Genomic DNA, 457,558 nt, shown 5'->3' with positions numbered 1-457,558 from the left:
TCGCCCGCAGGAACGTGGCGAAGTGGTCGCGCGCGAGATCCGCACCACGCGGGTCGGTCGACCCGGTGTAGCCGAACGCCTCGTACCCGCGCAGAACCGTCTCCGGTGAGCCGCGGCTCACGCCGAGGGCGAGCCGCCCATCACTGATGAGGTCCACCGCCGCCGCTTCTTCCGCGAGCGCGAGCGGGTTCTCATAGCGCATGTCGATCACGCCGGTCCCCACCTCGATGCGCTTCGTCGTCGCGGCGATCGCGGCGAGGAGCGGCATCGGGGAGGCCTGCTGACGCGCGAAGTGGTGGACGCGGAAGTAGGTCCCGTCCACGCCCAGCTCGTCCATGCCCTGGGCGAGCTCGATCGCCTGTTTCATCGAGTCGCCGGCCGAGAGCGTCCGCCCGCCGCCGAGCGGTCCGTAGTGCCCGAAGGAGAGGGTTCCGAAGCGTTCCATATCGGGTGCAACGATATCGGTCGCAATCTGTATTCCGCTGAATACAGCAAGTGCCGCGTCGTCGTCGTCGTGCGCTATTTTCACGGCATGAGCGATACGAGTCCGGAGATCACGTCCGACCGTCGCCGCGACATCCCCCTCGCGGTGATCTCGGTCGGCATGGCCGTCGTGGTCTGGTGGCCGGCCTTCCAGCTCGGCGCGTGGGGCACTCTGTTCTTCGACACGCTGCTCACCCTGTGGGCGGCATCCACAGCGGCGTTCGTCTTCGTCCTCGTGGAGCGTCGGCCCACCGGCAGCCGACTCTGGCGTGCTTTCGTCCTGCTGCTTCCGTCGGTCTGGCTCATCCTGTCGTTCATCGCCATCGACACCACCGATATCTTCGCCTTCCTCGCCACGGTCTTCGGGCTCCTCGTGGTCCTGGTGGCGAGTCCGTTCACCGTCTGGGTGCTGGCGCGCATCATGTGGCCGGACTTCGGCGAGAACTCCACGCGGCGCCAGCGGTGGCTGATCGTCGGCGTCGTACTGGGCGTAGCCGTGGTCGCGTTCTTCCTCGGGCTGAACCAGGACCAGTTCCTGACGTGCCAGGAGTTCACGATCAGCGGCAACTCCGAACCCGCGGGGTGCGTGGACGCCCCCGAGTAGCAGCGGCGTATCCTGTCCGGACCATGACGGAAGACCCGCGAGAGGCCGCGGCCCGGTATCGCCTGCACAGAGAAGATCCGGATGCCGCCGCACAGGCGGCCGCCGAGGCCGAGGCCTCCGCGGCGCGGTTCCGCAGCGAGGCGGACCGCGCCGCGATCGTCGAGACGGCGATCCAGCAGGCGATCAGGCGCGGCGATTTCGACGACCTGCCGGGTGCCGGCAAGCCGATTCCCGGACTCGGGTCGACGACGGATCCGGATTGGTGGATCCGACGCAAGATCGAACGGGAGCGTCTGACCGGGCTCGGCCCGCCGGCACTCACGTTGCGGACCGAGTATGCGGGTCTCATGGAGCGGGTGGACGGGATGTCCTCCGCGGCCGACGTCCGCGAGCACCTCCAGGATTTCAACCGCCGCGTGATCGACGCGCGCCGGCAGCTGCTGGGCGGACCGCCCGTGGTCACTCCGACGGTGGACATCGAGGAGTGGGTGGCCGCGTGGCACGCGCGCCGTATCGAGGAGACGGCACGCCGGTCCGTTCCCGCCGAGCCTCGCCCGCGACGCCGACGGTTCGGCTGGTTGCGACGCTGATCAGCGGGCGCGCGGGTCCTCGCCGACGTGCTCCTGATAAAGGTCGACCACCCGCCGCAGATAGCGCGTGATCGTCTCCTGCTCACCGGCGGAGAAATGGTCCAGCTGCGCGTCCACGCCGATGATCATCGGCATGAGACGCGCCATCGCCCGTGCGCGCGATGCCTCGTTGGGGACGACGAGGACACCTCGCCGATCACGGGGATTGGGTTCTCGGGTGACGTGCCCGACGGCGACCAGGCGGTCGATCGCGGTCGTGGCGGACGCGGTCGAGATGCCGAGTCGTCGGGCGAGTTCGCTCGGGCCGAGCGGTCCGCTCATCAGGAGGTGCTCCATCGCCTCCAGGTCGGTCTGATTGACCTCGAGCTCGAGGCCGAGAGAGCGCTCGAAGGCGTCGCTGACGTCCAGGAACTCCCTGAGCAGGCGCGTGGCATCGCGGACCCGGGGTTCGCCCATCCCCGCGTCGGTCCCGAGGAATTCCTCTTCCTCCGTTTGCATGGCCCCCACGATATCGCTATTGTCTCTAGATAACCTGGTAGTTAGAGAATCTAGCTACATTCTTCTCGTCGCAACCGAATGAGGCGCGCATGTCCGGCCTGCTCCGATTCATCACCTCGGCGAAGACGTCGTGGATCGTCCTGGTGCTCGCCGCACTGGCCGCCGGGGCGCTGTTCGCTCTCGCCGGGGGAGAGGAGTCGGACGCCGCGCCCACTGTGGGGCTGCCCGACTCTGCGGAGTCCGTCCAGGCCGACAAGGTGCTCGACGAATTCGACAGTGCCGACGGCACCTCGGCGCTCCTCGTGTTCGCCGCCGACGACGGAGAACTCAGCGCGGAGACCCTCGCCGCGATCGACGCGAAGGCGTTAGGAGAACTCGCGGACCTCTCCAGCGACGGGTTCGTCCCGCCGGCGCAGGTGTCCGAGGACGGCACCGTCGCGTTCCTCGTCGTGCCGTTGGACCCCGAACCGGACGTGGCGGCTCAGACCGAGCGCGCCCAGGAGCTGCGGGACGCGGCATCCGCAGATCTGGAGGGCGTCCGCGTCTATCTGACCGGCGCCGAGGGATTCGATGTGGACATCGCCGCCGTCTTCGCCGGTGCCGACTTCACGCTTCTGCTGACGACGGTCATCGTCGTGGCGATCCTCCTTCTGGTCACCTACCGCAGCCCGTGGCTGTGGCTCGTGCCCCTCGTGGTGATCGGTGTCGCTGACGCCCTCGCGGGTATCGTCGCGCGCCTGGTCGCCTCGGCGGTCGGTGTCACCCTGGACGCGTCCGTCACCGGCATCCTCTCGGTCCTCGTCTTCGGCGCGGGGACGAACTACGCCCTGCTGCTCATCGCGCGCTACCGCGACGAGCTGCGGCTGCACGAGGACCGCCGGGAAGCGATGCGCCGGGCCCTGCGCGGTGCCGGCCCCGCGATCATCGCGAGCGGCTCCACGGTCGCCCTGGCCCTGGCCACTCTGCTGTTCGCGGAACTCGCCGGCAACCGGGCGCTGGGCCTGGCCTGCGCGGTCGGCATCATCGTCGCGATGATCTTCGCGCTCTTCGTCCTTCCTGCGGCGCTCCTGCTGTTCGGTCGCGGCCTCTTCTGGCCTTACGTTCCGCGCTTCGGATCGCCCGACGCGATCTCGCGGAGCGTCTGGGGCAAGCTCGGTCGCGCGGTCTCCCAGCGTCCGGTGATCGTCGCCACGAGCGGCTTCATCGTGCTCGGTATCCTCGCGAGCGGCCTGTTCTTCGTGCAGACCGGCCTGTCGCAGAACGATCGCTTCCTGCAGAAGCCCGAAGCCGTGCAGGGTCAAGAAGTGCTGGCCGAGGCGTTCTCCGCCGGCGCCACCTCGCCTGCGGCGGTGGTCGTGCCGGTCGAGGACGCCGACGAGGCCGCCGCGGTGCTCGCCGACACGGAGGGCGTGGATGCCGCCGTCATCGGGGAGACGACGGAAGACTGGGCGCGCATCGACGTCACGCTGAGCGCCGCCGCAGAGACTCCCGAGGCGTTCGCGACGATCGAGCGGATGCGCGCGGAGCTGGACGACATCGGCAACGGTGAAGGACTCGTGGGCGGGCTGGACTCCCAGGCCCTCGACGTCACGAACGCACAGGCCCGCGATCAGGCCCTGATCATCCCGTTGATCCTCGTGCTCGTCTTCGTGGTGCTCGTCGTCCTGCTGCGGGCGCTCGTCGCTCCGCTGCTGCTCCTGATCGCCGTGGTTGCGAGCTTCTTCTCCGCTGTGGGGGCCGCGTGGTGGCTCTTCCAGACCCCGCTGTTCGGGTTCCCCGCGATCGACACGAACGTGCTGCTGTTCAGCTTCCTGTTCCTCGTCGCGCTGGGCGTGGACTACAGCATCTTCCTCGTGACGCGGGCGAAGGAGGAGAGCGACAGGCTCGGGATCACCCAGGGGATGATCCGCGCCCTCGCCGCCACCGGCGCGGTGATCACGAGCGCGGGCATCCTGTTGGCGGCGGTCTTCGCGGTGCTGGGCGTGCTGCCGCTGATCACACTCACGCAGATCGGCATCATCGTGTGCATCGGCGTGCTCATCGACACCCTGCTCGTGCGCACGGTGATCGTTCCGGCGCTGGCGTTCATCACGAAGGACGCGTTCTGGTGGCCCCGCAAGCCGGTCCTGCGTGACGCCGACGCCGCAGCGCAGGGAGCCGATGCCCTCGCTCCGGTCAGCAATGAAGAGGCGCTCGCCCGCGAAGGTGCGGAAGCGACGGCCAAGGTCTGAGTCAGAGGACCGGCTCGGGCGGGAGGACCATCGCCGCGTAGAGCCGGTCGACGTCCTCGGCCCGGCACAGGTCCGTCGCGGGCAGCATCGCCGTCGCGCTGCCCGCACAGACCGCGGTGCGGAAGGCGGCGGCCGGTCCTCGGCCCTGCGCGAGTCGCAGCACGAGTGCGCCGAGGAAGGCATCGCCGGCACCGACCGTGCTGCGCACCGCCACCCGCGGCGAGTCCAGTGCGAGCGTGCGGTCGCGCGTGACCAGCGCCGCCCCACGTTCGCCGAGGGTGAGCGCCACGATCTCGCACCGGCCCGATCGCACGAGTTCGCGCGCGGCATCCCGCATCGCGGGGTCGTCGTCGATATGGACACCGAGCAACTCGCCGAGCTCGCGCCTGCTGGGCTTGACCAGGAAGACGCCCTCGTCGAGGGCCGCTCGCAGCGCCGGGCCGGACGTGTCCACGACGCAGCGGGTGCCCCGCTCGCGCGCGATCCGGGCGATCCGCGCGTAGAGGTCCTCGGGCGCACCGGGCGGAAGACTGCCACTCGCGACGACGTACCCGCCGGAGGGCATGTCGTCGCCGACGGCGGACAGGAGCGCCCGCCACTCCGGTTCGCGCAACGTCGGCCCCTGCAGCACGAAGCGGAACTGCGCACCGGTCGAGGTCTCGTCCACCGTGAAGCTCTCGCGGGTGCTCGCCCGGATCCGCACGGCGCGGCCGACGATCCCCGCGCGCTCCAGAAGTTCTCGATAGGCCTGGCCGGTGGGGCCCCCGACCACGTACACGGCGGTTGATCGGCCGCCCAGATTCCGGACGACGCGCGAGACGTTGACCCCGCCGCCGCCGGGATCCAGCTCCGTCGGTCCGCAGCGCATCTTGTGCTCCGGCACGACCTGCGCGACCGACGTGCTGACATCCAGCGCCGGGTTGGGCGTCACGGTCAGGATCGGATCGTGGTGGAGCGGATGCCGCACCCCGCTCGCCGGTGCTGCCATGGGGCCAGTGTAGGACTCAGGCCTTCCGGCGGCGACGGCGGACGAGTGTGACGACCCCCCAGACGATCAGGGCGACGACCCCTGCCACTGCGAGCCAGGGGAGCAGGAACCCGAGCGCGATCACGATGCCGTTCAGTGTGGCGACGAGGCCGTTCCAGCCCGCCGCGAGGCCGTCGCCGAACCCGGCGGGGTCGGCTGCGACGCTCTGCGCCGGCTCGGTGAGCGTGACGGTCAGGGTCGACATCGCGACCTGCTCGTCGTAGTACTTCAGCTGCTGCTGATACGACTCCAGAGTGGCCTGGCGTTCGGCCAGAGCGGACTCCGCCGCGATGAGGTCGGTGAGATTGGTGGCACCGGCGAGCAGCTCGGTCATGCGATCCACGGACGCCTGCGCGGCATCCACGCGCGCCTGAAGATCGACCGTCACCTCGGTGACGTCCTGCCGGTTCACGGAGGAGGCGGTGACGTCGCCGAGGCCGGCGAGCTGGTCCACGAGCGAGTCGAGCGCATCCGCGGGCACCCGCAGGGTGACCCATGCCGCGTCGGCCGCCGGTGTGGGATACGGCATCGACGTGTCCGTGGTCCCGCCCATCATCGGGTCGATCGGCATCACGACGCCGGATTGCCCCACACTCATCGACTCGACGTAGCCGTCGCGCGACGTCGCGGCATCCGTCAGGGCGTCCACCGCGTCGGCGATGTCGTCGACGACCACGGTGGCCGAAGCCGTCGTGATGATGTCGCGCGCTGCGGTCGAGTCGACCGTCGAATCGGCGCCCGAGCTCAGACTCTCCTTGGAGATCGCGGTGTCCTCGGCGGCTCCACCCGCGTCCGAGAACGGTGTGGCGGGGGCGACGGCGGCATCGGAGGACGTGGTGACACCGGCCGGGGCGAGCACCCCGCCCACGCTCGGCGCGATCACGGCGGCGACCGCGATCACGGCGGCGGCAGCGCCGCCGACGGCCCAACCGCGGGCGCGTCGCGTGCGGTGGGTGCGGCGGTCCGCGGCGATTCCGGCGAAGACGGCATCCTCCATGCGGTCCACGCGCTCATCGTCGATCGGGGGCAGCGATCGTGTTTCGGCGGGTCGATCGGGCATGTGCGGGTCGATGGTCATGTGCTGCTCTCCTCGGCGACGGTCCGCAGGCGCGTGCGGATGCGGGAGAGACGGTTGCGGACGACACCGTGCGCCACGCCGAGCTGTTCGGCGGCGGCGGAGTAGGCGTACCCCTCGGTGGCGCACAGGCGGAAGATCTCGCGATCCAGGCTCGACAGGCCCTGCACCTCGCGAAGGATGCGCTGCGCGAACTCGGCGTCGATGATCTGCTGTTCGACGTCCACGGTCGAGCGGATGCCGTCATCGGGCGCTCCGGCGGTGTGGGCTCGGTCTCGCTGCTGACGCCGGATCCGGTTCGCCGCCTGGAAACGGCACACCGTCACGAGCCACGGCAGCAGCGAATCTCCCGCGAGTTGCAGGCCGCCGAGCTTGCGCCATGCGACCAGGAACGTCTCCTGCGTCACGTCCTCCGCGTCGGCGGGGTTGCCGACCAGTTCGTGCGCGAGCCAGTACACCGGCCGGACATAAGCCCGGTACAGCGCGCGGAACGCGAGCTCGCTTCCCGCGGCGGCGCGGGCCACGAGCGTCGCGTCATCCGTCGAGCGCTGCTCGGTCATCGGCATCCCTTCCCGTCGCCGACGGTGTCGGCGAGCGGAGCTTCATTGTCTCTCACCGGATAAGTGTCGACGCGGTGCGGATCGTCTCACGCGCTATCCTGGGGAGCGCGAGGGGGAGTATCCCGTCATCGCGTGCCCGTCATCACGGGAGCCGTCGTCGGCTCCCCGGGCCCGCGCCGCCGCGGGGGACACCCCCACGCGCGGGGGAGAGACTTTCGACGATCCGTCGACCCCACCTCCGAAAGGCCTCCATGGACCTGCAGCTGCCTCTTTGGTTCGAAATCGGCTCGCTGGTCGTGCTGACCCTCATCCTGGCGGCCGACCTGCTGCTGATCCTGAAGCGCCCGCACATCCCGTCCACGCGCGAATCGACCCTGTGGGTCGTGTTCTACGTCACGCTGGCGCTGCTCTTCGCGGGCCTGATGTGGATCTTCGCCGGGGGCGAGTACGCCGGTCAGTTCGTGGCCGGGTGGCTGACGGAGTACAGCCTGTCGATCGACAACCTGTTCGTCTTCGTCCTGATCATGAGCCAGTTCGCGGTGCCGCGGCGCTATCAGCAGGAAGTGCTGATGGTGGGCATCATCATCGCGCTCGTGCTGCGCGGCATCTTCATCCTGATCGGCGCGGCGGCGATCGAGCAGTTCAGCTGGATCTTCTACATCTTCGGCGCGTTCCTGGTGTGGACCGCGTACCGACAGGCGTTCCCCGGCGGCGATCACGATGACGACGTGCAGAAGGAGAACTTCATCGTCCGGCTCCTTCGCCGCACGATCGACATCAGCGACCACTACGACGGGGCGAAGATCCGCACCGTGGTGAACGGCAAGAAGATGTTCACGCCGATGATCATCGTCTTCGCCGCGATCGGTGTGACCGACCTGCTGTTCGCGATCGACTCGATCCCGGCGATCTTCGGCATCACCACGAGCCCCTTCATCGTCTTCACGGCGAACATCTTCGCCCTCATGGGACTTCGCCAGCTCTACTTCCTCCTCGGCGACCTGCTCGACCGCCTGCGGTACCTCCACTACGGCATCGCGTTCATCCTCGCCTTCATCGGTCTCAAGCTCGTCTTCCACGCGATGCACGTGAACGAGCTGCCCTTCATCAACGGCGGGGAGCACATCGAGTGGGCGCCGGAGATCTCGACCTGGATGTCGCTCGCCGTGATCATCCTGTCGATGGCGGTGGCGACCGTCGCGAGCCTGATCGCCTCTTCGCGAGAGAAGAAGGCGGGCAGCGCGGATGCCGCCGCCCAGGTGGTCGCCGACGAGAAGGGCACGCCCCCTACCGTGGACCAGCCCGCCTCGTCCGATCCGCGACGGGGCGCGTGATCCCGCGGACCCCGCTTCCCGCCGCCGAAGTCTGTGAGACGTCCAGGGAGCGGGCGTAGGTTTCGAGCATGACAGCGGGCGCAGCCCGGCCCGCCGCATGAATCGACCTCTGGAGGTCGTCATGTCCGCAGGCATCATCCTCACCAAGCCCCGAGTTCCTCGGACCGGAACGAGCGATTTCACCGAGCTGGCGGCGATCGTCCGCCGCTCCGGACTGCTCCGGCGTCGCTACGGCTACTACTGGACGAAGCTCGCCGCGGTGCCCGTCGTCCTCGCCGGCGCGATCCTCGCGTTCATCTGGATCGGCGACACGTGGTGGCAACTGTTCACGGCCGCCGGATTCGCCGTCCTCTTCACGCAGATCGCGATGCTCGGCCATGACGCGGCTCATCGGCAGATCTTCGTGTCGGGCAAATGGAACGACTGGGTGAGCCTGATCCTCGGCGATCTCCTCGTGGGGATGAGCTACGGCTGGTGGCGGCACAAGCACACCCGCCATCACGCGAATCCCAATAAAGTCGGTACCGATCCGGACATCGACCTCCCGGTCATCGCGTTCACCCCGGAGCAGGCGCGAGCCCCTCGGTCCCGAGCCGCGCGCTGGCTGGTCGCGCACCAGGGGGTGTTCTTCTTCCCGATCCTCCTGCTCGAGGGTGTGTCTCTGCACGCCTCCGGCGTGCGCCGGGTGGCATCGCGCGAGAAGCTCGACCGGCGATGGGTTGAGATCGGCTTCCTGTCGATTCGCCTTGCGGGCTTCGGCACGCTGGTGTTCCTCGTCCTCTCCCCGGGGATCGCGGCCGTCTTCCTCGTTGTCCAGCTGGGACTCTTCGGGGTGTACATGGGGATGGTCTTCGCCCCCAATCACAAGGGCATGCCGATCGTGCCCGGCGACGCGAAGCTGGACTTCCTGACCCGTCAGGTCCTGATGAGCCGGAACGTGCGCGGCACGCGCGCGCTGGACGTGATGATGGGGGGACTGAACTACCAGATCGAGCATCACCTGTTCCCCTCGATGCCTCGTCCGCACCTGCGCCGGGTGGCACCGATCGTGCGGGAATACTGCCAACGCCACGGTGTGACCTACACGGTGACCGGCCTGTGGCAGTCCTACGCGATCGTGGTCCGATACATCAACAGGGTCGGTCTGGGCGAAAGGGATCCCTTCGCCTGCCCGCTCGTCCAGCAGCGCGCCGCCATCTGAGCAGGGATGGGTCCCCGTCCGCCGCCGGTGTTATCCTGGGCCGATGCGCACCGCTCTCCTTCTCCTTAGCGGCCGCGGCGAGTCCTCGTAATCTCAGGCCTTCCTCGTCGCGGAGTCCGTCGGGCTTGATCCCTCTTCCTGGAGAACGACAGACATGACCACCGACATCCCCGATCACCCGCGCACTCTGGCCGAGAAGGTGTGGGACGACCACCTCGTCGTCAAGGGCGAGAACGGCGAGCCCGACCTGATCTACATCGATCTGCACCTGGTCCACGAGGTGACCAGCCCGCAGGCGTTCGACGGCCTGCGCGCCGAGGGCAGGGGTCTGCGGCGCCTGGACCTCACGATCGCGACGGAAGACCACAACACCCCGACGCTGGAGATCGACAAGCCGATCGCCGACCTCACCAGCCGGACGCAGATCGAGACGCTGCGCCGCAACGCCGAGGAGTTCGGCGTGCGCCTGCACTCGCTCGGCGACAAGGAACAGGGCATCGTGCACGTCGTGGGTCCGCAGCTCGGTCTCACGATGCCGGGCATCACCGTGGTCTGCGGCGACTCGCACACCTCGACGCATGGCGCGTTCGGTGCGATGGCGTTCGGGATCGGCACGAGCGAAGTCGAGCACGTCATGGCGACGCAGACGCTGCCGCTCAAGCCCTTCAAGACCATGGCCATCACGGTCGAGGGGACGCTTCGACCCGGCGTCACCGCGAAGGACATCATCCTGGCGGTCATCGCCAAGATCGGCACCGGCGGCGGCCAGGGCTACGTGCTGGAGTATCGCGGCAGTGCGATCCGGGCCCTGTCGATGGAGGGCCGGATGACGATCTGCAACATGTCGATCGAAGCCGGCGCCCGCGCGGGCATGGTCGCCCCCGACGAGACGACGTTCGCGTACGTCAAGGACAAGCCGCACGCGCCGCAGGGGCAGAACTGGGAGGACGCGGTCGCCTACTGGCGTACGCTCCCCTCCGACGAAGGCGCGGTGTACGACGCCGAGGTCTACCTCGACGCCGACGAGCTGGAACCCTTCGTCACGTGGGGCACCAACCCCGGACAGGGCGTGTCGCTGAACGACGTCGTCCCCTCGCCTGCGGACTATGCCGACCCGAACGACCGCGCCGCGGCCGAGCGAGCGCTCGAGTACATGGACCTGGAGCCGGGGACGCCGCTCAAGGACGTCGCCGTGGATGCCGTCTTCATGGGCTCGTGCACGAACAGCCGGATCGAGGACCTGCGGGCGTTCGCCTCGATCGTGCGAGGGCGGAAGAAAGCGGAGGGCGTGCGGGTCATGGTCGTCCCGGGATCGGCGCGCGTCCGGCTCGAGGCCGAGGCGGAGGGCCTGGACAAGGTCTTCACCGAGTTCGGCGCGGAATGGCGTTTCGCGGGCTGCTCGATGTGTCTCGGGATGAACCCCGATCAGCTCGCTCCCGGCGAGCGGTGCGCGTCCACGAGCAACCGCAACTTCGAAGGACGCCAGGGCAAGGGCGGACGCACGCACCTCGTCTCGCCGCTCGTCGCGGCGGCCACGGCGGTACGGGGGACCCTGTCCAGCCCGAGCGACCTTCCGCCGCGTGCGGACGACGATCTGTCCGAGACTCCGATCTTCGCGCGCGTCCAGGCGGGGGAGGCCTGATCATGGAGAAGTTCACCACCCACACCGGCATCGCCGCGCCGCTGAAGCGCTCGAACGTCGACACCGACCAGATCATCCCCGCGGTCTACCTCAAGCGCGTGACCAAGACGGGGTTCGATGACGCCCTGTTCGCGGCGTGGCGGCAGGACCCGGACTTCGTCCTGAACCAGCCCGCGTACCAGGGCGCGAGCGTCCTGGTCGCCGGACCCGACTTCGGGACCGGGTCCAGCCGGGAGCACGCCGTCTGGGCACTGCGCGATTTCGGATTCGCGGTCGTCCTCAGCCCGAAGTTCGCCGACATCTTCCGAGGGAACTCCGGCAAGCAGGGACTGCTGACCGGCGTGATCTCCGAAGCGGACCTCGAGCGCATCTGGGCGGCGATCGACGCCGAGCCCGGCATCCGCATGACGGTCGATCTCGAGGCCCGCACCGCCTCGATCGGCGACCTCCAGGTGCCGTTCGAGATCGACGATTACACTAGGTGGCGGCTTCTCGAAGGGCTCGACGACATCGGGCTCACCCTGCGCAACGAGGACAAGATCGCGCAGTTCGAGGCTCGCCGAGAGGCGTGGCGCCCTCGGACACTGCCTGTTCCATAGACTCAGTCGGTTCCGTAGGCTCGGGCATCCAGCCCACGAGGCTGGGCGCGGACGGCCGTTCCCTCGAGACACAAGTGAGGATCCACCGGATGAAGACGCTTCTGGACGACCAGGCACGATCGAAGGCGACAGGGGGCGGCATGACCGGTGAGACGCTCGCGATCCGCGGCGGTCGCCCACTGACCGGACGCGTGGAGGTCAAGGGCGCGAAGAACCTCGCCACGAAGGCGATGGTGGCGGCACTCCTCGGAGAGACGGTCAGCGTCCTGCGCGACGTGCCCGACATCAGCGACGTACAGGTCGTCCGGTCCCTGCTCGAGGTGCACGGCGTGACCGTGCAGCAGGGTGACGAGGAAGGCTCCCTCGTATTCGACCCGAGCGGGGCCGTCTCGGCGCATTTCGAGGAGATCGACGCGCACGCGGGGGCCTCCCGCATCCCGATCCTCTTCTGCGGCCCGCTGCTGCACCTCCTCGGCGAAGCCCTCATCCCCGACCTCGGCGGCTGCCGGATCGGCGACCGCCCCATCAATTTCCACATGGACGCACTCCGCGCGTTCGGCGCGATCGTCGACAAGACCTACGAGGGCATCCGGATCACGGCACCGAACGGCCTGCACGGCGCGGACATCGAGCTGCCTTACCCGAGCGTCGGCGCGACCGAGCAGGTCCTGCTCACCGCCGTGCGCGCGAAGGGTGTGACCGAGCTGCGCAACGCCGCGATCGAGCCCGAGATCATGGATCTCATCGCCGTCCTGCAGAAGATGGGCGCGATCATCTCCTACGAGCCCAACCGGGTGATCCTGATCGAGGGCGTGGAGAGCCTGCGCGGGTACGACCATCGCTGCATCTTCGACCGCAACGAGGCAGCGTCGTGGGCGTGCGCCGCGCTCGCGACCGACGGCGACATCTACGTCGGCGGCGCGAAGCAGCAGGAGATGCTGACGTTCCTCAACGTGTACCGCAAGGCAGGCGGCGAGTTCGACGTGCACGAGGACGGCATCCGGTTCCGCCGGGGAAGCGCGCTCAAGCCGGTCGTCGTCGAGACGGACGTACATCCCGGCTTCATGACGGACTGGCAGCAGCCCCTCATCGTGGCGCTCACCCAGGCGCCCGGCACGTCGATCGTGCACGAGACCGTGTACGAGAACCGTCTCGGATTCACCGAGGCCCTCGTGCAGATGGGCGCGGACATCGTGGTGCATCCGCAGGGGATCGACAGCCCCGACCGCCGCGTGCCGCGTCGCGCGCTCGAACAGGCAGCGGTGATCAACGGCCCGACCCCGTTGCACGGCGCCGATGTCGTGGTGCCCGACCTGCGGGGCGGGTACAGCTACCTGATCGCGGCTCTGGCGGCCGAAGGCGAGTCCGTCGTCCGCAACGTCGGCATCATCCGCCGCGGCTACGAGAAGCTCTTCACGAAGCTCGACGCCTTGGGCGCCGATTTCGACGTCATCGGCTGACGCGTGGCCACCGCCTCACCCCGCACTCCGGGCGCGCGCACGCCCCGACGCAGCACGGAGCGAACCCGCCCGAGCGTGTTCTGGCCGCTCTCCTGGGTCGTCGTGCCGCTGACCGCAATTTTCGCCAAGATCGAGATCATCGACGGTCACAAGCTCCCGCAGGAGGGCGCGTACGTCCTCGCGCCGAGCCATTCGACGGAGTTCGACCCGCTCATCGTCGCCGTCGCCGTGTGGCGGATGGGGCGCGCACCGCGCTTCATGGCTAAGGAGAGCCTCTTCAAGGTTCCGGTGCTCGGATGGGCGCTGCGGGCGACCGGCATGGTCCCCGTCGCCCGTTCCTCCTCGGCATCCGCCGCACGCCAGACGATCGAGGCGTCCGAGATCCTGGTCGAGCACGGCCGGGGGGTCATCGTCTACCCCGAAGGCACTCTGACGCGCGATCCGGACCTGTGGCCGATGCGGGGGAAGACCGGTGCGGTGCGCCTGGCCCTCGCGGACGGCATCCCGCTCATCCCGATGGCGCACTGGGGAGCCCAGGACATCCTGCCGCGGTACGGCAGGCTGAGCTTCTGGCCGTTGCGGCGGCCCGTGCAGGTCATCGTCGGCGATCCGGTCGACCTCGGTGAGTATGCCGGGAAGGGGACGCAGCCGGCCGCCCTCGTAGCCGGAACCGACCGCCTGATGAATGCGATCGCCCAGCTGCTCTCGCAGTTGCGTGGCGTTCCCGCTCCCGCGAAGCGCTGGAACCCCAGCGAGCACGGGCAGAAGGAGACGGGTCGCCTTGAGCCGTAGACAGGAAGCCGCCCTGCCGCGCGTGGCCGTGATCGGCGCAGGCAGCTGGGGGACGACGTTCGGCAAGATCCTCGCGGACGGCGGTGCGCACGTCACGATGTGGGCACGTCGACCCGAGCTCGCGAATGAGATCCACGAGGCCAAGCGCAACAGCGAGTACCTCCCGGGGATCAACCTGCCGCGCGACATGCACGCGACGCATCATCTGTCGGAAGCGCTCGACGGCGCCGAGCAGATCTATCTGTCCATCCCGAGCCAGGCGCTGCGGGAGAACCTCAAGGCGGTCCGTCCGCTCGTGACGGGCACGGACGCGCCGATCGTCTCGCTCATGAAGGGCGTCGAGCGGCGCTCCGGCCTGCGCATGAGTCAGGTCATCGAGCAGGAGCTGCACTGCGACCCGGCGCGCATCGCCGTGGCCTCAGGGCCCAACCTCGCGCTTGAGATCGCCCGCGAGCAGCCGACGGCGGCGGTGATCTCCTCGATCAGCCAGGAGACCGCCGATGCTGTCGCCCGCCGTGCGCGCAACCGCTACTTCCGCACGTTCGTGAACACGGACGTGATCGGCACCGAGTTCGGCGGAGTGCTCAAGAACCTGATCGCCGTGGCGATCGGGATCGTCGACGGCGTCGGATACGGGGAGAACACGAAGGCCTCGATCATCACGCGCGGTCTCGTGGAGATGAGCGATTTCGCGGTCGCCCAAGGCGCGGAGGTGGAGACGCTGCAGGGCCTCGCGGGCCTCGGCGACCTCATCGCGACGTGCCAGTCGCCGCTCAGCCGGAACAACACGGCGGGCCGACTTCTCGGCCAGGGCTACAGCTTCCAGGACGTCGTGAAGCAGATGAACCAGACCGCCGAAGGCCTGGCTTCGGTCGCGCCGGTGCTGCAGCTCGCCCGCGAGGCCGGCATCCAGATGCCGATCGTCGAGCAGGTGAAGATGGTGCTGGACGGAACGATGGACCCGCGTGAGATCGCACCACACCTCACGACGGATGACGATGAGCCCCAGGGCGAAAGGACGCAGAATGGACAGGCCGGCGGTGGTGGTGCTCTTTGGAGGTCGCTCCAGCGAACACTCGATCAGTTCCGCAACGGCGGGCGGCGTTCTCCGCGCGATTCCGCGTGACCGCTACGCGGTGATCCCGGTCGGGATCACCCGCGAGGGTGTGTTCGTCCTCGAGGACGACGATCCCGACAAGTTCGCCCTCGACGCCGACCGGCTTCCGGAGGTCATCGACAACGGCTCCCGGATCCTGTGGCCCGAAGGCGGTGGCGATCGGACGCTGCGCGTGCGCCGCGCGGACGGTGACATCGCCGATCTCGGGAACGTCGATGTCGTCCTGCCGATCCTGCACGGCGTGCACGGCGAGGACGGCACCGTCCAGGGGTTCCTGGACACCCTCGAGCTGCCGTACGCCGGTGGCGGGGTGCTGGATTCGGCGCTGTGCATGGACAAGCACTTCATGAAGATCGTGCTCCGGTCAGCGGGCGTGCCGGTCTCTCCGTGGGTGACCGTGACGGCCGCCGGTTGGGCGCGCGATCCCGACGCAGTGCGGGCGGACGCCGTGGCCCTGGGTCTTCCGTTGTTCGTCAAGCCCGCGCGCGCGGGTTCGAGCGTGGGTGTGTCCAAGGTCGCCGCGCCCGATGAGCTGGACGACGCCCTCCGGGTCGCCTTCGCGGAGGACGAGAAGGTCCTCATCGAGACGGCGATCGTCGGGCGCGAAGTGGAGGTCGCGATCCTCGAAGGCCGCCGCGGTGGCCGCGCGCGGGCGTCGCTCCCGGGCGAGATCGTCCTCACGACGCGCGAGTTCTACGATTTCGAGGGGAAGTACCTCGGCGGCGACGGGGCCGAGGTGGTGTGCCCCGCCGAGCTGACCGACGCCGAGATCGCCGCGATCCAGGAGCTCGGCATCCGCGCGTTCGAAGCCGTCGAGGGGCGGGGACTCGCGCGGGTCGACTTCTTCCTCGCGTCCGACGGGCTCGTCGTGAACGAGCTGAACACGATGCCCGGGTTCACGCCGATCTCGATGTTCCCGAAGTGCTGGATCGCGTCCGGCATGACCTACCCCGAGCTGATCGCCGAGCTGATCGACACTGCGCTCGAGCGCGCCTAACCCTGCGCTTCAGGATCCGCCGACTCGGGAGCGATGCATTCGCGATCCTTGGGCAGCTGACCGACGGCTCCGGAGAGATCCGACAGCACGTTGTTGGGCGAGACGACCTCGTTGTCGACGAACAGCTCGACAGCCGGCGTCCGCCCATACGTGGTGAGTCGGAAGCGCGGCGCCTCGCTCTCATCGACGAGCCAGTCCACACCCCCGATCGTGATGCAGCGGAGGGTGGACGGGCCGGGTGCTTCGAGCCCGCACGTCAGGATCACCGCGGCCGGATCGCCCCACGCCCCGGTCGCCTGCGCGTCCGTCCAGCGGCGCTCCTGGCCGTCCACGGTGTCGGGCATCCGCACGGTGACGTCCGCGCACTCCGGCGTGTTCGCCTCGGGAGCGGCCTCCAGCGACACCGTCGAGGCGCAGCCAGACAGCGCCACGCCGAGCAGGGTGACCAGCGCTACGGACACGAGGGCAGCGGATCGGTGGGACACTCCTCCAGGCTACCTGCGGGCCCGTTCGCGTGCCTCGCTGCGAGTCGTGGACGCTACCGTGGACGGATGAGCTCGCGCGCGGACGAACGGACGGTCGGTGAGCTCAGCGAGGCGGCGGTCCTTGCGAGGATCCTCGAGCGGATCGGGCCGTCGCGCGCCCTGGTCGGTCCCGGAGACGACGCCGCCGTCGTGTCCGCACCCGATGGGCGGGTCGTGGCGACCACCGACACCCTCGTCCACGGCCCGGACTTCCGGCTCGCGTGGTCGAACGGGTTCGACCTCGGGTGGAAGGCGGCGGCGGTCAATCTCGCCGACATCGCGGGAATGGGCGCGAGGCCCACGGCGCTGCTCGTCGCCCTCGCGATGCCGGGCAGCACCACCGTCGCTTTCGTCGAGCGGTTCGCGGAGGGGCTGTGCGCCGCGTGCGAGGCGCTCGCACCGGGCTGCACGATCGAAGGGGGCGATCTCACGGTCTCAAACACGCTCACGATCGCCGTCACGGCGCTCGGCAGCCTCGACGGGAGACAACCTGTGCTCCGCGGCGGCGCACGCGCGGGCGATGTGATCGCCGTGGCCGGCGCGCTCGGACTCGCCGGACGCGGGCTCGGCATCCTGTTCGATCGTTTCCGCGACGCCTCCGGTGAGGCGGTCCCCGTCGACGCCGACCTCCTCGACGACGCCGAGCGCGACGCGCTCCGCGCGCAGCTGGCGCCGACGCCGCCGATCGCCCTCGGGCCGGTTGCGGCGGACGCGGGGGCGACGGCCCTTATGGACGTCTCGGACGGACTCCTGCTGGACGCATCGCGCATGGCCGCGGCATCCGAGGTATCGATCGGGATCGACTTCGCAGCGCTCGGACCCGATCCTCAGACGGCCCTCACCGGAGGCGAGGACCACGCGCTGCTCGCGGCCTTCCCGGATTCCGATCCGCTGCCCTCCGGCTTCCGGGCGATCGGACGCGTCCTGCCAGCGGGCCCGCATCGGGTGCTCGTGGACGGCAGAGCCCACGACGGTCGCGCCGGGTGGGATCCCTACCGGGACTGGGACGCCCACCGCGGCTGATCAGCCGACCGGCGTCGCCCACCACAGGACGGTGTCGCCGTACCTCTTGGAACGCTCGTGGCGCAGCCCGGGCGGCAACAGCGGTTGCGGGGCGCGAGCGGCCCGCTCGACCACGACGGTGGCCTCCGCCGACAGTGAGGGGACGAGTAAAGAGAGCGCATGTGTCAAGTCCGCCTCGGACAGCTCGTAGGGCGGGTCGAGGAACACGAGATCGTACGGTCCGCGCGGCCCGCCGAGGAAGGTCGCCACCGCATTGCGGTGCACCGTGATCGCGACGTCGCGCCCGACGGACTTGCCGACCTTCGCCGCATTGCGCTGCACGATCGCCGCGGCCTGCGGCGACTTCTCGACGAGATCCGCGGATGCCGCGCCCCTGCTCACCGCCTCAAGTCCCAGCGCCCCCGATCCCGCGTACAGGTCCAGCACCGCGGCACCTCGCAGCGCGTCGGCGGATTCGAGGGCACCGAACAGCGACTCTCGGACCCGATCGCTCGTGGGACGGGTTCCGCTGTCGGCGACGTCGAGCACGATCGATCCGGCACGTCCTGCAATGATCCGTGGCACGCCCCCAGCCTATGCACCCTTATGCTCGGGTCAGGGGGGACCTTCGAGAGAATCGGAACGGCGATGATCCGCACACGCACACGCACGCGCACCCTGTCCACGCTCGTCTTCGCCGGGATCCTGGCGCTGGGCCTCTCTGCGTGCGACGGGGCGGAGAACACCCCCACGGCATCGCCCACGAGCGCCGCGCCGACCGCGAGCGGCTCGCCCACGCCGACGGCGACCCCCATGCCGACGGCGACGGTTGCGCCGGTGACGCTGCCCACCGACTGCGCCGCACTCGGGACGGAGCAGTCACGTGCCGCAGTGCTCGACGGGCTCGGCTTCCAGGGCGGCGACTACACGCAGTTCGTCCGACCGGTGCCCGCGAACGCGACGCTCGCCCTGGGCTGCGACTGGTTCGCGGGTGACGCGACCGGGCTGCTGGTGCTCATCAGCACTGCGCCCGCGTCCGATGTCGCCGCCGCCGCGGCAGCGTTGCCGGCGGACGGGTTCACGTGCACGACGGATGACTTCGGGGCTCCGGTCTGCCAGAAGACGACGCCGAACAGCCAGTATCCGGTCGACGTCGTCGAAACGGTCGTCGCGCGCGAGGGTGTCTGGGTCTTCATGGAGACCTCGAACCTGGACGGGACGCCGCTGCTGTCGGACATCGTCGACGGGATCTTCGGGATCACCAACGGGCAGTGACCCGATCGCGGCGCGTCGGGAGGCGTGCCTAGACTCGGAGCATGCCCGCCCTCGCGCTGGAATCGCGTCTCGACGGCGCCGTGGGCGGGAAGACCGCCACGGCGCTCGAGCGTGCGTTCGGCATGCGTACAGTGGGCGATCTGCTCGCTCACTACCCCCGCCGCTACGCGAAGAGGGGTGAGCTGACCCCGATCTCCTCTCTGCCGATCGGCGAGCCCGTCACGATCGTCGCCGAGGTGAGGCGTGCGTCCGAGCGCCGTATGCAGAATCGGAAGGGATCATTGCTGGAAGTCGTGATCAGCGACGGCGCGGGCGAACTGTCGCTGACGTTCTTCAACCAAACCTGGCGATTGAAGGACCTGCAGCCGGGGCGGCGGGGGGTTTTCGCCGGGAAAGTGGGGGAGTACCGCGGCGCCAAGCAGCTCGCGCACCCCGATTACGAACTGTTCGACGACGAGCAGACGGCGCGACTGACCGCGGAGGCGAACGCGAACCTGCCGATCCCGATCTATCCCGCGACGAGCACGATCGCGAGCTGGCAGCTGCGCAAGATCGTCGAGCTGGTCCTCGACGGCCTCGGCCCGGTGGCGGACCCCCTGCCCGAGAGCCTCCGCCGCGAAGAGGGTCTGCTGGACGCGCGCACTGCGATCGACCGCATCCACCGTCCCGAGGTCGAGGGCCAGATCGATCAGGCCCGCGCCACCCTCCGTATGCACGAGGCGTTCGTCCTCCAGGTGGCCCTGCTGCAGCAGCGGCAGTCCGTCCGTGCACTGTCGGCGACGAGCCGGGCGCCGGGTGCGCTCCTGGCGGGTTTCGACGCGGCTCTGCCGTTCGAGCGCACGCCGGATCAGATCTCGGTGGGCGAACGCATCGAGCGCGATCTGCAGGGCGACTGGCCCATGAACCGGCTCGTGCAGGGCGAAGTCGGTTCGGGCAAGACGCTCGTGGCACTGCGTGCGATGCTCCAGGTCGCCCAGAGCGGTGGACAGTCCGCTCTCATCGCACCGACGGAAGTGCTCGCCGGCCAGCACCTGCGCTCGATCGCGCGGATGCTCGGTCCGCGTCTGGCCCCCGAGCTCATGCCCACGCTGCTGACCGGGCAGATGCCGGCCGCGGAGCGGCGCAAGGCGGCACTGCGCGTCGCCTCGGGCCAGGCGCTCATCGTGGTCGGGACGCACGCCCTGTTGAGCGAGTCGACCACGTTCGCCGACCTCGGTCTCGTCGTCGTCGACGAGCAGCATCGCTTCGGCGTCGAGCAGCGCGAGTCCCTGCGGGCGAAGGGCTCTGCTCCGCACGCGCTCGTCCTCACCGCGACCCCCATTCCACGCACCGTGGCGATGACGGTCTTCGGCGACCTCGACGTCTCCACGATCCGCACGATGCCGCAGGGACGGGCCGGAATACAGACGTTCGTCGCGCCCCTGGCCGAGAAACCGGGATGGTTCTCCCGCGTGTGGGACCGGATCGCCGAAGAGGCGGCCGCAGGTCACCAGTCGTTCGTCGTGTGTCCGGCGATCGACGCGGAGTCGCAGACGAAAGATGACACCGCCGACGAGCCGGCGGCGCCCTCGGACGGCGAAACGGTACGCACGCGGTGGGGGGTTGCGCAGGTGCTGGACCTGCTCTCGCGCCATCCGTCGTACGCGCGGCTGCGCGTCGCTGGGCTCCACGGCAAGATGCCCGCGGACGAGAAGGACGCCATCATGCAGTCCTTCGCGCGGGGCGAGATCGACGTGCTGGTCGCGACGACCGTCGTCGAGGTCGGGGTCGACGTCGCGAATGCCTCGACCATGGCGATCCTCGAAGCCGATCGGTTCGGGGTTTCGCAACTTCACCAGCTGCGCGGACGCGTGGGACGCGGCGGAGTGCCGGGACTCTGCCTGCTCGTGACGGAGGCGGCACTCGGAACGCCCGCCCGTGACCGTGTCGAAGCGGTCGCCGGCACGCTCGACGGCTTCCTTCTCGCCGAGATCGACCTCGATCTCCGCGGCGAGGGCGATGTGCTCGGCGACGCGCAGTCCGGCGCACGATCGTCGCTGCGGCTCCTGCGGGTCGTGACGGATGCCGATCTGATCGCCCACGCGCGCAACGTCGCGGAGCAGGTACTGGAGGAGGATCCGGCGCTGCGTGCGCACCCAGGACTCGCGAGCGCCCTGGAGCGGAGGCTCGGGCAGCACGAGCGGGCGGCACTCGCGAAGAACTAGGTATCGCCGCCGCCGATAGGCTCGCCTCATGAGCAGCCGGATCGCCGTCGTTCCAGGATCTTTCGACCCGCCGACCCTCGGGCATCTCGATGTCATCCGGCGGGCGGCGGCGCTGTACGACGAGCTGCACGTGCTGGTCGTCCACAACCCGGGCAAGGAAGCGTTGCTGCCGATCGCGCAGCGGCTCGCGCTGCTCGAGCAGTCGATCCAGGAGAGCGACATCACAGGCCAGGTCATCGTGGCCTCCTGGAGCGTCGGCCTGCTCGTGGACTACGCCACCGACGTCGGGGCGGGAGTCCTGGTGAAGGGCATCAGGTCGCAGATCGACGTCGCGTACGAGACCCCGATGGCGATCGTGAACCGGCACCTCGCGCACGTCGAGACCGTCTTCCTGCTGCCCGACCCGGCCCACGCGCTGGTCTCCAGCTCGCTCGTCCGGCAGGTCTCGTCCCTCGGTGGCGACGTGTCGCCGTTCGTGCCCCCTGCGGTCGCCCGGTTCCTCGACCCGGGAGCTTCGCGCACCTGACCCGGTAGGCTTGAGGATCGTGAGAAATCATCGTCCAGGGCCCTTCGCGCTGCCCGTGCGCGACATCGTCCACCACCCCGGGGAGATGCGCGAGTTCACGATCGACGCGCCGGCGCCGGAGAAATGGGGCGAGGGACTGGTGAGCGTCGCGGCGGGCCGCGACGTGCGGGTCGAGGTCCGGCTCGAATCCGTCCACGAGGGGATCCTGGCCAGCGGGAGCCTCGAGACCGAGTACGACGGAGTGTGCGGTCGCTGTCTGATCGACATCGCCGCACCCGTCGAAGTCGAGTTTCAGGAGCTTTTCGCGTATCCTGGGGAGGAAGCATCTGACTTCGAGGTTCAAGACGACCACGTGGATCTTGAAACTCTGGTCAGGGACGCGGCCGTGTTGTCGCTTCCGTTTCAGCCGGTGTGTCAGCCGGATTGCCCCGGCCTCGATCCGGTCACGGGCGAGCGGCTGGCCGGAAGCACCGGGACAGAGCAGGGCGATCCCCGCGACATCCGCTGGGCCGCGCTCGAGCAGTTCACCCCAGACCACGACGACGAAGAGCCGCGCGCGTAGCGCCGGGATCATCGTCGCGAACACAGAAGAGAGCAAGCCATGGCTGGTAACCCCCCGAAGCGGAAGGTCTCCCGCTCCAACACCCGTTCGCGCCGCGCGCAGTGGAAGGCGGCGCCCATCGCGCTGACCAAGACCATCGAGAACGGCAAGGTCGTCTACGGGCGTCCCCACCAGGCGAAGGTCGTCACCGACTCGCAGGGCACGGAGCTGTTCCTGGAGTACAAGGGCCGCAAGGTCGCCGACGTCTGATCCCGCACCGGCGGATCGTGACACAGGTCGCACCTGAGCGCAGTGCGCTCACCGACAAGCTCGGAGTCGATATCGACCCCGAGCTTTTGTCGCTGGCGCTCACGCATCGTTCCTGGGCGTACGAACACGGCCAGGGGCCGCACAACGAGCGCCTCGAATTCCTCGGCGACTCCGTGCTCGGGCAAGCCGTGACCGTGCGGCTTTTCACGGCCAACCCTTCGCTCGACGAGGGTGCGCTCGCCAAGCGTCGTGCGAGCGTGGTGTCGACCGTCGCGTTGGCCCACGTCGCCCGCGGCATCGGCCTCGGCGCGCACGTGAAGCTCGGGCGGGGCGAAGAGCAGACGGGCGGCCGCGACAAGGACTCCATCCTCGCCGACACGATGGAAGCGGTGATCGGCGCGACGTATCTGTCGGTGGGCCCGGAGGCTGCGACCGGTCTCGTGCTGCGGTTGATCGACCCTCTCCTGGCGGATCCCGACCGCTACGGCGCCGCCGTGGATCCCAAGACCACGCTTCAAGAACTCGCGTCCCGCACCGGATCAACGCCTCCGGTGTACGAGGTGACCTCGACCGGTCCTGACCACAACCGGCTCTTCTCCGCCACCGTCACCGTCGGAGACTACTCCGCCCACGGAACGGGTTCGAGCAAGAAGCAGGCCGAGATGGCTGCTGCGCTGCACGCGTGGCGCGAGCTCAGCGCACGAGGCTGAGCGCGCCGTGCCGGAGCTTCCCGAGGTCGAGGTCGTCCGAGCGGGCCTCGACCCCGCCGTGTCCGGCGCCACCGTCGTCGGCGTCAGCGCGTGGGATGAGCGCGCACTGACGAGATACGACGGCACGGCCGCGGACTTCGAACGCGTCCTGACCGGACGGGTGCTGCACGGAGCGGCGCGACGCGGCAAGTTCCTCTGGATCCCGCTCGCGCCGGCGGCAGGCGAGTCACAGCCCGCCCACGCCCTCCTCGCTCACCTGGGCATGAGCGGACAGCTGCTCCTGCGGACGCCCGGTGCGCCCGCCGAGAGGCACGAGCGCATCCGCCTGGAGATCCAGCATCCGCAGCACGGTGAGCTGGCCGTCGTCTTCGCCGACCAGCGCACCTTCGGCTCACTCACGGTGGACCCCCTCACGTCGACGCCGGATGCCGCGCCCGGTGGGCTCGGCACGGATCAGCCGCTCGTCCCGGAACAGGTCGCCCACATCGCTCGCGATCCGCTCGATCCCGCTTTCCGTGACGACCGGTTCCGCGAGGCGCTGCGGCGGAAGGAGTCCGCGATCAAGCGGGTCCTGCTCGATCAGACGGTCATCAGCGGCATCGGCAACATCTACGCCGACGAAGCACTCTGGCGCACCCGGCTGCACCCTGAGACTGAGTCGCGAGCGCTCTCGACTCGTACCGTCAACCGTCTGCTGAGCGAGATCCGCGCGGTGCTGCACCAGGCGCTCGCGGAGGGGGGCACGAGTTTCGACGCCCAGTACGTCAACGTCAACGGGCAGGCCGGCTACTTCGCGCACTCCCTGAATGCCTACGGCCGCACCGGACTTCCCTGCCCGCGCTGCGGGCGCGCGATCGTACGCGTCTCCTTCATGAACCGCTCCAGCCACTACTGCCCGCACTGTCAGCGCTTCCGTTCGACTTCCGTCGCCGGCACGCTCACCGGATTCGCGGAGAAGCGCCGAGACGGCAACAGCCGGAACGACACTCAGAGCTCGGCGGGCTGAGCGCCTAGGTGAGCACCTTCTTCCACGCCCCTGCGTAGGACATCGCGTAGAATCCGATCGCCTCGTTGATGGCGAGCATGTGGCGGTTCTCTTCGGCGTTGAACGTGGTCACGCGAGGCGACTCGGGCACGAGATCGCGCCAGCGGATGAGATTCGCGCATTTGACCACGGTGCCGAGCCGTCGTCCCCGGTGTTCTCGCACGACCAGCGTGCCGTACTGCTGGGTGGCCGCGCTGCGGTCCTCGCCGATCACGAGCTCGTTGAACGCGACGATCGCGCCGGTGGGCACATGGACGACGCACGCGAGAGAAGCCAGCAGACCCTGGCTTCTCAGTCGCTCGTCGCGCGTACGGACGCGCTCGGCATCCCACTTCTCCTCCTCGATGACGAGTCCACCTTGCGGCGCATCCGTCGACATCCGGGAGATGGCGTAGGCGAAGCTGTCGAGATGCTCGTGAGGGGTGGGCGAGGTCCACTCGACGACGCGGTAGTCGTCGCCGGCGGCGCGCAGCGAGTCGTGGAGCATGCGCCCGACGAGTTCGAACGATCCGCGGAGGTCGAACGCGCTGTTGCGCTCGACCTGCTCCAACGTGTAGCCGTGCGTCAGGTGGAGGACGGTCTGGCGATCCTCCGCGGGGATCGAACCCCACCCGGTGGAGGGTTCGAGCCGATGCCCGCCCGCGTCCGGTCGGTGCAGCGTCCAGGTCTGCACGACCGTACGACCGAGCGATCGTGCTTCATCCTCGACGACGCCGAGCAGCGCCTGCTCGGCGCCCTCGCCCCAGTGCTCGGGGTCGACCATGAGGTCGAACTCGAGGGCGGTCGCCCCGTCCTCCTTCGAATAGGACAGCTTCAGGGCACCGATGATGCCCCCGTTCCGCTCGGCGACGAACCCGTCCTGACCCCAGTAGGTCTGGTCCTGCCAGAAGCCGAGCATCTCGGCCGGTTCCTGGGCCAGGTCGTCGTGTCCCGTGTCGTGCCGGCAGACGGCGTTGCCGATGCGGACCATTTCGAGGAACGGCGCCGCTTCGGGACCATCGAGACGCGCGGGCGGAGCGATCCGTGCGACCGCCACCTGCTCCGTCGAGATGTCAGGCATCGAGCACCTTCTTCCATGCGCCGTTGTAGGCGATCGGGACGAAGCCGATCGCCTCGTTGATGTCGAGCATGGGGCGGTTCTCCTCCGCGTTGTAGGTCAGCACGCGCGGCGACTGCGGGACGAGTGCTCGCCACGTCAGCAGTCCGGCGCACTTGACGAGGGTGCCGAGCCTGTGGCCCCGGTGCTCTTTCAGGACGAGCGTGTCCTCCTGGTGCGATGCCTCCGTTCGGTCTCGGCCGACGACGAGTTCGTTGAAGGCGCACAGCTCGCCGCTCTCGATGTGCTGGGCCGCCGTCACCAGAAGGAGCCGGCCACCGTCGGTGTAGAGGGCGTCGTGCCGTGAGACGCGCGCCGCGTCCCACAATTCCTCGTCGAATTCCATGGCGGCTGCGGGTGCATCCGTGTTCATCCGTGACTTCATCCAGGCGTAGCCGTCGATGTACTCCGCGGGCGTCGGAGGAGACCATTGCACGATGCGATAGTCGCTCGAGGCTTCTTCCGCCGTCGCGAGGAGCCGATCGACCTCGTCGAACGAGCCCTGCAGCTCGAAGGCGCTGTTGCGCTCGATCTGCTCGAGCGTGTGGCCGTGCCGCAGGTAGAAGCGCGCCGCCCGGTCGTGCGGGATCGACCCGAAGCCCGTCGGCGCGGCCAGCTCTGGACCGTCGGTGGCGCGGTGCTCGGCCCAGGATTGCAGGATGGTGCGGCCGTGCTCGCGCGCGGTCTGCTCGACGAGCTCGTATGCCGTCGAGCCGATGCCCTGACCCTGCGCCGCCTCGAGCAGCTCGACGAGCCAGAAGGCCACGCGAGACCCAGGGTGCAGCGGGACGTCCACGCCGACCCTGCCGACCAGGATCCCGTCGTGGAGCACGAGCCAGCTGAAGCGCAGTTCGTACTCGTCGGGCAGGTAGTGCGGGAGAAGCTCAGCCGCGGTGATCGCTTCGTCGCCGTGACCGGAGATCTCGCGGTAGATGCGGTTGCGCACGTCGACCATCGCAAGGAAATCGGCGGCGTCGGGCGCATCGAGCGACGCCGGGATCGTGAGCGGCCGAAGTTCGATGCCCGTGGGGGCGGGGGCGGTGATCATGACGATCTCCGTTCTGTGTGAAGTGAGGGCGCGCGGGGCCTCCGGAGGGCCCCGCGCGGGTCAGGCGCGGATGCTGTCGAGTGCGTGGACGCGAAGGGCAGCATGGTGGAGATCGGAGCGAGCCCGATCATTGCGCATACGGCGTGCGTGCGCGTCGCGATCGCGCGCGCCCTCCTGGCGGCGGGCGCTGCGCAGCAGCAACCAGAGTCCGATCCGCAGTTCGAAGCGGTCGACGGGCGTCAGGTGCACGCCGTCCGCCGTCGTGGCGAAGTCGAATCGTCGCTCCGTGCCGGGAGACCGGACGGGCGTCAGGGTGTCGTTCATGATGGTCTCTTCCAAGTGAAGGGTGGTGGGGGAGGGAGGCGCACGAGAGGGCGCGGGATCGCGGAGACGCGACGGACGCGGACCCGCGGGGGGCGCCTGCGCGGACAGCCGCGACAAGGCCCGTGGCACGCTCCGCGGAGGCGCAGGGACCGCCTGCAGGGCGGAGTCCTCCTGAGCGGCGGGTCAGACGGCCGTGAGAGCGGTCGCGCCGAACGACGAGGTCACCGGAGCGGATCCGCGGAACGGCGTACGGCAGACGGGCGCGAAGCCGGGTGTGATCATGTGCATCATCGGTGACCTCCTTTCGTGGGTGTGGACGCGAAGAGAGACGCTAGCGCGTGTCCGATACGCTCGTCAAGCGAATTTTCAGTTTCGAGGGATGACGGGCGTGTCGGGCATCGCCGCCCCGCGTGCGTGCTCCTTGCGCCGTGTGCGGCCCCGCCTCCTCTGACGAAGCCGACTCCTCCGGTAGCGTGATGCGGTGAACCGAGCGGGATGGAAGGCGTCCGTATGCACCTGAAGAGCGTGACGCTCAAAGGGTTCAAGTCGTTCGCCCAGCCGACGACGTTCGCGTTCGAGACCGGTGTGACCTGCATCGTCGGACCCAACGGCTCGGGCAAATCGAACGTGGTCGACGCCCTCGCGTGGGTCATGGGTGAGCAGGGCGCCAAGACGTTGCGCGGCGGCAAGATGGAAGACGTCATCTTCGCCGGTACCGCGACGCGAGGACCGCTCGGTCGTGCCGAAGTACAGCTCACGATCGACAACGCGGATGGCGCGCTGCCCATCGAGTACTCCGAAGTGACGATCAGCCGGACGCTGTTCCGCAACGGTTCCAGCGAGTACGCGATCAACGGTGCGGTGTGCCGATTGCTGGACGTCCAGGAGCTCCTCAGTGATTCCGGCCTCGGCCGCGAGATGCATGTGATTGTCGGGCAGGGTCGACTGGACAGTGTCCTGCAGGCGACCCCGGAGGAGCGGCGCGGCTTCATCGAGGAGGCGGCCGGCATCCTGAAGCACCGACGCCGCAAGGAGAAGACCCTTCGCAAGCTCGACGCGATGGAGGCTAACCTGACGCGGCTGAGCGACCTGGCCGGAGAGCTGCGACGCCAGCTCAAGCCGCTGGGGCGCCAGGCCGAGATCGCGCGCGAGGCCGCGACGATCGCAGCGGTCGTGCGCGATGCCCGCGCCAGACTGCTCGCCGACGAACTCGCGACGCTCCGTGCGGAGCTCGCCGCCCACGCGCGCAGCGAGCAGGAGCGGCACACCGAACGGCTTGCCGTCCAGGATCAGAGCGAGAACCTCCGCGCGCGGATCGCCACCCTGGAGCAGCAGCAGCGATCCGAGCAGGTCGATCAGGCCCGGACGGTGGCGCACGGCCTGGAGAGGGTGCAAGAGCGACTGCGGAGCCTGTTCACCCTCGCCGGCCAGCGTCTCGCGTTGCTGGGGGACGGCCCGGACGAGGACGGGATCGAGCTCACGACCGTGTCGCAGGCGATGATCGATGACGCCCGCGCCGAGATCGACGACATCGCGGCCGGACTCGGCGACGCTCAGGATGCCGCCGCCGAGGCTTCCCGCGAGGTGATCCGGGCCCGCGCGGAGCTCGACGCGCTCGACGTCGACATCGCGGCCCAGAGCGCGCTCGTCTCCGAGCACGACATGCGCCTCACGGCGCTGCGCGGTTCCTTCGAGGCTGCTTCCTCCGCGCTCACCGCCGTCCGGGCGGGCGTCGAACGGCAGCGTGCTGCGCTGGAGGCCGCGCTCGCACGGCGTGCCGAGGCGGAGCTCGAACTCGATGGCGTGCAGCCCGGGCTGGTTCCCGAGGGCTCGGCGGCCGAATACGCCGCGGCCTACGAGCGTGCGCAGCGCGACGCGGCCGACGCGGAGACCGCGGCGACGTCGCTCCGCGAGCGTCTGCACGCCGCGGAGCGCGAACGCGAGTCGCTCACCGCGCAGACGGCCGCCCTCGGACGGGCGCTGGATGTGCGCAACGCGGCGGCGGAGCTGATCGAGGCGGGGGGATCCGGCGTCGAAGGGCTCGTGGGCGACGCGATCAAGGTCACCGCGGGCTACGAGGCGGCGATCGCCGCCGCCCTCGGCCCGCTCGCCGAGGGCGTGCTCGTGCGCGGACGCGACGATGCCTTCCTCGTCGCGCAGACCGTCCAGGACGGCGACCTCGGCGTGATCGACATCGTCATCGCGGAGCCGGTCGCGGGTATCCGCCCGGCCGACGCGGTCATGTCCGTGCCGGGTGTGACGCCCGCGGGCGATGTCGTGACCGGGCCGGCGGGGGTGCTCGGCATCCTGGCACGGGTGGTCGTCGCTGACGACCTCGCGGCGGCGCAGGAAGCGGCGGCGCAGGCCGGTGATCTCACGATCGTCACCCGTTCGGGCGAAGTGGTGACCCGGCACACGATCCGCTCCGGATCGGGGCAAGGCCGATCTCGGCTCGAGCTCGCCGCCGAGCGTGACGCAGCCGCCGACCGGCGCGACGAGATCGTGGTCGTCGCGGATTCGCTGCGCGCCGCGTTGTCCGACGCCACGGAGTCGCTCGACGCGGCCCGTGGGCGGACCAAGTCCGCCCTCCAGGCCCTGCGCGAGCATGACGCCGCGCTCGCGGCCCACACCGAGAAGGTCAACCGCGCGAGCGTTCGGCACGAGGCCGCCGTCGCCGAGTGTGATCGCCTCACGGCTTCCCTCGCGCAGGCGACGGCAGCGGTCGAGGATGCCGAGAGAGCGGCTCTGGCCGCGGAGGAGCGTCTGCGGGCGGCCTCCGAGGCGCCGCGCCCGATCCTGGACGCCTCCTCCCGGGAAGGCATGCTCGCCGAGTTGGAGGCCGCGCGCGACGGCGAGATGCGCGCGCGGCTGGACGTCGAGACGCTCAAGGAGCGCGTCCGGGCAGGCGAGGCCAGGGTCGTCCAGCTGGAGCGACAGCGGGAACGTGAGCGGGAGGCCGCAGCCGAGGCCGCTCGGCGCGCGGTGATCCGACGCGCGCAGCGCGATGTCGCGGCCGGCGTCGCGGCAGCCTTGCCCGCGGTCCTGGACTCGGTGGACCGCTCGGTCAGCCAGGCCCGCGTGGAACTGACCGCCGCGGAGACTGCTCGCACCGCCGTGACCGCGGAGCTCGCCGAGCTGCGCAGGCAGGAGAGCGCGGTACGCGAGCGCCTCGCCGGCCTCACCGAAAGCGTCCACGGTCTCGAGCTGCAGATCCACGAGAAGCGTCTGCACGTGACGAGCCTGCTGGAGCGCGTCGCGTCCGAGCTCGGCCTCGAGGAGGATATTCTCCTTTCGGAATATGGACCCGACCAGCCGGTTCCCCGCGACGGCGCCGGAGAAGGAGAGGCCGAAAGCGTCCCGTTCGACCGTGCCGCCCAGCGGCGCCGCCTGCAGGATGCCGAGCGCAAGCTCGCGCAGCTGGGCCGGGTCAATCCGCTCGCCCTCGAAGAGTTCGCCGCGCTCGAGCAGCGGCACAAGTTCCTCGTCGAGCAGCTGGCCGATCTCACTCAGACGCGCGCGGACCTGCTGACGATCATCCAGGACCTGGACGAGCGCATGCAGACGATCTTCGCGGCCGCGTTCGAGGATACCCGACGTGCGTTCGGCGAGGTCTTTCCGATCCTCTTCCCCGGCGGAACCGGCAGTATCGCTCTGACGAACCCGGATGACATGCTCACGACCGGAATCGAGGTGTCGGTACGGCCGGTCGGCAAGAAGATCGAGCGGCTGTCGCTCTTGAGCGGCGGTGAGCGTTCACTCGCGGCCGTGGCGTTGCTGACCGCGATCTTCATGGCGCGACCCAGTCCCTTCTACATCTTGGACGAGGTCGAGGCCGCGCTCGACGACGCGAACCTCGGTCGCCTCCTGGGCGTGTTCGAGCGTCTCCGCGAGAGCAGCCAGCTCATCGTCATCACACACCAGAAGCGGACGATGGAGATCGCGGATGCGCTGTACGGGGTCTCGATGCGGCAGGACGGGGTCTCCGCCGTCGTCGGGCAGCGCGTCGGCGAGCGCGCGAGCGCCTGAGTCGTCCCCGTAGGCTGAGATCATGGCAGAGAAGTGGTCCCTCGGCAGTGCTCTGCGCGGGATGTTCGTGCGCCCCACGATCGACGAGACGACGTGGGACGACCTCGAGACGGCTCTTCTGACCGCCGACTTCGGACCGGACATCAGCGAGCGGATCATCGACGAGCTGCGCGCCAAGGTCGAGCGCTACCGCACGACCGATCCGCGAGATCTCCAGCGCATGCTGAAGGAGACGCTCGAGGAGCACTTCGCCAAGTTCGACACGACTCTGCGACTGACCGAACGTCCCGCCGTCGTACTCGTGGTCGGCGTGAACGGCGTCGGCAAGACGACGACGATCGGCAAGTTCGCGAAGTTCCTCCAGCGATACGGACGCAGCGTCGTCGTCGGGGCGGCCGACACGTTCCGCGCGGCCGCCGTCGACCAGCTCGCGACCTGGGCCGAACGCGGGGGAGCCACGATCGTCCGCCCGCAGCAGGAGGGTCAGGATCCGGCATCCGTCGCCTTCCAGACGATCGATTACGCCAAGCGCACCGGCACCGAGATCGTGCTGGTCGACACGGCAGGCAGGCTGCACACCAAGGGCGGCCTCATGGATGAGCTCGGCAAGATCCGCCGCGTCATCGAGAAGCAGGCGCCCATCAGCGAAGTGCTGCTGGTGCTCGACGCCACGACGGGGCAGAACGGTGTGATGCAGGCGCAGGCGTTCCTCGAGCATGCGGGGGTCACGGGTCTCGTCCTGACCAAGCTCGACGGATCGGCCAAGGGCGGATTCGTGCTGGCGGTGCAGGAGCGCACCGGAATCCCGGTCAAGCTGCTCGGTCAGGGCGAAGGCATCGGCGACCTCACGGGCTTCACTCCGCACGTGTTCGCCGCATCGCTCGTGGACTGATCGGCCGGCGCATCCGGGCGGCGCGCCGTCACAGGATGGCGCCCGTCGTCGCGTCCTGGTTTCATGGGGGCATGGCGATCGAACACGACTTCTTCGGACTGCTCGAGTCCGGACCGGACGGGTCGATCTTCTGGTCCGAGAACGTCGACCTCGGCGATCAGAGCGTGACGGTCGATCTCACCGCCCCTGACCAGGACGACGTGTCGGAGGCGGCTCTGGATGTCGCGGCCGCGCTCATCTCGTCGATCGAGGCGATCGATCGCACGGCGCGCAATGCGATGGTCTCCGAGTTGGACGACCGCACGAGCGAGGTCATCGAGTACATCCTCCAGCAGCAGGAGCAGCTGGGCGACGAGCTCGAGGACCTCCTCGTGGACATCTCCGGCGACGTGCAGGTGGACGTGATCCGCTCGCTGCAGCTCATGAGCATGACGATCCTCGCCGACGAGCACGGCGGTGCAGACCCCTTCGCGGTCCTCGAGTACGCGCTGGACCCCGACGCGACCGACGACGTGCTGCTGGTGAACCTCGATTCGGACGGAGACGTCCTGTCGGTGACCAGCGCCGACTGATCGCAGCGCCGCTCAGACCGCCTGAGCGAATCCCCGCTCGACGTGCACGTCGGCGGCGATGTGCGCCAGGTGGGGCGGGATCTCGCGGCCCTTCGAGATCATCGACTGCGCCCAGAGGCGCCCTGCGCGGTACGACGAGCGCACGAGCGGCCCCGCGAGCACCCCGAGGAAGCCGATGCGCTCAGCTTCCTCCTTGAACGCCACGAACTCGTCCGGCTTGACCCAGCGGTCCACCGGCAGATGCCGAGGGGAGGGCCGCAGGTACTGCGTGATCGTGATGATGTCGGTTCCGGCATCGTGAAGGTCCTGCAGGGCCTGGACGACCTCCTCCGGCTCCTCACCCATCCCCAGGATGAGGTTCGACTTCGTGATGAGGCCGAACGCGCGCGCCTGCGTGAGGACATCCAGCGAGCGCTCGTACCGGAACGCCGGCCGGATGCGCTTGAAGATGCGCGGGACGGTCTCGACGTTGTGGGCGAAGACCTCGGGCCGGCTCTCGAACACCTCGCGCAGGAGCGCCGGATCGCCGTTGAAGTCCGTCGCGAGGATCTCCACGCCCGTGTTCGGGTTCATCTCGTGGATGCGGCGGACGGTTTCGGCATGCAGCCATGCGCCGCCGTCGGGCAGATCGTCGCGGGCGACGCCCGTGACCGTGGCGTAGCGGAGGTTCATCCGCACGACGCTCTCCGCGACGCGGCGTGGCTCGTCCACGTCGTAGTCCGCGGGCTTGCCGGTGTCGATCTGGCAGAAGTCGCACCGCCGGGTGCACTGCGAACCGCCGATGAGGAACGTGGCCTCGCGGTCCTCCCAGCACTCGTAGATGTTCGGGCATCCCGCTTCCTGGCAGACGGTGTGCAGCTCCTCCGTCTTCACGAGTGAGTGCAGCGCCTGATACTCCGGGCCCATCTTCGCCCGGGTCTTGATCCACTCCGGCTTGCGCTCGATGGGCGTCTGGGCGTTGCGGACCTCCAGTCGCAGGAGCTTGCGTCCGTCGGGCGCCGACGCGCTCACGCGGGGACCGCCTCTCGGGCGAATTCCGCGCGGAAGACGGCGGAGACGGTCCCGATCAGATCCGTCGGCGACGTGTCGGCACCGATCACCTCGCTGACGGTGGTCACACCGGCATCCGTGATCCCGCACGGGATGATCCCTCGGAAGCCCGCGAGGGAATTGTCGCAGTTGATCGCGAAGCCGTGCATCGTGACGCCCTTCTCGACGCGGACGCCGATCGCGGCGACCTTGTCCTCGGACAGTGGACGGCGCACCCAGACTCCGCTGCGGCCGGCGACCTGGTACCCGTCGACGCCGTGCTGCTGCAGCGCGTCGATCAGCAGACGCTCCAGGCGCCGGACGTGCGCGACGACGTCGATCGGCTCGGCGAGCCGGACGATCGGATAGCCCACGAGCTGCCCCGGTCCGTGCCAGGTGATCTTCCCGCCCCGGTCGACGTCGATCACCGGCGTCCCGTCGACGGGTCGCTCGTGCGCCTCCGTGCGCTTGCCGGCGGTGTAGACCGCCTCATGCTCGAGGAGCAGCAGGGTGTCGGGGCGCGCATGCTCGACCACGTCGGCGTGGATGCGCCGCTGCAGCGCCCACCCGTCGAGGTACGGCACATACGTCGGCGCGGTGCCGACGTCGAGGATGTCGAGCATGATGCTCCTCCGATGAGTGACGGGGTGGTGTTTCTGGATCGAGTGCAACAATACGCGGTATGGCGATGACCGCGACCCGCCGACGCGCTGCTCGTACGCTGTCCGCATGACCGATCAGCGCGCCGGCCGCCCGAAGTCCTCCTCACGCGAGGTCCTCGCCGAGGCCGCGTGCGAGCTCTTCCTCGAACGCGGCTTCCCCGCGACGACGATCGCCGACATCGCGACGCGCGCGGGCGTCAGCCGTTCCAGCTTCTTCAACTACTTTTCGTCGAAGTCGGACATCCTCTGGTCGGGACTGGACGGACGCATCGCGGATGTCGAGCGCCGCCTGCTCTCATCCGACGGTGTGGATGCCGGGGCCGACGTCCGCGCGGCGGTTCTGCCCCTTGCGGACGGGTTCGCGCCGGACAGTCTCGCGCTCGCGCTCGTGAACGCGGGTCCGATGCAGCTTCTCGAGGAACTGCAGCGCGAAGCCGCGGTGCGTCGGTCACGCCTGGCAGCCGCCGTGTCTGACCGCTTCGTCCGCGCCGGGACCGATCGCCTCGCCGCCGAGGTCCGCGGCGCAGCGTGGGGTGGCGCCGTGCTCGCCGCCGTGGAGGCGTGGGCGCGCGACGGCGCCGGGCGCACGGCGCTCGACGGCTTCCTGATCCGAGCCGCGGACGTCGTGGCGGGTGGTCCGGAGGGTCCGGTGCGGCAGCTCCGCGTCGTCGCACGGGCGGAGGACTTCGACGAGGCGCTCGCGTTCTACCGCGACGTGGTCGGGATGCCGCAATCGGAGGCGTACGAGGCGGAAGGCGGGGCGCGCGTGGTGATCCTGGACGCCGGCCGCGCCACGCTCGAGTTGAGCAACCCCGCACAGATCGCGTTCATCGATGCCGTCGAGACCGACGGGGGAGAAAGCGACCCGATCCGGATCGCCCTCGAGGTCGGCGACACGGTGGCGATGACGGACCGGCTCGAAGCCGTCGGCGCCGTCGTCGAAGCGCCGGCGCGACAGACCCCGTGGCGATCGGTCAACGCCCGGCTGCGCGGCCCTGCCGGCCTGCAGCTGACGCTCTTCCAGGAGCTCGACCCGCGCTGAGCTCGCGCGCAGGCGGACGCGCGCGGAGGCCTCGCGTAAACTCGAAAGCACTATGGCAACCTTCGGCACGCTCTCCGATCGTCTCACCGAGACCTTCCGCAATCTGCGCACGAAGGGAAAGCTCACTCCCGCAGACGTCGACGGCACCGTCCGCGAGATCCGCCGCGCACTGCTGGACGCCGACGTCGCTCTTCCCGTGGTCAAGGAGTTCACCGCCAAGGTGCGCGAACGCGCGCTCGGCGACGAAGTCAACAAGGCCCTCAATCCTGCCCAGCAGGTCGTGCAGATCGTCAACGAGGAGCTCATTGCGATCCTCGGCGGGCAGCAGCGGCGTCTCCAGTTCGCGAAGAACCCGCCCACGATCATCATGCTCGCGGGTCTCCAGGGCTCCGGCAAGACGACGTTCGCCGGAAAGCTCGCGAAGATGCTCGAGAAGGAGGGGCACACTCCTCTTCTGGTCGCCGCCGACCTGCAGCGTCCGAACGCCGTGAATCAGCTCCAGGTCGTCGCCGGTCAAGCCGGCGCCGCGATCTACGCGCCCCAGCCCGGCAACGGCGTCGGGGATCCCGTCCAGGTCGCCCGCGACGGCGTCGAGGTGGCGCGTCGCCACCAGCACGACGTCGTGATCATCGACACCGCGGGACGCCTCGGTGTGGATGCCGAGCTCATGAAGCAGGCGGCGGACATCCGCAGGGCGACCGATCCGGATGAGGTCCTGTTCGTCATCGACGCGATGATCGGTCAGGACGCGGTCAACACCGCCAAGGCCTTCCAGGAGGGTGTCGACTTCACCGGCGTGGTCCTGTCCAAGCTCGACGGCGACGCCCGCGGTGGTGCGGCGCTCTCGGTGGCCTCGGTCACCGGACGCCCGATCATCTACGCGTCCACGGGTGAGGGGCTGGACGACCTCGAGCCGTTCCACCCCGACCGGATGGCGTCCCGCATCCTCGACCTCGGCGACATCCTGACCCTCATCGAGCAGGCGCAGCAGGCCTTCGACGAGGCCGAGGCCATGAAGATGGCCGAGAAGCTCGCGACCGACAGCTTCACCCTCGAGGACTTCCTCGATCAGATGCAGCAGCTCAAGAAGATGGGCTCGATGAAGAAGATGCTCGGGATGCTCCCGGGTATGGGCCAGATGAAGCAGCAGCTCGAGGACTTCGACGAGCGCGAGCTCGACCGGACCGAGGCGATCATCCGCTCGATGACTCCGATCGAGCGGCGCAACCCGAAGGTCCTGAACGGATCGCGGCGGCTGCGCATCGCCCGCGGCTCCGGCATGACGGTCACCGACGTCAACGCGCTCGTGAATCGCTTCGAGCAGGCCGCGAAGATGATGAAGACCGTGGCGCGCGGCGGCACGCCGAACATTCCGGGCATGGGCCCGATCCCCGGCTCGCGTCCCGGCGCGTCCGCCAAGCGCGGCAAGCAGCAGAAGGCGAAGGGCTCGCGCTCCGGCAACCCCGCCAAGCGCGCCGCCGAGAACGCCGGCATCGCGGCGGCCGCTCCCGCGGCCCCGACCGGATCGGGCTTCGGGCTCGGCGGCGCTGGCACGCCCGGCGCGCCGAGTGAGGCGGACCTCGCGCAGCTGCAGAAGCTCCTCGGCAAGAACTGACCTCCTCGCCGGCGCAGGCGAACACCCGGTCTGCAGGTGGAACGTCCGCGTTTGGTCCTGCAGAGTAGGCGAAGGCCAGCCGAAGCGACCGCTCCTCCCCAGGTCGGCGTGTGCGGCATCCTTCCACCGCCGGCCGCATCCCGCGCGCGGTGAGGCGATGGGGTGGGGCATGCTCTGCGGATGCCGCTCCTCCGACTCTCCGATTGGCTCACCGCTCGCTCGGGACTTGCGCACCGCTCCCAGGCGTTGGACGCGGGCTATACCGAGTACGCGATCCGCCAGGAGGTCGCCGGCGGACACGTGGTCAGACTTTCTCGCGGCTGGTTGAGCGCACGCCGCAGCGACCCGCTCCTCCGTCTCGCGGCCGGCGCCGGCGGGCGTCTGACGTGCGTGAGCGCCGCCCGGACGCTCGGGCTGTGGGTGCCCGACCACGAGACCGGGTCGCGGGCGCACGTGCGGGTTCCCTCCTCCTCGGCGCGACATGGGACGGGGCTGGTGCTGCACTGGAGCACACCGCCGGCGCCGGTTGCGCGCTACGCCCTCATCGACCCGATGATCGATGTGCTCGAGGCGGTCGACCGCTGCCTGCCGTTCGAATCCGCCTTGGCCGTGTGGGAGTCCGCCGTGCGCAGTGGCGCGACGAGCGTCGCTGCCCTGAGGCGGGTGATGTGGCGGTCGCGCTCCGCGCAGCGCCTCGCCGCACGCGTGGGAGCCCTTTCCGACTCGGGCCTGGAAACGATCTTCATCGACAGGTTGCGTCCGTACGGGCTTGTGGTGCGCCAGCAGGTCTGGATCGACGATCGTCCGGTGGACGCCCTCATCGGCGAGCGGCTCATCGTGCAGATCGATGGCTTCACTCACCATGCGGATGCCGCGCAGCGGCGTACGGACATCCGTGCCGACGCGCGTCTGGTGCTCTTGGGCTACACCGTCCTGCGCTTCGACTACCAGCAGGTGCTCTTCGACTGGGCCCACGTGGAAGCCACCATCATGAGCGCGGTGGCGCAGGGTCTGCACCTCGCCGCCTGAACGCAGGCGAACACCCGATCCACAGGAGGATCGTCCGCGAACTGTCCTGCGGATGCGGCGAATTCCGGCGCAGCGGTCAGTGGGGGAGAGCCGCGAGGTGCTCGCGCAGCGTGGGACCGGCGCGGAACTCACGGATCAGATGCGCCACGACCTCGCGGAGATCTCCGGCGGCGGCATCCGCCACGGTCGTCTGGCGTGCGTAGCTCGCCCCCTCGGTCATGATCGTGCGCAGACCCGCGAACTCGCGCGCGCAGTGCAGGTCGACCGCCACGGGCGCGAGGTGCTCGATCGTCTCCGCGAGGTGCTCCCGCACGGGCACCTGCCGCCCGGCGCGATCCACGATCACGCGGGCGTCCAGCCCGTAGCGGGCCGCGCGCCACTTGTTCTCCCGCACGAACCACGGCTGGATCGTCGGCAGGTCGCGCCCCTCGTCGAGCTCGCGCGAGAAGTGCTCCACGAGCACCTGCACGAGCGAGGCCACGGCCGCGAGTTCGGGAAGCGTCGACATGCCGTCGCACGCACGCACCTCGATCGTGCCCCAGCGCGGCGCGGGGCGGATGTCCCAGCGCACTTCGCTCGCGTCCGCCATGACGCCCGTCGCGACCATGTCGGCCAGATAGCCCTCGAACTCCGCCCAGGACTTCAGCGGCCACGGGAGTCCCGCGGTCGGCAGCTGCTGGAACACGAGGGACCGGTTCGAGGCGTACCCGGTGCGCTCACCGGCCCAGAAGGGACTGGAGGCGGAGAGCGCCTGCAGGTGGGGGAGATACACCGAGAGCGCATTGATGATCGGGATGACCTTGTTCACATCCTCCACGCCGACGTGCACGTGGATGCCCCAGATCATCATGTTCCGGCCCCACCACTGCGTCCGCTCGATCAGCGTGTGGTAGCGGGTCTTGTCGGTCACCTGCTGGTCGTACCACTGCGCGAACGGGTGGCTGCCGGCGCACAGCAGCTCGACCTGCATCGGATCGGTCACGGTGCGGATTGCGGCGATGCCGTCGGCGATGTCGTCCACCGCCGCGGCGACGGTGTCGCCGATGCCGCTCGTGACCTCGACCGTGTTGGTGAGGAGCTCACCGGTCACGGTGTAGCGCTCGAGCGCCGTGCGCTCCTCCAGCAGCGCGAGGACGTCCGGTCCGCGCGGCACGAGATCGCCCGTCGCGCCGTCGGCGAGCATGAGTTCCCATTCGAGACCGACCGAGGATCGCGCCGAAGTCGCGAAGGGCACCGTCATGCGCACAGTTTGACACGCGGATGCCGCCGCCCCGCGCAACCGGACGGCGGGACGACACCGGGCGTCACGCGGCCGTGCCGGTTCGCACCAGGCTCCGCGTTATGAGAGAATTGCGGGTCGGATCACCCTGCTCGACCCTCTATCCAGCTCGGTGATCCTCCTTTGGAGCTTCCGCCGGGTGTGCACCCCACTCTCCAGGCGACCAGTTCATCTCACTTCACACCATTCAGGAGAATCGTGGCTGTCAAGATCCGTCTCAAGCGCATGGGCAAGATCCGCGCGCCGTACTACCGCATCGTCGTCGCCGACTCGCGCACCAAGCGCGACGGCCGCGTCATCGAGGAGATCGGGAAGTACCACCCGACCGAGGAGCCCTCGTACATCGAGGTCGACTCCGAGCGCGCGCAGTACTGGCTCGGCGTCGGCGCGCAGCCGACCGAGCAGGTCGCGGCGCTGCTGAAGCTCACCGGCGACTGGGGCAAGTTCAAGGGCGATGCGAACGCCGTCTCGACCGTGAAGGTCAAGGAGCCCAAGGCCGCGTTCGAAGCCGACGCGAGCAAGGTCGTCATCAAGCCGAAGGCCGAGAAGAAGGCCGACGAGCCTGCGGCGGACGCCGACGCCGACGCCTCGACCGACGCAGAGTAATCGTGGTGCTGTCCGCTGCGCTCGAGCACGTCGTCAAGGGGATCGTGGATCACCCGGACGACGTGTCCATCCGTTCGTCGACGTCGCCGCGGGGCGACGTCCTCGAGATCCACGTGCACCCCGATGACCGGGGTCGTGTGATCGGGCGCGGCGGCCGCACGGCGAAAGCCCTTCGCACCCTCATCGCGGCTCTCGCCGACGGCCGGCGCGTCCGCGTCGACGTCGCGGACGACTGACGTGTCGGTCCCCGAGAACGCCGCACCCGACGAGGCGGCGCCGATTGCGGCGTCTTCCGCCCGACCGCCTCGTCAGCCCAAGACGCAGTTGCGCGTGGGCCGTCTGGTCAAGGCGCACGGACTGAAGGGTGCGCTCAAGCTCGAGCTCTACACCGACGACCCGGAGGGTCGGTTCGTCCCCGGTGCGTCGTTCACGCTCCAGGTGCCCGAAGCGTCTCCGTGGCACGGCAAGACGCTCACCGTCCGGGAGTTCCGCTGGATGAACTCGCACCCGGTGGCGTTCTTCGACGGTGTCGATGACCGCACGGCCGCCGAGGAGCTCGTGCGGGCGATCCTGTGGATCGACCAGGACGACGAGCCCCACGCGGCCGAAGAGGACGCCTGGTACGACCACCAGCTGGTCGGACTCGAGGTCATCCGCGACGGCAGCGTGGTCGGGCGAGTCGTCCGCGTCGAGCACTTCCCGGCTCAGGACCTGCTGACCGTGCGCGTCGACGGCGATCGCGAGGTCCTCGTCCCGTTCGTGAAGGCGATCGTCCCCGAGGTCGACGTGCGCGCCGGGCGTGTGACGGTGACACCCCCCGCTGGTCTGTTCGAGGACCTCCCCGCCGACGACGAGGATGAATCGGATGCCGACCTCTCGGCACCCGTTGACCCGGACGACGCCGACGAGGCCTGACGTGCGCATCGACGTCGTCTCGATCTTCCCCTCGTTCTTCGACGTCCTCGACGTCTCCCTGCTCGGCAGGGCTCGTGCACAGGGCCTGCTCGATGTGCGCGTGCACGACCTGCGCGACTGGACGAGCGACCGTCACCGCACGGTCGATGACACCCCGTACGGCGGCGGCGCCGGAATGGTGATGAAACCCGAGCCCTGGGGCGCGGCGCTGGATGACATCGCGACGGATGCCGCGCCCGGCCGCCCGCTGTTCGTCTTCCCCTCGCCCGCGGGTGAGGTGTTCACGCAGGCCACCGCCCGCGAGTTCGTCGCGCGCGACCACCTCGTCTTCGGGTGCGGCCGCTACGAGGGGATCGACGAGCGCGTGTTCGCGCACGCCGCATCGCTCGGCGAGGTGCGACTCGTGAGCCTCGGCGACTACGTCCTCAACGGCGGCGAAGTGGCCGCGATGGCGATCATCGAGGCTGTTGGGCGACTCATCCCCGGCGTCGTGGGCAATCCGGAGAGCCTCGTTGAGGAGTCGCACGAAGACGGCCTGCTGGAGTACCCCTCGTACACCAAGCCCGCGGTGTGGCGCGGAGTCGAGGTTCCCGCCGTGCTCCTGAGCGGCAATCATGCGGCGATCGCGCAGTGGCGCCGCGCGCAGCAGATCGAGCGGACGAAGGTTCGCCGGCCCGATCTGCGGATCCCGGGCGAGAACGCCGGCGAACCGGCATCATAGCGGCTCGTCCGGCGGCGAAACGGTGCCCGCCACGGCCAGTAATCTGGGACTCCCGACCCCTCCTCTCGAGGTGGTCAGCGATGGAGGCGACGTGCAGACCTGGCCCGGATCGAGCTACCCGCTCGGAGCGACCTTTGACGGAAACGGCACGAACTTCGCGCTGTTCAGCGAGGGCGCAGAGCGCGTCGAGCTCTGCCTGTTCGGAGACCGCGGCAAGGAGACCCGCATCGAGGTGCGTGAGGTCGACGCCTTCGTGTGGCACGTCTACCTGCCGCAGGTCCGTCCGGGTCAGCGGTACGGCTACCGGGTGCACGGCGAGAACGACCCGGCGACCGGGGCACGGTTCAACCCGAACAAGCTGCTGCTGGACCCGTACGCCAAGGCCGTGGACGGCCAGGTGAAGTGGGGTCAGCCGGTCTTCGGCTACACGTTCGGCGATCCGGACTCCCGCAACGACGAGGATTCGGCGTCGTCGATGATGACGGGCGTCGTCGTCAATCCGTTCTTCGACTGGGCGGGGGATCGTCAGCCGAAGACCCCCTACTCCGAGTCCTTCATCTACGAAGCGCACGTCAAGGGCCTGACCGAGACCCACCCGGGGATCCCCGAGGAGATCCGGGGAACCTACAGCGCCATCGCGCACCCCGTGATCATCGACCACCTGAAGAAGCTCGGTGTGACGGCGATCGAGCTCATGCCGGTGCACCAGTTCGTCAACGACTCCACGCTCCAGGAGAAGGGGCTGTCCAACTACTGGGGCTACAACACGATCGCCTTCCTCGCGCCGCAGAACACGTATGCCTCCACCGGAGAGCGCGGTCAGCAGGTCGAGGAGTTCAAGGGCATGGTGCGCACGCTCCACGCCGCGGGCATCGAAGTCATCCTGGACGTCGTGTACAACCACACGGCGGAGGGCAACCACATGGGTCCGACGCTGTCCATGAAGGGCGTCGACAACGTCGCGTACTACAAGCTCGAGGACGACGACAAGCGGTACTACACCGACTACACGGGCACCGGCAACAGCATGAACGTCGGCAACCCGCACACGCTGCAGCTCATCATGGACTCCCTGCGCTACTGGGTGCTCGAGATGCACGTGGACGGCTTCCGCTTCGATCTCGCCTCGACACTCGCCCGCGAGTTCTACGAGGTCGACCGGCTCTCGACGTTCTTCGAGCTCGTGCAGCAGGATCCGGTGGTCTCGCAGGTCAAGCTCATCGCCGAGCCGTGGGACATCGGCCCCGGCGGCTACCAGGTGGGCAATTTCCCGCCGCAGTGGACCGAGTGGAACGGCAAGTATCGAGACACGGTCCGCGACTTCTGGCGGGGCGAGCCGCAGGCGCTCGGCGAGTTCGCGTCGCGTCTGACCGGTTCGGCCGACCTGTACGAGCACTCCGGACGGCGTCCGGTCGCCTCGGTCAACTTCGTCACGGCGCACGACGGGTTCACGCTGCGCGACCTCGTGAGCTACAACGACAAGCACAACGAGGCCAACGGCGAGGACAACAACGACGGAGAGTCCCACAACCGGTCGATGAACTTCGGCGTCGAGGGCCCCACGGACGATCCGACGGTCAACACGATGCGCGCCCAGCAGCAGCGCAACTTCATCGCCACGCTGCTGCTCTCCCAGGGCGTCCCGATGCTCCTGCACGGCGACGAGCTCGGCCGCACGCAGCGCGGCAACAACAACGGCTACGCGCAGGACAACGAACTGACCTGGGTCGACTGGTCCAACGTGGACCAGCCGCTCATCGAGTTCACCGCCGCGCTGGCACGGCTGCGACACGATCACCCCACGTTCCGCCGCCGCCGCTTCTTCAACGGGCGCCCCGTCCGGATGGAGGTCGGTCAGGGACTGCCCGACATCGCCTGGCTGCGACCGGACGGTACGGCGATGCAGCCCGAGGACTGGGACTCCGGCTTCGGGCGGGCGGTGGGCGTCTTCCTGAACGGCCGCGGCATCCGTGAGCGCGACCGCCGCGGCGAGCCCATCGAGGACAAGCACTTCATCGTGCTGTTCAACGCCGGTGACGACATCATGGACTTCACGATCCCCGCTGTCGAGTACAGCCCGAAGTGGGACGTGCTCGTCGACACCGCGGGAGATCTCGCCGACAGCGATCCGCACGAACCGGGCTCCATCGTGCGCCTGCACGCGAAGTCCCTCGTCGTGCTGTGCGAGCACGACCTTCCCGAGCCCGAGGTCGACCATTCCGTGGCGGCTTCGCTCGCGGCCCTCGCGGAGGGATCCATGCCGGGGCAGTCGCCCAAGCAGGAGATGGAGCGGTAGCGATGAGCGCACCCCGATCGACCTACCGCCTGCAGATCAGGAAGAGCTTCGATCTGGATGCCGCCGCCGAGGTGACGGACTATCTCCGTGATCTGGGCGTCTCGTGGGCGTACCTCTCGCCACTGTTGAAAGCCACGTCCGGCTCCGACCACGGCTACGACGTCGTGGATGCGGGCGAGGTGGATCCGGACCGCGGCGGACGTGACGCCCTGGTGAGATTCGCCGCCGCCGCGCGAGCGGCCGGGCTCGGCATCCTGGTCGACATCGTGCCCAACCACATGGGGATCTCCGCTCCCGAGGAGAACCCGTGGTGGTGGAGCGTGCTCAGCGAGGGCCGCGCGTCGCGCTACGCCGAGGCCTTCGACATCGATTGGGAGTTCGGACAGGGTCGTGTCCGCGTTCCGATCCTCGGAGCCGACATCGCGCAGGTGATCGCCGACGGCCAGGTCGTGATCGACCCGACTCCGACACCATCGTCACCCGACGGCGTGGTGCGGTTCTACGACGAGCACGAGCTTCCGCTCGCGCCCGGGTCCGTGACGTCGGACGACAGTGCGCGGGACGATCCGGCGGTCATCGCCCGCATCCTCACCCGGCAGCACTGGGAGGCGATCTTCTGGCGTCGCGAGGCCGGCGAGCTGAACTATCGGCGTTTCTTCGCCGTGACGACCCTCGCGGGCGTCCGCGTCGAGATCCCCTGGGTGTTCGACCGGACCCACGCGGAGATCCTGACCTGGGTGCGCGACGGCCTCGCAGACGGCCTGCGCGTGGATCACCCGGACGGACTCCTGGATCCCGGTGCCTATCTCGCGCGCCTCGCGGAGGCGACGCAGGGTGCCTACGTGCTCGTGGAGAAGATCCTCGAGCACGGCGAAACGCTGCCCGGATGGTGGGACACCGCGGGGACGACGGGTTATGACGCGCTCGGCGAGGTCGAGCGCGTGCTGATCGATCCGACCGGGGAAGATGCGCTCGCCCGGCTGGATGCCCGGCTTCGCGACGTGGGCGACGATCCCGCGGACTACGCGCAACTGATCCACGACACGAAGCGCATGATCGCCGACACGATCCAGGGCTCGGAGATCGCCCGACTCGTGCGCGAGCTGGACGGCACCGGAGATCTGGATCCCGCCCGTGCGCACGACGCCCTCGCCGAGCTCCTCGCGTGCTTCCCCGTCTACCGGTCGTACCTGCCGGCCGGACGCGAGCACCTCGATGCGGCCGCGGCCGCGGCATCCGCTCACCGCCCCGACCTCTCGGCCGCGATCGAGGCGCTCGTGCCGATCCTCGCCGATCCGACACGGCCCGTTGCGCGGCGTTTCCAGCAGACCACGGGCCCGGTGATGGCCAAGGGCGTCGAAGACACCGCGTTCTACCGCTACACCCGGCTCGGCTCACTGACCGAGGTCGGCGGTGACCCCACGCAGTTCGCCCTGACCACGCGCGGCTTCCACGCCGCGCTCGCCCATCGTCAGGCGAGCTGGCCGGATGCGATGACGACGCTGTCCACGCACGACACCAAACGCGGTGAAGACGTCCGCGCCCGGCTCGACGTGCTCGCGGAGATCCCCGGGCGCTGGGCCGAGGTCCTGGACGCGCTGCGCGCCGTTTCGTCGACCGGTCACGGGCCGTTCGACTCTCTGCTCTACCAGGCCGTGATCGGAGCGTGGCCGGTGACGCGGGATCGCGTGCACGCCTACGCGGAGAAGGCGTCGCGGGAGGCCGCGGAAGCCACCGGGTGGTGGGACCCGGATGAGGAGTTCGAGAGGCGCATGCACGCGACGGTCGACGCCGTGTTCGACGACCCGTCGCTGCGTCGCGTGATCGAGGACTTCGTCGCGGAGATCGCCGCCGACGGCTGGTCGAACGGCCTGTCCGCCAAACTCATCCAGCTGACCGCTCCCGGCGTCCCGGACGTGTACCAGGGCTCCGAACTCTGGGCGACCTCGCTGGTCGACCCGGACAACCGACGCGCCGTCGACTTCGCGGAGCGCCGACGGATGCTGGCGCAGCTGGATGCCGCCGGGGGTGAGCTTCCGTCCGTCGACGTGACGGGCGCCGCCAAGCTCCTCGTCACTTCGCGCGCGCTGCGTCTGCGCCGAGATCGGCCCGATCTGTTCACGCGGTACACCCCGGTCACCGCCGTCGGGGCCGCCGCCGATCACGTCGTCGCCTTCGATCGCGGGGGAGCGGTGAGCATCGCCACGCGTCTCCCGATCGGTCTGACCAGGCGCGGCGGATGGGGCGACACCGCGGTGATGCTGCGGTCTGCTCCTGTCATCGACGTCCTCACCGGTCGCACGTACGCCGGCGGTCCCGTTCCGCTCTCCGAGGTGATGGCGACCTACCCCGTCGCGCTTCTCATCCCGACCGTGCCGGACGACGGGAGCCGCGCATGATCGAGGTCTGGGCCCCCCGCGCCGAACGGGTGCGTCTGGATCGCCCCGGTCACGAACCGATCGACCTGGCAGTCCGGGGCGACGGCTGGTTCGGCGCCCCGATCGAGCTGGTCGACGGCGACGAGTACGGCTTCCTGCTCGACGACCGGGACGACGTGCGGCCCGATCCCCGCTCGCGCCGTCAACCGCACGGCGTCCACGGGCACAGCGCATGGTTCGATCCGTCTGCGCACGACTGGCAGGACGCGCAGTGGACCGGCCGTCAGCTCGCAGGCTCGATCGTCTACGAGCTGCACATCGGGACGTTCACGCCCGAAGGCACGCTGGATTCCGCCGTCGAGCGACTCGATCATCTCGTCGCCCTCGGCGTCGGCTTCGTCGAACTCCTGCCCGTGAACGCGTTCAACGGCACGCACAACTGGGGCTACGACGGCGTGCTCTGGTATGCCGTGCACGAGGGCTACGGCGGGCCCGCGGCCTACCAGCGCTTCGTCGACGCGTGCCACGCGCGCGGACTCGCGGTGATCCAGGATGTCGTCTACAACCATCTCGGGCCGAGTGGGAACTACCTCCCCGAATACGGTCCCTACCTCCGCGACGCCGAGCGCAACACATGGGGGTCCTCCGTGGACCTCGATGAGCCGCAGGTCCGCCGGTACATCGTGGACAACGCGCTCATGTGGATGCGCGACCATCACGTCGACGGTCTGCGTCTGGATGCGGTCCACGCCCTGAAGGACTCCTCGAACCGACACATCCTCCGGGAGCTCGCCGAGGAGACCGACGCGCTCAGCGCGCACGTCGGCCGCCCGCTCACCCTGATCGCCGAGTCCGACATGAACGACGCGCGTCTCATCACGGCGCGAGAGGCCGACGGCTACGGTCTCGCGGCGCAGTGGAGCGACGACTACCACCACGCTCTGCACGTCGCGGTGACGGGTGAGACCTCCGGCTACTACGCCGACTTCGCTCCGCTGGCGGCGCTCGCGAAGGTCTGTACCGGCGGCTTCTTCCACGACGGCACGTGGTCCTCGTTCCGGGGCGTGATCCACGGCCACCCGATCGATCCCCGCATCCCCACCTCGCGGCTGGTCACATTCAGCCAGGATCATGATCAGATCGGCAATCGCGCAGCCGGCGACCGTCTCTCGCAGACCCTCGATCAGGGCGGACTCGCGATCGCGGCCGTGCTCACCGTCCTCAGCCCCTTCACGCCCATGCTGTTCATGGGGGAGGAGTGGGCCGCCTCGACCCCGTGGCAGTTCTTCACCTCCCACCCCGAGCCGGAGCTGGGCCGGGCGACCGCCGAGGGGCGCATCGAAGAGTTCGCCGCGATGGGATGGGACCGCAGCGTGGTTCCCGACCCGCAGGATCCGGCCACGTTCGAACGCTCCCGGTTGCGGTGGGACGAGCGCGAGTCCGGCATCCACCGTCGCATCCTGGATCTCTACACGCGGCTGATCGCCCTCCGCCGGGAACTGCCCGACCTCACGGACCCGGATTTCACCGTGGTCTTCGCAGAGGCGGATGAGGACCGGCGGCTGTTCCGGCTCCGCCGGGGAAGCACGCACATCCTGGTCAACTTCTCCGAGCGGGCCTCGCGGATGCCGGTTCCGCCGCACGCCGAGATCGTCCTCGCCACCGCATCCGGAGTCGCCCTCGCGGGCGAAGAGGTCGCCGTTCCGTCGCGTTCGGCGGTGGTGCTGACCGTCGCCGAACGCTGATCACCCGATCAGTCGACGCCCAGCCAGGATCGGTCGGTCAGGATGATCGGACCGTTCGCCGTGACGGCGATCGTGTGCTCGACGTGCGCGCCGCGGGATCCGTCCGCGCTGCGCAGCGTCCAGCCGTCCGGATCGGTGATGAGCTCGTCCGTGGTCTGCAGGAACCAGGGTTCGAGCGCGACCACGAGACCGGCGCGGAGCGGATAGCCGCGGCCCGGTTTGCCGTCGTTGGGCACGTGCGGGTCGCCGTGCATGATCCGACCCACGCCGTGCCCACCGAAGTCGGTGTTGATGAGGTATCCGTCGGCATGGGCGACCTGCGCGATCGCGTGCGAGATGTCGCCGACGCGCTGACCTTCCACGGCCGCTCCGATCGCGGCATCCAGGGCGCGCTGCGTCGTGTCGATGAGGGCGAGATCCTCGTCACGGGGCGTGCCCACGATGAAGGACACCGCGGAGTCCGCCACCCATCCGTCGACGGACACCGCGAAGTCCAGAGTGACCAGATCGCCGTCGCGCAATGCGTAGTCGAACGGCAGACCGTGCAGGACGGCGTCGTTGACCGACGTGCAGATGACCTTGCCGAACGGCCTCGCCCCGAACGACGGGTGGTAGTCGATGTAGCAGGACTCCGCCCCGGCGCGGCGGATCAGATCGTGGGCGCGTCGGTCGATCGCCAAGAGGTTCGTGCCGACCCGTGTCTCCTCGCGCAGCGTCGCCAGCGTCTCGGCCACGAAGCGCCCGGCAGGGCGCATGGCCTCGATCTCAACGGGTGTGCGCAACTCGATCATCCGGTTCCTCTCGTCGTGATCATTCTCCCAGGCCGCACCTGGCACAGTGCGCGTACCATCAAGGCTATGTGGGTTCGTCGGGTGTTCTACGGCTGGATGATCCCGGCCGCGTTCGTGCTGCCGCTGTGGCTCCTCGTGGGCTGGGGGGTCTTCAACGCGGGCGGATGGGCGTTCCTCTGGGTGCTGTTCCTCGCGATCCCCTCCGTGTTCATCGGTCAACTGCTGCTCACGCTGCTCGTGCGGGCCCGCGGAACGGTTCGCGCCGAGCGGGCGGTGTCCTGGTGGGACGTTCTCGGTTTCGGCGTCTGGCATGCGCTCACGATCGCCCTGGGATTCTTCAACCAGGCCTGGTGGGCACCGGTCATGGTGCTCACGATCATCGTCGGGCTCGCCCTGTTCTGGCTGGAACTGGTCCAGCTCTGGCGCGAGGCGAAGCCGTCGGCCGTGCTGATGAGGACGACCGAGGGCATCGGGTACATCCCCGCGCAGACCCCACCGCCGCCGCGTCCTGCGACCTCCGACCGCGATGTCATCGTGATCACGGAGCGTCCGCCTGCGGTCTGAGCCGTTTTGGCGGCTCGTGGCATCCGTGGCAGAATGGTCCTTTGTGTCCTGACCAGGCTCTGCCTCAGGGGAGCCGGACTTCAGACGATCGTCGAAGGCCTCGGACACGCACCTTTCTTTCCCACCAGTACCCGCGGTCGACCTGTGGCGGCCGCAGAGAGCAATGATCATGCAGATCCTCGACGCCGTCGACGCAGCATCCCTGCGTTCGGACATCCCCGCCTTCAACGCCGGCGACACCGTGAAGGTGCACGTCAACATCACCGAGGGCAACCGCTCGCGTATCCAGGTCTTCCAGGGCGTGGTCATCGGCCGCTCCGGTGACGGCGTGCGCGAGACCTTCACGGTCCGCAAGATCAGCTTCCAGGTGGGCGTGGAGCGCACGTTCCCTGTCCACAGCCCGGTGATCGACCACATCGAGGTCGTCACCCGCGGTGACGTCCGCCGCGCGAAGCTCTACTACCTGCGCAACCTCCGCGGCAAGAAGGCCAAGATCAAGGAGAAGCGCGACAACTGACGCGATTCCCGCGAAACCCCGGTGCTCGGCACCGGGGTTTCGTCGTCCCCGGGGTGCCGGATGTGCGACCCTTGATCCAGAGCGCGCTGAGGTGCGGTGCGCCCGCCGAAGGAATCTGAATGACCACCGAGCAGACGGCTCCCGCAGCGCCGGCGTCCTCTTCCCGCTCCGGGTCGGCCGGCGGCCGGGACCGTCGACGCGGATGGCTGGCGTTCCTCCGCGACGTCATCATCATCGTGCTCGTCGCGGTGCTCGTCTCCTTCCTCGTGAAGACTTTCCTGGTCCGCTCGTTCTACATCCCGTCCGGGTCGATGGAGGACACGCTGCTCGTGAACGACCGCATCCTCGTCGACGAGATCACACCCCGGTTCGGCGGGTACGAGCGCGGTGACATCGTCGTGTTCCGCGACCCCGGTGGCTGGCTGCCGGCGCGCACCGAACCGCCGCGCTCGGTTCTGGTCGAGGCGCTCGACTGGACGCTCTCGCTCGTGGGTCTTTCCGCACCCGACAGCGATGACCATCTCGTGAAGCGCGTCATCGGGATGCCGGGAGACCACGTGGTCTGCTGCAACGACCTCGGGCAGATCACCGTGAACGATCAGGCGATCGACGAGAGCGCCTACCTGAAGCTGCCGACGCCCGACAGCCCGGCATCCGCCGACGACTTCGATGTCGTCGTCCCGGAAGACCGCCTGTGGGTCCTCGGCGACAACCGCTACTCGTCCAAGGACTCGCGCTACAACCAGGATCAGCCCGGCAAGGGGTTCGTGCCGGTGGAGAACGTCGTGGGCCGGGCTTTCCTGATCACGTGGCCGTTCGACCGGTTCGGGATGCTGGACTTCCACCATGAGGTGTTCGAGAGCGTGCCGGACGAGGCGCCCGCCGAATCCTCGAAGTGACGACGCGCCCATGGTCGTGACCGAGCCGCGCCTGACCCTCGAACGGCGTCTGCTCCGCGAGCATCCCCTGTTGATCGCGTGCGATGAGGTCGGTCGCGGCGCTCTCGCAGGTCCGGTCGCCGTCGGTGTCGTCGCGATCGACGCCGCACGTTCGCGCAAGCGCGTCCCTCAGGGCCTGCGCGACTCCAAGCTCGTGCCGGAATCGCGCCGCGCAGGCGTCGCGGAACGCGCCGCAGCGTGGGTGAGCGTCAGCGCCGTCGGCTGGGCGAGCCCGCAGGAGATCGATGAGATCGGCATCATGCGCGCGCTCGGACTCGCCGCTTCACGCGGACTCCAGCAGCTCTCCGCCGCCGGATTCACCCCCGAGGAGGGGATCGTGGTCCTGGACGGCAATCACGACTACATCACCCCCGTGCACGGTGACGCGCTCACGGTGCGACCGGTGATCAAGGCCGACCGCGACTGCGCGAGCGCCGCGGCGGCTTCGGTGATCGCGAAGGTGGCGCGCGACGCGCGGATGATCGAGCTGCATGACGCGGAGCCGCACTACAACTGGGCTCGCAACAAGGGCTACGCGAGCCTCGATCACCGCGAGGCGATCCTGCGGCACGGCATCAGCGCGCATCACCGCGCATCCTGGTCGTTCATCGGCTCGCCGACGCTCTTCTGAGGACCGATCAGGAGTCGAGCGACAGCTCCTCGGGGAGCTGGAAGTCGCGCCGCGAGAGCTCCTCGACGTTGACGTCCTTGAATGTGAGGACGCGAACGCCTTTCACAAACCGGTCGGCACGGTAGATGTCCCACACCCAGACGTCGGTCATCGTGATCTCGAAATAGAAGTCGTGCTCCGTGTCCCGGCGGACGACGTTCACTTCGTTCGCGAGATAGAAGCGGCGCTCCGTCTCGATCACGTACTGGAACTGAGAGACGACATCGCGGTACTCGCGGTACAGCGCGAGCTCCAGTTCGCGGTCATAGTCCTCGAAGACTTCGTCATCCATGGTGACTCCATCCTAGAGTCGTCACCCTCTCAGCGTCGGCCGCTCCTCCCCAGACAGCCGAGCCCACGACTTGTGCACCGTCCGCTCTCGCTCGCTCCGGCAGTGTCCCTGCGCCCGGCACGATCGCTTCATGGCAGCCAAAGATGTGCTCGGCAGAGCGGGGGAGGAGCGTGCGGCGGCATACCTGAGCGCCGCCGGCTACGAGATCCTGGATCGCAACTGGCGGATCCGCGAGGGTGAACTCGACCTCGTGGCCACCCGTGGTCGTGCACTCGTGGTGGTGGAGGTCAAGGCCCGCAGCGGTCGGGCCTTCGGGCACCCGTTCGAAGCGATCGACGCGCGCAAGCACGCGCGGCTCTGGCGCCTGGCGATCGCGTGGATCGCCGAGCATCCCGACCAGGCGCAAGGGCGGCGGCTTCGCCTGGATGTCATCTCGATCGTCGGGCCGGACCCGCGCGTCGGCGACCTCGAGCACCTGCAGGACCTCCGATGACGATCGCCCGCACGTGGGCCGTCGCCCTGACCGGACTCGACGGTGCGCTCGTGGAGGTCGAGGCGGATCTGTCGAACCAGCGACCGGAGTTCCGCATCATCGGGCTGCCCGACAAGGCGCTCGGTGAGGCGGTCCAGCGTGTGCACAACGCCAGCGCGAACTGCGGTCTCGTCCTGCCGCATCGACGGCTCACGGTGAACCTCTCGCCGGCGAGTCTGCCCAAGCACGGTTCGTCCTTCGACGTCGCGATCGCGATCGCCGCGCTCGCGACGGAGGCGCCGATGGATGCCGCGTCCCTCGCCCACACCGTCCACATCGGCGAACTGGGACTCGACGGCAGACTGCGACCCGTGCCGGGCGTCCTGCCGGCCGTCCTGGCCGCGGCGCGACTGGGTATGCGACGCGTGATCGTCCCCCACGCCAACCACGCCGAGGCAGCCCTCGTGGACGGGATCGAGGTGATCGGCGCGATCTCGCTCGGCGACGTGGCGCGCCGCCACGGCATCGACGTCGAAGAGCGCTCGCTCGATCCGGTCCCGGGGCCGGCCGTCGCTGACGAGGATGCTCCGAACGCGGAACTGGCGGAGGTGATCGGTCAGCGCGATGCCGTCGATGCACTCATCACTGCGGCCGCCGGGGGTCATCACATGCTCATGAGCGGACCCCCGGGCGCGGGGAAGACGATGCTGGCGACGCGTCTGCCCGGCATCCTCCCTTCGCTCGGCGATGCGCAGGCACTCGAGGTCGCGTCGATCCGCTCGTTGTCCGGGCAACCGGTCGCCGCACTCCAGAGGCGACCGCCCCTGGAGGCGCCTCACCACAGTGCGAGCATCGCGGCACTCGTGGGCGGGGGATCCCGTATGCTCCGCCCCGGCGCGATCGCGCGGGCGACCCACGGGGTGCTGTTCCTGGATGAGGTGGGAGAGTTCGCGCCCAGCGTCCTGGATGCGCTGCGCCAGCCGCTGGAGAAGGGGGAGATCACGATCCACCGAGCGGGGGTGACGGCATCCTTTCCCGCCAGCTTCCAGCTGATTCTTGCGACCAACCCCTGTCCGTGCGGAAATTACGGCGTGCGTGGAGGCACGTGCGTGTGCCCACCCGTCTCCATCCGCCGCTACCTCGGCCGGCTGTCCGGACCGCTGCTCGATCGGGTCGACATCGAGCTGTCGCTGGCACGTGTCTCCGTGGCGCACGCGTCGTCGACGCTGAACACGGGGCTGGTCACGACCGCCGAGGCTGCTGCACGCGTCCTGGCCGCCCGCGACCGCGCAGGGCATCGCCTGCGCGAGACGCCGTGGTCGCTGAACGCCCGTGTGTCCGGCCCGTGGCTGCGTGAGGGACCCCTCGCGCTCCCGCCGGCGATCCGTCGTCCGATCGACGCCGCGCTGCATCGCGGCTCCCTCACCCTGCGTGGCTACGACCGGGTCCTCCGAGTCGCGTGGACGCTCAGCGATCTGGCGGATCAGCCCGGTCCTACCCTCGGCGACATCGGACGCGCGCTGTTCATGAAGAAAGGCATCACGACATGACCCCCCAGCTACCCACCTCCGCGCAAGTGCGGGCCGCGATCGCCCCCGTCGTGGACGCCGACGTGGACGAGGATCGGGCGCGGCGCATCTTCGCGGCTCACGTGTGGAGCTGCGTGGCGGAGCCGGGCGACGGAGTCGCCGGAAGGATCGTGGCGGCCGTAGGAGCAGAGACGGCCTTGATCGAGGTCGCCGGCGGGGGCTCGGACGGCCTTGCACGGGAGGCCGCGGAGCTGTCCGCGCAGCAGTGGATCGAGGCGCGCAATCGGTGGATGCCGCGCCTGGAGCGCCTGGATGCGCGGATCCCGCTCGACACCGCCCGGCGGGCGGGGCTGCGCCTGATCGTCCCCGAGGACGAGCACTGGCCGGCTGCGCTGGGAGATCTCGGCGTCCATGCGCCGTTCGTCCTCTGGGTGCGCGGCGCTCCGGACGCGCTGACGCGCGCCGCGCACACCGTCGCCCTCGTCGGGGCGCGCGCCTCGACCTCGTACGGGGAGCACGTCACGACCGAGATCGCGGCCGAGCTCTGCGGTCGCGGAGTCGGCGTGATCTCCGGAGCGGCGTTCGGCATCGACGGGGCGGCGCACCGTGCTGCTCTGCTGGCCGGAGGCACGACCATCGCGGTGCTCGCCGGGGGCGTGGACCGCCCGTATCCCCGGGCGCATGCGCACCTGCTCGACCGCATCGCGACGACGGGGGCGGTCATCAGCGAGGTGCCGTGCGGTTCGGAGCCGACGAAGTGGCGTTTCCTCCAGCGCAACCGCGTGATCGCCGCACTCGGAGATGCCACGGTCGTCGTGGAAGCGGGTCACCGCAGCGGGTCGTTGAACACTGCGGGCCACGCCGCCGCGATGTCCCGTCCCCTGGGTGCCGTGCCGGGCCCGGTGACCAGCGCCGCGTCCGCCGGATGCCATCGGCTGCTGCGCGAGTACGACGCGCGGTGCGTGACCAGCGCCGACGACGTCCTGGAACTCATCGGCGCCCCGGACGGACAGACGGCACTGTTCGACGTGACCGGCGAGCCCCGTCCGCGCAGCGGATCGGCAGGGAGGACCGACGATGCGACGCGGGTCCTCGATGCCATGAGCTTCCGCGCGCCGCGCGAGGTCGCGGAGATCGCCCGCAGATCCGGAATCGCCGTGGATGACGCGTCCGCGATCCTCGGTCTGCTCTGGCTCGAAGGCGCGGCGGTCGACGGTCGGGACGGATGGCGACGCGTGCGGCGGTCCGGCTCCGCGTGATGCCGGGCGTGGGGCATGCTGAGAGGATGCAGATCGAGCAGGCGGCCGATGCGTATGCGGATCACCTCGCCCGCGTGCGTCGGCTGTCTCCGGCGACGGTCCGCGCGTACCGAGCGGACCTGCGGGATCTCGCCGCAGCCGTCCCGTCGCCCGACCTGGACGCGCTGGACCTCGAAGCCCTCCGAGAATGGCTGTGGCGGGCGACGCAGCGCGGCGACGCCCGATCGACTCTCGCGCGCCGCACCGCCGCGGCGCGTGGATTCTGCGCCTGGGCGACCGAGGAGGGTCTTCTCGGCGCCGACCCGAGCCTGAGGCTGGTCGCCCCGAAACGGGGCCGAACCCTGCCCCGGGTGGCGACGGCGGATCGGATGCGCCTGATGCTCGATGACCTGGGCTCCCGCGCCGCCGGCGGTGACCCGGTGGTGCTGCGCGATCACGCCATGCTCGAGCTGCTCTATGCCTCCGCGATCCGGGTGTCCGAGCTCACCGCGATCGATCGCGACGACATCGACGACAGCCGGGCCACCGTGCGGGTCACCGGCAAGGGCGACAAAGAGCGTGTCGTCCCGTTCGGCGTGCCGGCGCACCGAGCTCTGCAGTCCTACTTGATCAGGGCACGCCCCGCTCTGGTCGACCGGTCGGAAGACGGTGCAGGACCCGCGGTCTTCCTGGGCAGTCGCGGCCGCCGCATCACGGCACGGGCCGTCTACGACGTCGTCTCTCGAGAGCTCGGTGCGGTTCTCGAGTCGGCAGCCGTGGGGCCGCACGCACTGCGCCACTCCGCCGCGACGCATCTGCTGGACGGCGGCGCGGATCTTCGGGCCGTGCAGGAGCTTCTCGGACACGCCAGCCTCGGCACGACCCAGATCTACACGCACGTCTCCTCCGAGCGCCTCGCCGCCACGTATCGCCTCGCACACCCCCGGGCCTGAGCGGCCGGCCCGCGGGTCATTCGCAGCAGGGGAGGAGGATCGCGCGCGGCACCTCCCCGAGCAGGAGCATCGGGTTGATGTAGGAGTCGTTCAGCCGGACTCCGAAGTGCAGCTGTCCGAGCGGTGCATGTCCGCCGGATGTCACGGCCCCGATGTGCTCACCCTTGCCGACCGGGGTCCCGGGACTCAGGACGCTCTGCACGGGTTCGAAAGTGGAGACCAGGCCATCGCCGTGGTCGATCGTCAGGATGCCGCGCCCGGCCACCATCCCCGAGAAGGCGACGATGCCGGAGGCCGGAGCGGAGACATCCGCCCCGGCGGGGGCCTCCACGTCGATGCCTCGATGCCCCGGACCGTACTCATGGGCCGGGGCGATGAAGGCGCGCACGACGCGGAACGGAACGACCGGCCGCGCCCAGTCCCGCTCAGCGAGCATCGTCCGCGTCGACGGGACCGTCACGCCTGCCGCTCCGTGCGCGCCCTCCGGCAGGGCGCTCGCACCACAAGCGACGGCGAGAGCGGCGACGAGCGTGATCGCCGGCAGGCGCGGTGCCCGCGTACGCGACAGTTCCACACCGCCAGCGTGCCTTCGACCGCGCAGCCGGTGAGCCCGAACCGTGCGAACGGGGGAGAACCACGTGCATCGAAGAGCTGGGGAGGAGGGGCGACTGATACACTGGCAGGACACCCCGTTCATCGAGGTGAATACGCGTGCCCTCAGCGGCCTGCGGACCCCGGTCCGCAGAATCGCGGCATCCACTCCCACCGGTCTGTCTGGCGAAAGCCCGAGAGCGGGGGTGCGCCGGGCACCAGGCCCGCCGATCGACCCGATCGAGCGAGAGAACAACCGCAAGCGGCGCACCCGTGCGTCGAGAACAGGAGAACGGCCATGGCCGTCGTCACCATCCGCCAGCTGCTCGACAGCGGCGTGCACTTCGGACACCAGACCCGCCGGTGGAACCCGAAGGTCAAGCGCTTCATCCTCACCGAGCGCAGCGGCATCCACATCATCGACCTCCAGCAGTCGCTGACGTACATCGACAAGGCGTACGAGTTCGTCAAGGAGACCGTCGCCCACGGCGGAACGGTCCTCTTCGTCGGCACCAAGAAGCAGGCCCAGGAGATCATCGCCGAGCAGGCGACCCGCGTCGGCCAGCCCTACGTCAACCAGCGCTGGCTCGGCGGCCTCCTCACGAACTTCCAGACGGTCTCCAAGCGCCTCGCGCGTATGAAGGAGCTCGAGGAGCTCGACTACGACAACCCGGCGGACAGCGGCTTCACGAAGAAGGAACTCCTCCTCAAGAAGCGCGAGCTGGACAAGCTGCACAAGTCCCTCGGCGGTATTCGCAACATGACCAAGACGCCGTCGGCGATCTGGGTCGTCGACGCGAAGCGCGAGCACCTGGCCGTCAACGAGGCGAGCAAGCTCGGCATCCCGATCATCGGCATCCTGGACACGAACGCGGACCCGGACGAGTTCCAGTACCCGATCCCCGGCAACGACGACGCGATCCGCTCGGTGGGCCTGCTCACCCGCATCATCGCGGATGCCGCCGCCGAGGGTCTCATCCAGCGTCACAACCCGACCGACGAGTCCGCCGAAGCCGCCGAGCCGCTGGCCGACTGGGAGCGCGAGCTGCTCGAGCAGGGCGCGCCGGAGCAGTCCTCCGCCGAGACCGCGAAGGTCGCCGACGAGAAGATCGCCGAGAGCGACCTCGCGGAGGCCGTCGAGGCCGAGCAGGCGAGCGAGGGCGAGTCGGCCACCGAGACCGCGGATGACGCCGCCGGCGCGGAAGCGCACGACGAGGCCATCGCGGATGCCGCGGGCCAGGACGTCGCCGAGGTCGAGGCCGCCGAAGCCGCCGACGCGAAGTAAGCACATTCATCGCACGTCGGCGGGGTCGTTCGCGGCCCCGCCGACGCATCCCACTGGACTGAACTACATCAAGGAGCCGCCACACATGGCAAACTTCACGATCGCCGACATCAAGGCGCTGCGCGACCAGCTCGGCACGGGCATGGTCGACACCAAGAAGGCTCTCGAAGAGGCCGACGGCGACGTCGAGAAGGCCGTCGAGATCCTGCGTCTGAAGGGCGCGAAGGGCAACGCCAAGCGCGCTGACCGTTCCACGAGCGAAGGCCTCGTCGCCGCCCGTGAGTCCGATGGCAAGGTCACCCTGATCGAGCTCGCGTGCGAGACCGACTTCGTGGCCAAGAACGATCGCTTCATCGCTCTGGCGGACAAGGTCGCGGACGCCGCGGCCGCCGTGTCCGCCGACTCGGTCGAGGCCGCCCTCGCCGCCGACGCCGGCGGGCAGTCCGTCGAGCAGCTCATCGCCGACGAGGCAGCGATCATCGGCGAGAAGGTCGAGCTGCGCCGCGCGCGCACGCTGGTCGGCGACAAGTTCGAGGTGTACCTGCACAAGACCAGCAAGGACCTGCCCCCGCAGGTCGGTGTCGTGCTGGCCTACTCGGGTGAGGACGCCGAGACCGCGCGCAGCATCGCACAGCACATCTCGTTCGCGAACCCCACGTACCTGTCGCGTGACGAGGTCCCCGAGTCCGAGGTCGAGAAGGAGCGGGAGATCGTCACGGAGATCTCGCGCCAGGAGGGCAAGCCGGAAGCCGCCCTGCCGAAGATCGTCGAGGGTCGCGTCGGCGCCTTCTTCAAGCAGGTCGCTCTGCTGGACCAGGACTACGCGAAGGACAACAAGCAGTCCGTGGCGCAGGTCGCGAAGGATGCCGGGCTCACCCTGACGGGCTTCGCCCGCTTCAAGGTCGGCGCGTAACACACCCGGAAGGCCCGCATCGGATCCGATGCGGGCCTTTTGCCTGGGCGGTCACCGATGGGTGACCCGCTCGGCTAGTTTTTGTACAGGCGACGGAAGGAAGACACGTGATCGATGAGGCGACCGGGACGAGGCGCGTCCTTCTGAAGCTCTCCGGAGAGGCGTTCGGAGGCGGCTCCCTGGGGGTCAACCCCGACGTCGTCAGTCAGATGGCGCGGGAGATCGCCGAAGCGGTCGACCGCGTGGAGATCGCCGTCGTCGTGGGCGGCGGCAATTTCTTCCGTGGAGCCGAGCTCAGCCAGCGCGGAATGGACCGCGGCCGGGCCGACTACATGGGCATGCTGGGCACCGTGATGAACGCTCTCGCGCTGCAGGACTTCCTCGAGCAGGCCGGGGCCGCCACGCGCGTGCAGTCCGCGATCTCGATGACCCAGGTCGCCGAACCCTACATCCCGCGCCGCGCGGAGCGGCATATGGAGAAAGGGCGCGTCGTGATCTTCGGCGCCGGAGCCGGACTGCCGTACTTCTCCACCGATACGGTGGCCGCCCAACGCGCGCTGGAGATCGGTGCGTCCGAGGTCCTGGTCGCGAAGAACGGTGTGGACGGCGTGTACACCGCCGATCCGAACAAGGATCCGAACGCGACGAAGATCGATCGCATCACGTACCTCGATGCACTGCAGCGGGGCCTCAAGGTGGTGGATTCGACCGCGTTCAGCCTGTGCATGGACAACAAGATGGACATGCGGGTGTTCGGGATGGAGCCGGCGGGCAACGTGACCCGGGCGCTGCTCGGAGAGCACATCGGCACGCTCGTCACCGCCTGAGGTGCGCGGGGTCCGCGCACTAGACTGACAGTTCTGGATCTACCGATAGGAGTCACTGTGATCGCGGACGTCTTGGCTGAGGCCGGATCGCGCATGGACCGTGCCGTCGAGGCGGCGAAGGACGATTTCGCCACCGTTCGGACCGGGCGGGCGAACCCCCAGCTGTTCCAGAAGATCCTGGTGGACTACTACGGCACGCCCACGCCCCTCGCCCAGCTCGCCTCGCTGAACAACCCGGAGGCGCGGACGCTCGTGGTCACGCCCTATGACAAGTCCGCACTGAAGGCGATCGAGCAGGCCATTCGCGACACACCGAACCTCGGTGCGAATCCGACGAACGACGGCAACCTGGTGCGCGTGACCCTGCCCGAGCTGACCGAGGAGCGCCGCAAGGAGTTCGTCAAGCTCGTGCGCTCGAAGGGCGAGGACGCGAAAGTGCACGTGCGCGGCATCCGTCGCAAGACGAAGGACGATCTCGACGCCCTCAAGAGCGAGATCGGCGAGGACGAGCTCGGACGTGCGGAGAAGGAACTCGATGCGCTCACGCGCGCCCACGTCGACGCGATCGACGAGGCGCTCAAGCGTAAAGAGGCCGAGCTCCTCGAGGTCTGACCCCGCTCATGACCGACGCATCCGGCGATCTCCCGGACTCCCCGCCCCCGCCGCTGACGCGCCGCGAGGCGGCAGGAGCGCGCAGGGGCGCCGCCGCCCCCGATCTCAACGCCGACTTCCAGGCCCACGTGCGCGCAGCGCGCAGCGAGTTCGAGAATCAGGTCGCCCAGAAGCGTGCGGAGTTCGAAGAGGCGAATGAGCGGATCAAGCAGCGGACGGGTCGGGACCTGATCGTCGCAACGCTGATCGGACTCGCGATCGGCGCGGTCCTGATCGCGTCGCTCATCTTCCTGAAATGGCTGTTCGTGCTCTTCGCCCTCGGCGCGGCGATCCTCGGGATCTTCGAGTTCAGCCGGGCACTGATCGGTTCGGGCCGGAAGGTCGACCTCGTCCCGCAGCTGGTCGTGGGTTCGGTGCTGGTCCTGTCCGGATTCTTCCTGGGTCTGTGGCTGCACTGGGTCGTCGTCTTCGTCGCCATCGCGCTCGTCATCGTCTGGCGGCTCATCGCGCAGATGTTCGCGCGCGACGGCCGCACGTACGGCGCCGTCCTGGGCGACGTCCTGATCGCCGGGTTCATCCAGCTCTACGTCCCTTTCCTGACGAGCCTGTGTCTGATCCTGCTCCGCCAGGACGGCGGGGAATGGTGGGTCCTCGCGTTCATCATCATCGCCGTGGCCTCGGACACCGGTGCCTACGCCGCCGGGCTGTCCTTCGGCAAGCATCCGATGGCGCCGAAGATCAGCCCGAAGAAGACCTGGGAGGGTTTCGCGGGCGCGGTCCTCGCGGCTCTGATCGCCGGAGTGCTGCTCTCGCTGTTCATGCTGGGCCTGCCCTGGTGGCCGGGTCTGATCCTGGGCGCGATCGTGGTCGGCACCGCGACCGCCGGTGACCTCGGCGAGTCGATGATCAAGCGCGATCTCGGCATAAAGGACATGAGTTCGTGGCTTCCGGGTCACGGGGGGGTGCTCGATCGCCTCGACTCGATCCTCCCGTCCGTCGTCGCGGCGCTCGCGCTGTACTACCTCTTCTCACCCTTGGCGGCATGATGAGCACTTCCGGATCACCGGCGGCCACGTTCCCCGAGACGCGCGGTGCGGCGAAGGGGTACGACAAGCGGGCCGTGGACGAGTTCCTCACCCGGGCCCGCGAGGCCTTCGAGGCCGACGCCGAGCCGATGACCTCCGGCGACGTGCGTCGAGCGGCGTTCCCGCTCGTGCGCCGCGGGTACGCCATCCCCGCGGTGGATGCCGCTCTCGGACGCATCGAGGATGCCTTCGCCGCCCGCGAACGGGAGGCGGCCGTCGGAGCGGAGGGCGCGCACGCGTGGGTCGGCCAGACGCGGGAGACCGCTCAGGTCGTGCTCGATCGTCTCTCGAGACCGCGCGGTCGCCGATTCGACCGCGTCAGTGTGCTGAGATACGGCTATCGGATCGACGAGGTGGACCTCGTCGCGGACAAGCTCGCGAAATACCTCGAGACGGGGGACTCCGTCACGGTCGAGCAGGTGCGTGCCGTCGCGTTCCGGATGCAGCGCGGGGGCTACCGTGAAGCGCAGGTGGATGCGGTGCTCGACGCCGTCATCGAGGTCATGCTCGCGGTCGCGTGACGCAGGAGAGCGGCCGGATGGCGGGCCACGGAGGGCCCGGGTAGACTCGCACCACTGTGACTGCCGGTGACGAGATGACGCGCGCGAGCGACGCGCCCGTGGTCCGTCCGTCTGCACGTCGGTCCGCACCCGCGCCGGCACCCCGGTGGTCACGCCGCCGCGGCGTGCTCGGGGCCTTCGCCGGGTTCGCCGCGCTCGGATTCGTCGTGGCGTACATCGGACCGACGGGTGTCGCACTCTCGCAAGCCAGTGCGCAGGAGCGCCAGCCGATCACGCTGTACTCGAGCACCCTCGGGGATGCGCAGCGCCTCGATGCGGACGCCTACGCCGCGAGCGAGGTCACGCCGCTCGATCGCGACAACTACACCGTGTACGTCACGCCCACACCGACGCCGACACCGGAACCGGTCGTGGCCGAGTCGTCGTCCTCGTCCGGCGGTGGGTGGACACCACCCTTCGTCTCACCCGACCCCGGCACCGCTCAGGCGATCGCGTACGACATGGTGCGCGCACGAGGCTGGGGCGATGACCAGTTCGCCTGTCTCGTTGCGCTGTGGAACCGTGAATCGGGGTGGCGCGTGAACGCCTACAACGCCGGAAGCGGGGCGTACGGCATCCCGCAGGCTCTTCCCGGAAGCAAGATGGGATCTGCCGGCGCGGACTGGGAGACCAACCCCGCGACGCAGATCTCCTGGGGGCTGGGGTACATCGGCGGGCGCTACGGCGACCCCTGCGGCGCATGGGCGCATTCCGAGTCGGTCGGCTGGTACTGATCCCATGCCGCGCGCGAACCGTCGTCGCCCCGACGGAGCAGACGACGACGGCCTGGACCGGCTGATCGCCGGCTGGAAGCGGTCCGAGATCAGGCGCGGTGTGACGTGGACGGTGCAGCCCGTGTCGGCGTCGCAGGCGACGAAATCGTACGTGTGCCCGGGCTGCGGTCGGTCGGTGGCTCCGGCGACGGCGCACGTGGTGGTGTGGCGCTCGGACGGCGTTCTGGGGGATCAGGCGGATCTCGCCGCCCGACGACATTGGCATACGCACTGCTGGAGGATCGCCTGACATGGACATCAGAGGACCCGTGCTTCTACCCGCTCGCCGCGAGGCGATCACGCTCCGGACGCTCGACGAGCTCACTCTCGTGGGCGAGCTCGCCCAGCCGTCGGAGACTCCGCCCGTCGCGACGCTGGTGACGCTGCACCCGCTGCCCACCGCGGGTGGCTTCATGGATTCGCACATCCTCCGCAAAGCGGCGGCGCGACTGCCCGCTCTCGCCGATCTCGCTGTTCTGCGCTTCAACACGCGCGGCACGACGTCGCCGCACGGGACGAGCGAGGGCACATTCGACGGAGGCGCGTCCGAAGCCTTCGACGTCGCAGCCGCGATGGATCTCGTGCGTGAAAGGGGTCTTCCTCGTCCGTGGCTGGTCGGGTGGTCCTTCGGCACGGAGCTCGCGCTCAAGTACGGACGCGACCATGACATCGAGGGCGTCATCCTGCTCTCTCCGCCGCTGCACCGTGCGACACCCGAGGAGGTCGCCGCCTGGGCGGGCGACTCCCGTCGCGTGATCGTGATCGTACCGGAGTTCGATGACTACCTCCGGCCGGATGCGGCCGCCGAACGTTTCGCGAGCATCCCGGATGCCGTCATGATCGCCGTCGAGGGCGGCAAGCATCTGTGGGTGGGGGAGAACCAGACCAGACGCGTTCTGACGGAGATCGTCGCCGCCGTCAACCCGGATGCCCTTCCGCTGCCCATCACGTGGGACGGTCCTCTCCCGGAGGACTGAGCGGCAGGTCTCAGCGTTCGTTCTGCCGCGGGATGATCACCTGGCGGTAGATGATGAGGATGCTCGCGGCCACCGGGATCGCGATGAGCGCACCGAGCAGGCCGAGCAGTGATCCGCCCGCGAGCGCTGCGATGACGACGACGGCACCGGGCACCGACACCGCGCGGTTCATGACCCTCGGCGAGATCACGTACGCCTCGATCTGCATGTAGATCAGGTAGTAGATCGCCGCGACGAGCGCGGTCGTCGGTGAGCCGAGACCCAGGCAGATCAGGACGATGATCGCGGAGCCGGTGAGGGTTCCGACCAGGGGGATGAGCGAGAAGAAGAAGGCGACGACGGCCAGGACGGCGGGGAACGGAGCCTGGATGATCGACAGGAAGATCGCGCTCAGCACGCCGTTGATCACACCCATCGTGACCTGGCCCATCACGAAATAGCCGACGGACTTCGTGATCTGCTCCGCGATGTCGATGAACCGCGCACGCTTCGAGGCAGGGACGAGCTGGTAGACGGCGGCCTTCAGATTCGGCGTGGAAGCGGTGAAGTAGATCGTGAGGATCAGCACGATGAAGGCGCCGGCGAGGCCCGCCAGCACCGAGGCGCCGACGGCGAGGACGCCCTGGCCGATCGAGGCGTAGTCGAGATTGGAGATCCAATCCTCGACGAAGGCGACCACCTCGTCGATCTTGAGGTTCGGGAAAATGCCGCCCAGCCACGCCTTGAAGTCGTCGAGTGTCGTCCCGCTCTCGACGAGCTTCGTGATCGCTTCCACGAGCTGACTGATCTGGCCGGCGATGATCGGCACGAGCATCAGCACGATCCCGGCGAAAGCGGCCAGCACACCGAGGATCGTGATCAGCACCGCGGCCCACCGGGGAAGCTTGCGCCGCTCGAGGAAGGAGATGGCCGGCTCGAGGCCGAGGCTGAGGAACAGCGCGGTGCCGACGTAGAGCAGGATCGTCGACAGCGTCTGGACGCTGCTGATCAGCAGCAGACCCACGCCGACGCCGAGGGTCGCCACGAGGGCGACGCGGAACGGATTGTGCACCTTCACGGTGGCTCCTGTCTGTGCCGAGGTTCTCGGCGGTACGGCGATGAGCTGTCAGGTCAGGATATGCACTCCACCCGCGCAGCGCGGGGATTGGCACCTCCCGGGCGACGCACAGGTCTCCTTCGCTAGTCTGAAATGTCGAGTCGACGACCCGCGGTGACGACAAGCGGGTCCGGGAGAGGTGTTTTCGTGCGTTTCGTGTGGGCTGTGGCGGCCTTCGTGCTCGCCGCCGTGATGATCGGAGCGGGCATCGCCCAGCGCACCGTCTTCCAGGGCCCACGGTCCGAATCCGTCGACATCGCCGTCTCGCAGGAGGCGCCGTACCTGCTGATCGACGGCGCGGTGCTCAACCGCCTTCCTGGTGCGCAGACGCTGCGTGCACAGGGCGACGGCGAGATCTTCGCCGCTTACGGGCGCACCGCCGACATGAAGGCCTGGCTGGCGGACACCGAGTACGTGGAGGCGACGCTCACCTCCTCCGGTGACGTCGACTCCGAGAGCGTGACGCCGGCTCCGTCGGAAGAGCCCTCCGCCGAAGAGGACGTCGCCGTCGAGGGCGAGACCGACGGGAGCGCCGATGCGACGGCGGAGGCGCGGAGTCCGATCGGCTCCGACCTGTGGCTGGACGAGTTCCAGCAGGAGGACCTGCTGATCGCTCCGCTGCAGCTTCCCGAGGGAATGAGTGTGCTCGTCGCCACCGACGGCGTGGCTGCCGCTCCCTCCGATGTCAGCGTGTCCTGGTCGGTCGCCCGCGCGACTCCCTGGGCGGGTCCCCTCATCGTCCTCGGGGCGATCCTGATGGCGGTGGGGGTCTTCTTGTACATCCTCGGCATCCGTCATGTGCGCAGGTCGCGCGGCCCGCGCCGCAAGGGTCTGCCGCTGCCGGTCACGGAACCGATCGATCTCGCGGTCGAGGGCGCGGACAAGGGCGTGATCAGCGCGGCACCGACACGGCGATCGGTGGGACCCGGCCGGAAGGCTCTCGTCGTCGCGCCGGCGCTGGCGGTGTCGGCACTTCTCTTCGCCGGCTGCTCGGCGGACTCCTGGCCGCAGCTCGCCGCGAGCCCCACGCCGAGTCCCAGCGAGTCGGTGATCATCCCCGAGGGTCAGCAGGCTCCCGCCGTGACGAAAGCGCAGGCGGAGCGGATCATCGCACGCATCGCGCAGACAGCGGCGGACGCGGACAGCGCGCTCGATGCCACGCTGGCAGCGACCCGACTGGACGGCGCCGTCCTCGAGGAGCGCGCGACGAACTACCGGCTGCGCGCTGCTCTGCCCGATGAGGCGGCCCTCGCGGCGATTCCGACGAAACCGCTCGAGATCGTCCTCCCGCAGGCGTACGACGGATGGCCGCGGTCGGTGATGGCCGTCGTGAACGACGACGCCGACAAGACCGCGAGCATCATGCTTCTCACGCAGCAGGATCAGTGGGCGCCCTACAAGCTCACGTATCTGTCGAGCCTGGAGGCATCGACCCAGATGCCGGACCTGGCTCCGGTGTACGTCGGGGCGCAGCAGGTTCCGCCTGACTCCTCCTTCCTGCTGATGGCCCCGGATCAGCTCGCGGCCGCGTACGCCGACGTGCTCAACAAGGGTGCGGACAGTGAGTTCTACGACCAGTTCGAGGCGGAGGGCGACCAGTTCCGCGCGAGCGTGACGGCTGACCGCGAGAAGCGCCTCGCCGATTTCAACACCACCGCGGCCTCGACCGGCAGTCTCACCTTCGACACGGTCGCGGGATCCCATCCTCCGCTCGCGCTGGCGACGCTCGAAAGCGGCGCGATCGTCGCGGTGAACGTGAACGAAGTCGACACGGTCAAGCCGACGAACGCGGATGCCGTCATCAAGCTCGACACGAACCCCACGGTGAAGACCCTTGCGGGTGCCGAACAGTCGGCCACGGGCTTCACGACCACATTCAGTGATCAGCTGTTCTTCTACGTGCCCGGTCTCGGGTCCTCCGAGAAGATCCGGCTGCTCGGCTATTCGTCCGAGATCCTCGATGCAAAGGTGATCAATTGACCGACGTCTCTCCGACCGCTCTCCGCGGTGCCGTCGACCTGTCGGCTCTGCGCAATCGACCCGCCGCGCCTGCCCCGGGTACCGCGCAGACGTCGACGCCCTCACCGTCTCTCGTCATGGACGTCACCGACGACACCTTCCCGCAGATCCTGGAGCTCTCGCGTTCGGTGCCCGTCGTGATCGACCTCTGGGCGGAGTGGTGCGGCCCCTGCAAGCAGCTCAGCCCGATCCTCGAGGCCGTCGTGACCGAACTCTCGGGTCGCCTCGTGCTCGCCAAGGTCGATGTCGACGCGAACCCGCAGCTCGCGCAGGCGTTCCGTGCGCAGTCGATCCCGATGGTGGTCGCCCTGGTCGGCGGCCAGCCGGTGCCGCTGTTCACGGGGGCCGTTCCCGAGCAGCAGGTGCGCGAGGTCTTCGCCCAGCTCCTCCAGCTCGCCGCCCAGAACGGGGTGACGGGTTCGGTGGATGTGTCCGGCGACGGCAACGCCGCAGACGGCGAGCCGGTGGATGCACCCCTGCCTCCGCTGCACGCCGAGGCGTATGAGGCGATCGAAGCGGGCGACTACGCCCGCGCAGTGGTCGCCTACGAGAAGGCCCTCGCCGAGAATCCCCGCGATGAGGATGCCCGCGCCGGCCTCGGTCAGGTGCGTCTGCTCGACCGGGTCCAGCATCTCGATCTGCAGAGCGCGCGGGCGGCAGCGGCGGCGGGCCCGCTCGACATCGAGGCTCAGTTCGCCGTCGCCGACCTTGACATCGCGGGTGGGCATGTGGACGACGCGTTCGGGCGACTCCTGGATCTGTTCGGTGCCCTGCCCGCGGATGACCGGTCCGCGGTGCGCGAACGACTTCTGGAGCTGTTCGGTCTGATCGGGGATGCCGACCCGCGGGTCCTTCGCGCCCGCGGCCGACTGGCCTCGCTCCTGTTCTGAGCGCGGCCGGCCGGGCCGTCAGGGAAGCAGCAGCTGTCCGGAACTCGTTTGCGGCGGCAGGTGCTGCTGCGCGGCATGTCCGAGCCAGAGGACCCCGAGCGGGGGCAGGACCATCGTGGCCCGTCCGGATTCTCCGGCGTGGACCGCACCCAGATTGCCGACGCCCGAGCCGCCGTACTCCTGACCGTCGGAGTTGAGGATCTCGTGCCACACGCCTGATTCGGGCAGATCCAGCGCGTACCCGTGGATCGGCACGCCGGAGAAGTTCGCGATCACGACGACCGTGTTGCCGTGATGGTCACGACGGGAGAAGGCCACGACATTCGGGTTCCAGGTGGGGGCGCCGATGCGGGAGAACGCCGCGCCGTCGCTGTCGCGCGACCACAGTGCGGACTGCGCCTTGTAGACGCTGTTGAGCGTCGCCACGAAGCCGTGCAGCTGCGCGTGCGAAGGCTGGTCCAGCAGCCACCAGTCCAGACCACGGCCCTCCGCCCATTCGGAGAGCTGGCCGAACTCCTGTCCCATGAACAGCAGTTGCTTGCCGGGGTGGCCCCACATGTACGCGAGGAACGCACGCATGTTCGCGAGCTTCTGCCAGTGGTCACCGGGCATCCGCGCGAACAGACTGCCCTTGCCGTGGACGACCTCGTCATGGCTGATGGGTAGCACGAAGTTCTCGCTGAACGCGTAGACGAACGAGAACGAGAGCTCTCCTTCGTGGTGCGCGCGGTACATCGGGTCCCGGGCGATGTACTGGAGCGAGTCGTTCATCCAGCCCATGTTCCACTTGAACCCGAAGCCGAGACCCGCCTGACTCGTCGGAGCGGTCACGCCCGGGAAGGACGTGGACTCCTCGGCGATCAGGGAGATCCCCGGATAGCGCTTGTACGACGTGGCGGTCACTTCCTGGAGGAATCTGATGGCCTCCAGGTTCTCGCGCCCGCCGTGGATGTTCGGGACCCACTCCCCGTCCTCGCGCGAGTAGTCGAGGTACAGCATCGACGCGACGGCGTCGACGCGGAGGCCGTCGACATGGAATTCCTCGAACCAGTACAGCGCGTTGGCGACGAGGAAGTTCCGCACCTCGTTGCGTCCGTAGTCGAAGATGTACGTGCCCCAGTCGCGGTGCTCGCCGCGCCGCGGATCGGGATGCTCGTACAGCGCCTCGCCGTCGAAGCGGGCGAGCGCGAAAGCGTCCTTCGGGAAGTGACCGGGCACCCAGTCCATGATCACGCCGATACCCGCCTGGTGCAGCCGGTCGATCAGGTAGCGGAGGTCGTCGGGCGACCCGAACCGACTCGTGGGGGAGTAGTACCCGGTCACCTGATAGCCCCAGGAGCCCCCGAACGGGTGCTCCGCGAGCGGCAGGAACTCCACGTGGGTGAAGCCCTGCGCCGTGACGTAGTCGATCAGCTGGTCCGCACCCTCGCGATACGAGAGCCCCGGACGCCACGAGCCGAAGTGCACTTCGTAGATCGACATGGGCTGCGACACAGGCTGGCTGGACGCGCGCGCCTTCAGCCATGCGGCATCCGACCATGCATATCCCGAATCCGTCACGACGGATGCCGTCGCCGGGGGGATCTCGGCGAATCGCGCCATCGGATCGGCTTTGAGCACCCACTCACCGCCGCGGGAGAGGAGCTGGAACTTGTAGGCGGTGCCGACCCCGATGCCGGGGACGAAGATCTCCCAGACGCCGCTGGATCCCATGGACCGCATGGCGTGGGCGGGGCCGTCCCATCCGTTGAAGTCGCCGACGACACGCACAGCCCGGGCGTTCGGCGCCCACACGGAGAAGGCCGTGCCCGCGACGCCGTCGATCGTGCGCACATGCGCGCCGAGGACGCGCCAGAGCTCTTCGTGACGCCCCTCGCGGATCAGGTGCAGATCGAGTTCGCCGATCGTCGGGGCGAACCGGTACGGGTCTACCGCGGTGAAGTCGGGCGCGTCGGGGTACGTCGTCACAAGTTCGTACGAGCCGCCCTCACCGGCGCGCTGACCTTCCCAGATGCCGGCGCGCACGTGCTCGAGCGGGACACGGGTGCCGTCGTCGAACACGGCGGTGACGCTGTGGGCCAGCGGCCGACGCGCTCTGATCGTCCACTCGGGCGCACCCTCGGCATCCTGTCCGAAATGCATGCCGAGGACGGAATGCGGATCGTGATGCGAGCCCGCCGCGACGGCGTCGAGCAGGTCATCGGTGGGACTCGTCATCGAGACTCCTTCACGTGCAGGATGTGGACGGGTTCGGTGAACGCGTCGAGACGGACGAAATTGTGATCCGACCAGGTCCAGTGCTCACCCGTGATCAGGTCTTCGACCTCGAACGGCGTCCCGGACGGCACGCCCCAGACGCGGGTGTCCAGGTGGACCATCGTCTGACGCACGGAATGCGGGTCGACGTTGGCCACCACGATGATCGTGTCGGCGTGTCCGCTCGGCGAGAGCGCGGCGTCGATCCACTTCGAGAAGACGAGGATCGCGTCGTCGTCGCTCCAGTGCACCGAGATGTTGCGCAGCTGCCGCAGCGCGGGGTGCTCCCGGCGGATCTGGTTCAGGCGAGTCAGGTACGGGGCGAGCGAATCTCCGCGCGCCTCCGCTGCCGCCCAGTCGCGGAGCTTGTACTCGAACTTCTCGTTGTCGATGTTCTCTTCCGCGCCGGGACGCGCGACGTTCTCGTACAGCTCGTATCCGGCGTACACCCCGTAGGTCGGTGCTCCCGTGGCCGCGATCGCCGCGCGGATCTTGTAGCCCGGTCGGCCGCCGTACTGCAGGTACTCCGTGAGGATGTCGGGCGTGTTGACGAAAAGATTCGGGCGCAGGAAGTCGGCTGTCTCGGTCGCGAGGCCCGTCAGGAACTCCTCCAGCTCGGCCTTCGTGTTGCGCCAGGTGAAGTACGTGTAGCTCTGCTGGAAGCCGGCTTTCGCCAGCGACTGCATCACGGCCGGCCGCGAGAACGCCTCGGCCAGGAAGACGACGTCCGGGCGCTCCGCGTTGACGGTGGAGATCAACCACTCCCAGAACTGCAGCGGCTTGGTGTGGGGATTGTCGACTCGGAAGATCGCGACGCCCTGGGCGATCCAGTGGCGGACCACCCGCAGAGCTTCGGCGGAGAAGCCCTCCGGATCGTTGTCGAAGTTGATCGGGTAGATGTCCTGATACTTCTTCGGGGGGTTCTCTGCGTACGCGATCGTCCCGTCCGGGAGGGTGGTGAACCACTCCGGGTGGGCGGCGACCCACGGGTGATCCGGCGCGGCCTGGAGAGCGAGATCCAAAGCGACCTCGATACCCTCCGCGCGCGCGGCGCGCACGAAGGCGCGGAAGTCCGCCAGGGTCCCGAGATCGGGGTGGATCGCGTCATGCCCGCCCTCGTCGGATCCGATCGCCCAGGGCGATCCCGGATCGCCGGGCTTCGGGTCGAGCGTGTTGTTCGGGCCCTTGCGGTTGAGCCGGCCGATCGGGTGGATCGGTGGCAGGTAGAGCACGTCGAAGCCCATCGCCGCCACGGCGGGGAGGCGCTTCATCGCCGTCCGGAAGGTGCCGCTCTTGATCGTGCCGTCCTTCAAACGGCGTGCGCCCTCCGAGCGGGGGAAGAACTCGTACCACGCACCGACTCCGGCCCGCTCGCGTTCGACGAGCAGCTCATGACGCTCACCGAGCGTCATGAGCGACGTCAGCGGGCGCGCCGTGAAGAACGCGGCGATCGACGGGTCGCGGACGATCTCCAGAGCCGCATCGTCGTCGACCGCGCTGTCGCGCAGGCTGACGGCGGCGCTCTCCAGGCGACGGCGCTCCGTGATCGGCCGCGACTTCTCCTTCACCGCCCGGTCGAACAGTCGCGCGCCGATCTCGCGCATGAGCGCGGCATCCACCCCCGCGGCGATCTTCAGGTCGGCCGCGTGCTCCCACGTCGCGAAGTCGTCCGCGAAAGCCTCGAAGCGGAAGCCCCAGACACCTTCCTCGAGCGGGGTGACGGCGGTCTCCCACCGGTCGAACCCGTCGTGCAGGGCGCGGAGACGGTGCAGCGACTCGTCGCCGGACGGAGCGAAGAGGCGGACGTGGACGCCGATCAGGTCATGTCCCTCGCGGAACGCCACGGCCCGGAACGGGACGATCTCCCCGGCGTAGGCGCTCGGGCGGAACGAGCCGCCGGGCACCGCCGGGGAGATCAGGGTGACCGGTATGCGCGGCGTCGCGGTCGTGCGGTTCGGCTGGAAGTCCGTGGCCTCCCTGACGGGGACCGGAGAGATGCTTCGCCAGGAAAGGGGGCGCGTCGCGCGCGTCGTCGTGACCACCTCTCGAACCTACCGCGCACCCCGGCGGCAGGACAGCTTCCGCCGCGCCGGATCGACTACTCGACCCGGAAGAGCCGCATCGACGTGCCCACGAGAGGCACGACATCCCCGGGAGCGAAAGTCTCCTCGACGTCGACGGGCCGCTCGTCCGCACTGGACCACAGCGAAACGAACGAGGTCACCCCCTCGATCTCGGGCAGCGTCACCTCGGTGGGGCGTTCGTTGCCGTGCACCATGAGCAGGATCCGGTTGTAGGCCTCGAACTCGGGGGTGGAGGCGGCGACGTACTGCAGCGTGCGGTGGGCGGGGTCCGTCCACTTGTCGATCGACATCGTGCTGCCGGTCTGGTCGTACCACTCCATCACGGATGCCGAGGGGGTGTGCTCGTCGAGCTTGGCGAATCTGCTCGGTCGCAGAGCGGGGTTCTCGGCGCGAAGGCGGATGAGGCGACGAACGTGCGCGAACAGATCGTCCTGCCACGGCGCGTGGTCCCACGACAGCCAGGTGAGGGCGGAGTCGTGGCAGTAGGCGTTGTTGTTGCCGCGCTGCGTCCGGGCGAACTCGTCGCCCGCGGTCAGCATGGGCACCCCCGCCGACAGCAGCAGAGTGCCCAGGATGTTCCGCATGGCCTTGCGGCGGGTGGCGAGGATCCCCGCGTCGGTCGTGGGTCCTTCCGCGCCGTGGTTGAACGAGCGGTTCGTGTCGGCACCGTCGCGGTTCTGCTCGCCGTTGCCCAGGTTGTGCTTCACGTCGTACGACACCAGATCACGGAGGGTGAACCCGTCGTGTGCGGTGACGAAGTTCACGCTCGCCAGCGGCCCCCGCTCGACGCTGAACGTGTTCGACGAACCGGACAGGCGCGTGGCGAAGCCGCCGATCCCGACCGGCGCCGTGGACGCGCGGCGTGCGTAGTCGACGTCGCTCAGCCAGAAGTTGCGCACGCGGTCGCGGTAGCGGTCGTTCCACTCGTGCCAGCCGTCCCCGAAGTTCCCGGTCTGCCAGCCGCCCATGCCCACATCCCAGGGCTCCGCGATGCGCTTGACGCCGGCGAGCGCCGGATCATCGACGATCGCACGCAGGAGAGGGTGATCCGGCGTGAAGTGGTGGTTCGCATCCCGGCCGAGCGTTGCCGCGAGGTCGAACCGGAACCCGTCCACCTGCAGGTCGACGGCCCAGTAGCGCAGCGAATCGAGGATGAGCCGGGCGGCGGCATCCGTGGAGGTGTTCACCGAATTCCCGCATCCCGTCACGTCGATGTACGCGCCGTCGCCCTGCTGCCGATAGTAGGAGCGGTTGTCGATGCCGCGCAGGCTCGAGCGCGGTCCGCCGATGCTCTCTTCGGCGGTGTGGTTGTACACGACGTCGAGGATGACCTCGAGGCCCGCCTGGTGCAGCAGCTTCACCATGCCCTTGAACTCGCGCAGGATCGCCTCGGGTCCCTGCCGTCGGTTCTCTTCGGTCGCGTATGCGCCGTGCGGCGTGAAGAAATTGAGGGTGTTGTAGCCCCAATAGTTCGTGAGGCCGTGCTGGAGCAGACGAGGCTCGGTCGCGAACGCGTGCACCGGCAGGAGCTGGATGCTCGTGACGCCGAGCGCGAGGAAATGCTCGATCATCGCCGGGTGCGCGAGGCCCGCATACGTGCCGTGCAGAGCCGGCGGAACGAGCGGATGCCGCTTGGACATGCCCTTGAGATGCCCCTCGTAGATGACCGTCCTGTCCATCGGGATCGCGGGTTTCGTCACGCCGCCCCAGTCGAAGGATCCGTCCACCACGACGGCGCGCCAGTCCTCGAAACCGCCGCTGACCAGCCCCCTCGCATACGGTTCGACGAGGAGGGTGCCGGGGTTGAATGTATTGCCGGGGCCGTGGGGGCCGTCGACGCGGATCGCGTAGCGCGTCCCCGGCCGCAGGAGCGGCGTCGTCACGCTCCACACCCCCGCACCGACCGGCTCGAGCGGGACCGTGTCGGTGATCCAGTCCAGATCGGTGTCGTCGAACACCACGAGTTCTACTCCGCTCGCGTTCGCGGACCAGACGCGCAGAGTCGCACCGTCGGGTCCGAGCGTGACGCCGAGATCGTCGAGCTCGGAGCTCAGCAGTCCCGGCGGCGGAGCGAGCGCGGTCAGGGATTCGGGCGAGACCATGCGCTCTACAGTAGTAACGCCGCGAGTCGGCGAGGTGACGTTGAGGCGGGGGGACCGGAATGGTCGTATATCTCGACCACGCCGCGACGACGGGCATGCGGCCCGAAGCACGGGACGCGTGGTTGCATGCCGCCGAGGCGGCAGGCAACCCCTCATCGATCCATGCTGCGGGTCAGGCGGCGCGGCGCGTGCTCGAGGACGCACGCGAGCGACTGGCCGCGACGCTGGGATGCGAGCCGATCGAGGTCGTGTTCACGTCGGGCGGCACCGAGTCCGTGAACCTCGGGATCACAGGTCTGTACCGCGCCCGGCGCGAGCGCACCGGGCGCACGGCGATCGTCGCGCCGGAGGGCGAGCATCACGCCACTGTGGACACGCTGGACTATCTGCACGAACACGAGGTCGCCGACGTGGAATGGGTCCGGGTGGACCGCGATGCCCGACTCGATCCGGACGCTTGGGAGGGTGCGGTCGGCAGCGGCGACGCGGCCGTCGCCACTCTGCTCGCCGCGAACAACGAAGTCGGGACGCTGCAGCCGCTGGAGGAGGCGGCATCCGCCTGCGCGCGGGCCGGCGTGCCGATGCACGTGGACGCCGTGGGCGCTTTCGGCCACGTGCCGCTGTCCTTCCGCGGCCTGCGCGCGGCGAGCGGATCCCGAAGCGCGGGCCTGGTGGCGATGAGCGTCGCCGCGCACAAGCTCGGCGGTCCGATCGGCGTCGGTGCCCTCGTCGTCGCCCGGGACGCGGCCGTCGAGCCTCTCCTGCACGGGGGCGGTCAGCAGCGCGGAGTGCGGGCGGGCACGCAGGATCCCGCCGGTGCGGCGGCGTTCGCCGCAGCGGCGGAGCTCGCTGTCGCCGAGCTCGCGGTCGAGGCCGCCCGCATCGGCGCGCTCCGAGACCGGCTCGAAAGCGCACTGCGGGAGCGCCTTCCCGAGATGCGCGTCTCGGCGCTCGGGGCAGAGCGTCTTCCGGGACACTTCCACGCGGTCTTCCCCGGCGCACAGGGCGACTCCCTCCTGATGCTGCTGGACGCGGCCGGCATCGCCGTCTCGACGGGGTCGGCATGTCAGGCCGGCGTCCCGGAACCCTCGCACGTCCTGCTCGCGATGGGCATGGGCGACGCGGCGGCACGCAGCGCACTGCGTCTGACGCTCGGGCGTACCACCACTGCGGAGGACGTCGATGCGGTGATCGCGACGCTTCCCGGGGTCTACGAGCGAGCGCGGGGAGCCGGGTTGTCCACACGGCGCGTGGCGGCGTCCCGCCCCGCAGGGGACGCGCTCTCGTAGAATCGTCTGATGCGTGTTCTGGCGGCGATGAGCGGGGGAGTGGACTCCGCGGTGGCCGCCGCGCGCGCGGTGGATGCCGGCCACGACGTGGTGGGCGTGCACCTTGCTCTCTCGCGCGCCGGCGGGACGCTGCGCACGGGCAGCCGCGGGTGCTGCACGATCGAGGACGCGATGGATGCGCGACGGGCGGCCGATCGCCTCGGGATCCCGTTCTACGTGTGGGACTTCTCGGAGCGCTTCCGCGACGACGTGATCGAGGATTTCGTCTCGGAGTACCGTGCCGGGCGGACACCCAACCCGTGCATGCGCTGCAACGAGCGGATCAAGTTCGCCGCGGTCCTCGAGAAGGCCCTCGACCTCGGGTTCGACGCCGTCTGCACAGGCCACTACGCGCTCCTTCGCACCGGGACGGACGGGACGCTCGAACTGCACCGCGCGAGCGACGCGGCCAAGGACCAGTCGTACGTGCTCGGCGTTCTCACCGCAGACCAGCTGGAGCACACGCTGTTCCCGCTGGGCGAGACTCCGTCGAAAGAACTCGTCCGGCAGGAGGCGGAGGCGCGCGGTCTGACCGTCGCCCGCAAGCCGGACAGCCACGACATCTGCTTCATTCCGGACGGAGACACCCGCGGCTGGCTCGCCGAGCGGGTGGGCGCCGCGCGCGGCGACATCGTCGACGACTCCGGCACGGTCGTGGGTTCGCACGAGGGGGCGCACGCCTTCACGGTCGGACAGCGCCGCGGGCTGTCGCTCGGTGTGCCGGCGGCAGACGGGAAGCCCCGCTTCGTCCTGGAGGTGCGACCGGTCAGCAACACGGTCGTCGTCGGTCCGAAGGAGGCGCTGGCGATCGCGCAGATCTCCGGCGCCCGATTCACGTGGGCCGGCGCCGTCCCCGCCCGCCGGGAGTTCGAGTGCCACGTCCAGATCCGCGCGCACGCCGATCCCGTGCCGGCGACCGCCGTCGTCTCCGCGGCGCTCGTGACGGTGACGCCCGATGAGCCCCTCGACGGCGTCGCGCCCGGGCAGACCGCCGTCCTATACGACGGCACGCGTGTTCTGGGCCAGTTCACGATCGATCACACGGTCTCGGCGGTGCCGGTCACGACGTGACGATCCGGCCCGTATCACTGTCGGTGCCCGCTCGTAGACTTGCCGGGTGACGGACTCCGAAGCCCCCGATGAGCTGTCCCTTGCGTCCCTGGACGACGCGCGGCAGGAGAGCGTGCGTCTGACCGAGCTGATCCTGCAGGCGCGCGACGCGTACTACGGGCGCGACACGGTCGTCGTGGACGACGCGACCTACGACGGATGGATGCAGCGGCTCGAGCGCATCGAGCGTCTCCACCCCGAGCTGCAGGGCCAGGACTCGCCCACCCTCACCGTGGGTGCGGCATCCGGATCCCTCTTCGCACCCGTCGAGCACGCCGAGCGCATGCTGAGCCTGGACAACGTGTTCAGCGACGAGGAGTTCCTCGCCTGGGCGGCGAAGGTGCAGCGCGATGCCGGACGCCCGGTGCACTACCTGTGCGAGCTGAAGATCGACGGGCTCGCGCTGTCGCTGCGCTACGAGCACGGCCGTCTGGTCTCCGCGGCGACGCGCGGCGACGGGCGCGTGGGCGAGGACGTGACGGACAATGTGCGGCAGGTGGCCGGCATCCCGCATCGCCTCGAGGGCTCCGGACACCCGCCGCTGGTCGAGGTGCGCGGAGAAGTCTTCTTCACCGTCGCCGATTTCGAATCCCTGAACGCCTACCAGGAGGCGATGGGCGACCGGCTGTTCGCCAATCCTCGCAACGCCGCGAGCGGCTCACTTCGTCAGAAGACCGAGGGCAAGAACGAACGCCAGCTCGACGCCGTGCATCAGCGCCTCTCGCGGCTGCGCATGACGGTGCACGGCATAGGTGCATGGCCCGACCCGCCGGTGCGGACGCAGAGCGAGGTCTACGGGCTGCTGGCCTCGTGGGGGCTGCCCACAAGTGCGTACTTCCGCGTGGCGGACTCGGCGGAGGCGGCCGACGACTTCATCCGTCACTACGGCGCGCATCGTCACGACGTCGAGCACGAGATCGACGGCATCGTGATCAAGGTGGACGAACTCGCGCTGCACGATGAGCTGGGGGCGACGAGCCGGGCGCCGCGCTGGGCGATCGCGTACAAGTATCCGCCCGAGCAGGTGAACACCGTCCTGCGGGACATCGTGGTGTCGGTCGGCCGCACCGGCCGTGCGACGCCGTTCGCCGTGATGGAGCCGACGCGCGTGGCCGGGAGCGTCGTGCGCCAGGCCACGCTGCACAATCAGGACGTCGTGAAGGCGAAGGGCGTGCTCATCGGGGACACCGTCGTCCTGCGTAAGGCCGGTGACGTGATCCCCGAGGTGCTCGGGCCGGTCGTCGAGCTGCGGGACGGCACCGAGCGCCCGTTCGTGATGCCGAAGGACTGCCCGGAGTGCGGCTTCCCGCTCGCACCTGCGAAAGAGGGCGACATCGACCTGCGCTGCCCGAACGCGCGGTCGTGCCCCGCGCAGGTGCGCGGACGCGTCGAGCACATCGGATCCCGCGGCGCGCTGGATGTCGAAGGACTGGGCGAGGTGTCCGCCGCGGCGCTCACACAGCCGATCCGTCCGGAGACGCCGCCGCTGGTGACCGAAGCCGCTCTGTTCGACCTGCGCGCGGAGGACCTCTTCCCGATCGATGTCGTCGTCCGGGATGCCGAGACCGGACTCCCGCGTCTGAGCGAGGACGGCACCCCCGACACCCGCTCGCCGTTCCGGCGCCAGCGGAAGAAGACCGACCCGCCGTACTCCGCCGACGGACCCTTCGACGGAGACGAGTCATCCATCCTGTCGGCTGCTGCGACGGTGCTGCTGGCCAACCTCGAAGGCGCCAAGACGAAGGATCTCTGGCGGTTCCTCGTCGCCCTCAACATCCGCCACGTGGGCCCGGTGGCCGCACGGGCGCTCGCGCAGTGGTTCGGCTCCGTCGACGCGATCCGGGCAGCCACCCGCGATGAGCTCGCGGCCGTCGAGGGCGTCGGCGGCATCATCGCGGACTCGCTCCTGGAGTGGTTCGAGATCGACTGGCACCGCGAGATCGTCGAACGCTGGAGCGCCGCCGGAGCGCAGCTGCGCACTCCTGGTCACGCCGGTCCGGGCGCGGCGGTGGCCGCGGGCGGCGTGCTGGAAGGTGTCACCGTCGTCGCCACCGGATCGCTTGAGGGCTTCAGCCGTGAAGGAGCGCAGGAGGCGATCATCGCGGCCGGCGGCAAGGCGGCGTCGAGCGTGTCCAAGAAGACCGACTTCGTCGCGGCCGGTCCCGGTGCGGGCTCCAAGCTCACCCGGGCGGACGAGCTCGGCATCCGCATCATCGACGCCGCTCAGTTCCGACTTCTCGTGACCGAAGGCCCCGCCGCCCTCGACCAGGGGTAGCGGGCGCGTCAGCCTCCGGAGGTCAACTGCAGCAGCGAGTCGCGCACCTGGCGACGCAGGACCTTGCCGATGAGCGACTTCGGCAGCTCATCCACGACGAAGATCCGGCGCGGCACTTTGTACGGGGTCAGGATGCCGCGCGCGAACTCCCTGATCGCCTCGATGTCGGGCTGCCCGGCGCCCGCCGCGAGCACGACGGCCGCGACGACTTCTTCCCCCGATTGAGCGCTGGGGAGCCCGACCACCGCGGCGTCATCGACCTGGGGATGCTGGCGGAGCGCGATCTCGACCTCGGTCGGCGCGACGTTGAATCCGCCCGTGATGATGAGTTCCTTGATGCGATCGACGATCCGCACGAAGCCACCGGCGTCGACTGTGACGATGTCGCCGGTGCGGAACCAGCCGTCGACGAACACCTTCTCGGTCTCCTCGGGCTTGCCGTAGTACCCGCCGAAGACCTGCGGACCTCGGACGATGAGCTCCCCGGGCTGACCGGCAGGCACATCGCGGGTGGGCTCGTCCGGGTCCACGACCCGCACCTCCGTTCCGGGGAGCGGCAGTCCGACGGTGCCCGGCACGCGGTTCTCGGCGACCGGATTGGCCATCAGCACCGGCGAGCATTCGCTCAGACCGTACCCCTCGACCAGGTATCCCCCCGAAGCGGCCTCGAACGGCACGACGAGGTCGTGCGGCAGCGCCATCGCTCCGGAGATGGCGACCTGCGTGCCCTCCAGCGAGACGCCCTTCTCGCGCGCCGCCTTCAGCAGGCGATCGGCGATCGGCGGGACGAGCGGAAGGAAGGTCGCGGGGTGCTTCTTGGTGACCTCGAGCACCATGTCCGGGTCGAAACGCGGGAACAGCACCAGACGCGCTCCCATCGACATCGCGAAGGTGAGGCACAGCGTCAGGCCGTAAGCGTGGAACATCGGCAGCACCGCGTAGACCACGCACCCGTCGCCGCGGACGATCGAGGGGACCCATGCGCGTGCTTGCGCGGCATTGGAGAGAAGGTTGCGGTGCGTGAGGGAAGCGCCCTTCGGTGTGCCGGTCGTGCCGCTGGTGTACTGGATCAGAGCGAGATCGTCCGTGGCAGGCTTCGGATGCGTCGCCGGGAGCGGTGCCGAGCCGACGACCGACTCCCACGACACCGTCCGGGTGACCTTCGCGTACAGCGCCTCGCGTGCCTCGCGGGCCTTCGCGATCGGCAGGCGCAGGGCCAGACGGGTGGTGAACGGCATCGCCTTGGTGATGTCGACAGAGATGAGGGAGTCGACGGCGAGGTCTTCGGGGAAATCCTGCACGAGCCCGGCCACCTTGGTCCACACGATCGCATGCTTTGCGCCGTGATCCTCGAACTGCTTGCGCAGTTCCCGAGGGGTGTACAGCGGATTGTGCTCGACCACGACCGCACCCAGCCGCAGGATCGCGTAGAACGCGACGATGTGCTGCGGGCAGTTCGGGAGGACGATCGCCACCGGATCGCCGGCGCGCACGCCCTGCGCCAGGAGACCGGCGGCGGCGCGGTCGATCGCCTCGTGGAGTTCGCGGTACGAGGTCGTGCGGCCGAAGAACTGCAGCGCGGGGGCGTCGGGATAATCCCGTGCCGAGGCCTCCACGATGTCGACGAGTGAACCCGTCACCGGGTCGAGGTCATCCGGCACACCCTCCGCATAGCTGGCGATCCAGGGGCGAGGAGGCTCGTACGTGCTCACCGCTCCACCCTAGTGATCGGTCTCGTCGGCCACACCGGCGCTCGTAGGATGGACGGGTGTCTGAAATCACCCCCGATCTCGTGCGCCATCTCGGTGTGCTCGCCCGGATCCAGTTGAGCGAAGAGGAGATCTCTCGCTTGACGGGTCAGCTCGACGCGATCGTCGACAACATCGCCAAGGTGTCCGAGGTCGCGACGCCGGACGTCCCCGCGACGAGCCACCCCATTCCGCTGCAGAACGTCGCGCGTCCCGACGAGGTCGGGGACATGCTGACGCCGGAGCAGACACTGCAGAACGCACCGGACGCCGCCGACGGTCGCTTCCGGGTGACCGCGATCCTGGGGGAGGAACAGTGACCGCGGAACTGACGCGTCTGAGCGCGGCCGAACTCGGCGCGCGACTGTCCGCCGGCGAGGTCTCCAGTGTCGAGGTCACGCGCGCGCACCTGGATCGGATCGCGGCGGTGGATGCCGACATCCACGCATTCCTCCACGTGAGCGATCACGCCCTCGAGGTCGCCGACGACATCGACCGACGGCGTGCCGCAGGGGAGGACCTCGGTCCGATCGCGGGCGTACCGCTGGCGATCAAGGACGTTCTGGTCACGACCGACATGCCCTCCACGAGCGGGTCGCGGATCCTCGAGGGCTACATGTCGCCGTTCGACGCTACTGTCGTCGCACGCTCCCGCGCGGCGGGTCTCGTCCCGCTCGGCAAGACGAACATGGACGAGTTCGCGATGGGCTCGTCCACCGAGCACTCCGCGTACGGACCGACGCGCAATCCGTGGGATCTGGACCGCATTCCGGGCGGCTCAGGGGGCGGCTCGGCGGCGGCCGTCGCGGCGTTCGAGGCGCCCCTCGCCCTCGGGTCCGACACGGGCGGGTCGATCCGTCAGCCCGCGCACGTCACCGGCACCGTGGGTCTCAAGCCGACGTACGGCGCCGTCAGCCGGTACGGCGCGATCGCTCTCGCGTCGAGCCTGGATCAGGTCGGCCCTGTGACGCGCACCGTCCTGGACGCGGGTCTGCTTCACGACGTGATCGGCGGGCACGATCCGCACGATTCGACCTCGCTCACCGACGCGTGGCCGTCCTTCGCCGCGGCCGCGCGGGAAGGCGCGAACGGCGAGGTCCTCCGGGGCCTCCGCGTCGGGGTCATCAAGGAGCTTCCGGACTCGGGCTTCCAGCCCGGCGTTTCGGCGTCGTTCCGCGCCGCCCTGGCCGCGATGGAGGCGCAGGGTGCCGAGATCGTCGAGATCAGCGCCCCGCACTTCGAGTACGGAGTCGCGGCCTACTACCTGATCCTGCCTGCGGAGGCGTCGAGCAACCTCGCCAAGTTCGACTCCGTGCGCTTCGGTCTGCGAGTGACTCCCTCCGGGACTCCGACCGTCGAGAGCGTCATGGCCGCGACGCGCGACGCCGGATTCGGTGACGAAGTGAAGCGCCGCATCATCCTGGGGACCTACGCGCTGTCGGCGGGCTACTACGACGCCTACTACGGCTCCGCGCAGAAGGTGCGGACGCTCATCCAGCGCGACTTCGACGAGGCGTTCTCGAAGGTCGATGTGATCGCGACTCCGTCGGCTCCGACCACCGCGTTCCGGCTCGGCGAGAAGATCGACGACCCGATGCAGATGTACCTGAACGACGTGACGACCATCCCGGCGAACCTCGCCGGCGTCCCGGGCATTTCGATACCTTCGGGGCTCGCCGCGGAGGACGGCCTGCCGGTCGGCATCCAGTTCCTCGCTCCCGCGCGCGCCGACGCGCAGCTCTATCGGGTGGGCGCGGCCCTCGAGGCGCTGCTGGTGGATTCGTGGGGCGCTCCGCTGCTGGATCGCGCCCCGGTACGGGGAGGTGTCGCCTGACATGGCGAAAGACAAGATCATGGACTTCGACGAGGCTCTCGAGCTTTTCGAGCCCGTCCTCGGGTTCGAAGTCCACGTGGAGCTGAACACCAAGACGAAGATGTTCTCGGCCGCGGCCAACCCCGCGCACGATGACAACCACGGCGCCGCCCCGAACACGCTGATCGCCCCGGTGGACCTCGGTCTGCCCGGATCGCTGCCGGTCGTCAACGAGACCGCGATCCGCTCATCGATCAGTCTCGGGCTCGCGCTGGGTTGCTCGATCGCTCCGTCGAGCCGCTTCGCGCGCAAGAACTACTTCTATCCCGATCTCGGCAAGAACTATCAGATCTCCCAATACGACGAGCCGATCGCCTTCGAAGGACGCGTGGAGGTCGAACTCGAAGACGGCACGATCGTCGAGGTTCCGATCGAGCGTGCGCACATGGAGGAGGATGCGGGCAAGCTGACGCACGTCGGCGGCTCAACCGGTCGCATCCAGGGCGCGGAGTACTCCCTCGTCGACTACAACCGCGCCGGCGTCCCGCTGGTGGAGATCGTGACGAAGCCGATCTACGGCGCCGAGCACCGCGCGCCCGAGGTGGCGAAGGCCTACGTCTCCACGATCCGTGACATCGTCCGCGCCCTCGGCATCTCCGAGGCGCGCATGGAGCGTGGCAACCTCCGATGCGATGCGAACGTCTCGCTGCGTCCCCGCGGTCAGGCGGCGCTCGGGACCCGCACGGAGACGAAGAACGTCAACTCCATGCGGTCGGTGGAGCGTGCCGTCCGATACGAGATCCAGCGCCAGGCCGCGATCCTCGCAGCCGGCGGGACGATCACGCAGGAAACGCGGCACTGGCACGAGGACACCGGGACGACCTCACCGGGACGCCCCAAGTCCGACGCGGACGACTACCGGTACTTCCCCGAGCCCGACCTCCTGCCCGTCGTCCCCTCCGCCGAGCTCGTCGAGCAGCTGCGCGCGGCGCTGCCCGAACCGCCGGCCGCGCGACGTCGTCGTCTGAAGGCGGACTGGGGATTCAGCGACATCGACTTCCAGGGTGTGGTGAATGCCGGCCTGCTCGTCGAGGTGGAGGAGACCGTGGCCGCCGGCGCTACCCCCGCCGCGGCGCGCAAGTGGTGGACCGGTGAACTGGCGCGCATCGCGAATGCGGAGGGCAAGGAGCCTGCCGAGCTCGTCTCGCCGCGGGATGTCGCCGAACTCCAGAAGCTCGTGGACGCCGGCACCCTCACCGACAAGCTCGCCCGTCAGGTGCTCGAGGGCATGATCGCGGGCGAGGGCACGCCGCAGGAGATCGTGGACGCCCGCGGGCTCGCCGTCGTCTCGGACGACGGCGCCCTGATCGCGGCGATCGACGAGGCGCTCGCGTCTCAGCCCGATGTCCTGGAGAAGATCCGCGACGGCAAGGTTCAGGCCGCCGGTGCGGTGATCGGCGCGGTGATGAAGGCGATGCGAGGCCAGGCGGATGCCGCACGGGTGCGCGAGCTCGTGCTGGAGCGGGCAGGGCACTGATACGCCTGCATGTCGGTGCCCGGTGAGACCATCGGCTGATGGGACGCGGTGACGGGACCGGGCGGCTCGTGTCGCCCGACGGTGCCGACGACACCGGCACCGGCATCCTGCACGTCGATATGGACGCGTTCTACGCGGCCGTAGAGGTTCTCGACGACCCCTCGCTGAAGGGCAAGCCCCTCATCGTCGGCGGTGTGGAGGGGCGCGGCGTCGTTTCGAGCGCCTCCTACGAGGCACGACGGTTCGGCGTGCGCTCGGCGATGAACATGGCGCAGGCACTGCGCCTGTGTCCGACGGCGATCACGGTGACACCCCACTTCGAGCGATACCTGGCGGTGTCGGCGCAGGTGATGAGCGTCTTCCACGACGTCACGCCGCTCGTCGAGCCACTGTCGATCGACGAGGCGTTCCTGGACGTGCGCGGTGCGCGCCGGCTGTGGGGGAGTCCGGGTGAGATCGCGCGTTCGCTCCGTCGACGCGTGCGTGAGGAAACCGGCCTGACCTGCAGCATCGGCGTGGCCGCGACGAAGCACGTTGCCAAGATGGCCTCGACGATCAGCAAGCCCGACGGTCTGCTGATCGTGGCGGCCGACCGGACCGAGGACTTCCTGCGGCCCCGCTCGGTCCGTGCGCTCTGGGGCATCGGCCCCAAATCCGCCGAGGCGCTCGAGGCACGCGGCATCCGGACGATCGCCGACATCCTCGACACGCCCCGCGGGGTGCTCGACCGTGCACTCGGCAGCGCGATGGGCGAGCGCATCTGGCAGTTGTCGCGCGGCATGGACGCGCGCGAGGTCGACACCGAACGTGTCGAGAAGAGCGTCGGCCACGAGGAGACGTTCCACTCCGACATCGACGAGCCGACGATCCTCCGTTCAGAGCTGCGACGGCTGGCCGACCGCGTGGGTGCTCGCCTGCGCTCGAACGGCTGGGAGGCGCGCACGATCGCGATCAAGATCCGCTTCTCGGACTTCACGACGCTCACGCGGTCGCAGACCCTTCCCGAACCCACGGCGGTGGGTCAGCGCATCGGCGAAGCCGCGCTGGGGATGTTCGACGCGCTCGACCGACCCCTCCCGGTCCGCCTGGTGGGAGTGCGCGCAGAGAAGCTGCGCCCGTCGGGCGGTGGCGATCTCGCGCTGTGGGACGACGACGAGGAGTGGCGCCGCGTGGAGGGCGCGCTCGATGACGCGGCGGCGCGGTTCGGGCGCGGCGCCGTGACCCGCGCGACGCTGATCGGGGGGCCGCGCGGCGGCACCGCGCTGCCGTCGCACCCGCGCGCGCCGGGGTCGGATTCCGCCGGGCCGGGCTCGGGCCTGGGCAGCGCGCGTCACGACGGGTAGCGTGAAGGAATGCCCAACATCGCACTTGAACTCGGTCAGCAGTCCGCGAATCTCGGCGTGCACAGCGCGTACGGCGAGCCCATCGACGTCGACGGCGTCAAAATCGTCCCCGTCGCGCTGTCGTGGTCGGGCTTCGGTGGAGGATCCGACGAGTCCGGAAACGGCGGCGGCGGTGGCGGCAGCTGGGCGGCTCCCCTGGGGGCGTACGTCCGCAAGGGCGACTCGCTGAGCTTCGAGCCGAACATCGTGTCCTTCCTGGCGGTGGCCATCCCCTTCGTATGGGTCGCCGGTCGTGCACTCAGCCGTGTCATCCGCGCCCTCAAGCGCTAGGGCCGATCCGGTCGCACACGCGCTCGATCTCGCCGCCACGCACATCACGCAGGCAGTCGTGGGGGTGGCGGCATCCAATCCGGTGGTGCTCATCGACGGGCGCAGCGGATCGGGGAAGACGTCCTTGGCGCGCCGGCTCGTCGCCCAATGGCCCTTACGCGGGCGCGTGCAGCTCGTCGCGCTGGACTCGCTGTACCCGGGCTGGGACGGTCTCCGCGACGGCGTGGAGCTCGCCAGAGATGCGATCCTCCGGCCGCACGCCCGCGGACTCGTCGGAGTCTGGCAGCGGTGGGACTGGGAGGTGGGCGCACCGGCGGAGGCGCATGCCGTCGACCCGTCCCTCCCGCTGATCGTCGAGGGCTCAGGCCTGTTGACCGCGGAAACCTCCGCACTCGGAGACGTCCGCGTCTGGCTCGAGTCCCCGGCGCCCTCGCGCATGCGCCGCGCCCTGGCGCGCGACGGCGATACGTATCGCCCGCACTGGGCGCGGTGGGCGGCACAGGAGGAGGAACACCTCGTCACCGACGGACCGCCGTTGCGGGCGACGCACGTCTTCGCGATTCCCTGAGGATCTGCGATTCAGGTCTCGTTCTCGACCGCGCGGACGAGACCGTCCAACCGGTAGCCCAACCAGTCATAGATCCCGAACCGGGGATCCTCGTCGTCGTGATCGTCTTCGGACTCGATGCCGAGCCGGTTCGCGAGCACGAGGCGGATGGCGGCCAGAGCGCGCAGCCATGCCTGGACGGCATCGGCATCCAGCGTGAGGTGGACGACCTCCATCGGGTCGTCCGCGTCCGCGAAGCTCGCGGCGGGTGAGAGAGACCCGAGGACGATGCCCGCGTCCGCACGGCGGCGTTCCAGCAGATCGCGCTCGGTGAGCTCGCGGAACTCGCGCGCTGCGCCGGCGTCATCGGCGTACGCGTCCGGCACCAGCCGGAGCACCGCCGGATCCGTGCTCGACGCCGCGCCGGAGTCCTCCAGAAGCTCGGCGAACTGCGCCACCAAGCCGGCGAGGTGGGTGGCCTCGAGGCGTGTCAGTTCGAGGACCACGCTGCGATCACCGGTCACCGTGGCGCCTGCCGAACTGTCGCCCAGAGCCCGTAGTCGTGCATGGCTTGAGTATGCAGCTCCATCTGCTCCCTCGCGCCTTCTGCGACGACCGCGTGCCCGTCATGATGCACAGCGAGCATGAGCCGTTCGGCTTCGGGGCGATCGAACCCGAAGTACTCGCGGAAGACATGGGCGACGTAGCTCATCAGATTGACGGGGTCGTTCCAGACGACCGTCTGCCAAGGATGATGAGGCTGCTCGGAACCCGTGGTGCGGAGGTCTTCGCCGAGATCGGGGAGTGCGACCGACATCACGCCCATCCCAATTCGTGCAGGCGTTCGTCGTCGATGCCGTAGAAATGGGCGATCTCATGCACGAGCGTCGTATGCACTTCGTCGCGCAATTCATCGGCCGTCTCGCATGCCGCCAGGTGGGGCTCGCGGTAGATGATGATCCGGTCGGGCAACTCGCCGATGCCGTAGCGGTCGCGTTCGGTCAGAGCCCAACCGTCATACAGACCGAGGAGGTCGAGGCTTCCATCCTCCGGACGGTCTTCCACCACGAACACGACGTTCTCCAGACCATCGACCATGTCGTCGGGGAGCCGATCGAGTTCGGCCGTGACGAGTGCTTCGAACCCCTCGGGATCCATCTGCATCAGATGCTCTCCTGCTTGGGGTGAGTAACGGGGCTCGAACCCGCGACATCGGCCACCACAAGGCCGCGCTCTACCAACTGAGCTATACCCACCATGTCTCCCGCGCGAGCGGGCAACCCGAAGATTCTCTCATACTTCGGGCGCGAACGACGAAAGCGCCGCCGATGCCGCGGCGCGTGCCGTGTCGCTGGTCGGCCCCGGTTCGGGGACGAACACGGCCGAGCGGTAGTAGGACAGCTCGAGGATCGATTCGCGGATGTCCGCCAACGCGCGGTGACCGCCGCCCTTCGCCGGCGCGTGGATGTAGGCACGGGGGTACCAGCGTCTACTGAGCTCCTTGATGCTGGACACATCGACGTTGCGGTAGTGAAGCCACCTGTCGACGCGCGGCATGTACTTGGCCAGGAACATGCGGTCGGTGCCGATCGTGTTGCCGGCCAGCGGCGCCTTGCCCTGCAGTGGCACGAAGCGCTGGATGTATTCGAGTGCCTCGAATTCGGCTTCGGCGAGGCTCACGCCGTGGGGAATCTCCGTCAAGAGCCCTGACTTCTCGTGCATCGCCGTCACGAAGTCGTTCATGTGCGCGAGCGCGGAGTCATCGGGCTTGATGACGATCGAGAACCCCGGGTCGAGAGGGCGGAGTTCGAAGTCGGTCACGACGACGGCGATCTCGACGAGTTCGTCGATCTCGAGGTCGAGGCCCGTCATCTCGCAGTCGATCCATACGAGACGATCGTTCTCGGAAGCGCCCACCATTGCTCCATCCTAGCCAGGGGGCACGGACACGGATCTCGGGCGCACAAGCCCCCCCGGAGAGATTCGAACTCCCGACCAGCCGGGTAGAAACCGGACGCTCTTCCACTGAGCTACGGAGGGTGACACATCTACGCTACCCGTCCGCCTCGCACAGCCGGAAGTCGCCGCAGCGTGGCACTGGCAGCGCGCGCGCCGGCGGCGTACGTTCGGAGACACGGAAGGAGTTCGATGATGAGCACGACCGAGACACACCACGCCCTCTGGGTCGCCTATGGAGCGTCAGGAGTCGCCGGCAGCATCCGCAAGGATGACGAGGGCTACACCGTCACGATGGCCGGGGCGGACACGACCGCGGGAACCTACCCGTCGATGGAGGTCGCGAAGAGCGCACTGCATTCCCGGATGCCCGCCGGAAGCGACTGGCCCCGGTTCCAGGAGCACTGATCCACCCCACGGGGACGGAGCCGTCAGACGCGGGCGATTGACGCGTCGGACGGCTTCGCCGCGAGGGCGGGGTTCGCGCGCGCTGTGTCGAGGAGCGGGAGCGCGACGTGCACGAGCGGGCCGATGAGCGCGGCGAAAAGGACCGTGCCGATGCCCACGGTGCCGCCCAGAAGCCAGCCGATCGCGAGCACGGAGATCTCGACGGACGCACGGCACGCCCAGATCGGCCAGCCCAGACGTGCGTGGAGACCCGTCATGAGGCCGTCTCGGGGACCGGGCCCGAATCGCGCCCCGATGTAGAGTCCCGACGCCAGGGCGACCAGGACGATGCCACCCAGCAGCACGGCCACCTGGAGGAGGACGCCCGAGACCGGCGGCACGAGCCAGAGCACGGCCTGCATGCTCGTCCCGACCAGGAGGATGTTGGCGATCGTGCCGATTCCGGGCTTCTGGCGGAGCGGGATCCAGACGAGCAGGACGAGGAAGCCCACGATGTTCGTGACCCACCCGATGCCGATCCCCGTGTGGACCGAGATGCCCTGGGCGAAGACGGTCCACGGGTCCACCCCGAGCCCCGCCTCGACCGTGAGGGCGCACCCTGCCCCATAGAGGAAGAGGCCGACCAGGAGCTGCACCACACGACGCGTCATGGCCCCATTTCATCGCATTATTGGACTGGTAGCACCAGGCCAATGCGGATAGTCTGGCCCGGTGGACTCCCGCATATCGGCTCGTTCCCTCGGAGCGGCACTAGGTGGTTGGCGTACGCGTGAGCCGGCATATGAGGCCCTCGCCGACGGCATCCGTCTTCTCTGCCTCGACAACCGCATCGCGCCACGTACGACGCTTCCCGCCGAGCGCGAACTGGCGTCGGCGCTGCAAGTGAGTCGAAGCACCGTCGCGACGGCGTACCGGAGCCTGCGCGATTCGGGACATATCGCGAGTCTGCGAGGGTCGGGGAGCATGACGCTGCCTCTACGGCGAGCGGATGCCGGCGCTGTCGCTCCGCGAGAGGGGGCCATCGACCTCCAGCAGGCGAGCCCACCGGCATGGCCCGGACTGGCCGGACTGTTCTCGGATGTCAGTCTGTCCGCCTCCTCGATCGTCGCGCGGACGGGATACGACATGGTGGGCCGGAGCGATCTGCGCGAAGCGATCGCGGGCCGGTACCGCGAGCGCGGCATCCCGACGTCCGTCGACGAGGTGCTGGTCACCACAGGCGCGCAGAGCGCGATCCACCTGCTCGCCGCCGTGCTGCTGGGCAGGGGGGATCGTGTCCTGATCGAGACGCCCACCTACCCGCACGCTGCCGATGCCCTGCGGCGCGCGGGCGCCCGGCTGATCGGTGTACCGGTGACCCCGGAGGACGGCTGGGATCTGGACCGCGCCGAGCAGGCGTTTGCGCGCGCGTTGCCGGTGCTGGCCTACCTGATGCCTGACTTCCAGAACCCGACCGGGCGTTCGATGTCCGCAGACGAGCGGATCTCGATCGGCGAGGCCGCACAGCGCGCGGGTACGTTCCTGGTCCTCGATGAGACCACGGCCGACCTCGACATCGATCGCGGGTTGCAGTCGCCCGGCTTCGCGAGCGATCCGGAGTCGGTCATCCGGATCGGCTCGCTGGGCAAGACGGTGTGGGGAGGGCTGCGCGTGGGATGGGTCCGGGCCGGCGCGGATCTGATCCGCCGTCTCGTGGCCGCTCGTCCGGCGCACGATCTGGGCACCCCGGAGTTCGAGCAGGCGATTGCGACAGCCGCTCTGCGGCGATTCCCGGAAGTGATCGCGCAGCGCTCCCATCTGCTCCGGGCAGGCCGGGATGCCGCTCGCGAGGCGCTCGCGACGCTGCTCCCGGATTGGCGGACTCCGGTCGTACACGGGGGAGTGTCGCTGTGGATCGGGCTGGATGCCCCGCTGAGTTCACCGCTCGTGATGGACGTGCGATCGCGAGGCCTGCTGCTGTCGGCCGGCTCGAGATTCGCGGTGGACGGCGGGTACGACCGGCACCTTCGCCTTCCCTTCACGAGCGGCCCTGCCGAGCTCATCCGCGCCGTCGAGATACTCGCCGACGCATGGCCCCGGGTGTGCGGCGGGGCGCCCGTGCAGTCATCGATGCAGCTCGACGCCGTCATCTGATCCCGGCACGCCGTCATCTGAGCCCCGCCCGCCGTCAGCGGGAGAACCTCAGGCAATCGATGGCGTCGTCAGCCGCCCAGAATTCGCCCAGCTCGCGGAATCGACCGGATGCCGCGTGGAAGCGACGAGCGCGATACCGCGTGTCTGCGCCGGCGGTCGTCACCTGGAGGTGGCCGATCACCCGGCCGGGGCGGTCGATCACCCGCCACAGGGCGGGCCCCGCGGCCGTGAGTGACACCGCACGGGTGAGGACGGGCGGTGACAGGTCGGGTGCGGCATCGCGGCGCGACGCCGAGAGCCGGGCGGCGGTCGATGGTGCGGTCATGGTCGTTCTCCCCTCCCATCGAAGATACGTTCGACCTCCGACACGCCGGCAGTTCGTCGATTCCTCCCCAGGACGCCTCGGCGCGACGTTGTCCGCAGATCTCCGCTCGACCCGCACCTGTTGGCCCTTAAACGGGCATCGTGGAGCTGCGCCGGCGCTCTCAACGGGCACGGGGCGCCGGCGCAGCCCGAGGACGGACTTCGGGAGGAGAGGATGCGAGATGAACGACACGATCACGATCGTCGGAACGATCGGCACGGACCCCGAGCGGAAGGTGCGCGGCGGCGTGCCCATCACGACGTTCCGCGTCGCGAGCAAGGAGCGCCGCTTCGACAAGGCATCCGGGGCATGGGTCGACGGCGAGACGAACTGGTACACGGCATCGGCGTACCGAAGGCTCGCCGACCACGTCTACGAGTCGCTGCATCGCCGGGAACGCGTCATCCTGACCGGGCGGCTCAAGGTGCGCAACTGGGACACCGGCGAGAAGCGCGGCACGTCGGTCGACATCGACATCGATGCGATCGGTCATGACCTGCTCTTCGGCACGACGGCATTCCGTTCCGACGACGCTCGCTCGGACGAATCGGGCTCGGCCGCGCCCGCCGAGGAATGGGCGACGACTTCTTCCGACGGTGGTTGGGACGTGGCGGAGCAGTCGGCGTCGAGCTCGGCGAGCCCCGCACTCCCGTCCCCGGCGGTGGAGCCGGCGCAACCGAGAGAGCCTGAGCTCGTCGGTGCCGAGACGCCGTTCTGACCGCGGCGACGGGCATGGGGCGGGCGGGGCAATCGTCGCGACTTACACTCGAGACGTGCCCCGCCGCCCCGAGTGCCACCCGGACATCCGCCGTCCGAGCGCGCCGCGGGCGGCGATCGGAAAAGTCTCCCTCCGCCGACGCGCGACCGGAGCGCCGGTCCCGGCGATCCTCCTTGCAGGCCTCATCGCCCTCTCCGGGTGCACACCGGCCGGGCAGGACGCCGAGCCGCTCACGACGACGGCCGTCGAGACGGCGACTCCGTCTGCGTCACCGTCACCGGGTGAACCCACGGGGCCCGTGCTGATCCCGGACGGCACGGCCGAGGACAACCTGCCGCTGTTCTCGAGCATCGTCGCGGCGGTCTGGGCCACGCCCCAGCAGGTCACCGGGCAGGCATATGTCGACGCTCTTGTCGCCGCCGGCTTCGACAAGGCTGCGATGCAGCTGACACCCGATCGGAGCACCGTCGGCAATCCCGCCGAGAGCATCCAGTTCTCGGTGCGCTGGGGTCAGGATTGCCTCGTCGGTCAGGTGGGGCCGGCCACCGGGGAGCCGGTCGCCGTGATCGTGCCCGTCCTCGCGGAGGGCACCTGCTTGGTCGGTCAGACGCGCCCGATCGACTGGTGACGGCGGATGGGCAGGACCGCGCGCACGTAGACTGGACCGGTTATGGCTGAATACATCTACTCGATGGTCCGTGCCCGCAAGGCAGTCGGCGACAAGGTGATCCTCGACGACGTCACGATGGCGTTCCTCCCGGGGGCCAAGATCGGCGTCGTCGGGCCCAACGGCGCGGGAAAGTCCACGATCCTGAAGATCATGGCGGGAATGGACACGCCGAGCAACGGCGAGGCCAAGCTCAGCCCCGGCTACAGCGTCGGCATCCTGATGCAGGAGCCCGAGCTCGACGAGGACAAGACGGTCCTGGAGAACGTCCAGCAGGGCGTCGGTCCGATCAAGCAGCAGCTCGACCGGTTCAACGAGATCTCCGGGCTCATGGCGGACCCCGATGCCGATTTCGACACGCTGCTGGCCGAGATGGGGACGCTCCAGGAGGCGATCGACGCGGCCGACGCCTGGGATCTGGACTCCCAGCTCGAGCAGGCGATGGACGCGCTGCGGACGCCCCCGTCCGAGGCGATCGTGGCCAACCTGTCCGGCGGTGAGAAGCGGCGTGTGGCGCTGTGCAAGCTCCTCCTGCAGAAGCCCGATCTCCTGCTGCTCGACGAGCCCACGAACCACCTCGACGCTGAGAGCGTGCTCTGGCTCGAGCAGCACCTCGCGAAGTATCCCGGCGCCGTCCTCGCCGTGACCCACGATCGCTACTTCCTCGATCACGTCGCCGAGTGGATCTGCGAGGTCGACCGCGGCCGCCTCTACCCGTACGAGGGCAACTACTCGACCTACCTGGAGAAGAAGCAGGAGCGTCTCCAGGTTCAGGGCAAGAAGGACGCCAAGCTCGCCAAGCGTCTTGCGAGCGAGCTCGAGTGGGTGCGCAGCAACGCGAAGGGCCGTCAGACGAAGTCGAAGTCGCGCCTGGCCCGCTACGAGGAGATGGCCGCAGAGGCGGATCGCACCAGGAAGCTGGACTTCGACGAGATCGTCATCCCGCCGGGTCCGCGGCTGGGACAGGTGGTGCTCGAGGCCAAGAAGCTCCAGAAGGGCTTCGACGGCCGCAGCCTGATCGACGGGCTGAGCTTCAGCCTCCCGCGCAACGGCATCGTCGGCATCATCGGCCCGAACGGCGTCGGCAAGACGACGCTCTTCAAGACGATCGTGGGTCTCGAACCGCTCGACGGCGGCGAGCTGAAGGTCGGTGAGACCGTCGACATCTCGTACGTCGACCAGAGTCGCGGCGGGATCGACCCGAACAAGACCCTGTGGGAGGTCGTCAGCGACGGTCTGGACTGGATCCAGGTCGGCAAGGTCGAGATCCCGTCCCGCGCGTACGTCTCGCAGTTCGGCTTCAAGGGTCCCGACCAGCAGAAGAAGGCGGGCGTCCTCTCCGGTGGTGAGCGCAACAGGCTGAACCTCGCCCTCACCCTCAAGCAGGGCGGAAACCTCCTCCTCCTGGACGAGCCCACCAACGACCTGGACGTCGAGACGCTCGGCAGCCTGGAGAACGCGCTGCTCGAGTTCCCCGGATGCGCGGTCGTCATCACTCACGACCGGTGGTTCCTCGACCGCATCGCCACGCACATCCTGGCGTACGAGGGCACCGCCGACGACCCCGACAACTGGTATTGGTTCGAGGGCAACTTCGAGGCGTACGAGGAGAACAAGATCGAGCGTCTCGGCGCGGACGCGGCCAACCCGCATCGCTCCACGTACCGCAAGCTCACGCGTGACTGACGAGGAGTTCGTGGTGTCGGCGACCGCGGACGGTCGCCGACTCCACATCCCCATCCACTTGCGGTGGGGTGATCTGGACGCCTTCAATCACGTCAACAACGCCTCGATGCTCAAGCTCCTCGAAGAGGTGCGCGTGCGCGCCTTCTGGCGACCCGGAGCGGACGAGGCCGCGCCGCCGACGGCCGTGCTCGACTCCGGCATCGACGCCGGCACGCTGACGCTCATCGCCCGGCAGGAGATCGAGTACCTCCGCCCCGTGCCGTACCAGAGGAACCCGCTCGACGCTCAGCTGTGGTTCGGCAAGATCGGCGGCTCGAGCATCGAAGTCTGCTACGAGGTCTTCAGCCCTGCCTCCGGTGCGACGCAAGAGCTGTACGCGCGTGCATCGGCCGTCGTCGTCATGGTGGATGCGACCACCGGAAGACCGGTTCGCCTCACCGACGAACAGCGCTCCGCGTGGGAACCGTTCCTCGGCGCGCCGGTGGAGTACGCCCACCGGCGCTGAAGGTCCTCACTCGCGCGGCGCCTCGGGGAGCCGGATCATGATCTCCTGCGCGACGCTGGCCACGAGAACGCCGTCGCGGCTGAAGATCCGCCCTGTCGCCAATCCTCGTCCGCCGCGAGCGTTCGGGGACTCCTGAACGTAGAGCATCCATTCGTCCACGCGACCGGGACGGTGCCACCACATCGCGTGATCGAGACTCGCGACCTTGAGCCCGGGCGTCGCCCACGCCACGCCGTGTGCGCGCAGGATCGACTCCTGGATCGTCATGTCGCTGAGGTAGGCGAGTGCCGCGCGGTGCGTCGCCGGGTCGTCGGGGATCTCGCGCCGCGTGCGCATCCAGACGGCCTGCCGGGGCACGCGCTCGCCCTGCACCGACAGATAGATCGGCGAGGGCACGTGACGAAGATCAAGCGGCCGGTCGGTGAACAGTCTCTTGGAGACCGGGTGGAGGCCGGCGAGGTGGTCCTCCAGGTCGGGTAGGTCCTCGGGAGCGGGGAGCCCTGCCGGCATCTCCGCCTGGTGCTCGATCCCGGGGTCCTCGTCCTGGAAGGAAGCGATCATGGAGAAGATCGGCACGCCCTGCTGGAACGCCTGGGTGCGACGTGTGGAGAACGAACGGCCGTCGTGGATGCGGTCGACGGAGAATGTGATGCCCTGGGATGCGTCGCCGGGGCGCAGGAAGTATCCGTGCATCGAATGCACGGATCTTCCGTCCGGGATCGTCCGCTCCGCGGCGACGATGGATTGGGCGAGCACCTGGCCGCCGTACACACGCCCGAGAGGCATCGACTGGGACACCCCGGTGAAGATGTCCTCGGTCGTGCGCGCACCGGACTGCGACAGATCCAGCACCGCGAGCATCGAGGCGACCGGGTCGGGATCGGGGGAGTAGTCGTCGGCGGCGGGGGTGGTGTGCGGGGCGTCGATCACAGTGTTGTAGCTTAGGCGGATGTCGTCGCGCCTGATCTTCACGGACGCCGCGGCGGCCGCGGACGCCCTGACTTTCGCGGGCCGGACGGCACGCCTCGGCGATGAAGCCGTGCGCCTGCAGGCTTCGGGCGGCACGCTCCTGATGACGGCGGCTCCGCTCGCTCCGAGAGGGCTGTTCGATGCGACCCCCACGGTGCTGGCGATGCGCGCGCTGCCGGTGGACCCCGAGCTCGTGTGCGATCTGGTGGTGTCGGCGGGGAGTCTGCAGCCCGCGGATGACGATGCGGCACACCTCGTCCTTCCCGACACGGCGCTGTCACCGTCCTGGGCGGGTGTCACCCCGCCGCGAGCCGGGTGGACGGAGATCGCCGAGGTGCCGGCATCCGTCCTCGCCTCCCGCGCCCAGTGGGGGATCGCCGCAGTCGCCGAGGCGCTGCCGCAGGATTCGGGGGAGGATGCCGTCCGCGCGGTGCGCGCGGCCGTCTGGGGCGCCCCGGACGAGGCCTTGGGGGGGATACCGCTCGGCGCGGCCTTCGCCGCCTTCGTGCTGGGCTTCATCGTCGGCGAGGAACAAGCGGCCGTGCGCGAAGCAGGGGCCTGGACGAGGCTGTCCCTCGTTCGCGGACACGTCGTGGTGAGGGGACCGGCACGCACCGGCCTCACCGCCGTGCGGTCGACCGGCGCGCCGGTCGTTTAGACCGCAGTCGCTGCCGCACGTCCTGCCGCTCGGCCCGAGAACAGGCACCCGCCGAGGAACGTCCCCTCGAGCGCGCGGTACCCATGCACGCCCCCGCCGCCGAACCCGCTCGCCTCACCGGCGGCGTAGAGCCCGGGGACCGGCCGGCCGTCGACGCCCAGCGCCCGCCCGTCCAGGTCCGTCTCGATGCCGCCGAGCGACTTCCGGGTGACGATGTGGAGCTTGACCGCGATGAGAGGTCCGGCCTTGGGGTCGAGGATCCGGTGCGGGTCGGCGGTGCGCACGAGCCGGTCGCCGCGGTAGGCGCGGGCGGAGCGCAGCATCGCGATCTGCGCGTCCTTCGTGAAGTCGTTGTCGATCTCACGGTCGCGTGCCTCGATCTCGAGGCGAACCCGATCGGCGTCCAACGCGTCCCCTCCCGGTGCGGCGCGCATCGCAGTGATGAGGTCATGCAGGTCATCACGGACGATGAAGTCCTCTCCGTTGTCCATGAAGGCCTGAACGGGTGCTGCAGCCCCTCTGCCCAGTCGTGACTTCACCAGGAGCGGGATGTCGCGTCCGGTGAGGTCGGGGTTCTGCTCGCTGCCGGAGAGGGTGAACTCCTTCTCGATGATCTGCCGCGACAGCACGAACCAGGAATGGTCGTACCCGGTGGTGCGCAGGTGCTCCAAGGTGCCGAGCGTGTCGAATCCGGGGAACAGGGGGACGGGAAGGCGTCGGCCGGTCGCATCGAGCCACACCGACGACGGACCCGGCAGGATGCGGATGCCGTGCTGCGGCCACACCGGATCCCAGTTGCGGACGCCCTCGACGTAGTGCCACATGCGGTCGCCGTTGATGAGTCTGGCGCCGGCATTCTCGCCGAGGGCCAGCATGGAACCGTCGACATACTCGGGAACCCCCGCGATCATCGACGCAGGAGGCTCGCCCAGCCGAGCGGGCCACTGACGACGGACGAGGTCGTGATTGCCGCCGATACCACCCGATGAGACGATCGTCGCGCCCGCAGTGACCTCGAACTGCCCGATCGGTTCGCGGGCGGACGCCGCGCCCCGGACGGCACCGGACGGGGCGAGCACGTCGCCGGTGGCCCCGATGACTCGCCCGTCCGCGGAGCTGAGCGCCGTCACGCGGTGGCGCGGCAGGATCGTCAGCGTTCCCCGGGTCTCCGCCTCCTCGACCGCGGCGACGAAGGGCGCCACGATCCCCGGCCCCGTTCCCCACGTGATGTGAAAGCGCGGGACGGAGTTGCCCGGGCCGGTCGCGGTGTATCCGCCGCGCTCGGCCCAGCCCACGACCGGGAAGAAGCCGACGCCCTTCTGGCGCAGCCATGAGCGCTTCTCCTCGTGGGCGAAGTGAAGGTAGGCCTCGGCCCAGCGCCGCGGCCACGCGTCCTCCTCGCGGTCGAACCCCGCAGTGGCGAACCAGTCCTGGCGGGCGAGATCGATCGAGTCCCGGATTCCCATGCGGCGCTGCTCGGGGGAGTCGATGAAGAACAGACCGCCGAACGACCACCACGCCTGGCCGCCGAGGTTCGTCCGCGGCTCCTGGTCGACGATCGTGACCGTCCGCCCCGCCGCGACGGCCTCGGAGGCGGCGACGAGACCGGCGAGCCCCCATCCGATCACGAGGAGATCCGTGGTGTGGTGCGTACCTGAGGACATGGGCGACTCCTTCGTCGACGGACGGTCAGGGCGTGGGTTCGAACGTGTTCACCATCGCGAATGCGGCGCGCTGCAGGTAGTCCCACAGTGTCGCCTCCTGCAGCGGTGGGAGGTCGAGCTCGTCGACGGCGGCGCGCATGTGCTGGAGCCAGCGGTCGCGGGCGTCGGGATTGACGTGGAACGCGGCGTGCCGCATGCGCAGACGAGGATGTCCGCGCTGCGCGCTGTAGGTCGTGGGTCCGCCCCAGTACTGCTCGAGGAACAGCGTCAATCGCTCCGCCGCCGGTCCGAGATCCTCCTCGGGGTACATCTGACGCAGCACATCGTCGGTCGCGACACCGCGGTAGAACGCGTTCACGAGCCTCGCGAAGGTCTCGTGTCCTCCGACTTCGTCGTAGAACGAGAGCGTCACGCCGAGCCCTCGGGGTTCTCCGGAGGGGACTTCGGCGTGCGCTTGGGCCGCCAGATGGGGCGCTCGGGCGGCGGGGGCGCCGTGACGGCCGTCGTGGGCTTCGTCCGGGGCGGGTTCGCGCCGCGCACCCGCTGCGCACCCTCGGGGCCGGTGAGCACGATCGAGTTGAGCTGCGGAAGGGTGAGCCCCATCGTGTCGATGGCCTTCATGACCCGCATCCGCAGTTCTCGGGCGACGTCGTCCTTCGCGTTGGTTCGCGTCTTCATCACGAGGCGGATGACGAGTGCGTCTCCCGAGATCGACTCGAGGCCCCAGACTTCGGGCTTCTCGATGATGCGCGTCCGCCACTTCGGATCTTTCGCGAGCTCCTTCATCGTCTCCATCATGGCGGCTTCGACCTCGTCGACGTCGGTGTCCACCGGCAGAGCCAGATCGACGATGACCCGGGACCAGCCCATCGACATGTTGCCGATGCGGGTGATCTCGCCGTTGCGGACGTACCAGAGCGTGCCGTTGACGTCGCGGACGGTGGTGATCCGGACGCTGACGTACTCGACGATCCCGGTCGCGAGCCCCAGATCCACGACGTCGCCGATGCCGACCTGATCCTCCGCGACGATGAAGATTCCGTTCAGGACGTCCTTGACGATGTTCTGCGCGCCGAATCCCAGACCGGCGCCCACCGCCGCGGTGAGGAGCGTGAGGGAACCCAGCGCATCCGGGGCGAGCAGAGTGACGATCAACAGCATCGTGACGATGACGATCGCCACGTTCACGACGTTCTGCAGGATCGACCCGAGCGTCCGCGTGCGCTGAACGAGCCGGATCGACGCGAGCGGGGACCGCTCGAGCGCCTGGGTGTCGTCGACGTTCGCCTTGTCCTTCGCTCCGTTGACGATCCGGTTGACGACGCGGCGAATGACCAATCGAAGGATCCACCCGACGACGAGGGCGCCGATGAGGATGCCGAGCACGCGCAGCAGATTCATTCCGGCTTCGAGGAAGAACACTCCGATCGGCGCCCAGAAGGCGGGATCGATGAGGGCAGGGCCGGTTTCCGTCCAGATCGAGATCATCGGATCCAGCCTAACGACGGATGCCTCGGCGCCCGCTGAATGCGGCGCCGAGGCATCCGATGACGGTCGATCGATTACGAGGCGTCGCGGTCCTGGACCGCAAGAGCCCGCTCGACACCGGCGAGGTTCTCATCCACGAGGCGGCGGAGTGCCGGCGCGGCGTCCGGGTTGGCGCGCAGCCACGCGCGCGTGGCGTCCTGCAGCTCGCGGTTCGCCAGAGGAGCCGGGTACAGCCCGACGATGATGTACTGCGCGATCTGGTACGAGCGCGAGTTCCAGATCGGCAGCAGCATGTCGAAGTAGGACGCCACGAAGTCGCGCAGCTGTTCGACGCCGGCCGGATGCTGGAAGCCGAGTGCCGTGGAGCGCACGATCGTGTTGGGCTTGTCGTCCTTCGCGATCAGCGAGTCCCACGCGGCGCGCTTGGCCTCCGCGGACGGGATCGAGGCCTTCGCCTGCGCGGCGAACTCGCCGCCCTTGGCGGTGTTGTCATCGGCCAGCGCCTCATCGATCGCGGCGGCATCAGCCCGGCCGCCTGCTGCCAGTGAGATCAGCAGCTGCCACGCCAGGTCGGTGTCGATCTCCAGTCCCGGCAGGGTCTGCGAACCGTCGCGAAGTGCCTGCACGGTGTCCCAGTGCGCGGGAGTGGAGGCCGCCGTCGCGAAGGCGGTCACGAACTGGAGCTGGCTGTCGCTTCCGGCCTCGGCCCCTTCGGCGAGCTGCCAGAGCCCGTCCGCGACCTTCGCGCGCGTGGACTCGCGCTTCTCCGGCGCGACGTACGAGTTCGCCGCCAGCTGCAGCTGGGCGAGCGTGGTGCGGACGGTGGTCGACTCCGTCTCGCGTCCGATGTTGCGCAGCACGAGGTCGACGTAGTCCGACGGCGAGGATTCGGCATCCCGGGTCTGATCCCACGCGGCGCCCCACACGAGCGAGCGAGCGAGAGGGTCTGCGATGCCCCCGAGGTGCTCGATCGCGGTGCGCAGAGACCGCTCGTCCAGGCGGATCTTGGCGTACGCGAGATCTTCGTCGTTGAGCAGGACGAGATCGGGCCGGCGCTGTCCCTTGAGCTCCGGCACCTCGGTGAGGTCGCCGTCGACGTCGAGCTCGACGTGGTGGACGCGCTCGAGGGCGCCGTCGGTCACGTTGTAGAAGCCCACGCCCAGACGGTGCGGACGGATCGTCGGGTAGTCGGCGGGCGCGGTCTGGGTGATCGCGAAGCGCGTGATCACCCCGTCGGCGTCCTCGGAGATCACTGGCGCGAGGGTGTTGACCCCCGCCGTCTCGAGCCACTTCTTGGCCCACGTCCCGAGCTCCCGCCCGCTCGTGGTCTCGAGCTCGGTCAGGAGGTCGGACAGCTCGGTGTTGCTCCACTCGTTCTTCTTGAAGTAGGCGGCGACGCCCGCGAAGAACTGCTCGATGCCCACCCACGCGGCGAGCTGCTTGAGGACCGATCCGCCCTTGGCGTACGTGATCCCGTCGAAGTTCACCTGCACGTCTTCGAGGTCGTTGATCTCGGCGACGACGGGGTGGGTCGAGGGAAGCTGATCCTGGCGGTACGCCCAGGTCTTCTCCATCGCGTTGAACGTCGTCCAGGCCTCGGTCCACTCCGTGGCCTCGGCCGTCGCGATCGTGGAGGCCCACTCGGCGAAGGACTCGTTCAGCCAGAGTCCGTTCCACCACTTCATGGTGACCAGGTCGCCGAACCACATGTGGGCGAGTTCGTGCAGGATCGTGACGACGCGGCGCTCCTTGACGGCGTCGGTCACCTTGCTGCGGAAGACGTACGTCTCGGTGAAGGTCACCGCGCCGGCGTTCTCCATCGCTCCGGCGTTGAATTCGGGGACGAACAGCTGGTCGTACTTCGCGAACGGATAGGGGTAGTCGAACTTCTCCTCGTAGTACGCGAATCCTTCGCGCGTCTTGTCGAAGATGTAGTCGGCGTCCAGGTGCTGCCAGAGGCTCTTGCGGCCGTAGACGCCGAGCGGGATCACGCGACCTGACGCACTGGTCAGCTCGGAGCGGACCTCCTCGTAGGGTCCCGCGACGATCGCCGTGATGTACGACGAGATCCGCGGCGTCGGTTCGAAGACCCACGTCGCGCGGCCGTCGCCGTGCTTCTTCGGCTCGGGGGTCGGCGAGTTGGAGATGACCTTCCAGGGCTCCGGAGCGGTCACGGTGAACGCGAAGGTCGCCTTCAGGTCGGGCTGCTCGAAGACCGCGAAGACGCGCCGGGAGTCCGGCACTTCGAACTGCGAGTACAGGTACACCTCGCCGTCGACCGGGTCGACGAAGCGGTGCAGGCCCTCACCGGTGTTCGTGTAGAGGCAGTCGGCCTCCACGACGAGCTCGTTCTCGCGCTGGAGTCCCTCCAGCGCGATGCGCGAGTCGGCGAACGCGCTCACCGGCACGTCGCGGCCGTTGAGCGTGATCGACTGCACCTCGCGGGCGATCAGATCGATGAACGTGTCCGCGCCTTCCGTGGCCGAGAATCGCACGACGGTGCGCGACCCGAAGATCTCGGCGCCCCTCGTGAGATCGAGTCCCACCTCGTAGGAGTGGGTGTCGACGATCGCGCGGCGCTCCTGCGCCTCGATGCGGGTGAGGTTCTCTCCAGGCACTGCTACTCCCAGGTTCTACGGGGTCGTGTAGGGGGTTCGGATATCGCGAGACCGGCGGGTGGCCGACGCTGGCAACCTCCCCAGCCTACGTCAGGCCCGCGCGGCGGACCCGGTGTCGTCATCGGGCGCCGGCGGCACCGGCGCGCGGACGATGTGGCTACGGGCATGGGCGACCGCCGGTGCGAGCTCCGCGAAGAGGTGCTTGCTGTGGCGCAGGGAGCTGAGCACACCGACGGTCCTGAACAGCTCCACATGACCTTCGCGCACGCCCTTGATCAGGACCGTCACGCCGCGGCGCTCCAGCTGCTGGACGATCTCGGAGAGCACGTGCGCACCGGTCGCGTCGACCAGCTCGAGGTGAGACATGCGCAGGATGACCACCGTCACGCCGTGCAGCGACGTGACCGTCGCCAGGACGCGGTCCGCCGCCGCGAAGAACAGCGGGCCATCCAGCCGGACGACCGCGATCCGGTCATCACCCGGCTCGGCCGGTCCGTCGATGGGCTCGCGATGCACCCCGGTAGCACGCGACAGTCCCCGGATCGCGAAGATGCCGGCCACCGCCATCCCGATGACGACCGCGACGATCAGGTCCACCGAGACGGTGACGACCGCCGTGAGGAGGTATGCGATCGCGTCCGCGCGCGTGGAGCGCAGGATCGAGCGGGCGGTGGCCAGGTGCACCATCCGCACGGCGGTGACCATGAGGACACCCGAGAGCGCGGCGAGCGGAATGGCGCCGACCGGTCCCGCCGCCACGAGCACGACCAGCAGCAGGACGAGGGCGTGGAAGATCGCGGCGAGCCGGGTCTTGGCGCCCGCGCGCACGTTCACCGCGGTCCGCGCGATCGCGCCGGTGGCCGGGATGCCGCCGAACAGGCCTGCGCCGATCGAGGCGAGTCCCTGTCCGACCAGCTCGCGGTCGGGGTCATACGGACCGGTGTCGGCGAGCGACGCCGCGACCCGAGCGGACAGCAGCGACTCGATCGCGGCGAGGGCGGCGACGGCGACCGCGGGAAGCAGGAGCCGGGCCAGCGTGTCGATCGAGAACGTCGGCAGGCCGGGCGCGGGCAGTCCCGTCGGCAGCCCGCCGATCACCGCGAGCGGCGAGGGAAGGATGAGCGCGAGCACGGTGACGATGACGATGCCCACCAGCGAACCCGGAATGGCGTGATGCCAGAGGGGCAGCAGGGACATGCACGCAGCGACCACCGCGACGGCGGCGAGCGACCACGCGAGATAGCGCGGGTCGGCCCCGGCGAGCGAGGACAGGGCGGTCACGACCACGTTCGAATGCAGGATGCCGTCGACGTCGGCGCCGGTGAGTGCGGGGATCTGCTGCAGGAAGATGATGACGGCGATACCGAGCGTGAACCCCTCGATCACCGGCCACGGAATGAAGGACACGGCGCGGCCGAGTCTGGCGGCCCCGGCGATGAGCACCATGATGCCGGCGAGCACGCTCACGATGGCGACGGCACCCACGCCGTGGGCGGCGACGATGGGCGCCAGCACGACCACCATCGCCCCGGTCGGCCCCGAGACCTGCACGTGGGATCCGCCGAACACCGCCGCGATGACGCCGGCAACGATCGCGGTGATGAGGCCGGCGGCAGCGCCGGCGCCGGAGGCGATGCCGAACCCGAGGGCCAGCGGCAGCGCGACGATGCCGACGGTGAGACCGGCGAGCAGGTCCCCACGCCAGGTTCGGCGCACTGCCTGATAGTCGCCCCGCGCGGGCAGGAGGGCGCGCAGGTACTGCCCGGCCCGGGTCACTCCGTCGGTCCGAGCGCGGGCAAGGAGGCTGCGTCGGCGATGCGTTCGCCGTCGGCGGTCACCATGAGCAGCAGCAGGCGGCGGGCGATCGTCAGCAGTTCCGCCACCTCTGGGTAGGCGAGCCGGTAGTAGACGCTGCTCGCCCGGCGCTCCGAGAGGACGAGGCGATGACGTCGCAGCACCGACAGATGCTGCGACAGGTGGGACGCCTCCAGACCCGTCTCGGTCTGGAGCTGCGCGACGGATCTTTCCGGACTCAGCGACAGAAGCTCGAGGATGCGGATGCGCAGCGGATGCGACAGCCCCTTGAACAGCCCGGCTTTGACCTCGTAGAGCGGACGCTGATCAAGGGTTAACGACATGATAAAACCATCATATCGGTGGATCGAAGCCGTCGACCGGGTCACCTGGCGCCTCCCTAGAATGAAGGCCATGCGCATCCACATCGCGACCGACCACGCCGGCCTCGAGTTCTCCACCCAGCTGCAGCATCACCTCGCCGGACAGGGCCACGAGGTCGTCGACCACGGTCCTCTCGAGTACGAGCCGCTGGATGACTACCCCGCGTTCTGCATCCGTGCCGCCCAGGCGGTCGTGCGCGATCAGGAGGCGGGCATCGAGGCGCTCGGCGTCGTCTTCGGCGGCTCCGGGAACGGCGAGCAGATCGCTGCGAACAAGGTGCGCGGCATCCGGGCGGCTCTGGCGTGGAGCATCGCGACCGCCGAACTCGCACGCGAGCACAACGATGCGAATGTGATCGCGATCGGCGCCCGCCAGCACACGTTCGAGGAGGCCGCGTCCTTCATCGATCTCTTCATCGCCACGCCGTTCTCGGGGGAGGAGCGGCACTCGCGCCGCATCGCGCAGATCGCGGCGTTCGAGACGGACGGATCGCTCGAGCCCGATCCGCGCGCCGCTGCCGGGACACCCGACGTCCTCGCTGCCGACGACAGCTCGTTCGACCCCGAAGCCGGCTGATGCCGGAGGGGCATTCCGTCCATCGCATCGCCCGTCAGTTCGACCGTAACTTCGTCGGTCGCGAAGTGGCGGCATCCAGTCCGCAGGGACGATTCGCGGAGGGCGCGAGCGTGATCTCCGGGCGCACGGCGACGCAGGTGCGCGCGGTCGGCAAGCAGATGTTCCTCGCGTTCGACGACGATCTCTGGCTGCGGGTCCATCTCGGGATGTACGGCGCCTGGGACTTCGCCGGTGAGGTGCTGGTCGATCCCACGATCGCCTCGGCCAACGGGCGCATGGGCCAGACGAATCAGCGCGGGACCGCACTCGAGGTCCCGATCCTGGACGACGCGGGAGAGAACTCTCTCACGTCGATCGGCGCACCTCGGCGCGCCCGCGTCCACGTGCGCATGTCCGAGCAGACGACGGGCCTGCAGGATGAGGCGGACCAGTGGCCCCCGCACGTGGTCGGGCAGGTGCGGTTGCGTCTGCTGACCGAGATCACGTGCGCAGACCTGCGCGGCCCGACGGCGTGCGAACTGCAGACCCCCGGCGAGGTCGCCGCGACGATCGCCCGGCTCGGACCCGATCCGCTCGTGGACGACGTGGCCGAAGGGGAGGAGCGCTTCACCGAGGTGGTACGCCGCAAGCCGACCTCGATCGGTCAGTTGCTGATGGACCAGTCCGTCGTGAGCGGCATCGGCAACGTCTATCGGGCGGAGCTGCTGTTCCGCGCGCGTCAGAATCCGCACACGCCCGGGCGTGACGTCCGCGAAGAGGTCGTCCGGGAGCTGTGGCGCGACTGGGTGCGGCTGCTCGCGATCGGCGTCGAGACCGGCCAGATGATGACGATGGACGATCTCGACCCCGATGCCTATCGCGCGGCGATGGCCCATCGCGATGACCGGCATTGGGTGTACCACCGGGCGGGACTGCCGTGCCGGGTGTGCGGCACGGCGATCGTCGTGGAGGAGATGGCGGCCCGAAAGCTCTACTGGTGCCCGCGGTGCCAGGCGTGAACTGCCTAGGCTGAGGGGATGCGTCAGAACCCGAGTTTCGCCCTGGCCGATGTCGCGGAGCTGCGCCTTCTGATCGAACGGAACCCGTGGGTCACGCTCGTGAGCTCCACACCGGAAGGCCTCGTGGCGTCCCACTACGCCGTCGTGCTCGACCCGGAACGCGACGACCTCACGATCCTCGGGCACGTCGGAAAGCCCGACGACCTCATCCATGCGCTGGGAGAGCAGGAACTGCTCGTCGTCGTACAGGGACCCCACGGCTACATCTCACCGGGGTGGTACGGCGACGTCGCCGCCGTGCCCACATGGAACTTCATCTCGGCGCACCTCGCCGGGGTCCCCGAACTCCTCTCCGCCGAGGAGAATCTTCGTGTGCTGGAGCATCTCGTCGCCCACTTCGAAGAGCGGATGCCGGACCCCCGGCTCATGTGGGCGCCGCCGAACGATCCCTCGTACATCGACCGGCTCGAACGGGGCACCGTGGGATTCCGGCTCACTCCCGCGCGGGTCGTCGCGAAGCGCAAGCTCAGTCAGAACAAGCCCGCCGAGGTCGTCGAGACGGTGATCGCCGAGCTCAACGCGGATGGTCCGTTCGCCAACCCCGCCCTCGCGGCCGAGATGCGTCGCGCGCAGGAAGCGCGGGTGCGCCCGTGAGCGCGCCGGCGATCGGACAGACGGTCGGGACGATCACCCGCGCCCGGGTATCCGGAGCCGGCCGGGAGTTCCTGCCGGTCGACGGCCCGGTGGATGTGTTCGTCGCGGACGGCCGGATCATCGACATCGCTCCGGCCGGCGTCCTGCGTCCTCGCGGTGACGTGCTCGACGCCGACGGCGCCTGGCTGATCGCGGGGCTGTGGGACCACCACGTCCACGTCACTCAGTGGGCCCTGGTCGCGCAGCGCCAGGCGCTCGGACACGCCGAATCCGCGGCTCACGCGGCGCGGATCATGGCCGACGCGCCCGTGCTGTCGGACGGACGGCGCATCGGAACCGGGTTCCGTGACGCGCTCTGGGGCGATCTGCCGACGCGCGAACTGCTGGACGCCGCCACGGGCGACGAGCCGACCTACCTGATCAACGCGGACGTGCACAGCGTGTGGCTGAACACCGCGGCGCTGCGGCGGGAGGGACATCCGACCGACGGTGACGGGATGCTGCGCGAAGCCCCCGCGTTCGAGATCTCACGGCGCCTGAACGACGTCGAACCCGCGGTCGCGGACGCCCTCGTGTCCGCGATGGCGCAGGATGCGGCATCCCGAGGCGTCGTGGGACTCGTCGATCTGGACATGGCGTGGAACGAGACCGCCTGGCAGCGGCGCCTGGACGCGGGCTTCGACACCCTGCGGGTCGAGTTCGGCGTCTACCCCGATCTCTTCGAGCGCGCGGTCACCGAGGGCCTGCGGACCGGTGACCCCGTACGGGGGTCGGACTCGGACCTCGTGCACATGGGACCGCTGAAGATCATCACCGACGGGTCGCTGGGTACCCGCACGGCCGCATGCACGCACTCGTACCCTGGCGATCCGCACAACCACGGGATGCTGACCGTGTCTCCCGAGCGACTCGTCCAACTCCTGACGACCGCGACCGGTGCCGGGTTCGCGTGTGCGGTCCACGCGATCGGTGACGTGGCGAACTCGCACGCGCTGGACGCGTTCGCCCTGACGGGCGCGGACGGCACGATCGAGCACGCGCAGCTCGTGGCGCACGCCGACATCCCCCGGTTCGGGCGTTTGGGCGTCGGCGCGAGCGTGCAGCCCGAACACGCGATCGACGACCGGGATCTGACCGATTCGCTGTGGGCGGCGCAGACGGCGCTGCCGTATCCGCTGCGATCCCTCGCCGACACCGGCGCGAATCTCCTGTTCGGCTCGGACGCGCCCGTCTCGCCGTTGGACCCGTGGGCGGCGATCGCCGCAGCGGTCTGGCGGACAAGGGACGGCAGGCCCGCGTGGCGGCCCGAGCAGGGGCTGGATGCCGCGACGGCGCTGGCCGCCTCGACGCACGGCGGATCGGCGCACGGCGCGGTGATCGAGCCGGGCGCGGTCGCCGACCTCGTGCTGTGCGAGCGCGATCCGCTGCGGGCAGCGGAGGGGGAACTGCGGACGATGATCGTGCGGGCGACGATGATCGGCGGCCGACTGACGCACGTCCGCTGACGAGAAAGTGCCCCCGACCGGACGGCCGAGAGCACTTCTGCGGAATGCGGGTCAGCCCGCGAGGTGCGCGAAGAGGAACCACCGGTCCTTCTCGAGCTGTTCGCGGATCGAGATCGCGATGTCCTGGCTCGTCAGGTCCACCTCGTCCAGCCCGTCGATCGCGGCCTTCACGTCGACCAAGACCGTGTCCATGTCGGCGATCACCGCGCGGATCATGTCCTCCCACTGCGTGAAGCCGGCGGGGACCTGCGTGGCGGTCGTCTTCGCGGCGACCGTGCCCAGGCGGGCATCGATCGGCAGGCCGAGGGCGACGATCCGCTCGGCGGCGAGGTCGGCGCCGTCCTGCGCGTGCGTGACGATCGTGTCCAGCAGCTCGTGGATCGCGATGAAGTTGGCGCCGCGCACGTTCCAGTGCGCCTGCTTTCCGTTCACGGCCAGCGCCTGCATGCCGAGCGCGATCGGGGTGAGGAACTGAGCCGTTCCGGCCGCGACCGTGGGGTCGGCGGCGGTTGCGGGGGTGGTCTGCGTGTCGGTCATCTGTTTCGCCTCCATATGAGCGGTTCGTGCGCCGGGGTGCACCGTCCGTCTGCGTGCTCCAACGCTACTCACGCCTCCGCATTCCGCAAGCAAGCACAGGCTCCGCTAACCCGCAGCACACGGAGTCGGCGCCGGTCGCCGGGTCGGGTAGGGATGCCGCCGCCCACCGACTAGCGTCGAGGGGTGCCCTCCGCCGATCACGACCTCGGACCCCAGCACCTGAACGTCCCGTCGCGGAGCGTCGTGCGGGAGCCCGCCGACCGCTCGCCCGAACACGCCGAGCCCTCGCGCTTCATCCCGCACGTGCAGGGGCTGCGCGCGATCGCGGTCCTCGCGGTCGTGCTCTACCACTTCTGGCCGGCTCGGTTCTCGGGCGGCTACGTCGGCGTCGACATCTTCTTCGTCATCTCCGGCTTCCTGATCACCGCGCACCTGATGCGCGAGCTGACCGCGACCGGCACGGTGCGTCTCAGCCAGTTCTGGGCGCGGCGCGCGCGTCGTCTGCTGCCGGCCTCCCTGCTGGTGCTGCTCTTCTGCGCGCTCGTGGCGATGTCGCCGTACCTCACGCCGACCTCGGCGCTCCCGAACGAGGTGCGCGAGATCCTCGCGTCGACCTTCTACGTCGAGAACTGGTACCTGGCTCTCAACTCCGCCGATTACCTGAACCACGCGGGCGATCCCACGACCGTCCAGCACTACTGGTCGCTCTCGCTCGAAGAGCAGTTCTACGTCATGTGGCCGCTCATCATGCTGCTGGCGGCGTGGCTCGGCATCCGCTTCTTCCGCGGCGCCCGACGGCGTGCTGTCCTGATCGCGCTCGGTGCGGTCACGATCGCTTCGTTCATCTTCTGCGTGATCTTCACGATCACCGACCCCGCGCCGGCCTACTTCGTCACTTTCGGTCGGATGTGGCAATTCGGCGTGGGCGCGATGGTGGCGCTCATCCCCGCGCTGCGGATCCGCAACGCGATCGGCAGCTTCGTCCTCGGCTGGGCCGGGGTCATCGTGCTGCTCGTCGTGATCCTCCGCTTCGACGGGCAGACCCCGTTCCCCGGCTACATGGCGGCGATCCCGACACTCGCCGCGGCCGCCGTGATCGCGGCGTCCAACACGGAGCGCTGGTGGTATCCGACGCGCCTGCTCGGCATCCGGCCCGCGCAGTTCGTCGGCGACATCTCGTATTCGCTGTACCTCTGGCACTGGCCGCTCATCATCATCGCCCCGTCGGTGCCGTTCTGGGGACTGACGATCTACCACCGATTGGCTCTCCTGGCGCTGTGCTTCGTGCTCGCCTGGCTCACGAAGCGCTTCGTCGAGGACCCGGCACGCGGTTGGAAGGTGCTCACTTCGCGCCCCGCGCGGGTGACCCTGTGGTCCTCGCTGGCGGCGATGCTGGTCGTCGCCGCCACGGCGGGCCTCGCGTGGGCCGTGAACGCGCCGACCTACAACGCGGGAGTGCGGGCGATCGCGGAGCTCAGGGAGAACCCGCCGGAATGCTTCGGAGCGGCGGTCGTGCTCGACGCGTCGTGCGCCGGGACGGACTTCGGCACGACGATCCTGCCCGCGCCGGGATTCGCGGGGGTCGACCGCCCGAGCGACGAGCAGTGCTTCGTCCAGCTCAACGACGCGCGGCCCGTGTCGTGCGAGTTCGGCTCGGACGACCCCGAGGCGCCGCGCATCGCCCTCGTCGGCGACAGCCACGCTTACCAGTTGCTCTCGACGTTCCAGACGATGGCCGAGCAGAACGGCTGGCACCTCACCACGTTCTTCAAGGGCGCGTGCCCGTGGAACACCACTCCGCTGTCCACCCCGGGCGCCTTCGGCGAGGCCTGCTCCGAGTGGCGCGCGGGCGTCACCGAGGCACTGGCGGATGCCGATCTCGATGCGGTGTTCACCGCGGCGATCGCCACCACGCCCTATTCCGCCGCCGGCTACGACTCGGCGCACGACGCCGCCGTGGGCGGATACCGCGACGCGTGGAGCGAGGTCCTCGATCGCGGGATCCCTGTCATCACGGTCGTCGACAACCCGGTGTGGGAGACGGATCCCAACAAGTGCCTGCGCACGAAGGACCTGAGCTTGTGCGACGGTCCCCGCTCCGAGCTGCTCGTCGCCGACGATCCGCTTCGGGACGCGGCATCCGGTCTGGAGGGCGTCACACTGCTGGACTTCACCGATGTGTTCTGCGACGCCGACACGTGTGCGCCCGTCGTGGGCGGCGCCAACGTGTACCGCGACCAGGATCATCTGACGGTGAGCTTCGTGGACACCCTGGCACCCTGGTACACCGCAGCGATCTCCGACGCGCTGCAGGAGAGGACGACACCATGACGATCGCTGAAGGCGCTTCCGTCCTGTCCGCCGCCGGACGCACCCCCGAACTGCATCCCACCGTCTTCGTCGCAGCCGGTGCTCGCGTGGTCGGAGGGGTGAGCCTCGGCGAGGAGACGAGCGTCTGGTACAACGCGGTGCTGCGGGCCGACGGCGCCACGATCACGGTCGGTGCGGGGAGCAACCTGCAGGACAACGTGTCCGTCCACGTCGATCCCGGCCACGCCGTCGTGATCGGCGAGAACGTGTCCGTGGGGCACAATGCCGTGATCCACGGATGCACGATCGGCGACGCGTCACTGATCGGCATGGGCGCCGTGGTGCTCAACGGCGCCGTGATCGGCGAGGGATGCCTGGTCGCCGGGGGAGCGGTGGTGCTCCAGGACGCGGTCATCCCGGCCGGGTCGCTCGTCGCCGGTGTGCCGGCGAAAGTGCGCCGCGAGCTCACCGAGGAAGAACGGGCGGGTATCCTCCGGAACGCCGTCGTCTATCGCGAGCACGTCCGCGAGCACGAGGGCGCCCGGCCGGTCTGAACAGGCATCAGTCCTCGGACGCGACGGGATGGTACGCGCCGCGGAAGATCTCGAAGACGCGCGCCGTCGAGGTGCCGGGCAGGCTCGTGATCGGCTTGTCGTCCATGAACAGCCGGATCAGATGGGCGAGCTCTCGCGGGTGGCTGAAGTTGATCGCGTGGGCGGCGCCGTCCAGCACGACCAGCAGCACGTGGTTCTCGTCCTGCGACGCGACCTCCTTGATGCGATCGGGACCGGGCAGCAGCGGATCGCGCGTGCCGAGCACCACCAGCGTCGGGATCTTCAGCTGCAGCAGCCGCTCCAGCGAGGGGTACTGCGTGAGTGCGCGGAACATCTTGAACGTGCTCGGGACGCCGAAGCGAAGGTAGTCGGGCGTCGCGACGGTGACCATCTTGCGCGGTTCGCGTCCGCCGTCCTTCGCGAGCTGCCCGACGGCCCGCCGCAGCGGCTGATTGTGGATGCCGCCCGCCGGGGAGACGAGGACCGCCCGCTCGACGCGCTCGGGGTAGCGATGCGCGACCTCGAGGATCACGGGGCAGCCCATCGAATTCCCGACGAGGCTCGTCGTCTTCACACCTCGGTCGTCGAGGAAGCGCACGGCGGCGTGGGCGAGATCGGGGATGTCCAGAGCCGCGCCCTGCTTGCCGCTGCGTCCGAAGCCGGGCAGATCGGGCACGAACGTGTGGAACTCGTCGGCCAGCAGCTCGGCGGTCGGCAGCAGGTAGCGCCCCGACAGGCCGAAGCCGTGGAGGTGGGTCATGACGCGGGAATCCGGTGGGTTGGTCGACTCGCGGTAGAAGACATCGACCCCGTCGACCGTCGTCCACCGCTCCGCGAGCCCGGAGGCCGGCCGGCGCGGCGTCATGCGAGCCCGGTGCCGATAGGACTCCTTCTCGGCGTTCTTGACCATCGCCGCTCCTTCCCCGTGGCACCGATCATGCCGCGCGGGGATGGCGGGGGCATCGCCCGGCGAGGGTGAGGGACGAGACGGGACGGAATGAACCTCTGTACCGGCGCGGTCGGTCCGGCGCGGTCGGAATGACGGAAATGTGCAGAATCACGGATGCCGGGCACGAGTTCCGTCCGTCATCCTGCACATCTCCGCAAACATCCGCGCATCGGAGGGGTCGACGCGAAGCGGATCGGTTCCTACGGCATCCACACGAATGCCCCGCTGCACCGACTTCGTCGGCACATCGGGGCATTGGAGGGGATGACGGGAATCGTCCCTCCGCCCACTCCACTCGCCGACTTCGTCGGCGGGCGGAGCCTCGGGGCGGTGGGGCCCGCCCGAAGCGGATCGTTTCGGACGGCATCCACACGAATGCCCCGCTGCGCCGACTTCGTCGGCACATCGGGGCATTGGAGGGGATGACGGGAATCGAACCCGCGTAATCAGTTTGGAAGACTGAGGCTCTACCATTGAGCTACATCCCCGCAGCGGCGAGCCGCGGCATCCACGATTCTATGGCATGACGCGACCGTGCCTGTGCCGCGCGGCCCGTCGGCTAGACTTCTGGGGGCCGATCCGCACGTATCCGCGTGCGCAACCCGCCCGGGGCGTAGCTCAGCTTGGTAGAGCGCCCGCTTTGGGAGCGGGAGGCCGCAGGTTCAAATCCTGTCGCCCCGACATACGGCCCCGAGAACCCACGAACTTCAGCTGCTGCGCCGCCGTGCGCGGTCGATCACAAGGAGAACGAAAAGCCATGGTCACCAGCACCGTCGAGAAGCTCACCCCGACCCGGGTGAAGCTGCACATCACGGTCACCCCGGAGGAGCTCAAGCCGAGCATCACGCACGCGTACGAGCACATCGCTCAGGACGTGCAGATCCCCGGGTTCCGCAAGGGCAAGGTTCCCGCACCCATCATCGACCAGCGGGTCGGCCGCACCGCGGTGATCGAGCACGCCGTCAGCGAGGGCCTGGACACGTTCTACCGTCAGGCGGTGGAGGCCAACGAGCTGCGCGTCCTCGGTCGTCCCAGCGCCGACGTGAAGGAATGGCCGAACGAGAAGGACTTCTCCGGCGATCTGCTCGTCGAGGTCGAGGTCGACGTCCGCCCCGAGTTCGACCTGCCGGCCTTCGAGGGCACGACCGTCGAGGTCGACGCGATCGCCGTCGACGAGGCCGCGATCGACGAGGAGCTCGACCGTCTGCGCGCCCGCTTCGGCACGCTCGTGACCGTCGACCGCCCCGCGAGCACCGGCGACTTCGTCGAGCTGAACCTGGTCGCCACGATCGACGGCGCCGAGATCGACCGCGCCGAAGGCGTCTCCTACGAGGTCGGCTCCGGCGAGCTCCTCCAGGGCATCGACGAGGCCATCGACTCGCTGACCGCGGGCGAGGACACCACGTTCCGCTCCACCCTCATCGGTGGAGATCACGCCGGCGAAGAGGCGGAGGTCGCCGTGACCGTGACCGCCGTCAAGGAGCGCGAGCTCCCCGAGGCCGACGACGACTTCGCGCAGATCGCAAGCGAGTTCGACACGATCGCCGAGCTGCGCGAAAGCCTCACCGAGCGCGTCGAGCAGCAGTCCAGCTTCACCCAGGGGAGCGCCGCTCGCGACAAGCTCATCGAGCAGCTCCTCGCCCAGACCGACATCCCGGTTCCGCCGGCGCTCATCGAAGACGAGGTGCACAACCACCTCGAGGGTGAAGGACGCCTCGAGGACGACGTGCACCGCGCCGAGGTCACCGAGGCCAGCGAGAAGCAGTTCCGCACGCAGATGCTGCTGGACGCGCTCGCGGAGAAGCTCAACGTGCAGGTGTCGCAGGACGAGCTGACCCAGTACCTCATCCAGTCCGCCGCGCAGTACGGCATGGCGCCGCAGGACTTCGTCGAGGCGCTGCAGCAGAACAACCAGCTCCCGGCCCTCGTGGGCGAGGTCGCTCGCAGCAAGGCCGTCGCCGTGGCTCTCGGCCAGGTCGTCGTCGTCGACACGAACGGCAAGGTCGTCGACCTCACCGGAATCGTCGTGGACGACGAGGCCGAGGAAGAGGTCGTCGAAGAGGCCGAGGAGATCGCGGACGCGGCCGCCGAGGCCGACGAGATCATCGCCGCCGAGGAGACCGAGGCTCCCGCCAAGCCCAAGCGCAAGGCTCCCGCCAAGAAGAAGGCCGACGCCGCCGAGTAAGGTCGGACAGTCGTCAGGAAGGGGACGGATGCTGCGGCATCCGTCCCCTTCCCGCGTTGCGACGCGGCGCACTCTGCCCAGGGCGAACACGGGCGGGTCGCCGGGGACGCGCCGGTAGATTCGTAGCCACGACCACCGAATCAGGAGTGAACATGGCCGATCCCCTTATCGCGACAAGCGTCTTCGACAGGCTGCTCAAGGACCGCATCATCTGGCTGGGCTCGGAGGTGCGCGACGAGAACGCGAACGAGATCTGCGCGAAGATCCTGCTGCTCGCCGCCGAGGACCCTGAGAAGGACATCTTCCTCTACGTGAATTCTCCCGGCGGCTCGATCACCGCAGGCATGGCGATCTACGACACGATGCAGTTCGTCCCGAACGACATCGTCACGGTCGGCATCGGCATGGCGGCCTCGATGGGCCAGCTCCTGCTGACCAGCGGCACGAAGGGCAAGCGCTACATCACCCCGAACGCCCGCGTGCTGCTGCACCAGCCGCACGGCGGCTTCGGCGGAACCTCGAGCGACATCCAGACCCAGGCTCAGCTCATCGTGTCGATGAAGAACCGACTCGCCGAGATCACCGCCGCCCAGACCGGCAAGTCGGTCGAGCAGATCAACGAGGACGGCGACCGCGACCGCTGGTTCACGGCGCAGGAAGCGCTCGAGTACGGCTTCGTCGATCACATCCGCGCACACCTCGAGGACGTCGTCGGCGGCGGCGGAACCGATCAGGACTGACGAAGGCGAATGAGAAGGAACAACGACGACATGACCATCCCCACCTTCGGCGGCACCGCGCACAACGGGCTCGCGATGCCCTCCAGCCGGTACATCCTGCCCCAGTTCGAAGAGCGCACCGCCTACGGCTACAAGCGCCAGGACCCGTACAACAAGCTGTTCGAAGACCGCGTGATCTTCCTCGGCGTGCAGGTCGACGACGCGTCGGCGGATGACGTCATGGCCCAGCTCCTCGTCCTCGAGAGCCAGGACCCCGACCGCGACATCATCATGTACATCAACTCGCCCGGTGGATCGTTCACTGCGATGACCGCGATCTACGACACGATGCAGTACATCTCTCCCCAGATCCAGACGGTCGTCCTCGGGCAGGCGGCCTCGGCAGCCGCGGTGCTCCTGGCGGCGGGCGCGCCCGGCAAGCGGTTGGCGCTGCCGAACGCCCGCGTGCTGATCCACCAGCCCGCGATGGGCGAGGCCGGTCACGGCCAGGCCTCGGACATCGAGATCCAGGCGGCGGAGATCCTGCGCATGCGGACGTGGCTCGAGGAGACGCTCGCGTCGCACTCGAACCGCTCGATCGAGCAGGTCAACCGCGACATCGACCGCGACAAGATCCTCAGCGGTCGCGAGGCGGTCGAGTACGGACTGGTCGATCAGGTGCTCACGACGCGCAAGCGCGTTCCCGCTGCACTCACCAGCTGAGAACGGATGCCGCGACGCCCCGTCCCCTCGACGCGAGGGGACGGGGCGTCGGCGTTCGGGCGATCGCGATTTCGCCCACAGGAGACAACGCGTCGCAATCCCCACGCTTGTCGGTCCCAGAGGTTAGGCTCGACAGGACGATCGGGGTCACAGCCCGTGGCACGGGGGTTCCCCACATGCAAGGAAGGCGACCTGATGGCGCGCATCGGTGAGAGTGCAGACCTGTTCAAGTGCTCCTTCTGCGGCAAGAGCCAGAAGCAGGTCCAGCAGCTGATCGCCGGCCCCGGCGTCTACATCTGCGACGAGTGCGTCGAGCTGTGCAACGAGATCATCGAAGAGCGGATGGCCGAGTCCTCGACGGGTGAAGTCGCCGAGTTCGACCTCCCGAAGCCCCGCGAGATCTTCTCCTTCCTCGACGAGTACGTCGTCGGCCAGATCGCCGCCAAGCGCGCGCTTTCGGTCGCGGTCTACAACCACTACAAGCGGGTGCGCGCGCACGGCACGATCCAGTCCGCCGAGCAGCGGGCCGAAGAGATCGAGATCGCCAAGAGCAACATCCTGCTCCTGGGTCCGACCGGCTGCGGCAAGACCTACCTCGCTCAGACCCTGGCCAAGAGACTGAACGTCCCGTTCGCCGTGGCGGACGCCACGGCGCTCACGGAGGCCGGCTACGTCGGTGAAGACGTCGAGAACATCCTCCTGAAGCTCCTGCAGGCCGCCGATTTCGACGTGAAGCGCGCGGAGACGGGCATCATCTACATCGACGAGGTCGACAAGATCGCCCGTAAGGCGGAGAACCCGTCGATCACGCGTGACGTCTCGGGTGAGGGCGTGCAGCAGGCGCTGCTGAAGATCCTGGAGGGAACGGTCGCCTCCGTCCCGCCGCAGGGAGGCCGCAAGCACCCGCACCAGGAGTTCATCCAGATCGACACGACGAACGTCCTGTTCATCGTCGCGGGGGCCTTCGCGGGGCTCGAGGACATCATCTCCAGCCGGGTCGGCAAGCACGGCGTCGGCTTCGGCGCGCCGCTGCACGACAAGGGCGACGACCTCACGCTGTTCAGCGAGGTGCGTCCCGAGGACCTGCACAAGTTCGGCCTCATCCCCGAGTTCATCGGCCGCCTTCCGGTCGTCGCGTCGGTGACTCCTCTGGACCAGACCGCGCTCATGGAGATCCTCACCGAGCCGAAGAACGCCCTCGTCAAGCAGTACCAGCGCATGTTCGAGCTCGACGGCGTCGCCCTCGAGTTCGACGACGGCGCGCTGCTGGCGATCGCCGACCTCGCGGTGGAGCGCAAGACCGGCGCCCGCGGACTCCGCGCGATCCTCGAGGACGTCCTAGGGCCGATCATGTTCGACATCCCGTCGGACGACGAGATCGAGAAGGTCATCGTCACGCGGGAGTCCGTCGAGACCGGCGCGGCACCGACCTACACGAAGCGGCGCGCGCGCAAGAGCGCCTGAGCCTTTCGACTCAGGCGCCTCGTCGCGTCAGACGGTCATGCGTTCGCGCGTGAGCACACCGTCATTCATGGTTCGAACCTCGTGCAGGCCGGCTGCGATCGATCTGTCGTGGGTGACGAGCATCGTCGCCGTGGAGCGCTCCTCGGTGAGTTCGAGAAGGACGCGCATCACCTGCGCGCCGCTCTCGGAGTCGAGCGCGCTCGTCGGCTCGTCGACGATCAGCACGCGGGGATCATTCATGAGCGCGCGCGCGATGTTGACGCGCTGACGCTGTCCTCCGGAGAGCTGGTGCGGCCGCTTGTCCCGATGTGCCGTGAGTCCGACCGCATCCAGGAGGTCCACCGCTCGGGCCTTCTCCTGACGCCGCGGGCGTCGGCCCGCCCGCCCGAGCTCGTTCATGACCATGAGCTGCTCGAGCGCCGTCAGCGACGGGAGCAGATTGGACTGCTGGAAGACGATCCCGATGCGCGTGCGGCGCAGCTCCGACGCCTCCGCGGGGGAGAGGGCCGAGGCCTCGACGTCGTCGATCACCACACGACCGGAATCCGGTCGGATGAGGGTGGACGCGACGGCGAGGAGACTCGACTTGCCGGAACCGGAAGGCCCGGTGATCCCCGTGATCGACCCCGGACGCACGACGAGCGAGACGGCGTCGAGGGCACGCACGCGGGCGGCGCCGTCCGGGAAGGTGAGGGTGACATCGGTCATGGTGATCATCGGTTGCTCCCGAGGGCGGTGAGGGGGCTGGCAGTGGTGACGGCACGGAGGGCGAACGCGGCGCCGATCAGGCCGACCGCGATGAGCAGCACCGCGGGCGCGATCGTCGTCCACGGGCTGAGGAGGTAGGGCAGTGTGCCCGAGACCGCGAGACCCGCGATCAGCACGATGACGGTTCCGATCAGGGTGCCCGCCGTGAGGACCACGAGCGCCTGACCGAGCGCATCCCGCACGAGCGCGCCGTCTGTCGCGCCGAGCGCCTTGAGGATCGCGACGTCGCCGCGGCGCTGCATCGTCCACACCGTGAAGAACGCACCGATCACCAGAGCGGAGATGCCGAACAGGAGCACGACGATCAGCAGGAGCGACCCGATCTCGGACCGGAAGGCCGGCAGGAGGGTGAGCGAACCGAGGCTCGACTGGGATGTCGTCCCCGCGGACGCATCCACGCTCGCCCAGTCCGCGGCGCCGGTGACGAGGATCGCCGTCGCGGTGTCGGCTTCGCCGCCGGTGCGGGACTGCAACTGCTGCCACTGCGACAGCGCCATCCGCACGACGGGGGTGTGGCTGTACCAGTCGTCGCCGGCGATGGACGTCACCTCGTACGGATCGTCCGCGATCGTGATGACGTCCCCGACATCGGCACCGAGCGCGACGGCGGCGGGCGCGGACAGCGCGATCGCCCCGTCCGCGGCCGGCGCCCCCTGCGCGCCGTCGGGCGTCGCGAAGACGGTGACCGCGACCCTCTCACCGGCACTCTGCGCGCGGATCTGCGAGACCCCGAGCGGGATGGCGTCGTCGACGCCGTCGGCACCCTTCCACAGCGAGAGCTGATCGGCCGTGACGGTCGAGTCGGACCAGGTCGGCGACGCGCCCGGAGCGCTCGGGGCCAGGACGATGCGGTCGGCTCCGAGGGTGAGGATGCCGGTGACGTTCTGAGCGGCAAGGCCCCCGGTGAGGCCGCTCAGAAACCCGACCAGGATGCTGATCAGGGTGACGACGGTGGCGATCAGGACGAATCGACCGCGGGCGAAGCGCAGATCGCGCCAGGCGACGAACATGTGGTTCCTTTCGGTGGTGTGCCATCAGCCTCGCCGCAGGGGCGCGGCGCCACATCGGCGCCCCGGATGTTTCTTCCGCGCGGAGAGGTGGAGCGCGATCTCCACCTTTCAGATGACGTGCCCGCCGATGCTTCCGCGTAGCGTGGGAGGGTCATGCCCTCCTCGCACGCGTCCGTGAACCCGATCGTCCTCGGGCTGCAGATCGGGCTCCAGATCCTCTTCCTGTCACTCCTGGGCTTCGCCGTTGTGATGGCCCTGCTCTCCGGTGACGACGTCATCCTCGTCGTCGCGATATCCGCGCTCATGCTGCTCACCTATGCCGCGGCGTTCTTCGCCCACGCCGTCACCGCGCCCGCCTGGCGGCGCACTTTGCGGTGGGTGTGGGTGCTGGCCCTCACGGTGGAATGGGCTCTCCTGGTGAGCCTCACGCCGTTCGCGGCCTACCTCGTCTTCCCGCTGTTCTTCCTCTATCTCGAGCTGCTGCCCGAGCCCGCGGCGACGCTGGCGGTGGGGGTCACCACCGCAGCAGCGGTGCTCGCCCTCGGACTCCACGCGGGATGGAGCGTCGGGGGCGTGATCGGACCCATCGTCGGCGCGGGTGTGGCGGTGCTGATCGGCCGGGCGTACCGCGCGCTGCGCCAGGAGGCGGCGGACCATCAGCGACTCTACGAGGAGCTCCAGTCCGCCCAGAGCGCGCTGGCCGCCGCCGAGCGCGAGAGCGGCGTCGCTGCCGAGCGTGCCCGACTCGCGCGCGAGATCCACGACACCGTCGCGCAGGGGCTCGCCAGCATCACGCTGCTCCTGAACGCGGTCGAACGTGCCGACCCGCAGGCGGTCACCGCAGAGCAGGTGCGCCTGGCCCGTGACACAGCCGCGGCGGGTCTCGCCGAGACCCGCCGCTTCATCCGCGAGCTGACACCGCCGGTACTGGACGAGCAGAGCCTCGGGGGAGCGCTGCGGCGGCTCGCCGAGAAGTCCTGGCGCCGACCCGGTCTGCACATCGTCGTCCGCGCCCCCGATGCCCTTGCTCTGCCCATGGACCAGCAGGCGGCGCTGCTGCGTGTCGCGCAGGGGGCGATGGCGAACGTCCTCACCCACGCGGGCGCGACGCGGGCGACGATCACGCTCTCGGCATCCGTCGAGGACACATGTCTGGAGATCATGGATGACGGGGTCGGATTCGACCCCGCCGCGAATGCCGGCCCGTCCGGTCCGTCGTTCGGCTTGCGCGCGATGCAGGAACGCGCCGAGCAGCTCGGCGGCACCGTGTCGGTGCAGAGCGCGGTGGGCGACGGCACCGTCGTCCGCGTCTGCATACCGCGGGAGCACGGGTCATGACCGCGGGGCGGATCACGATCCTCATCGCGGACGATCACCCCGTGGTGCGCGCGGGACTGCGCGCGCTGATCGCGACGGATGCCGCGCTGCAGGTGGTCGGCGAGGCCGACACTCCGGCGGCAGCGGTGCAGGCTGCCCGCGAGCTGAGTCCCGACGTCGTCCTGATGGACCTGCGGTTCGGCACCGCGGAGACGGGCGCGGACGCCACCCGCGTGATCCGGGTGTCCCCGGACGCGCCGGCCGTGCTCGTGCTCACGAATTACGACAGCGACGCCGACATCCTCGCCGCGGTCGAAGCGGGGGCGAACGGCTACCTGCTGAAGGACGCACCGCCCGATGACCTGCTCGGAGCGATCCGGGCGGCGGCGGCGGGGGAGAGCGCACTCGCCCCGGCCGTCGCCGGGCGACTCCTGCATCGTCTGCGCACCCCCGCGACGTCCTTGACCGCTCGAGAGCTGGACGTGCTGCAGCGTGCCGCCGACGGACTCTCCAACGCCGAGATTGCCGCCGCGCTGCACGTGTCCGAAGCGACGGTCAAGTCGCACCTCGCCCACGTGTACACCAAGCTCGACGTGCGCTCCCGCAGCGCCGCCGTCGCCGCGGCCCGCGCGTCCGGGATCCTCGCCTGACCCACGCGCCCTCTCTCAGGCGACGAGGCCGCGCCGATCCAGCAACGGCTGGATCTCGGCATCCCGGCCCCGGAAATCGCGGTAGGCCGCCAGCGGATCCTTCGACCCGCCGACCCCGAGCAGCCGGGTGCGGAACCGGTCGCCGTTCGCGCGCGTGAGCCCGCCGTTCTCCCGGAACCACTCCACGGTGTCGGCGTCGAGCACTTCGCTCCAGATGTACGAGTAGTATCCGGCGCTGTATCCGCCGGAGAAGACGTGCGCGAAATACGTCGATGAGTAGCGGGTCGGCACGGCGGGGTTGTCCAGACCGATGTCGGCGAGGGCGGCCCGTTCGAACGCGACGACGTCGATCTCGGATGCCGCCTCCTCAGCGGTGAGGGAGTGCCAGGCCTGATCCAGCCACGAGGCGGCGAGGTATTCGCTCGTTGCGAACCCCTGGTTGAAGGCCTCCGAGGCGTGCAGCTTCTCGACCACGTCACGCGGCAGCGGCTCGCCGGTCTCGGCGTGGCGTGCGTAGTTGTCGAGCACCTCCGGCCAGTAGATCCACATCTCGTTGACCTGACTCGGGAACTCGACGAAGTCGCGGAAGACGTTCGTCCCCGCGAAGTGGGGGTAGGTGACGGTCGCGAACAGGCCGTGCAGCGCGTGTCCGAACTCGTGGAAGAGCGTGGTCACCTCATCCAGGGTCAGCAGGGTCGGGCGCCCGGCTGCCGGCTTCGGAACGTTGAGGTTGTTCACCACGACCGGCGCTGTACCGCGCAGGCGGGACTGCGACACGATCGAGTTCATCCACGCCCCACCCCGCTTCGTGTCGCGCGTGTAGAGGTCGAGGATGAACAGACCGAGCGGCGCGGAATCCGCGTTGAACACCTCGAACACGCGCGCGTCCGGGTGATACGCCCTCAGATCGCGTCTCTCGGTGAACGTCACACCATACAGCGCGGTCGCCGCGTGGAAGACCCCTTCCTGCAGCACGCGCTCGGCCTCGAACCAGGGTCGGAGGGCACTGCGGTCCAGGTCGTACTGCGCCGCCCGTACCTTTTCGGTGTAGAACGCCCAGTCGTGCGCCTCGAGCGGGAAGGGTTCGGGTTCGCCGTCGATGATCGCCTGCAGCGCCGCCTGCTCGCGCTCGGCGTTGCGGGCCGCGGGTCCTGCGAGGCGGCGCAGCAGGTCGTGGACGGCACCGGGTGAGCCGGCCGTCTCGTCGGCGGTGACGTACGCGGCGTGCGAGTCGTAGCCGAGAAGGCGGGCCCGCTCGGCGCGGAGCCGGACGATCTGCGTGAGCACGGCGGTGTTGTCGTTCTCGCCCCCGCGCGAGCCTCGCGCACGAGAAGCATCCAGGATCCGCTTGCGGCTGGTTCGATTCGTGAGCGAAGACAGGTACGGGTGGCCGGTGAAGAGGGTCAGGGTCACCACCCACTTTCCGTCCAGACCACGGTCCGCGGCCGCCTGCGCGGCGGCGGAGAGCTCGCCGTCGGAGAGTCCGTCCAGCTCGGCGGCGTCCTCGAAGACCACGGCGAGGTCGTTCGTGTCGCGCAGAAGGTTCTTCTCGAATGTGGTCGTCAAGGTCGACAAGCGCTGGTTCAGCGCGGTGAGCTCCTGCTTGGCCGCATCGTCGAGTCCCGCGCCGGCATGGGCCATCTCGCGGAAGCGGCGCTGCACGAGGTAGCGCTGCTCGGCATCCAGGTCGAGCGCTTCGAGCTGGTCGTGCAGCGTGCGGATGCGCCAGAAGAGTGCGGAGTCGAGGTCGATCGAATCCTGGTGCGCCGCCATGAGCGGCGCGAGCTCTTCCTCGATCGCCTGGATCTCGGCGGTGGCGTCAGCCGAGGAAACGGTGTAGAAGGTCCGGGCGACATCGCCCAGGAGCTTCCCGCTCGTCTCCAGCGGCAGCATCGTGTTCTCGAACGTGGGCATCGACCGGGCGCGCGTGATCGCGGAGATCTCCGCGCTGTGAGCGGCGAAGGCCTCGCGGAAGGCGGGGAGGTAGTGCTCGGGCTCGATCGCGGCGTAGTCGGGCAGGTCGTAGGGGAGCGTGGGGGGAGACAGGAGGGGGTTCGCATTCGCCATGTCGGTCAGCCTAGCCGCGCCCGAACACACCGCCGCCATTCCTTTGCAAAGAAAGCCTTGCAAAGGACTCTTTGCATCTGTATCCTCCTGGGTATGGAAGACGTCGAGCCGGAGCTGTCCCCCACCGAGCAGCGCCACGCCCAGGACAGGGTCCTCGACACCGGTGCGCTGCGCGCACTGGCGCACCCTCTGCGCGTGCGCATCTACGACATCCTGAGCCAGTACGGACCGCAGACGGCGAGTTCGCTCGCCGAGATGCTGGGAGAGTCTTCGGGGTCGACGAGCTACCACCTGCGCGCCCTCGCCAAGCACGATCTCATCCAGGAGGCCGCGGACAAGGGCACCGCACGCGAGCGCTGGTGGGAGCGACCCATCGGCGGTGTGTCGTTCGCGAACGCGGACGCGATGAAGACGCCCTCGGGTCGCGCGGCAACCCAGATCGTCATGAACGAATTCATGCGCAACCGCCAGGAACAGCTCATGCGTTTCGTCGACGAGGGGCTGAGCGAGGTCGGCGAAGCCTGGCAGGAGGGCAGCCTCATCTCGACGGCGACGGCCCGCCTCACGCCCCAGCAGAGCAGAGAGCTTTCGCTGAAGATCATGGCGCTGATCGACGACGCCGTGGACACCTATCGCCATCAGACCGGCGAGGACGTACGACCCGTGAGCATCCGAGCCGACCTGTTCCCGCTGCCCGACCTGGGAGAGAAGTCATGACCGCCGTCCCCGCACCGCGCACCCTCGTCCGTGTGACCCGATTCGAGCGGTTGCTGCTCGCCGCGGCATCCGCCATCGCCTCGCACGTCGACGCCCGACTCGAACACCGCGCCGGCCCCGCCTATCGTGCGGCGACGCAGGTCCGTAACGGGATGGAGGAGTCCCGTCGGGCCGCGCAGGCTCGCGGCGCCGTCGGGCTCTTGCCGCGATGAGCCCTCACTCCGCCTCGACGGAGACCGGTGCGGCCGGCGTGCCGCTGAGCACGCGCAAGACCCCGCTCGGCCGCGACTTCGGGCGATTGTGGACCGCTGCCGCGTTCAGCAATCTGGCCGACGGCATCGGACGCACCGCCGTGCCCCTCATCGCGACGACCCTCACGCGGGACCCCCTGGCCATCGCGGTCATCGGGGCGCTGGCGTTCCTGCCGTGGCTCGTGTTCGGGTTGCCGGCCGGGATGATCGTCGACAGGTTCGACCGGCGCTGGATCATGGCGATCGCCAACACCCTCCGCGGCGGCGTGGCCCTCTGGCTCGCGGTCCTCACCGTGACGGGGGACATCAGCCTGTGGGCCCTCTGGATCGGCACGCTCGTCTTCGGTCTCGGCGAGACGCTGTTCGACAACGCCACGAACGCCGTGGTCCCGGGACTTGTCACACGCGCACAGCTCGACCGTGCCAACGGTCGCATGCAGGCCGCGCAGGTCACGATCGACAGCTTCATCTCGCAGCCGATCGCGGGTGTCCTGTTCGCCGTGTCGCTGGCGCTCCCGCTGTGGATCGGCAGCGCGGGCTACCTCGTGCCGATCGCGCTCGCCCTCCTCCTGCCGCTGTCCGCAGCACGTCCGCTGCGCTCGGAGAGCGACGGGGGAGGGAGAGCCCCCGCCGTGCCGGCGCGGGAGGCGATCGCCTACCTGTGGAGTCACCGCTACCTGCGGACGATGGTGCTGTTCACCTCGCTCGTGGGGTCCGCCTTCGCGTTCGCCCAAGCCGCCACGATCCTGTACTTCCTCGACGAGCAGGGCGTGCCGGCGGCGGCGATCGGCTTCGTGACGGCCGGGATCGGCCTCGGCGCCCTCGTCGGCGCACTGCTGGCCCCCACGCTCGTGGCACGCCTCGGCCGCGGGTGGGTCATGCTCGGTGCGAACATCGTCGCCGCGGGCGCGATGATCCTCACCGGGCTCGCCCCGAACGTCATCGTGGCGATCATCGCCTACGCGCTCTTCGCGTTCGCGGTCTCCACCTGGAACGTGCCCTGGGGTGCTCTGCGCCAGCAGATCGTGCCGGCCCACCTTTTCGGGCGGGTCCTCGGCATCATCCGGATGCTGACCTGGGGTATGTTCCCGCTCGCCACGCTGCTCGGGGGCTGGGTCGCGAGAGTGGACCTGCGCCTGCCGTTCCTGATCGGCGCCGTCGTCGTGCTGACGGCGAGCATCGCCGCGGCGCGGATGCTCGTCCTCGGCACGCGCGCTGCGGGTGCCGAGGCGGCCACCGAGGTGTGAGGCCCCGACTCAGCCGAAGCCGTCGCCCTCGTCATGCCGCACGATCGCCCGCCCATCCTCGTCGAGCATCACGATCACGCCCGTGTCCAACTCCGCGATCGGCCGCCCCTCCAGCCAGGTGAGGGTCCACCGGGGTGCCGGCTGACCGAACTGGTCCGCGGGAGTCACGGCTTCGACCGCGGCGATCTGCGCCCGCATCGCCGCAGGCACCGCAGCGGGCGGTTCGTCGCCGGCGGTCCATCTCGTACCGAGCTGCATGTCAGACCTCCTGTGGGGCGAGTTCGATGTCCGAGATGCCCAGGGCGTCGGCATCCGCGTACGTGATCTCGGCGATGCGGCCCACGGCCTTCAGGTCGCCCTCCGCGAGCTGCACGAGTGCGAGCGTCGCGGTGGGGCCGGTGATCGTCATGCTCCGCACCGGGGTCTTCTGTGACGCCTTCGCCTCCGTCTTGGCGCGCCGGATGCCGATGAGCGCGGCACTGACCGCCGACAGGACGGCGGGGTCGCCGCCGCTGCCGGAGTCGGTGGGCCACGGCGCCGTGTGCACGGAGCCCTCGTTGAACCATGACCAGGGCTCTTCCGTCGCGAAGACCAGCACGGGAGCGAGGAGCCGCAGCAGGGTCGACAGAGCGGTGCGCAGCGCGAGCGCCGCAGAGGCTTGTCCGACATCGGTGCGGTCGTACGCGCGCTCCTTGACGAGCTCGAGGTAGTCGTCGCAGAACGTCCAGAAGAACTGCTCGGTCAGCTCGAGTGCGCGGGCGTGGTCGTACGCGTCGAAAGCCTTCGTCGCCTCGCGGACCACGCCGTCGAGCGTCGCGAGCATCGCGGCGTCCAGCGCGTGTGTGACTTCGGCTCCCTCGGGCACCGGGAAGGACAGGACGAACTTGGCGGCGTTGAGCACCTTGATCGCGAGGCGACGACCTATCTTCACCTGCGTGGGGTTCTGCGGGTCGAACGCGGCGTCCGCGCCGAGCCGGCTGGACGCCGACCAGTAGCGGACGGCGTCGGTGCCGTGCTGATCGAGGATGTCCGCCGGAGTCACGACGTTGCCCTTGGACTTGGACATCTTCTTGCGGTCGGGGTCCACGATGAATCCCGAGATCGCCGCGTCCGTCCACGGGGCGCGTCCGTCCTCGAGGGCGCTGCGCAGCATCGTGGAGAACAGCCACGTGCGGATGATGTCCTGCCCCTGCGGCCGAAGGTCGAACGGGGCGACGAGGTTCCAGAGCTCTTCATCGCGCTGCCAGCCGCCGGCGAGCTGCGGGGTGAGCGACGAGGTCGCCCAGGTGTCGAAGATGTCCTTCTCGCCCTCGAACCCGCCGGCGAGGCCGCGCTGGTCTGCGGTGTAGCCGGGCGGGACGTCGGTGGTGGGGTCGACGGGAAGGCTCGCGAGGTCGGGGGTGATCACGCGGTCGTAATCGCGGTCGCCGTTCTCGTCCAGCCCGTACCAGACCGGAATCGGCACGCCGAAGAAGCGCTGGCGAGACACCAGCCAGTCGCCGGTCAGACCGCCGACCCAGTTCTCGTAGCGCACGCGCATGAAGTCGGGGTGCCAGGCCATCTCGGTGCCGAGCGAGATCAGGCGATCCCGGAGGTCCTGGTCACGGGCGCCGTTGCGGAGGTACCACTGCCGCGTCGACACGATCTCGAGCGGACGGTCGCCCTTCTCGAAGAACTTCACCGCATGGGTGAACGGCTTCGGCTCGCCGTCGAGCTCACCCGACGCGCGCAGCAGGTCGACGACGGCCTTCTTCGCGCTGAACACCGTCTTGCCCGCGATCTCGGCGTACGCCGCTCGAGCGGCATCCGTCACGATCGCGTCGGGCGCGTCCGCGATCACGCGGCCGTCCTTGCCGAGGATCGTGCGGTTGGGCAGGTCGAGTTCGCGCCACCAGATGATGTCGGTCACGTCGCCGAACGTGCAGATCATGGCGATGCCCGATCCCTTGTCCTTCTGGGCGAGCGGGTGCGCGAGCACCGGCACCTCCACCTCGAACAGGGGGGTGCGCACCGTGGTTCCGAAGAGCGGCTGGTACCGCTCGTCGTCGGGGTGCGCGACGAGGGCGACGCACGCGGCCAAGAGCTCCGGGCGCGTGGTCTCGATGTGCACATCCCCCGAGCCGTCGGTCTTGTGGAACGCGACGCGGTGGTACGCGGCGGGCTGCTCCCTGTCTTCGAGCTCGGCCTGCGCGATCGCCGAGCGGAAGTCGATGTCCCAGAGCGTCGGCGCGAGTGCCTGGTACGCCTCGCCGCGCTCGAGGTTGCGCAGGAACGCGAGCTGGCTCGTGCGGATCGTGTCGTCCGAGATCGTCCGGTAGGTCTGCGTCCAGTCCACGCTCAGCCCGAGCTGGCGGAACAGCGCCTCGAAGTGCTTCTCGTCCTCGAGGGTGAGCGATTCGCACAGCTCGATGAAGTTGCGCCGGCTGATCGGAATCTGATCCGCCGCCTTCGTGCTCTTGTTGTCGCCTCCCTCGAACGGGGGAGTGAAGTCGGGGTCGTAGGGGAGCGACGGATCGCAGCGCACGCCGTAGAAGTTCTGGACACGTCGCTCGGTCGGAAGCCCGTTGTCGTCCCAGCCCATCGGGTAGAACACGCTCTTGCCGCGCATGCGCTCGTACCGCACCTTGATATCCGTGTGCGTGTAGGAGAACACGTGTCCGATGTGCAGGCTCCCGCTCGCCGTCGGCGGAGGGGTGTCGACCGAGAAGACGCCCTCCCGCCCCGCCTGGGCGGCACGAAGACGGTCGAACAGGTACGTGCCCTCGGCATCCCACCGATCCGACCATTTGCTCTCGAGCCCCTCCAGGGCGGGCTTGTCGGGAATCAGCGCGTCGGCCATGAGGGTCTCCTTGGCGATATGTGCGGCACCGTGTCTGCGTGCCTGAGTATGGGATGCCCCTCGATTCTACGCGGCGGATCAATCCACGACGCGGATGCCGAGCGCTGCGGCGAGAGCGGGGGCGAGTTCCTGCACTTGACGGGCGGACAGGATCACGCCGCGGAGCGAGGCAGGATCGAGGAAGGACAGCGCTTCGAGTCCTCGCAGGTCGAGGTCCTGGGCCCGGACGCCGCGGGTGTCGACGTCGTCCGCACGGCTGTCGATGAAGGACGCCCTCGATACGGAGGACTGCGGCAGGTCCAGCGTGCCGATCGTGCATCCGGCGACAAAGAGATCCGACACCCGCGACGCCGCGAGGGAGAGGTAGGCGACGCGGACGCCGCGCAACTCGAGCTCATCGACGTCGGCATCGGCCAGATCGAGCGTCCCGATGCGGCCGCCGGTGATGAGCACCCGCCGCAGCCGGGCGCCGCGCGCGGTGAAGGTCGTCGCACGCAGGTCCCGGACATCCACATCCACGAGCGTCGCTCCGGTCAGGTCGAGACGATCGACCGAGGCGCCGAGGATCGCGCACTCGGTGAGCGCGGCGTGCGCGGCATCCGTCTGGTCCGCAAGCTCCGTCCATCGCTGCTGGAACGACTCCGAGCCGCGACGAGGTGGCACTGCTTCCTGCAGATGCGGGGGGAGATCGGGGGGCGAGACCCGCGGGGCTGCCGGAACGGGGGGACGGCGCATCCCCTCACGCTACGCCCGGGATCTGCGGGTAGAATCGGATCACCAGCATCGATCCGGCATCACCGGGGAGCTTCCGGAAGAACAGGGCGCGAGCCCCCACTAGAACCGGACGGGGCAGGCCCGTCACAGCCGCTGTGAAAGGGGTCCGTCCGACGACGTCGGAAGGGCAACGCGGGGTGGTACCGCGGTTTCTCCGTCAGGAGGGGTCGTCCCAGCACGGAAGCACTGCGACCTGCTGGAGCGAGATGACCTACCCCAAGAGCGGCCCCGACGTCCCCCCGAGCCCGCGATTCCCCGCGATCGAGCGCGAGATCATCGACTTCTGGCGCGCCGATGACACCTTCCGCGCCTCGATCGAGAACCGGTCCGGGGAAGAGGAATGGGTCTTCTACGACGGACCTCCGTTCGCGAACGGTCTGCCGCACTACGGGCACCTGCTCACCGGTTACGCGAAGGACCTGTTCCCGCGCTTCCAGACGATGCGCGGCAAGCGCGTCGACCGTGTGTTCGGCTGGGACACGCACGGCCTTCCGGCTGAGCTCGAGGCGATGAAGCAGCTCGGCATCACCGAGAAGGACGAGATCGAGCGCATGGGGGTCGCGACCTTCAACGGCAAGGCCCGTGAATCCGTGCTCGCCTACACGCGCGAGTGGGAGGAGTACGTCACCCGCCAGGCCCGCTGGGTCGACTTCGAACGCGGCTACAAGACGCTGGACACGTCGTACATGGAGAGCGTGCTCTGGGCGTTCAAGACCCTGTTCGACAAGGGGCTCGCCTACGAGGGATATCGCGTGCTGCCGTACTGCTGGCGCGACCAGACGCCGCTGTCCAGCCACGAGCTGCGCATGGACGACGACGTGTACAAGATGCGCCAGGATCCGTCCGTCACCGTGACCTTCCCCCTCGTGGGCCTGAAGGCCGAGGCCCTGGGCCTCACGGGTATCCGCGCACTCGCGTGGACGACGACGCCGTGGACGCTGCCCACGAACCTCGCGCTGGCCGTGGGGCCCGGCATCCGTTACGTCGTCCTGCCGGGCGGACCCGGTGGCGCCGCCGACGTGCACCACGGACCGGACGGCCGCAGCGACGAATCCGTCGAGGCCGAATCGCACCGCTACCTGCTCGCCGAGGATCTGCTGACGAACTACGCGAAGGACCTCGGCTATGCGACAGCTGCGGACGCCGTCGCGGCGATCGAGACCGTGCACATGGGCGCGGACCTCGCCGACGTGCACTACGACCGCTTGTTCGACTACTACGCGGATGCCGAGACGTGGGGCACCGAGAACGCCTGGCGGATCCTCGTCGACGACTACGTGACCACGAGCGACGGCACCGGCATCGTGCACCAGGCGCCGGCCTACGGCGAGGACGACCAGCGCGTCGCCGAAGCGGCCGGGATCCCCACGATCCTGAGCCTCGACGACGGCGGGCGATTCCTGCCGACCGTGACGGACGTCGCCGGTGAGCTGTGGATGGACGCGAACACGCCGCTCATCCGCATCCTCCGGCAGGACGGTCGACTCCTGCGCCTGGCGAGCTACGAGCACTCCTACCCGCACTGCTGGCGGTGCCGGAACCCCCTGATCTACAAGGCGGTCTCGAGCTGGTTCATCCGGGTCACCGACATCAAGGACCGCCTGCTGGAGAACAACGAGCAGATCACCTGGGTCCCCGAGAACGTCAAGCACGGTCAGTTCGGCAAGTGGCTCGAGGGCGCACGCGACTGGTCGATCAGTCGCAACCGATACTGGGGCTCGCCGATCCCGGTGTGGAAGAGCGACGATCCCGAGTACCCGCGCGTCGACGCGTACGGTTCGCTCGAAGAGCTCGAACGTGATTTCGGCCGGCTGCCGCGCAACGCCGAGGGCGAGGTCGACCTGCATCGTCCGTACATCGACGACCTGACACGGCCGAACCCGGACGATCCCACGGGGCGCAGCACGATGCGCCGCATCGAGGACGTCCTGGACGTGTGGTTCGACTCGGCCTCGATGCCGTATGCGCAGGTGCACTACCCGTTCGAGAACCACGAGTGGTTCGACGAGCACTCGCCGGCGGATTTCATCGTCGAGTACATCGGGCAGACACGCGGCTGGTTCTATGTGATGCACGTGCTGTCGACGGCGCTGTTCGATCGGCCGGCATTCACGGGTGTGAGCTGTCACGGCATCGTGCTCGGCAACGACGGGCAGAAGATGTCCAAATCGCTGCGCAACTACCCCGACGTCTCGGAAGTGTTCGACCGGGACGGCTCCGACGCGATGCGCTGGTTCCTCATGGGCAGCTCGGTCCTGCGCGGCGGCAACCTCGTCGTCACCGAGGAAGGCATCCGGCAGGGGGTGCGCGAGTTCCTGCTTCCGCTGTGGAACGCGTGGTACTTCTTCTCGACGTACGCGAACGCCGCCGGCGGACAGGGCGGCGTCGGCTACGACGCGGTGTGGCGAACGGACAGCCCGGACGTCCTGGACCGCTACATCCTCGCGCTCACCGGCGACCTGGTGCGCGGTGTCGGCGCCGATCTGGAGGGTCTGGATTCGACCTCCGCGGCGGCGAAGCTGCGTGATTTCGGCGAGGCGCTGACCAACTGGTTCATCCGACGCTCGCGCGACCGGTTCTGGGTCGGGGTGAGCGAAGACCCCCGCAGTCGTGATGCGTTCGACACGCTCTACACGGTGCTCGAGACGCTCACCCGGGTGGCCGCACCGCTCATCCCGCTCGTGTCCGAGCGCGTCTGGCAGGGCCTGACGGGCGGACGGAGCGTCCACCTTCAGGACTGGCCGGACGCGGATGCCTTCCCCGCCGCCGATGACATCCGCTCGGCGATGGATGCCGTCCGGGAGGTGTCGTCGACGGCCAATGCGCTGCGCAAGCGCGAAGGCAAGCGCGTGAGGCTCCCGCTGGCCCGGCTCACCGTCGTGGTTGCGCACGCGGCGGATCTCGCCCAGTTCGAAGACATCCTGCGCGACGAGCTCAACGTCAAGTCGGTCGAGCTCGTCGAGCTCGCCGCGGACACCGCCGCCTCCTTCGGAATCTCCCACCGGCTCTCCGTGAACGCGCGGGCGGCAGGACCCCGCCTGGGCAAGCAGGTGCAGCAGGCGATCCAGGCGGCCAAGGCGGGGGACTGGTCGGAGACCGGCGGCGCCGTGACCGCCGGATCGATCGCCCTCGAACCGGGCGAGTACGAACTGGTGCTCGAGACGACCGGCCGGCCCGAGGGGGAGGCCCTGGCGGTCCTGCCCAGCGGGGGCTTCGCCCTGCTGGACACGACGACCACTCCGGAGTTGGAAGCGGAAGGTCTCGCGCGCGATGTCATCCGCGCCGTGCAGGACACGCGGAAGGCCGCCGGCTTCGATGTCAGCGACCGCATCCGGCTCGAGATCGTGTTCGACGAGCGGGCTGACGCGGAGGCCGTCGCGGCCGCGTTCGCGACGGCCGACGTCGCGGGGGAGACTCTCGCCGTCGCCTCCGGCATCTACCTGGCCGGTCCCGGTGAGGAGCTTGAGACGCTGCATGAGGAATGGTCCGCCGTGGGGGAGCGCGAGCACACCGAGCGGATCGCCGCCGGCACGTACGCGAACGCCGGCGCCTTCCGGGTCATGGTCGGCAGGGCGGGGGAGCAGCGATGAGCGAACGGGCCCGCGCGGACGCGGTCTACGCCGCCCTCCTGAAGCGGCAAGGCGAGCAGTGGGTGCAGCCCCGTGTGCAGCGGACACGTCGCGTACTCGAGCTCCTCGACGACCCGCAGCGCACGTATCGCGTGATCCACGTCACCGGCACGAACGGCAAGACCTCGACGAGTCGCATCATCGAGAGCCTCGTGCGGGCACACGGCCTCCGCACCGGGCTGTTCACGAGTCCGCACCTCGAGCGCTTCACGGAGCGCATCATGATCGACGGCGAGCCGGCTCCGGATGCCGCCGTCGCCGAAGCGTGGGACGAGATCGCCCCGTTCGTCGACATCGTGGATGCCGAACTGGCCGCCGCGGGAGACGCACCGCTGACATTCTTCGAGCTTCTGACCGTGCTCGCGTTCGTCGTGTTCGCCGACGCGCCGATCGACGTGCTGGTGCTCGAAGTCGGCATGGGCGGCGCATGGGACTCGACGAACACCGCTGATGGAGACGTGGCCGTGTTCGCCCCCGTCGACCTCGATCACGCCGACCGACTCGGATCGACGATCCGCGAGATCGCGGGTGTCAAGGCGGGGATCATCAAAGACGGCGCCGCCGTGGTCTCCGCTGCGCAGCATCCCGAGGCAGCTTCTGTCCTGCGCCAGACCGCAGCCGCGCGCGGCGCGACCATCGCGTTCGAGGGCGAGGACTTCGCGCTCACCGAGGCTCGACTTGCCGTCGGCGGCCAGCAGATCTCGGTGCAGGGCATCGCCGGGGCGTACGCGGACGAGTACCTGCCGCTGTTCGGAGAGCACCAGGCGCAGAACGCCGCACTGGCGATCGCGGCCGTGGAGTCGCTCATCGGGGGAGGCGCCCAGCAGATCAGCGGCGACATCCTCGCGGAAGGCCTCGCGCAGGCGACGTCCCCCGGCCGTCTCCAGCTCCTCGGGATCAGCCCCACCGTCATCGTGGATGCCGCCCACAACCCGCACGGCGCGCGGGCGCTCGCAGCGGCGCTGAGGTCCTCGTTCGACTTCGACGAGTGGGGCATCGTGCTCGGCGTCCTTTCCGACAAGGACGCCGAGGGCATCCTCCGGGAGCTCGCGCCGCTGGCCTCCCACGTCTTCGCCACGGCGCCGGACTCGGAGCGGGCGAACGACGCCGATACGATCGCCGACCTCGCCGAAGCGCTCGAACTGCCCGTGACGGTGCACGACGACCTCGTGGGCGCCGCCGAGGCCGCCCGGGAGTGGGCGGCGGCATCCGATCGCCGTGCCGTCGTGATCACGGGGTCGGTGATCCTCGCCGGCGAGGCGATCGGTCTCGCGGAGGCTGACGGGTGGAAGGCGGGGTGGGGCGAATGACCACGGCGCCCGAAGAGCCCGGCCGTGCCGCTCGACCGCGGCGCGCCCGCGGCGCCGCGGAGTCGCTCGGATCCATCGTGCTCGCTTTCGAGTCGGTCATCGTCTTCCTCGGGGGACTCGTGATCTTCGGACTCGGCGCGCTGCCGACCGGAATCCCGTCCTGGTGGGGGATCGTCGCCGGCACCGTGCTCGCCGTCGTGATGATCCTCACGGCAGGCATGCTGCGGCACCGCTGGGCTATCGTCCTCGGCTGGCTGCTCCAGGCGGTCGTCGCGCTCGGTGGTTTCCTCGTGCCCTCGCTGTTCCTCGTCGCCCTCATTTTCGGGGGGATGTGGGCGTATGCGACGATCAAAGGGGCTTCGCTGGACGCGCGCAACGCGCGACTGGCCGCCGAAGCCGATTCCCCGAACGGAGACTGACACATGGCCACCGAAGAGACACTCGTCCTCGTCAAGCCCGACGGCGTCGCGCGCGGCCTGACCGGCGCGATCCTCGCGCGCATCGAGGCGAAGGGGTACTCCCTCGTCGATCTGCGACTGGTCGAACCCGACCGCGACACGCTCGAGCAGCACTACGCCGAGCACGAAGGCAAGCCGTTCTACGAGCCCCTGCTCGAGTTCATGATGTCGGGCCCCTCGGTCGCGATCCGCCTCGCCGGCAATCGCGTGATCGAGGGCTTCCGCTCGCTGGCGGGGACCACCGACCCCACCACGGCCGCGCCCGGCACGATCCGCGGCGATTTCGGGCGCGACTGGGGCCTGAAGGTCCAGCAGAACCTCGTGCACGGGTCGGACAGCCCGGAGTCGGCGGCGCGCGAACTCGCGATCTGGTTCGACTGAAACCTCAGAACAGCGAGCCGAGCACGTCCAGCCGCAGCTGGGCGATGATCGCGATGATCGCGTAGCTGACGACGGCCAGCAGCGGAATCCAGCTCGTCAGGCGATCCGCGCCGCCACGGACGCGGCGTGGCGCGGGGAGGATGCCGGTGCGCAGCACGTGCAGGAGCACGGCGTAGAACGTCGGGATCGTGACCACCCAGGTCACCATGCACCACGGGCAGAGCGTGCCGAGCACGAAGACGCTCTGGCTGATGAGCCAGATCACGAAGACGAACGCCAGGGTGACCCCGGCGAGGAACAGCAGCCAGAACCAGCGCGCGAATCGCGCACCGGCGAGGATCGCCGCTCCGACCACGATCGGCGCGACCCAGCCGGTCAGCCCGAGGATCGGATTGGGAAAGCCGAACAGGGCGCCCTGCCACGAGGTCAGGTTCTTCCCGCATTGGACGAGCGGGCTGAAGTTGCAGCCCAGGATCGCGTCGGGGTCGGACAGCAGGTGCAGGCGCTCCATCGTGAGCGAGAACGCGGCCCACCAGCCGATCGCGCCGGCGATGATGAACCACACCGCCAGTGCCGTCGGACGGGTGCGGCTCACGGACTGCGTCATGGTTCGGATTATGACATCGCGCGCTGAGCACACGCCGCGTGAGCGCGCCGTCGAAAACATCCGCGGTGACCGGCCGCGCATTCGGCCGGTGAAAGTGCGATAATGATCTCCGACGCTTCGCGGCCGCGCCGCAGAGGTGTCACCCAGAAGACTTCGGGCGATGAACGCCCATCGCAGCATGAGCCACGGGCCGGCTGCAGACCGAGTGAGTTCGCGGCACCGCAGGTGCGGCACCGCACGAGATTTCGCCGGACGACGCGCGGTGTCGTTCGCAGGGAGTAAGCCAGTGATGGCCGATGAGACCGATGCACACCTCCAGCCCCCGACAGACGCAGACGGCGCCTCAGCGCCTGTGGGACCGACCGACGCCGAGGCGCCGGTAACCGACACCACAGACGCACCCCCCGCTGAGGACGCGCCCGCGGCCGAAGAATCGCCCGCGCCCGCCGAATCGCCCACGGCCGAAGGCGCGCCCGCCGACGGCGCGTCCGCCGAGGACGCGGCAAACGGCGAGGAGCCGCTCGCGGTGGCCCCCACGGCACCCGCCGAGCCGGCCGTCGTCGAGCCGAGCGGACCCAAGTCCGCCGTGGAGCTCGGCCTGCTTCCGCCGGTCTTCGTGTCGGCCGTCTCCACGCAGCTGTTCTTCCACGCGCCGCCGCCGCTCCCGCCGCTCCCCGCCGAGCCGGACGTGCAGGCCGAGGGTCCGTCGTCCACGAGCGCGCGCCGGCGCAGCCGCCGGCGCGGGGGAGAGGGCGGCGATTCCGCCGGCTCCGCGGAGGCACCGCCTGCGCCGCGTCAGCGCACCGTCGAACTCATCACCGAGCCGCAGCGCATCAAGGGCTCCACCCGTCTCGAGGCGAAGAAGCAGCGCCGCCGGGACGGGCGTGAGGCCGGCCGCCGCCGGGCCGTCGTCACCGAGGCCGAGTTCCTCGCACGCCGTGAGGCCGTCGACCGCGAGATGATCGTGCGCTCGAAGAACGGACGCATCCAGATCGCGGTCCTCGAGGACAACGTCCTCGTCGAGCACTACGTCGCCCGCAACCAGGACGCGTCACTCATCGGCAACGTGTACCTCGGTCGCGTCCAGAATGTTCTCCCGAGCATGGAGGCGGCCTTCGTCGACATCGGCCGCGGCCGCAACGCGGTGCTGTACTCGGGCGAGGTCGACTGGGACGCTGTCGAGACCGGCAACCAGCCGCGTCGTATCGAGCTGGCCCTCAAGAGCGGCGACCGTGTGCTCGTCCAGGTCACGAAGGACCCCGTCGGGCATAAGGGCGCCCGTCTGACCAGCCAGATCTCGCTCCCGGGTCGCTACCTCGTGTACGTACCGGGCGGCGCCATGAACGGGATCTCCCGCAAGCTCCCCGACACCGAGCGCGCGCGCCTGAAGAAGATCCTGAAGGAAGTCCTCCCGGAATCCTCCGGCGTGATCGTGCGCACGGCCGCCGAGGGCGCGACCGAGGATCAGCTGACACTGGACGTGCAGCGTCTCACGAGCCAGTGGGAGCACATCAGCCGCCAGGTGGAGTCGATCCAGGCCCCGGCGCTTCTGCACTCGGAGCCCGATCTCCTCGTCAAGATCGTCCGCGACGTCTTCAACGAGGACTTCACGAAGATGCTCATCCAGGGCGAGGACGCGCACCAGACGATCACGGCCTACCTTCAGAGCGTCGCCCCCGATCTCCTGGACCGCGTGAGCGTCTACGACAGCGAAGCCGACCCGTTCGACGAGTTCCGGGTGACCGAGCAGATCGAGAAGGCGCTCGACCGCAAGGTGTGGCTGCCCTCGGGCGGATCCCTCGTGATCGACCGAACGGAGGCGATGACGGTCGTCGACGTGAACACCGGCAAGTTCGTCGGCTCGGGCGGAAACCTCGAAGAGACCGTCACGAAGAACAACCTCGAAGCCGCCGAAGAGATCGTCCGTCAGCTGCGGCTGCGGGACATCGGCGGCATCATCGTCGTGGACTTCATCGACATGGTGCTCGAATCCAACCGCGACCTGGTCCTCCGGCGCCTCGTGGAGTGCCTGAGCCGCGACCGGACGAAGCATCAGGTGGCCGAGGTCACTTCGCTGGGTCTGGTCCAGATGACGCGCAAGAAGCTCGGACTCGGCCTGCTGGAGACCTTCAGCGAAGCGTGCGAGGTCTGCGCCGGTCGCGGGGTGATCGTTCACCACGATCCCGTCGTCAAGCACCGGGCGCCGATCGGCAACGGGCAGCCTCCGGGACGTCGCCCCCGCACGCCCGCGGCGAACGGAAACGGCAGCACCGGCGGCACGCATGTGATCACGGAGGGCGTGAAGTCCGCGCTCGCCCAGATCGCGGCATCCACGATCCACTCGCATCACGAGGAAGAGTTGGCCCCCGTCGCGGCACCCGTGGTCGAGGAGGCTCCGGTGGAGCGTCCGAAGAAGCAGCGCAAGAAGCGGGCGGATGCGGCAGCCAAGACCCCGCGGACCGAGAAGGATGCGCTGCTGGACTCCGTCCTGAGTGCCCTTCCCGAGCCGAAGGCGCCCGGACAGGGCCGATCACGCCGACGCGTCACGACGGCGGCGCTGACCGGAACACCGGTCTCGCACACGCCCGCGGAGGAGTGATCAGCCGGCACGACGCTCGCGCGCCGTCACCCGCAATCCTGAAGCGATGAGCGAGCGGACGAGGGTGCGCCCGTCCACGTGACGGGCGCCGGCGGCGATCAGACGCCCGTGCGCCTCATCGGGCACGTCGTAGTGGTCGCGGTCGAAGCCGCGGCGAGGGATGCCGTTCGCCGCGGCGAACGCGTGGAGCTCCTCCAGGCTCGTGTCGCTCACAAGGTGCGCCCACAACCGGCCGTGTGCCGGCCAGCGCGCATCGTCGATCAGGATCGCCACGCCCCGATCCTACGCAGGGCCGCGCCGCGACCTGCCGCGCTTTTGCCCTTCTCCGCCCGATCCGGTAATGTATTCCTTTGGTGCGTTGACGACATTTCTGCTCCGCACCGAGTCTTTCCTCAGGCACCCGGAGCCGCGCGCTCCCCGAAGAAACAGGTATGAAGTGGTCTACGCAGTTGTGCGCGCCGGTGGTCGGCAGGAGAAGGTCCAGGTCGGCACGATCGTGGTCCTGGATCGTCAGGCCGCGAAGATCGGCGACAAGATCCAGCTCCCCGCGGTGCTGCTGGTCGACGGCGACGCCGTCACGACCGACGCCGACAAGCTCGCGAAGGTGACCGTCACGGCCGAGGTCCTCGGCGAGGAGCGCGGCCCCAAGATCGTCATCCAGAAGTTCAAGAACAAGACCGGCTACAAGAAGCGCCAGGGGCACCGTCAGGACCTCACGCGCGTCAAGGTCACCGGCATCAAGTAAGCACGGAAGAGGCTGAAGACATGGCACACAAAAAGGGCGCAAGCTCCACCCGCAACGGTCGTGACTCCAACGCACAGCGCCTCGGCGTGAAGCGCTTCGGCGGCCAGCAGGTCCTCGCCGGCGAGATCATCGTCCGCCAGCGCGGCACGCACTTCCACCCCGGCGCGAACGTCGGCCGCGGCGGCGACGACACGCTGTTCGCCCTCGAGGCGGGCGCCGTGCAGTTCGGCGCGAAGGGCGGCCGCAAGGTCGTCAACATCGTCGTCCCGGCGGAGTAATCCGCCGCACGCAGTTTCTCGTGGAGGGGGCGGGCTTCGGCTCGCCCCCTCCACGCATTCACACCCGCTGTCGCTGTGCGGCACGACTGATCTGAGGGGGAGCGCATGGTCACCTTCGTCGACCGCGTCACGCTGCACCTGTCCGCCGGCAAGGGCGGCAACGGCTGCGTGTCGGTCAAGCGCGAGAAGTTCAAGCCCCTGGCAGGTCCGGACGGCGGCAACGGCGGCCACGGCGGCGACATCGTGCTCGTGGCCGACCCGCAGGTGACGACGCTGCTGTCGTATCACCACTCGCCGCATCGTTCCGCGGGCAACGGCGGCTTCGGCATGGGCGATCACCGGTCGGGAGCTCTCGGCGAGACGCTCGAGCTCCCCGTGCCCGTGGGCACCGTGGTGAAGGACGTCACCGGCGAGACGCTCGTCGACATGATCGAGCCGGGGATGCGCTTCGTCGCGGCGCCCGGAGGCATCGGCGGCCTCGGCAATGCGACCCTCGCCACCCCCAAGCGCAAAGCGCCCGGGTTCGCGCTCCTCGGCACGCCGGGGTGGCAGGGCGATGTCCTGCTCGAGCTGAAGACCGTCGCCGACGTCGCCCTGGTCGGGTACCCGTCTGCGGGCAAGTCGAGCCTGATCGCGGCGATTTCGGCCGCTCGACCGAAGATCGCCGACTACCCGTTCACCACTCTGCATCCGAACCTCGGCGTCGTGCAGGCCGGCGACGTGCGCTACACGGTCGCCGATGTCCCCGGCCTCATCGAGGGCGCGAGCGAGGGCAAGGGGCTCGGTCTCGAGTTCCTCCGGCACGTCGAGCGCTGCACCGCGCTCGTGCACGTCCTGGATTGCGCCACCCTCGAACCCGGCCGTGATCCGATCAGCGACCTCGAGGTGATCCTCGCCGAGCTCGGCGCCTACCCCGTCCCCGAGGGGCAGCGCCCGCTGTTGGAGCGCCCGCAGATCGTCGTGCTCAACAAGATCGATGTCCCCGAGGCAAAGGACCTCGCCGAGCTCGTGCGACCGGATCTGGAAGCGCGCGGATTCCGCGTCTTCGAGATCTCGACGGTCAGCCACGAGGGGCTCCGTCCGCTCACCTTCGCGCTGGGTCAGATCGTCGCCGAGCACCGGGCCGTCGAGGCGAGCAAGCCTCCCGTGGAGCGCATCGTCATCCGCCCGCAGGGCGCCGAGCGCGAGTTCACGATCCGGGTGGAAGGCGGCACGTACGGCGACATCTACCGCGTGCTGGGCGTCAAGCCCGTCCGCTGGGTGCAGCAGACCGACTTCCAGAACGAGGAGGCCGTCGGCTACCTCGCGGACCGGCTCGAGAAGCTCGGCGTCGAGGACGAGCTGTTCAAGGCGGGCGCGCAGCCCGGCTCGACCGTCGTGATCGGCGAAGGGGACGGCGTCGTCTTCGACTGGCAGCCGTCGCTCGGCTCGGTCGCCGAGCTCATGACCGCGCCGCGTGGTACCGACCCGCGCCTGGACATGAACCCGCGACGCACCACGTCGCAGCGCCGCGAGAAGTACTACGCGAGCATGGACGCCAAGGCGGAGGCCCGCGCGGAGCTCGAGGCCGAGCGCATCGCGGCGAAGAACGGGCAGATCGGCACGGGCGACGAGGGGGTCGAGTGACCATCTCCTCGCGCGCGGACATCCCGGCGGCGCGTCGCATCGTCGTCAAGGTCGGCTCGAGCTCGATCAGCGGCGAGAACGCCGGCAAGATCCAGCCGCTGGTCGAGGCCCTCGCCGCGGCGCACGGTCGCGGCACCGAGGTGGTGCTGGTCTCCTCCGGCGCGATCGCCACGGGGATGCCGTACCTCCGCCTCGCGGAGCGGCCGAGCGATCTGGCCACGCAGCAGGCCGCGGCGGCCGTCGGTCAGAACGTCCTGATCTACCGTTACCAGGAGGCGCTGCGACCGTTCGCGATCGTCGCCGGCCAAGTGCTCCTCACCGCCGGTGATCTGGAGAACGCGACGCCGCGCTCGAATGCGCGGCGGGCGATGGAGCGACTGCTCGGTCTGCGCATCCTCCCGATCGTCAACGAGAACGACACCGTCGCCACGCACGAGATCCGCTTCGGCGACAACGACCGGCTGGCAGCTCTCGTCGCGCAGCTCATCGGCGCGGACGCCCTGGTGCTGCTGAGCGACATCGAGTGCCTGTACACGCGTCCGCCGGACGAGCCTGGGGCCGAGCCGATCCGCCGCGTCCGGCACGGGGACGATCTGAGCCGCTACGCGTTCGGCTCGGTCGTGGTCAACAGCGTCGGCACGGGTGGCGCGGCGACGAAGGTCTCCGCGGCACGCGTCGCGACGGCATCCGGTGTGGGCGTTCTCGTCACGAGCGCCGACCTCGTGGACGCGGCCTTGCGCGGCGAGGACATCGGCACGTGGTTCGACCCGCATCCCGACCCCGTCGGGACCGCGGCTGGACCCGTCACCGCGCCGGTGCCCCGTACGGGCGCCGATACACTGGGCCGATGACCATGACCGCAACGACGGCACGCGAGCGGATGCTGCTCGCGAAGTCCGCGGCTCGCACGATCGGTCTGCTCTCGGACCACGCGAAGCGCGACGCCCTGCGTTCGATCGCCGATGCGATCGAGGCGGCCACGCCCGAGATCGTCGCCGCGAACATCGACGATCTCGACCGCGGACGTGCCGGCGGACTGTCGACGGGGCTCCTGGACCGGCTCCGCCTGGACGCACCGCGGGTCGCCGCGCTGGCCGCCGCCGTCCGCGACATCGCGGAGCTGCCGGATCCGGTCGGACGCGTGCTCGACGAGCGCACGCTGCCCAACGGGGTCGAACTCACGAAGATCAGTGTGCCTTTCGGGGTCGTCGGCTCGATCTACGAAGCGCGCCCCAACGTCACGGTCGACATCGCGGCCCTCGCCCTGCGCTCCGGCAACGCCGCGGTCCTGCGCGGCGGGTCGGCGGCCGAGCAGACGAACGCGGCCCTCGTCGCCGCGATGCGCGGTGCGCTGGCGGCCGAAGGCATCGATCCCGAGGCGATCCAGACCGTCGATGAGTTCGGCCGCGACGGCGCCCGCGAGCTCATGCAGGCGCGCGGTGTGGTGGATGTCCTCGTGCCTCGGGGGAGCGCCCAGCTGATTGAGACGGTCGTCACCGAATCCTCCGTGCCCGTCATCGAGACCGGAGCGGGCGTGGTCCACATCGTGCTCGACGAATCAGCCCCGCTGGAGTGGGCGCGCGAGATCGTCGTGAACGCGAAAGTGCAGCGGCCGAGCGTCTGCAACGCCGTGGAGACGGTACTCGTGCACCGCGACGCCGCCGCACGCCTCCTGCCGGATGTCATCGGCGACCTGCAGGCCCACGGGGTCACCGTCCACGGCGACGACGTCGTCGCGGGGCTCGTGAACGGGATCGTCCCGGCGGTCGAGGAGGACTGGGCGACCGAGCACATGAGCCTGGACATCACCGTCGGTGTCGTGGCCGATCTCGACGAGGCCCTCGCGCACATCCGCCGGTACTCCACGCAGCACACCGAATCGATCATCACGCAGGACTCCGCCAACGCTGAGCGGTTCCTCGCCGAAGTGGATTCGGCGGTGGTCATGGTCAACACGTCGACCCGGTTCACGGACGGCGGCGAGTTCGGCTTCGGCGCCGAGGTGGGCATCTCGACCCAGAAGCTGCACGCCCGCGGGCCGATGGGCCTCAACGAGCTGACGAGCACCAAGTGGCTCGCGCGCGGCTCCGGACAAGTCCGGGCCTGACCGATAAACTGAGAGCGCGTCGCACGAGCACGCGGACCCGAACGGAGCACGAATGACCCTGGCCTCGCTGGTCGCCCTCGCCGCCGAAGAATCCGGGCACGGCAACGTCGCCCTCGAGACCGTCGTGTTCGGCATCATCGCCATCGCGGTCTTCGGCGTCCTCGCCCTCGTCACCCTTTCGTATCGCAATGTCGCCAACCGGCACTCGCACAAGGCCGAGGCGTACGCGGCCAAGCACGCGAATGACGTGCAGCAAGCGGGGCACGGCCACTAGGCCGACTGCATGTCGGTGACGCGCGCCCCGAGGATCGGGGTCATGGGTGGGACTTTCGATCCCATCCACCACGGTCACCTGGTGGCGGCCAGCGAGGTCGCGCAGTCTTTCGACCTCGACGAAGTCGTCTTCGTGCCGACCGGCCGGCCATGGCAGAAGAGCGATGTCTCCCCGAGCGAGCACCGCTATCTGATGACCGTGATCGCCACGGCATCCAATCCGCGTTTCACGGTGAGCCGCGTGGACATCGACCGCGCCGGTCCCACCTACACGATCGACACCTTGCGCGAGCTCAAGAAGGAGCGACCGGAAGCTGAGCTGTTCTTCATCACCGGCGCGGACGCGATAGCGCAAATTCTCAGTTGGAGGGACCATGATGAACTGTGGGACCTCGCGCATTTCGTCGCCGTCTCCCGGCCCGGCCATGATCTCAGCACCGCGGGTCTGCCGACCGACGACGTGAGTCAACTCGAGATCCCCGCACTGGCCATCTCCTCCACGGACTGCCGCGAACGCGTGGAGAGCGGAAACCCCGTGTGGTACCTCGTTCCCGACGGGGTCGTCCAATACATTGCGAAGCACCACCTCTACCGGAGCAAGGAATGAGCACACCCGAGCAGCCGGCAACACCAGCCCTCACCCGCAAGCAGTTGCGCGACCTCCGCAACACGGGATCCAACCCGATCATCCCGACCGATTCCGAGCTGACCGGCGAGAACCCCATCGTCGAGCCGTCCGGGGCGGAGACGACCCCTGAGGCCGAGACGCCCGCGCCGCCGCCGCACGCCGTGGCCCCGCTCCCTCGCGCCGCGGTGCCCGTCCCCGTGCACGACCTCCCCGGCGCGGATTCGAGCGTCGACCTGGGCGTCTCGCCGTTGACGCGGCGCCAGGCGCGTCAACAGGAGCGCATCCGCACGGCATCCGTCCCGGTGATCACTCCCGAGGTCATCGCGGCGCAGGTCGTGCCGAGCGAGACCGTGGCCGCTGGTTCCGATCCCGCCGAGGTGGTGATCGATGAGGCGCCCCGCGAGGAATTCCTGATCGAGGAGGCGCCGGACATCGAGGTGTCCGACTCGGACCCGATCGACGAGGTCCCGGCGGCGGACGACGACGGCCACGCGGACGCGGCCGAAACCGCCGCGGATGCCGAGGCGGATCCCGCCGAATCCGACGAGGAGCACGAGCGAGCGGTGGTCAACCCCGCCTTCGGCGCAGAGCTGCTGGCGGGGGAGGGCACGGTCACCGAAGTGCCGGCATCCTTCGATCAGCTCATCACCCGCTCGGTGACGGGTGGGGTCAGCACCGGCAGCGCGCTCATCCTCACCGACACCCCTGCGTCGTCGCCGCTCGTTGCTCCGGTCACGGCGACCGGCGAGGTGCTCATCACGGGTTCGTTCAATCTTCCGGAAGGACTCGGCTCAACCGGGCACGCCCCCGGCACGGCCGACGGCAAGGAGGTCGACGCCGTCCTCGTCGACGGCGAGCTCCCGGCGCACTCCTCGCCGACCCCGATCGCCGCGAGCGCCGCGATCAGCACCGTGAAGAACAACGGGGACATCATCACGCCTCCGGCGCCGGAGAAAGGCAGCCGCCTCATGCTCACCCTCGCCATCACGGCCGGCGTGCTGGCTCTCGCGCTCGTGGGCGTGCTCATCCTCGCCTTCGTGACGGGGGTGTTCTGATGGTCGCCACGGAGCAGGGCCGCGAGATGCTGCGCATCGCCGCGCTGGCCGCCGATGCGAAGGGCGGCGAAGACCTCGTCGCGCTGGACGTGTCGGACCCGTTGCCGCTCGTGGACATCTTCCTGCTCGTGACCGGTCGCAGTGAGCGCAATGTCGCCGCGATCGCGGATGAGATCGAGGACCGGCTGGTCGAGTCCGGTTACAAGCGCCTGCGGCGCGAAGGCCGGCAGGAGGCCCGCTGGGTCCTGCTCGACTTCGGCGACCTCGTCGTTCACGTGTTCCACGAGCAGGAGCGCATGTACTACGGCCTGGAACGCCTGTGGAAGGACTGCCCGGTCGTCCCGATCGAGTTGCCTGCCGCATCCCACGTCGAGTCCTGACCCGGTTCGGGAGAGCTCCGGCGATGTAGTAATCTATTCAAGTTGCCTCCGCAGGGAGGCGGAGGGCCTGTGGCGCAGCTGGTAGCGCACCTGCATGGCATGCAGGGGGTCAGGGGTTCGAGTCCCCTCAGGTCCACCGAACGAAAGCCCCCGGATAACCCGGGGGCTTTCTGCATGCCCCCGGCTCATCCGCGGGTCGAGTGTCCACGACGCGCCGTCGTCAGGCCACGCGCTGCGGCGTGTCCTGGACACTCGACGATGGGCTGACCTCCAGAGACTGGCGGCCGGGCGTGGTCTCGCGTCCGGTTCGGGACGACGGGACCGGTCTGGCCACAACGAGGCGTCCGCCCCGCACCCGCGCGCTACGGTGAGGACGTGACCTCACAGCCGCGGTGTCCGCATTGTCGCCACTTCCTCTACCTCGACCGGCTCACGTGCCCCGAGTGCGGGGCCGACCTCGGCTACTCGATGCTCACGCGGCAGTTCCACGGTCTGCGGGGCAATCAGACCGTGATCGACGGACGCACGTGGTACACGTGCTCGAACCGGGAGTGGTCGTGCAACTGGCTCGTACGAGAGGACGCACCGGCCGGCCGATGTTTCTCGTGCCGATTGACGCGCACACGTCCTGCGTCCGACGACACCGTCGCCCTGGAGAAGCTGTCGAAGGTCGAAGAGGCCAAACGCCGCCTGCTGCTGCAGCTCGGTGATCTCGGGCTCCCGATCGTCGGGTGGGATCTGCGGGAGGGCGGCCTCGGCTTCGACCTCATCTCCAGCCTGTCCGAAGGCCGACCGGTCATGATCGGGCACGCGAACGGCATCATCACGATCGATCTCGCCGAAAGCCTCGACGACCGTCGGGAGGCCATGCGGGTGCGCCTGGGCGAGCCCTACCGCACGATCCTCGGCCACTTGCGACACGAGGTCGGGCACTACTTCCAGAACGTGCTGCTCACCGACGACGAGGCGTGGGCGCGCTGCCGGGCGCTCTTCGGCGACGAGCGCGCGAGCTATCAGGACGCGATCACCCGGCATTACCGGTACGGCGCACCGGAGGACTGGCACGAGTCGTTCATCTCCGAGTACGCCACGATGCACCCGTGGGAGGACTTCGCCGAGACCTTCGCTCACTACGTGCACATCACGGGGACCCTGCAGACGGCGGCGGCGATCGGCATCCGCCTCGACGCCGCAGTGACGAGCATGCGCGACGTCGACGTCGTGCCCCGCGAGTCCTACGAGGACGAACCGGTGCAGCGACTGCTGACCGACTGGGAGTGGATGTCGCAGGCGTTCAACCGCATCAACCGGGCGATGGGATTCGGTGACCTCTACCCGTTCGAGATCGTCCGGCCCGTGCGCGAGAAGCTCGCGTTCATGCACGACATCGTGACCCGCGCGCCGCTCACACCCGAGCAGCAAGAGGCGCTCGCGACCCCGTGGACCCAGGAGCTGACATGACATCCGTCGCCCGCGGCCAGCGCGTCATCGGACCGGCGACGCACTACGTCGAGAACCAGCCGCCCGTACGAACAGAGATCGACGAGTACGGCGCGAACACGCCGCTCTGCGACGCGGTGACGGCGTTCGGCGCATCCTGGGCGCACGACGAGCTCCACGACGTCGGTCGGCTGGTCGGGTCAGCGGACTTCCAGCGCGACGCGACACTTGCGAACACGCACTCGCCCGTCGCGCATCCGCATGATCGCTGGGGCTTCCGCCTGGACGAGGTCGACTACGACCCCGCCTACCACCGGATCCTCGGCCAGGCGATCGCGCACGGCGCCCACAGCCCCGTGGAGGACCGTGCGGGCGCCGCCGTCGCGCGCGCCGCGACGTTCCTGCTGTTCGCGCAGGGCGAGGCCGGCCACGCATGTCCGGTGTCGATGACCCACGCCGCGGCATCCACGATCGCTCTGTCGGAATCGATCGCCGCCGACTGGATGCCGCGCATGTCGTCTCGGGAATACGAGCCGCGTCTGCTGCCCAATGAGGAGAAGCGCAGCGCGTTGATCGGCATGGCGATGACCGAGAAGCAGGGTGGATCGGACGTCCGCGCGTCCACGACGGTCGGCACGTTCATGGGCGGACACAGCTATCAGCTCACTGGCCACAAGTGGTTCTGCTCCGCGCCCATGTCGGACGCGTTCCTCGTGCTGACCCAGACGCGGCGCGGGAACGTGGATGAGGGCCTCTCCTGCATCTTCGTGCCGCGGCTCCTGCCGCGCGGCATGCGCAACGTCTTCCGCATCCAGCATCTGAAGGACAAGCTCGGCAATCGATCCAATGCCTCGGCCTCGATCGAATTCGACGGCACCGTCGGCTTCCTCATCGGCGAACCGGGACGCGGTGTGCGAGCCATCAGCGAGATGGTGCAGCGCACGCGGATGGACTGCGTCCTGGGCACAGCCGCCGGCATGCGCCAGAGCGTGGCCGAAGCCGTGTGGCATGCGCGCGGACGTGCGGCATTCGGGCGGATGCTGGTCGATCAGCCCGCGATGACGGCCGTGCTCGCCGACCTCGCGCTCGAGTCCGAGGCCGCCATGCTCACCGGGCTGAGGCTCGCGGACGCGTTCGACGCGGACGCCTCGGACGAGGACGCGGCATTCCGGCGCCTTGCGACGCCCGTGGCGAAATACTGGGTGACCAAGCGCGGGCCGCACCATGCCTACGAGGCGATGGAGGTCCTCGGCGGCAACGGCTACACCGAGGACTTCCCGCTCGCGCGCCGCTACCGCGAGCAGCCGGTGCTCTCGATCTGGGAGGGCTCGGGGAACGTCGTCGCCCTCGACGCCCTGCGGGCGCTCGGCCGCGAGCCGGAGTCCGGTGACGCGCTGATCGCCGAACTGCAGATCACCGCAGGGGCATCCCCGCTTCTGGACGCCCACCTCGCCCGCACCGAATCACTCCTGCGCGCCGTCACCGGTGCGACGAACGACAACGCCGAGCGCGACGCCCGTCGGATGTGCGAAGCACTCGCACTCGCCCTGCAGGCCTCGCTCATGCTCCGGTACGCGCCGTCCGTCGATGCAGAGGCCTTCATCGGCGCGCGGCTCGGCGAGGATCGCGGTTGGCAGTACGGCGTCCTTCCCCGCGGGACGGACGCCGCGGGGATCCTCGCGCGGCACTGAGCCGGAAGCGAGCTAGGACGCGACGGGTTCGATGAGGTCGGGCGTGTTGTTGCGGACGTTCCCGACGGCCTTGCCGACCACATGGTCATCAAGGGTCTCGGCGACAGCCGGGGCGGCGTCGATCGCGGCGTCCAGGACGTCCCGCACGTTCTCGGTCGTGGGATCCAGCCACGCGTCGGCGTGATCCGGATCGAGGAAGAGCGGCATCCGATCGTGGATCGAGCCCAGCCGACCGATCGAATCACGTGTCAGGATCGTGAAGCTCAGCATCCACCGATCGGGATCATCGTCAGCCAGAGCCGGGTTCTTCCACCATTCGTAAAGGCCGGCGAAGAACAGCGGCGAGTCGTCGGACGGGTGGATGTAGTGCGGGATCTTCGTGCCGTCGACGCTCTTCCACTCGTAGTACCCGGATGCCGGCACGACGGCGCGACGCTTCTCGAGAGCCTTGCGGAACATCGGCTTGTCCTCGAGCTCCTCCGAGCGTGCGTTGAAGGCGCGCGCCCCGATCGCGGGATCCTTGGCCCACGCCGGAACGAGTCCCCAGCGCGCGGTCTCCAGCCGACGCGTGGGGGGCTCGGTCTTCGCCGAATCGAGGACGATCGCCACCGGCGAGGTCGGCGCGATGTTGTAAGAGGGCTCCGGCAGGTGCTCGGAGACCAGGTCGACCCGCAGCACCCCGACGAGCTCGGAGCCCACGTTCGCCACCACGAAACGTCCGCACATGCGTCAGAGCCTACGCGCGGCCTCCGACGCGCCGCTCAGCGCTCCAGGATGCCGATGTCGGTCAGGCGGTCGGCGAGGCCGGCACCGTCGGACTCGGTGACCCAGGGCACCGAGGCCGCGGTGTGATCGTCGACCGCGGTGCGTCCACCGGCCAGCACGGCTTCCGCGGGCGAAAGCCGCCGGATCGCGACCGCGGCGACGTTGTCCGGGAACTCGCCCGCGAACGTCGTGTAGATCGCGTCGTCGTGCTGGCCGTCGTCGCCGATGAGCAGCCACTTCACGTGCGGGAATTCCGCCGCAAGGCGGCGGAGGTTGGAGAGCTTGTGCGCCTTGCCGCTGCGGAACCACCGGTCGTGCGTCGGCCCCCAGTCCGTGAGGAGGACCGACCCGGACGGGAAGAGGTGACGCCGCAGAAACCGGATGAGCGTCGGCGCGACGTTCCATGCCCCGGTGGAGAGGTAGATCACCGGCGAGCCCGGCTCGTCGCGCACGAGACGCTCCATGAGGACCGCCATGCCCGGAACCGGCTGCCGCGCGTGCTCGTTCACCACGAACGAGTTCCACGCCGCCAGCAGTGGCCGGGGGAGCGCGGTCACCATGACGGTGTCATCCACGTCGGACACGATGCCGAACGTCACGTCCGGTCCCACGACGAACACCCGCGTCTCGACGGGCTCGCCACCTTCCACCGACATCTCCAGCGTCTGCCAGCCTGCCGGCAGCTTCGCCGGGATCTCCGCGTCGATCACCCCGCCGCGATCGGCCACGACCTCGTGCACGGCGCCCCCGATCGTGATCCGCACCTGCGCGTACCCGACCGGAACCGAGGCGAAACTCCGCCAGCCGCGGACGCTCGCGTACTCTCCTCCCTCGAGCAGGGGCACCGGCGGCACGATGAGCACACGGCCGAGTACGCGCACCCAGTCCGGCCCGCCGTAACCGGGGAACGGGGTCGCAGACGGTGTGAGTCCGCGGGCGCGCGCACGCCGTTCGCGCCACGCGTGGAAGCGATACTCCAGGCGGGCGAGCCACAGCACTTTGCGCCGGACGGGGACGGGCTCCGGGGAAGGCATCCCCTCAGTCTTCCATGTCGCCTGTCCGGGGCAGGGCATCCGGCTGCGATCCGGGAGCTCCGTCGTCGGCACCGAGATGCTTGCGCTCGGCCCGCTCGATGACCTTCTTGCTCGCGAACACGAGCAGCAGGAACACGACGATGATGCCGACGAAGATGTAGCCCGCGAAGTGCAGCTGGTCGGCGAGCTCGCGATAGGTCCCGGCGGCGACGGCGGCGACGGACACGTACAGGCTCGCCCAGATCACGCACGCCGGGACGGTCCAGGCGAGGAAGCGCCGATAGGAGTAGCCGCTCATCCCCACGGTGAGCGGCACGAGCGAATGGAGCACCGGGAGGAAGCGGGAGATGAAGATCGCGGGACCGCCACGGCGACGCAGGTATCGCTCCGAGCGCTCCCAGTTCGCGTCCCCGATGCGCTTCCCGAGACGCGAGTGCCGGATCGCGGGCCCGAGCACGCGTCCCAGCCAGAACCCGACGCTCTCGCCGAGCAGAGCCCCGATCACGACCGCGACGATCAGGACGACGCCTTCGAGAGGCGAGGCGACCGCCGTCCCGGCGACGATCACGATCGTGTCCCCGGGGACGACCAGCCCGATCAGCACGCTGGTCTCCAGCATGATCGCGACCCCGGCCAGAACCGTCCTCAGCACGGGATCGACACTCTGCACGGCGTCGAGCAGCCACGTGAGGAACTCGTTCACACCGGAAGCTTAGAGCGGTCGGTGCGCCTCTACTCTGAGAGGATGCCCGCCTCTCCGACCGCCGTGCCCGTCGGCGACTGGCGGGAGCCGGCATCCGTGCACGCTGCGATCTGCGGGAACGATCCGCACTCGTTCTGGCTGGATGCCGGTCCCGACGCGGTCGAGGGATGGAGCTGGGTCGGCACCGGGATCCCGGAGACGGATCCGTCCCGGGTGCGCGCGGTGCCGCTCGCGTCCCGGACGCCCGATGAGTGGGCGGCGGGCCCGTTCCGGGGTGGTTGGGTCGGCTGGGTCGGGTACGACGAGGGCGCGCGCCGAGCCGGTGCGCCGGGGTCGGCATCCGGTTCCGCGTCCGAGGAGGAGACGTGGCTGGCCGTCGAGTCCTTCGTCGCGTTCGATCACTCCGCGCGCCGGGTGTGGGCGATCGGTCCCGCCGAGGTGGCGACCGCGCTCGCGGAACGGGTTCGCGCCGCGACTGCGGCGCCGACGGTCGCCGACGCGCCGCCCACGGTCGCGACGGCGCGCGACACCCCCGACGAATACGCCGTGCTCATCGGCCGATGCCGCGAGGCCATCCGACGTGGAGACGCGTATCAGCTGTGCCTCACGACGCGGTTCGAGATCGCCGGTGTCGTGGATCCCGTCGCGGCCTTCCGACGGCTGCGTGCCCGGACACCCGCGCATCACGGCGGGGTCATCCGCGCGGATACCGTGGCTCTGGTCAGCGCCAGCCCCGAGCGCTTCCTCGAGGTGCGCGGTGCGGTCGTGCGCACGAGTCCGATCAAGGGGACGCGCCCACGCAGCGCCGATCCCGGCGAAGACGCCGCTCTCGCGGCCGAGCTCCGGGCGAGCGAGAAGGAGCGCGCCGAGAACATCATGATCGTCGACCTCATGCGCAACGATCTCTCCCGCGTGTGCGAGCCGGGCAGCGTCGCGGTCGACGACCTCCTCGTCGTGGAGTCCTATCCCGCGGTCCACCAGCTCGTCAGCACGGTCTCGGGGACACTCCGGGCGGGCACGACGCTCGGTGCACTCCTGGAGGCGGGCTTTCCCGCCGGGAGCATGACCGGCGCACCGAAACTCTCCGCGATGACGATCCTGCACGACCTCGAGCGGGGACCGCGGGGGGTTTTCGCGGGGTGCTTCGGATGGGTGGGCCACGACGGCGCGCTCGATCTGGCGATGGTGATCCGCTCGATCGTGATCCGCCCCGGGGGTGCGTACGTCGGTGCCGGGGGAGGGATCACGTGGCGTTCGGATGCCGCCGCCGAGGTCGCCGAGGTCGGTGTGAAGGCCCGCGGGCCGCTGGCTGCGGTCGGGGCGGACCTGCCCCACGGCTGGTGAGGCGACGGTCCGGTAGCCTGGAAGACGCGCTCCGCGCCAGAACTTCCTTTCCACGATTGGTTTCCGCTCCGTGTCCCAGACCCCTCCGCCCGACACCACCGCGCCCGCAGACGGGGGCGGATACGATGCGTACGCGATCCAGCAGAAGTGGCAGGCGCGCTGGGCGGAGTCCGACCCGTTCCGCGCCGGCGGCACCGGGGACTCACGGCCGCGCAAGTACGTGCTCGGCATGTTCCCCTACCCTTCGGGCGACCTGCACATGGGGCACGCCGAGAACTACGCGTACGTCGACGTCGTGGCGCGCTTCTGGCGCCACCGCGGCTACAACGTCCTGAACCCGATCGGATGGGACTCGTTCGGCCTTCCGGCCGAGAACGCCGCGATCCAGCGCGGTGCAGACCCGCGCGAGTGGACGTACGCGAACATCGAGCAGCACAAGAGGAGCTTCCGCGAGTACGGCTCGTCCTACGACTGGTCGCGGATCCTGCACACGAGCGACCCCGAGTACTACCGGTGGAACCAGTGGCTGTTCCAGCTGCTGTACGAACGGGGGCTGGCATACCGCAAGGAGAGCCCGGTCAACTGGTGCCCGAACGACCAGACGGTGCTCGCGAACGAGCAGGTCGTGGACGGTCACTGCGAGCGGTGCGGCGCGGAGGTCGTGAAGAAGAAGCTCACTCAGTGGTACTTCAAGATCACCGATTACGCCGACCGTCTGCTGGACGACCTGAACCAGCTGGAAGGATTCTGGCCGCAGAAGGTCATCCGGATGCAGCGCAACTGGATCGGCCGTTCGGTCGGCGCCGACATCGACTTCGAGATCGAAGGGCACCCCGAGAAGGTCACGGTCTTCTCCACGCGGCCGGACACCCTGCACGGGGCGACCTTCATGGTCGTCGCGCCGGACAGCGATCTCGCTGCGGAGTTGGCCTCCGGCTCGTCGGCCGAGGTGCGCATGCGCTTCCAGGACTACCTCACCAACGTCGGGCGCTCGAGCGAGATCGAGCGACAGAGCACCGACCGACCGAAGACCGGGGTGTTCCTGGAGCGGTGGGCGATCAACCCGATCAACGGCGAGCGGCTGCCCATCTGGGCCGCCGACTACGTCTTGGCCGACTACGGCCACGGCGCCGTGATGGCCGTGCCCGCGCACGATCAGCGCGATCTCGATTTCGCGCGCGCCTTCGATCTGCCCATCAAGGTCGTGGTCGACACGACCGCTCCGATCACCGGCGCGATCCCCGTGATCGAGCTCGACGAGAACGGGGAGCCGTCCGAGAGCGCTCTGGAGGAGTCGCTGGCCGACATCGATCCGGCCCGCACCGGGATCGCGCTGACCGGCGACGGTCGCATGATCAACTCCGGGTCGCTGGACGGGCTCTCCAAGCGCCACGCGATCGCGCGCATCACCGAAGAGCTCGCCGCCGCGGGAACCGGACGCGCGTCGAAGTCCTACCGCCTCCGGGACTGGCTCATCTCGCGCCAGCGATTCTGGGGCACGCCCATCCCGATGATCCACACGCAGGACGGGCGGATCGTGCCCGTCCCCGCCGATCAGCTGCCGCTGACGCTGCCGGATGCCGAGGGGCTGGATCTGACGCCGAAGGGGACGTCGCCGCTCGGCGGCGCGACGGAGTGGATGACCACGACGGATCCCGAGACGGGTGAGCCGGCGCTGCGCGACGCGGACACGATGGACACCTTCGTGGACAGCTCGTGGTACTTCCTGCGCTTCCTGACGCCGAACGACGCGGACGAGGCGTTCTCGACCGCGGAGGCCGCGAAGTGGGCACCGGTGGATTCCTACATCGGCGGCGTGGAGCACGCGATCCTGCACCTGCTTTATGCGCGCTTCATCACGAAGGTCCTCTTCGACGCCGGGCTGGTCGATTTCACCGAGCCCTTCTCCAGCCTGGTCAACCAGGGCATGGTGCTGCTCGGCGGGTCGAAGATGTCCAAGAGCAAGGGGAACCTCGTCGAGTTCTCGGCGAGCATGCGCGAGCCGGGCGCGGACGCCGTCCGCACGGCGATCGCGTTCGCCGGACCCGTCGAGGACGACATCAACTGGGAGGACGTCTCCACCACCGGCGCGCAGAAGTTCCTCGCGCGGGCGTGGCGGGTAGCCCACGACGTGCAGAGCGACCCCGACGTCGTGTGGGCCGAGGGAGACGAGTCCCTGCGGCGGGTCACGCACCGCCTCCTCGCCGATGCTCCGTCCCTCGTCGAGCAGACGAAGTTCAACGTCGTGGTCGCCCGCCTCATGGAACTCGTCAACGCGACCCGGAAGGCGATCGACAGCGGTCCGGGCAAGGCCGACCCGGCGGTGCGCGAGGCGGCCGAGGTGACGGCGATGGTCCTGGACCTGTTCGCGCCGCACACCGCGGAGGAGATGTGGGAGACGCTCGGGTACGAGCCGTTCGTCGGCCTCGTGCCATGGCGCGCACCCGACCCGACCCTGCTCGTCGAGGACACCGTGACCGCGGTCGTGCAGATCGACGGCAAGGTGCGGGCGACGCTCGAGGTCTCCGCCCGCATCGATGCGAAGGATCTCGAGGCTCTCGCCCGCGCCGACGCGCGCGTTCAGCGGGCATTGGCCGGACGGGAGATCACGCGCACGGTCGTCCGTCCGCCCAAGGTCGTGAGCTTCAGCACGAACTGACGCGGCGCTCCTCCCCAGGGCGCGGTCGATCACAGCTGTCCACCGACTCGACCCTCGGGCACCCCACCGGCCCGGCGGTGACCTAGCTTCGGCAGGGTGTCGGCGGACGAGAGTGCACGCGGCGACGCCCGAAGTCCCCGTGCCCGGCTGGGCCTGGGTGCGGCGGTCGTCGTCGTGCTCGTCGCGCTCACGGTGACCGTCGGGATCGGTGTCGTCCGCGGCGCCCTGGCGCCGATCGAAGCCGTTCCGGTCGAGAGCGGCAGCGGGTCGGTCACGATCGACGGCGACGCCCCCGCGGATGCCGGTCGGCCGGCATCCGTCTTCGTCCATGTCTCCGGCGCGGTCGCCGCACCCGGGCTGTACGTCCTCGACGACGGCGCCCGCGTGGTCGACGCGATCGCCGCCGCCGGCGGGTTCACCGCCGAGGCTGATGAGTCCGCGGTGAACCTCGCCCGCCCGCTCAGCGACGGCGAGCAGGTCGTCGTCGCGGTCGTGGGGGGCGCACCGCCCTCGACGACGGCCCGACCCGCAGGGGACGGGAGGGTCAACCTGAACACCGCCGACGCGGCGGCGCTGGACACCCTCCCGCGCATCGGGCCCGCCCTGGCCGAGCGGATCATCGAATGGCGCGAATCCAACGGGCGGTTCACAAGCGTGGAGGATCTGCTGGCGGTTCCCGGCATCGGCGAGAAGATGCTCGACGCGTTGCGCGACGCGGTGACGGTGTGAGCAGACCGGTGGGCCTGCGCCTGGTCCCGGTCGCCGCCGGCGCATGGGCGGCGGCGCTGCTGGTGACCCTGCTGCCGTCGGCGTCCCCGGTCGTGGCACTGGTCCTGTGGGCGTCCGCGATCGGTACGCTCGGCGTCCACACGGCCCGGCGGTACGCGCGCCGTTCGCCGCGGGCGGGACGAGCGAGGCTGTGGACGATCCTGATCCTGAGTCTTGTCGGGGCTGCCGTCGTCGCCTCCCACGTCGCGATCGCACAGCCCCCGCGCGTGGCGGCGGAGCGGTTCGGCCTCGAGGGCGGCCGCGCGCTGGTGATGCGGGCCGAGGTCACAGGGAAGATCGAACGGCGCGCATCGGGGGAGTGGGAGTTCGATGCGGTCGCCACGCGGCTCTCCACGGGACGGGACAGTAAGCCCGTCCGCATCGATGTCTCGATCCGCGTGCGCCCGGACCTCGTCGATACCGCGGAGCGACTCGATGTCGGTGCCGTCGTCGAGGCGAGCGGCACCGCCCGCCGCGCGCCGGTCGGGTCCCGGGCGGTCCTTCTCGTGAGCGCGACCCGCGGCGTGGTGGTGCGCGACGGCCCGGCGGGCCCGCTCGCGGTCGCCGGAGACCTGCGACGCGGACTCGCACACGCGTCCGCAGGTCTCCCCGAACCCGGCGCGGGACTCATCGCCGGCCTCGCGGTGGGGGACACATCGGCGGTCGGGCCCGATCTGGACGCGGCGATGAAGGCGTCCTCGCTCTCTCACCTGACCGCGGTCTCCGGGGCCAACTGCGCGATCGTCGTCGGCATCGCCTTCCTCCTCGTCGCGATGCTCGGCGGTTCGCGGCGCGCGCGGGTGATCGGCGGCATCGTCGCGCTCACGGGATTCGTCCTGCTGGTCACCCCCGAGCCGAGCGTCGTCCGCGCGGGGGCGATGGCGTTGATCGCGATGCTCGCCCTGATGCTCGGGCGCACGTCCGCAGGGATCGCGGTGCTGAGCGTGGCGGTGACCGTGCTGCTGGCGGCGGATCCGTGGCTGGCGTCGTCGCTCGGTTTCGCACTGTCCACCGTCGCCACGGCGTCGCTGCTGCTGTGGGCACGACCACTGGCTCACGGGATGAGCAGGCTCCTGCCGCGATCGCTCGCTCTCGCGCTGTCGGTCCCGCTGGCGGCACAGCTGGCCTGCGGCCCCCTGCTCGTGGTCATCGCGCCTACCGTGCCGCTGTACGGCGTCGCCGCGAACCTCCTCGCCGCACCGGCAGCGCCCGTGGCGACGATCATCGGTCTCGCTGCGTGCCTTGCGGCTCCGATCCCGATCCTCCAGGCGGGGCTGACCGCGATCGCCTGGCTCCCCGCCGCGTGGATCGCCGCCACAGCCGAGGTCTTCAGCCGCCTACCCGGCGGACAACTGCCCTGGCTCGACGGGCCACTGGGCGTCCTGACCCTCGCCGCGGTGAGCGTGTCGATCGGACTTCTCGTCGTGGTGGCGCCGCGCGCGTCACGCCCGCCCCGCTGTCGCCGGCTGCCGCGTGTCCGGATCGCCCGCGGCGCTGCGGCGATCGTCCTCGCGCTCACCGTCGGCATCGTAGCCGGCGGTGCCGCGCTCGACGGCGTCGCCGGTCGATTCACCCTCCCTGCCGGCTGGAGCGTCCTGGCGTGCGACATCGGCCAGGGAGATGCGGTCATGGTGCGCTCGGCGGGTGCGGTGGCGCTCATCGACACCGGGCCGGATCCGGCGCTGCTGGAGGAGTGCCTCGCGCGCGCCGGGATCGGCCGGATCGATCTGCTCGTCCTCACTCATTTCGACCTCGATCACGCCGGCGGTGTCGCCGCCGTCGTCGGTCGCGTCGACACGACCCTGCACGGGGTCGTCGGCACGCCGGACGCCGCTCGTGCCCTTCGCGATCTCGAACGCGCCGGCTCACGGATCGTGGCGGGCCACGCGGGTCAGAGCGGCATCCTGGGTGCGGCGCGGTGGCGGATCCTGTGGCCGCCGGCCGGAACGCGGGCCTTTCCTCCGGGGAACGACGTGAGCGTCGTGGTCGAGGTCACGGGCGGCGGGATGCCGGCATCCGTCTTCCTCGGAGATCTCTCGCGCGCGCCGCAGAGCGCACTGGTGCACTCCGGCGCGCTCGCGCCGCCGTACGACCTCGTGAAGGTCGCCCACCACGGCAGCGCCGATCAGGACCCCGAGCTGTACGAACTCCTCCGGCCCCGCGTCGCGGTGATCTCGGTGGGCGCGGACAACACGTACGGGCACCCGCGTGCCGAGATCCTCACGATCCTGCGCGGCCTCGGCACACGGATCGCCCGGACGGATCGCGCGGGCATCGTGGCGCTCTGGAGGGAGGGGAGCGGGGTGGTGCTGTGGCGCGAGCGCGCCGAGGACGTCGCACCCGCTCGCTAGGCTGGAGTCATGGCCACCAGCGCGCGACGGGCACCGGCAACGCGCGCGAAGAGCGTCATCCCGCAGATCTCGTGGCGTGCTCCGCAACCGGCGCCGATCGTGCTCGTGAGCGGCCCAGAAGACGTGTGCGCAGAGCGGGCGACCTCGGGCATCCGCGAGTATCTGCGTGCGGAAGACCCCAGCCTCGAGGTCACCGACGTCCGCGCCGACGACTATGCCGCCGGGACTCTGCTCGCCGTGAGCTCACCGTCCTTGTTCGGAGAGCCGCGTCTGGTCCGGGTGAGCGGGGTGGAGAAGTGCTCCGACTCCTTCCTGTCCGAAGCGCTGTCGTACCTCGCCCTGCCCCAGGAGGGGGCGACCGTCGTCCTCCGACACACGGGTGCCACCGTCCGCGGCAAGAAGCTGCTCGATGCGATCCGTGCCGGCGAAGGCGGCGGCATCGAGATCGCGTGCCCCGCCATCAAGCGCGACTCCGACCGCTTCGACTTCGCCGCGGGCGAGTTCACATCGGCGCGCAAGCGCATCGCACCGATGGCTCTGCGCACGCTCGTCTCCGCGTTCGCCGACGACCTCACCGAGCTCGCCGCCGCGTGCCAGCAGCTGATCGCCGACGTGCCCGGCGACGTGACCGAAGACATCGTCGAGCGCTACTACGGCGGACGGGTCGAGACATCGGCGTTCGCGGTCGCCGACACCGCGATCGCCGGTCGCTACGGCGAAGCGCTCGTGGCACTGCGCCACGCCCTCGCCTCGGGGGCCGATCCCGTTCCTCTGGTCGCCGCGATCGCTTCCAAGCTCCGCACGATGGCGCGGGTGGCCGGTCACCGTGAACCCGCTGCCGCGCTGGCCGCCCGGCTCGGCCTGAAGGACTGGCAGGTCGATCGGGCGCGACGCGATCTTTCCGGCTGGAGCGATGCGACGCTCGGCATGGCGATCCAGGCCGCCGCGCAGGCGGACGTCGATGTCAAGGGCGGTTCACGGGACAGCGTCTTCGCGATCGAGCGTCTCATCACGATCATCGCGACCCGGGCGCCGTTCGGCAGCGCCTGACCCACGCTCGGCCGAGCCCGACAGACGACGAAGGCCCGTCCCCGGGGGGACGGGCCTTCGTGCGATGACCGGTGTCGGTCGGGCGCTCAGAGCGCCGCGACCTGCTTGGCGATCGCCGACTTGCGGTTCGCGGCCTGGTTGGCGTGGATGACGCCCTTGCTCGCGGCCTTGTCCAGCTTCTTCGTCGCGCGGACGAGTGCCTTCTCAGCGGCGGCCTTGTCGCCGGCAGCGACGGCCTCGCGGGTGCGACGCACCTCCGTGCGCAGCTCGCTCTTCACGGCCTTGTTGCGCTCGTGCGCCTTCTCGTTGGTCTTGTTGCGCTTGATCTGCGACTTGATGTTTGCCACGTTTGTCGTCGGTCTTTCGTTTCGAAGGATTCGGTGAGTGCCGGCCGACAGAAGAGGGCTGTCGTTCGGCGGTCGTGAGGGTCGCCCCACACGCAAGCCAATCACCGAGTCTATCAGGTCGGGGAAGCCACCTCTGACTCGCGCCGCTCGAGCGTCCGGACGGCGAGGTTCAACACGGCGGTGAAGACCTCCGGCCGCATCACGGTGACGTGATGGGTCGTGCGCGGGACGACCACGAGTTCGGCGTGCGGCGCCAGCCGCAGGAAGAGTCGTTCGTTCACCCGCAGCTGATCGTACTGGCCGTTCACGAACCACAGCGGGACGCGGATGCGCTGCACAGCAGCCAGGAGGTCCAGTGCCGAGAGACTGCTCAGGGCGACGTCCTGCGTATCCAGCGCGTAGCCTCCAGCGCCGAAATCGTCGCGCGTGTGCGCGGGAAGGATGCGGTCGAGCATGCGGTTCGTGAGCCACATCCCGCGATCGGGCAGCGCGTCGAATCCGCGTGCCAGCGCGCGGTAGGCGCTCAGCGCGACCCCGCGCGGCAGCGACGTGCATGATGCGGCGACGAACCCCGCGACCGGCGGCGGCTCCTCGGCCCCGACGTACTCGGTGCACAGCAGCCCGCCCATCGAGTGCCCGACCAGGAGGACGGGACCGCGGGAGGCGGCATCCCGCACCGCGTCGTCGATCGTCGCGAATGCCCCGGCGAGGGTGAACCGCTCGGCCATGCGCGCTCCGTGGCCCGGCAGATCGACAGCGACGGCGCAGACCCCGCGTTCCCGCAGAGAGACGACCTGCGAACGCCACATGGTGGCGGACGTGCGGATTCCGTGCACGAGCACGACCTGCACAGCCATCGGTCCAGGATACGGGCCGGTAGAATCGACCGGATATGTCACCGCGCGCCTTGAAGCCCCTCCAGCCGTCGGCGACCCCGCCCGAGCTGATCCGCAACTTCTGCATCATCGCCCACATCGACCACGGCAAGTCCACGCTCGCCGATCGGATGCTGCAGATCACCGGCGTGGTCGCCGATCGCGACATGCGCGCGCAGTACCTCGACCGGATGGACATCGAGCGCGAGCGCGGCATCACGATCAAGAGCCAGGCGGTGCGCATGCCGTGGCAGCTCGACGGTGAGACGTACGCGCTCAACATGATCGACACCCCGGGTCACGTCGACTTCACGTACGAGGTGAGCCGCTCGCTCGCGGCGTGCGAGGGGGCGATCCTGCTCGTGGACGCCGCGCAGGGCATCGAGGCTCAGACGCTCGCGAACCTCTACCTGGCGCTCGAGAACGATCTGCACATCATCCCGGTGCTCAACAAGATCGATCTCCCGGCCGCCGATCCGGAGAAGTACGCGGCCGAACTCGCGGGCCTGATCGGCGGCGATCCTGAGGACGTCCTCCGGGTCAGCGGCAAGACGGGCATGGGCGTCGAGAGCCTGCTCGACCTCATCGTCGGGCAGATCCCCGCCCCGAAGGGTGACGCGGACGCCCCGGCGCGGGCCATGATCTTCGACTCCGTGTACGACTCCTACCGCGGCGTCGTCACGTACGTCCGGATGGTCGACGGCAAGCTCGAGCCGCGTGAGCGGATTCAGATGATGTCGACCCGCGCGACGCACGAGCTCCTCGAGATCGGGGTGTCCAGCCCCGAGCCGGTCCCGACGAAGGGGCTCGGCGTGGGCGAGGTGGGGTACCTGATCACCGGTGTGAAGGACGTCCGCCAGTCCAAGGTCGGCGACACGATCACGAACCAGCGCAAGCCCGCGACGACGGCCCTCGCCGGGTACACCGACCCGAAGCCGATGGTCTTCTCGGGGATCTACCCCATCGACGGCTCCGACTACGCCCTCCTGCGAGAGGCGCTGGACAAGCTCAAGCTTTCCGACGCGTCCCTCCAGTACGAACCCGAGACCTCCGTCGCGCTCGGCTTCGGCTTCCGCTGCGGATTCCTGGGTCTGCTGCACCTCGAGATCATCACCGAGCGTCTCGCGCGCGAGTTCGACCTCGACCTCATCACGACGGCTCCTTCTGTGACGTACGAAGTGCACACCGACACGGGCGAGACCGTGGTGGTCACGAACCCGAGCGAATACCCCGACGGGCGCGTCGCCGAGGTGTACGAGCCGGTCGTGAAGGTCGGCATCCTGCTGCCGAAGGACTATGTCGGCACCGTCATGGAGCTCTGCCAGGCCCGCCGCGGGTCGCTCCTCGGAATGGACTACCTCAGCGAGGATCGCGTCGAGCTGCGCTACAACATGCCGCTCGGCGAGATCGTGTTCGACTTCTTCGACCAGCTCAAGTCCAAGACACAGGGCTACGCGAGCCTGGACTACGAACCCGCGGGGTCGCAGACAGCCGACCTGGTCAAGGTCGACATCCTCCTGCAAGGGGAGAAGGTCGACGCGTTCAGCTCGATCGTGCACCGGGACAAGGCGTACGCGTACGGCACGCTCATGACCGAGCGGCTGCGCAAGCTCATTCCGCGGCAGCAGTTCGAGGTGCCGATCCAGGCGGCGATCGGCGCGCGCATCATCGCACGCGAAAACATCAGGGCTATCCGCAAGGATGTCCTGGCGAAGTGCTACGGCGGAGACATCACGCGCAAGCGCAAGCTCCTGGAGAAGCAGAAGGAGGGCAAGAAGCGCATGAAGATGGTCGGTCGCGTCGAAGTCCCCCAGGAGGCGTTCATCGCCGCGCTGTCCGGGGATGTCGAAGGCAAGGACAAGAAGTAGGCGGATAAGGCAGGTGAGCATGCGACGCGGGACTTTCAAGGACGAGACGGTGGACTACGCCGCCGTCGGGGCGACCCAGGCACCCGATCTCATGCAGTACCCGCCCGAGCGGAGCATCCCGGCGCAGGAGTCGTGGCGGATCGGCAGCGGGCAGGCGCGGTTCCAGACCGCCGGCGACGCACTGCTGTCGTGGACCGCGCAACGCGGCGCCGGACTCGCGCTGACGGATGTGCGCCCCGCGGCGGGACCGATGTACTCCGGCGTCAGCTTCGACGCCGAGGGCACGCCCGTCACCCCGAGCCGCCTCGAGGCGGATCAGCGGTTCGACAGCGACGGCACGCCGTACGTCGGACCGGGGACGACCGTCCGGCTCGAGGGACGCGTGCGGGGTCAGCGGGCCGACGGCGAGCTGCGGGTGATCTTCGCGGTCGAGGAGCCCCGGCGCATCGGATTCGCGCTCGGAACCGTCGGCGGCTCGGTGGTCAGCGGTGAAGAGTCGTTCATGATCGAGTGGTACGACAACGACGAGGTCTGGTTCACGGTGCGCGCCTTCGATGCACCCGCCGCGCTTCTCTACCGCTTCCTGCCGGCCCTCACCCGCCGCCGACGTCGCGAGCTCTTCACGCGGTACCTGCGCGCGATCTCTCCGCTGTACACGACTCCCGCCTGATGGGCGCGGCGCTCCCCATCGGCGAGCCCGCGCCGCGCGACGGTGCCCTGCCGGTGACGGTGGATCCGGCGACGGCGTTCGGCGTGTACCTCCACGTTCCGTTCTGTCGCGTGCGGTGCGGATACTGCGACTTCAACACGTATACGTCCTCCGAACTGCGGGGTGCGCGGCAGGACGAGTACGCCGACACCCTGCTGCACGAGGTGCGGCTGGCCGTGACGGTGCTCGAGGACGCGGGGGCGGTGCGTCCCGCAGAGACGGTGTTCTTCGGCGGCGGCACACCGACGCTGCTTCCGCCGGGCGACTTGGCGCGCATGCTGGACGGGGTCCGCGATGCCTTCGGCATCGCTCCGGGAGCCGAGATCACGGTCGAGGCCAACCCCGACACGGTGACGGATGCCGTCGCCCACGAGCTCGCTGGGGCCGGCGTGACCCGACTGTCGATCGGCATGCAGTCCGCCGTCGCGCATGTCCTCGCGGTCCTGGATCGCACGCATCGGCCCGAGAACGTCGCAACCGCGGTGCGCGCGGCGCGCGCGGCCGGCCTCCAGGTCAGCCTGGACCTGATCTACGGGGCGCCGGGGGAGTCGCTGGACGACTGGCGCTCGTCGCTCGAGGCGGCGATCGCGCTCCGACCGGACCACATCTCCGCCTACGCCCTCATCGTGGAGGACGGGACGAAGCTCGCACGCCAGATCGCGCGCGGGGAGGTGGCCTCGCCCGACGACGACCTGGAAGCGGACATGTACGAGCTCGCCGATCGTCTGCTCGAAGAAGCCGGCTACTCCTGGTACGAAGTGTCGAACTGGGCGCGGGGGCGCGAGTATCGCTCGCGCCACAATCTCGCTTACTGGCGGGGGAGCGACTGGTGGGGTTTCGGCCCCGGCGCGCACAGCCACATCGGGGGTGTCCGCTTCTGGAACGTGAAGCACCCCGCGGCATACGCGCAGCGCCTGGCGATGGGCGAATCGCCTGCGGCCGGCCGGGAGCGGCCCGACGCCGCCGCGCGTGCGCTCGAGCGCACGTTGCTCCAGACGCGCATCCGCGAGGGGATGCCGGTGGCCGAGCTGATCGGCGAGGGTCGGCACGCGGTCGCGGGACTCATCGCCGACGGCCTGATCGACGGAGCCGCAGCCGTGCGCGGCCGCGTCGTCCTGACGGTGCGCGGGAGACTCCTCGCGGACGCCGTCGTGCGCGCGCTGACCGACTGAGCGCGATCCGTATCCGGGCGGATCCGCTAGAATTGGCACTCAGAACGGGCGAGTGCCAACAGCGCGGACGGGCGATCACATCCGTTCCGCCGAACAGCGGGTGAGGAGGCGAGATGGTCACCGATCGGGGACTGCAGGTGCTGCGGGCGATCGTGCAGGACTTCGTCGACACCCGCGAGCCCGTGGGCAGCAAGGCGATCGTCGAGCGGCACGCCTTCGGCGTCTCGGCCGCCACGATCCGCAACGACATGGCGCTCCTCGAGGACGAAGAGCTCATCGCCGCCCCGCACACGTCCTCGGGCCGGGTGCCGACGGACAAGGGCTACCGGGTCTTCGTCGACCACCTCTCCGAGCTTCGGCCCCTGTCGCCCGCACAGCGCACGGCGATCACGACCTTCCTCGAGGGACCCGGCGATCTGGACGACGTGCTCGCGCGCACCGTGCGGGCCCTCACCCAGCTCACGGGCCAGGTCGCCATCGTCCAGTATCCCTCGTTCGCGCGCGCGAACGTGTCGCACGTCGAACTCGTCCAGCTCGGCGGTGGGCGGATGCTGGTGATCCTCGTCACCGATACTGGTCGGGTCTCGCAGCGTCTCGCGATCGTCCGCGACGAGTTCGCCGACGAGGATCTCGCGCGCATCCGCGCCGACGTGGCGGGAGTGCTCGTGGGCCGGCTCGTCCGTGAGGGCGCGCAGAGCGTCGATGAGCGCCTCGCCGCCGTCGATCCCGTGCCGACGCCGACCAGCGCAGCGACGACCGCGATCCTGCGGGTCGTCGCGGAGGAGCTCGAAGAGTTCCGGCACGACCGTCTCGTCATGGCGGGAGCAGCCAACCTCGCGCGCAGCGAGGCGGACTTCCGCGGCAGCATCTACCCGCTCCTGGAAGCGATCGAGGAGCAGGTGACGCTCGTGAAGCTCATGAGCGAGATGGTCGCCGACGAGCAGGGACTCGCCGCGAGCATCGGCCGCGAGAACGAGCCGTTCGGCCTCGGCGAAGCCTCCGTGCTCGCCAGCGAATACGACACGACGGGTGTCCGCGCCCGAGTGGGAGTCCTCGGCCCCACGCGGATGGACTACCCGACCAATCTCGCGGCGGTCCGTGCCGTCGCACGCTACCTCACCCGGATGCTCGACGAGGACGAGAACCGCTGAAGCGGCATCCGTGAACGAACGATCCCGCGCGGTGCGCGGGCGGGAAGGCGACAGTGGCTGACCACTACGAGGTCCTCGGTGTCTCGCGCGACGCGACACCTGACGAGATCAAGAAGGCGTACCGACGCCTCGCGAGAGAGCTCCACCCTGATGTGAACCCCGGCGCGGATGCGTCCGAGCGCTTCAAGCTCGTCACGCACGCGTACGACGTGCTCAGCGATGCCGACCAGCGCGCCCGCTACGACATGGGCGGCAGCGACTCGCCGTTCGGCGGCGGCCAGGCCGGGTTCGGCGGGTTCGGTGACATCTTCGAGACGTTCTTCGGCTCGGGCGGCGGACAGCGTGCGGGACGCCCGCGCTCGCGGCGCGAGCGCGGACAGGACGCGCTCGTCCGCGTCACCCTCGACCTGAAGGACGTCGTCTTCGGCGTTCACCGCGACCTCGAGGTCGACACGGCCGTGCTGTGCGACACCTGTCAGGGCTCGTGCTGCCAACCCGGCACCGCTCCGGTCGCGTGCGACATCTGTCACGGCTCGGGCCACGTGCAGCGCACGGTCCGGAGCCTCCTCGGCAACGTCGTCACGAACCAGCCGTGCAACGTCTGCCAGGGCTACGGCACCACGATCCCGTATCCGTGCGCGACGTGTCAGGGACAGGGCCGCGTGCGTGCCCGCCGCACCGTGTCGATCGACATCCCCGCCGGCGTCGAGACGGGGCTGCGGCTGCAGCTGCCCGGCTCGGGCGAAGTCGGCCCCGCCGGGGGCCCGAACGGCGACCTCTACCTCGAGGTCACCGTCACCCCGCACGACGAGTTCAGCCGCGACGGCGACGACCTGCTCGCGACGCTGGAAGTGTCGATGCCCGACGCGATCCTCGGGGCCACCACGACGATCGAGTCGCTCGACGGCCCGGTCGACCTCGAACTGCGCCCGGGCGTCCAGGGCGGGGACGTGCTCACGATCAAGGGCCGGGGGATCACGCCGCTGCGCGGGAGCCAGCGCGGCGATCTGCGCGTCGGCGTGCACGTGGTGACCCCGACGCGGCTCGACGCCAAGGAGCGCGCGCTGATCGAGGAGTTCGCCAAGCGCACGAAGTCGCCGGCACCGCGCCTGGCGGAGTTCCACCAGGGACTGTTCGCGAAGCTGCGCGACCGCTTCCGCAACGGCTGATCCGTGGCGCTGCACTTCCTCCTCGACGCGGGAGCGGATGCCGCCGTCGGCGACACCGTCGCCCTCACCGGCCCCGAGGCCCATCACGCGGCTGCCGTCCGCCGCGTCCGGATCGGCGAGGAGGTCACGCTCGGCGACGGTCGCGGAACGTGGCTCACGGGCGAGGTCTCGGCATCCGCACCCCGGGAGGTCCTCGTGCGCGTGAGGAGCAGGAGGAGCGTCGCGCCCCCGGAGCGTCGGATCATCCTGGTCCAGGCGCTCGCGAAGGGCGATCGCGACGAACTCGCCGTGCAGGCGGCGACGGAGCTCGGTGTCGACGGCATCGTGCCGTGGCAGGCGTCACGCAGCGTCTCGCGCTGGGATGCCGCGAAAGCCGAGAAGGGACGGCTGCGGTGGGAGAGTATCGTCCGTGAGGCCGCCAAGCAGGCGCACCGGGCGTGGATCCCCACCGTCCAGCCTCTGGAGACCACGGCGGCGCTCGCGGCGCGGGCGCGGGACGCGCTCGTGCTCGTCCTCGAGCCCACGGCGGTCGAGTCCCTCTCGGGCCTTTCCGCACCGGGCGGGGACGTGACGCCCGATCGTCGGGATCTCGTCCTCGTGGTCGGCCCCGAGGGCGGCATCGCCCCGGAGGAGCTCGCGGTGCTGGAGGCAGCGGGGGCCAGAGCGATGCGGCTCGGCGAGACGGTGCTGCGCACGTCGACGGCGGGTCCCGCCGCGCTCGCGGTGCTCAACGTCGCACTGCGACGCTGGTGAGCACACCGCTCGCCCGACGACGCCGTCCGGCCCGCCGATAGACTGGACTCATGAGCGAATCCTCGGTCTTCACGCGCATCCTGAACGGCGAGATCCCCGCCGACATCGTCGCCGAGACCGAGAACGTGTTCGCGATCCGTGACATCGCCCCGCAGGCTCCCGTGCACGTGCTCGTCATTCCGAAGACGGCGCAGTATCGCAACGTGGTCGAACTCGCGACCGCGGATCCGGCGCTGCTCGCTGAGCTCGTCGGCCTCGCGAACGCCGTCGCCGCCGACCAGACAGACGGCGACTTCCGTCTCGTCTTCAACACCGGTGCCGGCGCCGGCCAGACCGTCTTCCACGTCCACGCGCACGTTCTCGCCGGCGGCCTGAGCGAATCGAGCACGCATGCCTGACAGCGAGAAGAGTTCCGCGGAGACCACCCAGCGGGTCTACGCGGACGGCGTGGCCATGGTCCAGCTGCTCGGTCCCCAGGATCGACTTCTGCGCGTGATCGAGCGCGAGCACCCCGACGTCGACGTCCACGTCCGGGGCAACGAGATCACCCTGAGCGGCGACACGGCCGCAGTGGAGGCCGCTCGAGGACTGGTCGATGAGCTTCTGACCATGACGAAGGCCGGACACGCACTCGGCCCGTCCGATGTCGCCTCCTCCAACCGGATCCTGCGCTCGGAGGGCGGCCCCCGCCCGTCCGAGGTGCTCGGCGAGGCGATCCTCTCCACGCGCGGGAAGGTCATCCGGCCGAAGACGCTCGGCCAGAAGGCGTACGTCGACGCGATCGAGGAGAACACGATCGTCTTCGGCATCGGTCCGGCCGGTACCGGCAAGACCTATCTCGCGATGGCGAAGGCCGTCCAGGCGCTGCAGCGCAAAGAGGTCAATCGCATCATCCTGACCCGCCCCGCCGTCGAAGCGGGCGAGCGCCTCGGATTCCTCCCCGGCACGCTCAACGACAAGATCGACCCGTATCTGCGACCGCTCTACGACGCGCTGAACGAGATGATGGACCCCGAGATCGTCCCCAAGCTCATGGCGAGCGGCACGATCGAAGTCGCTCCGCTCGCGTACATGCGCGGACGCACGCTCAACGACTCGTTCGTCGTGCTCGACGAAGCGCAGAACACGACTCCCGAGCAGATGAAGATGTTCCTCACCCGCCTCGGGTTCGGCACCCGCATGGTGGTCACCGGCGACATCACCCAGGTCGACCTGCCGGTCGGCGCGTCGGGGCTGCGCCTGGTGACGCGCGTGCTGAGCCAGATCGATGACATCCACTTCGCGTACATGACCAGCGACGACGTCGTCCGGCACTCGCTGGTGGGTCGTATCGTCGACGCGTACTCCGAATACGACGAGCGCCGGCTCGCGGGTCGTCGCGAACGCGACGAGGCCGCGGAGTTCGCGAACCGCGCCGAGCGACGCAGCGGCGCAGCGCGCTCCGGAGGACCCCGCGATCACCTTCCCAAACGAGGCCGCTCATGACGATCGAGATCAGCAACGAGTCCGGCTTCACCGTCGACGAGACGGTTCTTCTGCGGCTCATGGAGCACAACCTCGCTGAGCTGCACGTGAGCGCGGACGCCGACGTCGCGATCCTCCTCGTCGATGAGGGCGCGATGGAGGCGCTGCACGTCCAGTGGATGGATGAGCCGGGTCCGACGGACGTCTTGAGCTTCCCGATGGACGAACTGCGTCCCGGCACGGAGGACGCTCCGACGCCGGCGGGGCTCCTCGGGGACATCGTCCTGTGCCCGCAGGTGGCCGAGACGCAGGCAGCGGCCGCGAAGCACAGCACGATGGACGAGCTCATCCTGCTCACGACCCACGGCCTGCTGCACCTGCTCGGCTTCGATCACGCCGAGCCGGAGGAGAAGCGCGAGATGTTCGGGTTGCAGAACGACCTGATCATGAGCTTCCACGTCGCCGAGCGACGACGACCTCGCGCATGACCGCTGCGCTCCTGCTGACCGCCGCCGTCCTGCTCGTCGCGTTCGGGGGGCTCATGGCCGCCCTGGATGCCGCGCTGTCGGTGACCTCCCGCGCCGACCTCGTCGAACTCGGCTCGGAGGGACGCAACGCGACCTCCCTGCAGCGGATCGCGATCGACCCGGATGCGCACGCGAACGCCGTCGTCTTCATCCGCATCCTCGCCGAGACCGCCGCCGCCGTGCTCGTCACAGTCGCCTTCACGATCCTCTTCGACAGCATCTGGTGGGCCATGCTCGCCGCCGCGGTCCTGATGACGGGCATCTCCTTCGTGGTCGTCGGCGCGAGTCCGCGCTCCGTGGGCCGCCAGCACGCGAAGGGCCTTCTGCGCGCGGCGGCTCCCGTCATCCGCGGCGTCCGCCTGATCCTCGGCCCCCTCGCCCACGGGCTCGTCGCCCTCGGCAACCGCGTCACACCGGGCGTGAAACCCGGCTCCTCGTTCGCCTCGGAGGAGCAGCTCCTCAGCATCATCGACGAAGCGGCCGAGAACGAGCTCATCGAGGAGGACGACCGAGAGCTCATCCACTCGGTGTTCGACTTCACCGACACCTTCGTCCGCGCGGTGATGGTTCCTCGCACCGACATGGTCACGGTAGACGCGTCCGCCACCACGCGGGAGGCGATGACCCTGTTCCTCGAGAAGGGCGTCTCGCGCATCCCGATCGTCGACGACGAGGCCGATGACGTCGTCGGCGTGCTCTACCTGAAGGACCTCGTCCAGTTCGGATTCCGCGACGAGCAGGGGTGGAGGGACGCGCCGCTGGATCGCATCGTGCGCCCGGCCGTCTTCGTCCCCGAGTCGATGAAGGCCGAGACGCTGCTCCAGCAGATGAAGCGGGATGCCGTGCACGTGTGCCTGGTCGTCGACGAGTACGGCGGTGTGTCGGGGCTCGTGACCCTGGAGGACCTGATCGAGGAGCTCGTCGGAGAGATCGCCGACGAGTACGACCCGCGTGCGGACGAGGTGGTCGAGCTCGGTCCCGGTCGGTACCGCGTGAGTGCGCGCCTGGGGCTCGACGAAGTGGGTGAGCTGTTCGGGATCGAACTCGAGGACGAGGACGTCGACTCGGTGGGCGGTCTCCTCGGCAAGGCGCTCGGCCGCATCCCCCAGCCCGGGGCCACCGCCGACTACGACGGACTCGTGATGACCGGCGGCACCAGCCGCGGCCGAGGCAGGGGGCTCGCGACGGTCTTCGTCGAGCGCAGCGCTGTGCCCGAGCCGACAGAGGAAGGGAATCCGTCATGAACGCAGAAGCAGACGGCTCCGGCGCAGCGGACTTCCGCTCCGGATTCGTGACATTCGTGGGGCGGCCGAACGTCGGCAAGTCGACGCTCACGAACGCGCTCGTCGGAGAGAAGGTCGCGATCACGAGCGACAAGCCCCAGACGACCCGACGCGCGATCCGCGGCATCCTGAACCGCGTCGACGGCCAGCTCGTGATCGTCGACACACCCGGCATCCATCGTCCTCGCACGCTCTTGGGTGAGCGGCTCAACCACCTCGTCGAGCAGGTGCTCGGCGACGTCGATGTGATCGGGTTCTGCGTACCCGCGACCGAGAAGGTGGGTCCGGGCGATCGGCGCATCGCCGAATCCCTGGACGGCTACCGGCGGGCGAAGAAGGTCGCGATCGTGACGAAGACGGATGCCGCCACGCGCGATCAGATCGCCGAGCGACTGATCGAAGTCGATGCGCTGCGCGACGATTGGGCCGCGGTGATTCCGCTCTCCGCCCTCACGGACCGGCAGCTGGACGTGCTCACCGGCGAGGTGCTCTCGCTCATGCCTCCGGGCCCGGCGCTGTATCCGGACGGAGTCGTGACGGACGAATCCGACGAGGATCGGATCGCGGAGATCATCAGGGAAGCAGCCCTGGAAGGCGTGCGCGACGAGCTGCCGCACTCGATCGCCGTGGTCGTCCAGGACATCGCGGCTCGCGAGGATTCCGATCTGACCGACATCTACGCCGACATCGTCGTCGAGCGCGACAGCCAGAAGGCGATCATCATCGGCCACAAAGGCTCGCGCCTCGCGGACGTCGGCCGACGCGCCCGCGCGGGCATCGAGCCGCTGATCGGCTCGAGGGTCTACCTGTCCCTGCACGTCCGCGTCGCGAAAGAGTGGCAGCGCGATCCGAAGCAGCTCGGCCGCCTCGGATTCTGAGGCGGCCGAGCTGCGGAGGATCGGTCAGAGCGAAGCCTGGAAGGTCTCCAGCACCCTCGTCAGCGCTTCCTGCTTCTCGTAGTCCGACTGCGCCTGCATGAGCACGATCACGTTGCCGCCGCCCGCATCCACCGTGGAGATCACGACGGCTGCCGTACCCGCGCAGTCCCACTCGGAGTACACGCCGGCGTAGTAGCCGTCGTCGTACGGCTCGCCGGTCGCGACCGCACTGCACGACGTGTCGAAGGTGCCCGACAGATTCTGCAGGACCGCCTCTGCGGTCATCCCCGCGGAAGCCGCCATCACCTGGACGCCCGGTGCGGCGAATCCGCCCCAGAACGCGGCGAGATCCGGCGCCGCCGAGACGGCGTACCAGGTGTTGCCCGCGTCGTCCGTGAACCCCGCGCCGTCGGTCTGCGCCCAGTCCGCGGGAACGTCGACGCTCACGACACCGGCATCGTCTGTCACGGTGGTGAATCCGCCGTTGGCCGTCGCTTCGCCGCCGAAGACCCCGGTGGCCGTGACCGTGAGCTCGTCGCCGTTGATCTGACCGTCCAGGAGCTCGTCGGTGGCGGGCCGGTAGACCTGCACATCGATCGTTGCGTCGCTGCCCTGAGTGCGCAGGACCTGGCAGTAGTCGGCGAGACTGCCGTCCGTGCCGACGCTCACCCCGGCGAGCTTGTACACGAGGTCGCCGGGCTGGATGCCCGCGGCATCCGCTGCACCACCCGCATCGACGGAGGAGACCCAGACGCCCGCGATCTGGCCGTCTTCGCTCACCCAGCCCTGCGCGTTGATGCCGATCGAGTCCACGTTCTCGCCCGCCGCGAGGCGGTCGATCGCATCCTGGGCCACGTCCCGGTGGATCGCGAAGTTGTAGTCGAGGCTGTCGTCACCCGCGTAGTTGATGCCCACGAGCCGCCCGTCCTCGTCGACGAGCGGTCCGCCGGAGTTACCACCCCGGATGCGCGCATCGTGCTCGATCACGTGGTCCAGCGACGCCCACTGGGTGTCCAGCGGGAAGTCGTCCTTCGAGACGATGCCGCGCGTGAGGGTGAACTCCTCGGCGGCACCGGCCGGATAGCCCGCGGAGTAGACGTCCAGGCCGGTCTTGATCTCGCCGTCATGCCACGCGAGGTACGGCAGCTCGTCGCCGTCGAGCTGGATGACCGCGAGGTCGAGGCACTCCGACGCGCCGAGCACGGTCCCGCGCACTTGCGCGGACTGATCGCCGCCGACGTAGACGGCGAGCGTTCCGGCGCCGGTGACGACGTGGTTGTTCGTGAGGGCGAGCCCCTCGGGCGTGACGATGAATCCCGAACCGATCCACGCGCCCTCGGCCGGGTCGAGCGTTCCCGGTTCGATGAACGTCCCCTGACCCTTGATGTAGACCGTGGCGGTCTGGAGGTCGTCGAAGCCGACCGCCGGCGTGGCGGAGGGGCCGGCGGAAGGAAGGAGGCCGCCGAAGCAGCCGGTGAGCGCGAGTGCGCCGGCGGTGAGCGATGCGACGCCGAGCATGCGGCGGCGGGAGACGGGCGAAGACGGAGCGGACACGGCGGACCTCCTGATCGGGTGGTGGGTTCGCAGAGGATGAGTGCGGTCGTGCACGCCGTGATACACGGATGCCGCCGCCCGGGGATTCGCGCGCTCTCCGTGTGCGGTGTAGCCTGGCGCCATGCGCTTGCGCCGACTCCTTCTTAGTCGCCGCGACGAGTCCTCGATCTAGGGCCCACCTCGTCGCGGAGCTCGTTGTCGGCCCGTTTCATCTGACGAGAGAGCACGCGAGACCATGGACAACACCCAGAAGCCTTCGGGCATGCCGATCCACAAGTATCGGCCCTATCACCAGCAGCTGACCGTCGAGCTGCCGGACCGCACCTGGCCCGATGCGCGGATCACCGCCGCACCGCGCTGGTGCGCTGTCGATCTGCGCGACGGCAACCAGGCGCTCATCGACCCGATGAGCCCCGAACGCAAGCGCATCATGTTCGACCTGCTGGTGAGCATGGGCTACAAGGAGATCGAGGTCGGCTTCCCGTCCGCCAGCCAGACGGACTTCGACTTCGTCCGGCACTTGATCGAAGAGGACGTCATCCCCGACGACGTGACGATCCAGGTGCTGACGCAGGCCCGCGAGCACCTGATCGAGCGCACGTACGAGTCGATCGCCGGAGCGAAGCAGGCGATCGTCCACCTGTACAACTCCACGAGCGTCCTGCAGCGCGAAGTGGTCTTCCGCACCGACCGGCAGGGCATCATCGACATCGCTCTGGAGGGCGCGCGGTTGTGCCGCGAGTTCGAGAAGCGGATCCCCGAGACGAAGGTCTTCTACGAGTATTCGCCGGAGAGCTACACGGGCACCGAACTCGAGTTCGCGGTGGACGTCTGCAATCAGGTGATCGAGGTCTTCGAGCCGACCCCGGACCGCAAGGTCATCATCAATCTGCCGGCGACCGTCGAGATGGCGACCCCGAACGTCTACGCCGACTCGATCGAGTGGATGAGTCGCCATCTGGCCCACCGCGAGAACGTGATCCTCTCTCTGCACCCGCACAATGACCGGGGCACGGCGATCGCCGCGGCGGAGCTCGGCTACATGGCCGGCGCCGACCGCATCGAAGGCTGCCTGTTCGGCAACGGGGAGCGGACGGGCAACGTCGATCTGGTCGCGCTCGGCATCAACCTCCTCACGCAGGGGATCGATCCGCAGATCGACTTCAGCGACGTGGACCAGATCAAGCGCACCGCGGAGTACTGCAATCAGCTCCCCGTGCACGAGCGCAGCCCGTGGGCGGGTGACCTCGTCTTCACGGCCTTCAGCGGTTCGCATCAGGACGCGATCAAGAAGGGGTTCGAGGCGATGGAGGCGCGAGCCGTCGCCGAGGGCCTGTCGGTCGACGAGCTCGAATGGGCGGTGCCGTACCTGCCGATCGATCCGAAGGATCTGGGTCGCTCCTACGAAGCGGTCATCCGCGTGAATTCGCAGTCCGGCAAGGGCGGCGTGGCCTACCTGCTCAAGAGCGACCATGCACTCGACCTGCCCCGCCGATTGCAGATCGAATTCTCCGGTGTCGTGCAGGCCAAGACCGACGCCGAGGGCGGCGAGGTCACCAGCGAGCAGATCTGGCGTATCTTCACGGACGAGTACCTGCCCTCGAACGTCGAGGAGCACCGCTGGGGCCGCTTCGAGCTGCACGGGACGCGGACGCAGAGCGATCTGGCCGGTGACGTGTCGCTGGAGGTTTCGCTGCGCGACGGAGACGAGCGGGTCGAGGCCACCGGTCACGGCAACGGACCGATCGCGGCATTCCTGTCGATCATGCGCGAGCGCGGATTCGACGTCTCGCTCTACGACTACGTCGAGCACACGCTGAGCGCGGGCGGAGACGCGCAAGCCGCGGCGTACGTCGAGCTCCAGGTCGACGGTGAGCGCCTGTGGGGCGTGGGGATCGACGGGGACATCTCCACGGCTTCCCTCAAGGCGATCGTGTCGTGCGTGAACCGGGCGATCCGCACCCGGCAGAGCACCGCCGAGCTCGCCGGGGTCTGATCACACTGCCGTTCGGGCAGGCGCGGCATCCGTCGGGATATCGCGCCTGCTCAGCAGCGCCGCCGTGAGGAAGCACACCGCACCCAGGAACGTGCCGAGATTCGCCCACTGGAGGCTCACGAGGTCTCCGGTGGCCGGAATCACGGCGGCACCGATCGCCGAGATCCCGAAGAACACCGAGCCGGCCATGTTCAGCCATGTGCAGCGCCACGTGCGCGCCCGCGGATCCCACAGGCCGTCGCGCTCCGTCGTCGCCACGACGGCGAACGCGCTCGAAACGAGGAAGCACACCGACCCCCACGCGTCGGGGATCCATCCCGAGCCGATCCGCGTGTCCGGGTTGAGGGCGGTGAGCAGGGCGGCGGTCGTGCTGAGGTTGAACAACAGCGTGCCGGCGAATTGGATCGCCGCGGCCCACCAGTCCGCACGGTCGGGCCGCGAAGCCCCGGTCTTCGGCGGGCGCCGCCCGCTGAGGAGCAGCTGGATCAGCGCGGCGAGCGTGAAGAAGAAAGCTCCGGCGAAGAACGTCGCGTTCGTGGCGACTGCGCCGACGGTCTCGGAATAGAGCGGCACGGCGCCGACCGCGAACAGGAGCGATCCGACGGCGAATCCCCATGCTTCACGGCGCAGGCGCACGCGGCGTTCGGGCGTCATGGGGTGAGCATAGAGGCGGCAGGCGCGCCGGACCTCACCTCGCGAGCATGACGTCCACGGCGCTCGGCCGCCCTAGCATGAGGCTCATGACGACCTCTCGTGGCTCCGCCCACACGCACGGATTCATCGGGCTGGGGGATCAGAACCAGCTGAACCCGCTGTTCGCCCGCCCCGGCGAAGCGACCGACTTCCCGCTGGACGCGCTGCCTGCGGGGGAGTCCCTGCCCGAAACGGCCTACCAGGTCGTGCACGACGAGGCGATGCTCGACGGCAATTCCCGTCTGAATCTCGCGACGTTCGTCGGCACCTGGATGGACCCGCACGCGACGAAGCTGTACTCCGAGACGGTCGACAAGAACATGGTCGACAAAGACGAGTATCCGCAGACGGCGGCGATCGAGACGCGCTGCTGGAAGATGATCGCCACACTGTGGAACGCCCCGGATGCCGAGAAGGCGATCGGCACGTCGACGATCGGCTCGTCCGAGGCCTGCATGCTGGGCGGCCTCGCGCTCAAGCGCCGGTGGCAGCACGCCCGTCGTGTCGCGGGCCGCTCGACCGAGAAGCCCAACCTCGTCCTCTCCAGCGCGGTGCAGGTCTGCTGGGAGAAGTTCTGCAACTACTGGGACGTCGAGCCCCGCTACGTGCCGATCACCGACGAGCACAAGTGTCTCGACGGCTTCGAGCTGGAGAAATACGTCGACGAGAACACGATCGGCGTCGTCGCCATCATGGGCGTGACCTACACCGGGGTGTACGAGCCGGTCGCGGAGATCGCCGCGGCGCTCGATCGGATCCAGGCCGAGACGGGCCTGGACATCCCGATCCACGTCGACGGCGCCTCCGGGGGGATGATCGCCCCCTTCCTCCAGCCCGACCTGGAATGGGACTTCCGGGTTCCCCGCGTCGCGTCGATCAGCACCTCCGCGCACAAGTACGGACTCGTGTACCCCGGTCTCGGGTGGGTGGTGTGGCGCACGGTCGAGGATCTGCCGTCCGATCTCGTGTTCGACGTCACCTACCTCGGCGGCCACATGCCGAGCTTCGCGCTGAACTTCTCCCGTCCCGGCGCCCAGGTCCTCCTGCAGTACTACCTGTTCCTCCGACTGGGGTGGGACGGCTATTACAAGGTCCAGAAGGCCTCGCAGGACGTCGCCGTGTACCTCGCCGGCGAGATCGCGAAGATCCCCGCGTTCGAGCTGTGGAACGACGGCACCGACATCCCGGTGTTCGCGTGGCAGCTGAGCAAGGGCTACACCGACAAGTGGAACCTCTATCACCTCTCCGAACGGCTCAGACTCAAGGGCTGGCTCATCCCGGCCTATCCGATGCCCGACGACCTCACCGACGTCGTCGTCCAGCGGATCGTGGTGCGCAACGGGCTGAGCCGGAACCTCGCCGAGAGTCTGGTCGCCGACATCCATGATGCCGTCGCCTACCTCGACGCCCTGGAGTCGCCGATGCCGACCGAAGGCCTGGTCACGTCATTCACCCATTGAGGCCGCGCGCCGCCCCCGTCAGCGCTTGACGATCGGGAGTGCGCCTGTCTCGGCGGCGACCTTGCGGCGATACAGCATGCGCTGCTCGGGGAGCGAGAGGTCGAACACCACCGCGAGGACGCGGATGATCGCGGTGACGACCACACCGGCGATCGCCGCGATCACGAGCGGCACGCCCACGGCGTTCGAAACCGCCAGGACGAGGCAGCCCACGCCCGCGGCGACCGCGTAAAGGGAGCCGACGTGCATGATCGCGACCGGCAGACCCATGAAGACGTCGCGCAGGATGCCGCCGCCCACCGCCGAGCACACGCCGACGAACACGGCGGGCACGAGCGGCAGTCCGAGCGCGAGCGCCTTGCTCGTCCCGAACGCGCCGAACAGGCCGATCACGACCGCGTCGAGCCCGACGATCAACCCGTTCAGACGCCGCAGCGGACCCGCCAGCAGCATCCCCACGAGGGCGGCGAGCGTCGCGGTGAGCAGGTACCAATTGCTCTGCAGCGTGCTCAGCGGCTGGTTGAGCAGCAGATCGCGGATGATGCCGCCGCCCATGCCCATCACGATGCCGATGATCGCGACGCCGAGGAGGTCCAGTCGTCGCTGCCCGCGGAAGCCGGAGGCGAACAGGGCTCCCTGGATACCGCCGAGACCCACCGCGGTGAGGTCCGCCCACAGCGGGATCGTGAAGAGAGGCGCATCCACGCGACCATTCTCGCGCACGGCTCGGCGCCCGCCCGGCACGGTCGTCGGCGACCATAATTGAACAGTGCCCACCTACCGCGACGAGGTCGTGATCCTGCGCACCCACAAGCTGGGGGAAGCGGACCGGATCGTCACGATGCTGAGCCGTCGGCACGGCAAGATCCGTGCCGTGGCGAAGGGGGTGCGGCGCACATCCTCGCGCTTCGGCTCGCGGCTCGAGCCGTTCATGGTCGCCGACGTGCTGCTGTATCAGGGGCGGTCGCTCGACATCATCCAGCAGGCGGAGTCGCTGGGTTCGTACGGCGCCGACATCGCCGTCCACTACGACCGGTACACGTCGGCCAACGCGATGGTGGAGGCCGCCGACCGCCTGAACGAGGCCGAGGCCACCCCTCAGCAGTACCTGCTCCTCGTCGGCGGACTGCGCGCCCTCGCCCGCGGCGAGCACGTGCCGCGCAGCATCCTGGATTCGTATCTGCTGCGCGCGATGGCGCTCTCCGGCTGGGCACCCGGCCTGACCGAGTGCGCGCGCTGCGGCGCGCCCGGACCCCACGACACGTTCGTCGCGCAGCTCGGCGGGATGATCTGCCGCGACTGCGCCCCGGTGGGGGCCGCCCGTGTCGACGTCGCGACCGCGGAGTTCCTCACCGCCCTCATGGAGGGCGACTGGGTCGTCGCCGATTCCGCAAGCGCCCCGACCCGGGGGTCGGCGTCCGGCCTCATCGCCGCGTACGCGCAATGGCACCTGGAGCGCGGCATCCGCTCTCTGCAGCACGTGGAGGCGGCCACATGAGCCCGAAGCCGTACACCCACCGGGATGCCGTCGCCTATCGGCCGCTGGACTGGACCGGCATCCACCCGCCCGCCTTCCCCCGGGGCGCGGTGCCGTCGCATGTCGCGATCGTGATGGACGGCAACGGCCGGTGGGCCAACCGGCGCGGCCAGACCCGCGTGGAGGGGCATCGGGCGGGTGAGGCCGCGCTTCTTGATGTCGTCGCGGGAGCCATCCAGGCGGGCGTCAAGCATCTGAGCGTGTACGCGTTCTCCACCGAGAACTGGAGCCGTTCGCCGGACGAGGTCCGCTTCCTGATGGGCTTCAATCGCGATGTCCTGCACCGTCGTCGGGATCAGTTAAACGAGTGGGGCGTACGGGTGCGGTGGGCGGGGCGCAAGCCCCGGCTCTGGGGTTCGGTGATCAAAGAGCTGCAGTTGGCCGAGCGCTTGACCGCCGACAACGACGTGTTGACGCTCACGATGTGCGTCAACTACGGCGGGCGGGTCGAGCTCGTGGACGCGATGCGTTCGATCGGGGACGACATCGCCTCGGGGCGGCTGAAGCCGTCGGCGGTGACCGAGAAGCTGATCCAGAAGCGGCTCTACCAGCCGGACATGCCCGACGTGGATCTGTTCATCCGCTCGAGCGGCGAGCAGCGCACCTCGAACTTCCTGCTGTGGGAGTCCGCGTACGCGGAGTTCGTGTTCCTCGATACGCTCTGGCCGGATTTCTCCCGCGAGGATCTTTGGCGCGCGATCGGCATGTACCTCGATCGCGATCGTCGGTTCGGCGGCGCGGTGGACACCCCCGAGCCGCCCGCGCTCTGACGTCGGGCCGCGGGAATGACCGTCGACTTCCCTCGGTTGCACCCGGCATGACGGACGCCATCAAGATCGACGTGTGGAGCGACATCGCCTGCCCGTGGTGCTACATCGGCAAGCGCAACCTCCAGAGCGGACTCGAGGCGGCCTCGGCCGATCCCGATGCCCCGCAGGTCGAGGTGGTCTTCCACTCGTTCGAGCTCTCGCCGGACACCCCGGTCGATTTCGACGGCGGCGAGGCGGACTACCTCTCCCACCACAAGGGCATCTCGCCCGATCAGGCGCAGCAGATGCTGGACCGCGTGACCGGTGTCGCTGCCGATGCCGGGTTGGAGTACCGGTTCGACCTGCTCAAGCACACGAACACCGTGAAGGCGCACGAGCTCCTGCACTTCGCGAAGGAGCAGGGACGGCAACCGGAGATGACCGAGCGACTCATGGCCGCGTATTTCACCGAGGGTCGCCACCTCGGCCAGGAGGACGAGCTCGTCGCTCTCGCGGCCGATGCAGGTCTGGACGCGGATGCCGCGCGCGAAGCGCTGCGGTCCGAGAGATTCCTGCCTGCCGTGCGTGCCGATCAGGCGCAGGCTGCGGCCTACGGCATCTCGGGAGTGCCGTTCTTCGTGATCGACGGCAAGTACGGCGTCTCCGGCGCGCAGCCCGCCGACGCCTTCGCCCAGATCGTGCGCCAGGTGTGGGCCGAGCACCGGGAGAGCCCGGCCACGGTCTGACGCACTGACGGCTCAGCCCGGGAGGTTCGCCTCGATGAGCGACACGATCGCCGGGTCGTCCGGCTTCGTGCGCGGGCGGAAACGCGCGACGCGGCCATCGGGGAGGACGAGGAACTTCTCGAAGTTCCACTCGACGCGGCCCGCTTTGCCGTTTCCGTCGGGAGCCTTCGTGAGCTCCTGATACAGCGGTGCGGCCTTCTTCCCGTTCACCTTGACCTTGTCCATCACCGGGAACGTGACGCCCCACGTCGTGGAGCAGTACTCGAGGATGTCGTCCATCTTCGACAGCTCCTGCAGGAACTGGTTGCTCGGGAACGCCAGCACGTCGAAGCCGCGAGGACCGTACGTCTTCTTCAGCTGCTCGAGCTGCTCGTACTGCGGAGCGAGCCCGCAGCGCGAGGCGACGTTCACGATGAGCAGAACCTTTCCGGCGTAGTCGGCGAGAGTGGCCTGACCCCCGTCGGCGGTCGCAAAGGGGATGTCGAGGATCGGGGCGGCGGAGGAAGCGGTCATACCCACAGGTTATTGGCCGTTCACCGAAGGCGGTCGCGGGTCTGGGAGAATATGCAGGTGACTCCTACTCTCGCTCCCGACCGCACACTGCGCATCGGGCCGATCGCGCTGGACGCACCCGTCGTGCTCGCGCCGATGGCCGGGATCACGAACACCGCGTTTCGCCGCCTGTGCCGCGAGTACGGTGCCGGCCTCTACGTCAGTGAGATGATCACGTCGCGCGCGCTCGTCGAGCGCAACGCCACCACCATGCGCCTCATCACCCACCACGAGTCCGAGACGCCGCGCTCCATCCAGCTGTACGGCGTGGATCCGGCGACGGTCGAGGGCGCTGTGCGGATCCTCGTCGACGAGGACCGCGCCGACCACATCGACCTCAACTTCGGCTGCCCGGTGCCCAAGGTCACCCGCAAGGGCGGGGGAGCGGCGCTGCCCTGGAAGCTGGGACTGTTCCGCGAGATCGTGTCGCGCGCCGCCGCGGCCGCCGGTGACGTGCCGCTGACCGTGAAGATGCGCAAGGGGATCGACTCCGACCATCTGACGTACCTCGACGCGGGTCGCATCGCCGAAGACGCCGGCGTCTCGGCGGTGGCGCTGCACGCCCGGACCGCCGCGGAGTTCTACTCCGGCACCGCGGACTGGGCGGCCATCGCCGCGCTGAAGGATGCGGTGACCAGCATCCCGGTCCTCGGGAACGGGGACATCTGGTCCGCGCAGGACGCGGCCCGGATGATGCAGCAGACCGGCTGCGACGGCGTCGTGGTCGGGCGCGGCTGCCTCGGCCGCCCCTGGCTGTTCGGCGATCTGGCCCGTCACCTCGGCGGCCCGGAGGCCGCGGCCGGACCGGCCGTGGACGCCACCCTCGGATTCGTCGCGGACGCGTTCCGTCGTCACGCGGAGCTCCTGGTCGAATTCTTCGAGGACGAGCAGCGCGGCTGCCGCGATATCCGCAAGCACGTCGCGTGGTACTTCAAGGGCTACCCGGTGGGCGGCGACACGCGCGCGGCCCTGGCGACCGTCTCGACGCTCGCGGAGATCGACGACCTGCTCGCGACGCTCGATCTCGACGCGCCGTACCCGGGTGCGGCGGCGGAAGGACAGCGCGGTCGCGCGGGGACCCCCAAGCGCCCCGCCCTGCCGGAGGGGTGGCTGCAGTCGCGGGATCTCGGCGCGACGGCATCCCACGCCCTCGCGGAGGCGGAACTGGACCACAGTGGCGGCTGACGGCGCGGTACGGGCCGCATCCGAACGGCCGGACGGGTACGACGAAGCGGATGCCGCACGATTCTTCGTCGAGCGTCATCGCTCGCAGCGCGACGGCTTCGCGCGCGACCGCGCACGCGTGCTGCACTCGGCGGCCCTGCGCCGGCTCGCGGCGAAGACGCAGGTGCTCAGTCCCGCGAGCCCGGCGGATTTCGCGCGCAACCGGCTGACGCACTCCCTGGAGGTCGCACAGGTCGGGCGCGAGCTCGCGACGGCGCTGCGGCTGTCTCCCGACGTCGTGGACACGGCGTGCCTGAGTCATGACCTCGGGCACCCGCCGTTCGGACACAACGGCGAGCGGGCACTGAACGACTGGGCCGAGGACATCGGCGGCTTCGAAGGCAACGCGCAGACCCTGCGGATCCTCACGCGGCTGGAACCGAAGGTGATCGACGACGCCGGCCGCAGCCATGGGCTCAACCTGACTCGGGCGAGCCTGGATGCCGCGTGCAAGTACCCGTGGACGGCGAGCCACCCGTTGCCGGACGCGGGGGGACGGCTGAAGTTCGGGGTGTATCCCGAGGACGAGGACGTGTTCCGCTGGCTCCGCGTCGACGCGCCGGGGCGGGTGCGCTGCATCGAGGCAGAGGTCATGGACCTCTCCGATGACATCGCGTACTCCGTGCACGACTTCGAGGACGCGATCGTGAACGGCTATCTCGACCCCGCTCGGCTGGCGTCCCGCGACGAGCACACCGCGCTGCTGGACGCGATCCAGACGTGGGTGGGCTTCGACTTCGCCCGCGACGAGCTCGAAGACGCGCTGTACCGGCTCATGAGGCTTCCGGAGTGGATCACGTCCTTCGACGCCACGCGCGCCTCCCACGCGCGGCTGAAGAACCTGACGTCGGATCTGATCGGCCGATTCGCGCGCGCCGCCACGACGGCGACGCGGGAGGCCACGTCGTCGGTCGTGCTCACGCGTTATCGGGCGCACGTCGTCGTCCCGCGGGTCGTCGAGGCCGAGATGGCCGTCCTGAAAGGCATCATCGGGGCGGTCGTCGTCTCGATCGAGGGGCGCAAGAGCGTCTACCGCGAACAGCGGCGCGTGCTCAAGCGCCTGGCCTCGGCGCTGTGGGAGCAGCCCGAGGCGCTCGACCCGATGTACGCCGAGGACTTCGACGCGGCATCCGATGACGCCGCACGCCGGCGCGTCATCGTCGACCAGGTCGCGAGTCTGACCGACCAATACGCGATCGCGTGGCACGGACGGCTCGTCGGCGAGGTCGACGCGGCTTCGCTCGGCGTCTGGGCCCCGTCCGCCCGCGTCCGTGTCGCGGAAGCGCCGCACTGATGGCGGGCCGGATCCTGCAGGCCGACGTCGATGAGGTCAAGGCCCGAACGAACATCGCGGACATCATCGGGGAGCGCGTCGCGCTGAAGAGCGCCGGCGTCGGCGCCATGAAGGGTCTGTGTCCCTTCCACGACGAACGCAGCCCCAGTTTCAACGTGCGGCCGCAGGCGGGTTTCTACCATTGCTTCGGCTGCGGCGAGTCCGGCGACGTGTACTCGTTCCTCCGGGCGATGGACCACGTGTCGTTCACCGAGGCCGTCGAGCGTCTCGCCGGCCGCATCGGCTACACCCTGCACTACGAGGACGGCGGAGCCGCTCCGCAGTCCACCGGTCGCGCCCGGATGTACGCCGCGAACGCCGCCGCCGCGGAGTTCTTCCGCGCGCAGTTGGCCGGCGCCGAAGCGGAGGCGGGTCGTCGCTTCCTCGGCGAACGGGGATTCGACGCCGGTGCTGCGGCGCACTTCGGCGTCGGGTACGCCCCGAAGGGGTGGTCGAATCTCCGCGATGCGCTGCACGCGCAGGGGTTCAGCGATGAGGAGCTGAGCACCGTCGGACTGGTCTCGCAGGGACAGCGGGGAGTGTACGACCGCTTCCGAGGGCGCCTGGTGTGGCCGATCCGCGACGTGACGAGTCAGGTGATCGGCTTCGGAGCGCGAAAGCTCTACGACGACGACCAGGGGCCGAAGTACCTCAACACCCCCGAGACGCCGGTCTACCGCAAGTCGCAGGTGCTGTACGGACTCGACCTCGCCAAGCGCGACATCTCGCGCGATCACCGCGTCGTGGTCGTCGAGGGGTACACCGACGTGATGGCCTGTCACCTCGCGGGCATCACCACCGCGATCGCGAGCTGCGGCACGGCGTTCGGCGCCGACCACATCACGGTGCTGCGTCGTGTCATGGGGGATGACACCGCGTCGGGGGAAGTGGTGTTCACGTTCGATCCGGACGCTGCCGGGCAGAAGGCGGCGTTGCGCGCATTCGCCGACGAGAAGCGCTTCGCCGCACAGACCTACGTCGCGGTCGCTCCGGAGGGACTCGATCCGTGCGACCTGCGGCTGCAGCGCGGCGACGGAGCCGTGCGGGCCCTGATGGACACGAAGGTGCCCATGTTCGAGTTCGTCATCGACCAGCGGCTCGCCGGGTTCGCGCTGGGCACGGTCGAGGGCCGTGCCGGCGCCCTGCGCGCGGCGGCGCCGATCGTCGCGGACATCCGCGATCCCTCGCTGCGCCCGGGCTACGTGCGCGTGCTGGCCCGGCGGCTGGGTCTGGAGATCGGCGAAGTCCGCGCAGCCGTCGAGCGGGCGGCACGGCAGGGCGGCGGCGACGCCCGCTCCGAGCGGCCGGCGGCGCCCGCGCCCGAGGATCCGAACGGTGAGGCACCGCCCCAGCTGCGGGTCTCGATCGCGACCCTGCCGCGGACGCCGGATGTCGCACTGGAGCGCGACGCCCTCATGGGCATCCTGCAGTTCGGTCACCGCCTGGATCCCGCACTGCTCCACCGTGCCCTCGCGCTCCCCTTCCGCCACCCCGCGCTCGATGCGGTGCGGACCTCGATCGCCGCCGTCTCCGACCTGTCCCGCCCGGGGTGGGCGGCGGATGCCGTGTCCGCGGTGCGGGAGCCCTACCGCTCTCTGGCCGCAGAGCTGCTGACCACCGACTTCCCAGCCCTGACCGACGAGGCGGCGAGCACCTCGACCGCCTCGCTCGCCCGGAGGCTGGTCGTCCGCGCGGTCGAGCAGGAGAAGTCCGAGCTCCTCGGGGCGATCCAGCGCGTCGCACCCGATTCGACGGAAGGTCGCACGATCCGCATGCGGCTGCGCGAGCTGGATGCCGAGCGTCAGCGGCTCACGGCGGACGAGTGATCCACCCTCGGACCGGCACGTCCTGACGCGGACGGTGGCGCGCAGCGCCGCGCCGGGGCAAGATGAACAGATGCCCCGCCGCCTCGACGCCGACGTCGCGATCCGCTCGACCGACCTGTCGATCGCCCGCGCATCGCGCGGCGGTCCGGATGTCCGGGTGATCGACGGCGTCTCCTTCGTGCTGCCGCACGCGCAGACGCTCGCGGTGATGGGGCCGACGGGGTCCGGCAAGTCCAGCCTGCTGGCCGTTCTCGCCGGCGCGAACGAGCCCGGACTCGCCGTCGTCGGGGGCGAAGCCCACGTGGAGGGCATCCCGGTCCGCCGTCCCGGGCGGGCCCACCGCACCCTCACCTACCTCACGGGCCACCTCGCGCAGTCGGCGGGCGCACGCCTGCCCTCCCGACTGACCGTCGCCGACGTGATCGGCGAGCCGATCACGAGCCGCGACCGGCGCGTGAACCAGCGCGCCCTGGCCGTGCGGGTCGCCACGCTGCTGGACGAACTGATGCTCCCGCTCGGCGCCGCCGCCAGGTACCCGTACGAACTGAGCGCCGGTATGCGCCAGCGCGTCGTGCTGGCACGCGCGCTCGTCCTTCAGCCGCGCGTGCTCATCGCCGACGAACCCTTCGCGAACATGGACGTCGAAGTCCGACTCGCCGCCCGCGACGCGATCCTGCGGCGTCGCAGCGAGTACGGCATGTCCACGGTCGTCGCCACGAACGACCCCGACGTCGTCAGCGGACTGGACGCGGATGTGCTCGTGCTGCGCAGCGGCCACGCCGTCGCCTACGGGCACGGGATGACCGACCTGCTGTGGACACCCGGGGGAGAAGACGACCACAGATTGATCGCGTCATGACGTCACGAGGTCGCCTCCTGGTTTGCTAAGCTTTTCGAGTTGCCCGCTCGCGGGCGCATTCCTCGGTAGCTCAATTGGCAGAGCAATCGGCTGTTAACCGATAGGTTCTTGGTTCGAGTCCAAGCCGGGGAGCGAACGGCCTTCGGACTCCACTCCGAAGGCCGTTCTTCGTTTCCGCAGAACCGGGACTCACGCGTCGATATCGTCGACGCCCGGCATCCATGAGCTGCCCGGCCGCCCCCACCCGCGCTTGCGCGCGATCTTCTGCACGGTCTTCCAATCGCCGTCGTCGAGGCGGTCGACGTAGAGGACGCCGTCCAGGTGATCGAATTCGTGCTGGAGGATGCGCGCCCGCCAGCCGTCCACCTCGATGCGCACCGGCGCGCCATCCAGATCCTGTCCGGTGATCAGGGCACGTTCAGATCGCCGGAGCGGGAAGCGCTCGCCCGGGAAGGAGAGGCACCCCTCGGATTCCTCGTCCGGATCCGGCTCGCCCGGCTCGAGAGGGGCGATCCACAGCGTCGGATTGATGATCACCCCGCGCCAGGGCTGCCCGTCGTCGTCCTGGTAGCTGTATGTGAAGATCCGCAGTCCGATCCCCACCTGCGGGGCCGCGAGGCCCACGCCGGGAGCGGCATCCATCGTCTCGAACATGTCCTCGACGAGAGTCCGCACCTCCTCGGTGATCTCCTCGACGGCGGCAGCGGGTGCGTGCAGCACCGGATCACCCATGATGCGAATCGGCAGAACGGCCACGCCTTGAGCCTATCGAGCGAGGCGTGCGGTTAGTGTCGGAGGGTGATGTGGCCGGGGAGCGAAATCGACAATATCCAGGACGTCGGCGACGCCCTGGTCGGCGTCTTCGACAATCCGTCGCTTCTGATCGGCATCCCGCTGGCGCTGCTGGGCGCCGTGTTCATGTCGTTCGGCGCGCAGTATCAGCACCGCGGCGTCACCAAGGTCGAGACCCTTTCGGGCGGTGCGGCTGCGGGAGGTCTCACCGCCGCCCAACTGGGGCGCCTCCTCACGCGTCCCTCCTGGGTCGTCGGGACGGTCATGCTGGGACTCGCGATCGCCTGCCAGCTGGGCGCCCTGTCGTTCGCCCCGCTCATCGTGGTGCAGCCGCTCGGGGCGATCGCGCTCGTGATCACGACGCTCCTCAACGCCCGCATCAGCGGCCACCGCCCGACGAAGCGCTCCATACGAGCCATCATCGAATGCGTCGGCGGCATCTTCATCTTCGTCACGATCGCCGCGCTCGTCGCCACCGATGAGCCGGTCACGACCTCTCAGCTCATCACGATCCTCGTCATCCTCGCCGTCGTCATGATCGCTTTCGCGGCGTTGTGGCTATGGCTCCGGCGCCGGATGAAGGCGCTGTTCTACATCATCGGCGCGGGGGTGATGTACGGATTCGTCGCGACGCTGGCGAAGGTCGTGATCAGCCGGATCCAGTCCGGCGACTTCGAGTGGCTCACCGTGGTGTGTTTGGTCGCCCTGCTCCTCGCGGCCGGGATCGGCGCGTACTTCGTGCAGACGGCGTACTCGTCGGGTCCCCCCGACCTGGTGATCGCGGGCCTCACCGTCATCGATCCGATCGTGGCGATCATCATCGGTCTCACCGTCCTCGGCGAGGCCGCGAACGCGCCGCTGTGGGCCTACATCGGCTTCGGCGTCGCGGGGGTCATCGCCGTGATCGGCGTCTACGATCTCGCACGCAACCACCCTCAGGTGCTCAGCGACAGCCAGGAACTGCCGATCCAGCGGGGGAGCACGCAGAGCGACCCCGGCGCGCCGAAGACGAACTCCGAGAAGTTCGACGAAGCCGTCGCGAAGGTGTGGCCGAACCCGCCCGTCGACGACGACAAGCCGTCACGTCGCTGAGGTCGGTCCACCTCCCCGAGGGACGGTAGGCTCGATCCTCGCGGGGCGGTGGCCAAGCTGGTCAAGGCAGCGGGCTCATAACCCGACGATCGTGGGTTCAAGTCCCACCCGCCCCACCGAGATTCACATCGCGTTGCCGATGTAGGAGTACTTGACGAACACCTCCGGCGCGAAGCCGGCCTCGCCGAGCACTCCCTGCACCGCAGAGAGCATGTAGTGCAGGTCCCAGCCCATGTAGAGGAAGTGGGCCTCATCGAGAGCGTCCCACTGCCCGTTCCAGGCCTTCGATCCGTACACGGGGCCACCGCGACGCGCACTGAAGCGGACGACGCTGTCCCGGTCGTCGGCCCAGAGGCGCTTGAAGATCCGGTTGAAGAGGTACTTGACGTCCGGAACCTCCCAGTGCTCGCCGCGGTACTCGACGTAGGCGAACTCCCGCTGCCACCCCGGGGGGAATCCGCGCCGGAGCACGGCATCCAGAACAGGCGTCAGCCCGTCGTCGTCGATCCCGACGATGTCCGCACGCGGCCACACCTCGATGAAACGCTCGGTCAGCACCCTCGCCCGTGCGGCGATCCCCGTGGTGTCCCACGCGCCGACGTCCGCGAGCGCCCGGGTCTGCGCCACCGCGCTGCGTGCGTAGGCACGGTCGCGCTTGTCGACGAACGACGCGTCCAGGACGCGCAGCGCCAGCTCGTCCTCGAGGAGAGCCAGGTTGCCGAGCGTCTTCGCGAGGGCGCGGTGGCTGTTCTGCTCGTCATCGGTGTAATCGGCCCAGACCCGCTCGCCGTCACCGCTCCACGTCGCCGCGGGCGACAGGGGAGCGATGTGGTCGACCGCGAATTCCCGGCTGTCCTCGATGCCCGCCAGCCGCGCGAGCACGTAGGCGGGATGGGGGAGCTCGGCGAATCGCAGGGCCGCCCGCATCCGCTCGTCGGACGGCGTGATCCTCGCGATCGCCGCAGTGAGCGCGCTCTCCGACTCGTCCCGCGCGCGACACAGGCGCGCCACAAGGCGATCGAGAGGGAGTCCTGCGACCGCGCGACGCAGCAGCAGCGTCTGGACGGCATCCAGCGTGCGCAGGACCGTCTCCCGCTCCGCCTCCCCGCTCCGCAGCTCCATCAGGGCACGCATCACGAGCGGATTCATGCCCTTGCCGACGATCGCGAGCTGTCGCAGACGCTGCGAGAGTTCGGCATCCGTCTCGGATTCGGGCTCGAGCAGCGTGCGATAGACCTCGGAGCTCGCCCGCCAGTGGGCGGCGTGGCGGCGCAGGGTGTCGACATCCAGACGAGGGAAGCGCGAACGGAACTCGCCGTAGACGCCGTGATCACCGGATGCCGCGACCTCGCGTCCCGCGAGCATCACCATGTAGTGGCGCCAGAACGCCGCAATCGATGCACCCGTGTTGCGCTCGATCGGGAGCCAGAACTCCTCCTCGATCTGCCGCTGCTGCGCGTGGGACAGGCCCATGAGGACGTAGTTGTGGATGAGCTCGTGGTCGCGCAGCGGTTCGCCGGTCGAGTTCAGGCTCGCGAAGATCTGCTGCGCGTTCGCCCCCGCGCCGAGCGTGATCGCCACATGCTCGAGCTTCTGCAGTCCGCGCCAGATGTGCGCGGCATCGCCTCGGCTGATCTTGCTGCGGAAGAACGCGTAGTTGTCGTCGAACCGTGAGTCCCGGAGAGAGCCGTCGGCCGGCCGGTCGTCGAAGACGACGCTCTCGAAGACGTCCGCCCACGCCTCGTGCGGGCGGAGCTTGGTCCGTCCGTCCGGGCCGGTGAGCACCCGCTCGAGGACGCCGGCGAGTGCGGTGTCATCGTGCTGCACGGTGTGGTGGAGTGCGGCGATCAGGAGCATGAGCGTCGTGATGCGCTGCTGCCCGTCGATCAGGACGAGGTCATCGCCGTCGCCATCGGTCGAGGACAGGACAGAACCGATGAAGTGCATGTGGTGCGGATCGGAGTCGGCCACCGCGCGGACATCGGAGAGCAGCTGTTCGCATCCGCCGATGTCCCAGCGGTACTGCCGCTGGTAGACGGGAACCACGATCGTCGCGTCGAGGGAGGCGAGCCAGGAGAGGGTGTTGACGGCTGTCGCCTCGATGTTCGTGGCCGTCGTCATGTGGTGTTTCCGCCCCCTGGATGATCCGACTGTCGAGTCTAGCCGCGACCCCCGCCGGGCCCGGTTATTCACGGCCGCCTCCGTGGCGCGTTCAGGACCGCGGGATAGGCTTGCCTAAGTCGAGCCTGTTAAAACGTGCTGGCTCCCTACGAAAGGCCGATCCACCTCATGGGTTACATCACCTCCGCCGCTCTCGAAGAGACCGGCTATGTCGTCCTCGACCGCTACAACCAGGAACTCGATCCGAAGGAATGGCTGGACATCGAGTACAACGACTGGAAGTCCTCCGGCGACACGCGCTTCGCGCCGCTGGCCAGCGCATTCGGCGAGATCGAGTGCAACGGATTCTGGAACCACAAGCCGCCGCGCACCGACAAGGACGGCGTCTGGATCGACTCCCAGGTCGAGAAGGCACCGAACCTCACGCGCCGTGCGCAGGAGCCGGGTGCGAACGTCGGTCGCTGCCGTGTCATCGAGCTGCAGCCCACCCCGTACGGCGAATGCCTCTACAACCTGCACCAGGACGACAACAACCGGCTGAACCCCGACGGGACGGGCTGGGTCGTTCGCGGATTCTTCAACCTCACCGACGACAAGGACAGCTACTTCGTCCTGCGCGAGAACCGTACGGATCCGGCCGGTGAGGTGCGCATCGCGCTGCCGGCGGGCGCCCAGCTGATCATCGACACGCAGCGCCTGTGGCACGCGGCCACCCACAACGGCACCGAGCCGCGCTACTGCCTCATCACCTCCTGGACGTCGGGGCCCGAGTTGGACGCCTACATCGAGAAGTACAACGGCGTGAACCACGTCGAGAGCGTCGAGGTTCCGCAGGATCTCCTGGACGCCGGCTACGCCGAGCAGGCGCGGAAGGATGCCGCACGTGCGGCGTACTACGCCGCAAAGGGACAGGTCGAGGTCCAGGCGATGAGCGAGGCCTGAGCGACCGCTCGATCCGCGAAGGGCGCCCGAATCACACGCTTGTGATTCGGGCGCCCTTCCGGCGATAATGGCAGGACAACCGGATACTCGCCGAGATGCTCCGTTCAGGTCGTAGGGGAAGACGCACCTGACGAAACGGAGAGATCATGGCTTCACCACAGTCGCGTGGAGTGATCTTCATTCACTCTGCGCCACGAGCATTGTGCCCGCACCTGGAGTGGGCTGTCGGTCGTGCCCTCGGCTACGCCGTGAGCTTCGACTGGAGCGATCAGCCGGTGCTCGCCGGCAGCCGTCGGGCCGAGTTCTACTGGGAGGGCGCCGCCGGCACGGGAGCCGCCCTCGCGACCGCCATCCGCGGGTGGGAGCACTTGCGCTTCGAGGTGAGCGAGGATCCGTCGCCCCGCAGTGACGGCGGTCGCTGGCTGCACACCCCGGGTCTCGGAATCCACTATGCCCAGACGGACACCGCGGGCAACGTCGTGATCGGAGAGGATCGCATCCGCTACGCGATGGAACTCGCCGCGGGCGACCCGGCCGAACTGCAGCACGAACTCCAGGTGGCGCTCGGCGCTGCGTGGGACGAGGAGCTCGAGCCCTTCCGCCATGCCAGCGACGATGCTTCCGTGGTGTGGCTGCACAAGGTCGGCTGACCCGGGCCTCGGGCGGCGCAGGCGCCATTACCGGCGGTCGGAGACTCTGCTCCCGGACGCCGAGACCGCGAATCGCCGCCTGAAACGACAGACGCCCCCGAACTCATCGGGGGCGTCTTCGTGTCGTCGATGCGCACCGCGGTTCCGAAGCGGCCGCCGTTCCCGGCATCCGATTCGCCCTCCGCATCCGAACTGCCCCGCCGGGATGGTGCATTCTCCGCCGAGACGGTGCATCCTCCGCCGAGACGGTGCATCCTCCACCGAGACGGTGCATCCTCCGCCGAGACGGTGCACACCATCTCGACGGGAAACCCACCATCTCGCCGGGAAACCCACCATCTCGACGGGAAGCGCGGTGCGCGGTCGCGCACCGTTGTCTCAAACGGAGGCGAAGGCGACGACGGCGTTGTGACCGCCGAAGCCGAACGAGTTGCTGATCGCGAGCTGCGGGCCGTCGCCCAGCGGCTGCGGCTCGCCGGAGATCCGGAACGGGACCGCAGGATCCTGCTCGGTGAGGTTGATCGTCGGCGGAGCCATACGGTCCTGCAGCGCGAGGACCGTGAAGATCGCCTCCAGCGCGCCCGTTCCACCCAGGAGGTGACCGGTCGACGCCTTCGTCGCCGAGACCGGGATCTCGTCGATCCGATCCCCGAACACCGTCTTGAGCGCGACGTACTCGTTCGGATCGCCGACGGGGGTCGAGGTTGCGTGCGCGTTGATGTGCGTGACGTCGCCGGGAGCGGCATCCGCCATCTCCAGCGCGGCGCGCACCGCACTGGCAGCACCGGTGCCCTCGGGGTCGTTCGCGGTGATGTGGTACGAATCGGCCGTGACCCCGCCGCCGACGACCGCGGCGTAGATCTTGGCCCCGCGGGCGCGCGCGTGCTCCTCGGTCTCGAGGATGAGGACGCCGGCACCCTCGCCCATGACGAAGCCGTCGCGGTCGATGCTGCCGGGGCGTGAGGCGTGCGCGGGGTCGTCGTTGCGCTTGGACAGCGCCTGCATCGAGGCGAAGGAAGCGATCGTGATCGGGTGGATGGCCGACTCCGTGCCGCCCGCGATCACGACGTCGGCGAGGCCGGCGCGCAGGTGCTCGATCGCGTTGATGATCGATTCCGTGCTCGACGCACACGCGCTCGCGACGGTACGCGCGTAGGCACGCGCGCCGAAGTGCAGCGAGAGGTTGCCGGCTGCGGCGTTGGGCATCAGCATCGGGACCGTCATCGGCATCACCCGCCGCGGCCCCTTCTCGCGAAGCGTGTCCCACGCGTCCAGAAGCGTCCAGACACCGCCGATCCCGGTGGCGAAGTCGACGCCCAGGCGGTCCGGATCGACGTCAGGGCTCCCGGCGTCCGCCCAGGCCTCCATGGCGGCGACGAGCGCGAACTGCGAGGACGGGTCCAGGCGCTTGGCCTGCGGCCGCTCGAGCACCGTGTCCGGGCGCACCTTCGCCTCGGCGGCGAACGTCACCGGCAGCTGGTACTGCTCCACCCAGTCGTACTCGAGGGTGCGCGCGCCGGAGACGCCGTCGAGAAGGGCGGACCAGCTCTCGGGGGCGGTGCCGCCCAGCGGCGAGGACGCGCCGATGCCGGTGACGACGATGCGGGGGGTGCTCATGCGTGTGTCTCATCCTCAAGGTGAGCCGGTGGGGGCGTTCGCCCCCACCGGAATGTGCGTCGAAGGACCGGGATCCGAGCGGACCCGGGAACGCGGTCAGGCCTGGTTGGACGTGATGAAGGTGACGGCGTCGCCGACGGTCTTGAGGTTCTTGACCTCGTCGTCGGGGATCGTGACGCCGAACTTCTCCTCGGCGTTGACGACGATCGTCATCATCGAGATCGAGTCGATGTCGAGGTCATCGGTGAACGACTTCTCCAGGGCGACCTCGTCGGCCGAGATCCCCGTTTCGTCGGTGATGAGCTCGGCGAGTCCCGCGAGGACCTCGTCGTTGCTGAATGCCATGGTTTCTCCTGTTCTTCGGGGTGGCCCGGTCGGGGCCCTGTTCAGTCTAGAGTCGGGGGTCGGCTGGGTCAGGGAAGGACGACGACCTGGGCGCCGAACACGAGACCGGCGCCGAAGCCGATCTGCAGCGCGAGCCCGCCGCTGAGCTCGGGGTGCTCCTGCAGCAGTCGGTGCGTCGCGAGCGGGATCGACGCGGCCGACGTGTTCCCGGTCGTCTCGATGTCACGGCCGATCACGACGGTGTCGGGCAGCTTCAGCTGCTTGGCGAACTCGTCGATGATGCGCATGTTGGCCTGATGGGGGACGAAGGCCGCCAGATCGGATGCCGTCACCCCGGCCGCCTCGAGCGCCTGGCGCGCGACCTTGACCATCTCCCACACCGCCCAGCGGAAGACCGTCGGTCCCTCCTGGCGAAGTGTCGGCCACGGCACCTCACCGTCGCGGAACTGCGTGAGCGTGCCGTTCATCCCGACCGCTTCCGCCTTGGAACCGTCGGACCCCCAGATCGTGGGACCGATTCCCGGCGTCTCGCTCGGACCGACCACCACGGCGCCGGCTCCGTCACCGAGGAGGAACGAGATGCTCCGATCCGTCGGGTCGACGACGTCGCTCAGCTTCTCCGTGCCGATCACGAGCGCGTAGTGCGCCGCGCCCGCCCGGATGAGCGCGTCAGCCTGTGCGACACCGTAGGCGAATCCGGCGCAGGCCGCGTTCACGTCGTAGGCGGCGGCCGGGTTCGAGCCGACGCGGTCGGCCACGATCGCCGAGACGGATGGAGTCTGCTTCGGGTTCGAGATCGTCGCGACGATCACGGCGTCGATGTCGGATGCCGCCACCCCGGACTTCTCGATCGCCTCGCGCGCGGCATCCGTCGCCAGATCGATCGCGTCGGTGTCGTGGACGGCTCGTGTGCGCGTGACGATCCCCGTGCGCTGGCGGATCCACTCGTCGCTCGAGTCGATGGGCCCGATCAAATCCTCGTTGGGGACGGCGATCTCGCCGCGCGCGGCGCCGTATGCGTAGATGCGCGTGTGCGCGGCGCCGGTCGACTGAATGAGGGTGGGGGCCATATGAGCTGCTCCGGTCATGCCTGAGATCCGCTCAGAAGCGTCTGAGCGGCGGGGAGGTCGTCGGGCGTCTTGACGGCGACACTCGGAACTCCTCGGAGTGCACGCTTGGCCAGGCCTGTGAGGGTGCCCGCCGGCGACAGCTCGACGATACCGGTCACCCCCGCCTCGGCGAAGGAGTCCATGCACAGATCCCACCGCACGGGCGAGGCCACTTGATCGACGAGGGCGGCGACGAAGGCGGCCCCGGACTCGACGGGCGCGCCGTCGCGGTTCGACCAGAGCGTCACGCCGGGATCTGCGGGCTGCACGGCGTCGGCCGCCTCACGGAGCGCCTGCACGGCGGGAGCCATGTAGTCGGTGTGGAAGGCACCCGCGACCTGCAGCGGGATGACGCGCGTGCCCTGCGGCGGCTCCGCACTCAGAGCCTGGAGCCCGGCGAGGGATCCTGCCGCGACGATCTGACCCGCGCCGTTGTAGTTGGCAGGGGTGAGCCCGAGCTCCTCCAGCCGGGAGACGACGGCATCCTGATCGCCGCCGATGACTGCGCTCATGCCCGTCTGCTCCGCGGCGGCCGCCGCGGCCATCGCACGACCACGGATGCCGACGAGTCGCAGCGCGTCCTCATCGGAGAGCACGCCCGCAGCGGCGGCCGCCGCGAACTCGCCCACGGAGTGACCGGCGACGCCCGCGACCGCGGAGCGGTCGGCCAATGCGTGCCAGGAGAGCAGACTCGCCGCGACGATGAGAGGCTGTGCGACCTGCGTGTCGCGGATGCGGTCAGCGTCCCACTCCGTACCGGCGGCGAGGAGGTCGACCCCCGCCCATTCGGAATACGAGGACACGCGCTCGGCGGCGCCGTCGACGGACAGCCACGGGCTGAGAAATCCGGGAGTCTGGGAACCCTGGCCCGGGAAGACGGCGATCATCACCATCCCATCCTGCCAAGGATCATCCGAGCGGTTCTGGCGATCTCGTCACAACAATCGGCCGAGGCTTTGTGCGCGCCGCACAGAGCGTCGCCGGGCGGCGGTCGTGATCAGTTCGTGCTCCGCCGCAGCGACGGGATACGGCGGCGCGCGGAATCGCCCCCGATTGAGCCCAGGATCAAGGCGGTCTGCAGGATGAGCGCCTCTCGCGGACCCGTCGCATCCCACCCGATGACGTCCGAGACGCGCTTCAGGCGGTACCGCACCGTGTTCGGGTGCACGAAGAGCTCGCGCGCCGTGGCCTCGAGGGAGCGACCGTTGTCGAGATAGCTCCAGAGCGTGGTGACCAGGTCCGCGCTGTGCGACTGCAGGGGGCGGTAGATCCGCTCGACCAGGGTCTGCTTCGCGAGCGGGTCGCCCGCGAGTGCGCGCTCCGGCAGCAGGTCGTCGGCCTCGACCGGACGCGGCGCGTTGCGCCAGGCGCGGGCGACCGCGAATCCGGCGAGCGACGCGCGGGCGCTCTGGCTCGCGTCCACGAGGGCGGGGACGGCAGGACCGAGCACGAGGAAGCCCGGTCCGAACCCCGGCTCGAGCCGCTTGGCGATCTCGGGGAACGGCAGTTCCGGCTCGTCGTCCGGGCGTCCCGGCAGCTCCGCGCGACCGAGGACGAGCACGAGTCTGGACCCCTGCACACCGATGAGCACGTCGACACCGAGCTTGCGGGCACTGCGCCGGAGCTGATCGACGTCGAACTGCGGGGGAGTGGTGCCGACGAGCACCGCCACCTCGCCGTGCCCGTGCCAGCCGAGGGCGGCGATGCGGCTGGGCAGCTCCTCGTCGGCCTCACCGGTCAGGATCGAATCGACGACGAGCGCCTCCAGGCGCGCGTCCCAGAGCCCGCGCGCCTCGGCCGCCCGCGCGTACACGTCCGCCGCGGCGAACGCGACGTCTCGCGAATAGCGCAGGATGCCTTCGCGCAGGTCGTCGCCTTTTCCGACCAGGCGCTCTTCGGTGACCTCCACCGTGACCCGGATCAGCTGCAGCGTCTGGGTCAGGCTGACGCTGCGCAGCAGCTCCCTCGGAGCGGCCGCGAAGATGTCCGCGGCGATCCAGGGGGTGGACGTCGGGTCGTCGTACCACTGGATGAACGACGAGATGCCCGCCTGCGCGACGAGCCCCACGGCGGAGCGTCGCGCAGGCGGCATCTCGGCGTACCACGGAAGGGTGTCCTCGAGCCGCTTGATCGTGGCACTCGCCAGGTCGCCCGAGATCTTCCTCAGCCACGCGAGGGTCTCGGTCTTGTCCATCTGCGCCGGGCGGGAGGCCATGCGTGCGGTCAGCTCTCGCCGCCCGCGTTGCCGCTGGTTCCGGCGGTCACGTCGTGGAGGCGGTACTTCTCGATCGCCTGCGCCGCCAGCGACCGATCGACGGATCCTTCTTCGGCGAGCGACTGGAGCGTGCGCACGACGACCGACGGGCCGTCGATCTTGAAGAACCGGCGCGCCGCGGCCCGTGTGTCGGAGAAGCCGAAGCCGTCCGCACCGAGGGTCGCGAAGTTGTGCTGCACCCACGGCCGGATCTGATCCTGGACGGCGTGCATGTAGTCGCTGACCGCGACCACGGGACCGGGCGTGTCACGCAGCTTCTCCGTGATGTACGCCGTGCGCGGCTCCTGATCGGGATGCAGGAAGTTGTGCTCGTCCGCGGCGAGACCGTCGCGACGCAACTCGGTCCACGACGTCACCGACCACACGTCCGCGATCACGCCCCAGTCGTCCTTCAGCAGCTGCTGCGCCTCCAGCGCCCACGGCACACCGACGCCCGAGGCGAGGAGCTGGGCGCGGGGGCCGTCGCCCTCCCCCCGCGAGATGCGGTGGATGCCGCGCACGATGCCGTCGATGTCGACATCGGCCGGCTCCGCAGGCTGCACGAGCGGCTCGTTGTACACCGTGAGGTAGTACATGACGTTCGGATCCTCGTGCTGGCCGCCGTACATCCGGTCCAGGCCCGCGCGCACGATGTGGGCGATCTCGTAGCCGTACGCGGGATCGTAGGAGACCGTCGCGGGGTTCGTCGACGCGAGCAGGTGAGAATGCCCGTCGGCGTGCTGCAGACCCTCACCGGTCAGAGTCGTCCGACCGGCCGTCGCGCCGATGATGAAGCCGCGCGCCATCTGGTCGCCGGCGGCCCACTGGGCGTCGCCGGTGCGCTGGAAGCCGAACATCGAGTAGAAGATGTAGACCGGGATGAGCGGTTCGCCGTGGGTCGAGTAGGACGTGCCGACGCCGGTGAAGGCGGCGAGGGCGCCCGCCTCGTTGATGCCGACGTGCATGATCTGCCCCTGCGGGCTCTCCTTGTAGGCGAGCAGCAGCTCCCGGTCGACCGAGGTGTAGTGCTGGCCGTTCGGGTTGTAGATCTTGGCCGTCGGGAAGAACGCGTCCATGCCGAACGTGCGGGCCTCGTCCGGGATGATCGGGACGATGCGGTTGCCGAATCCCTTCGCGCGCAGCAGGTCCTTCAGCAGTCGGACGAACGCCATCGTCGTGGCGATCTCCTGCGTGCCGGAGCCCTTCTTGGGCTGCGCGTACGCGGAGTCGTCGGGAAGCTGGAGACCCACGTGCGTGGAACGACGTTCGGGGAGGAAGCCGCCGAGAGCCCGCCGACGCTCCATGAGGTACTGGATCGTCTCATCCTGCTGACCGGGGTTGTAGTACGGCGGCAGGTACGGGTTCTCCTCGAGCTGGGCATCCGTCACCGGGATGTGCATCTCGTCGCGGAAGTGCTTGAGGTCGTCGAGGGTCATCTTCTTCATCTGGTGGGTCGCGTTGCGACCCTCGAAGTGCTTGCCCAGGCCGTAGCCCTTGATGGTCTTGGCGATGATGACGGTGGGCTGACCCTTGTGCTCGACGGCGGCCTTGTACGCCGCGTACACCTTGCGGTAGTCGTGACCACCGCGCTTCAGACCCCAGATCTGGTCGTCCGTGTAGTCCTTCACGAGCGCACGGGTGCGCTCGTCGCGGCCGAAGAAGTTCTCCCTGACGTACGCGCCGTCCTCCGTCTTGTAGGTCTGGTAGTCGCCGTCCGGAGTGACGTTCATGAGGTTCAGCAGCGCGCCGTCGGTGTCGCGCGACAGCAGCTCGTCCCACTCGCGACCCCACACGACCTTGATGACGTTCCAGCCGGCGCCGCGGAAGAAGCTCTCCAGCTCCTGGATGATCTTTCCGTTCCCGCGGACGGGCCCGTCCAGTCGCTGCAGGTTCGCGTTGACGACGAAGGTCAGGTTGTCCAGACCCTCGTTCGCGGCGACCTGGAGCTGACCGCGGCTCTCGACCTCGTCCATCTCGCCGTCGCCGAGGAACGCCCACACGTGCGAGTCCGACAGGTCCTTGATCCCGCGGTTCGTGAGGTACTTGTTCGTCATCGCCTGGTAGATCGCGTTGATCGGGCCGAGGCCCATCGACACGGTCGGGAACTGCCAGAACTCCGGCATGAGGCGCGGGTGCGGGTACGAAGGGATGCCGTTCGGCGCAGCCGACTTCTCCTGGCGGAAGCCGTCGAGCTGCTTCTCGGTCAGACGACCTTCCAGGAACGCACGCGCGTACGTGCCCGGGGACGCGTGACCCTGAATGAAGATCTGGTCGCCGCCGGAGGGGTGGTCGGCGCCGCGGAAGAAGTGGTTGAAGCCCACTTCGTACAGCGACGCGGAGGATGCGTACGTGGAGATGTGACCGCCGACGCCGATTCCGGGGCGCTGCGCGCGGTGCACCGTGACCGCGGCGTTCCAGCGGATCCAGGCGCGGTAGCGGCGTTCGATCTCCTCGTCGCCGGGGAAGTCCGGCTCGTTCTCGGGGGCGATCGTGTTGATGTAGTCGGTCGTCGGGACCATCGGCACGCCGAGGTGCAGGTCCTTCGAGCGCTTGAGCAGGCTGAGCATGATCTCGCGGCCGCGGCCGTGGCCCTTCGCGGCGACGAGCTGCTCGAGGGATTCCTGCCACTCCGCGGTCTCATCGGGATCGCTGTCGAGGGGGCCCTGTGAATACGGATCCTGGTCGTGAACAGTCACGGAAGACCTTTCGTTCTCTGGCAGATCGTGCCAGGTGATCGCAAGCGATGCGCAGCGGGCTTTGTCGAGCGGGCACAACGCACCGTCTGCCAGCCTAGCGAGTATCCCGTCGTACGAAGTCGTCGCGGGCGCTGCGTCCTAGACTTGCCGCAAGGGCCTTTAGCTCAGCTGGTAGAGCGCCACGTTTACACCGTGGATGTCGTCGGTTCGATCCCGGCAGGGCCCACGTGAATGCACTTCCCGCCGACCAGCGCCGTCTCGTCGAACTCGCCGAGCTCGACACCCGCATCCGACAGGCTGAGAACGCGCGTCGCAATCCGCCTCAGGCTGCCCGCGTGCAGGCGCTGATCACGCAGCGTCAGACGCTGTCGCAGGAGCTGACATCGCGTCTCGGCATCCGCGACGATCTGCGGGCGGATCTCGCCCGCATCGAGTCCGACGTGGCGATGGTGGACGCCCGTCGCGCCCGCGACGCGGAGCGGCTCGCGGCGACGAGCAACGCGAAAGAAGCGCAGGGGCTGGAGAGCGAGCTGCAGTCCCTCGCCCGCCGCAAGAACGACCTCGAGGATGCTGAGCTCGAACTCATGGAGCGGCTCGAGGTCGCCGAAGCCGCCGTCGCCGAACAGGAAGCGCTCATCGCGCAGACGAACGACGAGGGCACGGCTCTCAGTGCAGAGGCGAAGCGGATCGTGGCCGAAGCCACCGCCGCTTTCGATGCTGCGACCCGCGACCGCGGCGCGCTGGTCGCCGCCATCCCCGCGGACCTCGTCGCGATGTACGAGAAGGTGGCGGCACGCAGCGCCGGGGCCGCCTATCTGCGACGCCGGACGTGCGAAGGGTGCCACATGATGATCGCGGGCACCGACCTGCAGACGATCCGCCTCGCCCAGACCGATGCCGTCGTCACGTGCCCTGAATGCGGATGCATCCTGGTGCGCGCGGAGGATTCCGGCTTGTGATCCCACCCCTCGCCGCCGTGCCTGGTGGGAGGGGCCGCCGTGCATCGCGATGACGATCAGGCTTTCGTCGTTCTGGGGCGCGCCGGCGGCGGGATTTCAGCCGCCGTGTTGGACATCGACGGCGCGGAGCGGGAGCGCCTGACGCTCGCGGAAGCGGACCTGGGGGAGTGGGTGCGCGCGTTCGAGCGCGCCCATTCGCCGCGGTGGGTCTGGAACGACACGCCGCGCTGGTACGCCGCTCTCCTCGGTTCGGGAGTCCGCGTCTCGCGATGCCACGATCTGCGCCTGTCTCATGCGATCCTGCGCGATTCGACCCTGACACCTGGATTCGTCGCGCACGGTGATGCGACTGCCGGGTCGCCGACCGACTGGGACTGCCCGCCCTTCACCGGCGAGGACGCACCCGCCCCGGCGCTGTTCGACCTCGACGGTGCGGCGGCCGCGGCGGGTCCCGCGATCGGGACCGACGAGTGCCTGGACGAATTCCGCCGCCAGCGCGACGCGGTGAGCCGATCTGCAGACTCCGGAAGGCTCCGGCTGCTGATCGCGGCGGAGGCCGCCGGCGCGCTGATCGCCGTGGAGCTCCAGGCCGCCGGGCTCCCCTGGGACGTGGGCGAGCACCGCCGCATCCTCGACGAGGTCTTGGGGGAGCGACCCGCGTCCGGCGGTGCACCTCGACGCATGGAGGATGCCGCGCGTCGCGTCCGGGAGGCGCTCGGGGATCCGACGGTGAACCTCGACTCGCAGCAGAAACTCCTCCGGTCACTGCATCGCGCCGGCATCCTCGTCACATCGACGAGCCGCTGGGAACTGGCCGAGTACCGCCACCCGGCGATCGAGCCCCTCCTGGAGTACAAGAAGCTCTCCCGGCTGCTCACGGCGAACGGGTGGGCGTGGCTCACCGAGTGGGTCCGCGACGGCCGCTTCCGTCCGACCTATGTGCCGGCGGGCGTCGTGACCGGTCGGTGGGCCTCCGCCGGCGGCGGTGCACTGCAGATCCCCCGTCAACTGCGGACGGCGGTGCGCGCCGACCCGGGGTGGCGGCTCGTCGTGGCCGACGTCGCGCAGCTCGAACCGCGCGTACTCGCTGCGATGTCCGGCGACGCCGCCCTCGCGGACGCCGCGCGCGGGGCGGATCTGTACGCCGGCATCGTCGCCGCCGGCGCGGTGCCGAGCCGGGCGGAGGCCAAGGTCGCGATGCTCGGCGCGATGTACGGCGCGACGACGGGCGCGAGCGGGCTCCTGGTTCCCCGGCTGCGACGGACGTTCCCCCGCGCGATGGCGCTGGTGGACGATGCCGCTCGTACCGGCGAGCAGGGCGGGGTCGTGTCGACGTGGCTCGGTCGCACTTCGCCCCCGCCGTCCGCGCGGTGGCGGGATGCGCAGTCTCGAGCGGGCGACGCCGAGGCGTCGGGAGCGGATGAGAGCAGGGCCCGGCGGTGGGCCCGAGACCGCGGCAGGTTCACCCGCAACTTCGTCGTCCAGGGCACGGCGGCGGAGTGGGCATCCGCGTGGCTCGCCGATCTGCGTGGCCGCCTTGCCGCTCTGCCCGCCGTGGCTCCCGCGCGCACCGCGCCCCGATCCGGCCCGGTCTTCGCCGACCGCGCTCACCTCGCGTTCTTCCTGCACGACGAGGTCATGGTCCACACCCCGCAGGAGCACGCCGACGAGGTGGCGGAGGCGGTGCAGCAGGCCGCCGCCGCAGCCGGCCGACTGCTGTTCGGAGGGTTCCCGATCGACTTCCCCCTCGAGGTCCGAGTGTCCGCGGACGCCGGCAAGGACTGACGACCCGGGATGCCGGGCTAGAGTGGGCGACGCGAATGGGTCGGCTGGACGGTCGCGTCGCGCGCGGTTCGCCGTGTCGCGCCGAGGAACGTCCGGGCTCCACAGGGCAGGGCGGTGGGTAACACCCACCCGGAGTGATCCGCGAGACAGTGCCACAGAGAACAGACCGCCGGGGGAGACCCCGGTAAGGGTGAAACGGCGGTGTAAGAGACCACCGGGGTCGTCGCGAGACGACCCGCAAGGTAAACCTCGCCCGGAGCAAGGCCAGACAGGGGATGTGGACGCGGCCCGCCGAGTCCCCGGGTAGGCCGCTGGAGCGGCACGGCAACGTGTCGCCGAGAGAGATGACCGTCCACGGGGCTCACGCCCCCGGACAGAACCCGGCGTACAGGCCGGCCCATTCGCCCTCTCGTCAGGCGCGCGTGACCGTCGTGTCCAGTTCCGGTGCGGCTCCCAGCGAGAGCGCCGCCGCGCCGATGATCCCTGCGTTGTTGCGGTGGATCGCGGGCACGATCGGCGTGTTGAGCTTGAGCAGCGGCAGGAACTGGTCCGCGTGCTTGGAGACACCCCCGCCGACGATGAACAGATCGGGCGTGAAGAGGAACTCGACGTGGCTGTAGTAGACCTGCAGACGCTCCGCCCACTGAGCCCAGTCGAGGGTCTCGCGCTCCATCGCCGAGTAGGCCGTCCACGCCTCGAAGTCGCGCTTGTGTCCGGCGCGCTGCAGGTGGCCGAGCTCGGAGTTGGGGATCAGGACGCCGTTGTAGATCACCGCCGACCCGATGCCGGTGCCGAGGGTCGTGAGGATCGTGAGGCCCTGGATGCCGCGCGCCGCGCCGTAGCGCATCTCGGCGACGCCGGCGACGTCCGCGTCGTTCGCGAAGTGGATGTCGCGCCCCAGACCGTCCTCGAAGAACTTCTCGGCCTCGAAGCCGATCCACCGCTGCGACACGTTCGCTGCGGACAGCGTGCGCCCCGACTTCACGATCGCCGGGAAGGCGACACCCAGTGGGATCGCGTCCTCACGGACACCGAGCGTGTCCAGGACCGTCAGCACCGCCGTCAGGACGTCCTCCGGCTCCGCCCCCTGCGGGGTCGCGACTTTCACGCGGTCGCTGAGCAGGGTTCCCGCTTCCAGGTCGACGATCGCCGCCTTGATGCCCGTGCCGCCGATGTCCACGCCGACCGCGCGCGTCTTGTCCTTTGCCATGGGGCCAGCCTATCCAGGAGCGCGCGCCCGATCAGTAGGATCGAGCGAGTGGCACCGCGCACGCGTGTGGTGGACGGTCGAGAGGAGCGGACTGTGGCCGAGGACAGCGAGAAGTACTGGTACAACCTCGAGACCGGAGAGGTCGAGCGCGGCTACGTCTCGCCGCACGTCGACCGCGCGGGACCTTTCGACACGGCCGAGGAGGCCGCGCGCGCACCGGAGATCATCCGCGAGCGCTCTCGGGCCTGGGCAGACGAAGACCGCCGCGAGAATGCGCCGCGTTCCGGCGCCGCAGACGACGAGAACTGATCCTGCTCTTCCTGAGCGGCATCCGAGGGGAATTCGATGGACAAGCAGCGTGACTTCGTTCTGCGCACGATCGAGGAGCGGGGCGTCAAGTTCGTCCGGCTGTGGTTCACCGACGTCATCGGGACCCTCAAGTCGGTCGCGATCGCGCCGGCCGAGGTGGAGGGCGCCTTCAGCGAGGGGCTCGGCTTCGACGGGTCGGCGATCGAGGGCCTGACCCGCTCGTACGAATCCGATCTGCTCGCTCACCCCGATCCCACGACGTTCCAGATCCTGCCGTGGCGAGGCGAGATCGATCCGACGGCGCGCATGTTCTGCGACATCACCACGCCCGACGGCCAGCCCGCGGTGGCCGACCCCCGGCACGTGCTCAAGCGGTCGCTCGCGAAGGCCGCCGATGCGGGCTTCACCTTCTACACGCACCCCGAGATCGAGTTCTACCTGCTGAAGTCGTCGGCGTTCGGACCGGAGGGACCGGAACCCGTCGATTCCGCCGGGTACTTCGACAACGTCCCGGGTGGGACGGCGCACGACTTCCGTCGGCGGTCGGTGCGGATGCTGGAGGACCTCGGGATCTCGGTCGAGTTCAGCCACCACGAGGGCGGCCCCGGCCAGAACGAGATCGATCTGCGGTACGCGGACGCCCTCGCGACGGCCGACAACATCATGACGTTCCGCACCGTGATCAAAGAGGTGGCCATCGAGCAGGGCGTCTACGCGACGTTCATGCCCAAGCCGCTGGGCGGCAAGCCGGGCAGTGGCATGCACACGCACATGTCGCTCTTCGAAGGCGACACGAACGCCTTCTACGAGGAGGGCGCGACCTACCAGCTGTCCAAGACCGGGCGCCACTTCATCGCGGGGCTGCTGCGTCACGCCGCCGAGATCTCCGCCGTGACGAATCAGTTCGTGAACTCCTACAAGCGCCTGTGGGGCGGCGACGAGGCCCCGAGCTTCATCACGTGGGGTCACAACAACCGATCCGCGCTGGTGCGCGTGCCGATGTACAAGCCCAACAAGGGTCAGTCCTCGCGCGTCGAATACCGCGGTCTGGACTCGGCGGCGAACCCTTATCTCGCGTATGCGCTCATGCTCGCGGCGGGTCTGAAGGGTATCGAAGAGGGCTACGAGCTCCCGCCCGAGGCGGAGGACAACGTCTGGTCGCTGACGGATGCCGAGCGCAGGGCCCTCGGCTACGCACCACTGCCGGCGAGCCTGGATCACGCTCTGGAGTACATGGAGGAGTCCGAACTGGTCGCCGAGACGCTCGGTGAGCAGGTCTTCAACTACGTGCTGCTGAACAAGCGCAAGGAATGGCAGGAGTACCGTTCGCAGGTGACGCCCTTCGAGTTGAAGAGCAACCTCGAGATGCTCTGACCGGCGCCTCGCGGCGATGACGACGGAGCGTTCGCAGTCCCTCACCCATCTCGCTCGGATCGGGTTCAGCCGTCTCGCGGAGGCGGACAGGGATCTGGGCGAGCTCGAGGAACTGCTCGCGCTCGAGCGCGACGCGCTGACGGCTCCCGCGGCCCGATCCGCCGATCCCGACGCGGCTGTGTCGGCGATGACGCGGATCGCACGACGCGACGCGAGGGCGCTGCGTGCTCTGCACGCCGACGCGGACGGCTGGGCGGCGGTGTGGGCGCTGCTCGGTGCCTCGAGCGGTTTCGCCGACTTCTATCTGCGGCATCCGGAAGAACTCTCGCACCTCGTCGCAGCGGGTCGGTCCCTTCCGACGGAGGAGGAGCTGCGCGCGTCCCTGCTGGAGTCCGTCGACGCCGAGGATGGCTTCGCCGTCGATCCGGACGAGCGGTCCTGGGTGGCGCTGCGTATCCGCTACCGGCGCCAGTTGGCCGCGATCGCCGCGTACGACCTGCTGAGCGCGTCCCCGGTGGACGAGGTCGCCCTGGTGGCAGCCCGTCTGGCAGATGCGGCCGGAGCGGCGCTCGAGGCGTCGCTGTGCGTGGCGCGCGCGCGGGTCGTCCGGGGACTGCCCGGCACGGGACGATCCCCGCGTGAGCAGGTCGCCGGCACCCGCCTCGCCGTGATCGGCATGGGCAAGACCGGCGCCCGCGAGCTCAACTACGTGAGCGATGTGGACGTGATCTTCGTCGCGGGCGCGGACGAAGCGGTGCTCGCCGAAGCCGGCGAGAGTCGCGTGGTGGACATCGCCACGCGACTGGCCGTGCAGACGATGCGCGGGATCTCCGGCGCCGAGATCGAACCGCCGCTGTGGGAGGTGGACGCGAACCTCCGGCCCGAAGGAAAGCAGGGCGCGCTCGTGCGCACCCTGGATTCCCACCTGTCGTACTACGACCGGTGGGCGAAGAGCTGGGAGTTCCAGGCGCTGCTGAAGGCGCGGCCGATCGCGGGGGACAGGGAACTCGGCGACGAGTACGTGCGCGCCGTCCAGCCGAAGATCTGGACGAGCGCCGCCCGCGAGAACTTCGTGGACAGCGTTCAGCGCATGCGCGAGCGCGTGACCGAGCACATCCCGGCCGCGGAGGTGCCCTACCAGCTCAAGCTCGGGCCGGGCGGCATCCGCGACATCGAGTTCACGGTGCAGCTCCTGCAGCTCGTGCACGGGCTGTCGGATGACCGCATCCGCCAGCGCGGCACGCTCGAGGCGATCGACGCCCTCGTGGCACAGGGCTACATCGGCCGAGCCGACGCCGCCACCTTCTCGCACGACTACCGCGTGCTGCGTCTCCTCGAGCATCGCGTGCAGCTGCGTCAGCTCCGTCGCACCCACTTGATGCCGGAGCGGCCGGACGAGCGCCGCGTCCTCGCGCGCGCCAGCGGTCTGGCCGAGTCGGGCGAGAAGGTCTGGGAGCTGTGGGAGAAGATCAAGCGCGAGGTGCGCGACATCCACGTCCGGCTGTTCTACCGGCCGCTGCTGTCCGCGGTCGCCTCGCTCCACGAGGAGGAGCGCTCGCTCTCGCCCGCTCAGGCGCACGATCGCCTCGCGGCGATCGGGTTCACCGATCCGGTCGGGGCGCTACGGCACATCGCCTCGCTCACAACGGGTCTGAGCCGCGGGGCCACGATCCAGCGCCACCTGATGCCCGTGATGATCCGCTGGTTCGCCGACGGCGTGGACCCCGACTACGGGCTTCTGGCGTTCCGGCGCATCAGCGAGCGCCTCGGCGCGACGCCGTGGTTCCTGCGGATGCTCCGCGACTCGTCGGGCGCGGCGGAGAGCCTCACCCGGGTGCTGTCCAGCTCACGCTATGTCGGCGAGCTCATGGAGTGGATCCCGGAGTCCGCGGCGTGGCTGGACGACCCCGAGCTTCTGCAGCCCCGGTCAGGCGTGGCTCTCCAGGAAGAGGCGCGCGCGATCCAGTCGCGCCACGCCTCGATCGAGGACGCGATGCGCTCGGTGCGCGGCCTCCGACGGCGCGAGTTGCTGCGCATCGCGATGGCCGGGATCCTGGGCACCCTCACGATCGAGGAGATCGCCCACGCGCTCACCACCGTGACGGAGGTGACGATCCAGGCGACGCTGCGGGCTGTCCGCCGCGAGGTCGTCCCCGAGGAGGACTCCGCGCTCGATTTCTCGGTGATCGCGATGGGTCGATTCGGCGGCGGAGAGCTGGGATTCGGGTCGGATGCCGATGTGATGTACGTGTACCGGGCGAACGGGGTGGACCCTCAGCGCGCGCACGAGCTCTCGCTCCAGCTCGTCGCGGGTCTGCGCAAGCACTCGGAGGACCATCGCGTCCCGCTGGATCTGGATGCCGGGCTGCGCCCCGAGGGGCGCAACGGGCCGATGGCCCGCTCCCTCGCGGCCTACGGCGAGTACTACCGGCGCTGGTCGCTGTCGTGGGAGGCGCAGGCCCTCCTCCGCGCGCGAGGGGTCGCCGGCAGCACGAAGCTCATCCGGGCCTTCACCGAGCTCGCCGACGACGTCCGTTATCCCGCGACGGTCGATCCGCAGGGTGTGCGCGAGATCAAGCGCATCAAGGCGCGGGTGGAGAACGAGCGGCTGCCGCAGGGGGCGGATCCCGCACGACACCTCAAGCTCGGTCCCGGCTCGCTCAGCGACGTCGAGTGGCTCGTCCAGCTGCTGCAGCTCGAGCACGCGCACCGGGTCCCCGGGATGCGGACGACCTCGACCATGGACGCCCTGCGGGCCGCGCGGGATGCCGGGATCGTCGCGGAGACCGATGCACAGCGCCTCGCGGACGCGTGGCGTCTGGCGAGCCGGCTGCGGTCGGCCAACACACTGCTGTCCGGTCAGACGAGCGACGTGCTGCCGACGGATCGCAAGAAGCTCGACGGCATCGGCCGGCTGCTCGGATATCCGCCGCGCTCCGCGACCGCGGTCGAGGAGGACTATCTGGGCGCGACCCGTCGCGCCCGGCGCGTGTTCGAGAAGCTGTTCTACGGCTGAGCCGCCGCGTCCGCCGCACACGAAGAAGGGGCCCCGCGATGCGGGACCCCTTCTTCGTCGACGTGTCTCAGACGCCGAAGTACAGCTCGAACTCGAACGGGTGCGGTCGCGCGGCGATCGGCTTGATCTCGTTCTCGATCTTGTACTCGATCCAGGTCTCGATCAGCTCAGGCGTGAAGACGCCGCCGGCGAGGAGGAACTCGTGATCGGCCGCGAGGGCGTCCAGCGAGTCCAGGAGCGAGTTCGGGACCTGAGGGATGTTCTTGGCCTCCTCGGGGGGAAGCTCGTACAAGTCCTTGTCGACCGGCTCGTGCGGCTCGATGCGGTTCTTGATGCCGTCCAGGCCGGCCATGAGCTGCGCCGCGAAGGCGAGGTAGGGGTTGCCCGAGGCGTCCGGTGCCCGGAACTCGAGGCGCTTGGCCTTGGGGTTCGAGCCCGTGATCGGGATGCGGATCGCCGCGGACCGGTTGCCCGCCGAGTAGACGAGGTTCACCGGCGCCTCGTAGCCCTTGACGAGTCGCTTGTACGAGTTGATCGTCGGGTTGGTGAAGGCGAGCACCGCGGGCGCGTGGGCCAGCAGGCCGCCGATGTACCAGCGGGCGACGTCGCTGAGTCCGCCGTAGCCGGCCTCGTCGTAGAAGAGCGGCTTGCCCTCGAGCCACAGCGACTGGTGCACGTGCATGCCCGAGCCGTTGTCGCCGAACAGCGGCTTGGGCATGAAGGTCGCGACCTTGCCCCACTGCTCCGAGGTGTTCTTGACGATGTACTTGAACTTCAGGATGTCATCCGCCGCGTGCACCATCGTGTCGAAGCGGTAGTTGATCTCCTGCTGTCCACCGGTGCCGACCTCGTGGTGCGAGCGCTCGAGGGTGAAGCCCGCCTCGATGAGCTTGAGCGTGATGTCGTCGCGCAGGTCGGCGGTCTTGTCGACCGGGCTGACGGGGAAGTAGCCGCCCTTGTACGGGGTCTTGTTGGCGAGGTTGCCGCCCTCTTCGACACGGCCCGAGTTCCACGCGCCCTCTTCGGAGTCGACGGAGTAGAAGCTCGAGTTCTGCTTGATCTCGAAGCGCACGTCGTCGAAGATGTAGAACTCCGCCTCGGGGGCGAAGTACGCCGTGTCGGCGATACCGGTGGAGGCGAGGTACTTCTCGGCCTTCTTGGCGACCTGACGCGGGTCCTTGTGGTAGATCTCGCCCGTGCGCGGGTTGTAGATGTCGAAGATCATGATGAGGGTCTTCGCCTCGCGGAACTGGTCGAGGTACGCCGTCGACACGTCCGGGATGAGCTGCATGTCCGACTCGTGGATGTTCGCGAAGCCGCGGATCGAGGAGCCGTCGAACAGCTGGCCGACGGTGAAGAACTCCTCGTCGACGGTCGAGGCCGGGATGTTGAAGTGCTGCTGCACACCAGGAAGATCCGTGAAACGGATGTCGAGGAACTTGACGTCCTCGTCCTTGATGAACTTGAGCACCTCGGATGAATCTTTGAACATGAAGGCTCCAGAGTTAGGGCATCGGGAACTGCCGCCCGCAAGCGGGCTTTCACGAACCGTACCGGGAGGGCATTGCCCGGCAGTGACACCATTGTTTCCGGCATGTTACGCGACGCTCGTTAGGCTGACCACATGGTCTCACCCGATGCGCTTCCCTCCGGCGGATACCCGGGCGAGCGTCTCGGACTTCCTGAGGAAGGCCGCGGGAGCCTCGCGAAGCTCGGTCGCCGGGTGTGGGCGATCCTGATCGACTGGGCCTGCGCCGTGGTGATCTCGATCTCGTTCTTCGACTATGCGCCACTGGCGACCACGCTCGTCTTCGTCGTCGTGCAGATCATCTTCATCCCGACGATCGGAGGCAGTCCCGGTCACCGGCTCCTGGGCATGCGCGTCCAGCGGGTGACGGGGGAATGGCCGGGACTGTGGCGCCCGGTCGTGCGCTCGGTGCTCCTCGGCCTCGTGATCCCCGCGGTGATCTGGGATGCCGACAACAGGGGTCTGCACGACAAAGCGGCCGGCACCGTGCTTGTGCGCGCGTAGCGCGCCGCCGGACTAGCGCGGGCGCGGGGCGCGCGCCTTCGTGGGGTCGATGCCCTTCGGGATGGGCAGCGACGCCAGCGACTGGGAGACGGACTCGAGCCGCTTGATGACCGCAGCCATCGTCGCGCGGTCGATTTTGGTCGGCAGGGCCTTGATCGTCGAGGCGAGCTTCGCGATCGGCACCTCGTCGGCACCGTGCCCGACGTAGAGGACGGTGACGGGCACGCCGGCGGCGACGCGCTGAGCCTTCGAGCGTTCGTCGTTCACGAGCCGGGTGAGCCGGCCGCGGGCCCCTTCGCCGACGATGACGACTCCACCGCGCCCGACGGCGCGGTACACCGCTTCCTGCGTCTTGGGGTTCACGCCGACCGGCATCTCGCTGGACTGCCACTTGCGTCCCAGCGACGTCGACAGCACATGGCCGGCCGCGCCCGGCATCCCGTCGATCTGCTTGTACATCGCACTCGTGGACAGGCGCGTCATCGTCATGAGCGACGCGAGGATGCCGAGCATGACGCCCGTGATCGCCCAGAGGATGATGCTCCACAGCGCGACCGGCGGCAGCAGGAAGCCGATCGCGACGCCGAGACCGGTGGCGAGGATCATGATGCCGATCAGCAGCCACGGCAGCCAGGGGTACGCCTTGCGCGTGAACGTGAACAGGGTGCGGATCTGCGAGAAGAATCCGGGCCGCTTCTCGGGCGCCGTACTGCGTGCTGCCATGGCACCAGCCTACCTTTCCGCGTCCGCGGCATCCGCTCCTTCCCGGCGCCGTCCTCCGGGGCGTTGTGCACAGATGAGGCTGCGCGGGTCCACCGGGAGTGTTGCGGCATGCACGCTCGGAGGGTGATCGAGGATGACGAGCACCTTCTGCATGCGGGCCTCCGGGTGATCCGGATCGTTCGCGACGACGCCGCCGTTCCCTGGCCCGGGGCGCTCGCGGCCGATCCGACAGGAACGACGACATTCGTCGTGGATGCCGCGCGATTCGGTTCCGGGTGGCCGGGCTGGCAGGCCGACGGGCACTCTCATGTGCTCGCGCCGCACGACATCCTGCGGCGCGACGACGGCCACGACCTCCTGCTGCCTCCGTGCGTCGAGCGGATCGCCGATTTCCTCCGGCGGCGCACGGACGCCGGCGATCTCATGGCCGGGGAGGCGGTCACGCTCGCGGTGAGCATGACGCGCGGCCTCATGGAGGCGGGGGATGCGGCGGACACGAGCACCGGCGCATGGTGGCTCACAGAAGACGGTCGCCCCGTCCTCGCCGTCGACAGCGGTGATCGGGTGTGCATCGACGAGACGCTCGCGCGGCTGCAGGAACTCGCGGGTGCCGTGCCCGAGGTCGCCGATGCCGTCCTGGCCGCGCACGACGGGATGGCCGAGCCTCGGACGCGACGTCGGGAGTGCACGCGGTTCGAGACGGAGATGTTCGACCTCGCCGAACCGGCAGCCCTCGCGACGAGCACGTTGGGTCCTCGACGCGCGCGGACGTCGCCCGAGCCGCGTCGGATCGAGGCCCAGGTCGTCGCGGACGCGCCTCGGCCTCCCGCGCTGCTGCACGCGCTGGTCCGTCACGTCGACGCAGACTGGGCAGACCTGCTCTCGCGGACGACGACGGGCGCGTGGCGGGCGCTGCGCTCTCGGGAGCGAGCACGGCGCCCCTGGCTCGTCGCGGCGTGTGCTGCCGCGACCGTCCTGATCGCCGGCCTGCTGTGGCCGACCGTCCCGTCAGGGCCGGCGACGGCGGAGACACCGAACGGCTCGGACGGCGCGGTGTCGACCCCGCCCCCGTCGGAGCCCACACCGTCGCCGTCACCCGGAGCCGAGCCGCATTCGGACGTCCTCGATTCCGGTGCGCACCCGACCGACCTCGTCGCGGTCGCCTCAGAGTTGCTCTCCGCACGGGTGGCATGCGCGGGGGAGCCGACATGTCTGGTGGGCGTTCAGGAGTCGCCGGATGCCGTCTTCCCCGCGGGGGTCATCGACCTGCCGATGGACGGACGCTCGCTCGTGCTGCTCGACGAGTTCGGCGGCGCAGCCGTGCTGCGGGTGGAGGCGCTCGATGCGAGCACCGGCCCGCAGCTCGTGGTGATCGTCAAGCTCGGCGACGGCTGGGAACTGCGTGACGTGCACGACGTCTCGCAGTGACCAAGGGGATCAGATGCCGAGCTGGCCTTCGAACGACGCGTCCTCCAGACGCTTCTTCACCGTGGTGAGGAAGCGCGCAGCGTCCGCGCCGTCCACGATCCGGTGGTCGTAGGAGAGAGCGAGGTAGACGTACGAGCGGATCGCGATCGCGTCCTTCCCGTCGACCTGGACCAGACCGGGCCGCTTGACGACGACGCCCGTCCCGAGGATGGCCGACTGCGGCAGGAACACGACCGGCGTGTCGAAAAGCGCACCGCGCGAACCCGTGTTGGTCAAGGTGAACGTGCCACCGGCCAGCTCGTCGGGCTTGAGCTTGTTGCTGCGCGTGCGTGCGGCGAGATCGGCGATCTCGTGCGCGATCTGCGCCACGTTCTTCGCGGCCGCGTCACGCAGCACCGGCGTGAGCAGTCCACGCTCGGTGTCGACCGCGATCGAGAGGTTCTCCGATGCGGGGTACACGATCTGGTCACCGTCGACGGTGGCGTTGATCACGGGGTTCGACTGCAGGGCCTCCGCCGCCGCGAGGGCGAAGAAGGGCAGGAACGACAGCTTGTCTCCGGTCTTGGCCAGGAAGTCGGCCTTCACCGCATCGCGGTAGGACGCGAGCTTGGTGACGTCCACCTCGACGACGGTGGTGAGCTGAGCGGTCGCCTGCATCGAGGCCACGGCGCGCTCCGCGAGCACCTTGCGCAGCCGAGACATCGGCTGCGTGGTTCCCCGCAAAGGGGAGACCTCGACCGCCGCAGGTGCGGCAGAGACGGGCGCGGCCGCAGCGGCCGGCGCAGCCGCCTTCTGCGCGGCCTGCAGGACATCCTCCTTGCGGATGCGCCCGCCGACGCCGGTGCCCTTCACGGCGGCCAGATCCACGCCCTGCTGCTGCGCCAGGCGACGGACGAGCGGCGTCACGTACGCGGTCACGTCGTCGTCGGTGTCCGCGGCTGCCGGAGCGGGCGCGGACGGAGCCGGAGCTGCGGCAGGAGCGGCGGGAGCCGGAGCCGGAGCGGTGGGGGCAGGAGCAGCGGCCGGAGCCGGAGCAGCGGCGGGGGCGGCTTCTGCCGGGGGTGCGGGGGCGGGGGCTTCTTCGGCCGCGGGCGCCTGCTGCGGGGCGGCCTCCTGCGGCGCGGCAGCGCCGTCGCCGATGCGGGCCAGCGCGGCGCCGACCTCGACGGTCTCGTCCTCCTGCACGAAGATCTGCTGGAGCACGCCGGCGAACGGAGAGGGGATCTCGGTGTCGACCTTGTCGGTCGAGATCTCCAGGAGCGCCTCGTCCACCTCGACGGCGTCGCCGACGCTCTTGAGCCAGCGGGTGACGGTTCCCTCGGTCACACTCTCACCCAGCTCGGGAAGGACGACATCCTTGCCCTCGCCGCCCGCGGCGGGCGCTTGCGAAGGCGCGGCTGCTTCGGCGGGCGCCGGTTCGGCCGGTGCCTGCTCCGCCGGTGCCTGCTCGGCTGCCGGGGCTTCCGCGGCGGGTGCGGCCTCCTCGACCGGCGCAGCCTGCGCGGGAGAATCGTCCGCGGCCGGCGCCGAGGAACCGTCGCCGATCTTGGCCAGGACGGCGCCGACCTCGACGGTCTCGTCCTCCTGGACGAGGATCTCCTCGATCACGCCGCTGATCGGCGAAGGGATCTCGGTGTCGACCTTGTCCGTCGAGATCTCCAGCAGTCCTTCGTCCGCCTGTACGGTGTCGCCGACGTTCTTGAGCCAGCGGGTGACCGTTCCCTCGGTGACGCTCTCGCCGAGCGCGGGGAGGACCACGGAAGTGCTCATGTGCATGACTCCTTCAGAATGCCGATGTCGTTCTAGCTTAGTGATGCCGCCGCGATCGCGCGTCGGCCGCGCTCAGAGCGCGTGGAGCGGTTTTCCGGCCAGCGCGAGGAACGCCTCGCCGAGCGCTTCGCTCTGCGTGGGGTGGGCGTGGACGAACGGGGCGATGTCCTCGGGATGGGCCTCCCAGCCCACGGCAAGCTGCCCCTCGGTGATGAGCTCGCCGACACGATCCCCGACGAGGTGCACGCCCAGCACGGGCCCGTCCTTGCGACGGACGACCTTCACCAGCCCGCCCGTGCCGATGATCTCGCTCTTGCCGTTGCCGGCCAGGTTGTACTCGTAGGAGATCACCTGATCGGCCCCGTGCGCGGCGATCGCCTGCGCCTCGGTGATTCCCACGGAGGCCACTTCCGGGTGGCTGTAGGTGACCTTGGGGATCTGCACATCGGGGATCAGAACGGGGTCCAGCCCTCCGATCTGCTCGGCGACGTAGATGCCCTGCTGGAACCCGCGGTGCGCGAGTTGGAGCCCCGGCACGATGTCGCCGACGGCCCACACGTGCTCCACCCCGGTGCGCAGTCGCTCGTCGGTCTGCACGAAGCCGCGGTCGATCCCGACGCCGGCCTCTTCGAAGCCGAGGCCGGCTGTCGCCGGCCCCCGGCCGACCGCGACGAGAAGATAGTCGGCCTCGAAGCTCTTGCCGTCCTCGAGCGTGACGGTGACGGCATCCGCGGTCTGCGTGACCGACTGGAAGCGCACGCCGAGCGAGGAGGCGATGCCGCGGCGCCGGAAGGCGCGTTCGAGCCCCTTGCTCATCGCGACGTCCTCGTTGGGCACGAGGTGATCCAGCGCCTCGACGATCGTCACCTCGACGCCGAAGGACCGCCACACACTCGCGAACTCGACGCCGATGACCCCACCGCCGAGGATGACGACACGGCGCGGGATCTCTTCGAGCTCGAGGGCGTGCTCGCTCGTGAGGACACGTCCTCCGATCTCCAGTCCGGGCAGGGTTCGGCTGTACGACCCTGTCGCGAGCACGACGTCACCGCCGCGATAGAGGTCGTCGCCCACGCGCACGGCGGGCCCCTGCTCCAGCCGGCCCTCGCCGCGGACGACCGTGATGCCACGGGCCGCGATGAGACCTTCGAGTCCCTTGAACTTCTTGGCGACGATGCCCTCGCGGTACGCACGCACCCCGGCGGGATCGACGCCTTCGAGCGTCGCCCTGATGCCGATGGATGCCGCATCCCTGGCGACATCGGCGACTTCGGCCGCGTGCAGGAGCGCCTTGGTCGGAATGCACCCGCGGTGCAGGCATGTGCCGCCGAGCTTGTCCTTCTCCACGAGGGCGACGGACTTGCCGAGCTCGGCCGCGCGCAGCGCCGCGGCGTAGCCGCCGCTGCCGCCTCCGAGGATGACGACGTCGAAAGTGTGATCGGTCATCGGGTCTCCTCCCGTCCGACGAAGCGGATGAGCGATCGGACCGTCGCGCCGGTGGGTCCCTTGTCGGTGAAGCCGTAGCCGGCGCCCTTGTTCATGCCCACCCCCGCGATGTCGAGGTGCACCCACGGGATGCGCGGCGCATCGGGCTCGTCCGAGACCCGACCCACGAAGTGGCGCAGGAAGAGTCCCGCGAACAGGGAGCCTCCGGCGGGATCGCCGATCTTGGCGTTCTGCAGATCGGCGATGGGGGAGTCGAGCTCGTCCACCATGTGCGCCGGCAGCGGCAGTTGCCAGGCGAGTTCTCCCGCATCCGCCGAGACGGCCAGGTAGTCGGCAACGGCGGCGTCCTCGCCCATCACGCCCGCGTGGCGATTGCCGAGGGCGATCGTGATCGCTCCGGTCAGCGTCGCGACGTCCACGATCACATCCGGATGCTCGCGGCTCGCGGCCACGAGTCCGTCGGCCAGGACGAGACGCCCTTCCGCATCCGTGTTGAGCACCTCGACCGTCGTGCCGTCGGCGATGCGCAGCACGTCTCCCGGCCGGGTGGCGTTTCCGGAGGGCATGTTGTCGGCGATGCACAGCCACGCGGTCGCGTGCACGGGCAGTCCCAGGGTCGCGACCGCCCGGACGACCGCCAACGCGGTCGCCGCGCCGCACATGTCGTACTTCATCCCGACCATCGAGGCCGGCGGTTTGAGCGAGAGTCCGCCGGTGTCGAACGTGATTCCCTTGCCGACGAGCGCCACGTGGCGCTGCGCGTCCTCCGGGGCGTAGTCCACGCGCACGAGGCGCGGTGGGCGGTCCGATCCCTGTCCGACGCCGAGGATGCCGCCGAATCCGCCGTCGCGGAGGTCTTCCTCGTCGTAGACGTCGACGGTCACGGGAAGATCGGCCACGGAGGCGACCGCGCGCTCGGCGAAATCGGCGGGGCCCAGCCATTCGGCGGGGATCGAAATGAGATCCTTCACGAGCGCGACGGCCGAGGCCTCGGCGACGACCGCGGCGACATCCTCGGCAGCGGGCTCGACGGAGGCGTGGACCTGCACGCGCCGGGCCCGCGGCTTGGGCTGCTCGCTCTTGTAGCCGTCGAAGCGATATCCGCCCAGCGTCGCGCCTTCGGCGGCGGGGCGCCAGTGCTCGGAGTCGGCCGTGAGCACACCGACGGCGACGCTCTCGAAGCCGGTGAGAAGGCGGATGCCGGTGCCGACGGCCTCGCGGATCACGGCGGGATCCGCCCCCGAGCCGGCGCCGACGACAGCGAGCGGGAGAGTCGTGCTCTGGGGCGCGTAAACACGCTGGAATGCATGGAGCGAGCCGCTGAAGCCCGTGGCCGAGAGGGCTTCGAACAGCCCTGGCCAGTCGTCGTCCACCGGTGGTTCGGCGGGATCGAAGGACGGCACGACCAGCAGCACTGCGGTGGCGTCCGTCTCTCGGAGCGGGGTGGTGTGCACGGAGAGGTCGGGAAACGACATGGGTTCCATCCTAGGAGCGCGACTGTTCGCTCTGAGCGGGATGCGCGCGACCTCGACGCGTGACGTCGGCTCGTAGCATGGGGGAATGGCTCTCTCCGGTCCGCTGTACGAGCGCGTCGCCTCGGCGCCGCCGATTCCGCGCGGACTGCCCCTCGTGATCGCGCTCACCGGGTTCACCGACGCCGGAAGCGCCGTGAGCCGAGTCGTGGACTACTTCCGGGATTCGCTCGAACCGACACCGGTCGCCGTCTTCTCCAACGACGTGCTGCTGGATTACCGAGCCCGGCGCCCCCTCATCTCCTTCGACCAGGATCACCTCTCGGACTATCGCCCGCCGCGATTGGAGCTGTCCTTCGCTCACGACTCGCTCGGGCAGCCGTTCCTGCTGCTCGCAGGATACGAGCCGGATTTCGCGTGGGACGCCTTCACGGATGCCGTCCTCGACTTCGCCGCCGCCTACGACGTCGAGTCCGTCACGTGGGTGCACGCGATCCCGATGCCCGTGCCGCACACCCGGCCGATCGGCACGACCGTGAGCGGCACGCGCGCCGAACTGACGGAAGCCCATTCCGTGTGGCAGCCGCACACCCAGGTTCCCGCGACCGCCGGGCATCTCCTGGAATACCGATTCGCCGAAGCCGGGGCTCTCGTGGCGGGGTTCGTGCTGCTCGTTCCGCACTACCTCGGGGACACCGAGTACCCCGCGGCGGCGCTGGCAGGGCTCGACAGTCTCACCGTCGCGACGGGACTCGTCTTCGCCGGCGACGAACTGCGCGAAGAGAACCGCGAGTACCTCGCCAAGGTGGACGAGCAGGTCGCCGGCAGCGACGACCTCTCGCGGATGGTGCAGGGGCTCGAAGAGCGTTACGACTCCTACATGGCGGGATCCACGCTCGGGAGCCCGATCATCCACACCGGCGATCTGCCGAGCGCGGACGAGCTCGCAGCCGAGCTGGAGCGGTTCCTGGCCAATCGGCCCACCGGAGACGACGAGAAGCGCGGCGCCTGAGGCGGGGAATTCCCGATGGTGCGATCGGGTTGCACCAGAAGAACAACGGCGCACGTCGGATGTGCGCGACGGATGTGCGATAATGGATGACCTGACCCGTTGTCAACCGGCTCTGCGAGGCTTCCTCGCCGGAGTGGGGACTTGACAAGGGTCTTACTAGTGTCCGAAATCTACCGAGGGGCGTCCCGACGCCCGACGGTGAAAGGCGAACCGTGACCTCAGGCACGAAGACCACGACCCGCGCGCGCAGCGCGAAGGACACCGCGGTGGAGGATTCCGCGGAGGAGACCGCGACGACCCCCGCGAAGAAGGCGCCCGCGAAGAAGGCGACTCCCAAGGCGGCCGCGAAGACCCCGGCGAAGAGCACGGCCAAGAAGGCCGCCTCGAAGGATGCCGACGTCGAAGATCTGGCGGATGACGTCGAACTCGACGACGAGGTGGAGATCGACGACGCCGTCGAAGGCCTCGACGACGCCGAGGACGACGAGAAGCCCAAGGCGACGAAGGGCAAGGGAAAGGCTGCACCCGCCGCCGACGGCGAGGCGGACGCATCCGATGAGGATGACGAGGAAGAGGAGGAGACCAAGCCGGCCTTCACCGAGCCTCTTCCCACCGGCGCGATCGTCATCTCCTCGGGTGACGACGACGAGGTGCCCGTCTACTCGACGATGATCACCGGCGCGACGGCCGACCCGGTCAAGGACTACCTGAAGCAGATCGGCAAGGTCCCGCTGCTGAACGCGGCGGAAGAAGTCGAGCTCGCGATGCGCATCGAGGCGGGCCTGTTCGCCGAAGAGAAGCTCTCGCACATGACCCCGGCGGAGAAGTCCAGCCAGACCGGGCTCGACCTGCAGTGGGTCGCCCGCGATGGTCAGCGCGCGAAGAGCCACCTCCTCGGTGCGAACCTGCGCCTGGTCGTGTCGCTCGCCAAGCGCTACACCGGCCGCGGCATGCAGTTCCTGGACCTGATCCAGGAGGGCAACCTGGGTCTGATCCGTGCGGTCGAGAAGTTCGACTACACGAAGGGTTTCAAGTTCTCCACCTACGCGACATGGTGGATCCGGCAGGCGATCACGCGCGCGATGGCCGACCAGGCCCGCACGATCCGCATCCCCGTCCACATGGTGGAGGTCATCAACAAGCTCGCGCGGGTCCAGCGCCAGATGCTGCAGGACCTCGGTCGCGAACCCACGCCCGAGGAGCTCAGCCGCGAGCTCGACATGACGCCCGAGAAGGTCATCGAGGTTCAGAAGTACGGCCGCGAGCCGATCTCGCTGCACACCCCGCTGGGCGAGGACGGCGACAGCGAGTTCGGCGACCTGATCGAGGACACCGAGGCGGTCGTTCCCGCCGACGCGGTGGGCTTCACGATGCTGCAGCGTCAGCTGGAGTCGCTCCTGGACTCCTTGAGCGAGCGCGAAGCCGGTGTCATCCGGATGCGCTTCGGTCTCGGTGACGGTCAGCCCAAGACGCTCGATCAGATCGGCGACACGTTCGGGGTGACGCGCGAGCGCATCCGCCAGATCGAGTCCAAGACGATGGCGAAGCTGCGTCACCCGTCGCGGTCGCAGTCGCTGCGCGACTACCTCGAGTGATGAGCGGGGCCAACGCCGGCAAGGCGCTGACGGTCGAAGTCGACGGATCGTCGTACTCCCGCATCCCGATCCGCACGCGCGTCGTGATGCCGGGGGACGATCTGGACGCCTTCGTCCGCGAATACGCGACGGACGTGGTGAAACCCGGTGACATCTTCTTCGTGACCGAGAAGATCGTCGCGATCACCCAGGGACGGTCGTACCTGGTCGAGGACATCACCCCGCGCCGACTCGCCCTGTTCCTGTCGAAGTTCGTGGTGCGCACTCCGTACGGCATCGGTCTGGGCATGCCGGAGACGATGGAGATGGCGCTGCGCGAGTGCGGCACCATCCGCATCCTGTTCGCCGCGGCGGTCTCCGCCGTCACGAAGCTCTTCGGCCGCAAGGGCGACTTCTACCGCATCGCCGGCGACAAGGCCCGTGCGATCGACGGCCCTACGAGCGGCACGATCCCGCCCTACAACAAGGCCGTCGTGCTCGGACCGGAGCGGCCGCGCGAGGTCGCGCGCCATCTGAAGACGCTGATCGGCGGGATGGCCGAGGTGGCGGTCGTCGACATCAACGACCTGGGCGGGAACATCCTGGGCTCGACGCTCGACAAGGCCGCCGAAAGGCGGCTGGTCGCGATCCTGAAGGACAATCCGCTCGGACAGGGTCACGAGTCCACGCCCCTCGGCGTCGTCCGCGCAGCGGGGGACTAGAAGCCGATCGCCTCGCGGTAGCGGGCCTTATGCCCGGTGCGGATGCCGGTCGCGCTGGGTTTGTTCTCGTACACCCCGGCACCCCAGTTGCCCTCGACGAGCACAGGCCCGTCGGGGGTGACCACGACGTCCCATCCCACGTACTGCACCTGCGGGACGACCCGGGCGACGCGGTCGATGAACGAGCGGACCTCGTCCATCATCGGCAGCTGGAAGTCGCCGATCAGGAAGCCCGAATCCGGATGCCGCGCGTGCACGTGCCCGTGCGAGTCATAGCCCGGCCCGACGGCGCGCCCGTTGTCGTCGAGCATCGTGTAGAAGCCGCCGAACGTCATCTGATCGCTCACCGCGCCGCGGCCGAACTTCTGCGCCATTGCGAGGATGTGCGTGCGCTCCCCGTCGAAGAACGCCGTGATGCGGGTCGTGTTCACCGTGCCCGGGCACACCGCGGCGAGGGCCGCGTGCTGCACGATGACTTCTTCGATCAGCAGCTCGCCGCGCGCGAGGAGCCCGCGATGGAACTCCTCGGCATCCGTGATCTCCGCCGCGTGATAGCGGTGCACTCCCGTCCCCGCCTGGCCGACCGGCTCCTTCGTGACGATCGTCCCGTGGCGCTGCGCGAAGGCGAAGACCTCCGCGGCGTTGCCCTCCTCGACCACCATCCACTCACGGTGCAGGTGCTCGGAGAACACCCGGTCGAACTCCACCTTGTCCTGGAAGATGTAGCGGAAATCGGGGTGATCGAACTTCTGCGAGAGCTGGTTGGAGACCGGATGGGTCATGTAGGTCGCGCGCTCCGCGGCGGTGAGGATCGCGAAGTCGTAGTCGATGTAGTCCTGGAATCCGACGTTGCGGAAACCCGCCTGCCACAGCATGTCCACCACGACGGCGGGGGTCCACTTCTTGTGCTGGGCGGACGCCTCCTTGGCGCGCTCGAGGACGGATCCGACATCGATCCGACGCGCGCGGCCGACGAGGTAACGAAGGCGCGGCGCGATGCCGAGGCCTTGCTGAGGCATGCGGACTCCGGGGGCAGGGAACGGGGAAGGTGCGCAGAGCGCCCCGGATAGTCTAGATGGCGTGACCTCCGGCAACCCTGGCCGCCCCGGGCGAGCACCCGATCTCCCGGATCGCGTGTCTCCCACGGCCGTGATCTCGCGGTCGGCTCTCCGACTGAACCTGCGGGCGGTGCTGTCGACGCAACCGGATGCCGCCATCGACGTCCGCGCGGACGGCTGGGGTCACGGACTCGGGTTCGTCGCACAGACCGCCCTGGAAAGCGGTGTGCGCGCCCTGATCGTCGACGAGGAGGGTCGCCGAGAACTGGACGGTGTCGTGCCCGCGGCTGTGCTCGTGAGCGGATCGCCGTCGGCGATCGGCGACCCGGTCTACGGACTCAGCGCCGGATTCATCCCGGTGCTGAGTCTGCGCGGGCGCGTGCTGAGTCTGAAGGAACTGAAGACGGGCGAGGCGGTCTCCTACGGGTACACCTTCCGCACCCCGCGGGACACCGTGATCGCCCTGGTCACCGGCGGCTACGCGCAGGGCGTGCTCCGCGCGCTCGGAAACGCCGTCACGGTGCGGATCGCGGGGGAGCGGCATCCGATCGTCGGCCGCGTCGCGATGGACGTCTGCGTCGTCGACGTCGGACCCCGGCCCCGCGTCCGCCGCGGCGACGAGGTCACGTTCTTCGACGACTCCCCCGAGGGCCCGGCCGTGGCGGAATGGGCCGCCGCCGGCGGCCTGACGCCGGCCGAGATCGCGTGCGCCGTCGGGCTTCGCAACCATCGGGAGTATGTCGCATGAGCGCGCCCGTGCTGCACGTGGACCTCGACGTCTTCGCCGCGAACATCCGGTCCGTGCGCGCGCGCACGGCGCCCGCTGAGCTCATGCTCGTCGTGAAGGACGATGCCTACGGGCACGGACTCGACGCGATCGTCCGCCGCGCGGCGAGAGAGGGCGTGCGGTGGTTCGGTGCGTTCGACGTCCGCGAATCGCTGCGCGCACGGCACGCGGCGGGTCCCGACGCACGCATCTTCTCCTGGCTCACCGTCGGGCGGGAGGAGATCGCCCAGGCGCTTCGCGCGGACATCGATCTGGGCGTCGGGGACGCGGTGTTCCTGGAGGACATCGCGTCGGTCGCGCGGGCGGAGCAGGTGACCGCCCGCATCCACCTCAAGATCGACACCGGACTGCACCGCAACGGGATCAGGCCCGAGGACTGGGACGGCGCGCTGCGCCGAGCGCGCGTTCTCGAAGACGAGGGGGTGCTCCGCCTCGTCGGCGTCTGGAGTCACATCGCCGAGGCGAGCGACGCCGACGACGACGAGGCCCGAACCCTCTTCGATCGCGCGTTCGGCGCCGCCGAGGCTGCGGGCTTCGCGCTGGAGGCGCGCCATCTCTCGGCCAGCGCCGCCTCGCACGCGCGGCCCGAATTCCGGTACGACCTCGTCCGGGTCGGCGCGTTCTGCTACGGCGTGCGGTCAGTAGGCGGCCCGTCCGGGCGAGAGCTCGGGATCGTCCCCATCGCGGCGCTGCGCGCGCCGATCACGCATGTGGCGGATCACAGCGCGACGCTGGGTGTGGGATCGCTGCACGGTCTGCCGTCCGCGCTCGCCCGCCGTGCGGCGCTCGAAGTCGACGGCACGACCCGTAGGATCGCCGAGATCGCACTCGTCCACACGGTGATCGAACTTCCGCCCGGCGCGAAGATCGGGGACGAAGTGACGGTCTTCGGTGATGGAGCGGCCTCCGCGACCGATCTGGCAGAAGCGATCGGCACGGTGGGGGAGGAGATCCTCGTGCGGATCTCTCCGCTCATCCCGCGGAACTACCGCGGGCTCTGATCAGACGGACTCGAGCAGGCGCGCCGTCTCGTCGTGCCAGCTGGTCGCGACCGAGCGGAGCTTCTCTTCGTACTTGCGGCCGTGGTGCGCGCAGAAGAGCAGTTCGCTGCCGTTGACCTCTGCGGCGATGTAGGCCTGGGCGCCGCACGAGTCACAGCGATCCAGCGCCGTGAGGCGGTAGTCGAGAACGGCGGGCTCGGTGGGGGTGGATAGCGTGGTCATCTCGGGTCCTCCTCGGTGCGTCGCTCGTATCTCGATCGCCCTGTGCGGGTTGCATCACATACAACCACGCGGGACATGGGGGGATGCCCGGATGCCGCCACATTTCGCTCAGCGCGTACGGCGGCCCCCCGCCCCCGTGTCTGTGCAGGCTCCTGGGAGGCACCGCCGATACTCTTGACGTTTGTGACCTCCGAGTATTCCGCCCACCACCTGCAGGTGCTCGAGGGACTGGAAGCGGTCCGCAAGCGGCCCGGCATGTACATCGGCTCGACCGATTCCCGCGGTCTCATGCACTGCGTCTGGGAGATCATCGACAACGCGGTCGACGAGGCTCTGGCCGGCAACGGGTCCCGCATCGACGTCGTCCTGCACGAGGACGGCAGCGTCGAGATCCGCGACACCGGCCGCGGCATCCCGGTCGACATCGAACCGCGCACCGGACTGTCCGGCGTCGAGGTCGTCTTCACCAAGCTGCACGCCGGCGGCAAGTTCGGCGGCGGATCCTACGCGGCCTCCGGAGGACTGCACGGCGTCGGCGCGTCCGTCGTCAACGCACTCTCCGAACGCCTCGACGTCGAAGTGGACCGCGGGGGCAAGACGTGGGCGATGTCGTTCCACCGCGGCGAGCCCGGCGTGTTCGCCGACAGCGGCGCACCGTCTCCGGATGCGCCGTTCCGTCCGTTCAAGGATCGCAGTGAACTGCGCGTGATCGGCAAGGCGCCGCGCGGCGTGACCGGCACGCGCATCCGGTATTGGGCGGATCGCCAGATCTTCACGAAGGACGCGGTCTTCCAGCGGGAGGAGCTCGCCACGCGGGCGCGGCAGACGGCCTTCCTCGTACCGGGCCTGGAGATCACGGTGCGCGACGAACGCGGCACCGAGGTCGATGAAACCTCGTTCCGCTTCGACGGAGGCATTTCGGAGTTCGCCGAGTTCCTCGCGACCGACTCCGCAGTCACGGACACGTGGCGGTTGACCGGCAGTGGAACGTTCACCGAGACGGTGCCCGTGCTCCAGGCGAACGGGGCGATGGTGCCGACCGAGCTCGAGCGGGAGTGTCAGGTCGACATCGCCGTGCGATGGGGGACCGGCTACGACACCGTCACGCGGTCTTTCGTCAACATCATCTCCACGCCGAAGGGCGGCACCCACCAGCAGGGGTTCGAGCAGGAGCTGCTCAAGGTGCTGCGCGGACAGGTCGAGCAGAACGCCCGGCGCTTGAAGGTCGGCGGCGCCGGCGCGCCCAAGCTCGAGAAGGACGACGTGATGGCGGGCCTGACGGCCGTGCTCACGGTGCGTCTGCCCGAGCCTCAGTTCGAGGGCCAGACGAAGGAGGTTCTGGGCACCCCGGCGGTGCGACAGATCGTCACTCAGGTCGTCCGCAAGGAGCTGACCGCCCGGTTCGCCTCGCCCAAGCGCGACGACAAGGCGCAGACCGCGCTCCTGCTGGACAAGGTCGTCGCCGAGATGAAGGCGCGCATCTCCGCGCGGGCGCACAAGGAGACGCAGCGCCGGAAGAATGCCCTGGAGTCGTCCTCGCTCCCGGCCAAGCTCGTCGACTGCCGATCCTCCGAGGTCGAGCAGTCCGAGCTCTTCATCGTGGAGGGCAACTCGGCCCTCGGAACCGCGAAGGACGCCCGCAACAGCGAGTACCAGGCGCTGCTGCCCATTCGCGGCAAGATCCTGAACGTCCAGAAGTCCTCCGTGTCGGACATGCTCTCCAACGCGGAGTGCGCCTCGATCATCCAGGTGATCGGCGCGGGCTCCGGACGCACGTTCGATCTGAGCGCGGCCCGCTACGGCAAGGTCATCATCATGAGTGACGCGGATGTCGACGGCGCGCACATCCGCACGCTGCTGCTCACGCTGTTCTTCCGATACATGCGGCCGCTCATCGAGGCCGGACGCGTGTTCGCCGCCGTGCCTCCGCTGCACCGCGTGATCGTGGTCAATCCGGGGTCCAAGCCCAACGAGACCGTCTACACGTACAGCGAGCAGGAGCTGCACGCGCTGCTGACGAAACTCACCAAGGCGGGCAAGCGCTGGCAGGAGCCCGTCCAGCGCTACAAGGGTCTCGGCGAGATGGATGCCGACCAGCTGGCCGAGACGACCATGGACCGCGCCGGGCGGCTGCTGCGGCGGGTGCGGCTCGAGGACGCCGAAGCCGCCGGGTCCGTGTTCGAGCTGCTCATGGGCAACGAGGTCGCGCCGCGCCGCGATTTCATCGTCGACTCGTCCGACCGGCTCTCGCGCGAGTCGATCGACGCCTGAGCGCTACGCCAGGCGCCGGCCCACGGAGCCGATGACCGCGTCGAGCGCCTGACCCGACGCGTCGCGCTTCGCGGTGGCCTCGGGGAGGGTCCGCACCGCGCCGTCCGGGCCGACCGCCAGCGCGGGAGCCGGCCCCGCCCAGGCCAGCATGAGCCGGTCCTCGCCCTTCAGGAACGCGTGTGCGCGCACACCGCCGGTCGCGCGCCCCTTCGCCGGGAACTCGCCGAAGGCCGACACTTTGACCCTGCCCGGGTCCGTGCCGACGAGCACGCCCTGCGCTCCGGACACGCTCACCACGACGGCTTCCGGATCCGTGACGGCGCTGAAGAAGATCGCCTCGGCGCCCGAAGCCAGGTTGATGCCCGCCATGCCGCCGGCGGCCGCTCCCTGCGGACGCACGCTCCCCGCACCGAACCGGAGCAACTGTGCGTCCGAGGTCACGAAGACGAGCTCGGCGGCATCCGGAGCGGACGCGGCGCCGATGACCTCGTCGCCCGCCTTGAGGGCGATGACCTCGACCTCGGGACGTGCAGGCAGCGCGGACGGGACGAGCCGCTTCACGACGCCCTGTCGCGTGCCGAGCGCGACCGGGCCGTCGCCGAATGTGAGCAGTGCGAGCACCCGTTCGTTCTTGGCGGTGATGCCGAGATAGTCACGGAGGGCGACACCGGCGGCGAGCTGCACCGACGCCGGAGGCACGGACGGTAGATCGACGGGGCTGAAGCGCACCACGCGGCCTGCGCTCGTGAGCGCACCGAGCTCGGCACGGGTCGTCGCCTGGACCCGCGAGAGGATCGCGTCGTGCTTGCTGCGTCGCGCGGGCGCGACGAGCTCGGAGCCTTCGGTCAGGTCGACACGCACGGCACGCCCGGTCGTGGACAGGACCACGACGGTCGGTGCGTCCGCGATCTGCAGATCGGGCGCGGGCGCACCACGCGTCGGCCGCGGCGCGGCCGGCTTGGCGTTCATCAGCACCGTGCGCCGCGGCGTGCCGTAAAGGTCCGCCGCCGATTCGAGCTCACGACCGACCTGCGCACGGATGAGGGCGGGGTCTGTCAGCAGCTCCTTCAGCGCCGCGATCTCCGCCAGGAGCGCGTCGCGCTCGGTCTCAAGTTCGATGCGGGAGAACTTCGTGAGCCGGCGCAGACGCAGCTCGAGGATGTACTCGGCCTGCACCTGACTCAGGTCGAACACCTCGCGCAGACGCGCACGAGCCTGCTCGCTGTCATCCGACGTGCGGATGACCTGGATGACCTCGTCGATGTCGAGGATCGCGATGAGGAGCCCCTGCACGAGATGCAGACGCTCTTCGCGGCGGGCAAGACGGAAGGCGCTGCGTCGACGGACGACCTCGATGCGATGAGCGAGATAGACGCTCAGCAGCTCCTTGAGACCCAGGGTCTGCGGCTGGCCGTCGACGAGGGCGACGTTGTTGATGCTGAACGAGTCCTCGAGCGGGGTCAACCGGTAGAGCTGCTCCAGCACGGCGTGCGGGTCGAACCCGGTCTTTATGCCGATCACGAGTCGGAGTCCGTGGTTGCGGTCGGTGAGATCGGTGACGTCGGCGATCCCCGTGAGCTTCTTGGACTGGACTGCGTCCTTGATCTTCTCGATGACCCGCTCAGGACCCACTTGGTAGGGGAGCTCGGTCACCACGAGCCCGGTCCGACGCGGCCCGAGCGGCTCCACGGCGACCTTCGCCCGGATCTTGAACGCGCCGCGGCCCTTCGAATACGCGTCCTTCACGCCGTCCAGCCCCATGACCGTTCCGCCGGTCGGGAAGTCGGGACCCGGAACGAAGTCCATGAGATCCTCGACGCTCGCCTCCGGGTGCTCCAGCAGGTGCACCGCGGCCGAGACCACTTCGATCAGGTTGTGCGGCGCCATGTTCGTGGCCATGCCGACGGCGATTCCCGTCGCACCGTTCACGAGCAGGTTGGGATAGGCGGCCGGCAGGACGGAGGGCTGCTGGAACTGGCCGTCGTAGTTCGGAATGAAGTCCACGACGTCTTCGTCGAGATTCTCCGTGAGCGCCAGGGCGGGCGGCGCCAGGCGCGCCTCGGTGTATCGCGGCGCCGCGGGTCCGTCGTCGAGGGACCCGAAGTTGCCGTGTCCGTCCACGAGCGGAACCCTCAAGGAGAAGGCCTGCGCGAGACGGACGAGCGCATCGTAGATCGGCGCGTCGCCGTGCGGATGCAGCTTTCCCATCACCTCGCCCACGACGCGGGCGCTCTTGACATGCCCGCGGTCGGGCCGAAGACCCATGTCGGCCATCGTGTACAGGATGCGCCGCTGCACGGGCTTCAATCCGTCGCGCGCATCCGGCAGGGCACGGGAGTAGATCACCGAATACGCGTACTCGAGGAAGGATCCCTGCATCTCCGTCGAGACGTCGACGTCTTCGATGCGCTCGGGGGCGAGCGAGGGTTCGGTGGGCGCTGCGGGCATGGCGATCGGGCCTCAGGTGACGGCGGCTGCGGGTGGTCGGGAGCGGCTCGCCGCCGGTGTGCGAGACTGGCCCCGATGTCGTTCAGCCTACCCGCGGACCCGCCGCGATCCCGGAGCCTCACCGGTGTCGTCCCCCAGATGCTCGCCGCGATCGGGGGCTCGTCGGACTGGTTCGCGCCCGCCCGGAGCGCGATCGTCTTCGTCGTGGACGGACTCGGCGCACACAATCTGGCCGCCCGGTCGGGTCACGCGCGCTTCCTCGCAGCGGCCGGCTCGAAGAAGGACGTCGCGCGCACGGTCTTCCCCTCCACGACCGCATCGGCCCTCACGAGTCTGCTGACCGGCTCTCCGGTCGGCCGGCACGGCATCGTCGGGTACCGCGCCCTGGCTCCCGAGCGCGACGTCGTGCTCAACCAGCTCCGCGGCTGGGACACCGACGGGCTCGAGGAATCATGGCAGCGTTCGCGTCCGCTGACGAAGCAGTGGAGCGAACAGGGGCGTCCGTCGTTCGTTGTCTCCAAGCCCGAGTACGCCGATACGGGTTTCACCGCAACGACCATGCGCGGCGCCGAGTTCGTCGGCGCCGTGGACGTTGCCGAGCGCGCCCGTATCGCGGGCGAGCTCGCGGCCCGGCATCCGGGCGCCTTCGTCTACCTCTACGCGCCGGAACTCGACGCCGTGGGGCACAAGCGCGGTTGGCAGTCCGATGAGTGGGTCGCCGCTCTCGAGCGCGTGGACGCCGCAGCCCGGCTCCTGGTCGACGCCGCCACCACGCAGACCGGTGTGGTGGTCACCGCCGACCACGGCATGATCGACGTTCCACGGCACCGGCACGTCCTGCTCTCCGATGACGGTGACCTGCTGAGCGGCATCCGGCACATCGGGGGAGAACCGCGGATGCTGCACCTGTACACCGAGCCCGGCGCGGCTGCCGGCGTCCATCGGCGATGGGTCGCGACCGAGGCGGGGAGATCGTGGGTGCTCTCACGCGACGAAGCCGTCGCGTCCGGCGTCTTCGGCACCGTCGACCCCGCGGTCGCGCCGCGCATCGGCGACGTGGTGGTGGCGGCCCGCTCGGGTATCGCCTACTACGACGATCGCCTGGACGACAAAGGACCGCAGCGGATGGTGGGCCAGCACGGCTCGCTCACGCTCGAAGAGCGGATCGTCCCGCTGATCAGGCTGGGCGCCTTCGCCTGAGCGCGACCGACGCTCAGTCGTCCGTGCGTGCTCCGAAGACGATCTCGTCCCACGACGGCATCGACGTGCGACCCTTGCGCCGACCCGGACCTTCGTTCACCGCTTCGTTCTCGATCCCGCTCTGGACGGCCGTCGGTTCGGGCGGCGATTCCTCGTATCCGGGCTCGAGCGCGTCGAAGAGCGCCACGGGCGCCTGGGGGCGCGGGGCGTCCGCTTCATCGGCGCCGGGAAGCGGCTCGCGCTGCCCTCGTCGACGGCGGAGAGCCTCGAGCAGGTCCGCGGTCTCGGATGAGGTCACCGCCGTGGAATCAGCCCTCTTCATCGCCGCCTCCTGCACGGCGGGCGCGACGGGCTCCCGGATGTCGGGGCTCTCCAAGTCGGCATCGGGCAGCCGACGCGGACCGAAGGCGCCGCTGTCGAAACGGGAGTCGTCTTTCGCGGGCGCGGAGTCCAGAGCGCGCAGCCGCGGGATCAGACCCTCCGGGAGGGATCCCTGCCGGGACAGCTGGATCGCATCGGAGTTGAGCGGCGACAGAGTGCTCCGGCGCGGGTCGAATCCCCATCGCGCGTCGTGATCCACCTGGTTGGCGGTGAACTCGAGCTTGACGACCCAGCCGGTCGGCTCTTTCCAGCTCGTCCAGCGTTCACCGACCGCGCCCGCTTCGCCGAGCTTCGCCCGGACGGCACCGCCGAACGTGGGGTGCACATCGGGGTCGATGTCGGCTCCCAGCAGGACAGGGACCGCGAGCGCCTGACTCACGATGTGCTCGCGCTCGGCGAGCACGGGACCCTCGAATCGCGCCACGTCCTCGACGCGGGCACCGAGGAGCTCGGCGACCTCCTGCGCCGACATCCCGGCGCGGATGTGCATCTGCACCTCGCGCGGACTGGGGCGCACGACGTTCGCGTCGGCCTCGCGCTCGCGACGCGCCTTGCGCAGCTCGACGCGCAGGACATCGTCGACGGCGAGCGAGAACCGATCACCCGACTCGGTGACCAGGACGAGCACATCGTCTTCGGTTCCGATGACTTTGAGCTGTTCCATGCGAAACGCCCCTCCGATCCAGCGGTGTGCGTTCATGGTGTCACAGGGGTCGCCGCTCGCCGGGAATATCCCGCGCGCGCCGCGAGTTTCACGGCAACGCAGGACGGGATCGGACCGCGCATTTGCGAATCAGGTTCAGGTCGTGCAAACTATCGCCGCCCGAGAGGGTCAGGCACCCCTGCTATTCCCCGGAAGTTGAGACGTTCACGCATGGCTACGGATTACGACGCCCCCCGCAAGACCGAAGACGACAGCGAGTCGATCGAGGCCCTGAAGGAGCGCGTGCCCGACAAGCTCTCGGGCGCGGTTGATGTGGAGGACGCCGACAACCCGTCGGGTTTCGAGCTGCCGGGTGCGGACCTGTCGGACCTCGAGCTCGACGTCGTCGTCCTGCCCGCGCAGGAGGACGAGTTCACCTGCTCGAACTGCTTCCTGGTGAAGCACCGCTCGCAGCTGGACCACGACGGTGCACACGGCCCTATCTGTAAGGAGTGCGCGGCGTAGCCTGCGCACGGCGCACCGCCGCGGCGAGTCGATCGGGCGTCCGCGAGGACATCACCCATGAGGGCGCCGGGTCGTCCGGATCCGTGATCTGAACGATCACCACGCCGTCGATCCCGCCGCGGATGACGTGCCACGAGCGGGGCTCGAGTCCCGGTCCCCGCGCGTAGCGCGCCTCGTCGCCGGTGAGGGCGACGACCTCGCCCGTGTGCGCGAGGTCGATGTGCGCCCGACCGGCGGTCAGTACACCGTCCTGCACGCCGACCGACGGCGAGCCGGCGATCATGAGCGCGATGATCGCGACGCCGACCAGGATGCCGCCGACCAGCGCGAGCGTCGTGTCGATGCGCGTGAGCACGAGCGCGGCCATGGGCGCAGCGACCGCGGCGCTCACGATCGCCCACAGCGACGGACTGAGCCGCTCGCGGTAGCGGACGGCGGTGGCACCTCGGACATCGGTCACGGTGTTCTGGACTACCCTCGTTGCGTGGCTGAAACTGCGGACGTCCTCATTATCGCCCCCGACGTTCCGGCGTACGCGCACCCGGGCGACGCCGGCGCCGACCTCGTCTCCGCCGAGGCGCTTCGCCTCGAGCCCGGCGAACGCGCGCTTGTCGGAACCGGGGTGCGGATCGCCCTGCCCGACGGCTACGCCGCGTTCGTCGTTCCGCGCAGTGGTCTGGCGACGAAGCACGGCATCACGATCGTCAACAGTCCGGGCACGGTCGATGCCGGCTACCGTGGCGAGATCAAGGTGACCCTGTTGAACACGGATGCCCGCCAGGCGTACGACATCGCGGTCGGCGACCGCATCGCCCAGCTGATCGTCATGCCGGTCACACGTGCCCGATTCATCCCGGTCGACGACCTCCCCGAGAGCGTGCGCGGGGACGGCGGCTTCGGCTCGACCGGCTACCAGCAGAAGGACGGAGTCCGAGCATGACCGACGCGACACCCGCGCAGAGCGCCCAGCCGGAGAGTTCGGGGGAGCGGGCCGTGACCGGTCCGTTCGACGAGTCCGAAGCCAATCCGGTCCGTCCCTACATCGATCTCGGCGGCATCAAGATCCTTCCGCGGGAAGGTTTGAACCTCCGCCTCGAGGTCGAGGAGCAGACGAAGCGCATCGTCGCGGTGGGACTGGACTACGCGGGCTCGACCCTGCAGGTGCAGCCGTTCGCGGCGCCCCGATCGAGCGGACTGTGGGAGGAGACGCGCGAGCAGATCCGACAGCAGATCCGCCAGCAGGGCGGGCGTGTGGAAGAGCGCGAGGGCCCCCTCGGCGCCGAGCTGCTGGCCGAGGTGCCCGTGGCCGCCACCGCCGACGCACCGGCCGGCAAGCGTCTGGCGCGGTTCGTGGGCGTGGACGGTCCGCGCTGGTTCCTCCGCGGGGTGATCGGCGGCGCGGCGACCGCCGACGTGGATGCCGCAGCACAGGTGGAGGACCTGTTCCGGTCGATCGTCGTCGTCCGGGGCGGGACGCCCATGCCGCCCCGCGACCTGATCCCACTCAAGATGCCCGCGACCCCGGGTTCCGCGTGACCGACGCCCCGCGCTCGCCCGAGTCCGCCGGGCCCGAGCCGGAGCGCGCTCCCTCCCTCACGCCTCCCTCCGCCTCGGAGCTGGTCGGCGCCGCGCTCGGCGACGCCGCGCGCCGGGCCGGGCTCGACCCGTCCGCCGGCGGACCGACCGGGCACGTGGTCTGGCGGGCCATGGGCGGATGGCGCGGCATCCTCGAATCGGTGCTGCCGAGCCTCGTCTTCGTGATCCTGTTCACCGTCACGTACGACCCGGAGACCCAGCGCGGCGACCTCTGGCTCTCGCTCGGACTGTCCGTGGGCCTCGCCGCGGTGTTCACGCTCATCCGGCTGCTCACCAGGTCACCCGCCGGCGCGGCGATCGGAGGCCTCGTCGCCACCGCGGGCGCAGCGGCCCTGGCCCTTCTGACCGGACGTGGGCAGGACAACTTCGTCTTCGGTTTCATCACGAACGCCGCCTACGGCACCGCGTTCCTCGTGTCGGCCCTCATCGGCTGGTCGCTCATCGGTCTGGCGGTCGGGTTCCTCATGAACGAAGGGACGCGGTGGCGGTCGGACAAGCGCAAGCGGAGGGTGTTCTTCTGGCTCGCGATCGCGTGGGCGGGCCTGTTCGCCTTCCGGCTCGCGGTGCAGCTCCCGCTCTACTTCGCGGGCGACGTCACCGCGCTCGGAACCCTCAAGCTCATCATGGGGCTGCCGTTGTTCGCGCCGCTCGTGGCGGTCACCTGGCTGGCGGTGCGAGCGCTCTACCCCGCGCCGGCCAAGTGATACATTTATCTTGACATCGAGATAAATTGCCCTGTTCCTCCGGTTAGGCGAGCCTTGCTAGCCAGTGCCCGTGAGGACGGGGAAGATGGGGATTCCGGGTCGTAGATCCGCTCCGCCGCCGACGAAGGAGACACACGTGTCCACGGTTGACAGCTTCGGTGCGAAGAGCACCCTGACGGTCGGCAGCACCGACTACGAGATCTTCCGCATCGACACGGTGCCGGGCTTCGAGAAGCTCCCGTTCAGCCTGAAGGTGCTCCTGGAGAACCTTCTGCGCACCGAGGACGGCGCGAACGTGACGAAGGCTCAGATCGAGGCCCTCGGCTCCTGGGATGCCGCGGCCGAGCCCGACACCGAGATCCAGTTCACGCCCGCGCGCGTCGTGATGCAGGACTTCACCGGCGTGCCCTGCATCGTCGACCTGGCGACGATGCGTGAGGCCGTCACCGCTCTCGGCGGCGACCCCAACCGGATCAACCCGCTCTCGCCCGCAGAGATGGTGATCGACCACTCCGTGATCGCCGATCTCTTCGGCACCGAGAACGCCCTCGAGCGCAACGTCGAGATCGAGTACGAGCGCAACGGCGAGCGGTACCAGTTCCTGCGCTGGGGCCAGACCGCATTCGACGACTTCAAGGTCGTGCCCCCCGGCACCGGCATCGTCCACCAGGTCAACATCGAGCACCTGGCGAAGGTCATCTACGACCGCACGGTCGACGGCACGCTGCGCGCATACCCCGACACGTGCGTCGGCACGGACTCGCACACCACGATGGTCAACGGACTCGGCGTCCTCGGCTGGGGCGTGGGCGGCATCGAAGCCGAGGCCGCGATGCTCGGTCAGCCCGTGTCGATGCTCATCCCGCGCGTCGTGGGGTTCAAGCTGACCGGCGCGATCCCCGCCGGTGTGACCGCCACCGATGTGGTCCTCACGATCACCGACATGCTGCGCAAGCACGGCGTGGTCGGCAAGTTCGTCGAGTTCTACGGCGAGGGCGTGGCCTCCGTGCCCCTGGCCAACCGCGCCACGATCGGCAACATGAGCCCGGAGTTCGGCTCCACCGCCGCGATGTTCCCGATCGACGACGTCACGCTGGACTACCTGCGCCTGACGGGTCGTGACGAGCAGACGGTCGCGCTCGTGGAGGCCTACGCCAAAGAGCAGTCGCTCTGGCACGACGCGTCCCGCGAACTGGTCTTCAGCGAATACCTCGAACTCGACCTGTCGACGGTCGTGCCTTCGATCGCCGGTCCCAAGCGCCCCCAGGACCGCATCCTGCTCTCGGAGGCCAAGAGCCAGTTCGAGAAGGACATCCTCAACTACGCCACGGCGACCTCCTCGGACTCCATCGTCGACCTCGAGGTCGATCAGTCCTTCCCGGCATCCGACCCGGGCTCCGTCCCCGGCGAGGAGGAGACCCACACGGGCGAGATCCTGATCTCCAGCGGCGGGCCCGCTGCCGCCTCGCGGCCGGTGCGCATCACGCCGCCGACCGGGTCGCCGTACGTGCTCGACAACGGCGCGGTCACCCTCGCGGCGATCACCTCGTGCACCAACACGTCCAACCCTTCGGTCATGATCGCCGCCGGCCTGCTGGCCCGGAAGGCCCGCGAGAAGGGTCTGAAGCAGAAGCCGTGGGTCAAGACCACGCTCGGCCCCGGATCCAAGGTCGTCACCGACTACTACGAGAAGTCCGGCCTGGACAAGGACCTCGAAGGACTCGGCTTCTACACCGTCGGCTACGGCTGCACGATCTGCATCGGCAACTCGGGACCGCTCATCGAGGAGGTCTCCGCCGCGGTGAACGATCACGACCTCGCCGTGACGGCCGTCCTCTCGGGCAACCGCAACTTCGAGGGTCGCATCAGCCCCGACGTGAAGATGAACTACCTCGCCTCGCCGCCCCTCGTGGTGGCGTACGCGCTGGCCGGCTCGATGAACTTCGACTTCGAGACCGACGCGCTCGGCAAGGATGAGGCGGGCAACGATGTCTTCCTGAAGGACATCTGGCCGGCGCCCGACGAGGTGCAGGAGATCATAGACTCCTCGATCTCGCGCGAGCAGTTCATCACGCAGTACGCGACGGTCTTCGAGGGCGACGAGCGCTGGAAGAACCTGCCGACCCCGACCGGACCCGTGTTCGAGTGGGACGCGGACTCGACGTACGTCCGCAAGGCGCCCTACTTCGACGGCATGTCGATGGAACTCACCCCGGTCGCAGACATCACCGGCGCCCGGGTACTCGCGACCCTCGGCGACTCGGTGACCACGGACCACATCAGCCCGGCCGGCAACATCAAGGCCGGCACGCCCGCCGCGCAGTACTTGACCGAGCACGGGGTCGGTCAGAAGGACTTCAACTCCTACGGATCCCGCCGCGGCAACCATGAAGTCATGATCCGCGGCACGTTCGCGAACATCCGGCTCAAGAACGCCCTCGTCAGCGCGGTCAACGACGGCGCGGTCGTGGAGGGCGGCTTCACGCGCGACTTCACGCAGGAGGGCGGCCCGCAGTCGTTCATCTACGACGCGAGCCAGAACTATCAGGCTCAGGGCACGCCGCTCGTGATCTTCGGCGGCAAGGAGTACGGGTCCGGCTCGTCGCGCGACTGGGCGGCCAAGGGCACGAGCCTGCTCGGCGTGAAGGCCGTCATCACCGAGAGCTTCGAGCGCATCCACCGCTCGAACCTGATCGGGATGGGCGTGGTTCCGCTGCAGTTCCCGGCGGGCGAGAGCTGGGAGTCGCTGGGCCTGGACGGCACCGAGATCGTCTCGATCCACGGGCTCGAGCAGCTGAACGACGGCGTGACGCCGAAGACCGTCCGGGTGACGGCCGAGCCGAGCGAGTTCTCCGCCGCGGGCAAGGAGCCGATCGAGTTCGACGCCGTCGTCCGGATCGACACGCCCGGAGAAGCGGACTACTACCGCAACGGCGGCATCCTCCAATACGTCCTGCGTTCGCTCGTCTGATCCGAGCGTTCCACGGGGGCGGGGTGGCTTCACCCCGCCCCTTTCGCGCACCCACCGCCGTTAGACTGACAGGGCCCGTCCGTGGCCCCGAAAGGAACCAGGATGTCGTTGCTGTCATCGATCTCGACTCCGCGGGACCTCGACGCGCTCAGCCTCGAGCAGCTCGAGCAGCTCGCCGCCGAGATCCGCGCGTTCCTCATCGAGAACGTCTCCCGCACCGGCGGGCACCTCGGTCCCAACCTCGGCATCGTCGAGCTCACGATCGCCATGCATCGCGTGTTCGACTCGCCGAACGACCCGATGATCTTCGACACGGGTCACCAGTCGTACGTCCACAAGATGCTCACCGGGCGCCAGGACTTCACCGGACTGCGCTCGCGCGGGGGATTGGCCGGCTACCCCCAGCGCTCCGAGAGCCCGCACGACGTCGTGGAGTCCTCGCACGCGTCCAGCTCCCTCAGCTGGGCGGACGGCGTGTCACGGGCCCTGACCCGGACGGGACGCAAGGACCGTCACGTCGTCGCCGTCGTCGGAGACGGTTCCCTCACGGGCGGGATGACGTGGGAGGCACTGAACAACATCTCCGACGACAACGACCGCAATCTCGTGATCATCGTCAACGACAACGGCCGCTCGTACGCCCCGACGATCGGCGGTATGGCGCGATACCTGAACCGCGTCCGCACGGCGGACACGTACCAGACCCTGCACCGCGGTTCGGACTCGTTCTTCGGCAAGCTCGGACCCGCCGCGCGCGCGTTCTACCGCGGCGTCCGCGGCGGCACGCACGGCTTCCTGTCGCGCTTCGTGAACAACGCGGCGCTGTATTCGAACCTCGACATCAAGTACCTGGGTCCCGTCGACGGCCACGACCTTCCGGCGCTCATCGAGACCCTCGAGCTGGCGAAGGACTTCGGCGCCCCCGTCATCGTCCACGCGATCACCGAGAAGGGCCGCGGCTACGAGCCTGCACGCAACGACGAAGCCGACCAGTTCCACGCGGTCGGCAAGATCGATCCTCTCTCCGGCGCCCCCGTCGGAGGATCCTCCGCCACGGCGTGGACGGACGTCTTCGCCGACGAACTCGTCGCCGTCGGGGAGGAGCGCGAGGACATCATCGGCATCACCGCGGCGATGCTGCGCCCGACGGGTCTGCTGCCGTTCGCCCAGCGATTCCCCGACCGCGTGTACGACGTCGGCATCGCCGAGCAGCATGCCGTCGCCTCCGCGGCCGGCCTCGCCTTCGGCGGTCTGCACCCCGTCGTGGCGATCTACGCCACGTTCATGAACCGCGCCTTCGACCAGGTGATGATGGATGTCGCCCTGCACCGTGCCGGCGTCACGTTCGTCCTTGACCGCGCCGGGGTCACCGGGCCGGATGGTCCGAGCCACCACGGCATCTGGGACCTGGCGATGCTGCAGATCGTCCCGCACATCCGCATCGCCGTCCCGCGCGACGCGGAGCGGCTCCAGGAGGAACTGCGCGAAGCCGTCGCGGTCGAGGACGCGCCGACCGTCATCCGCTTCCCGAAGGGCTCCGTGAGTCCGACGCTGCCCGCGCTCGAGCGCCTGCCGGACGGCGTGGACGTCCTCGCGCGCTCAGACGCGCAGGACGTGCTCCTGATCGGCATCGGTCCGATGGCGCATATCGCGGTCGACGTCGCGGACCGCCTCCGCGCGCAGGGCATCGGTGCGACGGTCGTCGATCCGCGCTGGGTCGTGCCCGTGCAGCCGTCGATCATCGAGCTCGCGGCGGCCCACCGCCTCGTCATCACGATCGAGGACGGCATCCGCGTGGGCGGCATCGGCACGCGGGTGCGTCAGGTGCTGCGCGAGGCCAACGTCGACACGGCGGTGGATGAGCTCGGCATCCCCGACGAGTTCATCGATCATGCCAGTCGGGAGCAGATCCTCGAGGATGCCGGCCTCACGGCGGCCAAGATCGCGCAGGATGTCGTCTCCCAGGTCCTGGGTACGCGCATCCCCGTCGCCCGGCCGACCGAGCAGCGCCCGGAGTGGCTGACGGACGTGGACGCGCAGCAGCGACACGACGAGGTGCGCGACATCTGAGTCTTCCGCCACGCGACAGCGCCCGGTCTCTCGATGAGACCGGGCGCTGTGCGTTCGGCGGGTCAGCCCTCGATGCCGACGATCTTCGGGTCGTGGAACGTTCCGCCGAAGACGCGTTCGGACGCTCCCTCACGGTCCAGGTAGGGGGAGGCTCCACCGTCGATGAACGGCCACCCCGCACCGAGGATGAGGCACAGATCGATGTCCTCGACCTCGGGGACGACGCCCTCGTCCAGCATGATCCGGATCTCCTGCGCCAGTCCGTCCTGCACACGACGGAGGATCTCCTCCTCGGATGCCGGGGTGGAGCCGACGGCGCCCTTGAGCACCTTCTCGGCGGCTTTGGACCATCCGCTGACGCGCCCGGACTTGTCCTTCTCGACGATTTCCTCGAGCTCAGCGAGCTCGTGGAAGTTGGCGTTCGCATAGAAACGGTCGGGGAAGGCGAGAGACATCGTGTCCTGCACGTGCGCCGCCACCTTCCAGCCGACGAGGTCGATGAGCGCGAACGGCGTCATCGGCAGACCGATCGGCGCGAACGCCTTCTCGACGGTCAGCAGAGGCGTTCCCTCGTAGACGGCACGCGCCGCCTCGCCCATGACCTTCGCCAGGAGGCGGTTCACCACGAATCCGGGAGCATCGGCGGTGAGGACCGCGTTCTTGCCGAGCCCCTTCGCGACGACGAAAGCCGTCGACAGAGCGGCATCCGACGTCTGCGGCGTCTTCACGATCTCGATGAGCGGCATGACGGCCACCGGGTTGAAGAAGTGGAAGCCGACGAGCCGCTCGGGGTGTTCGAGCTTCTCGCCGATCCGAGCCACGGAGAGCGACGACGTGTTCGTGGCGAGGATCGCGTCCTCGGCGATGATCTTCTCGATCTCGCCGAAGACGGCCTGCTTCACGCCGACCTCTTCGAACACGGCCTCGATCACGAAGTCGCAGTCCGCGTACAGACTCTTGTCGGTCGTGCCCGTCACGAGGGCGCGCAGCTTGTTCGCGGCATCCGCGTCGAGTCGCCCCTTCGCCTCGAGCTTGCCGATCTCGTCGTGGATGTATGCGACGCCCTTGTCGACGCGCGCCTGGTCGAGGTCGGTGATGAGCACCGGAACCTGGAGCTTGCGGACGAACAGCAGGGCGAACTGACTGGCCATCAGACCCGCGCCGATGATGCCGACTTTCGTGACCTTCTTGGCGAGCTGCCGGTCGGGCGCACCGACCGGACGCTTGGCCCGCTTCTGGACGAGGTCGAACGCATACATCGAGGCGGCGAACTGATCGCCGGTCACGAGCTCGGCGAGAGCCTCGTCCTCGCGCGCGAACCCTTCGGCCTTCGTGCCCCCCTTGGCCTTGTCGAGCAGCTCGAGGGCGGCGTAGGGCGACTTCGGCACGGATCCGATCCGCGATTCGAGCATCCCGCGCGCCATCTTGATCGCGATGGGCCACTTCGTCAGGCGCTCGATCTTCCCCGGCTCGTTCTTCCGGTGCACCTTGACGGTGCCGGAAAGGACGCCGTCCGCCCACGCGAGCGAGTTCTCCAAGTAGTTCGCCGCGGGGAAGATCGCGTCCACGATGCCGTAGTCGAAGGCCTGCTGCGGCTTCAGCATCCGGTTCTGCTTCAGCGGGTTGGAGATCACGACCTCGAGGGCGTTCTCGATCCCGATCAGGTTGGGCAGCAGGTACGCGCCGCCCCAGCCGGGGATGATCCCGAGGAAGACCTCGGGCAGCGCGATCGCCGCGGCGGACGCGTCGACGGTGCGGTAGGTGGAGTTCAGGGCGATCTCCAGCCCCCCGCCGAGGGCGAGCCCGTTCACGAAAGCGAAGGTGGGGACGCCGAGCTCGTCGAGCTGGCCGAACACCTTGTGGCCGAGCTGGGCGATGAGCTTCGCGTTCGCCTTCGAGCCGACCCGGGAGATGTCGGACAGGTCGGCTCCGGCGGCGAGGATGTACTGCTTGCCGGTGATGCCGACCGCCTGGATCTCACCGGCCCCGGCGCGGACCTTCAGAGCGTCGAGCGTCTGACCGAGCTGCATCATCGTCGCAGGACCCAAGGTGTTCGGCCGCGTGTGGTCGCGCCCGTTGTCGAGCGTGATGAGCGCGAGCACCTTCCCGGAAGGCAGACGCACGTCGCGCACGGTCGAGCGGGTGATGACCTCGCCCTCCGTGAGCGCCTGGATGGGGGAGAAGTCGACGTCCGCGTACTGCTCGGCGACGGTCTTTGCCATTACTTCTTCTTCTTTCCGTCGAAGTGCGGGTTCTCCCAGATGACCGATCCGCCCTGTCCGAGGCCCACGCACATCGCGGTGAGACCGTAACGGACGTCGGGTCGCTCGGCGAACTGGGCGGCGAGCTGGATCATGAGACGCACGCCGGATGCCGCGAGCGGGTGGCCGAGCGCGATCGCCCCTCCCCACTGGTTGACCCGCGGATCGTCGTCGGCGATGCCGAAGTGGTCCAGCAGCGAGATGACCTGGATCGCGAAGGCCTCGTTGAGCTCGAACAGACCGATGTCGTCGATCGACAGGCCGGCCTTCTTGAGCGCCTTCTCGGTCGAGGGGATCGGGCCGACCCCCATCACCTCGGGCTGCACGCCTGCGAACGCGAACGAGACGAGCCGCATCTTCGGAGCCAGGCCCAGTTCCTTCACGGCGCCGCCCCCCGCGAGGAGACTCATCGTCGCACCGTCGGTGAGAGGGGAGGATGTGCCCGCGGTGACGCGCCCGTGCGGACGGAACGGGGTCTTCAGGGCCGCGAGACCCTCCATCGTCGTCTCGGGGCGTCGCCCCTCGTCCTGGGTCGCCAGGCCCCATGCCCCCTCGGCATCCTTGATGGCGACCGGGACGAGATCCGGCTGGAACCTGCCCGCCTCGTATGCCGCCTGTGCCTTGTGCTGGCTCAGCATGCCGTAGCGGTCGGCGCGCTCCTTTGTCAGGTTCGGGAACCGGTCGTGCAGCCGCTCGGCGGTCAGGCCCATGTTCAGGGCGTCCGCGCTCACGAGCTTCTCGGCCACGAACCGGGGGTTCGGGTCGACGTTGCTGCCGTCGAGCGGGTGGCGGCCCATGTGCTCCACGCCGCCGGCGAGGGCGAGGTCGTACATGCCCATGCCGATCGAGCCTGCCATCGTCGTGACGCTCGTCATCGCACCCGCGCACATGCGGTCGATCGCGAACCCCGGCACCGTCTGCGGGAGCCCCGCGAGAAGGGCGACAGAGCGCCCGAGGGTCAGCCCCTGATCTCCGGTCTGCGAAGTCGCGGCCAGCGCGACGTCGTCGATGCGGTCGGCGGGAACGCCGGGATTGCGCTCCATGAGACCGATGGTCGCCTTGACCGCCAGGTCATCTGCGCGGGTGTTCCAGTACATGCCCTTTTCGCCGGCGCGCCCGAAAGGGGTGCGCATTCCATCGACGAAATAGACGTCCGAGATCTCGGCCACTCTGCCTCCGTAAGTTGGGATGCGATCAGCCTAGGAGCCGGCCGAATCGGTCCGGAATCGGTTGGAGGAACCTACGAAGCGGTCTCGGGGGCCGGCGGAGGGGTTTGCACGGATTGCACAAAGGCATCCGCGATCAGCTGTGCAGTCTGCGCAATCTGCCAGGGTCGGGCGCCCCATTCCGCGAGCGCGTCGCCGATCGCTGCCGCGTTGAGGGGCTCGGGTGGGCTCCATGCGAGACGCCGGAGCAGCTCTGGGGTCAGCAGGTTCTCGGTCGGCATCCCGAGCTGCTCGGCGAGCCCCTCGACAGCGGGACGCGCAGCCTTCAGGCGCAGGTCCGCGGGCGGATTGCGATCAGCCCACGCGCGCGCCGGTGGGATCGAATCGCCGCCGGGCGCCCGCTCGAGGGGGAGGTCGGTCGCGGCCCGGCCGGCCTCGAAGGCCGCCCACCAGCGGTCGAGCTGGCTCCGACTCGCGCGCCCGGTGAACTCCTTCACCTGGGCGAGTTCCTGCTTCGTCTTCGGATCCGCGATCAGCGCGGCCACGAGCGATCGATCGGGCACCAGACGCCCGGGGGCGATGTCCTGCTCGCGCGCGTACTCCTCGCGCGCCGTCCACAGCGCCCTGGCCACGGCGAGGGCGCGGCGACCACGGACGGTGTGCAGACCGCTGAGGCGCCGCCACGGGTCCTCGCGCGGCGGCTTCGGCTCACGCTCGAGCACGGCCTGGAACTCCTCTGCGGCGAACGCGGTCTTGCGCTGCTCCTCGAGCTCGGCGACGAGGACGTCCCGCACGTCGACCAGGTGCTCGACATCGAGGGCGGCGTATTCCAGCCAGGACTGCGGCAGGGGACGAGTGGACCAATCGGATGCCGAATGGGCTTTGGCCAGAACGATCCCGAGCGTGTCCTCCACGACCGCACCGAGTCCGACCCGCGCGTGTCCGAGCATCCGGGCAGCGAGTTCGGTGTCGAAGATGCGATCGGGACGCAGATCGAGCTCGCGCAGGGACGGGAGGTCCTGGCTCGCGGCGTGCAGCACCCACTCCTCGTGGCCGATCGCTTCCTGCAGCGCGCCGAAGTCACCCACCGCCGGCGGATCGAACAGGAACACGCCGCTCCCGCGGCGGAAGACCTGGATCAGATAGGCGCGCTGGGAATAGCGGAATCCCGAGGCACGCTCGACGTCGACCGCCACGGGGCCGGTGCCGCCGACAAGCGCGGCGGCCGCCTCCCGTAGCCCTGCGGCATCCGTGATCACGGTGTAGTCAGTCACGCGGCCCCCTGTGCGATCCGAGCACCGCGATGTCCTCCGAACCCGGCGGGAGCCCCGCCAACATGCAGACCAGTTCCGCCCATGCTTCGACGTGCGGGGCGATCTCGCCATCCGGCGACCACGACGCGCGCAGCTCGATCTGCGCCCCGTCACCCTCGGCCGCGAGCGAGCCGAAGCCCGTCGACAGGGTCTTCGTCGCCGTCCCGGACGCGGAATGGAATCCCGCCCGTCGCGAGCCCAGGGCATCCATCAGCCACGACCAGGCGACGTCGGCGAGCATCGGATCGATGCCGATGTCGGGTTCGAGCGGGGCCTGGGCGAAGCAGACGATGCGCCACGGTCCGTTCCACGGAGACGGCTCGCCGGGATCATGCAGGAGGAGGAAACGGCCCGTGCCGTACCGGGAATCCTCGCCCTCCGCGTCGGGTCGCACGTCGCCGGCCAGGGCGATGCACTCGGGCGCCAGGCCGCCGGGAGCGGGGATCTCCCGCACCGACAGATCGGGGCGGAAGACGGTCGCACGCACGCTCGCCGCCGCACTCTCGAACGACGGCGACGCGCTCGGAGGACGAAGCTCAGCCACGCCGAAAGACTAGAGTGGGGCCTCGATGGTCGACTCCAGGCGCGCCGCGATGGCCCCTCCCGCACTCCAGGCCGGTGTCCGGGCCGCCCTCGTGCTGCTCGGCGGAGCGCTCGGACTCACGGTGTCTGCCCTGGCGCTGACGTCCTTGCACCTCGCCCGGCGGGTGGTGACCCCCGCCGCACGCGTGCCGGATACGCGGATCCTCAGCCTGGACACGTCCGCGCAGACGATCACGTTGGCGCGCACGCCGGACACTGAGCTGCCGGGTCGCTACGGACTGTTCACCAGCGGCACGGAGTCGTACGTGAAGCTCGGATCCGTCCTCGCGGAAGACGCCACGAGCGTCAAGCGGAAGCTCCTGACCGAGATCGGTCCCCAGGCGCGGATCTCCGCGGACGCCGCGTTCAGCGGCTGGTACTACGACACCCCGGCGGAACTGCACCTCCCGTACACGTCCGAGCTGATCGGGTCGGCGGTCGGCCCCTGCCCGGCGTGGCTGTTCCCCGCGGGAACGGGAGAGGTCTGGGTCATCCAGATCCACGGGCGCGGGACGACCCGCGCCGAGTGCCTGCGCGCGGTGCCCCTCTTCCACGGTCTCGGCATCACGTCGCTCCTGGTGTCGTACCGCAACGACGGCGAGGCACCCCGGAGCCGTGCGGGCACGTACTCCCTCGGCGCGACCGAGTGGCGCGACGTCGACGCCGCCATCGGGTTCGCGCGGCGTCGGGGAGCGAAGCGCATCGTGCTGATGGGCTGGTCGATGGGCGGCGCGATCGCGTTGCAGCTCGAGCTGAACTCCGCACACCGCGATGTGCTCGCGGGCGTGATCCTCGAGTCCCCGGTCGTGGACTGGCGCGTGGTGCTGGGCTATCAGGCCCGCCAGCAGCACATCCCGACCGCCGTCACCGGGCTCGCGATCGGCGCGCTGCGCACGGAGTGGTCCGCGCACATGGCCGGGGCCGGGGCGGCGATCCCGTTCGACCGGCTCGACGTGATCGCGCGCGCACCCGAGCTGCGGCATCCGATCCTCATCCTGCACAGCGACGACGACGGCTTCGTGCCCTCCGACGCGTCGCACGATCTGGTCGTGGCGCGGCCCGACCTCGTGCAGATGCAGGTCTTCGACACCGCCCGCCACACGAAGCTGTGGAACTACGACCAGGAGCGCTGGAGCGGGAGCATCCGCTCGTGGCTGGAGGAACGGGCGCTCCTGCCGGAGTGAGTGTGGCCGCTCACGCGCGCTTCGTGCGGACCTGACGCTTGACGCGCATCAGCATCCCGGTCATCCCGGCGATGCGCAGAGGGGAGACGGCACGCGTGAGTCCGATGCTCTGCGGGAAGTCGTCCGGCACCGCAAGCACCTCATCGGCGGTGAGGCCCGAGATGCCCTGCGCGAGGATGCTCGCGAACCCGCGAGTCGTCGGTGCTTCCGCCGGAGCCGTCGCGTGCATCGTCACGACGTCGTCCGAGGAGACCTCGACGATGATGTAGACGGGGGACTGGCACTCCGCGACGCGCTCACGCAGCTCGGGATGACCCTCCAAACGCGCGGGAACCTCGGGGAGCTCGTTCGCGAATTCCAGGAGCAACTGGAGGCGTTCAGGCTCGGGCAGCTCGAGGAAGTCGTCGCGGATCTCGGCCAGCGGCGCGGGAAGAAGGTCGGAAGTCATCCCTGACATCCTTCCACGGTCGATTCAGGCGGGCACGGACCCCGGCTCGGCGCCCACCGCGATCGGTACGCGCACCGCGCTGCCCCACTCGGTCCAGGAGCCGTCGTAGTTGCGCACATCCTCGAAGCCGAGGAGGTGCTTCAGGACGAACCAGGTGTGACTGGATCGCTCGCCGATGCGGCAGTAGGCCACCACGCTGTCCCCGTCGGCCAGGCCGACCTCGTCACGGTAGATCGCGTCGAGTTCGGCGCGCGGCTTGAAGCCGCCGTCCGGGGCGACCGCCCGCGCCCACGGCACGCTCGCCGCCGTCGGGATGTGGCCTGCGCGCAGCGCGCCCTCTTCCGGGTACGCGGGCGCGGATGTCCGGGAACCGTCGTACTCCTCCGGCGAGCGCACGTCGATCAGCGGCTTGCCGAGGTGGGCGAGCACGTCCTCCTTGTAGGCCCGCAGGGAGCTGTCGTCGCGCTCGATCACCGGATAGTCGGTCTTCTCGCGGACGGTGGGCTCGGTCGTGAGCGGACGGCCGTCGGCGATCCATCCGTCTCGACCCCGGTCGAGCAGGCGCACATCCTCGTGACCGAACAGCGAGAAGACCCAGAGCGCATATGCGGCCCACCAGTTGTTCTTGTCGCCGTAGATCACGATCGTGTCCTCGCGGGAGATGCCCTTCGCGCTCAGCAGCCGCGAGAAACCCGCGCCGTCGACGTAGTCGCGTACGACCGGGTCGTTCAGCTCGGTGTGCCAGTCCACCTTGACGGCACCGGGGATGTGTCCCGTCTCGTAGAGCAGGACGTCCTCGTCCGATTCGACGACCACGAGACCGGGGGTGCCGAGGTTCTCCTCGAGCCACGCTCCGGTGACGAGCCGTCCGGGCTCGGCGTACTCGGCGAACTTGGGGGAGGACGTGTCGAACGCGACGGTCATCGGGGCTCCTCGGATCGGGACGGGTGCGGTCGGGCGTAGGCTGGCACCGCGTCTTCGAGCCTAGATTCCCGGGTGGAGACGTGCACCCACCCGCGTAAGAAGGCGACACAGGATCAGCAGGATGACACCCTCCACGGCCATCACGGGAATCGTCCATCTCACCGAGCGGACACCGCAGATCTCGGGCGCCGACATGGTCGCCTCACTCGTGCCGCCTCCGCAGTTCGCCCAGGCGAGCTTCGAGTCGTACCGGGCGGATGCCGCCTTCCCCTCGCAACAGGAGGCGAAGGCGACGCTGATGACTTTCGCCGGTCTCGGCGCGGCGCAAGAGCGCGGGGGACTGTTCCGTCGCGCGAAGAAGACGCCGGATCCGAAGCCGGGAGTGTATCTGGACGGCGGATTCGGCGTCGGCAAGACGCACCTGCTGGCGGCGATCTACCACGCGATGCCCGTGCGCCGGAAGTACTTCGGCTCGTTCATCGAATACACCGCCCTCGTGGGAGCCCTCGGCTACAAGAACACCGTCGATCTGTTCCGCGGTTCCGACCTCCTCTGCATCGACGAGTTCGAGCTCGACGACCCCGGCGACACGATGGTGATGACGCGGCTCCTCGGCGAACTCGTCGCCTCGGGCACGCGACTGGCGGCGACTTCCAACACGCCGCCGAACGCCCTCGGCGAGGGCCGGTTCGCCGCCCAGGACTTCCTGCGCGAGATCCACGCGATGGCGGCGAGCTTCGAGACGATCCGCATCGACGGGACCGACTACCGCCACCGGGCTCTCGACGGGCACGCCGACGTGCTCACCGAGGCCGAGTACGCCGAGAAGATCGCGGATGCCGCAACCTCCGGTGCCGTCTCCGACGACGCCTTCGCCGACCTGGTCGCCCATCTGGCCACCGTGCACCCGTCCCGCTACATCCGGCTCATCGAGGGTCTGTCCCTGGTCGGGATGCGCGACGTGGCTCCACTGAACGATCAGTCCGCGGCGCTGCGGTTCGTCGCGTTCATCGACCGCGTCTACGACGCGCAGCTGCCGATCCGCGCCACGGGTGCGAGCCTGGATCTCGTCTTCCCCGAGGAGATGCTCGCCGGCGGGTACCGCAAGAAGTACCTTCGGGCCATCTCGCGCCTGATCGCCTCGACGCTGGACTGAGTCCAGACGCAATCGCGGCGATTCATGCGGGTCTCGCGGCCCGAGGAAACCTGATGTTTACCTGACCGCGCCCGACGTAACAGACGCGAAACACACTCTCCGGCCGCAGGAAACCCGGCGCCTCGACACTGGGACCACCCGACGCTTTCTACCCTGCGTCCCTGCAGAGAGGTTCACTTCGAGATGGATCAAGGCAACACGGCATTCATCCTGATATCGGCAGCGCTGGTCCTGTTGATGACTCCAGGACTCGCTTTCTTCTACGGCGGCCTCGTCAAGGCCAAGAGCGTCATCAGCATGATGATGCTCAGCTTCGGCGCAATGGGACTCATCGGCGTCCTGTGGGTCCTGTACGGCTACGCGATCGCGTTCCCGGCAACCGCGGAGGGCACCGTTCAGTTCCCGTGGGCGATCGACCCCGCAGAGTTCGGGCTGGCGAACCTCCTCGAGACGCCCGACGGTGCGGCTTTCCCGCCGCTGGCCTTCGTCGCCTTCCAGGCGACGTTCGCGATCATCACGGTGGCGCTCGTGTCCGGCGCGATCGCCGACCGTGCCAAGTTCGGCGCGTGGATGATCTTCGCGGCGATCTGGGCCACGGTGGTCTACTTCCCCGTGGCCAGCTGGGTGTTCAACTTCGGCCTGGCCGATGACGGCAGCTTCGCCTACGGCGGCTGGATCACGTACGGCATGCAGAACGTGTTCGGGGTCGGTGCGATCGACTTCGCGGGTGGTACCGCCGTGCACATCAATGCCGGTGCCGCTGCCCTCGCGCTGGCACTCGTCCTCGGCAAGCGCGTCGGCTTCCAGAAGGGCGTGCACGTCCCGCACAACCCGCCGTTCGTCCTCCTCGGGGCGGGCCTGCTGTGGTTCGGCTGGTTCGGCTTCAATGCCGGATCCGAGCTCGCCGCCGACAACACCGCGGCGATCGCCTTCGTCAACACGATCGCCGCACCCGCTGCGGCACTGCTGGCCTGGCTGATCGTCGAGAAGATCAAGGACGGCAAGCCCACCTCGGTCGGCGCCGCCTCCGGCGCCGTCGCGGGCCTCGTCGCGATCACCCCGGCGTGTGCCTCGCTCACTCCGATCTGGGCGATCGTCCTCGGCCTCGTCGCCGGAGCGGTCTGCGCCCTGGCGATCGAGCTGAAGTTCAAGCTCGGCTTCGACGACTCGCTCGATGTGGTCGGCATCCACCTGGTCGGTGGCCTCATCGGAACCCTGTACCTCGGCTTCTTCGCGAACGGGACGGGCCTGATCTACAGCGGCAGCGGAACGCAGCTCCTCGTGCAGGCGATCGCCGCCTTCGCGGTCATGGCGTACTCGTTCGTGCTGGCCTGGATCATCGGCTTCGCGATCCAGAAGACGATCGGCTTCCGCGTGAAGAACGAGGACGAGATCGCCGGCATCGACACGATCGTCCACGGCGAAGAGGGCTACGTCCTCGCCGACACGAAGGCCTGATCGACAAGCTCACCACGCAGAACACCCCGCGACCTCGGTCGCGGGGTGTTCCGCGTGTCGGGGCTATCGTCTGAGGATGGCCTCGCGAAACACCCTCCTGAGTGCACTCGTGCGACTGTTCCGCCCCGCGCGGGCGCGGACGCCCGCGGCACTACGACCGACGGCCGGCGGCGCGACGGGCACCGTCGAGCTGGATCCCCGCCGTGTGGAACCGGTGGCCATCGGCTATGCGCCGCGACGCGACGGCGCGCCCGACGCGGGAGAGGTCGTGTGGACCTGGGTGCCGTACGCGGAGAACGACGGGCGCGGGAAGGACCGGCCGGTGCTGATCATCGGGCGGCATGGCACCGATCGCGCCTTCGCCGTGAAGCTCACGAGCAAGGCTCACGACGGGGAGCGTGACTTCCTCCCGATCGGACCCGGCGCGTGGGATTCCCAAGGGCGTCCGTCGTGGGTGGACATCGATCAGCTCTACAGCGTGCACGCGGACGGCATGCGCCGCGAGGCCGCCGCACTGGATTCCGCCCGATTCCGGATCGTGGCCGAGGCTCTGCGCCGTCGGTACGGATGGGAGTTCGCCGGCTGAGCGGCTGTGGTGGGCGATACCAGACTCGAACTGATGACCTCTTCCGTGTGAAGGAAGCGCGCTACCAACTGCGCCAATCGCCCGTGGCCCTGCGGGGCCGAGACTCGATCCTACCCGATGCCGGAGGGTTGCCCGAACCGTCGGTGACCGGTGACACGCGCGGGTCGCGCCTGGTTTGGCGAGTGTGAATTCATCGGCTAAAGTCGTTCAAGCGCCCGGAGCAATCCGGGCCACGCGGATGTAGCGCAGTTGGTAGCGCACAACCTTGCCAAGGTTGGGGTCGCGAGTTCGAGTCTCGTCATCCGCTCGAGTGCAGGAGTCTTCTTCACGGAAGACCACCGCACGTGGGGTCAATCCACACGGTGGCGTGGCCGAGCGGCTAGGCACCGGCCTGCAAAGCCGTTTACACGGGTTCGAATCCCGTCGCCACCTCACCGACAACTGAATATGCCCGTACGGGCGCGATTGGCGCAGCGGTAGCGCGCTTCCCTGACACGGAAGAGGTCACTGGTTCGATCCCAGTATCGCGCACACATGAGAACCCCCGGACAGCCGGGGGTTTTCGCTTTTCCACCCCGGACGCGAGAGCCCTCAGCGCACAGCGAGCGGGAGAGTGGCCAGCAGGACGGTCACCGGAGCGATCGCGAGGCCGAGCAGGACATAGCGCCGCCACGGCACATCGACGCCGACAGCGTGCAGCCGCTGATGCCACAACAGCGTCGCCAGCGACGCCCACGGGGCGATGAGCGGGCCGGCATTCACCCCGACCAGGAGTGCCGCCAACCGCTCCGGAGCTCCCGCAGCCGCCTCCAGTGCGAGGTACGCGGGGAGGTTGTTGATCGCATTCGCGCCGAACAGGCCCGCTGCGGCGACCTGCAGGAGGTCCGATGGCGACGTCCCCGTCCCCACGATCGCCTCCAGGACCCGCTGAGAGCCGAGCGCCTCGATCGCCCCGACCGCCAGGAACAGGCCGGACGCGAAGACCAGAAGCTGCCAGGGCACGAGTCCGAGGCGGAGAGTCCGACGCGAGCGCACCGCGAAGACGATCGACAGCGCGATCGCGGCGGCGGTCGCCGGTATCCACGGGGGCATGCCCGAGACGAGGAGCGGGAGCAGAGCGATCACCACGACCGCGGCCGTGATGAGGAGGACGCGGTCCTCGACGTGCGGAGGCGTCGCCAGCAGATAGCGTCCGCGCAGACTGCGGCGTTGCGCGAGCAAGAGGATGAGAACCGACACGGCGATCGCGACGAACGCGGACGGACCCGTGAGGGCGAGGAACTCCAGCGGCCCGGCGATGCCGAGGCGCTCGACGGCGAGCAGGTTCGTGAGGTTCGACACCGGAAGCACGAGCGACGCGGTGTTGGCGAGCACGACGGTCGTGAAGGCGAACGGCAGGGGGTCCAGACGGTGGGCCCGGGCCACGGCCACGACGACGGGTGTCAACAGGACGGCGGTCGTGTCCAGCGACAGGAAGGCGGTGGCGAGGATCGCCAGCACGACGACCAGCGCCCACAGCACCCACGTGCGTCCACGCGCCCATCGGGCCAAGGCGAATGCCGCCACGTCGAAGACGCCTGCCGCGGCGGCGAGCTCGGCCACGATCGTCACCGCGACGACGAACGCGAGGATCGGCCAGACCCGGTCGGCGATCGCGAGCGCGTCAGCCGCCGGAAGCACTCCGGTGATCACCGCCGCACCACCGAGCAGCAGAAGGCCGGCACCGACCAGGGCGAGTTTCACAGCATCCATCATCGCGTCCGCGCGCGGCGCGGGCGGACCCGACCGGCACCGATCGGCCCACCGCGTCCGCGGGAGCGCGGGCCCTAGACTGGAGGGATGGGACTGCGCCACCACGGGACCGCGACGACTGTCGCCCTCTTCGGCGCGCGAACGCGCGGCGCCTGAGCGGGCAGGGCGCGCCGCGCCCGAAGCTGAGCCATCCTTCATCCGAGTCACCTCTGGAGAATTCCCTTGACCGATGTCACCCTCCCGTCGGACGTGTCGCTGCCCGCCGACGGCTTCGCCCTCTTCCCCGATCGCTCGGTCGTGGCTCTGCGCGTCAACGGCGAGCTGAAAGACCTCGCCACGACCGTCCAGCCCGGCGATGACGTCGAACCGGTCTCGATCGACAGCGCGGACGGGCTTTCGATCCTCCGACACTCCACGGCGCACGTGCTCGCCCAGGCCGTACAGCGCATCGACCCGCAGGCGAACCTCGGCATCGGTCCGCCCATCACCGACGGCTTCTACTACGACTTCGGCGTCGCCGAGCCGTTCACGCCCGAAGCTCTCAAGGCGATCGAGAAAGAGATGCAGCGCATCGTCCGCGAGGGACAGCGCTTCGTCCGCCGTGTGGTCAGCGACGACGAAGCGCGTGCCGAGCTCGCCGCCGAGCCGTTCAAGCTCGAACTGATCGGGCTCAAGGGCGGCGGCGCGGACAAGACCGAGGGGGCCTCCGTCGAGGTGGGCGCCGGCGAGCTCACGATCTACGACAACGTCGACCGGGACGGCGAGGTCGTCTGGAAGGACCTCTGCCGCGGACCCCACCTGCCGAGCACACGGCTCATCGGCAACGGGTGGGCGCTCACCCGCATCGCCGCGGCCTACTGGCGCGGGAGCGAGAAGAACCCCCAGCTGCAGCGCATCTACGGCACCGCCTGGCCCACGAAAGATGACCTGCGCGCGTACCAGCAGCGTCTCGAGGAGGCCGCGAAGCGCGACCACCGGCGCCTCGGCAAGGAGCTGGACCTGTTCTCGTTCCCGGAGGAGATCGGCTCGGGCCTCTCCGTCTGGCACCCGCGCGGCGGCATCGTCCGTCAGGAGATGGAGCAGCATGCGCTCCGCCGCCACCGCGCGGCGGGCTACACGTACGTGTACACGCCTCACATCACCAAGCGGGACCTCTTCATCGAGTCCAATCACCTCGTCACGTACGCGGAGGGAATGTTCCCGCCGATCCGCATGGACGAGGAGCGCGACGAGAACGGCGAGATCACGAAGCAGGGCGTGGACTACTACCTCAAGCCCATGAACTGCCCGATGCACATCCTCATCTACCGCGAGCGGGCGCGCAGCTATCGGGATCTGCCGATGCGCCTCGCCGAGAACGGCACGGTGTACCGCAACGAGCTCTCCGGCGCACTGCACGGCCTCACTCGCGTCCGCGGGTTCACCCAGGACGACGCGCACCTGTTCGTGACTCCGGAGCAGCTCGAGGGTGAGGTGTCGAAGGTCCTCGAGTTCGTGCTGTCGCTTCTGCGCGACTTCGGGCTGAGCGACTTCGAGCTCGAGCTGTCGATGCGCGACGACGAGAAGGCCAAGTGGATCGGTGACGAGGCGCATTGGGCGGAGGCGACGGATGCGCTGCGACGCGTCGCGCTGGCCAGCGGACTGAAGCTCACCGAAGTCCCCGGCGAAGCGGCCTTCTACGGACCGAAGATCGACCTGAAGGTCAAGGATGCCATCGGGCGCACCTGGCAGCTGTCGACCGTCCAGCTGGACTTCAACCTTCCCGAGCGGTTCGATCTGGAGTTCACCGACCGTGACGGGCTGAAGAAGCGGCCGGTCATGATCCACCGGGCGCTGATGGGTTCGATCGAGCGCTTCTTCGCGATCCTCCTCGAGCACTACGCCGGCGCGTTCCCGGTGTGGCTCTCGCCGGTGCAGGTGGTCGGCATCCCCGTCGCCGAGCAGTACGGCGAGTACCTCGACGAGATCATCGCGCGTCTGGTCGCCGAGGGCGTGCGCGCCGAGGTCGACCACAGCGATGACCGCATGCAGAAGAAGATCCGCACGCACACCACCCAGAAGGTCCCGCTGCAGCTGATCGCGGGTGAGCAGGATCGTGCCGGCGGTACCGTGTCCTTCCGGTTCCGCGACGGAACGCAGCAGAACGGCATCCCCGTGGCGGATGCCGTGCAGCGCATCCTGCGGGCGATCGAGGACCGCACGCTGGTGGACACGGCCGAGGATCTGGCATGAGCGACGAGGGACTCGTTGAGGCGGCCCGGCTCGCCGGAGTCCCCGACCAGTTCCAGCGACTGTGGACCCCGCACCGGATGGCTTACATCCAGGCGGGTCCGCAGCCTCTGCGCGACGCATGTCCCTTTTGCGCGGCGCCCGAGAAATCGGACGAGGACGGGCTGATCGTGCACCGTGGGCGCTCCGCCTACGTGTTGCTGAACCTGTTCCCGTACAACTCAGGCCACCTTCTCGTCTGCCCGTACCGGCACATCGGCCAGTACGACGAGGCCTCTGCCGAAGAGGTCGCGGAGATCGGCGCGCTGACGCAGACCGGGATGCGGGTGCTGCGCGAGGTCTCCCGCTGCGACGGGTTCAACATCGGCATGAACCAGGGCGCCGTCGCCGGCGCGGGCGTGGACGAGCACCTGCATCAGCACATCGTGCCGCGCTGGAGCGCGGATGCGAACTTCTTCCCGATCATCGCCAGGACCAAGGCACTGCCGCAGTTGCTGGGCGAAGTCCGCCGGGCGGTCGCCGAGGCCTGGCCGACAGCCTGAACCTGCTCAGCGGACCTGGCGGACCGCGAACTGCAGGCGCGGGCGGGCGTAGGACTCCTGCGCCTCGACGAGCTGGAGTTCGCGCTCGCCCGAATCGTACGTGAGCTGCAGCAGGTCGAACACGCTCGAGGTGGTCCGCGCCAGCGCATCCGCGGCGTCCCCGCCGGCACGCAGGTGCGCGGTGAACAGGGCCGCCGTGACGTCGCCCGATCCGTTGGCCTTCATCGGGATGAGCGGCGTCTGCACGATCCACGCGCCGTCGTCGGTCACCGCGAGCATCTCGATCGTGCCGTCGGGGCGGTCCGGCTGCTCGACGCTCGTGACGAGCACCGTACGCGGGCCCGTGGCGCGGATCAGGTCGACCGACGCGAGGGTCTCCGCGAGGGTGCGCGGCTCCGTCCCGGTGAGGAAGCCGAGTTCGAACTGGTTCGGCGTCAGGATGTCCGCGGCCGGCACGACCCGGTCGCGCAGCAGGATCGGGATGGCGGGTGCGACGAAGCAGCCGGACTTCGCATTCCCCATGACGGGGTCGCACGCGTAGACCGCAGACGGGTTCGCAGCCTTCACGCGGGTCACGGCATCCAGGATCACGTCGGCGATTCCCTCGCCGCCCTGGTAGCCCGAGAGGATCACGTCGATCTGCGGGAAGACGCCGCGGTCCTCGATTCCGGCGATGACCTCGCGCACGTCCTCGGGCGCGATGAGCGGTCCGCGCCACGCGCCGTACCCCGTGTGATTGGAGAAGTTCACCGTGTACACCGGCAGGACCTCGACGCCGATGCGCTGAAGCGGGAACACTGCGGCGGAGTTGCCGACGTGGCCGTATGCGACCGCGGACTGGATGGAGAGGATCTTCACCGCTCGATCATGCCACTTCGCGCGTGCCGGGTCGCTGAGCCGACGCGCGGACCGCGGCGGCGATGTCGGTCGCCAAGTGCTCGGCATCCGCGTCGTCGAGGTCGTGAACGGTGAGACGAAGCCGATCGGATGCCGCTCCCGGCGACAGCCGGAACTCCTCACCGCTGCGGGCGAGCCACCCGCGGCGCATGAGCCGGTGGACGACGTCATCGGCCGCGACCGGCAGCTCCACCCACAGATTCAGACCGTCGCGCGCGATCGTGGGAACGCCGTGTGCGGTGAGCCGGGCGGCGAACGCGACGTTGCGGGCGGCGTAGTGCGCAGCGGCCGAAGCGATCTTCCCGCGCACGTCGGCGTCCGTCATGAGGGCGAGCACGAGCCGCTGCAGCAAGTGGCTCACCCATGTCGTCCCGGGGGTCAGACGGGTCGCCAGCCCGGCCGCGGTGTCGGGGTCGGACGCCGTCACGGCCAGGCACATGTCGGGCCCCAGGAACTTCGAGACCGAGCGGATCACCGCCCACCGCCGCTGATGCGGACCGATCAGAGAATGCAGGGGTCGCTGAGAGAGCATCGAGAAGTGATCGTCCTCGATCACGAGGACGTAGGGATGGGCGCGCAGCTCGTCGCGGAGGGCCGCGGCCCGTGCGGCCGTGAGGCTCGCCCCGGTCGGGTTCTGCGCGCGCGGCGTGCAGATGATCGCCCGGACCCCGCGTTCGAGCGCCGCGCGCAACCCTTCGACGGTCATGCCCTCGTCGTCCACGGGGATGCCGACCGGCCGGTAGCCGCCGACCCGCACGGTGTGGATCGCGGCGAGGAAGCAGGGATCCTCCAGACCGACCGCGTCATCGCGCGTGAGCGCCTGCGCGAGCAGGCGCTCGATCGCGTCCGCGGCGCCGCTCGTGATCGTCAGGCGCGCGGGGGCGCCCGGGGGAGTGGCGTCGCTCATCCACTTCGCCGCCCAGCGCTCCAGGTCGGGATCGATCACCGGCTCGCCGTACAGCACGGGACGCCCCGCCATCGCCGCGAGCGCGCGCGCCGGGTCGGGCACGAACTCCGGATCGGGATTGCCCGTCGCGACATCCCGCAGAACACTGTCGCCGGCGAAACCCTCCTGCGGGACGGGCCGAGGATCTGCGACCGTCGTTCCGCCTCGTCCCTTGGTCACGACGAGGCCGGCCTGCGCGAGCTGGCGGTAGGCCGATGCGACGGTGTTGCGGTTGACGCCGAGCCCCTCCGCGAGGGTGCGCACCGGCGGCAGAGCGTCTCCGGCACGCAGCGCGCCGCGCTCGACCAGCGCCCGCACCGCATCGGCGATGTCGGCGGCGGAACGCCCGCGGATCAGGTCCATCAGTTCGGCATCCATCGGCCCGATTCTACGTCGCGGTACATGATATCTTTTGGCCTAGGCCAAAACTCGACCGCGCCGCCCGCGCCTCTGCGCGTCCGCCGAAAGGATCCCTCGTGAGCACACCCCAGTCCGGAACCAGCCGCGTCAAGCGCGGTCTCGCCGAGATGCTGAAGGGCGGCGTGATCATGGACGTCGTGACCGCCGAGCAGGCCAAGATCGCCGAGGACGCCGGAGCCGTCGCCGTCATGGCCCTCGAGCGGGTCCCCGCCGACATCCGCGCCGAGGGCGGGGTGTCCCGCATGAGCGACCCCGACATGATCGAGAGCATCATCTCGTCCGTGTCGATCCCGGTGATGGCCAAGGCCCGTATCGGCCACTTCGTCGAGGCGCAGGTGCTCCAGGAGCTCGGCGTCGACTACATCGACGAATCCGAGGTCCTCTCGCCCGCCGACTACGTCAACCACATCGACAAGTGGGGCTTCACGGTGCCGTTCGTGTGCGGAGCCACGAATCTGGGTGAGGCGCTTCGCCGCATCAACGAGGGCGCCGCGATGATCCGGTCGAAGGGCGAGGCAGGCACGGGCGACGTGTCGGAGGCCACGAAGCACATCCGCAAGATCTCCAGCGAGATCAACGTCCTCCGCTCGATGACGAAGGACGAGCTCTACGTCGCCGCCAAGGAGCTGCAGGCGCCGTATGAACTCGTGGCCGAGGTCGCCGAGACCGGATCGCTTCCCGTGGTGCTCTTCGTGGCCGGCGGCGTCGCGACCCCCGCCGACGCCGCGATGATGATGCAGCTCGGTGCGGACGGGGTCTTCGTCGGCTCCGGCATCTTCAAGTCGGGCAACCCCGCGCAGCGCGCTGCGGCGATCGTGAAGGCGACGACGTTCTTCGACGACGCCAAGGTCATCGCCGACGTGTCGCGCGGACTCGGCGAGGCGATGGTCGGCATCAACGTTTCGGACCTTCCGGCGCCGCACCGGCTCGCCGAGCGTGGCTGGTAACAGGCCGCGCGTCGGCGTCCTCGCCCTCCAGGGAGACGTGCGCGAGCACGTCCGCGTGCTGGAGGGCCTCGGCGCCGACGTCGGTCTGGTCCGACGACCGGAGGAGCTGGCGTCGGTGCGCGGGCTGGTCATCCCGGGCGGCGAGTCCAGCGTGATCGACAAGCTCTCGCGCGCGTTCGGAATGCAGGACCCGATCCGCACCGCGATCGCCGCGGGGATGCCGGTGTACGGCACGTGCGCCGGACTCATCCTGCTCGCCGACCGGATCATCGACGGCATCGCGGGTCAGGAGAGCTTCGGCGGCCTGGACATCGCGGTCCGCCGCAACGCCTTCGGAAGCCAGCTGGACTCCTTCGAGACGGATCTCGCGGTGCCGGAACTCGGAGACCCGCCCGTGCACGCCGTGTTCATCAGGGCGCCGGTGGTGGAGTCGGCGGGACCGTCGGTGCAGACGCTCGCGCGGCTGGACGACGGACGGATCGTCGCTGTGCGTCGCGACGCGCTGCTGGGCACGAGCTTTCACCCGGAGGTCACCGGCGAGCACCGGTTCCACGAGCTGTTCCTGCAGACCGTGCGTGCCGCCTGACCGGCGGGCGCACACCGGCTAGGTTTCTGGCATGACCGTGAACAAGTGGTGGCACGACCGCCCCGAGGAGCGGTACTGGATGATCGCGCCGTCCCGCGGCGTCGTCGGCGACGCGCTGCGTGCTCCGAAGGCCTCACCCGACCGGCGCTTCGAGTGGTCGCACGAGCTCGTCGGCTGCACCGAGCCGGGCGACACCCTGTTCGTGTGGGATCGGACCCTCCCCGTTCCCGGCATCGCCGCGTGGGGTCGCGTGCTCGGGCCGCTCGGCGAGGAGACGACGGCCCGGCACGGCGAAGAGCTGCCCCACTGGCGCATGCCGGTGAGCGACACGCTCCGCCTCGCCTCTCCGATCACCCTGACCGCCCTGCGACGCATCGGCTCCGACATCGTCGCGATCCGCGACTCGATAGAGGCCCTCACGGACGGGCCGGTCTACTTCCCGTTCATCGGCTCGGCGGACACGCTCGTGCCCGCACCCGCGTACGTCACCAAAGTGCCCCGCGACCTCGTGGCGCTGCTGTCCTCCCGCTTCGGCTTCGAGTTCGCGCTGTAGGAGCGGATGACCGCCTGGGTGGCGCTGCTGCGCGGAGTCAACGTCGGGGGAGTGACGATCCGCAATGCGGACCTCGTTTCGCTCATGCAGCGCGACCTCGGCCTGGAGGATGTCCGCACGTTCCTCGCGAGCGGCAATGCCGCCTTCACCGCGGATGCCGCCCCCGGGGCGCGCGGCGATCTGAAGCGTCGGATCGAAGCCGGCCTGCGCGAGCGGTTCGGCTACGACGCCTGGATCGTTCTGAAGACCCGCGACGAGGTCGAGCAGGCCCGGACCGGATTCCCGTTCGACGCTTCGGATGGGACCCGGCAGCCGTGGGTGGTGTTCGGCAGTGACGACGCCGTGCTGGACGAACTCGCGACCGCGGCGGCATCCCTCGACGCGGACGTGGATCCGGTCGCTCGGGGGCGTGGCGTCCTCTACTGGAATCCGGTGAAAGGCACGACGACGGACACACCGTTCGCGAAGCTGCTCGCTCGTGCGGCGTACCGCACCTCGACGACGAACCGGAACCTTCGGACGCTGGGAAGGATCCTCGCGCCGTGAGGAGCGCCGTCGCCGCGTAAACTGGAGGAATGTCCGGCCACTCCAAGTGGGCGACCACGAAGCACAAGAAGGCGATCATCGATTCGCGCCGTGCCAAGTCGTTCGCCAAGCTCATCAAGAACATCGAAGTCGCCGCCAAGATGGGCGGCGCAGACGTCTCGGGCAACCCGACGCTCTACGACGCCATCCAGAAGGCGAAGAAGACCTCGGTCCCGAATGACAACATCGACCGCGCGGTCAAGCGCGGTGCGGGCATCGGCGGCGAGGCCGTCGAGTACACGACGATCCTCTACGAAGGCTACGGACCCAACGGCGTGGCCCTCATGATCGAGTGCCTCACCGACAACAAGAACCGTGCGGCAGCCGAGGTTCGCACCGCACTCAGCCGGAACGGCGGCACGCTCGCCGACCCCGGGTCGGTTGCGTACAACTTCCACCGCAAAGGCGTGATCGTCGTCTCCGGCGAGGGCGCCGAGGAGGACGACGTGATGCTGGCGGCACTGGAGGCCGGCGCCGAGAACGTCGAAGAGCACGCCCAGGGATTCGAGGTCATCACGGAGGCCTCCGACCTGGTCACCGTGCGCCAGGCGCTGCAGGACGCGGGACTGGACTACGAGTCGGCCGATGTCGAGTTCGTCCCGTCCCTCAAGGTCGAGGTCGACGCCGAGACGGCCCGGAAGGTCTTCCGGCTGATCGACGCGCTCGAGGACAGCGACGACGTCCAGAACGTCTACAGCAACTTCGATCTGTCCGCCGAGGTTCAGGCCGAGCTCGAGAACGACGAGTAGGGCGCGCCGCGTCCGCTTGCCACCGCCCCGCGCATAGCGTGGGACGGTGGCAGCTCTTCGTGTGCTCGGCATCGACCCCGGCCTGACCCGGTGCGGGGTCGGCGTCGTCGACGTCGCAAGCGACCGGTCAGCGCGGCTCGTCCATGTGGGTGTCGTGCGCTCCGATCCGGGCGAACCCATCGAGCGCCGGCTCGCGACGATCGCAGCGGGCATCCGCGCGGTGATCGACGAGCATGCGCCGGCGGTCGTGGCCGTCGAGCGCGTGTTCTCGCAGCACAACCGCCAGTCGGTCATGGGCACCGCCCAGGCCAGCGGCATCGCGCTCCTGATCGCAGGCGAGCGCGGACTCGCCGCTGCGACCCACACGCCCACCGAGGTCAAGGCGGCGGTCACCGGCTACGGGGCGGCTGACAAGCGACAGGTCCAGCTCATGGTTGCCCGGATCCTGCGGCTGGACGAGATCCCGCAGCCCGCGGACGCCGCGGACGCCCTCGCCCTCGCGTTGTGTCATGCGTGGCGCGGCGGGGGGCAGGCGGCGACGACCGGCGCACAGCTCACGCCCGCGCAGAGGGCGTGGGCGGATGCCGAGCGGCTGGCGCGCCGCTGACTTCTGTGTGTCGGTCGAACAAAACTGCGAATGCGCGGCATAGGATGCCCGCATGATCTCTTCTCTGCGCGGGCGCGCGGCGCACGTGGACACGGACTCGATCGTCGTCGAGGTCGGGGGAGTGGGACTCAGCGTCGCGGTGACACCCCCCGTCGCCGCCGCGACGAACGTCGGCGACGACGTGCACCTGCACACGAACCTGATCGTGCGCGAGGACGCCCTGTCGCTCTTCGGCTTCGAGAGCCGTGAAGAGCTCGTCGTCTTCACGCAGCTGCTCGGCGTGACCGGCGTCGGCCCCAAGTCTGCGCTCGGTGTTCTCGCCGCTCTCAGCGTCACGCAGATCGCCGACGCCGTCGCGCAGGACGACGACGCGCCCTTCCGGCGCGTCTCGGGGATCGGACCCAAGACGGCGAAGCTCATCGTCGTGCAGCTCGCCGGCAAGATCATCGCCCCGCGCGCGTCCGGCGCCGCACGGGCGGCCGCGACACCGGACGTCGCCGCTTCGGTGACCCAGGCGCTCATGGGCCTCGGCTGGAACGAGCGTGCGGCCGCCGAGGCCGTGTCGGTCGTGATGGAGGACGCGACGGACGCCGAGCGCGACTCCGTGCCGTCTCTCCTGCGCCGAGCCCTGGCCGCACTCGGCCCCGCACGCAAGGAGCATGCCGGTGGCTGACGTCCTCGACGCGGACGAGCCTCTGGATGAGACCGAGCTCGCGATCGAAGGGGCACTGCGCCCGGCGTCGCTCGCTGAGTTCGTCGGTCAGCAGAAGGTCCGCGGCCAGCTTCAGCTCCTGCTCGATGCCGCGCGCATCCAGCAGCGGCCGGCCGACCACATCCTGCTCTCCGGGCCCCCGGGCCTCGGCAAGACGACGCTCGCGATGATCGTGGCCCACGAGAGCGGCCGGGCGCTGCGCCTGTCCAGCGGGCCCGCGATCCAGCACGCCGGCGACCTGGCTGCACTGCTGTCCAGCCTCACGCCGGGCGAAGTGCTCTTCATCGACGAAGTGCACCGCATGGCGCGCTCGGCGGAGGAGATGCTGTACCTCGCGATGGAGGACTTCCGCATCGACATCATGGTCGGCAAGGGCGCCGGTGCCACCAGCATCCCGCTGGATCTCTCGCCGTTCACGCTCGTCGGCGCGACGACGCGCTCGGGCCTGCTGCCGAACCCGCTCCGCGATCGGTTCGGCTTCACCGCGCACCTCGAGTACTACGAGCCGGAAGAGCTCGAGCGCGTCATCGAGCGCTCCGCCGCAATGCTCGGCGTCGACCTGCCTGCCGCATCGCGCGCCGAGATCGCCCGGCGCTCCCGCGGAACGCCGCGCATCGCGAATCGCCTGCTCCGGCGCGTTCGCGACTTCATCGTCGTCCGCGGGGGAGGGGGCGATACGACCACCGTCGACGCGGCTCTCGATCTGTACGACGTGGACGGAATCGGCCTGGACCGTCTGGACCGCGCTGTCCTCGACGCCCTCGTGCGCAGATTCCGCGGTGGCCCGGTGGGGCTGAGCACCCTGGCGGTCGCGGTCGGCGAAGAGGCGGAGACGATCGAATCCGTCGTCGAGCCCTATCTGGTGCGCATCGGATTCGTCGGCCGGACACCGCGGGGACGCATCGCGATGCCGCCCGCCTTCGCGCACCTGGGCGTATCCCACCTCGATTCGGCGCTCAGATTCGATGATCTATAATCGCTGGAGGCTCTCGCCTCACCATCTCCTGCAAGGCAGTGCCGCCGCGGCGCACGCCTGATTCGAAAGGCTCTCGCCTCCATGGAATTCCTCTCCAATTACGGCCTGATCATCCTGCTGGTCGTCCTGCTCGGCTTCATGTTCTGGAGCTCGCGTCGACGCATGCAGAAGCAGAAGCTCGAGCAGGAGCAGAAGGCTCGCCAGACCGTCCCGGGCGCGGAGGTGCTCCTGCAGGGTGGCCTCTACGGCACGATCGTCGCGTTCGACCCCGAGAACCTCGACCAGCCCGCACTCGTCGAGATCGCGCCCGGCGTCGAGATCAAGGTCCACAGCCAGGCGATCCTCCGCGTCGTCGATCCCGCCGAGGGCACGGTCACCGAGGACGAGTTCATCGAGGCCGAGGTCAATGAGGCCGGCTACATCGACGGCGTGGCCAGCGGAGCGATCAGCTCCATCAGCGACGACCACGCCCGCGCCGCGGAGGCGGGCAAGACCGCTGAGCCCGACGCCGACACGGACTCCAAGCCCAAGGCCTGACCGCTCGCCCTCCCGGGCTCCCAGAAAGCTGACCCCTCGTGGCGACATCCACTCCTGTCCGGCATGCCTGGCGTGCGCTGACCGGCCTCCTGATCATCACCGCGGTGCTCTTCGGAATCAACGCGCTCGGCGTATACGTCTTCAAGGCGAGTTCGTGGACGCCTGAGCTCGCGTTGGATCTCCAGGGCGGCACGCAGATCGTCCTCCAGGCCGAGACGGCCGACGGCGTGACACCGTCGGACGAGCAGATGGACCAGGCCGTCACGATCATCCGGCAACGTGTGGACGCCTCGGGCGTCGGCGAGGCCGACGTCGCACGTCAGGGCGCCGACCAGATCGTCGTCCAGATCCCCGGTCAGGCGGACGAGGAGACCCGGAACCGCATCGAGGCCTCCGCTCAGCTCCAGCTGCGTGCGGTGCTGGTGGCCGGCGCCCCGGCCACGACGTTCGTCGGCGATGACGGCAAGGAGACGCCGTATCCGACGCCGGATCCGTCCCTGCCGAGCACGCCGACCGCGGAGCCGACGAACGGGAGCGACATCTCCTGGGTGACCCCGGCGCTGCAGGCCGAGTACCTCGCGTACGACTGCGCGAACCCGAGCAACGACCCGGCCAGTGCGCCGAAGGATCAGCCGCTCATCACGTGCGAGACGGACGGTTCGGTCAAGTACATCCTCGGACCGGTCGAACTCGACGGCACGTCGATCAGCGACGCGACGTTCGGGCTCGAACAGACCAGCGGCCAGTGGGCGGTCAACCTCAAGTTCGACGACGCCGGGACGAAGACCTTCGGCGAGATCAGCCAGCGCCTGTACGGCGCGAACCCCCCGCTGAACCAGTTCGCCTTCGTCCTCGACGGCACGGTGCTCTCCGCCCCGTCGATGAACGCCGTGATCCTCGGGGGCAACCCGAGCATCACGGGAAGCTTCACGCAGGACACCGCGAAAGTGCTCGCCGACCAGCTGAAGTACGGCGCTCTGCCGCTCAGCTTCACCGTCGAGAGCTCGGCGTCCATCTCCGCCACGCTGGGATCGCAGCAGCTGCAGGTCGGTCTGATCGCCGGCCTCGTGGGCCTCCTCCTGGTCGCGATCTACTCGCTCATCGTCTACCGCGCGCTCGGCTTCGTGATCATCGCCTCGCTCGCGGTCATGGCGGTCCTCACCTACATCACGCTGTGCATCCTGGCGTGGCGCATGGGCTTCCGCCTGTCGCTCGCCGGCGTCGCGGGCCTGATCGTGACGATCGGCTTCACGGCCGACTCGTTCATCGTCTACTTCGAGCGCATCCGCGACGAACTGCGCGACGGCAAGTCGATCACCGGCGCCGTCGAGGACGGCTGGGGCCGCGCGAAGCGCACGATCTACATCTCGAAGTCGATCAACATCCTCGCCGCGGTGGTCCTCTACATCCTCGCGGACGCCACCGTGAAGGGCTTCGCGTTCACGCTGGGGCTCACGACGGCGATCGACGTCCTGATCTTCATCCTGTTCACCCACCCGGTGATGCAGCTGCTGGCCCGCACGAAGTTCTTCGGATCCGGTCACCCTCTTTCGGGCATGGACCCCACCGCCCTCGGTGCGGTCTACCGTGGGCGCGCGCAGTTCCGCGCGCCGGTGGCTGCGGCGCCCAAGACGCAGGCCGAGAAGCGCGCCTCACGCTCGCGCGGCGAAGCCGAGCGCCGCCAGACGATCGCGGAGCGCAAGCAGGCCGAGCTCGCCGCCGCCGGCGAGAGCGGCAGACCGACCAAGAACGACACGGGGGGACAATCCTGATGCGCTCCATGAGCCAGCTCGGAAACGACCTCTACACGGGCAAGACTTCATTCCCGTTCGTCGGTCGTCGTCGTCTGTGGTTCCTGATCGCGGCGATCCTCGTGATCGGCGCGGCCCTGGTGCCGCTGTTCCGCCCCATCCAGTTCTCGATCGAGTTCACCGGCGGCTCCCAGTTCACCGTGAACGGTGTCACGACCACCGACCAGCAGGTGGCGACGGATGCCGTGCAGTCGGTCGTGCCGGACGCCACGACCAAAGTCGTGACGGTGGGCGACGACGGGATCCGGGTCCAGACCGATCAGCTCACCGACGCCCAGACGCGCGACGTGAGCGCCGCGCTCGCGGACGCGTACCAGGTCGATCCGGCCGAGGTGAGCGCATCGTTCATCGGGCCCAGCTGGGGGCAGGACGTCACCCGGCAGTCGCTGTGGGGCCTCGCGATCTTCCTCGCGCTGACCTTCCTGATCCTCGCGCTGTACTTCCGCACCTGGAAGATGTCGGTGTCGGCGATCATCGGCCTGCTGGATGTGCTCATCATCACCGTCGGCGTGTACTCCCTCTTCGGCTTCGAGATCTCGCCCGCCGCGGTGATCGGCTTCCTGACGATCCTCTCGTACGCCCTGTACGACACGACCGTCGTGTTCGACAAGATCAGGGAGAATACGAGCGAGGACGGCGAAGTGTCCGGGCGCACCTTCGGCGAGTCGGTGAACCTGGCCGTCAATCAGACCCTGATCCGCTCGATCAACACGACCGTCGTCGCAGTTCTGCCCACCGGTGCGATCCTGATCGTCGGTGTGGTGTGGCTGGGTGCGCAGACGCTCACCGATCTGTCCCTCTCGATCTTCGTCGGCACGATCGTCGCGGCCTACTCGACGCTCTTCGTCGCAGCACCCCTGTACTCGCTGCTGCGCGAGGGCGAGGAACGCTTCAAGGAGCGGGACGCGCGCATCCTCGCCGCCCGCGAGCTCGCCGGAACGCCCGCCTGATCGACCGGCGGATGGCCGCGCCGCACGGGCATAGGATTGACACCTCGCGGAGGGGAGGGATCGGATGACCGAGACCGTTCCCGCCGCCCAGTCCTCGTCGCTGCGCCGCCTCGTCCCGCGGATCTTCTCGCGTTCCGCGCGCCGCGACGATGTCGAGCAGCTTCTGCGCACCGTCCGAACGCATCACCCCAAGGGCGACCTGTCCATCATCGAACGGGCGTACGCGGTCGCCGATGAGGCCCACACGGGCCAGACGCGTCAGAGCGGCGAGCCGTACATCACCCATCCGCTCGCCGTCGCGCAGATCCTCGCCGACCTCGGACTCGGTCCGAAGGCGATCGCCGCCGCACTTCTGCACGACACGGTGGAAGACACGGAGTACTCGCTCGATGCGCTGAGCGCCGAGTTCGGCGACGAAGTCGCGATGCTCGTGGACGGCGTGACGAAGCTCGACAAGGTCAAGTACGGCGAGAGCGCGCAGGCCGAAACCGTCCGCAAGATGATCGTGGCGATGTCACGCGACATCCGCGTGCTCCTGATCAAGCTCGCCGACCGGCTGCACAACGCCCGCACGTGGGGGTTCGTCCCGCCCGAGAAGGCGCGGAAGAAGGCGACCGAGACCCTCGAGATCTACGCGCCGCTCGCTCATCGACTCGGCATCCAGACGGTGAAGTCCGAGCTCGAGGATCTGTCCTTCGCCGTACTGCACCCGAAGCTGTACGCCGAGATCGAGAGCCTCGTCAAACAGCGCACTCCGCAGCGCGAGCAGTACGTGCACAACGTGATCGACGCGGTCGACAGCGACCTGCGCGATCTGCGGATCCGCGGGCGGGTGATGGGGCGGCCCAAGCAGCTGTACTCGGTGTACCAGAAGATGGTGGTGCGCGGTCGCGAGTTCGACGACATCTACGATCTGATCGGCATCCGCATCCTCGTCGGCAGCGTGCGCGACTGCTACGCGGTCCTCGGGGCGATCCACGCGCGCTGGACGCCACTGCCGGGCCGGTTCAAGGACTACATCGCGACGCCGAAGTTCAACCTGTACCAGTCGCTGCACACGACGGTGATCGGTCCGGGCGGGCGCACGGTCGAGATCCAGATCCGTACGAACGAGATGCATCAGCAGGCCGAGTACGGCGTTGCCGCGCATTGGAAGTACAAGGAGCGGATGACCGGCGGCAAGGCGGATGCGAAATCCGTCGATGCGGACATGGCCTGGCTCGCGCACATTTCGGACTGGCAGGCCGAGACCGCTGACCCCGGGGAGTTCCTGGACTCGCTGCGCTTCGAGATCGGAGCCAAAGAGGTCTACGTCTTCACCCCGAAGGGCCGCGTGATCGGTTTGCCCACCGGCGCCAGCCCGGTCGATTTCGCCTACGCCGTGCACACCGAGGTGGGCCACCGGACGATGGGCGCGAAGGTCAACGGCCGCCTCGTGCCGCTGGAGTCCGAACTTCAGAGCGGCGACGTCGTCGAAGTCTTCACTTCGAAGAATCCGGATGCCGGCCCCAGTCAGGACTGGCTCGGATTCGTCAAGAGCACGAGGGCCCGAAGCAAGATCCGCGGCTGGTTCACGAAGGAGCGCCGCGAAGAGGCGATCGAGCAGGGCAAGGAATCGATCGCGCGCGCGATGCGCCGGCAGAACCTGCCGCTGCAGCGGCTGATGAATCAGGACTCGTTCTCCGAGGTGGCCCGGTCCTTGAACTACGAGGACGTCACGGCACTGTATGCCGCCGTCGGCGAAGGGCACGTGTCGACCCAGTCGGTCATCGAGAAGGTCACGGCGGCCGTCACCGCGGATGACACGTCGACCGGGCCGATCGACATCCCGCACGTCGGGCGTTCCCGTCAGCCGCGCGGCGGCGATTCCGGGATCCTCGTGCGCGGTGCTCCGGACATCCTCGTGAAGCTCGCGAAGTGCTGCACTCCGGTCCCGGGCGACGACGTCGTCGGGTTCGTCACACGCGGCAGCGGCGTATCGGTGCACCGCGCAGACTGCACGAACGTCAAGTCCCTCATGGACGACGCCGAACGCCTGATCGAGGTGGAGTGGGCACCGACGACGAAGAGCATCTTCCTCGTGCAGATCCAGATCGAGGCGCTCGACCGCTCCGGCCTCCTGAGCGATGTCACCCGTGTGCTCAGCGAGCACCACGTCAACATCCTCTCGGCGACCGTGTCCACCACGAACGACCGTCTCGCGCTCAGCCGGTTCGTGTTCGAGATGGGCGACATCGTGCACCTCGAGCGGGTGCTGAACGCGGTGCGCCGCATCGACGCGGTCTACGACGTGTACCGGGTCACGTCCTCCTGAGCACTTCGCCACCAACGGCCGCCCAGCCCTCCAGGAGCGCGATCGCGGCCTTCTTGTTCGGCAGCGAGCGGCGCTCCCGCAAGTGCGCCCGGGCGGGCTCGATCAGATCCGGGTGCGCCCGCACGAGCATGCGGGCGGCCCGCACGTTCTCGTCGTCACCGGTGCGCACGAGATCGGCGAGCGTGCGCACCGGGTGGGTCACCCATACGCCGCCGAGGAGCCACAGGTCGTCCGGTTCGACGCACAAGTCGCGGTAGACCAGACGTCGGCCGAACGTGCGGTGCAGCCGCCGCGGCACGGCACGCTGCACCGTGTGGCGGGCGGGCGGATCGTGAAGACCGCCGTGCACCCACGCTGCGCTGAGGTGCGTCGCGGCGAGCACGTCACCCAGCAGGGCGGCGAGCGAGCCCGCCCGGAGCGCCGGGGTCTCGACGGCATCGGCGGGGATGAAGGCGTCGCCGAGATCCACCGTGTGGCCGTCCAGCCGCGCGGCCGTCAACTCGGCGAGCGAGAGGGCATCGCCCGGGAAGTACAGGAACGGGGAGGCCATGACAGCAACTGTGCCCGAGCGCGTCGCCCGGGACCGGCGTTCCCGGCGCCCTGTGGACAAACCGAGCGAGTGAGGTCAGCCGCCCAGCGCGCTCAGCCAGTTCTTGCGTGCCTCCAGCGCCTCGGTGGCCTTCGCGATCGCCCGCTTGTCGCCGCTCGCCGTCGCGGCCGCGAGCTCGGACTCGAGCTTCTCGATCGCCTCGGTGAGCTGACGCGTCATGTCGTTCGCGCGCGCCTTGGTCTCGGGGTTGTTGCGCTTCCAGTCCGTCTCCTCGCGCGTGCGGAGAGAGGTCTCGATGCGACGCAGATCGTCGTCGAGGACCCGCTCCTTGTCGCGCGGGAAGATCCGCCCGATCTCATCCCACTGACGCTGGATCGCCGTCAGCGCGGCACGGGCCTTCGCAAGATCCGGCTCATCGGCGATCGTGCGGGCCTCCACGAGGAGCGCGCGTTTGGCATCGATCTTCTCGCGGGACGCTTCGGCGTCGGCCGCCTCACGCTCTCCGCGAGCGCCGTAGAGCGCGTCACCGGCGGCCTTGAAGCGCGCCCAGAGGGCGTCATCGGCCTTCTTGCCGGCGCGGCCGGCGGTCTTCCACTGGTCCAGGAGCTCGCGGTAGGCCCCGATGCCGTCCTCGCCCTTCGGAGCGAGAGCCTCGGCCTTCTCGACGAGCCGCGCCTTCTGATCGCGCACCGTCTTGTGCGCCTCGTCGAGCTCGGCGTAGAACTCACGGCGATGCTTGTCGACGATCGCGCGGGCGTCGCGGAATCGCTTCCACAGCTGCTGCCCGGTGGACTTCGGCAGTCGGGGACCGGACTGCTGCTGCGCCTGCCACTGATCGAACAGCGACGCGAGCTCCGCGGAGGCCTGCTTCCACTGCACGGTCTTGGGGTCGCGCGCGGCGAGGGCCTCGGCCCTCTCCACCAGGACGACGCGTGCCGCGACGGCGTCGTCGACGGCCTGGCGGGATGCCGCAGCCTCCGTGGCGGACGCCGCGGTGAGCTCCTCGGTCAACGCACGGACGCGGGCATCGAGTGCAGCGAGGTTTCCGACCGCAGCCGCGCCGTCGATCTTGGCGTGCAGCGCGTCGGCGGTGGCGCGCAGGTCGGAGGCGGGGGCGCCGCCGCTGCGGTGACGCACCTCCAGGAGGGACACCTCGCCCGCGAGATCGGTGAACTTCCGCTGGTAGTAGGCGAGCGCCTCTTCGGGCGTCCCATCCGGGTACTCCCCGACGACGCGCCAGCCTTCGGCCTCGCGCACCGAGACGACGCCGTGCTCGTCCACGCGACCCCACGGCTCCTGGTCCGAGGGCACGGCTTCGGTCGCGCCCGCGGGCGCCGCCGGGGCGGATGCCGCTCGCGGGGCCCGGGGAACGGGACGCGCGGGACCGGGCCGGGGAGTGGGCCGGACCGTCTCGCCGGCGTCGGCGGTCGGAGCGGATCCGGTCGGGTTCTCGGGAGTGGACTCTGCTGCAGCAGTCACGGAATGCACCTCATCGCGGCTCGCGCCGCCTGGGGGAGTATGGATGGCTCCTCAGCCTAGTACGGGCCGCCCCCGGCGCCGCGGGCTCCGCGCGCTCCGACACCGATCCGTGACGGACATCGGGTCGCCGGAGCTCCGGGTCACTCCGTGACGGTCGGCGAGGGGTCCGGGGACGCGGTGTCGCTGGGCACCGGCGTGCTCGAGGGGCTGGTGGACGGTGTCGCAGTGGGCGCGGGGGACGGGGCGCCGGGTCCGGCGGTGTAGTACAGGGTCTGACCGATGAGGATCGCGACGATCAGTGCCCCTCCGGCGATGCCCGCGATCAGATCGTCGCGGCGGCGCCGCCGCGCCAGCGAATCGTGGAAGCTCTGCCGAGCCTGATACACCCGCGCCCGCTCGCGCTCGGCTCGCGTGTCGCGCTGCTTGCCACCCGTGGCCACGGGACCTCCTTCATACCCCGGGCTTCCCGGGCGGGATGATCCTACGGTCCGCCGGGGTGGCCGCCAAACGCGCGCGTCCGACGCGGACGTTAGCCTTGAGCGGTGTCCTCCGCCGCGCTCTTCCAGGGCCAGACCCCCCTCGCCGTGCGGATGCGCCCGACATCGCTGGACGAGGTCGCGGGTCAGTCCCATCTGCTCAAGCCCGGTTCACCCCTCGTGCAGCTCGCGCGCGCCGACGTCTCGACCGGCGCCGCGAGCTCGGTGATCCTCTGGGGACCGCCCGGCACGGGCAAGACGACCCTCGCGCAAGCGATCGCCCGCTCGTCCGGGCGCCGCTTCGTCGAGCTCTCCGCGGTCACGGCGGGCGTCAAGGACGTGCGGGAGGTCATGCAGGAGGCCCTCACGCAGCGCGATCTCTACGGGCAATCCACCATCCTCTTCCTCGACGAGATCCACCGTTTCACCAAGGCCCAGCAGGACGCGCTGCTTCCGGGTGTGGAGAACGGCTGGGTCGTGCTGATCGCCGCCACGACCGAGAACCCCTCGTTCTCGGTGATCTCGCCCCTGCTGTCCCGCTCGCTGCTGCTCACGCTCCAGCCGCTCACGGACGACGATCTCGCAATGCTGCTGGACCGCGCGGTCGCCGATCCGCGCGGTCTCTCGGCTCGGGTGAGCGTCGCGCCCGAGGCGCGGGACGCCCTGGTGCGCCTGGCCTCCGGCGATGCGCGTCGCGCACTGACGGCGCTCGAGGCCGCCGCGGCGCTCGCGGAGCCCGATGACGCGTCGGACGAGAAGCCGACCGTCACCGCCGACCACGTCGCAAGTGCCGTCGATCGGGCCCTGCTGCGCTACGACCGCCAGGGCGACGAGCACTACGACGTGATCAGCGCCTTCATCAAGTCGATCCGCGGCTCCGACGTCGACGCGGCCATGCACTACCTGGCCCGCATGATCGAGGCGGGGGAGGATGCGCGCTTCATCGCCCGGCGGCTGGTGATCTCGGCATCCGAAGACATCGGCCTCGCCGATCCGCAGGCGCTGTTGATCGCGGTCGCCGCCGCCGACGCCGTCGCCTTCATCGGGATGCCGGAAGGCCGCATCCCGCTCGCAGAGGCGACCGCGTACCTGGCCACGACGGCGAAGTCCAACGCCGCCTACCTCGCGATCGACAAGGCGATCGCCGACGTGCGGGCGGGCGGCTTCGGTCGTGTCCCACCCCACCTGCGTGACGCCCACTATCCGGGAGCGAAGCGGCTCGGACACGGCAAGGGGTACCGCTACCCCCACGACTCCGACGTCGGCGTCGTGGCTCAGCAGTACCTGCCCGACGATCTGAGCGGGCGCCGCTACTACGAGCCGACCGCCCACGGTCAAGAGCGCGATGTACAGGCGCGGCTCGAGAAGATCCGGCGCATCATCGGCGGCTGATCCCGATCTGGTAAGCTTGACCGGCTCGAAACGTCGTTTTCGGGTATCTCCTCCTCACATCACACCTTCGCTGCGCCCCGACGTGCGCACCGAGCAGGGTGGGGCGGGGATACGTCCATGAGTCCGCGAAAGACGCGGCCATGTCGTTTTGGAAGGACACATCCGTGCCCACGAAGTCCCAGGACCGCCGCAAGGTCCGCCTCTCCCGCGCGCTCGGCATCCCGCTGACGCCCAAGGCCGCCAAGTACCTCGAGAAGCGTCCGTACGCTCCGGGTGAGCACGGCCGCACCAAGCGCAAGCAGGACAGCGACTACGCCGTCCGCCTCCGCGAGAAGCAGCGTCTGCGCGAGCAGTACGGCATCCGCGAGAAGCAGATGCGCAACACGTTCAACGAAGCCCGCCGCACCCAGGGCCTGACGGGTGAGAACCTCGTCGAGCTCCTCGAGATGCGTCTGGACGCACTCGTCCTGCGCGCCGGCTTCGCCCGCACCACCGCGCAGGCACGCCAGCTGGTCGTGCACCGCCACATCCTGGTCGACGGTCAGACGGTCGACCGCCCCTCCTTCCGCGTGAAGCCGGGTCAGCTCATCCACGTCAAGACCAAGAGCCAGGGCACCGAGCCCTTCCAGGTCGCGGCTGCCGGCGGTCACGCCGACGTGCTTCCCCCGGTTCCGGGCTACCTCGAGGTCGACCTCTCGACCCTTCAGGCGCGGCTCGTCCGTCGCCCGAAGCGCGCAGAGGTCCCCGTGACGGGTGACGTGCAGCTCGTCGTCGAGTACTACGCCGCCCGATAAGGACGACGCATACGACAGCAGAGGGCGCCGGGGTCACCCGGCGCCCTCTGCTGTTCTCGCTTACGATGGGGGTTGCCGCGCCCCGCGGCGAAGGAAGTGGTGTCATGAGAAACCTGCTGTGGTTCCTGTTGGGTGTGATCGGCGGCTTCGTGGCGGCCCACCTCATGAACAAGGATCCCCGCGGGCACGAGGTGCTGGCCGAAGTCGACGCTCGCATCACCGAGTTCACCGATCGCATCGGCGACGCCTACCGTGAGCAGGAAGCGCGCATCGGCGGTCTCGTCGACGCCGCCGCGAACACCGCCGGCGATGCCGCGGACGCCGCCGCCACCAAGCTCACCGACTGACACCCCACCCATCAGGCGGTGTCCACGACGGACGCCGCCCTTTTTCGAGGACTCCCCATGCAGACCGCAGAGCTGGCCGATCGATTCCTGCGCTACTTCGAGAAGCGCGACCACACCATCGTCCCCTCCGCCTCGCTGGTCACGGACGATCCCGCGCTGCTGTTCACGGTCGCGGGCATGGTGCCGTTCATCCCGTACCTGAGCGGCGACGTGCCGGCGCCGTACGCCCGCGCGGCCGATGTGCAGAAGTGCATCCGCACGAACGACATCGAAGAGGTCGGCAAGACGCCGCGCCACGGCACGTTCTTCCAGATGCTCGGCAACTGGTCGTTCGGCGACTATTTCAAAGAGGGCGCGATCACGTACGCGTGGGAGCTGCTGACCACGTCCGAAGCCGACGGCGGTCTCGGGTTCGACCCCAAGGACCTCTGGGTCACCGTCTACAAGGACGACGACGAGGCGTTCGACCTGTGGCGACGGATCGCCGGCCTTCCCGAGGAGCGCATCCAGCGCCTGGACAAGGACACGAACTACTGGAGCACCGGTCTGCCGGGGCCCGCCGGCCCGTGCTCGGAGATCTTCTTCGACCAGGGTCCCGCGTACGGCGTCGACGGGGGACCGGCGACGGATGACGACCGGTACGTCGAGATCTGGAACCTCGTCTTCATGCAGTACGCGATCGACGACGTCACCTCGAAGTACGACTTCCGCATCGTGGGCGAGCTGCCCCAGAAGAACATCGACACCGGCATGGGCCTGGAGCGCATCGCGTTCATCAAGCAGGGCGTGCAGAACATGTACGAGACCGACCAGGTGCGCCCGGTCCTGGATCTCGCCGCGCAGTTGAGCGGTCGTCGCTACGGGGCCGACCACACCGACGACGTGCGCATGCGCATCATCGCCGACCACGTCCGCTCGTCCCTCATGCTGCTCTCCGACGGCGTGACTCCGTCGAACGAAGGACGCGGGTACATCCTCCGCCGGCTCATGCGGCGCGGCATCCGCTCGATGCGCCTGCTCGGCGTGGACGGCCCCACGTTCCCCGAGCTGTTCGCCGCCTCGCGCGACGCGATGAAAGCCGTCTACCCGGAACTGGAGACCGAGTACGGACGCCTGTCGGCGTACGCGTTCGCCGAGGAGGAGACGTTCCTGCGCACCCTCGCGGCCGGGACGACCACGCTCGACCTCTCGGTCGCGCAGACGAAGAAGAGCGGCGGCACCACGATCGCCGGCTCTGAGGCCTTCCTGCTGCACGACACGTACGGCTTCCCGATCGACCTGACTCTCGAGATCGCCGAAGAGGCCGGGCTCTCCGTCGACCGCGCCGCATTCGACGCGCTCATGCTCGAGCAGCGCACCCGCGCGAAGGCCGACGCGCGCTCCCGCAAGCGGGCGCTCGCCGACACGAGCGTGTACCGCGAGTACCGCGCCCAGGGCGAGACGGTGTTCACCGGCTACACCGAACTCGAAACGGAGTCGCGCGTGCTCGGCATCCTCGTCGACGGCGTGTCGGTCGACCGCGCCACCACGGGCCAGATCGCCGAGGTGATCCTCGCCGACACCGCCCTGTACGCGGAGTCCGGCGGTCAGGTCGCCGACAAGGGCGCGATCGTCGGCCCCGGGTACGAGCTCGAGGTCCTCGATGTGCAGAAGCCCGTGCCGGGCCTGATCAGCCACACGGTCGAGGTCTCGGTGGGCGAAGTGGGTGTCGGGCAGCCGGCGACCTCCGTCGTGGATGCCGTCAACCGGCGCGCCGCGCGGCAGGCGCACTCGGCGACGCACCTCGTGCACGCCGCGCTGCGGGACACGCTCGGCAAGAGCGCGACCCAGGCCGGGTCGCTGAACCGCGCGGGCTACATGCGCCTGGACTTCACGTGGGGGCAGGCGCTCTCACCCGAGACGCGCACCGAGATCGAGGAGATCGCCAACACCGCCGTGCGCGACAACCTCGAGGTCACCACGCGTGTCCTGTCGCTCGACGAGGCGAAGTCGCTCGGCGCGATGGCGCTCTTCGGCGAGAAGTACGGCGACACCGTGCGCATGGTCGACATCGGCGGCCCGTGGTCGCGCGAGCTCTGCGCGGGAACCCACGTGTCCTCGAGCGCCGAGATCGGTCTCGTGAACCTCGTCGGCGAGTCCTCCGTCGGCGCGTCCAACCGTCGTGTCGAAGCCCTCGTCGGCCAGGATGCGTTCCGTGAGCTGGCCGCCGAGCGCGCGATCGTGTCGCAGCTCACGTCGAGCCTGAAGACCCCGCGCGATCAGCTGCCCACGCGCATCGCCGAGCTCGCGGCGAGCCTGAAGGCCGCGGAGAAGAAGATCGCCGCGTTCGAAGCGCGCGCCCTGGCCGATCGTGTCCCGGCTCTCGCCGCGAACGCCGCGACCGTGGGCCGGTATCGCGTGGTCGCCGAATCGATCGGATCCGCGGGGTCGGCCGACGACGTGCGCGCCCTGGCGCTCGGCATCCGCGACCGCCTCGGCACGGACGCGGCCGTGGTCGCCGTCGGTGCCGATGTCGGCGGTCGGGCCGTCGTGATCGTCGCGACGAACGACGCCGCGCGTTCGGCCGGTGCGCGCGCCGGTGCGCTCGCCAAGATCGCCGCCGCCACGCTCGGCGGCGGCGGAGGCGGACGGGACGATGTCGCCCAGGGCGGCGGCACCGACGCGGCGGCGCTGCCGACGGCGCTCGGCGCCGTGAAGGCCGCGCTCGAGGACGCGTGAGCGGGTTCCGCCGCGGCGTCCGACTCGGGATCGACGTCGGCAAGGCGCGCGTCGGGGTCGCCCGTTGCGATCCCGACGGGCTTCTGGCCACTCCGGTCGAAACCGTCCCGCGCACGGATGCCTCCTTGGCGCGGATCCTCGACCTCGCGGGGGAGCATGACGCGATGGAGCTGCTCGTCGGGCTGCCGCTGAACATGCGCGGGGAGGACACCGCCTCCACGACGGACGCCCGCGACTTCGCGCGCGCGCTCGCGGCGGCATCCGATCGGCCCGTCCGGCTCGTGGACGAGCGACTCAGCACGGTCTCCGCGCATGCGGTTCTGCGGGAATCGGGCAGATCACAGCGTTCTTCTCGTAGCATTGTTGACCAGGTCGCGGCCGTCGTCCTGCTGCAGCAGGCTCTCGATGTCGAGAAGAGCACGGGGCGACCTGCCGGATCACCCGTCCCCCCGGCCGAGGAGCCCGTCTGACATGCCCGATGCCCCCTCGCCGTTCGACGACCCGTTCGCCGACCTGTTCGGCAAGCTGCCGAACCCCCGCGCACGCCGATCCGCCGGAGCGGATGCCGAGCGCGGCGCGTCGGAACAGGTGACGACGCAGAACGCGACCGGGTCTTCCGCTCCGCTCTCGCGGCGCGAGGCACGGGCGGCGGCGACGCGGCAGGAGGCGCCGGCATCACACGCGCCGTCTGAACACGCGGCTCCCGCGGCAGCGCCCCCCGCCACCTCGGCGCCCCTCCGCGCGACGGCGCCGGCGGAGGAGGCGCGTCCCTCACGGTCGGTCGCGACCGCGACGCTCGAGGACCTCTTCACCGGCGAGCACACGACGGACAGCCTCGGCGACGTCCCGCCGCCCAAGAACAAGCGCCGGCGCCGCATCGGCGGCTGGATCGCGCTGGGTGTCGTCCTGCTGCTGATCAGCGGCATCGCGGGTACGGGCTTCTACGTCTGGACCACCTACGAGGACAAGATCCGCGAAGTGATGGGCTGGGAGGAGCCGAAGGACTATGCGGACGGCCTGGCCAACGGCGAGGCATTCGTCACGATCGCCTCGGGGGACACCGGCTCGCCGATCTCGGAGAGCCTGTTCGAGGCGGGTGTGACCAAGACACCGGATGCGTTCTACGCGTACTTGATCGACACCGGGCAGAACCCTCCGTTCGTCCCCGGGGTGTTCAAGCTCCAGAAGCAGATGACCTCCGAGGCCGCTCTCGCGGCGCTGCTGGACCCCGCCAACAAGATGGAGAACAGCGCCCAGCTGCGTGAGGGGCTCACGGTCGAGCAGTCCCTGCCGCTGCTGGCTGAGGGGACCGGCATCCCGCTGGAAGAGCTGCAGGCCGCCGTGGCCGACCCGACCGTGTACGGCGTCGCCGCCGATCCGGCGATCGTGGCGGCGGGCGGACAGCCTCTCGAGGGCTGGCTCTTCCCGGCGACCTACACGTTCGACCCCGGTGTCACCGCGACCGACGTGATCGCCACGCTCGTGAACCGCACGATCGCGTCGCTCGACAGCGCCGGGGTGCCGGCGGAGGACCGGGAGCGCATCCTCACGATCGCCTCGATCATCCAGCGCGAAGCACGGGCGGGAACGGACTTCTACAAAGTCTCGCGGGTGATCGAGAACCGTCTGAACCCGAGCAACCAGGAGACGTTCGGCCTGCTGCAGATGGACTCCACCGCGCAGTACGGCTTCAACGAGGCGGACGGCACCGTCAGCACCTCCGCGGAGGCGCAGTACGACGACAACCCGTGGAACACCTACGTCATCCAGGGTCTCCCGGTGGGTCCGATCGCAAACCCGGGCGACGTCGCGATCGATGCCGCGATGCATCCGGCTGACGGCGACTGGCTCTACTTCGTCACGGTGAACCTCAACACCGGAGAGACGGTGTTCACGAACAACCTCGCCGACCACAACCGGGCGACCCAGCAGTGGATCCAGTGGTGCGCGGCCAATCCCGACGCGGGATGCTGAACGCCGAGCCCCGACGCCTCGAAGTATGGGGGGATCCGGTCGCGCACAGCCGCTCGCCGCAACTGCACGCGGCCGCCTACCGCGTGCTCGGGCTCGACTGGACCTATGGACGCCGGCAGGTCACCGAGGAGCGATTCGCCCGTGAACTGGGCGGACTCTCGCCGGAGTTCCGCGGTCTGTCGCTGACGATGCCGCTCAAGGGTGCGGCCTTCGCTGCCGCGCGGACCCGCGATCGACGCGCCGACCTCACGGGCGCCGTCAACACGCTCCTGCTCGAGCCCGGCGGACCGGTCGGATTCAACACCGACGTCGGGGGCCTCGTGCGGGCGCTCCGGGAAGAGCGGTGGGACGCCGCCGGAGCCGCGCGCATCATCGGCGCGGGTGCCACGGCGACCTCCGCGCTCGTCGCGCTCGCCGAGCTCGGCGTCGACCGCGTCGAGGTCGTCGCCCGCCGACCCGAGGCGGTCGACCCGCTCATCGTGCTCGGCGACGAACTGGGGCTCCCGGTGTCCTCGGCAGCGTTCATCGCCGCCCGGTCACCGGTCGACCTCACGATCGCCACACTCCCCGGTGATGCCGCCGTATCGTCCGACGCCGCCGACGCCCTCGCGGCGGGTGGCGGACCGCTCATGGACGTCGTCTACGGACACTGGCCGACGCCCCTGTCCGAGGCATGGGAGCGCGCCGGCGCCCCGGCCCGGTCGGGACTCGGGATGCTGCTGCACCAGGCCCTGCTGCAGGTGCGGGTTTTCGTGCTCGGCGATCCGGACCGGGAGCTCGCCGACGAAGCCGCCGTGCTCGCCGAAATGCGCCTGGCGGTCATGGGAGACTAGAGCAATGCTCCGCGTGCTCACTGCCGGCGAATCCCACGGTCCCGAACTCATCGCCATCATGGAGGGTCTGCCCTCCGGGGTCCCGGTTTCGCGCGCAGCGATCCAGGCCGATCTCGCCCGCCGCAAGCTCGGATACGGACGCGGCTCCCGCATGAAGTTCGAAGAGGACGAGTTGACGATCTCGTCCGGCGTCGTGCACGGCACGAGCCTGGGCAGCCCCATCGCCGTGCGCATCGGCAACACCGAATGGCCCAAGTGGGTCGAGGTGATGAGCGCGGAGCCCGTCGAGCTCACTGAACGCTCCCGCGGCCGCGGCGCCGCCCTGACCCGCCCGCGCCCGGGGCACGCGGACCTCGTGGGCATGCAGAAGTACGACTTCGACGAGGCGCGCCCGATCCTCGAACGCGCGAGCGCGCGTGAGACGGCGGCCCGCGTCGCCCTCGGGGCGATCGCACGCGGCTTCCTCGCCGAGCTCGGCATCCGTCTGGTCAGCCACACCCTCTCGATCGGCCCCGTCCGCGTCCCGGACGACTCGGCGCTGCCCACGCCCGACGACGTGGACGCACTGGATGCCGACCCGTTGCGTTGCTTCGACGCGGACACGTCGGCACGCATGGTCGAGGAGGTGGATGCCGCGCGCAAGGACGGCGACACCCTGGGCGGCATCGTCGAAGTCCTCGCCTACGGCCTGCCCCCGGGCCTCGGTTCGCACGTGCACTGGGACCGACGCCTGGACTCCAAGCTCGCGCAGGCGATCATGAGCATCCAGGCGATCAAGGGCGTCGAGGTCGGCGACGGTTTCGAGACGACCCGCCGCCGTGGTTCGGCCGCGCACGACGAGCTCTTCGTGACCGACGACGGCATCGCGCGCTCGACCGACCGTGCGGGCGGCACCGAGGGCGGCATGTCCACCGGAACCGTGCTGCGCGTGCGCGCCGGGATGAAGCCCATCGCGACCGTGCCGCATGCGCTGCGCACGATCGACGTCGCGACGGGCGAGACCGCGTCGGCCCACCACCAGCGTTCGGACGTGTGCGCGGTGCCCGCCGCGGGAGTCGTCGCGGAGGCGATGGTCGCGATCGTGCTGACCGATGTCGTCCTGGAGAAGTTCGGCGGCGACAGCGTGGGAGAGACCCGCCGCAACCTCGAGGCCTACCTCGCGGCGATCCCCGAGACGCTGCGGACCGCGTCCGCGAGCGATGCGGAGCTGCTCGAACACGATGTCCGCCGGTAGGACGCCCGGTGCCGCTCCCGGCGGTGCCGTCGTCCTGATCGGACCGATGGGTGCGGGCAAGACGAGCATCGGCAAGCGCGTCGCGCGGGCGCTCGGTCGTGGGTTCGTCGATACGGACAAGGCGATCGTGCGCGAGCACGGGCCGATCCCGGAGCTGTTCGAACGCGACGGTGAAGCGCGCTTCCGCGAGCTCGAGCGCGTCGCCGTGTCCGAGGCACTGCGGGACGGCGGGGTCGTCGCGCTCGGCGGCGGAGCCGTCCTGGACCCCGCGACACGAGCCGACCTCGCCGCGCACCGTGTGATCCTGCTGACCGTCTCGCCGCAGATCGTGGCGGGGCGGATCCACGGCGGAGACCGGCCGCTGCTGACGGACGCCGACCCGGTCGCCCGCTGGAAGCGGATCTACGCGCAGCGCCGAGATCTGTACGAGCAGTGCGCCGACGTCGCCTTCGACACCTCCACCGGACCGCTGTCGGCGGTCGTGGACGAGGTCGTGGACTGGGTGCGGCGTTCCGAGACGCCCGAAGCACAGGAGCAGACATGAACGACACGACCACCATCTCCGTGCCGGGCGAGAGCGGGTACGACATCTCGGTCGGGCACGGCATCCTCGATCTCGTCGCGGACGCGCTCGCACCGAGCGTGCGAAAAGTGCTCGTCGTGCATCCGCCGACACTCGGCGCGGCGGCGGCGACGCTGCGCGAGCGACTCATGGCCGACAGCACCCGTGAAGTGCTTCTCGCGGAGATCCCGGACGCCGAAGCGGGCAAGCGGGTCGAGGTCGCCGCGTTCTGCTGGCAGGTGATGGGTCAGTCCGACTTCACCCGCACTGATGCCGTGGTCGGCTTCGGCGGGGGAGCGGTCACCGATCTCGCCGGCTTCGTCGCCGCGACCTGGCTCCGCGGGGTGCAGGTCGTGCAGGTCCCGACGACCGTGCTCGCGATGGTGGACGCGGCGGTGGGCGGCAAGACCGGGATCAACACCGCCGAGGGCAAGAATCTCGTCGGCGCATTCTGGGCCCCGCGCGCGGTCATCTGCGACCTCGACCTGCTGATGACCCTGTCGCCGAACGAGACGGTCGCCGGCTTCGCCGAGGTGGTCAAGGCGGGCTTCATCTGGCACCCGGAGATCCTCGACCTCATCGAGGCGGATCACGAGGCGGCGGTCGACCCCTCCACCGCGTCCTTCCGCCGGTGCGTGGAGCTCGCGATCTCGATGAAGGCCCGTGTCGTGGGAGAGGACTTCCGCGAGGCGGGCTTGCGGGAGGTCCTGAACTACGGGCACACCCTCGGTCACGCGATCGAGCACGCCGAGCGGTACCGCTGGCGCCACGGCGCGGCGATCTCGGTCGGCATGATGTACGCCGCCGAGCTGTCGCGCCTCGCGGGGCGCTTGCCGGATGCCGCCGCGCAGCGTCACCGCGACATCCTCGAGCTGCTCGGTCTGCCGACCACGTACCGCTCGGGCGCCTGGCCCCAGCTGCTGGCCAGCATGCAGCGGGACAAGAAGAGCCGCGGCGGGATGCTGCGCTTCATCGTTCTGGACGACATCGCGAAGCCCACTGTGCTGCAGGCGCCCGATGAGTCGCTGCTGTTCGCTGCCTACCAGGAGGTCGCGGGCTGATCGCACCGCGCGCAGGATGACGGAGATGTGCACGATGACGGAGGTCTCCCGGGCCCGGCATCCGCAATCCTGCACATCTCCGCAACACCGCTCGGCGGCCAGGCCTAGGGTGGAGGCGTGACCGCTCCTCGCCGCCTCCTGCTCGTCAACGGCCCGAATCTCAACCTGCTGGGCACGCGCGAACCGGGCATCTACGGAGCGCAGACGCTCGTGGACGTCGAGGCGCTCGTCGCGGAGACCGCGCGCAAACACGGCTTCGACGTCGACGCGGTGCAGAGCAATCACGAGGGCGTGCTGCTGGACGCGATCCACGCGGCGCGCGAGGAGTGCGCCGGAATCGTGATCAACCCGGGCGGACTGACCCACACGTCCGTCGTGCTGCGCGATGCCCTCGCTGCCGTCGACCTCCCCGTCGCCGAAGTGCACATCAGCAACGTCCTCGAGCGCGAGCCGTTCCGCCACCACTCGTACGTCGCCGACGTCGCCGTGGTGCACGTCGTGGGCGAGGGTGTCGCCGGATACGCGACGGCCGTCGACCGGCTCATCGAGGTCATCACCGGCCGCGCCGACGGCTGAGTCCGCGGTCGGCGCCATCGCTCTTCCCGGCGGCGGTGCGCGGCATCCCGTAGAATCGAACGTCGGGCCGCATCGCGGCCACAGGATTCCCTCACGAAACGGACTCTCTCAGCCATGGCATCCACCGCAGACATCCGCAACGGCGTCGTCCTCTCCATCGACGGCCAGCTGTGGAACGTCATCGAGTTCCAGCACGTCAAGCCGGGCAAGGGCGGGGCGTTCGTGCGCACGAAGCTCAAGAACGTCGTCTCGGGCAAGACCGTGGACCGCACCTACAACGCGGGCGCGAAGATCGAGATCGAGAACGTCGACCGGCGCGACTTCACCTACCTGTACAACGACGGCGAGGGCTTCGTCTTCATGGACGTCGCCGACTACGACCAGCTCACGGTGCCCGCCACGGTCGTGGGCGACGCCGCGAACTTCCTCCTGGAGAACCAGCAGGTGCAGATCGCGCTGAACAACGGCAACCCGCTGTACGTCGAGCTGCCGGCGTCCGTCGTGCTCGAGATCACGTACACGGAGCCGGGCCTGCAGGGCGACCGCTCCTCGGCGGGCACGAAGCCCGCGACGGTCGAGACGGGCTACGAGATCCAGGTGCCGCTGTTCCTGGAGACCGGCACGAAGGTCAAGGTCGACACCCGCACGGGTGACTACCTCGGCCGCGTCAACTGAGGTGAGCGCGCGCACCAAGGCGCGCAAGCGCGCCCTCGACATCCTCTTCCAGTCCGACATCCGCGGCGATGCCCTGGGCGTCACACTCGCCGCCGAGGCCAAGCGCGCCGCGAGCGAGCCCTCCCGCGAGGCCTCGTGGCTGTACGCGCGCGAGATCGTCGACGGCGTGATCGACAACCAGGACGAGATCGACGAGCAGATCACGACGTTCGCGAAGGACTGGTCGCTCGCGCGCATGCCCGCCGTCGACCGTGCGCTGCTGCGCATGGCCGTGTGGGAGATCCTCTACAACGACGAGGTGCCCACCGCGGTCGTGATCGATGAGGCGGTCGAGCTCGCGAAGGAGTTCTCCACCGACGACTCCGGCGCGTTCGTGCACGGCGTGCTCGCCCGCATCGCGCGCTCGTCCTGAGCCGGGCGGACGGACGTCCGGGCCCTCGGACAGGATGGATCCCATGATCCCCCCGCTCGTCGAGCCCGCCCAGATCCGGGCGTCGACGGACGCAGGATCGTTCGAGCGCGGTACGGGCTACTTCCACGGCGGCGCCGTGCGAAGCGTGACATGGGATGCCGCATCCTCCGTTCTGACCGCCCTCGTGGACGGCTCCGCCGCGCGCCCGTACCGCTGCACGGTCGTCCTGGACGCTCGCCGGCCGGATCACGCGATCGTCTCGACGATGTGCACGTGTCCGGTCTCGGGCGGATGCAAGCACGTCGTGGCGGCGCTCCTGGCCGCCAACCGGCTCGCGCGCGGCGCGGACGCGCCGTCCACCCCAGCCGCCCCCTGGCGGTCCCTTCTCGCCGCGCCGTCGGCGGAGCCCGGCGTCCCGCTCGCGCTCGGCATCGAGCTGCGTCAACGCGTCCGACGGGGCAGCTCGCCCTGGGCGCCGATCCGCCTCGAGACCGCCACGGCGCGGAGCCTGGACCGACACGGCACGGACGTGATGGTCGGCCTCCGTCCGCTCGAGCGCAGCTCCCGCTCTCTCTCCTGGATCAAGGGCACGGTGTCCTGGGACACCCTGCGGCGCCCCGGACACCGGTTCGCGGCGGAGCAGGCGCGATGGTTCGTCGAGCTGCACAGCATCGGTCGCGACATGCGCATGATCGGCGGCTTCGCGGATGCCGGCGACTGGCTCACCCTCGACGACATCGAATCCGCCCTGCTGTGGGGCCACCTCGCCGCGGCATCGTCGCTGCACATCGCGATCGTGCCGACGGTCCGCCACCTCGACCTGGACATCGCCCGGAGCGCGGAAGTCGGCATCCGGTTGGATCGCCAGGACGACGGTCTGCGCCTGTCGGCGAACGGCGAGATCGACGGTGACCCGATCGAGCCGTCCGCAGTACGACCCATCGGGCATTCCGGCGTCTACCGGTTCACGGTTCGCCGGGAGCGCATCGCGCTGACCCTCGCCGAGGCACCGCTCGCGGACCCGCTTCCGGCGCTGCTGCGCGCGACGGAGAGCGTCATCGTGCCACCCGATGACGCCGAGGAGTTCGTCCGCGAGCACCTGCCCCCGATGCTGCGGAGCGTCCGTGTCGAGGCTCCGGGCATCGATCTGCCCCGGCCGGACCGCCCGCAGCTGCACGTCACGGTGCGCTTCTCACCCGCGCACCGGCTGGACTACGCGCTCGGCTGGGCATACCCCGGTCGCGAGGAGCGCGGCCTGGACGCCCCGCCCGGGGCCCAGGACGACGCGGACGCCGAAGCCGAGATCCGAGCGCGCGTCGAGGGGGTGTGGCGCTCGTATCGCGCTGAGCCGGTCGCGACGCGCGGGTCCCTCGCCGGTGTGGAGGCCGCCGAGTTCGCCTCACGGTTGCTGCCCGAGGTCGAAGGGCTCGCCGACGTCGCCGTCACGATCCTCGGCACCCGGCCCCGGTACCGCGAGCTCACCGGCGACCCGCACGTGACCGTGTCCACCGTGGAGAGCACGGACCCCGACTGGTTCGACCTCGGGGTGATCGTGAAGATCGACGGGCGCACGATCCCGTTCGCGCCACTGTTCACGGCGCTCACCCGGGGGCGGCGCACGCTCCTGCTGAGCGACGGCGGGTACTTCTCCCTCACCCACCCCGCCCTGCAACGACTGAAGGACCTGATCGCCGAGGCGGGAGAACTCGCGGAGTGGGAGACGGGCGCTCGGATCAGCCGGCGCAGCATCGACTTGTGGGACGACTTCGAGGACGTCGCCGACGAAGCCCTCCCGGCCGTCGCGTGGCGCGCGACGCTCGAGGGCCTCCGCGATGTGGAGCACATCGGGCACGCCACCCTGCCGCACGGGTTGCGTGCCGAGCTGCGCCCGTATCAGCGCGCGGGCTTCGACTGGCTGGCGTTCCTGTGGGAGCACCGTCTCGGCGGGATCCTCGCCGACGACATGGGCCTCGGCAAGACACTGCAGATGCTCGCGCTCATCGCGCACAGCCGGGAACGGGGCGAGCGGCGCCCCGTGCTCGTGATCGCACCGACGTCGGTGCTCGCCACATGGCGCGAAGAGGCCGCGCGGTTCGTGCCGGGGCTGCGGGTCGGTGTCGCCGACACCACGCGCGGCGTGCGGGGGCGGTCGGTCGGTGAGATCGCGGCATCCGCGGACGTGATCGTGACCTCGTACACGCTGCTGCGGCTGGACGAGGCGGAGTTCGCGGCCGTGGACTGGTCGGTGCTCGTGCTCGACGAAGCGCAGTTCGTGAAGAACCCGCGCACGAAGGCCTACCAGGCGGCGCTGGCGCTCCGTGCCGACGTCACGTTCGCGATCACCGGGACCCCGCTGGAGAACAGCCTCACCGACCTGTGGGCGCTCCTGGCGCTGACGGCCCCCGGACTCTTCGCCTCCGCGCGGCGCTTCCGCGACGAGTACATCGGGCCGATCGAACAGGGCAAGGTACCCACGACGCAGGAGGGCGGCGATCATCGCGCGGCACGCCTCGCGCGCCTGCGCCGGCGGATCAGGCCGTTCCTGCTGCGCCGGACGAAGGAAGCGGTCGCTCCCGAGCTGCCGCCCAAACAGGAGCAGGTGGTGCACGTCGAGCTCGGCGCCGCACACCGGGCACTGTACGACACCGTTCTGCAGCGCGAACGGCAGAAGGTACTGGGGCTCCTTGAGGACCTCGACCGCAACCGGTTCATCGTGTTCCGCTCGCTCACGCTCCTGCGCATGATGAGTCTCGCTCCGAGCCTCGTGGATGCCGCGCACGCCCACATCGCGCCGAGCAAGCTCTCCGCCCTCTTCGATCAGCTCGACGCGGTGATCGCCGAGGGTCACCGCGCGCTCGTGTTCAGCCAGTTCACCTCGTTCCTGCAGCTGGCCGCCGATCGGCTCACCGAGCGCGGCATCCATCACGCCTGGCTGGACGGGTCGACGCGTGACCGCGACCGCGTCGTGAGGGGCTTCCGCGAGGGTGACGCACCGGTGTTCCTGATCAGCCTGAAAGCCGGCGGATTCGGCCTCACCCTCACCGAAGCCGACTATGTCTTCCTCCTGGACCCGTGGTGGAACCCCGCCGCGGAAGCCCAGGCCGTGGATCGCGCGCACCGCATCGGGCAGGACCGCACCGTCATGGTCTACCGCCTGATCGCGGACGGCACGATCGAGGAGAAGGTCATGGCGCTGAAGCAGCGCAAGGCGCGCCTCCTCCAGGCGGTCATGGACGACGACGCGCTGTTCGGGCAGGCGATGACCGCCGACGACATCCGCGGCCTGTTCGCCGACTGATCGGCGATATGCACGGCCGGTTCCGTCGGGCGCCGTCAGAGCGCCTCGTAGACTTGCCGGGGAAGGAGCGAGCATGCGCATCACGGGCCTCGGCCACGCCGGAATGTTCATCGAGACGGCGGGAGGGAACATCCTCTGCGACCCCTGGGTGAAGCCGGCCTTCTTCGGCTCGTGGTTCCCGTTCCCGGACAACCGCGGGCTGGACTGGGAGAAGTACGGCAAGGCCGACTTCCTCTACATCAGTCACCGGCACCGCGACCACTTCGATCCGTGGCTGCTGGAGACCTACGTGCCGAAGGACATCGAGGTGCTCCTGCCGGACTATCCGACCGATGAGCTCGAGCAGGACCTGCGCCGGCTCGGGTTCGAGAACATCCTCTATACGCACGCGGGGGAGATCATCCAGCGCGGCGACCTCAAGATGATGGTCAACCCGCTGCGTGCGCCCAGCGACGGCCCGATCGGCGACTCGAGCCTGTCGGTGGACGACGGCACCGCGTCGATCCTCAACCAGAACGACTCGCATCCGCTGGACATGGACAGGCTCTTCGCCTTCTCCCGCCCGGAGGCCTACTTCACGCAGGTGTCCGGTGCGATCTGGTGGCCGATGGTCTACGACCTTCCGCAGGACGCCAAGCGCAACTTCGCCCACCTCAAGCGCGAGGCGCAGCACAAGCGTGCGATGCACTACGTCGACCGCGTCGACGCCCCGCACGTCTTCCCGATGGCGGGCCCGCCGATGTTCCTCCGTGACGAGCTCTTCCGTTACAACTGGGAAGGTCAGGACGGCGACGCGATCTTCACGAGCCAGACGCAGTTCCTCGAGCGGCTGCAGCAGGAATCGCCCGCCCACACCGGACACCTGTTCATCTCCGGAACCGTCGTCGAGCTGACGCACGGCGAGCTGAGCGTCGAGCAGACGCTGTACACGGATGCCGAGATCGAGCGCATGTTCGGTCCTGACCGGTGGGATTACTTCGCCGAGCAGCAGGCGAGTCGGCAGGCGGAGATCGCCGACGAGGAGGCCACCCGCGCGGACGTCATCCCGCCGGCGGAGATGCTCGCCGCGATCAAGGAGTGGTGGGAGCCGCTCCTGCGTCGGGGCCGCATCTTCCGCGAGGGCGTGGGCGGCAACGTCCGCTTCCGCATCGGCGAGCTGGACATGGTCGTCGACTTCCCGAAGGCGAAGGTGCGCGAGTACGCGGGGGAGGAGTGCATCTACTGGTACACGATCCCGGCCGACCTGGTGTCCACGAACATCCGCGACCATGAGATCGACTGGTCGAACTCGATCTTCCTGTCGATGCAGTTCGCGGTCGGGCGCAGCGGCAAGTTCAACGAGCTGCTGACGACGTTCCTGAAGTGCCTGTCGCGCGACCGCATCGAGTACGTCGAGAACTGGTACGCCGAGCAGTCCGATGTCTCGGAGGACATCCAGCTCGAGGAGTGGGTCGTGCAGCGCCGGTGTCCCCACCTGAGGGCAGACCTGTCCAAGACCGGCAAGATCGAGGACGGCGTCCTCACGTGCAGCCTGCACGACTGGAAGTGGGACCTGGACTCCGGCAAGTGCCTCACCTCGCAGGGCCACCCCATCCGCGCGAGCCGGGTGATCGAGACGGTGTCGTCGGCGGCATCCTGATCGCGGGTCCCGCTAGACTCGAACCATCACAGCAACCTTTAACCCCGTCCTGTGAGGCGGAGAAGGGAGCGGCGGATGAGCACGCGCACCGTGCTGCATGAGGCCGACATCGCCCGGGCCCTGACTCGGATCTCGCACGAGATCCTCGAGTCCAATCGCGGCCCCGACGACATCGTGATCCTCGGCATCCCGACACGGGGCGTCGCCCTGGCACGCCGCATCGCGTCACTCATCAGCGACTTCAGCGGCGCCTCGGTCCCGGTCGGCGCACTGGACATCACGATGTACCGAGACGACCTGCACCGGAATCCGACGCGCTCGCCCCAGCCGACCTCGATCCCCGCCGGCGGCGTGGACGGCAGGGTCGTCGTCCTCGTGGATGACGTCCTGTTCTCCGGGCGCAGCATCCGCTCGGCGCTCGACGCTCTGCAGGACATCGGCCGACCCGCGGCGGTGCGCCTCGCGACCCTCGTCGACCGCGGTCATCGCGAGCTGCCGATCCGACCCGACTTCGTGGGGAAGAACCTGCCCAGCGCGGCGGACGAACGCGTGAACGTGCGCCTGGCCGAAGTCGACGGCGAAGAGTTCGTCACGATCGAGGGGTCCGAGGCATGAGGCACCTCCTCGACACCCACGATCTGCCCCGGGCGGAGGCCCTGGATATCCTCGACGTCGCCGAGGACATGGCCGATACGCAGCAGCGCGAGATCAAGAAGCTGCCCACGCTGCGCGGCAAGACCGTCGTCAATCTCTTCTTCGAGGACTCCACCCGCACCCGGATCTCGTTCGAAGCCGCAGCGAAGCGCCTGAGCGCCGACGTGATCAACTTCTCGGCGAAGGGCTCGAGCGTCTCGAAGGGCGAGTCCCTGCAGGACACGGCGCAGACCCTTCAGGCCATGGGGGCGGATGCCGTCGTGATCCGTCACGGCGCGTCCGGCGCACCGCGCACGCTCGCCACGAGCGGCTGGATCACGGCCGGGGTCGTCAACGCCGGGGACGGCACGCACGAGCACCCGACGCAGGCGCTCCTGGACGCCTTCACGATCCGCAAGCGCCGCTTCGGCGCGGACAGCCGGGGTCGCGACCTGGACGGCGTGAAGGTCACGATCGTGGGGGACATCCTGCACTCGCGCGTCGCCCGCTCCAACGTCTGGCTCCTGCACACGCTCGGAGCGGACGTGACGCTCGTCGCCCCGCCGACCCTCATCCCGCACGACGTGACGGCGTGGCCCGCGCGCGTGCTGTTCGACCTCGACGCCGCGATCGCGGACGAGCCGGACGCGCTCATGATGCTGCGTATCCAGCTCGAGCGCATGAACGCGGCGTATTTCCCCACTGAACGGGAGTATTCCCGCAGGTGGGGACTGGACGCGCGGCGTCTGGCGACCCTTCGCCCCGATAGCATGGTCATGCACCCCGGCCCCATGAACCGCGGGCTCGAGATCTCCGCCGAAGCCGCCGATTCCTCCCGGTCGACGGTGCTCGACCAGGTCACGAACGGCGTCTCGGTGCGGATGGCGGTGCTGTACCTGCTGCTGGCGGGAGAACGCGATCCGCAGCACCACGCACGGGAGGACGCACGATGACCCAGCCGGACGGCACGACCGAGACGATCCTCATCCGCGGCGCCGCGATCGAGGGCGCCGCCGCCGTGGACCTCGTCCTCGAGGGCGGTCGCATCGCCGAGACGGGTCGCGGACTCAGCCGCGCCGGCGCCACGGTGATCGACGCCGAGGGCCTGATCGCCCTGCCGGGGCTCGTCGATCTGCACACCCATCTGCGCGAGCCCGGCTACGAGGCATCGGAGACGATCCTCACGGGCTCCCGCGCGGCGGCCGCCGGTGGCTACACCGCGGTCTTCGCGATGCCCAACACGTCGCCGGTCGCTGACACGGCCGGCGTGGTCGAGCAGGAGCTCGCCCTCGGTGAGGCGGCCGGGTTCGTGACGGTCCAGCCGATCGGCGCGGTGACGGTCGGGCAGAAGGGCGAACGCCTGGCCGAGCTCGGCGCGATGGCCGATTCGCGTGCGCGGGTCCGGGTGTTCAGCGACGACGGCTTCTGCGTGTGGGATCCGCTCATCATGCGCCGCGCCCTGGAGTACGTGAAGGCCTTCGACGGCGTGATCGCGCAGCACGCGCAGGATCCGCGCCTCACGGAGGGCGCTCAGATGAACGAGGGCGCGGTGTCGGCCGAACTCGGACTCGCCGGCTGGCCGGCGGTCGCCGAGGAGTCGATCATCGCCCGCGACGTGCTGCTGGCCGAACACGTCGGCTCGCGCCTGCACGTGTGCCACCTGTCCACCGCAGGCTCCGTGGAGATCATCCGCTGGGCCAAGCGCCGTGGCGTGCAGGTCACGGCGGAGGTGACCCCGCATCACCTGCTGCTGACCGACGAGCTCGCCCGCGGATACGATGCGCGGTTCAAGGTCAACCCGCCGCTGCGCCGCGAAGAGGACGTCCGAGCCGTCCGCGAAGGACTCGCCGACGGCACGATCGACATCGTCGCGACCGACCACGCCCCGCATCCCGCGGAGGCCAAGGCCTGCGAGTGGCCCGCCGCCGCGAACGGCATGGTCGGGCTCGAGAGCGCGGTGCGCGTCGTCCAGCTCGCGATGATCGACACGGGGATGCTGACCTGGGCGGACGTGGCACGAGTCATGTCCCGCACCCCCGCCCGCATCGGTCGGCTCGCGGGGCACGGCACACCGCTGACCGCGGGGGAGCCGGCATCCCTCGCGCTGTACGACCCGGCGTCGTCCGCCGTCTTCGCCGCATCCGATCTGCACGGTCGCAGCGGCAACTCGCCGTACCTCGGACGCGAACTGCCGGGGGACGTGCGCTGGACCTTCTACGACGGCGTCGTCACCGTCGCCGACGGGGGAGTGCTCGACCGGCCCGGGGAGCGCGCATGACCCGGGAAGGAGCCCTTCTGGTCATCGTCGCGGTCGCGCTGGCGCTCATCGGCGTCGCCGTGTGGGCCTGGTCGCGCCGCCGACGACGCGACAGCGGTCTCGCGGCTCCGGTCGGCGAACTGCCGTCCGGCGCGAAGACCCTCGCCGAGCACGAAGTGCTCTACGTCGCGACGACCCGCCACGACGAGCCGCTCGAGCGCCTCGCGATCGAAGGCCTCGGATTCCGCTCGCGGGCGGACCTCACCGTGACCGATGCCGGGGTGGCCCTGGATCTGACCGGCCTGCCGCGACTCTTCCTCGCACGCGACCGCATCCTCACCGTCGACCAGGCCACCGTCGCGATCGACCGGGTCGTCGAGAAGGACGGCCTCGTGCGCGTCGCCTGGCAGATCGATCCCGACACTCTCGTGGACTCCTACTTCCGGCCGCAGAACTCTTCCGCCCGCGTGCTCGCCGCACAGCTGGGCGCCCTCACGACAACGACAGGAACCGACTCATGACGCTCCTCACCCACGACCCCGCCGTCCTCGTGCTCGAGGACGGCACCCGTCACATCGGCCGGGCGTACGGCGCGCGCGGCACGAGTCTGGGCGAAGTGGTGTTCGCCACCGGCATGACCGGCTATCAGGAGACCCTGACCGACCCGTCGTACGCGGGCCAGATCGTGCTGCAGACCGCGCCGCACATCGGCAACACCGGCATGAACGGCGAGGACCCGGAGTCCCGGCGCATCTGGGTCGCCGGGTACATCGTCCGCGACCCCTCCCGCGTCGTGTCCAACTGGCGCGCAGACGAGTCGCTGGACGACGCCCTCATCAGCGACGGGGTCGTCGGCATCAGCGGAATCGACACGCGCGCCATCACGCGGCACATCCGTTCCGCGGGCAGCATGCGCGGCGGCATCTTCTCCGGCGCGGATGCCGCGCTCGACGCGCAGGAGCAGCTGTCGATCGTGCAGGCGGCCCCGGTGATGTCCGGTCAGAACCTCTCGGCGGAGGTGTCCGTCGGCGCCGTCGAGGTCACACCCGCCGTCGGCGAGCGCGTCGGCAATCTCGCGGTCCTCGACCTCGGCGTCAAGCAGGCCACGATCCTCAACCTCGCTGAGCGCGGATTCGAGGTGCACGTCCTGCCGCAGGACGTCACGATCGAACAGGTCCGCGCGATCGACCCGGTCGCGGTCTTCTACTCGAACGGCCCGGGTGATCCCGCGGCCTCCGGCGATCACGTGGCGCTCCTGCGCGCGGTGCTCGACGACGGCCTGCCGTTCTTCGGCATCTGCTTCGGCAATCAGCTGCTCGGACGCGCGCTCGGGCTCGGCACGTACAAGCTGCCCTTCGGCCACCGGGGGATCAACCAGCCGGTGCTGGACAAGCAGACCGGCCGGGTGGAGATCACGGCGCACAACCACGGATTCGCGGTGGATGCGCCGCTGGAGGGATCCTTCGACTCGCCCAACGGCTACGGGCGCGTCGAGGTGAGCCACATCGGCCTGAACGACCGGGTCGTGGAGGGCCTGCGGGCCCTGGACATCCCCGCCTTCTCGGTGCAGTACCACCCCGAGGCCGCCGCGGGACCCCACGATGCCAACTACCTGTTCGACCGCTTCCGCGACATGGTGATCGCGAACCTGCAGACCCGTACGGAGAACACGAACAATGCCTAAGCGCGACGACATCACGAGCGTTCTGGTCATCGGCTCGGGGCCGATCGTCATCGGCCAGGCGTGCGAGTTCGACTACTCGGGGACGCAGGCGTGCCGCGTCCTGCGCGAGGAGGGCGTGCGCGTCATCCTGGTCAACTCGAACCCCGCCACGATCATGACCGATCCCGACTTCGCCGACGCGACATACATCGAGCCGATCACCCCCGCGGTCATCGAGACGATCATCGCCAAGGAGAAGCCGGACGCGATCCTGCCGACCCTCGGCGGCCAGACCGCGCTGAACGCCGCGATGGCACTGCACGAGCAGGGCATCCTCGACAAGTACGGCGTCGAGCTCATCGGCGCGAAGGTCGACGCGATCCGCAAGGGCGAAGACCGTCAGATCTTCAAGCAGCTCGTGCTGGATGCCGGAGCCGACGTCGCCCGCAGCGTGATCGCCCACTCGATGGATGACCTGCTGGCCGGCGCCGCCGAGCTCGGCTACCCGCTCGTCGTGCGTCCGTCCTTCACGATGGGTGGCCTCGGTTCGGGCTTCGCGTACGACGAGACGGATCTGCGCCGCATCGGCGGCGCGGGCCTGCGCGACTCGCCCACGACCGAGGTGCTCCTGGAGGAGTCGATCCTCGGCTGGAAGGAGTACGAGCTCGAGCTCATGCGCGACACCGCCGACAACACGGTCGTCGTGTGCTCGATCGAGAACGTCGACCCGGTCGGCGTCCACACCGGCGACTCGATCACCGTCGCACCCGCGCTCACCCTCACCGACCGCGAGTATCAGAAGCTCCGCGACATCGGCATCGACATCATCCGCGCCGTCGGCGTGGACACCGGCGGCTGCAACATCCAGTTCGCCGTGGATCCGGCATCCGGTCGCATCATCGTGATCGAGATGAACCCGCGCGTGTCGCGCTCGTCGGCACTCGCGTCGAAAGCCACCGGCTTTCCGATCGCGAAGCTCGCCGCGAAGCTCGCGATCGGCTACCGGCTGGACGAAGTGCCCAACGACATCACCGGTGCGACGCCGGCGAGCTTCGAGCCGACGCTGGACTACGTCGTGGTCAAGGTCCCGCGCTTCAACTTCGAGAAGTTCCCGAACGCGGACACGACGCTGACGACGACCATGAAGTCGGTCGGCGAGGCGATGGCCATCGGCCGCAACTACACGACCGCTCTGCAGAAGGCGCTGCGCTCGCTGGAGAAGCGCGGGTCGAGCTTCCACTGGGGCGAAGAGCCGCGCTCGGTGGAGGAGCTGCTCGAGATCGCCCAGCGGCCGACGGACGGGCGCATCGTCGTGCTCCAGCAGGCGATGCGCAAGGGCGCCACGATCGAGCAGGCTTTCGAGTCCACCAAGATCGACCCCTGGTTCCTCGACCAGATCGCCCTGATCAACGAGGTCGCCGAGTTCGTGCGGAGCGCGCCGGAACTGGACGTGCAGACCCTGCGCCTCGCGAAGGAGCACGGCTTCAGCGACGCCCAGCTCGCCCAGCTGCGCGGCGGGAGCGAGGCCGAGATCCGCGGCGTGCGGTGGGGCCTGGACGTTCGACCGGTGTACAAGACCGTCGACACGTGCGCGGGGGAGTTCCCCGCGCTCACGCCGTACCACTACTCCAGCTACGACGTCGAGACCGAGGTCACGCCGTCCGAGCGGACGAAGGTCGTCATCATCGGCTCGGGCCCCAACCGCATCGGGCAGGGCGTCGAGTTCGACTACTCGTGCGTGCACGCCTCGTTCGCCCTCTCGGACGCGGGGTTCGAGACGATCATGGTCAACTGCAACCCCGAGACGGTCTCCACGGACTACGACACGAGCGACCGCCTCTACTTCGAGCCGCTCACCCTCGAGGACGTGCTGGAGGTCCTGCACGCGGAAGCGCAGTCGGGCCGGATCCTGGGCGTCGTCTGCCAGCTGGGCGGGCAGACCCCGCTCGGACTCGCGAAGGGCATCGAGCAGGCCGGCTACACGATCCTGGGTACGTCTCCCGCCGCGATCGACATCGCGGAGGAGCGCGAGCTGTTCTCGCAGCTCCTCGACCGCGCCGGGCTCATCGCCCCGCGTCACGGGACCGCGATCGATGAGGCCGGCGCGATCACGATCGCCGAGGAGATCGGCTACCCGGTGCTCGTCCGCCCGAGCTTCGTCCTGGGCGGGCGCGGCATGGAGATCGTGTACGACACCGAGAGCCTGCGGGACTACTTCGTCCGCACCGCCGGCGAGGTCGTGATCGAAGAGGGCAAGCCGCTCCTGGTGGATCGCTTCCTCGACGACGCCGTCGAACTCGATGTCGACGCCCTGTACGACGGGCACGAGCTCTACATCGGCGGTGTGATGGAGCACCTCGAGGAGGCCGGCATCCACTCCGGCGACTCGTCGTGCACCCTCCCGCCCATCTCGCTCGGACGCACCGAGATCGACCGCGTGCGCACCGCGACCCTCGCGATCGCGGAGGGCGTGGGGGTGCGCGGTCTGCTCAACGTGCAGTTCGCGGTGTCCGCCGGCGTCCTCTACGTGATCGAGGCGAACCCGCGGGCCTCGCGGACCGTGCCGTTCGTCTCCAAAGCGCTGGGCATCCCCCTTGCCAAGGCCGCGAGTCGCATCATGGCCGGTGCCACGATCGCGGAACTGAAGGCCGAGGGACTCCTCCCCGCGCAGGACGGTTCCCGCGTGCCGCTGGACGCCCCGGTCGCCGTGAAGGAGGCCGTGCTGCCGTTCAAGCGCTTCCGCACCGCCGACGGACACACCGTCGACTCCGTCCTCGGACCGGAGATGCGCTCCACCGGTGAGGTCATGGGGATCGACCGCGACTTCCCGACCGCGTTCGCCAAGAGCCAGGCCGCGGCGTACGGCGGGATGCCGACCTCGGGCACGGTGTTCCTCTCGGTGGCCGACGACGACAAGCGCGCCGTGATCCTGCCCGCTCACCGGCTGCAGGAGCTCGGCTTCCGTCTCATCGCCACCGAGGGCACCGCGGAGATCCTCGCGCGCAACGGCATCCACGTGGACGTCGTGGGCAAGTACTCCGCGACGCACGACTCCGGCGAGCCCAACATCGTCGACCTGATCAACGCCGGCGAGGTGGACATCGTGGTGAACACGCCCTCGGGTGGTCTCGCCCGTGCGGACGGCTACGAGATCCGCGCGGCCGCCGTCGCGGCCGACAAGGCCCTGTTCACCACGATGGCCGTCCTCGGCGCCGCCGTGAGCGCGCTGCCCGTGCTGCGCGAAGGATTCGCGGTGCGGAGCCTGCAGGAGTACGCGCAGGACCGGAAGGACAGCGCGTGACGGCGTTCGGCACCCGTCTTCGCGAAGCCGTCCTCTCGGGGGGACGCCTGTGCGTCGGCATCGACCCGCACGAATCGCTGCTGCGGGAGTGGGGGCTGCCCGCCTCCGCGGAGGGAGCGAGGGAGTTCGGCCTGCGTGTCGTGGATGCCGCGGCCGGGCGGGTCGGCACGGTCAAGCCGCAGGTCTCGTTCTTCGAGCGCTGGGGAGCTGCGGGCTACGCGGCTCTCGAGGACGTGCTCGCGGCCGCGCGCGCGACGGGCCTCGTCGTGATCGCGGATGCCAAGCGCGGCGACATCGGGACCACGATGGATGCGTACGCCGCGGCGTGGCTCACGCCCGGGTCGCCCCTGGAGGCGGACGCGATGACGGTCAGCCCCTACCTGGGAGTCGGCGCCTTGGCCTCGACGTTCGACCTGGCGCTCGCCCATGGGAAGGGCGTCTTCGTCCTCGCCGCCACGAGCAATCCCGAGGCGATCACCACCCAGACCGCGCGGGCGGGTGACACGACCACCGCCGCTCTGATCGCCGAGCAGGTCGCGGAGCGCGCCGAAGCAGGGCCGGGGCAGGACTGGTCCTCACTCGGGCTCGTGATCGGGGCGACGGTCGACCTCGCCACGGTGCAGCTCGCCCCCGTCGGCAGCCGGGTCCTCCCCGTGCTCGCCCCGGGATTCGGGACACAGGGCGCCGAGCCGGGCGACCTCGCGCGCGTGTTCGGCGGCTTCTCGGCGGGTGTGCTGGCCAGCGAGAGCCGCAGCATCCTCTCCGCCGGCCCCGACGGCCTCGGAGCCCGGATCCAGGAGCGCGCCGCGCTGTACGGAGGTGCCTGAGATGACCGATCCGCAGACCCCGGCGACCCCGCGCGCGCAGTCCCGCCCGCCCGAGGTCGACCGGGTGGCGGCATCCCGGCGCGCGGTCGAGGCGCGCCGCGCCCGCGCGTCGCTCAAGCGCGACGTCGCGATGCGCGTCATCACCCCGCAGGAGCTCTTCCGCCGCGCGCTGGAGGATCCCACCTCACCGGCCGGCACGATGCGGGTGACGGAGTTCCTCACGAGCCTCCCCGCGATCGGCGAGGGCAAGCGCGACCGCATCCTCGCCGATCTCAGCATCTCTCCCGTCAAGCGCCTCGGCGGTCTGGGCGCCCGTCAACGGCGCGCGCTGCAGGAGTTCCTCGACTCCCGCTGGCCGACGCCCGGGGCGCGCGACGGCCGCAGTCGCCTCGTCGTGCTCGCCGGACCCACCGCGGTCGGCAAGGGCACGGTGGCGGCGCACATCAAGGAGCATCACCCGGAGATCCTGCTGTCGGTCTCGGCGACGACCCGCTCTCCACGGCCGGGGGAGGTGCACGGTGAGCACTACTTCTTCGTCGACGACGCGGAGTTCGACCGCCTCATCGCCGACGGCGATCTTCTCGAGTACGCGACGGTGCACAACGCCTCCCGCTACGGCACCCCCCGCGGGCCGATCGACCGCGCGCTCGCCGAGGGCCGCACGGTCCTGCTGGAGATCGATCTGCAGGGCGCGCGTCAGGTGCGGGCGGCAGAGCCCTCCGCGATGCTCGTGTTCCTGCTGCCCCCCAGCTGGGACGAACTCGTCCAGCGACTGGTCGGACGCGGCACGGAGGACGCGGAGGAACGGGCCCGGAGACTGCGCACCGCGAAGGGCGAATTGGCCGCCCAAGAGGAGTTCGACTATCGCGTCGTGAACGGCGACGTCGCCACGGCGGCCCGCGAGGTCGTAGAATTGGCGGAGGTGCCCGCACGCCCGTCGTCGTGAGTCGCGGCGCCGTCCTTCTTCCACCGACATCCGTCGCCCTCGAACCCAGGAGGTTTCACCATGGCCGGAACGAACCAGGGGATCATCGATCCCCCCATCGACAGCCTTCTCGAGAAGGTCGACTCGAAGTACCAGCTGGTCATCTACGCGTCCAAGCGCGCGCGTCAGATCAACGACTACTACTCCGACCTGCACGAAGGCAACCTGTTCGACAACGTGGGCCCGCTCGTGGACTCGACCGTCGAGGACAAGCCCCTCACGATCGCCCTGCACGAGATCCACGAAGACAAGCTCCGCCTCCGCGCCGCCGAGTGATCTCGCGGTCCACGCGCGACCACGGAAGAGATCGATGACACAGCTGCGTCTGTTCACCTCCGAGTCCGTCACCGAGGGACATCCCGACAAGATCTGCGACCAGATCTCGGACAGCATCCTCGACGCCCTCCTCGCTGAGGACGCCGGAAGCCGCGTCGCGGTCGAGACCCTCGTGACGACGGGTCTGGTCCACGTCGCGGGGGAGGTGCGCACGAACGGCTACGTCGACATCCCGGGCATCGTCCGCGGTGTCGTCAACCGCATCGGCTACACCTCGAGCGACACCGGGTTCGACGGCGACTCGTGCGGAGTCAGCATCTCCATCGGCGAGCAGTCCTCCGACATCGCCACGGGAGTCGACACCGCCCAGGAGCACCGCGAGGGCGGGTCGATCGATCCGCTCGACGCGCAGGGCGCGGGCGACCAGGGGATCATGTTCGGCTACGCGACGAACGAGACCCCGCAGCTCATGCCGATCGCGATCTGGACGGCGCACCGCATCGCCGAGCGACTCTCCGCCGCGCGGCGCAGCGGTGCTCTGCCGTTCCTGCGCCCCGACGGCAAGACGCAGGTGACGATCGGATACGACGGCACGATCCCGCGCACCGTCGAGACCGTCGTGCTGTCCACGCAGCACAACCCCGACATCTCGCTGACGGCGCTCCGTGCCGCGGTGAACGCCGAAGTGATCGCTCCGGTCCTCGCCGAGACCGGCTTGGACACGAGAGCCGCGGAGTCGATCATCAATCCGGCGGGACCGTTCGTGATCGGCGGCCCGAAGGGCGATGCCGGTCTGACGGGACGCAAGATCATCATCGACACCTACGGCGGCGCCGCCCGTCACGGCGGCGGCGCGTTCAGCGGCAAGGATCCGTCGAAGGTCGACCGGTCGGCGGCGTACGCGATGCGCTGGGTGGCCAAGAACGCCGTCGCGGCGGGCCTCGCCGATCGACTCGAAGTGCAGGTCGCCTACGCGATCGGCCGTGCGCGCCCGGTCGGGCTGTACGTCGAGACGTTCGGCACCGGACACGTGGCCGACGAGGCGATCACGCGGGCGATCCTCGAGGTCTTCGACCTGCGCCCGAAGGCGATCATCGACGATCTCGACCTCCTGCGCCCGATCTACGCCCAGACGGCGGCGTACGGTCACTTCGGGCGCGAACTCCCCGACTTCACCTGGGAGCGCACCGATCGCGTCGACGACCTGCGCGCAGCCGCCGGACTCTGAACGCGCCGCCGCGCCTCGTCGCGCGTGTGCTGATCGACTCGCCGCTGCCCCAGCTGGACCGTCCGTTCGACTACGCCGTCCCCGCCGAGCTGCGTGACGACGTCGCTCCCGGCATCCGGGTGCGCGTGCCGCTGCGCAGCGCCGGACGGATGCTGGACGCGTACGTCATCGAGATGGGCGAAGCCGATCCGGTGGATCGCCCGCTCTCGGACGTGGACGCGGTGATCTCACCCGTTCCCGTGCTTCCGCGTCGGCTCTACGACCTGGCCCGCCGCGTGGCCGACCGCGCGGCGGGATCGGCGACGGACATCCTCCGCCTCGCGGTGCCCAAGCGCATGGTGAGGGCGGAGAAGGCCTGGCTCGCGGCGGGCGGCGCCGTCGCCCCGGTCATCGACGACGCGGCGCAGAGCTGGGCGGCGGGGGTCCTGGCGGACCAGCCGGCGTTGGCGGACTGTCTGGACCGCTCCGGCCGGGCAGCCTTCGACGCACCGCCCGAGCCGGTCGCGGTGTCGGCGGAGGTGACGGTCGGGTCGTGGGCCGTGCTCCTGGCGGCCGCCGCCGTCCGCACGCTGGCGGCGGGACGCAGCGCGGTCCTCGTCGTGCCCGATCATCGCGATCAGGCCCAGCTCGAAGCCGCGCTCGCCGGGCGCGCGCCGGCCCACGCGATCATCCGCAACGACGCCCGACAGAGCTCGCCCGAGCGCTACGCCGCCTACCTCCGTGTGCTCGCGAGCGAGCCGTGCATCGTGATCGGCAATCGCTCGACCGTCTACGCGCCGGTTCACGACCCGGGGCTCGTCGCGATCTGGGACGACGGCGACCCGCTTCTGGGCGAGCCCCTTAGCCCCGGTGTCCACGCGCGCGACGCGGCCCTGGTCCGTCACGAGCTGGAGGGCGGTGCGCTCGTGTTCGCCGGACACACCCGGACGAGCGACATCGAGAGGCTCGTCGGGATCGGCTGGCTCACGGATGTCTCCTCGGCCCGGCGGCGATCGCCTCGCGTCGTGCTGAGCGCGACGAAGGAGGGCGAATCCCGCGGCGCGCGCGTGCCGTCGGCGGCGTTCGCCGCAGCGCGCGAAGCGCTCACCGCCGGTCCGGTCCTGGTCCAGGTCGCGCGCCCCGGGTACGCGCCGGTGCTCGTGTGCGCCGACTGCCGCACGCCCGCGCGGTGTCCGCACTGCGCCGGCCCGCTGCACGCCGCACGACGCGGCGCTGTGCCGACCTGCGGGTGGTGTGGTCGCTCCGCGACCGCCTTCGAGTGCCCGAAGTGCGCCTCGACGCGCGTGCGGATGGCGTCTTCGGGCAGTGAGCGGACCGCGGACGATCTCGGGCGCGCCTTCCCCGGCATCCGGGTGATCGTCGCCGACGGCGAGCACCCCGTCCTCGACGTGGACGAGCGGCCCGCGCTCGTGATCGCGACTCGCGGAGCCGAGCCCATCGCGCGGGGCGGGTATCGTGCGGTGATCCTCCTCGACGGCGATCGGATGCTGCAGGCCGAGGATCTGCGGATCGGTGAGTCGTGCCTGCGCTGGTGGTCCAACGCCGCAGCGCTGGCCCGCCCCGGTGCGCCCGTACACCTGGTCGGGGTCACCGGTTCCGTCGCGCGCGCCCTCGCGACATGGACCCAGCCGGCGTACGCGCGAGCAGAACTCACCGACCGAGCGCCCCTGCGGATGCCCCCCACCGTGCGCGTCGCCGCACTGGAGGGGAGCAGGATCGCTGTCGAGACCGCCCTGACCGAGCTCCGCCAGGCGGTGCCGTCGCTGGACGACCTCGCCGTGCTCGGTCCCGTGGACCGCCTGGTCGACGCGGGCGATCGCCGGGGGCCCGCGCGCGCACTCGTGCGCTTCGACTACGCGCACGGCGCTGCCGTCGCCGAGAGCCTGCGCAGCTCGATCGTCGCGGACGCCCTCCGCGCGCGGAAGAACCCCCGGACGCGGGGTCCCGTCGTCGGCAATACACTCAGAATCCGGGTCGACGTGCCCGATCTCGACCTGTGAGGAGCGCCATGCGCCTCGTCTTCGCCGGCACGCCGGATGCCGCCGTGCCCGCCCTCCGCGTCCTCGCGGCATCCCCGCACGACATCGCTGCCGTCATCACGCGCATGGATGCGCCGATCGGCCGCAAGCGCGTGCTGACGCCGTCCCCGGTCGCGCGGACCGCGACCGAGCTCGGGCTCGAGGTCATCAAGACCGACCGCTTCGACGCCGGTGCGACGGCGCGGATCGCGGAGCTCGAGCCCGACCTCGGGGTGATCGTCGCCTACGGGGGCCTGGTCCGCGAACCGCTCCTCTCCACGCCCGCGCACGGGTGGATCAACCTGCACTTCTCGATCCTGCCGCGCTGGCGGGGCGCCGCTCCGGTGCAGCGGGCGATCATGGCGGGAGACGAGGTGACCGGCGCGTCGGTCTTCCAGCTGGTCCCCGCACTCGACGCCGGCGACGTCTTCGCCGAGCGTCGATACCCGATCCCGGAGGACGCGACCGCCGGCGAGGTCCTCGAGGCCCTCGCCGGCTCGGGTGCCGACCTGCTCCGCGACGTGGTGGACGCGATCGCCGCGGGAACGGCCACGGCGACCCCGCAGGCCGGTGAGCCGACGCTCGCCCCCAAGCTCGGCGACGAAGACGGACGCATCCGCTGGGACGAACCGCGCACAGCCGTGCTGGCGAGGCTGCGCGGCGTGACGCCCGAGCCGGGCGCCCACACGACGATCGAAGGAGCACGCGTGAAGATCCTCGCCGCCCGGCCCGCCGAGGCCGACGTCGCTCTCGAGCCCGGGGCGATCGCCCTGCACGCCCGCGAGGTGCTCGTCGGCACGGCGAGCGCGCCGGTCGCGCTCGACCGCGTGCAGCCGGCCGGCAAGAACGCGATGGCGGCGGCGGACTGGTGGCGTGGACGACGAGCGGATGCCGCGACGAGGTTCGACGCGTGAGCTCGGCGAACACGTCACGTCGGGTGGCCTTCGAGACCATCCGGGCGGTGAACGAATCGGACGCGTACGCGAATCTGCTGCTGCCGAAGGCGATCGCCCGCGCCGCACTGGACACCGCCGATGCGGGTCTCGCGACGGAGCTCACGTACGGGACGCTGCGCAGGCAGGGGACCTACGACGCGGTCATCCGCATCGCCGCGGACCGGCCCGTGCAGGAGATCGATCCCGCGGTGCTCGATGCGCTGCGCCTGGGGACGCATCAGCTGCTGTCCACACGCGTGGCCTCGCACGCGGCGGTGAACGAGTCCGTCGAGCTCGCCCGCAGCGCAGGGAGCCGGGGAGCGGCGGGGTTCGCGAACGCGGTCCTGCGGCGAATCTCGCGCGACACGCCGGGGGAGTGGATGGACCGCGTGGCGGCGAGCGCCCGTTCGGACGACGAGCGTCTCGGCCTGGTGTTCTCGCACCCGGTCTGGATCGTGCGGGCCTTCCGACGAGCGCTGGCCGCCGAGGGTCGCGCGGACGAGCTCGAAGCCCTGCTGACGGCGGACAACGCCTCGCCACGCGTCACGATGGCCGCCCTTCCCGGACTCGCCGAGATCCCCGACGCCGCGCGGCGCACGCCCTACTCGCCGGTCGGCTTCCGGCTCGGCGGCGGGGATCCGGAAGGACTCGTGCGGTCCTCCGAAGGTCGTGTGCGCGTCCAGGACGAAGGATCCCAGCTCGCCGCGCTCGCGCTGGTGAACGCGCTGCCGGTCGCGGACGGCGAGCGCTGGCTCGATCTGTGCGCCGGCCCCGGAGGCAAGACGGCGCTGCTGGCAGCGGAAGCGCGCACCCGCGGCGCGGCGTTGGAGGCGAACGAAGTCTCCTCCGCGCGCGCCGGTCTCGTCCGCCAGGCGGTCGCCGGCATTCCGGAAGGCATCCCCGTCTCCGAGGAGGACGGCCGCACCCGCGCCGGGGAAGACGCGTACGACCGCATTCTGGTCGATGCTCCGTGCACCGGACTCGGTGCGCTGCGCCGGCGCCCCGAGGCACGTTGGCGGAAGTCCCCGGCGGATGTGCCCGAGCTCACGCAGCTGCAGGGCGAACTCCTCGCCGCTGCCGTCCGCGGCCTGCGCCGCGGGGGCATCGTCGCCTATGTGACGTGCTCACCGCATCTCGCGGAGACGGCGGGTGTCGTCGCCGAGGTGCGCCGCGAATTCGACGGGACGCTCGAGGAGCTGGATGCCCGCGCGGTCGTGACGTCGCTGTCCGCGAGCGATCCGCTGCTGCCGCCGCAGAGCGACGGCTCCGGCCGCGCGCAGCTGTGGCCGCACCGTCACAACACGGACGCGATGTCGATCACGCTCCTGCGGCGTCACTGACGCGCGCAGGTTCCTCCTGCAGTCGGAAGCGCGGGGCCAGATTCTCGATCTCCGTCCGCAGCACGGTCACCGCCGCGGGATGCGACCGCGCGAGCTCGCCGACGTCGACCGTGATCAGCGTCGACTCGGGAGCCGCCGCGGCGACCTCGCGGAGCATCGAGAGCACCCGCTCCGCCCCGGCGAAACCCAGCTCGCCGCCGAGTCGCACCAGAACGCCGTCCGGGCTCTGCTCGACGCCGATGCCGGGCGCGGCGATGCTCTCGTGCGGCTCGAGCAGATGCATTCCGAATCGGTCGGAGAGGATCTCGACGATCCGGCTCGCCCGCACGCTGTTGCCGTGCGGGTCCAGGCGCGGGCTGAACGCGGCGACGCCGAACTGCGACGGCGCGACGGCGATCACCCCGCCGCTGACACCGCTCTTGGCCGGGAGGCCGACGCGCAGCATCCACTCGCCGGAGAAGTCGTACATCCCGCAGCTCGCCATGATCGAGGTCACGTCCCTGGCGACGCGCTCCGACACGACCTGGTCGCGCGTGACGGGGTTGCGGCCGCCGAAGGCGAGCGTGGCGGCCATGACGGCCAGATCGCGCACCGTCACGAGCACGGAGCACTGCCGGAAATAGGTCTCGACCGCGTCCGTGACCGACCCCTGGATGATCTCGTAGGACTTCAGCAGATGCGCGAGTGCGCGGTTGCGGTCGCCCGTGGCGGACTCGCTCGCGTAAACGGCCTCGTCGATCCACAGCGAGCGTCCTGCGAACTTCGACATCATGCCCACGATGCGTCCCGTGCGCTCATCGACGTCCGCCCCCGGGATCAGTGCGGTGGTCGCGATCGCCCCGGCGTTCACCATCGGGTTGGCCGGCCTTCCGGTCCGGGCCTCCAGGCTGATCGCGTTGAACGGCTCGCCACTGGGTTCGGCTCCGACGCGCCGGAACACCTCATCGCGGCCGTGCAGCTCGAGGGCCAGGGCGAGCACGAACGGCTTGGACATCGACTGGATCGTGAACGGCGCGCTCTCGTCGCCCGCGGTGAACACCCGCCCGCGCGGCCCCACCAGCCCGAAGGCGAGCAGATCGGGGTCCGCCTCCGCCAACTCGGGGATGTAGGCGGCGGTCTCACCCGAACCGTCTGACGCCACCTCGGCCAGCACCTTCTCGAGCATCGCCGTGATGGGGTCCACGGCTCGACCATAATGGACGCGTGCACACCCCAGCCGACCGCCCCGACCTCAGCCGTGCCGTGGAGGCGGAGGTGCGCATCAACCCGAGCATCCTCGCCGCGGACTTCGTCAACATGCAGGCCGAGCTCGCGCGCATCGCCGGAGCCGACTTCGTGCACGTCGACGTGATGGACAACCACTTCGTGCCCAACCTCACGTTCGGGCCCCAGATGGTCGGGCGCATCCAGGCCACGAGCCCGGTTCCCCTGGATGTGCACCTCATGATCGACGCCCCCGAGCGGTGGGCGCCCGAATACGCCGAGCTGGGTGCCGCATCGGTCACGTTCCACCTGGAGGCGGCGACCGAGCCCGTGGCGCTCGCCCGGCGCCTGCGGGCGATCGGCGCGCGGGCCGGCGTGGCCGTGAAGCCCGGAACGCCGGTGGAGGGGCTCTTCGACGTCCTCGACGAATTCGACCAGATCCTCGTGATGACCGTCGAACCCGGATTCGGCGGGCAGTCCTTCATGCCCGAGACGATGCCCAAACTGCGTCTGCTCGCCGAGCGGGCACGCCAGCGCGGCTCCGCGGTGTGGCTGCAGGTCGACGGCGGCATCGGCGAATCGACGATCGCCCAGGCCGCGGAGGCCGGCGCGGACACGTTCGTGGCGGGTTCCGCCGTCTTCGGCGCCGACGATCCGGATGCCGCGATCGGCGCGCTGCGCAGCTCGGCGCTGCGGCACCATCACCGCGCTGCGAGCAGATCATGACCGACGTGCCCGAGACGCACGGCATGCGCCACCACGCCCGCCGGCTCATGAGCACGTACACCGGCGAGCACGGCGTGTACGGACTCGTCCTGGTCACGGCGCTCATCGCGATCGGCGATGATTACGACAACGACGCCGAAGTCCTCGGCTACGTCATCGGCACGATGATCGTCTTCTGGCTCGCGCACGTGTACGCGGGGATCGTCGCGGCGGGATCCCACCCCGAGCTCGGCCCGAAGCCCTTCTCGCACCGCCTGGCGCATTCCGCGCGCCACTCGGTCGGAATGCTCGTCGCGATGCTCCCGCCGGCCTTCCTGCTGCTGCTCGGTGTCGTCGGCCTCGTGGATGAGGACGACGCGTATGCGGCGGCGCTCCTGACCGGACTGCTCGTGCTCGGACTCATCGGCTGGGCCAACGCCCGGCGCAACGGCAGGCGCTGGCCGCTGCAGATCCTCGGCGCACTGTCGACGATCAGCCTCGGCGCGCTCGTGATCCTGCTCAGCATCCTCGTGCACTGAGTCCGCACGCGCTCCCGGTGCCGACTGCGCCCGGCGGTTCGCTACCCTGGGGAGGTGAAGACGTTCGACTCCCTGTTCGATGAGCTCTCCGCGAAGGCGGATGAGCGGCCCGCGGGTTCGGGCACCGTCGCGCAGCTGGACGCCGGCGTGCACGCGATCGGCAAGAAGATCGTCGAGGAGGCCGCCGAGGTGTGGATGGCGGCCGAGTACGAGTCCGCCGAGGCCGCTGCCGAGGAGATCTCGCAGCTGCTGTACCACCTGCAGGTGATGATGATCGCGAAGGGTCTGCGACTCGAGGACGTCTACCGACATCTCTGAGACCCCACCCGTCGACCCCCACCGATCTGAAAGCCACCACGCCGTCATGCTGCGAATCGCCGTGCCGAACAAAGGGTCGCTCGCCGACACCGCCTCCGAGATGCTCCAGGAGGCGGGCTACACCGGCCGTCGGGACCCCAAGGACCTGCACGTCATCGACCCGGCCAACGAGGTCGAGTTCTTCTACCTGCGTCCGAAGGACATCGCGACCTACGTAGGATCCGGTGCACTGGATGTCGGGATCACCGGTCGGGATCTCCTCCTGGACGCGCGGATGCCGGGCGCTCGCGAAATCGAGGCGCTCGGCTTCGCGGGCTCGACGTTCCGCTTCGCGGCGCCCGCCGGGCGGTTCGCCGAGCTCACCGACCTCGAGGGCGTGCGCATCGCGACGTCGTACCCCGGCCTCGTGGACGCGTTCCTGGACCGGCACGGAGTGGCCGTGGACCTCGTGCCGCTGGACGGCGCCGTGGAGAGCGCCGTACGCCTCGGGGTGGCCGATGCGATCGCCGACGTCGTGGAGACCGGGACGACCCTCCGCCAGGCCGGCCTCGAAGTCTTCGGGCCGGCGATCCTGCAGTCCGAAGGCGTCCTGATCGCCGGGCCGACCGACGCACCCGGCACCGAGACCCTGCTGCGACGCCTCCGCGGAGTCCTCGTCGCGCGACGCTACGTCCTGATCGACTACGACCTGCCCGTGCACCTCATCGACAGCGCCGTGGCGATCGCCCCCGGCATCGAGTCGCCGACGATCTCGCCGCTGCGTGACCCGGAGTGGGTGGCCGTCCGCGTGATGAGCCCCCGCAAGGACGTCAATCAGGTCATGGACGCGCTCTACGGCATCGGCGCGCGCGCCATCCTGGTGTCGGCGATCCACAACGCGAGGCTCTGACATGGCCCTGGTGTGCCGGGTCATCCCGTGCCTGGACGTCGCGGCGGGCCGCGTGGTGAAGGGCGTGAACTTCGTCAACCTGCGCGACATGGGCGACCCTGTCGAGCTCGCGCGCGAGTACTTCGCGCAGGGTGCGGACGAACTGACCTTTCTCGACGTCACCGCGACGGTCGATGAGCGTGCCACGACGTACGACGTCGTCCGGCGCACCGCCGAAGAGGTCTTCATCCCGCTCACCGTGGGCGGCGGCGTGCGCTCGACCGACGACGTGGCGCGGCTCCTCGGTGTGGGCGCCGACAAGGTCGGCGTGAACTCCGCCGCGATCGCGCGTCCGCAGCTGATCGACGAGATCGCCGATCGGTTCGGGGCGCAGGTCCTCGTGCTGTCGCTCGATGTCACACGTGCGCCCGGCACCCGTTCCGGCTTCGTCGTCACGACGCACGGCGGTCGCACGCTCACATCGCTGGATGCCCTGGACTGGGCCCGCGAGGCGATCGAGCGCGGGGCGGGCGAACTCCTGGTGAACTCGATCGACGCCGACGGGACGAAGGCGGGCTTCGACCTCGAACTCGTCTCCCTCATGCGGGAGGTCTCCAGCGTCCCGGTGATCGCCTCCGGGGGAGCGGGACAGGCATCGGACTTCGCCCCGGCGATCGCCGCGGGGGCGGACGCGGTCCTGGCCGCGAGCGTCTTCCACTCCGGAGCGCTCACGGTGGGCGCCGTGAAGGACGCCATGCGCGAAGAAGGCATCGAGGTGCGCTGATGGGCGAGGACCTGCAGGAGCGGCTCGACCGCGTCGCGTTCAACGACGCCGGACTCGTCGCGGCGATCGTCCAGCAGTGGGACTCCCGCGAAGTCCTCATGCTCGGCTGGATGGACCGGGAGGCGCTGCGACGGACCCTCACGAGCGGACGCGTCACGTTCTGGTCGCGTTCGCGCCAGGAGTACTGGCGCAAGGGCGACACCTCCGGCCACATCCAGATCGTCCGCGGGGCGCGTCTGGACTGCGACGGCGACGCGATCCTTCTCGAAGTGGACCAGATCGGACCGGCGTGTCACACCGGCACCCGCACGTGCTTCGACGCCGACGATCTGGATCCGGTCCCGGGCCGCGCGAACCCGTGATCCGCCGCGCCCGGCTCCTCTCGGTCCTGACCGTCCTCGCGGTCGGCGCCTTGGGCGTCATCTCCTCCACGCAGACCTGGCTCGTCGCCGTCCTCGACGACGGGTCCGGTCACGAACTGACCGTCTCCGGCGCCGCCGCGATCCCCGTCCTGGCACCCCTCAGTCTCGCCGTCCTCGCACTCGGGGGGGCGCTGTCGATCGTCGGCACGGTGCTGCGGTACTTGTTCGGCGTGCTCACGGTCGCGATCGCCGTGTTCATCGGAGTCCTCAGCGCGCCGATCGCCGTCACCCTCCCGGTGTCGGCGACCGCATCGACCGTCACCGCCGCGACGGGCATCGCCGGCCTGGATTCCGTCGACGATCTCGTCGCCCGGGTGCTCCCGACTCCGTGGCCGACGATCACCGTGGTCCTGTCCGTGGTCCTCCTCGCCGCAGGGCTCTTCGTCCTCGCCACCGCGCGTCGCTGGAACCGCACGGGGCGACGCTACGACACGGATGCCGCAGCACCGGAGTCCGGCCGCGACCGGCGCGCGGCATCCCGCCCCTTCGACGCGATCGATTCCTGGGACGACCTGTCGCGCGGGTCGGATCCGACGGAGGGTCCCGCCGCCGAGCAGCCCCGCTGACCCCGCTAGACTGGTGCAGACCCGCGCTATTCCGGAGGAAACAATGAGCAACCCCATCGGCGACCCCGGCCACGGACACTCGCCCGCCGCGTGGACCGCCGTCATCATCATGCTCGCGGCGATCGCGATCGGCACGCTCGCGTACTGGTTCGACCTCGCGTGGCTCGTGTGGGCCTCGGCAGGTCTCGTGGTCGTCGGCGCACTGGTCGGATGGGGCATGGCCAAGGCCGGCTACGGCGTCGGCGGCGCGAAGTACACTCCGAAAGAGCATTGAGCATGCTCGCCGACCTCACGGCCGGCGCGGTGGAGGATGCCGAGGCACGCGCCTCGGAGCGGCCCCTGGCCGCTGTCGAGAAGGACGCCCTGTCCCGACCGCCGGCACGCGACGCCCTGCAGGTCCTCGCCCCGGCCGATCGCGTGAAGATCATCGCGGAGGTCAAGCGCGCCAGTCCGTCGCGCGGTGATCTCGCTGCGATCCCCGATCCTGCACTGCAGGCCCGGCTCTACGAGCAGGGTGGGGCGTCGACGATCTCGGTGCTCACCGAGCAGCGCCGCTTCAAGGGCAGCCTCGCCGATCTCGAAGCCGTCCGCGATGCCGTCTCGCTGCCGGTGCTGCGGAAGGACTTCATCGCCACCGAGTATCAGGTCCTCGAAGCGCGCGCGGCCGGCGCCGACCTCGTCCTGCTCATCGTGGCCGCGCTGCCGCAGGAGACCCTGGAGCGCCTGCACGCCCTCACGGTCGATCTCGGCATGACCCCGCTCGTGGAGACGCACTCGGCGGAGGAAGTGGACCGCGCGGCCGATGTCGGCGCTCGCCTGATCGGCGTGAACGCCCGCGACCTGTCTACGTTCGAGCTGGACCGTGACCTGTTCGGCCGTCTCGCGGAGCGCATCCCCGCCGGAGCGGTCAAGATCGCAGAGTCTGCGGTGCTGACCCCCGCGGACGTGACGCATTACCGCGCCGACGGGGCCGATGTGGTCCTGATCGGCGAAGCCCTCGTGACGGGGGATCCCGTCGCGACCCTGACGGCGTTCCTGGAGGCCGGAGCATGAGTCTGCGCGAAGCACCCGGGCCGTACTTCGGCGAGTTCGGCGGCCGGTACATGCCCGAATCGCTCATCGCGGCGATCGACGAGCTGACGGCTGTGTACGAGGACGCGATGGCGGACCCCGCGTTCGACGCGGAGTTGCGCGGCCTGCTGCACTCGTACGCGGGTCGCCCCTCGGTGCTCACCGAAGTGCCGCGCTTCGCCGAGCACGCGGGCGGCGGACGGGTCTTCCTCAAGCGCGAAGACCTCAACCACACCGGATCCCACAAGATCAACAACGTCCTCGGGCAGGCCCTGCTGACCAAGCGTCTCGGCAAGACGCGCGTGATCGCCGAGACCGGCGCCGGGCAGCACGGGGTCGCGACCGCGACCGCCGCCGCGCTGTTCGGCTTCGAGTGCACGATCTACATGGGCGAGGTCGACACGGAGCGCCAGGCACTGAACGTCGCGCGCATGCGACTTCTCGGCGCCGAAGTCATCCCCGTCACGACCGGCTCCCGCACCCTCAAGGACGCGATCAACGAGGCGTACCGCGACTGGGTCGCGAGCGTGGAGACCACGAACTACATCTTCGGCACGGCGGCAGGACCCCACCCGTTCCCGGCGATGGTGCGCGACTTCCAGAAGATCATCGGAGAAGAGGCGCGCGCGCAGCTGCTCGACGAAGCCGGCCGCCTGCCCGATGCGGTCTTCGCCTGCGTGGGCGGCGGGTCCAACGCGATCGGGATGTTCGACGCGTTCCTGGACGACGCGGACGTCCGCCTCTACGGCGTGGAGGCCGCCGGCGACGGCGTGGACACCCCGCGGCACGCGGCTTCGATCGAACGCGGCCGGCCCGGCATCCTGCACGGCGCGAAGACGTTCGTGCTGCAGGACGAGGACGGCCAGACCGTCGAGTCGCACTCGATCTCGGCAGGGCTCGACTACCCGGGCGTCGGACCCGAGCATGCGTGGCTCGCCGACATCGGCCGCGCCGAGTACATCCCGGCGACGGACACCGAGGCGATGGAGGCGTTGCGCCTCCTCTCGCGCACAGAGGGCATCATCCCCGCGATCGAGTCCGCGCACGCGCTCGCGGGGGCGCTGCGCATCGGCCGCGAACTCGGCCCCGACGCGATCATCGCGATCAACCTCTCCGGGCGCGGCGACAAGGACATGGACACCGCGGCGCGCTGGTTCGAGCTGTACGACGCCGACGCCGTCGTGGACGGCTCGCCGGTCGCCGTACCGGCCGCCGATGGGGCCGCCAAGGGCGAGGGGACCGAACTGTGAGCGCACCCTCCCGGGTCGCCGCCGCGATCGACGCCGCGCACGCCGCGGGCCGCGGCGCGTTCGTCGGCTACCTGCCGCTCGGATTCCCCGACCTGCAGACGAGCATCGACGCCGCGGTGCTGCTGGCCGAGAGCGGCGCGGACATCCTCGAGCTCGGTCCACCGTATTCCGATCCCGTGATGGACGGCACCGTGATCCAGGAGGCGACGCAGGTCGCCCTCGCCGGCGGCTTCCGCCTCCGCGACACGTTCACCGCCGTCCGCGAGATCACGAGGCGGGTCGACGTGCCGGTGCTCGTCATGACGTACTGGAACCCCGTCACCCAGTACGGCGTGGACCGCTTCGCCGACGACCTCGCCGCTGCGGGCGGGGCGGGCCTGATCACCCCGGACATCACACCGGATTCGGCGGCGGAGTGGATCGCCGCGAGCGAGCGGACGGGCCTTGACCGTGTCTTCCTCGCTGCGCCGACCTCCAGCGACGAGCGGCTGGACATGATCGTCGCCGCCTCCACGGGCTTCGTCTACACCGTCTCGACGATGGGGATCACGGGGGAGCGGACCGAATTGGATGCCGCCGCCCGTCGCCTCGTCGAACGCATGCGCGCCCGCGCCACCGGTCCGCTGCGCGCGTGCGTGGGCATCGGCATCTCGACTCCCGACCAGGTCGCCGGTGTGCTCGACTACGCGGACGGCGCGATCGTGGGCACTGCACTCGTGCGGGCGCTTCGCGACGGCGGCCTCGACGGGCTCGGCGAGACCGCCCGAGCGCTTTCCGCGGGCACGGGCCTGCCCGCTTAGACTCGACGCATGACGTTCGTCCCCTCGAGCGCGCTCCACGGCGTGCTGGCCAGCATCCCGAGCCCTTCCGTCAGCTACATCGACCTCGGCCCGCTGCGCATCCACTTCTACGCGCTGTGCATCATCGCCGGCATCATCGCCGCGACGCTCCTGACCAACCACCGGCTCACCAAGCGCGGCGCCGAGCCCTGGGTCGTGATCGACATCTCGCTCATCGCGGTCCCGCTCGCGATCGTCGGCGCCCGCATCTTCCACGTCCTCACCCACCCCGGGTTCTACTTCGGGCCCGGAACCGACATCTGGGCGATCTTCCGCATCTGGGAGGGCGGCATCGCGATCTACGGCGCCCTGATCGGGGGCGCGATCGGCGCGTGGCTCGGGTGCCGATGGACCGGCATCCGCTTCTGGTCGTTCGCCGACGCGCTCGCGCCGGGCCTGCTCCTCGCCCAGGCGATGGGCCGCTTCGGCAACTGGTTCAACCAGGAGCTGTTCGGCCTGCCGACCGACCTGCCGTGGGGTCTGCAGATCGACCCCGACAACTCGGCGTTCCCGAAGGGACTCGCTCCGGACACGCTGTTCCACCCCACGTTCCTCTACGAAGTGATCTGGAACGGTCTCGGCGTGCTGGTCCTGCTGTGGGTCGGCCGCCGCTTCGGCCTGCAGTGGGGTCGCCTTTTCGCCGTGTACCTCATCTGGTACAGCGCCGGTCGCATCGTCTGGGAGTCGATCCGCATCGACCCCAGCGAGATCATCCTGGGGCTGCGCAGCAATGTGTGGGCGGCGATCTTCGGCGTCGTGATCGGCGTGATCATCTTCTTCGTTCAGAAGCGGCGCCACCCGGGCCGCGAACCGTCCCCGTACGTGCCGGGCCGCGAATGGTCCCCCGCAGGCACGGTACAATCGCAGGAATCCGGCGACTACGTCGACGTCAGCGAACCTCAGACGATCGAAGTCACCTCGGGAACCGCCCCGGGCCAGGCCACAAGCCCGGCTGAAAGCACACCCGCCGCGAAGTAGTCCACTCTTTCGGTGGCTCTTCAGCTTCCGCAGTTCAGGGCCGACGTCGTCCCGTTGTGAGCATCAATGTGAGGACGGTTGGCATGGCTTCGAGCCCTGGTCTTCCCACGCACGGTCCGGACGCGCACGCGTTCGGCGCGCTTCCGCCCCGACAGGGCATGTACAACCCCGCGTTCGAGAAGGACGCGTGCGGTCTGGCGATGGTCGCCACGCTCCGCGGCGAGGCGGGGCACGACATCATCGATCTGGCGCTCACGGCGCTCCGCAACCTCGAGCACCGCGGCGCGATCGGCTCCGACGCCGGCACGGGCGACGGTGCGGGGATCCTCACCCAGATGCCCGACGCATTCCTGCGCGCGGTGACCGGCTTCGACCTGCCACCCGTAGGGGAGTACGCCGCCGGCATGATCTTCCTGCCGCGCGACGACGACAAGCGCGCGGCCGAAAAGGCAGGGATCGAGAAGATCGCCGCGAGCGAGAACCTGCAGATCCTCGGCTGGCGTGACGTGCCGACCGCGGAGGAGAACCTCGGCAAGCTGGCGTACGACGCGCGCCCCGTCTTCGAGCAGCTGTTCGTCTCGCGGCCCGCCGTCGGCGACGCGCCCGCTCTGTCGGGCATCGAACTGGACCGCCGCGCGTTCCGGCTGCGCAAGCGCGCCCGCACCGAGCTCGGTGCGTACTTCGTCTCGCTGTCCTCCCGCACGCTCGGCTACAAGGGCATGGTCACGACCCTCCAGCTCGAGCCGTTCTACCCCGATCTGCAGGACGAGCGCTTCGCCTCGGAGCTCGCCGTCGTGCACTCGCGCTACTCCACGAACACGTTCCCGTCCTGGCCGCTCGCGCAGCCGCTGCGGATGCTGGCCCACAACGGCGAGATCAACACCGTCAACGGGAACCGCAACTGGATGCGGGCGCGTCAGTCGCAGCTGGAGTCGGAGCTCCTGGGCGACATCGAGCCTCTCCTGCCGATCTGCACGGAGGGCGCGAGCGACTCGGCATCGTTCGACGAGGTCCTGGAACTGCTGACCCTCACGGGTCGGAGCCTGCCGCACGCGATCATGATGATGGTGCCCGAGGCGTACGAGAAGCAGGCGGACATCGATCCGCAGCTGCGTGCGTTCTACGAGTTCCACTCCATGCAGATGGAGCCGTGGGACGGCCCCGCCGCGCTCATCTTCACGGACGGCACGCTCGTCGGCGCGACGCTGGACCGCAACGGGCTGCGCCCGGGCCGCTGGACGGAGACGACCGACGGACTCGTCGTGATCGGCAGTGAGACCGGCGTCCTCGATTTCGCCCCCGAACGCATCAAGCGCCGCGGGCGCCTGCGGCCCGGCCGGATGTTCCTGGTCGACACCGCGCAGCGCCGCATCGTCGAGGACGAGGAGATCAAGGCCGAGCTCGCCGCGCTCGAGCCGTGGCAGGAATGGCTGGACGCCGGCCGCGTGCGCCTGGCCGACCTGCCGGAGCGCGAGCACATCGTGCACCCGATCGCCTCGATCACCCGGCGTCAGCGCACGTTCGGGTACACCGAGGAGGAAGTGCGTATCCTGCTGACCCCGATGGGGCAGAACGGCGCCGAGCCGCTCGGCGCAATGGGCTCGGACACGCCGGTCGCCGTTCTCAGCGAGCGTCCGCGCCTGCTGTTCGACTACTTCACGCAGCAGTTCGCGCAGGTCACGAACCCGCCGCTGGATTCCATCCGCGAAGAAGTCGTCACCTCTCTCGCCCTCGGTCTCGGGCCGGAGCGCAATCTCCTCACCTGGGGCGCCGACCACGCGCGTTCGGTGACGCTGGACTTCCCCGTGATCGACAACGATGAGCTCGCGAAGATCCAGCACATCGACACCGCGCTCTCGGGTCGCTCCTCCGTGACGATCCGCGGCCTGTACCGCGTCGAGGCCGGCCACAAGGGCATGCAGAAGCGCATCGCGCAGATGTGCGCCGAGGTTGACGAGGCGATCGAGGACGGCGCGGAGTTCATCGTCCTCAGCGACCGCGACTCGAACAAGGACCTCGCGCCCATCCCGTCGCTGCTCATGCTCGCCGCCGTCCACCACCACCTCATCCGCAAGCAGACGCGCATGAAGTGCGGACTGGTCGTGGAGGCCGGCGACGTCCGCGAGGTTCACCACGTCGCGACCCTCATCGGCTACGGCGCGTCCGCAGTGAACCCGTACCTGGCGATGGAGACGGTGGAGTACCTGGTCCGCGCCGGCTACATCACCGGGATCACCCCGCAGAAGGCCGTCAAGAACCTCATCTACGCCCTCGGCAAGGGCGTGCTGAAGATCATGTCGAAGATGGGCATCTCCACCGTGTCCTCCTATGCAGGTGCCCAGGTCTTCGAAGCCGTGGGTCTCTCGCAGGAGTTCGTCGACGCGTACTTCACCGGCACCGAGACGAAGCTCGGCGGGGTCTCGCTCGACGTGATCGCGGCCGAGAACGCCGCCCGGCACGCGTACGCGTATCCGGAGGACGCCGCCGTGCGTGCGCACGAGCGGCTGTGGACCGGCGGCGAGTACCAGTGGCGACGGGACGGTTCGCCGCACCTGTTCAATCCCGACACGGTCTTCCGTCTGCAGCATGCGACCCGCACGCGGCGCTACGACATCTTCCGCGAGTACACCAAGCTCGTGGACGACCAGGCGTCCGAACTCAAGACGCTGCGCGGCCTCTTCGCGCTGCGCACGGGCGTGCGCACCCCCGTCCCGCTCGACGAGGTCGAGCCGGTGTCCTCGATCGTGAAGCGCTTCTCCACCGGGGCGATGAGCTACGGCTCGATCTCGAAAGAGGCCCACGAGACGCTGGCGATCGCGATGAACCGCATCGGCGCGAAGTCCAACACGGGGGAGGGCGGTGAGGACGTCGACCGGCTCCTGGACCCCGAGCGCCGCAGCGCGATCAAGCAGGTCGCTTCCGGTCGCTTCGGCGTCACGAGCCTGTACCTCACCGAGGCCGACGACATCCAGATCAAGCTCGCGCAGGGCGCCAAACCCGGCGAGGGAGGTCAGCTGCCGCCCACGAAGGTGTACCCGTGGGTCGCCCGGACGCGGCACGCGACGGCGGGCGTGGGACTCATTTCGCCGCCTCCGCACCACGACATCTACTCGATCGAGGACCTCAAGCAGCTGATCTTCGACCTGAAGCGGGCGAACCCCGGCGCGCGTGTGCACGTCAAGCTCGTGAGCCAGTCAGGGATCGGCGCCGTCGCGGCGGGTACGGCCAAGGCCCTCGCCGATGTGATCCTCGTCTCGGGGCACGACGGCGGCACGGGAGCGAGCCCGCTGAACTCGCTGAAGCATGCGGGCACGCCGTGGGAGCTCGGCCTGGCCGAGACCCAGCAGACCCTCATGCTGAACGGGATGCGGGATCGCGTCGTCGTCCAGGTCGACGGCCAGCTGAAGACCGGTCGCGACGTCGTGATCGGCGCGCTCCTGGGAGCGGAGGAGTTCGGTTTCGCGACCGCCCCGCTCGTGGTCTCCGGCTGCATCATGATGCGCGTGTGCCACCTGGACACGTGTCCCGTGGGCGTCGCCACCCAGAATCCGGTTCTGCGCGAGCGTTTCAACGGAAAGCCCGAGTTCGTCGTGAACTTCATGGAGTTCATCGCCGAAGAAGTGCGCGAGTATCTGGCCGAGCTCGGTTTCCGGTCCCTCGACGAGGCGATCGGACACCACGAGCTCCTCGACATCAACGGCGCGGTGGAGCACTGGAAAGCGAGTGGACTCGACCTCGCGCCGATCCTCACCGGACCCGCTTTCGGCGACGACCAGGCGCGGCGCAACACGCGCGCGCAGGAGCACGAGCTCGAGGAGCACTTCGACGTGCCGCTCATCGAGGCGGCGCGCGATGTGATCGCCCACAACGGCACGATGTCCTTCGACCTGCCGATCCGCAACACCGAGCGGGCGGTGGGCACGATGCTCGGACACCACGTCACCCGCGTACACGGCGAGAACGGGATGCCGGCGGGGTCGATCGTGGTCAACCTCACCGGGTCCGCCGGCCAGTCCTTCGGCGCGTTCATGCCCGCCGGGATCACCCTGCGCCTGGAGGGCGATTCGAACGACTACGTCGGCAAGGGCCTGTCCGGTGGGCAGATCGTCGTCCGACCGCCGCGGGACGCGACCTTCGATGCGTCTCAGAACGTGATCGCCGGAAACGTGATCGGCTACGGCGCGACGCAGGGGACGATGTTCCTGCGCGGAGTCGTGGGGGAGCGCTTCTTCGTGCGCAACTCCGGTGCGACCGCGGTCGTCGAAGGCGTCGGCGATCACGCCCTGGAGTACATGACGGGCGGTCTCGCCGTGATCCTCGGGGCGACGGGGCGCAACCTCGGCGCCGGCATGTCCGGCGGCACCGCCTACGTGTACAAGCTCGACCCGCAGCTGGTCAACCGCGAGGCGCTCGCGTCGGGCGAGCTGGAGCTCGGGCCGCTCGGCGCCGGAGACGCGGAGATCCTCCGCGACCTGCTCGAGCAGCACCGGACCGAGACCGACTCGACGCTGGCCGCGCGCCTGCTCGAGGACTTCGACGGCGAGCTCGAGAACTTCGTGCGCGTCCTGCCGCGCGACTACGCGGCCGTTCTGCAGACCCGCCAGGAGGCGCTGGCCGAGGGGCTGGACCCCGACGGCGACGTCGTCTGGACCCGCATCCTGGAGGTGACCGGTGGCTGACCCCAAGGGCTTTCTGAAGGTGACGGACCGCGAGCTCCCGCCCCGTCGTCCCGTTCCCGTCCGCATCATGGACTGGAAAGAGGTGTACGAGCCGGGCGATTCCGCCGTGCTGCGACGCCAGGCCGGCCGCTGCATGGACTGCGGCATCCCGTTCTGCCACAAGGGGTGTCCGCTGGGCAACCTCATCCCCGAGTGGAACGACCTCACGTGGCGCGGCGAGGGTCGCTCCGCGATCGAGCGACTGCACGCGACGAACAACTTCCCGGAGTTCACCGGGCGCCTGTGCCCCGCGCCCTGCGAGAGCTCGTGCGTGCTCGGGATCAACCAGCCGGCGGTCACGATCAAGCAGATCGAGGTCTCGATCATCGACGAGGCCTTCGCGAACGGCTGGGTCGAGCCCGAGCCGCCGGGACGCCTCACCGGCAAGACCGTCGCGGTCGTCGGCTCGGGTCCCGCGGGACTCGCCGCCGCCCAGCAGCTCACGCGCGCGGGTCACACCGTCGCCGTCTTCGAGCGGGACGATCGCATCGGCGGACTCCTCCGGTACGGCATCCCGGACTTCAAGATGGAGAAGCGCCACCTCGAGTCGCGCCTGCGTCAGATGCAGGACGAAGGCACCCGCTTCCGCGCGGGGGTCGAGATCGGCAAGGACATCTCCTGGAGCGACCTGCGCGCCCGGTACGACGCTGTCGTCGTCGCGACCGGTGCGACCGTGCCGCGGGAGCTCCCGATCCCCGGCCGGGATCTCGACGGCGTGCACTTCGCGATGGAGTACCTCGTGGAGTCGAACAAGGCCACGGCGGGCGACGCGGTGCCGAGTCAGATCACCGCCGAGGGCAAGCACGTCGTCGTGATCGGCGGCGGCGACACCGGTGCGGACTGCATCGGGACCGCGCATCGCCACGGCGCCCTGAGCGTGACGAACCTCGCGATCGGAAAGCAGCCTCCCGGCACCCGCCCCGACAACCAGCCGTGGCCGATGGCCCCGCTGCTGTTCGAAGTGAGCTCCGCCCACGAAGAAGGGGGCGAGCGCGCATACCTGGCCTCGACCGTCGAGTTCCTCGGCAACGACGCGGGCGAGGTGCGCGCCCTGCGTGTGGCCGAGACCGAGTTCGTCGACGGACGCCGCGTCCCCAAGAGCGGGACCGAGCGCGAGATCCCGGCCGACCTCGTGCTGATCGCGATGGGCTTCACCGGTCCCGAGCGGGCCCACCTGGAGGACCAGCTGGACGCGCAGTTCACGTCGCGCGGGAACCTCGAGCGCGCGGAGGACTACCAGACGACGACGCCCGGCGTGTTCGTCGCCGGCGACGCCGGTCGCGGTCAGTCCCTCATCGTCTGGGCGATCGCGGAGGGCCGCGCGGCCGCCGCGCACGTGGACCGCTACCTGATGGGCGAGACGGCGCTGCCCGCGCCCGTCGCGCCCACCGATGTCGCGATCGGTCTGCAGCCCGCGTAGGCTGGCCGCGGCTCCTCTGCCAAGAAATCCCGACCCCTCACGGAGTACACACACGATGAGACGTGCCAAGATCGTCGCCACGCTGGGACCCGCCACCTCGACTTATGAGCAGGTCCGCGCGATCATCGAGGCGGGTGTCGACGTCGCCCGGATGAACCTGAGCCACGGCGACTACACCGTCCACGAAGCCAACTTCGCCAACGTCCGCAAGGCCGCAGACGACGCCGGTCGTCCGGTCGCGGTCCTGGTGGACCTGCAGGGTCCGAAGATCCGCCTCGGCAAGTTCGCCGACGGACCGCACGACCTCGCCGTCGGGGACATCTTCAAGATCACCACGGAGGACATCGCCGGAACGAAGGAGATCGTCTCGACGACCTTCAAGGGCCTGCCCGCCGACGTGAAGGCCGGAGACTTCCTCCTGATCGACGACGGCAAGGTCCGCGTCCAGGTCACCGAGGTCGAGGGCCCCGTTGTCACGACGAAGGTCATCGTCGCCGGCGCCGTCTCGAACAACAAGGGCATCAACCTGCCCGGTGTCGCGGTCAACGTCCCGGCGCTGTCCGAGAAGGACGAGGCGGATCTCCGCTGGGGCCTGCGCATCGGCGCCGACCTGATCGCCCTGTCGTTCGTACGCAGCGCGAAGGACGTCCAGCGCGTGCACGTCATCATGGCCGAAGAGGGCCGCCACGTCCCGGTGATCGCGAAGATCGAGAAGCCGCAGGCCGTGGAGAACCTCGAAGAGATCATCGACGCGTTCGACGGCATCATGGTCGCCCGCGGCGACCTCGGCGTCGAGCTGCCGTTGGAGGCCGTGCCGATCGTGCAGAAGCGCGCGGTCGAGCTCTGCCGCCGCATGGCCAAGCCCGTGATCGTCGCGACGCAGATGCTCGAGTCGATGATCGAGAACCCCGTGCCCTCGCGCGCCGAGACGAGCGACGTCGCCAACGCGGTGCTCGACGGCGCGGACGCGGTCATGCTGTCCGGCGAGACGAGCGTCGGCAAGTACCCCGTCGTTGTCGTGGAGACCATGGCCCGCATCATCGCCTCCACCGAGGACCACGGCCTCGAGCGCATCGCTCCGTTGACCACGAAGCCCCGCACGCAGGGTGGCGCGATCACGCTGGCTGCCATGGAGGTCGCGGACTTCGTCGAGGCGAAGTATCTGTGCATCTTCACGGAGTCCGGCGACACCGCCCGCCGCATGTCGCGTCTGCGTCCGCGGATCCCCATGATCGGCTTCGCGACGGAGCCGGCGATCCGCCGTCGGATGGCCCTCACGTGGGGCGTGCAGTCCGCGCTCGTGGAGCACGTCGCGCACACCGACCGGATGTTCATCCAGGTCGATGACTTCTTCCTCAGCAACGACCTGGCCAAAGTCGGCGACAAGGTCGTGGTGATCTCCGGTTCCCCTCCCGGAATCGTGGGCTCCACGAACGACATCCGCATCCACAAGATCGGCGACGCCGTGCACGGCAAGGCCCCGATCTACCAGTCCAAGGACTGACGCTCCGCGGTATCGCACGAATGGTCGCGCTCGCTATGCTGAGCGCGACCATTCGCGTCTGACGGGGGATTTCACATGATCGGCTTCGGCGATCTCTTCTGGTTCCTGCTGTGGATCTTCTACTTCACGGCCTACATCTTCATGGTGTTCCTGATCATCATGGATCTGTTCCGCGATCACGCGTTGAACGGGTGGGCGAAGGCCGCGTGGATCATCGCGCTCATCTTCCTGCCCTTCCTCACCGCCCTCGTCTACGTCATCGCGCGAGGGCGCGGCATGGCCGAGCGCAATGCGGCGGCCCGTGGCGGCGGCGTGCCCGAAACGGACGACTATCGGCCGTCTGCGTCCGCGACGCCCGCGGCGGACATCGCTCAGGCGAAGGCGCTGCTGGATGCCGGCACGATCAGCCAGGGCGAGTACGAAGCGCTCAAGAGCAAGGCTCTCGGGAACCAGTACTTCGGCGCCTGACCCGTCCCAGAGACGGGTCGAGGGCCGACCCCGGGCGGGATCGGCCCTCTTTTCGCGTACCGGTGGTGGGACTCGAACCCACATGCCCTTTCGGACAAAGCATTTTGAGTGCTCCGCGTCTGCCATTCCGCCACACCGGCCCGGAGACTTCCGCGATTGACCATACCGTAGGATTCATTTGTGACAGAGCAAGAGCAGTCCAGCGCAAGCACGGCCCCCACGCCGCGACGAGTCGTCGTCGCGGAGGACGAGTCGCTCATCCGTCTCGACATCGTCGAGATCCTCCGGGACAACGGATTCGACGTCGTCGGCGAGGCCGGCGACGGCGAGACCGCGGTCCAGCTGGCCACGGAGCTGCGACCCGACCTGGTCATCATGGACGTGAAGATGCCGCAGCTGGACGGCATCTCCGCCGCCGAGAAGCTCAGCAAGAACCACATCGCCCCCGTCGTCCTGCTCACCGCCTTCAGCCAGAAGGAGCTCGTCGAGCGGGCGAGCGAGGCCGGTGCGCTCGCGTACGTCGTGAAGCCGTTCACCCCCAACGACCTGCTGCCGGCGATCGAGATCGCCCTCGCGCGCTACGAGCAGATCATCACGCTCGAGGCCGAGGTCGCCGACATGGTCGAGCGCTTTGAGACCCGCAAGCTCGTCGACCGCGCGAAGGGCCTCCTCAACGAGAAGATGGGGCTCAGCGAGCCCGAGGCCTTCCGCTGGATCCAGAAGGCCTCCATGGACCGCCGGCTGACGATGCAGGACGTCGCAAAGGCGATCATCGAGCAGCTCGCCCCCAAGAAGGCGTAGCGACCTCCACCGCGGCTCAGTCCCGCGGCAGGTCCTTGATCATGTTCGTGATCCGGATCGTCGACAGGCGCCTGCCCTGCTCGTCGGAGACCGCGATCTCGTGCACGGTCATGCTGCGGCCCAGATGAACGGGCGTGCACACGCCCGTCACGACTCCCGAGGTCGCCGAGCGCGTGTGCGTGGCGTTGATGTCGATGCCCACGGCGAGGCGCCCTGGGCCCGCGTGGAGGTTCGCCGCCATCGACCCGAGCGACTCGCCGAGCACGACGTACGCGCCGCCGTGCATCAGCCCGACCGGCTGGGTGTTGCCTTCGACGGGCATCGTGGCGACGGCACGGTCGACGGAGAACTCCACGAACTCCATGCCCATCTTCTCGGCGAGGGCGCCCATTCCGCGGCGTGCGGCCCAGACCAGGCCGTTCTCGTCGGTGGGGGCGGTGTCGGTCATCGTCAGCCTTCGTCGTCGGGAGTGGCGTCCGGACCCCTCACTAAACTTGCAGGGTGACGGACTCCGCAAAGCCTACCCTTCTCGTCGTGGACGGCCATTCGCTGGCATACCGGGCCTTCTTCGCCCTCCCGGTCGAGAATTTCTCGACGAAGGACGGGCAGCACACGAACGGCATCTACGGGTTCCTGTCGATGCTGATCAACCTGATCAAGGCCGAGAAGCCGACGCACCTCGCCGTCGCGTTCGACACGTCCCGGCAGTCGTTCCGTACCCGCGAGTACACCGAGTACAAAGCCAACCGGTCCGAGTCGCCGAGTGAGTTCAAGGGTCAGATCCCGCTGCTTCAGGAGTGCCTGGCGGCGATGAGCATCACCGTGCTCGCCAAAGAGGACTTCGAGGCCGATGACATCCTCGCGACCCTCGCGACCCAGGGCGCCGAGCAGGGCTACGACGTGCTCGTCTGCTCCGGCGACCGCGACACGATCCAGCTCGTGAACGACGACATCACGCTGCTCTACCCGAACGTGCAGGGGGTGTCTCAGCTCAAGCGTTACGACACCGCGGCGGTGATCGAGCGCTACGGCGTGCGCCCCGAGCAGTACCCGGACATCGCGGCGCTCGTCGGCGAGACCAGCGACAACCTGCCCGGCGTGCCGAAGGTGGGCGAGAAGACGGCGGTGAAGTGGATCACGCAGTACGGCTCGCTCGATGACCTGCTCGCGAACGCCGACAAGGTCACCGGCGTGGTCGGCAACAATCTCCGCGAGCACATCGACGCCGTCCGCCGCAACCGGACACTGAACCGGCTGCTGCGCGACGTCGAGCTGCCCGTCACGATCGCCGACCTCGAGGTGCAGCCGATGGACGCACAGGGCGTCCGCGACATCTTCGCGCGGCTCGAGTTCAAGACGCTCATTCCGCGCGTCGCCGAACTCGCCGGCATCGAGCAGCAGATGGCCTCGCTGTCCGCGGCCGCCGCGGTCGCCGCTCCCGTGCCGCTCGAGCCGTCACCGGGCGATCTGGCGACGTGGCTCGCAGCGGCGACCGGCGAGGTGGGCGTCACCGTTCTCGTCGAGGGCGCGCTGCCGGTCCGCGTCGGTTTCGCCGTGCGCGGCGGGAAGGGCGCGGATGCCGTCGCCGAAGCGACCTGGAGCACCGAGGTGGCGGCATCCATCGGTCCGTGGCTCGCCTCGGACGCGCCGAAGGTCTTCAGCGACGCGAAGCCGCAGCTGAAGGCTCTGCGCCGTGCCGGATTCGCGCTCGGCGGGCTCGTCTTCGACACGATCGTGGCCGGGTGGCTGCTGCGGCCCAGCTTCCCCGACAAGACGCTCGCGCACCTCGTGGACCGGTGCCTCGATGAGAAGCTCCCCGAGGCCGACCCGACCCAGCTCGTCCCCGAGACCGAGGGTGCCACACCGGGACAGCTCTCCTGGTACACGCTGCGGGTCGCGGAGGCGCTGCGCGGCGAGCTCGCCGAGAGCGTTGCCGCCGTGCTCACCGACATCGAACTGCCGACGCTGCGGACGCTCGCCGACATGGAGCTCGCCGGCGTCTCGGTCTCGCACGCCAAGCTGTCGGAGTTCTCCGCAGAGCTCGGCAGCCGCGCGGATGCGATCGCGCAGGACGCGTACGCGGCAATCGGACGCGAAGTGAATCTGGGGTCGCCGAAGCAGCTGCAGGAGGTTCTGTTCGATCAGCTCGACCTGCCGAAGACGCGCAAGACGAAGACGGGGTACTCGACGGATGCCGCGGTCCTGGCCGATCTGCAGGACTCGCACCCGCACCCTTTCCTCGACTTGCTGCTGCAGCACCGCGAGGCGACGAAGCTGCGGCAGATCATCGAGTCGCTCGACACCGCGATCGCTCCCGACGGGCGAATCCGCACGACGTACGTGCAGACCGGAAGCCAGACCGGCCGCCTGTCCAGCACCGACCCGAATCTGCAGAACATCCCCGTCCGCACCGACGAGAGCCGTCGTATCCGCGCCGCATTCGAAGTCGGCGAGGGCTATGAGACGCTGCTGACCGCGGACTACTCGCAGATCGAGATGCGCATCATGGCGCATCTGTCCGAGGACCCGGGACTGATCGAGGCGTTCAACTCGGGCGAGGACCTGCACCGCTTCGTCGGCGCGCGGGTGTTCGGGGTCGAGCCGGCCGACGTCACCGCGCCGATGCGGACGAAAGTCAAGGCGATGTCGTACGGCCTGGTCTACGGCCTGTCCGCGTTCGGCCTGTCCAAGCAGCTGCGCATCGAGCAGTCCGAGGCGAAGCAGCTCATGATGGAGTACTTCCACCGGTTCGGGGCGGTCCGCGACTATCTGCGGTCTTCGGTGGAGCAGGCCCGGATCGACGGCTATACCGAGACGATCTTCGGAAGGCGGCGCCCGTTCCCGGACCTCGCGAGCCCGAACCGCGTGCTGCGGGAGAACGCCGAGCGGGCGGCTCTGAACGCACCCATCCAGGGCAGCGCCGCCGACATCATGAAGATCGCGCTGTTCCACATCCACGACGACTTCGCCGCCGCGCAGCTGCGCTCCCGGGTGCTCATGCAGATCCACGACGAACTCGTCGTCGAGGTGGCCGCGGGGGAGTGGGATGCCGCGGAGCAGATCGTCCGCACGCGGATGGGTGATGCCGCCGACCTGGCTGTGCCGCTGGACGTGCAGATCGGGCGGGGCCGCGACTGGAACGAAGCCGCGCACTGACGGTGTTGGCGGCGCCGGAGTCGTTGCCTAGGCTCGATGCATGACAGATTCCACACGTACGCCCACGCAGATCGACACGATCGCTGACGCGTGGGTCGACACGCTCGCTGAGCAGCTTCCGACGCTTGCGACGTACATCGGCCGGTTCGAGTACAACGACCGCTACGGCGACTACTCGCCGGAGGGCACCGAGCGACTGATCGAGGCCGGGCGGCGCACCCTCGCCGACCTCGAGGCCGCGACGCCGGTCGATGCGATCGACGAGGTCACGAAAGAGGACCTCAGCCGCGAGATCCGGCTCGAGATCGATCTGCACGACGCGAAGTGGCACCTGCGCGACCTCAACGTGATCGCGTCGCCGTCGCAGGACATCCGGTCTGTGCTCGACCTCATGCCCACCGACACCGCGGAGGACTGGGCCGTCATCTCGACCCGCCTCGGCGCGATCCCCACCGCCCTGGAAGGCTACGTGCAGACTCTCCGGCAGGGGATCGCCGAGGGTGTCGTCCCCGCGCGTCGGCAGGTGCGCGAAGTCGTGACCCAGATCGCGCGCTACACGAGCGATCAGGGCTTCTTCGCGACGTTCGCCGGCGACGCCGCCCCCGCGGACGGCCAGCTGCCGGCATCCCTCGCCCGCGAACTCGCCGACAACGCCAACGCCGCCCGCGTCGCGTACGACGAGCTCGCCGCGTTCCTGGGCACCGAACTCGCACCGGCCGCCGGTGAGCAGGACGCGGTCGGCCGCGAGCTCTACGCGCTGCAGTCCCGGCGCTTCCTCGGGGCGAGCATCGACCTCGACGAGACGTACGACTGGGGCGTGGAGGAGCTCGCGCGCATGGTCGCCGAGCAGGAGTCGATCGCGGACCAGATCAAGGCCGGCGCGAGCGTGGAGGAGGCGATCGCGATCCTCGAGGAGGACGCGTCGCACAAGCTGCACGGCACCGACGCCCTGCAGCGGTGGATGCAGGAGACGAGCGACCGGGCGATCGCCGAGCTCGGCCGCACGCACTTCGACATCCCCGAACCGATCCGCCGGCTCGAGTGCATGATCGCGCCCACGAAGGAGGGTGGCATCTACTACACCGGCCCGACGGACGACTTCTCGCGTCCGGGCCGTATGTGGTGGTCCGTTCCCGAGGGCGTCGAGGACTTCGACACGTGGCGCGAGCTCACCACGGTCTATCACGAAGGCGTGCCCGGGCATCACCTGCAGATCGCGCAGGCGGTCTACAACCGCGCCGAGCTGAACTCGTGGCGGCGCCTCCTGGCCGGCACGTCCGGCCACGCGGAAGGGTGGGCGCTGTACGCCGAGCGCCTCATGGAGCAGCTCGGCTACCTCGAAGAGCCCGCCGACCGGCTCGGGATGCTCGACGGTCAGCGCATGCGCGCCGCGCGCGTTGTTCTGGACATCGGCGTGCACCTCCAGAAGCCCCGGCTCGACGGCGAGGGGACGTGGGACGCCGACTACGCGCTGGCATTCATGCGCCGGAACGTGAACATGTCCGACGAGTTCGTGCAGTTCGAGGTGAACCGCTACCTCGGCTGGCCGGGACAGGCGCCGTCGTACAAAGTCGGACAGCGCATCTGGGAGCAGATCCGCGACGACGCGAAAGCGGCGGAGGGCGACGCGTTCGACATCAAGCGCTTCCACAAGCGTGCGCTGGACCTGGGCGGCGTCGGTTTGGACACGCTGCGCTCCGCACTCACCGCGTGACGGAATAGGTCGGGGCCGAGCGGAGTTTGCATTCACATGAATGAGATCCAGCTCGGCCTCGACACTTTCGGCGACGTCACGAAGGATGCCGCCGGTGCGCGTCTCTCGGACGCGCAGACGATCCGCAACGTCGTGGACCAGGCGGTGCTGGCCGATGAGGTCGGACTGGCCTTCTTCGGCGTGGGGGAGCACCACCGCCCCGAGTTCGCGATCTCGAGCCCGGAGATCGTGCTGGCGGCCGCGGCCGCGCGGACGCGCGACATCCACCTCGGGACCGCCGTCACCGTGCTGTCGTCGGATGATCCGGTTCGCGTCTACGAGCGCTTCGCCACCCTGGACGCGGTCTCCAACGGTCGCGCCGAGGTGATCCTCGGACGCGGCTCGTTCATCGAGTCCTTCCCTCTGTTCGGCTACGACCTGCGCGACTACGAGACCCTCTTCGAAGAGAAGCTCGACCTGTTCTCGCAGCTCATGACCGAGAAGCCGGTGACGTGGCAGGGCACGAAGCGCGCCGCGCTGGATGCCGCCGACGTGTACCCGAAGACCGAGAACGGGCTGACCGCCTGGGTCGGGGTGGGCGGGTCGCCGGAGTCCGTCGTCAGGGCGGCCCGGTACGGCTACGGCCTCATGCTTGCGATCATCGGCGGACCGGCGCACCGGTTCCGCCCGTTCGTGGACCTCTACCACCGTTCGCTCGACTCGTTCGGGATCGGTGCGCGGCCCGTCGGCATCCACTCGCCCGGTCACATCGCCGAGACGGACCAGCAGGCATGGGACGAGGCCTACGAGGGCTTCGAGGCGATGAACAACACGATCGGACGCGAGCGCGGCTGGCCGCCGTACAGCCGCGCCCGCTTCCAGCACGACGTCGGACCCGAGGGTGCGCTCTACGTCGGCTCGCCGGAGACCGTCGCACGCAAGATCGCCACGACGGTGAAGACGCTCGGGAGCACGCGCTTCGACATGAAGTTCTCCACGGGGACGCTGTCGCACGACAAGCTCATGCGCTCGATCGAGCTGTACGGCGCGAAGGTGCAGCCGCTGGTGCGTGACATCCTGTCTTCATGACGGATGCTGCGCCGCAGGCGCTCGACGCGTCTGCGGTGTCGGAGCGCCTGGACCGGCTGCCGTTCACGCGGCGCCACCTCAAAGTCCTGACCGGCTCCGGGCTCGGCTGGGCGCTCGATGCGATGGATGTCGGCCTGATCTCCTTCATCATCGCCGCTCTCGCGGTGCAGTGGCAGCTCGAGCCCGGTCAGACGGCATGGATCGCCTCGATCGGGTTCATCGGCATGGCGATCGGCGCCACGCTCGGCGGGCTCCTGGCGGACCGCTTCGGGAGGCGCCAGATCTTCGCGGTGACGCTGCTGATCTACGGCGCCGCAACGGGAGCCAGCGCGCTGGTCGGCGGACTCGCGGCGCTCCTCGTGCTTCGATTCCTCGTCGGCCTGGGTCTCGGGGCCGAGCTTCCGGTCGCCTCCACGTACGTCAGCGAGTTCGCGCCTGCACGGATCCGCGGTCGCCTCATCGTGATCCTCGAGGCCTTCTGGGCGGTCGGCTGGACCGCCGCCGCCCTGATCGGCTTCTTCGTCATCCCGACCTCGGCGGACGGCTGGCGCTGGGCCTTCGCCCTGGGCGCGATCCCCGCCGCCTACGCGCTGATCGTGCGGTGGGGACTGCCCGAGTCGGCGCGATGGCTCGCGCGGCGCGGTCGGCACGCCGAGGCCGACGCCGTCGTGCGCGCATTCGAGCAGTCCGCGGGGGTGACACCGGCGCCGAGCACGGCCACGCCGACCGCCGATACCGCCGCCGCAGCGCCGTCGGCGCGCGAGCGACTCGCGGGCCTGTGGACGCGAGAATTCCGCCGCCGGACAGCCGCGCTCTGGCTCGTCTGGTTCTGCGTCAACTTCTCCTACTACGGCGCCTTCATCTGGATCCCGTCGATCCTGGTCGCGCAGGGCTACGACCTGGTCCGCTCGTTCGGCTTCACACTCGTTATCACGCTCGCTCAGCTGCCCGGCTACGTCGTCGCGGCCTGGCTGATCGAGGTGTGGGGGAGGCGCCTGACCCTGTCGGTCTTCCTCGCCGGCTCCGCACTGTCGGCGATCGCGTTCGGCACGGCATCCGCGGAGGGAGTCGTGATCGCCGCGGGGATGGCCCTGTCGTTCTTCAACCTCGGTGCGTGGGGCGCGCTGTACGCGGTGACGCCGGAGATGTACCCGACGTCGCTTCGGGCGACGGGTTCAGGCTGGGCCGCGGGCGTCGGCCGTCTCGCCTCGATCATCGCCCCGCTGCTCGTGCCGGTGATGCTCGTGGCCGGTGGTGCGCCCCTGCTCTTCGTCGTCTTCGCGGTCTTCTTCGCCGTCGCGGCGGCCGCGGCGTGGGGTCTCGCCGACCGGCGCGGGCGGGCTCTGGATGATCGGTGACCGTAGGCTGAGGAAGTGAACACCGTCAGATACGTCGCGATCGGCGATTCCTTCACCGAGGGTGTCGGCGATGACCTTCCGGACGGCCGGGTACGGGGCTGGGCGGACCTCGTCGCCCAGGGCTGGGCCGATGCGTCGGGACAGACGATCGAGTACGCGAACCTCGCGATCCGCGGCAAGCTCGCATGGCCCATCGTCGATGAGCAGCTCGAACCCGCCCTCGCGCTGAAGCCCACGCATCTGTCGTTCAACGGCGGCGGCAATGACATGATCCGACCGCGCACCTCGATCTCCCGGGTGATCGACGCGTTCACGCGAGTGATCGAGCGGTGCGACGAAGAGGGCGTGCAGCTCATTCTGCTCTCCGGCGCGAACCCGTCCGCGCAGCTGCCCCTCAGCAGACTCATCCAGCGTCGCGGAGACATCCTCTCCCTCGCGGTCGGCGCGCGCATCGAGGACAGGCCGGACATCATCCGGGCGTTCAACTGGCCCGATCGCGAGCTGTCCGCACCCGCCTACTGGGCGGAGGATCGCCTGCACATGAACTCCCGAGGGCATCACCGCGTCGCCGCGCGCGTGCTCACCGCCCTCGGGATGGAACCGCCCGCTGCCTGGTGGTCGCTGCCGCCGCTGCCCGCCTCCGCCCGCATGCGCGCGTCCGAGTACTACCGCGAGCACCTCGGCCCGTGGGTGCAGCGCCGGCTGAGCGGCACCTCCTCCGGCGACGGACGCGAGCCCAAACATCCGGAATGGGCCCCGATCGCACCCGCGACCTGAGCCCACCCGGCGTTCGCACTCTCACGCGATCACAGGAACGGGATCACCCCGACGAGGATGCCGACCGCGAGCATGACGAGCGAGACGACGGTCGCGCGCCACAGCACCTTCTTGTGGTGATCGCCGAGGTTCACGCCCGCGAGTGACACGAGCAGCAGAATCGCGGGGACGAGCGGGCTCTGCAGGTGCACCGGCTGGCCGATGATCGACGCACGCGCCATCTCGACCGGCGCGATGCCGTAGGTCGCGGCGCTCTCGGCGAGCACCGGAAGGATGCCGAAGTAGAACGCATCGTTGGACATGAAGAACGTCATCGGGATCGACAGCACACCGGTGATCACCGCCAGGAACTGACCCATCGACGGCGGAACGATGTCCACGACCCACTCGGCCATCGCGGTGACCATGCCCGTACCGTTCAGGACCCCCACCAGGACGCCGGCGGCGAGCACCATCGAGACCACGCCGACGATGCTCGGCGCGTGGGCGACGATCTCGTCCGCCTGCGAGCGCAGCTTCGGGAAGTTGACGATCAGGGCGATCGCGGAGCCGACCATGAAGACGTACGGGAGCGGCATCAGGTCGAGCACCAGGAGGACCATGACGGCGAGCGTGAGGGCCAGATTCACCCAGATCAGCTTCGGCCGCAGGGTCGCGCGGTTGGGGTCGAGCATCGTGTCGGCCATCATCGTGTCGACGTCCTCGGCTTCCAGCACCGCCTGCTCCGCAACGGCGGCGCCCACCGGCGTGCGTCCGCCGCGGCGGAGGGTCGGGATGCCGGTGGTGGAGAGCGTCGCGGGAGCACCGGGCTTGACCTCGGCCCCGCTCACGACGTTCGGGGCGAACAGACGCCGACGCCATCCACCCGTCGTGGGCGCGGCCGGCGCGGACGCGGCTGCAGGGGAGTAGGCGAGCGACCCGAGGCGCTTGCGCTCGGCGAGCCCGAGGAACCACGCGAAGGTGAGCGCGACGACGAGTCCTGCCGCAAGCGAGGGGAGCATCGGCACGAAGATGTCGGTCGCCGACACCCCGAGGGCGGCCGAGGCGCGAACGGTCGGTCCGCCCCACGGCACGATGTTCAGCGTGCCGTTCATGAGCCCGGCGACGCACGTGAGGACCACCGGGCTCATGCCGAGCCGGAGGTAGATCGGGAGCATCGCGGACGTCGTGATGATGAACGTCGTGGATCCGTCGCCGTCCAGAGACACCGCCCCGGCGAGGATCGCCGTGCCGAGCACGACCTTCGCCGGATCTTCCCCGAGGAAGCGGGTGATCAGGCGGATGAGCGGATCGAACAGGCCCACGTCGATCATGATCCCGAAGAACATGATCGCGAACATCAACAAAGCCGCGGTCGGCGCGAGGTCCTTGATGGCGTCGATCACCATGTCGCCGAGACCGAGGCCGGCGCCGGCGAAGAGTCCGAAGATCGTGGGGACGACGATCAGGGCGACCATGGGCGTGAGCCGCTTGGTCATGATGAGGACCATGAATGTGAGGATCATGGCGAATCCGAGCAGGACGAGCACGTCGACTCCTTCGTCTGGGCGTTGCGGGGGCTGAACTGCCTTCGCGCTGCGCCCGAACGTAGCCGCGCGCCGCGCGCGGCATCCGGTATCTCGCTTTCTGTCGCGTATTGCGCTTATCGTGAGTTCTGCGCATTTCGCTCACTCTGCGGGCGCACAGGACGGAGGCGGGAATGCGATTCGCGACGCACCTGCTCGTCTGGCAGCTCGCGTGCGTGATCGCCGTCGTGGGCGTGTGCACCGCCGTGTTCACGTGGCTCGGCGTGCAGCAGCTGCGCGCCGAAGCGGAGTCGTCGGCGCTGGGGATCGCGCGAACCGTCGCGACCGACGGCGACGTGCGACGGGCCGTCGAGCAGATCTCGGCGCAGAGCGCCGCACCGACCGCCGCCGCGCTGCGCGGGGGACCACTGGCCGAACTGGCCGGCGAGGTGGAGGACACCACAGGGGCCTTGTTCGTCGTGATCACGGATGACCGCGGGATCCGTCTGGCCCACCCGGACCCGCAGCGCCTCGGGGAGGTGGTCAGCACGAGCTTCGCCGAGGCGCTCGCCGGGCGCGAGACGGTCTCGTGGGAGGCGGGAACGCTGGGGGAGTCCGCTCGAGCCAAAGTGCCGGTTTTCGCCCCGGGGACGCGCGTCCCCGTCGGCGAGGTGAGCGTCGGCTTCGCGCGGGCGAGCGTCTTCGACGACCTCCCACCCCTCCTGATCGGCGTCGGGGTGGCTGCCGCCGCAGCGCTGCTGATCGGAGCGCTGGTCTCTGCACTCATCCGTCGGCGACTCGAGGCCCTGACGCTCGGAGTCCAGCCTGAAGAGCTCGCCGCGCTGGTGCAGAACCAGGCGGCGGTGCTGGACGGCGTGGGCGAGGGTGTCCTCGCGTACACCCCGGACCGCGTCGTGACGGTCGCCAACGCCTCCGCCGCCCGCCTGCTCGGCATCCCGGAGCCGGTCGGCCTGCACATCGACGACCTGCCGCTGCCCGCCGAGCTCCGTGCTGCGATCTCAGGTGTCGACTCCGCGAACGTCCGCGGACAGGAACCGCTGATCGTCGGCGATCGCGTGGTTTTCGTGGACACTCGGCCGGTCACCCGGTCGGATCGCGATCTCGGCCGCGTCGCGGTGATCCGCGACCGCACCGACATCGTGCGCCTGAGCGATCGGCTCGACACCGTGAGCACGATGACCGGCGCGCTGCGCGCACAGCGGCACGAGTTCTCGAACCGCCTGCACGTCGCCGCGGGCCTGATCGACGCACAGCGCATCGCCGAGGCGCGTGACTACCTGAGCGATGGGTCGACGACGCGGGATGCTGCAGACACCTCGATTCCGATCGACGAACCGTTCCTGCGCTCACTGATCGAGGCGAAGAGCATCGAGGCCGACGAGCGCGGAGTGCGGCTGACGATGTCGGAAGCCTCACTCGTCCTCGGCGAGGTCGCCGCCGCGGAAGACATCGCCTCCGTGCTGGGCAACCTGGTGGACAACGCGGTCCGGGCGGCCGTGGCATCGCCGGCGCCGCGATGGGTCGAGGTCGAACTGCTCGACGACGCCGACACGCTCGTGATCACCGTCGCCGATTCGGGTGGAGGCATCGCCGATCCGTCGCGCCTGTTCGAGCGGAATGCCGAGCGAACCGATCTCGCCCCGGACGCCGTGCACGGCCGGGGGATCGGTCTGCCGCTCGTGCGCGAGATCGCCGATCGCCTCGGCGGTGACGTCCGACTCGTGGATGCCGGCGGAACCGGCAGCGGTGCCGTCTTCAGCGCCCGGCTCCCACGAACGATGAAGGTACGCACGACGAGCGACGTGGAGGACGAATGACACCGGATCTGCGTGTACTGATCGTCGACGATGACTTCCGGGTGGGTGGTCTGCACCGCGATGCCGTCGCCGATCAGGCGGGATTCGAAGCGCTCGAGCCGGTGCGCGGCGTGCGCGAGGCGCGTGCGGCGGTGCGGGACCGGCATCCGGATCTCGTCCTGTGCGACGTCTACCTGCCTGACGGAGACGGCATCGCCTTCGTCTCGGAGATCGACGTCGACGCGCTCGTGATCAGCGCCGCCTCCGACGCGGACACCGTGCGCCGGGCCCTACGCGCGGGAGCGCTCGGCTACCTGCGGAAGCCGTTCGACCCTCGCCTCCTGCGCGATCGCCTGGATGGATACCGCCGCTATCGCAATCTGCTGACCGCCGGCGACGTGGACCAGGAGACGATCGAGCGCGCCCAGCGCGCTCTGCACGGGCGGGATGCAGTGCCGGCGACCGCGTCACAGACGGCGACCGAACGCGTGATCCTGGAACATCTGCGCGACGGGGAGGCATCGGCGACCGCGATCGCCGAGCGGATCGGCGTCTCCCGCGCCACCGCCCAGCGGCACCTCGCGAACCTCGCGGCGCGGGGTGCGGTGGAGGTGGGCCTGCGCTACGGTGCGACCGGCCGGCCCGAACATCGATACCGGCTCAGCTGACCTCGCGGGCCACGCAATACGTGAGTTCGGCGAACTGTCCCGCCTGCCTCGCCGACGTCAGGCGGAGACGGTCCGGCCCGATGCGCCGGGGGAGGAGCGGACGCCCGGACGGGAGCGTAGCGGGCGCGATCGACACGCGGACCTCGTCGAGCAGTCCCGCGTCGTCGAACTGGCCGACGAGGTCGCCGCCGCCGACGAGCCAGACGTCGCGGCCACCGGCGCTCTCTGCGATCTCTGCCCATAGGGTCGGGACATCGCCCCGCCGGAACCGGATGTCGGCGTCCGGGACGCGGAGGAGCTCGCGTGAGCTGAGGACGAAGGCAGGGAGCTCAGGGTAGGGCCAGCGCTCGGGGTGCACGGCAAGGTCTTCGTGATCGAGCAGCCACTCGTACGTGGTCGAGCCCATCACCAGAGCGCCGATCCCGGCGAGGAAGGCTGAGAAGGCTGCTTCGGCTTCGGCGGCGCCATCGACCGCGAACAGCCAGTCGAGGGAGTCGTCCTCATCGGCCAGGAAGCCATTGAGGGTGGTGGCGGTGTGGAAGATGACGCGCGGCATCCGCTCACGTTAGCGCCGGGTGCGGACACCGCATGTCAAGCCCTTGCCGGGCGGAGGCGACATCCGCCAGCGTGGGATCGTCCGCATACTTGGGTCCGGACGGAAAGGGAGTGCCATGAGCATCGGAGCCGGAATCGTTCTGTTCGTCATCGGAGCCATCCTCGCGTTCGCGGTGAACGTGCAGGTGGACTGGGTGAACCTGCAGCTGATCGGGTACATCCTGATGGGTGCAGGTGCGCTCGTCTTCCTCCTGGGATTGGTCCTGCTGGCGCGGCGTCGGCAGACCGACACCGTGTCGCGCACGTCGATCGATCCCGCTGCGGGGGAGCAGGTCACGCGGCGGAGCACGTCCACGACGAATGACGACCCCGTCGTCTGAACCGTCGAGGACGACCAGCGCCCGGGGCCCTCACGGCTCCGGGCGCTCGTTCGTGCCCGCTCCGTTCGCCGCACCCCACCGCCCGAGGGCGTCGATCGCCGGGCGCAGGCCCTGCCCCCGCTCGGTCAGGGCGTAGGCGCGCGTGTTGTGACGGAGGGGGAGCCGACGGAGTACGCCCGCGGACTCCAGCTCACGCAGGCGCGTGGCGAGCATGTTCGTCGGCACCCCGAGATCCCGCTGGAGGTCGCCGTATCGCTGGGGGCCGTCCATCAGCCGCGCGACGATCAGCAGGGCCCACCGGGATCCGACGATCTCGAGTGCGGCGGAGAGATCGCTCACACGTCCGATTCGGCGTCCGGCTTCATCCAGAACGGGGAGTAGTGATACCCGTCCGGGTCGTCGAACTGCCGCTGATACATGAACGGGTAGTCATCGGTGTCGCCGATCCTGCCGCCCGCAGCCCCGGCGCGCGCCACGAGATCATCGACCGCCTCGCGGCTCCCGAGGTCGAACGACACCGTCACCTTGGACGGTGTGTCCGGCCCACCCACCAGGTCTTCGACACCACCGACGGCGGCGTACATCTCACGACTGCCGAGCATGACGTACTGATCGGGGGCGATCGCGAAGCAGGAGACGTTGTGGTCGGACATGTCGGCGTTCAGCGTCCAGCCGAGCGCGGTGTAGAACGTGGTCGCGCGGTCGACGCTCTCGACCGGGCAGGTGATGAAGAGGCTCATGGGTCACACACTTGCAAAATGCAAGTGTCATGTCAAGAGGCGCGCTCACGCTTCGCGGGAGAGCGCTCGTCAAAACGAGTTGACATAATGTGCATTATCGGCAATAACCCGCAACCCCCAGTATGTACGCGCGGAGACCGGATGCCGACGACGTTCAGGATGCCGGCGCCGCGGCATCCGCCCGGAACGCCGCCACGGCGTCTTCGACGGTGGCGTAGATGTGCGCGTTGTCGAACTTCTTGAGCGTGTCGAGCTTCGCGAGGACTTCGAGCAGCCGTGGATCGGCCTGGGCGATCGCGAACACCCGGCCTTCGGCGTGCAGCGAGGCGATGAGTCCTTCGAGGTTCAGACTCGCCGAGTAGTCGATGTCGCCGATCGACGAGCAGTCCAGGATGAGCCAGCGCACACGCGACGGCGCCGCGGCGATGAGCTGCTGGATGCGGTCCACGAACAGACTGGCGTTCGCATAGAAGAGTCGCGAGTCGAACCGGAAGACCACGAGGCCCGGAAGGCTCTCCGTTCCCGGCTCCGCGGCCGTGTAGGTCGGCTCGCCGTCCTTCGAGACACCGACGAGGAAGTCCCGGGGCGTGTAGGCGCGACGAACCAGCTCCAGGACAGAGAGGACGATCGCGAGGATGATGCCCTCTTCCACGCCCCACGCGAACACGACGATCGCGGTGAGCAGCGCGATGACGAACTCGCTCACCCGTGCGGCACGGATCCGACGCAGGCCCCGGAAGTCCACGAGCCCGAGCCCGATCATGAAGACGATGGCAGCCAACACCGCGACCGGCATGTTCGTGAGGTACCGCGTCAGGAACAGGACCACGACGATCACGACGGCGACCATCGTGATGTTCGCCATCTGACTGCGTCCGCGCTGCTCGTCGAGGATCTCCGTCTTCGTCGGGCTGCCGTTCACGACGAAAGTGCCGGTGAGTCCCGCCGCGACGTTCGCCCCGGCGAGCCCGAGGATGTCGCGGTTGATGTCGACCCGCTCACTGTGCTTCATCGCGAAGCTCCGCGAGGTCGCCGCGCTCTGGGCGATGATCAGGAAGAAGCACGACAGCGCGACACCCATCACGGCGGGGATGTCGGAGAGATCGAGCCCCTGCGGCAGCCCGAACGGCGGAAGTCCCCCCTGGACCGGCCCGATGACCGCGACGCCTTGGCTGGACGCGTCGAGCACGTTGGAGAGCACGATCGACAGGATGACCGCGATCACGGCGCCCGGGATCTTCCGGTTGATGAGCTTGCAGCCGACGATGATCACGAGCGTCCCGCCCGCGAACGCCATCGTCCAGCCGTTCGCATCGCCCAGATGGGTGAGCGTGCTCCACTGCTGCTCGAACCAGTTGCCCGTGCCTTTCGGGATGCCGAGCATGTCCGGCAGCTGACCGGTCAGCACCGAGATCCCGACGCCGGTGAGGAAGCCGATGAGCACCGACGCACTGAGGAAGTCGCCGAGGAACCCGAGCCGAAGCAGCCGGGCGAGGACGAGGAGCGCGCCGCACACGAGGGCGACGAGGCTCGTCCACGCGACCCATTCCGCCGAGTTCGGCGACAGCCCCGAGATGCCGAGCCCTGCCAGGCCCGCGGCGAGGATCGCCGCCGTGGCCGAGTCGGCACCGACGACGAGCAATCGTGAAGACCCGAGCAGCGCGAAGACGAGCGTCGGGAGGATGATCGTGTAGAGGCCGGTGATCACCGGCGTCTGTGCGATCGACGTGTAGCCCATCACCTCCGGGATCGCCACGGCGGCGAGCGTCACGCCCGCCAGGACATCCACCCCGAGCCAGGACGGCTTGTACTGCCGGATCCACGCCGGCACGATTGCAGTCAGAACGGACATCCGCTCCCCTCTCCCCCGTGCTCGGATCGTATGAGGCCGCCGGACGCGGCCGCATCATTCGGGCAGGGTGAGAGCCCATAGGCTCGAAGGCATGATCGAGAGCCTGACGGGATTCGTCGTCGTCGGCCTCGCGATCGCGGTGGGCTATGTGATCGGACGCATCGACCTCCTCGGCGAGCATGCCCGCCCGGTCCTGGCGCGGCTCACGTTCTTCGTCCTCTCGCCGTTCCTCCTGTTCGTCGTGCTCGCCGAAGCAGACGTCCGCACACTCTTCTCCGCGCTGCTGCCCGTTTCGGCGATCGCCGCCGTGACCGTGATCGCCGTGTACGCACTCATCGCCCGGTTCGCCTGGCGGCGCTCGGCAGGCGAAGTGGTGATCGGTGCACTGTCGGCCGGGCAGGTCAACTCGAACAACATCGGCATTCCGCTCTCGCTGTATCTGCTCGGCAGCGCCGCCTTCCCCGCGCCCGTGATCCTCCTGCAGCTGCTCGTCTTCACCCCGATCTCGATGGCGATCCTCGAAGCGGCGACCTCCGGCGGCGGCTCGTTGCGCCGCTCGATCGGTCGGGCCCTGACGAATCCCATCGTGATCGGATCGGCGCTGGGGACGCTCGTATCCGTGAGCGGCATCGATCTGCCGCCGATCATCTTCGAACCGGCGACCCTGCTCGCGAACGCCTGCGTTCCCGTGCTGCTGATCAGCTACGGGATCTCGCTGTACGGGCAGCGCGTGCTCGGACCGTCGGGGCGACGTCGCGACATCGTCCTGGCCACCGGGCTGAAGCTCGTCATCATGCCCGTGGTCGCGTGGGTCGTGGCCCGATTCGTCTTCGCCCTCTCCCCCGCCGATGTCCTGATCGTCGTCGTCCTCGCGGCGCTCCCCACGGCGCAGAACGTCTTCAACTACTCGCAGCGGTACGGCGTGGGCGAGACGATCTCGCGCGACACGGTGTTCCTCACCACGATCGGGTGCGTGCCGGTGCTGCTCGCCGCAACCCTCCTCCTCGGCTGACGACTCGACGGCAAGACGGGAGCGCTCCCGTCATGCCACGACACACGGGACCTTCGTCACTCGGGCCCGTTACAGCTGGGTCTATGCTGTGAGCGCACCTCGCAGGTAACTCCCAGGAAGGGAAATACTCATGACTACCGAATCCGCAGCGGAGAAATCAGCCGTCAACGGCATCCGCACCGCACTGGGCATCGGCGGCGTCCTGTCCGTCATCGTCGGCATCCTGATCCTGGCCTGGCCCGGCAAGACGGCGATGGTCGTCACCGCGATCATCGCGATCTACGTCATCGCCGCCGGTCTGGTCTACGCCGGTCTCGGCATCTTCTCCAAGACGCGCGGCGGCTGGTCGCGCATCGGGCACATCGTGCTCGGCATCCTGTTCATCATCGCCGGCATCGTCGCGTTCGTGAACCTCGGCGCCGCGACCGCGTGGCTCGCGATCTTCATCGGCATCCTCGTCGGTATCCTCTGGATCATCGAGGGCGTCGTGGCGCTGTCGACGCTGGGCGACGCCTCATCGAAGGGCTGGACGGTCTTCTTCGCGATCATCAGCATCGTGGCGGGAATCGTCCTGCTGTTCTCGCCGCTGTACATCGCGGCACTGTGGTGGCTGCTGGGCATCGCGCTCGTAGTCCTCGGCATCATCCAGATCGTCCGCGCGTTCACGTTCGGCAAGAAGGATCTCGTCTGATACCTCGCTCGCACGACGAAGCGCCCCGGATCCGTCCGGGGCGCTTCGTCGTGCGAGCCTCAGTCCTGCACCGGCAGCTTCCGGCGCCACCAGTCCAGGATCGCGTCGAAGCGCTGCACCCGATGGCGGGGCGAACCGGACCGCGTGAGCTCGTGGTTCTCGCCGGGGAAGATGAGCATCTCCGCCTCGGTCCCCTGCCGCTTGAGCGCCGAGTAATACCGAGTGGCCTGTTCGAGCGGGCACCGGAAGTCGAGCTCGGAGTGGATCACCAACGTCGGCGTGCGCACCTCGGGGACGACCGCCATCGGACTCTGCCGCGCGATCTGCGCGGGGTCGGTTCCGACGTACTCATCGCCGAAGAACGATCCGATGTCGCTCGTCCCCTGGAAGGAGACCGGGTCCAGGAATCCCCGCTCGACGATCGCGCCGGCGAACCGGTGATCGTGGGCGATGATCCACGCGGTGAGGTAGCCGCCGTAGGACCCGCCCATGATGCCGACCCGCGTCGCGTCGAGGGCGCCGTCTCGCGCGAGCACGCCGTCGAGGAAGTCGATCACGTCATCGAAGTCGAGCGTGCCCATCGCGCCGCGGATGCTGCGACCGTGCGCGCGTCCGTAGCCTGCGGAGCCGCGGGGGTTGCAGTAGACAACGGCGTACCCGGCGTCCACGAGCACCTGCGTCTCATCGAAAAGGTGTATGCCGTACGAGGCATACGGGCCGCCGTGGATCTGGAGGATGACCGGATGCCGCCCCTCCCCCGCGGGTTTGGCAACCCAACCGTGGACGGGGTAGCCGTCGCGGCCCGCGATCGTGATCTCCTCCGGGATCACCGCACCGACGTCCGCGCCGAATGAGGTCAGAGCGCGGCTTCCGTCCACATCGACCAGGAGGAGCTCGCCGGAGGACTTCGGAGTCGCCACCGAGACGACGATGCGGTCACCGCCCGCCGCGTGCCCGCCGACCTCGAGATCGCCGCCGACCACGTCCTCCACGGCACCGTCGCGCGCCACCCGCAGCAGCCGCACCCGACCACGCGTGCGGTCCTGTACGAGGAAGCGGTCGCCCTGCACCGTGATGTGGCTGCCCACTTCGCCGAGATCGATCGTCTCAGCGTCGGTGAGTCGCTGCGGGCCGTCGTCTTCGATGATCCAGAGCGCGACCCCGGGTGCCACGAAGTCGACGCCGGTCGACCCGGTCTCGGACGCGAGGACGGCCACGGCTTCGTCGCCGGCGACCGCGATCTCGCCGATCGAGAGGCGAGCCTCCGGGGTGATCACGTCGCGTCGTCCCTGACCGTCGGCACGGATCGCCACGAGGCGCGAGCTGAGGTCGCGGCGCTCGTGCTCGATCACGTCGACGACCGTGAGGATCTCGGCACCGCGGAATGCCACGCCCGAGACGGAGTGCGGCCCGTCGGTCAGCTGTCGTGCCGGAGCGGGCACGACAGTCTTCTCTGCGGGAGCCGTCCCCTCCGCGACGACGGCCGGCGCCGGCTCGTAGTACGGCTCCAGGTCGGTGGCGGGGACATCGACGACGAAGAGCTGCGCGGGACGATCGGCGATGTAGCCCACGCCGTTGGACTGCCAGCGGATGCCGGTGATGTGCCGAGGCGCTTCGGCGGCGGCATCCAAGCCCTCGACCTGTCCGTAACGACCGCGCTCCGGCACACGGGCGGTGAAGGCGATCGTCGCGCCGTCGGGCGCCCAGGCGAACTCTCCCACTCCGAGGGGAGCGTCTGTGATCTGTACCGGTTCGCCGCCCCCGGAGGCGACGACGTGGAGCTGCGCGCGGCCCTTCGTGTCGCCGCGCAGGAATGCCAGCACGGTTCCGTCGGGAGAGAGTCGAGGACTGGCGTCGGCGGTCCCCCGCGTGAGGCGACGCGGGATGCCGGTCGGCAGGTCGACGCGCCAGAGCTGTCCCACCGCGCGATTCGCCGCCAGGTCCGGACGCGAGGTGGCGAAGACCGCGAACGAGCCGTCGGGGGCGATGTCGGGCCGGCCGACCGAGACGAGGCGCTCGATATCGGTGGGGCGCACCGTCACTCCCCCGCGAACGAACTCGTGTCGCCGATGAGACGCGTGTTGTCCGCAGGGACGGGATCCACAGCCGCGCGGGCGACCTCGGCGGCGAACTCGCTCACGTTGTACAGCTTGCCGGCCGACTCGCGTCGTGAGGCGATCGCGCCGGGGTTCGCGCGCTCGAGGAGCGTCGCGGTGATCGTGCCCTCGATCATGTCGCCGGAGACGACCACGAAGCCGATGCCACGCTCCGCGAGCGTGGGGATCTGCTCGCGCAGCGCGTCCTCGCCGGCGCGCTTGGACAGCGCGACCGGGACGTACTCGGGCATCGTCGGGGTCGTCCGGATGAAGTGCGCCTGGTGGCTGGTCACGAACACGACGCGGGATCCGTCACCGAGGAGCGGCAGGGCGCTCTCCAGGACGTTCACCTGCGCATCGCGGTTGAGCTTCAGGGCGTATTCCTCGCCCATGCCGGACTCCATGCCGCCCGAGGCATTGAGCACGAGCACGTCCAGCGATCCGAACGTGCGCTGCACCTCGGCGAACATCGCCTGCACGGACTCCGGATCGGTCAGGTCGGCGCCGACGACGAGCACCTGCACGCCGAGCTCGCGCAACTGGGCCGCGAGCTTCTCGGCCCGCGGCGCCTTGTTGCGGAAGTTGATGACGACGTTCGCTCCGGCCTCGGCGAAGTAGCGGACCGTGTCCGCGCCGATGCCGCGCGAGGACCCGGTCACGAGTGCGGTCTTGCCGCGGAGGGATCCGGGCGCGAGGGGGGACGGGGAATTCTGCTCTGCGGTGGGAGTGGGCTCGGTCACCCCACGACCCTACCAACCGGTACCCCCCACGCATCGGGTCCCGAGCCCTGCGAAAACGCCCGTGTTAGGTTGGGTCAAAGGGGAGGAACATCGTGGATCTCATCCAGACCATCGAACAATTCGCGTGGATCGGGTGGTTGGTCCTGATCCTCGCCTTCCTGGTGATCGAGATGCTCACGCTCGATTTCACCTTCCTGATGCTGAGCATCGGCGGGGTCGCCGGACTCGGCTCGGATCTGCTCGGCGCCCCGGTCTGGCTGCAAGTGATCATCGCCGCCGCGGTCGCCGCCGTGCTCCTGCTGGTTCTGCGCCCCCCGCTGCTGGCGCGGCTGCGCCGTGGCGAGGACCCGACGCCGACGAACGTCGCCGCCCTCGTCGGACTGTCCGGCCGCGTCCTGTCCACCGTGAGCGCGCACGGCGGCCAGGTGAAGCTGTCCAACGGCGACACGTGGACGGCGCGACCCGAACAGCGTGGCGAACTCGAACCCGGCACCGTCATCCGCGTGGGGCGGATCGACGGGGCGACCGCCTACGTCCACCCCGAAGAAGAGGAATCGACCGCATGACCCCCGAGAGCTTCATCCCGACGGCCATCGGCTGGCTGCTCGCCGCAGCGGTCTTCATCTTCGTCCTGGTGGTGATCATCCGGTCGATCCGGATCATCCCGCAGGCCACTGCCGGGGTCGTCGAGCGTCTCGGCCGGTACCACAAGACGCTCATGCCCGGACTGAACATCCTCGTCCCGTTCATCGATCGAGTGCGACCCCTCATCGACATGCGCGAGCAGGTCGTGTCCTTCCCGCCCCAGCCGGTGATCACCGAGGACAACCTGGTGGTCTCCATCGACACCGTCGTCTACTTCCAGGTGACCGACGCCCGTGCCGCCACCTACGAGATCGCCAACTACCTCGGCGCGGTCGAGCAGCTGACGACGACGACGCTCCGCAACGTCGTCGGCGGGCTCAACCTGGAAGAGGCGCTCACGAGCCGCGACGAGATCAACGGCCAGCTGCGGATCGTTCTGGACGAAGCGACCGGCAAGTGGGGAATCCGCGTCGGACGCGTGGAGCTCAAGGCGATCGACCCGCCGGTGAGCATCCAGGACTCGATGGAGAAGCAGATGCGCGCCGAGCGCGATCGCCGTGCCCTCATCCTGACCGCGGAGGGTACGAAGCAGTCCGCGATCCTCACGGCCGAAGGTGCTCGGCAGGCCGAGATCCTCCGCGCCGAAGGTGACAAGGCGGCTGCCGTGCTGCGCGCGCAGGGCGAGGCGGAAGCCATCCAGACGGTGTTCGACGCCATCCACGTCGGCAACCCGGACGACAAGCTCCTGGCGTACCAGTACCTGCAGACCCTGCCGAAGATCGCCGACAGCGCCTCGAGCAAGCTCTGGATCATCCCGAGCGAGTTCACCGAGGCGCTCAAGGGCATGAGCACCGCGTTCGCGGGCTCCGTCGTCGACGTGGCGCAGCGCACCGGAGGCACGGTGGACAAGCCGGCCGCACCGCCCCTTCCCTGACGGTCAGCGCGCATGAGCCACCCGTGGTTCGAGGGTGCGACGCGCCCGCGCGTGCTCGCTCACCGTGGCCTCGTCCTGCCGGGGGATGCCGCGGCCGGAGTGGTCGAGAACTCCTTCGCCGCCGTCGCAGCGGCGCACTCCGCCGGCGCCGTGTACGTCGAGTCGGATTGTCATCTCACCGCCGACGGAACCGTCGTGCTGTTCCACGACGACGACCTTTCCCGCGTGACCGGCGACCCGCGGAAGATCGCCGACGTGACGGTCCGCGAACTCGAGTCGCTCATGGCGCCGCGGGGCGGGCTCATCACCCTCGCGCAGGCGCTCGAGTCCTTCCCGACGCTGCGGTTCAATCTCGACGTCAAGGCAGCGGATGCCGCCGCCCCGGTCGGCCGGATCGTGAGGACGCACGCGGACCGGGTCCTGGTCACGAGCTTCTCGGACGAGCGCCGGCGCGCGGCGCTCGCCGCGGCGGATGCCGGGGACACCGGCATCCGTCCCGCCACTTCCGCCGGTCGCGGCACGCTCGTCCGCGTTCTGGCGGCGCTTGCTCTGCGGTCGGATCGACGCCTCAGCCGAGCGCTCTCGGGCATCGACGCCCTGCAGGTTCCCGAGCGCAACGGCCGCGTCCGCGTCGTCACCCCGCGCCTGATCGCTGCCGCTCAGCGGAATGGAGTCGAGGTGCACGTGTGGACGGTGAACGAGGCCGACGACATCCGTCGCCTGCTCGCGATGGGGGTCGACGGGATCGTCACCGATCGCGTCGATCTCGCCCTGAGCATCGTCTGTGAATGACTCCCCCACAGCTGTCGTTCGGATGATCCGTCCAGGTCGTCGCGTTATACCTGTACAGCGACGAGAGGACCACACAATGGCAGACCGCAGCCTGCGCGGCATTCGACTCGGCGCCCAGAGCCTACAGAGCGAAGAGGGCGTCGTGTTCCATGAACGCGCACAGCACACCTACAACTGCACGTCCTGCGGACGTGACACGACGATGACGTTCGCCGCCGACGCGGAGGTTCCCGAGGCCTGGGAATGCCGCACGTGCGGCGCCGAGGCGCTCCTGCGCATCGGTGAGGGAACGGCGACCGTCGATCACAGCGACGACAAGGTCGCGCGCACGCACTGGGACATGCTGCTCGAGCGGCGTACGCTCCCCGAGCTGGAAGAGCTCCTGGAGGAGCGCCTCGCGTACGTGCGCGCCCGTCGCGGCGCGGGCGAGGACGTCACCGCGAGCAAGCTCAGCGCCTGAGTCTCATCTCTCGAGAGCGCCGGCCCCGTCGTGGGCTGGCGCTTTCTTTTCGCGTGCGGACCGGCTGCGGGCCGACAGGATCAGGCCGAGCACGCCCAGGGCGGTCAGGCTTCCCCAGCCGATGATCGCCTTCACCGCCTCGCCGGCGACCACCGCGGGAGTGAGTCCGGTGTGCAGCGGCACGTCGGTGATCAGGTGTCCGGCGACATCCGCCGGGAGTCCGTCGATCGTCGATCCGTCGGCGGCGATGACCTGGCTCGTGCCGACCGTGGACAGGTTCACGACCGACCGACCGGTCTCGATCGCGCGCATCCGCGCGAACGCGAGCTGCTGGAGGTTCTCGTCCGTGCCTCGGAAATCGGCGTTGTTGGTCTGGAACATGTAGATCTCGGCGCCGTCGCGTGCGCCGTCCCACACCACGTCGTCGTAGATCACGTCGAAGCAGATCGCGAGTCCGACACCGATCCCGTCGAGGTCGAAGATCGGGGCGGCCGTGCCCGGTGTGTACTCGCGCTGGATCAGACCGATGAGATCCGGAGCGAACGGCTCGAAGAAGGCCCGGTCGGGGACGTACTCGCCGAAGGGCACGGGATGCCGCTTGTCGTAAGTCTGCACGGCACCGCTCCCGGCCTCCCACAGGAGCGAGGAGTTGAAGTACTCGTCGCCGCGCTGTGTGACCGCCGCCACGATGAGGGGCGCCGCGACCCGATCCGACAGCGCATCCAACAGCTCGGCGGTCGATTCCACCTGCGTCGGGTCGGAATCCACCCCACCCTCCGGCCACAGCAGCACGTCCATGTCCTCGCCGAACAGCGGAGCCGTGGCCTCGAGCTGCGCACGCGTGACGTCACCGGCCGCGCGCTGGTCGAAGTATCCGGCGGGACCGTTGCCCTGCACCGCACCGACCCGCAAGGTCCCGGCATCCGTCGTCGGGAACTGCGGGACGAGCACGAGGATGAGAAGCGTCACGACTGCCGGCGCCGCGGTCGGGGGGCGACGCAGGCGCCCCCAGCGGACGTATTCGATCGCCGCTGCGCAGAACAGGACGACGAGGAACGTCAGTCCCGACATCCCCACCCAGGACGCGAGGTCGGCGAACGGGCCCGCGACCTGGCTGACGCCGATCCGGCCCCAGGGGAAGCCGCCGTACGGCCAGGAGCCCACGACCTGCTCCTGCAGCGTCCACAATCCTGCGACGAGTGCCGGGAGCGCGACGAGGCGGGCCCACGGGCCTGCGACGACCCGCGGGAGCCAGCGATACGCGAGCGCGATGAGCGTCGCGCCCGCCGCCGTGAGCACCGACTCGAGCATCGACAGCGCGATCCACGGGACCGGTCCCAGATAGCGCGCCGTGAACAGGAGGTTCACGAAGAAGAACGCGGCGCCGAACGCGAAGCCGACCAGAGCCGACGACCAGAATCGCCGGCCGATGAGGGCGATCAGTGCCAGCGTGACGCCGACGAACGCCATCGGCCACCAGCTGAGCGCCGGGAAGGCCAGGGTGAGCACGAGCCCGCCGGTCGCCGCAACCGGACCGGCGGCCCACAGCGGCAGGACGGGGCGCACGGGCGCGGCGAGGGACACGGGAGAAGCCTAGACGCGCGCGCTCAGACCGAGCTGTACGCGACGATGCCGCGACGGACGGCGTCCAGCGCCGTCCGCGCGGTGGCGCTCAGCGACGCGTCGGCGACGATCGAGAGCTGGTCGAGCAGGTCGATCGTCTGCTTGGACCACCGGACGAAGTCACCCGCGGCCATGTCGGCCTCGATCAGCACACGGTCCAGAGGAAGGCCGCGCGCCCACGAGTACATCGCCTGAGCGAGGCCCGTGGAGACGGCCTCGGTCCCCGGCAGGCGATGCTCCTGCTCCAGGTCGTCGAGCCGCTGCCAGAGGGCCTCCGTCGCCGACAGGGCGCCCCGGAACGCACCGCGGGGCAGTCCGCGCTCACCCACTCCGGCCTCGTCGCGCCGCGGTTCGTAAACGAGACAGCACGCGAGTGTGGCGAGCGACGGCGCATCCAGATCGTTCCAGATCCCGGTGCGCAACGACTCGCTCACAAGCAGGTCCCGGTCGCCGTAGATCCGCTTCATGGTGCGGCCGGCGGTCGTCAGTTCGGCGCGACCGTCCGGGGAGACGGAGACGTAGTCGAGATCGCGGAGCACGTCCACGACCCGGTCGAAGATGCGGGCCACGGTGCCGGTGCGGCTGTCGATCTCCCGACGGGTCTTGTCGACCGTCCGCTTGAGCTTCCAGTAGCGCTCGGCCCATCGCGCGTGATCTTCGCGGTCGGGGCACCCGTGGCACGCGTGGCGGAGCATCCGCGTGCGCAGACGCGCGATCTGCTTCTGGCGCGCGTCGCGCGTCGACCGCGAAGCACCGGCGTCTTTGCGGTTCTGGCGCTCCAGGTCGCTCAGCTCCCGACGGATGCCCGAGTACTCGGCGAAGTCCCCGCGATCGCAGGTCATGGCCTTCGCATAACCGGCGAGCGAGACTTCCTGCTCTTTCACCTGGCGGGCGAGCCCCACGACAGCACGGTCGGCCTGGAATTGCGCGAACGAGGACTCGAGGATCTCGCGGGCGCGCGACCTGCCGAACTGGTCGATGAGGTTCACCGCCATGTTGTAGGTCGGGCGGAAGCTCGAATTGAGCGGATACGTGCGCCGCGAGGCGAGCGCCGCGACCTGCTGCGGGTCCACGCCCTCCGTCCACTGGATGACCGCATGACCCTCGACGTCGATGCCGCGGCGGCCTGCCCGCCCGGTCAGCTGGGTGTACTCCCCCGAGGTGATCGCCACGCGCGCCTCGCCGTTGAACTTCTCGAGCTTCTCGAGCACGACCGTGCGCGCGGGCATGTTGATGCCGAGCGCGAGGGTCTCGGTCGCGAAGACCACCTTCACCAGCTTGCGCTTGAAGAGGTCTTCGACGACCTCCTTGAAAGCCGGCAGAAGGCCGGCGTGGTGCGACGCCACACCGCGCTCGAGGTTGTCGAGCCACTCGTAGTACCCGAGGACCGCGAGGTCCTCGTCGCGGAGCGCCTGCGTCCGCTCCGTGACCAGCGCGCGGATCTCGGCGCGCTCTTGCGGAGTCGTGAGGCGCACGCCGGAGCGGCGGACCTGCTGCACGGCGGCATCGCAGCCGACGCGACTGAAGATGAAGAAGATCGCCGGCAGCAGATTGGCCCGCTGCAGCAGGGTGACGACCTCGGGTCGGTCGAGCCGCTCGATGCGCTGGACGTTCGCCGAGCGCACCGGTCGCTGACCGCCTTTGTGGGGCCGTCGACCCGATCCCTGCTGTCGACCTCCTCCGCGCCCGGCATCGCTGCGCAGAGCCTGCACCCGCCTGTTGTTCTCGAACGTCGCGCCCTTGAACGAGCGGATGCGCATGAGCTCTTGGTTGACCTGTGCGGTGGCCACCCCGGCACGGTCGTCGAACAGCGGCAGCAGATCGCCGCGAACCAGCACGTGCTGTTCGAGCGGCACGGGGCGCACCTCAGAGACGATCACCTCGGTGTCGCCGCGAACGGTGTCGAGCCAGTCGCCGAACTCCTCGGCGTTGGACACCGTGGCGCTGAGCGAGACGAGCCGGACCGCCGGCGGCAGGTGGATGATGATCTCCTCCCACACCGCACCGCGGAAGCGGTCGGCGAGGTAGTGGACCTCGTCCATCACGACGTACCGGAGCCCCCGCAGCGCCGCCGAGTCGGCGTACAGCATGTTGCGCAGGACCTCGGTGGTCATCACGACGATGCGTGCGGAGCCGTTGATGTTCGTGTCGCCGGTGAGGAGGCCGACCTGGTCTGCGCCGTACACCTCCTGCAGCTCGCGGAACTTCTGGTTCGAGAGCGCCTTGATGGGGGTCGTGTAGAACGCCTTGTCCGGATGCCGGGGCGTGGCATCCCGATCGGCGTCACGTGGCGCGTTCATCGCGAGGTGGATCGCGAACTCCCCCACGATCGTCTTGCCCGCTCCGGTCGGCGCGGCCACCAGGACGCTGCGCCCGTCTTCGAGCGCGTGACAGCCGGCGATCTGGAAGTCGTCGAGTTCGAAGCGCTGCGCGGCGGCGAACGCGGCCGTAAGCGGATGACTGCGGCTCTGCTCCGCCCGTGCGTAACGCTCGGCCGGACTCGGCACCGTCACCGAGGATCCGTCACTGGATGCCCTCGGAGGCGAGGATCGCCGCGCTCTGCTTGGCACGGCGACGGTCGAACAGCATCGACAGGGCGGCCGCGGCGAAGAACAGAACCACGAGCATGCCGGCGAGCATGAGCATGCTGACGACGTCGGCGGCCGGCGTCGCCAGAGCGGAGAAGACGACGGCGATCAGGACCGCGACCCGCCAGCCTTTCAGGATCGCCTTGCCGCTCATGACTCCGGCGAGGTTCAACGCGACCAGGAACACCGGCAGGACGAACGAGATGCCGACGACGATCAGCAGTTTGAAGACGAAGTCGTAGTAGTAGCCGGCCTCGAAGAAGGATGCTCCCCCGTCGGGGACGAAGCCGGCCATCAGCTCGACGATATGGGGCATGACCAGCAGGCCGACCCAGCATCCGGCGAAGAACAGAGGCACGGCGGCTCCGATGAAGCCGACGGTGTACTTGATCTCCTTGCGCGTGAGTCCCGGCATGATGAACGCCCAGATCTGCCACAGCCAGATGGGCGCGGAGATCAGGATGCCGATCGCGAAGGACATGCGCAAGCGCAGGTCGAAGGCGCCCGTGACCGTGCTGAACATCAGCTCGACCTTGGCCGTCTCGCCTTCCGTCGCCGCGATCTGGCGGAGCGGTTCGGTGATCAGGTAGATGACCCAGTCGGTGATGAAGAACGCGACGACCATGCCCACGACGAGCGCGAGCGCGGCGAACATGAGCCTCTTGCGGAGCTCGACCAGGTGCTGGCCGAGCGACATGCGCTTGTCGCGCTGAGGCTCGCCGGGATCGGCGACGCGTGGCGACTCTGCTGTGGCCACGCGCGCGTCAGGACTTGGTGTCGGGGGCCCTGCTCGCGTCGGCGCTGGTCTGAGTGACCGATGCCTCGCTCGCGGGTGCCACCACCGAGTCCGTCTTGCCCTCGGTCGAGTCCTCTTCCTTCATGGCCTTCATCTCGCCCTTGAAGACGCGAGCCGACTGGCCCATGCTCTTGGCGAGCGCAGGGAGCTTCGCGGCGCCGAACAGCAGGAGGATGACCGCGAGGATGATCAGGAAATGCCATCCTGTGAGACCTTGGAACATGTCGGGTCCTTCCGGGTTCGTCCGTCAAGTGTATCCCGCGAACGGCGACATAGCCGCCCGGCCCGCGATCGTCAAGTCACCTCAACGGTACTGCACAAGACCCGCGTCGGCCCACTCGGCCGCCGCGCTGCGTGCCGCCTCCGGTTCGAGGATCTCCAGCGCACCCGCCCGGCGAGCCGCGAGGCGGCGCAGGCTGTTCTCGTCGGCGATGCGCATCGTCGCGATCGACGTGTCGCCGTGCACCTCCACCTGCGCGCGGTCGAGGTACTCCCCGAGCAGTGGGGCGAGGGAGGAGGGGAAGCGGATACGGGCGAGAATGTCACCCGTTCCCGTCTCGAACCAGTCCGGCACGGCATCCTGCCCGTGGGTGATGGGGATGTCCGTCAGGCTGAGCTCGCTCACCCGATCGAGGTGGAACGTGCGCATCGCCTGACGCAGGTGGCACCAGCCCTGCAGGTACCACTCTCCGGTCGCGATCAGCACCTTGACCGGGTCGACCGTGCGCGGGGTCGGAGCCGCGTCCGGAGCCTTGTAGGTGAACGACACCGCGACGCCCTGCGTGAGGGCAGCCGCGACCGCGTCACGGACGGCGTCCACCGGCCCGGGGGCGAGGATGACGTCGGCGGGTGCGCTGGAGGCGCCGCGGGCGAGTTTGGCCATGAGCCCCGCGTACAGCTCAGTGTCGCCGACGCCGGGGATCGCCCTGGCCAGCTGGAGTCCGGTCAGAAGCGCTGCCGCTTCCCGCGCGGTGAGGCGGGGTGCCCGCTCCAGAGCGACGGAATTCGTGATCACGATGATGTCCCGCTGATCCAGCAGGTCCCAGTCGATGTCGAACAGATCGTTCGCCATCTGCCAGTAGCCCGCCTCCCCCGGCAGTCCGATGACGGTCAGGCTCTCCACCATCGCGCGCATCTGGTCCGCGGTGACGTCGAATTCGTCTGCGGCCTCGGCGATCGACACCTCGCCCTTGCCGATCAGGTACGGCACGAGCTGCAGCATGAGGGCGGCGCGGTCGGTGGCCACCAACGGCTTCCGCGCGCTCACGCTGCCCCCTCGTGCAGGTCGCGCGTCGCGCGCAGCCGCGCGATCACCTGGTCACGCAGGTCGTCGGGCCCGACCACACGCACCTCGGGACCGTAGGAGGCGAGCTCGTCCGCGAACACATGCGCGTCGACGTACGGTACGCGGATGCCCTGCTCGGCGGTCTCGGCCCGTCGGCTCAGGCGCAGCGCCGCCTCGGTTCCGGGATTCACCTCCAGCAGGGCGATGTTGCGGGCTGCGACCTCGGCCAGACCCGCGAGGGCGCGATCGCCGGCCCCGTCACGCAGGGCGGGATCGAAGGTCTCGCGGGTGATCGTGACGCCGTCCACGATGCGCGTGAGCAGGAACGTCCGCTCCGCACCGACACCCAGATCGTTGCCGAAGACGTGCCAGCGGCCCTCGTACTCCACCAGCGCGAGCGGCTGCACGCGGCGCGTGCGCGGCGCATCCTCCCCGGGCTTCAGGTAGGAGAACGTCACGATCCGACCGGACTCGATCGCCTGCTGCAGGGGCGCGAAGGCCGGCTCGCGAAGGCTGATGCGCGGCGAGTATCCGATGATCGGTTCGTCGACCGAGATGCCGAGCGCGCGGATCTTGCGCAGCCCGCTGCGCGCGTCCGCCGACATCGAGCCCTCGCTCCACACTCCCCCGGCGAGATTGAGCAGCGCGAGCTCTGCGGGGGTGAAGGCGATGTCCTCGGGCAGTTCGTACTCGGCCGTGGGGATGCGGTAGCGCGCCTCGCGCAGATCGTCGGGATCGGCCCAATCTCCGATCGTCTCGATCGGCACGCCGAGGCGACGCAGGTTCTCCTTGTCGCGCTCGAACATCTTCTCGAGCGCGTCCTTGGACGCACCCGCGTCGGACTGCTCCCGATAGCCGGAGACCGATCGAAGGATCGTGTCTTTCGTGAGCCCCTGCTCGGTGGCCACGAGTGCGACCACGAGGTTCACCAGCCGCTCCTCGGGCGGGTTCTTCGCAGAAGCGTTCGCAGGCACGAGCTTCATCCTAGGCGTTTCTTCGAAACCGTCGAGGGATGCCGGCCCCTCCCTTTCGGCGCGGCGCGGAGTGGGCTCAGCCCTGCGCGGGCTGATCGATTCCGAGGATGTCCACGACGAACACGAGCGTGGAGTCCGCGGGGATCGGTCCTTGCGCCTGGTCGCCGTAGGCCTGATCGGGAGGGATCACGATCATGACCTGCGAACCGACCGTCTGGCCGACGATCGCCTCGGAGAAGCCCGGGATCATCGTGTCGAGGTCGATCGACTTCGGGTCCGCGTCCCACGTCGTCTCGAACACGTTGCGGTCCGCCCACGTCAGGCCCGTGTAGTGCACGCGGACGGGGGCGTCTCCGGTGACCTTCTCGCCGGCGCCCTTGATCAGGGTCTGGACGACGAGGTCGCTCGGCGGTGCGGCATCCGGGATGATCACGCCGGGCCGGCCGTCAGGTGCGCGCACGACCGTGGGCAGGCCGTTGCCGACGTTGAACTGCGGGGTGCCCTCGGCGTGCGGGAGGTAGACCTTGCCCAGGTCGATCACGGCGATCGCGGAGTCGTCGTCGCCGAGTTCGAGACTCGCCGCGGTGGACTCCTCGACGCTCCCGGGCGGCAGGGCGACAACGATGCGCGATCCTTCCGTCGCGCACGTCAGGACGTCCTCGAAGCCCGGGATGACCTCGTACCAGCGCGCGACGGGCGATACGCGCGAGAGATCGCCGTCGTAGTTCGTCTTGACGAGGTTCTCGCCGGTCGCGCCGCTGAAGATGCTGATGTCCATCGAGATCAGCTGGCTGTCGTCCGTGATCGGGGTGCCCGTCCCCATCTCGACGTCCTCGAATGCGGGCTCGCTCACCCGGAAGGGCGTGTAGACCTCCACGTCCGGCGCCTGACCGGTCGTCCCGGACACGGTGACGCCGGTCAGGGCAGACGCATCGGGCCGATCGCAGTCCGTCGAGCCGGGCAGCGAGCAGCCGACGAGTCCGACGGAGAGGAGTCCGAGGACGGCGACAGAAGCAGAGATCTTGCGCACCGGAACAGTCTAAATGCCATCCTCCGCGGGCCCTTGCGCGGCGAGCCTGGCACCCTCCGCGGCACGCTCGGCCTCCCGCACACGCTTGCGGAGGTTCTTGTCCGTGATCTGACGGTCCCCCACGGCCCCCGGCGTCCACAGCTCGACGTCCTCGTCGCCGTAGCTGGACTTCGAGGCACGCCTCTTCTGCTCCGGCGCCACCGCCCCCGGGGCCAGCCTCCGCGCCCAGATGAGGAAGCCCGTGTGCGCGACCATCCGGTGATCCGGACGCACCGCGAGACCCTCCACGTGCCAGCCCCGCACCATGGTCTCGTTGGCGTCGGGTTCGGTGAACAGTCCCGTCCCGCGGATGTACTCGGCGACCCGACTGAGCTGCGTGGCGGTCGCGACGTAGCAGAGCACGACACCGCCGGGCTGAAGCGCGTCGGCGACGACGTCGATGCACTCCCACGGCGCGAGCATGTCCAGCACGACGCGGTCGACGGATGCCGGGGCGACGGCCGTCGGAAGCTCGGCGACCAGGTCGCCCACCACGACCTCCCAGTTGTGCGGGACATGGCCGACGAAGGTCTCCACGTTCGCGCGCGCCACGTCCGCGAACTCCTCGCGCCGCTCGAAAGAGACCAGTCGACCGTTCTCGCCGACGGCGCGCAGGAGCGACAGCGCCAGCGCGCCCGACCCGACACCCGCCTCCACGACGACGCTGCCCGGGAACACGTCGGCCTGCGCGACGATCTGCGCGGCATCCTTCGGGTAGACGATCGCCGCACCGCGCGGCATCGACATCACGAAGTCGCGCAGCAGGGGTCGCAGCGCGAGGTACTCGTGACCCCCGCTGTTCGTGACGACCGAACCGTCGGGCTGCCCGATCAGGGCCGTGTGACGCAGCACGCCGTGGTGCGTGTGCAGCTCTCCGTCTTCGCGGAGGGTGATCGTGTGCATGCGGTTCTTCGGACCCGTCAGCTGGACGCGGTCGCCGACCCGGAACGGGCCGCTGGGACGCTCAGGCGTCATGTTCTCTCTCCTCCGGTCCGGCCGCGGTGACCGGAGCTCAGGTGTGCGGAATGGAAGCGCGCGACGTCGTCGGCCGTGCGGCCGGCGAGCGTGGGCCAGACCGTGTGCGCTCCGGCGCCGGCGATCGAGACCATGTGCGGAACCCCGATCGCGGCCGTGCCCGCCGCGACGGCGGAGCGCAGCCCGTTGGGCGAGTCCTCGATCGCGACGCACGATGCAGGCTCGACGCCGAGCACGGCGCACGCCTGCAGGTAGGGATCGGGAAACGGCTTGGGACGCGTAGAGTCATCCCCCGCGATCACGACGTCGAACGCCTCGAAGTCCATGAGGTCGACGACGGTGCGCGCCATGCGGGACAGCGACATCGTGACGAGCGCGGTCGGGATGCCGGCCTCACGCAGGCTGGCCAGGAGCTCGCGCGCGCCGGGGCGGAACGGCACGCCACGCGTCGCGAGCTGCCCCATCACGTCATCGGTGAGGTGATCGACGATGTCGTGGATGCCCATGCGCACACCCGAGTCCTGGAAGATCCGGGCCGAGTCCTCGAGCCCGAGACCCACGAGTCGCAGCGCCTGCTCGTGGGACCACGTCCCTCCGAAGCGCTCGACCAGCGCCGTCTCCGCGCTCATCCAGTAGGGCTCGGTGTCGACCAGCGTGCCGTCCATGTCCCACAGGACCGCCGCAAGGGTGCTCGCACTCACTTGACCATGGTAGTCGGGGCCATCCGGGCCTCCGACGCCTATCCTGGAGGCACCCGTTCGGACGTCACGCCGCGGTGCGGGTGGAGGAGGTCGTGTGGACGGACTGGGACGGAAGGTGCTCGTCGCCGCGTTCGACGGGTGGAACGACGCCGGCGAAGCCGCGTCCGCCGCGATCGCGCACCTGCGGGCCACCGGAGAGTACGAGCCGGTGTTCTCGGTCGACCCCGAGCTCTACTTCGACTACCAGTACACCCGCCCTCAGGTCTCCGTCGACGCGGACGGCAAGCGCATCCTGAGCTGGCCGGAGGCGACTCTTCTGCGGCCCGTCACCGCGTCGCGGGACACGCAGTTGTGGCTGTTGACGGGCGTCGAGCCGGCCCGCGCGTGGCAGGCGTTCGCCTCCGAGTTCGTCGACGTCGCCCTGCGCGAGGACATCACGGGGTTCGTCGCCCTCGGATCGATGATGTCCGACGTGCCCCACACGCGGCCGATCTCCGTCTTCGCCGGAAGCGACAGCGAGCAGATCAGATCCGCCCTCGAGCTCGAGCGCAGCACGTACGAGGGGCCGGTCGGGATTCTGAGCGTCCTCGCGCACGCGGCCGACGCGGCCGGCATCCCCGCCGCGAGTCTTTGGGCGAGCGTGCCGCACTACGTCGCCGGGCACACGCCGTCGCCGAAGGCGACCCTCGCGCTGCTGGACCGGCTCGAGGACATCACCGGGTCACCGGTCGCGCGTGGGGACCTCTCGACGGATGCAGCGGCATGGGAGGCCTCGATCGACGCGGCCGCCGCGGACGACGAGGAGATGACCGAATACATCCGCCAGCTCGAGCGCACCCGCGACACGTGGGACTCGCCGGAGGCCTCCGGCGATGCGATCGCTCAGGAGTTCGAACGCTACCTCCGCCGCGGCGGAGACCCCGGTTCGGGCAAGCCCGGACGCGACGATCCGCGCCGGTGACTCAGTAGGCCTGGATCACGCCCAGGCTGAGCAGGACGAGCAGCAGCGAGCCGAGCGCGACGCGGTAGATCACGAACGGCAGGAAGCTGTGCTTCGAGATCCACTTCATGAAGAACGCGATCACCCCGAGCGCCACGACGAACGCCACGACGGTGGCGACGGCCGTCTCGCCGAGAGTGAACACCCCGGGCTCGTTCCAGCTCTTCGCCAGCTGGTAGAAGCCGCTGCCGAAGACGGCCGGGATCGCCAGCAGGAAGGCGTACCTCGCGGCCGCGGCGCGCTCATAGCCCATGAACAGACCGGCCGTGATCGTCCCTCCGGAACGTGAGACGCCGGGAATGAGGGCGAGTGCCTGCGCGAAGCCGTAGATGATGCCGTGCGGGACGGTGAGGTCCTTCAGTTCGCGCTTCTTCGCACCGACGTGGTCGGCGATTCCGAGCAGCACGCCGAAGAAGATCAGCATGCCGGCGATGAGCCACAGCGAGCGGAACGTCGTCTCGATCTGATCCTGGAAAAGCAGGCCGAGGACGACGATCGGGATCGTGCCGACGATGATGAGCCAGCCCATGCGCGCATCCGGGTCGCTCGCGGGCACACGACGCACGAGCGAGCGGAACCACGCGCCGATGATCCGGACGATGTCGCGCCAGAAGAACAGGATGACGGCCGCTTCGGTGCCGATCTGCGTGATCGCGGTGAAGGCCGCGCCGGGGTCCTGCGCGGCGGGGAGGAACTCGCCGACGATGCGCAGGTGCGCGCTGGAGGAGATGGGCAGGAACTCGGTGAGTCCCTGGACCAGCCCGAGGATGATCGCCTCGATAAGCATGGGGATGCCTTTCGTGCTGTGTCGAGCGCCGTCGGTCGAGGTGGTCAGTAGGTGCGGAGCAGCTCGGTCAGCACGCGCTGACCGAATTCGAGCGCGTCCAGCGGGACGCGCTCATCGACACCGTGGAACATCCCGGTGAAGTCGAGGTCGGCGGGCAGCCGCAGCGGCGCGAACCCGAAACCGGCGATGCCGAGGGCCGCGAGAGCCTTGTTGTCGGTGCCGCCGCCCATGAGATACGGGATGACGGGCACACCCGGGTCGGCTCGGTCGAGAGCGCCGACCATCGCGTCGACGAGCGTGCCCGCGAACGGGACCTCGAGGCCGATGTCGCGCACGACGATCTCGATCTCGACGTCCTCGCCGACGATCCGCTGGATTTCGGCGAGCGTCTCGTCCTCCCGGCCGGGCAGGGTGCGCACGTCGATCAGTGCTTCGGCGGCGTCGGGGATCACGTTGTGCTTGTACCCCGCGGTCAGGCCGGTGGGGTTCGTCGTCGTGCGCAGCGTCGAGCGGATGAAGCCTTCGGCCGGCCCGGTGCTCTGCGCCAGTTCGTCGGGATCCGTCGTGCCGTTCGCCGCGAGGTCCGCGAGGCCCTCGAGCATGCGCTGCGTGGTCGGGGTGAGACGGACCGGCCACTCGGTGCGCCCGAGGGCCGCGACCGCCTCGGCCAGCCGGGTGACGGCGTTGTCGGGGTGGACGCGACTGCCGTGCCCGGCGCGTCCGCGCGCGCGCAGGCGCAGCCACACGAGCGCCTTCTCACCGACCTGGAGCAGATAGGCGCGCCGCTCCCCCACCGCGATCGAGTAGCCGCCGACCTCGCTGATCGCCTCCGTAGCGCCGGAGAACCACTCCGGCCGGTCGGCGACGACGAGCTGAGACCCTTCGATGCCGCCGTTCTCCTCGTCGGCGAAGAACACCAGAATGAGGTCGCGCTCGGGCTGCTCCCCCGCACGCAGCAGCGTGGCCACGGAGGCGAGGATCATGGCGTCCATGTCCTTCATGTCCACGGCGCCCCGACCCCACAGCATCCCGTCGCGGATCTCGCCGGCGAACGGGTCGACGGACCAGTCGGCCGCCATCGCCGGGACGACGTCGAGGTGGCCGTGCAGCACGAGGGCGGGCTTGTGGGGGTCGCGTCCCGGCACGCGCGCCATCACGTTCGTGCGGCGCGGGATCGGCTCGTAGTACGCCGGCTGCAGGCCGAGGCGCTCGAGGAAGGCGCCGACGTACTCGGCCGCTTCGCGCTCGCCCTCGGAGCGACCGCCACCCCAGTTCGTGGTGTCGAACCGGATCAGATCCCGCGCGATGCGGACAACCTCGGGCAGGTCGGCTTCGTTCGCAGGCATGCGCACCAATGTACCGGCGCGGGCCGGGAGCCTCGAACCGAGGAGGGCGGGAACAGCGGAAGGCCCCCGTTTCCGGGGGCCTTCCGACCTGTGCGCGAGGGGGGACTTGAACCCCCACGCCCTATACGGGCACTAGCACCTCAAGCTAGCGCGTCTACCTATTCCGCCACCCGCGCATGGGTGTGGGTTGTCGCCAACCGAAGATCGACATTATCACGTTCCCGACCGTGGCTGAAAACAGCGGCCGTCCTGCCGGGGCTCAGCCGACCGAGACGCCGAAGATCCACCCGAGCACATACGTGACCGCCGCGGCGCCGAAGCCGATCGCCAGCTGACGCAGGGCTCGCCGCAGCGGCGGACCCCCGGAGAGCAGACCCACCATGGCTCCCGTGGCCATGAGCGCGATGCCCACGAGCACGAGGGCGGTCGCGACGGCCGCGAAGCCGGACAGCCCGAAGATCCACGGCAGCACCGGGATGATCGCTCCGGACGCGAAGAACAGGAAGCTCGAGATCGCCGCGTTCCAGGCGCCCCCGACGAGCTCGTGGTCGCTCGGCGGGTCCAGCGGCGCGCCGTGCGGGGCCGTGCCCTCCTGTGCGGCGGTGACCACGAGCCGCGCCCTCGCGAGCGCCTCGTCCTCGGACATGCCGCGAGTGCGGTAGACGAGCGCCAGCTCGTTCGCGTCCAGGTCCAGGTGCGGGAGCGACGCGTCGGCGTAGTCGTTCGGCTCGGTCGCGGCGAGCAGCTCCCGCTGCGAGCGGACCGAGACGAACTCTCCCGCACCCATCGACAGCGCTCCGGCGAGCAGACCCGCGATGCCGCTGAAGAGCACGAACTGCGGCGCGACCCCGGTCGCGCCGATGCCCATCACGAGGGCGAGATTGGAGACCAGCCCGTCGTTCGCGCCGAACACCGCCGCCCGGAATGTGCCGGACAGGCGCCTGCGTCCACGGGCCGCGAGGCCTCGGACGACTTCGTGGTGGATCTTCTCGTCCGCTGCCATCGTCGCGGTCGCGAACGGCTCGTCGTCGTACGGCGAGCGGGCCTCGGCGTTCTGCGCGAGAGCGAGGACGAAGATCGACCCGAACCGCCGTGCCATCCAGCCGAGGAGCACCGTACCGGTGTGGGGGCGGGGCAGTCGCTCGGGCTCACCGCCCAGCAGGCGCAGCCAGTGCGCCTCGTGACGTCCCTCCGCGTCGGCGAGCGCCGTGAGGATCTCACGCTCCTCGCCGTCCTTCCGGGCGGCGAGCTCGCGGTACACGCGCGCCTCGGCGCGCTCGTCGACGAGGTATTGCGACCACCGGCGACGATCTCTCGCGGTGGGTTGTGCGGGCGCGCTCAAGAGAGCCTCCAAAGGCTGCGGTGCGGGGATCCCTCCACGCTAATGAGCCGCGGCGCCGGCGCGTGCCTCCAGACGGGGATTGCCAGCATTTCGGGGTTCCGAACGGACACCCGCCGAACCCGATCAGGACCGGACGCGTGCCCGGAGGACGTCGATGCGTGCCTGCAGCTGCGCCACCGTCGCGTGCGAGACGGCCGGCCCGCCGCAGACGCGGCGCAGTTCGGCGTGCACCATGCCGTGCGGGTCACCGCTCTGCCGCGCGTACAGCCCGACGAGGCTGTTCAGCAGCTGTCTCTGCTCTTTGAGCGTGCGATGCAGCGCGGCCGGTGGGGCGGGCTGATCCGTGGTCTGGCCCGCCCCCTCGCGCGCCTCCCGCGCCCGACGGTGCCGGCTCTGGCGCGACTGGCGCTGCTGCAGAAGCTCGTGCACGTGCTCGGGCTCGAGGAGTCCGGGCAGCCCGAGGAACTCCTCCTCCTCGGGTGTCCCGGGGACAGCCAGCTCGCCGAACTCGCGACCGTCGTACAGGACGCGGTCGAAATGCGCGACGGAGCCGAGCGCCTGGTACGTGAACTCGTACGTCAGGGCGTCGGATGCCGATTCCTCGCGCTCCGCGGCATCCATCGCGTCCTCGTCCAGCCCCCCTTCGTCCTCGCCGCCGCCGTCACGGTCCAGGGCGTGGTCGCGCTGCCGCTCCATCTCTCCCGCGAGCGCGAGGAGCTGCGGCACGTGCGGAAGGAAGATGCTCGCCGTCTCGCCGCGCCGACGCGCCCGGACGAAGCGGCCGATCGCCTGCGCGAAGAACAGCGGCGTCGAGGCGGACGTCGCGTACACGCCCACCGAAAGGCGCGGGACGTCGACGCCTTCGGAGACCATGCGCACCGCGACCATCCAGCGGGACGAACCCTGCGCGAACGCCTCGATGCGCCCCGAGGCCTCGGCTTCGTCGGAGAGCACGACGGTGGGCGCCTCTCCGCTGACCTCCTCGAGGATCGCGGCGTACGCGCGGGCCGCGGTCTGATCGGTCGCGATCACGAGCCCACCGGCATCCGGAACCTGCTCGCGCACTTCGCTCAGCCGTCGATCCGCCGAGCGGAGCACCGCGGGGATCCACTCCCCCTCCGGATCCAGCGCCGTCCGCCACGCCTGCGCGGTGATGTCCTTCGTGTTGTCCTGCCCGAGCCGCGCCTCCATCTCGTCGCCCGTCCGGGTGCGCCACCGCATCTGGCCCGCATAGACGAGGAACATGACGGGTCGCACGACGCCGTCGGCGAGCGCGCGCCCGTAGCCGTAGCTGTAGTCGGTGCGGGAGAGCCGGATGCCCTTCTCGTCGGGCAGATACTCCACGAACGGGATGGGAGCCGTGTCGCTGCGGAACGGGGTCCCCGACAGCAGGAGCCGGCGCGTGGCACGCCCGTACGCCTCTCGGAGCGCCTCGCCCCAGCTGAGCGCGTCACCGCCGTGATGGACCTCGTCGAGGATCACGAGCGTGCGGGCGTCCTCCGTCACCCGCTGGTGCACGGACGCCTTGACGGCGACCTGCGCATACGTCACCGCGATGCCGTGATAGTGACGCGCCGGCGCGACGTGGCGATTGCTGAACACGGGATCCAGTCGCAGCGACACGCGCGCCGCGGCGTCGGCCCACTGGGTCTTCAGATGCTCCGTCGGCGCAACGACGACGATGCGATCGATCACCCGCCGGCGCAGCAGCTCGGTCGCGAGACGCAGCGCGAACGTGGTCTTGCCGGCGCCCGGGGTCGCCGCCGCGAGGAAGTCCCGCGGGCCCGAGCCCACCCCGTCGGGCCCGTCGAGTCCGAAGTACAGATCGAGTGCCTCCGCCTGCCACGCCCGGAGGCGCCCCGCCGTTCCCCAGGGCGCCCGCTGCGGGTAGGACGGAGACAGATGCTCGGCGGCGAAGCTGCCCAGGTGCGGGCCGGGGGCTTCGAGAAGGGCGTCTTCGTCCACAACACCCTCCTCCCCGGACCGGACCGCCGGTCGACACGACGAGTGACCACGATAGACGACCCGCACGACATCTTCGGATCGGTGGGCGGGGTGGGGGCGCGATAGCCTCGTGATGATCACGAAGCGAGGAAGACCGATGCCCACAAGCGACGATCAGACCCCCGAGATCACGAATCTCGGCCATCATCCCTGGCGACGGTTCGTCGCGCTCGGCGACTCGTTCACCGAGGGCATCGGAGACCCCGAACCCGGCTCGCCGGGCGGGCACCGCGGCTGGGCCGATCGTGTGGCCGAAGTCCTCTCGCAGCAGGTCGATGACTTCGCGTACGCGAACCTCGCCGTCCGCGGCAAGCTCATCGCCCAGATCGTGGCGGGGCAGGTGGATGCCGCGCTCGAGCTCAAACCCGACCTCATCACGTTCTCCGCCGGCGGCAACGACGTCATCCGCCCCGGCACCGACCCCGACGAAATCTCGGCCCAGTTCGAGGACGCCGTGGTGCGACTGGGGCGGGACGGCGCGACCCTCGTGGTCTTCACCGGGATCGACACGAACTTCACACCCGTGTTCCGCGGATTCCGCGGAAAGGTCGCGATCTACAACGAGAACATCCGCGCGATCGCGGATCGGTACGACTGCATCGTCGCCGACCAGTGGGCGCTGAAGGAAGTGCAGGACCCGCGCTTCTTCGACCCCGACCGCCTGCACTACAACTCCCTCGGCCACCACGAAGTCGCGCGCATGGTGCTGCGGGCCCTGAACGTGCCGAACGACCTGCAGCCGATGCAGCCCGACCCGCTCCCGGTGCGCACGTGGCGTGCCGCGCGCACGGAGGACTTCGTGTGGGCGCGGACCCACTTCGTCCCGTGGGTGCTGCGCAGGGTGCGCCACGAATCGTCCGGTGACGCGATCACCGCGAAGCGCCCCGCACCGTTGCCCGTCACGACGCTCGCGCCCGCGAAGGACCCGACGGCCGAAATCGGCGAAGAGGCTTGAGAACCCCGCAGCGCCTGGAGCCCCAGCGGTGCTGCTCCCGCAGCGCCTGGAGTCCTACGGGTGCTGCTCCCGCAGCGCCCAGAGCGCGACGGCGCCGGCCGCGGCGACATTGAGCGAATCCACGCCTCCGGCCATCGGAATCGTGACGATCGTGTCGGCCGCAGCCAGCGCTCGGCGCGTCAGCCCGTCCCCCTCCGCGCCGAGGAGGACGGCGACGCGTTCCGGCCGGGACGCGGCGAAGTCCTCCAGCGACACCGCACCCTCGTCGAGCGCGAGCGCCGCGAGGTGGAATCCCAGGCCGCTGAGGATGCCTCCCGCCTCGCGCCACTCCGGCAGCCTCGTCCACGGAACCTGGAAGACGGTCCCCATGCTGACTCGTACGCTGCGCCGGTAGAGCGGATCGGCGCACCTCGGAGAGATGAGCACGGCATCCGCCCCCAGCGCGGCGGCGCTGCGAAAGGCCGCGCCGACGTTCGTGTGGTCGACGATGTCATCGAGGATCACGACCGTGCGTGCGCCGTCCAGGACATCCGCGACCGCACGCAACACGGGCCGGTGCATCGCCGCGAGAGCACCGCGATGCACCGCGTAGCCCGTCAGAGCCTCGGCGACGTCGGACGGGACGACGAACACCGGCACGTCCAGACCGCTGAGCACGTCCGCGATCTCGGGCAGCCACTTCTCCTGCAGCAGGACGGACCGCGGACGGTGACCCGCCGCGACGGCCCGGGCGATCACTTTGGCAGACTCCGCGATGTACAGACCCCCGGCGGGCTCGAGCACGCGCCGGAGCGCGACGTCGGTCAGGTCACGGTAGTCGACGAGGCGCTCGTCGGCGGGATCGACGATCTGATGGACCTGCACGGCACTCCTTCTGATCGCCTGCCGGGGAACCTCCCCACTCTCGCATCCCCGGGTGCGGCGCACGGCCCGTAACATGCCGGTAAACCGCGCCGCCTACACTCTGAGCACGGACCGGACGCGAGGGGGTGAGCGGATGCAGACCATGCCGGAGCAGGATGCCGCCACCGCCGCATCGATCGCCGCCGCCGTGGACGCCCTGACCGGCCGACGCATAGCGATCCTCACCGGCGCCGGCGTCTCCACCGATTCCGGCATCCCCGACTACCGTGGGCGCGGCGCGCCGGTGCGCACCCCGATGACCGTCGAGCAGTTCCTGGCCAGTGAGGATGCCCGCCGCCGCTACTGGGTGGGCAGTCATCTGGGCTGGCGGGTTTTCGCGGCCGCCGACCCCAACCCCGGCCACCGAGCCCTTGCGACCCTCGAATCGCGCGGGATCGCCTCCGGGATCATCACGCAGAACGTGGACGGTCTGCATGTGCGAGCGGGCAGTCGACGGGTGGTGGAGCTGCACGGAACGATGCGCCGGGTCTTCTGCACGCACTGCGGTCAGGTCTTCGACCGCCGCGACCTCGCCGAGCGCGTCGAGACCGACAACCCCTGGATCTCGGTGCCCGAGAGCGTCGCACTCGGACCCGACGGCGACGTGCTGCCCGAGAGCACGGCGGGATTCCGGATCCCGGCGTGCACGGTGTGCGGAGGGATGCTGAAGCCCGACGTCGTGTTCTTCGGCGAGTTCATCCCGGCGGAGAAGTTCCGCGAGGCCGAACAGCTCGTCCGTACGAGCGATGCCCTGCTGATCGCCGGTTCCTCGCTCGTGGTCAACTCCGGCATCCGCCTGCTCGAGCGCGCGCGGCGGCGGCGGCTGCCGATCGTGATCGTGAACCGCGGCGAGACCCGGGCGGACCGTCGGGCCACGGTCAAGATCGACGCGGGTGCGAGCGATGTCCTGCACACCCTCGCCGAGACCCTGCCCCCTCTCAGCTGAGACCGTCCGGCGTTCTCCCCGGATCACCCGCCTAGGCTCGAACGGTGACCCAGCTGATCCTCGTCCGACACGGCGAAACGGACTGGAACCGCGACCGGCGGATCCAGGGCGCCACCGACATCCCGCTGAACGACACCGGCCGCGCTCAGGCCCGCGAGACGGGTGCGGCGCTGCGCGGAGCGGCTGGAGAGCCGATCGTCGTCTCCAGCGATCTGTCCCGCGCCCGCGAAACCGCGCAGATCATCGCGGACGAGATCGGAGTCGAAGTGGGCCCGGCCTACCAAGGGCTGCGCGAGCGCTCGTACGGCGAGGCGGAGGGCGTGGCGGCCGAGGAGTTCATCCGACGGTGGGGCGACTGGCACAGCGCCGAGATCCCCGGCGCGGAACCGTGGCCGCAGCTGCGACGCCGGGGCCTGCGCGCCCTCGATCAGGTTGTGCGGGACGTACGTCGCGCGACCGCTCCGGCGGCGGCATCCGTCATCGTCGTCACGCACGGTGCGATGATCCGCGAACTGCTGCGCCACGCCACGGGCGGCGAACTCCCGCCGGTCGGCGAGCGCCTGCCGAACGGATCGGCGTACACGGTGCTCTACGAGCGCGAGCGCCTGCGCCTCGTGTCGTACGCGCAGACCGCGTGAGCCGGCTCAGTCCCCGGACCGCGCGAGGGTGGCGCGGGCGTGCCGGAGCACCGGTTCGTCCACCATGCGCCCCTCGTAGGTGAACACACCGCGCTCGGTCCGCGCGGCGGAGAGGACGCCGCGCGCCCATGCCACGGCGGCGTCATCCGGTCGATACGCCGCGCGGATGATGCCGACCTGGCTCGGGTGGATGCAGGCTGTCGCGGTGAATCCGGATGCCGCGGCATCGGTCGCCTCGATCCTCAGGCGCTTCGTCTCGGCGATGTCCAGGTGCACCGCATCGATCGCAGCCTTCCCGCGCGCTCCCGCCGCGAGCAGGACACGCGCGCGGGCATGGCGGGCGATGTCGCGGTAGCGACCGTTGGGCTTGCGGCTGCCCGTCCCGCCCAGGCTCGCCACGAGATCCTCCGCACCCCACATCAGGCCCGAGACCTGATCGTGCGCGGCGAACTTCTCCGCCGCGGCGACGCCACGCGCTGTCTCGCACAGCGCGATGATCGAGAACCGCCCGTCGATGTCGCGGAGCTGCTTCACGCTCTCCGCCTTCGCGACCATGACGGTGCGGTAGTCGGTCTGCGACAGCGTCGCGAGGTCGGCGACGAAGGCGTCGGTGCCCGGCGGGTTGACCCGGACGATCACCCGATCCGGGTCGAGCTCGGACTCGATCAGTGCGCCGCGCGCGGCGACCTTCGCCGACGGTGCGACGGCGTCCTCGAGGTCGAGGATCACCGCGTCCGCACGCTCGAGCGCTTTGCCGAACCTTTCCGGGCGGTCGGCCGGACAGAACAGGATCGCCGGACCGTGGTCGAAGACGCTCACGAGGTCTCCCCCTGCGCCGCGGGAGCGGCATCCGCTCTCCACATCAGCGCGACGCGCGTCGCCGTCGCGACGACCTCGCCATGCTGATTGCGTCCGGTGTGGCGGAGTGTCACGATGCCCTGCCCCGGTCGGGAGGCCGACGCGCGGACCGCGAGGACCTCGGTCTCGGTGTAGAGCGTGTCGCCGTGGAACAGCGGGGCCGGGAACGCGATGTCCGACAGACCGAGCTGCGCGACGAGCGTGCCCTGCGTGAGCTGGCCCACCGATGCGCCGACCATGGTCGCCAGCGTCCACATCGAATTCATCAGGCGCTGCCCGAACGGCTGGGTCGCCGCGTACGCCGCATCCAGATGCAGGGCCTGGGCGTTCATCGTGAGCGAGGAGAACAGGACGTTGTCGGTCTCGGTGGCCGTACGGCCGGGGCGGTGCACGTACACGTCCCCCACGGCGAACTCGTCGAAATACAGTCCGCGCTGCACGATCCCCGTCCGCTCCGTCATGGTGCTCACGCTACTCCGAGCGCGCGCGCGATCAGCAGGAGCTGCACTTCGCTCGTCCCCTCCCCGATCTCGAGGATCTTCGAGTCGCGATAGTGGCGGGCCACGGGGTATTCGTTCATGAAGCCGTTCCCGCCGAAGATCTGGGTCGCGTCACGGGCGTTGTCCATCGCCGCGTCGCTCGCGGTGAGCTTCGCGATCGCGGCTTCGGTCTTGAACGGGCGCCCCGCGTCGCGGAGGCGGGCCGCGTGATGCCATGCGAGCCGGGCGTTGTGCACGCGCAGCTGCATCCGCGCGATCATGAACTGGATGCTCTGGCGGGTGGAGAGCGCCTCGCCGAAGACCGTGCGCTTCTTGGCATAGTCCAGCGCGGCCTCCAGGCAGCCCTCGGCGGCGCCCGTGGACAGCGCCGCGATCGCGATGCGTCCCTCGTCGAGGATGTGCAGGAAATTCGCGAATCCGCGTCCCCGCTCGCCCAGCAGATTCGCCTCCGGGACGCGGGCGTCCTGGAAGGTGAGCGGATGCGTGTCGGATGCGTGCCACCCGACTTTGTCGTACGCGGCCTCGACCGTGAACCCGGTTGTACCGGACGGGACGATGATCGTGGAGATCTCCTTGCGGCCCTCGCGCTCGCCGGTGACGGCGGTCACCGTCACGAAGCGCGTGATGTCAGTTCCGGAGTTCGTGATGAACTGCTTCGCGCCGTTGATCACCCACTCGCCGTCCTCGAGCCGCGCCGTGGTGCGGGTCGCGCCGGCGTCCGAGCCGGCTTCGGGCTCGGTCAGTCCGAACCCGGCGAGAGCGGTTCCGGCCAGCAGATCGGGCAGGAGCTCCGCCTTCTGCGCATCGGTGCCGAAGCGGAAGACCGGCATCGCCCCGAGGCTGACCCCCGCCTCCAGGGTGATCGCGATCGACTGGTCGACCCGGCCGAGCGCTTCGATCGCCAAGCAGAGCGCGAAGTAATCGCCGCCCTGCCCGCCGAACTCCTCCGGGAACGGCAGCCCGAACAGGCCGAGCTCGCCCATCTGAGCGACGACGTCCAGCGGCAGCGTCTTCGTCCGGTCCGCTTCGTACGAGCGCGGGGCGACGACCTCGTCGGCGAACGCCCGGACGAGTTGCGCGAGCTCGCGCTCGTCGTCGGTCAGATTGCGGTGATCCATGGTGCTCCTCGGGGTGTCAGGAGGTCTCACGGCCGGGTTCGGCAGAGACGTGGGCGATGATCTGGTCGCGGCGCACCTGGTCGCCGACGCCGATCGCGAGCGAGAGGATGCCGTCGTGCGGGGCGAGCACGGGGTGCTCCATCTTCATGGCCTCGATCGTGAGTACCCGCTCCCCCGCGCGCACGTGCGCGCCGTCCGCCTGGTGCACGGCCACGACCGCGCCGGGCATCGGCGCGCGCAGCTCGGGAGCGGTGGCCGAGGCTTCTCCATCCCGTCCTCGCAAGCGGTGCTCCATCGCCTCACGCCGTCCGAGCGCCCGCAGCCGGTGGGTCGAGCCGTCGGCGTGCACCCACGCCCAGCCCTCGTCGTCGAGGACGGCGGCGGCATCGGACGGCGCGGGTGTCACGGTCCGGATCTCTCCGTCCTCGATGAGCACGGCGACCAGGGTGTCGGGCGCCGGCAGGCTCGCGCGCCAGCCCGACGCGGCGCGCCAGAGGGCGGACGCGTGTGCGCGTCCCGGGGACTCCGGGCGCAGTGCAGCCGCCGCGTTCAGCGCTGCCTCACCCGGGGGCGGGTCGGTGTAGGCGGGCAGTCGATCGATGAGCCCGGTGTCCAGCTCGCCGGCCTGGACGGCGGGATCCGCCAGGAGTGTCCTCAGGAACCCGAGGTTCGTGTCCACACCGAGAACGACCGTGTCGCCGAGCGCGCTGTCCAGTCGAGCGAGGGCCTCGTGGCGGTCGGCGCCGTGCGCGATCACCTTCGCGATCATCGGGTCGTAGTCGGCGGAGACCACGGAGCCGGTCTCCACGGCCGCGTCCGTGCGCACGGCGTCCGCCGCCCGCCACAGTCGCACGGGGCCCGCCGCGGGCAGGAAGCCCCGCGCAGGACTCTCGGCGTACACGCGGGCCTCGATCGCGTGCCCGTCCAGACGCACGTCGTTCTGGGTGAGCCCGAGAGGTTGCCCGGCGGCGATGCGCACCTGCTCCTCCACGAGGTCGATTCCGGTCACGAGCTCGGTGACGGGATGCTCGACCTGCAGCCGCGTGTTCATCTCGATGAAGAAGAAGTCCTCCGGGCGGTCACCCGCGACGAGGAACTCGACCGTCCCGGCGCCGCGGTAGTCCACCGATGCCGCGGCGGCGCAGGCGGCTTCGCCGAGCCGCGCCCGGGTGCCGGCATCCACGACGGGCGAGGGTGCCTCTTCGATCACTTTCTGGTGCCGCCGCTGCAGCGTGCACTCGCGCTCGCCGAGGTGGATCACGGTGCCGCGCGCGTCGGCGAGGACCTGCACCTCGATGTGCCGGGGGCGTTCGATCAGGCGCTCCAGCAACAGGGTGTCGTCGCCGAACGACGCGGCGGCGATCCGGCGGGCCGTGATCAGGGCGTCCGGCAGATCGGTCGCCGACCGGACGACCTGCATACCCTTGCCGCCTCCCCCCGCGGAGGGCTTGATCAGCAGCGGATACCCCGCAGCCGCGGCGGCTCGCTCGATCTCGGCGTCCGTCATCCCGGCCGCGCTGAAACCCGGGACCGTGGGCACGCCGTGCTCCTGGACATGGGCCTTGGAGCGGATCTTGTCGCCCATGACCTCCAGGGCCCGCTCACCCGGTCCGATGAAGACGATGCCCGCCGCGCCGCACGCCCGCGCGAACGCGACGTTCTCGGACAGGAAGCCGTAACCCGGATGCACCGCCTGCGCACCGCTCCGGCGAGCAGCCTCGATCACCGCGTCGATGTCGAGATAGGACGCCGAGGCGGCGGCGGGGCCGATCCGGTAGGCGGCATCCGCTTCGCGCACGTGCGGCGCATCGGCGTCGGCGTCGCTGTAGACGGCGACGGAGCGGATGCCGAGCCGGCGGAGGGTCCGGATCACCCGGCGCGCGATCTCGCCGCGATTGGCCACCAGAACGGTGTCGAACGGCGGGGTGTCGGAGATTCTGTCGTCCACGGGGATCACATCCGGAAGAGGCCGAAGCCGGGCTCGGGCAAGGGGGAACGCGAGACGACGTCGAGCGCGAGCCCGAGGAGATCGCGCGTGTCGACGGGATCGATCACGCCGTCGTCCCAGAGGCGCGCCGTCGCGTAGTACGGGCCGCCCTGCTCGTCGTACTGCGCACGGATCGGCGCCTCGAAAGCCGCCTGCTCGACGGCGGACCAGGCCTCGCCGCGCGCCTCGAGCTGGTCGCGCTTGACTGTGGAGAGGACGGACGCGGCCTGCGGCCCGCCCATGACCGAGATCCGACTGGCGGGCCAGGTCCAGAGGAATCGCGGCGAGTAGGCGCGCCCGCACATCGAGTAGTTGCCGGCGCCGAACGAGCCGCCGATCACGACGGTGAGCTTGGGCACGCGGGTCGTGGCGACGGCGGTGACCATCTTCGCGCCGTCCTTCGCGATCCCGCCCGCTTCGGCGTCGCGACCGACCATGAAGCCGGAGATGTTCTGCAGGAACAGCAGCGGGATGCCGCGCTGGTCGCACAGTTCGATGAAGTGGGCGCCCTTCTGCGCAGACTCCGAGAACAGCACCCCGTTGTTGGCGAGGATTCCGACCGGATGGCCGTGGATGCGCGCGAAGCCGGTCACGAGGGTCTGCCCGTAGGAGCTCTTGAACTCGTGCAGGCTGCTGTCGTCCACGAGACGGGCGATGACCTCGTGCACATCGTAAGGCTGGTTCACATCGACCGGAACGACGTCGTAGAGCTCGGCGGGATCCTTCCGCGGCGGAGCGCTCGGCAGCACTTCCCACGCGGGCTCCGCGGGTGGAGGCAGCGTCGCGACGATGTCGCGGACGATCTCGAGCGCGTGCTCGTCGTCTTCGGCCAGGTGATCCACGACTCCCGACCGCGTGGCGTGGAGTTCGCCGCCACCCAGTTCCTCCGCGGTGACGATCTCTCCGATCGCGGCCTTCACCAGCGGCGGACCGCCGAGGAAGATCGTGCCCTGCCCGCGGACGATGACGGTCTCGTCGCTCATCGCCGGGACGTACGCACCACCCGCCGTGCAGGACCCCAGCACGGCGGCGATCTGCGGGATCCCCTCCGCGGACATGCGGGCCTGGTTGAAGAAGATGCGTCCGAAATGGTCGCGGTCGGGGAACACTTGGTCCTGCATCGGCAGGAACGCGCCTCCCGAGTCGACGAGGTAGATGCAGGGCAGCCGGTTCTCGCGCGCGATCTCCTGCGCGCGCAGATGCTTCTTGACCGTCATCGGGTAGTACGTGCCACCTTTGACGGTCGCGTCGTTGCACACGACCATGACGTGGCGCCCGTGCACGAGGCCGATACCCGCGATCACCCCCGCGCCGGGGGCTTCGCCGTCGTAGAGGCCCGTGGCGGCGAGCGGAGCGACCTCGACGAAAGGACTGCCCTCGTCCAGGAGCCGATCGACGCGGTCCCGCGGCAGCAGCTTCCCCCGGGCGACGTGACGTTCCCGGGAGGCGGGCGTCCCGCCCTGGGCGGCCGCTTCACGCCGGCGCCGGAGGTCATCGGCGAGGTCTGCCTGCGCGGTCATGTCATCTCCGTCGACGTCACGATCGGATCACGTCCGTTGTCCTGGCGGGATCCGCATGGTTAGGGTTCACTAACTGAATGTCTAGGTTAGCGAGGATTAACTGAGATGACAAGCGGTGCCACCGAACGGGATCGTGCGAAGGCCGACCGGCAGGCGGCGATCCTCCATGAAGCGGCCAGGCTGTTCGCCGAGCGCGGCTTCAGCGGTGTGAGCCTGGAAGAGCTCGGCGCGGCGGTGGGCGTGAGCGGCCCCGCCGTGTACCGCCATTTCGCGAACAAGCAGGCACTCCTCGGCGCGATCCTCGTCCGCGTCAGTGAGCGACTCCTCAGCGGCGGGCGGGCGGTCATCGCGGCGAGCGAATCGCCGAGCGATCGTCTGGATGGCCTCATCCGGTTCCACGTCGACTTCGCGCTGACCGACGCGGACGTCATCCGCGTGCAGGACCGGGACCTCGCCAGCCTGAGCGATGAGGATCGGCAGCGCGTGCGCCGCCTGCAGCGCGAGTACGTCGAGCTGTGGCTCGCGGTCCTGGGCGAGATCCACCCCGACCGCTCGGATGCCGAGCTCCGCACGAGCGCCCACGCGTGCTTCGGACTGATCAACTCCACCCCGCACAGCCTGGGGCGCGCGCGCCCGGCACCGAGCACGAGCACCGTGCGCGGCATCCTCGAGTCGATGGCTTCCGCCGCCCTGCGCGCCTGACCCTCCCGCGGCTCCTTTATGCTGGTCGCACCATGCGCAGGAGAGGTTCCGGGGGGGACGACCGCGCGGCCGATCGGTCCCCCGACACAGCACCGCGAGAGTCCGAGGACGACCTCGTCAGCTCGCGGCGCGACTTCCTGAAGGTCGGCGGCATCGCCGCCGCCGGTCTCGTCGTCGGCGGTGGGGTGGGCGCCGCTGCCGGAGCCTCGGCAGGACGTGCGATCGGGTACTCCGAGGGTGCCCAGGACTACGGCGCGCTCAGCCCGAGATCGGTGCCCGGATTCGATCACGTCGTCGTCTTCATGGGTGAGAACCGGTCGTTCGACAACCTGCTCGGCTGGCTCTACACGCCGGAGAACCTCCCACCCGGGCAGACGTTCGACGGACTCGCGTTCGGCGACTACGCGAACGTCGCTCCGGACGGTCGACGCATCGCCGCGCACGTGTACGAAGGCGCGACCGATGTCGTGATGGGGCTCCCGAACCCCGATCCGGGCGAAGAGTTCCCGCACGTGAACACGCAGCTGTTCGGCTCCGTGCTGCCGGCCACGAACGCCACCGCACAGGTCGCGGCGATGCAGGCTCCCTTCAACGCCCCCGCGTCCGGCACGGACCCCACGATGGACGGATTCGTCCACGACTACGTCAACAACATGGAGCGCAAGAGCGGCAAGGCCCCGGATCCCGCCGTGGTCGATCAGATCATGGGCGGCTTCTCCCCCGAACAGCTTCCGGTCCTGTCCACACTCGCGCGGGAGTTCGCCGTCTTCGACGCCTGGTTCGCGGCGGTCCCGTCCCAGACGTACTGCAATCGCGCGTTCTTCCACGCGTCCACGTCGCACGGCTTCGTGACGAACAAAGTGGGCGCCGGGTACGACAAGTGGCTCGACGCGCCCGCCGTCCCGACGATCTTCACGCGGCTCGAAGAAGCAGGCATCTCCTGGAAGGTCTACTTCGACGAGATGCAGCTCGTCTCCCTCACGGGAGTGCAGATGGCCCCGTCACTGGAGAAGTACTGGCGCACGAAGCACTTCGGTCACATGTCGGAGTTCTACGAGGATGCGAAGGCCGGGAAGCTCCCCGCGTACGCGTTCATCGAGCCGCGCATGGTCTACAACCACAACGACTTCCACCCGCCGTTCGGGGTCTTCCGCACGTCGAAGGTCGACGGCGAGCAGATCCTGGACTCCGCCGTCTCCGACGTGCGCGCCGGGGAGAAGCTCGTCGCGAGTGTGTACAACGCGATCCGCACGAGCGATTCCGCGAAGGGCTCGAACGCGATGAACACCCTCCTGCTCATCACGTTCGACGAGCACGGGGGTACGTACGACCACGTGGTCCCGCCGGCCGCGACACCGCCGACGGTGGATGGCGCGCCCGGGGAGATGGGCTTCACGTTCGACCGACTCGGCTGCCGGGTACCGGCGATCGCGGTGTCCGCGTACACGCGGGCGAACACGATCATCCACGACGAGATGCACCACGGCGCGGTCGCCGCCACGCTCGCGCGGCTGCACGGGCTCAAGCCGCTCACCCGGCGCGACGCCGGCGCGAACGACCTCTTCTCCGTCGTGAACCTGCAGGAGCCGCGCGACCCGCGGACGTGGCCGACGGTGCATCCGATGTACATCCCGGCCAACCCGCAGGCGGATGAATCGATCGACCCCACGTCCCACCCGCACAAGGACAAGCCGCTCAGCCCGCCCGGGCGCGGCCTTCTGGGGCTGCTCCTGGCGCGCTACGGCGGGGACGGGCACGCCGAGCCCGAGACGTTCGAGCAGGCCTACACGACGCTGCAGAAGCATGGGCTCGGTTTGTTCTACCCCAAGATCGATTAGCCCCGACGTCAGCGCAGCAGCATCGCCCGCCCCGGCTCCTGCAAGACGTCCGCGACGTCGCGCAGGAACTTCGCCCCCTGCTCGCCGTCGACCAGACGGTGATCGAACGACAGACTCAGCGTCATCACGTCGCGGAGCGCGATCTCGCCCCGGTGCTCCCACGGCTGGCGGCGCACCGCGCCCAACGCGAGGATGCCCGCCTCCCCGGGGTTCAGGATCGGGGTCCCGGCGTCCACACCGAACACGCCGACGTTCGTGATGGAGAAGGTGCCGCCGCTCATCGCACTCGGCGGCGTCTTTCCCGAACGCGCGGTCTGCGCGAGAGCGCCGATCTCGTCCGCGAGCTGCACGAGCGTCATCCCGTCGGCGTCGCGGATGTTCGGCACGACGAGTCCGCGCTCGGTCGCGGCGGCGATGCCGAGGTTCACGTAGTGATGCTGGACGATCTCGCCGTGCTCGGCATCCCACCGCGAATTCAGGCTCGGGTGATGGGCCAGGGCGAGGCAGACGGCCTTGGCCGCGATCGCCATCACCCCGATGCGATGATCCTGCAGGGCGCGGTCCGCGCGCAGCGATGAGATGAGCTCGCTCGTGGCGGTCACGTCCACGGTCAGGAACGTCGTCACGTGCGGCGCGGTGAAGGCGCTGCGCACCATCGCGTCCGCGGTGTGTTTGCGCACTCCGCGGATCGGGAGGCGAGTGGTGCGCTCGTGAGCGACGCCGGGGTCGCTCGACGGCGCGGTCCGCACCTGCGTCGGCGCGGGCGCCGCGGACAGCTTCGCGGCGTATTCCTCCACGTCGGACCGGGTGATGATCCCGGTCCGGCCGGTCGGGTTCACCAGCGCCAGATCGACGCCCAGCTTCTTCGCCAGGGCCCGCACGGGCGGGGTCGAGCGCGGACGCTCGCGCAGCGCTTCGATGTGGTCGTGCATCGTGATGGCGTCGTGCGGCGCGGCCTCGAGGACCGCGGTGTCCGCGGCCGGGCGCGCTGCGGCCCCGGCTCTCGCCCGCCGCTGCGGCCGGGCGCTGCCGCGAGGGGCGGCGCCGTAGCCGACGAGGTTCGGTTGCGCCTTCTCCTCCGCGGTCTCCGTCTGCGCGGGCTCGTCGGCGCGGACCGGCGGGGCGGCGGGCGCGGATGCCGTCTCTCCCGCGACGTCGAAGGTGATCAGGACCGACCCCACCTCGACGACGTCTCCGGCCGCGGCGTGCAGTCCGGTGACGACCCCCGCATATGGCGACGGCAGTTCCACGACGGCTTTCGCGGTCTCGACCTCGGCGATCGTCTGGTTCAGGGCCACCGTGTCGCCTTCGGCGACGAGCCACTGCACGAGCTCCGCCTCGGGAAGCCCTTCGCCCAGGTCGGGCAGCCGGAAGTCGGTGCTCATGAGCCCGCCTCCGCCGTCGTCAGGCTGTTCGGCCGATCGAGCACCCGGTCCACGGCATCCAGAATGCGGTCCAGGTCGGGCAGATGGTGCTTCTCGAGCTTCGCCGGCGGATAGGGGATGTCGAAGCCGGTGACGCGCACGGGCGGTGCCTCGAGATAGTGGAAGCACTGCTCGGTGACGCTCGCGATGAGCTCCGCACCGACGCCCGCCTCACGCGCCGCTTCGTGCGTGACGACGACGCGGCCGGTCTTGCGGACCGACGCGGTGACGGTGCGGTAGTCGACCGGCGAGATCGAGCGCAGATCGATCACTTCGATCGAGACGCCCTCATCCTCCGCCGCGGTGGCGGCATCGAGCGCAGTGGCGACCTGCGCGCCGTACGTGAGCAGCGTCACGTCCTCGCCCTCGCGAGCGACGCGGGCGACCCCCATCGGCGGCGCGTCCGCGACGTCCATGTCGAGGTCGACCTCGCCCTTCTGGTGGTACAGCCGCTTGGGCTCGAAGTACACCACCGGATCGTCCGAGGCGATGGCCTGACGAAGCATCACGTAAGCGTCCTGCGGGTTGGAGACCGCGACGACGCGCAGTCCGGAGGTGTGCACGAAGTATGCCTCGGGCGATTCGGAGTGGTGCTCCGCGGCGCCCACGCCGCCGGCCCAGGGGATGCGGATCGTGATCGGCATCGTGACGTTGCCCTGCGTCCGATAGTGCAGCTTCGCCACTTGGCACACGATCTGGTCGAACGCCGGATAGACGAAACCGTCGAACTGGATCTCCACGACGGGCCGGAATCCGCGGAACGCCAGGCCCACCGCCGTACCCATGATCCCGGCCTCCGCCAGCGGAGTGTCGATCACCCGCTTGGCGCCGAACTCGTCCAGGAGGCCGTCGGTGATGCGGAACACGCCGCCGAGCTTGCCGATGTCCTCCCCCATGACGAGGACCCGGGGGTCATCGGCCATCGCCCGCCGCAGACCTTCGTTGATGGACTTCGCCATCGTGAGCTGGGTCATCGCGCCTCACCTCCGGCGACGGCATCCGAGAAGCTCCCGAGATAGGCAGCGAAGTCGGCGCGCTGCGCGTCCAGGCCGACGTGCGGCTCGGCGTAGACGTGATCGAGGATCTCGATCGGCTCCTTCGTGCGGGCGTTCAGCGTCGCGGCGCGGACCTCCGCACCCCAGCGGTCGGCCTCGGCCGCCACATCGCGGGCGAACTCGTCCGAGAACTCGTCGCGGCGCCGCAGCAATGCCTCCACGCGAGCGAGCGGGTCCCGGCGGCGCCAGCGCTCGACCTCATCCTTGTCGCGGTAGCGCGTGGGGTCGTCCGAGGTCGTGTGCGGACCCATCCGGTACGTCACCGCCTCGAGGAAGACGGGGCCGTTCCCGGTGCGCGCGTGGTCGGTGGCCCATCGCATCGCCGCGAGGCACGCGAGCACGTCATTGCCGTCGACCCGCAGACTCGGGATGCCGAACCCCGGTGCGCGCCCGGCGATCGGGAACTTCGCCTGCACGGTGACCGGCTCGGAGATCGCCCACTGGTTGTTCGTGCAGACGAAGACGACGGGAGCACGGAAGGAAGAGGCGAAGACCATGGCCTCGTTCACGTCGCCCTGGCTCGTCGCACCGTCGCCGAAGTACGCCGCCGCCACCTGATCGGTGCCGTCGAACGTGATGCCCATCCCGTAGCCGACGGCGTGCAGAGCCTGGGCGCCGATGATGATCTGCGGCGTGGCGGTGTTGAGGTCGTACGGGTTGTAGGTCGAGTGCGCCTCCCCGCGCCACGCGAGCACGAAATCTGCGGGCGCAGCGCCGCGGACGAAGCCGACGCCGATCTCGCGGTAGCTGGGGAAGACGAAGTCATCGGCACGGAACGCCCGGGCGGTGCCGACCTGGGTGGCCTCCTGCCCCTGGCAGGGCGCCCAGAGTCCGAGCTGCCCCTGGCGCTGCAGGGCGACGCCCTCGGTGTCGATCCGTCGGACCACGGTCATGTCGCGGTACAGGCCCCGAAGGGCTTCGGCGTCGACGTCGGCGACCCACGGGTCGAGCTCGCGATCGGCGAGGCGCTCACCGTCGGGGGTGATCAGACGTGCCACGTCGTCCGTGTCGGTGGCGTGATCGGCGGTCGGGCTCAGGGTGTGCATCATCGTCATCCCTCGTCGTTGCGGACCGCCCTCGTGAGGTGATCCGGCGCGGATCGTCGGCGGCGTCGCCGACGAGGCCGACAGTACGTCCGTTTTGCACCTAGCTCAAGCATTGACGATCAGATTGAGCATGTTGCGTAGCCTGACGAGGGTGGGCCTGCTAATCTTCCACACTATGACCAGCGTGGACCATGTCGACCTCGAGCTTCTCGCCGCCCTCGCGGCCGATCCCCGCGCGACCGTCGTCGCCCTGTCCGAGCGTCTGCGGATGTCGCGCAACACGGTGCAGGCGCGCATGGCGCGTCTCGAGCGGACCGGGGTCTTCCTCTCCTACGAACGCGCGATCTCGGCCCGGGCGCTGGGCTACCCCATCGAGGCCTTCGTGAGCGTCACGGTCCGCCAGGCCGAGCTGCCGCGCATCACCGCTGAGCTCGCTCACATCCCTGAAGTCGTGCAGGCCCACGGCCTCAGCGGACCGGTCGATCTGCTCGTGCGCGTCGTGTGCCGGGACACGCAGCACCTGTTCGACACCGACGCCCGCATCCTCTCCATCGAGGGGGTGGAGCGGACCGAGACCTCGCTCGTCATGGGCGAGGTCATCGACTACCGCGTGACTCCGCTCATGGAGCTGGCACGACGGGAAGCGTAGGGGCCTCGTCCTCGCCCTTCGGCGGAAGCCCGGTCGCCTTCGCGTCCGCGCGCACGAGCACCACGCCGACGAGGATGAGCGCTCCGCCCGCGAACTGGATGGGAGCGGGCACCTCGGCGAGGAACAGCCACGCGAAACCGAGCGCGAACAGCACTTCCGACAGGCCGACGAAGGACGCCACCCGCGAGCCGATACGCGGCACCGCCATGACGCCGAACGCATAGCCGACCGTCGTCGCGACCGCGGCGACCCACAGCAGTGGCACGAACCAGGGCACCTCGACTCCGGCGAGGACGACCGAGACGGGCGGCGCGGCGAACGGCATCGCGCCGGTGAGGCACAAGACCGCCATGACCGCCGCGCCGACCAGCAGTCCCCCGGCGGCCAGCGCCAGCGGCGGAAGATCACCGCCAGCCCGCTCGGAGATCACGAAGTAGACGCACACGCACACCGCGGCGGCCAGGGCGAGCAGCGTCCCGAGGAGATCGAACGACGCCCCGGAGATGTCGACGACGAGCACGAGCCCGACGATCGCGACCGCCGACCCTCCGAGGACCAGAGCAGACGGCGCCCGGCGGGTGCGGAGCCACACGTACGCCACGAGCATGACCGGGGCGAGGTACTGGATGAGCAGGGCGACCGCAACCGGCATCCGCTGCATCGCCGAGAAGAAGAAGAGCTGGCAGCCGAGGACCGGGATCAGGCCGAACGCCACGATCAGCATCCAATGGCGACGGAGGAACCCCGGCTGGTGCCGCACGGCGCGCACGAGTGCGGGCGAGAGCACGAGACCGGCAACGCCCATCCGGACGAGCAGTGCGGCGCCGAGGGACCAGCCGGCCTCGAGGAGAGGCTTGATGAACGGGCCGCTCGAGGAGAACGCCAGGGCGGACAAGACGGCGAGAACGAGCCCCGATGTGCTCACTCGGTGGACAGCCGTCGCGGAGACGATCGGGATCGATGCGGTGGGTGCGGCCATGGGAATCCGACTGTCTACGTGTCAGGAGTGTACGGTGCGTACACTGGTGACACTAGCGTTCCCCGATGTCAGGAGTCAACATGGTGTTCATCCGTGACACCGAGCAGTCCCTCCGCGCCGCTGTCTACCTCGTGAACACCCTGCCCGGATTCGACGGCGAGGACACCCTGCAGACATCCGAGGAGTTCGAGGCGTACCTCGCGATCAATCCCTACACCGGCGAGATCCGGCGGGATCAGGCCGAGATCGACGCCGTGCGCGCGATCCGTCCGCGGCTGCGGCGCCTGTGGGACGTCGACCGCGACGGCGCCGTGCCGCTGGTCAACGAGATGCTGGCCGACGGCCGCGCACTCCCCCGCCTCGTCCGGCACGGAGGCTACGACTGGCATATCCACGCGACATCCGACGACGCCCCGCTGGCGACCCGCATCCTCGTCGAAGCCGCCATGGCCTTCGTGGACGTGATCCGCTCCGACGAGTACGACCGCGTGCGCACATGCTCGGCCGACGACTGCGAATCGGTCTACGTCGACTATTCGCGCAACGGCTCGAAGCGCTACTGCGACACCGGCAACTGCGGCAACCGCATGAACGTCATCGCCTACCGGGAGCGGAAGGCGAAAGAAAGCGCCTGATCGCCTCGGCGGCCGGCTGCGGCGTCTCGTAGTGGATGAGATGGCCCACGTCCGGGATCTCGATCAGCTCGGCATCCGAGAACAGCGTCGCCAGGTGCCTCTCCGCCTCGATCGGCGTGATGTCGTCGCGCATCGCTGCGATCAGCAGCGTCGGCTGGGTGATCCGCGGGGCGAACTCGCGGACGTCGTGCGAGACGGAGGCGACGAAGGCGTCGTGCAGGACGTCGCGGTCCGCGAAGCGCGAGAAGTACGTGTCGTGCTGGTCGTGGATGAAGCGGCGCAGCTCGGCGTCTCGCGTCTTGGCCATCGACACGCTCATCACGCGGACGATCGCGCCGTTGCGCAGCAGAGCGTCACCCGCCCGCTGCGGCAGCCGCGCGCCCGCCCAGTAATAGAAGACGGCGAGCCGGGTGAGGATGCCGCGCGGACCTTCCAGCGCCGGAGCGCCGATCGGGTTGACGAGGATCACTTTCGGGGTCGAAAGCCCCTCCGCCACGGCGGATGCCACGACGATCGAGCCGAACGAATGCCCGAGGATCACCGCACCGGGCGCGACGTTCTCGGCGAAGGCCTTCAGCCACTCGGTGTAGGCGGCCAGGTCGTGCCGGCGCCCCGGCAGCGGCGGCGTCTCACCGAAACCGGGGAGGTCCGGCGAGATGATCCGGATGCCGTCGAGGTGCGCGACGACGGGCTCGAGGCCGTGGTGCTCGCCGCGGAAGCCGTGGACCGCGATCACGGTGGTGTCGCTGTCCGGCGACCCGTAGGTCCAGTACGCCGTCGTACCGCCGAGCACGTCCACCTCCGCGCGCTGGACCTCCATCGCGTCGAGGAGGTCGGCGTATGGGTTGGCGGCGGGCACCGTCCGAGTCTACGAGGCCGCTCGGTCCGACCTCTGCGCGTCCGCGAGTGCGCAGGATCGCATCGATGTGCGAAATGACGGATGCGGAGGCCGGGAAGTCTCCGTCATCGCGCACATCTCCGTCATCCTGCGCGCTTCACGCCGGTGTCGGTGGTGGCGCATACCGTCACGAGCATGGAATGGACGCGCGTGATCGGAGTCTTCGACCTCGAAACGACCGGAGTCGATGTGGAGCACGATCGCATCGTCACGGCGCACGTCGGCCTGCTCGACGCGGACGGCACCGCGATCCTGGCGCGCGACTGGATCGCCGACCCCGGAATCGAGATCCCGGCCGCCGCCACCGCGGTGCACGGCATCACGACGGCGCACGCACGGGCGGTCGGAGCTCCCGCCGAGGAAGTGGTGGAGCAGGTCGCCGAGACGCTCCGCGCCTTGCTGGACGCCGGCATCCCCGTCGTGGCGTACAACGCGTCCTATGACTTCTCCCTGCTCGCGCACGAAGCCCGCCGGCACGCGATCGCACCTCTGGAGGATCCCTCCCCGGTGATCGACCCCCTCGTGATCGACAAGGCCTACGACCGATATCGGCGCGGCAAGCGGACGCTGGCCGCCGTCGCCGCGCATTACGCAGTGCCCCTGGACGGGGCGCACGACGCGTCCGCGGACGCCGTCGCCGCGGGACGCCTCGCGCAGGCGCTGGCGCGTCGGTTCGCCGAGCTCCTTCCTGCGCGCGCCGACGTTCTGCACACCCACCAGATCGGCTGGGCCCGCGCACAGGCCGACAGCCTCACGGAGTACTTCGTGAGGATCGGGCGACTTGACCCGGAAACGCACCTGGACGGGTCGTGGCCCGTCCGCTGACGCGGTCTTCCGCGCACGCGAAAGGCCCCGCCGAAGCGGGGCCTTTCTCAGCGGACGAGCGTCAGTTGCGCGAGCCTCCGCCGAAGTTCTTGAAGCGCTGGTTGAACTTCTCGACGCGCCCGGCCGAGTCCATGATGCGCTGCTTGCCCGTGTAGAACGGGTGCGACGCGGACGAGATCTCGACGTCGATGACGGGGTACTCCACGCCGTCGAGCTCGATCGTCTTGTCGGAGCTGACCGTCGAACGGGTCAGGAAGGTCTCGCCCGAGCCGAGGTCGCGGAACACGACCGCCTTGTAGTCGGGGTGGATGTCAGTCTTCATGGTGATCCTCTAGGGAGAGTGCACTGGATTTTGCCAGGGCGTGAAAATCTGCGGTGCGAATGCACCAAGGGTCTATGCTATCAGCCCGTCGGCCTCGCGCAGAATCGCCGGTCAGGCACTCGCACGAGCCGCGTACCGACCGTCGGCCGCGGTGAGGGCGATCGGCACGCCGAACGTCTCGGACAGGTTCTCCGCCGTGAGCGCCTCCGCCAGCGGCCCGGCGGCGACGACGCGGCCCTCGCGCAGCAGCAGGACATGCGTGAAGCCCACCGGGATCTCCTCCACATGGTGCGTCACCATCACCATCGCGGGCGTCGTGGGGGCCTGCGCGTAGCCGCTCAGCAGGGTCAGCAGCTCTTCGCGCGCGCCGAGATCGAGACTCGCCGCGGGCTCGTCGAGCAGGAGGAGCTCGGGATCCGTCATGATCGCCCGCGCGATCTGGACGCGCTTCTGCTCGCCGTCGGACAGCGTGCCGAAAGTGCGGTCGGCGAGGTGGTCCAGTCGCCATTCGGCCAGCACCCGCAGCGCGCGACGCTCGTCGATGTCCTCGTACGCCTCGTTCCAGCGTCCGACGACCGAGTACGCGGCGGTGAGGACGACGTTCAGAACCGTCTCCTCCGCGGGCACGCGCTTGGCCATCGCGCTCGAGGCGAACCCGATGCGGGGCCGGAGCTCGAAGACGTCCGTCCGCCCGAGCTGCTCCCCCAGGATCGTGACGCGACCCGAAGTCGGGTGGACGAGCGTGTCGGCCAGCTGCAGCACGGTCGTCTTGCCCGCGCCGTTCGGCCCGAGGATCACCCAGCGCTGATCGTCTTCCACCGACCACTCGAGGTGGTCCACGATGTCCCGGGCACTTCGGCGGACGACGACGTCGGAGAACTCGAGCACCTGCGGCATGCGCTCCACCCTATCCGCGGATGCCGCTCACCTCTGCGTACAGCGCCGCCGTGGCGTCCGCGATCGAGGCCCAGCTGAAATCGTTCGCCGCCCGTTCGCGGCCGGCGGCGCCGTACGCGGCGGCGCGCTCCGGGTCGCTCACGACCTCGGTGAGCACGCGCGCGAGGTCGGCGACGTATCGATCGGGGTCCAGCGGCGTCCCTGTGCCGTCCTGCACCTGCTCGATCGGCACGAGCCGGCCGGTGACGCCGTCCACGACGACTTCCGGAATGCCGCCGGTCGCCGTCCCGACCACCGCGGCACCGCACGCCATCGCCTCGAGGTTCACGATGCCGAGCGGCTCGTAGATCGACGGGCAGACGAAAGTCGTGGCAGCGGTCAGCACCGCGCACAGTTCGTCGCGCGGCAGCATCCGCTCGATCCACACCACCCCGTCACGCGTCTCCTGCAGGCGGCGGACGAGACCCTGGACCTCCTCCATGATCTGGGGGGTGTCCGGCGCGCCCGCGCACAGGATGACCTGCACATCCGGCGGCAGGAGCTCCGCGGCTCGGAGGAAATAGGGCAGGCCCTTCTGCCGGGTGATCCGGCCGACGAAGACGACCGACGGCCGGGCCGGGTCGATCCCGAGCTCCGCGAGGAGTCCGGGATTCTCCACCGGCCGCCAGGCGTCCACATCGATGCCGTTGTAGATCACGCGCACCTTCGCCGGGTCGAGGTCGGGGTAGCTGCGCAGGATGTCGGTGCGCATGCCGTCGCTGACCGCCACGATCGCCGCCGCGCCCTCGTAGGCCGTCTTCTCGATGTAGCTGGAAACGGCGTAGCCCCCACCCAGCTGCTCGGCCTTCCACGGCCGGAGGGGCTCGAGACTGTGCGCCGTGACGATGTGCGGGATGCCGTGCAGAAGGCCCGCGAGATGGCCGGCGAAGTTCGCGTACCAGGTGTGGCTGTGCACGACGTCCGCGCCGGCGATGTCCGACACGATCTCCAGATCGGTGCCGAGCGTCTGGATCGCGCCGTTCGCCGACTGCAGTTCTGCGGGCACGCCGTACGCGGTCGTGCCCTGCTCGGCGCGAGGCGCGCCGAACGCGCGAACCTGCACGTCCATCCGCTCGCGGAGCGCGCGGACCAGCTCGGTCACATGCACTCCCGCGCCGCCGTAGATCTCCGGCGGATATTCCTTGGTGACGATGTCGACTCGCATGTCAACACGCTAGTCCCCGGGTCGAATCGCGGCATAGGGTTGGGCCATGCCTACGACGCCGAAGGTCTTCGGAATCATCCTCGCCGGTGGCGAGGGCAAGCGACTCATGCCCCTCACGGCGGATCGGGCCAAGCCCGCGGTGCCGTTCGGAGGGCAGTACCGCCTGATCGACTTCGCGATATCGAATCTCATCAATTCGGGCCTGAGACAGCTCGTCGTGCTGACGCAGTACAAGTCGCACAGCCTCGACCGCCACATCTCGCAGACCTGGCGCATGTCGCCTCTGCTGGACTCGTACGTCGCCTCGGTGCCGGCCCAGCAGCGACTGGGCAAGCGCTGGTTCTCCGGCTCGGCGGACGCCATTCTGCAGAGCCTCAACCTGATCAACGACGAGAAGCCCGACATCGTCATCGTGATCGGCGCCGATCACGTGTACCGCATGGACTTCCGTCAGATGCTCGCCGCGCACATCGACTCCGGTGCCCGCGCCACGGTGGCCGGCATCCGTCAGCCACTGGCCCTGGCCAATCAGTTCGGCGTGATCGACGTCGACGAGAAGGACCCCGGGAAGATCCGGGAGTTCCTGGAGAAGCCGCAGGACGCCAAGGGCCTCGCCGACGCTCCGCACGAAGTGCTCGCCTCGATGGGCAACTACATCTTCGACACCGACGCGCTGATCGAGGCCGTCGAGTCGGACGGCGAGCTCCCCACCTCGAACCACGACATGGGCGGCGACATCATCCCCTACTTCGTGGGTCGCGGCGAGGCGGGCGTGTACGACATGAAGCGCAACGATGTGCCGGGATCCACCGATCGCGACCGCGACTACTGGCGCGACGTGGGGACGATCGACTCGTTCTTCGACGCTCACATGGACCTGATCTCGACGCTGCCGATCTTCAACCTGTACAACACGGACTGGCCCATCCACTCGCAGACCGTGAACTCTCCGCCGGCCAAGTTCGTGCGCGACTCGGTGGGACGCATCGGCAACGCGATCGACTCGGTGGTCTCGCTCGGCTCGGTGCTGTCCGGGACCCATCTCGAGCGCAGTGTCGTGGGCCCGTGGACGCTCGCGGGGGGCGGATCGACGATCACCGACTCGGTGCTGTTCGACCACGTGCGCGTCGGGCAGGGTGCGCGCATCCATCGCGCGATCCTCGACAAGAACGTCGTCCTCGCGGACGGCGCGACGGTCGGGGTCGATCGCGAGCGCGACATCGCCCGGGGCTTCACGGTCACCGACAGCGGGCTGACCGTCGTCGGCAAGGGCATCCGCGTCGACGCCTGAGCCGGCGCCGCGCGGACGCTACCGTGGAGTCGTGCCTCCCACGCCTGCCCGGTTCCTCGTCGTGCTCGACGCCGACTCCACTCTCATCCGCAACGAGGTCATCGAGCTGATCGCCGATGAGGCGGGGCGCGGCGGCGAAGTGGCGGCGGCGACCGAAGCGGCGATGCGCGGTGAGGTGGACTTCGCGACGAGCCTGCGCTCGCGCGTGCAGGCGCTCACCGGCGTGTCGACGTCCGCGTTCGCCCGCGTGCTGTCGCGGATCGAGCCGACGCCCGGTGTCCGCGAGCTGATCGACGAGGTCCACGCGCGAGGAGGATCGGTGGGTGTCGTCTCCGGCGGCTTCCACGAGATCCTCGATTCGGTCGCCCCGGCGCTCGGAGTGGACCGGTGGCGCGCGAACCGGCTCGCCACGCACGACGGCGTTCTGACGGGGGCCGTCGAAGGCGCGATCGTGGATGCCGAGGCAAAGGCCGACGCGCTGCAGGAGTGGGCGGATGCAGAGCGTGTCCCTGTGCAGCGCACGATCGCGATCGGCGACGGTGCGAACGATCTGCGCATGATGGCGGTCGCGGGCCTCGGACTCGCCTTCAACGCGAAGCCGGCCGTGCGAGCGCGAGCCGATCTCGTGATCGCGCGCGTCGACCTGCGCGAGGTGATCCCGCTCCTGCCCTGAGCGATGTCGGATGACGGGAGTAGGTTTCCGGAATGAACATCATCCTCGTTCCGGGCCTCTGGCTCGACGCCTCGTCATGGGACGCCGTGGTCCCTGCTCTCGAACGATCCGGTCACTCCGTGCACGCCCTGACGATGCCCGGTGTCGGGGTGCCGGCCGCGCAGTCCGATCGGATCGGCATTGCGGACTGGGTGGACGCGGTCGTCGACGAGATCGATCGATCGTCGGGGCTCGTGGTCCTCGTCGGGCACAGCGGCGGCGGCAATGTGGTGTACGGCGCCGCGGACGCACGGCCCGAGCGTGTCGCGCGCATCGTGTTCGTCGACACCTTCCCGCCGGGAGACGGCGGGTCGATCTGGGAGTTCCCCGTCGTCGACGGCGTCATTCCGTTCCCCGGCTGGGACTTCTTCGAGGACCAGGAGATCGCCGATCTCGACGAGCCGACCCGCGCCCGCGTGGCGGCCACCGCGAAGACGGTTCCGGCGCTCGTACCGACGGATCCGCTGCGCCTGCACGACGAGCGACGGCGGAGGGTGCCGGTGACGATGCTCACCGGCACGGTTCCGGCTGCGGAGATCCGCGACATCATCGCGTCGGCACCGGACTGGGCTGAAGAGCTCGCGGCCGTGCAGGATCTCGACATCGTCGAACTGCACTCCGGTCACTGGCCGCAGTTCTCGCAGCCCGACAACCTCGCCGCAGAGATCGTCAGCGCTGCCGGTCGTTGACGCTGCCGGTCGTTGGCGGCCGGGTCAGTGCCCCATGCCCAGTCCGCCGTCCACGGGGATCACGGCGCCCGAGATGTACGCCGCATCGTCCGAAGCGAGCCAGGCGACCACACCGGCGACCTCGTCGGTGGTCGCGAACCGGCCGGCGGGGATGCTCTTCTTGTAGTCGGCCTGCACCTGCTCGGGCAGCGACGCGGTCATGTCGGACTCGATGAAGCCGGGCGCCACGACGTTCGCGGTGATTCCGCGCGCGCCCAGCTCGCGCGTGAGGGATCGCGCGAAGCCGACGAGCGCGCTCTTGGACGAGGCGTAGTTGATCTGCCCGGCCGACCCGTAGAGCCCGACGACGCTCGAGATGAGGATGACGCGTCCCCAGCGCGCGCGGAGCATGCCCTTCGCCGCCCGCTTGACGACGCGGAAGGACCCGCCGAGGTTCGTGGCGACGACGCTGTCGAAGTCGTCCTCGCTCATACGCAGCAGGAGCGTGTCCTTCGTGATGCCGGCGTTCGCCACGACGATCTCCACCGGACCGAGTGCCGCCTCGACCTCGGTGAACGCGGCATCGAGTGCGGCGGCATCCGTCACGTCGGCCCGCACGGTGAGCGTGCCTTCCGGCCCCTCGCCGGAGCGCACGGTGACGGCGACGCGGTAGCCGTCCGCGACGAAGCGCTCGGCGATCGCGCGACCGATGCCGCGGTTGCCGCCGGTGACGAGGACGACGCGTTCATTCGACATGTGAGGACTCCCGGATGCGGCGAGGACGTGGACCGCACCAGCCTAGTCGCGCGCGGTTTGACACCCCCGGCCCGCACTGGGACGCTGGGAGTGACCCGATGAAAGGCACGCCCGTGAGCGACACGAACCCCGACGGCACCACTCCCGGTCAGGCCGGCGTACCGCCCGTGCCGCCGGCGCCGAGCGCGGCACCCACCGCCCCGCCCGCCTACGTGCCCCAGGCTCCGCAGCCGCCCTCGTACGGCGCCGCGCCGGCATACGGCTCCGCTCCGGCGCCCTCCTACGGCACGGCCCCCGCCTACGGCCCCGGCGCCGGTTACGCACCCGCACCCTACGGTGCGTACGCCCCGGTGAAGACGAACACGCTCGCGGTCATCTCGATGATCGCCTCGATCGTCGGCTTCATCTGGATCCTTCCGTTCATCGGATCGCTGGGCGGCGTCATCATGGGGCACATCTCGCTGAAGCAGATCGCGACGTCCGGCGAGAAGGGCCGCGGCATGGCCCTGGCGGGACTGATCGTCGGCTACGCCGGTCTCGCGCTGTTCGTGATCGGCGTCATCGCGTTCTTCGCCTTCTTCGCGTTCGCCGCTTCGCAGGGTGTGCGCTACAGCAGCTGAGCCGAAATCGGCCCAGCGATCCGGGCTGAACCGGCCGACCCCCCTCGCAGCGGGCGTACCCTGGTCTCACCGTGAAGACCACGCCGAAGCCCCAGTCCGCGACATCGTTGCCGGAAGCACCGCGCGACGACGAACATCGTCGTTCCAGCCGGTATCTCGTGATGATGGGCATCCGCATCGCGTGCTTCATCCTGATGGTCGTGGTGACGCCGTACAGCTGGTACACGTGGGTGTTCGCGGCCGGCGCCATCGTGATCCCGTACATCGCCGTCGTCGTGGCGAACGTCGGTCCGGACACCGCGCGCACCGAGGTGATCCGTCCCGAGCGGGCACTGCCGTCAGCCCCGACGCCGCAGCCGACGCCGAGCTCGGACGGGGCGCCGCCGGTTCTGCGCATCCAGGAGACCCGCTCGATCGACGAACGCCGCCCGGGCGCCCCGGAGTGACCGTCGCGCGCCCCGACGCGCGAGAGGTCGCACCCCGAGTGGACTGCTCACGAGCCGGCTGCCGGGAAGCGGCGCGATGGCGCGTGGAATGGCGCAACCCGCGGATCCACGCCGCGGACCGTCGCAAAGTCTGGGTCGCGTGCGACGATCACCGTGAGTTCTTGAGGGATTATCTCGCCGCGCGGGACTTCCCCGTCGCAGTCTTCCCGCTCGAGACCGGCGGAGCGGAGGCGCTGTCATGAGCGGGCGGCGGGATGCCGCTCCCGCGGCGGTGCGGTGGACCGCGTACGTCGCCGTGGCGATCGTCTTCGCGATCGCGTGCGGCTTCCTGTCGAACTGGCAGTTCACCCGGAATGCCGACCGATCGGCGCAGCTGGAGCTCGTGGATCGCAACTACGACGCCGACCCCGTTCCGCTGGCCGAAGTGATCCCCGAGGGGGGCGCACTGGACCCCGCCGACGAGTGGCGCCCGGTCGCGCTCGAGGGCGAGTACCTCGCCGGACAGCAGCTGCTGGTCCGCAACCGGCCACACGGCGGGACCGCCGCGTTCGAAGTGCTCGTGCCGTTCCGCCTCGACGACGGCCGCGTGCTGCTGATCGACCGGGGCTGGGTCCGACCGGGTGAGTCTCAGCCGCTGCCCGACACCGTGCCCGCGCCCCCCGAGGGCGAGGTCACGGTCATCGCGCGGCTGCGGCCCGCCGAGGCGGTGCCCGCATCCGGGCGCTCGGCACCGGACGGGCAGGTCCCCTCGATCACGCCCGGCCTCGTCGCCGCGCAGACCGGTCTGGACGGGGCGCTCGAGCGCAGCGCCTACGGCGTGATGGTGACCGAGGACCCGGCGCCGGCGACGCGTCCGGAAGCACTCACGGCGCCGTCGGATGACCCCGGGCCCTACTTGTCCTACGCGATCCAGTGGATTCTCTTCGCCGTCATGGGCTTCGTCTTCATCGGCTATGTGATCCGCACCGAGCGGCGCCACCGGCGCGAGGATGCCGAAGACCGAGCGAAGGGCGTCGAGCCGCGTGAGCGGAAACCCGCCCGCCGGACGGACCGCGACATGGAGGAAGAGGACTCGATCCTGGACGGCGCCGGGCGCTGACGCACGACCTCAGGCGAGCGAGATGAGTTCCTGGTACTCGCGGTTCCAGAGGTCCTCGACGCCGTCGGGGAGGATGAGCACCCGCTCCGGATTCAGCGCCTCCACGGCACCCTCGTCGTGCGAGACGAGCACAACCGCTCCCTCGTAGTGGGCGAGTGCCCCGAGGATCTCTTCCCGGGATGCCGGGTCGAGGTTGTTCGTGGGCTCGTCGAGCAGCAGCATGTTGGCCGAGGAGACCACGAGCGTCGCGAGCGACAGGCGCGTCTTCTCTCCGCCGGAGAGGACGCCGGCGGGCTTGAGCACATCGTCGCCGGTGAACAGGAACGAGCCGAGCACCTTCCGCGCCTCGGTCGCGCTGATGTCGGGAGCGGCGGACATCATGTTCTCGAGCACCGACCGCGAGACGTCGAGGTTCTCGTGCTCCTGCGCGTAGTACCCGATCTTCAGCCCGTGGCCGGGCTCGAGCTGCCCGGTGTCGGGCTGGTCGACGCCGGCGAGGATCCGCAGCAGCGTGGTCTTGCCGGCACCGTTCAGACCCAGCACGACGACTTTCGATCCGCGGTCGATCGCGAGGTCGACATCGGTGAAGATCTCGAGCGAGCCGTACGACTTGGACAGACCCGACGCCATGAGCGGCGTCTTGCCGCAGGGGGCGGGCTTGGGGAAGCGGAGCTTGGCGACCCGCTCGACCTGGCGCACCTCGTCCAGGCCGGACAGCATCTTCTCGGCGCGGGCCACCATCTGGTGCGCGGCCGCGGCCTTGGACGCCTTCGCGCCGAACCGGGCCGCCTGCAGCTGGAGCTGGGAGGCCTTCTTCTCGACGTTGACGCGCTCCTTCTTGCGGCGCTCCTCGTCGGCCACCCGCTGGCGCAGGTAGTTCTTCCAGTTCATGTTGTAGACGTCGATGACCTGGCGGTTCGCGTCGAGGTAGAAGACGCGGTTCACGGTCTCCCCCACGAGCTCGACGTCGTGACTGATCACGATGAGCCCGCCCTTGTAGTTCTTCAGGAACTCGCGCAGCCACACGACGCTGTCCGCGTCGAGGTGGTTCGTCGGTTCATCCAGGATCATCGATTCGGCATCCGAGAAGAGGATGCGCGCGAGCTCGATCCGGCGGCGTTGGCCACCCGAGAGGGTCTTCAGCGGCTGGTCGAGGATGCGGTCCGGAAGCGAGAGGTTGTGCGCGATCGACGCGGCCTCCGCCTCCGCGGTGTATCCGCCGAGCGCCTCGAAACGTTCGGTCAGACTGCTGTAGCGCTTCATCGCCTTCGCGGCGACAGCCGGGTCGTCGTCACCCATCTGCATCGACGCCTCGTGCATGCCGATCGCAAGGGTGCCGAGGCCGCGCGCGTCGAGGATGCGCGTACGGGCCAGCATCTCGGGATCGCCCGTCCGGGGGTCCTGCGGGAGATATCCGAGCTCTCCGGACCGGTCGACGCGGCCGGCGGCGGGCAGCAGGTCTCCCGCGAGGACCTTCGTCAGCGTCGTCTTGCCGGCGCCGTTGCGGCCGACGAGCCCGACCTTGTCGCCGTTGCTGACGCGGAACGAGACGTCCGCCATGAGCACGCGGGCGCCCACGCGGATCTCGAGGTCGTGCACGGCGAGCACAGCGAAGGTCCGTTTCGTCGAAGTGGAGGATGGCCGAGTGGCCGACATCCCAGTCTACCGGCCACGAATACTGCACGACACCGACAAAGAGCGGGGCAGACATAGTGGACGGCATCCAAGAAGTGCCGCGATCGCTCCCCTACGCTGAAAATCAGCGGCCCGCGCCGCTTCCCACCGTCGTCCCCCTGCAGAGGAGCGCCATGTCCGTCGCCGCCATCCCCACCCGTCGCGTGCTCGCCGACTTCATCGCCCGCCCCTCCACCCGCGCGCGGGCGTTCGCTCTGGATGCCGCACTCGTGCTGACCGGGGCCGCGGTGGTCGCCGCGCTCGCCCAGGTCGAGATCCCGCTGTGGCCGGTCCCGATCACGGGCCAGACGCTCGGTGTCATCATCGTGGGCGCTTCGCTCGGCGCATGGCGCGGAGCCGCCGCACTGACGACCTACATGGCTCTGGGCCTCGCCGGCCTGCCGATCTTCGCCGGGTTCACCGGCTCGCTCGCGGCGGTCGCCAAGCCCAGCTTCGGGTTCGTGATCGGCTTCATCGTCTCCGCTTTCGTCGCCGGATGGTTCGCCGAGCGCGCGTGGGACCGCCGCCCGCTCCTCGCGTTCGCCGGGTTCGCCCTGGCGAGCACAGTCCCCTTCGTCTTCGGCATCCCGTACCTCGCGTACGTCCTGAACGTCGGGATGGGTCTGGACCTGACCTTCTGGCAGATCCTCGAGGCGGGGCTCTTCCCGTTCATCGTCGGCGGAATCGTGAAGGCGGCCCTCGCGGCGCTCATCGTCCCGGGCGCCTGGGCCCTGGTCCGGCGGATCGACGCCACCAAGCGGAGCTGATCCGCGGGCGGATTCGGGTTCCGGGGTCCGGTTCGGTAATGTGCTGGGTAATGTAAGGCTTACCTAACAAGTCTTGCACCACACCCTGCCGACACCCGACTCATCCGGAGTACCCCGTGCCTCGCACCCGCATCGCCCCGTCATCCGCCAAGGTCGCCGCCGCGACGATCCTCACCGCCGCCACCGTTCTGCTGGTCACCGGCTGCGCGTCCGACACGAGCGGATCCTCCGCCGGAGGAACCGCGGCGGCAGAGGACGGCGCGTTCCCCGTCACGATCGAGCACGCGTTCGGGCAGACCACGATCGAGTCGCAGCCCGAGCGTGTCGCCGCCGTCGCGTGGGGGAACCACGAGGTGCCGCTCGCGCTCGGCGTGGTCCCGGTCGGCATGAGCAAGGCGACATGGGGCGACGACGACGGCGACGGCGTGCTCCCGTGGGTGGAGGACCAGCTGACCGAGCTCGGTGCCGAGACCCCCGTCCTGTTCGACGAGACGGACGGGATCGATTTCGAGGCCGTGGCCGACACCGAGCCCGACGTCATCCTCGCCTCGTACTCGGGCCTGACACAGGAGGAGTACGACACGCTCTCCAAGATCGCGCCCGTCGTGGCGTACCCCGAGGTCGCGTGGGGAACGTCCTACCAGGACATGATCCGCATGAACTCCGCCGCGATCGGGCTCTCCGAGGAAGGCGACGCGCTGATCGAGGACCTCGAGGCGCAGGTGCAGACCGCGCTGGACGCGAACGCCGAACTCGCCGACGGGAAGGTGCTCTTCTCCTATCTCGATCCGTCCGACCTCAGCCAGGTCGGCTTCTACACCAGCCTGGACACCCGTCCCGGGTTCCTGGCGAGCCTCGGTCTGCCCGAGCCCGAGATCGTGACCGAGGAGTCGGCGGGGACCGACCTGTTCTACGTGACCGTGAGCGCCGAGCAGGCCGACCGGTTCTCGGACGTCGACGTGTTCGTCACGTACGGCGATCCCGACGGCGCGATCATCGAGCAGCTGCAGGCCGACCCCCTGCTCTCGCAGATCCCCGCCATCGCCGAAGGGCGCATCGCGGTGCTCGAGAACTCGACTCCGCTCGCGGCATCGGCCAACCCCTCGCCGCTCTCGATCGGCTGGGGAATCGACGAGTACTTCGCGCTGCTCGCCGGCGCGCTGCGCTGATCCGCCGCACGATCGACGGAACGTCCGAGTGACCCTCGCCGCGACGCGTACACCGCTGCCGGATGCCGCTTCCCTGCGGCGCCCGGCGGCGGTGCGCGTCGCGTGGCTGGCGGCCGGCGCCGGCGTGCTGACGGTGCTGTGTGCGCTGTCCGTCGCGTTCGGCGTGCGCGAAGTGACGCTCGCGGACCTCATCGCGGGGCTGGGCGGCGGCGCGGACGGCATAGCCCAGGCAGCCGTCCAGGCCCGCATCCCCCGCACGGTGCTCGCCCTGCTCGTCGGCGCCGCCCTCGGGATGGCCGGCACCGGAATGCAGGCCGTCACACGCAACCCGCTCGCCGACCCCGGGATCCTGGGCGTCTCCGGCGGCGCCGCGCTCGCGGTGGTGTTCGGCATCGTCTTCTTCGGGATGTCGGATCCGGTAGCGTACATGGTCGTCGCGATCATCGGAGCGGCTGCCGCAGCGGTCTTCGTCTACGCGGTCGGGTCGCTCGGCCGCGGCGGCGCGACGCCGCTCAAACTCACCCTCGCCGGCGCGGCGATCTCAGCCGCGTTCGCGTCGCTCACCAGCGCGATCCTCCTCCCCCGCGTCGACGCGATGGAGACGTTCCGCTTCTGGCAGATCGGCGGTGTCGGAGGTGCGACGTGGGACCGGATCGGCCTCGTCCTGCCGGCCCTGGCCGCCGGCGCGCTCATCTGCGTGCTGTGCGCGAGGGGGATGAACTCGCTCGCCCTCGGCGACGACCTGGCCGCCGGGCTCGGCGAGAATGTGTTCCGTACGCGGCTGCTCGCCGCCGCGGGCGCGGTGATCCTGTGCGGCGCGGCGACCGCCGTCGCCGGTCCCATCGCGTTCGTCGGACTCGTGATCCCGCACATGTGCCGGCTTCTGGTCGGCACCGACCACCGCTGGCTGCTCCCGTTCACCGCGATCTCAGGCGCCGCGCTCCTGGTCGCGGCCGATGTCCTCGGCCGAATCGTGGCGCGCCCCGAGGAGATCGAGGTCGGCATCATCACCGCGTTCATCGGCGCGCCCCTGTTCATCTGGATCGTGCGTCGGCAGAGGGTGCGCGAGCTGTGACCGCGCTCACCGTCGCCGCCGGCATCCGTGCCCGCCGCCGCTCCCGCACGTTCGTGATCGCCACCCTCGCCGTGCTCCTGGTCGTGACGTTCGCGCTCACGCTGATGGTCGGACGATCCTTCTACACTCCCGTCGAGGTCTTCCGCGTCGTGCTCGGCGAGACGGTTCCGGGTGCGTCCTTCACGGTGGGCGAACTGCGCCTGCCACGCGCGACGATGGCGATCCTCGCGGGCTTCGCGTTCGGCATCGCGGGAACGACGTTCCAGACGCTGCTGCGCAATCCGCTCGCCTCCCCCGACATCATCGGGATCAGCTCCGGGGCGAGCCTTGCGGCCGTGTACGGGATCATCGTGCTGTCGCTGAACGAGACGGCGGTGTCCTTCCTCGCCCTCGCCGGAGCCCTGGTCACCGCCGCGGTGATCTACCTGCTCTCCCATCGCGGCGGATTCGCCGGCGCCCGCCTGATCCTCATCGGGATCGGTGTGGCGGCGATGCTGGACAGCGCGATCACGTATGTCCTCTCCCGCGCGGCCGCCTGGGACCTGCAGACGGCGATGCAGTGGCTCACCGGGAGTCTCAACGGCGCGACGTGGCAGGCCGTCCTGCCGCTCGCGATCGCGACCGCCGTCCTGGTCCCCCTCCTGCTCACGCAGGGACGCGGGCTCGGGATGCTGCGCCTGGGCGATGACTCGGCAGCGAGTCTCGGCGTCGAGGTGACGCGGACCCGGGTCCTGCTGATCATCGGCGCCGTCGCGCTCCTCGCGTTCGCGACGGCGGCGACGGGACCGATCGCGTTCGTCGCATTCATGGCCGGTCCCATCGCGGCGCGCGTCGTCGGCTCGGGCGGCTCCCTTCTCCTCCCCGCAGGATTCGTCGGAGCGCTTCTCGTGCTGCTCGCCGACCTGATCGGTCAGTTCGCCTTCGAGAACCGGTACCCGGTCGGGGTGATCACCGGCGTCCTGGGCGCGCCCTACCTGGTCTTCCTGCTCATCCGCATCAACCGCTCGGGAGCGTCGATATGACCGAACCGCATCGGCTTTCCGCCGAGTCCCTCTCCCTCGCCTACGGCGACCGGGTGATCGTCGACGGACTGGATCTGACGATCCCCTCCGGTGCGATCACCGCGATCGTCGGCGCGAACGGATGCGGCAAGTCCACGCTGCTGCGTGCGCTGGCCCGGCTGATCAGTCCCCGCTCGGGCCAGGTGATCCTGGACGGCAAGGCACTGCACGGCCGGCCGACGAAGGAGATCGCCCGTACGCTCGGTCTTCTGCCGCAGAGCCCCGTCGCGCCGGAGGGGATCGCCGTGGCCGATCTCGTGGGCCGCGGCCGGCACCCGCACCAGCGGATGCTCGCCCGTTTCACCGCCCACGACTACGACGTCGTCGCCCGGTCGCTGGCCGCCACCGGGATCACGGAATTCGCCGACCGCTCGGTGGACGAACTCTCCGGCGGCCAGCGTCAGCGGGTGTGGATCGCGATGGCGCTCGCGCAGGAGACGGACATCCTGCTGCTGGATGAACCGACGACGTTCCTCGACCTGACCCACCAGATCGAGGTGCTGGACCTGCTGACCGACCTCAATCGCGAGCAGGGAACGACCATCGTGATGGTCCTGCACGACATCAACCTCGCCGCGCGCTACGCGGATCATCTCTTCGCCCTCCGCGACGGACGCGTGGTCACCGGCGGGCGGCCGGCCGAGGTGCTTACGAGCGAACTCATCCGCGACGTGTTCGAGCTCGAGGCGCTCGTGGTGCCCGACCCCGTCTCCGGAACGCCGATGGTGCTCCCCCGCGGCCGCCATCACGTGATCAGCCCCGCCTGACCCCGCCGAACGCTCTCGACGAACGAGGAACCCATGACAGCCGTCGCCGCTCCCCCGGTCACGAATCGCTTCTTCCACGCCACGGTGACCGCCGTCACCGACCTCACGCCGAGCTTCCGCCGGTTCACCTTCACCGGTCCGGACCTGGCCGAGTACGGTGACCCGGGCTTCGACCAGCGCGTGAAGGTCGTCTTCCCCACCGTCGCCGCTCCGCTGGCCGCGATGCCGCTGGGTGAGGACTGGTACTTGCGCTGGCGCGACCTCCCGGAGGATGCCCGGCCGCCGTTCCGCACCTACACGACCCGGCGCGTGCGCCGGGAGGAGGCCCAGGTCGAGATCGACATGGTCGCGCACGACGTCCGTGGTCCGGCATCCGCCTGGATCGCCTCGGCGTCCGTCGGCGACGAGGTGCTGATCTTCGCGCCGACCACCGCGCACACGGGGGTGAGCTACGGGATCGATTTCGTACCGCCCGCACACGTGGACACGCTGCTCCTGGCCGGAGACGAGACGGCGGCGCCGGCGATCGCCGTCATCCTCGAGCAGCTCCCTCGCACGGCGACCGGAGTCGTGGTGATGGAGTTGCCGCACGAGCGGGATGCGGACTACCTGCCGGTGCATCCCGGCTTCGTCTACCACGTGCACGCCCGCGAAGACCGCGACAGGCACTCGCACCTGATCCCCGCCGTGGAGACCGTCGCGGACGCGCTCGTCCCCGCCGGGGCGGCCACCCCCGTGGAAGAGGTGGACATCGACGCCGGCATCCTGTGGGAGGTCCCGCGCACGGCGAAAGGCGGGGCCGCGCTCAAGCGTGCGCCGCTCTACGCGTGGCTCGCGGGCGAATCCGGCGCGATCAAAGCCCTCCGCCGACACCTGGTCGCCGAGCACGGTGTGGACCGGCGCGCCGTGGCATTCATGGGCTACTGGCGCGACGGCCGCGCCGAGAACTGATCGGTCAGCGTCGCTCGCTCGCGTGTCCCAGCCGCAGGCCCGGGATCAGTCCGGCCAGGGCCAGCGCCGCGGCGACGGCGAACACCGCCGGGAAGGCCGCCGACGTCCCCGCCAGCGCGACGAACGTGAGTCCCATCGCGGCGATCGCCGCCGACGCGCCGATCGCGTCCGAGATCGACAGCGCCGAGGAGTTGAAACCCTGGTTCTGCGGCGTCGAGTACGCGAGCGTGAGCACCGTCAGCCGGGGGTACATGAGCCCCATGCCGGCACCGGCGAGAGCCCATCCCGCGATCAGGACGACGGGGCTCAGGTGCCAGGCCGCCGTCGCCGCCGCGCTGAGCACCGCAGACAGCAGCAGCGTCGTCCCGATCAGGGTGATGCGGCGGTTGCCGATGCGGTCTCCGAAGCGGCCCTGCACATAGGCGGAAGCCGCCCAGAGGAGCGCCGCCGCGGTGAGCCCGAGCCCCGCCCAGGTCGGTGAGAAGTCGTAGTCGGCGATGAGGAGGTACGGCACGTAGATCTCCGCGCCGAAGAGCGCCCCCGCGATCAGGCCGCGCATGAGGATCACGCTCGGCAGACCTCGCCCCGACAGCAGCGTCCGCCGCGGCAGGAGCGGGCGGGCGGCGAGGGCGATCACGACGACGGATGCCGCGACCACGCCCGGCGCCCATCCAGCGGCCTCGCCCGCCAGGCTCAGACCGAGCGCCCCGAGCGCCAGCGCGACGGCACATGCCAGCCGCGCGGCGACGGCACGCCTGCCCCCCTCGGACGGCTCGTCGGTGTGCAACGGGGTGTGATGCAGGCGCAGTGCCACCATCGCGAAAGCGACGGCGGTCAGGACCGCGACGCCGAGGAAGACCCACCGCCAGTGCAGGTACTCGGCCACCGCGCCCGCGAGGAACGGTCCGATGAGGGAGGGGACGACCCAGGCGGCGGAGAACGCGGCGAAAACCCGGCCGTGCGTCGCGGGCGGATACACACGCGCCACGACGACGTACAGCGCGACGGTCTGTCCACCTGTCCCGAGACCCTGAACGAGGCGTCCCACGACGAGCATCGGCATCGTCGTCGCGAGCCCTGCGATCACGAGCCCGATCACGAACAGCGCGACGGACACGTACAGCGGTCCGCGCGGCCCCGACCGATCGCTCCATGCCCCCGCCGCCACCATCCCGATCACGCTCGTCGCGAGGGTGCCCGCGAAGGCGACGGCATACAGGGCGTCTCCGTCCAGATCGGCGCTCACGACGGGCATGACCGTCGTGACGGCCAGCGCCTGCATCGCCGCGAGGAAGATGAGCGCGACGGCGCCGATCGTGACCCAGACGTATTCGGGCGACCAGATGCTCGCGTCGGTTCGCGGGTGCACCCGGCTCACGCCGGCACGATCCCGGCGACGCGGCGGACAGCCTCCGTCAACACGTCGGGCGAGCATCCGAAGTTGATGCGCACGTGACCCGCGCCCTCGGCCCCGAAGAGCGGGCCGTGGTGCAGCGCCACCTTCGCCTGACGGCGGATGTGCGGAGACGGGTTCTCGCCCCACCCGTACGCCGACACGTCCACCCACGCGAGGAACCCGGCATCCGGAGCGTCGAAACGTGCGAGCGGAAGATGCTCCGCGAGCAGGTCGACCAGCAGCGCCCGATTCTGCCCGAGCGCCGCGAGCAGTGCGTCGAGCCACGCGTCGCTCTCGGGCGCGTAGGCGGCGACGTTCGCGAGCGCCCCGAAGAGGCCCGTCCGCCACTCGACTTCGGCGGGCAGCGCGCGCAACGTGCGCGCCTGCGGTTCCGCGCCGGCGACCATCACGGCGCACTTGAGGCCCGCGAGGTTGTACGTCTTGCTCGCGCTCGTCACGGCGTACCCGACCTCGGTGGCGGTCGGCGAGGCGTCCAGGAACGGCACGAACGTGTGCCCGTCGTGCGCGAGCGGCCCGTGGATCTCGTCGCTGACGACGACGGCGCCGAATTCCGCCGCGAGGGCCGCGAGGGCCGACAGGCTCTCTCGGGAGTGCACGGTGCCGGTGGGGTTGTGCGGATTGCACAGAAGCACCGCGCGCGCGCCGTTCTGCAGAGCGCTGCGGATGCCGGGCAGATCGATCCGCCAGCCGCCGTCGACACGCTCGAGGGGTACGCGTTCGACGACACCGCCTGCTTCCTCGACCGTATCGAAGAAGGGCGGGTAGACCGGCGTCATCACGACGACGCGCTCCCCCGGCGCGATGACCCTCCGCAGGATCTCGACGACGCCCATCATCACATCGCCTGTCCAGAACACGTGGTCCGGGTCGACCTTCCAGCCGAACCGGCGGCGGGAGAACTCCACGAAGGCTTCGCGGATGCCGGGGTCCGGCGGCGTGTATCCGGTGTCGCCGCGTCGAACGGCCTCCGCGAGGACGCGCGTGATCTCCGGTGCCAGCTCGTAGTCCAGTTCGGCCACGAAGAGCGGCAGCACATCGGCGGGATACTTCCGCCATTTCGTGCTGGACCGCTGCCTCAGCTCGTCGAGGGGAAGGGCCTGGAGGGGGGTGACGCTCACTCCTCCGAGCCTACCGAGCACAGCGCGGACGGCCCGATGGCGTGTCAGAAACCGACACTCAGATGGCGAATCCGAGCGCACGCATCATGTCGCGCCCGTCGTCGGTGATGCGCTCAGGACCCCACGGCGGCATCCACACCCAATTGATGCGGAATCGCTCCACGACCTCGTCCAGGGCCTGCGCGGTCTGCTCCTCGAGAACGTCGGTGAGGGGGCATCCGGCACTCGTGAGCGTCATGTGGATGACAAGGGCATCGTTCTCGTCATCCCAGCTCAGGTCGTAGATGAGCCCCAGGTCGACGACGTTGATCCCCAGCTCGGGGTCCATGACGTCCTTGAGGGCTTCCTGGACCTCGTCGTACTTCTCGGGTGCGAGCGTCGCGGTCATGCTCGAAGCCTACGCTTCACCCTCGAGGACGGGCTCGATGAAGCGGTCGTAGCCCTCGTCCTCCAGGCGGTCGGCGAGCTCGGAGCCGCCCTCCTCGACGATGCGGCCGGCGACCATGACGTGGACGAAGTCCGGGCGGATGTAGCGGAGGATGCGCGTGTAGTGCGTGATGAGCAGGACACCGAGGTCGGTGCTCTCCTTGGCCCGGTTGACGCCCTCGGAGACGATCTTGAGCGCGTCCACGTCCAGACCCGAGTCCGTCTCGTCGAGGACGGCGATCTGCGGCTGCAGCAGCTCGAGCTGCAGGATCTCGTGGCGCTTCTTCTCGCCGCCGGAGAACCCCTCGTTCACGTTGCGCTGAGCGAACTTCGGGTCCATGCGCAGGTTCTTCATGGACTGCTTGACGTCCTTGGTCCAGGTGCGGATCGCGGGCGCTTCGCCGTCGATCGCCGTCTTGGCCGTGCGGAGGAAGTTCGTCACGGTCACGCCCGGGATCTCGACGGGGTACTGCATCGCGAGGAAGAGTCCCGCGCGGGCGCGCTCGTCCACGCTCATCGCGAGGACGTCCTCACCGTCGAACGTGATCGACCCGGAGGTGACGGTGTACTTGGGGTGGCCGGCGATCGTGTACGCCAGCGTGGACTTGCCGGAGCCGTTGGGACCCATGATCGCGTGGGTCTCGCCCTTGCGGATCGTGAGGGTGACGCCGTTGAGGATGGGCGTGGTTCCGGCATCCGTCTCGACCGTCACGTGGAGGTCGCGGATCTCGAGGACTGACATGCAGGCTTCTTCCTTCAGACTTCTTTTTTCACGGCAGGGTCGATGAGCACATCGTCGCCGTCGATGGTGACCGCGAAGACCGGGACCGGCTCGTACGCGGGGAGGTTCAGGGGGCGCCCCGAGAGGAGCGAGAACGCCGAGCCGTGCGCCCAGCATTCGATCGTGTCGCCGTCGACGAAGCCCTCGGCGAGCGAGATGTCACCGTGGGTGCAGACGTCGCCGATCGCGTGGACCTCGTCATTGGAGTCGCGCACGACGCAGATCGCGACGCCGTCGACCTCGACGCGCAGGGCCGAGTCCTGTTCGAGCTCACTCAGGGCGCAGACACGGGTCGCGGTCACGAGGCCGCTCCTTCCTGGAGTTCTCGCTCGATGGCCTGGTGCAGCTCGGCCTCGAGCTCGGGAATGCCGATGCGCTGGACGATGTCGCTGAGGAACCCCAGCACGACGAGTCGCCGTGCTTCGTCCTCGCGGATTCCGCGCGACTGGAGGTAGAAGAGCTGCTCGTCGTCGAAGCGTCCGGTCGCGCTGGCGTGGCCCGCGCCCCGGATGTCGCCGGTCTCGATCTCGAGGTTCGGGATCGAATCCGCGCGCGCACCGTCGGTCAGCACGAGGTTGCGGTTCGCCTCGTAGGAATCGGTGCCGACGGCGTCGGGGCCGATCAGCACGTCGCCGATCCAGACGCTGCGCGCACCCTCGCCCTGCAGTGCCCCCTTGTAGAGCACGTCACCGCTGGTCTCGGCGCCCTTGTGGTGCAGGTACACCTGGCTCTCCAGGTGCTGCCCGGCGTCGGAGTAACTCAGGCCGTACAGTTCACCGCGCGAGCCGGTACCGGCCAGTTCGACGCTGGGGTTCACCCGCACGACGCCGCCGCCGAAGCTGACCACGATGTGCCGCAGCGTGGCGTCGCGATCGACGCGCGCCTGATGCGCGGACAGGTGCACGGCGTCGTCGTCCCACTGCTGGACGGAGACGACCTCCAGGTGGGCACCGTCACGGACGATGATCTCGACGTTCTGCGCGTGCTGAGCAGTCCCGGAATGGCGGAGGACGACCGTGCCGCGCGAGTGCGGCATCGCTTCGAGGATCACGTGCGCGTGAGCCACGCCGCCGGTGCCGACCAGATCGATCACGACGGGCTCGTCCAGCTCGACGTCGGCCGGAATCCGCAGCAGCGGGGCCTCCTCCTCGTGCGACCACGCGATCGCGCTCGGGCGGTCCTCGGGGACGAAGACCTCACCACGAGGAGCGTCTCCCTTGCGCAGGACGAGCTGCTGGACGGCGTCGGGCGCGGAGACCGACACCTCGACAACACCGTGGGGACCCGCCTCGTCGGCGAACAGCGCGCCGATCCGATCGGTCGGGGTGTGCTTCCAGTTCACCTCACGACCCGTGGGGACCGGGAAGTCGGTCGGGTCGGTGGACGTGGGGCGTTCCGAACGCGTCTGGATCGGAACCCAGCGTCCGTCTGTGTGCGCGGTGGAACCCGGCACCACGGGGGGCGCCTGCGTCGTGGCCGTCATCTAGCCGACCGATCCTTCCATGCCCATCTCGATGAGCTTGTTGAGCTCCATGGCGTACTCCATGGGCAGTTCGCGGGCGATCGGCTCGATGAATCCGCGCACGATCATCGCCATGGCCTCGTCCTCGGGCAGGCCGCGGCTCATGAGGTAGAACAGCTGTTCCTCACTGACCTTCGAGACGGTGGCCTCGTGCCCGAGTTGCACGTCGTCGACGCGGATGTCGATCGCCGGGTACGTGTCCGATCGGGAGATCGTGTCGACCAGGAGCGCATCGCAGCGCACGGTGTTGGCAGAGTGGTGCGCGTTCGCGTCCACCCGCACCTCGCCGCGATACCCGGCCCGGCCACCACCGCGGGCGATCGACTTGGAGACGATCGAGGACTGCGTGTACGGCGCCATGTGGATCATCTTGGCGCCGGCGTCCTGGTGCTGACCGGGACCGGCGAACGCGACGGACAGGGTCTCGCCCTTCGCGTGCTCGCCGACCAGGAAGATGGACGGGTACTTCATCGTGACCTTCGAGCCGATGTTGCCGTCGATCCACTCCATCGTCGCGCCCTCGTGCGCCACGGCCCGCTTGGTGACGAGGTTGTACACGTTGTTCGACCAGTTCTGGATCGTCGTGTACCGGACGCGGGCGTTCTTCTTCACGATGATCTCGACGACGGCCGAGTGCAGCGAGTCGCTCTTGTAGATCGGCGCGGTGCATCCTTCGATGTAGTGCACGTAGGAGCCTTCGTCGGCGATGATGAGCGTCCGCTCGAACTGGCCCATGTTCTCGGTGTTGATCCGGAAGTAGGCCTGCAGCGGGATCTCGACGTGCACACCCGGGGGCACGTACACGAACGATCCGCCCGACCACACCGCGGTGTTGAGCGCCGCGAACTTGTTGTCGCCCGCGGGGATCACCGTGCCGAAGTACTCCTCGAAGAACTCCGGGTGCTCGCGCAGCGCGGTGTCGGTGTCCATGAAGATGACACCCTGCGCCTCGAGCTGCTCGTTGATCTGGTGGTAGACGACCTCGGACTCGTACTGCGCGGCCACACCGGCGACGAGGCGCTGACGCTCCGCCTCCGGGATGCCGAGCCGCTCGTACGTGTTGCGGATCTCCTCGGGAAGCTCCTCCCAGGAGCCCGCCTGCTTCTCGGTCGAGCGCACGAAGTACTTGATGTTGTCGAAGTCGATCTCGCTGAGGTCGGCACCCCACGTCGGCATCGGCTTGCGTCCGAACAGCTGGTAGCCCTTCAGGCGCGTGTTGAGCATCCACTCGGGCTCGCTCTTGAGCGCGGAGATACCGCGCACCACGGATTCGTTGATTCCGCGCTGGGCGACGGCGCCTGCGGCGTCCTCGTCGTGCCAGCCGAACTCGTACTGGCCCAGGCTCGCAAGCTCCGGGCGGTCGATCAGGACATCCGACATCGTCACACTCTCCTCCGGGCCACAACGGTGTCATCCGCCCCGGCATTCCTTGTCCTCCGAGGGAGTTCCCGGAGAGGATGCCGCTTGGTGGGCCCAATCACTGGCGCCGTCCTGCGCGCCTACACTTGTCGGTGATGCGATGCGCGACGCGCGGCATCCGACCCGTTGATTCTACAGGGTTCCCGCCTCCCTCCGGATGGCAGGCCCCTTCCCCGGCACCCCCCGGAGCGCATTCCCAGGAGGCGAGGCCCCGTGGCCCACGACCCGATCCCCCCCGCCCGTCGCGGTCCGCTGGCGCGCGTGCGCGATCGGCTTCCGTCACGCGTCGATCGGCGCGTGAAGATCGCGGCGTGGGCGACGCTGGTCGTGCAGATCGGGATCGTGGGCACGGGTGGCCTGGTGCGACTCACCGGCTCGGGTCTCGGCTGCCCCACGTGGCCACGCTGCACCCCGGAATCCTTCGTGAACACGCCCGAGATGGGCATTCACGGCGTGATCGAGTTCGGCAACCGCGTCTTGACGTTCGTGCTGGTCGCGGTCGCGATCGTGACGTTCCTGTTCGTGGTGCGCATGCGCCGCGAGCGTCGCGATCTGTTCTGGCTCGCCCTGGTGATCGGTCTGTACGTCCCCGTGCAGGCGATCATCGGCGGCATCACGGTGCTCACGAACCTCAACCCCTATGTCGTCGGCCTGCACTACTTCGCCTCCGTCGTGCTCGTCGCCCTCGCCGCCGTGTTCGTCGCCCGGGTCTACGCGCAGCCCGGTCCTCGTGTACGCGCGGTGCCGACGTGGTTCGCGCGTCTGAGCTGGTTCACGAGCATCCTGGTCGCCGTCACCGTCGTCGTGGGCATCCTCGTGACCGGATCGGGACCGCACGCCGGTGACGGCGGAGCGGCGCGCAACGGGCTGGACCCCGAATTCATGCAGCACGTGCATTCCTGGCCCGCGTATGCCCTCCTGGCCGCGACGGTCCTTCTGCTGGCGGGAGCGTGGCGTACCGACCCCGATCTCAGGCTTCGACTGTGGGTCGGACTCCTGCTCGGAGTGGAGATCGCCCAGATCGTCGTGGGGCTGTGGCAGGCGCGCACGGGCCTGCCCATCGTCCTGGTGAACATCCACATGGTCCTCGCCGTCCTCCTCGTCGCCGCCATGACCGCCGTCCTGATGCACATGAACCGCCCCGCAGGGTTCGTCCAGGAGGACCGGGCGTACGCTGGATCCATCGCGTCCGCCGGCCGCTGACGGCTCTCGCCGAGGCGTCGCATTCATAGCGGGTTCATCGGTTCCGCATACGTTCGACTCCGGCCCAGGGGCCAGGCTGTCCCGGGTCCGCACATCATCCACGTCAGATCAGGAGATCTCCATGTCCGTTCGTCCCAGCCTCATCCGCAGCATCCCGTTCTGGCTGCTCCTGGTCGGATCCCTCGCCGTCGTCGCGTTCGGCGCGTGGCTGACCGTCAGCACGCTCGGCACGATGTCGACGGCCCTGACCGCCGGCACCGCCACTCCGGTCGACGTGTACGTCGGCCAGGTCTGGGCGATCGTGGGCGGCATCCTGATCGCCACCGGCATCGTGGGTCTCGCGCTCACCCTCGTCGTCGCGGTCGTCCGCTCCTTCGTGCCCGTGACCGACGTCGAGATCATCGAGGCCATGGACTGGTCCGCCGATGACGAGCCCGTCGCCGACGTCACGCCCGCCGAGCAGCCGACGACGGTCGCGCAGCCCACGATCGCGGACGAGCCGGTCGTCGGCGAGCCCGTCACCGCAGAGCCCAAGAACTAATCTCGGCGCGCCGGGCCCGATACTGGCTGAATGGACCCGGTCGCGACGATCACCTGGATCGTCCTCTTCGTCATCGCCACCGTCGCGGTCACCGGGGTCGTCGGCCGGCTCGGGTGGTCCGCGCCGGTCGCCCTGGTGATCGTCGGCGGGGCGGTCTCGTTCATCCCCGCCGTCCCGCCCGTGCAGGTGCAGCCCGAGCTCATCCTGTACGGCATACTCCCGCCGCTGCTGTTCGCGGCGGCGATCCGCACGTCCGTCATCGACGTCCGAGCCCGTCGGGACAGCATCCTGCTGCTCTCGGTCGGGCTCGTGGCGTTCACGGTCGTCGCGGTCGGCTTCGCGGCCTTCGCCCTCGTCCCCTCGATCACGCTCGCGGCGGCGTTCGCGCTCGCAGCCGTGATCGCCCCCACCGACGCGATCGCCGTCACCGCGATCGCCGGGAAGCTCGGCCTGCCGCGCCGCGTGGTGACGATCCTCGAGGGTGAGAGCCTGCTGAACGATGCGACCGCGCTCGTCGCCCTGAATGCGGCGATCGCCGCGATCGTCAGCGTCGTCTCGCCCGTCCAGGTCGGCCTCGACTTCGCGATCGCGGTGCTCGTCGGCGGCGGCGTGGGTCTCCTGGCGGGGTTCACCGTGTCGTGGGTGCGTGCGCGGTTGCATTCGCCCGTGCTGGATACGAGCCTGACGCTGGTCACGCCGTTCGCGGCGTTCCTGCTCGGCGACGTGCTGCACGGGTCGGGAGTGCTCGCCGTCGTGATCGCGGGGCTGTACCTCGGCTATCGCGCTCCCGCCGTCTCCTCAGCCGAAGCGCGTGTGGCGGAGCGGCTGAACTGGCGGACGATCCAGTTCCTGCTCGAGAACGCGGTGTTCCTGTTCATCGGGCTGAATCTCCGATCGATCCTCGAGGGGGCGGTGAGTGCCGGACCCGGCTTCTGGCACACGGTCCTCATCTGCCTCGGCATCCTGCTCGCGCTCGTCGCGTCGCGCTTCGCGTGGGTGATGGGCACGACTCTGCTCTACCGCAAGGGGCCGCGGCGTCTGCGCGAGCGCGCGTGGGCATGGGGCAACGGGGTGGCGGTCGCCTCCGCCGGCGTGCGCGGTGTCGTGACGCTGGCCGCCGTGTTCCTGCTGCCGCCCGAGACCCCGCTGCGGGAGTATCTGCAGTTCCTCGCATTCGTCGTGGTCGTCGCGAGCCTCCTCGGCGGTCTCCTGCTCCCGTCGATCATCCGCGCCCTCCACCTGCCCAAGCCCAGCTTCGCCCAGGAGCTCAACGAGCGCCGCTTGCTGATGGTGGAGGCACGGCAGGCCGGCATCGACGTCCTCGAGCGGGCGCCGGTCACCCCCGACGAGGAACGGGTCGTGGATCTGCTGCGCGCCGACGCCGGGTTCCTCGGGGAGACGCTCGACGCATACGGGCTGGACGAGTCCGTGGCGCACCTGGAGGCGAAATTCCGCCTGCGCAGCGCCATGCTCGAAGCCGAGCGCGCCGCCGTGCTCGCCGCGCGCAAGGAGGGCAGGTATCAGGAACCGGCGATCATCGCGGCTCTGCAGGCCATCGACGCCGAGGAGACCGCGCTGCGCGCCCAGTTCCCGCGCGAGAACTGACCGCGGCTCAGAACGGCAGCAGCGGATCGACGGCGATCGCGACGAACAGCAGCGTGAGGTACGTGATCGACGCGTGGAAGACCCGCATCGGGCGCGGCTCCGTGCCGCGCACCGCGCGCGTGTAGAGGCGGTGCGATTCGTAGATGAACCACCCGCCGAACACGACCGCCGACACGGTGTAGACGAGCCCCATCCCGGCCACCGGGACCAGCAGCAGCGAGCAGGCGACCGTGGCCCACGCGTACAGGATGACCTGCAGACCCACCTGCGAACCGTTGCGCGTGGCGCCCAGCATCGGCACGTCCACCTCGTCGTACTGATCCTTGTACTTCATCGAGAGGGGCCAATAGTGCGGCGGCGTCCACAGGAACACCAGCACGAACAGGATGACCGGCGGCCACGCGAGCGACCCGGTCACCGCGGTCCAGCCGATCAGCACCGGGAAGCACCCCGCGATGCCGCCCCAGACGATGTTCTGCTCGGTACGTCGCTTGAGGATCATCGTGTAGATCACGACGTAGAAGAAGATGGCCGCCGCCGACAGGCCCGCCGCGAGGAGATTCGTCGTGAGGGCGAGCCAGATCGTGGATGCCGCCGCCAGCGTCCACGCGAAGACGAGCGCGCCGCGGGGCGAGACCTCGCCCGTGACGAGCGGACGCCCGGCGGTGCGCTGCATGTGGGCGTCGATGTCCCGATCGAGGTACATGTTGAACGCGGCGGCGGATCCCGCGCTCAGGGATCCCCCGAGGACCGTCGCGAGCACGAGCCACACGTTCGGGAAGCCGCCCTCAGCGAGGATCATGACCGGGACCGTCGTCACGAGCAGAAGCTCGAGGACCCGGGGCTTGGTCAGGGCGATGTACGCCCGGATCGTTCGGCCGAGGGAGGACGGACGTACGGCGCGGGCAGACGTGCCCGCAGTCATCGTGGTGTCCATCACTCCCCGCTCGACCGCCTGGAACAGCCTTTCGAGTCTACGTCATCCGGCACCCACTCCCGCCCGCGCCAGGGCCCCGCGCACCATCGTCATACGGTGTCAACCGTCCTCGGACGATCGGCACCACTCGCTATGCTGAGACCACACGCGCGCCCAGCGCCGGCGACTCCTCCGCCTTCTGCGACGAGGTCGGCACACCCCAGGGTGCACTCCCTCTGAGAAAGGCGGCCCGGTGTCGGAACTGCGTTGGGATGAAATCGATCGGCGCGCGGTGGACACCGCTCGCGTGCTGGCGGCGGACGCGGTCGAGAAGGTCGGCAACGGTCACCCGGGTACGGCGATGAGCCTCGCCCCGGCCGCCTACCTGCTCTACCAGCGCGTGCTGCGGCACGACCCGAACGACGTGCATTGGCCCGGGCGCGACCGGTTCATCCTCTCGGCCGGTCACTCGTCGCTCACGCAGTACGTGCAGCTGTACCTCGGTGGCTTCGGACTCGAGCTGGACGACCTGAAGGCGCTGCGCACGTGGGGCTCCAAGACCCCCGGACACCCCGAGTTCGGGCACACCGACGGCGTGGAGATCACGACTGGCCCGCTCGGTCAGGGTCTGGCCTCGTCGGTCGGTTTCGCGTACGCCGCGCGCTACGAGCGCGGGCTCTTCGACCCGGAGACCCCCGCGGGCCAGTCGCCGTTCGACCACTTCGTGTACGTGATCGCCGGCGACGGCGACCTGCAAGAAGGCGTGACGTCGGAGGCGTCGAGCCTTGCGGGGCACCAGAGCCTCGGCAACCTCATCGCGATCTACGACTCGAACCAGATCTCGATCGAGGACGACACGAACGTCGCCTTCACCGAGGACGTCGCGAAGCGCTACGAGGCGTATGGGTGGCACGTGCAGACGGTGGACTGGAAGAAGACCGGTCAGTACGTCGAGGACGCCGCCGCGCTGTACGCCGCGATCGAGGCCGCGAAGGGCGAGACGGACAAGCCGTCGCTGATCATCCTGAAGACGATCATCGGCTGGCCCTCGCCCGGCAAGCAGAACACCGGGAAGATCCACGGCTCCGCCCTGGGTGCCGACGAGCTGAAGGCCACGAAGGAGGTCCTCGGCTTCGACCCCGAGCAGACCTTCGCCGTCGCGGAGGACGTGCTCGCGCACACCCGCGGCCTCGGTGAGCGCGGCGCCGCCGCGCACGCCGAGTGGCAGACCGCGTTCGACGCGTGGGCGGAAGCGAGCCCCGAGCGCAAGGCGCTGTGGGATCGCGTGAACGCCCGCGAGCTGCCGACCGACATCGCCGCGGCACTCCCGGTGTTCGAAGCGGGCAAGGATGTCTCGACCCGCGCCGCGTCCGGCACCGTGATCAACGCTCTCGCCGCCGAGCTCCCCGAACTGTGGGGCGGCTCCGCCGACCTCGCCGAGTCGAACCTCACCACGATCAAGAGCGCGAAGTCGTTCATCCCCGCGCAGTGGTCCACGCACGAGTGGTCCGGTGACCCGTACGGCCGCGTGCTGCATTTCGGCATCCGCGAGCACGCGATGGGCGCGATCGTGAACGGCATCGTCCTGCACGGCCCCACCCGTCCTTTCGGGGGGACGTTCCTGATCTTCAGCGACTACATGCGTCCGCCGGTGCGCCTCGCGGCCCTCATGAACGTCCCGTCGATCTTCGTCTGGACGCACGACTCCGTCGCGCTCGGCGAGGACGGCCCCACGCACCAGCCGATCGAGCAGATCGCGACGCTGCGGGCCATCCCGAACTTCACCCTGGTCCGCCCGGGCGACGCGAACGAGACCGCCGTGGTGTGGCTGGAGATGCTGCGCCGCCACGCCGGCCCCGCCGGCATCGCCCTGACCCGCCAGAACATCCCCGTGTTCGCTCGCGGCGACGGCGAGGCGTCCGGCGACACGTTCGCCTCGGCGGACCTCGCGGTCAAGGGCGCGTACGTCCTGGCCGAGGCGCCGAACGGAACGCCCGACGTGATCCTGATCGCGACCGGCTCCGAAGTCCAGCTCGCGGTCGCCGCGCGCGAGACCCTGGCGGCCGAGGGCATCAACGCCCGCGTCGTCTCGGCACCCGCGCTCGAGTGGTTCGACGAGCAGGATGCCGCCTACCGCGAGTCCGTGCTGCCGGCATCCGTCACCGCCCGGGTGTCGGTCGAAGCGGGCATCGCGATGCCGTGGCGCCACATCGTCGGCGACAAGGGTCGGAGCGTCTCGATCGAGCACTTCGGCGCGTCGGCTGACTACAAGACCCTGTTCGAGAAGTTCGGCATCACCGCCGAAGCTGTCGTCGATGCGGCGCGCGAGACCGTCGCGGCCGCATCCGCGGCGGAATAAGGAGACACACGCATGAGCACTCCCACCAAGAATCTCTCCGACGCCGGCGTCAGCATCTGGCTGGACGACCTGTCCCGGTCCCGGATCATCACCGGCAACCTCGCCGACCTGATCGCCACGCGCAACGTCGTGGGCGTCACCACGAACCCGACGATCTTCGCCGGGGCGATCGGCTCCGGATCGGACTCGTACGCGGGCCAGATCGGCGACCTCGCGCGCAGCGGGGCGACCGTGGACGACGCGATCTTCACCCTCACCACCGACGATGTCCGCGCGGCATCCGACATCTTCCGTCCCGTCTACGACGCGACGGGCGGCGTCGACGGCCGCGTCTCGATCGAGGTCTCCCCCGACCTCGCCCACGACACCGAGGCGACCGTCGCGCAGGCCAAGGAGCTGTGGGCGACGGTGGACCGTCCCAACGCGCTCATCAAGATCCCGGCGACCCTGGCCGGACTGCCGGCGATCACCGAGGTCATCGGCGCCGGCATCTCGGTGAACGTCACCCTGATCTTCAGCCTGGAGCGCTACGCCGAGGTGATCGACGCGTACCTGGCCGGCCTCGAGAAGGCGAAGGAGGCGGGCATCGACCTGTCCGGCATCCACTCCGTCGCGTCGTTCTTCGTCTCTCGGGTGGACACCGAGGTCGACAAGCGGCTCAGCGCGATCGGCACGCCCGAGGCGGAGGCGCTCAAGAGCAAGGCGGGCGTCGCGAACGCGCGTCTGGCCTACGAGCTGTTCGAGGGCGAGTTCGCCACCCCGCGCGTCGCCGCCCTTCGTGAAGCCGGCGCGAACGTACAGCGTCCCCTGTGGGCGTCGACCGGAGTGAAGGACCCGGCGCTGCCGGACACCCTCTACGTCACGGAGCTCGTCGCGGCCGGAACGGTCAACACGATGCCGGAGAAGACCCTCGAGGCCACGTTCGACCACGGTGTGGTCACCGGCGACACGATCACCGGGAACTACGACGACGCACACGCGGTCTTCGCGGCGCTCGCCGGGGTCGGCGTCGACTTCGCCGACGTCACCCAAGTGCTCGAGGACGAAGGCGTCGAGAAGTTCATCGCGTCCTGGCACGAGCTCAAGGACACGGTCGCCCAGGCCCTCGCCGGTCCCGCCGCTGCGGCATCCGCAGTCTGATGGCTTTCGAGATCCACCTGACCGGCGACGTCAAGGAGGTCGTGAACGAGACGCTGCCCGGCCTGATCTCCGATCTGGTCGCGTCCGGCATCACCGCCGGCGATTCGTCGCTGTGGGGTCCCGAGGCCGAGCCCGAAGCGTCGAAGCGCCTGGGATGGGTGCAGGCCGTCTCGGTCTCGCGTCCGCTCGTCCCGGAGATCGAGGCGCTCCGCGCCGAACTGGTCGCGCAGGGCGTCACCCGCGTGGTGCTGGCGGGCATGGGCGGATCGTCCCTCGCGCCCGAAGTGATCGCGCAGACCTCCGGGGTCCCCCTCGTGATCCTCGACTCGACCGCGCCGAGCCAGGTGCTCGCCGCGGTCGACGGCGATGCCGAGGCAGGCGGACTCGAGCAGACCGTCCTGGTGGTGTCGTCCAAGTCCGGCTCCACCGTCGAGACCGACTCGGCGAAGCGGGTGTTCGAGGCCGCGTTCCGCGACATCGGCATCGAGCCCACGGGCCGCATCGTGATCGTGACCGACCCCGGCTCGCCGCTGGACGTGTCCGCGCGCGCCGAGGGATTCCGCGTCTTCAACGCCGATCCGACGGTGGGTGGTCGATACTCGGCGCTCACCGCGTTCGGACTGGTCCCGAGCGGCCTCGCGGGCGTCGACATCGCCACCCTGCTGGACGAGGCGGAGGCGACGCTGCTCGAGGTGGCGATCGACAGCCCCGAGAACCCTGCTCTGGTGCTCGCTGCCGCGATCGCCGGAGGGGATCCGCGACGCGACAAGCTCGGGCTGGTCACCGACGGCACGCACATCGTCGGACTCCCCGACTGGATCGAGCAGCTCGTCGCGGAGTCCACCGGGAAGAACGGCACCGGCATCCTGCCCGTCGTCCTTCTCCCCGTCTCACCCGAAGTCGAGAACCCGCCGGCCGACCTGCAGATCGTCCGGTTCGTCGACGAGGCGAACGCGTTCCACTTCCGCGAGCATCACTTCGGCGAAGTGCTGATCAGCGGCTCGCTGGCGGCGCAGTTCATCGTCTGGGAGTACGCGACCGCCATCTCCGGCCGTATGCTCGGCATCAACCCGTTCGACCAGCCGGACGTCGAATCGGCCAAGGTCGCCGCGCGCGGACTCCTCGACGAGCGACCCGCCGACACCGCACCGGCTCTTGCGCTCGACGGCGTCGAAGTGCGGGTGTCGGATGCCGCACTCGCGGCCTCCGGAACCGTGGCCGGGGTGCTCGACGCCCTCTGGGCACAGCTGCCGGCGGACGGCTACGTGTCGATCCAGGCCTACGCGGATCGTGACCGCCTGTCGCAGCTCGAGGGCCTGCGCGAACTCGTCGCCGCCGACTCCGGGCGTCCGACGACGTTCGGGTGGGGCCCGCGCTTCCTGCACTCCACCGGGCAGTTCCACAAGGGCGGCCCGGCGACGGGCGTGTTCCTGCAGATCCTCGAGCAGACGGACGTCGACCTCGAGATCCCCGGCCGGCCGTTCACGTTCGGTCAGCTCATCCGGGCCCAGGCCGCCGGCGACGCTGCGGTGCTCGCCGCGCACGGCCGCCCGGTGGTCACGCTGACCCTCACCGATCCGCAGGCCGAGGTGCTCACGCTCTTCGAAGCCGCCCAGTAGAAGCAGGATCCATGACTGTAGAGATCTCGCGCGGGCACAATCCGCTCCGCGATGCGGAGGACCACCGGCTGAACCGGATCGCCGGGCCCAGCGCCCTCGTGATCTTCGGGGTGACCGGCGACCTGTCGCGCAAGAAGCTCATGCCGGCCGTCTACGACCTGGCCAATCGCGGTCTTCTGCCCCCGGGTTTCGCCCTGGTGGGCTTCGCGCGCCGGGACTGGGAGGACCAGGATTTCGCGGAGGTCGTCAAGGACGCCGTGAAGGAGCACTCGCGGACCGAGTTCCGCGAGGAGACGTGGCAGCAGCTGCTGCAGGGCATCAAGTTCGTCTCGGGCGAGTTCGACGACCCGGACGCGTTCCGCCGCCTCCGGGAGACCGTGGACACCCTCGATGTGGAACGCGGCACGATGGGCAACCACGCCTTCTACCTCTCCATCCCCCCGAAGGCGTTCGCCCTCGTCGCCGAGCAGCTGCGCGCGTCGGGCCTCGTGGATGACACCGCCGACCGGCCCGAGCGCTGGCGGCGGGTCGTGATCGAGAAGCCGTTCGGGCACGACCTGGCCTCGGCGCGGGAGCTGAACGACGCGCTGCGCTCCACGTTCCCGACCGACTCGATCTTCCGCATCGATCACTACCTCGGCAAGGAGACGGTCCAGAACATCCTGGCCCTCCGATTCGCGAACGAACTCTACGAGCCGATCTGGAACGCGAACTACGTCGACCACGTCCAGATCACGATGGCCGAGGACATCGGCGTCGGCGGCCGGGCCGGGTACTACGACGGCATCGGAGCCGCCCGCGACGTGATCCAGAACCACCTGTTGCAGCTCCTCGCGCTCACCGCGATGGAGGAGCCCATCTCGTTCGACGCGAAGAACCTGCGCGCCGAGAAGGAGAAGGTCCTCGCGGCCGTCACGCTTCCGGACGACCTGGCGCGCTCGACGGCGCGCGGACAGTACGCCGGCGGTTGGCAGGGCGGCGAGAAGGTGCTCGGCTTCCTCGAGGAAGACGGGATGGACCCCAAGTCCACGACCGAGACGTACGCGGCGATCACACTCGAGATCAACACGCGGCGCTGGGCGGGGGTGCCGTTCTACCTGCGCACCGGAAAGCGCCTCGGGCGCCGCGTCACCGAGATCGCCGTCGTCTTCAAGACGGCGCCCGAACAGCTGTTCTCCCGGAGCCAGACCTCCGGTCAAGGGCAGAACGCCCTCGTGATCCGCGTGCAGCCCGACGAGGGCGTCACGATCCGCTTCGGCTCGAAGGTGCCCGGCGCGGGCGCCCAGGTGCGCGACGTCACGATGGACTTCGGCTACGGTCACGCCTTCACGGAGGCGAGCCCCGAGGCCTACGAGCGGCTCATCCTCGACGTCCTCCTGGGCGATCCGCCGCTCTTCCCGCGGCACGAGGAGGTCGAGCTGTCCTGGAAGATCCTCGACCCCATCGAGGAGTTCTGGACGCAGCAGGGCGGCCCGCTCGAGCAGTACGCCCCTGGTTCCTGGGGTCCGGCATCCGCGGACGAGATGCTCGCCCGCGATGGACGCACCTGGAGGCGCCCGTGATCATCGACCTGCCCGACACGACCGTCAGCAAGATCTCGCGGGCCCTGGTCAGCGTGCGCGAGGAGGGCGGCGCGGTCGCACTCGGTCGCGTCCTGACCCTGGTGATCCTCACGCGGGAGGCGGCGCTCGAAGAGGTCGTCGAGGCCGCGAACGACGCCTCGCGCGAGCACCCGATGCGGGTGATCGTGCTCATGGTCGACGGAGCGGATGCCGACTCCCGGCTGGACGCGCAGATCCGCGTCGGTGGCGACGCCGGTGCGAGCGAGGTCGTGACGCTCCGCGCGCTCGGCGAGGCGGGCGAGAGCAATCTCGAGAGCCTCGTGACCGGTCTGCTGCTGCCCGATGCCCCCGTCGTCGTCTGGTGGCCGAACAAGACGCCCGAGTCGCCGTCGACCACGTCGATCGGTCGTATCGCGCAACGACGCATCACGGATGCCGCCACGAAGTCGGACCCGTCGGCATGGGTGGCCTCGCTCGGACAGAACCACGCACCCGGCGACACCGATCTCGCCTGGACGCGGCTCACGCACTGGCGCGAGCAGCTTGCGGCGGTCCTCGACCAGCCCCCGTACGACGCCGTGACCGCCGTTCAGGTGCGCGGTGCCGCGAGCTCCCCGTCCACGGCCCTGCTGGCCGCGTGGCTGCGCCTCATGCTCGACGTGCCGGTGGACTGGCGCTACCTGCCCGAGGACGAGTGGGCCGACGGGATCAAGTCCGTGCGCCTCAGCCGGGCGAGCGGGGATGTCCTTCTCGAGCGCTCCTCCCCTGCGATCGCGTGCCTGACCCAGCCCGGTCAGCCGCAGCACGACCTCGTCCTGCCGCGGCGCACGCTCCGCGAGTGCCTGGCCGAGGAGCTTCGTCGCCTCGATCCCGACGTCCTGTATGGTCGAGTGATCACCGAGGGCTGGGAGCTCTTGGAACCGGCGACGCAGGAGACGCATGGCTGATTACGTCATCGAGAAGCGCGTGGTGATCAGCACCGACACCACGGCCCTCGCTGAGTCCGTTGCCACCCGGTTCCTCAATCGCCTTGCCAAGTGCGGCGCCGACGGCGCGCTCGTGCACGTGTCGCTCACCGGCGGGTCGATGGGATCCGCGGTCCTGGCCGCCGCAGCCGCGAATCCGCGTCGCGACCGCGTCGACTGGTCGCGGGTGCACTTCTGGTGGAGCGATGAGCGTTTCGTCGGACGCGAACACCCCGACCGCAACGAGAAGCAGGCGCGCGACGCCCTGCTGGACGCACTGACCATCCCGGCGGCGAACGTCCACCACATGCCCGCGAGCGATGAGGGCATCGACCTCGAGGGCGGCGCGGCACGCTACGCCGCGGAGCTCGCCCGCTTCCCCCAGGACGACGGCACCCCCTGGCCGTCCTTCGACATCTGCTTCCTCGGCGTGGGTCCGGACGGTCACATCGCCTCGCTCTTCCCCGACCGGCCCGAGATCCTCCTGACGGACGAGGTCGCCGTCGCGGTGCGGGACTCCCCCAAGCCTCCCCCCGAGCGGATCACCCTGACGCGACCCGTCATCAACGGGTCGCGGCGCGTGTGGCTCGTGCTCGCCGGAGCCGACAAGGCCGCGGCGCTGGGACTCGCCCTCGCCGGAGCCAGCTACGCGAGCGTGCCGGCCGCGGGCGCCAAAGGACGCCGACGCACGATCTTCTTCGTTGACGAGGCCGCGGCCTCGCAGGTGCCCCCGGAGCTCATCGACCAGGAGTACTGAGAAAGGCGCCGCACTGCGGCGCCTTTCTCACTTCGCTTCGGCGTCAGTCCTGGCCGCGACGGTCGCGCAGCTGCTTGAGCGCGTCGTCGAGGAGCTGCTCGGCCTCTTCTTCCGTACGACGCTCCTTCACATAGGCGAGGTGCGTCTTGTACGGCTCGGTCTTCGCCAGGGCCGGCGGATTCTCTTTGTCGCGTCCGGCGGGAAGGCCGGAGTGCGGCGAGTCGATCGTCTCGGGGATCTCCTCGTCGGGGATGCCGGCAGCGAAGTACCGGATCGTCTCGTTGCCGAGCGCATCCCAGTAGGAGATCGCGATGCGCTCCGCGTGGAAGCCGTGGTCCTGCTCGCCCATGGGCCCGGCACCGACGCGGGTGCCGCGGATGGCGTTTCCTCCGGTGGCCATCAGACGCTCTGGAACTTCGTGATCAGGCCGAGGGCCACGATCGAGACGAACCACGCGAGCGCGAGGATCACGGTGAAGCGGTTGAGGTTGCGCTCAGCGAGGCCGGACGACCCCAGCGCCGATGTCATGCCGCCGCCGAACATGTCGGACAGACCGCCACCACGCCCCTTGTGGAGCAGGATGAGCAGGGTCAGCAGGAGGCTGGTGATGCCCAGGAGCACCTGCAGGACGAACTCGAGGATCTGCACAGATCTACGCCTTTCACCGCGCCCGTCACGGGCGCACGATCTCCCAGTATAAGCGCGGTCAGACGCCGACGTGCTTCTGGTACCTGATGATGGCCGCGAACTCGTCGACGACGAGGCTCGCGCCGCCGACCAGGGCGCCGTCCACATCGGGTTCACGCATGAAGCTGGCGATGTTGGCGGATTTGACCGATCCGCCGTACAGCACACGGGTGCGCTGCCCGGCATCCGGACCGAGCTTGGCCGCGACGACCTCGCGGAGCTTCGCGCACACCTCCTGCGCCTGCTCAGGCGACGCGACCTGACCTGTCCCGATCGCCCAGACCGGCTCGTAGGCCACCACGATGTCGGCGTCGGCCGGGACGCCCTCCAGCGCCACCTCGAGTTGGCCGACGGAGATCGCCGTGGGTCCCGACTCCTCGCGCTGCTCCAAGGTCTCGCCGACGCAGATCACCGGCACCAGCGAATGCCGCAGCGCCGCCTGCACCTTCGCGGCCACGACCTCGTCGGTTTCGCCGTGATACTCGCGACGCTCGGAGTGCCCGATGATCACGTACGCGCAATTGAGCTTGGACAGGAACGCACCCGACACCTCGCCGGTGTACGCGCCGGAGTCCTTCGTCGACAGGTCCTGCGCGCCGAGGGCGAACGGGATCTTGTCGGCATCCAGCAGCGTCTGCACGGTGCGCAGGTCGGTGAACGGGGGGAAGATCCCCACCTCGACCGAGTCGTCGAGGTGCTTGGCCTCCTTGAGCGCCCAGTGCAGCTTCTGCACGAAGGCGATCGCCTGCTGGTGATCCAGGTTCATCTTCCAGTTGCCCGCGATGAGCGGGAGTCGCGCTACGACCATCCGAGGACCTCCAGTCCGGGGAGCTTCTTGCCTTCGAGGAACTCCAGGCTCGCGCCGCCGCCCGTGGAGATGTGACCGAACTGGTCGTCGCGGAATCCGAGCTGCCGCACCGCCGCCGCGGAGTCGCCGCCGCCGACCACACTCAGGCCGTCGACCTCGGTGAGCGCCTGAGCCACGGCTTTCGTGCCGGCGGCGAACGGAGCGAGTTCGAACACGCCCATCGGGCCGTTCCAGAACACGGTCCGGCTTTCGCGGATCGCTTCCGCGAAACGCGCGGCCGTCTCCGGCCCGATGTCCAGACCGAGGCCGGAGGCGCCGAACGGTGTGTCTTCGATCGCGTCCGCCGCGGTGACGACGTGCTCGGCATCCGCCCCGAATTTCGATGCCACGACGATGTCCGTGGGCAGCACGATCTCGACGCCGGATTCCTGCGCAGTGCGCAGGTACTCGCGCACGGTGTCGAGCTGATCGGCTTCGAGCAGGCTCGCGCCGACCTTGTGGCCCTGAGCGGCGAGGAAGGTGAAGAGCATCCCGCCGCCGATGAGCAGACGGTTCACGCGCGGCAGCAGGTGCGAGATCACGCCGAGCTTGTCGCTGACCTTCGAGCCGCCGAGGACGACGGTGTACGGGCGCTCCGGGGTCTCCGTGAGCCGGTCCAGCACGTCGAGCTCGGCCGCGATGAGCAGGCCGGCCGCCGACGGACGGATCTCGGCGAGGTCGTACACGCTCGCCTGCTTGCGGTGCACGACGCCGAATCCGTCCGAGACCAGCACGTCGCCGAGCCCGGCGAGCTGCTCCGCGAACGCGCGGCGCTCGGCGTCGTCCTTCGAGGTCTCCCCCGGGTTGAAGCGGAGGTTCTCGATCACGGCGACATCACCGTCCTCGAGGGCGGCGACGGCTTCCTGCGCCGACTCGCCCACCGTGTCGCGCGCGAACGCGACAGGCTTGCCGAGGAGCTCGGAAAGACGCTGCGCAACGGGGGCGAGGCTGTACTTCGCGTCGGGAGCCCCGTCGGGGCGACCCAGGTGCGAGCAGACGACGACACGCGCACCCTGTTGGATGAGCGCGTTCAGGGTGGGCAGCGACGCCCGCACGCGGCCATCGTCCGTGATCTGGCCGTCCTTCAGGGGGACGTTCAGATCACAGCGGACGATGACCCGCGTGCCGGCGAGCGAACCCAGCGATTCCAGGGTGCGCAGAGGCATGTCAGAGCGCGCTCAGAGGCTTTCGCCGACGTACTCGGTGAGGTCGACCAGACGGTTGGAGTAGCCCCACTCGTTGTCGTACCACGCCGAGACCTTCACGAGGTTGCCGCTGACGTTGGTCAGCTCGGCGTCGAAGATCGACGAGTGCGGGTTGCCCTGGATGTCGCTGGAGACGATCGGGTCCTCGGTGTACTGCAGGTAGCCGGCCAGGCGCCCGTCGGCGGCGGCGGCCTTGTAGGCGGCGTTGACCTGGTCGACCGTGAGGCCCTCGGTCGGGGTCACGATCGTGAGGTCCACGATCGAGCCGGTGGGAACCGGCACGCGGTACGAGGATCCGCTCAGCTTGCCGTTCAGCTCGGGGAGCACGTGACCGATCGCCTTGGCCGCACCGGTCGATGCGGGGACGATGTTGATCGCGGCGCCACGGGCGCGACGCAGGTCGCTGTGCGGTCCGTCCTGGAGGTTCTGGTCGGCGGTGTACGCGTGCGCGGTCATCATGAACCCGCGCTCGATGCCGAACGCATCGTTGAAGACCTTCGCCAGGGGGGCGAGGCAGTTCGTGGTGCACGAGGCGTTCGAGATGATCACGTCGGTCTCGGGGTTGTAGTCGCCCTCGTTGACGCCCATCACGACGGTGACGTCGTCACCGGTGGCGGGTGCGGAGATCAGGACCTTCTTCGCGCCGCCGGCGATGTGCTTCTTGGCATCCTCGGCCTTGGTGAAGCGTCCGGTCGACTCGATGACGATGTCCACGCCGAGCTCGCCCCAGGGGAGGTTGGCCGGGTCGCGCTCTTCGAAGACCTTGATGGTCTTACCGCCGACCGTGATCGAATCTGAATCGTACGTGACGTCCTCGGCGAGGACTCCGCCGACGGAGTCGTACTTCAGCAGGTGGGCCAGCGTCTTGTTGTCGGTGAGGTCGTTCACCGCCACGATGTCGATGTCCGCGCCCTGCGCGAGAGCCGCGCGGAGGTAGTTGCGTCCGATGCGGCCGAAGCCGTTGATTCCGATCTTGACAGCCACGGAAGTTCTCCTGAGATGTGTCGTGCGCGAGTGCGCGGTGAGTGCGGTTGCAGACGAGGACAACGGCGTCCCGGTGAGGTCATCCCACCGGGACGCCGTCACACGCTATGACAGTACCAGCAGGCCCGAGGTCTTCTCGCGGGCGGCGTCGAGGCGCTGCGCGACGTTCTGCCAGTTCGCGATGTTCCAGACGGCCTTGACGTAGTCGGCCTTGACGTTCAGGTAGTCCAGGTAGAAGGCGTGCTCCCACATGTCCAGCTGGAAGATCGGGACGGTGCCCTGCGCGGTGTTGCTCTGCTGGTCGAAGAGCTGCTGGATGATCAGCTGCTCCCCGATCGGGTCCCAGCTCAGCACCGCCCAGCCCGAACCCTGGATGCCGGTGGCGGCCGCGGTGAAGTGGGCCTGGAACTTGTCGAAGCCGCCGAAGAACTCGGTGATCGCGGCCTGCAGCTCGCCCTCGGGCTCGCCGCCTCCGCCGTCGCTCGCCGGAGCGAGGTTCGTCCAGAAGATCGAGTGGTTGACGTGACCGCCGAGGTTGAACGCGAGGTCCTTCTCGAGCTTGTTCACGTTCGCCAGGTTGCCGGTCTCCCGCGCCTCCGCCAACTGCTCGAGCGCCGTGTTGGCGCCGGTGACGTACGCCTGGTGGTGCTTGTCGTGGTGCAGCTCCATGATCTTGCCGCTGATGTGCGGCTCGAGGGCTGCGAAGTCGTAGGGGAGGTCGGGCAAGGTGTACTTCGCCATGTTCTCTTCTTCCTGTCGGCGCTGAGCCGATACTCCTCGGCCCAGCGAGAATGACGTCTTCATCCTACCGAGCAGCAACGCGCGGCCGCCGGGGTTGCTTCCCTGGATGACACCCACTATCGCCGCTACGATCGCCGGATGAGTCGGCATCCCGAACCGGTGATCGAACGCTGGGCGGCCTTCACGGGCGATCCCGACGGCGGCAATCCCGCCGGCGTCGTCGTCGGCGCCGATGCGCTCTCGGAGGCGCGCATGCAGCGGATCGCGGCCGACGTGGGCTACGCCGAGACGGCCTTCGTCAGCGGCGCAGGCCGGCGGCGCGGCATCCGGTACTTCTCCCCCGTCGCGGAGGTGCCCTTCTGCGGTCACGCGACCGTCGCGACGGCGATCGCTCTGGCGCGGACCGAAGGCGACGGCATGTTCGCGTTCGAGACCCGGGTCGGCGAGGTCGCGATCACGACACGCATCGACGCGGGGGTGCGCGCGGCATCCTTCACGAGCGTCGAGCCGTACGTCGAGCCCCTCGCCGATCGGCCGCTCGACGCGGTCCTGGCCCTGATCGGTGCGGAACGGGCCGACCTGGACGCCGCGCACCCGCCGATGCTCGCGTATGCCGGCAATCGGCATCCCCTGATCGTGCTCGCGGACAGCGAACTGTTCGAGACGTTCGCGTTCGACGCCGGCGCTGCGCGGGCTCTCATGGATGCCGAGGGCTGGCCGGCGACGATCATCGTGCTCCGCGACCTCGGCGATGGCCGGTGGGACGCGCGCAACATCTTCCCGGTGGGCACGCTGGTCGAGGATCCGGCGACCGGCGCGGCCGCCGCCGCGACCGGCGGCTACCTGCGTGCGACCGGGGCCGTGCGGCCGCCGGCGCGCATCGTGATCACCCAGGGCCGGCACGTCGGCCGCCCCGGAGTGCTCACGGTGGATGTCCCGGAGACGGGCGGCATCACGGTCTCCGGAAGCGCTGTCCCGATTCCCTGATCAGTCCTCGGCGCCGACCGGCACGGCGGACTCGGTGTCGGGGATCCCCTCGACCTCGGCCTTCTTGTCGGCCATCGCGAGCAGTCGACGGATGCGTCCGGCGACGGCGTCCTTCGTCAGCGGGGGGTCGGCGTGGTGGCCGAGCTCATCCAGGCTCGCGTCGCGGTGCGCCAGGCGCAGCGCGCCGGCTTCGCGGAGGTGCTCGGGCACCTCCTCACCGAGGATCTCGAGCGCCCGCTCCACGCGTGCGCACGCCGCGACGGCGGCCTGCGCAGATCGACGCAGGTTCGCGTCATCGAAGTTGACGAGTCGGTTCACCCCGGCGCGGACCTCGCGGCGCTGGCGCATCTGATCCCATTCGCCCGCCGCACGCTGGGCACCCATCTGGGCGAGCGCCACTCGGATCGCCTCCCCCTCGCGCACGACGACGCGCGGCACACCGCGCACCTCGCGGGCCTTGGCGGGGATGTTCAGGCGGTGCGCCGCACCGACGAGGGCCATCGCCGCCTCGGGCGCGGGGCAGGTGATCTCCAGCGCGGCCGACCTGCCGGGGTCGCTGAGAGTCCCGGCAGCCAGGAACGCGCCGCGCCAGATCGCCGCGAGATCGCCGCGCGATCCGGTCGTGAGCTTGTTGGGCAGGCCGCGGACCGGCCGGCGCCGCTGATCGAGCAACCCGGTCTGCCGAGCGAGGGTCTCGCCGCCGTCGATGACCCGGACGGCGTAGTGGCTGCCGTTGCGGGCACCCGACCCCTGCACGTGGACGAGTTCGGGACGAACGCCGTAGATCTCCATGAGGTCGCGCGCGACCCGGCGGGCCAGCGGATCCGAATCCAGTTCCGCCTCGACGGCGACGCGGCCGGCGATCGAGTGCAGGCCGCCGGAGAACCGCAGGAGCGAGGTCAGCTCGGCTACGCGAGCCGTGGGGCTGGGATCGCGTACTGAGGTCAGTTCGGCCTTCACGTCAGCGGTCAGCGACACGGATCTCCTCGTGGTGGGCGTTGTCGGGTGGGGGAACGACGGTCCAGCCTACTCGCGACCCAGGTCCCTGTGCTTCACCCGGACGGCCACCCCGGGAAGCGCCGACAGGCGCGCAGCGAGCTCGCGGGCCATCGCGACGGAGCGGTGCTTGCCGCCGGTGCATCCGACCGCGACGACCGAGTGGCCCTTGTTCTCGCGCTGATAGCCGGCCAGGACCGGTTCGAGCGCGGCGGCGTACGAGTCGAGGAAGTCCGACGCACCGTCCTGGGCGAGCACGTAGTCGCGGACGGCCTCATCCTCGCCGGTGAGGGCGCGGAGTTCGTCGTTCCAGAACGGGTTCGGCAGGAATCGCATGTCGGCCACGAGGTCGGCGTCCGGCGGCAGTCCGTACTTGAAGCCGAAGCTCATCACCGTCACGGTGTGGCGCGCGGCATCCTCGGCGGAGAACAGTTCGATCACGCGCGTGGCGAGCTGGTGGATGTTGAAACCCGACGTGTCGATCAGCACGTCTGCGCTCTCTCGCACGATCGCCAGTCGCTCGCGTTCGAGGAGGATGCCGTCCAGGATCGTGCCGTCGCCCTGCAGCGGATGGGGGCGGCGGACCGCCTCGAACCGGCGTACGAGCACGTCGTCGGACGCGTCCAGGAACATCGTCCGGACCTGACGACGGCTGCGCTGCAGCGCGCGGGTCACTTCGGGGAGGTCGACGAACAGATCCCGTCCCCGCACGTCCACGACCACGGCGACCCGCGGCAGCGCGCCGGCTGCAAGCTCGGTGAGGTCGAGCAACGGGCGCAGCATCTGGGGCGGCAGGTTGTCCACGACGTACCAGCCGAGGTCCTCCAGCGCGTCGGCGACCGTCGACCTGCCGGCGCCGGACATGCCGGTGACGATCAGCACCTCTCCGCCGTCGCGATGGTCGGCCGAAGCCGCTTCCTCAAGGTCCGTCATGGCCTCCGCCACCTGCTCCCCGCGCGCTCGACTCCGGGTGCCCAGCCTACCCACTCGCCAGGTGGGCATGGATGGCAGCCGCGAGCTTCGGCCCGACGCCGGGTAACTCGGTGATCTCCTCGGGCGTGGCCTGCTTGAGTGCCGCGACGGAACCGAAGTGCCGCAGCAGCGCCTTGATGCGCGCCTCACCGAGTCCGGGCACCTCCGCCAGCACGCTCTGGATGTCGCGGCGCCGGCGCCGGCGCTGGTGGGTGATCGCGAAACGGTGCGCCTCGTCGCGCAGTCTCTGCAGCAGGTACAGCGCCTCGCTCGTGCGCGGGAGGATGACCGGATACTCCTCCCCCGGCAGCCACACCTCCTCGAGTCGCTTGGCGATCCCGCACAGCGCGATCTCCTCGTGCCCGGCATCCGCGAGAGCGCGCGCGGCCGCCTCGACCTGCGGCTTGCCGCCGTCGACGACGAGGAGCTGCGGCGGGTAGGCGAAGCGGGGCCGTTTGGGCGCGGTGGAATCCGGATCCTCCACCGGCTCCGGGCGGTCCAGGTACGCCAGTCGCCGGATCAGCACCTGGTACAGCGAGTCGGTGTCGTCCGTCGTCTCGCTCACGCCGAAGTTTCGGTACTGGTCCTTGCGCGGCAGGCCGTCCTCGAACACGACCATGGAGGCGACCACATTCGTGCCGCCGAGGTGGGAGACGTCGTAGCACTCGATGCGCAGCGGCGCTTCGCTGAGTCCGAGGGCCTCCTGCAGGTCCGTGAGCGCCTGCGTGCGGGCGACGTAGTCACTCGTCCGTCGGGTCTTGTGCAGGATGAGCGCCTGCTGGGCGTTCAGGTTCGCCGTCTTGAGCAGCTCCGCCTTGCGACCCCGCTGCGCGACCTGGATGCTCACCTGCTTGCCGCGTCGCTCGCGCAGCCACATCTCGAGTTCGGCCGCGTCCTCGGGCAGTGCGGGGACGAGGACCTGGCGCGGGATGTCGGCGGCGGCGGCATCCCCGTACGCGCGCTGGACCACCTGATCGACGAGATCGGCCCCGTCGATGTCGATCTCCTTGTCGATCGTGGTCGCGCGCACACCGCGGACGCGGCCGCCGCGGATCACGAACTGCTGCACGGCGGCGCTGAGCTCGTCCTCCGCGATGCCGAAGAGGTCGGCATCCGTGTCCTCGGACAGCACGAGCGCGCTCTTGTTGAGTACGGCGTCGATCGCCTGGAGCCGGTCCCGGTACACGGCTGCCGCTTCGTAGTCCATCGCGGCGGACGCCTCGCGCATGCGGGCGTTGAGCTCCCGCGAGAAGCGCTGATCGCCGCCGGCCATGAACGCGACGAAGTCGTCGACGATCGCGCGATGCTCCTCGATCGTGACCTTCATCGAGCACGGGCCGCCGCAGCGGCCGATCTGCCCGGGGAAGCAGGGCCGCCCCGTCGCCATCGCCTTCTTGTACGACGCGTCGCTGCACGTGCGGATCGGGAAGACCTTGATCATCAGATCGATCGTGTCGTGCACCGCCCACACCTTGGGGTACGGGCCGAAGTACTTCGCACCGGGAATGCGCCGGTTGCGTGTCACGATCACGCGGGGAGCCTCGTCGGCGAGCGTGATCGCCATGAACGGGTACGACTTGTCGTCGCGGTAGCGGACGTTGAACGGCGGATCGAACTCCTTGATCCACATGTACTCCAGCTGCAGGGAGTCCACGTCGCTGGCCACGACCGTCCACTCGACGGATGCCGCGCTCGTGACCATCCGCCGCGTGCGCTCGTGCAGCGTCCGCAGCGGCGCGAAGTAGTTCGACAGCCGCGCGCGCAGGTTCTTCGCCTTGCCGACGTAGAGCACCCGGCCCGAGGCGTCCCGGAACCGGTACACCCCGGGATTGGTCGGGATCTCACCTGGGCGCGGTTTGTACGCGACCGTCGGTCGCGCCGTCTTGGCCACCCCGGATCACCCGGCCTTGCGCACCGCAGACAGGCCGAGCACCTCCGCCAGGAACGCGCCGGTGTGGCTGCCCTCGACCCGCGCGACCTGCTCGGGCGTGCCGGTCGCCACGATCTGCCCGCCGCCGGAGCCCCCCTCCGGTCCGAGGTCGATCACCCAGTCGGAGGACTTGATCACGTCGAGGTTGTGCTCGATCACGATCACCGTGTTGCCCTTCTCGACCAGGCTGCCGAGAACCTCGAGCAGCCGGGCGACGTCTTCGAAGTGCAAGCCGGTCGTCGGCTCGTCGAGGACGTAGATGCTGCGGCCGTTACTGCGGCGCTGGAGCTCGGTCGCGAGCTTCACGCGCTGCGCCTCGCCGCCGCTGAGCGTCGTCGCCGACTGGCCGAGCCGGACGTAGCCGAGGCCCACGTCCACGAGCGTCTTCAGATACCGGTGGATCGCCTGGATCGGCTCGAAGAACTCCGCCGCCTCGGCGATCGGCATCTCGAGCACTTCGGCGATGTTCTTGCCCTTGTAGTGCACCGACAGCGTGTCGCGGTTGTATCGCTTGCCGTGGCACACCTCGCAGTCGACGTACACATCGGGCAGGAAGTTCATCTCGATCTTGATCGTGCCGTCACCCGAGCACGCCTCGCAGCGCCCGCCCTTGACGTTGAAGCTGAAGCGCCCGGGCTGGTAGCCGCGTGCCTTCGCCTCGGGTGTCTCGCTGAACAGGGTCCGCACCCGATCGAACACGCCGGTGTATGTCGCCGGATTCGAGCGCGGCGTACGGCCGATCGGCGCCTGATCGACGTGGACGACCTTGTCGAGGTTGTCCAGGCCCGTCACGCGGGTGTGCTTGCCCGCGATGCGACGCGCGCCGTTCAGACGCGTGGCGAGGACTTCGTACAGGATGCCGTTCACGAGCGACGATTTGCCCGAGCCGCTGACCCCGGTCACCGCCGTCATGACGCCGAGCGGGAAGTCGACCGTGACGTTGCGCAGGTTGTTCTCGCGCGCCCCGACGACCGTGATCATTCGCTTCTTGTCGATGCGACGTCGCTTCTTCGGCGTCGGGATCGACCGTCGGCCGGCCAGATAGTCGCCCGTGATCGACTCGCTGTCCGTGAGGAGTTCGGCGAGCGGACCGGAGTGCACCACGTGACCGCCGTCGACGCCCGCGCGTGGTCCGATGTCCACGACCCAGTCGGCCGCGTGGATCGTCTCCTCGTCGTGCTCGACGACGATGAGCGTGTTGCCGAGGTCGCGCAGGGTGAGCAGCGTCTCGATGAGCCGGCGGTTGTCCCTCTGGTGCAGGCCGATCGACGGCTCATCCAGCACGTAGAGCACGCCGGTGAGTCCGGAGCCGATCTGCGTGGCCAGACGGATGCGCTGCGCCTCGCCGCCGGAGAGAGACCCGGCCGAGCGGCTGAGGCTCAGATAGTTCAGCCCCACCTGCAGGAGGAAGTTCAGGCGCGCGCGGATCTCACGCAGGACCTGCGCGGCGATCTTCGCCTCGCGCGGAGTGAGCTCGAGTTTGTCGAAGTACTCCTGGGCATCCGCGAGGCTCAGGCGTGCGGCATCCGCGATGGAGTGGCCGTGGACCAGGACGGCGAGCACTTCGGGCTTGAGTCGGTCGCCGTTGCACGCCAGGCACGGCACTTCGCGCAGGTACTCGGACCACCGCTGGCGCTGCGAGTCGGAGTCGGCCTGGATGTACTGCCGCTCGATGTACGGCACGACACCTTCGAAGCCCGACGAATAGCGCATCTCGCGGCCGTAGCGGTTCTTCCACTTGACGGTCACCTTGTAGTTCTCACCGCGGAGCACGGCATCCTGCACGTCGACGCGCAGGTCGCGCCACGGCGTGTCCAGTGAGAAGTTCAGATCGGACGCGAGTCCCTCGAGAAGGCGTTCGTAGTACTGGAAGAGACCTTTGCCCTGCGTGGTCCACGGGATGAGGACGCCTTCGCGGATGGAGAGGTCCTCGTCGCCGAGCATGAGGTCGACGTCCACGGACATGCGGGTGCCGAGACCGGAACACGTCGGGCACGCGCCGAACGGCGCGTTGAACGAGAAGGTGCGCGGCTCGATCTCGGTGAGCTGCAGAGGGTGGCCGTTCGGGCAGGCCAGTTTCTCGGAGAACGACTGCCAGGCGGCGTCCCCCTCCTCATCGACGAAGTTGACCTGGACGATGCCGCCGGCGAGGCCCAGGGCGGTCTCGACGGAGTCGGTCACCCGGCTCAGGATGTCGTCGCTGGCCACGAGACGGTCCACGACCACCGCGATGTCGTGCTTGTAGCTCTTCTTGAGCACGGGCGGCTCGGCCAGCTGGATGAGCTCACCGTCGACCACGGCACGCGCGTACCCCTTCGCCGACAGCTCCTTGAACAGGTCGACGAACTCGCCCTTCTTCTGCGAGACGACGGGGGCGACGATCTGGTAACGGGTGCGCTCGGGCAGCTCCATGAGCTGATCGGCGATCTGCTGGACGGTCTGCCGCTGGATCACCTCGCCGCACTCCGGGCAGTGCGGTACCCCGATGCGCGCCCAGAGCAGACGCATGTAGTCGAAGATCTCGGTGATCGTTCCGACGGTCGATCGCGGGTTGCGGTTCGTGGACTTCTGGTCGATGCTCACCGCGGGACTGAGACCCTCGATGAAGTCCACGTCGGGGCGATCGACCTGTCCGAGGAACTGACGCGCGTAGGCGCTGAGCGACTCGACGTAGCGACGCTGCCCTTCGGCGAAGATCGTGTCGAACGCGAGGCTGGACTTTCCGGATCCGCTCAGACCGGTGAAGACGACGAGCGAGTCGCGGGGGATGTCGAGGTCGACATCCTTGAGATTGTGGACACGGGCGCCCCGGACACTGAGCTTTCCACTGGTGTTTCCGGGCGCGGCGACGGGGACGATGGGCACCGCACAAGTCTAGGCGGGGCCTCCGACACGAAGGTCGGAGGCCCCGCCCGAGGGTGCGCTGTCAGCGAATCAGCGGACGCGGACCGTTCCGGAGACCTCGCTGCCGAGCGTGCTCGCGTCGCCGGAGTACACCGCGGTGATGCGGTGTCGGCCGGCCGAGAGCCCGGTCAGATCGAACGTCGCGGAGCCGTCGACGATCTGCGCGGAGCCGATCACCACGTCGCCCTCGCGCAGCTGCACCGTTCCGGTGCCGGTGCCCTTCGTGCGGACCGTCACGGTCGCACTGACGTCGCCTCCGCGCCCGTCCTGCTTCGTGCGCAGGCTGAGGGTGGACTTCTCTCCGATCGTGATCGGCACGGAGACCTCGGTGCCGGTCGTCGCGCCCGTGAGGGTCAGCTCCGCGGCGCCCGGGCGGACGTTCGGCGGCAGCGTCACCGAGATCGACGCCGTGCCGTAATCGTCGTAGATCGCGGTCCCGACGGTGTTGTCCACGGGGAAGCGCCCGAGCTCGCGACCACCCGAGCTGACGATGATCTCGCTGTCCTTGGCGTCACCGGGCGCGGTCATGGCCCAGGACTTCACCTGGAAGGATGCCGTTCCCCGCGGTGCGTAGGACGCCGGCGAGCCGGCGGCCGGAGCAACCTCGACGGCGCGCTGCGAGTAGTCGACCGCCAGCGGCGAGCCGGCCGGGGCGAACTGCCCGAGGTAGTCCACCATCGCAGCGAGATCGACCTTGCCCGTGTCGCGGCGGTTCGCGCCGTTGGCGAACTCGCGGAAGTTGTCGCCGCCGCTGGAGAGGAACGAGTTGACCGTGACCGAGTAGGTCGCGGCCGGGTCGATCGGCTCGCCGTTCAGCCACATGCCGGTGACGGTGCCCCGCGGAGCCTGGTAGGTACGGCCCTCTTCGTTCTCCGCCGTCGTGGGGTTGTCGCGCTGGGTCTCCGTCACGGTCTGCTGGGTGTAGGTGTACTCGAAGCCCTCGGACGCGCCGAGTCGCAGGTACGGCCGGGTCGGCAGAGCGTTGTAGGCATCGCGCTGCCACTGCTGCTCGAGCACGGTCTTGATCTGGGCGCCGGTCAGCTGCAGGTTCACGAGCGTGTTCGCGAACGGCTGCACGACCGCAGCCTGCTTGTAGGTGAGCGTCCGCGGGTATGCGCCGGTGCCCGCATCCGTCCCGACCATGTCCTGACGGAGTCCGCCCGGGTTCATGAACGCGATCTGTGCGCCTCCGGACTCCGGCGCTTCGGTCGCCCACTGCTGGACCTCGGCGACCAGGTTTCCCAGCGTCGATTCGCCGCCGCGGTTCTCGGTCGTGCCGTTCGCGAGCTTCGCCCGGTTGAATCCGCCGGCGATCTCGCCGAGGGGCTCCGCACCGAGCACGTCCGCTTCGGCGATCGCCTCGGCGACGAGAGCGGCCACCGCCGAATCGGGCGCCGCAGCCTGCGGGGCGATCGCGATGATGTTCTGGGTCTTCGCGCTCACGACACCGGTGCTGCCGTCCACGGTGAACAGCAGCTGGTTCAGGTTCGTGCCGTACTGACCCGCGGAGACCACGGGTCGGTTCACGACCGGGCGCTGCTCGTTGGCCCACTGCTGCACGGGGTACTCGCAGTTGTAGGCGAGGTGGGTGTGACCGGAGACGATCGCATCGACGTCGGCCGAGACCCCGCCGACGATCTCGCCCCACGTGGTCCCGGCGGCGATGCCCTGCTGGCAGTCGGTCGTCGCCGCGCCCTCGTGCACGAGCATCACGACGAGATCGGCGCCGGCGCTGACCAGTTCAGCGGCCTCGGCGTTGACGGAGTCGACGATGCCGCGCACCTCGATGTCGGCGATGCCGGAAGGACTGACCAGTGCGGGCAGCTCTTCGGTGACCGCGCCGACGAACCCGACCTGCACGTCGCCGAATTCCTTGATCCACGTCGCCGGGACCGCGTCATCGCCGGTCGCGCGCACCTTCAGATTGGCGGCGATGTACTGCCATTCCGCGCCGCCGTACGGGTTCGTCACCGCGTCGTAGGGCGCCATCACCCGGTTGACGAGGTCGTCGTAGCCCTGATCGAGCTCGTGGTTGCCCACCGCCGAGACCTCGAGGCCTGCCGCGTTGAGCGCGTCGATCGTCGGCTTGTCACTCTGGATGAACGACTCGAACGTCGATGCGCCGATCAGGTCGCCGGCGGCGGCGAAGACCGTGTTCGGGTTGGACGCGCGCAGCGACTGCACCACGCCCGCGAGCTTCGCGGCGCCTGCCTCTGTGCCGTTCGCGGCGATGCGGCCGTGGAAGTCGTTCGTGGCCAGGATCTGCACCTGAGTGGGATCGGCCTGAGCGGCGGGCGCGGCGAGAGCACTCGCTCCGAGTGCCGCGGCGGTGAGAGCAGCTGCGGCGGCGAAGCGCCGGGCGCCGCGCGGGTGTGACCTTGATCGCATGACGTTCCTCCGATGGGGGATGAAGAAGGAGATGGTACGAGTTCGGGTCGTGCACCCTCGCACCGCTTCGAGACTATGGTCAGCGGCGACGCGAATCCAGAGGGATGAGAGATTGTTCACGCATCGTTGCCCGCACGATGCCCCGCCCACGGTGCGAGCGCATCACGGAGGGCCACGAGCGCGTCGGCATCGGCCCCGACGGCCGCCATGACGCGCGCCGGCACCTCCAGTGCCTCATCGCGCAGCCGCCGGCCGGCGTCGGTCAGACCGACGTCGAGCGCCCGCTCGTCGTCAGGACGGCGCCGGCGCGTCACGAGCCCTTGCGCCTCGAGTCGCTTCAGCAGCGGCGAGAGCGTGGCGGACTCGAGGGCGAGCTCGTCCGCGAGATCGCGCACCGAACGCGGTGCCGCTTCCCACAGCGCCAGCATCACGAGGTATTGCGGATGTGTGAGGCCGAGCGGTTCCAGGATCGGCCGGTAGATCGACACCACGTTGCGCGCGGCGGTGACGAGCGCGAAGCACACCTGGTTGTCCAGTTTGAGCAGGTCTTCCGCGGCTGTGGACGAGTTCGGCATCCGATTAGCATAGTGCGTGAATCATTCGTACACTAAGTGATATGCCCACGCCGGATGCCGAACCCCGCCGACCGCTCCGGGAACGCGTCCGGGAGGCCGGCGGCTGGTACGCCTGGATCAACGCCCGGCTCATCTCGCTCGCCGGCCCCGCGTCGGTCGGTCCCTACGAGACGACTCCCCCACCCACGGTCGCCGAGCGCGCGGAACGCGCGTGTCCGCTGTGCGGGCAGCCGATGACGGCTCACTCGTTCGACAGGTCGGGCCCGAAGCCCCTCATGCACTGTCCGTGATTCAGGCGTGGCCGGCGCGCTCCATGGCGCGCAGCTCCTTCTTCATGTCCTGGACCTCATCACGCAGTCGTGCGGCCAGCTCGAACTTGAGCTCGCCGGCGGCGGCGAGCATCTGGTTCGAGAGATCGAGGATCGTCGCCTCCAGCTGCTCGGCGCCCTCCGCGGCGATTCCTTCGCGTCGCAGGCGCGGTGTCGGCGACTTGCCCTTCCCGGACTTCGTCTTCGCGGCATCCCGCTTCGACATCATCGCGGCGGTGTCCGCGCCTTCGCGCGCCAGCACGTCCGTGATGTCCGCGATCTTCTTGCGCAGCGGCGTCGGGTCGATTCCGTTCTCGAGGTTGTAGGCGATCTGCTTGTCGCGCCGGCGGTCGGTCTCCTCGATCGCCGCGCGCATCGAGTCGGTCATGGTGTCGGCGTACATGTGGACTTCACCGGACACGTTTCGTGCCGCGCGTCCGATCGTCTGGATCAACGAGGTCCCCGACCGCAGGAACCCCTCCTTGTCGGCATCCAGGATCGCCACGAGGGAGACCTCGGGAAGGTCGAGCCCCTCACGGAGCAGATTGATGCCGACCAGCACGTCGTACACGCCGGATCTGAGCTCGGTCAGCAGTTCGACCCGGCGCAGCGTGTCGACGTCGGAATGGAGGTAGCGCACACGCACGCCGTGCTCGCCGAGGAAGTCGGTGAGCTCCTCGGCCATCTTCTTGGTGAGGGTGGTGACCAGGACGCGCTCATCGCGCTCGGCACGCACCCGGATCTCTTCCAGCAGGTCGTCGATCTGTCCCTTGGACGGCTTGACGATGATCTGCGGGTCGATCAGACCCGTCGGGCGGATGATCTGCTCGACCACTCCATCGGCGATGCCCATCTCGTAACGCCCCGGCGTGGCCGACAGGTAGACGGTCTGACCCACACGATCCTTGAACTCATCCCACCGCAACGGGCGGTTGTCCATGGCGCTGGGCAGGCGGAAACCGTGCTCGACGAGCGTGCGCTTGCGGGAGGCGTCGCCTTCGTACATCGCGCCGATCTGCGGAACCGTCACGTGCGACTCGTCGATCACGACGAGGAAGTCGTCGGGGAAGAAGTCCAGGAGACAGTGCGGCGCCTCGCCCGGCGCACGTCCGTCGAGGTGGCGCGAGTAGTTCTCGATCCCCGAGCAGAATCCGAGCTGCTGCAGCATCTCGAGGTCGAACGTCGTGCGCATCCGCAGGCGCTGAGCTTCGAGCAGCTTTCCCTGCGACTCCAGCTCCTTGAGCCGCTCGGCGAGCTCGACCTCGATCGTCCCGATCGCGCGCTGAACGGTGTCGGTGCCCGCGACGTAATGCGACGCGGGGAAGATCGGGACGGAATCGAGCTTCTGGATCACGTCGCCGGTGAGCGGATGCAGCATGTAGAGCGCTTCGATCTCGTCGCCGAACAGCTCGACGCGGATCGCGTACTCCTCGTACACGGGGATGATCTCGATCGTGTCGCCGCGCACGCGGAAGTTGCCGCGGGAGAAGTCGACGTCGTTGCGGTTGTACTGCATCGCGATGAACTTGCGGATGAGCGCATCGCGGTCGTAGCGCTCCCCCACCTGGAGCGCGACCATCGCCCGGAGGTACTCCTCCGGCGCACCGAGTCCGTAGATGCACGACACGGTCGAGACCACGACGACGTCGCGACGGCTCAGGAGCGAGTTGGTGGTGGAGTGGCGCAGTCGCTCGACTTCGGCATTGACCGAGGAGTCCTTCTCGATGAAGGTGTCCGTCTGCGGGACGTACGCCTCGGGCTGGTAGTAGTCGTAATACGACACGAAGTACTCGACCGCGTTGTGCGGCATGAGGTCGCGGAACTCGTTCGCGAGCTGGGCCGCCAGGGTCTTGTTGTGGGCGAGGACGAGGGTCGGTCGCTGCACCTGCTCGATGAGCCAGGCGGTCGTCGCGGACTTGCCCGTTCCGGTCGCACCCAGAAGCACGACGTCGGTCTCACCGGCGTTGATGCGCGCCGCCAGGTCGGCGATCGCCTGCGGCTGATCTCCGGAGGGGACGTACTCGCTGACGACCTCGAACGGCCGTACGGATCGTGTCGTCTGCATCCTTCCAGGGTAGGCGGGGCCTCCGACATCACGGCCGGCGTTCGCGCTCAGCCGAAGCCGCCCCCGCCGTCGAATCCTCCGCCGAGCCCTGAACCGTCGAAACCGCCGCCGAACCCTCCACCGTCCCAGGCTCCGCCGTCGAAGCCCGCGGAGGCGTCCATGCCCGACGAGCCCGGGTCGAACGTGTCGCCGACCCATGCCGGCTCGTCGCCGACGGTCAGGGAACCCGCACCGACGGTGAAGTAGGCCGACACCGCAGACGCCGTCATGAACTGGTAGGCCACGAGCGCCATCACGCCCGTCTGCATCATCATCGCCCGAGGGTCGACGTACGAGTCGTCCGCGGTCGCGGTGCGCGTCCGCACGGCGGCTTCGGCGGCGGCATCCGGAGCGTCACCGGCGGCGGCGCGCTCGGCCCGCCGCTCCTCCGCGCGGCGGACGAGCCGGGCCAGGACGTGCGGGTCCTCGGGAGACGCGGACCGCTCGGACTCGGACATGAAGGGGCGGAGCTGCTCGAACATCTCGCGGCGGCGCTGCGCCGGCACATCGGCGAAGGCCGCCGCGTGCGCGCTCTCGATCACACTCGCCGGGAGGGTATTGAGCAGGTACACGTAGCGCGCGATGCGCTCTTCCTCCGTCACGGCGGCAGAGTGCTTGCGGCGGCGGAATCCCGAGAACAGGCCCATGGCATCTCCTTCGCCGGGGCTTCCGATTTTACCGCCGCAGGCCCCGCCGGGCGCCGACGAGCTCGCCCAGACGCGACCAGAGGTCATCCGCCTGCGCGAGCGTGCGCTCCAGAGGGCCGTCGGTCTCGATGACGACGTCCGCGATCGACAGCCGCTCCTGGTCGCTGACCTGCGACGAGATCCGGGCCGCTGCCTCCTGCTCGGTCATGCCGCGCAGCTCCACCAGCCGGTGCGCCCTGACCTCCGCGGGCGCATGCGCCACGACGATCAGATCCCACGGATCGGCGAGGCGGGCCTCCGCCAGCAGCGGCACGTCGTACACCACCACCGCATCGGGGTCGGATCCGAAGGCCTCGTCGAACTGCCTCTGGGACTCCACCCGCACGGCCGGGTGCACGATCGCATTCAGCCTGCCGACCGCCTCGGGATCCCCGAAGACCCGAGCCGCGAGGGCCGCCCGATCCAGCGCGCCGTCCTCGCGGAGCATGCCGTCGCCGAAGGCGTCCGCGATCGCGCGGAGGACCGGGGATCCGGGCTGCTGCACATCGCGGACGACCTGGTCGGCGTCGACGATGACTGCGCCATGCTCCGCAAGGCGCCGCGCGATGGTGGACTTTCCCGAAGCGATGCCTCCGGTGAGGGCGATGAGTGGCATGAGACGAGCATTCCATGCCCGCGCGCAGAACCTCAGCCAGTCTTGAGCCTCGCCTGAGCCGCGGCTGAGCGGAGCGCCGTATCGTCGGTGTCAGCCCGATGAAGGCGAATCCTCGGACGGTGTTCGAGGAGGACAGCCATGCAACACAGCAGTCCCGCTCTCGGTGCGGAGGGATGGCGATCGTGGGGGCGATCGCCATCCCATAACTCCCCGGTGCGCCCATGAGCGGCCTCGTCGACGGGTCCGAGACGCCGTTGTGGGATATCCTGGCCGACGTTCGGGCGTCGCCGATCGATTCGCCCGCGCCGGAAGGTGCAGAGGTGGAAGAAGCGCGCGTCGCCGTCGTGATCGAGGATGAGGAAGACATCCGGTCGCTGCTGTCGACGGTCCTCACCCAGGCGGGGTTCACCGTCCACGGCGCCGGCACCGGAGAAGAGGGCCTCGAGCTCGTCCGCACCCACGGACCGATCGTCACGACGCTCGACGTCAACATGCCCGGCATGGACGGCTTCGAGACCGCGAAGCGGATCCGTGCCGTGAGTTCGACCTACATCGTGATGCTCAGCGCGCGGACTGAGGAGATCGACGCCCTGCAGGGCCTCGAAGCGGGCGCCGACGACTACGTCGCCAAGCCGTTCCGACCCCGCGAGCTCCGCGCGCGGATCGACGCGATGCTGCGCCGCCCCCGTCACCATGTCGCCACCGTCCCGGTCGCCACGATCGGCGACGACGAAGGCGCGGTCGGATGGCTCGAGCACCGCGGCGTCCGTCTCAACCCCGACACCCGCATCGTGACGGTGGACGGCGCGGATCTCGAACTCACCCGCAGCGAGTTCGACATCCTCGCCGACCTGCTCGGCTCGGGACGACGCGTCCGCGCGAAGTCCGACCTCGCCCTCATGCTGCGCGGTGAGCAGTACACCGGAGTCGAATTCGTCAGCGACAGCGACGCCCGGGCGATCGAGGTGCACGTCGCGAACCTCCGCCGCAAGCTCGGCGAGTCGGCTTCGCAGCCGCGATGGATCGAGACCGTGCGGGGCGTCGGCTACCGGCTGACCGCGTAGCTCTCGCTCATCCACCGCACGTACCGATCCCAGGGGTCTTCCACGCCGGCACGCACGTGCTCGATGTGTGCGAGCAGTCGCCCGCTGAGCCGGAACCACTCGGTGGTCGCGAACCGTTCCGCGGCGAACTGCTCGTGTCGTCGACGTTCGAGCCGGCGATCACCGCGCTCGAAGGCGAGCAGCTCGTCATGCCAGAGGGCGCGCAACCGCTGCCGTGGATTGCCGGACGTGCCGATCTTCACGCGATCGGCCACCCGGAGGTAGTACACGACGTCGACCCTCGGCGGCGGAAGCTCGTGGTCGACGAGTTCGCCGTGGCGCCACTCGCAGACGGCGCACACCCATGCGGACGGGTAGCGGATGCCGATCCTCGAGCCGCAGAGACGGCACGGTGACGGCAGCGCATCCGTCACGCCGTACCGGCGCTGGTCCCACTCCCCTGCAACGGCCAGGTGATGCTCGCACAGCGCGAGCGGAGCGTCGGCCGGGACGTCGGCGCGGCATCCGTCCACGAGGCACGGCGGTGCGGAGTCGATCACCCGCTCAAGATACGTGCCACCGACGACACAGGCCGCCACCCGAAGGTGACGGCCTGTGTGGTTACAGCGTGTGGATCAGCGACCCGACAGCTTCTCGCGGAGAGCCGCGAGAGCCTCGTCGTCGGCCAGGGTGCCGCCGGCGGAGCTGTCGGACGAGAACGAGCTCGATGCGGAGCTGGTCTCGGTCGGGGCTGCAGCCTCGGCCTCGGCGGCCTTGGCGACGGCAGCCTTGTGCTGCTCCCAGCGAGCCTGGGCGGCGGCGTACTCCTGCTCCCACTTCTCGCGGGCCTCGTCGGAGCCTTCCTTCCAGGCGTTGGTCTCCGGGTCGAAGCCCTCGGGGTACTTGTACTCGCCGTTCTCGTCGTACTCGGTGACCATGCCGTACAGGGCGGGGTCGAACTCGGTGCCGAACGGGTCGACCGACTCGTTGGCCTGCTTGAGCGACAGCGAGATGCGGCGACGCTCGAGGTCGATGTCGATGACCTTGACGAACACCTCTTCGCCGACGGACACGACCTGCTCGGCGAGCTCGACGTGCTTGCCGGAGAGCTCGGAGATGTGCACGAGGCCCTCGATGCCGTCCGCGACGCGCACGAACGCGCCGAACGGAACGAGCTTGGTGACCTTACCGGGCGTGACCTGTCCGATCGCGTGCGTACGCGCGAAGACCTGCCACGGGTCCTCCTGGGTGGCCTTGAGCGAAAGCGACACGCGCTCGCGGTCCAGGTCGACCTCGAGGATCTCGACGGTGACTTCCTGACCCACCTCGACGACCTCGGAGGCGTGCTCGATGTGCTTCCACGACAGCTCGGAGACGTGCACGAGGCCGTCCACACCGCCGAGGTCCACGAACGCACCGAAGTTGACGATCGACGAGACCGTGCCCTTGCGGACCTGACCCTTGTGCAGGTTGTTCAGGAACGACGTGCGCGACTCGGACTGCGTCTGCTCCAGCAGCGCGCGGCGCGAGAGCACCACGTTGTTGCGGTTCTTGTCGAGCTCGAGGATCTTCGCCTCGATCTCCTGGCCGAGGTACGGCGTGAGGTCGCGGACGCGACGGAGCTCGATGAGCGATGCGGGGAGGAAGCCGCGCAGGCCGATGTCGACGATGAGGCCACCCTTGACGACCTCGATCACGGAACCGGTGACGACACCGTCGGTCTCCTTGATCTTCTCCACGTCGCCCCAGGCGCGCTCGTACTGGGCGCGCTTCTTGGACAGGATCAGACGGCCTTCCTTGTCCTCCTTCTGGAGAACGAGGGCTTCGACCTGGTCGCCGACCTTGACGACCTCGTTGGGGTCGACGTCGTGCTTGATCGAGAGCTCGCGCGAGGGGATGACACCCTCGGTCTTGTATCCGACGTCGAGGAGGACCTCGTCGCGGTCGATCTTCACGACGGTTCCTTCGATGAGATCGCCGTCGTTGAAGAACTTGAGGGTCAGTTCGACCGCGGCCAGGAAGTCCTCAGCAGATCCGATGTCGTTGATGGCGACCTGCTTGGTGGCCGGGGCGGTCGTTGCGATAGTCATGTAGTGGGTTGTCCTTGTTGGGTTGGGATGTCGGGCTTCGACGCACGGACACACGTGTGCCGCAGGTCTCCGCGAATGGATTGTGAGTGCGATGTCACGCGCGCACGGCAATGAAGCCACACGGGTGACATCTCAGAGTATCAGAACGCCCTCCCCGACCGGAATGTTCCCTCACCCGGACCGCAGGCCGGCCTCGAGCCGATCGAGCCCGTACTCGAACGCCTGCTCGATGTCGCCGTCGAAGCGGAACGATCCCGAGTTCTCCATGTTCACGAAGCCCGTCGCCCAGGCGGTGAGCAGACGCGCGGCGTCCAGCGCGGCATCCGCCCCGACGAGCTCGGCGGTCGCGTTCAGCAGCGGCACGGCCGCGCGAGCCATCTCGTCCTGCGCACCGTCGATCGCGAACATGAGGCGGAAACCCTCCGGATGCCGCCGGGCGAAGTCCCGGTAGGTGTGGGCGATCGAGCGCAGGCTCTGGTCGGACCGCTCCAGCCGGTCGGCGAGATCGCGTGCGGAGGCCTCGACGACGAGGGTGAGGAGCGCGTCACGATCGCGGACGCGCTTGTACAGCGAGGGCGCCCGGACTCCGACGCGTTCCGCAACCGCCTGCATCGTGAGACCGGAGGGACCACCGGTCTCGAGGATCTCCCTGCCCGCTCCGACGATGTCCGCGAGCGTCGTGCGTTCCGGTGTGGGCATCGTGTTCTCCTGTCAGCGACCGATGGCTATTGACCTAAGCTATCATGGCTATGTACCGTAGCCATGATATCACCACCGCTGGAGGCCGCCATGAAGCTCGCTCCCCACCTGCACCGCATCGGCAACGACATCGTCGCCGCCTACCTGATCGACACGGCGGAGGGCGTGACCGTGATCGACGCCGGGCTGCCCGGCCACCACCGCGATCTGACCCGCGAACTCGCGACGATGAACCGCTCGCTCGCGGACGTGAAGGGCATCGTGCTGACCCACGGAGACAGCGATCACCTCGGCTTCGCCGAGCGCATGCGGGCTGAACAGGGTGTCCCGGTCTTCGTCCACGCCGCCGACGCGGACCGCGCCAAGGGCGGAAAGAAGCCGGCGGTCGCGATGGGTCCGTTCCGCATCGGTGCACTCCTCCGCTTCTTCGGGTACGCGCTCCGCAAGGGCGGCATGCGCACCCGCTATCTGACGGACGTCGTCGAGGTCGCTGACGGTGATGTCCTCCCCCTGCCGGGATCACCCGTGGTCGTCGGGATGCCGGGCCATTCGCCCGGGAGCATCGCCGTGTTCGTCCCCTCGGTGCGCGCGGTGTTCGTCGGCGATGCGCTGACGACCACGCACGTGCTGACCGGCCGCGCGGGCATGCAGCCGGCACCGTTCACGGACGACCCCGAGCTCGCGCTGCGATCGTTGGACCGTCTTGCAGATCTCGACGCGGACTGGGTGCTCCCCGGACACGGAACGCCGTGGCACGGGAGCCCGGCCGACGCGGCCTCGGCGGTGCGCGCCGCCCGCTAGCCTGGCGGTGATGAGCCAGACACCTGCTGCCCCGCCCGTCGCCACGACGTCCCGCGCGAGCTTCCGAGGTACCGCATCGGGCGCAGCCGAGGTGTTCAAGGGAATCCGCTACGCCGAGGCGCCGGTCGGAGAGCGCCGCTGGCGCGACCCCGTGCCCCACGTCGCGAGAGGTGAGGTCGATGCGACGACGTTCGGCGCGATCGCGCCGCAGCAGACGAACCCGGCGCTGCACCTGGGACCGGATGCGGTGCAGGACGAGGACTGCCTGTTCCTGAACGTCTGGCGTCGCCAGGGGACGTCGGAGGACGCCGGGCGCCCCGTCATGGTGTGGCTGCACGGAGGCGCGTACACGTTCGGTTCGTCGAGCCAGCCCATGTACGACGGTGCCGCGCTCGTGCAGACGGGCGACGTGATCGTGGTCACCCTCAACTACCGGATCGGAGCGCTGGGATTCCTCGACCTGTCGTCGCTGTCGACGCCCGAGGACGTCTTCGACGGCAACCTGGCGCTGAAGGACATCCTGCTGGCGCTGCGCTGGGTGCAGCACAACATCGCGGGATTCGGCGGCGACCCGGAGCGCGTGACCGTGTTCGGGGAGTCGGCGGGCGGCGGGCTCGTCACCACGCTGCTGGCGACGCCGAGCGCCGAGGGCCTGTTCCACCGCGCGATCGCCGAGTCCTCCCCCGCCACGAGCATGTACGGACCGAAGCGCGCCGGCGAGGTGGCGCAGCGGTTCCTGACCGAAACCGGCGTCGAGGCCTCCGCCCTGCCACGGCTGCGGGAGCTCCCCGCGGACGAAATCGTCCGGGCGACGATGGCCGTCTTCGCGGCAGTCCCGACCGCCGCCCCGGGCACCCTCGCCTTCGCGCCGGTCGTGGACGGCGAGCTGGTGCCGGAGGCACCCGCATCCGTCCTCAAGGAGGGGCGCGGGCTCGCCGTCCCGCTCATGATCGGCACGAACCGCGACGAGGCGTCGTTCTTCCGCTTCATGAAGAGCCCGCTCATGCCGGTCACGAAAGACGACATCGAGCGCATGTTCGCCGACATGCGGGCTGAGAACCCCGACGTCGAACTCCCGTCACGCGACGCGGTGCTCGCTGGATACGAGGGGGTCCGTCAGAAGGTGCTGGGGCTCGGGATCGCGCGCGACATCGCGTTCCGTCTGCCGACGATCTGGATCGCGGAGGGGCACAGCGCGGTCGCGCCGGTGTGGCTGTACCGGTTCGACCACGCGACGCGCGCGATGAATGCGATCGGCATCGGGGCGACGCACGGCGCCGAGCTCGCCTACGTGTGGGGCAACCTCGCCACCGGTCCGAAGGATCCGACGTTCTGGCTCGGCGGCAGGCGCACGGCGGATCGCATCTCGGAGCGCGTGCGCGCCCGCTGGACCGCGTTCGCGCGCGGCGAGGCACCCGATGCTGCTGCGGTGACGGATGCCGTCGCCTGGCCGTCCTATGACGTGCAGGATCGACAGACGCTGGTGATCGACGCACAGGACCGCGTCGTGGAGGACCTCGACGCCGCCTTGCGGGCCGGGTGGGGCGACCAGGTCCTCGCGTTCCCCTGAGGGTGCTCGCTAGCCGCGGAAATCGTCCGGGTCGACGTCCTCGAGGAAGCGCTTGAACTCGTCGAGGGCCTCGTCCTCGTCGTCATCGGACGCCGTCACCGTGTCGAGCACACCGGCCTCCTCGAGGACGTCCTCCGCGACGCGGATCGGAGCGCCGACCCGGCAGGCGAGGGCGATCGCGTCGGAGGGCCGGGCGTCGACGATGCGCTCGCCGGCGATCGTTTTAAGAGTGATGTCGGCGTAGAACGTCCCGTCCGTGATCCGGGACACGGCGACCCCGCCGACGGACGCGTCCAGCTGAGCCAGAAGCGTGCGCATCAGGTCGTGCGCGAGCGGCCGCGGCGTGTCCGCGCCCTCCACCGCCGCCAGGATCGAGGTCGCTTCCTGCGCGCCGATCCAGATCGGCAGGATGCGCCCCTCGCCGGGTGCCTCATCGATCGGCTTGAGCAGGATGACGTGCTGACCGGCAGGGTCGAGCGCGATCCCCGCGACGCGAACCGGGATCATCCTGTTCTCCTCTCGCGCATCCGGGACCCCATGCTCCTCGCCCGCCTGCGGGACGGTCAAGGGGTCAGCTCAACGCCTGCGCTTGCCGTTCTCCTCGAGCGGTCGCAGACGCGCGTGGACCATCGCCTGGCGGTACACCTCGCGCACCGTGCGCAGTGCGCTCTCGGTCGTGGCATCGTCCCCCGACCATGCCGACGGACTCGTCGAGCGGGCGGCGAAGACGTGGATGCCGCGATCGCGCAGCAGTGTTCCGGCGATATCCGGAGACGACAGGCGGTTCGCCACGTAGGCGGACTCCTCGCCGTGGGCGACGATGGCCTTCACGCGAGGCAGCAGATCGATGAGCTGACGCAGGGGCCGCGCCCCGGCATCCAATTGCTCGTGCGTGTGGCGACCCGCGTCGCGCCACGGGTACGCGTGCCACGGCATCACGTGTCGGGGTTGGAGATCGACGGCTTCGAGCACGCGCGCGAGGCGTTCGGCCGAAGGGTGGTCGTCCTCGAGGGAGAACATGCCCGATCCCACCTTCAGGCGCGGTCGCGGTTCGGGGCGCGGGATGAGCACGATGATCCGGGCCTTCTCGAGGTCGTGCTCGGCCGAGACGTAGGGCGGCCACTCGTCGGCGGGGCGCCCGCGCTGCAGGCGGGTCGCGAGGTCGTTCACCGGCAGGATCTGCAGTTCGTCCAGCCGGGACTCCTGCAGCCGCTTGTACTCCGGATCAGCCATCCGACGCGCCATCGCACCTCCTGAGCCTCGATGGCTGAACCCTAGACCCACCTGCACCGCGCGAGAGGGCAGAAACGGACCGCTTCACCGGCGTGTCGCCTGTCAGAAGTGCCCTCTCGCGAGGAGCAGGTCAGCCGGCGCGGCGCTTGCGCATCTGCGCGAGCGGGAGGGACAGACGCGGGTTGCCCCGCAGCTGCTCCTCGTGCGCGTCGAGGAACGCCCAATACGCGGCGGTGAACTCCGAGTCCCGCGCCTCGGCGGCGCTCCCCCACCACGATCCCATCTTCTGCAGGTACGCCCCGCCCGAGATGTACGGCTTCGTCGCCACGCGACCACCGTCCGCGTACTGGCTCATTCCCTGCACGTTCGGCACCATCACCCACTCGTACGCATCGACGAACAGCGCCGAGAACCAGTCGTACACGTCGTGCGGGTGGTAGCCCTGCAGCAGGAACCAGTTGCCGAGCACCATGAGCCGCTCGATGTGATGGGCGTACCCCCAGCGCAGGACGCGCTCGAGCACGGTCCGCACCGGCACGGGAAGATCATCCGGGATGCCGTGCCCGGTGTACCACCACGGCTCGAGCCTCCTCGACAGAGCGAAGTGGTTCGCCTGCTTCAGCTCCGGCATCGCCCGGTACGCACCGCGCATGTACTCGCGCCACCCGATCACCTGCCGGATGAAGCCCTCCAGCGACGCGAGCGGCGCGTCCGGATGCGCGAGCACCGCGTCCACGACCTCGTCCACCGTGAGCAGTCCGATGTTCAGCAGGGGGCTCAGCAGCGAGTGGAAGAGGAACGGCTCTTCCGCGGCCATCGCGTCCTCGTAGCGACCGAAGAGCTCGAGGCGCCGCGACACGAAGTCATCCAGCCAGCGACGCGCGGCATCCGGCGTCACCGGCAGCCAGAATTCCGCAGCGTCGCCCGGCGCATCCGGAAAGCGCCTCGCCACCTCGGCGATCACGTCACGGGTGATGTCGTCGTGCTCGGGCAGCAGGGGCGCGGGCACGTCGATGCCGCCTTTCGGCAGCGGCTCGCGGTTGTCGGCGTCGAAATTCCAGCGCTTGCCGACGGGCTGCGCGCCGTCCATGAGGATGCCGGTCCTCCGGCGCTGCCACCGATAGAAGTCCTCCATGCGCGCCGCGGCATGCCCCGTGAACCATTCGTCGAGGTCGCGGGCAGGAGTCAGGAACAGAGCGTCGGAGTAGACGCGGGTGTGCAGCGACTCCTGCTCGCAGAAGCGCAGGAGGCGACGGTCCACACCCCGATCGGTCGCCGACATCCATGCGAGCGCCTCGATGTCGTGCGTGCGGGCGAGGTGCCGAAGCGCGTGCAGGAACCCGAGGTCGGCATCCAGCGTCACGCGCTCCACCCGGCGGCCGTCGGCCGACAGCCGCGCTGCGGTGTGCCGCATGGCCGACAGCAGCAGCACGATCTTGTGGGAGTGATACGGGCGCCGACGGAAGGCGGCATCCGCTTCGACGAACAGGATCAGGTCGATGTCGGGATCGGCGAGCGCCGGGTGATCGGCGAACTGCTGGGTCGCCAGGATGAGCGCCGCCTTCACCGCGGCAGGCCGTCCAGATCCAACGGAAGCTCGCGGGCCCGGTCCCAGGGCTCGGTCCAGCCGAGCCGCTCGAACAGGCCGTCGAGCAGCATCGCCGTGAACCCCCACACGAGGAATTCGCGGCCCTCGCGCTCGACGGTGAAGCCGGGTCCGCTCCACGTCCGGCCGTCGCGGCGGATCACCGTCACTCCTCGATGCGCCGGGTCGAGCAGATCGGCGACCGGCGCGCGGAAGACCGCGGCCGACTCGGCCTCGTCGACGACACGGACCTCTGACGGATGCCGCCACCACGCGACGACGGGCGTGACCAGGTTCTGCGAGAAGGCCAGCGGGACGCGTTCGAGCATGCCCAGCACTTCCACCCCGTCGGGGTCCAGTCCGGTCTCCTCCTGCGCCTCGCGCAGCGCTGCGTCGACCGGTCCGGAATCCTGCGGGTCCAGGCGACCGCCGGGGAAGGCGACTTGACCGGGATGGGCCCGCAGCGTCGCCGCGCGCTCGAGCAGCAGGACGTCGAGGTCGCGTGAGACGGCGTCGCTCGCGGCTCGATGGTCGCTGGGCAGTCCGTCCAGGATGCCGAACAGGATCAGCACGGCCGACGACCGGGCATCCGCCGAAGCGGGCAGGGCGCTCAAGCCGGGGAACCCGGCTCCGCGCCCGGCGGCCACGTCTTCCGTCAACGCGATGAGCGCGGCGCGCGCGCTCAGAGAGGTCTGTGACGGCATTCGATCAGGCTACGCCCGGCACGTGGGCGGGGGGCGATGCATCGGCATCCGGATGCGCCGCATCCGGACGGCGTACGCTCCTGATTGTGCAGTGCGTCGCCTTTTTCCGGAACGTGAATCAGGGACAGCGCGGGCACCCGTCGACGGCCGACGTCGTCGGATCCTTCGCCGATGCCGGCGCCGCCGATCCGCGCGCGTTCCAGAGCAACGGGACCATCCTGTTCGCTTCGGCCGACCCGGGGGCCACGGTCGAGGCCGCAGGGTCGGCGCTGGCCCGACGCTCCGGGATCGAACGCGAGGGATTCTGGATGCCGCTCGCCGACGTCGTCGCGATCGTCGACGTTCATGCGGATCGGCTCGACATCCGGCGCTGCGAGGTGACCCTCCACGGCGGGGGTGTCGTGGACCCGACCGATCCGGAGGTCGTCCGCACGGCGGCGCATCGCCGCTGCGAGATCGTGGATGCCGGACCCGGCTGGATGGTCACCGTCAACGAGCGGGACGCCGAGAGCAACGCGACGCCCGTGGCGGAGCGTCTCACCGGCGGTCCGGCGACATCACGGGGTCTGCCGACGCTCGTGCGCCTGGCCGACCGATTCGGAGCGGAGTGAGGTCAGGCCGGCTGCGGTGAGCGCAGGATCTTGCTCATCGCCTTGCCGCGCGCGAGCTCGTCGACGAGCAGGTCGAGATAGCGGATCTTCTGCATGAGGGGATCGTCCACGTCCTGCACACGAACGCCGCAGACGGTGCCGGTGATGAGCGTCGCGCTCGGGTTGAGGCGGGCGTCCTCGAAGAACTCCTCGAACGTGGTGCCGGCCTCGATGTGGCGTGCCAGCGCGACGGCGTCGAAGCCGGTGAGCCACGCGATGACCTCGTCGAGCTCAGCCTGGGTGCGCCCTTTGCGCTCGACCTTCGCGACGTACAGCGGATACACCGACGCGAACGACATCGTGAAGATCCGGCTCATGCCCGCGATCGTACGCCCGGCAGCTGACCGCCGACACGTTTCGGTCATGTGAATTCTGCGGCGGTCGAGATCCGAACTGATGACCGCCGTGCGCTGCGCTCCCTATGTTGGGAACAGACCCGCGACGGTGACGCTGTGAGGCCCCCTAGCGTTCCAGCCCTCGTCGTTGACGCTTCGCCGCGGGTTCAGGCCCTCCGGCGGCTCGGGTTCCCCAACTCCACCGCCGGAGGGCCGCCGCTGTTCGAGCGATGCCGTCGCTCCGGCTCTTATCCTTGATCACGTGCCAGACAGCGACGCCTTCCCCCCGCAGGTCGGCTCGGCGATCGTCGGGTACTCGGGCATCTACAACGCTGACGGGGGCGTCGGGGGCGAGATCCGCTATGTGCTCGGGCACCTCTTCGGCTCGGCGGAATGCTCGCTGTGCGACATCACGCACTCCCCCGTCCGGAGGAAGCCGGAGTGGGATCGGATGGTCGCCAGGGTGGGCCTTCCGATCGTGCTGCTGCACCGCAACGAGCTCGACCCGGCGCTCGAAGACCACCAGCCCGGAAGCAGAGCCCTTTCATCATCGGCTCCGGTGTGCCCCTGGTGGACGGACCGTTCGTCCCGACGGGTTTCCAGTCCGTGGATGAGGCTCTGCTGGACAGTGGTGTCCTTGGGCTCATGTACGACCGTCGGGCGCGGTAGCCGGGCACACGCTCAGTCCGCCGCCGAGGCCAGGGGCCCTGCCATCCACGCTTCGAGCTCCCGCTGAGTGCGCAGCCGGACGATCGCGAGATGCGGCATGTCGGCGTCGAGTTGCGGGATCCGCCCCGTGTATTTGCGTCTGGTCCTGATCGACCAGCGGACGATGTGCTCCCGGTCATGGAAGAACGTCCGCAGAGGCGGTTCGATGTTTCCGTTCCACAGAACCTCTCGGTGGAGGCGGCGTCGCAGCGTGCGCCGCACCACTCGCGGCAGGGTGACCGTCGCGAACGGCACATCCAGCCACACCAGGAGGTCGGCACGCTCGACCAGCAGGGGCCGCGCGGTGGAGTACTGCCACTCGGTCGTCCACGACGGCTGATCCGCCAGCATCCGCACGTCCTCGACGAACCCCTCCCGGGGCGTCCATTCCGGGCCGTGGTAGAGCGCGTCGAGCTCGGTGTAGGGCGCGTCGAGAACGCGGGCGATCCGCCTGGCCAGCGTGCTCTTGCCCGCGCCGGACACTCCGGCCACGAGCACACGCCGCGGTCGGAGCGGGAGCGGATCGTCGAAGCGCAGCACACGAAGGAGGCTAACGGTCGACGCGTCGTGTGATGCTGAGATGATGCGAGCCGTCCTCCCCGATGCCGTCGTTCCCCTCGCGCTGCGCATGATGCGCGCGAACCGGACCTTCGTCAGCGCCGACGGCGCGAGAAAGCGGATCCGGGAACGCGAGCTGCGACCGGTGCCGTACGGCCCTCCGTCGCGCCTGCGGCCCGGGATCCGTGTCGACGTGGAACAGTTCGACGGCTGGCCCGTGTACACGATCCTGCCGCCCGAGACCCGCGGCGCCGTGGTGTACGTGCACGGCGGCGGCTGGGTGAACGAGATCGCACCTCAGCACTGGCACCTGGCCGCACGGATCGCCGCGGAGACGTCGACGGCGGTCGTCGTGCCGATCTACCCCCTGGTTCCGTTCGGAACCGCCCGCGAGGCGCGCGACACGGCGGCCGCTCTGGTCCGCCGGAGCATCGACACGTACGGAGCGACCTGCCTCGCCGGTGATTCCGCAGGCGGTCAGATCGCTCTCTCCACGGCACTCGCCCTCCGCGACGGCGGCGTGGTGCTCCCCCGGACCGTCCTCATCTCCCCCGCACTGGATCTCTCGTGGAGCAACCCCCGCATTCCGCTCGTGCAGCCGTCGGACCCTTGGCTGGCCACTCCCGGCGGCCAGGTCCTCGCCGAGCAGTGGCGCGGCGATCTCGACCTGCTCGACCCCGCGGTGAGTCCGCTGTTCGGCGATCTCGCCGGACTCGGCCCCCTCACGGTCTTCACCGGGACGAGAGATGTCCTCAATCCCGATGCGCACGTGCTCGCGCAGAAATCCCGTGCCGCCGGCGTGCCCTTCGAACTGTGCGAGGGTGCCGGGCAGGTGCACGTGTACCCGCTCGTGCCGACACGCGCAGGACGCGAGGCGCAGTCACATCTCGTCTCCGTGCTCGGATCAGCCATCGGCTCGTAACCGCCCGGACGACGAAACCCCCGCTCGACCTGGTCGAGCGGGGGTTCGCTTTGGTATTTCAACGATCGTAGGCGCTCATATTCAAGATCCTTCCGTCGGGGATCTTGAGACTAGTCAGCCATCGCCGTCGTGGCAAGACACCAACAGCGCCAGAGCCGAGCCGCGCACGATCGCCGTCACGCGCGGCCCTACCGCCGCGGCCGACCGAGTTCTACCGTGTGGGCATGGGGTTCGATGGTGCCGCGATCGACTACGACCGCTTCATGGGTCGCTATTCGACTCTGCTCAGCGCTCCGTTCGCCGACTTCGCCGGCGTGCGAGCCGGGCAGCGCGTCCTCGATGTGGGATGCGGTCCCGGTGCGTTGACCGGCGAGCTCGTGGCACGTGTCGGGGCGTCTTCCGTCGCCGGCGTCGACCCGTCGGCATCGTATGTCGCATCCGCGCGCGAGCGCTTTCCCGACGTACGGGTCGAGACGGCATCCGCCGGTGACCTGCCGTTCGACGATGCCGAGTTCGACGCAGCCCTGGCCCAGCTCGTCGTGCACTTCCTCGCCGACCCGGTCCACGATCTGCGGGAGATGGCGCGGGTCACGCGGCCGGGTGGGATCATCGCGGCCTGCACGTGGGACCACGCGGGGGGAACGAGCCCGTTGAGCCGCTTCTGGGATGTGCTGAGCGCCCACGACCCCGACGCTCCGCGCGAAGCGCACCTCCCGGGGACGCGCGCGGGTCAGCTGAGCGAGTACCTCAGGGATGCCGGCCTCGACGACATCGTGGAGACGGTGTTGACCGTGCACGTGCTGCACCCGACTTTCGAAGACTGGTGGACGCCCTACCTGCGCGGCGCGGGCCCGATCGGGGCGTACATCGAGTCGCTGGATGAGACGGGGCGCTCGGCGCTGGAGCGCGCCCTGCGGGCCGAGATGCCCGCCGCTCCCTTCGAGATCAGCGGGTCTGCGTGGGCCGCCCGCGGAACCGTGGCCCCCTCACACTGAAGTCAGCGCCCCGGCACGGCGACGGCGCCGGGCGTTCCCGGAAGCACCTCGAAGCCGAGCGGGAAGTCGACGAGCATCTCCCCCAGTCGGGCGAGAACGCTGCCGTCGCCGTCGAGGTGCGCGGACCCATCCGTCAACAGCGCCGCAAGGGAGACCTCGCCGGTCATGGCGCGTTCGAGATGTGCACGATCGATCGTCACCGAGACGTCCGGATCGGCCGCCGCCGCTCCTTCGAGCGTGGTCAGGGCGCCGTTGGAGAGCTCGATCACGAAGCGCTGTCCGGTGTCGGGTGTGGTCAGGTTCGCGACGAACGACAAGGTCTCGGCCTTGGCGGGGTCGAGGCGGATCGCGAGGAAGTCGAAGAACTGCACGGTGGTGAGCGCCCGCACCAGATCCGGTCCGGTCGCCGTGGGAGTGACGCCCGAGGGAAGCCCGGAGCGCAGTTCGAGCGCTCCGGCCAGAAAGCTGTTGCGTAGGCTCGGACTCTCCTGCTGGTACCCGATCTGCTCGAAGGCTTCCGCCAGCAGCATCCGCGCGTCCTCTTCGCCCGGCTCGGCGTAGACGAGCTTGTTCAGGATCTCGGTGGCCAGGAAGTACTCGCCTTCGGAGATCAGCTCGCGCGCCTTGGCGAGGATCGGTCCGGCGCCTCCCATCAGCTCGACGTAGAGCGGGGCGGAATCCTTCGGGGAGAGCGGGATGAGCGTCGTCGGGTTCGCATCCCAGTAACCGAGATAGCGGTTCACAACGGCCCGAGCGTTGTGCGGGACCGACCCGTGGTAGCTGCGCGCCGTCCACTGCCGCTGCAACGATTCCGGCACCCGGTAGACGTTGTGGATCTCGTTGATCGTCACACCCTGGTTCGCGAGGTGCAGCACGGTGTTGTTCAGGTGCGCGTACGTGTCGCGCTGTGCGCGCATCACCTCCTGGATGCGCTCGTTGCCCCAGCGCGGCCAGCTGTGCGAGGCGAACATGACCTCCGCCTCTCCGCCGAAGCGGTACAGCGCGGCGTTGATCTGCCTCGACCATTCGAGGGCGTCGCGGACGAGCGCGCCGCGGAGGGTGTAGATGTTGTGGATCGTCGCCGTGATGTTCTCCGCGGCCCAGAACGCCTTGAGGTCGGGGAACCACGTGTTCATCTCCGCCGGCGCCTCGGTGCCGGGGGTGTTCTGGAACACCATCCGGACCCCGTCGATCACGTGCTCCTCGAAGTCGTCCTCGATCGACATCGTCGGGGCGATGAGACCGATCGAGCCCGCGGCGACCTTCTTCCCGATCGCCTGGTCGACGTGTCCGAACGGGCTCGGCTCGAGCAGAGCGCCGTACTGGTAGAACAGGCGACGCGACATCGCGTTTCCGGCATAGACGTTCTCGGCGACCGCGTGCTCGAGGAATCCCGCCGGCGCGATCACCTGCACCGCACCGCTCACGACGTCCGCTTCGTCGATCACTCCGCGCACACCTCCGAAGTGATCGCCGTGCGAATGCGAGAAGACCACCGCGACGACGGGGCGTTCGCCCAGGTGCTCGGTGACGAGGGCGAGCGCGGCCGCGGCGGTCTCCCGCGTGGTCAACGGATCGAACACGATCCAACCCGTGTCCGACTTGATGAAGCTGACGTTCGCGAGATCGAAGCCGCGCACCTGCCAGACCCGGTCGGGGACGACCTCGAACAGGCCGTAGTGGGCATTCAGAACCGCCTGTCGCTGGAGCGAAGGGTGGATGCTGTCGAACTCGTCCGATTCGGTGAGGAAGGAGTACGCGCCGAAGTCCCACGCGACGTTGCCGGCGTCCGCCATGATGCGCGTCACCGTCGGCCGGGCGATGAAGCCGCGGGTGACCTCGTCGAAGTCCCGGCGATCGGTGAACGGCAGGGACTCGCGGGCACGCTGCTGCGCGGCGGTGGTCGCGGCGGAGGGCGCCGTCCCGTGCGGGTGGAAGTGGTCTGAATGAGCCATGGGCGGTGCCGACGTTTCTGCGAGGGTTGCCTCGACGCCTGACCGCGCGAAGCCTGTGAACCGCATTATCCCCCGCGCCCCCAGGGGAAACGACCCCGCCGGCCCGAGGTCAGACCGAGCAGACCGACACCGGGATCCCGTCGACCAGGCAGGTGTCGCTGCCCTCGCGGGTCTCGATCTGCCTGCTCAGGAACGGGCTGAGATCGGCGCGCAGTGTCATGACCCGCGCGGCGGCCTCGTCGAGCCTGTCCTGCGGGATCCTCCCGGAGCGCACGGCATCGGCCAGCGCGGCCGAGAGCCCGGGGACGCTGATCCCGAACGTCGACGGATCCGCCGGCAGTACGTACAGCAGCAGATCCGACCCTGCCGCGACCGCTCGTATCGCGTTCTCGCCGGCATCGGCGTACTCCGCGAGCCCGTTGTGCTGCAGCATGAGCATGTCGTCGGTCACGACGACCCCATCGAAGCCCAGCTCCTCCCTGAGGATGCGATGCCACACCGGCGACAGCGAAGCGGGCGTGGGATCGACGGCGGGGTAGGCGAGGTGACCCGTCATCACGAGGTCGACGTCCGCGTCGACGGCGGCGCGGAACGGGGGCGCGGCGGCGGCCCGCCATTCGTCGAGCGTGAGCGGAGCGGCCGGCACACTCGTGTGCGAGTCGCCCGGAGCGGCGCCGTGGCCGGGAAAGTGCTTGACCGTGCCGGCGACGGACCCCTGCGCCTGCTCCCCCGTGACCGCCGCGGCCACCCGGTCGCCGGCGGACTGTGGATCAGTGCCGAGCACGCGATCCCAGATGAAGGACGCGGGATCGGCCGTCACGTCCGCGACGATCCCGAAGTTGACGTTGATTCCGGATGCCGCCAGCACGTCCGCCCGCATGGAGAAGGCCGTCTGCGCGTCCGCTGCCGGCGCCGCGCGCAGCTGAGCCGGATCGGCTGCGGGATCCCACGGCAGCCGCTGGACGATGCCGCCCTCCTCGTCGATGCCGACCAGGGTCGCCGCATCGGATTCGACGTGCAGGGCGGACGTCAGATCGCGGAGCTCCTCGGGCGTGCCGGGGATGTTGTCGCCCATCAGGATGACTCCCCCGACGCCCTGATCGACCAGGGCGCGCAACGGGGCGGGATCCGTGCCGGGTGCATGGACCATGAGCAGCGACGCGGCTTTCTGCTCGAGCGTCATGCCCGCAAGCCGTCGGTCGACCCACGCGTGCGTGCGCTCCTGCGCGGACAGGGTGGGGACAGGCGACGGTGCCGCTGTCGGGGTCGTGTGCGCCGCCGGGGGCGTGCTCTCTGCGGCGCAGCCCGCGATCGTCAGCGCGGCGACGAGCGCACCGACCGAGATCGCCGTCCGCTTCGCACCCATTCGCGAGAGCCTAGCCCGCGATCCCGACGAGCGGCTGAGAGGACCGGTGCGATTCGCACCGGATGCCGAGCGCCGCGCGCGGGAACGCCGAGGTGTATCAGCATCCGTCGGGCGGTCCTCTTCTTCTCTGCAATGAGCCGGCCTCGGCGTCGGCCCGGATGGAGAGGAGTGATCATGACTGCCATCACCGGAATCCTGGTGCAGATCATCACCGGAGACATGGAGAACGCGGGCACCGACGGACGGGTCTACCTCGGGCTCGGCGGCAGGGAGTTCCGGCTCGACAGCCGAGCGAACGACTTCGAACGCGGATCGTGGCGCGAGTACATCCTCGGACGCGGTCCGAAGGAGCCCGACCTGCCCAGTCCGCAGATACGTGTCGAGTGGCCGGGGTTCAACGATCCGCGCATCGGCTTCGTGCTGGACACCGCGTTCCTCGATAAGAGTCCGGTCTACCTGCGCTTCGAACCGGTCGGCGAGGATCCGAACTGGAACCTGAAGACCGTGTTCGTGCTGGTGTACGTGGGCCAGAGCAGCTTCTACGGATACTTCACGACTCCTGCCGGGTTCGACAACCTCTGGATGGGCCACCCGATGGGCAAGATCGTCTACCTGACGTCGTCGTGGCGCCCCGAGCGCCCGAGGCCGGTGCCCGACAGCATCCGCACTCACCTGCCCGAGGTTCTGCGGACTCTCAGCGACTGATCCTCACCGCGCCCGCTGACCGCGCCCTCGGCATCCCCGATCGCGTGTGTCCTCGCGCCCGTCCCGTCCCCGCCGAAATGGTGGGTTCCCCGCCGAGATGGTGGGTTCCCCGCCGAGATGGTGGGTTCCCCGCCGAGATGGTGGGTTCCCCCGCGAGATGGTGGGTACCACCTCGCCGGAAAATGCACCATCTCGCGGGAACAGGCACCATCTCGCGGGAACAGGCACCTCCTCGCGGGAACAGGCACCACCCGGCGGGACAGTCAGCGCGCGCGGACGCGATGGTGGAGAAGGAGGACTCCGTTCGAGAATCGACGCTCCCCGAGGAGTTCGAGACCCACGCGCTGTCCACGCGGGAGCGCGGGCTTGCCCCCGCCGACGCTCACGGGGAACACGAAGAGCAGGCATTCGTCGATGAGCCCCCCGGCGAACGCCCGGGCGGCGAGGTCCGCCCCTCCGATCAGGACGTCGCCGGGGGCGTCGTGCGTGACTCGGCGGACCTCGTCATCGACGAATCGGCGCTCGATGCGCGTATCGGCGGTGCCGACCTCGGCGAGCGACGTCGAATAGACGACTTTGTGCGCGGCCTTCCACGCGGCGGAGAACGCGCCGAAACGATCGTTCTGGGCGCCGAGCGCGGCATCCGTCTCCCACACCGCCATCGACTCGTACAGGCGACGGCCGTACAGGAGCGTGTCCGCGGACGCAACGAGCTCGGTCTGGTGGTCGAAGAGCTCGTCGTCCAGCGGCAGCCAGTCGAATCGGCCCTCGTCGTCTTCGATGAACCCGTCGAGCGACATGTTCGTCACGTACTTCAGCACGCCCATCGAGGTGCTCCTTCCGACAGTCCAGCCTGACCCGCCGAACGGATGCTGTCCACCCTGGTCGTCGCGAAGGTTGACGGCACCTGCCGCCTCGCCGTCACATCGGGCGCGAGAACATCCCGCCGGGCCACCACCCAGGAACGCCTGTTACAGTGAAGAAGCCCACTCGGGTCTTGCGTCGTCACCCACTCCGCATAGATGCAGAGCCTGGACCAGACAACACGACGCCCGGATCGTTCTCCTGACGTCCGCCGCCACTCCCCTTCGATTTCGTGCACGAGCGTCCCCTGACGTCGCGCAGCTCCTGAAAGTTCTTTTGACCTCCGTCACCATCACCCCCTCCGCCTCGCGACCTCAGCCCGTCTGGCGACCGGCCGACTCCGATGTCTTCGTCGCGACCGTCGCCGACGAGTACGCGGGTTTCGTCGCGGCCACGGCACAGGGGCACGAAGCCCACGGCGCCCGCGGCGAGAACCTCGGTGTGCACGAGACCCGCGACCGGGCGCGAGCCGCTGTCGCAGCATCCGTCACGCACCTCGCCCCCACCCCCGCGGGTCCCCCGCGTCTGAAACGTCCGCTCCGCACACTGCGGCGCGGCACCCCTGGTCGCTCTCGCGGCCCGAAAAGTAAAAGGAATGACACGATGGCCACTGGCACCGTGAAATGGTTCAACTCCGAAAAGGGCTTTGGATTCATCGCCCCCGACGACGGTGGAGCCGACCTGTTCGCGCACTACACCGCGATCGCCGCGAGCGGCTACAAGGAGCTCACCGAGAACCAGAAGGTCGAATTCGACGCCGAGCGTGGCCCCAAGGGCATGCAGGCAGCGAACATCCGCCCGCTCTGATCTCGCGTCATCCGCACGGGTGTGAACCCGTGTGACAGACGACACCGGATGCCGTCGATTCTTCGGAATCGGCGGCATTCGCGTCTATACCCCACGCCCCTGATCAGCACTTTTCCGCGCGACGCTCACATGTAACGTTCAGGTAACGCACCGGACCTGTCCAGAAAACCCAGGAAGAGTCGGGGACTTGTGTTCGCCTCGCGGACGCACGGCGCCCGCCCGTGGGCGCGGATCTCTCATACGGAACCGGTTTTCATGCGCTCCAGCACCCCCACGTCCTCTGCCCGCCGCGCCCGCCGCATCGCCGAACGTCGCTCTCGCCGCCGCCCAGCGATCATCGCTGCGGGCCTCGCCTTCGCCGTGGTGGCCGCAACCGGAGCGGCTGTCGCCGTCCCGGTCACGTCCGCACAGGCCTCGGCCGCGGGAACGTCGCCGAGCTTCTCGCTCGCGTCGTACTCGGTGCCCCTGGACTCCCAGGTGGCTGCCTCCGCCGGCGACAAGACCACGATCGAAGCCCGCGCGGCTCTCGTGGCGGCGAAGATGGCCACCGCCGACGCCGCTCAGGTCACGACCGACATCCAGGCCTCGGGCCTCGATGTCGGCGTCACGAACACGACCGTCGACACCACGCGCCTCGAGAAGGCCGTCGACCGTCTCAAGGACGCCAGCATGCTGCCCGCGATGCTGGTCTCCGCGTTCAGCACCGAGGTGACGGATGCCGTCGCGGCGGTCGATGCCCGGACCAACGGTCTGCGCGGTCGGCTCGACGCCGCGATCGCCCTGAAGGCGGAGCAGGAGGCCGCCGCAAAGGCCGCCGCCGAAGCCGCTGCCGCCGCAGAGGCCGCTGCGGCTGCCGAAGCCGCCGCCGCCGCCGAGGCCGCCGCGGCCGAGCAGGCATCGAGCACTCCTTCGCCCGTCTTCGCCGGACCCGGCACGAGCGCCGGCGAGGCGCAGGCGATCGCCCGCGGCATGCTCGCCGGCTACGGCTGGGGCGACGACCAGTTCGGCTGCCTCGTGGCGCTTTGGGACCGTGAGTCCGGATGGAACTCGCAGGCGTACAACGCCGGCAGCGGCGCCTACGGCATCCCGCAGGCTCTGCCCGGCAGCAAGATGGCCAGCGCCGGCGCGGACTGGCAGACCAATGCCGCCACGCAGATCTCCTGGGGTCTGGGCTACATCGCCGGCCGCTACGGCAACCCGTGCGGTGCGTGGGATCACTCCGAATCCGTCGGCTGGTACTGACCTCCTGGCACAACCGAACGCCCCGGGATCCGCCGATCCCGGGGCGTTCGGTCGTACGATCAGGCATGGCGCACACGATGAACACCGGAACCATCGTCGCAATCGTCGGCGATCAGTCCGAAGAAGCCCTGGCCACGCTCGACGGCATCCGTGGAGTCGAGGTCCTGTCGCTGCAGGGCAGTGAACCGGCCCTCGCCACACGGCGGATCGCGGCATCCGCAACACCCTGGGTCGTGCATGACGCGGACCCGCTCGTGCACGTCGCCGCCGCGTGGGTGGAGCTGTTCGAAGCGCGCGCGACGCTGGAGACGCTCGAGGTCGAGGTGGAGACCGCGCTGTCCCTCTTCGAAGAGGGCGCCGCGATCATGCCCGATTACTACATCGTGCTCGAGCCGGAGGACGCCCCGGACACCTGGCGGCACTGGTGGTGCGGCGCACTCGGCCACCGCGCGCCGCAGCGCGTGATCGCCGCGCCCGCCCCGACGAGGCCACGGGATGCGGCGCTGCGACGCATGCTCGGAAACCTTCCGTCCTCCCGCCCGTGGCCGGAGCCCGCCGCGTGGCTCCCCCGCCTGCCCTTCGAGATCCCCGACCGCGTCGGTCTTCGGGATCTCGGGTGATGCCGGAATCCCCGCAGCCGCGGCGCTGGTCGTGGGCCTACGCCCTCCCCGCCGGGGCGGCGGGCGCCGTCCTCGGTCTGCTCCCCTGGATCATCGCCGGAGGCCGCCTCCCCGAGCAGGAGCTGTGGACAGCGACAACGACGGCCATGCCGTTCGTGCTGCTTCCCTTCAGCTTCACCTCGGTCGTCCTCGTCTTCTCGCTCCTCATCGTCGGCGCGACTGTCGCGGGCATCGCCGGGCGGATGCTGCGCGTGCGCGGTTGGGGCCTGCTGCTTCTCGTCCTCGGCGTCCTGATCGTGCAGGGTCTTGCGACCGCGCAGACGGCTACGGTGCTCCGCGCCGGCTTGCAGGAACGACTCGAATCCACGGTCTACCTCGCGGCCCTGGTCGCCGGGACGGTGCTGTCGATGCTTGTCGGCGCGATCGTGACGATCCTGGTCGCCGGCGCACCGCGCGCCGGAGCCCTGATCGGTCTCACGATCGGCGCGATCGGCATGGGCTCCTGGACGGCACTGCTGCTGGACCCGGGACGAACGGCGGAGGGCGTCTTCTCCGCACTGCTGCCTCTCACGCCGTGGATCGCCCCGGTGCTCACGGGAATCGCGATCGCGTGGACGGGCATCGGGACGGCGGGGCGCGTGATCGCCGCTCTCGCGGCCCTTGTGATGGTCTGGGTGGCTCCGGCGGTGACGACGGCGTTGTTCAACGCCCTCGGCAGTCGCGTGCTCCTGCGGTCCTCCTCGGACCTGATCGACTACGGCGTGGGCGTCTTCCAGGCCGCGCTCCTCACCCCCGAACTGGCGCTGCGGCCCGTCCTCGCCGCGGCCGGAGTTGCCGCGCTCGGACTCGGGCTGCGTGCACTCGTGGGGCGTCGGCGCCGCGGCGCGGCATCCGCCGACCCGCCGTCAGGGCAGGCGCCTGCCGATCCACCCGGCGAGCAGGGCGTGCAGCAGCGGGATGCCGGACACGACGATCAGGACGGTGCCGAACACCGCATCGTCGGCACGCACAGTCAGGCCCCCGACGAACAGCGCGGCGAACAGCACCGCTGAGATCACCCGCCGCATCGTCCGCTCGAGGCTGCCGATGCGACGCTCGAGCCGCGGGTTCTGCACAGAGAGCCGGCCGTCCTCGATGCGGGTCGTGAGATCGTCGAGGCGCTGCGGCAGGCGCGCCGCCGTCCGCACCGCCGTCACCGCCTGCCCGGCGAACGCCTGGACGACGTTGCCGCCCTCCTGACGGATGAGCTCCCCGGCATACGGCTCGACCGCGTCCCAGATGTTGAACGCGGGGTTGAGCGAACTGCAGTTGCCGGAGACGAGCGACATCGCGCGGATGATCAGGAGGAAGTTCTCGGGGAACTGGAACGGCAGCGAGCGGACCACGTCGCCGAACTCGATCGCGAACGCCCGGAACTCCCGCGGGTCGACCTCCTGCAGCTCCGCGAAGCCCATCCCGCCGAATCGCGCGAAGAGCGTGGTCATCGCCCGCTCGAGCTCGGTCGTGTCGGCCGACGGCAGCAGGACGCCCACTTCGCGGATGCCGTCGACCATCCCCTTGCCGTCGCGGGATGCCGCGGCGATGAGCACCCGCCGGAGCCCTCGGCGCAGCCCGGGAGGCACTTCGCCCATCATCCCGAAGTCGATGAACGTGAGATGCCAGCCCGGACCGGTGCCGTCGTCCGCGGACGCGTCCGGCGTCACGAAGATGTTGCCCGGATGGGGATCGGCGTGGAAGAACCCGTCACGGAAAAGCTGGTCGAACATGACCGACGCGAACGCGATCGCAACCTCGGACGGGTCGATCCCCGCCGCCCGCAGCCCGTCGACGTCGTTGAGCTTGATCGCGGTGACATCCTGCAGCGTCAGCACGCGACGCGTCGTCCGCTCCCACACGACGTCGGGCACGCCGACCCGCCGGTCACCGGCGAAGTCGGAGGCGAAGTGCTCGGCGTTCGCGGCCTCGTTCAGATAGTCGATCTCCTCGAGCGACGTGGCCGCGAACTCCTCCACGAGCGCCGGCGCGTCCACCCGGTCGGACACGAGACGGATGCGACTGAGCCACCCGCCGACCTTGCGCAGGGCGCGCAAGTCGACGTCGACGATCTGGTCGATGCCGGGGCGCTGGATCTTGACCACGACCTCGCGGAGCCCGGACTGCTCGGCATCGGCATCCGACAGCACCGCCCGATGCGCTTGTCCGAGGGATGCCGCCGCCAGCGGCGCCGGGTCGATCCAGGCGTACGCGCGCTCGAGCGGCACGCCGAGCTCGGCTTCGGCGAGCGTCCGGATCGCTTCGAAGGGCACCGCGGGCACCTCGTCCTGGAGGCCCTCCAGCTCTTTCGTGATCTCGGGCGGGAGGACGTCCAGGCGCGAGGAGAGGAACTGGCCCACCTTGATCATCAGCCCGCCGAGGTCGACGGCCAGAGCGTGGAACCGACGGGCGATGCGAGTGAGGCGCGCCGCGCGACCGCGGGCGGACAGGGAACCGAGACCGATGCGCGGCAGGAACAGCTCGTACCACCACGCCTGGGCGAGATAGCGCGCGGCGAACCGCGTGATGCGGCGATAGCGTGCGCGCATCTCACCGGCGTCGGTCATCGGATCTCCAGGGGTGCGCGAAGCTCAGGGCCGACGTGCGGCGGGCACGGATTCAGTCTTGGGCGAGGATGGAGAAAAGCTTACGGCGCGCGTCATCGAGGACGGCGACGGCTTCCTTCACCTGCTCCGCGCTGCCGGAGCGCCCGACCTGAGCGACCGCCTGGGCAAGGTCGATTCCGGCCTTCGGGAGCGCCGTGGTCCGGCCGCTGTCGCTGAAGCCAATCCGGGAGCTCGAGCCCACCCACGGCGCCGACTTCTCCGCTGCAGCATCCGCGACTTCGCGTCCCTCTTCGGTGAGCGAGTAGGTCTTGCGGCCGCCGGATTCCTCGGCCTTGATGAGACCCTCG

At 69.4% G+C, this 457,558-nt stretch carries 424 protein-coding genes, 14 tRNA genes, 1 other RNA gene and 1 pseudogene (2 of these 440 only partly in view); 275 read left to right on the top strand and 165 right to left on the bottom strand.

Annotated elements, in window-relative coordinates:
- A protein-coding gene (locus ABD197_RS09995) for an LLM class flavin-dependent oxidoreductase (protein WP_344054069.1) crosses the window boundary here: on the bottom strand, positions 1–445 show its 5' end (the start). The gene continues 584 nt to the left of window position 1, outside the view; the window shows 445 of its 1,029 coding nt (coding positions 1–445); it begins with the start codon at positions 443–445; the stop codon falls past the left edge of the window.
- A gap of 87 nt (positions 446–532) precedes the next feature.
- Between ABD197_RS09995 and ABD197_RS09990 the strand changes: the two genes are divergently transcribed.
- Together ABD197_RS09990 and ABD197_RS09985 are read left to right on the top strand one after the other, a co-directional pair.
- Positions 533–1,087, top strand: coding sequence for a hypothetical protein (locus ABD197_RS09990; protein WP_344054067.1), 555 nt, complete (start codon positions 533–535; stop codon positions 1,085–1,087).
- A gap of 23 nt (positions 1,088–1,110) precedes the next feature.
- The gene (locus ABD197_RS09985) at positions 1,111–1,677 is read left to right on the top strand and encodes a DnaJ family domain-containing protein (protein ID WP_344054065.1); all 567 of its coding nucleotides are present in this window, start codon (positions 1,111–1,113) and stop codon (positions 1,675–1,677) included.
- Here ABD197_RS09985 and ABD197_RS09980 read toward each other — a convergent pair whose 3' ends face one another.
- The gene (locus ABD197_RS09980; protein ID WP_344054063.1) at positions 1,678–2,175 is read right to left on the bottom strand and encodes a MarR family winged helix-turn-helix transcriptional regulator; all 498 of its coding nucleotides are present in this window, start codon (positions 2,173–2,175) and stop codon (positions 1,678–1,680) included.
- 89 nt (positions 2,176–2,264) lie between these two features.
- On the opposite strand from ABD197_RS09980, the gene ABD197_RS09975 reads away from it, so the two are divergent.
- Positions 2,265–4,406: an MMPL family transporter gene (locus tag ABD197_RS09975; RefSeq protein ID WP_344054061.1), complete on the top strand. Its 2,142-nt coding sequence runs from the start codon at positions 2,265–2,267 to the stop codon at positions 4,404–4,406.
- 1 nt (position 4,407) lies between these two features.
- Here the strand turns inward: ABD197_RS09975 and ABD197_RS09970 are convergent, their stop codons facing one another.
- Genes ABD197_RS09970 through ABD197_RS09960 form a run of 3 tightly spaced genes read right to left on the bottom strand, consistent with a single transcriptional unit; the run spans position 4,408 to position 7,068 of the window.
- On the bottom strand, positions 4,408–5,394 hold the full coding sequence (locus ABD197_RS09970) for a 1-phosphofructokinase family hexose kinase (protein ID WP_344054059.1): 987 nt from the start codon (positions 5,392–5,394) through the stop codon (positions 4,408–4,410).
- A gap of 16 nt (positions 5,395–5,410) precedes the next feature.
- Complete coding sequence (locus ABD197_RS09965; protein ID WP_344054057.1) at positions 5,411–6,511, bottom strand: DUF4349 domain-containing protein; 1,101 nt, start codon at positions 6,509–6,511, stop codon at positions 5,411–5,413.
- The gene (locus ABD197_RS09960) at positions 6,508–7,068 is read right to left on the bottom strand and encodes an RNA polymerase sigma factor (RefSeq protein ID WP_344054054.1); all 561 of its coding nucleotides are present in this window, start codon (positions 7,066–7,068) and stop codon (positions 6,508–6,510) included. Before ABD197_RS09960 ends, ABD197_RS09965 begins: the two co-directional genes overlap by 4 nt.
- 251 nt (positions 7,069–7,319) lie before the next feature.
- On the opposite strand from ABD197_RS09960, the gene ABD197_RS09955 reads away from it, so the two are divergent.
- The 8 genes from ABD197_RS09955 to ABD197_RS09920 all read left to right on the top strand — a co-directional run bounded on the left by ABD197_RS09955 (position 7,320) and on the right by ABD197_RS09920 (position 16,210).
- Positions 7,320–8,402, top strand: a complete 1,083-nt coding sequence (locus ABD197_RS09955; protein ID WP_344054052.1) for a TerC family protein — start codon at positions 7,320–7,322, stop codon at positions 8,400–8,402.
- A gap of 121 nt (positions 8,403–8,523) precedes the next feature.
- Positions 8,524–9,603 (top strand): fatty acid desaturase family protein, encoded by a 1,080-nt coding sequence (locus tag ABD197_RS09950; RefSeq protein WP_344054050.1) that lies wholly within the window; start codon positions 8,524–8,526, stop codon positions 9,601–9,603.
- Positions 9,604–9,757: 154 nt separating this feature from the next.
- Positions 9,758–11,245: a 3-isopropylmalate dehydratase large subunit gene (leuC, locus tag ABD197_RS09945; RefSeq protein ID WP_344054048.1), complete on the top strand. Its 1,488-nt coding sequence runs from the start codon at positions 9,758–9,760 to the stop codon at positions 11,243–11,245.
- 2 nt (positions 11,246–11,247) lie between these two features.
- Positions 11,248–11,844, top strand: a complete 597-nt coding sequence (leuD, locus tag ABD197_RS09940) for a 3-isopropylmalate dehydratase small subunit (protein ID WP_344054046.1) — start codon at positions 11,248–11,250, stop codon at positions 11,842–11,844.
- 89 nt (positions 11,845–11,933) lie between these two features.
- The gene (gene murA / locus ABD197_RS09935) at positions 11,934–13,304 is read left to right on the top strand and encodes a UDP-N-acetylglucosamine 1-carboxyvinyltransferase (RefSeq protein WP_344054044.1); all 1,371 of its coding nucleotides are present in this window, start codon (positions 11,934–11,936) and stop codon (positions 13,302–13,304) included.
- 3 nt (positions 13,305–13,307) lie between these two features.
- Positions 13,308–14,096: a lysophospholipid acyltransferase family protein gene (locus ABD197_RS09930; RefSeq protein ID WP_344054042.1), complete on the top strand. Its 789-nt coding sequence runs from the start codon at positions 13,308–13,310 to the stop codon at positions 14,094–14,096.
- Between the two features lie 28 nt (positions 14,097–14,124).
- Positions 14,125–15,222 carry an NAD(P)H-dependent glycerol-3-phosphate dehydrogenase gene (locus ABD197_RS09925; RefSeq protein ID WP_425561033.1) on the top strand — a complete coding sequence of 366 codons (1,098 nt, stop codon included), beginning with the start codon at positions 14,125–14,127 and terminating at the stop codon, positions 15,220–15,222.
- A complete protein-coding gene (locus ABD197_RS09920) occupies positions 15,122–16,210 on the top strand; it encodes a D-alanine--D-alanine ligase family protein (RefSeq protein WP_344054038.1) in 1,089 nt (362 codons plus the stop codon). The genes ABD197_RS09925 and ABD197_RS09920 overlap by 101 nt, the downstream gene beginning before the upstream one ends.
- Here the strand turns inward: ABD197_RS09920 and ABD197_RS09915 are convergent.
- Positions 16,207–16,695, bottom strand: coding sequence for a DUF3515 domain-containing protein (locus ABD197_RS09915; protein ID WP_344054037.1), 489 nt, complete (start codon positions 16,693–16,695; stop codon positions 16,207–16,209). The genes ABD197_RS09920 and ABD197_RS09915 overlap by 4 nt on opposite strands.
- 66 nt (positions 16,696–16,761) lie before the next feature.
- Here ABD197_RS09915 and thiL point away from each other — a divergent pair, with 66 nt between their 5' ends.
- On the top strand, positions 16,762–17,757 hold the full coding sequence (gene thiL / locus ABD197_RS09910) for a thiamine-phosphate kinase (protein WP_344054035.1): 996 nt from the start codon (positions 16,762–16,764) through the stop codon (positions 17,755–17,757).
- Here the strand turns inward: thiL and rsmD are convergent, their stop codons facing one another.
- Entirely contained in the window at positions 17,758–18,321 is a 564-nt protein-coding gene (gene rsmD / locus ABD197_RS09905; protein ID WP_344054033.1) for a 16S rRNA (guanine(966)-N(2))-methyltransferase RsmD, read from the bottom strand.
- A gap of 63 nt (positions 18,322–18,384) precedes the next feature.
- Between rsmD and ABD197_RS09900 the strand changes: the two genes are divergently transcribed.
- From ABD197_RS09900 to mutM, 7 genes are all read left to right on the top strand, one after another.
- Positions 18,385–19,011: a hypothetical protein gene (locus tag ABD197_RS09900; RefSeq protein ID WP_344054031.1), complete on the top strand. Its 627-nt coding sequence runs from the start codon at positions 18,385–18,387 to the stop codon at positions 19,009–19,011.
- Between the two features lie 41 nt (positions 19,012–19,052).
- The gene (locus ABD197_RS09895) at positions 19,053–21,215 is read left to right on the top strand and encodes an ATP-dependent DNA helicase RecG (protein WP_344054029.1); all 2,163 of its coding nucleotides are present in this window, start codon (positions 19,053–19,055) and stop codon (positions 21,213–21,215) included.
- Positions 21,216–21,243: 28 nt separating this feature from the next.
- Entirely contained in the window at positions 21,244–21,741 is a 498-nt protein-coding gene (coaD, locus tag ABD197_RS09890) for a pantetheine-phosphate adenylyltransferase (protein ID WP_344054027.1), read from the top strand.
- Positions 21,742–21,826: 85 nt separating this feature from the next.
- Positions 21,827–22,303 carry a YceD family protein gene (locus tag ABD197_RS09885; protein WP_344055836.1) on the top strand — a complete coding sequence of 159 codons (477 nt, stop codon included), beginning with the start codon at positions 21,827–21,829 and terminating at the stop codon, positions 22,301–22,303.
- 39 nt (positions 22,304–22,342) lie between these two features.
- Positions 22,343–22,552 carry a 50S ribosomal protein L32 gene (rpmF, locus tag ABD197_RS09880; protein ID WP_344054025.1) on the top strand — a complete coding sequence of 70 codons (210 nt, stop codon included), beginning with the start codon at positions 22,343–22,345 and terminating at the stop codon, positions 22,550–22,552.
- A 17-nt stretch (positions 22,553–22,569) separates the two neighbouring features.
- Positions 22,570–23,262, top strand: a complete 693-nt coding sequence (gene rnc / locus ABD197_RS09875) for a ribonuclease III (RefSeq protein ID WP_344054022.1) — start codon at positions 22,570–22,572, stop codon at positions 23,260–23,262.
- Between the two features lie 7 nt (positions 23,263–23,269).
- Entirely contained in the window at positions 23,270–24,268 is a 999-nt protein-coding gene (gene mutM, locus ABD197_RS09870) for a bifunctional DNA-formamidopyrimidine glycosylase/DNA-(apurinic or apyrimidinic site) lyase (protein WP_344054020.1), read from the top strand.
- Between the two features lie 4 nt (positions 24,269–24,272).
- On the opposite strand, the gene ABD197_RS09865 is transcribed toward mutM, so the two are convergent.
- Genes ABD197_RS09865 through ABD197_RS09855 form a run of 3 tightly spaced genes read right to left on the bottom strand, consistent with a single transcriptional unit; the run spans position 24,273 to position 26,775 of the window.
- On the bottom strand, positions 24,273–25,367 hold the full coding sequence (locus ABD197_RS09865; RefSeq protein WP_344054018.1) for a GNAT family N-acetyltransferase: 1,095 nt from the start codon (positions 25,365–25,367) through the stop codon (positions 24,273–24,275).
- Positions 25,360–26,451, bottom strand: coding sequence for a GNAT family N-acetyltransferase (locus tag ABD197_RS09860; RefSeq protein ID WP_344054016.1), 1,092 nt, complete (start codon positions 26,449–26,451; stop codon positions 25,360–25,362). The genes ABD197_RS09865 and ABD197_RS09860 overlap by 8 nt, the downstream gene beginning before the upstream one ends.
- A gap of 60 nt (positions 26,452–26,511) precedes the next feature.
- Complete coding sequence (locus ABD197_RS09855) at positions 26,512–26,775, bottom strand: hypothetical protein (RefSeq protein ID WP_344054014.1); 264 nt, start codon at positions 26,773–26,775, stop codon at positions 26,512–26,514.
- A gap of 510 nt (positions 26,776–27,285) precedes the next feature.
- Here ABD197_RS09855 and smc point away from each other — a divergent pair.
- From smc to ABD197_RS09840, 3 genes are all read left to right on the top strand, one after another.
- Positions 27,286–30,801, top strand: a complete 3,516-nt coding sequence (gene smc, locus ABD197_RS09850) for a chromosome segregation protein SMC (protein ID WP_344054012.1) — start codon at positions 27,286–27,288, stop codon at positions 30,799–30,801.
- Positions 30,802–30,823: 22 nt separating this feature from the next.
- Complete coding sequence (ftsY, locus tag ABD197_RS09845) at positions 30,824–31,693, top strand: signal recognition particle-docking protein FtsY (protein ID WP_344054010.1); 870 nt, start codon at positions 30,824–30,826, stop codon at positions 31,691–31,693.
- 71 nt (positions 31,694–31,764) lie between these two features.
- Positions 31,765–32,265, top strand: coding sequence for a DUF2004 domain-containing protein (locus ABD197_RS09840; RefSeq protein ID WP_344054008.1), 501 nt, complete (start codon positions 31,765–31,767; stop codon positions 32,263–32,265).
- Between the two features lie 12 nt (positions 32,266–32,277).
- On the opposite strand, the gene lipA is transcribed toward ABD197_RS09840, so the two are convergent.
- Both lipA and lipB read right to left on the bottom strand, forming a co-directional pair.
- Positions 32,278–33,276, bottom strand: a complete 999-nt coding sequence (gene lipA, locus ABD197_RS09835; protein WP_344054006.1) for a lipoyl synthase — start codon at positions 33,274–33,276, stop codon at positions 32,278–32,280.
- A complete protein-coding gene (gene lipB, locus ABD197_RS09830) occupies positions 33,273–33,917 on the bottom strand; it encodes a lipoyl(octanoyl) transferase LipB (RefSeq protein WP_344054004.1) in 645 nt (214 codons plus the stop codon). Before lipB ends, lipA begins: the two co-directional genes overlap by 4 nt.
- 106 nt (positions 33,918–34,023) lie before the next feature.
- Between lipB and ABD197_RS09825 the strand changes: the two genes are divergently transcribed.
- The 3 genes from ABD197_RS09825 (at position 34,024) to ABD197_RS09815 (ending at position 37,642) form a co-directional block, all read left to right on the top strand.
- Entirely contained in the window at positions 34,024–34,998 is a 975-nt protein-coding gene (locus tag ABD197_RS09825) for a TetR family transcriptional regulator (RefSeq protein WP_344054001.1), read from the top strand.
- A gap of 52 nt (positions 34,999–35,050) precedes the next feature.
- The gene (gene ffh / locus ABD197_RS09820; protein WP_344053999.1) at positions 35,051–36,613 is read left to right on the top strand and encodes a signal recognition particle protein; all 1,563 of its coding nucleotides are present in this window, start codon (positions 35,051–35,053) and stop codon (positions 36,611–36,613) included.
- 180 nt (positions 36,614–36,793) lie between these two features.
- Entirely contained in the window at positions 36,794–37,642 is an 849-nt protein-coding gene (locus ABD197_RS09815; RefSeq protein WP_344053997.1) for an endonuclease domain-containing protein, read from the top strand.
- Positions 37,643–37,718: 76 nt separating this feature from the next.
- Here the strand turns inward: ABD197_RS09815 and ABD197_RS09810 are convergent, their stop codons facing one another.
- Entirely contained in the window at positions 37,719–38,882 is a 1,164-nt protein-coding gene (locus tag ABD197_RS09810) for a glutamate--cysteine ligase (protein WP_344053995.1), read from the bottom strand.
- Between the two features lie 237 nt (positions 38,883–39,119).
- Here ABD197_RS09810 and rpsP point away from each other — a divergent pair, with 237 nt between their 5' ends.
- The 7 genes from rpsP to treZ all read left to right on the top strand — a co-directional run bounded on the left by rpsP (position 39,120) and on the right by treZ (position 47,582).
- Positions 39,120–39,527, top strand: coding sequence for a 30S ribosomal protein S16 (gene rpsP / locus ABD197_RS09805; protein WP_344053994.1), 408 nt, complete (start codon positions 39,120–39,122; stop codon positions 39,525–39,527).
- Positions 39,528–39,532: 5 nt separating this feature from the next.
- The gene (locus ABD197_RS09800; protein ID WP_344055835.1) at positions 39,533–39,763 is read left to right on the top strand and encodes an RNA-binding protein; all 231 of its coding nucleotides are present in this window, start codon (positions 39,533–39,535) and stop codon (positions 39,761–39,763) included.
- A gap of 43 nt (positions 39,764–39,806) precedes the next feature.
- On the top strand, positions 39,807–40,442 hold the full coding sequence (gene rimM / locus ABD197_RS09795) for a ribosome maturation factor RimM (protein WP_344055834.1): 636 nt from the start codon (positions 39,807–39,809) through the stop codon (positions 40,440–40,442).
- A 1-nt stretch (position 40,443) separates the two neighbouring features.
- The gene (trmD, locus tag ABD197_RS09790) at positions 40,444–41,163 is read left to right on the top strand and encodes a tRNA (guanosine(37)-N1)-methyltransferase TrmD (RefSeq protein WP_344055833.1); all 720 of its coding nucleotides are present in this window, start codon (positions 40,444–40,446) and stop codon (positions 41,161–41,163) included.
- A 91-nt stretch (positions 41,164–41,254) separates the two neighbouring features.
- Positions 41,255–43,459: a glycogen debranching protein GlgX gene (glgX, locus tag ABD197_RS09785; RefSeq protein ID WP_344053992.1), complete on the top strand. Its 2,205-nt coding sequence runs from the start codon at positions 41,255–41,257 to the stop codon at positions 43,457–43,459.
- A gap of 2 nt (positions 43,460–43,461) precedes the next feature.
- Complete coding sequence (treY, locus tag ABD197_RS09780; RefSeq protein ID WP_344053990.1) at positions 43,462–45,858, top strand: malto-oligosyltrehalose synthase; 2,397 nt, start codon at positions 43,462–43,464, stop codon at positions 45,856–45,858.
- Positions 45,855–47,582 (top strand): malto-oligosyltrehalose trehalohydrolase, encoded by a 1,728-nt coding sequence (gene treZ / locus ABD197_RS09775; protein WP_344053988.1) that lies wholly within the window; start codon positions 45,855–45,857, stop codon positions 47,580–47,582. The genes treY and treZ overlap by 4 nt, the downstream gene beginning before the upstream one ends.
- Positions 47,583–47,590: 8 nt before the next feature.
- Here treZ and map read toward each other — a convergent pair whose 3' ends face one another.
- Positions 47,591–48,373, bottom strand: a complete 783-nt coding sequence (gene map / locus ABD197_RS09770; protein ID WP_344053986.1) for a type I methionyl aminopeptidase — start codon at positions 48,371–48,373, stop codon at positions 47,591–47,593.
- Between the two features lie 66 nt (positions 48,374–48,439).
- On the opposite strand from map, the gene ABD197_RS09765 reads away from it, so the two are divergent.
- From ABD197_RS09765 to ABD197_RS09750, 4 genes are all read left to right on the top strand, one after another.
- Positions 48,440–48,937 (top strand): MFS transporter permease, encoded by a 498-nt coding sequence (locus tag ABD197_RS09765; RefSeq protein ID WP_344053983.1) that lies wholly within the window; start codon positions 48,440–48,442, stop codon positions 48,935–48,937.
- 169 nt (positions 48,938–49,106) lie between these two features.
- A complete protein-coding gene (gene rplS, locus ABD197_RS09760) occupies positions 49,107–49,454 on the top strand; it encodes a 50S ribosomal protein L19 (protein ID WP_179432961.1) in 348 nt (115 codons plus the stop codon).
- A gap of 119 nt (positions 49,455–49,573) precedes the next feature.
- Positions 49,574–50,353: a signal peptidase I gene (gene lepB, locus ABD197_RS09755; protein ID WP_344053979.1), complete on the top strand. Its 780-nt coding sequence runs from the start codon at positions 49,574–49,576 to the stop codon at positions 50,351–50,353.
- 10 nt (positions 50,354–50,363) lie between these two features.
- Positions 50,364–51,023 carry a ribonuclease HII gene (locus tag ABD197_RS09750; protein WP_344053978.1) on the top strand — a complete coding sequence of 220 codons (660 nt, stop codon included), beginning with the start codon at positions 50,364–50,366 and terminating at the stop codon, positions 51,021–51,023.
- 7 nt (positions 51,024–51,030) lie between these two features.
- On the opposite strand, the gene ABD197_RS09745 is transcribed toward ABD197_RS09750, so the two are convergent.
- Positions 51,031–51,354 (bottom strand): DUF2469 family protein, encoded by a 324-nt coding sequence (locus ABD197_RS09745; RefSeq protein WP_344053977.1) that lies wholly within the window; start codon positions 51,352–51,354, stop codon positions 51,031–51,033.
- Between the two features lie 130 nt (positions 51,355–51,484).
- Here ABD197_RS09745 and ABD197_RS09740 point away from each other — a divergent pair, with 130 nt between their 5' ends.
- The 4 genes from ABD197_RS09740 to ABD197_RS09725 are packed head-to-tail and all read left to right on the top strand — an operon-like array spanning position 51,485 to position 55,546.
- The gene (locus ABD197_RS09740; RefSeq protein ID WP_344053975.1) at positions 51,485–51,847 is read left to right on the top strand and encodes a YraN family protein; all 363 of its coding nucleotides are present in this window, start codon (positions 51,485–51,487) and stop codon (positions 51,845–51,847) included.
- Positions 51,844–53,376, top strand: coding sequence for a YifB family Mg chelatase-like AAA ATPase (locus ABD197_RS09735; protein ID WP_344053973.1), 1,533 nt, complete (start codon positions 51,844–51,846; stop codon positions 53,374–53,376). Before ABD197_RS09740 ends, ABD197_RS09735 begins: the two co-directional genes overlap by 4 nt.
- Positions 53,373–54,614, top strand: coding sequence for a DNA-processing protein DprA (gene dprA, locus ABD197_RS09730; protein ID WP_344053971.1), 1,242 nt, complete (start codon positions 53,373–53,375; stop codon positions 54,612–54,614). Before ABD197_RS09735 ends, dprA begins: the two co-directional genes overlap by 4 nt.
- 26 nt (positions 54,615–54,640) lie before the next feature.
- Complete coding sequence (locus tag ABD197_RS09725; protein ID WP_344053969.1) at positions 54,641–55,546, top strand: tyrosine-type recombinase/integrase; 906 nt, start codon at positions 54,641–54,643, stop codon at positions 55,544–55,546.
- A 16-nt stretch (positions 55,547–55,562) separates the two neighbouring features.
- On the opposite strand, the gene ABD197_RS09720 is transcribed toward ABD197_RS09725, so the two are convergent.
- Positions 55,563–56,120, bottom strand: coding sequence for a M23 family metallopeptidase (locus ABD197_RS09720; protein WP_344053967.1), 558 nt, complete (start codon positions 56,118–56,120; stop codon positions 55,563–55,565).
- A 315-nt stretch (positions 56,121–56,435) separates the two neighbouring features.
- On the opposite strand from ABD197_RS09720, the gene rpsB reads away from it, so the two are divergent.
- The 9 genes from rpsB (at position 56,436) to ABD197_RS09675 (ending at position 63,169) form a co-directional block, all read left to right on the top strand.
- Positions 56,436–57,422 carry a 30S ribosomal protein S2 gene (gene rpsB / locus ABD197_RS09715; RefSeq protein WP_344053965.1) on the top strand — a complete coding sequence of 329 codons (987 nt, stop codon included), beginning with the start codon at positions 56,436–56,438 and terminating at the stop codon, positions 57,420–57,422.
- 85 nt (positions 57,423–57,507) lie between these two features.
- Positions 57,508–58,335 (top strand): translation elongation factor Ts, encoded by an 828-nt coding sequence (gene tsf, locus ABD197_RS09710; RefSeq protein ID WP_344053962.1) that lies wholly within the window; start codon positions 57,508–57,510, stop codon positions 58,333–58,335.
- Between the two features lie 107 nt (positions 58,336–58,442).
- Positions 58,443–59,162 (top strand): UMP kinase, encoded by a 720-nt coding sequence (gene pyrH / locus ABD197_RS09705; protein ID WP_344053960.1) that lies wholly within the window; start codon positions 58,443–58,445, stop codon positions 59,160–59,162.
- Between the two features lie 57 nt (positions 59,163–59,219).
- On the top strand, positions 59,220–59,774 hold the full coding sequence (frr, locus tag ABD197_RS09700; RefSeq protein ID WP_344053958.1) for a ribosome recycling factor: 555 nt from the start codon (positions 59,220–59,222) through the stop codon (positions 59,772–59,774).
- An 8-nt stretch (positions 59,775–59,782) separates the two neighbouring features.
- On the top strand, positions 59,783–60,820 hold the full coding sequence (locus ABD197_RS09695; RefSeq protein WP_344053956.1) for a phosphatidate cytidylyltransferase: 1,038 nt from the start codon (positions 59,783–59,785) through the stop codon (positions 60,818–60,820).
- Positions 60,820–61,380, top strand: coding sequence for a DivIVA domain-containing protein (locus ABD197_RS09690; RefSeq protein WP_344055832.1), 561 nt, complete (start codon positions 60,820–60,822; stop codon positions 61,378–61,380). The genes ABD197_RS09695 and ABD197_RS09690 overlap by 1 nt, the downstream gene beginning before the upstream one ends.
- A gap of 56 nt (positions 61,381–61,436) precedes the next feature.
- On the top strand, positions 61,437–62,153 hold the full coding sequence (locus ABD197_RS09685; protein WP_344053954.1) for an aggregation-promoting factor C-terminal-like domain-containing protein: 717 nt from the start codon (positions 61,437–61,439) through the stop codon (positions 62,151–62,153).
- Between the two features lie 4 nt (positions 62,154–62,157).
- Positions 62,158–62,442: a hypothetical protein gene (locus ABD197_RS09680; protein WP_344053952.1), complete on the top strand. Its 285-nt coding sequence runs from the start codon at positions 62,158–62,160 to the stop codon at positions 62,440–62,442.
- 1 nt (position 62,443) lies between these two features.
- Positions 62,444–63,169, top strand: coding sequence for an alpha/beta hydrolase (locus ABD197_RS09675; RefSeq protein ID WP_344053950.1), 726 nt, complete (start codon positions 62,444–62,446; stop codon positions 63,167–63,169).
- Between the two features lie 10 nt (positions 63,170–63,179).
- Here ABD197_RS09675 and ABD197_RS09670 read toward each other — a convergent pair whose 3' ends face one another.
- Positions 63,180–64,226, bottom strand: coding sequence for an AI-2E family transporter (locus ABD197_RS09670; RefSeq protein WP_344053948.1), 1,047 nt, complete (start codon positions 64,224–64,226; stop codon positions 63,180–63,182).
- Between the two features lie 186 nt (positions 64,227–64,412).
- Between ABD197_RS09670 and ABD197_RS09665 the strand changes: the two genes are divergently transcribed.
- Positions 64,413–66,245, top strand: a complete 1,833-nt coding sequence (locus ABD197_RS09665) for a DUF8094 domain-containing protein (RefSeq protein WP_344053946.1) — start codon at positions 64,413–64,415, stop codon at positions 66,243–66,245.
- A complete protein-coding gene (locus ABD197_RS09660) occupies positions 66,242–67,174 on the top strand; it encodes a tetratricopeptide repeat protein (RefSeq protein WP_344053943.1) in 933 nt (310 codons plus the stop codon). The genes ABD197_RS09665 and ABD197_RS09660 overlap by 4 nt, the downstream gene beginning before the upstream one ends.
- An 18-nt stretch (positions 67,175–67,192) precedes the next feature.
- Here ABD197_RS09660 and glgB read toward each other — a convergent pair whose 3' ends face one another.
- Genes glgB through glgX (ABD197_RS09645) form a run of 3 tightly spaced genes read right to left on the bottom strand, consistent with a single transcriptional unit; the run spans position 67,193 to position 73,616 of the window.
- Entirely contained in the window at positions 67,193–69,391 is a 2,199-nt protein-coding gene (glgB, locus tag ABD197_RS09655; RefSeq protein ID WP_344053941.1) for a 1,4-alpha-glucan branching protein GlgB, read from the bottom strand.
- Positions 69,388–71,472: an alpha-1,4-glucan--maltose-1-phosphate maltosyltransferase gene (locus ABD197_RS09650; RefSeq protein WP_344053939.1), complete on the bottom strand. Its 2,085-nt coding sequence runs from the start codon at positions 71,470–71,472 to the stop codon at positions 69,388–69,390. Before ABD197_RS09650 ends, glgB begins: the two co-directional genes overlap by 4 nt.
- 56 nt (positions 71,473–71,528) lie before the next feature.
- The gene (gene glgX, locus ABD197_RS09645; protein WP_344053937.1) at positions 71,529–73,616 is read right to left on the bottom strand and encodes a glycogen debranching protein GlgX; all 2,088 of its coding nucleotides are present in this window, start codon (positions 73,614–73,616) and stop codon (positions 71,529–71,531) included.
- Between the two features lie 59 nt (positions 73,617–73,675).
- Between glgX (ABD197_RS09645) and ABD197_RS09640 the strand changes: the two genes are divergently transcribed.
- Genes ABD197_RS09640 through ligA form a run of 3 tightly spaced genes read left to right on the top strand, consistent with a single transcriptional unit; the run spans position 73,676 to position 78,329 of the window.
- A complete protein-coding gene (locus ABD197_RS09640; RefSeq protein WP_344053936.1) occupies positions 73,676–74,905 on the top strand; it encodes a cysteine desulfurase family protein in 1,230 nt (409 codons plus the stop codon).
- A gap of 9 nt (positions 74,906–74,914) precedes the next feature.
- The gene (mnmA, locus tag ABD197_RS09635; protein ID WP_344053935.1) at positions 74,915–76,015 is read left to right on the top strand and encodes a tRNA 2-thiouridine(34) synthase MnmA; all 1,101 of its coding nucleotides are present in this window, start codon (positions 74,915–74,917) and stop codon (positions 76,013–76,015) included.
- Between the two features lie 46 nt (positions 76,016–76,061).
- Entirely contained in the window at positions 76,062–78,329 is a 2,268-nt protein-coding gene (gene ligA / locus ABD197_RS09630; protein ID WP_344053934.1) for an NAD-dependent DNA ligase LigA, read from the top strand.
- Positions 78,330–78,337: 8 nt separating this feature from the next.
- Here ligA and ABD197_RS09625 read toward each other — a convergent pair whose 3' ends face one another.
- Positions 78,338–80,041 (bottom strand): long-chain-fatty-acid--CoA ligase, encoded by a 1,704-nt coding sequence (locus ABD197_RS09625; protein WP_344053933.1) that lies wholly within the window; start codon positions 80,039–80,041, stop codon positions 78,338–78,340.
- 56 nt (positions 80,042–80,097) lie between these two features.
- On the opposite strand from ABD197_RS09625, the gene gatC reads away from it, so the two are divergent.
- The 6 genes from gatC to ABD197_RS09595 are packed head-to-tail and all read left to right on the top strand — an operon-like array spanning position 80,098 to position 85,668.
- The gene (gene gatC, locus ABD197_RS09620; protein WP_344053931.1) at positions 80,098–80,397 is read left to right on the top strand and encodes an Asp-tRNA(Asn)/Glu-tRNA(Gln) amidotransferase subunit GatC; all 300 of its coding nucleotides are present in this window, start codon (positions 80,098–80,100) and stop codon (positions 80,395–80,397) included.
- Positions 80,394–81,911: an Asp-tRNA(Asn)/Glu-tRNA(Gln) amidotransferase subunit GatA gene (gene gatA, locus ABD197_RS09615; protein ID WP_344053929.1), complete on the top strand. Its 1,518-nt coding sequence runs from the start codon at positions 80,394–80,396 to the stop codon at positions 81,909–81,911. The genes gatC and gatA overlap by 4 nt, the downstream gene beginning before the upstream one ends.
- Before the next feature lies 1 nt (position 81,912).
- Positions 81,913–83,427 carry an Asp-tRNA(Asn)/Glu-tRNA(Gln) amidotransferase subunit GatB gene (gene gatB / locus ABD197_RS09610; protein WP_344053927.1) on the top strand — a complete coding sequence of 505 codons (1,515 nt, stop codon included), beginning with the start codon at positions 81,913–81,915 and terminating at the stop codon, positions 83,425–83,427.
- Between the two features lie 38 nt (positions 83,428–83,465).
- Positions 83,466–84,770: a DNA polymerase IV gene (locus ABD197_RS09605; protein WP_344053925.1), complete on the top strand. Its 1,305-nt coding sequence runs from the start codon at positions 83,466–83,468 to the stop codon at positions 84,768–84,770.
- Positions 84,771–84,779: 9 nt separating this feature from the next.
- Positions 84,780–85,100 (top strand): hypothetical protein, encoded by a 321-nt coding sequence (locus ABD197_RS09600; protein ID WP_344053923.1) that lies wholly within the window; start codon positions 84,780–84,782, stop codon positions 85,098–85,100.
- Complete coding sequence (locus tag ABD197_RS09595; RefSeq protein ID WP_344053921.1) at positions 85,075–85,668, top strand: nucleoside/nucleotide kinase family protein; 594 nt, start codon at positions 85,075–85,077, stop codon at positions 85,666–85,668. Before ABD197_RS09600 ends, ABD197_RS09595 begins: the two co-directional genes overlap by 26 nt.
- 11 nt (positions 85,669–85,679) lie before the next feature.
- On the opposite strand, the gene ABD197_RS09590 is transcribed toward ABD197_RS09595, so the two are convergent.
- From ABD197_RS09590 to ABD197_RS09565, 6 genes are all read right to left on the bottom strand, one after another.
- Positions 85,680–86,171: a DUF2017 family protein gene (locus tag ABD197_RS09590; protein WP_344053919.1), complete on the bottom strand. Its 492-nt coding sequence runs from the start codon at positions 86,169–86,171 to the stop codon at positions 85,680–85,682.
- Positions 86,168–86,473 (bottom strand): ATP-dependent Clp protease adapter ClpS, encoded by a 306-nt coding sequence (gene clpS, locus ABD197_RS09585; protein WP_344053917.1) that lies wholly within the window; start codon positions 86,471–86,473, stop codon positions 86,168–86,170. Before clpS ends, ABD197_RS09590 begins: the two co-directional genes overlap by 4 nt.
- Positions 86,464–86,811, bottom strand: a complete 348-nt coding sequence (locus ABD197_RS09580) for a metallopeptidase family protein (RefSeq protein ID WP_344053915.1) — start codon at positions 86,809–86,811, stop codon at positions 86,464–86,466. The genes clpS and ABD197_RS09580 overlap by 10 nt, the downstream gene beginning before the upstream one ends.
- A 16-nt stretch (positions 86,812–86,827) precedes the next feature.
- Positions 86,828–86,903: transfer RNA gene (locus ABD197_RS09575), tRNA-His, on the bottom strand.
- A gap of 37 nt (positions 86,904–86,940) precedes the next feature.
- Positions 86,941–87,567, bottom strand: a complete 627-nt coding sequence (orn, locus tag ABD197_RS09570) for an oligoribonuclease (protein ID WP_344053913.1) — start codon at positions 87,565–87,567, stop codon at positions 86,941–86,943.
- Between the two features lie 48 nt (positions 87,568–87,615).
- Positions 87,616–87,687: transfer RNA gene (locus tag ABD197_RS09565), tRNA-Arg, on the bottom strand.
- 111 nt (positions 87,688–87,798) lie between these two features.
- Between ABD197_RS09565 and ABD197_RS09560 the strand changes: the two genes are divergently transcribed.
- On the top strand, positions 87,799–88,011 hold the full coding sequence (locus tag ABD197_RS09560) for a methyltransferase (RefSeq protein ID WP_344053911.1): 213 nt from the start codon (positions 87,799–87,801) through the stop codon (positions 88,009–88,011).
- A gap of 23 nt (positions 88,012–88,034) precedes the next feature.
- Here the strand turns inward: ABD197_RS09560 and yczE are convergent, their stop codons facing one another.
- Positions 88,035–88,661: a membrane protein YczE gene (yczE, locus tag ABD197_RS09555; RefSeq protein ID WP_344053909.1), complete on the bottom strand. Its 627-nt coding sequence runs from the start codon at positions 88,659–88,661 to the stop codon at positions 88,035–88,037.
- 61 nt (positions 88,662–88,722) lie between these two features.
- Here yczE and yczR point away from each other — a divergent pair, with 61 nt between their 5' ends.
- Entirely contained in the window at positions 88,723–90,144 is a 1,422-nt protein-coding gene (gene yczR, locus ABD197_RS09550; protein WP_344053907.1) for a MocR-like transcription factor YczR, read from the top strand.
- Between the two features lie 34 nt (positions 90,145–90,178).
- On the opposite strand, the gene ABD197_RS09545 is transcribed toward yczR, so the two are convergent.
- Positions 90,179–90,469 carry a hypothetical protein gene (locus ABD197_RS09545; RefSeq protein ID WP_344053905.1) on the bottom strand — a complete coding sequence of 97 codons (291 nt, stop codon included), beginning with the start codon at positions 90,467–90,469 and terminating at the stop codon, positions 90,179–90,181.
- A 220-nt stretch (positions 90,470–90,689) separates the two neighbouring features.
- Between ABD197_RS09545 and ssb the strand changes: the two genes are divergently transcribed.
- The 4 genes from ssb to ABD197_RS09525 are packed head-to-tail and all read left to right on the top strand — an operon-like array spanning position 90,690 to position 94,084.
- Complete coding sequence (gene ssb / locus ABD197_RS09540) at positions 90,690–91,226, top strand: single-stranded DNA-binding protein (RefSeq protein ID WP_344053903.1); 537 nt, start codon at positions 90,690–90,692, stop codon at positions 91,224–91,226.
- A 55-nt stretch (positions 91,227–91,281) separates the two neighbouring features.
- Positions 91,282–91,854, top strand: a complete 573-nt coding sequence (locus tag ABD197_RS09535) for a DUF6993 domain-containing protein (protein ID WP_344053901.1) — start codon at positions 91,282–91,284, stop codon at positions 91,852–91,854.
- Between the two features lie 42 nt (positions 91,855–91,896).
- Positions 91,897–93,579: an energy-dependent translational throttle protein EttA gene (gene ettA / locus ABD197_RS09530; RefSeq protein ID WP_344053899.1), complete on the top strand. Its 1,683-nt coding sequence runs from the start codon at positions 91,897–91,899 to the stop codon at positions 93,577–93,579.
- Positions 93,572–94,084, top strand: coding sequence for an acyl-CoA thioesterase (locus ABD197_RS09525; protein WP_344053897.1), 513 nt, complete (start codon positions 93,572–93,574; stop codon positions 94,082–94,084). Before ettA ends, ABD197_RS09525 begins: the two co-directional genes overlap by 8 nt.
- A 6-nt stretch (positions 94,085–94,090) precedes the next feature.
- On the opposite strand, the gene ABD197_RS09520 is transcribed toward ABD197_RS09525, so the two are convergent.
- Positions 94,091–94,945 carry an acyl-CoA thioesterase gene (locus tag ABD197_RS09520; protein ID WP_344055831.1) on the bottom strand — a complete coding sequence of 285 codons (855 nt, stop codon included), beginning with the start codon at positions 94,943–94,945 and terminating at the stop codon, positions 94,091–94,093.
- An 88-nt stretch (positions 94,946–95,033) separates the two neighbouring features.
- Here ABD197_RS09520 and ABD197_RS09515 point away from each other — a divergent pair, with 88 nt between their 5' ends.
- Complete coding sequence (locus ABD197_RS09515; protein WP_344053894.1) at positions 95,034–95,711, top strand: DUF8185 domain-containing protein; 678 nt, start codon at positions 95,034–95,036, stop codon at positions 95,709–95,711.
- Here ABD197_RS09515 and ABD197_RS09510 read toward each other — a convergent pair.
- From ABD197_RS09510 to ABD197_RS09485, 6 genes are all read right to left on the bottom strand, one after another.
- Positions 95,708–97,375, bottom strand: coding sequence for an FAD-binding dehydrogenase (locus ABD197_RS09510; protein ID WP_344053891.1), 1,668 nt, complete (start codon positions 97,373–97,375; stop codon positions 95,708–95,710). The two genes, ABD197_RS09515 and ABD197_RS09510, sit on opposite strands and share 4 nt — an antisense overlap.
- Before the next feature lie 25 nt (positions 97,376–97,400).
- Positions 97,401–97,787, bottom strand: coding sequence for a globin (locus ABD197_RS09505; protein WP_344053889.1), 387 nt, complete (start codon positions 97,785–97,787; stop codon positions 97,401–97,403).
- A complete protein-coding gene (locus tag ABD197_RS09500) occupies positions 97,784–98,863 on the bottom strand; it encodes a mechanosensitive ion channel family protein (RefSeq protein WP_344053887.1) in 1,080 nt (359 codons plus the stop codon). The genes ABD197_RS09505 and ABD197_RS09500 overlap by 4 nt, the downstream gene beginning before the upstream one ends.
- Positions 98,864–98,937: 74 nt before the next feature.
- The gene (pepN, locus tag ABD197_RS09495) at positions 98,938–101,481 is read right to left on the bottom strand and encodes an aminopeptidase N (protein ID WP_344053885.1); all 2,544 of its coding nucleotides are present in this window, start codon (positions 101,479–101,481) and stop codon (positions 98,938–98,940) included.
- A gap of 90 nt (positions 101,482–101,571) precedes the next feature.
- On the bottom strand, positions 101,572–103,257 hold the full coding sequence (locus ABD197_RS09490; RefSeq protein WP_344053883.1) for a SulP family inorganic anion transporter: 1,686 nt from the start codon (positions 103,255–103,257) through the stop codon (positions 101,572–101,574).
- On the bottom strand, positions 103,254–103,619 hold the full coding sequence (locus tag ABD197_RS09485; RefSeq protein WP_344053881.1) for an ArsR/SmtB family transcription factor: 366 nt from the start codon (positions 103,617–103,619) through the stop codon (positions 103,254–103,256). The genes ABD197_RS09490 and ABD197_RS09485 overlap by 4 nt, the downstream gene beginning before the upstream one ends.
- A 70-nt stretch (positions 103,620–103,689) precedes the next feature.
- Between ABD197_RS09485 and ABD197_RS09480 the strand changes: the two genes are divergently transcribed.
- From ABD197_RS09480 to ABD197_RS09465, 4 genes are read left to right on the top strand one after another with little or no spacing between them, the layout of a single operon-like run.
- Entirely contained in the window at positions 103,690–104,235 is a 546-nt protein-coding gene (locus ABD197_RS09480; RefSeq protein ID WP_344053879.1) for a ribose-5-phosphate isomerase, read from the top strand.
- The gene (locus tag ABD197_RS09475; RefSeq protein ID WP_344053877.1) at positions 104,235–105,233 is read left to right on the top strand and encodes an Fpg/Nei family DNA glycosylase; all 999 of its coding nucleotides are present in this window, start codon (positions 104,235–104,237) and stop codon (positions 105,231–105,233) included. Before ABD197_RS09480 ends, ABD197_RS09475 begins: the two co-directional genes overlap by 1 nt.
- Positions 105,234–105,251: 18 nt before the next feature.
- Positions 105,252–105,887: an FMN-binding negative transcriptional regulator gene (locus tag ABD197_RS09470; RefSeq protein ID WP_344053875.1), complete on the top strand. Its 636-nt coding sequence runs from the start codon at positions 105,252–105,254 to the stop codon at positions 105,885–105,887.
- Positions 105,884–107,392 carry an amidohydrolase gene (locus ABD197_RS09465; RefSeq protein WP_344053873.1) on the top strand — a complete coding sequence of 503 codons (1,509 nt, stop codon included), beginning with the start codon at positions 105,884–105,886 and terminating at the stop codon, positions 107,390–107,392. The genes ABD197_RS09470 and ABD197_RS09465 overlap by 4 nt, the downstream gene beginning before the upstream one ends.
- A gap of 51 nt (positions 107,393–107,443) precedes the next feature.
- Here the strand turns inward: ABD197_RS09465 and ABD197_RS09460 are convergent, their stop codons facing one another.
- Positions 107,444–107,929, bottom strand: coding sequence for a Dps family protein (locus ABD197_RS09460; RefSeq protein ID WP_344053872.1), 486 nt, complete (start codon positions 107,927–107,929; stop codon positions 107,444–107,446).
- 183 nt (positions 107,930–108,112) lie between these two features.
- Here ABD197_RS09460 and ABD197_RS09455 point away from each other — a divergent pair, with 183 nt between their 5' ends.
- Complete coding sequence (locus ABD197_RS09455; protein WP_344053870.1) at positions 108,113–110,260, top strand: acyltransferase family protein; 2,148 nt, start codon at positions 108,113–108,115, stop codon at positions 110,258–110,260.
- A complete protein-coding gene (locus tag ABD197_RS09450; RefSeq protein WP_344053869.1) occupies positions 110,257–110,793 on the top strand; it encodes a gamma carbonic anhydrase family protein in 537 nt (178 codons plus the stop codon). The genes ABD197_RS09455 and ABD197_RS09450 overlap by 4 nt, the downstream gene beginning before the upstream one ends.
- A 7-nt stretch (positions 110,794–110,800) precedes the next feature.
- Here the strand turns inward: ABD197_RS09450 and ABD197_RS09445 are convergent, their stop codons facing one another.
- On the bottom strand, positions 110,801–111,703 hold the full coding sequence (locus tag ABD197_RS09445) for an alpha/beta fold hydrolase (protein ID WP_344053867.1): 903 nt from the start codon (positions 111,701–111,703) through the stop codon (positions 110,801–110,803).
- Positions 111,704–112,156: 453 nt separating this feature from the next.
- Positions 112,157–112,230: transfer RNA gene (locus tag ABD197_RS09440), tRNA-Gly, on the bottom strand.
- A 119-nt stretch (positions 112,231–112,349) separates the two neighbouring features.
- On the opposite strand from ABD197_RS09440, the gene ABD197_RS09435 reads away from it, so the two are divergent.
- The 5 genes from ABD197_RS09435 to clpX all read left to right on the top strand — a co-directional run bounded on the left by ABD197_RS09435 (position 112,350) and on the right by clpX (position 116,833).
- Positions 112,350–112,423, top strand: a tRNA-Pro gene (locus ABD197_RS09435).
- 76 nt (positions 112,424–112,499) lie between these two features.
- Positions 112,500–113,927, top strand: a complete 1,428-nt coding sequence (gene tig / locus ABD197_RS09430; protein WP_344053865.1) for a trigger factor — start codon at positions 112,500–112,502, stop codon at positions 113,925–113,927.
- Between the two features lie 152 nt (positions 113,928–114,079).
- Positions 114,080–114,667, top strand: coding sequence for an ATP-dependent Clp protease proteolytic subunit (locus tag ABD197_RS09425; protein ID WP_344053863.1), 588 nt, complete (start codon positions 114,080–114,082; stop codon positions 114,665–114,667).
- A gap of 30 nt (positions 114,668–114,697) precedes the next feature.
- Positions 114,698–115,369: an ATP-dependent Clp protease proteolytic subunit gene (locus tag ABD197_RS09420; protein WP_344053861.1), complete on the top strand. Its 672-nt coding sequence runs from the start codon at positions 114,698–114,700 to the stop codon at positions 115,367–115,369.
- Positions 115,370–115,564: 195 nt separating this feature from the next.
- Entirely contained in the window at positions 115,565–116,833 is a 1,269-nt protein-coding gene (gene clpX / locus ABD197_RS09415; RefSeq protein WP_344053859.1) for an ATP-dependent Clp protease ATP-binding subunit ClpX, read from the top strand.
- 27 nt (positions 116,834–116,860) lie between these two features.
- On the opposite strand, the gene ABD197_RS09410 is transcribed toward clpX, so the two are convergent.
- Both ABD197_RS09410 and ABD197_RS09405 read right to left on the bottom strand, forming a co-directional pair.
- A complete protein-coding gene (locus ABD197_RS09410; RefSeq protein WP_344053857.1) occupies positions 116,861–117,550 on the bottom strand; it encodes an ABC transporter ATP-binding protein in 690 nt (229 codons plus the stop codon).
- Complete coding sequence (locus ABD197_RS09405) at positions 117,547–118,611, bottom strand: ABC transporter permease (protein ID WP_344053855.1); 1,065 nt, start codon at positions 118,609–118,611, stop codon at positions 117,547–117,549. Before ABD197_RS09405 ends, ABD197_RS09410 begins: the two co-directional genes overlap by 4 nt.
- Before the next feature lie 153 nt (positions 118,612–118,764).
- On the opposite strand from ABD197_RS09405, the gene ABD197_RS09400 reads away from it, so the two are divergent.
- Both ABD197_RS09400 and ABD197_RS09395 read left to right on the top strand, forming a co-directional pair.
- Complete coding sequence (locus ABD197_RS09400) at positions 118,765–119,949, top strand: sensor histidine kinase (protein WP_344053853.1); 1,185 nt, start codon at positions 118,765–118,767, stop codon at positions 119,947–119,949.
- Positions 119,946–120,578 (top strand): response regulator, encoded by a 633-nt coding sequence (locus ABD197_RS09395; protein WP_344053851.1) that lies wholly within the window; start codon positions 119,946–119,948, stop codon positions 120,576–120,578. The genes ABD197_RS09400 and ABD197_RS09395 overlap by 4 nt, the downstream gene beginning before the upstream one ends.
- A gap of 15 nt (positions 120,579–120,593) precedes the next feature.
- On the opposite strand, the gene ABD197_RS09390 is transcribed toward ABD197_RS09395, so the two are convergent.
- Entirely contained in the window at positions 120,594–122,645 is a 2,052-nt protein-coding gene (locus tag ABD197_RS09390) for a M3 family metallopeptidase (protein ID WP_344053849.1), read from the bottom strand.
- A 93-nt stretch (positions 122,646–122,738) separates the two neighbouring features.
- Between ABD197_RS09390 and ABD197_RS09385 the strand changes: the two genes are divergently transcribed.
- From ABD197_RS09385 to ABD197_RS09375, 3 genes are read left to right on the top strand one after another with little or no spacing between them, the layout of a single operon-like run.
- Positions 122,739–123,362: a winged helix-turn-helix domain-containing protein gene (locus tag ABD197_RS09385; RefSeq protein ID WP_344053847.1), complete on the top strand. Its 624-nt coding sequence runs from the start codon at positions 122,739–122,741 to the stop codon at positions 123,360–123,362.
- Positions 123,359–123,574, top strand: coding sequence for a hypothetical protein (locus ABD197_RS09380; RefSeq protein WP_344053845.1), 216 nt, complete (start codon positions 123,359–123,361; stop codon positions 123,572–123,574). The genes ABD197_RS09385 and ABD197_RS09380 overlap by 4 nt, the downstream gene beginning before the upstream one ends.
- Entirely contained in the window at positions 123,571–124,860 is a 1,290-nt protein-coding gene (locus tag ABD197_RS09375; RefSeq protein ID WP_344053843.1) for an MFS transporter, read from the top strand. Before ABD197_RS09380 ends, ABD197_RS09375 begins: the two co-directional genes overlap by 4 nt.
- A gap of 9 nt (positions 124,861–124,869) precedes the next feature.
- On the opposite strand, the gene ABD197_RS09370 is transcribed toward ABD197_RS09375, so the two are convergent.
- The 3 genes from ABD197_RS09370 to ABD197_RS09360 form a co-directional block, all read right to left on the bottom strand.
- Positions 124,870–125,118 (bottom strand): hypothetical protein, encoded by a 249-nt coding sequence (locus ABD197_RS09370; protein ID WP_344053841.1) that lies wholly within the window; start codon positions 125,116–125,118, stop codon positions 124,870–124,872.
- A gap of 1 nt (position 125,119) precedes the next feature.
- Complete coding sequence (gene valS, locus ABD197_RS09365; protein ID WP_344053839.1) at positions 125,120–127,699, bottom strand: valine--tRNA ligase; 2,580 nt, start codon at positions 127,697–127,699, stop codon at positions 125,120–125,122.
- A gap of 78 nt (positions 127,700–127,777) precedes the next feature.
- Positions 127,778–128,434, bottom strand: a complete 657-nt coding sequence (locus ABD197_RS09360; protein WP_344053837.1) for a pentapeptide repeat-containing protein — start codon at positions 128,432–128,434, stop codon at positions 127,778–127,780.
- Positions 128,435–128,679: 245 nt separating this feature from the next.
- Between ABD197_RS09360 and ileS the strand changes: the two genes are divergently transcribed.
- Genes ileS through ndk form a run of 4 tightly spaced genes read left to right on the top strand, consistent with a single transcriptional unit; the run spans position 128,680 to position 134,251 of the window.
- Entirely contained in the window at positions 128,680–132,063 is a 3,384-nt protein-coding gene (ileS, locus tag ABD197_RS09355) for an isoleucine--tRNA ligase (RefSeq protein ID WP_344053835.1), read from the top strand.
- Positions 132,060–133,412: a bifunctional folylpolyglutamate synthase/dihydrofolate synthase gene (locus ABD197_RS09350; RefSeq protein ID WP_344053833.1), complete on the top strand. Its 1,353-nt coding sequence runs from the start codon at positions 132,060–132,062 to the stop codon at positions 133,410–133,412. The genes ileS and ABD197_RS09350 overlap by 4 nt, the downstream gene beginning before the upstream one ends.
- The gene (locus ABD197_RS09345; RefSeq protein WP_344053831.1) at positions 133,409–133,831 is read left to right on the top strand and encodes a DUF4233 domain-containing protein; all 423 of its coding nucleotides are present in this window, start codon (positions 133,409–133,411) and stop codon (positions 133,829–133,831) included. Before ABD197_RS09350 ends, ABD197_RS09345 begins: the two co-directional genes overlap by 4 nt.
- A 3-nt stretch (positions 133,832–133,834) precedes the next feature.
- Entirely contained in the window at positions 133,835–134,251 is a 417-nt protein-coding gene (ndk, locus tag ABD197_RS09340) for a nucleoside-diphosphate kinase (protein ID WP_344053829.1), read from the top strand.
- 4 nt (positions 134,252–134,255) lie between these two features.
- On the opposite strand, the gene ABD197_RS09335 is transcribed toward ndk, so the two are convergent.
- On the bottom strand, positions 134,256–134,858 hold the full coding sequence (locus tag ABD197_RS09335; RefSeq protein WP_344053827.1) for a vitamin K epoxide reductase family protein: 603 nt from the start codon (positions 134,856–134,858) through the stop codon (positions 134,256–134,258).
- A 289-nt stretch (positions 134,859–135,147) separates the two neighbouring features.
- Between ABD197_RS09335 and ABD197_RS09330 the strand changes: the two genes are divergently transcribed.
- The gene (locus ABD197_RS09330; protein WP_344053825.1) at positions 135,148–137,457 is read left to right on the top strand and encodes an Rne/Rng family ribonuclease; all 2,310 of its coding nucleotides are present in this window, start codon (positions 135,148–135,150) and stop codon (positions 137,455–137,457) included.
- Here the strand turns inward: ABD197_RS09330 and ABD197_RS09325 are convergent, their stop codons facing one another.
- On the bottom strand, positions 137,458–137,730 hold the full coding sequence (locus ABD197_RS09325; protein ID WP_344053823.1) for a DUF4031 domain-containing protein: 273 nt from the start codon (positions 137,728–137,730) through the stop codon (positions 137,458–137,460).
- 163 nt (positions 137,731–137,893) lie between these two features.
- Between ABD197_RS09325 and rplU the strand changes: the two genes are divergently transcribed.
- The 12 genes from rplU to ABD197_RS09265 all read left to right on the top strand — a co-directional run bounded on the left by rplU (position 137,894) and on the right by ABD197_RS09265 (position 147,680).
- Positions 137,894–138,202, top strand: a complete 309-nt coding sequence (gene rplU / locus ABD197_RS09320) for a 50S ribosomal protein L21 (RefSeq protein ID WP_344053820.1) — start codon at positions 137,894–137,896, stop codon at positions 138,200–138,202.
- Positions 138,203–138,222: 20 nt separating this feature from the next.
- Positions 138,223–138,480, top strand: a complete 258-nt coding sequence (gene rpmA / locus ABD197_RS09315) for a 50S ribosomal protein L27 (protein WP_344053818.1) — start codon at positions 138,223–138,225, stop codon at positions 138,478–138,480.
- 105 nt (positions 138,481–138,585) lie between these two features.
- Entirely contained in the window at positions 138,586–140,106 is a 1,521-nt protein-coding gene (gene obgE, locus ABD197_RS09310; RefSeq protein WP_344053816.1) for a GTPase ObgE, read from the top strand.
- Positions 140,103–140,957 carry a glutamate 5-kinase gene (gene proB, locus ABD197_RS09305; protein WP_344053814.1) on the top strand — a complete coding sequence of 285 codons (855 nt, stop codon included), beginning with the start codon at positions 140,103–140,105 and terminating at the stop codon, positions 140,955–140,957. Before obgE ends, proB begins: the two co-directional genes overlap by 4 nt.
- The gene (locus ABD197_RS09300) at positions 140,954–142,213 is read left to right on the top strand and encodes a glutamate-5-semialdehyde dehydrogenase (RefSeq protein ID WP_344053812.1); all 1,260 of its coding nucleotides are present in this window, start codon (positions 140,954–140,956) and stop codon (positions 142,211–142,213) included. The genes proB and ABD197_RS09300 overlap by 4 nt, the downstream gene beginning before the upstream one ends.
- Positions 142,214–142,265: 52 nt before the next feature.
- Entirely contained in the window at positions 142,266–142,487 is a 222-nt protein-coding gene (locus ABD197_RS09295; protein WP_344053810.1) for a hypothetical protein, read from the top strand.
- Between the two features lie 9 nt (positions 142,488–142,496).
- Positions 142,497–143,093, top strand: coding sequence for a nicotinate-nucleotide adenylyltransferase (nadD, locus tag ABD197_RS09290; RefSeq protein WP_344053809.1), 597 nt, complete (start codon positions 142,497–142,499; stop codon positions 143,091–143,093).
- Complete coding sequence (locus ABD197_RS09285) at positions 143,090–144,169, top strand: hypothetical protein (RefSeq protein ID WP_344053807.1); 1,080 nt, start codon at positions 143,090–143,092, stop codon at positions 144,167–144,169. The genes nadD and ABD197_RS09285 overlap by 4 nt, the downstream gene beginning before the upstream one ends.
- Positions 144,169–144,549, top strand: a complete 381-nt coding sequence (gene rsfS / locus ABD197_RS09280) for a ribosome silencing factor (RefSeq protein ID WP_344053806.1) — start codon at positions 144,169–144,171, stop codon at positions 144,547–144,549. Before ABD197_RS09285 ends, rsfS begins: the two co-directional genes overlap by 1 nt.
- Before the next feature lie 63 nt (positions 144,550–144,612).
- Positions 144,613–144,685, top strand: a tRNA-Ala gene (locus tag ABD197_RS09275).
- 239 nt (positions 144,686–144,924) lie between these two features.
- Positions 144,925–146,010: a zinc-binding metallopeptidase family protein gene (locus ABD197_RS09270; protein ID WP_344053804.1), complete on the top strand. Its 1,086-nt coding sequence runs from the start codon at positions 144,925–144,927 to the stop codon at positions 146,008–146,010.
- A complete protein-coding gene (locus tag ABD197_RS09265; protein ID WP_344053802.1) occupies positions 146,007–147,680 on the top strand; it encodes an acyl-CoA dehydrogenase family protein in 1,674 nt (557 codons plus the stop codon). The genes ABD197_RS09270 and ABD197_RS09265 overlap by 4 nt, the downstream gene beginning before the upstream one ends.
- A 12-nt stretch (positions 147,681–147,692) precedes the next feature.
- Here the strand turns inward: ABD197_RS09265 and ABD197_RS09260 are convergent, their stop codons facing one another.
- The 3 genes from ABD197_RS09260 to ABD197_RS09250 are packed head-to-tail and all read right to left on the bottom strand — an operon-like array spanning position 147,693 to position 150,182.
- Positions 147,693–148,406, bottom strand: a complete 714-nt coding sequence (locus ABD197_RS09260; RefSeq protein ID WP_344053800.1) for an SOS response-associated peptidase — start codon at positions 148,404–148,406, stop codon at positions 147,693–147,695.
- 35 nt (positions 148,407–148,441) lie between these two features.
- The gene (locus ABD197_RS09255) at positions 148,442–149,479 is read right to left on the bottom strand and encodes an App1 family protein phosphatidate phosphatase (RefSeq protein ID WP_344053798.1); all 1,038 of its coding nucleotides are present in this window, start codon (positions 149,477–149,479) and stop codon (positions 148,442–148,444) included.
- A gap of 4 nt (positions 149,480–149,483) precedes the next feature.
- The gene (locus tag ABD197_RS09250; protein ID WP_344053796.1) at positions 149,484–150,182 is read right to left on the bottom strand and encodes a DedA family protein; all 699 of its coding nucleotides are present in this window, start codon (positions 150,180–150,182) and stop codon (positions 149,484–149,486) included.
- Positions 150,183–150,224: 42 nt separating this feature from the next.
- Between ABD197_RS09250 and pabB the strand changes: the two genes are divergently transcribed.
- The 5 genes from pabB to holA all read left to right on the top strand — a co-directional run bounded on the left by pabB (position 150,225) and on the right by holA (position 158,354).
- Positions 150,225–151,526 (top strand): aminodeoxychorismate synthase component I, encoded by a 1,302-nt coding sequence (gene pabB, locus ABD197_RS09245; RefSeq protein ID WP_344053795.1) that lies wholly within the window; start codon positions 150,225–150,227, stop codon positions 151,524–151,526.
- A gap of 70 nt (positions 151,527–151,596) precedes the next feature.
- Positions 151,597–154,185 (top strand): leucine--tRNA ligase, encoded by a 2,589-nt coding sequence (leuS, locus tag ABD197_RS09240; RefSeq protein ID WP_344053793.1) that lies wholly within the window; start codon positions 151,597–151,599, stop codon positions 154,183–154,185.
- Positions 154,186–154,281: 96 nt separating this feature from the next.
- Complete coding sequence (locus ABD197_RS09235) at positions 154,282–154,914, top strand: ComEA family DNA-binding protein (protein ID WP_344053791.1); 633 nt, start codon at positions 154,282–154,284, stop codon at positions 154,912–154,914.
- Entirely contained in the window at positions 154,911–157,304 is a 2,394-nt protein-coding gene (locus tag ABD197_RS09230; protein WP_344053789.1) for a ComEC/Rec2 family competence protein, read from the top strand. The genes ABD197_RS09235 and ABD197_RS09230 overlap by 4 nt, the downstream gene beginning before the upstream one ends.
- Before the next feature lie 9 nt (positions 157,305–157,313).
- Positions 157,314–158,354: a DNA polymerase III subunit delta gene (gene holA, locus ABD197_RS09225; protein ID WP_344053787.1), complete on the top strand. Its 1,041-nt coding sequence runs from the start codon at positions 157,314–157,316 to the stop codon at positions 158,352–158,354.
- Positions 158,355–158,440: 86 nt separating this feature from the next.
- Here holA and rpsT read toward each other — a convergent pair whose 3' ends face one another.
- The gene (gene rpsT / locus ABD197_RS09220) at positions 158,441–158,701 is read right to left on the bottom strand and encodes a 30S ribosomal protein S20 (protein WP_344053785.1); all 261 of its coding nucleotides are present in this window, start codon (positions 158,699–158,701) and stop codon (positions 158,441–158,443) included.
- A gap of 113 nt (positions 158,702–158,814) precedes the next feature.
- Positions 158,815–159,558 (bottom strand): alpha/beta fold hydrolase, encoded by a 744-nt coding sequence (locus ABD197_RS09215; RefSeq protein WP_344053783.1) that lies wholly within the window; start codon positions 159,556–159,558, stop codon positions 158,815–158,817.
- Positions 159,559–159,593: 35 nt separating this feature from the next.
- On the opposite strand from ABD197_RS09215, the gene lepA reads away from it, so the two are divergent.
- The 11 genes from lepA (at position 159,594) to era (ending at position 170,550) form a co-directional block, all read left to right on the top strand.
- A complete protein-coding gene (gene lepA / locus ABD197_RS09210) occupies positions 159,594–161,444 on the top strand; it encodes a translation elongation factor 4 (protein ID WP_344053781.1) in 1,851 nt (616 codons plus the stop codon).
- 19 nt (positions 161,445–161,463) lie between these two features.
- On the top strand, positions 161,464–162,114 hold the full coding sequence (locus ABD197_RS09205; protein ID WP_344053779.1) for a DUF1990 domain-containing protein: 651 nt from the start codon (positions 161,464–161,466) through the stop codon (positions 162,112–162,114).
- Positions 162,114–163,325, top strand: coding sequence for a radical SAM family heme chaperone HemW (hemW, locus tag ABD197_RS09200; RefSeq protein ID WP_344053777.1), 1,212 nt, complete (start codon positions 162,114–162,116; stop codon positions 163,323–163,325). Before ABD197_RS09205 ends, hemW begins: the two co-directional genes overlap by 1 nt.
- A gap of 113 nt (positions 163,326–163,438) precedes the next feature.
- Positions 163,439–164,476, top strand: coding sequence for a heat-inducible transcriptional repressor HrcA (hrcA, locus tag ABD197_RS09195; RefSeq protein WP_344053775.1), 1,038 nt, complete (start codon positions 163,439–163,441; stop codon positions 164,474–164,476).
- Between the two features lie 53 nt (positions 164,477–164,529).
- Complete coding sequence (dnaJ, locus tag ABD197_RS09190; protein WP_344053773.1) at positions 164,530–165,645, top strand: molecular chaperone DnaJ; 1,116 nt, start codon at positions 164,530–164,532, stop codon at positions 165,643–165,645.
- Between the two features lie 3 nt (positions 165,646–165,648).
- On the top strand, positions 165,649–166,398 hold the full coding sequence (locus ABD197_RS09185) for a 16S rRNA (uracil(1498)-N(3))-methyltransferase (RefSeq protein ID WP_344053770.1): 750 nt from the start codon (positions 165,649–165,651) through the stop codon (positions 166,396–166,398).
- A 50-nt stretch (positions 166,399–166,448) separates the two neighbouring features.
- Entirely contained in the window at positions 166,449–166,796 is a 348-nt protein-coding gene (locus tag ABD197_RS09180; protein WP_344053768.1) for a histidine triad nucleotide-binding protein, read from the top strand.
- On the top strand, positions 166,789–167,883 hold the full coding sequence (locus tag ABD197_RS09175) for a PhoH family protein (RefSeq protein WP_344053766.1): 1,095 nt from the start codon (positions 166,789–166,791) through the stop codon (positions 167,881–167,883). The genes ABD197_RS09180 and ABD197_RS09175 overlap by 8 nt, the downstream gene beginning before the upstream one ends.
- Positions 167,880–168,350, top strand: a complete 471-nt coding sequence (gene ybeY, locus ABD197_RS09170; protein WP_344053764.1) for an rRNA maturation RNase YbeY — start codon at positions 167,880–167,882, stop codon at positions 168,348–168,350. Before ABD197_RS09175 ends, ybeY begins: the two co-directional genes overlap by 4 nt.
- The gene (locus ABD197_RS09165) at positions 168,347–169,633 is read left to right on the top strand and encodes a hemolysin family protein (protein ID WP_344053762.1); all 1,287 of its coding nucleotides are present in this window, start codon (positions 168,347–168,349) and stop codon (positions 169,631–169,633) included. Before ybeY ends, ABD197_RS09165 begins: the two co-directional genes overlap by 4 nt.
- Entirely contained in the window at positions 169,630–170,550 is a 921-nt protein-coding gene (gene era / locus ABD197_RS09160; RefSeq protein ID WP_344053760.1) for a GTPase Era, read from the top strand. The genes ABD197_RS09165 and era overlap by 4 nt, the downstream gene beginning before the upstream one ends.
- Positions 170,551–170,574: 24 nt before the next feature.
- Here the strand turns inward: era and ABD197_RS09155 are convergent, their stop codons facing one another.
- Positions 170,575–172,104, bottom strand: coding sequence for a S1C family serine protease (locus tag ABD197_RS09155; protein WP_344053758.1), 1,530 nt, complete (start codon positions 172,102–172,104; stop codon positions 170,575–170,577).
- Between the two features lie 235 nt (positions 172,105–172,339).
- Between ABD197_RS09155 and leuA the strand changes: the two genes are divergently transcribed.
- Positions 172,340–174,100, top strand: coding sequence for a 2-isopropylmalate synthase (gene leuA, locus ABD197_RS09150; protein WP_344053756.1), 1,761 nt, complete (start codon positions 172,340–172,342; stop codon positions 174,098–174,100).
- Here leuA and ABD197_RS09145 read toward each other — a convergent pair whose 3' ends face one another.
- Positions 174,101–174,754, bottom strand: coding sequence for a hypothetical protein (locus tag ABD197_RS09145; protein WP_344053754.1), 654 nt, complete (start codon positions 174,752–174,754; stop codon positions 174,101–174,103).
- Between the two features lie 86 nt (positions 174,755–174,840).
- On the opposite strand from ABD197_RS09145, the gene gad reads away from it, so the two are divergent.
- Complete coding sequence (gene gad / locus ABD197_RS09140; protein ID WP_344053753.1) at positions 174,841–176,253, top strand: glutamate decarboxylase; 1,413 nt, start codon at positions 174,841–174,843, stop codon at positions 176,251–176,253.
- 18 nt (positions 176,254–176,271) lie between these two features.
- Here the strand turns inward: gad and ABD197_RS09135 are convergent, their stop codons facing one another.
- Positions 176,272–176,958 (bottom strand): trimeric intracellular cation channel family protein, encoded by a 687-nt coding sequence (locus ABD197_RS09135; protein ID WP_344053751.1) that lies wholly within the window; start codon positions 176,956–176,958, stop codon positions 176,272–176,274.
- Positions 176,959–177,022: 64 nt separating this feature from the next.
- Between ABD197_RS09135 and recO the strand changes: the two genes are divergently transcribed.
- The 3 genes from recO to ABD197_RS09120 are packed head-to-tail and all read left to right on the top strand — an operon-like array spanning position 177,023 to position 179,285.
- Positions 177,023–177,751: a DNA repair protein RecO gene (recO, locus tag ABD197_RS09130; RefSeq protein WP_344053749.1), complete on the top strand. Its 729-nt coding sequence runs from the start codon at positions 177,023–177,025 to the stop codon at positions 177,749–177,751.
- Positions 177,748–178,560, top strand: a complete 813-nt coding sequence (locus ABD197_RS09125; RefSeq protein ID WP_344053747.1) for an isoprenyl transferase — start codon at positions 177,748–177,750, stop codon at positions 178,558–178,560. Before recO ends, ABD197_RS09125 begins: the two co-directional genes overlap by 4 nt.
- Positions 178,561–178,607: 47 nt before the next feature.
- Positions 178,608–179,285: a DsbA family oxidoreductase gene (locus tag ABD197_RS09120; protein ID WP_344053745.1), complete on the top strand. Its 678-nt coding sequence runs from the start codon at positions 178,608–178,610 to the stop codon at positions 179,283–179,285.
- A 12-nt stretch (positions 179,286–179,297) separates the two neighbouring features.
- Here the strand turns inward: ABD197_RS09120 and ABD197_RS09115 are convergent, their stop codons facing one another.
- Complete coding sequence (locus ABD197_RS09115; protein WP_344053743.1) at positions 179,298–179,798, bottom strand: glutathione peroxidase; 501 nt, start codon at positions 179,796–179,798, stop codon at positions 179,298–179,300.
- Positions 179,799–179,849: 51 nt separating this feature from the next.
- Here ABD197_RS09115 and dusB point away from each other — a divergent pair, with 51 nt between their 5' ends.
- The 5 genes from dusB to ABD197_RS09090 all read left to right on the top strand — a co-directional run bounded on the left by dusB (position 179,850) and on the right by ABD197_RS09090 (position 185,211).
- On the top strand, positions 179,850–181,022 hold the full coding sequence (gene dusB / locus ABD197_RS09110; protein WP_344053740.1) for a tRNA dihydrouridine synthase DusB: 1,173 nt from the start codon (positions 179,850–179,852) through the stop codon (positions 181,020–181,022).
- Positions 181,012–182,355, top strand: a complete 1,344-nt coding sequence (locus ABD197_RS09105; RefSeq protein ID WP_344053734.1) for a deoxyguanosinetriphosphate triphosphohydrolase — start codon at positions 181,012–181,014, stop codon at positions 182,353–182,355. Before dusB ends, ABD197_RS09105 begins: the two co-directional genes overlap by 11 nt.
- Positions 182,355–184,220, top strand: coding sequence for a DNA primase (gene dnaG, locus ABD197_RS09100; RefSeq protein ID WP_344053731.1), 1,866 nt, complete (start codon positions 182,355–182,357; stop codon positions 184,218–184,220). The genes ABD197_RS09105 and dnaG overlap by 1 nt, the downstream gene beginning before the upstream one ends.
- Positions 184,221–184,290: 70 nt before the next feature.
- Positions 184,291–185,079, top strand: a complete 789-nt coding sequence (locus ABD197_RS09095) for an ATP-binding cassette domain-containing protein (protein WP_344053729.1) — start codon at positions 184,291–184,293, stop codon at positions 185,077–185,079.
- Positions 185,080–185,138: 59 nt separating this feature from the next.
- A tRNA-Asn gene (locus ABD197_RS09090) sits at positions 185,139–185,211 on the top strand.
- A gap of 57 nt (positions 185,212–185,268) precedes the next feature.
- Here ABD197_RS09090 and def read toward each other — a convergent pair.
- The gene (def, locus tag ABD197_RS09085; RefSeq protein WP_344053726.1) at positions 185,269–185,835 is read right to left on the bottom strand and encodes a peptide deformylase; all 567 of its coding nucleotides are present in this window, start codon (positions 185,833–185,835) and stop codon (positions 185,269–185,271) included.
- A gap of 45 nt (positions 185,836–185,880) precedes the next feature.
- On the opposite strand from def, the gene ABD197_RS09080 reads away from it, so the two are divergent.
- Complete coding sequence (locus tag ABD197_RS09080; protein WP_344055830.1) at positions 185,881–186,963, top strand: DMT family transporter; 1,083 nt, start codon at positions 185,881–185,883, stop codon at positions 186,961–186,963.
- Between the two features lie 42 nt (positions 186,964–187,005).
- Positions 187,006–187,079, top strand: a tRNA-Ile gene (locus tag ABD197_RS09075).
- Between the two features lie 7 nt (positions 187,080–187,086).
- Here the strand turns inward: ABD197_RS09075 and ABD197_RS09070 are convergent.
- Positions 187,087–189,084: a GmrSD restriction endonuclease domain-containing protein gene (locus tag ABD197_RS09070; RefSeq protein WP_344053723.1), complete on the bottom strand. Its 1,998-nt coding sequence runs from the start codon at positions 189,082–189,084 to the stop codon at positions 187,087–187,089.
- Between the two features lie 168 nt (positions 189,085–189,252).
- Between ABD197_RS09070 and ABD197_RS09065 the strand changes: the two genes are divergently transcribed.
- On the top strand, positions 189,253–190,026 hold the full coding sequence (locus ABD197_RS09065; protein ID WP_344053721.1) for a hypothetical protein: 774 nt from the start codon (positions 189,253–189,255) through the stop codon (positions 190,024–190,026).
- Between the two features lie 146 nt (positions 190,027–190,172).
- Positions 190,173–190,676, top strand: coding sequence for a DUF3145 domain-containing protein (locus tag ABD197_RS09060; RefSeq protein ID WP_344053719.1), 504 nt, complete (start codon positions 190,173–190,175; stop codon positions 190,674–190,676).
- A gap of 378 nt (positions 190,677–191,054) precedes the next feature.
- Here ABD197_RS09060 and ABD197_RS09055 read toward each other — a convergent pair whose 3' ends face one another.
- The 6 genes from ABD197_RS09055 to aceE form a co-directional block, all read right to left on the bottom strand.
- Positions 191,055–192,293: a beta-ketoacyl-[acyl-carrier-protein] synthase family protein gene (locus ABD197_RS09055; RefSeq protein ID WP_344053717.1), complete on the bottom strand. Its 1,239-nt coding sequence runs from the start codon at positions 192,291–192,293 to the stop codon at positions 191,055–191,057.
- 96 nt (positions 192,294–192,389) lie between these two features.
- On the bottom strand, positions 192,390–192,638 hold the full coding sequence (locus ABD197_RS09050) for an acyl carrier protein (protein WP_091706648.1): 249 nt from the start codon (positions 192,636–192,638) through the stop codon (positions 192,390–192,392).
- A 68-nt stretch (positions 192,639–192,706) separates the two neighbouring features.
- Positions 192,707–193,708 carry a beta-ketoacyl-ACP synthase III gene (locus ABD197_RS09045; RefSeq protein ID WP_344053710.1) on the bottom strand — a complete coding sequence of 334 codons (1,002 nt, stop codon included), beginning with the start codon at positions 193,706–193,708 and terminating at the stop codon, positions 192,707–192,709.
- 14 nt (positions 193,709–193,722) lie between these two features.
- Positions 193,723–194,637 carry an ACP S-malonyltransferase gene (locus ABD197_RS09040; protein WP_344053708.1) on the bottom strand — a complete coding sequence of 305 codons (915 nt, stop codon included), beginning with the start codon at positions 194,635–194,637 and terminating at the stop codon, positions 193,723–193,725.
- A 107-nt stretch (positions 194,638–194,744) separates the two neighbouring features.
- Positions 194,745–195,962 carry a PucR family transcriptional regulator gene (locus ABD197_RS09035; protein ID WP_344053706.1) on the bottom strand — a complete coding sequence of 406 codons (1,218 nt, stop codon included), beginning with the start codon at positions 195,960–195,962 and terminating at the stop codon, positions 194,745–194,747.
- An 8-nt stretch (positions 195,963–195,970) separates the two neighbouring features.
- Positions 195,971–198,697, bottom strand: a complete 2,727-nt coding sequence (aceE, locus tag ABD197_RS09030) for a pyruvate dehydrogenase (acetyl-transferring), homodimeric type (RefSeq protein ID WP_344053704.1) — start codon at positions 198,695–198,697, stop codon at positions 195,971–195,973.
- Between the two features lie 153 nt (positions 198,698–198,850).
- Between aceE and ABD197_RS09025 the strand changes: the two genes are divergently transcribed.
- The 4 genes from ABD197_RS09025 (at position 198,851) to rnpB (ending at position 201,845) form a co-directional block, all read left to right on the top strand.
- A tRNA-Val gene (locus ABD197_RS09025) sits at positions 198,851–198,923 on the top strand.
- 1 nt (position 198,924) lies between these two features.
- A complete protein-coding gene (locus ABD197_RS09020) occupies positions 198,925–199,656 on the top strand; it encodes a zinc ribbon domain-containing protein (RefSeq protein ID WP_344053702.1) in 732 nt (243 codons plus the stop codon).
- Positions 199,657–199,695: 39 nt separating this feature from the next.
- Positions 199,696–201,441 (top strand): bifunctional 3'-5' exonuclease/DNA polymerase, encoded by a 1,746-nt coding sequence (locus tag ABD197_RS09015; protein WP_344053700.1) that lies wholly within the window; start codon positions 199,696–199,698, stop codon positions 201,439–201,441.
- Between the two features lie 36 nt (positions 201,442–201,477).
- An RNA gene (rnpB, locus tag ABD197_RS09010) (RNase P RNA component class A) lies at positions 201,478–201,845 on the top strand.
- 8 nt (positions 201,846–201,853) lie between these two features.
- Here rnpB and ppgK read toward each other — a convergent pair.
- Positions 201,854–202,651: a polyphosphate--glucose phosphotransferase gene (gene ppgK, locus ABD197_RS09005; RefSeq protein WP_344053698.1), complete on the bottom strand. Its 798-nt coding sequence runs from the start codon at positions 202,649–202,651 to the stop codon at positions 201,854–201,856.
- 48 nt (positions 202,652–202,699) lie between these two features.
- Here ppgK and ABD197_RS09000 point away from each other — a divergent pair, with 48 nt between their 5' ends.
- From ABD197_RS09000 to ABD197_RS08990, 3 genes are read left to right on the top strand one after another with little or no spacing between them, the layout of a single operon-like run.
- Positions 202,700–202,960, top strand: a complete 261-nt coding sequence (locus ABD197_RS09000) for an SPOR domain-containing protein (RefSeq protein ID WP_344053696.1) — start codon at positions 202,700–202,702, stop codon at positions 202,958–202,960.
- Positions 202,961–202,996: 36 nt separating this feature from the next.
- Positions 202,997–204,334, top strand: a complete 1,338-nt coding sequence (gene glnA, locus ABD197_RS08995; RefSeq protein ID WP_344053694.1) for a type I glutamate--ammonia ligase — start codon at positions 202,997–202,999, stop codon at positions 204,332–204,334.
- A 16-nt stretch (positions 204,335–204,350) separates the two neighbouring features.
- Complete coding sequence (locus ABD197_RS08990; RefSeq protein WP_344053692.1) at positions 204,351–207,350, top strand: bifunctional [glutamine synthetase] adenylyltransferase/[glutamine synthetase]-adenylyl-L-tyrosine phosphorylase; 3,000 nt, start codon at positions 204,351–204,353, stop codon at positions 207,348–207,350.
- 67 nt (positions 207,351–207,417) lie between these two features.
- Here ABD197_RS08990 and glnA (ABD197_RS08985) read toward each other — a convergent pair whose 3' ends face one another.
- Positions 207,418–208,842: a type I glutamate--ammonia ligase gene (glnA, locus tag ABD197_RS08985; RefSeq protein ID WP_344053690.1), complete on the bottom strand. Its 1,425-nt coding sequence runs from the start codon at positions 208,840–208,842 to the stop codon at positions 207,418–207,420.
- Positions 208,843–208,974: 132 nt separating this feature from the next.
- Here glnA (ABD197_RS08985) and ABD197_RS08980 point away from each other — a divergent pair, with 132 nt between their 5' ends.
- On the top strand, positions 208,975–209,382 hold the full coding sequence (locus tag ABD197_RS08980; protein WP_344053688.1) for an RDD family protein: 408 nt from the start codon (positions 208,975–208,977) through the stop codon (positions 209,380–209,382).
- Positions 209,383–209,394: 12 nt separating this feature from the next.
- Here the strand turns inward: ABD197_RS08980 and ABD197_RS08975 are convergent, their stop codons facing one another.
- Positions 209,395–210,105, bottom strand: coding sequence for a DUF4191 family protein (locus ABD197_RS08975; protein ID WP_344053686.1), 711 nt, complete (start codon positions 210,103–210,105; stop codon positions 209,395–209,397).
- Positions 210,106–210,228: 123 nt separating this feature from the next.
- Here ABD197_RS08975 and ABD197_RS08970 point away from each other — a divergent pair, with 123 nt between their 5' ends.
- Positions 210,229–211,533, top strand: a complete 1,305-nt coding sequence (locus ABD197_RS08970) for a hypothetical protein (RefSeq protein WP_344053684.1) — start codon at positions 210,229–210,231, stop codon at positions 211,531–211,533.
- 9 nt (positions 211,534–211,542) lie between these two features.
- Here ABD197_RS08970 and sucB read toward each other — a convergent pair whose 3' ends face one another.
- From sucB to ABD197_RS08955, 3 genes are all read right to left on the bottom strand, one after another.
- Positions 211,543–213,303, bottom strand: a complete 1,761-nt coding sequence (sucB, locus tag ABD197_RS08965) for a 2-oxoglutarate dehydrogenase, E2 component, dihydrolipoamide succinyltransferase (RefSeq protein WP_344053681.1) — start codon at positions 213,301–213,303, stop codon at positions 211,543–211,545.
- 72 nt (positions 213,304–213,375) lie between these two features.
- Positions 213,376–214,749: a dihydrolipoyl dehydrogenase gene (lpdA, locus tag ABD197_RS08960; RefSeq protein WP_344053678.1), complete on the bottom strand. Its 1,374-nt coding sequence runs from the start codon at positions 214,747–214,749 to the stop codon at positions 213,376–213,378.
- The gene (locus ABD197_RS08955) at positions 214,746–216,224 is read right to left on the bottom strand and encodes a leucyl aminopeptidase (protein WP_344053676.1); all 1,479 of its coding nucleotides are present in this window, start codon (positions 216,222–216,224) and stop codon (positions 214,746–214,748) included. Before ABD197_RS08955 ends, lpdA begins: the two co-directional genes overlap by 4 nt.
- A gap of 85 nt (positions 216,225–216,309) precedes the next feature.
- On the opposite strand from ABD197_RS08955, the gene ABD197_RS08950 reads away from it, so the two are divergent.
- The 3 genes from ABD197_RS08950 (at position 216,310) to ABD197_RS08940 (ending at position 219,529) form a co-directional block, all read left to right on the top strand.
- Positions 216,310–217,233, top strand: coding sequence for a proteasome assembly chaperone family protein (locus tag ABD197_RS08950; protein WP_344053675.1), 924 nt, complete (start codon positions 216,310–216,312; stop codon positions 217,231–217,233).
- Between the two features lie 212 nt (positions 217,234–217,445).
- Positions 217,446–218,828, top strand: a complete 1,383-nt coding sequence (locus tag ABD197_RS08945; protein ID WP_344053673.1) for an RNA polymerase sigma factor — start codon at positions 217,446–217,448, stop codon at positions 218,826–218,828.
- Positions 218,828–219,529, top strand: coding sequence for a coenzyme F420-0:L-glutamate ligase (locus tag ABD197_RS08940; protein ID WP_344053671.1), 702 nt, complete (start codon positions 218,828–218,830; stop codon positions 219,527–219,529). Before ABD197_RS08945 ends, ABD197_RS08940 begins: the two co-directional genes overlap by 1 nt.
- Here the strand turns inward: ABD197_RS08940 and ABD197_RS08935 are convergent.
- Positions 219,526–220,548 (bottom strand): sugar-transfer associated ATP-grasp domain-containing protein, encoded by a 1,023-nt coding sequence (locus ABD197_RS08935; RefSeq protein ID WP_344053669.1) that lies wholly within the window; start codon positions 220,546–220,548, stop codon positions 219,526–219,528. The two genes, ABD197_RS08940 and ABD197_RS08935, sit on opposite strands and share 4 nt — an antisense overlap.
- 61 nt (positions 220,549–220,609) lie before the next feature.
- On the opposite strand from ABD197_RS08935, the gene ABD197_RS08930 reads away from it, so the two are divergent.
- Positions 220,610–221,335, top strand: a complete 726-nt coding sequence (locus ABD197_RS08930; protein ID WP_344053667.1) for an alanine racemase C-terminal domain-containing protein — start codon at positions 220,610–220,612, stop codon at positions 221,333–221,335.
- Positions 221,332–222,375: an alanine racemase gene (locus ABD197_RS08925; RefSeq protein ID WP_344053665.1), complete on the top strand. Its 1,044-nt coding sequence runs from the start codon at positions 221,332–221,334 to the stop codon at positions 222,373–222,375. The genes ABD197_RS08930 and ABD197_RS08925 overlap by 4 nt, the downstream gene beginning before the upstream one ends.
- Here the strand turns inward: ABD197_RS08925 and ABD197_RS08920 are convergent, their stop codons facing one another.
- A complete protein-coding gene (locus ABD197_RS08920; RefSeq protein ID WP_314502266.1) occupies positions 222,376–222,597 on the bottom strand; it encodes a DUF7455 domain-containing protein in 222 nt (73 codons plus the stop codon).
- 183 nt (positions 222,598–222,780) lie between these two features.
- On the opposite strand from ABD197_RS08920, the gene ABD197_RS08915 reads away from it, so the two are divergent.
- Positions 222,781–224,868: a DNA gyrase/topoisomerase IV subunit B gene (locus tag ABD197_RS08915; RefSeq protein ID WP_344053660.1), complete on the top strand. Its 2,088-nt coding sequence runs from the start codon at positions 222,781–222,783 to the stop codon at positions 224,866–224,868.
- 3 nt (positions 224,869–224,871) lie between these two features.
- On the opposite strand, the gene ABD197_RS08910 is transcribed toward ABD197_RS08915, so the two are convergent.
- The gene (locus ABD197_RS08910; RefSeq protein WP_344053658.1) at positions 224,872–227,316 is read right to left on the bottom strand and encodes a DNA gyrase/topoisomerase IV subunit A; all 2,445 of its coding nucleotides are present in this window, start codon (positions 227,314–227,316) and stop codon (positions 224,872–224,874) included.
- Between the two features lie 75 nt (positions 227,317–227,391).
- Between ABD197_RS08910 and ABD197_RS08905 the strand changes: the two genes are divergently transcribed.
- Complete coding sequence (locus ABD197_RS08905) at positions 227,392–228,516, top strand: alkaline phosphatase family protein (RefSeq protein ID WP_344053657.1); 1,125 nt, start codon at positions 227,392–227,394, stop codon at positions 228,514–228,516.
- A gap of 13 nt (positions 228,517–228,529) precedes the next feature.
- On the opposite strand, the gene sepH is transcribed toward ABD197_RS08905, so the two are convergent.
- Positions 228,530–229,561, bottom strand: a complete 1,032-nt coding sequence (gene sepH / locus ABD197_RS08900) for a septation protein SepH (RefSeq protein ID WP_344053655.1) — start codon at positions 229,559–229,561, stop codon at positions 228,530–228,532.
- 210 nt (positions 229,562–229,771) lie between these two features.
- Here sepH and ABD197_RS08895 point away from each other — a divergent pair, with 210 nt between their 5' ends.
- The gene (locus ABD197_RS08895) at positions 229,772–230,065 is read left to right on the top strand and encodes a DUF4193 domain-containing protein (RefSeq protein WP_344053654.1); all 294 of its coding nucleotides are present in this window, start codon (positions 229,772–229,774) and stop codon (positions 230,063–230,065) included.
- Here ABD197_RS08895 and ABD197_RS08890 read toward each other — a convergent pair.
- On the bottom strand, positions 230,040–230,525 hold the full coding sequence (locus tag ABD197_RS08890) for a DUF3093 domain-containing protein (protein WP_344053652.1): 486 nt from the start codon (positions 230,523–230,525) through the stop codon (positions 230,040–230,042). The two genes, ABD197_RS08895 and ABD197_RS08890, sit on opposite strands and share 26 nt — an antisense overlap.
- Positions 230,526–230,549: 24 nt before the next feature.
- Here ABD197_RS08890 and dut point away from each other — a divergent pair, with 24 nt between their 5' ends.
- The 5 genes and pseudogenes from dut to dxs all read left to right on the top strand — a co-directional run bounded on the left by dut (position 230,550) and on the right by dxs (position 237,406).
- The gene (gene dut, locus ABD197_RS08885) at positions 230,550–231,005 is read left to right on the top strand and encodes a dUTP diphosphatase (protein ID WP_344053651.1); all 456 of its coding nucleotides are present in this window, start codon (positions 230,550–230,552) and stop codon (positions 231,003–231,005) included.
- Positions 231,002–231,598 (top strand): annotated as a pseudogene (locus ABD197_RS08880) (DUF3710 domain-containing protein); the annotation flags it as partial. The gene dut and the pseudogene ABD197_RS08880, both read left to right, overlap by 4 nt.
- Positions 231,598–232,365: a DUF3159 domain-containing protein gene (locus ABD197_RS08875; RefSeq protein WP_425561009.1), complete on the top strand. Its 768-nt coding sequence runs from the start codon at positions 231,598–231,600 to the stop codon at positions 232,363–232,365. The pseudogene ABD197_RS08880 and the gene ABD197_RS08875, both read left to right, overlap by 1 nt.
- A gap of 136 nt (positions 232,366–232,501) precedes the next feature.
- Complete coding sequence (locus tag ABD197_RS08870; RefSeq protein ID WP_425561008.1) at positions 232,502–235,336, top strand: aconitate hydratase; 2,835 nt, start codon at positions 232,502–232,504, stop codon at positions 235,334–235,336.
- 102 nt (positions 235,337–235,438) lie between these two features.
- Positions 235,439–237,406 (top strand): 1-deoxy-D-xylulose-5-phosphate synthase, encoded by a 1,968-nt coding sequence (gene dxs, locus ABD197_RS08865; protein ID WP_344053647.1) that lies wholly within the window; start codon positions 235,439–235,441, stop codon positions 237,404–237,406.
- 62 nt (positions 237,407–237,468) lie between these two features.
- Here dxs and ABD197_RS08860 read toward each other — a convergent pair whose 3' ends face one another.
- The 4 genes from ABD197_RS08860 to ABD197_RS08845 all read right to left on the bottom strand — a co-directional run bounded on the left by ABD197_RS08860 (position 237,469) and on the right by ABD197_RS08845 (position 242,690).
- The gene (locus tag ABD197_RS08860) at positions 237,469–239,628 is read right to left on the bottom strand and encodes a 3-hydroxyacyl-CoA dehydrogenase NAD-binding domain-containing protein (RefSeq protein WP_344053645.1); all 2,160 of its coding nucleotides are present in this window, start codon (positions 239,626–239,628) and stop codon (positions 237,469–237,471) included.
- The gene (locus ABD197_RS08855; protein ID WP_344053643.1) at positions 239,628–240,836 is read right to left on the bottom strand and encodes a thiolase family protein; all 1,209 of its coding nucleotides are present in this window, start codon (positions 240,834–240,836) and stop codon (positions 239,628–239,630) included. Before ABD197_RS08855 ends, ABD197_RS08860 begins: the two co-directional genes overlap by 1 nt.
- A gap of 71 nt (positions 240,837–240,907) precedes the next feature.
- Entirely contained in the window at positions 240,908–242,107 is a 1,200-nt protein-coding gene (locus ABD197_RS08850) for an HRDC domain-containing protein (RefSeq protein WP_344053641.1), read from the bottom strand.
- Positions 242,100–242,690 carry a DUF3000 domain-containing protein gene (locus ABD197_RS08845; RefSeq protein WP_344053640.1) on the bottom strand — a complete coding sequence of 197 codons (591 nt, stop codon included), beginning with the start codon at positions 242,688–242,690 and terminating at the stop codon, positions 242,100–242,102. The genes ABD197_RS08850 and ABD197_RS08845 overlap by 8 nt, the downstream gene beginning before the upstream one ends.
- A 25-nt stretch (positions 242,691–242,715) precedes the next feature.
- On the opposite strand from ABD197_RS08845, the gene ABD197_RS08840 reads away from it, so the two are divergent.
- A complete protein-coding gene (locus ABD197_RS08840; RefSeq protein WP_344053639.1) occupies positions 242,716–243,912 on the top strand; it encodes an alpha/beta hydrolase family protein in 1,197 nt (398 codons plus the stop codon).
- Between the two features lie 10 nt (positions 243,913–243,922).
- Here the strand turns inward: ABD197_RS08840 and ABD197_RS08835 are convergent, their stop codons facing one another.
- Both ABD197_RS08835 and ABD197_RS08830 read right to left on the bottom strand, forming a co-directional pair.
- Complete coding sequence (locus tag ABD197_RS08835; protein WP_344053637.1) at positions 243,923–244,360, bottom strand: SufE family protein; 438 nt, start codon at positions 244,358–244,360, stop codon at positions 243,923–243,925.
- A gap of 24 nt (positions 244,361–244,384) precedes the next feature.
- A complete protein-coding gene (locus ABD197_RS08830; RefSeq protein ID WP_344053635.1) occupies positions 244,385–245,284 on the bottom strand; it encodes a sulfurtransferase in 900 nt (299 codons plus the stop codon).
- Between the two features lie 121 nt (positions 245,285–245,405).
- Between ABD197_RS08830 and zapE the strand changes: the two genes are divergently transcribed.
- From zapE to ABD197_RS08815, 3 genes are all read left to right on the top strand, one after another.
- Positions 245,406–246,440, top strand: coding sequence for a cell division protein ZapE (gene zapE / locus ABD197_RS08825; protein WP_344053633.1), 1,035 nt, complete (start codon positions 245,406–245,408; stop codon positions 246,438–246,440).
- A gap of 183 nt (positions 246,441–246,623) precedes the next feature.
- On the top strand, positions 246,624–247,898 hold the full coding sequence (locus ABD197_RS08820; RefSeq protein ID WP_344053630.1) for an ammonium transporter: 1,275 nt from the start codon (positions 246,624–246,626) through the stop codon (positions 247,896–247,898).
- A gap of 76 nt (positions 247,899–247,974) precedes the next feature.
- Positions 247,975–248,484 (top strand): type II toxin-antitoxin system PemK/MazF family toxin, encoded by a 510-nt coding sequence (locus ABD197_RS08815; RefSeq protein ID WP_344053628.1) that lies wholly within the window; start codon positions 247,975–247,977, stop codon positions 248,482–248,484.
- A 7-nt stretch (positions 248,485–248,491) separates the two neighbouring features.
- Here ABD197_RS08815 and ABD197_RS08810 read toward each other — a convergent pair.
- Positions 248,492–248,567 (bottom strand) — tRNA-Val (locus tag ABD197_RS08810).
- A gap of 151 nt (positions 248,568–248,718) precedes the next feature.
- On the opposite strand from ABD197_RS08810, the gene ABD197_RS08805 reads away from it, so the two are divergent.
- From ABD197_RS08805 to ABD197_RS08795, 3 genes are all read left to right on the top strand, one after another.
- Positions 248,719–248,791 (top strand) — tRNA-Gly (locus ABD197_RS08805).
- Between the two features lie 54 nt (positions 248,792–248,845).
- Positions 248,846–248,916 (top strand) — tRNA-Cys (locus ABD197_RS08800).
- Positions 248,917–248,943: 27 nt separating this feature from the next.
- A tRNA-Val gene (locus ABD197_RS08795) sits at positions 248,944–249,015 on the top strand.
- A 60-nt stretch (positions 249,016–249,075) separates the two neighbouring features.
- Here ABD197_RS08795 and ABD197_RS08790 read toward each other — a convergent pair.
- Positions 249,076–250,236 (bottom strand): SLC13 family permease, encoded by a 1,161-nt coding sequence (locus tag ABD197_RS08790; RefSeq protein ID WP_344053626.1) that lies wholly within the window; start codon positions 250,234–250,236, stop codon positions 249,076–249,078.
- Between the two features lie 222 nt (positions 250,237–250,458).
- On the opposite strand from ABD197_RS08790, the gene thrS reads away from it, so the two are divergent.
- Positions 250,459–252,468 (top strand): threonine--tRNA ligase, encoded by a 2,010-nt coding sequence (gene thrS / locus ABD197_RS08785; protein ID WP_344053624.1) that lies wholly within the window; start codon positions 250,459–250,461, stop codon positions 252,466–252,468.
- Positions 252,465–253,007, top strand: coding sequence for an HIT family protein (locus ABD197_RS08780; RefSeq protein WP_344053622.1), 543 nt, complete (start codon positions 252,465–252,467; stop codon positions 253,005–253,007). Before thrS ends, ABD197_RS08780 begins: the two co-directional genes overlap by 4 nt.
- Before the next feature lie 6 nt (positions 253,008–253,013).
- Here ABD197_RS08780 and pdxY read toward each other — a convergent pair whose 3' ends face one another.
- Both pdxY and ABD197_RS08770 read right to left on the bottom strand, forming a co-directional pair.
- Positions 253,014–253,865 carry a pyridoxal kinase PdxY gene (gene pdxY / locus ABD197_RS08775; protein WP_344053620.1) on the bottom strand — a complete coding sequence of 284 codons (852 nt, stop codon included), beginning with the start codon at positions 253,863–253,865 and terminating at the stop codon, positions 253,014–253,016.
- Positions 253,866–253,872: 7 nt separating this feature from the next.
- Positions 253,873–255,228: an aminotransferase class I/II-fold pyridoxal phosphate-dependent enzyme gene (locus tag ABD197_RS08770; protein ID WP_344053618.1), complete on the bottom strand. Its 1,356-nt coding sequence runs from the start codon at positions 255,226–255,228 to the stop codon at positions 253,873–253,875.
- Positions 255,229–255,326: 98 nt separating this feature from the next.
- Here ABD197_RS08770 and pdxS point away from each other — a divergent pair, with 98 nt between their 5' ends.
- The 12 genes from pdxS to ABD197_RS08710 all read left to right on the top strand — a co-directional run bounded on the left by pdxS (position 255,327) and on the right by ABD197_RS08710 (position 266,597).
- Positions 255,327–256,217, top strand: a complete 891-nt coding sequence (gene pdxS / locus ABD197_RS08765) for a pyridoxal 5'-phosphate synthase lyase subunit PdxS (protein WP_344053616.1) — start codon at positions 255,327–255,329, stop codon at positions 256,215–256,217.
- On the top strand, positions 256,207–256,803 hold the full coding sequence (gene pdxT, locus ABD197_RS08760) for a pyridoxal 5'-phosphate synthase glutaminase subunit PdxT (protein WP_344053614.1): 597 nt from the start codon (positions 256,207–256,209) through the stop codon (positions 256,801–256,803). The genes pdxS and pdxT overlap by 11 nt, the downstream gene beginning before the upstream one ends.
- Positions 256,804–256,834: 31 nt before the next feature.
- A complete protein-coding gene (locus tag ABD197_RS08755; RefSeq protein WP_344053612.1) occupies positions 256,835–257,356 on the top strand; it encodes a hypothetical protein in 522 nt (173 codons plus the stop codon).
- A gap of 6 nt (positions 257,357–257,362) precedes the next feature.
- Complete coding sequence (locus ABD197_RS08750; protein ID WP_344053610.1) at positions 257,363–257,902, top strand: DUF1697 domain-containing protein; 540 nt, start codon at positions 257,363–257,365, stop codon at positions 257,900–257,902.
- Positions 257,903–257,931: 29 nt separating this feature from the next.
- Positions 257,932–258,690: a YebC/PmpR family DNA-binding transcriptional regulator gene (locus tag ABD197_RS08745; protein WP_344053608.1), complete on the top strand. Its 759-nt coding sequence runs from the start codon at positions 257,932–257,934 to the stop codon at positions 258,688–258,690.
- A 46-nt stretch (positions 258,691–258,736) separates the two neighbouring features.
- Positions 258,737–259,297, top strand: coding sequence for a crossover junction endodeoxyribonuclease RuvC (gene ruvC, locus ABD197_RS08740; protein WP_344053606.1), 561 nt, complete (start codon positions 258,737–258,739; stop codon positions 259,295–259,297).
- A gap of 52 nt (positions 259,298–259,349) precedes the next feature.
- Positions 259,350–259,970 (top strand): Holliday junction branch migration protein RuvA, encoded by a 621-nt coding sequence (gene ruvA / locus ABD197_RS08735; protein ID WP_344053604.1) that lies wholly within the window; start codon positions 259,350–259,352, stop codon positions 259,968–259,970.
- Positions 259,963–260,985 carry a Holliday junction branch migration DNA helicase RuvB gene (gene ruvB, locus ABD197_RS08730; RefSeq protein WP_344053602.1) on the top strand — a complete coding sequence of 341 codons (1,023 nt, stop codon included), beginning with the start codon at positions 259,963–259,965 and terminating at the stop codon, positions 260,983–260,985. The genes ruvA and ruvB overlap by 8 nt, the downstream gene beginning before the upstream one ends.
- A gap of 81 nt (positions 260,986–261,066) precedes the next feature.
- Positions 261,067–261,522, top strand: a complete 456-nt coding sequence (locus tag ABD197_RS08725) for a preprotein translocase subunit YajC (RefSeq protein ID WP_344053600.1) — start codon at positions 261,067–261,069, stop codon at positions 261,520–261,522.
- 38 nt (positions 261,523–261,560) lie between these two features.
- Positions 261,561–263,294: a protein translocase subunit SecD gene (gene secD, locus ABD197_RS08720; protein ID WP_344053598.1), complete on the top strand. Its 1,734-nt coding sequence runs from the start codon at positions 261,561–261,563 to the stop codon at positions 263,292–263,294.
- Complete coding sequence (gene secF, locus ABD197_RS08715) at positions 263,294–264,283, top strand: protein translocase subunit SecF (protein WP_344053596.1); 990 nt, start codon at positions 263,294–263,296, stop codon at positions 264,281–264,283. Before secD ends, secF begins: the two co-directional genes overlap by 1 nt.
- Before the next feature lie 64 nt (positions 264,284–264,347).
- Entirely contained in the window at positions 264,348–266,597 is a 2,250-nt protein-coding gene (locus ABD197_RS08710) for a RelA/SpoT family protein (protein ID WP_344053594.1), read from the top strand.
- Here the strand turns inward: ABD197_RS08710 and ABD197_RS08705 are convergent.
- The 3 genes from ABD197_RS08705 to ABD197_RS08695 form a co-directional block, all read right to left on the bottom strand.
- Positions 266,584–267,147: a hypothetical protein gene (locus tag ABD197_RS08705; protein WP_344053592.1), complete on the bottom strand. Its 564-nt coding sequence runs from the start codon at positions 267,145–267,147 to the stop codon at positions 266,584–266,586. The genes ABD197_RS08710 and ABD197_RS08705 overlap by 14 nt on opposite strands.
- A gap of 75 nt (positions 267,148–267,222) precedes the next feature.
- The gene (locus ABD197_RS08700) at positions 267,223–268,626 is read right to left on the bottom strand and encodes a DUF349 domain-containing protein (protein ID WP_425561007.1); all 1,404 of its coding nucleotides are present in this window, start codon (positions 268,624–268,626) and stop codon (positions 267,223–267,225) included.
- 140 nt (positions 268,627–268,766) lie between these two features.
- Complete coding sequence (locus tag ABD197_RS08695) at positions 268,767–269,066, bottom strand: dioxygenase (protein ID WP_344053590.1); 300 nt, start codon at positions 269,064–269,066, stop codon at positions 268,767–268,769.
- A 150-nt stretch (positions 269,067–269,216) separates the two neighbouring features.
- Here ABD197_RS08695 and ABD197_RS08690 point away from each other — a divergent pair, with 150 nt between their 5' ends.
- The 28 genes from ABD197_RS08690 to ABD197_RS08555 all read left to right on the top strand — a co-directional run bounded on the left by ABD197_RS08690 (position 269,217) and on the right by ABD197_RS08555 (position 302,080).
- Positions 269,217–270,494, top strand: a complete 1,278-nt coding sequence (locus ABD197_RS08690) for a replication-associated recombination protein A (RefSeq protein ID WP_344055826.1) — start codon at positions 269,217–269,219, stop codon at positions 270,492–270,494.
- Positions 270,495–270,658: 164 nt separating this feature from the next.
- Entirely contained in the window at positions 270,659–271,288 is a 630-nt protein-coding gene (gene rpsD / locus ABD197_RS08685; protein WP_344053588.1) for a 30S ribosomal protein S4, read from the top strand.
- Positions 271,289–271,392: 104 nt separating this feature from the next.
- Positions 271,393–271,635 carry an ATPase gene (locus ABD197_RS08680; protein WP_344053586.1) on the top strand — a complete coding sequence of 81 codons (243 nt, stop codon included), beginning with the start codon at positions 271,393–271,395 and terminating at the stop codon, positions 271,633–271,635.
- 57 nt (positions 271,636–271,692) lie between these two features.
- Positions 271,693–274,353, top strand: a complete 2,661-nt coding sequence (alaS, locus tag ABD197_RS08675; protein ID WP_344053584.1) for an alanine--tRNA ligase — start codon at positions 271,693–271,695, stop codon at positions 274,351–274,353.
- A complete protein-coding gene (gene ruvX, locus ABD197_RS08670) occupies positions 274,350–274,823 on the top strand; it encodes a Holliday junction resolvase RuvX (RefSeq protein ID WP_344053582.1) in 474 nt (157 codons plus the stop codon). The genes alaS and ruvX overlap by 4 nt, the downstream gene beginning before the upstream one ends.
- A 1-nt stretch (position 274,824) precedes the next feature.
- Entirely contained in the window at positions 274,825–276,327 is a 1,503-nt protein-coding gene (gene mltG / locus ABD197_RS08665; protein WP_344053580.1) for an endolytic transglycosylase MltG, read from the top strand.
- Complete coding sequence (locus tag ABD197_RS08660) at positions 276,321–277,160, top strand: shikimate dehydrogenase family protein (protein WP_344055825.1); 840 nt, start codon at positions 276,321–276,323, stop codon at positions 277,158–277,160. Before mltG ends, ABD197_RS08660 begins: the two co-directional genes overlap by 7 nt.
- A gap of 4 nt (positions 277,161–277,164) precedes the next feature.
- Entirely contained in the window at positions 277,165–278,394 is a 1,230-nt protein-coding gene (gene aroC, locus ABD197_RS08655) for a chorismate synthase (RefSeq protein ID WP_344053578.1), read from the top strand.
- Positions 278,381–278,938 carry a shikimate kinase gene (locus tag ABD197_RS08650; RefSeq protein WP_344053576.1) on the top strand — a complete coding sequence of 186 codons (558 nt, stop codon included), beginning with the start codon at positions 278,381–278,383 and terminating at the stop codon, positions 278,936–278,938. Before aroC ends, ABD197_RS08650 begins: the two co-directional genes overlap by 14 nt.
- Positions 278,935–280,017: a 3-dehydroquinate synthase gene (gene aroB / locus ABD197_RS08645; protein ID WP_344053575.1), complete on the top strand. Its 1,083-nt coding sequence runs from the start codon at positions 278,935–278,937 to the stop codon at positions 280,015–280,017. Before ABD197_RS08650 ends, aroB begins: the two co-directional genes overlap by 4 nt.
- 117 nt (positions 280,018–280,134) lie before the next feature.
- A complete protein-coding gene (aroQ, locus tag ABD197_RS08640) occupies positions 280,135–280,593 on the top strand; it encodes a type II 3-dehydroquinate dehydratase (RefSeq protein ID WP_344053574.1) in 459 nt (152 codons plus the stop codon).
- Between the two features lie 114 nt (positions 280,594–280,707).
- Positions 280,708–281,268, top strand: coding sequence for an elongation factor P (gene efp / locus ABD197_RS08635; protein WP_344053572.1), 561 nt, complete (start codon positions 280,708–280,710; stop codon positions 281,266–281,268).
- 1 nt (position 281,269) lies between these two features.
- Positions 281,270–281,680: a transcription antitermination factor NusB gene (nusB, locus tag ABD197_RS08630; protein WP_344053570.1), complete on the top strand. Its 411-nt coding sequence runs from the start codon at positions 281,270–281,272 to the stop codon at positions 281,678–281,680.
- A gap of 43 nt (positions 281,681–281,723) precedes the next feature.
- Positions 281,724–284,978 carry a DEAD/DEAH box helicase gene (locus ABD197_RS08625; RefSeq protein WP_344053568.1) on the top strand — a complete coding sequence of 1,085 codons (3,255 nt, stop codon included), beginning with the start codon at positions 281,724–281,726 and terminating at the stop codon, positions 284,976–284,978.
- A 73-nt stretch (positions 284,979–285,051) separates the two neighbouring features.
- Positions 285,052–286,617: a Rieske 2Fe-2S domain-containing protein gene (locus tag ABD197_RS08620; protein ID WP_344053566.1), complete on the top strand. Its 1,566-nt coding sequence runs from the start codon at positions 285,052–285,054 to the stop codon at positions 286,615–286,617.
- Between the two features lie 75 nt (positions 286,618–286,692).
- Positions 286,693–287,232, top strand: coding sequence for a bifunctional pyr operon transcriptional regulator/uracil phosphoribosyltransferase PyrR (pyrR, locus tag ABD197_RS08615; RefSeq protein WP_344053564.1), 540 nt, complete (start codon positions 286,693–286,695; stop codon positions 287,230–287,232).
- Complete coding sequence (locus ABD197_RS08610) at positions 287,229–288,203, top strand: aspartate carbamoyltransferase catalytic subunit (RefSeq protein WP_344053562.1); 975 nt, start codon at positions 287,229–287,231, stop codon at positions 288,201–288,203. Before pyrR ends, ABD197_RS08610 begins: the two co-directional genes overlap by 4 nt.
- A complete protein-coding gene (locus ABD197_RS08605) occupies positions 288,200–289,528 on the top strand; it encodes a dihydroorotase (RefSeq protein WP_344053560.1) in 1,329 nt (442 codons plus the stop codon). Before ABD197_RS08610 ends, ABD197_RS08605 begins: the two co-directional genes overlap by 4 nt.
- Complete coding sequence (locus tag ABD197_RS08600) at positions 289,525–290,028, top strand: PH-like domain-containing protein (protein ID WP_344053558.1); 504 nt, start codon at positions 289,525–289,527, stop codon at positions 290,026–290,028. Before ABD197_RS08605 ends, ABD197_RS08600 begins: the two co-directional genes overlap by 4 nt.
- Positions 290,025–291,191 (top strand): glutamine-hydrolyzing carbamoyl-phosphate synthase small subunit, encoded by a 1,167-nt coding sequence (gene carA, locus ABD197_RS08595; protein ID WP_344053557.1) that lies wholly within the window; start codon positions 290,025–290,027, stop codon positions 291,189–291,191. The genes ABD197_RS08600 and carA overlap by 4 nt, the downstream gene beginning before the upstream one ends.
- Positions 291,184–294,471, top strand: a complete 3,288-nt coding sequence (carB, locus tag ABD197_RS08590) for a carbamoyl-phosphate synthase large subunit (protein ID WP_344053556.1) — start codon at positions 291,184–291,186, stop codon at positions 294,469–294,471. Before carA ends, carB begins: the two co-directional genes overlap by 8 nt.
- On the top strand, positions 294,468–295,298 hold the full coding sequence (gene pyrF, locus ABD197_RS08585) for an orotidine-5'-phosphate decarboxylase (RefSeq protein ID WP_344053554.1): 831 nt from the start codon (positions 294,468–294,470) through the stop codon (positions 295,296–295,298). Before carB ends, pyrF begins: the two co-directional genes overlap by 4 nt.
- Position 295,299: 1 nt before the next feature.
- On the top strand, positions 295,300–296,244 hold the full coding sequence (gene gmk / locus ABD197_RS08580) for a guanylate kinase (protein ID WP_344053551.1): 945 nt from the start codon (positions 295,300–295,302) through the stop codon (positions 296,242–296,244).
- A gap of 60 nt (positions 296,245–296,304) precedes the next feature.
- Positions 296,305–296,559 carry a DNA-directed RNA polymerase subunit omega gene (gene rpoZ, locus ABD197_RS08575; protein WP_344053549.1) on the top strand — a complete coding sequence of 85 codons (255 nt, stop codon included), beginning with the start codon at positions 296,305–296,307 and terminating at the stop codon, positions 296,557–296,559.
- A 34-nt stretch (positions 296,560–296,593) separates the two neighbouring features.
- Positions 296,594–297,787, top strand: a complete 1,194-nt coding sequence (metK, locus tag ABD197_RS08570) for a methionine adenosyltransferase (protein WP_344053547.1) — start codon at positions 296,594–296,596, stop codon at positions 297,785–297,787.
- 26 nt (positions 297,788–297,813) lie between these two features.
- Positions 297,814–299,787, top strand: coding sequence for a primosomal protein N' family DNA-binding protein (locus ABD197_RS08565; RefSeq protein ID WP_344053545.1), 1,974 nt, complete (start codon positions 297,814–297,816; stop codon positions 299,785–299,787).
- Between the two features lie 8 nt (positions 299,788–299,795).
- Positions 299,796–300,719, top strand: a complete 924-nt coding sequence (gene fmt, locus ABD197_RS08560) for a methionyl-tRNA formyltransferase (RefSeq protein WP_344053543.1) — start codon at positions 299,796–299,798, stop codon at positions 300,717–300,719.
- Positions 300,716–302,080, top strand: coding sequence for an RsmB/NOP family class I SAM-dependent RNA methyltransferase (locus ABD197_RS08555; protein WP_344053542.1), 1,365 nt, complete (start codon positions 300,716–300,718; stop codon positions 302,078–302,080). The genes fmt and ABD197_RS08555 overlap by 4 nt, the downstream gene beginning before the upstream one ends.
- Here ABD197_RS08555 and glsA read toward each other — a convergent pair.
- The gene (glsA, locus tag ABD197_RS08550) at positions 302,058–303,263 is read right to left on the bottom strand and encodes a glutaminase A (protein ID WP_344053540.1); all 1,206 of its coding nucleotides are present in this window, start codon (positions 303,261–303,263) and stop codon (positions 302,058–302,060) included. The genes ABD197_RS08555 and glsA overlap by 23 nt on opposite strands.
- 20 nt (positions 303,264–303,283) lie before the next feature.
- On the opposite strand from glsA, the gene rpe reads away from it, so the two are divergent.
- From rpe to ABD197_RS08470, 16 genes are all read left to right on the top strand, one after another.
- Positions 303,284–304,009: a ribulose-phosphate 3-epimerase gene (gene rpe / locus ABD197_RS08545; protein ID WP_344053538.1), complete on the top strand. Its 726-nt coding sequence runs from the start codon at positions 303,284–303,286 to the stop codon at positions 304,007–304,009.
- Entirely contained in the window at positions 304,006–304,527 is a 522-nt protein-coding gene (locus ABD197_RS08540) for a hypothetical protein (protein ID WP_344053536.1), read from the top strand. Before rpe ends, ABD197_RS08540 begins: the two co-directional genes overlap by 4 nt.
- Positions 304,528–304,581: 54 nt before the next feature.
- Complete coding sequence (locus ABD197_RS08535; protein WP_344053534.1) at positions 304,582–304,845, top strand: phosphoribosyl-ATP diphosphatase; 264 nt, start codon at positions 304,582–304,584, stop codon at positions 304,843–304,845.
- A gap of 46 nt (positions 304,846–304,891) precedes the next feature.
- Positions 304,892–305,734: an ATP phosphoribosyltransferase gene (gene hisG, locus ABD197_RS08530; RefSeq protein WP_344053532.1), complete on the top strand. Its 843-nt coding sequence runs from the start codon at positions 304,892–304,894 to the stop codon at positions 305,732–305,734.
- Position 305,735: 1 nt separating this feature from the next.
- Entirely contained in the window at positions 305,736–306,497 is a 762-nt protein-coding gene (gene hisF, locus ABD197_RS08525; protein WP_344053530.1) for an imidazole glycerol phosphate synthase subunit HisF, read from the top strand.
- Positions 306,497–306,859 carry a phosphoribosyl-AMP cyclohydrolase gene (gene hisI / locus ABD197_RS08520; RefSeq protein ID WP_344053527.1) on the top strand — a complete coding sequence of 121 codons (363 nt, stop codon included), beginning with the start codon at positions 306,497–306,499 and terminating at the stop codon, positions 306,857–306,859. Before hisF ends, hisI begins: the two co-directional genes overlap by 1 nt.
- A complete protein-coding gene (locus ABD197_RS08515) occupies positions 306,856–307,485 on the top strand; it encodes a Trp biosynthesis-associated membrane protein (RefSeq protein ID WP_344053526.1) in 630 nt (209 codons plus the stop codon). Before hisI ends, ABD197_RS08515 begins: the two co-directional genes overlap by 4 nt.
- A gap of 43 nt (positions 307,486–307,528) precedes the next feature.
- Positions 307,529–307,759, top strand: coding sequence for a DUF6704 family protein (locus ABD197_RS08510; RefSeq protein WP_344053524.1), 231 nt, complete (start codon positions 307,529–307,531; stop codon positions 307,757–307,759).
- Positions 307,760–307,761: 2 nt separating this feature from the next.
- Entirely contained in the window at positions 307,762–308,538 is a 777-nt protein-coding gene (gene trpC, locus ABD197_RS08505; RefSeq protein ID WP_344053522.1) for an indole-3-glycerol phosphate synthase TrpC, read from the top strand.
- The gene (gene trpB / locus ABD197_RS08500; RefSeq protein WP_344053519.1) at positions 308,535–309,806 is read left to right on the top strand and encodes a tryptophan synthase subunit beta; all 1,272 of its coding nucleotides are present in this window, start codon (positions 308,535–308,537) and stop codon (positions 309,804–309,806) included. The genes trpC and trpB overlap by 4 nt, the downstream gene beginning before the upstream one ends.
- Complete coding sequence (trpA, locus tag ABD197_RS08495; protein ID WP_344053517.1) at positions 309,803–310,606, top strand: tryptophan synthase subunit alpha; 804 nt, start codon at positions 309,803–309,805, stop codon at positions 310,604–310,606. Before trpB ends, trpA begins: the two co-directional genes overlap by 4 nt.
- Positions 310,607–310,615: 9 nt before the next feature.
- Positions 310,616–311,623 (top strand): prolipoprotein diacylglyceryl transferase, encoded by a 1,008-nt coding sequence (gene lgt, locus ABD197_RS08490; RefSeq protein WP_344053515.1) that lies wholly within the window; start codon positions 310,616–310,618, stop codon positions 311,621–311,623.
- Between the two features lie 83 nt (positions 311,624–311,706).
- Positions 311,707–316,302 (top strand): glutamate synthase large subunit, encoded by a 4,596-nt coding sequence (gene gltB, locus ABD197_RS08485; protein WP_425561006.1) that lies wholly within the window; start codon positions 311,707–311,709, stop codon positions 316,300–316,302.
- Entirely contained in the window at positions 316,295–317,761 is a 1,467-nt protein-coding gene (locus ABD197_RS08480; protein ID WP_344053513.1) for a glutamate synthase subunit beta, read from the top strand. Before gltB ends, ABD197_RS08480 begins: the two co-directional genes overlap by 8 nt.
- Positions 317,762–317,816: 55 nt before the next feature.
- The gene (pyk, locus tag ABD197_RS08475; protein WP_344053511.1) at positions 317,817–319,265 is read left to right on the top strand and encodes a pyruvate kinase; all 1,449 of its coding nucleotides are present in this window, start codon (positions 317,817–317,819) and stop codon (positions 319,263–319,265) included.
- Positions 319,266–319,340: 75 nt separating this feature from the next.
- Positions 319,341–319,733, top strand: a complete 393-nt coding sequence (locus tag ABD197_RS08470) for an SHOCT domain-containing protein (protein WP_344053510.1) — start codon at positions 319,341–319,343, stop codon at positions 319,731–319,733.
- A 57-nt stretch (positions 319,734–319,790) separates the two neighbouring features.
- Here ABD197_RS08470 and ABD197_RS08465 read toward each other — a convergent pair.
- Positions 319,791–319,873 (bottom strand) — tRNA-Leu (locus tag ABD197_RS08465).
- A 40-nt stretch (positions 319,874–319,913) separates the two neighbouring features.
- Here ABD197_RS08465 and ABD197_RS08460 point away from each other — a divergent pair.
- Entirely contained in the window at positions 319,914–320,534 is a 621-nt protein-coding gene (locus tag ABD197_RS08460) for an ANTAR domain-containing response regulator (RefSeq protein ID WP_344053507.1), read from the top strand.
- 16 nt (positions 320,535–320,550) lie between these two features.
- Here the strand turns inward: ABD197_RS08460 and ABD197_RS08455 are convergent, their stop codons facing one another.
- Positions 320,551–320,982 (bottom strand): hotdog fold thioesterase, encoded by a 432-nt coding sequence (locus ABD197_RS08455; protein ID WP_344053505.1) that lies wholly within the window; start codon positions 320,980–320,982, stop codon positions 320,551–320,553.
- A 53-nt stretch (positions 320,983–321,035) separates the two neighbouring features.
- Here ABD197_RS08455 and polA point away from each other — a divergent pair, with 53 nt between their 5' ends.
- From polA to ABD197_RS08430, 5 genes are read left to right on the top strand one after another with little or no spacing between them, the layout of a single operon-like run.
- Positions 321,036–323,690: a DNA polymerase I gene (polA, locus tag ABD197_RS08450; protein WP_344053503.1), complete on the top strand. Its 2,655-nt coding sequence runs from the start codon at positions 321,036–321,038 to the stop codon at positions 323,688–323,690.
- 40 nt (positions 323,691–323,730) lie between these two features.
- Positions 323,731–325,404, top strand: coding sequence for a DUF885 domain-containing protein (locus ABD197_RS08445; RefSeq protein WP_344053500.1), 1,674 nt, complete (start codon positions 323,731–323,733; stop codon positions 325,402–325,404).
- Positions 325,405–325,440: 36 nt separating this feature from the next.
- On the top strand, positions 325,441–326,472 hold the full coding sequence (locus ABD197_RS08440; protein ID WP_344053497.1) for an LLM class flavin-dependent oxidoreductase: 1,032 nt from the start codon (positions 325,441–325,443) through the stop codon (positions 326,470–326,472).
- Positions 326,469–327,830 carry an MFS transporter gene (locus ABD197_RS08435; RefSeq protein WP_344053494.1) on the top strand — a complete coding sequence of 454 codons (1,362 nt, stop codon included), beginning with the start codon at positions 326,469–326,471 and terminating at the stop codon, positions 327,828–327,830. The genes ABD197_RS08440 and ABD197_RS08435 overlap by 4 nt, the downstream gene beginning before the upstream one ends.
- A gap of 15 nt (positions 327,831–327,845) precedes the next feature.
- Positions 327,846–328,607: an SGNH/GDSL hydrolase family protein gene (locus ABD197_RS08430; protein WP_344053493.1), complete on the top strand. Its 762-nt coding sequence runs from the start codon at positions 327,846–327,848 to the stop codon at positions 328,605–328,607.
- Positions 328,608–328,636: 29 nt separating this feature from the next.
- Here the strand turns inward: ABD197_RS08430 and ABD197_RS08425 are convergent, their stop codons facing one another.
- The gene (locus tag ABD197_RS08425; protein ID WP_344053492.1) at positions 328,637–330,136 is read right to left on the bottom strand and encodes a CitMHS family transporter; all 1,500 of its coding nucleotides are present in this window, start codon (positions 330,134–330,136) and stop codon (positions 328,637–328,639) included.
- A gap of 170 nt (positions 330,137–330,306) precedes the next feature.
- On the opposite strand from ABD197_RS08425, the gene ABD197_RS08420 reads away from it, so the two are divergent.
- Both ABD197_RS08420 and ABD197_RS08415 read left to right on the top strand, forming a co-directional pair.
- Positions 330,307–331,950 carry a sensor histidine kinase gene (locus ABD197_RS08420; RefSeq protein ID WP_344053490.1) on the top strand — a complete coding sequence of 548 codons (1,644 nt, stop codon included), beginning with the start codon at positions 330,307–330,309 and terminating at the stop codon, positions 331,948–331,950.
- Positions 331,947–332,597: a response regulator gene (locus tag ABD197_RS08415; RefSeq protein WP_344053488.1), complete on the top strand. Its 651-nt coding sequence runs from the start codon at positions 331,947–331,949 to the stop codon at positions 332,595–332,597. Before ABD197_RS08420 ends, ABD197_RS08415 begins: the two co-directional genes overlap by 4 nt.
- Here the strand turns inward: ABD197_RS08415 and ABD197_RS08410 are convergent.
- Positions 332,590–333,153: a dihydrofolate reductase family protein gene (locus tag ABD197_RS08410; RefSeq protein ID WP_344053486.1), complete on the bottom strand. Its 564-nt coding sequence runs from the start codon at positions 333,151–333,153 to the stop codon at positions 332,590–332,592. The two genes, ABD197_RS08415 and ABD197_RS08410, sit on opposite strands and share 8 nt — an antisense overlap.
- Before the next feature lie 115 nt (positions 333,154–333,268).
- Here ABD197_RS08410 and ABD197_RS08405 point away from each other — a divergent pair, with 115 nt between their 5' ends.
- Positions 333,269–333,532, top strand: coding sequence for a DUF6458 family protein (locus ABD197_RS08405; RefSeq protein ID WP_344053484.1), 264 nt, complete (start codon positions 333,269–333,271; stop codon positions 333,530–333,532).
- Between the two features lie 30 nt (positions 333,533–333,562).
- Here ABD197_RS08405 and ABD197_RS08400 read toward each other — a convergent pair whose 3' ends face one another.
- The 3 genes from ABD197_RS08400 to ABD197_RS08390 form a co-directional block, all read right to left on the bottom strand.
- Positions 333,563–333,871 (bottom strand): winged helix-turn-helix transcriptional regulator, encoded by a 309-nt coding sequence (locus ABD197_RS08400; RefSeq protein WP_344053482.1) that lies wholly within the window; start codon positions 333,869–333,871, stop codon positions 333,563–333,565.
- A complete protein-coding gene (locus tag ABD197_RS08395; RefSeq protein WP_344053480.1) occupies positions 333,868–334,272 on the bottom strand; it encodes a VOC family protein in 405 nt (134 codons plus the stop codon). The genes ABD197_RS08400 and ABD197_RS08395 overlap by 4 nt, the downstream gene beginning before the upstream one ends.
- 154 nt (positions 334,273–334,426) lie before the next feature.
- Positions 334,427–336,124: a SulP family inorganic anion transporter gene (locus tag ABD197_RS08390; RefSeq protein WP_344053479.1), complete on the bottom strand. Its 1,698-nt coding sequence runs from the start codon at positions 336,122–336,124 to the stop codon at positions 334,427–334,429.
- A gap of 91 nt (positions 336,125–336,215) precedes the next feature.
- Between ABD197_RS08390 and ABD197_RS08385 the strand changes: the two genes are divergently transcribed.
- Positions 336,216–337,136, top strand: a complete 921-nt coding sequence (locus ABD197_RS08385; protein ID WP_344053477.1) for an AEC family transporter — start codon at positions 336,216–336,218, stop codon at positions 337,134–337,136.
- A gap of 130 nt (positions 337,137–337,266) precedes the next feature.
- Positions 337,267–337,827: an HdeD family acid-resistance protein gene (locus tag ABD197_RS08380; protein WP_344053475.1), complete on the top strand. Its 561-nt coding sequence runs from the start codon at positions 337,267–337,269 to the stop codon at positions 337,825–337,827.
- A gap of 59 nt (positions 337,828–337,886) precedes the next feature.
- Here ABD197_RS08380 and ABD197_RS08375 read toward each other — a convergent pair whose 3' ends face one another.
- Positions 337,887–339,863 (bottom strand): S9 family peptidase, encoded by a 1,977-nt coding sequence (locus tag ABD197_RS08375; RefSeq protein WP_344053473.1) that lies wholly within the window; start codon positions 339,861–339,863, stop codon positions 337,887–337,889.
- Between the two features lie 2 nt (positions 339,864–339,865).
- Complete coding sequence (locus ABD197_RS08370; RefSeq protein ID WP_344053471.1) at positions 339,866–340,663, bottom strand: SDR family oxidoreductase; 798 nt, start codon at positions 340,661–340,663, stop codon at positions 339,866–339,868.
- Positions 340,664–340,755: 92 nt separating this feature from the next.
- Here ABD197_RS08370 and ABD197_RS08365 point away from each other — a divergent pair, with 92 nt between their 5' ends.
- The 4 genes from ABD197_RS08365 (at position 340,756) to ABD197_RS08350 (ending at position 343,434) form a co-directional block, all read left to right on the top strand.
- Positions 340,756–341,229, top strand: coding sequence for an NfeD family protein (locus ABD197_RS08365; protein WP_344053469.1), 474 nt, complete (start codon positions 340,756–340,758; stop codon positions 341,227–341,229).
- Positions 341,226–342,182 (top strand): SPFH domain-containing protein, encoded by a 957-nt coding sequence (locus tag ABD197_RS08360; RefSeq protein ID WP_344053467.1) that lies wholly within the window; start codon positions 341,226–341,228, stop codon positions 342,180–342,182. Before ABD197_RS08365 ends, ABD197_RS08360 begins: the two co-directional genes overlap by 4 nt.
- 12 nt (positions 342,183–342,194) lie before the next feature.
- Positions 342,195–342,974, top strand: coding sequence for a glycerophosphodiester phosphodiesterase family protein (locus ABD197_RS08355; RefSeq protein ID WP_344053465.1), 780 nt, complete (start codon positions 342,195–342,197; stop codon positions 342,972–342,974).
- A 76-nt stretch (positions 342,975–343,050) separates the two neighbouring features.
- Positions 343,051–343,434: an RNA polymerase-binding protein RbpA gene (locus ABD197_RS08350; protein ID WP_344053463.1), complete on the top strand. Its 384-nt coding sequence runs from the start codon at positions 343,051–343,053 to the stop codon at positions 343,432–343,434.
- Positions 343,435–343,437: 3 nt separating this feature from the next.
- On the opposite strand, the gene lnt is transcribed toward ABD197_RS08350, so the two are convergent.
- The 9 genes from lnt to ABD197_RS08305 form a co-directional block, all read right to left on the bottom strand.
- Positions 343,438–345,018, bottom strand: a complete 1,581-nt coding sequence (gene lnt, locus ABD197_RS08345) for an apolipoprotein N-acyltransferase (RefSeq protein ID WP_344053461.1) — start codon at positions 345,016–345,018, stop codon at positions 343,438–343,440.
- Between the two features lie 23 nt (positions 345,019–345,041).
- Positions 345,042–347,564, bottom strand: coding sequence for a DEAD/DEAH box helicase (locus ABD197_RS08340; RefSeq protein WP_344055823.1), 2,523 nt, complete (start codon positions 347,562–347,564; stop codon positions 345,042–345,044).
- Positions 347,565–347,580: 16 nt separating this feature from the next.
- A complete protein-coding gene (gene tatC / locus ABD197_RS08335; RefSeq protein ID WP_344055822.1) occupies positions 347,581–348,342 on the bottom strand; it encodes a twin-arginine translocase subunit TatC in 762 nt (253 codons plus the stop codon).
- Positions 348,343–348,409: 67 nt separating this feature from the next.
- Entirely contained in the window at positions 348,410–348,664 is a 255-nt protein-coding gene (gene tatA, locus ABD197_RS08330) for a twin-arginine translocase TatA/TatE family subunit (RefSeq protein ID WP_344053459.1), read from the bottom strand.
- 81 nt (positions 348,665–348,745) lie between these two features.
- Positions 348,746–349,708, bottom strand: a complete 963-nt coding sequence (locus ABD197_RS08325; protein WP_344053457.1) for a helix-turn-helix transcriptional regulator — start codon at positions 349,706–349,708, stop codon at positions 348,746–348,748.
- Positions 349,705–350,709: a helix-turn-helix transcriptional regulator gene (locus tag ABD197_RS08320; protein ID WP_344053455.1), complete on the bottom strand. Its 1,005-nt coding sequence runs from the start codon at positions 350,707–350,709 to the stop codon at positions 349,705–349,707. The genes ABD197_RS08325 and ABD197_RS08320 overlap by 4 nt, the downstream gene beginning before the upstream one ends.
- A gap of 67 nt (positions 350,710–350,776) precedes the next feature.
- Positions 350,777–351,730 (bottom strand): FKBP-type peptidyl-prolyl cis-trans isomerase, encoded by a 954-nt coding sequence (locus ABD197_RS08315; RefSeq protein ID WP_344053453.1) that lies wholly within the window; start codon positions 351,728–351,730, stop codon positions 350,777–350,779.
- 9 nt (positions 351,731–351,739) lie between these two features.
- Positions 351,740–352,744 carry a tRNA (adenine-N1)-methyltransferase gene (locus tag ABD197_RS08310; protein ID WP_344053451.1) on the bottom strand — a complete coding sequence of 335 codons (1,005 nt, stop codon included), beginning with the start codon at positions 352,742–352,744 and terminating at the stop codon, positions 351,740–351,742.
- Positions 352,741–353,445 carry an HAD family hydrolase gene (locus ABD197_RS08305; protein WP_344053450.1) on the bottom strand — a complete coding sequence of 235 codons (705 nt, stop codon included), beginning with the start codon at positions 353,443–353,445 and terminating at the stop codon, positions 352,741–352,743. Before ABD197_RS08305 ends, ABD197_RS08310 begins: the two co-directional genes overlap by 4 nt.
- 94 nt (positions 353,446–353,539) lie before the next feature.
- Between ABD197_RS08305 and ABD197_RS08300 the strand changes: the two genes are divergently transcribed.
- Positions 353,540–354,406, top strand: coding sequence for a PAC2 family protein (locus ABD197_RS08300; protein WP_344053448.1), 867 nt, complete (start codon positions 353,540–353,542; stop codon positions 354,404–354,406).
- A gap of 1 nt (position 354,407) precedes the next feature.
- Here the strand turns inward: ABD197_RS08300 and ABD197_RS08295 are convergent, their stop codons facing one another.
- From ABD197_RS08295 to ABD197_RS08275, 5 genes are all read right to left on the bottom strand, one after another.
- Entirely contained in the window at positions 354,408–355,232 is an 825-nt protein-coding gene (locus ABD197_RS08295; protein ID WP_344053446.1) for an undecaprenyl-diphosphate phosphatase, read from the bottom strand.
- A gap of 44 nt (positions 355,233–355,276) precedes the next feature.
- Positions 355,277–356,578: a M20/M25/M40 family metallo-hydrolase gene (locus ABD197_RS08290; protein ID WP_344053444.1), complete on the bottom strand. Its 1,302-nt coding sequence runs from the start codon at positions 356,576–356,578 to the stop codon at positions 355,277–355,279.
- 91 nt (positions 356,579–356,669) lie between these two features.
- Positions 356,670–356,754: transfer RNA gene (locus ABD197_RS08285), tRNA-Leu, on the bottom strand.
- An 83-nt stretch (positions 356,755–356,837) separates the two neighbouring features.
- Positions 356,838–357,920, bottom strand: a complete 1,083-nt coding sequence (locus ABD197_RS08280) for a VIT1/CCC1 transporter family protein (protein WP_344053442.1) — start codon at positions 357,918–357,920, stop codon at positions 356,838–356,840.
- A 123-nt stretch (positions 357,921–358,043) separates the two neighbouring features.
- The gene (locus ABD197_RS08275) at positions 358,044–359,885 is read right to left on the bottom strand and encodes a DEAD/DEAH box helicase (protein WP_344053440.1); all 1,842 of its coding nucleotides are present in this window, start codon (positions 359,883–359,885) and stop codon (positions 358,044–358,046) included.
- 136 nt (positions 359,886–360,021) lie between these two features.
- Here ABD197_RS08275 and ABD197_RS08270 point away from each other — a divergent pair, with 136 nt between their 5' ends.
- Entirely contained in the window at positions 360,022–360,879 is an 858-nt protein-coding gene (locus ABD197_RS08270; RefSeq protein ID WP_344053438.1) for an SGNH/GDSL hydrolase family protein, read from the top strand.
- 54 nt (positions 360,880–360,933) lie between these two features.
- Here the strand turns inward: ABD197_RS08270 and ABD197_RS08265 are convergent, their stop codons facing one another.
- Positions 360,934–361,743, bottom strand: coding sequence for a TrmH family RNA methyltransferase (locus tag ABD197_RS08265; RefSeq protein ID WP_344053436.1), 810 nt, complete (start codon positions 361,741–361,743; stop codon positions 360,934–360,936).
- Between the two features lie 133 nt (positions 361,744–361,876).
- On the opposite strand from ABD197_RS08265, the gene ABD197_RS08260 reads away from it, so the two are divergent.
- Both ABD197_RS08260 and ABD197_RS08255 read left to right on the top strand, forming a co-directional pair.
- Positions 361,877–362,728, top strand: coding sequence for a Sir2 family NAD-dependent protein deacetylase (locus ABD197_RS08260; protein WP_344053434.1), 852 nt, complete (start codon positions 361,877–361,879; stop codon positions 362,726–362,728).
- Positions 362,729–362,772: 44 nt separating this feature from the next.
- Positions 362,773–363,366 (top strand): histidine phosphatase family protein, encoded by a 594-nt coding sequence (locus tag ABD197_RS08255; protein WP_344053432.1) that lies wholly within the window; start codon positions 362,773–362,775, stop codon positions 363,364–363,366.
- Between the two features lie 6 nt (positions 363,367–363,372).
- On the opposite strand, the gene ABD197_RS08250 is transcribed toward ABD197_RS08255, so the two are convergent.
- Genes ABD197_RS08250 through ABD197_RS08230 form a run of 5 tightly spaced genes read right to left on the bottom strand, consistent with a single transcriptional unit; the run spans position 363,373 to position 369,349 of the window.
- Positions 363,373–364,185, bottom strand: a complete 813-nt coding sequence (locus ABD197_RS08250; RefSeq protein WP_344053431.1) for an HpcH/HpaI aldolase/citrate lyase family protein — start codon at positions 364,183–364,185, stop codon at positions 363,373–363,375.
- On the bottom strand, positions 364,182–364,685 hold the full coding sequence (locus ABD197_RS08245) for a MaoC family dehydratase (RefSeq protein WP_344053429.1): 504 nt from the start codon (positions 364,683–364,685) through the stop codon (positions 364,182–364,184). The genes ABD197_RS08250 and ABD197_RS08245 overlap by 4 nt, the downstream gene beginning before the upstream one ends.
- Positions 364,686–364,690: 5 nt before the next feature.
- On the bottom strand, positions 364,691–365,842 hold the full coding sequence (locus tag ABD197_RS08240) for an acyl-CoA dehydrogenase family protein (protein ID WP_344053426.1): 1,152 nt from the start codon (positions 365,840–365,842) through the stop codon (positions 364,691–364,693).
- A gap of 16 nt (positions 365,843–365,858) precedes the next feature.
- Positions 365,859–367,799 (bottom strand): acetyl/propionyl/methylcrotonyl-CoA carboxylase subunit alpha, encoded by a 1,941-nt coding sequence (locus tag ABD197_RS08235; protein ID WP_344053424.1) that lies wholly within the window; start codon positions 367,797–367,799, stop codon positions 365,859–365,861.
- Positions 367,796–369,349, bottom strand: coding sequence for a carboxyl transferase domain-containing protein (locus tag ABD197_RS08230; RefSeq protein WP_344053421.1), 1,554 nt, complete (start codon positions 369,347–369,349; stop codon positions 367,796–367,798). Before ABD197_RS08230 ends, ABD197_RS08235 begins: the two co-directional genes overlap by 4 nt.
- 105 nt (positions 369,350–369,454) lie before the next feature.
- Here ABD197_RS08230 and ABD197_RS08225 point away from each other — a divergent pair, with 105 nt between their 5' ends.
- Together ABD197_RS08225 and ABD197_RS08220 are read left to right on the top strand one after the other, a co-directional pair.
- Entirely contained in the window at positions 369,455–370,051 is a 597-nt protein-coding gene (locus ABD197_RS08225; RefSeq protein WP_344053419.1) for an SACE_7040 family transcriptional regulator, read from the top strand.
- A 32-nt stretch (positions 370,052–370,083) separates the two neighbouring features.
- On the top strand, positions 370,084–371,889 hold the full coding sequence (locus ABD197_RS08220; protein ID WP_344053417.1) for an alkaline phosphatase family protein: 1,806 nt from the start codon (positions 370,084–370,086) through the stop codon (positions 371,887–371,889).
- 8 nt (positions 371,890–371,897) lie between these two features.
- On the opposite strand, the gene ABD197_RS08215 is transcribed toward ABD197_RS08220, so the two are convergent.
- The 3 genes from ABD197_RS08215 to pdhA are packed head-to-tail and all read right to left on the bottom strand — an operon-like array spanning position 371,898 to position 375,423.
- Entirely contained in the window at positions 371,898–373,274 is a 1,377-nt protein-coding gene (locus ABD197_RS08215; RefSeq protein ID WP_344053414.1) for a dihydrolipoamide acetyltransferase family protein, read from the bottom strand.
- Positions 373,271–374,287: an alpha-ketoacid dehydrogenase subunit beta gene (locus ABD197_RS08210; RefSeq protein WP_344053412.1), complete on the bottom strand. Its 1,017-nt coding sequence runs from the start codon at positions 374,285–374,287 to the stop codon at positions 373,271–373,273. The genes ABD197_RS08215 and ABD197_RS08210 overlap by 4 nt, the downstream gene beginning before the upstream one ends.
- Entirely contained in the window at positions 374,284–375,423 is a 1,140-nt protein-coding gene (pdhA, locus tag ABD197_RS08205) for a pyruvate dehydrogenase (acetyl-transferring) E1 component subunit alpha (protein ID WP_425561005.1), read from the bottom strand. The genes ABD197_RS08210 and pdhA overlap by 4 nt, the downstream gene beginning before the upstream one ends.
- A 166-nt stretch (positions 375,424–375,589) precedes the next feature.
- On the opposite strand from pdhA, the gene ABD197_RS08200 reads away from it, so the two are divergent.
- Positions 375,590–376,063 (top strand): Lrp/AsnC family transcriptional regulator, encoded by a 474-nt coding sequence (locus ABD197_RS08200; RefSeq protein WP_344053410.1) that lies wholly within the window; start codon positions 375,590–375,592, stop codon positions 376,061–376,063.
- On the opposite strand, the gene ABD197_RS08195 is transcribed toward ABD197_RS08200, so the two are convergent.
- Positions 376,035–377,042: a DMT family transporter gene (locus ABD197_RS08195; RefSeq protein ID WP_344053408.1), complete on the bottom strand. Its 1,008-nt coding sequence runs from the start codon at positions 377,040–377,042 to the stop codon at positions 376,035–376,037. The genes ABD197_RS08200 and ABD197_RS08195 overlap by 29 nt on opposite strands.
- An 80-nt stretch (positions 377,043–377,122) precedes the next feature.
- Here ABD197_RS08195 and ABD197_RS08190 point away from each other — a divergent pair, with 80 nt between their 5' ends.
- Positions 377,123–377,677 (top strand): CGNR zinc finger domain-containing protein, encoded by a 555-nt coding sequence (locus ABD197_RS08190; protein WP_344055821.1) that lies wholly within the window; start codon positions 377,123–377,125, stop codon positions 377,675–377,677.
- Here the strand turns inward: ABD197_RS08190 and ABD197_RS08185 are convergent.
- The gene (locus ABD197_RS08185; protein WP_344053407.1) at positions 377,637–378,536 is read right to left on the bottom strand and encodes an alpha/beta fold hydrolase; all 900 of its coding nucleotides are present in this window, start codon (positions 378,534–378,536) and stop codon (positions 377,637–377,639) included. The genes ABD197_RS08190 and ABD197_RS08185 overlap by 41 nt on opposite strands.
- A gap of 174 nt (positions 378,537–378,710) precedes the next feature.
- Here ABD197_RS08185 and ABD197_RS08180 point away from each other — a divergent pair, with 174 nt between their 5' ends.
- Complete coding sequence (locus ABD197_RS08180) at positions 378,711–379,400, top strand: exonuclease domain-containing protein (RefSeq protein ID WP_344053406.1); 690 nt, start codon at positions 378,711–378,713, stop codon at positions 379,398–379,400.
- A gap of 61 nt (positions 379,401–379,461) precedes the next feature.
- Here ABD197_RS08180 and ABD197_RS08175 read toward each other — a convergent pair whose 3' ends face one another.
- The 3 genes from ABD197_RS08175 to glgA form a co-directional block, all read right to left on the bottom strand.
- Positions 379,462–379,722, bottom strand: a complete 261-nt coding sequence (locus tag ABD197_RS08175; protein WP_344053404.1) for a type B 50S ribosomal protein L31 — start codon at positions 379,720–379,722, stop codon at positions 379,462–379,464.
- Positions 379,723–379,833: 111 nt separating this feature from the next.
- A complete protein-coding gene (locus ABD197_RS08170) occupies positions 379,834–380,619 on the bottom strand; it encodes an ABC transporter ATP-binding protein (RefSeq protein ID WP_344053403.1) in 786 nt (261 codons plus the stop codon).
- Positions 380,620–380,629: 10 nt separating this feature from the next.
- Complete coding sequence (gene glgA, locus ABD197_RS08165; RefSeq protein WP_344053402.1) at positions 380,630–381,823, bottom strand: glycogen synthase; 1,194 nt, start codon at positions 381,821–381,823, stop codon at positions 380,630–380,632.
- Between the two features lie 46 nt (positions 381,824–381,869).
- On the opposite strand from glgA, the gene glgC reads away from it, so the two are divergent.
- The 3 genes from glgC to ABD197_RS08150 are packed head-to-tail and all read left to right on the top strand — an operon-like array spanning position 381,870 to position 384,515.
- Positions 381,870–383,114 carry a glucose-1-phosphate adenylyltransferase gene (gene glgC / locus ABD197_RS08160; RefSeq protein ID WP_344053401.1) on the top strand — a complete coding sequence of 415 codons (1,245 nt, stop codon included), beginning with the start codon at positions 381,870–381,872 and terminating at the stop codon, positions 383,112–383,114.
- A gap of 31 nt (positions 383,115–383,145) precedes the next feature.
- Complete coding sequence (gene serB, locus ABD197_RS08155; RefSeq protein WP_344053400.1) at positions 383,146–383,787, top strand: phosphoserine phosphatase SerB; 642 nt, start codon at positions 383,146–383,148, stop codon at positions 383,785–383,787.
- Positions 383,788–383,819: 32 nt separating this feature from the next.
- On the top strand, positions 383,820–384,515 hold the full coding sequence (locus ABD197_RS08150; protein ID WP_344053399.1) for an alpha/beta fold hydrolase: 696 nt from the start codon (positions 383,820–383,822) through the stop codon (positions 384,513–384,515).
- 24 nt (positions 384,516–384,539) lie between these two features.
- Here the strand turns inward: ABD197_RS08150 and fabG are convergent, their stop codons facing one another.
- On the bottom strand, positions 384,540–385,250 hold the full coding sequence (gene fabG / locus ABD197_RS08145; RefSeq protein ID WP_344053396.1) for a 3-oxoacyl-ACP reductase FabG: 711 nt from the start codon (positions 385,248–385,250) through the stop codon (positions 384,540–384,542).
- A 113-nt stretch (positions 385,251–385,363) separates the two neighbouring features.
- Between fabG and ABD197_RS08140 the strand changes: the two genes are divergently transcribed.
- The 4 genes from ABD197_RS08140 (at position 385,364) to ABD197_RS08125 (ending at position 387,415) form a co-directional block, all read left to right on the top strand.
- A complete protein-coding gene (locus ABD197_RS08140) occupies positions 385,364–385,870 on the top strand; it encodes a DUF4190 domain-containing protein (RefSeq protein WP_344053394.1) in 507 nt (168 codons plus the stop codon).
- A 71-nt stretch (positions 385,871–385,941) separates the two neighbouring features.
- Positions 385,942–386,316, top strand: coding sequence for a DUF3099 domain-containing protein (locus tag ABD197_RS08135; protein ID WP_344053392.1), 375 nt, complete (start codon positions 385,942–385,944; stop codon positions 386,314–386,316).
- 38 nt (positions 386,317–386,354) lie between these two features.
- A complete protein-coding gene (locus ABD197_RS08130; protein WP_344055820.1) occupies positions 386,355–386,558 on the top strand; it encodes a hypothetical protein in 204 nt (67 codons plus the stop codon).
- Positions 386,555–387,415, top strand: a complete 861-nt coding sequence (locus tag ABD197_RS08125) for an SURF1 family cytochrome oxidase biogenesis protein (protein ID WP_344053390.1) — start codon at positions 386,555–386,557, stop codon at positions 387,413–387,415. The genes ABD197_RS08130 and ABD197_RS08125 overlap by 4 nt, the downstream gene beginning before the upstream one ends.
- A gap of 9 nt (positions 387,416–387,424) precedes the next feature.
- Here the strand turns inward: ABD197_RS08125 and ABD197_RS08120 are convergent, their stop codons facing one another.
- Positions 387,425–389,023, bottom strand: coding sequence for an ABC-F family ATP-binding cassette domain-containing protein (locus tag ABD197_RS08120; RefSeq protein ID WP_344053387.1), 1,599 nt, complete (start codon positions 389,021–389,023; stop codon positions 387,425–387,427).
- A 200-nt stretch (positions 389,024–389,223) separates the two neighbouring features.
- Here ABD197_RS08120 and ABD197_RS08115 point away from each other — a divergent pair, with 200 nt between their 5' ends.
- The 6 genes from ABD197_RS08115 (at position 389,224) to ABD197_RS08090 (ending at position 394,879) form a co-directional block, all read left to right on the top strand.
- On the top strand, positions 389,224–389,856 hold the full coding sequence (locus tag ABD197_RS08115; RefSeq protein ID WP_344053385.1) for a biotin transporter BioY: 633 nt from the start codon (positions 389,224–389,226) through the stop codon (positions 389,854–389,856).
- Positions 389,857–389,972: 116 nt separating this feature from the next.
- Complete coding sequence (locus ABD197_RS08110; RefSeq protein ID WP_344053383.1) at positions 389,973–391,025, top strand: iron-siderophore ABC transporter substrate-binding protein; 1,053 nt, start codon at positions 389,973–389,975, stop codon at positions 391,023–391,025.
- 28 nt (positions 391,026–391,053) lie between these two features.
- On the top strand, positions 391,054–392,100 hold the full coding sequence (locus tag ABD197_RS08105; protein ID WP_344053380.1) for a FecCD family ABC transporter permease: 1,047 nt from the start codon (positions 391,054–391,056) through the stop codon (positions 392,098–392,100).
- Positions 392,097–393,122, top strand: a complete 1,026-nt coding sequence (locus ABD197_RS08100) for a FecCD family ABC transporter permease (RefSeq protein WP_344053377.1) — start codon at positions 392,097–392,099, stop codon at positions 393,120–393,122. Before ABD197_RS08105 ends, ABD197_RS08100 begins: the two co-directional genes overlap by 4 nt.
- Positions 393,119–393,928 (top strand): ABC transporter ATP-binding protein, encoded by an 810-nt coding sequence (locus tag ABD197_RS08095; RefSeq protein ID WP_344053375.1) that lies wholly within the window; start codon positions 393,119–393,121, stop codon positions 393,926–393,928. Before ABD197_RS08100 ends, ABD197_RS08095 begins: the two co-directional genes overlap by 4 nt.
- A 33-nt stretch (positions 393,929–393,961) precedes the next feature.
- A complete protein-coding gene (locus tag ABD197_RS08090; RefSeq protein WP_344053373.1) occupies positions 393,962–394,879 on the top strand; it encodes a siderophore-interacting protein in 918 nt (305 codons plus the stop codon).
- Positions 394,880–394,883: 4 nt separating this feature from the next.
- Here the strand turns inward: ABD197_RS08090 and ABD197_RS08085 are convergent, their stop codons facing one another.
- Genes ABD197_RS08085 through sufB form a run of 7 tightly spaced genes read right to left on the bottom strand, consistent with a single transcriptional unit; the run spans position 394,884 to position 401,523 of the window.
- A complete protein-coding gene (locus ABD197_RS08085) occupies positions 394,884–396,257 on the bottom strand; it encodes an MFS transporter (RefSeq protein WP_344053371.1) in 1,374 nt (457 codons plus the stop codon).
- Positions 396,254–397,414 carry a MalY/PatB family protein gene (locus ABD197_RS08080; RefSeq protein ID WP_344053369.1) on the bottom strand — a complete coding sequence of 387 codons (1,161 nt, stop codon included), beginning with the start codon at positions 397,412–397,414 and terminating at the stop codon, positions 396,254–396,256. The genes ABD197_RS08085 and ABD197_RS08080 overlap by 4 nt, the downstream gene beginning before the upstream one ends.
- A gap of 58 nt (positions 397,415–397,472) precedes the next feature.
- On the bottom strand, positions 397,473–397,802 hold the full coding sequence (locus ABD197_RS08075) for a metal-sulfur cluster assembly factor (RefSeq protein ID WP_344053367.1): 330 nt from the start codon (positions 397,800–397,802) through the stop codon (positions 397,473–397,475).
- A gap of 9 nt (positions 397,803–397,811) precedes the next feature.
- Positions 397,812–398,582, bottom strand: a complete 771-nt coding sequence (gene sufC, locus ABD197_RS08070; protein ID WP_344053365.1) for a Fe-S cluster assembly ATPase SufC — start codon at positions 398,580–398,582, stop codon at positions 397,812–397,814.
- 14 nt (positions 398,583–398,596) lie between these two features.
- Positions 398,597–398,923 carry a non-heme iron oxygenase ferredoxin subunit gene (locus ABD197_RS08065; RefSeq protein ID WP_344053363.1) on the bottom strand — a complete coding sequence of 109 codons (327 nt, stop codon included), beginning with the start codon at positions 398,921–398,923 and terminating at the stop codon, positions 398,597–398,599.
- Entirely contained in the window at positions 398,920–400,104 is a 1,185-nt protein-coding gene (gene sufD / locus ABD197_RS08060) for a Fe-S cluster assembly protein SufD (RefSeq protein WP_344053361.1), read from the bottom strand. Before sufD ends, ABD197_RS08065 begins: the two co-directional genes overlap by 4 nt.
- Positions 400,105–401,523 (bottom strand): Fe-S cluster assembly protein SufB, encoded by a 1,419-nt coding sequence (gene sufB, locus ABD197_RS08055; protein WP_344053359.1) that lies wholly within the window; start codon positions 401,521–401,523, stop codon positions 400,105–400,107.
- Positions 401,524–401,775: 252 nt separating this feature from the next.
- On the opposite strand from sufB, the gene ABD197_RS08050 reads away from it, so the two are divergent.
- From ABD197_RS08050 to ABD197_RS08040, 3 genes are all read left to right on the top strand, one after another.
- Entirely contained in the window at positions 401,776–402,765 is a 990-nt protein-coding gene (locus ABD197_RS08050) for a COX15/CtaA family protein (RefSeq protein ID WP_344053357.1), read from the top strand.
- A gap of 121 nt (positions 402,766–402,886) precedes the next feature.
- Complete coding sequence (locus ABD197_RS08045) at positions 402,887–403,306, top strand: dinucleotide-utilizing enzyme (protein WP_344053355.1); 420 nt, start codon at positions 402,887–402,889, stop codon at positions 403,304–403,306.
- 30 nt (positions 403,307–403,336) lie between these two features.
- Complete coding sequence (locus tag ABD197_RS08040) at positions 403,337–404,911, top strand: cation:proton antiporter (RefSeq protein WP_344053354.1); 1,575 nt, start codon at positions 403,337–403,339, stop codon at positions 404,909–404,911.
- A gap of 7 nt (positions 404,912–404,918) precedes the next feature.
- Here ABD197_RS08040 and ABD197_RS08035 read toward each other — a convergent pair whose 3' ends face one another.
- The gene (locus tag ABD197_RS08035; RefSeq protein WP_344055819.1) at positions 404,919–405,836 is read right to left on the bottom strand and encodes a heme o synthase; all 918 of its coding nucleotides are present in this window, start codon (positions 405,834–405,836) and stop codon (positions 404,919–404,921) included.
- Between the two features lie 244 nt (positions 405,837–406,080).
- Between ABD197_RS08035 and tkt the strand changes: the two genes are divergently transcribed.
- The 6 genes from tkt to pgl are packed head-to-tail and all read left to right on the top strand — an operon-like array spanning position 406,081 to position 414,229.
- Complete coding sequence (gene tkt, locus ABD197_RS08030) at positions 406,081–408,186, top strand: transketolase (RefSeq protein WP_344053352.1); 2,106 nt, start codon at positions 406,081–406,083, stop codon at positions 408,184–408,186.
- 12 nt (positions 408,187–408,198) lie between these two features.
- Positions 408,199–409,326 (top strand): transaldolase, encoded by a 1,128-nt coding sequence (gene tal / locus ABD197_RS08025; RefSeq protein WP_344053350.1) that lies wholly within the window; start codon positions 408,199–408,201, stop codon positions 409,324–409,326.
- Positions 409,326–410,945 carry a glucose-6-phosphate isomerase gene (locus tag ABD197_RS08020; protein ID WP_344053348.1) on the top strand — a complete coding sequence of 540 codons (1,620 nt, stop codon included), beginning with the start codon at positions 409,326–409,328 and terminating at the stop codon, positions 410,943–410,945. Before tal ends, ABD197_RS08020 begins: the two co-directional genes overlap by 1 nt.
- 11 nt (positions 410,946–410,956) lie before the next feature.
- Complete coding sequence (zwf, locus tag ABD197_RS08015) at positions 410,957–412,507, top strand: glucose-6-phosphate dehydrogenase (RefSeq protein WP_344053346.1); 1,551 nt, start codon at positions 410,957–410,959, stop codon at positions 412,505–412,507.
- Entirely contained in the window at positions 412,504–413,454 is a 951-nt protein-coding gene (locus tag ABD197_RS08010) for a glucose-6-phosphate dehydrogenase assembly protein OpcA (protein ID WP_344053344.1), read from the top strand. Before zwf ends, ABD197_RS08010 begins: the two co-directional genes overlap by 4 nt.
- Complete coding sequence (gene pgl / locus ABD197_RS08005; protein ID WP_344053343.1) at positions 413,447–414,229, top strand: 6-phosphogluconolactonase; 783 nt, start codon at positions 413,447–413,449, stop codon at positions 414,227–414,229. Before ABD197_RS08010 ends, pgl begins: the two co-directional genes overlap by 8 nt.
- Positions 414,230–414,272: 43 nt before the next feature.
- On the opposite strand, the gene ABD197_RS08000 is transcribed toward pgl, so the two are convergent.
- The 6 genes from ABD197_RS08000 to ABD197_RS07975 all read right to left on the bottom strand — a co-directional run bounded on the left by ABD197_RS08000 (position 414,273) and on the right by ABD197_RS07975 (position 418,693).
- Positions 414,273–414,629: an RNA polymerase-binding protein RbpA gene (locus ABD197_RS08000; protein WP_344053341.1), complete on the bottom strand. Its 357-nt coding sequence runs from the start codon at positions 414,627–414,629 to the stop codon at positions 414,273–414,275.
- Entirely contained in the window at positions 414,629–414,877 is a 249-nt protein-coding gene (gene secG / locus ABD197_RS07995) for a preprotein translocase subunit SecG (protein WP_091706206.1), read from the bottom strand. Before secG ends, ABD197_RS08000 begins: the two co-directional genes overlap by 1 nt.
- A 58-nt stretch (positions 414,878–414,935) precedes the next feature.
- The gene (gene tpiA / locus ABD197_RS07990) at positions 414,936–415,724 is read right to left on the bottom strand and encodes a triose-phosphate isomerase (RefSeq protein ID WP_344053337.1); all 789 of its coding nucleotides are present in this window, start codon (positions 415,722–415,724) and stop codon (positions 414,936–414,938) included.
- Positions 415,715–416,929 carry a phosphoglycerate kinase gene (locus tag ABD197_RS07985; RefSeq protein ID WP_344053335.1) on the bottom strand — a complete coding sequence of 405 codons (1,215 nt, stop codon included), beginning with the start codon at positions 416,927–416,929 and terminating at the stop codon, positions 415,715–415,717. Before ABD197_RS07985 ends, tpiA begins: the two co-directional genes overlap by 10 nt.
- Positions 416,930–416,941: 12 nt before the next feature.
- Entirely contained in the window at positions 416,942–417,952 is a 1,011-nt protein-coding gene (gene gap / locus ABD197_RS07980; protein ID WP_344053333.1) for a type I glyceraldehyde-3-phosphate dehydrogenase, read from the bottom strand.
- A gap of 105 nt (positions 417,953–418,057) precedes the next feature.
- Positions 418,058–418,693, bottom strand: coding sequence for a superoxide dismutase (locus ABD197_RS07975; protein WP_344053331.1), 636 nt, complete (start codon positions 418,691–418,693; stop codon positions 418,058–418,060).
- Positions 418,694–418,831: 138 nt separating this feature from the next.
- Between ABD197_RS07975 and ABD197_RS07970 the strand changes: the two genes are divergently transcribed.
- Positions 418,832–419,680 (top strand): PhzF family phenazine biosynthesis protein, encoded by an 849-nt coding sequence (locus tag ABD197_RS07970; protein ID WP_344053329.1) that lies wholly within the window; start codon positions 418,832–418,834, stop codon positions 419,678–419,680.
- Here the strand turns inward: ABD197_RS07970 and whiA are convergent, their stop codons facing one another.
- The 6 genes from whiA to ABD197_RS07940 all read right to left on the bottom strand — a co-directional run bounded on the left by whiA (position 419,681) and on the right by ABD197_RS07940 (position 429,445).
- A complete protein-coding gene (gene whiA / locus ABD197_RS07965) occupies positions 419,681–420,658 on the bottom strand; it encodes a DNA-binding protein WhiA (protein ID WP_344053327.1) in 978 nt (325 codons plus the stop codon).
- Positions 420,659–420,706: 48 nt separating this feature from the next.
- The gene (rapZ, locus tag ABD197_RS07960) at positions 420,707–421,609 is read right to left on the bottom strand and encodes an RNase adapter RapZ (protein WP_344053325.1); all 903 of its coding nucleotides are present in this window, start codon (positions 421,607–421,609) and stop codon (positions 420,707–420,709) included.
- Positions 421,610–421,655: 46 nt separating this feature from the next.
- Entirely contained in the window at positions 421,656–423,539 is a 1,884-nt protein-coding gene (uvrC, locus tag ABD197_RS07955; protein ID WP_344053323.1) for an excinuclease ABC subunit UvrC, read from the bottom strand.
- Positions 423,540–423,545: 6 nt separating this feature from the next.
- The gene (gene uvrA / locus ABD197_RS07950) at positions 423,546–426,443 is read right to left on the bottom strand and encodes an excinuclease ABC subunit UvrA (RefSeq protein ID WP_344053321.1); all 2,898 of its coding nucleotides are present in this window, start codon (positions 426,441–426,443) and stop codon (positions 423,546–423,548) included.
- Positions 426,444–426,512: 69 nt separating this feature from the next.
- Positions 426,513–428,870 (bottom strand): 5'-nucleotidase C-terminal domain-containing protein, encoded by a 2,358-nt coding sequence (locus ABD197_RS07945; protein WP_344053318.1) that lies wholly within the window; start codon positions 428,868–428,870, stop codon positions 426,513–426,515.
- 116 nt (positions 428,871–428,986) lie between these two features.
- Positions 428,987–429,445, bottom strand: coding sequence for a MarR family winged helix-turn-helix transcriptional regulator (locus tag ABD197_RS07940; protein WP_344053316.1), 459 nt, complete (start codon positions 429,443–429,445; stop codon positions 428,987–428,989).
- A 41-nt stretch (positions 429,446–429,486) separates the two neighbouring features.
- Between ABD197_RS07940 and ABD197_RS07935 the strand changes: the two genes are divergently transcribed.
- A complete protein-coding gene (locus ABD197_RS07935) occupies positions 429,487–429,735 on the top strand; it encodes a hypothetical protein (RefSeq protein WP_344053314.1) in 249 nt (82 codons plus the stop codon).
- A 1-nt stretch (position 429,736) separates the two neighbouring features.
- On the opposite strand, the gene uvrB is transcribed toward ABD197_RS07935, so the two are convergent.
- The 3 genes from uvrB to coaE are packed head-to-tail and all read right to left on the bottom strand — an operon-like array spanning position 429,737 to position 433,159.
- A complete protein-coding gene (uvrB, locus tag ABD197_RS07930; protein ID WP_344053312.1) occupies positions 429,737–431,818 on the bottom strand; it encodes an excinuclease ABC subunit UvrB in 2,082 nt (693 codons plus the stop codon).
- A gap of 47 nt (positions 431,819–431,865) precedes the next feature.
- Positions 431,866–432,504 carry a hypothetical protein gene (locus tag ABD197_RS07925; RefSeq protein WP_344053310.1) on the bottom strand — a complete coding sequence of 213 codons (639 nt, stop codon included), beginning with the start codon at positions 432,502–432,504 and terminating at the stop codon, positions 431,866–431,868.
- Positions 432,505–432,532: 28 nt separating this feature from the next.
- Positions 432,533–433,159: a dephospho-CoA kinase gene (coaE, locus tag ABD197_RS07920; RefSeq protein WP_344053308.1), complete on the bottom strand. Its 627-nt coding sequence runs from the start codon at positions 433,157–433,159 to the stop codon at positions 432,533–432,535.
- 221 nt (positions 433,160–433,380) lie between these two features.
- Between coaE and ABD197_RS07915 the strand changes: the two genes are divergently transcribed.
- A complete protein-coding gene (locus tag ABD197_RS07915) occupies positions 433,381–434,223 on the top strand; it encodes a response regulator transcription factor (RefSeq protein ID WP_344053306.1) in 843 nt (280 codons plus the stop codon).
- Here ABD197_RS07915 and ABD197_RS07910 read toward each other — a convergent pair.
- From ABD197_RS07910 to ABD197_RS07900, 3 genes are all read right to left on the bottom strand, one after another.
- The gene (locus tag ABD197_RS07910; protein WP_344053304.1) at positions 434,205–434,762 is read right to left on the bottom strand and encodes a GIY-YIG nuclease family protein; all 558 of its coding nucleotides are present in this window, start codon (positions 434,760–434,762) and stop codon (positions 434,205–434,207) included. The genes ABD197_RS07915 and ABD197_RS07910 overlap by 19 nt on opposite strands.
- Positions 434,763–434,837: 75 nt before the next feature.
- On the bottom strand, positions 434,838–436,292 hold the full coding sequence (gene rpsA, locus ABD197_RS07905) for a 30S ribosomal protein S1 (RefSeq protein ID WP_344053302.1): 1,455 nt from the start codon (positions 436,290–436,292) through the stop codon (positions 434,838–434,840).
- 171 nt (positions 436,293–436,463) lie between these two features.
- The gene (locus ABD197_RS07900) at positions 436,464–436,991 is read right to left on the bottom strand and encodes a TetR/AcrR family transcriptional regulator (RefSeq protein ID WP_344053300.1); all 528 of its coding nucleotides are present in this window, start codon (positions 436,989–436,991) and stop codon (positions 436,464–436,466) included.
- 63 nt (positions 436,992–437,054) lie between these two features.
- Here ABD197_RS07900 and ABD197_RS07895 point away from each other — a divergent pair, with 63 nt between their 5' ends.
- Both ABD197_RS07895 and ABD197_RS07890 read left to right on the top strand, forming a co-directional pair.
- Complete coding sequence (locus ABD197_RS07895; protein ID WP_344053298.1) at positions 437,055–437,792, top strand: MBL fold metallo-hydrolase; 738 nt, start codon at positions 437,055–437,057, stop codon at positions 437,790–437,792.
- Positions 437,793–437,802: 10 nt separating this feature from the next.
- Positions 437,803–439,362, top strand: coding sequence for a carboxylesterase/lipase family protein (locus tag ABD197_RS07890; protein WP_344053296.1), 1,560 nt, complete (start codon positions 437,803–437,805; stop codon positions 439,360–439,362).
- A 9-nt stretch (positions 439,363–439,371) separates the two neighbouring features.
- Here the strand turns inward: ABD197_RS07890 and ABD197_RS07885 are convergent, their stop codons facing one another.
- The 4 genes from ABD197_RS07885 to ABD197_RS07870 all read right to left on the bottom strand — a co-directional run bounded on the left by ABD197_RS07885 (position 439,372) and on the right by ABD197_RS07870 (position 442,884).
- Positions 439,372–439,869 carry a bifunctional nuclease family protein gene (locus ABD197_RS07885; RefSeq protein ID WP_344053294.1) on the bottom strand — a complete coding sequence of 166 codons (498 nt, stop codon included), beginning with the start codon at positions 439,867–439,869 and terminating at the stop codon, positions 439,372–439,374.
- Positions 439,870–439,938: 69 nt separating this feature from the next.
- Positions 439,939–440,595: a uracil-DNA glycosylase family protein gene (locus ABD197_RS07880; protein ID WP_344053293.1), complete on the bottom strand. Its 657-nt coding sequence runs from the start codon at positions 440,593–440,595 to the stop codon at positions 439,939–439,941.
- Positions 440,596–440,725: 130 nt separating this feature from the next.
- Entirely contained in the window at positions 440,726–442,162 is a 1,437-nt protein-coding gene (locus ABD197_RS07875) for a cryptochrome/photolyase family protein (protein ID WP_344053291.1), read from the bottom strand.
- Positions 442,159–442,884: an NUDIX hydrolase gene (locus tag ABD197_RS07870; protein ID WP_344053289.1), complete on the bottom strand. Its 726-nt coding sequence runs from the start codon at positions 442,882–442,884 to the stop codon at positions 442,159–442,161. The genes ABD197_RS07875 and ABD197_RS07870 overlap by 4 nt, the downstream gene beginning before the upstream one ends.
- On the opposite strand from ABD197_RS07870, the gene ABD197_RS07865 reads away from it, so the two are divergent.
- Positions 442,875–443,495, top strand: coding sequence for a DUF1697 domain-containing protein (locus tag ABD197_RS07865; protein WP_425561004.1), 621 nt, complete (start codon positions 442,875–442,877; stop codon positions 443,493–443,495). The genes ABD197_RS07870 and ABD197_RS07865 overlap by 10 nt on opposite strands.
- Before the next feature lie 2 nt (positions 443,496–443,497).
- Here the strand turns inward: ABD197_RS07865 and ABD197_RS07860 are convergent, their stop codons facing one another.
- Together ABD197_RS07860 and ABD197_RS07855 are read right to left on the bottom strand one after the other, a co-directional pair.
- Positions 443,498–443,851, bottom strand: a complete 354-nt coding sequence (locus ABD197_RS07860) for a DUF2200 domain-containing protein (protein WP_344053287.1) — start codon at positions 443,849–443,851, stop codon at positions 443,498–443,500.
- 699 nt (positions 443,852–444,550) lie between these two features.
- Positions 444,551–445,117, bottom strand: a complete 567-nt coding sequence (locus ABD197_RS07855) for a P-loop NTPase family protein (RefSeq protein ID WP_344053286.1) — start codon at positions 445,115–445,117, stop codon at positions 444,551–444,553.
- Between the two features lie 40 nt (positions 445,118–445,157).
- On the opposite strand from ABD197_RS07855, the gene ABD197_RS07850 reads away from it, so the two are divergent.
- Together ABD197_RS07850 and ABD197_RS07845 are read left to right on the top strand one after the other, a co-directional pair.
- The gene (locus ABD197_RS07850) at positions 445,158–446,057 is read left to right on the top strand and encodes an alpha/beta hydrolase fold domain-containing protein (protein WP_344053284.1); all 900 of its coding nucleotides are present in this window, start codon (positions 445,158–445,160) and stop codon (positions 446,055–446,057) included.
- 224 nt (positions 446,058–446,281) lie between these two features.
- Complete coding sequence (locus ABD197_RS07845; RefSeq protein ID WP_344053282.1) at positions 446,282–447,052, top strand: class I SAM-dependent methyltransferase; 771 nt, start codon at positions 446,282–446,284, stop codon at positions 447,050–447,052.
- A gap of 2 nt (positions 447,053–447,054) precedes the next feature.
- On the opposite strand, the gene ABD197_RS07840 is transcribed toward ABD197_RS07845, so the two are convergent.
- Together ABD197_RS07840 and ABD197_RS07835 are read right to left on the bottom strand one after the other, a co-directional pair.
- Positions 447,055–449,007 (bottom strand): alkyl/aryl-sulfatase, encoded by a 1,953-nt coding sequence (locus ABD197_RS07840; RefSeq protein WP_344053280.1) that lies wholly within the window; start codon positions 449,005–449,007, stop codon positions 447,055–447,057.
- Between the two features lie 109 nt (positions 449,008–449,116).
- Positions 449,117–450,373, bottom strand: a complete 1,257-nt coding sequence (locus ABD197_RS07835; RefSeq protein ID WP_344053278.1) for a glycoside hydrolase family 3 N-terminal domain-containing protein — start codon at positions 450,371–450,373, stop codon at positions 449,117–449,119.
- 174 nt (positions 450,374–450,547) lie between these two features.
- Between ABD197_RS07835 and ABD197_RS07830 the strand changes: the two genes are divergently transcribed.
- Positions 450,548–451,078, top strand: coding sequence for a hypothetical protein (locus ABD197_RS07830; RefSeq protein ID WP_344053276.1), 531 nt, complete (start codon positions 450,548–450,550; stop codon positions 451,076–451,078).
- Between the two features lie 263 nt (positions 451,079–451,341).
- Here the strand turns inward: ABD197_RS07830 and ABD197_RS07825 are convergent, their stop codons facing one another.
- Positions 451,342–451,905 carry a dihydrofolate reductase family protein gene (locus tag ABD197_RS07825; protein WP_344053274.1) on the bottom strand — a complete coding sequence of 188 codons (564 nt, stop codon included), beginning with the start codon at positions 451,903–451,905 and terminating at the stop codon, positions 451,342–451,344.
- A gap of 640 nt (positions 451,906–452,545) precedes the next feature.
- Between ABD197_RS07825 and ABD197_RS07820 the strand changes: the two genes are divergently transcribed.
- From ABD197_RS07820 to ABD197_RS07810, 3 genes are all read left to right on the top strand, one after another.
- Positions 452,546–452,749: a cold shock domain-containing protein gene (locus ABD197_RS07820; protein ID WP_179435946.1), complete on the top strand. Its 204-nt coding sequence runs from the start codon at positions 452,546–452,548 to the stop codon at positions 452,747–452,749.
- A gap of 255 nt (positions 452,750–453,004) precedes the next feature.
- Positions 453,005–453,991, top strand: coding sequence for an aggregation-promoting factor C-terminal-like domain-containing protein (locus tag ABD197_RS07815; RefSeq protein ID WP_344053272.1), 987 nt, complete (start codon positions 453,005–453,007; stop codon positions 453,989–453,991).
- A gap of 65 nt (positions 453,992–454,056) precedes the next feature.
- Positions 454,057–454,611 (top strand): hypothetical protein, encoded by a 555-nt coding sequence (locus ABD197_RS07810; RefSeq protein ID WP_344053270.1) that lies wholly within the window; start codon positions 454,057–454,059, stop codon positions 454,609–454,611.
- A 905-nt stretch (positions 454,612–455,516) separates the two neighbouring features.
- Here the strand turns inward: ABD197_RS07810 and ABD197_RS07805 are convergent.
- Together ABD197_RS07805 and ABD197_RS07800 are read right to left on the bottom strand one after the other, a co-directional pair.
- The gene (locus ABD197_RS07805) at positions 455,517–457,211 is read right to left on the bottom strand and encodes an ABC1 kinase family protein (protein WP_344053268.1); all 1,695 of its coding nucleotides are present in this window, start codon (positions 457,209–457,211) and stop codon (positions 455,517–455,519) included.
- A 52-nt stretch (positions 457,212–457,263) separates the two neighbouring features.
- Positions 457,264–457,558 carry the 3' portion of a PadR family transcriptional regulator gene (locus ABD197_RS07800; RefSeq protein WP_344053266.1) on the bottom strand. Its footprint extends 311 nt past the window's final position, so only the last 295 of its 606 coding nucleotides appear in the window; its start codon lies off the right edge, out of view — the gene reads right to left on this strand; the stop codon is at positions 457,264–457,266.

Source organism: Microbacterium lacus (assembly GCF_039531105.1).
GTDB classification, from domain to species: domain Bacteria; phylum Actinomycetota; class Actinomycetes; order Actinomycetales; family Microbacteriaceae; genus Microbacterium; species Microbacterium lacus.
The sequence above is the reverse complement of the archived record's forward strand: the minus strand, read 5'-3'. Positions and strand labels throughout refer to the sequence as shown.

What these genes read in the sequence shown, in the direction of transcription:
- ABD197_RS09990 (WP_344054067.1), top strand. Translation starts at nt 533, where the DNA reads ATGAGCGATACGAGTCCGGAGATCACGTCCGACCGTCGCCGCGACATC.
- ABD197_RS09985 (WP_344054065.1), top strand. Translation starts at nt 1,111, where the DNA reads ATGACGGAAGACCCGCGAGAGGCCGCGGCCCGGTATCGCCTGCACAGA.
- ABD197_RS09980 (WP_344054063.1), bottom strand. Translation starts at nt 2,175, where the DNA reads ATGCAAACGGAGGAAGAGGAATTCCTCGGGACCGACGCGGGGATGGGC.
- ABD197_RS09975 (WP_344054061.1), top strand. Translation starts at nt 2,265, where the DNA reads ATGTCCGGCCTGCTCCGATTCATCACCTCGGCGAAGACGTCGTGGATC.
- ABD197_RS09970 (WP_344054059.1), bottom strand. Translation starts at nt 5,394, where the DNA reads ATGGCAGCACCGGCGAGCGGGGTGCGGCATCCGCTCCACCACGATCCG.
- ABD197_RS09965 (WP_344054057.1), bottom strand. Translation starts at nt 6,511, where the DNA reads ATGACCATCGACCCGCACATGCCCGATCGACCCGCCGAAACACGATCG.
- ABD197_RS09960 (WP_344054054.1), bottom strand. Translation starts at nt 7,068, where the DNA reads ATGACCGAGCAGCGCTCGACGGATGACGCGACGCTCGTGGCCCGCGCC.
- ABD197_RS09955 (WP_344054052.1), top strand. Translation starts at nt 7,320, where the DNA reads ATGGACCTGCAGCTGCCTCTTTGGTTCGAAATCGGCTCGCTGGTCGTG.
- ABD197_RS09950 (WP_344054050.1), top strand. Translation starts at nt 8,524, where the DNA reads ATGTCCGCAGGCATCATCCTCACCAAGCCCCGAGTTCCTCGGACCGGA.
- leuC (WP_344054048.1), top strand. Translation starts at nt 9,758, where the DNA reads ATGACCACCGACATCCCCGATCACCCGCGCACTCTGGCCGAGAAGGTG.
- leuD (WP_344054046.1), top strand. Translation starts at nt 11,248, where the DNA reads ATGGAGAAGTTCACCACCCACACCGGCATCGCCGCGCCGCTGAAGCGC.
- murA (WP_344054044.1), top strand. Translation starts at nt 11,934, where the DNA reads ATGAAGACGCTTCTGGACGACCAGGCACGATCGAAGGCGACAGGGGGC.
- ABD197_RS09920 (WP_344054038.1), top strand. Translation starts at nt 15,122, where the DNA reads ATGGACAGGCCGGCGGTGGTGGTGCTCTTTGGAGGTCGCTCCAGCGAA.
- thiL (WP_344054035.1), top strand. Translation starts at nt 16,762, where the DNA reads ATGAGCTCGCGCGCGGACGAACGGACGGTCGGTGAGCTCAGCGAGGCG.
- ABD197_RS09900 (WP_344054031.1), top strand. Translation starts at nt 18,385, where the DNA reads ATGATCCGCACACGCACACGCACGCGCACCCTGTCCACGCTCGTCTTC.
- ABD197_RS09895 (WP_344054029.1), top strand. Translation starts at nt 19,053, where the DNA reads ATGCCCGCCCTCGCGCTGGAATCGCGTCTCGACGGCGCCGTGGGCGGG.
- coaD (WP_344054027.1), top strand. Translation starts at nt 21,244, where the DNA reads ATGAGCAGCCGGATCGCCGTCGTTCCAGGATCTTTCGACCCGCCGACC.
- ABD197_RS09885 (WP_344055836.1), top strand. Translation starts at nt 21,827, where the DNA reads ATGCGCGAGTTCACGATCGACGCGCCGGCGCCGGAGAAATGGGGCGAG.
- rpmF (WP_344054025.1), top strand. Translation starts at nt 22,343, where the DNA reads ATGGCTGGTAACCCCCCGAAGCGGAAGGTCTCCCGCTCCAACACCCGT.
- ABD197_RS09865 (WP_344054018.1), bottom strand. Translation starts at nt 25,367, where the DNA reads ATGCCTGACATCTCGACGGAGCAGGTGGCGGTCGCACGGATCGCTCCG.
- ABD197_RS09860 (WP_344054016.1), bottom strand. Translation starts at nt 26,451, where the DNA reads ATGATCACCGCCCCCGCCCCCACGGGCATCGAACTTCGGCCGCTCACG.
- ABD197_RS09855 (WP_344054014.1), bottom strand. Translation starts at nt 26,775, where the DNA reads ATGAACGACACCCTGACGCCCGTCCGGTCTCCCGGCACGGAGCGACGA.
- smc (WP_344054012.1), top strand. Translation starts at nt 27,286, where the DNA reads ATGCACCTGAAGAGCGTGACGCTCAAAGGGTTCAAGTCGTTCGCCCAG.
- ftsY (WP_344054010.1), top strand. Translation starts at nt 30,824, where the DNA reads ATGGCAGAGAAGTGGTCCCTCGGCAGTGCTCTGCGCGGGATGTTCGTG.
- ABD197_RS09840 (WP_344054008.1), top strand. Translation starts at nt 31,765, where the DNA reads ATGGCGATCGAACACGACTTCTTCGGACTGCTCGAGTCCGGACCGGAC.
- lipB (WP_344054004.1), bottom strand. Translation starts at nt 33,917, where the DNA reads ATGCTCGACATCCTCGACGTCGGCACCGCGCCGACGTATGTGCCGTAC.
- ABD197_RS09825 (WP_344054001.1), top strand. Translation starts at nt 34,024, where the DNA reads ATGACCGATCAGCGCGCCGGCCGCCCGAAGTCCTCCTCACGCGAGGTC.
- ffh (WP_344053999.1), top strand. Translation starts at nt 35,051, where the DNA reads ATGGCAACCTTCGGCACGCTCTCCGATCGTCTCACCGAGACCTTCCGC.
- ABD197_RS09815 (WP_344053997.1), top strand. Translation starts at nt 36,794, where the DNA reads ATGCCGCTCCTCCGACTCTCCGATTGGCTCACCGCTCGCTCGGGACTT.
- ABD197_RS09810 (WP_344053995.1), bottom strand. Translation starts at nt 38,882, where the DNA reads ATGACGGTGCCCTTCGCGACTTCGGCGCGATCCTCGGTCGGTCTCGAA.
- treY (WP_344053990.1), top strand. Translation starts at nt 43,462, where the DNA reads ATGAGCGCACCCCGATCGACCTACCGCCTGCAGATCAGGAAGAGCTTC.
- treZ (WP_344053988.1), top strand. Translation starts at nt 45,855, where the DNA reads ATGATCGAGGTCTGGGCCCCCCGCGCCGAACGGGTGCGTCTGGATCGC.
- map (WP_344053986.1), bottom strand. Translation starts at nt 48,373, where the DNA reads ATGATCGAGTTGCGCACACCCGTTGAGATCGAGGCCATGCGCCCTGCC.
- ABD197_RS09765 (WP_344053983.1), top strand. Translation starts at nt 48,440, where the DNA reads ATGTGGGTTCGTCGGGTGTTCTACGGCTGGATGATCCCGGCCGCGTTC.
- rplS (WP_179432961.1), top strand. Translation starts at nt 49,107, where the DNA reads ATGCAGATCCTCGACGCCGTCGACGCAGCATCCCTGCGTTCGGACATC.
- lepB (WP_344053979.1), top strand. Translation starts at nt 49,574, where the DNA reads ATGACCACCGAGCAGACGGCTCCCGCAGCGCCGGCGTCCTCTTCCCGC.
- ABD197_RS09750 (WP_344053978.1), top strand. Translation starts at nt 50,364, where the DNA reads ATGGTCGTGACCGAGCCGCGCCTGACCCTCGAACGGCGTCTGCTCCGC.
- ABD197_RS09745 (WP_344053977.1), bottom strand. Translation starts at nt 51,354, where the DNA reads ATGGATGACGAAGTCTTCGAGGACTATGACCGCGAACTGGAGCTCGCG.
- ABD197_RS09740 (WP_344053975.1), top strand. Translation starts at nt 51,485, where the DNA reads ATGGCAGCCAAAGATGTGCTCGGCAGAGCGGGGGAGGAGCGTGCGGCG.
- ABD197_RS09735 (WP_344053973.1), top strand. Translation starts at nt 51,844, where the DNA reads ATGACGATCGCCCGCACGTGGGCCGTCGCCCTGACCGGACTCGACGGT.
- dprA (WP_344053971.1), top strand. Translation starts at nt 53,373, where the DNA reads ATGACCCCCCAGCTACCCACCTCCGCGCAAGTGCGGGCCGCGATCGCC.
- ABD197_RS09725 (WP_344053969.1), top strand. Translation starts at nt 54,641, where the DNA reads ATGCAGATCGAGCAGGCGGCCGATGCGTATGCGGATCACCTCGCCCGC.
- rpsB (WP_344053965.1), top strand. Translation starts at nt 56,436, where the DNA reads ATGGCCGTCGTCACCATCCGCCAGCTGCTCGACAGCGGCGTGCACTTC.
- tsf (WP_344053962.1), top strand. Translation starts at nt 57,508, where the DNA reads ATGGCAAACTTCACGATCGCCGACATCAAGGCGCTGCGCGACCAGCTC.
- ABD197_RS09695 (WP_344053956.1), top strand. Translation starts at nt 59,783, where the DNA reads ATGACCGACGCATCCGGCGATCTCCCGGACTCCCCGCCCCCGCCGCTG.
- ABD197_RS09690 (WP_344055832.1), top strand. Translation starts at nt 60,820, where the DNA reads ATGAGCACTTCCGGATCACCGGCGGCCACGTTCCCCGAGACGCGCGGT.
- ABD197_RS09680 (WP_344053952.1), top strand. Translation starts at nt 62,158, where the DNA reads ATGCCGCGCGCGAACCGTCGTCGCCCCGACGGAGCAGACGACGACGGC.
- ABD197_RS09675 (WP_344053950.1), top strand. Translation starts at nt 62,444, where the DNA reads ATGGACATCAGAGGACCCGTGCTTCTACCCGCTCGCCGCGAGGCGATC.
- glgB (WP_344053941.1), bottom strand. Translation starts at nt 69,391, where the DNA reads ATGACGAGTCCCACCGATGACCTGCTCGACGCCGTCGCGGCGGGCTCG.
- glgX (WP_344053937.1), bottom strand. Translation starts at nt 73,616, where the DNA reads ATGGTCTCGCCCGAATCCCTGACCGCGCTCGCTCCGCCGCCGGGACTG.
- ABD197_RS09640 (WP_344053936.1), top strand. Translation starts at nt 73,676, where the DNA reads ATGGTCGTATATCTCGACCACGCCGCGACGACGGGCATGCGGCCCGAA.
- mnmA (WP_344053935.1), top strand. Translation starts at nt 74,915, where the DNA reads ATGCGTGTTCTGGCGGCGATGAGCGGGGGAGTGGACTCCGCGGTGGCC.
- gatB (WP_344053927.1), top strand. Translation starts at nt 81,913, where the DNA reads ATGGCGAAAGACAAGATCATGGACTTCGACGAGGCTCTCGAGCTTTTC.
- ABD197_RS09605 (WP_344053925.1), top strand. Translation starts at nt 83,466, where the DNA reads ATGGGACGCGGTGACGGGACCGGGCGGCTCGTGTCGCCCGACGGTGCC.
- ABD197_RS09600 (WP_344053923.1), top strand. Translation starts at nt 84,780, where the DNA reads ATGCCCAACATCGCACTTGAACTCGGTCAGCAGTCCGCGAATCTCGGC.
- clpS (WP_344053917.1), bottom strand. Translation starts at nt 86,473, where the DNA reads ATGGGCGTGATGTCGGTCGCACTCCCCGATCTCGGCGAAGACCTCCGC.
- ABD197_RS09580 (WP_344053915.1), bottom strand. Translation starts at nt 86,811, where the DNA reads ATGCAGATGGATCCCGAGGGGTTCGAAGCACTCGTCACGGCCGAACTC.
- orn (WP_344053913.1), bottom strand. Translation starts at nt 87,567, where the DNA reads ATGGTGGGCGCTTCCGAGAACGATCGTCTCGTATGGATCGACTGCGAG.
- ABD197_RS09560 (WP_344053911.1), top strand. Translation starts at nt 87,799, where the DNA reads ATGAGCACGACCGAGACACACCACGCCCTCTGGGTCGCCTATGGAGCG.
- yczE (WP_344053909.1), bottom strand. Translation starts at nt 88,661, where the DNA reads ATGACGCGTCGTGTGGTGCAGCTCCTGGTCGGCCTCTTCCTCTATGGG.
- ABD197_RS09545 (WP_344053905.1), bottom strand. Translation starts at nt 90,469, where the DNA reads ATGACCGCACCATCGACCGCCGCCCGGCTCTCGGCGTCGCGCCGCGAT.
- ssb (WP_344053903.1), top strand. Translation starts at nt 90,690, where the DNA reads ATGAACGACACGATCACGATCGTCGGAACGATCGGCACGGACCCCGAG.
- ettA (WP_344053899.1), top strand. Translation starts at nt 91,897, where the DNA reads ATGGCTGAATACATCTACTCGATGGTCCGTGCCCGCAAGGCAGTCGGC.
- ABD197_RS09520 (WP_344055831.1), bottom strand. Translation starts at nt 94,945, where the DNA reads ATGCTCGCGGTGCTGGATCTGTCGCAGTCCGGTGCGCGCACGACCGAG.
- ABD197_RS09515 (WP_344053894.1), top strand. Translation starts at nt 95,034, where the DNA reads ATGTCGTCGCGCCTGATCTTCACGGACGCCGCGGCGGCCGCGGACGCC.
- ABD197_RS09510 (WP_344053891.1), bottom strand. Translation starts at nt 97,375, where the DNA reads ATGTCCTCAGGTACGCACCACACCACGGATCTCCTCGTGATCGGATGG.
- ABD197_RS09500 (WP_344053887.1), bottom strand. Translation starts at nt 98,863, where the DNA reads ATGATCTCGATCTGGACGGAAACCGGCCCTGCCCTCATCGATCCCGCC.
- ABD197_RS09485 (WP_344053881.1), bottom strand. Translation starts at nt 103,619, where the DNA reads ATGTCGTTAACCCTTGATCAGCGTCCGCTCTACGAGGTCAAAGCCGGG.
- ABD197_RS09480 (WP_344053879.1), top strand. Translation starts at nt 103,690, where the DNA reads ATGCGCATCCACATCGCGACCGACCACGCCGGCCTCGAGTTCTCCACC.
- ABD197_RS09475 (WP_344053877.1), top strand. Translation starts at nt 104,235, where the DNA reads ATGCCGGAGGGGCATTCCGTCCATCGCATCGCCCGTCAGTTCGACCGT.
- ABD197_RS09470 (WP_344053875.1), top strand. Translation starts at nt 105,252, where the DNA reads ATGCGTCAGAACCCGAGTTTCGCCCTGGCCGATGTCGCGGAGCTGCGC.
- ABD197_RS09460 (WP_344053872.1), bottom strand. Translation starts at nt 107,929, where the DNA reads ATGACCGACACGCAGACCACCCCCGCAACCGCCGCCGACCCCACGGTC.
- ABD197_RS09450 (WP_344053869.1), top strand. Translation starts at nt 110,257, where the DNA reads ATGACGATCGCTGAAGGCGCTTCCGTCCTGTCCGCCGCCGGACGCACC.
- ABD197_RS09445 (WP_344053867.1), bottom strand. Translation starts at nt 111,703, where the DNA reads ATGGTCAAGAACGCCGAGAAGGAGTCCTATCGGCACCGGGCTCGCATG.
- tig (WP_344053865.1), top strand. Translation starts at nt 112,500, where the DNA reads ATGGTCACCAGCACCGTCGAGAAGCTCACCCCGACCCGGGTGAAGCTG.
- ABD197_RS09425 (WP_344053863.1), top strand. Translation starts at nt 114,080, where the DNA reads ATGGCCGATCCCCTTATCGCGACAAGCGTCTTCGACAGGCTGCTCAAG.
- ABD197_RS09420 (WP_344053861.1), top strand. Translation starts at nt 114,698, where the DNA reads ATGACCATCCCCACCTTCGGCGGCACCGCGCACAACGGGCTCGCGATG.
- clpX (WP_344053859.1), top strand. Translation starts at nt 115,565, where the DNA reads ATGGCGCGCATCGGTGAGAGTGCAGACCTGTTCAAGTGCTCCTTCTGC.
- ABD197_RS09410 (WP_344053857.1), bottom strand. Translation starts at nt 117,550, where the DNA reads ATGATCACCATGACCGATGTCACCCTCACCTTCCCGGACGGCGCCGCC.
- ABD197_RS09405 (WP_344053855.1), bottom strand. Translation starts at nt 118,611, where the DNA reads ATGTTCGTCGCCTGGCGCGATCTGCGCTTCGCCCGCGGTCGATTCGTC.
- ABD197_RS09400 (WP_344053853.1), top strand. Translation starts at nt 118,765, where the DNA reads ATGCCCTCCTCGCACGCGTCCGTGAACCCGATCGTCCTCGGGCTGCAG.
- ABD197_RS09395 (WP_344053851.1), top strand. Translation starts at nt 119,946, where the DNA reads ATGACCGCGGGGCGGATCACGATCCTCATCGCGGACGATCACCCCGTG.
- ABD197_RS09390 (WP_344053849.1), bottom strand. Translation starts at nt 122,645, where the DNA reads ATGGCGAATGCGAACCCCCTCCTGTCTCCCCCCACGCTCCCCTACGAC.
- ABD197_RS09385 (WP_344053847.1), top strand. Translation starts at nt 122,739, where the DNA reads ATGGAAGACGTCGAGCCGGAGCTGTCCCCCACCGAGCAGCGCCACGCC.
- ABD197_RS09380 (WP_344053845.1), top strand. Translation starts at nt 123,359, where the DNA reads ATGACCGCCGTCCCCGCACCGCGCACCCTCGTCCGTGTGACCCGATTC.
- ABD197_RS09375 (WP_344053843.1), top strand. Translation starts at nt 123,571, where the DNA reads ATGAGCCCTCACTCCGCCTCGACGGAGACCGGTGCGGCCGGCGTGCCG.
- ABD197_RS09370 (WP_344053841.1), bottom strand. Translation starts at nt 125,118, where the DNA reads ATGCAGCTCGGTACGAGATGGACCGCCGGCGACGAACCGCCCGCTGCG.
- valS (WP_344053839.1), bottom strand. Translation starts at nt 127,699, where the DNA reads ATGGCCGACGCGCTGATTCCCGACAAGCCCGCCCTGGAGGGGCTCGAG.
- ABD197_RS09360 (WP_344053837.1), bottom strand. Translation starts at nt 128,434, where the DNA reads ATGCGCCGTCCCCCCGTTCCGGCAGCCCCGCGGGTCTCGCCCCCCGAT.
- ileS (WP_344053835.1), top strand. Translation starts at nt 128,680, where the DNA reads ATGACCTACCCCAAGAGCGGCCCCGACGTCCCCCCGAGCCCGCGATTC.
- ABD197_RS09350 (WP_344053833.1), top strand. Translation starts at nt 132,060, where the DNA reads ATGAGCGAACGGGCCCGCGCGGACGCGGTCTACGCCGCCCTCCTGAAG.
- ABD197_RS09345 (WP_344053831.1), top strand. Translation starts at nt 133,409, where the DNA reads ATGACCACGGCGCCCGAAGAGCCCGGCCGTGCCGCTCGACCGCGGCGC.
- ndk (WP_344053829.1), top strand. Translation starts at nt 133,835, where the DNA reads ATGGCCACCGAAGAGACACTCGTCCTCGTCAAGCCCGACGGCGTCGCG.
- ABD197_RS09335 (WP_344053827.1), bottom strand. Translation starts at nt 134,858, where the DNA reads ATGACGCAGTCCGTGAGCCGCACCCGTCCGACGGCACTGGCGGTGTGG.
- ABD197_RS09330 (WP_344053825.1), top strand. Translation starts at nt 135,148, where the DNA reads ATGGCCGATGAGACCGATGCACACCTCCAGCCCCCGACAGACGCAGAC.
- rpmA (WP_344053818.1), top strand. Translation starts at nt 138,223, where the DNA reads ATGGCACACAAAAAGGGCGCAAGCTCCACCCGCAACGGTCGTGACTCC.
- obgE (WP_344053816.1), top strand. Translation starts at nt 138,586, where the DNA reads ATGGTCACCTTCGTCGACCGCGTCACGCTGCACCTGTCCGCCGGCAAG.
- ABD197_RS09300 (WP_344053812.1), top strand. Translation starts at nt 140,954, where the DNA reads ATGACCATGACCGCAACGACGGCACGCGAGCGGATGCTGCTCGCGAAG.
- ABD197_RS09295 (WP_344053810.1), top strand. Translation starts at nt 142,266, where the DNA reads ATGACCCTGGCCTCGCTGGTCGCCCTCGCCGCCGAAGAATCCGGGCAC.
- nadD (WP_344053809.1), top strand. Translation starts at nt 142,497, where the DNA reads ATGTCGGTGACGCGCGCCCCGAGGATCGGGGTCATGGGTGGGACTTTC.
- ABD197_RS09285 (WP_344053807.1), top strand. Translation starts at nt 143,090, where the DNA reads ATGAGCACACCCGAGCAGCCGGCAACACCAGCCCTCACCCGCAAGCAG.
- rsfS (WP_344053806.1), top strand. Translation starts at nt 144,169, where the DNA reads ATGGTCGCCACGGAGCAGGGCCGCGAGATGCTGCGCATCGCCGCGCTG.
- ABD197_RS09265 (WP_344053802.1), top strand. Translation starts at nt 146,007, where the DNA reads ATGACATCCGTCGCCCGCGGCCAGCGCGTCATCGGACCGGCGACGCAC.
- ABD197_RS09260 (WP_344053800.1), bottom strand. Translation starts at nt 148,406, where the DNA reads ATGTGCGGACGTTTCGTGGTGGCGAACGTGGGCTCCGAGCTCGTCGGG.
- ABD197_RS09255 (WP_344053798.1), bottom strand. Translation starts at nt 149,479, where the DNA reads ATGCCTTCCCCGGAGCCCGTCCCCGTCCGGCGCAAAGTGCTGTGGCTC.
- pabB (WP_344053795.1), top strand. Translation starts at nt 150,225, where the DNA reads ATGCCCGCCTCTCCGACCGCCGTGCCCGTCGGCGACTGGCGGGAGCCG.
- holA (WP_344053787.1), top strand. Translation starts at nt 157,314, where the DNA reads ATGGCCACCAGCGCGCGACGGGCACCGGCAACGCGCGCGAAGAGCGTC.
- ABD197_RS09215 (WP_344053783.1), bottom strand. Translation starts at nt 159,558, where the DNA reads ATGGCTGTGCAGGTCGTGCTCGTGCACGGAATCCGCACGTCCGCCACC.
- lepA (WP_344053781.1), top strand. Translation starts at nt 159,594, where the DNA reads ATGTCACCGCGCGCCTTGAAGCCCCTCCAGCCGTCGGCGACCCCGCCC.
- ABD197_RS09205 (WP_344053779.1), top strand. Translation starts at nt 161,464, where the DNA reads ATGCGACGCGGGACTTTCAAGGACGAGACGGTGGACTACGCCGCCGTC.
- hemW (WP_344053777.1), top strand. Translation starts at nt 162,114, where the DNA reads ATGGGCGCGGCGCTCCCCATCGGCGAGCCCGCGCCGCGCGACGGTGCC.
- hrcA (WP_344053775.1), top strand. Translation starts at nt 163,439, where the DNA reads ATGGTCACCGATCGGGGACTGCAGGTGCTGCGGGCGATCGTGCAGGAC.
- ABD197_RS09180 (WP_344053768.1), top strand. Translation starts at nt 166,449, where the DNA reads ATGAGCGAATCCTCGGTCTTCACGCGCATCCTGAACGGCGAGATCCCC.
- ABD197_RS09175 (WP_344053766.1), top strand. Translation starts at nt 166,789, where the DNA reads ATGCCTGACAGCGAGAAGAGTTCCGCGGAGACCACCCAGCGGGTCTAC.
- ybeY (WP_344053764.1), top strand. Translation starts at nt 167,880, where the DNA reads ATGACGATCGAGATCAGCAACGAGTCCGGCTTCACCGTCGACGAGACG.
- ABD197_RS09165 (WP_344053762.1), top strand. Translation starts at nt 168,347, where the DNA reads ATGACCGCTGCGCTCCTGCTGACCGCCGCCGTCCTGCTCGTCGCGTTC.
- era (WP_344053760.1), top strand. Translation starts at nt 169,630, where the DNA reads ATGAACGCAGAAGCAGACGGCTCCGGCGCAGCGGACTTCCGCTCCGGA.
- leuA (WP_344053756.1), top strand. Translation starts at nt 172,340, where the DNA reads ATGGACAACACCCAGAAGCCTTCGGGCATGCCGATCCACAAGTATCGG.
- ABD197_RS09145 (WP_344053754.1), bottom strand. Translation starts at nt 174,754, where the DNA reads ATGACGCCCGAACGCCGCGTGCGCCTGCGCCGTGAAGCATGGGGATTC.
- gad (WP_344053753.1), top strand. Translation starts at nt 174,841, where the DNA reads ATGACGACCTCTCGTGGCTCCGCCCACACGCACGGATTCATCGGGCTG.
- ABD197_RS09125 (WP_344053747.1), top strand. Translation starts at nt 177,748, where the DNA reads ATGAGCCCGAAGCCGTACACCCACCGGGATGCCGTCGCCTATCGGCCG.
- ABD197_RS09120 (WP_344053745.1), top strand. Translation starts at nt 178,608, where the DNA reads ATGACGGACGCCATCAAGATCGACGTGTGGAGCGACATCGCCTGCCCG.
- ABD197_RS09115 (WP_344053743.1), bottom strand. Translation starts at nt 179,798, where the DNA reads ATGACCGCTTCCTCCGCCGCCCCGATCCTCGACATCCCCTTTGCGACC.
- dusB (WP_344053740.1), top strand. Translation starts at nt 179,850, where the DNA reads ATGCAGGTGACTCCTACTCTCGCTCCCGACCGCACACTGCGCATCGGG.
- dnaG (WP_344053731.1), top strand. Translation starts at nt 182,355, where the DNA reads ATGGCGGGCCGGATCCTGCAGGCCGACGTCGATGAGGTCAAGGCCCGA.
- ABD197_RS09095 (WP_344053729.1), top strand. Translation starts at nt 184,291, where the DNA reads ATGCCCCGCCGCCTCGACGCCGACGTCGCGATCCGCTCGACCGACCTG.
- ABD197_RS09080 (WP_344055830.1), top strand. Translation starts at nt 185,881, where the DNA reads ATGTGGCCGGGGAGCGAAATCGACAATATCCAGGACGTCGGCGACGCC.
- ABD197_RS09070 (WP_344053723.1), bottom strand. Translation starts at nt 189,084, where the DNA reads ATGACGACGGCCACGAACATCGAGGCGACAGCCGTCAACACCCTCTCC.
- ABD197_RS09065 (WP_344053721.1), top strand. Translation starts at nt 189,253, where the DNA reads ATGGGTTACATCACCTCCGCCGCTCTCGAAGAGACCGGCTATGTCGTC.
- ABD197_RS09060 (WP_344053719.1), top strand. Translation starts at nt 190,173, where the DNA reads ATGGCTTCACCACAGTCGCGTGGAGTGATCTTCATTCACTCTGCGCCA.
- ABD197_RS09055 (WP_344053717.1), bottom strand. Translation starts at nt 192,293, where the DNA reads ATGAGCACCCCCCGCATCGTCGTCACCGGCATCGGCGCGTCCTCGCCG.
- ABD197_RS09050 (WP_091706648.1), bottom strand. Translation starts at nt 192,638, where the DNA reads ATGGCATTCAGCAACGACGAGGTCCTCGCGGGACTCGCCGAGCTCATC.
- ABD197_RS09045 (WP_344053710.1), bottom strand. Translation starts at nt 193,708, where the DNA reads ATGGCCCCCACCCTCATTCAGTCGACCGGCGCCGCGCACACGCGCATC.
- ABD197_RS09035 (WP_344053706.1), bottom strand. Translation starts at nt 195,962, where the DNA reads ATGGCCTCCCGCCCGGCGCAGATGGACAAGACCGAGACCCTCGCGTGG.
- ppgK (WP_344053698.1), bottom strand. Translation starts at nt 202,651, where the DNA reads ATGGCAAAGGACAAGACGCGCGCGGTCGGCGTGGACATCGGCGGCACG.
- glnA (WP_344053694.1), top strand. Translation starts at nt 202,997, where the DNA reads ATGGACAAGCAGCGTGACTTCGTTCTGCGCACGATCGAGGAGCGGGGC.
- ABD197_RS08990 (WP_344053692.1), top strand. Translation starts at nt 204,351, where the DNA reads ATGACGACGGAGCGTTCGCAGTCCCTCACCCATCTCGCTCGGATCGGG.
- glnA (WP_344053690.1), bottom strand. Translation starts at nt 208,842, where the DNA reads ATGTTCAAAGATTCATCCGAGGTGCTCAAGTTCATCAAGGACGAGGAC.
- ABD197_RS08980 (WP_344053688.1), top strand. Translation starts at nt 208,975, where the DNA reads ATGGTCTCACCCGATGCGCTTCCCTCCGGCGGATACCCGGGCGAGCGT.
- ABD197_RS08975 (WP_344053686.1), bottom strand. Translation starts at nt 210,105, where the DNA reads ATGGCAGCACGCAGTACGGCGCCCGAGAAGCGGCCCGGATTCTTCTCG.
- sucB (WP_344053681.1), bottom strand. Translation starts at nt 213,303, where the DNA reads ATGAGCACTTCCGTGGTCCTCCCCGCGCTCGGCGAGAGCGTCACCGAG.
- lpdA (WP_344053678.1), bottom strand. Translation starts at nt 214,749, where the DNA reads ATGACCGATCACACTTTCGACGTCGTCATCCTCGGAGGCGGCAGCGGC.
- ABD197_RS08955 (WP_344053676.1), bottom strand. Translation starts at nt 216,224, where the DNA reads ATGTCGTTTCCCGACCTCTCCGTGCACACCACCCCGCTCCGAGAGACG.
- ABD197_RS08950 (WP_344053675.1), top strand. Translation starts at nt 216,310, where the DNA reads ATGGCTCTCTCCGGTCCGCTGTACGAGCGCGTCGCCTCGGCGCCGCCG.
- ABD197_RS08940 (WP_344053671.1), top strand. Translation starts at nt 218,828, where the DNA reads ATGAGCGGGGCCAACGCCGGCAAGGCGCTGACGGTCGAAGTCGACGGA.
- ABD197_RS08935 (WP_344053669.1), bottom strand. Translation starts at nt 220,548, where the DNA reads ATGCCTCAGCAAGGCCTCGGCATCGCGCCGCGCCTTCGTTACCTCGTC.
- ABD197_RS08925 (WP_344053665.1), top strand. Translation starts at nt 221,332, where the DNA reads ATGAGCGCGCCCGTGCTGCACGTGGACCTCGACGTCTTCGCCGCGAAC.
- ABD197_RS08920 (WP_314502266.1), bottom strand. Translation starts at nt 222,597, where the DNA reads ATGACCACGCTATCCACCCCCACCGAGCCCGCCGTTCTCGACTACCGC.
- ABD197_RS08910 (WP_344053658.1), bottom strand. Translation starts at nt 227,316, where the DNA reads ATGCCCGCAGCGCCCACCGAACCCTCGCTCGCCCCCGAGCGCATCGAA.
- ABD197_RS08905 (WP_344053657.1), top strand. Translation starts at nt 227,392, where the DNA reads ATGTCGTTCAGCCTACCCGCGGACCCGCCGCGATCCCGGAGCCTCACC.
- sepH (WP_344053655.1), bottom strand. Translation starts at nt 229,561, where the DNA reads ATGGAACAGCTCAAAGTCATCGGAACCGAAGACGATGTGCTCGTCCTG.
- ABD197_RS08895 (WP_344053654.1), top strand. Translation starts at nt 229,772, where the DNA reads ATGGCTACGGATTACGACGCCCCCCGCAAGACCGAAGACGACAGCGAG.
- dxs (WP_344053647.1), top strand. Translation starts at nt 235,439, where the DNA reads ATGTCGTTGCTGTCATCGATCTCGACTCCGCGGGACCTCGACGCGCTC.
- ABD197_RS08860 (WP_344053645.1), bottom strand. Translation starts at nt 239,628, where the DNA reads ATGGCAAAGACCGTCGCCGAGCAGTACGCGGACGTCGACTTCTCCCCC.
- ABD197_RS08840 (WP_344053639.1), top strand. Translation starts at nt 242,716, where the DNA reads ATGGTCGACTCCAGGCGCGCCGCGATGGCCCCTCCCGCACTCCAGGCC.
- ABD197_RS08835 (WP_344053637.1), bottom strand. Translation starts at nt 244,360, where the DNA reads ATGACTTCCGACCTTCTTCCCGCGCCGCTGGCCGAGATCCGCGACGAC.
- ABD197_RS08830 (WP_344053635.1), bottom strand. Translation starts at nt 245,284, where the DNA reads ATGACCGTCGCGTTCGACACGTCCTCCCCCAAGTTCGCCGAGTACGCC.
- zapE (WP_344053633.1), top strand. Translation starts at nt 245,406, where the DNA reads ATGACACCCTCCACGGCCATCACGGGAATCGTCCATCTCACCGAGCGG.
- ABD197_RS08820 (WP_344053630.1), top strand. Translation starts at nt 246,624, where the DNA reads ATGGATCAAGGCAACACGGCATTCATCCTGATATCGGCAGCGCTGGTC.
- ABD197_RS08815 (WP_344053628.1), top strand. Translation starts at nt 247,975, where the DNA reads ATGGCCTCGCGAAACACCCTCCTGAGTGCACTCGTGCGACTGTTCCGC.
- ABD197_RS08790 (WP_344053626.1), bottom strand. Translation starts at nt 250,236, where the DNA reads ATGGATGCTGTGAAACTCGCCCTGGTCGGTGCCGGCCTTCTGCTGCTC.
- ABD197_RS08780 (WP_344053622.1), top strand. Translation starts at nt 252,465, where the DNA reads ATGAGCGACGAGGGACTCGTTGAGGCGGCCCGGCTCGCCGGAGTCCCC.
- ABD197_RS08770 (WP_344053618.1), bottom strand. Translation starts at nt 255,228, where the DNA reads ATGGATGCCGAACTGATGGACCTGATCCGCGGGCGTTCCGCCGCCGAC.
- ABD197_RS08755 (WP_344053612.1), top strand. Translation starts at nt 256,835, where the DNA reads ATGACCGTGAACAAGTGGTGGCACGACCGCCCCGAGGAGCGGTACTGG.
- ABD197_RS08750 (WP_344053610.1), top strand. Translation starts at nt 257,363, where the DNA reads ATGACCGCCTGGGTGGCGCTGCTGCGCGGAGTCAACGTCGGGGGAGTG.
- ABD197_RS08745 (WP_344053608.1), top strand. Translation starts at nt 257,932, where the DNA reads ATGTCCGGCCACTCCAAGTGGGCGACCACGAAGCACAAGAAGGCGATC.
- ruvA (WP_344053604.1), top strand. Translation starts at nt 259,350, where the DNA reads ATGATCTCTTCTCTGCGCGGGCGCGCGGCGCACGTGGACACGGACTCG.
- ABD197_RS08725 (WP_344053600.1), top strand. Translation starts at nt 261,067, where the DNA reads ATGGAATTCCTCTCCAATTACGGCCTGATCATCCTGCTGGTCGTCCTG.
- secF (WP_344053596.1), top strand. Translation starts at nt 263,294, where the DNA reads ATGCGCTCCATGAGCCAGCTCGGAAACGACCTCTACACGGGCAAGACT.
- ABD197_RS08710 (WP_344053594.1), top strand. Translation starts at nt 264,348, where the DNA reads ATGACCGAGACCGTTCCCGCCGCCCAGTCCTCGTCGCTGCGCCGCCTC.
- ABD197_RS08705 (WP_344053592.1), bottom strand. Translation starts at nt 267,147, where the DNA reads ATGGCCTCCCCGTTCCTGTACTTCCCGGGCGATGCCCTCTCGCTCGCC.
- ABD197_RS08690 (WP_344055826.1), top strand. Translation starts at nt 269,217, where the DNA reads ATGCGCCCGACATCGCTGGACGAGGTCGCGGGTCAGTCCCATCTGCTC.
- ABD197_RS08680 (WP_344053586.1), top strand. Translation starts at nt 271,393, where the DNA reads ATGAGAAACCTGCTGTGGTTCCTGTTGGGTGTGATCGGCGGCTTCGTG.
- alaS (WP_344053584.1), top strand. Translation starts at nt 271,693, where the DNA reads ATGCAGACCGCAGAGCTGGCCGATCGATTCCTGCGCTACTTCGAGAAG.
- mltG (WP_344053580.1), top strand. Translation starts at nt 274,825, where the DNA reads ATGCCCGATGCCCCCTCGCCGTTCGACGACCCGTTCGCCGACCTGTTC.
- ABD197_RS08660 (WP_344055825.1), top strand. Translation starts at nt 276,321, where the DNA reads ATGCTGAACGCCGAGCCCCGACGCCTCGAAGTATGGGGGGATCCGGTC.
- aroC (WP_344053578.1), top strand. Translation starts at nt 277,165, where the DNA reads ATGCTCCGCGTGCTCACTGCCGGCGAATCCCACGGTCCCGAACTCATC.
- ABD197_RS08650 (WP_344053576.1), top strand. Translation starts at nt 278,381, where the DNA reads ATGTCCGCCGGTAGGACGCCCGGTGCCGCTCCCGGCGGTGCCGTCGTC.
- aroB (WP_344053575.1), top strand. Translation starts at nt 278,935, where the DNA reads ATGAACGACACGACCACCATCTCCGTGCCGGGCGAGAGCGGGTACGAC.
- efp (WP_344053572.1), top strand. Translation starts at nt 280,708, where the DNA reads ATGGCATCCACCGCAGACATCCGCAACGGCGTCGTCCTCTCCATCGAC.
- ABD197_RS08625 (WP_344053568.1), top strand. Translation starts at nt 281,724, where the DNA reads ATGATCCCCCCGCTCGTCGAGCCCGCCCAGATCCGGGCGTCGACGGAC.
- ABD197_RS08620 (WP_344053566.1), top strand. Translation starts at nt 285,052, where the DNA reads ATGCGCATCACGGGCCTCGGCCACGCCGGAATGTTCATCGAGACGGCG.
- pyrR (WP_344053564.1), top strand. Translation starts at nt 286,693, where the DNA reads ATGAGCACGCGCACCGTGCTGCATGAGGCCGACATCGCCCGGGCCCTG.
- ABD197_RS08610 (WP_344053562.1), top strand. Translation starts at nt 287,229, where the DNA reads ATGAGGCACCTCCTCGACACCCACGATCTGCCCCGGGCGGAGGCCCTG.
- ABD197_RS08605 (WP_344053560.1), top strand. Translation starts at nt 288,200, where the DNA reads ATGACCCAGCCGGACGGCACGACCGAGACGATCCTCATCCGCGGCGCC.
- ABD197_RS08600 (WP_344053558.1), top strand. Translation starts at nt 289,525, where the DNA reads ATGACCCGGGAAGGAGCCCTTCTGGTCATCGTCGCGGTCGCGCTGGCG.
- carA (WP_344053557.1), top strand. Translation starts at nt 290,025, where the DNA reads ATGACGCTCCTCACCCACGACCCCGCCGTCCTCGTGCTCGAGGACGGC.
- carB (WP_344053556.1), top strand. Translation starts at nt 291,184, where the DNA reads ATGCCTAAGCGCGACGACATCACGAGCGTTCTGGTCATCGGCTCGGGG.
- gmk (WP_344053551.1), top strand. Translation starts at nt 295,300, where the DNA reads ATGACCGATCCGCAGACCCCGGCGACCCCGCGCGCGCAGTCCCGCCCG.
- rpoZ (WP_344053549.1), top strand. Translation starts at nt 296,305, where the DNA reads ATGGCCGGAACGAACCAGGGGATCATCGATCCCCCCATCGACAGCCTT.
- metK (WP_344053547.1), top strand. Translation starts at nt 296,594, where the DNA reads ATGACACAGCTGCGTCTGTTCACCTCCGAGTCCGTCACCGAGGGACAT.
- fmt (WP_344053543.1), top strand. Translation starts at nt 299,796, where the DNA reads ATGCGCCTCGTCTTCGCCGGCACGCCGGATGCCGCCGTGCCCGCCCTC.
- ABD197_RS08540 (WP_344053536.1), top strand. Translation starts at nt 304,006, where the DNA reads ATGACCGACGTGCCCGAGACGCACGGCATGCGCCACCACGCCCGCCGG.
- hisG (WP_344053532.1), top strand. Translation starts at nt 304,892, where the DNA reads ATGCTGCGAATCGCCGTGCCGAACAAAGGGTCGCTCGCCGACACCGCC.
- hisF (WP_344053530.1), top strand. Translation starts at nt 305,736, where the DNA reads ATGGCCCTGGTGTGCCGGGTCATCCCGTGCCTGGACGTCGCGGCGGGC.
- hisI (WP_344053527.1), top strand. Translation starts at nt 306,497, where the DNA reads ATGGGCGAGGACCTGCAGGAGCGGCTCGACCGCGTCGCGTTCAACGAC.
- ABD197_RS08510 (WP_344053524.1), top strand. Translation starts at nt 307,529, where the DNA reads ATGAGCAACCCCATCGGCGACCCCGGCCACGGACACTCGCCCGCCGCG.
- trpC (WP_344053522.1), top strand. Translation starts at nt 307,762, where the DNA reads ATGCTCGCCGACCTCACGGCCGGCGCGGTGGAGGATGCCGAGGCACGC.
- trpB (WP_344053519.1), top strand. Translation starts at nt 308,535, where the DNA reads ATGAGTCTGCGCGAAGCACCCGGGCCGTACTTCGGCGAGTTCGGCGGC.
- lgt (WP_344053515.1), top strand. Translation starts at nt 310,616, where the DNA reads ATGACGTTCGTCCCCTCGAGCGCGCTCCACGGCGTGCTGGCCAGCATC.
- gltB (WP_425561006.1), top strand. Translation starts at nt 311,707, where the DNA reads ATGGCTTCGAGCCCTGGTCTTCCCACGCACGGTCCGGACGCGCACGCG.
- pyk (WP_344053511.1), top strand. Translation starts at nt 317,817, where the DNA reads ATGAGACGTGCCAAGATCGTCGCCACGCTGGGACCCGCCACCTCGACT.
- ABD197_RS08470 (WP_344053510.1), top strand. Translation starts at nt 319,341, where the DNA reads ATGATCGGCTTCGGCGATCTCTTCTGGTTCCTGCTGTGGATCTTCTAC.
- ABD197_RS08455 (WP_344053505.1), bottom strand. Translation starts at nt 320,982, where the DNA reads ATGACCGACACCGCCCCCACCGACGAGAACGGCCTGGTCTGGGCCGCA.
- ABD197_RS08445 (WP_344053500.1), top strand. Translation starts at nt 323,731, where the DNA reads ATGACAGATTCCACACGTACGCCCACGCAGATCGACACGATCGCTGAC.
- ABD197_RS08440 (WP_344053497.1), top strand. Translation starts at nt 325,441, where the DNA reads ATGAATGAGATCCAGCTCGGCCTCGACACTTTCGGCGACGTCACGAAG.
- ABD197_RS08435 (WP_344053494.1), top strand. Translation starts at nt 326,469, where the DNA reads ATGACGGATGCTGCGCCGCAGGCGCTCGACGCGTCTGCGGTGTCGGAG.
- ABD197_RS08420 (WP_344053490.1), top strand. Translation starts at nt 330,307, where the DNA reads ATGCGATTCGCGACGCACCTGCTCGTCTGGCAGCTCGCGTGCGTGATC.
- ABD197_RS08415 (WP_344053488.1), top strand. Translation starts at nt 331,947, where the DNA reads ATGACACCGGATCTGCGTGTACTGATCGTCGACGATGACTTCCGGGTG.
- ABD197_RS08410 (WP_344053486.1), bottom strand. Translation starts at nt 333,153, where the DNA reads ATGCCGCGCGTCATCTTCCACACCGCCACCACCCTCAATGGCTTCCTG.
- ABD197_RS08405 (WP_344053484.1), top strand. Translation starts at nt 333,269, where the DNA reads ATGAGCATCGGAGCCGGAATCGTTCTGTTCGTCATCGGAGCCATCCTC.
- ABD197_RS08395 (WP_344053480.1), bottom strand. Translation starts at nt 334,272, where the DNA reads ATGAGCCTCTTCATCACCTGCCCGGTCGAGAGCGTCGACCGCGCGACC.
- ABD197_RS08390 (WP_344053479.1), bottom strand. Translation starts at nt 336,124, where the DNA reads ATGTCCGTTCTGACTGCAATCGTGCCGGCGTGGATCCGGCAGTACAAG.
- ABD197_RS08385 (WP_344053477.1), top strand. Translation starts at nt 336,216, where the DNA reads ATGATCGAGAGCCTGACGGGATTCGTCGTCGTCGGCCTCGCGATCGCG.
- ABD197_RS08380 (WP_344053475.1), top strand. Translation starts at nt 337,267, where the DNA reads ATGACTACCGAATCCGCAGCGGAGAAATCAGCCGTCAACGGCATCCGC.
- ABD197_RS08360 (WP_344053467.1), top strand. Translation starts at nt 341,226, where the DNA reads ATGACCCCCGAGAGCTTCATCCCGACGGCCATCGGCTGGCTGCTCGCC.
- ABD197_RS08355 (WP_344053465.1), top strand. Translation starts at nt 342,195, where the DNA reads ATGAGCCACCCGTGGTTCGAGGGTGCGACGCGCCCGCGCGTGCTCGCT.
- ABD197_RS08350 (WP_344053463.1), top strand. Translation starts at nt 343,051, where the DNA reads ATGGCAGACCGCAGCCTGCGCGGCATTCGACTCGGCGCCCAGAGCCTA.
- tatC (WP_344055822.1), bottom strand. Translation starts at nt 348,342, where the DNA reads ATGTCGCTCGGCCAGCACCTGGTCGAGCTCCGCAAGAGGCTCATGTTC.
- tatA (WP_344053459.1), bottom strand. Translation starts at nt 348,664, where the DNA reads ATGTTCCAAGGTCTCACAGGATGGCATTTCCTGATCATCCTCGCGGTC.
- ABD197_RS08320 (WP_344053455.1), bottom strand. Translation starts at nt 350,709, where the DNA reads ATGAAGCTCGTGCCTGCGAACGCTTCTGCGAAGAACCCGCCCGAGGAG.
- ABD197_RS08310 (WP_344053451.1), bottom strand. Translation starts at nt 352,744, where the DNA reads ATGACGCCTGAGCGTCCCAGCGGCCCGTTCCGGGTCGGCGACCGCGTC.
- ABD197_RS08295 (WP_344053446.1), bottom strand. Translation starts at nt 355,232, where the DNA reads ATGCTTATCGAGGCGATCATCCTCGGGCTGGTCCAGGGACTCACCGAG.
- ABD197_RS08290 (WP_344053444.1), bottom strand. Translation starts at nt 356,578, where the DNA reads ATGCCTGCGAACGAAGCCGACCTGCCCGAGGTTGTCCGCATCGCGCGG.
- ABD197_RS08270 (WP_344053438.1), top strand. Translation starts at nt 360,022, where the DNA reads ATGCCCACAAGCGACGATCAGACCCCCGAGATCACGAATCTCGGCCAT.
- ABD197_RS08260 (WP_344053434.1), top strand. Translation starts at nt 361,877, where the DNA reads ATGCAGACCATGCCGGAGCAGGATGCCGCCACCGCCGCATCGATCGCC.
- ABD197_RS08245 (WP_344053429.1), bottom strand. Translation starts at nt 364,685, where the DNA reads ATGACGGAGCGGACGGGGATCGTGCAGCGCGGACTGTATTTCGACGAG.
- ABD197_RS08240 (WP_344053426.1), bottom strand. Translation starts at nt 365,842, where the DNA reads ATGGATCACCGCAATCTGACCGACGACGAGCGCGAGCTCGCGCAACTC.
- ABD197_RS08230 (WP_344053421.1), bottom strand. Translation starts at nt 369,349, where the DNA reads ATGACCGCGCAGGCAGACCTCGCCGATGACCTCCGGCGCCGGCGTGAA.
- ABD197_RS08225 (WP_344053419.1), top strand. Translation starts at nt 369,455, where the DNA reads ATGACAAGCGGTGCCACCGAACGGGATCGTGCGAAGGCCGACCGGCAG.
- ABD197_RS08220 (WP_344053417.1), top strand. Translation starts at nt 370,084, where the DNA reads ATGCGCAGGAGAGGTTCCGGGGGGGACGACCGCGCGGCCGATCGGTCC.
- ABD197_RS08215 (WP_344053414.1), bottom strand. Translation starts at nt 373,274, where the DNA reads ATGAGCACCGACTTCCGGCTGCCCGACCTGGGCGAAGGGCTTCCCGAG.
- ABD197_RS08210 (WP_344053412.1), bottom strand. Translation starts at nt 374,287, where the DNA reads ATGACCCAGCTCACGATGGCGAAGTCCATCAACGAAGGTCTGCGGCGG.
- pdhA (WP_425561005.1), bottom strand. Translation starts at nt 375,423, where the DNA reads ATGACGATGATGCACACCCTGAGCCCGACCGCCGATCACGCCACCGAC.
- ABD197_RS08200 (WP_344053410.1), top strand. Translation starts at nt 375,590, where the DNA reads ATGACCAGCGTGGACCATGTCGACCTCGAGCTTCTCGCCGCCCTCGCG.
- ABD197_RS08195 (WP_344053408.1), bottom strand. Translation starts at nt 377,042, where the DNA reads ATGGCCGCACCCACCGCATCGATCCCGATCGTCTCCGCGACGGCTGTC.
- ABD197_RS08190 (WP_344055821.1), top strand. Translation starts at nt 377,123, where the DNA reads ATGGTGTTCATCCGTGACACCGAGCAGTCCCTCCGCGCCGCTGTCTAC.
- ABD197_RS08180 (WP_344053406.1), top strand. Translation starts at nt 378,711, where the DNA reads ATGGAATGGACGCGCGTGATCGGAGTCTTCGACCTCGAAACGACCGGA.
- ABD197_RS08175 (WP_344053404.1), bottom strand. Translation starts at nt 379,722, where the DNA reads ATGAAGACTGACATCCACCCCGACTACAAGGCGGTCGTGTTCCGCGAC.
- ABD197_RS08170 (WP_344053403.1), bottom strand. Translation starts at nt 380,619, where the DNA reads ATGCCGCAGGTGCTCGAGTTCTCCGACGTCGTCGTCCGCCGAAGTGCC.
- glgA (WP_344053402.1), bottom strand. Translation starts at nt 381,823, where the DNA reads ATGCGAGTCGACATCGTCACCAAGGAATATCCGCCGGAGATCTACGGC.
- glgC (WP_344053401.1), top strand. Translation starts at nt 381,870, where the DNA reads ATGCCTACGACGCCGAAGGTCTTCGGAATCATCCTCGCCGGTGGCGAG.
- ABD197_RS08150 (WP_344053399.1), top strand. Translation starts at nt 383,820, where the DNA reads ATGAACATCATCCTCGTTCCGGGCCTCTGGCTCGACGCCTCGTCATGG.
- fabG (WP_344053396.1), bottom strand. Translation starts at nt 385,250, where the DNA reads ATGTCGAATGAACGCGTCGTCCTCGTCACCGGCGGCAACCGCGGCATC.
- ABD197_RS08125 (WP_344053390.1), top strand. Translation starts at nt 386,555, where the DNA reads ATGAGCGGGCGGCGGGATGCCGCTCCCGCGGCGGTGCGGTGGACCGCG.
- ABD197_RS08115 (WP_344053385.1), top strand. Translation starts at nt 389,224, where the DNA reads ATGTCCGTCGCCGCCATCCCCACCCGTCGCGTGCTCGCCGACTTCATC.
- ABD197_RS08095 (WP_344053375.1), top strand. Translation starts at nt 393,119, where the DNA reads ATGACCGAACCGCATCGGCTTTCCGCCGAGTCCCTCTCCCTCGCCTAC.
- ABD197_RS08090 (WP_344053373.1), top strand. Translation starts at nt 393,962, where the DNA reads ATGACAGCCGTCGCCGCTCCCCCGGTCACGAATCGCTTCTTCCACGCC.
- ABD197_RS08075 (WP_344053367.1), bottom strand. Translation starts at nt 397,802, where the DNA reads ATGACCGCGACGCTCGCACCCGAGAAGTACGACGAGGTCCAGGAAGCC.
- sufC (WP_344053365.1), bottom strand. Translation starts at nt 398,582, where the DNA reads ATGTCAGTCCTCGAGATCCGCGACCTCCACGTGACGGTCGAGACGGAT.
- sufD (WP_344053361.1), bottom strand. Translation starts at nt 400,104, where the DNA reads ATGACGGCCACGACGCAGGCGCCCCCCGTGGTGCCGGGTTCCACCGCG.
- sufB (WP_344053359.1), bottom strand. Translation starts at nt 401,523, where the DNA reads ATGTCGGATGTCCTGATCGACCGCCCGGAGCTTGCGAGCCTGGGCCAG.
- ABD197_RS08045 (WP_344053355.1), top strand. Translation starts at nt 402,887, where the DNA reads ATGTCCGTTCGTCCCAGCCTCATCCGCAGCATCCCGTTCTGGCTGCTC.
- ABD197_RS08040 (WP_344053354.1), top strand. Translation starts at nt 403,337, where the DNA reads ATGGACCCGGTCGCGACGATCACCTGGATCGTCCTCTTCGTCATCGCC.
- ABD197_RS08035 (WP_344055819.1), bottom strand. Translation starts at nt 405,836, where the DNA reads ATGACTGCGGGCACGTCTGCCCGCGCCGTACGTCCGTCCTCCCTCGGC.
- tal (WP_344053350.1), top strand. Translation starts at nt 408,199, where the DNA reads ATGAGCACTCCCACCAAGAATCTCTCCGACGCCGGCGTCAGCATCTGG.
- ABD197_RS08020 (WP_344053348.1), top strand. Translation starts at nt 409,326, where the DNA reads ATGGCTTTCGAGATCCACCTGACCGGCGACGTCAAGGAGGTCGTGAAC.
- zwf (WP_344053346.1), top strand. Translation starts at nt 410,957, where the DNA reads ATGACTGTAGAGATCTCGCGCGGGCACAATCCGCTCCGCGATGCGGAG.
- pgl (WP_344053343.1), top strand. Translation starts at nt 413,447, where the DNA reads ATGGCTGATTACGTCATCGAGAAGCGCGTGGTGATCAGCACCGACACC.
- ABD197_RS08000 (WP_344053341.1), bottom strand. Translation starts at nt 414,629, where the DNA reads ATGGCCACCGGAGGAAACGCCATCCGCGGCACCCGCGTCGGTGCCGGG.
- tpiA (WP_344053337.1), bottom strand. Translation starts at nt 415,724, where the DNA reads ATGGTCGTAGCGCGACTCCCGCTCATCGCGGGCAACTGGAAGATGAAC.
- ABD197_RS07985 (WP_344053335.1), bottom strand. Translation starts at nt 416,929, where the DNA reads ATGCCTCTGCGCACCCTGGAATCGCTGGGTTCGCTCGCCGGCACGCGG.
- ABD197_RS07975 (WP_344053331.1), bottom strand. Translation starts at nt 418,693, where the DNA reads ATGGCGAAGTACACCTTGCCCGACCTCCCCTACGACTTCGCAGCCCTC.
- ABD197_RS07970 (WP_344053329.1), top strand. Translation starts at nt 418,832, where the DNA reads ATGAGTCGGCATCCCGAACCGGTGATCGAACGCTGGGCGGCCTTCACG.
- rapZ (WP_344053325.1), bottom strand. Translation starts at nt 421,609, where the DNA reads ATGACGGACCTTGAGGAAGCGGCTTCGGCCGACCATCGCGACGGCGGA.
- ABD197_RS07945 (WP_344053318.1), bottom strand. Translation starts at nt 428,870, where the DNA reads ATGCGATCAAGGTCACACCCGCGCGGCGCCCGGCGCTTCGCCGCCGCA.
- ABD197_RS07940 (WP_344053316.1), bottom strand. Translation starts at nt 429,445, where the DNA reads ATGCCGAACTCGTCCACAGCCGCGGAAGACCTGCTCAAACTGGACAAC.
- ABD197_RS07935 (WP_344053314.1), top strand. Translation starts at nt 429,487, where the DNA reads ATGCCCACGCCGGATGCCGAACCCCGCCGACCGCTCCGGGAACGCGTC.
- uvrB (WP_344053312.1), bottom strand. Translation starts at nt 431,818, where the DNA reads ATGCAGACGACACGATCCGTACGGCCGTTCGAGGTCGTCAGCGAGTAC.
- ABD197_RS07925 (WP_344053310.1), bottom strand. Translation starts at nt 432,504, where the DNA reads ATGGGCCTGTTCTCGGGATTCCGCCGCCGCAAGCACTCTGCCGCCGTG.
- coaE (WP_344053308.1), bottom strand. Translation starts at nt 433,159, where the DNA reads ATGCCACTCATCGCCCTCACCGGAGGCATCGCTTCGGGAAAGTCCACC.
- ABD197_RS07915 (WP_344053306.1), top strand. Translation starts at nt 433,381, where the DNA reads ATGAGCGGCCTCGTCGACGGGTCCGAGACGCCGTTGTGGGATATCCTG.
- rpsA (WP_344053302.1), bottom strand. Translation starts at nt 436,292, where the DNA reads ATGACTATCGCAACGACCGCCCCGGCCACCAAGCAGGTCGCCATCAAC.
- ABD197_RS07900 (WP_344053300.1), bottom strand. Translation starts at nt 436,991, where the DNA reads ATGCCCACACCGGAACGCACGACGCTCGCGGACATCGTCGGAGCGGGC.
- ABD197_RS07895 (WP_344053298.1), top strand. Translation starts at nt 437,055, where the DNA reads ATGATATCACCACCGCTGGAGGCCGCCATGAAGCTCGCTCCCCACCTG.
- ABD197_RS07890 (WP_344053296.1), top strand. Translation starts at nt 437,803, where the DNA reads ATGAGCCAGACACCTGCTGCCCCGCCCGTCGCCACGACGTCCCGCGCG.
- ABD197_RS07885 (WP_344053294.1), bottom strand. Translation starts at nt 439,869, where the DNA reads ATGATCCCGGTTCGCGTCGCGGGGATCGCGCTCGACCCTGCCGGTCAG.
- ABD197_RS07880 (WP_344053293.1), bottom strand. Translation starts at nt 440,595, where the DNA reads ATGGCTGATCCGGAGTACAAGCGGCTGCAGGAGTCCCGGCTGGACGAA.
- ABD197_RS07870 (WP_344053289.1), bottom strand. Translation starts at nt 442,884, where the DNA reads ATGCCGTCACAGACCTCTCTGAGCGCGCGCGCCGCGCTCATCGCGTTG.
- ABD197_RS07860 (WP_344053287.1), bottom strand. Translation starts at nt 443,851, where the DNA reads ATGAGCCGGATCTTCACGATGTCGTTCGCGTCGGTGTATCCGCTGTAC.
- ABD197_RS07850 (WP_344053284.1), top strand. Translation starts at nt 445,158, where the DNA reads ATGATGCGAGCCGTCCTCCCCGATGCCGTCGTTCCCCTCGCGCTGCGC.
- ABD197_RS07845 (WP_344053282.1), top strand. Translation starts at nt 446,282, where the DNA reads ATGGGGTTCGATGGTGCCGCGATCGACTACGACCGCTTCATGGGTCGC.
- ABD197_RS07840 (WP_344053280.1), bottom strand. Translation starts at nt 449,007, where the DNA reads ATGGCTCATTCAGACCACTTCCACCCGCACGGGACGGCGCCCTCCGCC.
- ABD197_RS07835 (WP_344053278.1), bottom strand. Translation starts at nt 450,373, where the DNA reads ATGGGTGCGAAGCGGACGGCGATCTCGGTCGGTGCGCTCGTCGCCGCG.
- ABD197_RS07830 (WP_344053276.1), top strand. Translation starts at nt 450,548, where the DNA reads ATGACTGCCATCACCGGAATCCTGGTGCAGATCATCACCGGAGACATG.
- ABD197_RS07825 (WP_344053274.1), bottom strand. Translation starts at nt 451,905, where the DNA reads ATGGGCGTGCTGAAGTACGTGACGAACATGTCGCTCGACGGGTTCATC.
- ABD197_RS07820 (WP_179435946.1), top strand. Translation starts at nt 452,546, where the DNA reads ATGGCCACTGGCACCGTGAAATGGTTCAACTCCGAAAAGGGCTTTGGA.
- ABD197_RS07815 (WP_344053272.1), top strand. Translation starts at nt 453,005, where the DNA reads ATGCGCTCCAGCACCCCCACGTCCTCTGCCCGCCGCGCCCGCCGCATC.
- ABD197_RS07810 (WP_344053270.1), top strand. Translation starts at nt 454,057, where the DNA reads ATGGCGCACACGATGAACACCGGAACCATCGTCGCAATCGTCGGCGAT.
- ABD197_RS07805 (WP_344053268.1), bottom strand. Translation starts at nt 457,211, where the DNA reads ATGACCGACGCCGGTGAGATGCGCGCACGCTATCGCCGCATCACGCGG.